The 414,538-nt window shown below is 57.7% G+C and carries 348 protein-coding genes, 11 tRNA genes and 2 other RNA genes (1 of these 361 running past the window's edge); 147 read left to right on the top strand and 214 right to left on the bottom strand.

Annotation, left to right across the window (positions count from 1 at the left end; translation table 11 throughout):
* The first annotated feature begins 637 nt into the window (after positions 1-637).
* Positions 638-2,101 (top strand): ribonuclease G, encoded by a 1,464-nt coding sequence (gene rng / locus VF694_RS07765; protein WP_003802398.1) that lies wholly within the window; start codon positions 638-640, stop codon positions 2,099-2,101.
* A 268-nt stretch (positions 2,102-2,369) separates the two neighbouring features.
* Here the strand turns inward: rng and VF694_RS07760 are convergent, their stop codons facing one another.
* Both VF694_RS07760 and msbA read right to left on the bottom strand, forming a co-directional pair.
* Positions 2,370-2,828, bottom strand: coding sequence for a hypothetical protein (locus tag VF694_RS07760; RefSeq protein ID WP_003802399.1), 459 nt, complete (start codon positions 2,826-2,828; stop codon positions 2,370-2,372).
* A gap of 30 nt (positions 2,829-2,858) precedes the next feature.
* A complete protein-coding gene (msbA, locus tag VF694_RS07755; protein ID WP_440164033.1) occupies positions 2,859-4,658 on the bottom strand; it encodes a lipid A export permease/ATP-binding protein MsbA in 1,800 nt (599 codons plus the stop codon).
* Positions 4,659-4,805: 147 nt separating this feature from the next.
* Here msbA and VF694_RS07750 point away from each other — a divergent pair, with 147 nt between their 5' ends.
* Genes VF694_RS07750 through VF694_RS07740 form a run of 3 tightly spaced genes read left to right on the top strand, consistent with a single transcriptional unit; the run spans position 4,806 to position 6,738 of the window.
* A complete protein-coding gene (locus VF694_RS07750; protein WP_003802401.1) occupies positions 4,806-5,711 on the top strand; it encodes a glycosyltransferase family 9 protein in 906 nt (301 codons plus the stop codon).
* Positions 5,708-6,475 (top strand): YdcF family protein, encoded by a 768-nt coding sequence (locus VF694_RS07745; RefSeq protein ID WP_003802402.1) that lies wholly within the window; start codon positions 5,708-5,710, stop codon positions 6,473-6,475. The genes VF694_RS07750 and VF694_RS07745 overlap by 4 nt, the downstream gene beginning before the upstream one ends.
* Positions 6,472-6,738 carry a YkgJ family cysteine cluster protein gene (locus VF694_RS07740; RefSeq protein WP_003802403.1) on the top strand — a complete coding sequence of 89 codons (267 nt, stop codon included), beginning with the start codon at positions 6,472-6,474 and terminating at the stop codon, positions 6,736-6,738. Before VF694_RS07745 ends, VF694_RS07740 begins: the two co-directional genes overlap by 4 nt.
* 54 nt (positions 6,739-6,792) lie before the next feature.
* Here VF694_RS07740 and VF694_RS07735 read toward each other — a convergent pair whose 3' ends face one another.
* From VF694_RS07735 to hrpA, 8 genes are all read right to left on the bottom strand, one after another.
* Complete coding sequence (locus VF694_RS07735; protein WP_003802404.1) at positions 6,793-7,911, bottom strand: glycosyltransferase; 1,119 nt, start codon at positions 7,909-7,911, stop codon at positions 6,793-6,795.
* Between the two features lie 158 nt (positions 7,912-8,069).
* Positions 8,070-9,254 (bottom strand): glycosyltransferase family 4 protein, encoded by a 1,185-nt coding sequence (locus tag VF694_RS07730; RefSeq protein ID WP_003802405.1) that lies wholly within the window; start codon positions 9,252-9,254, stop codon positions 8,070-8,072.
* Entirely contained in the window at positions 9,251-9,967 is a 717-nt protein-coding gene (locus VF694_RS07725; protein WP_003802406.1) for a polysaccharide deacetylase family protein, read from the bottom strand. The genes VF694_RS07730 and VF694_RS07725 overlap by 4 nt, the downstream gene beginning before the upstream one ends.
* A 33-nt stretch (positions 9,968-10,000) precedes the next feature.
* Positions 10,001-10,807 carry a glycosyltransferase family 2 protein gene (locus VF694_RS07720; protein WP_051010442.1) on the bottom strand — a complete coding sequence of 269 codons (807 nt, stop codon included), beginning with the start codon at positions 10,805-10,807 and terminating at the stop codon, positions 10,001-10,003.
* Entirely contained in the window at positions 10,780-11,622 is an 843-nt protein-coding gene (locus tag VF694_RS07715) for a polysaccharide deacetylase family protein (protein WP_003802408.1), read from the bottom strand. The genes VF694_RS07720 and VF694_RS07715 overlap by 28 nt, the downstream gene beginning before the upstream one ends.
* Entirely contained in the window at positions 11,619-12,725 is a 1,107-nt protein-coding gene (locus tag VF694_RS07710) for a glycosyltransferase family 4 protein (RefSeq protein ID WP_440164029.1), read from the bottom strand. The genes VF694_RS07715 and VF694_RS07710 overlap by 4 nt, the downstream gene beginning before the upstream one ends.
* Positions 12,722-16,198, bottom strand: coding sequence for a DNA polymerase III subunit alpha (gene dnaE / locus VF694_RS07705; protein WP_003802410.1), 3,477 nt, complete (start codon positions 16,196-16,198; stop codon positions 12,722-12,724). The genes VF694_RS07710 and dnaE overlap by 4 nt, the downstream gene beginning before the upstream one ends.
* Positions 16,199-16,361: 163 nt before the next feature.
* Positions 16,362-20,153 (bottom strand): ATP-dependent RNA helicase HrpA, encoded by a 3,792-nt coding sequence (gene hrpA, locus VF694_RS07700; protein ID WP_059318566.1) that lies wholly within the window; start codon positions 20,151-20,153, stop codon positions 16,362-16,364.
* Between the two features lie 72 nt (positions 20,154-20,225).
* On the opposite strand from hrpA, the gene argA reads away from it, so the two are divergent.
* The 3 genes from argA to VF694_RS07685 all read left to right on the top strand — a co-directional run bounded on the left by argA (position 20,226) and on the right by VF694_RS07685 (position 23,729).
* Positions 20,226-21,581 carry an amino-acid N-acetyltransferase gene (argA, locus tag VF694_RS07695; protein ID WP_003802412.1) on the top strand — a complete coding sequence of 452 codons (1,356 nt, stop codon included), beginning with the start codon at positions 20,226-20,228 and terminating at the stop codon, positions 21,579-21,581.
* Positions 21,582-21,674: 93 nt separating this feature from the next.
* Complete coding sequence (locus tag VF694_RS07690; RefSeq protein WP_003802413.1) at positions 21,675-21,947, top strand: oxidative damage protection protein; 273 nt, start codon at positions 21,675-21,677, stop codon at positions 21,945-21,947.
* Positions 21,948-22,442: 495 nt separating this feature from the next.
* Positions 22,443-23,729 (top strand): EAL domain-containing protein, encoded by a 1,287-nt coding sequence (locus tag VF694_RS07685; RefSeq protein ID WP_440164027.1) that lies wholly within the window; start codon positions 22,443-22,445, stop codon positions 23,727-23,729.
* Positions 23,730-23,836: 107 nt separating this feature from the next.
* On the opposite strand, the gene phoU is transcribed toward VF694_RS07685, so the two are convergent.
* The 12 genes from phoU to alr all read right to left on the bottom strand — a co-directional run bounded on the left by phoU (position 23,837) and on the right by alr (position 34,567).
* Positions 23,837-24,571, bottom strand: a complete 735-nt coding sequence (gene phoU, locus VF694_RS07680; protein ID WP_003802415.1) for a phosphate signaling complex protein PhoU — start codon at positions 24,569-24,571, stop codon at positions 23,837-23,839.
* A gap of 87 nt (positions 24,572-24,658) precedes the next feature.
* On the bottom strand, positions 24,659-25,342 hold the full coding sequence (gene rpiA, locus VF694_RS07675) for a ribose-5-phosphate isomerase RpiA (protein ID WP_003802416.1): 684 nt from the start codon (positions 25,340-25,342) through the stop codon (positions 24,659-24,661).
* A gap of 38 nt (positions 25,343-25,380) precedes the next feature.
* Entirely contained in the window at positions 25,381-25,734 is a 354-nt protein-coding gene (locus VF694_RS07670) for a Spx/MgsR family RNA polymerase-binding regulatory protein (RefSeq protein WP_003802417.1), read from the bottom strand.
* Between the two features lie 18 nt (positions 25,735-25,752).
* The gene (locus VF694_RS07665; protein WP_003802418.1) at positions 25,753-26,559 is read right to left on the bottom strand and encodes an ABC transporter permease subunit; all 807 of its coding nucleotides are present in this window, start codon (positions 26,557-26,559) and stop codon (positions 25,753-25,755) included.
* Positions 26,556-27,476 carry an ABC transporter permease subunit gene (locus tag VF694_RS07660; protein WP_003802419.1) on the bottom strand — a complete coding sequence of 307 codons (921 nt, stop codon included), beginning with the start codon at positions 27,474-27,476 and terminating at the stop codon, positions 26,556-26,558. Before VF694_RS07660 ends, VF694_RS07665 begins: the two co-directional genes overlap by 4 nt.
* On the bottom strand, positions 27,473-28,603 hold the full coding sequence (locus tag VF694_RS07655) for an ABC transporter ATP-binding protein (RefSeq protein ID WP_059318559.1): 1,131 nt from the start codon (positions 28,601-28,603) through the stop codon (positions 27,473-27,475). Before VF694_RS07655 ends, VF694_RS07660 begins: the two co-directional genes overlap by 4 nt.
* A 5-nt stretch (positions 28,604-28,608) precedes the next feature.
* Entirely contained in the window at positions 28,609-29,703 is a 1,095-nt protein-coding gene (locus VF694_RS07650) for a polyamine ABC transporter substrate-binding protein (protein ID WP_407927738.1), read from the bottom strand.
* A gap of 89 nt (positions 29,704-29,792) precedes the next feature.
* Complete coding sequence (locus VF694_RS07645; RefSeq protein ID WP_003802422.1) at positions 29,793-30,512, bottom strand: 3-deoxy-D-manno-octulosonic acid kinase; 720 nt, start codon at positions 30,510-30,512, stop codon at positions 29,793-29,795.
* Between the two features lie 9 nt (positions 30,513-30,521).
* The gene (locus tag VF694_RS07640) at positions 30,522-31,301 is read right to left on the bottom strand and encodes a sulfite exporter TauE/SafE family protein (RefSeq protein WP_440164025.1); all 780 of its coding nucleotides are present in this window, start codon (positions 31,299-31,301) and stop codon (positions 30,522-30,524) included.
* A 5-nt stretch (positions 31,302-31,306) separates the two neighbouring features.
* Entirely contained in the window at positions 31,307-32,692 is a 1,386-nt protein-coding gene (gene radA / locus VF694_RS07635) for a DNA repair protein RadA (protein ID WP_440164023.1), read from the bottom strand.
* A gap of 9 nt (positions 32,693-32,701) precedes the next feature.
* Complete coding sequence (locus tag VF694_RS07630; protein ID WP_003802425.1) at positions 32,702-33,418, bottom strand: SDR family oxidoreductase; 717 nt, start codon at positions 33,416-33,418, stop codon at positions 32,702-32,704.
* 18 nt (positions 33,419-33,436) lie between these two features.
* The gene (alr, locus tag VF694_RS07625; protein ID WP_003802426.1) at positions 33,437-34,567 is read right to left on the bottom strand and encodes an alanine racemase; all 1,131 of its coding nucleotides are present in this window, start codon (positions 34,565-34,567) and stop codon (positions 33,437-33,439) included.
* Positions 34,568-34,637: 70 nt separating this feature from the next.
* On the opposite strand from alr, the gene hpnC reads away from it, so the two are divergent.
* From hpnC to hpnE, 3 genes are read left to right on the top strand one after another with little or no spacing between them, the layout of a single operon-like run.
* Positions 34,638-35,498 (top strand): squalene synthase HpnC, encoded by an 861-nt coding sequence (hpnC, locus tag VF694_RS07620; protein WP_003802428.1) that lies wholly within the window; start codon positions 34,638-34,640, stop codon positions 35,496-35,498.
* 6 nt (positions 35,499-35,504) lie between these two features.
* Positions 35,505-36,368 carry a presqualene diphosphate synthase HpnD gene (gene hpnD, locus VF694_RS07615; RefSeq protein WP_003802429.1) on the top strand — a complete coding sequence of 288 codons (864 nt, stop codon included), beginning with the start codon at positions 35,505-35,507 and terminating at the stop codon, positions 36,366-36,368.
* Positions 36,365-37,651, top strand: a complete 1,287-nt coding sequence (gene hpnE / locus VF694_RS07610; RefSeq protein ID WP_059318556.1) for a hydroxysqualene dehydroxylase HpnE — start codon at positions 36,365-36,367, stop codon at positions 37,649-37,651. Before hpnD ends, hpnE begins: the two co-directional genes overlap by 4 nt.
* A 223-nt stretch (positions 37,652-37,874) precedes the next feature.
* Here the strand turns inward: hpnE and speG are convergent, their stop codons facing one another.
* The 4 genes from speG to alaC all read right to left on the bottom strand — a co-directional run bounded on the left by speG (position 37,875) and on the right by alaC (position 42,628).
* Positions 37,875-38,432, bottom strand: coding sequence for a spermidine N1-acetyltransferase (gene speG, locus VF694_RS07605; protein WP_003802432.1), 558 nt, complete (start codon positions 38,430-38,432; stop codon positions 37,875-37,877).
* 304 nt (positions 38,433-38,736) lie between these two features.
* Positions 38,737-40,146, bottom strand: a complete 1,410-nt coding sequence (thrC, locus tag VF694_RS07600; protein ID WP_003802433.1) for a threonine synthase — start codon at positions 40,144-40,146, stop codon at positions 38,737-38,739.
* Positions 40,146-41,444 carry a homoserine dehydrogenase gene (locus VF694_RS07595; protein WP_003802434.1) on the bottom strand — a complete coding sequence of 433 codons (1,299 nt, stop codon included), beginning with the start codon at positions 41,442-41,444 and terminating at the stop codon, positions 40,146-40,148. Before VF694_RS07595 ends, thrC begins: the two co-directional genes overlap by 1 nt.
* Positions 41,441-42,628, bottom strand: coding sequence for an alanine transaminase (alaC, locus tag VF694_RS07590; RefSeq protein ID WP_003802435.1), 1,188 nt, complete (start codon positions 42,626-42,628; stop codon positions 41,441-41,443). The genes VF694_RS07595 and alaC overlap by 4 nt, the downstream gene beginning before the upstream one ends.
* Positions 42,629-42,797: 169 nt before the next feature.
* On the opposite strand from alaC, the gene VF694_RS07585 reads away from it, so the two are divergent.
* From VF694_RS07585 to VF694_RS07565, 5 genes are all read left to right on the top strand, one after another.
* Positions 42,798-43,241 carry an Mth938-like domain-containing protein gene (locus VF694_RS07585; protein ID WP_059318555.1) on the top strand — a complete coding sequence of 148 codons (444 nt, stop codon included), beginning with the start codon at positions 42,798-42,800 and terminating at the stop codon, positions 43,239-43,241.
* On the top strand, positions 43,238-43,705 hold the full coding sequence (locus VF694_RS07580; RefSeq protein WP_003802437.1) for a peroxiredoxin: 468 nt from the start codon (positions 43,238-43,240) through the stop codon (positions 43,703-43,705). The genes VF694_RS07585 and VF694_RS07580 overlap by 4 nt, the downstream gene beginning before the upstream one ends.
* 52 nt (positions 43,706-43,757) lie before the next feature.
* Positions 43,758-45,482 (top strand): PhoH family protein, encoded by a 1,725-nt coding sequence (locus tag VF694_RS07575; protein ID WP_003802438.1) that lies wholly within the window; start codon positions 43,758-43,760, stop codon positions 45,480-45,482.
* Between the two features lie 201 nt (positions 45,483-45,683).
* Complete coding sequence (gene pdxA / locus VF694_RS07570; protein WP_003802439.1) at positions 45,684-46,676, top strand: 4-hydroxythreonine-4-phosphate dehydrogenase PdxA; 993 nt, start codon at positions 45,684-45,686, stop codon at positions 46,674-46,676.
* Positions 46,673-47,644 (top strand): bile acid:sodium symporter family protein, encoded by a 972-nt coding sequence (locus VF694_RS07565; protein WP_153008923.1) that lies wholly within the window; start codon positions 46,673-46,675, stop codon positions 47,642-47,644. The genes pdxA and VF694_RS07565 overlap by 4 nt, the downstream gene beginning before the upstream one ends.
* 166 nt (positions 47,645-47,810) lie before the next feature.
* Here VF694_RS07565 and VF694_RS07560 read toward each other — a convergent pair whose 3' ends face one another.
* The 11 genes from VF694_RS07560 to VF694_RS07510 form a co-directional block, all read right to left on the bottom strand.
* Positions 47,811-49,181, bottom strand: a complete 1,371-nt coding sequence (locus tag VF694_RS07560) for a replicative DNA helicase (RefSeq protein WP_003802442.1) — start codon at positions 49,179-49,181, stop codon at positions 47,811-47,813.
* A gap of 273 nt (positions 49,182-49,454) precedes the next feature.
* Positions 49,455-49,910: a 50S ribosomal protein L9 gene (gene rplI / locus VF694_RS07555; RefSeq protein ID WP_003802443.1), complete on the bottom strand. Its 456-nt coding sequence runs from the start codon at positions 49,908-49,910 to the stop codon at positions 49,455-49,457.
* 18 nt (positions 49,911-49,928) lie between these two features.
* Entirely contained in the window at positions 49,929-50,201 is a 273-nt protein-coding gene (gene rpsR, locus VF694_RS07550; protein ID WP_003802444.1) for a 30S ribosomal protein S18, read from the bottom strand.
* An 89-nt stretch (positions 50,202-50,290) separates the two neighbouring features.
* A complete protein-coding gene (gene priB, locus VF694_RS07545) occupies positions 50,291-50,608 on the bottom strand; it encodes a primosomal replication protein N (protein WP_003802445.1) in 318 nt (105 codons plus the stop codon).
* Positions 50,609-50,621: 13 nt separating this feature from the next.
* On the bottom strand, positions 50,622-51,020 hold the full coding sequence (rpsF, locus tag VF694_RS07540; protein WP_003802446.1) for a 30S ribosomal protein S6: 399 nt from the start codon (positions 51,018-51,020) through the stop codon (positions 50,622-50,624).
* A 143-nt stretch (positions 51,021-51,163) separates the two neighbouring features.
* Positions 51,164-51,967: a GTP cyclohydrolase FolE2 gene (folE2, locus tag VF694_RS07535; protein WP_003802447.1), complete on the bottom strand. Its 804-nt coding sequence runs from the start codon at positions 51,965-51,967 to the stop codon at positions 51,164-51,166.
* Between the two features lie 149 nt (positions 51,968-52,116).
* Complete coding sequence (dxs, locus tag VF694_RS07530; protein ID WP_003802449.1) at positions 52,117-53,982, bottom strand: 1-deoxy-D-xylulose-5-phosphate synthase; 1,866 nt, start codon at positions 53,980-53,982, stop codon at positions 52,117-52,119.
* A 115-nt stretch (positions 53,983-54,097) separates the two neighbouring features.
* Positions 54,098-55,006 (bottom strand): polyprenyl synthetase family protein, encoded by a 909-nt coding sequence (locus VF694_RS07525; protein ID WP_003802450.1) that lies wholly within the window; start codon positions 55,004-55,006, stop codon positions 54,098-54,100.
* Between the two features lies 1 nt (position 55,007).
* On the bottom strand, positions 55,008-55,274 hold the full coding sequence (locus tag VF694_RS07520; protein WP_003802451.1) for an exodeoxyribonuclease VII small subunit: 267 nt from the start codon (positions 55,272-55,274) through the stop codon (positions 55,008-55,010).
* A gap of 250 nt (positions 55,275-55,524) precedes the next feature.
* Positions 55,525-56,376, bottom strand: coding sequence for a sulfurtransferase (locus VF694_RS07515; protein ID WP_003802452.1), 852 nt, complete (start codon positions 56,374-56,376; stop codon positions 55,525-55,527).
* A 1-nt stretch (position 56,377) separates the two neighbouring features.
* On the bottom strand, positions 56,378-57,277 hold the full coding sequence (locus tag VF694_RS07510; RefSeq protein WP_051010444.1) for a DMT family transporter: 900 nt from the start codon (positions 57,275-57,277) through the stop codon (positions 56,378-56,380).
* 246 nt (positions 57,278-57,523) lie between these two features.
* Between VF694_RS07510 and htpX the strand changes: the two genes are divergently transcribed.
* Both htpX and VF694_RS07500 read left to right on the top strand, forming a co-directional pair.
* Complete coding sequence (gene htpX / locus VF694_RS07505; protein ID WP_131071405.1) at positions 57,524-58,405, top strand: protease HtpX; 882 nt, start codon at positions 57,524-57,526, stop codon at positions 58,403-58,405.
* Between the two features lie 184 nt (positions 58,406-58,589).
* Positions 58,590-60,254 (top strand): Na/Pi cotransporter family protein, encoded by a 1,665-nt coding sequence (locus VF694_RS07500; protein WP_059318791.1) that lies wholly within the window; start codon positions 58,590-58,592, stop codon positions 60,252-60,254.
* Between the two features lie 165 nt (positions 60,255-60,419).
* Here VF694_RS07500 and polA read toward each other — a convergent pair whose 3' ends face one another.
* The gene (gene polA / locus VF694_RS07495; protein ID WP_440164018.1) at positions 60,420-63,137 is read right to left on the bottom strand and encodes a DNA polymerase I; all 2,718 of its coding nucleotides are present in this window, start codon (positions 63,135-63,137) and stop codon (positions 60,420-60,422) included.
* Here polA and VF694_RS07490 point away from each other — a divergent pair.
* The 4 genes from VF694_RS07490 (at position 63,136) to hisM (ending at position 66,105) form a co-directional block, all read left to right on the top strand.
* Entirely contained in the window at positions 63,136-63,804 is a 669-nt protein-coding gene (locus VF694_RS07490; RefSeq protein WP_003802458.1) for a TIGR00730 family Rossman fold protein, read from the top strand. The two genes, polA and VF694_RS07490, sit on opposite strands and share 2 nt — an antisense overlap.
* Positions 63,805-63,906: 102 nt before the next feature.
* Positions 63,907-64,698: an ABC transporter substrate-binding protein gene (locus tag VF694_RS07485; RefSeq protein ID WP_240209067.1), complete on the top strand. Its 792-nt coding sequence runs from the start codon at positions 63,907-63,909 to the stop codon at positions 64,696-64,698.
* A gap of 16 nt (positions 64,699-64,714) precedes the next feature.
* A complete protein-coding gene (locus tag VF694_RS07480; RefSeq protein ID WP_003802460.1) occupies positions 64,715-65,404 on the top strand; it encodes an ABC transporter permease in 690 nt (229 codons plus the stop codon).
* Entirely contained in the window at positions 65,404-66,105 is a 702-nt protein-coding gene (hisM, locus tag VF694_RS07475; protein ID WP_003802461.1) for a histidine ABC transporter permease HisM, read from the top strand. The genes VF694_RS07480 and hisM overlap by 1 nt, the downstream gene beginning before the upstream one ends.
* Before the next feature lie 77 nt (positions 66,106-66,182).
* Here the strand turns inward: hisM and VF694_RS07470 are convergent, their stop codons facing one another.
* From VF694_RS07470 to scpB, 10 genes are all read right to left on the bottom strand, one after another.
* Positions 66,183-66,641, bottom strand: coding sequence for a DUF1641 domain-containing protein (locus VF694_RS07470; RefSeq protein ID WP_440164016.1), 459 nt, complete (start codon positions 66,639-66,641; stop codon positions 66,183-66,185).
* A 14-nt stretch (positions 66,642-66,655) separates the two neighbouring features.
* Positions 66,656-67,846: an NAD(P)/FAD-dependent oxidoreductase gene (locus VF694_RS07465; protein ID WP_440164015.1), complete on the bottom strand. Its 1,191-nt coding sequence runs from the start codon at positions 67,844-67,846 to the stop codon at positions 66,656-66,658.
* Positions 67,847-68,210: 364 nt separating this feature from the next.
* Positions 68,211-70,028, bottom strand: a complete 1,818-nt coding sequence (gene typA, locus VF694_RS07460; RefSeq protein ID WP_003802464.1) for a translational GTPase TypA — start codon at positions 70,026-70,028, stop codon at positions 68,211-68,213.
* Between the two features lie 3 nt (positions 70,029-70,031).
* Positions 70,032-70,784, bottom strand: a complete 753-nt coding sequence (truB, locus tag VF694_RS07455) for a tRNA pseudouridine(55) synthase TruB (protein ID WP_003802465.1) — start codon at positions 70,782-70,784, stop codon at positions 70,032-70,034.
* Positions 70,785-70,817: 33 nt separating this feature from the next.
* On the bottom strand, positions 70,818-71,231 hold the full coding sequence (rbfA, locus tag VF694_RS07450) for a 30S ribosome-binding factor RbfA (protein ID WP_003802466.1): 414 nt from the start codon (positions 71,229-71,231) through the stop codon (positions 70,818-70,820).
* A gap of 3 nt (positions 71,232-71,234) precedes the next feature.
* Positions 71,235-74,288, bottom strand: a complete 3,054-nt coding sequence (infB, locus tag VF694_RS07445) for a translation initiation factor IF-2 (protein WP_003802467.1) — start codon at positions 74,286-74,288, stop codon at positions 71,235-71,237.
* A gap of 67 nt (positions 74,289-74,355) precedes the next feature.
* Entirely contained in the window at positions 74,356-75,840 is a 1,485-nt protein-coding gene (gene nusA, locus VF694_RS07440; RefSeq protein ID WP_003802468.1) for a transcription termination factor NusA, read from the bottom strand.
* Positions 75,837-76,328, bottom strand: coding sequence for a ribosome maturation factor RimP (rimP, locus tag VF694_RS07435; protein ID WP_003802469.1), 492 nt, complete (start codon positions 76,326-76,328; stop codon positions 75,837-75,839). Before rimP ends, nusA begins: the two co-directional genes overlap by 4 nt.
* A 324-nt stretch (positions 76,329-76,652) precedes the next feature.
* A complete protein-coding gene (gene rluB / locus VF694_RS07430) occupies positions 76,653-78,485 on the bottom strand; it encodes a 23S rRNA pseudouridine(2605) synthase RluB (RefSeq protein ID WP_003802470.1) in 1,833 nt (610 codons plus the stop codon).
* Positions 78,486-78,487: 2 nt separating this feature from the next.
* Positions 78,488-79,423: an SMC-Scp complex subunit ScpB gene (gene scpB / locus VF694_RS07425; protein ID WP_440164012.1), complete on the bottom strand. Its 936-nt coding sequence runs from the start codon at positions 79,421-79,423 to the stop codon at positions 78,488-78,490.
* 132 nt (positions 79,424-79,555) lie between these two features.
* Here scpB and VF694_RS07420 point away from each other — a divergent pair.
* Both VF694_RS07420 and VF694_RS07415 read left to right on the top strand, forming a co-directional pair.
* Positions 79,556-79,632: transfer RNA gene (locus tag VF694_RS07420), tRNA-Met, on the top strand.
* 815 nt (positions 79,633-80,447) lie between these two features.
* Positions 80,448-80,524, top strand: a tRNA-Met gene (locus tag VF694_RS07415).
* A 153-nt stretch (positions 80,525-80,677) separates the two neighbouring features.
* Here VF694_RS07415 and VF694_RS07410 read toward each other — a convergent pair.
* Entirely contained in the window at positions 80,678-81,640 is a 963-nt protein-coding gene (locus VF694_RS07410; protein ID WP_440164011.1) for a hypothetical protein, read from the bottom strand.
* Between the two features lie 175 nt (positions 81,641-81,815).
* Here VF694_RS07410 and VF694_RS07405 point away from each other — a divergent pair, with 175 nt between their 5' ends.
* Positions 81,816-82,922, top strand: coding sequence for a GNAT family N-acetyltransferase (locus VF694_RS07405; RefSeq protein WP_440164010.1), 1,107 nt, complete (start codon positions 81,816-81,818; stop codon positions 82,920-82,922).
* Positions 82,923-82,926: 4 nt separating this feature from the next.
* Here VF694_RS07405 and phaR read toward each other — a convergent pair whose 3' ends face one another.
* From phaR to VF694_RS07380, 5 genes are all read right to left on the bottom strand, one after another.
* Positions 82,927-83,469, bottom strand: a complete 543-nt coding sequence (phaR, locus tag VF694_RS07400; RefSeq protein ID WP_003802475.1) for a polyhydroxyalkanoate synthesis repressor PhaR — start codon at positions 83,467-83,469, stop codon at positions 82,927-82,929.
* 58 nt (positions 83,470-83,527) lie between these two features.
* A complete protein-coding gene (gene phbB / locus VF694_RS07395; protein ID WP_003802477.1) occupies positions 83,528-84,265 on the bottom strand; it encodes an acetoacetyl-CoA reductase in 738 nt (245 codons plus the stop codon).
* Between the two features lie 126 nt (positions 84,266-84,391).
* On the bottom strand, positions 84,392-86,023 hold the full coding sequence (locus tag VF694_RS07390; protein ID WP_059318787.1) for a PHA/PHB synthase family protein: 1,632 nt from the start codon (positions 86,021-86,023) through the stop codon (positions 84,392-84,394).
* Positions 86,024-86,165: 142 nt separating this feature from the next.
* A complete protein-coding gene (gene pgeF, locus VF694_RS07385) occupies positions 86,166-86,933 on the bottom strand; it encodes a peptidoglycan editing factor PgeF (RefSeq protein WP_059318786.1) in 768 nt (255 codons plus the stop codon).
* Positions 86,915-87,880 carry an RluA family pseudouridine synthase gene (locus VF694_RS07380; RefSeq protein ID WP_003802484.1) on the bottom strand — a complete coding sequence of 322 codons (966 nt, stop codon included), beginning with the start codon at positions 87,878-87,880 and terminating at the stop codon, positions 86,915-86,917. The genes pgeF and VF694_RS07380 overlap by 19 nt, the downstream gene beginning before the upstream one ends.
* Before the next feature lie 59 nt (positions 87,881-87,939).
* Between VF694_RS07380 and VF694_RS07375 the strand changes: the two genes are divergently transcribed.
* Entirely contained in the window at positions 87,940-88,773 is an 834-nt protein-coding gene (locus tag VF694_RS07375; RefSeq protein WP_080584985.1) for an outer membrane protein assembly factor BamD, read from the top strand.
* A 271-nt stretch (positions 88,774-89,044) separates the two neighbouring features.
* On the opposite strand, the gene VF694_RS07370 is transcribed toward VF694_RS07375, so the two are convergent.
* The 8 genes from VF694_RS07370 to VF694_RS07335 all read right to left on the bottom strand — a co-directional run bounded on the left by VF694_RS07370 (position 89,045) and on the right by VF694_RS07335 (position 98,537).
* On the bottom strand, positions 89,045-89,725 hold the full coding sequence (locus VF694_RS07370; protein WP_003802488.1) for a TetR/AcrR family transcriptional regulator: 681 nt from the start codon (positions 89,723-89,725) through the stop codon (positions 89,045-89,047).
* 51 nt (positions 89,726-89,776) lie between these two features.
* Entirely contained in the window at positions 89,777-91,072 is a 1,296-nt protein-coding gene (locus tag VF694_RS07365) for a TRAP transporter large permease (protein WP_440164008.1), read from the bottom strand.
* A 2-nt stretch (positions 91,073-91,074) separates the two neighbouring features.
* Complete coding sequence (locus VF694_RS07360) at positions 91,075-91,581, bottom strand: TRAP transporter small permease (RefSeq protein WP_003802492.1); 507 nt, start codon at positions 91,579-91,581, stop codon at positions 91,075-91,077.
* Between the two features lie 20 nt (positions 91,582-91,601).
* Positions 91,602-92,594 carry a TRAP transporter substrate-binding protein DctP gene (gene dctP / locus VF694_RS07355; RefSeq protein ID WP_059318784.1) on the bottom strand — a complete coding sequence of 331 codons (993 nt, stop codon included), beginning with the start codon at positions 92,592-92,594 and terminating at the stop codon, positions 91,602-91,604.
* A gap of 48 nt (positions 92,595-92,642) precedes the next feature.
* Positions 92,643-93,968: an NAD(P)/FAD-dependent oxidoreductase gene (locus VF694_RS07350; protein ID WP_059318783.1), complete on the bottom strand. Its 1,326-nt coding sequence runs from the start codon at positions 93,966-93,968 to the stop codon at positions 92,643-92,645.
* On the bottom strand, positions 93,965-94,300 hold the full coding sequence (locus VF694_RS07345) for an ethanolamine utilization protein EutQ (protein WP_003802498.1): 336 nt from the start codon (positions 94,298-94,300) through the stop codon (positions 93,965-93,967). Before VF694_RS07345 ends, VF694_RS07350 begins: the two co-directional genes overlap by 4 nt.
* A 293-nt stretch (positions 94,301-94,593) precedes the next feature.
* Positions 94,594-96,075 carry a SulP family inorganic anion transporter gene (locus VF694_RS07340; protein WP_003802500.1) on the bottom strand — a complete coding sequence of 494 codons (1,482 nt, stop codon included), beginning with the start codon at positions 96,073-96,075 and terminating at the stop codon, positions 94,594-94,596.
* A gap of 407 nt (positions 96,076-96,482) precedes the next feature.
* Positions 96,483-98,537: an ATP-dependent DNA helicase gene (locus VF694_RS07335; protein WP_003802502.1), complete on the bottom strand. Its 2,055-nt coding sequence runs from the start codon at positions 98,535-98,537 to the stop codon at positions 96,483-96,485.
* Positions 98,538-98,697: 160 nt separating this feature from the next.
* On the opposite strand from VF694_RS07335, the gene VF694_RS07330 reads away from it, so the two are divergent.
* Entirely contained in the window at positions 98,698-101,046 is a 2,349-nt protein-coding gene (locus VF694_RS07330; RefSeq protein ID WP_440164007.1) for a Tex family protein, read from the top strand.
* Between the two features lie 3 nt (positions 101,047-101,049).
* Positions 101,050-101,562 carry a hypothetical protein gene (locus tag VF694_RS07325; RefSeq protein ID WP_003802506.1) on the top strand — a complete coding sequence of 171 codons (513 nt, stop codon included), beginning with the start codon at positions 101,050-101,052 and terminating at the stop codon, positions 101,560-101,562.
* Between the two features lie 246 nt (positions 101,563-101,808).
* Here the strand turns inward: VF694_RS07325 and VF694_RS07320 are convergent, their stop codons facing one another.
* From VF694_RS07320 to VF694_RS07300, 5 genes are all read right to left on the bottom strand, one after another.
* Positions 101,809-103,131, bottom strand: coding sequence for a tryptophan--tRNA ligase (locus VF694_RS07320; protein ID WP_003802508.1), 1,323 nt, complete (start codon positions 103,129-103,131; stop codon positions 101,809-101,811).
* Positions 103,132-103,205: 74 nt separating this feature from the next.
* Complete coding sequence (gene zapE, locus VF694_RS07315; protein ID WP_003802510.1) at positions 103,206-104,297, bottom strand: cell division protein ZapE; 1,092 nt, start codon at positions 104,295-104,297, stop codon at positions 103,206-103,208.
* Between the two features lie 217 nt (positions 104,298-104,514).
* The gene (gene lpdA, locus VF694_RS07310) at positions 104,515-105,942 is read right to left on the bottom strand and encodes a dihydrolipoyl dehydrogenase (protein WP_003802513.1); all 1,428 of its coding nucleotides are present in this window, start codon (positions 105,940-105,942) and stop codon (positions 104,515-104,517) included.
* Positions 105,943-106,105: 163 nt separating this feature from the next.
* A complete protein-coding gene (gene odhB / locus VF694_RS07305; RefSeq protein WP_003802515.1) occupies positions 106,106-107,320 on the bottom strand; it encodes a 2-oxoglutarate dehydrogenase complex dihydrolipoyllysine-residue succinyltransferase in 1,215 nt (404 codons plus the stop codon).
* A 34-nt stretch (positions 107,321-107,354) separates the two neighbouring features.
* A complete protein-coding gene (locus tag VF694_RS07300) occupies positions 107,355-110,222 on the bottom strand; it encodes a 2-oxoglutarate dehydrogenase E1 component (RefSeq protein WP_003802517.1) in 2,868 nt (955 codons plus the stop codon).
* Between the two features lie 520 nt (positions 110,223-110,742).
* Here VF694_RS07300 and VF694_RS07295 point away from each other — a divergent pair.
* The gene (locus VF694_RS07295) at positions 110,743-113,037 is read left to right on the top strand and encodes an NADP-dependent malic enzyme (RefSeq protein ID WP_003802519.1); all 2,295 of its coding nucleotides are present in this window, start codon (positions 110,743-110,745) and stop codon (positions 113,035-113,037) included.
* A 258-nt stretch (positions 113,038-113,295) separates the two neighbouring features.
* Here the strand turns inward: VF694_RS07295 and VF694_RS07290 are convergent, their stop codons facing one another.
* Positions 113,296-115,059 carry an L-lactate permease gene (locus VF694_RS07290; RefSeq protein WP_440164005.1) on the bottom strand — a complete coding sequence of 588 codons (1,764 nt, stop codon included), beginning with the start codon at positions 115,057-115,059 and terminating at the stop codon, positions 113,296-113,298.
* Positions 115,060-115,302: 243 nt separating this feature from the next.
* On the opposite strand from VF694_RS07290, the gene lldR reads away from it, so the two are divergent.
* On the top strand, positions 115,303-116,082 hold the full coding sequence (gene lldR, locus VF694_RS07285) for a transcriptional regulator LldR (protein WP_059318777.1): 780 nt from the start codon (positions 115,303-115,305) through the stop codon (positions 116,080-116,082).
* 184 nt (positions 116,083-116,266) lie between these two features.
* Here lldR and gltA read toward each other — a convergent pair whose 3' ends face one another.
* The 7 genes from gltA to VF694_RS07250 form a co-directional block, all read right to left on the bottom strand.
* Positions 116,267-117,571 carry a citrate synthase gene (gene gltA / locus VF694_RS07280; RefSeq protein ID WP_039943520.1) on the bottom strand — a complete coding sequence of 435 codons (1,305 nt, stop codon included), beginning with the start codon at positions 117,569-117,571 and terminating at the stop codon, positions 116,267-116,269.
* Between the two features lie 18 nt (positions 117,572-117,589).
* Entirely contained in the window at positions 117,590-117,850 is a 261-nt protein-coding gene (locus VF694_RS07275) for an FAD assembly factor SdhE (protein WP_003802528.1), read from the bottom strand.
* 18 nt (positions 117,851-117,868) lie between these two features.
* Positions 117,869-118,585 (bottom strand): succinate dehydrogenase iron-sulfur subunit, encoded by a 717-nt coding sequence (locus tag VF694_RS07270; protein ID WP_003802530.1) that lies wholly within the window; start codon positions 118,583-118,585, stop codon positions 117,869-117,871.
* A 13-nt stretch (positions 118,586-118,598) separates the two neighbouring features.
* Entirely contained in the window at positions 118,599-120,377 is a 1,779-nt protein-coding gene (gene sdhA / locus VF694_RS07265) for a succinate dehydrogenase flavoprotein subunit (RefSeq protein WP_003802531.1), read from the bottom strand.
* Positions 120,378-120,380: 3 nt separating this feature from the next.
* Positions 120,381-120,764 (bottom strand): succinate dehydrogenase, hydrophobic membrane anchor protein, encoded by a 384-nt coding sequence (sdhD, locus tag VF694_RS07260; protein WP_003802535.1) that lies wholly within the window; start codon positions 120,762-120,764, stop codon positions 120,381-120,383.
* Positions 120,764-121,177 (bottom strand): succinate dehydrogenase, cytochrome b556 subunit, encoded by a 414-nt coding sequence (gene sdhC, locus VF694_RS07255; protein WP_003802537.1) that lies wholly within the window; start codon positions 121,175-121,177, stop codon positions 120,764-120,766. The genes sdhD and sdhC overlap by 1 nt, the downstream gene beginning before the upstream one ends.
* Before the next feature lie 102 nt (positions 121,178-121,279).
* Positions 121,280-122,059, bottom strand: a complete 780-nt coding sequence (locus tag VF694_RS07250; RefSeq protein WP_003802538.1) for a GntR family transcriptional regulator — start codon at positions 122,057-122,059, stop codon at positions 121,280-121,282.
* A gap of 279 nt (positions 122,060-122,338) precedes the next feature.
* Between VF694_RS07250 and VF694_RS07245 the strand changes: the two genes are divergently transcribed.
* Positions 122,339-123,328: a malate dehydrogenase gene (locus VF694_RS07245; RefSeq protein WP_003802540.1), complete on the top strand. Its 990-nt coding sequence runs from the start codon at positions 122,339-122,341 to the stop codon at positions 123,326-123,328.
* Between the two features lie 127 nt (positions 123,329-123,455).
* On the opposite strand, the gene VF694_RS07240 is transcribed toward VF694_RS07245, so the two are convergent.
* Positions 123,456-124,280, bottom strand: a complete 825-nt coding sequence (locus tag VF694_RS07240) for a helix-turn-helix transcriptional regulator (RefSeq protein ID WP_440164040.1) — start codon at positions 124,278-124,280, stop codon at positions 123,456-123,458.
* A gap of 101 nt (positions 124,281-124,381) precedes the next feature.
* Between VF694_RS07240 and VF694_RS07235 the strand changes: the two genes are divergently transcribed.
* Positions 124,382-125,842 carry an MFS transporter gene (locus tag VF694_RS07235; RefSeq protein ID WP_440164004.1) on the top strand — a complete coding sequence of 487 codons (1,461 nt, stop codon included), beginning with the start codon at positions 124,382-124,384 and terminating at the stop codon, positions 125,840-125,842.
* A gap of 55 nt (positions 125,843-125,897) precedes the next feature.
* Here VF694_RS07235 and prpR read toward each other — a convergent pair whose 3' ends face one another.
* Positions 125,898-127,811 (bottom strand): propionate catabolism operon regulatory protein PrpR, encoded by a 1,914-nt coding sequence (prpR, locus tag VF694_RS07230; RefSeq protein ID WP_003802545.1) that lies wholly within the window; start codon positions 127,809-127,811, stop codon positions 125,898-125,900.
* A gap of 254 nt (positions 127,812-128,065) precedes the next feature.
* Between prpR and prpB the strand changes: the two genes are divergently transcribed.
* From prpB to efp, 8 genes are all read left to right on the top strand, one after another.
* The gene (prpB, locus tag VF694_RS07225) at positions 128,066-128,965 is read left to right on the top strand and encodes a methylisocitrate lyase (protein ID WP_003802547.1); all 900 of its coding nucleotides are present in this window, start codon (positions 128,066-128,068) and stop codon (positions 128,963-128,965) included.
* Positions 128,966-129,070: 105 nt separating this feature from the next.
* Complete coding sequence (gene prpC / locus VF694_RS07220; protein ID WP_003802550.1) at positions 129,071-130,234, top strand: bifunctional 2-methylcitrate synthase/citrate synthase; 1,164 nt, start codon at positions 129,071-129,073, stop codon at positions 130,232-130,234.
* Between the two features lie 212 nt (positions 130,235-130,446).
* Positions 130,447-130,848: a hypothetical protein gene (locus VF694_RS07215; RefSeq protein ID WP_003802551.1), complete on the top strand. Its 402-nt coding sequence runs from the start codon at positions 130,447-130,449 to the stop codon at positions 130,846-130,848.
* Between the two features lie 11 nt (positions 130,849-130,859).
* Positions 130,860-131,135 (top strand): GNAT family N-acetyltransferase, encoded by a 276-nt coding sequence (locus VF694_RS07210; RefSeq protein ID WP_059318773.1) that lies wholly within the window; start codon positions 130,860-130,862, stop codon positions 131,133-131,135.
* A gap of 139 nt (positions 131,136-131,274) precedes the next feature.
* On the top strand, positions 131,275-133,860 hold the full coding sequence (gene acnB / locus VF694_RS07205) for a bifunctional aconitate hydratase 2/2-methylisocitrate dehydratase (RefSeq protein ID WP_003802555.1): 2,586 nt from the start codon (positions 131,275-131,277) through the stop codon (positions 133,858-133,860).
* Positions 133,861-134,016: 156 nt separating this feature from the next.
* The gene (locus tag VF694_RS07200) at positions 134,017-135,228 is read left to right on the top strand and encodes a DUF2863 family protein (protein WP_230406266.1); all 1,212 of its coding nucleotides are present in this window, start codon (positions 134,017-134,019) and stop codon (positions 135,226-135,228) included.
* 1 nt (position 135,229) lies between these two features.
* Positions 135,230-136,369, top strand: coding sequence for an elongation factor P maturation arginine rhamnosyltransferase EarP (earP, locus tag VF694_RS07195; RefSeq protein ID WP_440164003.1), 1,140 nt, complete (start codon positions 135,230-135,232; stop codon positions 136,367-136,369).
* A gap of 72 nt (positions 136,370-136,441) precedes the next feature.
* Positions 136,442-136,999, top strand: a complete 558-nt coding sequence (efp, locus tag VF694_RS07190; RefSeq protein ID WP_003802564.1) for an elongation factor P — start codon at positions 136,442-136,444, stop codon at positions 136,997-136,999.
* A 152-nt stretch (positions 137,000-137,151) separates the two neighbouring features.
* Here efp and VF694_RS07185 read toward each other — a convergent pair whose 3' ends face one another.
* Together VF694_RS07185 and exaC are read right to left on the bottom strand one after the other, a co-directional pair.
* Positions 137,152-138,300: an iron-containing alcohol dehydrogenase gene (locus VF694_RS07185; protein ID WP_003802565.1), complete on the bottom strand. Its 1,149-nt coding sequence runs from the start codon at positions 138,298-138,300 to the stop codon at positions 137,152-137,154.
* Positions 138,301-138,434: 134 nt separating this feature from the next.
* Positions 138,435-139,961, bottom strand: a complete 1,527-nt coding sequence (gene exaC, locus VF694_RS07180; RefSeq protein ID WP_003802567.1) for an acetaldehyde dehydrogenase ExaC — start codon at positions 139,959-139,961, stop codon at positions 138,435-138,437.
* 243 nt (positions 139,962-140,204) lie between these two features.
* Here exaC and VF694_RS07175 point away from each other — a divergent pair, with 243 nt between their 5' ends.
* Positions 140,205-142,088, top strand: coding sequence for a sigma-54-dependent Fis family transcriptional regulator (locus tag VF694_RS07175; RefSeq protein WP_440164000.1), 1,884 nt, complete (start codon positions 140,205-140,207; stop codon positions 142,086-142,088).
* On the opposite strand, the gene VF694_RS07170 is transcribed toward VF694_RS07175, so the two are convergent.
* From VF694_RS07170 to VF694_RS07135, 8 genes are all read right to left on the bottom strand, one after another.
* Positions 142,039-142,503 carry a DUF1178 family protein gene (locus tag VF694_RS07170; protein WP_039943557.1) on the bottom strand — a complete coding sequence of 155 codons (465 nt, stop codon included), beginning with the start codon at positions 142,501-142,503 and terminating at the stop codon, positions 142,039-142,041. The genes VF694_RS07175 and VF694_RS07170 overlap by 50 nt on opposite strands.
* Before the next feature lie 86 nt (positions 142,504-142,589).
* Complete coding sequence (locus tag VF694_RS07165; RefSeq protein WP_440163999.1) at positions 142,590-144,275, bottom strand: ABC transporter ATP-binding protein; 1,686 nt, start codon at positions 144,273-144,275, stop codon at positions 142,590-142,592.
* Complete coding sequence (locus VF694_RS07160) at positions 144,272-145,726, bottom strand: ABC transporter permease (protein WP_003802579.1); 1,455 nt, start codon at positions 145,724-145,726, stop codon at positions 144,272-144,274. The genes VF694_RS07165 and VF694_RS07160 overlap by 4 nt, the downstream gene beginning before the upstream one ends.
* A 7-nt stretch (positions 145,727-145,733) precedes the next feature.
* On the bottom strand, positions 145,734-146,711 hold the full coding sequence (locus VF694_RS07155; RefSeq protein WP_003802581.1) for an ABC transporter permease: 978 nt from the start codon (positions 146,709-146,711) through the stop codon (positions 145,734-145,736).
* Positions 146,711-148,897 (bottom strand): ABC transporter substrate-binding protein, encoded by a 2,187-nt coding sequence (locus VF694_RS07150; RefSeq protein WP_440163996.1) that lies wholly within the window; start codon positions 148,895-148,897, stop codon positions 146,711-146,713. Before VF694_RS07150 ends, VF694_RS07155 begins: the two co-directional genes overlap by 1 nt.
* The gene (locus VF694_RS07145; RefSeq protein WP_003802584.1) at positions 148,891-149,526 is read right to left on the bottom strand and encodes a thermonuclease family protein; all 636 of its coding nucleotides are present in this window, start codon (positions 149,524-149,526) and stop codon (positions 148,891-148,893) included. The genes VF694_RS07150 and VF694_RS07145 overlap by 7 nt, the downstream gene beginning before the upstream one ends.
* Positions 149,527-149,574: 48 nt before the next feature.
* Positions 149,575-151,167 (bottom strand): acyl-CoA dehydrogenase family protein, encoded by a 1,593-nt coding sequence (locus tag VF694_RS07140; RefSeq protein ID WP_003802586.1) that lies wholly within the window; start codon positions 151,165-151,167, stop codon positions 149,575-149,577.
* 41 nt (positions 151,168-151,208) lie between these two features.
* The gene (locus tag VF694_RS07135; protein ID WP_440163995.1) at positions 151,209-152,213 is read right to left on the bottom strand and encodes a magnesium and cobalt transport protein CorA; all 1,005 of its coding nucleotides are present in this window, start codon (positions 152,211-152,213) and stop codon (positions 151,209-151,211) included.
* A gap of 92 nt (positions 152,214-152,305) precedes the next feature.
* On the opposite strand from VF694_RS07135, the gene VF694_RS07130 reads away from it, so the two are divergent.
* From VF694_RS07130 to VF694_RS07100, 7 genes are all read left to right on the top strand, one after another.
* The gene (locus VF694_RS07130; protein WP_039943524.1) at positions 152,306-152,686 is read left to right on the top strand and encodes a DUF423 domain-containing protein; all 381 of its coding nucleotides are present in this window, start codon (positions 152,306-152,308) and stop codon (positions 152,684-152,686) included.
* Positions 152,687-152,743: 57 nt separating this feature from the next.
* Entirely contained in the window at positions 152,744-153,781 is a 1,038-nt protein-coding gene (locus VF694_RS07125; RefSeq protein WP_440163994.1) for an adenosine deaminase, read from the top strand.
* On the top strand, positions 153,774-154,391 hold the full coding sequence (locus tag VF694_RS07120) for a DNA-3-methyladenine glycosylase (protein WP_003802594.1): 618 nt from the start codon (positions 153,774-153,776) through the stop codon (positions 154,389-154,391). Before VF694_RS07125 ends, VF694_RS07120 begins: the two co-directional genes overlap by 8 nt.
* 60 nt (positions 154,392-154,451) lie before the next feature.
* Positions 154,452-154,766 carry an I78 family peptidase inhibitor gene (locus VF694_RS07115; protein WP_336579733.1) on the top strand — a complete coding sequence of 105 codons (315 nt, stop codon included), beginning with the start codon at positions 154,452-154,454 and terminating at the stop codon, positions 154,764-154,766.
* A gap of 5 nt (positions 154,767-154,771) precedes the next feature.
* Positions 154,772-155,179 carry a PaaI family thioesterase gene (locus tag VF694_RS07110; RefSeq protein WP_003802598.1) on the top strand — a complete coding sequence of 136 codons (408 nt, stop codon included), beginning with the start codon at positions 154,772-154,774 and terminating at the stop codon, positions 155,177-155,179.
* Positions 155,180-155,350: 171 nt separating this feature from the next.
* Positions 155,351-155,950, top strand: coding sequence for an NAD(P)H:quinone oxidoreductase (wrbA, locus tag VF694_RS07105; RefSeq protein WP_440163993.1), 600 nt, complete (start codon positions 155,351-155,353; stop codon positions 155,948-155,950).
* Positions 155,951-155,964: 14 nt separating this feature from the next.
* The gene (locus VF694_RS07100; RefSeq protein ID WP_240209047.1) at positions 155,965-156,978 is read left to right on the top strand and encodes a glutathione S-transferase family protein; all 1,014 of its coding nucleotides are present in this window, start codon (positions 155,965-155,967) and stop codon (positions 156,976-156,978) included.
* Here VF694_RS07100 and VF694_RS07095 read toward each other — a convergent pair.
* Positions 156,972-158,141: an alpha-hydroxy acid oxidase gene (locus VF694_RS07095; RefSeq protein WP_003802604.1), complete on the bottom strand. Its 1,170-nt coding sequence runs from the start codon at positions 158,139-158,141 to the stop codon at positions 156,972-156,974. The two genes, VF694_RS07100 and VF694_RS07095, sit on opposite strands and share 7 nt — an antisense overlap.
* A gap of 484 nt (positions 158,142-158,625) precedes the next feature.
* Between VF694_RS07095 and VF694_RS07090 the strand changes: the two genes are divergently transcribed.
* From VF694_RS07090 to VF694_RS07075, 4 genes are all read left to right on the top strand, one after another.
* A tRNA-Arg gene (locus VF694_RS07090) sits at positions 158,626-158,702 on the top strand.
* A 459-nt stretch (positions 158,703-159,161) separates the two neighbouring features.
* A tRNA-Arg gene (locus tag VF694_RS07085) sits at positions 159,162-159,238 on the top strand.
* A 516-nt stretch (positions 159,239-159,754) separates the two neighbouring features.
* A complete protein-coding gene (locus tag VF694_RS07080) occupies positions 159,755-160,138 on the top strand; it encodes a hypothetical protein (protein WP_003802606.1) in 384 nt (127 codons plus the stop codon).
* Positions 160,139-160,223: 85 nt separating this feature from the next.
* On the top strand, positions 160,224-160,556 hold the full coding sequence (locus tag VF694_RS07075) for a hypothetical protein (protein WP_301606931.1): 333 nt from the start codon (positions 160,224-160,226) through the stop codon (positions 160,554-160,556).
* An 86-nt stretch (positions 160,557-160,642) separates the two neighbouring features.
* Here the strand turns inward: VF694_RS07075 and VF694_RS07070 are convergent, their stop codons facing one another.
* Genes VF694_RS07070 through VF694_RS07060 form a run of 3 tightly spaced genes read right to left on the bottom strand, consistent with a single transcriptional unit; the run spans position 160,643 to position 163,519 of the window.
* On the bottom strand, positions 160,643-162,079 hold the full coding sequence (locus VF694_RS07070) for an NAD(P)(+) transhydrogenase (Re/Si-specific) subunit beta (RefSeq protein ID WP_003802611.1): 1,437 nt from the start codon (positions 162,077-162,079) through the stop codon (positions 160,643-160,645).
* Positions 162,076-162,396: an NAD(P) transhydrogenase subunit alpha gene (locus tag VF694_RS07065; protein WP_003802613.1), complete on the bottom strand. Its 321-nt coding sequence runs from the start codon at positions 162,394-162,396 to the stop codon at positions 162,076-162,078. The genes VF694_RS07070 and VF694_RS07065 overlap by 4 nt, the downstream gene beginning before the upstream one ends.
* A gap of 4 nt (positions 162,397-162,400) precedes the next feature.
* Positions 162,401-163,519, bottom strand: a complete 1,119-nt coding sequence (locus tag VF694_RS07060; RefSeq protein WP_003802615.1) for an NAD(P) transhydrogenase subunit alpha — start codon at positions 163,517-163,519, stop codon at positions 162,401-162,403.
* Positions 163,520-164,174: 655 nt separating this feature from the next.
* Here VF694_RS07060 and VF694_RS07055 point away from each other — a divergent pair.
* The 3 genes from VF694_RS07055 to VF694_RS07045 are packed head-to-tail and all read left to right on the top strand — an operon-like array spanning position 164,175 to position 167,918.
* Positions 164,175-165,224: an ABC transporter ATP-binding protein gene (locus VF694_RS07055; RefSeq protein WP_003802617.1), complete on the top strand. Its 1,050-nt coding sequence runs from the start codon at positions 164,175-164,177 to the stop codon at positions 165,222-165,224.
* A 5-nt stretch (positions 165,225-165,229) separates the two neighbouring features.
* A complete protein-coding gene (locus VF694_RS07050) occupies positions 165,230-166,897 on the top strand; it encodes an ABC transporter permease (protein WP_003802619.1) in 1,668 nt (555 codons plus the stop codon).
* A gap of 16 nt (positions 166,898-166,913) precedes the next feature.
* Positions 166,914-167,918 carry an extracellular solute-binding protein gene (locus VF694_RS07045; protein ID WP_003802621.1) on the top strand — a complete coding sequence of 335 codons (1,005 nt, stop codon included), beginning with the start codon at positions 166,914-166,916 and terminating at the stop codon, positions 167,916-167,918.
* Between the two features lie 249 nt (positions 167,919-168,167).
* On the opposite strand, the gene VF694_RS07040 is transcribed toward VF694_RS07045, so the two are convergent.
* A complete protein-coding gene (locus tag VF694_RS07040) occupies positions 168,168-168,767 on the bottom strand; it encodes a phenylacetic acid degradation protein PaaY (RefSeq protein ID WP_131071385.1) in 600 nt (199 codons plus the stop codon).
* A 109-nt stretch (positions 168,768-168,876) separates the two neighbouring features.
* Here VF694_RS07040 and VF694_RS07035 point away from each other — a divergent pair, with 109 nt between their 5' ends.
* The 3 genes from VF694_RS07035 to VF694_RS07025 all read left to right on the top strand — a co-directional run bounded on the left by VF694_RS07035 (position 168,877) and on the right by VF694_RS07025 (position 171,637).
* Positions 168,877-169,134, top strand: coding sequence for a hypothetical protein (locus VF694_RS07035; RefSeq protein ID WP_003802624.1), 258 nt, complete (start codon positions 168,877-168,879; stop codon positions 169,132-169,134).
* 221 nt (positions 169,135-169,355) lie between these two features.
* Entirely contained in the window at positions 169,356-170,426 is a 1,071-nt protein-coding gene (locus VF694_RS07030; RefSeq protein ID WP_003802627.1) for a nitrilase, read from the top strand.
* Between the two features lie 227 nt (positions 170,427-170,653).
* A complete protein-coding gene (locus VF694_RS07025) occupies positions 170,654-171,637 on the top strand; it encodes a helix-turn-helix domain-containing protein (RefSeq protein ID WP_039943525.1) in 984 nt (327 codons plus the stop codon).
* Here VF694_RS07025 and VF694_RS07020 read toward each other — a convergent pair whose 3' ends face one another.
* The 10 genes from VF694_RS07020 to cysS all read right to left on the bottom strand — a co-directional run bounded on the left by VF694_RS07020 (position 171,638) and on the right by cysS (position 180,023).
* Positions 171,638-171,997 carry a DUF4870 family protein gene (locus VF694_RS07020; RefSeq protein ID WP_003802631.1) on the bottom strand — a complete coding sequence of 120 codons (360 nt, stop codon included), beginning with the start codon at positions 171,995-171,997 and terminating at the stop codon, positions 171,638-171,640. It abuts the gene before it with no gap.
* Between the two features lie 83 nt (positions 171,998-172,080).
* A complete protein-coding gene (locus VF694_RS07015; protein ID WP_003802633.1) occupies positions 172,081-173,001 on the bottom strand; it encodes a prohibitin family protein in 921 nt (306 codons plus the stop codon).
* A complete protein-coding gene (locus VF694_RS07010; protein WP_162829359.1) occupies positions 172,991-173,131 on the bottom strand; it encodes a hypothetical protein in 141 nt (46 codons plus the stop codon). The genes VF694_RS07015 and VF694_RS07010 overlap by 11 nt, the downstream gene beginning before the upstream one ends.
* Positions 173,132-173,300: 169 nt before the next feature.
* A complete protein-coding gene (locus VF694_RS07005; RefSeq protein ID WP_237714438.1) occupies positions 173,301-173,861 on the bottom strand; it encodes a hypothetical protein in 561 nt (186 codons plus the stop codon).
* Between the two features lie 409 nt (positions 173,862-174,270).
* Positions 174,271-174,363: transfer RNA gene (locus VF694_RS07000), tRNA-Ser, on the bottom strand.
* Positions 174,364-174,423: 60 nt separating this feature from the next.
* Complete coding sequence (locus tag VF694_RS06995) at positions 174,424-175,677, bottom strand: aspartate kinase (protein ID WP_003802636.1); 1,254 nt, start codon at positions 175,675-175,677, stop codon at positions 174,424-174,426.
* Positions 175,678-175,845: 168 nt separating this feature from the next.
* Positions 175,846-176,952 (bottom strand): tRNA lysidine(34) synthetase TilS, encoded by a 1,107-nt coding sequence (gene tilS / locus VF694_RS06990; protein ID WP_440163989.1) that lies wholly within the window; start codon positions 176,950-176,952, stop codon positions 175,846-175,848.
* Positions 176,924-177,889 carry an acetyl-CoA carboxylase carboxyltransferase subunit alpha gene (locus tag VF694_RS06985; RefSeq protein ID WP_003802638.1) on the bottom strand — a complete coding sequence of 322 codons (966 nt, stop codon included), beginning with the start codon at positions 177,887-177,889 and terminating at the stop codon, positions 176,924-176,926. The genes tilS and VF694_RS06985 overlap by 29 nt, the downstream gene beginning before the upstream one ends.
* A 26-nt stretch (positions 177,890-177,915) precedes the next feature.
* Complete coding sequence (locus VF694_RS06980) at positions 177,916-178,587, bottom strand: DNA-3-methyladenine glycosylase family protein (protein WP_003802640.1); 672 nt, start codon at positions 178,585-178,587, stop codon at positions 177,916-177,918.
* On the bottom strand, positions 178,572-180,023 hold the full coding sequence (gene cysS, locus VF694_RS06975) for a cysteine--tRNA ligase (RefSeq protein WP_059318754.1): 1,452 nt from the start codon (positions 180,021-180,023) through the stop codon (positions 178,572-178,574). The genes VF694_RS06980 and cysS overlap by 16 nt, the downstream gene beginning before the upstream one ends.
* Positions 180,024-180,287: 264 nt before the next feature.
* Here cysS and VF694_RS06970 point away from each other — a divergent pair, with 264 nt between their 5' ends.
* The 3 genes from VF694_RS06970 (at position 180,288) to VF694_RS06960 (ending at position 182,365) form a co-directional block, all read left to right on the top strand.
* Positions 180,288-180,899: a tetratricopeptide repeat protein gene (locus tag VF694_RS06970; protein ID WP_230406263.1), complete on the top strand. Its 612-nt coding sequence runs from the start codon at positions 180,288-180,290 to the stop codon at positions 180,897-180,899.
* A 169-nt stretch (positions 180,900-181,068) separates the two neighbouring features.
* Positions 181,069-181,578: a peptidylprolyl isomerase gene (locus VF694_RS06965; protein WP_039943527.1), complete on the top strand. Its 510-nt coding sequence runs from the start codon at positions 181,069-181,071 to the stop codon at positions 181,576-181,578.
* Positions 181,568-182,365 (top strand): UDP-2,3-diacylglucosamine diphosphatase, encoded by a 798-nt coding sequence (locus VF694_RS06960; RefSeq protein WP_003802647.1) that lies wholly within the window; start codon positions 181,568-181,570, stop codon positions 182,363-182,365. The genes VF694_RS06965 and VF694_RS06960 overlap by 11 nt, the downstream gene beginning before the upstream one ends.
* Positions 182,366-183,450: 1,085 nt before the next feature.
* Here the strand turns inward: VF694_RS06960 and VF694_RS06955 are convergent.
* From VF694_RS06955 to VF694_RS06945, 3 genes are read right to left on the bottom strand one after another with little or no spacing between them, the layout of a single operon-like run.
* Entirely contained in the window at positions 183,451-184,311 is an 861-nt protein-coding gene (locus VF694_RS06955; RefSeq protein ID WP_003802649.1) for an undecaprenyl-diphosphate phosphatase, read from the bottom strand.
* Between the two features lie 26 nt (positions 184,312-184,337).
* Positions 184,338-185,921: a TerC family protein gene (locus VF694_RS06950; RefSeq protein WP_003802650.1), complete on the bottom strand. Its 1,584-nt coding sequence runs from the start codon at positions 185,919-185,921 to the stop codon at positions 184,338-184,340.
* 58 nt (positions 185,922-185,979) lie between these two features.
* Positions 185,980-186,771, bottom strand: coding sequence for an inositol monophosphatase family protein (locus VF694_RS06945; protein ID WP_003802652.1), 792 nt, complete (start codon positions 186,769-186,771; stop codon positions 185,980-185,982).
* Positions 186,772-186,879: 108 nt separating this feature from the next.
* Here VF694_RS06945 and VF694_RS06940 point away from each other — a divergent pair, with 108 nt between their 5' ends.
* The 11 genes from VF694_RS06940 (at position 186,880) to VF694_RS06890 (ending at position 198,173) form a co-directional block, all read left to right on the top strand.
* Positions 186,880-187,728, top strand: a complete 849-nt coding sequence (locus VF694_RS06940) for an RNA methyltransferase (RefSeq protein ID WP_003802655.1) — start codon at positions 186,880-186,882, stop codon at positions 187,726-187,728.
* A 144-nt stretch (positions 187,729-187,872) separates the two neighbouring features.
* A complete protein-coding gene (locus VF694_RS06935; RefSeq protein WP_003802658.1) occupies positions 187,873-188,643 on the top strand; it encodes an IclR family transcriptional regulator in 771 nt (256 codons plus the stop codon).
* 510 nt (positions 188,644-189,153) lie between these two features.
* Positions 189,154-190,563, top strand: a complete 1,410-nt coding sequence (locus tag VF694_RS06930; protein WP_003802659.1) for a short-chain fatty acid transporter — start codon at positions 189,154-189,156, stop codon at positions 190,561-190,563.
* A 9-nt stretch (positions 190,564-190,572) separates the two neighbouring features.
* On the top strand, positions 190,573-191,853 hold the full coding sequence (locus VF694_RS06925; protein ID WP_131071378.1) for an amidase: 1,281 nt from the start codon (positions 190,573-190,575) through the stop codon (positions 191,851-191,853).
* A 58-nt stretch (positions 191,854-191,911) separates the two neighbouring features.
* Positions 191,912-193,594: a malonate decarboxylase subunit alpha gene (gene mdcA, locus VF694_RS06920; protein WP_131071377.1), complete on the top strand. Its 1,683-nt coding sequence runs from the start codon at positions 191,912-191,914 to the stop codon at positions 193,592-193,594.
* Between the two features lie 34 nt (positions 193,595-193,628).
* Entirely contained in the window at positions 193,629-193,979 is a 351-nt protein-coding gene (gene mdcC, locus VF694_RS06915) for a malonate decarboxylase acyl carrier protein (protein WP_003802665.1), read from the top strand.
* Entirely contained in the window at positions 193,976-194,878 is a 903-nt protein-coding gene (locus VF694_RS06910; RefSeq protein WP_003802667.1) for a biotin-independent malonate decarboxylase subunit beta, read from the top strand. The genes mdcC and VF694_RS06910 overlap by 4 nt, the downstream gene beginning before the upstream one ends.
* The gene (mdcE, locus tag VF694_RS06905) at positions 194,875-195,588 is read left to right on the top strand and encodes a biotin-independent malonate decarboxylase subunit gamma (protein WP_059318748.1); all 714 of its coding nucleotides are present in this window, start codon (positions 194,875-194,877) and stop codon (positions 195,586-195,588) included. Before VF694_RS06910 ends, mdcE begins: the two co-directional genes overlap by 4 nt.
* The gene (gene mdcG / locus VF694_RS06900) at positions 195,588-196,292 is read left to right on the top strand and encodes a malonate decarboxylase holo-[acyl-carrier-protein] synthase (protein ID WP_003802671.1); all 705 of its coding nucleotides are present in this window, start codon (positions 195,588-195,590) and stop codon (positions 196,290-196,292) included. The genes mdcE and mdcG overlap by 1 nt, the downstream gene beginning before the upstream one ends.
* A complete protein-coding gene (locus tag VF694_RS06895) occupies positions 196,282-197,244 on the top strand; it encodes a triphosphoribosyl-dephospho-CoA synthase (protein ID WP_440163986.1) in 963 nt (320 codons plus the stop codon). Before mdcG ends, VF694_RS06895 begins: the two co-directional genes overlap by 11 nt.
* A gap of 2 nt (positions 197,245-197,246) precedes the next feature.
* Entirely contained in the window at positions 197,247-198,173 is a 927-nt protein-coding gene (locus VF694_RS06890; RefSeq protein ID WP_003802674.1) for an acyltransferase domain-containing protein, read from the top strand.
* Positions 198,174-198,295: 122 nt separating this feature from the next.
* On the opposite strand, the gene VF694_RS06885 is transcribed toward VF694_RS06890, so the two are convergent.
* From VF694_RS06885 to VF694_RS06875, 3 genes are all read right to left on the bottom strand, one after another.
* Entirely contained in the window at positions 198,296-199,228 is a 933-nt protein-coding gene (locus tag VF694_RS06885; RefSeq protein ID WP_003802676.1) for a LysR substrate-binding domain-containing protein, read from the bottom strand.
* 206 nt (positions 199,229-199,434) lie between these two features.
* On the bottom strand, positions 199,435-200,247 hold the full coding sequence (locus VF694_RS06880; protein WP_039943581.1) for a mechanosensitive ion channel family protein: 813 nt from the start codon (positions 200,245-200,247) through the stop codon (positions 199,435-199,437).
* 526 nt (positions 200,248-200,773) lie between these two features.
* Positions 200,774-201,385, bottom strand: coding sequence for a class I SAM-dependent methyltransferase (locus tag VF694_RS06875; RefSeq protein WP_440163985.1), 612 nt, complete (start codon positions 201,383-201,385; stop codon positions 200,774-200,776).
* 88 nt (positions 201,386-201,473) lie between these two features.
* Here VF694_RS06875 and VF694_RS06870 point away from each other — a divergent pair, with 88 nt between their 5' ends.
* The 6 genes from VF694_RS06870 to VF694_RS06845 all read left to right on the top strand — a co-directional run bounded on the left by VF694_RS06870 (position 201,474) and on the right by VF694_RS06845 (position 209,243).
* Positions 201,474-202,472: an LLM class flavin-dependent oxidoreductase gene (locus VF694_RS06870; RefSeq protein ID WP_003802682.1), complete on the top strand. Its 999-nt coding sequence runs from the start codon at positions 201,474-201,476 to the stop codon at positions 202,470-202,472.
* Positions 202,469-203,380, top strand: a complete 912-nt coding sequence (locus VF694_RS06865) for a LysR substrate-binding domain-containing protein (protein WP_301606898.1) — start codon at positions 202,469-202,471, stop codon at positions 203,378-203,380. The genes VF694_RS06870 and VF694_RS06865 overlap by 4 nt, the downstream gene beginning before the upstream one ends.
* Before the next feature lie 90 nt (positions 203,381-203,470).
* Positions 203,471-204,487 carry a Bug family tripartite tricarboxylate transporter substrate binding protein gene (locus VF694_RS06860; protein WP_059318742.1) on the top strand — a complete coding sequence of 339 codons (1,017 nt, stop codon included), beginning with the start codon at positions 203,471-203,473 and terminating at the stop codon, positions 204,485-204,487.
* Positions 204,484-206,091 carry a gamma-glutamyltransferase family protein gene (locus tag VF694_RS06855; protein ID WP_003802688.1) on the top strand — a complete coding sequence of 536 codons (1,608 nt, stop codon included), beginning with the start codon at positions 204,484-204,486 and terminating at the stop codon, positions 206,089-206,091. Before VF694_RS06860 ends, VF694_RS06855 begins: the two co-directional genes overlap by 4 nt.
* A gap of 410 nt (positions 206,092-206,501) precedes the next feature.
* Entirely contained in the window at positions 206,502-208,346 is a 1,845-nt protein-coding gene (locus tag VF694_RS06850) for an ABC transporter ATP-binding protein (protein WP_440163982.1), read from the top strand.
* A 132-nt stretch (positions 208,347-208,478) separates the two neighbouring features.
* Entirely contained in the window at positions 208,479-209,243 is a 765-nt protein-coding gene (locus VF694_RS06845; protein WP_003802691.1) for a glucosamine-6-phosphate deaminase, read from the top strand.
* Here VF694_RS06845 and VF694_RS06840 read toward each other — a convergent pair.
* The 6 genes from VF694_RS06840 to VF694_RS06815 form a co-directional block, all read right to left on the bottom strand.
* Positions 209,196-210,596 carry an efflux transporter outer membrane subunit gene (locus VF694_RS06840; RefSeq protein ID WP_440163979.1) on the bottom strand — a complete coding sequence of 467 codons (1,401 nt, stop codon included), beginning with the start codon at positions 210,594-210,596 and terminating at the stop codon, positions 209,196-209,198. The two genes, VF694_RS06845 and VF694_RS06840, sit on opposite strands and share 48 nt — an antisense overlap.
* A gap of 32 nt (positions 210,597-210,628) precedes the next feature.
* Positions 210,629-212,587 (bottom strand): ABC transporter permease, encoded by a 1,959-nt coding sequence (locus VF694_RS06835; RefSeq protein WP_440163978.1) that lies wholly within the window; start codon positions 212,585-212,587, stop codon positions 210,629-210,631.
* Positions 212,581-213,759 carry an efflux RND transporter periplasmic adaptor subunit gene (locus VF694_RS06830; protein ID WP_440163977.1) on the bottom strand — a complete coding sequence of 393 codons (1,179 nt, stop codon included), beginning with the start codon at positions 213,757-213,759 and terminating at the stop codon, positions 212,581-212,583. Before VF694_RS06830 ends, VF694_RS06835 begins: the two co-directional genes overlap by 7 nt.
* 11 nt (positions 213,760-213,770) lie before the next feature.
* A complete protein-coding gene (locus tag VF694_RS06825) occupies positions 213,771-216,254 on the bottom strand; it encodes a TonB-dependent siderophore receptor (protein WP_440163975.1) in 2,484 nt (827 codons plus the stop codon).
* Between the two features lie 62 nt (positions 216,255-216,316).
* Positions 216,317-217,294 carry a FecR family protein gene (locus tag VF694_RS06820; protein WP_003802700.1) on the bottom strand — a complete coding sequence of 326 codons (978 nt, stop codon included), beginning with the start codon at positions 217,292-217,294 and terminating at the stop codon, positions 216,317-216,319.
* Between the two features lie 12 nt (positions 217,295-217,306).
* Positions 217,307-217,777, bottom strand: coding sequence for an RNA polymerase sigma factor (locus VF694_RS06815; protein ID WP_003802702.1), 471 nt, complete (start codon positions 217,775-217,777; stop codon positions 217,307-217,309).
* 252 nt (positions 217,778-218,029) lie between these two features.
* Here VF694_RS06815 and mutS point away from each other — a divergent pair, with 252 nt between their 5' ends.
* From mutS to bioD, 7 genes are all read left to right on the top strand, one after another.
* Positions 218,030-220,666, top strand: coding sequence for a DNA mismatch repair protein MutS (mutS, locus tag VF694_RS06810; protein ID WP_440163974.1), 2,637 nt, complete (start codon positions 218,030-218,032; stop codon positions 220,664-220,666).
* 237 nt (positions 220,667-220,903) lie between these two features.
* Positions 220,904-222,094, top strand: coding sequence for a JmjC domain-containing protein (locus tag VF694_RS06805; protein WP_440163973.1), 1,191 nt, complete (start codon positions 220,904-220,906; stop codon positions 222,092-222,094).
* 433 nt (positions 222,095-222,527) lie between these two features.
* Complete coding sequence (locus VF694_RS06800) at positions 222,528-223,772, top strand: benzoate/H(+) symporter BenE family transporter (protein WP_003802709.1); 1,245 nt, start codon at positions 222,528-222,530, stop codon at positions 223,770-223,772.
* Positions 223,773-224,350: 578 nt separating this feature from the next.
* Positions 224,351-225,589 carry a cytochrome P450 gene (locus tag VF694_RS06795; protein WP_426345577.1) on the top strand — a complete coding sequence of 413 codons (1,239 nt, stop codon included), beginning with the start codon at positions 224,351-224,353 and terminating at the stop codon, positions 225,587-225,589.
* Positions 225,586-226,752 (top strand): aminotransferase class I/II-fold pyridoxal phosphate-dependent enzyme, encoded by a 1,167-nt coding sequence (locus VF694_RS06790; protein WP_440163971.1) that lies wholly within the window; start codon positions 225,586-225,588, stop codon positions 226,750-226,752. Before VF694_RS06795 ends, VF694_RS06790 begins: the two co-directional genes overlap by 4 nt.
* Positions 226,753-226,758: 6 nt before the next feature.
* Positions 226,759-228,099, top strand: a complete 1,341-nt coding sequence (gene bioA / locus VF694_RS06785; RefSeq protein ID WP_440163970.1) for an adenosylmethionine--8-amino-7-oxononanoate transaminase — start codon at positions 226,759-226,761, stop codon at positions 228,097-228,099.
* Positions 228,096-228,896 carry a dethiobiotin synthase gene (gene bioD, locus VF694_RS06780; protein WP_059318731.1) on the top strand — a complete coding sequence of 267 codons (801 nt, stop codon included), beginning with the start codon at positions 228,096-228,098 and terminating at the stop codon, positions 228,894-228,896. Before bioA ends, bioD begins: the two co-directional genes overlap by 4 nt.
* Here the strand turns inward: bioD and VF694_RS06775 are convergent.
* The 6 genes from VF694_RS06775 to VF694_RS06750 all read right to left on the bottom strand — a co-directional run bounded on the left by VF694_RS06775 (position 228,805) and on the right by VF694_RS06750 (position 233,426).
* The gene (locus VF694_RS06775) at positions 228,805-229,197 is read right to left on the bottom strand and encodes a FecR/PupR family sigma factor regulator (RefSeq protein WP_059318730.1); all 393 of its coding nucleotides are present in this window, start codon (positions 229,195-229,197) and stop codon (positions 228,805-228,807) included. The genes bioD and VF694_RS06775 overlap by 92 nt on opposite strands.
* The gene (locus VF694_RS06770; protein WP_059318729.1) at positions 229,190-229,510 is read right to left on the bottom strand and encodes a sigma factor-like helix-turn-helix DNA-binding protein; all 321 of its coding nucleotides are present in this window, start codon (positions 229,508-229,510) and stop codon (positions 229,190-229,192) included. The genes VF694_RS06775 and VF694_RS06770 overlap by 8 nt, the downstream gene beginning before the upstream one ends.
* A gap of 363 nt (positions 229,511-229,873) precedes the next feature.
* A complete protein-coding gene (bamC, locus tag VF694_RS06765; RefSeq protein ID WP_003802720.1) occupies positions 229,874-231,007 on the bottom strand; it encodes an outer membrane protein assembly factor BamC in 1,134 nt (377 codons plus the stop codon).
* Complete coding sequence (gene dapA / locus VF694_RS06760) at positions 231,004-231,909, bottom strand: 4-hydroxy-tetrahydrodipicolinate synthase (RefSeq protein ID WP_003802721.1); 906 nt, start codon at positions 231,907-231,909, stop codon at positions 231,004-231,006. Before dapA ends, bamC begins: the two co-directional genes overlap by 4 nt.
* A gap of 79 nt (positions 231,910-231,988) precedes the next feature.
* On the bottom strand, positions 231,989-232,639 hold the full coding sequence (locus tag VF694_RS06755) for a site-2 protease family protein (RefSeq protein ID WP_003802722.1): 651 nt from the start codon (positions 232,637-232,639) through the stop codon (positions 231,989-231,991).
* A gap of 160 nt (positions 232,640-232,799) precedes the next feature.
* Entirely contained in the window at positions 232,800-233,426 is a 627-nt protein-coding gene (locus VF694_RS06750; protein WP_003802723.1) for an L-threonylcarbamoyladenylate synthase, read from the bottom strand.
* A gap of 239 nt (positions 233,427-233,665) precedes the next feature.
* Here VF694_RS06750 and VF694_RS06745 point away from each other — a divergent pair.
* The 4 genes from VF694_RS06745 (at position 233,666) to paaX (ending at position 236,927) form a co-directional block, all read left to right on the top strand.
* A tRNA-His gene (locus VF694_RS06745) sits at positions 233,666-233,741 on the top strand.
* A gap of 356 nt (positions 233,742-234,097) precedes the next feature.
* Positions 234,098-234,334, top strand: coding sequence for a hypothetical protein (locus VF694_RS06740; RefSeq protein ID WP_039943531.1), 237 nt, complete (start codon positions 234,098-234,100; stop codon positions 234,332-234,334).
* Positions 234,335-234,338: 4 nt separating this feature from the next.
* Positions 234,339-235,808, top strand: a complete 1,470-nt coding sequence (locus tag VF694_RS06735) for a phospholipase D-like domain-containing protein (protein WP_440163966.1) — start codon at positions 234,339-234,341, stop codon at positions 235,806-235,808.
* A 159-nt stretch (positions 235,809-235,967) separates the two neighbouring features.
* Entirely contained in the window at positions 235,968-236,927 is a 960-nt protein-coding gene (gene paaX, locus VF694_RS06730) for a phenylacetic acid degradation operon negative regulatory protein PaaX (RefSeq protein ID WP_003802725.1), read from the top strand.
* Between the two features lie 457 nt (positions 236,928-237,384).
* Here paaX and VF694_RS06725 read toward each other — a convergent pair whose 3' ends face one another.
* The 3 genes from VF694_RS06725 to VF694_RS06715 form a co-directional block, all read right to left on the bottom strand.
* Entirely contained in the window at positions 237,385-239,103 is a 1,719-nt protein-coding gene (locus VF694_RS06725; RefSeq protein WP_003802726.1) for a cation acetate symporter, read from the bottom strand.
* Entirely contained in the window at positions 239,100-239,408 is a 309-nt protein-coding gene (locus VF694_RS06720; RefSeq protein WP_003802727.1) for a DUF485 domain-containing protein, read from the bottom strand. The genes VF694_RS06725 and VF694_RS06720 overlap by 4 nt, the downstream gene beginning before the upstream one ends.
* 336 nt (positions 239,409-239,744) lie before the next feature.
* Positions 239,745-239,821: transfer RNA gene (locus tag VF694_RS06715), tRNA-Arg, on the bottom strand.
* 327 nt (positions 239,822-240,148) lie between these two features.
* Between VF694_RS06715 and VF694_RS06710 the strand changes: the two genes are divergently transcribed.
* On the top strand, positions 240,149-241,390 hold the full coding sequence (locus tag VF694_RS06710) for a phospholipase A (RefSeq protein ID WP_230406261.1): 1,242 nt from the start codon (positions 240,149-240,151) through the stop codon (positions 241,388-241,390).
* Positions 241,391-241,396: 6 nt separating this feature from the next.
* On the opposite strand, the gene VF694_RS06705 is transcribed toward VF694_RS06710, so the two are convergent.
* Positions 241,397-242,350: a LysR family transcriptional regulator gene (locus tag VF694_RS06705; RefSeq protein ID WP_202801533.1), complete on the bottom strand. Its 954-nt coding sequence runs from the start codon at positions 242,348-242,350 to the stop codon at positions 241,397-241,399.
* A gap of 127 nt (positions 242,351-242,477) precedes the next feature.
* On the opposite strand from VF694_RS06705, the gene VF694_RS06700 reads away from it, so the two are divergent.
* From VF694_RS06700 to VF694_RS06690, 3 genes are all read left to right on the top strand, one after another.
* Positions 242,478-246,035, top strand: a complete 3,558-nt coding sequence (locus VF694_RS06700) for an indolepyruvate ferredoxin oxidoreductase family protein (RefSeq protein WP_301606888.1) — start codon at positions 242,478-242,480, stop codon at positions 246,033-246,035.
* A 243-nt stretch (positions 246,036-246,278) separates the two neighbouring features.
* Positions 246,279-248,168 carry an LTA synthase family protein gene (locus tag VF694_RS06695; RefSeq protein WP_440163963.1) on the top strand — a complete coding sequence of 630 codons (1,890 nt, stop codon included), beginning with the start codon at positions 246,279-246,281 and terminating at the stop codon, positions 248,166-248,168.
* Between the two features lie 59 nt (positions 248,169-248,227).
* Positions 248,228-248,304, top strand: a tRNA-Pro gene (locus tag VF694_RS06690).
* Between the two features lie 57 nt (positions 248,305-248,361).
* Here VF694_RS06690 and VF694_RS06685 read toward each other — a convergent pair.
* From VF694_RS06685 to VF694_RS06675, 3 genes are read right to left on the bottom strand one after another with little or no spacing between them, the layout of a single operon-like run.
* Positions 248,362-248,883 carry a DUF421 domain-containing protein gene (locus VF694_RS06685; protein ID WP_230406260.1) on the bottom strand — a complete coding sequence of 174 codons (522 nt, stop codon included), beginning with the start codon at positions 248,881-248,883 and terminating at the stop codon, positions 248,362-248,364.
* 6 nt (positions 248,884-248,889) lie between these two features.
* A complete protein-coding gene (locus VF694_RS06680) occupies positions 248,890-249,306 on the bottom strand; it encodes a c-type cytochrome (RefSeq protein ID WP_081050103.1) in 417 nt (138 codons plus the stop codon).
* Positions 249,303-250,931: a flavin monoamine oxidase family protein gene (locus tag VF694_RS06675; RefSeq protein WP_440163961.1), complete on the bottom strand. Its 1,629-nt coding sequence runs from the start codon at positions 250,929-250,931 to the stop codon at positions 249,303-249,305. Before VF694_RS06675 ends, VF694_RS06680 begins: the two co-directional genes overlap by 4 nt.
* Before the next feature lie 284 nt (positions 250,932-251,215).
* On the opposite strand from VF694_RS06675, the gene VF694_RS06670 reads away from it, so the two are divergent.
* A tRNA-Pro gene (locus VF694_RS06670) sits at positions 251,216-251,292 on the top strand.
* Positions 251,293-251,392: 100 nt separating this feature from the next.
* On the opposite strand, the gene VF694_RS06665 is transcribed toward VF694_RS06670, so the two are convergent.
* The gene (locus tag VF694_RS06665; RefSeq protein ID WP_039943594.1) at positions 251,393-251,833 is read right to left on the bottom strand and encodes a PACE efflux transporter; all 441 of its coding nucleotides are present in this window, start codon (positions 251,831-251,833) and stop codon (positions 251,393-251,395) included.
* Positions 251,834-251,930: 97 nt separating this feature from the next.
* Between VF694_RS06665 and VF694_RS06660 the strand changes: the two genes are divergently transcribed.
* Positions 251,931-252,836, top strand: a complete 906-nt coding sequence (locus VF694_RS06660; protein ID WP_219235745.1) for a LysR family transcriptional regulator — start codon at positions 251,931-251,933, stop codon at positions 252,834-252,836.
* Here the strand turns inward: VF694_RS06660 and VF694_RS06655 are convergent.
* Positions 252,820-253,545, bottom strand: coding sequence for a transporter substrate-binding domain-containing protein (locus tag VF694_RS06655; protein WP_003802752.1), 726 nt, complete (start codon positions 253,543-253,545; stop codon positions 252,820-252,822). The genes VF694_RS06660 and VF694_RS06655 overlap by 17 nt on opposite strands.
* A gap of 83 nt (positions 253,546-253,628) precedes the next feature.
* On the opposite strand from VF694_RS06655, the gene VF694_RS06650 reads away from it, so the two are divergent.
* The gene (locus tag VF694_RS06650; RefSeq protein WP_003802754.1) at positions 253,629-254,030 is read left to right on the top strand and encodes a DoxX family protein; all 402 of its coding nucleotides are present in this window, start codon (positions 253,629-253,631) and stop codon (positions 254,028-254,030) included.
* Positions 254,031-254,157: 127 nt separating this feature from the next.
* Here VF694_RS06650 and VF694_RS06645 read toward each other — a convergent pair whose 3' ends face one another.
* The 3 genes from VF694_RS06645 to VF694_RS06635 are packed head-to-tail and all read right to left on the bottom strand — an operon-like array spanning position 254,158 to position 256,733.
* A complete protein-coding gene (locus VF694_RS06645) occupies positions 254,158-255,519 on the bottom strand; it encodes a sensor histidine kinase (RefSeq protein WP_003802757.1) in 1,362 nt (453 codons plus the stop codon).
* Positions 255,516-256,181: a response regulator transcription factor gene (locus VF694_RS06640; RefSeq protein WP_426345570.1), complete on the bottom strand. Its 666-nt coding sequence runs from the start codon at positions 256,179-256,181 to the stop codon at positions 255,516-255,518. Before VF694_RS06640 ends, VF694_RS06645 begins: the two co-directional genes overlap by 4 nt.
* A gap of 3 nt (positions 256,182-256,184) precedes the next feature.
* Positions 256,185-256,733: a PepSY domain-containing protein gene (locus VF694_RS06635; protein WP_003802760.1), complete on the bottom strand. Its 549-nt coding sequence runs from the start codon at positions 256,731-256,733 to the stop codon at positions 256,185-256,187.
* Positions 256,734-256,959: 226 nt separating this feature from the next.
* Here VF694_RS06635 and VF694_RS06630 point away from each other — a divergent pair, with 226 nt between their 5' ends.
* Positions 256,960-257,376, top strand: a complete 417-nt coding sequence (locus tag VF694_RS06630) for a hypothetical protein (protein ID WP_440163959.1) — start codon at positions 256,960-256,962, stop codon at positions 257,374-257,376.
* 241 nt (positions 257,377-257,617) lie between these two features.
* Positions 257,618-259,243, top strand: a complete 1,626-nt coding sequence (locus VF694_RS06625) for an acyl-CoA synthetase (protein WP_131071353.1) — start codon at positions 257,618-257,620, stop codon at positions 259,241-259,243.
* 396 nt (positions 259,244-259,639) lie between these two features.
* Here VF694_RS06625 and pstB read toward each other — a convergent pair whose 3' ends face one another.
* The 5 genes from pstB to ppk1 all read right to left on the bottom strand — a co-directional run bounded on the left by pstB (position 259,640) and on the right by ppk1 (position 265,699).
* Positions 259,640-260,419, bottom strand: coding sequence for a phosphate ABC transporter ATP-binding protein PstB (gene pstB, locus VF694_RS06620; protein ID WP_003802766.1), 780 nt, complete (start codon positions 260,417-260,419; stop codon positions 259,640-259,642).
* Positions 260,420-260,452: 33 nt separating this feature from the next.
* Positions 260,453-261,316: a phosphate ABC transporter permease PstA gene (gene pstA, locus VF694_RS06615; protein ID WP_003802768.1), complete on the bottom strand. Its 864-nt coding sequence runs from the start codon at positions 261,314-261,316 to the stop codon at positions 260,453-260,455.
* 12 nt (positions 261,317-261,328) lie between these two features.
* A complete protein-coding gene (pstC, locus tag VF694_RS06610) occupies positions 261,329-262,267 on the bottom strand; it encodes a phosphate ABC transporter permease subunit PstC (RefSeq protein WP_003802770.1) in 939 nt (312 codons plus the stop codon).
* Positions 262,268-262,486: 219 nt separating this feature from the next.
* The gene (pstS, locus tag VF694_RS06605; RefSeq protein ID WP_003803350.1) at positions 262,487-263,530 is read right to left on the bottom strand and encodes a phosphate ABC transporter substrate-binding protein PstS; all 1,044 of its coding nucleotides are present in this window, start codon (positions 263,528-263,530) and stop codon (positions 262,487-262,489) included.
* A gap of 96 nt (positions 263,531-263,626) precedes the next feature.
* Positions 263,627-265,699, bottom strand: coding sequence for a polyphosphate kinase 1 (ppk1, locus tag VF694_RS06600; RefSeq protein ID WP_003803351.1), 2,073 nt, complete (start codon positions 265,697-265,699; stop codon positions 263,627-263,629).
* Between the two features lie 238 nt (positions 265,700-265,937).
* On the opposite strand from ppk1, the gene VF694_RS06595 reads away from it, so the two are divergent.
* Positions 265,938-267,428, top strand: a complete 1,491-nt coding sequence (locus tag VF694_RS06595) for a Ppx/GppA phosphatase family protein (RefSeq protein ID WP_059318721.1) — start codon at positions 265,938-265,940, stop codon at positions 267,426-267,428.
* A gap of 217 nt (positions 267,429-267,645) precedes the next feature.
* Here VF694_RS06595 and VF694_RS06590 read toward each other — a convergent pair whose 3' ends face one another.
* The 5 genes from VF694_RS06590 to VF694_RS06570 form a co-directional block, all read right to left on the bottom strand.
* Positions 267,646-268,428, bottom strand: coding sequence for a GNAT family N-acetyltransferase (locus VF694_RS06590; protein WP_003803355.1), 783 nt, complete (start codon positions 268,426-268,428; stop codon positions 267,646-267,648).
* A gap of 68 nt (positions 268,429-268,496) precedes the next feature.
* A complete protein-coding gene (gene glmM / locus VF694_RS06585) occupies positions 268,497-269,840 on the bottom strand; it encodes a phosphoglucosamine mutase (protein WP_003803357.1) in 1,344 nt (447 codons plus the stop codon).
* On the bottom strand, positions 269,837-270,679 hold the full coding sequence (gene folP / locus VF694_RS06580) for a dihydropteroate synthase (protein WP_039943726.1): 843 nt from the start codon (positions 270,677-270,679) through the stop codon (positions 269,837-269,839). Before folP ends, glmM begins: the two co-directional genes overlap by 4 nt.
* A gap of 27 nt (positions 270,680-270,706) precedes the next feature.
* On the bottom strand, positions 270,707-272,620 hold the full coding sequence (gene ftsH / locus VF694_RS06575; RefSeq protein ID WP_003803362.1) for an ATP-dependent zinc metalloprotease FtsH: 1,914 nt from the start codon (positions 272,618-272,620) through the stop codon (positions 270,707-270,709).
* A 107-nt stretch (positions 272,621-272,727) separates the two neighbouring features.
* Positions 272,728-273,366 (bottom strand): RlmE family RNA methyltransferase, encoded by a 639-nt coding sequence (locus tag VF694_RS06570; protein WP_003803365.1) that lies wholly within the window; start codon positions 273,364-273,366, stop codon positions 272,728-272,730.
* Positions 273,367-273,383: 17 nt separating this feature from the next.
* On the opposite strand from VF694_RS06570, the gene VF694_RS06565 reads away from it, so the two are divergent.
* Complete coding sequence (locus VF694_RS06565) at positions 273,384-273,980, top strand: YhbY family RNA-binding protein (RefSeq protein WP_003803369.1); 597 nt, start codon at positions 273,384-273,386, stop codon at positions 273,978-273,980.
* A gap of 96 nt (positions 273,981-274,076) precedes the next feature.
* Here the strand turns inward: VF694_RS06565 and greA are convergent, their stop codons facing one another.
* Both greA and VF694_RS06555 read right to left on the bottom strand, forming a co-directional pair.
* A complete protein-coding gene (gene greA, locus VF694_RS06560) occupies positions 274,077-274,553 on the bottom strand; it encodes a transcription elongation factor GreA (RefSeq protein WP_003803370.1) in 477 nt (158 codons plus the stop codon).
* 398 nt (positions 274,554-274,951) lie between these two features.
* Complete coding sequence (locus VF694_RS06555) at positions 274,952-276,277, bottom strand: solute carrier family 23 protein (protein WP_003803372.1); 1,326 nt, start codon at positions 276,275-276,277, stop codon at positions 274,952-274,954.
* 320 nt (positions 276,278-276,597) lie between these two features.
* Between VF694_RS06555 and VF694_RS06550 the strand changes: the two genes are divergently transcribed.
* Entirely contained in the window at positions 276,598-277,236 is a 639-nt protein-coding gene (locus VF694_RS06550; protein WP_440163955.1) for a histidine phosphatase family protein, read from the top strand.
* Between the two features lie 48 nt (positions 277,237-277,284).
* On the opposite strand, the gene VF694_RS06545 is transcribed toward VF694_RS06550, so the two are convergent.
* The 4 genes from VF694_RS06545 to carA all read right to left on the bottom strand — a co-directional run bounded on the left by VF694_RS06545 (position 277,285) and on the right by carA (position 283,524).
* Entirely contained in the window at positions 277,285-278,055 is a 771-nt protein-coding gene (locus VF694_RS06545) for an SDR family oxidoreductase (RefSeq protein WP_059318719.1), read from the bottom strand.
* A 17-nt stretch (positions 278,056-278,072) separates the two neighbouring features.
* Positions 278,073-278,969, bottom strand: coding sequence for a lipid A hydroxylase LpxO (gene lpxO, locus VF694_RS06540; RefSeq protein WP_059318718.1), 897 nt, complete (start codon positions 278,967-278,969; stop codon positions 278,073-278,075).
* A gap of 140 nt (positions 278,970-279,109) precedes the next feature.
* Complete coding sequence (gene carB, locus VF694_RS06535; RefSeq protein WP_003803383.1) at positions 279,110-282,352, bottom strand: carbamoyl-phosphate synthase large subunit; 3,243 nt, start codon at positions 282,350-282,352, stop codon at positions 279,110-279,112.
* Positions 282,353-282,360: 8 nt separating this feature from the next.
* On the bottom strand, positions 282,361-283,524 hold the full coding sequence (carA, locus tag VF694_RS06530) for a glutamine-hydrolyzing carbamoyl-phosphate synthase small subunit (protein WP_039943727.1): 1,164 nt from the start codon (positions 283,522-283,524) through the stop codon (positions 282,361-282,363).
* Between the two features lie 169 nt (positions 283,525-283,693).
* On the opposite strand from carA, the gene tal reads away from it, so the two are divergent.
* Positions 283,694-284,656, top strand: a complete 963-nt coding sequence (tal, locus tag VF694_RS06525; RefSeq protein WP_039943728.1) for a transaldolase — start codon at positions 283,694-283,696, stop codon at positions 284,654-284,656.
* A 144-nt stretch (positions 284,657-284,800) separates the two neighbouring features.
* On the opposite strand, the gene VF694_RS06520 is transcribed toward tal, so the two are convergent.
* The 9 genes from VF694_RS06520 to VF694_RS06480 all read right to left on the bottom strand — a co-directional run bounded on the left by VF694_RS06520 (position 284,801) and on the right by VF694_RS06480 (position 297,191).
* The gene (locus tag VF694_RS06520) at positions 284,801-285,595 is read right to left on the bottom strand and encodes an ABC transporter permease (protein WP_003803390.1); all 795 of its coding nucleotides are present in this window, start codon (positions 285,593-285,595) and stop codon (positions 284,801-284,803) included.
* Between the two features lies 1 nt (position 285,596).
* Positions 285,597-286,403 (bottom strand): ABC transporter ATP-binding protein, encoded by an 807-nt coding sequence (locus tag VF694_RS06515; protein WP_059318716.1) that lies wholly within the window; start codon positions 286,401-286,403, stop codon positions 285,597-285,599.
* Complete coding sequence (locus VF694_RS06510; protein ID WP_003803393.1) at positions 286,396-287,436, bottom strand: ABC transporter substrate-binding protein; 1,041 nt, start codon at positions 287,434-287,436, stop codon at positions 286,396-286,398. Before VF694_RS06510 ends, VF694_RS06515 begins: the two co-directional genes overlap by 8 nt.
* Before the next feature lie 103 nt (positions 287,437-287,539).
* On the bottom strand, positions 287,540-288,151 hold the full coding sequence (recR, locus tag VF694_RS06505) for a recombination mediator RecR (RefSeq protein WP_003803396.1): 612 nt from the start codon (positions 288,149-288,151) through the stop codon (positions 287,540-287,542).
* Positions 288,151-288,477 (bottom strand): YbaB/EbfC family nucleoid-associated protein, encoded by a 327-nt coding sequence (locus tag VF694_RS06500; RefSeq protein ID WP_003803398.1) that lies wholly within the window; start codon positions 288,475-288,477, stop codon positions 288,151-288,153. Before VF694_RS06500 ends, recR begins: the two co-directional genes overlap by 1 nt.
* A gap of 41 nt (positions 288,478-288,518) precedes the next feature.
* Positions 288,519-290,888, bottom strand: a complete 2,370-nt coding sequence (gene dnaX, locus VF694_RS06495) for a DNA polymerase III subunit gamma/tau (RefSeq protein ID WP_440163953.1) — start codon at positions 290,886-290,888, stop codon at positions 288,519-288,521.
* Positions 290,889-291,003: 115 nt separating this feature from the next.
* Positions 291,004-291,101: signal recognition particle sRNA small type (ffs, locus tag VF694_RS06490), an RNA gene on the bottom strand.
* Positions 291,102-291,117: 16 nt separating this feature from the next.
* On the bottom strand, positions 291,118-294,543 hold the full coding sequence (locus VF694_RS06485) for a UvrD-helicase domain-containing protein (protein WP_003803402.1): 3,426 nt from the start codon (positions 294,541-294,543) through the stop codon (positions 291,118-291,120).
* A complete protein-coding gene (locus VF694_RS06480; RefSeq protein WP_440163952.1) occupies positions 294,543-297,191 on the bottom strand; it encodes a PD-(D/E)XK nuclease family protein in 2,649 nt (882 codons plus the stop codon). The genes VF694_RS06485 and VF694_RS06480 overlap by 1 nt, the downstream gene beginning before the upstream one ends.
* Before the next feature lie 108 nt (positions 297,192-297,299).
* Between VF694_RS06480 and VF694_RS06475 the strand changes: the two genes are divergently transcribed.
* Positions 297,300-298,112: a TOBE domain-containing protein gene (locus tag VF694_RS06475; protein WP_440163951.1), complete on the top strand. Its 813-nt coding sequence runs from the start codon at positions 297,300-297,302 to the stop codon at positions 298,110-298,112.
* Here VF694_RS06475 and VF694_RS06470 read toward each other — a convergent pair.
* From VF694_RS06470 to modA, 3 genes are read right to left on the bottom strand one after another with little or no spacing between them, the layout of a single operon-like run.
* Complete coding sequence (locus VF694_RS06470) at positions 298,102-298,803, bottom strand: ATP-binding cassette domain-containing protein (protein ID WP_003803409.1); 702 nt, start codon at positions 298,801-298,803, stop codon at positions 298,102-298,104. The genes VF694_RS06475 and VF694_RS06470 overlap by 11 nt on opposite strands.
* Complete coding sequence (gene modB / locus VF694_RS06465) at positions 298,800-299,480, bottom strand: molybdate ABC transporter permease subunit (protein ID WP_003803411.1); 681 nt, start codon at positions 299,478-299,480, stop codon at positions 298,800-298,802. Before modB ends, VF694_RS06470 begins: the two co-directional genes overlap by 4 nt.
* Before the next feature lie 18 nt (positions 299,481-299,498).
* Positions 299,499-300,248 carry a molybdate ABC transporter substrate-binding protein gene (gene modA, locus VF694_RS06460; protein ID WP_003803413.1) on the bottom strand — a complete coding sequence of 250 codons (750 nt, stop codon included), beginning with the start codon at positions 300,246-300,248 and terminating at the stop codon, positions 299,499-299,501.
* A 185-nt stretch (positions 300,249-300,433) separates the two neighbouring features.
* Between modA and xerD the strand changes: the two genes are divergently transcribed.
* The 3 genes from xerD to VF694_RS06445 all read left to right on the top strand — a co-directional run bounded on the left by xerD (position 300,434) and on the right by VF694_RS06445 (position 303,188).
* Positions 300,434-301,330 carry a site-specific tyrosine recombinase XerD gene (xerD, locus tag VF694_RS06455; RefSeq protein ID WP_039943829.1) on the top strand — a complete coding sequence of 299 codons (897 nt, stop codon included), beginning with the start codon at positions 300,434-300,436 and terminating at the stop codon, positions 301,328-301,330.
* Positions 301,331-301,345: 15 nt separating this feature from the next.
* Positions 301,346-301,840: a Cys-tRNA(Pro) deacylase gene (ybaK, locus tag VF694_RS06450; protein WP_003803417.1), complete on the top strand. Its 495-nt coding sequence runs from the start codon at positions 301,346-301,348 to the stop codon at positions 301,838-301,840.
* A gap of 121 nt (positions 301,841-301,961) precedes the next feature.
* The gene (locus VF694_RS06445) at positions 301,962-303,188 is read left to right on the top strand and encodes an MFS transporter (RefSeq protein WP_003803419.1); all 1,227 of its coding nucleotides are present in this window, start codon (positions 301,962-301,964) and stop codon (positions 303,186-303,188) included.
* 496 nt (positions 303,189-303,684) lie between these two features.
* Here VF694_RS06445 and VF694_RS06440 read toward each other — a convergent pair whose 3' ends face one another.
* Positions 303,685-304,296: an NAD(P)-dependent oxidoreductase gene (locus tag VF694_RS06440; protein WP_003803421.1), complete on the bottom strand. Its 612-nt coding sequence runs from the start codon at positions 304,294-304,296 to the stop codon at positions 303,685-303,687.
* A gap of 151 nt (positions 304,297-304,447) precedes the next feature.
* On the opposite strand from VF694_RS06440, the gene VF694_RS06435 reads away from it, so the two are divergent.
* Positions 304,448-304,837 carry a winged helix-turn-helix transcriptional regulator gene (locus VF694_RS06435; protein WP_003803422.1) on the top strand — a complete coding sequence of 130 codons (390 nt, stop codon included), beginning with the start codon at positions 304,448-304,450 and terminating at the stop codon, positions 304,835-304,837.
* Between the two features lie 74 nt (positions 304,838-304,911).
* Here VF694_RS06435 and VF694_RS06430 read toward each other — a convergent pair whose 3' ends face one another.
* Positions 304,912-305,337, bottom strand: a complete 426-nt coding sequence (locus VF694_RS06430; protein ID WP_440163949.1) for a PACE efflux transporter — start codon at positions 305,335-305,337, stop codon at positions 304,912-304,914.
* Between the two features lie 325 nt (positions 305,338-305,662).
* Here VF694_RS06430 and VF694_RS06425 point away from each other — a divergent pair, with 325 nt between their 5' ends.
* Positions 305,663-306,274 (top strand): ferritin-like domain-containing protein, encoded by a 612-nt coding sequence (locus tag VF694_RS06425; RefSeq protein WP_003803424.1) that lies wholly within the window; start codon positions 305,663-305,665, stop codon positions 306,272-306,274.
* Positions 306,275-306,301: 27 nt separating this feature from the next.
* Here the strand turns inward: VF694_RS06425 and VF694_RS06420 are convergent, their stop codons facing one another.
* Both VF694_RS06420 and VF694_RS06415 read right to left on the bottom strand, forming a co-directional pair.
* Positions 306,302-306,781, bottom strand: a complete 480-nt coding sequence (locus VF694_RS06420) for a low affinity iron permease family protein (protein ID WP_003803425.1) — start codon at positions 306,779-306,781, stop codon at positions 306,302-306,304.
* 1,052 nt (positions 306,782-307,833) lie between these two features.
* A tRNA-Arg gene (locus tag VF694_RS06415) sits at positions 307,834-307,908 on the bottom strand.
* Positions 307,909-308,458: 550 nt separating this feature from the next.
* Here VF694_RS06415 and dctP (VF694_RS06410) point away from each other — a divergent pair.
* Genes dctP (VF694_RS06410) through VF694_RS06385 form a run of 6 tightly spaced genes read left to right on the top strand, consistent with a single transcriptional unit; the run spans position 308,459 to position 314,465 of the window.
* A complete protein-coding gene (gene dctP, locus VF694_RS06410; protein ID WP_003803428.1) occupies positions 308,459-309,517 on the top strand; it encodes a TRAP transporter substrate-binding protein DctP in 1,059 nt (352 codons plus the stop codon).
* A gap of 26 nt (positions 309,518-309,543) precedes the next feature.
* Positions 309,544-310,065, top strand: a complete 522-nt coding sequence (locus VF694_RS06405) for a TRAP transporter small permease subunit (RefSeq protein WP_440163948.1) — start codon at positions 309,544-309,546, stop codon at positions 310,063-310,065.
* The gene (locus tag VF694_RS06400; protein ID WP_003803433.1) at positions 310,062-311,381 is read left to right on the top strand and encodes a TRAP transporter large permease; all 1,320 of its coding nucleotides are present in this window, start codon (positions 310,062-310,064) and stop codon (positions 311,379-311,381) included. Before VF694_RS06405 ends, VF694_RS06400 begins: the two co-directional genes overlap by 4 nt.
* Before the next feature lie 25 nt (positions 311,382-311,406).
* Positions 311,407-312,057, top strand: coding sequence for a GntR family transcriptional regulator (locus tag VF694_RS06395; RefSeq protein ID WP_003803434.1), 651 nt, complete (start codon positions 311,407-311,409; stop codon positions 312,055-312,057).
* Between the two features lie 35 nt (positions 312,058-312,092).
* Positions 312,093-312,980 carry a dihydrodipicolinate synthase family protein gene (locus VF694_RS06390; RefSeq protein WP_003803436.1) on the top strand — a complete coding sequence of 296 codons (888 nt, stop codon included), beginning with the start codon at positions 312,093-312,095 and terminating at the stop codon, positions 312,978-312,980.
* A complete protein-coding gene (locus VF694_RS06385) occupies positions 312,981-314,465 on the top strand; it encodes an aldehyde dehydrogenase (protein ID WP_003803438.1) in 1,485 nt (494 codons plus the stop codon).
* A 137-nt stretch (positions 314,466-314,602) separates the two neighbouring features.
* Here VF694_RS06385 and VF694_RS06380 read toward each other — a convergent pair whose 3' ends face one another.
* Positions 314,603-315,580 carry a LysR substrate-binding domain-containing protein gene (locus VF694_RS06380; RefSeq protein WP_230406259.1) on the bottom strand — a complete coding sequence of 326 codons (978 nt, stop codon included), beginning with the start codon at positions 315,578-315,580 and terminating at the stop codon, positions 314,603-314,605.
* 167 nt (positions 315,581-315,747) lie between these two features.
* Here VF694_RS06380 and VF694_RS06375 point away from each other — a divergent pair, with 167 nt between their 5' ends.
* A complete protein-coding gene (locus tag VF694_RS06375) occupies positions 315,748-318,036 on the top strand; it encodes an NADP-dependent malic enzyme (protein WP_003803441.1) in 2,289 nt (762 codons plus the stop codon).
* A gap of 72 nt (positions 318,037-318,108) precedes the next feature.
* Here the strand turns inward: VF694_RS06375 and VF694_RS06370 are convergent, their stop codons facing one another.
* On the bottom strand, positions 318,109-319,047 hold the full coding sequence (locus tag VF694_RS06370; protein ID WP_230406312.1) for a tripartite tricarboxylate transporter substrate binding protein BugE: 939 nt from the start codon (positions 319,045-319,047) through the stop codon (positions 318,109-318,111).
* Between the two features lie 208 nt (positions 319,048-319,255).
* Here VF694_RS06370 and VF694_RS06365 point away from each other — a divergent pair, with 208 nt between their 5' ends.
* The 7 genes from VF694_RS06365 to VF694_RS06335 all read left to right on the top strand — a co-directional run bounded on the left by VF694_RS06365 (position 319,256) and on the right by VF694_RS06335 (position 326,480).
* On the top strand, positions 319,256-320,152 hold the full coding sequence (locus VF694_RS06365) for an AEC family transporter (protein WP_003803443.1): 897 nt from the start codon (positions 319,256-319,258) through the stop codon (positions 320,150-320,152).
* A gap of 9 nt (positions 320,153-320,161) precedes the next feature.
* Positions 320,162-320,662, top strand: a complete 501-nt coding sequence (locus VF694_RS06360) for a bifunctional alanine racemase/tRNA (adenosine(37)-N6)-threonylcarbamoyltransferase complex ATPase subunit type 1 TsaE (protein WP_003803444.1) — start codon at positions 320,162-320,164, stop codon at positions 320,660-320,662.
* Positions 320,626-321,996, top strand: a complete 1,371-nt coding sequence (locus VF694_RS06355) for an N-acetylmuramoyl-L-alanine amidase (protein ID WP_003803445.1) — start codon at positions 320,626-320,628, stop codon at positions 321,994-321,996. The genes VF694_RS06360 and VF694_RS06355 overlap by 37 nt, the downstream gene beginning before the upstream one ends.
* Before the next feature lie 458 nt (positions 321,997-322,454).
* On the top strand, positions 322,455-322,775 hold the full coding sequence (locus VF694_RS06350) for a PepSY domain-containing protein (protein WP_440163946.1): 321 nt from the start codon (positions 322,455-322,457) through the stop codon (positions 322,773-322,775).
* Positions 322,776-322,849: 74 nt separating this feature from the next.
* Positions 322,850-323,329, top strand: a complete 480-nt coding sequence (locus tag VF694_RS06345) for a DUF2271 domain-containing protein (protein ID WP_003803447.1) — start codon at positions 322,850-322,852, stop codon at positions 323,327-323,329.
* Between the two features lie 9 nt (positions 323,330-323,338).
* Positions 323,339-325,522: a PepSY domain-containing protein gene (locus VF694_RS06340; RefSeq protein ID WP_440163944.1), complete on the top strand. Its 2,184-nt coding sequence runs from the start codon at positions 323,339-323,341 to the stop codon at positions 325,520-325,522.
* The gene (locus tag VF694_RS06335; protein ID WP_219235731.1) at positions 325,503-326,480 is read left to right on the top strand and encodes an FAD:protein FMN transferase; all 978 of its coding nucleotides are present in this window, start codon (positions 325,503-325,505) and stop codon (positions 326,478-326,480) included. The genes VF694_RS06340 and VF694_RS06335 overlap by 20 nt, the downstream gene beginning before the upstream one ends.
* Positions 326,481-326,531: 51 nt before the next feature.
* Here VF694_RS06335 and VF694_RS06330 read toward each other — a convergent pair whose 3' ends face one another.
* Positions 326,532-327,182, bottom strand: a complete 651-nt coding sequence (locus VF694_RS06330; RefSeq protein WP_219235729.1) for a VTT domain-containing protein — start codon at positions 327,180-327,182, stop codon at positions 326,532-326,534.
* 145 nt (positions 327,183-327,327) lie between these two features.
* Here VF694_RS06330 and mutL point away from each other — a divergent pair, with 145 nt between their 5' ends.
* A complete protein-coding gene (gene mutL / locus VF694_RS06325; RefSeq protein ID WP_003803451.1) occupies positions 327,328-329,202 on the top strand; it encodes a DNA mismatch repair endonuclease MutL in 1,875 nt (624 codons plus the stop codon).
* Positions 329,199-330,137, top strand: a complete 939-nt coding sequence (miaA, locus tag VF694_RS06320; RefSeq protein ID WP_059318702.1) for a tRNA (adenosine(37)-N6)-dimethylallyltransferase MiaA — start codon at positions 329,199-329,201, stop codon at positions 330,135-330,137. Before mutL ends, miaA begins: the two co-directional genes overlap by 4 nt.
* Positions 330,138-330,501: 364 nt before the next feature.
* On the opposite strand, the gene purM is transcribed toward miaA, so the two are convergent.
* The gene (gene purM / locus VF694_RS06315; RefSeq protein WP_059318701.1) at positions 330,502-331,551 is read right to left on the bottom strand and encodes a phosphoribosylformylglycinamidine cyclo-ligase; all 1,050 of its coding nucleotides are present in this window, start codon (positions 331,549-331,551) and stop codon (positions 330,502-330,504) included.
* Positions 331,552-331,605: 54 nt separating this feature from the next.
* Between purM and hda the strand changes: the two genes are divergently transcribed.
* From hda to folK, 4 genes are read left to right on the top strand one after another with little or no spacing between them, the layout of a single operon-like run.
* Positions 331,606-332,304, top strand: coding sequence for a DnaA regulatory inactivator Hda (gene hda / locus VF694_RS06310; RefSeq protein WP_003803457.1), 699 nt, complete (start codon positions 331,606-331,608; stop codon positions 332,302-332,304).
* 3 nt (positions 332,305-332,307) lie between these two features.
* Entirely contained in the window at positions 332,308-333,009 is a 702-nt protein-coding gene (locus tag VF694_RS06305) for an HAD family hydrolase (RefSeq protein WP_003803460.1), read from the top strand.
* Between the two features lie 10 nt (positions 333,010-333,019).
* Positions 333,020-334,399 (top strand): polynucleotide adenylyltransferase PcnB, encoded by a 1,380-nt coding sequence (gene pcnB, locus VF694_RS06300; RefSeq protein WP_003803462.1) that lies wholly within the window; start codon positions 333,020-333,022, stop codon positions 334,397-334,399.
* A complete protein-coding gene (folK, locus tag VF694_RS06295; protein WP_440163942.1) occupies positions 334,396-334,881 on the top strand; it encodes a 2-amino-4-hydroxy-6-hydroxymethyldihydropteridine diphosphokinase in 486 nt (161 codons plus the stop codon). Before pcnB ends, folK begins: the two co-directional genes overlap by 4 nt.
* On the opposite strand, the gene VF694_RS06290 is transcribed toward folK, so the two are convergent.
* The 3 genes from VF694_RS06290 to VF694_RS06280 form a co-directional block, all read right to left on the bottom strand.
* Entirely contained in the window at positions 334,865-336,382 is a 1,518-nt protein-coding gene (locus VF694_RS06290) for a UdgX family uracil-DNA binding protein (RefSeq protein WP_440164038.1), read from the bottom strand. The genes folK and VF694_RS06290 overlap by 17 nt on opposite strands.
* A gap of 52 nt (positions 336,383-336,434) precedes the next feature.
* Positions 336,435-337,640 carry a putative DNA modification/repair radical SAM protein gene (locus tag VF694_RS06285; RefSeq protein ID WP_003803469.1) on the bottom strand — a complete coding sequence of 402 codons (1,206 nt, stop codon included), beginning with the start codon at positions 337,638-337,640 and terminating at the stop codon, positions 336,435-336,437.
* A 139-nt stretch (positions 337,641-337,779) separates the two neighbouring features.
* On the bottom strand, positions 337,780-338,058 hold the full coding sequence (locus tag VF694_RS06280) for a hypothetical protein (RefSeq protein ID WP_003803472.1): 279 nt from the start codon (positions 338,056-338,058) through the stop codon (positions 337,780-337,782).
* 353 nt (positions 338,059-338,411) lie between these two features.
* On the opposite strand from VF694_RS06280, the gene VF694_RS06275 reads away from it, so the two are divergent.
* The gene (locus VF694_RS06275) at positions 338,412-338,594 is read left to right on the top strand and encodes a hypothetical protein (RefSeq protein WP_440163941.1); all 183 of its coding nucleotides are present in this window, start codon (positions 338,412-338,414) and stop codon (positions 338,592-338,594) included.
* A 140-nt stretch (positions 338,595-338,734) separates the two neighbouring features.
* Here VF694_RS06275 and VF694_RS06270 read toward each other — a convergent pair whose 3' ends face one another.
* Complete coding sequence (locus VF694_RS06270) at positions 338,735-340,255, bottom strand: fumarate hydratase (RefSeq protein ID WP_003803474.1); 1,521 nt, start codon at positions 340,253-340,255, stop codon at positions 338,735-338,737.
* 39 nt (positions 340,256-340,294) lie between these two features.
* The gene (locus tag VF694_RS06265) at positions 340,295-341,062 is read right to left on the bottom strand and encodes a crotonase/enoyl-CoA hydratase family protein (protein ID WP_003803475.1); all 768 of its coding nucleotides are present in this window, start codon (positions 341,060-341,062) and stop codon (positions 340,295-340,297) included.
* A 242-nt stretch (positions 341,063-341,304) separates the two neighbouring features.
* On the opposite strand from VF694_RS06265, the gene glyQ reads away from it, so the two are divergent.
* The 7 genes from glyQ (at position 341,305) to VF694_RS06230 (ending at position 348,616) form a co-directional block, all read left to right on the top strand.
* Positions 341,305-342,210, top strand: a complete 906-nt coding sequence (glyQ, locus tag VF694_RS06260) for a glycine--tRNA ligase subunit alpha (protein WP_003803477.1) — start codon at positions 341,305-341,307, stop codon at positions 342,208-342,210.
* Positions 342,210-344,342, top strand: coding sequence for a glycine--tRNA ligase subunit beta (gene glyS, locus VF694_RS06255; protein ID WP_440163938.1), 2,133 nt, complete (start codon positions 342,210-342,212; stop codon positions 344,340-344,342). The genes glyQ and glyS overlap by 1 nt, the downstream gene beginning before the upstream one ends.
* The gene (gene gmhB / locus VF694_RS06250; protein ID WP_003803481.1) at positions 344,342-344,881 is read left to right on the top strand and encodes a D-glycero-beta-D-manno-heptose 1,7-bisphosphate 7-phosphatase; all 540 of its coding nucleotides are present in this window, start codon (positions 344,342-344,344) and stop codon (positions 344,879-344,881) included. Before glyS ends, gmhB begins: the two co-directional genes overlap by 1 nt.
* A gap of 1 nt (position 344,882) precedes the next feature.
* Positions 344,883-345,632, top strand: a complete 750-nt coding sequence (locus tag VF694_RS06245; RefSeq protein WP_003803484.1) for a lysophospholipid acyltransferase family protein — start codon at positions 344,883-344,885, stop codon at positions 345,630-345,632.
* On the top strand, positions 345,598-346,479 hold the full coding sequence (locus VF694_RS06240) for a M48 family metallopeptidase (protein ID WP_440163935.1): 882 nt from the start codon (positions 345,598-345,600) through the stop codon (positions 346,477-346,479). Before VF694_RS06245 ends, VF694_RS06240 begins: the two co-directional genes overlap by 35 nt.
* A gap of 29 nt (positions 346,480-346,508) precedes the next feature.
* Positions 346,509-346,904, top strand: coding sequence for a lactoylglutathione lyase (gene gloA, locus VF694_RS06235; protein ID WP_003803488.1), 396 nt, complete (start codon positions 346,509-346,511; stop codon positions 346,902-346,904).
* 482 nt (positions 346,905-347,386) lie between these two features.
* Complete coding sequence (locus tag VF694_RS06230) at positions 347,387-348,616, top strand: nucleoside recognition domain-containing protein (protein ID WP_003803489.1); 1,230 nt, start codon at positions 347,387-347,389, stop codon at positions 348,614-348,616.
* Positions 348,617-348,675: 59 nt separating this feature from the next.
* On the opposite strand, the gene VF694_RS06225 is transcribed toward VF694_RS06230, so the two are convergent.
* The 4 genes from VF694_RS06225 to VF694_RS06210 form a co-directional block, all read right to left on the bottom strand.
* Positions 348,676-350,036, bottom strand: a protein-coding gene (locus tag VF694_RS06225; protein ID WP_440163932.1) for an IS3 family transposase whose coding sequence is annotated in 2 segments (ribosomal slippage) — positions 348,676-349,535 and positions 349,535-350,036 — 1,362 coding nt in all. Because the reading frame shifts where the segments join, the coding sequence is not laid out codon by codon here.
* A gap of 70 nt (positions 350,037-350,106) precedes the next feature.
* Positions 350,107-350,898: a 16S rRNA (adenine(1518)-N(6)/adenine(1519)-N(6))-dimethyltransferase RsmA gene (rsmA, locus tag VF694_RS06220; protein ID WP_131071331.1), complete on the bottom strand. Its 792-nt coding sequence runs from the start codon at positions 350,896-350,898 to the stop codon at positions 350,107-350,109.
* A gap of 8 nt (positions 350,899-350,906) precedes the next feature.
* Complete coding sequence (locus VF694_RS06215) at positions 350,907-352,358, bottom strand: peptidylprolyl isomerase (RefSeq protein ID WP_440164036.1); 1,452 nt, start codon at positions 352,356-352,358, stop codon at positions 350,907-350,909.
* A complete protein-coding gene (locus tag VF694_RS06210; protein WP_301606835.1) occupies positions 352,351-354,714 on the bottom strand; it encodes an LPS-assembly protein LptD in 2,364 nt (787 codons plus the stop codon). The genes VF694_RS06215 and VF694_RS06210 overlap by 8 nt, the downstream gene beginning before the upstream one ends.
* Before the next feature lie 139 nt (positions 354,715-354,853).
* Between VF694_RS06210 and VF694_RS06205 the strand changes: the two genes are divergently transcribed.
* The 3 genes from VF694_RS06205 to VF694_RS06195 all read left to right on the top strand — a co-directional run bounded on the left by VF694_RS06205 (position 354,854) and on the right by VF694_RS06195 (position 357,481).
* Complete coding sequence (locus tag VF694_RS06205; protein WP_440163930.1) at positions 354,854-355,900, top strand: aminoglycoside phosphotransferase family protein; 1,047 nt, start codon at positions 354,854-354,856, stop codon at positions 355,898-355,900.
* Positions 355,900-356,610, top strand: a complete 711-nt coding sequence (gene murU, locus VF694_RS06200; protein ID WP_003803503.1) for an N-acetylmuramate alpha-1-phosphate uridylyltransferase MurU — start codon at positions 355,900-355,902, stop codon at positions 356,608-356,610. Before VF694_RS06205 ends, murU begins: the two co-directional genes overlap by 1 nt.
* 163 nt (positions 356,611-356,773) lie before the next feature.
* Entirely contained in the window at positions 356,774-357,481 is a 708-nt protein-coding gene (locus tag VF694_RS06195) for a DUF6776 family protein (protein ID WP_003803505.1), read from the top strand.
* Positions 357,482-357,595: 114 nt separating this feature from the next.
* Here the strand turns inward: VF694_RS06195 and glnQ are convergent, their stop codons facing one another.
* The 9 genes from glnQ to mnmD all read right to left on the bottom strand — a co-directional run bounded on the left by glnQ (position 357,596) and on the right by mnmD (position 367,506).
* Positions 357,596-358,324 carry a glutamine ABC transporter ATP-binding protein GlnQ gene (gene glnQ / locus VF694_RS06190; protein ID WP_003803507.1) on the bottom strand — a complete coding sequence of 243 codons (729 nt, stop codon included), beginning with the start codon at positions 358,322-358,324 and terminating at the stop codon, positions 357,596-357,598.
* Positions 358,321-359,100 (bottom strand): ABC transporter permease subunit, encoded by a 780-nt coding sequence (locus VF694_RS06185; protein WP_003803509.1) that lies wholly within the window; start codon positions 359,098-359,100, stop codon positions 358,321-358,323. Before VF694_RS06185 ends, glnQ begins: the two co-directional genes overlap by 4 nt.
* A 172-nt stretch (positions 359,101-359,272) precedes the next feature.
* On the bottom strand, positions 359,273-360,004 hold the full coding sequence (glnH, locus tag VF694_RS06180) for a glutamine ABC transporter substrate-binding protein GlnH (RefSeq protein WP_407927744.1): 732 nt from the start codon (positions 360,002-360,004) through the stop codon (positions 359,273-359,275).
* Between the two features lie 226 nt (positions 360,005-360,230).
* On the bottom strand, positions 360,231-361,022 hold the full coding sequence (locus VF694_RS06175; protein WP_131071330.1) for a MetQ/NlpA family ABC transporter substrate-binding protein: 792 nt from the start codon (positions 361,020-361,022) through the stop codon (positions 360,231-360,233).
* 50 nt (positions 361,023-361,072) lie between these two features.
* A complete protein-coding gene (locus tag VF694_RS06170; RefSeq protein ID WP_003803514.1) occupies positions 361,073-361,732 on the bottom strand; it encodes a methionine ABC transporter permease in 660 nt (219 codons plus the stop codon).
* Positions 361,729-362,739 carry a methionine ABC transporter ATP-binding protein gene (locus VF694_RS06165; protein ID WP_003803516.1) on the bottom strand — a complete coding sequence of 337 codons (1,011 nt, stop codon included), beginning with the start codon at positions 362,737-362,739 and terminating at the stop codon, positions 361,729-361,731. Before VF694_RS06165 ends, VF694_RS06170 begins: the two co-directional genes overlap by 4 nt.
* A gap of 248 nt (positions 362,740-362,987) precedes the next feature.
* Positions 362,988-363,063: transfer RNA gene (locus VF694_RS06160), tRNA-Lys, on the bottom strand.
* Positions 363,064-363,320: 257 nt separating this feature from the next.
* The gene (locus VF694_RS06155) at positions 363,321-365,489 is read right to left on the bottom strand and encodes a glycoside hydrolase family 31 protein (protein ID WP_003803517.1); all 2,169 of its coding nucleotides are present in this window, start codon (positions 365,487-365,489) and stop codon (positions 363,321-363,323) included.
* 151 nt (positions 365,490-365,640) lie between these two features.
* Positions 365,641-367,506: a tRNA (5-methylaminomethyl-2-thiouridine)(34)-methyltransferase MnmD gene (gene mnmD, locus VF694_RS06150; RefSeq protein ID WP_003803520.1), complete on the bottom strand. Its 1,866-nt coding sequence runs from the start codon at positions 367,504-367,506 to the stop codon at positions 365,641-365,643.
* Between the two features lie 132 nt (positions 367,507-367,638).
* Between mnmD and VF694_RS06145 the strand changes: the two genes are divergently transcribed.
* Positions 367,639-368,502 (top strand): inositol monophosphatase family protein, encoded by an 864-nt coding sequence (locus VF694_RS06145; protein ID WP_003803521.1) that lies wholly within the window; start codon positions 367,639-367,641, stop codon positions 368,500-368,502.
* A 143-nt stretch (positions 368,503-368,645) separates the two neighbouring features.
* On the opposite strand, the gene VF694_RS06140 is transcribed toward VF694_RS06145, so the two are convergent.
* Positions 368,646-370,343: an AMP-binding protein gene (locus VF694_RS06140; RefSeq protein WP_131071326.1), complete on the bottom strand. Its 1,698-nt coding sequence runs from the start codon at positions 370,341-370,343 to the stop codon at positions 368,646-368,648.
* 80 nt (positions 370,344-370,423) lie between these two features.
* Between VF694_RS06140 and VF694_RS06135 the strand changes: the two genes are divergently transcribed.
* The 3 genes from VF694_RS06135 (at position 370,424) to mgtE (ending at position 373,655) form a co-directional block, all read left to right on the top strand.
* Positions 370,424-371,623: a M20 aminoacylase family protein gene (locus VF694_RS06135; protein ID WP_440163928.1), complete on the top strand. Its 1,200-nt coding sequence runs from the start codon at positions 370,424-370,426 to the stop codon at positions 371,621-371,623.
* A gap of 184 nt (positions 371,624-371,807) precedes the next feature.
* Positions 371,808-372,152: an acyl-CoA thioesterase gene (locus tag VF694_RS06130; RefSeq protein WP_003803527.1), complete on the top strand. Its 345-nt coding sequence runs from the start codon at positions 371,808-371,810 to the stop codon at positions 372,150-372,152.
* A gap of 21 nt (positions 372,153-372,173) precedes the next feature.
* Complete coding sequence (gene mgtE, locus VF694_RS06125; RefSeq protein ID WP_003803528.1) at positions 372,174-373,655, top strand: magnesium transporter; 1,482 nt, start codon at positions 372,174-372,176, stop codon at positions 373,653-373,655.
* Between the two features lie 272 nt (positions 373,656-373,927).
* On the opposite strand, the gene VF694_RS06120 is transcribed toward mgtE, so the two are convergent.
* The 3 genes from VF694_RS06120 to VF694_RS06110 all read right to left on the bottom strand — a co-directional run bounded on the left by VF694_RS06120 (position 373,928) and on the right by VF694_RS06110 (position 378,824).
* Positions 373,928-374,842 (bottom strand): DUF1932 domain-containing protein, encoded by a 915-nt coding sequence (locus tag VF694_RS06120; protein ID WP_440163926.1) that lies wholly within the window; start codon positions 374,840-374,842, stop codon positions 373,928-373,930.
* 203 nt (positions 374,843-375,045) lie between these two features.
* Positions 375,046-377,772: a preprotein translocase subunit SecA gene (gene secA / locus VF694_RS06115; RefSeq protein ID WP_003803532.1), complete on the bottom strand. Its 2,727-nt coding sequence runs from the start codon at positions 377,770-377,772 to the stop codon at positions 375,046-375,048.
* A 119-nt stretch (positions 377,773-377,891) separates the two neighbouring features.
* Positions 377,892-378,824 (bottom strand): M23 family metallopeptidase, encoded by a 933-nt coding sequence (locus tag VF694_RS06110; RefSeq protein WP_003803534.1) that lies wholly within the window; start codon positions 378,822-378,824, stop codon positions 377,892-377,894.
* An 18-nt stretch (positions 378,825-378,842) separates the two neighbouring features.
* On the opposite strand from VF694_RS06110, the gene VF694_RS06105 reads away from it, so the two are divergent.
* Positions 378,843-379,325 (top strand): DciA family protein, encoded by a 483-nt coding sequence (locus VF694_RS06105; RefSeq protein ID WP_003803536.1) that lies wholly within the window; start codon positions 378,843-378,845, stop codon positions 379,323-379,325.
* Between the two features lie 33 nt (positions 379,326-379,358).
* On the opposite strand, the gene lpxC is transcribed toward VF694_RS06105, so the two are convergent.
* The 16 genes from lpxC to rnpB form a co-directional block, all read right to left on the bottom strand.
* Positions 379,359-380,282: a UDP-3-O-acyl-N-acetylglucosamine deacetylase gene (gene lpxC / locus VF694_RS06100; RefSeq protein WP_003803538.1), complete on the bottom strand. Its 924-nt coding sequence runs from the start codon at positions 380,280-380,282 to the stop codon at positions 379,359-379,361.
* Positions 380,283-380,492: 210 nt separating this feature from the next.
* A complete protein-coding gene (ftsZ, locus tag VF694_RS06095; protein ID WP_039943740.1) occupies positions 380,493-381,659 on the bottom strand; it encodes a cell division protein FtsZ in 1,167 nt (388 codons plus the stop codon).
* Positions 381,660-381,829: 170 nt separating this feature from the next.
* A complete protein-coding gene (gene ftsA, locus VF694_RS06090) occupies positions 381,830-383,056 on the bottom strand; it encodes a cell division protein FtsA (RefSeq protein ID WP_003803541.1) in 1,227 nt (408 codons plus the stop codon).
* Positions 383,057-383,063: 7 nt separating this feature from the next.
* Positions 383,064-383,855, bottom strand: a complete 792-nt coding sequence (locus VF694_RS06085) for a cell division protein FtsQ/DivIB (RefSeq protein ID WP_440163923.1) — start codon at positions 383,853-383,855, stop codon at positions 383,064-383,066.
* Positions 383,856-383,872: 17 nt separating this feature from the next.
* Entirely contained in the window at positions 383,873-384,823 is a 951-nt protein-coding gene (locus VF694_RS06080; protein ID WP_003803545.1) for a D-alanine--D-alanine ligase, read from the bottom strand.
* Complete coding sequence (gene murC / locus VF694_RS06075; protein ID WP_003803547.1) at positions 384,820-386,226, bottom strand: UDP-N-acetylmuramate--L-alanine ligase; 1,407 nt, start codon at positions 386,224-386,226, stop codon at positions 384,820-384,822. Before murC ends, VF694_RS06080 begins: the two co-directional genes overlap by 4 nt.
* Entirely contained in the window at positions 386,223-387,296 is a 1,074-nt protein-coding gene (gene murG / locus VF694_RS06070) for an undecaprenyldiphospho-muramoylpentapeptide beta-N-acetylglucosaminyltransferase (RefSeq protein WP_003803549.1), read from the bottom strand. Before murG ends, murC begins: the two co-directional genes overlap by 4 nt.
* A complete protein-coding gene (gene ftsW / locus VF694_RS06065; protein WP_003803551.1) occupies positions 387,293-388,486 on the bottom strand; it encodes a putative lipid II flippase FtsW in 1,194 nt (397 codons plus the stop codon). The genes murG and ftsW overlap by 4 nt, the downstream gene beginning before the upstream one ends.
* Complete coding sequence (murD, locus tag VF694_RS06060; protein ID WP_003803553.1) at positions 388,483-390,012, bottom strand: UDP-N-acetylmuramoyl-L-alanine--D-glutamate ligase; 1,530 nt, start codon at positions 390,010-390,012, stop codon at positions 388,483-388,485. The genes ftsW and murD overlap by 4 nt, the downstream gene beginning before the upstream one ends.
* Complete coding sequence (gene mraY, locus VF694_RS06055; RefSeq protein ID WP_003803555.1) at positions 390,009-391,181, bottom strand: phospho-N-acetylmuramoyl-pentapeptide-transferase; 1,173 nt, start codon at positions 391,179-391,181, stop codon at positions 390,009-390,011. Before mraY ends, murD begins: the two co-directional genes overlap by 4 nt.
* Positions 391,171-393,948 carry a bifunctional UDP-N-acetylmuramoyl-L-alanyl-D-glutamate--2,6-diaminopimelate ligase MurE/UDP-N-acetylmuramoyl-tripeptide--D-alanyl-D-alanine ligase MurF gene (gene murF, locus VF694_RS06050; RefSeq protein WP_003803557.1) on the bottom strand — a complete coding sequence of 926 codons (2,778 nt, stop codon included), beginning with the start codon at positions 393,946-393,948 and terminating at the stop codon, positions 391,171-391,173. The genes mraY and murF overlap by 11 nt, the downstream gene beginning before the upstream one ends.
* The gene (locus VF694_RS06045) at positions 393,945-395,684 is read right to left on the bottom strand and encodes a peptidoglycan D,D-transpeptidase FtsI family protein (RefSeq protein ID WP_003803558.1); all 1,740 of its coding nucleotides are present in this window, start codon (positions 395,682-395,684) and stop codon (positions 393,945-393,947) included. Before VF694_RS06045 ends, murF begins: the two co-directional genes overlap by 4 nt.
* Positions 395,681-395,983, bottom strand: a complete 303-nt coding sequence (gene ftsL / locus VF694_RS06040; protein WP_003803561.1) for a cell division protein FtsL — start codon at positions 395,981-395,983, stop codon at positions 395,681-395,683. Before ftsL ends, VF694_RS06045 begins: the two co-directional genes overlap by 4 nt.
* On the bottom strand, positions 395,980-397,050 hold the full coding sequence (gene rsmH, locus VF694_RS06035; RefSeq protein WP_003803562.1) for a 16S rRNA (cytosine(1402)-N(4))-methyltransferase RsmH: 1,071 nt from the start codon (positions 397,048-397,050) through the stop codon (positions 395,980-395,982). Before rsmH ends, ftsL begins: the two co-directional genes overlap by 4 nt.
* Positions 397,051-397,057: 7 nt before the next feature.
* Positions 397,058-397,486: a division/cell wall cluster transcriptional repressor MraZ gene (gene mraZ, locus VF694_RS06030; protein WP_440163919.1), complete on the bottom strand. Its 429-nt coding sequence runs from the start codon at positions 397,484-397,486 to the stop codon at positions 397,058-397,060.
* 289 nt (positions 397,487-397,775) lie between these two features.
* Positions 397,776-398,182, bottom strand: an RNA gene (gene rnpB, locus VF694_RS06025) — RNase P RNA component class A.
* A 65-nt stretch (positions 398,183-398,247) separates the two neighbouring features.
* On the opposite strand from rnpB, the gene VF694_RS06020 reads away from it, so the two are divergent.
* On the top strand, positions 398,248-400,062 hold the full coding sequence (locus VF694_RS06020) for an ATP-binding cassette domain-containing protein (RefSeq protein ID WP_440163918.1): 1,815 nt from the start codon (positions 398,248-398,250) through the stop codon (positions 400,060-400,062).
* 15 nt (positions 400,063-400,077) lie between these two features.
* Here the strand turns inward: VF694_RS06020 and yfaE are convergent, their stop codons facing one another.
* The 8 genes from yfaE to VF694_RS05980 all read right to left on the bottom strand — a co-directional run bounded on the left by yfaE (position 400,078) and on the right by VF694_RS05980 (position 411,177).
* Positions 400,078-400,386, bottom strand: coding sequence for a class I ribonucleotide reductase maintenance protein YfaE (yfaE, locus tag VF694_RS06015; protein WP_003803568.1), 309 nt, complete (start codon positions 400,384-400,386; stop codon positions 400,078-400,080).
* The gene (gene nrdB / locus VF694_RS06010; protein WP_003803570.1) at positions 400,383-401,519 is read right to left on the bottom strand and encodes a class Ia ribonucleoside-diphosphate reductase subunit beta; all 1,137 of its coding nucleotides are present in this window, start codon (positions 401,517-401,519) and stop codon (positions 400,383-400,385) included. Before nrdB ends, yfaE begins: the two co-directional genes overlap by 4 nt.
* Before the next feature lie 18 nt (positions 401,520-401,537).
* Positions 401,538-403,817 (bottom strand): class 1a ribonucleoside-diphosphate reductase subunit alpha, encoded by a 2,280-nt coding sequence (gene nrdA / locus VF694_RS06005; RefSeq protein WP_003803571.1) that lies wholly within the window; start codon positions 403,815-403,817, stop codon positions 401,538-401,540.
* Positions 403,818-404,015: 198 nt separating this feature from the next.
* Entirely contained in the window at positions 404,016-405,842 is a 1,827-nt protein-coding gene (recQ, locus tag VF694_RS06000) for a DNA helicase RecQ (RefSeq protein ID WP_440163916.1), read from the bottom strand.
* A 9-nt stretch (positions 405,843-405,851) separates the two neighbouring features.
* Entirely contained in the window at positions 405,852-406,988 is a 1,137-nt protein-coding gene (locus tag VF694_RS05995) for a hypothetical protein (protein ID WP_440163914.1), read from the bottom strand.
* Between the two features lie 21 nt (positions 406,989-407,009).
* Entirely contained in the window at positions 407,010-408,782 is a 1,773-nt protein-coding gene (locus VF694_RS05990) for a ClcB-like voltage-gated chloride channel protein (protein WP_003803577.1), read from the bottom strand.
* Between the two features lie 8 nt (positions 408,783-408,790).
* Complete coding sequence (locus VF694_RS05985) at positions 408,791-409,840, bottom strand: cytochrome d ubiquinol oxidase subunit II (protein ID WP_003803579.1); 1,050 nt, start codon at positions 409,838-409,840, stop codon at positions 408,791-408,793.
* On the bottom strand, positions 409,837-411,177 hold the full coding sequence (locus tag VF694_RS05980) for a cytochrome ubiquinol oxidase subunit I (RefSeq protein WP_039943741.1): 1,341 nt from the start codon (positions 411,175-411,177) through the stop codon (positions 409,837-409,839). The genes VF694_RS05985 and VF694_RS05980 overlap by 4 nt, the downstream gene beginning before the upstream one ends.
* A gap of 148 nt (positions 411,178-411,325) precedes the next feature.
* Here VF694_RS05980 and VF694_RS05975 point away from each other — a divergent pair, with 148 nt between their 5' ends.
* The 3 genes from VF694_RS05975 to minD all read left to right on the top strand — a co-directional run.
* On the top strand, positions 411,326-413,083 hold the full coding sequence (locus VF694_RS05975; RefSeq protein ID WP_219235698.1) for a glutamine--tRNA ligase/YqeY domain fusion protein: 1,758 nt from the start codon (positions 411,326-411,328) through the stop codon (positions 413,081-413,083).
* A 10-nt stretch (positions 413,084-413,093) separates the two neighbouring features.
* A complete protein-coding gene (minC, locus tag VF694_RS05970) occupies positions 413,094-413,864 on the top strand; it encodes a septum site-determining protein MinC (RefSeq protein WP_003803584.1) in 771 nt (256 codons plus the stop codon).
* Between the two features lie 326 nt (positions 413,865-414,190).
* On the top strand, positions 414,191-414,538 hold the beginning of the coding sequence (gene minD, locus VF694_RS05965; protein WP_003803585.1) for a septum site-determining protein MinD. The gene runs 468 nt beyond the window's last position; the window shows 348 of its 816 coding nt (coding positions 1-348); its start codon is at positions 414,191-414,193; its stop codon lies beyond the right edge, outside the window.

Genomic DNA, 414,538 nt, shown 5'->3' with positions numbered 1-414,538 from the left:
CCTACCTACCTACCTACCTACCTACCTACCTACCTACCTACCTACCTACCTACCTACCTAACTACCTAACTACCTAACTAACTAGCTAACTAACTGACCGTCCTGTGGGTTGGTTGGCAAACCAGATGGCGACGGAGAACACACATCATCAGATCCTCGCCCCAAATCAAGAGTGTCTCTATATAGATAGGGGGTGGTTGAGTAGCCACCCTGATCAAGCATTATGCAGTGCTGTCAGCCACTCGGGGCCCCGGGACAGGGGTTGGGGCGAGTCAGACGACTTACCGCAGGTGTAGCCACCATCGGGGATGCAAGCAGTCTGCTGTTTGAGCCCAAGGTTTGTGCTTGGTCCGGGGGACCAATCACTAGGCGAGTTCAGACTGCGCCCCGATGGTGGCTCGGACAAGGGGACAGGCGCGGGGCACCGGCAAGTAGTCCGCCCCCCCTGTCCCGGGCCCCCGAGCGGCGTCCTATATAGAGCGGCTTGAACCACAAGCGCCCACAAGCAGTCCCCAGAACAAAGGCAAGCGAGGCATTCATCCTCCCTAAACACTCTATATAGTCATAAAGGCATAGCAGCCTCACTGACTTGGCCCTACACTAGCCCGGAACAGATATTCCTTTAGCGAAACTAACCATGCATGAAGACATCCTGATTAACGTAACTCCTTTCGAAACCCGTGTTGCCCTGGTCGAGCAAGGTGCTGTCCAGGAAATTCATATCGAGCGCAGCATCCAACGCGGCTATGTAGGGAACGTCTATCTAGGAAAGGTGGCGCGGGTTCTGCCCGGCATGCAAAGTGCCTTTATTGATATTGGCCTGGAGCGCGCGGCATTTATCCATGTTGCGGACTTGCGCCAGAACCGTACCGAACGCAATCAAGGTAGTGCGACTACACCCATTGAAAAGCTCCTGTTCGAAGGCCAGTCACTCTTAGTACAGGTCATCAAAGACCCCTTGGGCACCAAAGGTGCCCGTGTTTCCACGCAAATCAGCATCGCAGGTCGCATGTTGGTGTATCTCCCTTTTGACCCTCATATCGGGGTATCACAACGCATTGGCTCGGATGCGGACCGAATCGAGCTGCGAGAACGTGTCAGCCGTCTGATGCCCAAGGATGAAAAGGGGGGGTTTATCGTCCGCACTCAGGCTGAATGTGCCACAGACGAAGAAATCAGCGCCGACCAACAGTATCTGCGTACACTCTGGACGCGCATTCAGCAACGCATCCGCGAACAAGGCGCCCCCTCGGTGTTATATACAGACCTGAGCCTGGCGCAACGTGTGTTGCGCGATATGGTCACCCCCAACACTCAATCCATCATCGTGGATTCGCGTACGGTTGTACAAGAAATGAAGGAATGGGCCCAGATTTACACGCCGTCCGTACTGGAGCGCATCAGCCATCACAAAGGCAGCCGCGCCTTGTTTGACACGGCCCACGTCGATGAGGAAATCAACCGCGCCTTGTCGCGCCGGGTGGATTTGAAATCTGGCGGTTATTTGATTATCGATCAGACCGAAGCCCTGACAACCGTAGATGTGAATACCGGCGGCTTTGTGGGCGGACGCAACTTTGACGACACCATTTTCAAGACCAATCTGGAAGCGGCCATTGCCCTGGCTCGCCAGCTGCGCTTGCGCAATCTTGGCGGCATCATTATTTTGGACTTCATTGACATGGACGACCCCGCTCACCGGGAGTCGGTATTGCAGGAGCTGCAAAAAGCACTGGCCAAAGACCGCACGCGTGTGACGATTAACGGTTTTAGTCAGTTAGGCTTAGTGGAAATGACGCGCAAACGCACGCGCGACTCTCTGGCACATCAACTTTGCGAGCCCTGCCCAACCTGCCAGTCGCGCGGCTCAGTACGGACGGCTCGCACCGTCTGCTATGAAATTTTGCGTGAGGTGCTGCGCGAGGCCAAGCAGTTCAATCCCAAAGAGTTCCGCATCCTGGCATCGCAGGAAGTGGTGGATCTGTTTCTGGAAGAAGAAAGCCAGCATCTGGCGGTGGCGGGAGACTTTATTGGCAAGCCTATTTCTTTGGAGGTAGACCCCCATTACTCCCAGGAACAGTACGACATTATTTTGCTGTAAATCCACGGTGCCCGGGACGAGCAGCGCGGACACTGTGGGCAACGCTCTGGCTCGCCCTGCCCCACACGCCAGAACTTGAGCAGGCGGGGACTCGGTCTTGGGCTCCGGGACAAAACACGGGTTCACCCTTGTCAAGAAAAGCCCTTGCAGAAACGATCAACCCGCCAAAAAGGCGGGTCAAGTGTGACTCAGGGGGGTTACCTGTCATCTGCGTGGCGTCTGAGCAGAGCCGGACGCGGTGCTCTTCACGCCCAGAAAACCGTGATGCTTAAAGCGGCGTAACAGGCACAAAGTCATCCTCGGGCACCACCTCTTTAGGCGCATCCTCGGGGTTACATACGCCGGGAGCACGCAAAGAGGTAAATATTTCATTGATTTCCTTTTTGACGTTGCCCGAGTAGCTATAAACCTTGGCATCTACCCAGCCTTTTTGCATCAGGGTCAGGTCCACCAGAATACTTTTTTCCCAACCCGCCCCCGGCTCCAGTTCGTAACGCAAGGTCCCATAGCTGGCTTGACGCTCGTCCATCTTGAATACGGCCGCTTTACCGCACTCTGCCTGATGTTTGAACAAGGCGCGCTGAATGGCTACAAAATCCATATTGATGCGCCGCTCGGTCTTGAAATAGCTGGAGCGACGCAAATCCTGCTCCCGCAATTCTGCATTCTGCTTGGCGCACCCTGCCAACACAGCCAAACCAGCCAGCGCAAGAATGATTTTCTTCATGATGTTCCTTATGGTGCAGCCCCCGGCTGCTTACTCGTTGAACTGAAATTGCATTTGGTAAAAACCGGCGTATACACCGTTGCGGGCCAACAGTTCATCGTGACGACCCTGCTCAATAATCCGCCCCTCATCCAGCACCAGAATTTGATCGGCATTTTGAACCGTGGACAAGCGATGCGCGATCACCAAGGTGCTGCGCCCCTTCATCAGGGTCTCAAGAGACATCTGAACCTGGCGTTCGGACTCATTATCCAGCGCCGAGGTGGCCTCATCCAGAATCAGGATCGGCGCATTTTTGATCAGGGCACGAGCAATAGCCAGACGCTGGCGCTGACCGCCAGACAAGGAGTTGGCATTTTCGCCCACCATCGTATCGAGCCCCTGCGGCAGACTTTCCACGAACTCACGCAGATTGGCCGCTTCCAGCGCTTCCCAGATACGCTGTACAGAAACATCGGCATCGATGCCGGCTCCGTACGCCACGTTCTGGCCAATCGTCGCCTCAAACAGCACGACATCCTGGCTGACCAGAGAAATGTGGCTACGCAAGCTGCGCAAGGTCAGCTCTTCCGACGCAATACCATCGATTCGAACTTGTCCGCTAGTCGGAAGCAGAAAGCGTGGGACCATATTGGCCAGTGTCGTCTTGCCACTGCCCGAGCGCCCCACCAGCGCAATGGTCTGTCCCGGCTGGACGGCAAAGCTGACCTCTGACAAGGTGTTGCGATGGGCATTGGGGAAACGATGCGACACGGCATCGAATTCAATATGGCCGTACACAGGCTGCTTGAGTTCGCGGGTGCCCGTGTCCGGCTCTGGCTCCTGATCGACCAGCTTGAACACGCTTTCTGCGGCCACCAACATGCGTTGCATGGTGCCCGTGATATTGGTCAAGCGCTTGATCGGGTCAAAGATCTGCCCCAGAGCAGCCATGAATGCCGCAAAGCTGCCTATGGTCAATGTGCCGGTATTGGCCTGATACAGGGCTACAAAAATGACCCCGGCCACTGCAATGGACACAAACAACTGAGTAATGGGCGACAAGGCGGCATCAGCCGAGGCTGCACGCATGGCAAAACGACGCAAGCGGGCGTTCACATAACTGAAACGGGTGTTTTCACGCTCATAACCATCAAACAGCTTGATAACGCGCTGGGCATCAATGGCTTCGCTGACGACCCGGGTCAATTCGGCATTCATGTTGACGGTATCGCGATTGATGCGTCGCAGCCGGCGTGACACCATTTTGGCCACGAAGACCGAGGCAGGCATGACCAGAAACACGATGACGGTCAGTTGCCACGACATGTAAAGCAGCACACCCAGCAAGGCGATGACCGTCAGGGTTTCACGCACCACAACCGTGACCACCTCTGTGGCCACCCCTGTCATGGTGCCCGCATCAATCGTGAAACGGTTCAGCAAGCGACCCGTGTCGCCTTGTTTGAACTCCGAATCGGACAATCCCAGCAGGCGCGAGAACATGTCTGCCCGTAACGTCAGCAACATTTTGTTGGCGATCCAGGCAAACAAATAAGAGCTGCCGTAGGTGGTGATCCCCCGTACAAACATCAACCCGATCACCGACAAGGGGATGGTCCACATATAGTCGGGATTGGCGCCGGTAAAGCCCCCGTCCAGCAAGGGCTTCATAATGACTGCCAGGACCGGCTGGGTGGCCGAGGAAATGCTGACCAGGATCAGCGCGACCACGACAACCTTCCAATACGGGAGCAAACGGCTGTAAATGCGCTTCCAGAGATCGGATTTGACGGGATCGTGCCCAGCAGGCTTGATTTTGGATTGTATGGCGTTGGACAACGAGGACACCCTATATACTATCTAATTGTGTTTATTCTAACGCTCATTGCCTGAATCGAGCGTCCTGGCTCTTGTACGCTCTGTCTCGTTGTCCTGTTCATGTCTGATCCCTCTGCCCTTTACCTGCGATTGCCTAATTGGCTAGGCGATGTATGCATGAGCCTGCCGTGTCTACAGGCTCTGCTGGATACCGGTTTGCCGGTTGTCGTGTGCGCCCGTCCCTGGGCCCGCGAACTGCTTTCGGCTTACCCCTTGCACGGTTTCATTCCCATGACCAGCCACTGGCATCAGGACGCCAAAGCCATACGTCGCTATCGCCGCCAGCATGGCCATCACAATGCGTACGGCCTGCTGCTGCCAGACTCGCTAAGCAGCGCTCTCAGTTTCAAACTGGCCGGCCTGCCAGCCTGCGGCTACCGGGACGATGGTCGTAGCCTTTTATTACGTTGGCCGATCAATAAACCGCAAAAGCAGTTGCATGCAGTGCAATCCTGGTTCTATATTGTTCAGCAGGCTTTGGCACTGTGGCATCTAGGCCCGGTTCCTGAACAAGCCCCAGCCACCCTGGACTTGACGCTCAGCCCCCTGCAACGGCAAGAAGGCGACAACAGTCTGCGCCAAGCCGCCCTGCGCCCCGGTGACTATATTCTGATCGCCCCGACGGCAACGGGACTGCATAAAGGCCGTGTCAAAGTCTGGCCTTATTTCGACCAACTGACCCGCCATCTGCAAGCCCAAGGCAAAACCGTCATTATGTGCCCCCCGCCCAACGAGTATGAGGCCGCCCTGCAAAATGCGCCTAGCGCACGCTGTTTGCCGCCTTTGCCCCTGGGCGCGTTTGCACGACTTTGCCAGCAGGCGCAGTGGGTTATTTGCAATGACTCCGGCGTGTCTCATGTCGCCGCCGCCATCAAGGCCCAGCAACTGACCCTCTGTGGCGTCACCAACCCCGAGGATACCGGTCCCTGGTCTCCACGGGCGATCTGCCTGGGTAGGGATGGTCAATGGCCGACGTTGGACGAGGTGGCACATGTCCTGGAGTCCAAGCGGGAACATCCATGAGCCTATCGAGCATTCTGACCAGCCTGGTCATTCCACTGAATTTGTTTGCCGCTCTGCTGCTAGTGGCGGTCCTGCTGTTTATCGTGCGTCTGCGAAAAACTGCCGCTGCGCTGGCCTTGGCCGGCTTACTCTGGACAGGCGCCTGGTCCTTGCCCGCCACCAGCCTGTATGCCGGTGGCTATCTGGAGAAGATGTATCCTTACCAGCCTGCCGCCCAGGTGGAACAAGCCGATGCCATCGTGGTGTTGGGAGGGCATACCGCCCAAAACCGCAGCAACTGGTTTTTGCCACAGACGGCGCAAAGAACCTCGGCACGGGTAGAGCGGGCTGCAGAACTCTATAAGGCGGGCCGGGCCCCCTATATCGTCCTGTCCGGCGCGGCCCTGGACGGCGGGGTGAGTGAAGCCCAGGTCATGGCTAACACCCTGATCAATCTGGATGTTCCCGCTTCCGCCACACTGATGGAAAACAATAGTCTGACCACCCAGCAAAACGGCGAGTACACGGCCCAGTTGCTGCAGGAAAAGCAAGCCAGACGGGTTCTGCTGGTCACCTCTGCCCTGCACATGCCTCGAGCCATGGCCATTTTTCGCAAGCAAGGGGTCAATGTGATTGCGGCAGGCGCCGCTCCACAGTTGACGGTACCGAACAGTCCCGGCTTTTCCCTGTGGAAGCCCAGTCTGATGGCCTTGCAATCGAGCCGTTCCATCATCAAGGAATACGTTGGAATTCTGGTGTACTGGTCCCGAGGATGGGCCGCATGATCTGTCGTTCCGACTGCGGGGCCTGCTGTATCGCCCCCTCGATCTCCAGCCCCATCCCCGGTATGCCCGACGGCAAACCCGCTGGTGTGCCCTGTATCCAGCTTGATGAACAACAGCGATGCCGAATTTTTGGTCAGCCAGAGCGGCCGGCCTGTTGCTCTGGCTTGCAAGCTAGTCGGGAAATGTGCGGGGAAAAGCGGCAGGATGCGTTGATCTGGTTAAGCACCTTGGAAACGCTGACCGCTCCTGGCTTGAAGTCTTAAACAAAGAGACATTCAGGCTCAAGTCCAGAATGTCTCTTTTTTTACCAGGGACGCTTAGCTGCCGGTTTTCGCTTTCAGATAGGCCTGATAGGTATCTAATGAAAAACGCTGTGCATCAAACCGTTTTTCTGCTCTGACTCTGGCCCGTTTACCCACCGTATGCAGACAGTATTTCTGACACAACATGTCCCGTACGTGAGTTTCAATGGCCGCCACGTCACCACATGGCACCACCCAGCCCTCATGCTGATGCTCTATGCTCTCTGGCAAACCGCCCGCGTTGGAGATCAGCACCGGCAGCCCCAATGCCAACGACTCGTAGCACGCATAAGATGCCGACTCTTTATACGACAAGACAAAACCGACATCACACGCTGCCAATACCGAACGAACGTCTTTGACCAATCCGGGAAACACCACTTGTTGCGCACACCCCAAGGCCTGTACCTGTTCGCAGACCGCAGGGGCAGGCGGATCGCCAGCCACCAGAATCCGCACGCGCTGTTTCAGCGCGGGCTCCAGACGGGCCACGGCCTGCACCAGTAGCAGCCAGCCCTTTTCCAGATCCGTTCCCCCTACCGAGCCCAGAACCAGACAGTCCTCTGTCACGCCCGGACCAAACAGCGCCAAACGGGCCGCCTGTTTTTCCTGCCGACTGACCGGACGATAATGTTCCAGGTCCAGACCATGGTAAATCCGCTCAACCGTGCAACGTCGATAATCCGAATGGGCCAGTTGTTGTGCCACATAATCGCTAACAGCAATACACAGATCGGTTCCAAAGCGTGCTCGCAAGCGATTGCCAAGACTGTGAACGCGATTGGTATTGTGTTTGGTCCAGATAATGACGGGCGGCTTGGGCAGCATCTTGCTGGCGATCATGACATGACGATGATCGGTACTGCCGTTGCAATGCACGATATCAAAGCTCTCGCGCCGCAAAAAATGGCGCAGACGCCACATTTCAGACAAAGCGGCCCCTACTCGGGCTGTGTAAAAGCCCGGCAGCACCCTGACCCCCGGGATCTGGGAGGCTTCGCGATATAAACGACCCGTTGTCGGCGCCGCCAGCGTAAAGTCACACCGATGCGACAGTCCGCGCAACAACCCCAAAATATAGGTGACATGGCCGCCGCCATTACCGTGGTGTATATCCGTGATCAGGACCTTCAAAACTCGCTCCATCAGCGGCTGTGGATGACAAGTAAATGCTCAGGTCAAGCATCTACCGGCCACAAAGTGTATCCGCTATTTCACAAGCTGAACAATGACTGAACGCCAGCTCGGGCGTTTTTATATCAGTAAAAGAGAAAAACGGGTCTTGGGCAGCCTTATGCTTGGCGGCGACGCAACACTTTTTGATACAGGTCTTGATACCGCGCTGCCACGGCCGGCCAACTGAACTGGACAAGCAGTTCACGAGAATTTTCGACCAGATTGCGTGCCATCACCGGATTTTTACTGATTGCCTCGATACCTTGGGCCAGTTCCCGGGCATCTTCGGGATGGCTGAGCAACAGCGCATGATAGTCACCCTGCACATACTGGGCAAAGCCACACCAGGGGGCCGGACTCAAGACCACGGGCAAGCCATAAGACATAGCCTCTAAAGGCGCCATGCCAAAGCTGTCATTCAGGGTGGGGTGTACGTAAATATCAGCAGCACGATAAAACGGTTCGACGTTGGACGTTTCCCCCTGCAAGATCACGCGATCCTGCATGTTCAAGGCCTGCAATTGCTGTCGAATTTGATCCCGCAGCCCTGGTTTACCTCCTACAACCAGCAGGCGGTAATGATCGGGTAGTGTCGCCAGGGCGTGCAAGACGGTATTTAAGCCCTTGCGCAGCGGATTGCGCGCCACCAGCAGGCACACCACCTGTTCCTTGCCAAAACCCAGGGACTCGCGAACACGGGCACGCTCGACTCCCTGAGGGTCCGCTTTGGGCATAAGCACACCGGGAGCAATCACCGGATAATCATGCACATTGCCATACGATTGCTGCAATTGCTCGGCAATCAATCCCGATACCGCAACAACAGCATGCGGCCCAGGACGCAAACGACGCTTTTCCAAACCCAGATACCCCCAGACCCGAGGGCTGAAATACGAGCCCAGCTTTTTCAGCCAGGGCAAAGGCCGCACCCGCCAGTTAAAACGAACGGGGGTCACATGAACGACCTCCACATCACCACACCAACCATTCATATGCGAATGAACAATATCAAAGCCCTGGGCAGTGGCCTTGGCCGCCTGGCGCGCAAAGAGAATACCGCGTATCCAGCCCGGCCAGCGTGACCAATGACGGATAGGGACATAGGCCAGCTTCAGGTCGCAGCGGCTGTCATATTCACGTGCAAAGACAGTGATTTCATGGTGCTGCGCCAACTCGCGCATCAGTTCAACGCCATAGGCCTCGGCGCCCCCGAAGCGGTTGCCAAAGCGGTCGACCACAAACGCAATGCGCAGGCGCTCGGGAATCGCCACGTCAGTATCCTGGGCTTGCCCTGAGCTCATGAGCGGGATACCGTCCGGCGCTTGTCTTCCAGCCGCGTCACGCATTTTTGGAGGAAACGCAAAATATTCGTGGAACGCGAGACAGTGACACGTGGCAGGTCAAACAGATCATCATCGAGACGGGCCAGCCCCCGGTTGGTGGTGGTGGCATTCAGGTAGCCCGCTTGACGCACCTGCTCGCGAATCCCCTGATTCTGATCCCCATAGGGATAACAAAAGGCGCTGACCTCTACTTGCAACGCCTCTTGCAGCTCTGCCTTGGATTGCGCAATCTGGTAATGCGCAATTTCCGAAGAGACATCAGTCAAATGTACATGATCGAGCGTATGCGAACCCGCTTCGTGCCCAGCATTCACCCAGGCCCGCAATTCGGGCAAGGACATCAGACCGGAATGCGGTACGCCTTTGGGCTGATCCCAGAAATTGGAGCCATCCAGATGACGGGCAACAATGTAATTGGTCGCGGTAAAACCCAACTCGTCCAGCACCGGCATGGCGTTCTGAAAGACGTTTCGATAGCCATCATCAAAGCTGATCCCCACCACCTTGCCCTGCTTTTCACCGCGCAGGTACGGCATCAACTGGGCCATGGAAAGGCCCCGGTAACCCAAGCGCTTGAGCCAGGTCATCTGGCGCCGGAAGTCGGTGGGATGCACGGTCAAACCACGATACGGCGAGCCTTTGGGCGCGGGCACGCCGACCTGATGGTACATAAGTATCGGAATCATAGGCGGCATTATAAGGGGCTAATCAGACTTCTGGCGGGTGTAATACCAGAGCTTACTATATCGAAACAAACTGCCCGAAGCGGCCATGCAGGCCAGGATAAAGCCCTGCGGTCCATCCAGAAAACCCCGCCGAACGACATAGTGACGCACAAACGTCCAACTGGCGTGGCCTGCAATAGCGGGCAGGCTGGTCGTCTTGCCCTTGGCCTGCATCTGGCGCGCCGCATCCGAGGAATAGCGGTTGATCTTGTCAATAAACACTTCCAGACTGGCGTAGGGGTAATGCAGAAAATGGCCTTCCAAAGTGAGCACGGGCGCGGTAGTCTGTACGCTTTCATGGACTTTGGCCTCATTAAAACGAGCCGTACCGCGCTTGAATAAGCGCAAGACCCGATCCGGCCACCAACCACTATGACGCATCCAGCGCCCGGCAAACTCGGACAGGCGCGCGATCCGGTACGCCGTGCCTTGAGGCTGGGCGATTTCCTGCTGAATCAACTGCGCCAGCTCAGGGGTGACGCGCTCATCCGCATCAATGGACAACACCCAGTCGCCCGTAGCCTGATCCAATGCCCGGTTTTTCTGCGGTCCAAACCCAGGCCAGTCTGAAGTGACCGTAACCTTCGCCCCCATGGCGCGAGCAATCTCCACCGTCTCATCCGTGCTGCCGGAGTCCACCACGATGATCTCGTGCGCAAACGCGACCGACTCCAGACAGGCACGAATGTGTGTCTGTTCATTTTTGGTGATCACGATAACGGACAGGCGCGCCCCGCTGCCCAAGGGGGCGACTGCTGTTACTTCTGTCGTTGACGACGGCGCCATGCTTTCCACCTGTTGAAAATCGGCCCGATCACGGGATGGACCGCCACGTTCAGCCTGCGCCCAACGGACACGCCCGTGGTATCGCGCACGGCAAAACGATAAATATGCAAAGGATCACTGCCGGGCTGGTTGGAGCCAAAGGCTCGCGTTGTGTACAAATAGCGAAAGCCCGCCTGCTGGGCGAGCTGCACATAGTCCGGATCAAAATAACCTTGAGGCCAGCACAACTGGTCTGAGACCATTCCCATGTTGGCGATCAGAGTTTTGCGGGACTGCTCCAGCTCCCAGCGCATCTTGTCATTCTTTTGATCGCGCTGCTCACTCAGATCCCAGCGAGTATGGGTATGGGTATGGCTATGGAACTCAAACACCCCATCGGCCTGCATAGCGTGAATTTCACTCCAGCGCAAAATCACTTCATCGCTCCGGCCTTGGGCAATCCGTGCTTCGCATTCCCGATGGTCCGGGCATACAGGCAACTCCTGGCCCTGGCCCAGACAAGGACGCACAGGCCCCTCGTTGATCCAGCTTGTCACCAGGAAGATCACGGCATTAAAGCCATACTTTTTCAGCAAGGGATAGGCGTAGACCCAGTTATCCAGGTAACCATCATCAAAGGTAATCAACACCGATTTGGGTGGTACGCCCTGACCTTGCAAATGGCCAGCAAACTGCGCGCTTGTCAGGCTGGTCCAGCCGTTTTTCTTCAACCATTGCAAATGCTGCTCGAAATGCTCGGGACTGGCATTGATCATGCCCCCTTGCGGGGTGACATGGTGATACATCATCACGGGCACAGTATGGGCCACTTTCATCCCTGAAGCTCCTTTAGCCAGCGGTAATAAGCGCCCTCCAGCCGATCGCCCATGGCTACTGGCGTAAAACGCTCGTCACTACGACAGAACAGGCGGCCAGCGGCGCCCATCTCCTGTCGCAATCCGGGGTTCTGAATCAATTGCTCCAACGCCTCCCCCCACGCCTGCTGATCGTGCAGGTCCACCAGAAAACCGCTACGGCCCTCCTGCATCATTTCCGGCACACCGCCCACGCGGCTTCCCACAACAGGAATGCCTGTACACCCTGCCTCCGCAAAGACCGTCCCCGAGGCTTCCATGTGGGTAGCCAGGGCGAACACATCAAGATTGGGAAGAATCGACGGCACGTCGGTACGGGCTCCCAACAAATGCACACGGCTCTGCAAGCCCAGACTGGCAATCAGGGCTTGCAATTGCTCATAGCCCGGCGCCCCCCCTCCCACCAGCACCAAATGCAGTTTGGGATAACGGGCAAACAAGGTCTGCATGGCAACAATCAACTCATGATGCCCTTTATCGCGCCGCAACACGGCAACACAGCCCACCAGCAAGGTATCGGAGGCCAGCCCCAATTGCGCACGCAAATCGAGCACAGGTGCACGGTCTATGCGCGCCGGGTCGACACTGGGGTAGACCACTTGCACCTGCCCGGGTTTCACCCCCCGCTCGATCAGGTGATCTCGCACGTAGGCGCTGGGTGCAATCACTCGCTTGGGCACGATGGTGTAAGACATCAAAGAGCCCACCTTCTTGGCCAGATGGCGCGTGCGCACGATCAAGGGAGTGCCCGCAAGACGAGCTGCCACGCCGGCCAACATGGTGTCGCGACGGCTGTGACTGTTCAAGACATCAAACCGCCCCTGGCGCAACACGCGGCGCAAGTGGCGTACGCCACGCAGATAATTGGCCGTACCATCCATCAGCAAGGTATGAACAACAAAGCCCTCATCACGCAACCGTTCGGTCAATTGTGCATGCGGCTGACACGCCGCCTCTACCTGATGCCCGCGTTCTCGCAGAATGCGCATGGCATGCAGGATGTAGTTTTCCTGACCGCCAAAGCTGGTGGCGGCTTCCGAATGCAGAATGCGCAACGGGTTCATCGGTAGCTGATCTCCACATCCGTGGTCGCGTCCCATGCTTCCAGTTGCTCCAGCAGGGAGTCGGCCAGACGTACGCGCCATTGGGCTCCCAACTGAACCACACACTCATAATCGGGGCGCTGTAACTGCACTTCAACCGGCACGCCGCCCTGCTCCTGAGCACGGTGCGGGGCCAGAAGACTGTGCAGACGCTGCGCGTCAGCATGATGATTCAACCCGATGCTCAAACAACTGGCGCGCGCTTCGCGAGCCAGTTGCAAATCAAAAATGGCATCCGCATTGATACGCAGGCCGCCGGTATAATCGTCATTGCTGACCTTGCCTTGAATGATGACCAACTGATCCTCTTTCAAACGCTGACGATGCTCTTCAAACAGCTCATTGAAAATGGCGACTTCCAACTGGGCCGAGCCATCATCGAGCATGGCATACAGCATCTTGCCACGACGGGTCATGCGCACACGCACGGCCGAGAGCACTCCTGCAAACCACTGCGCACTGCGTGATGCCTCCAGACGGGCCAGTGGTGTGGGCGCAAAACGGCGCACTTCATCGCGCCAGGCATCAAACAAGTGACCGCTGAAGTAAAAGCCCAGTGCCGTCTTTTCCTGGCGCAAGCGATCCTGCAGACTCCACGGGGCCACTTTGGCCACTTCGCCTTCCACAATATCGTTGGAATCGTCGTCAAACAAAGAGGACTGATTGGCACTGCGTTCAGCCTGCTCCGCGGCCTCGGTGGCGGCACCAATACTGGCCAGCAAGGCGGCCCGATTGTCGTCGATCGAGTCAAAGGCGCCTGCCCGCACCAGCGCCTCAATCGTGCGCTTGTTGACCTGATGACGATCCACCCGACGACAGAAATCAAACAGGCTGGTAAAAGGACCGCCTTGTTTGCGAGCCTCCACAATGGCCTCAACTGCCGCCTGGCCGGTTCCTTTAACCGCCCCCAGACCATAGCGCATGGTGCGGGGCGGCAGGCCTTTTTCGGTATAACTATCCTTGACCGGCTCAAACCGGTAATTGGAGGCATTGATATCGGGTGGCAGCACTTCCACGCCATTGGCCAGGGCGTCTTTCCAGAAAATCTGTACCTTGTCCGTATCGTCCATATCGGACAACAAGGTGGCGGCCAGAAACTCGGCGGGATGGTGGGCCTTGAGCCACGCCGTCTGATAGGCGATCAGCGCATAGGCGGCAGAGTGACTCTTGTTAAAGCCGTAGCCTGCAAACTTTTCCATCAGGTCAAACAGCTTGACCGCCAGTTCCGGGTCGTGTCCTTTTTTGACGGCCCCTTCCTGGAACAACACACGATGCTTGGCCATCTCCTCGGGCTTTTTCTTGCCCATGGCACGGCGCAGCAAGTCGGCGCCCCCCAATGAGTAGCCACCGATGATCTGCGAGATCAGCATCACCTGTTCCTGGTAAACAATGACCCCGTAAGTGCTGCTCAGGGTGCTTTCCAGATCAGGGTGGAAATAATCGACCTCGGCGCGACCGTGTTTACGGTTCACGAAATCCACCACCATGCCCGACTCCAGTGGACCCGGGCGATACAAAGCCAGCATGGCGATGATGTCTTCAAAGGTTGAGGGCCGCAAACTGCGCAGCAGCTCTTTCATGCCCCGCGATTCCAGCTGGAACACCGCCGTGGTATTTCCTTCGCACAAGAGCTTGTAGGAAGCCTCGTCATCCAATGGCAGCGCCATGATGTCAAAGTCGCGCTTGTCTGCGTTGAACTGGCGCACATAGCGCACCGCCCAATCCAGAATGGTCAGGTTGCGCAAGCCCAAAAAGTCGAACTTGACCAGACCGGCAGCCTCCACATCGTCCTTGTCATATTGCGATACGGCGTTGGCGTCCGGGCCTGGCTGCGCGTACAGGGGGCAAAAGTCGATCAACTTGCCCGGCGCAATCAAAACGCCCCCGGCGTGCATCCCCACACTGCGCGTCAGCCCCTCCAGCGGACGGGCCAGATCGATCAGCGCTTTGACTTCCTCGTCATTTTCGTAACGCTCGCGAAAGGCGGGCTCGTCGGCCAGCGCCCGCTCCAGCGTCCACGGATCGGCAGGGTTGAACGGGATCAGCTTGGACAAGCCATCACACAGGCTGTAGGGCAGCTCCAGCACCCGGCCCACGTCACGCACCACCGCTTTCGCACCCAAGGTGCCAAAAGTCGCGATCTGGCTGACGGCCTGCCGACCGTATTTTTGTTTGACGTAATCAATGACGCGCTCGCGATTGTCCTGACAAAAGTCCACGTCAAAGTCAGGCATGGAGACCCGTTCAGGGTTCAGGAAACGTTCGAACAGCAAGTCATAGCGCAAGGGGTCCAGATCGGTAATCCCCATGCTGTACGCTACCAGGGAGCCCGCCCCCGATCCCCGACCCGGCCCCACGGGCACGCCATTGTGCTTGCCCCAGTTGATAAAGTCCGCCACGATCAGGAAGTAGCCCGGAAAACCCATGGAAATGATGGTGTTGCATTCCCAAGAGAGGCGCTCCTCGTAAGTGGGACGCTGTTTTTCGCGTTCGGCCGGATCGGGATAGAGCTGCAGCAAACGCTTTTCCAGCCCTTGCTGGGCCTGTTGAATCAGAAAGTCGCCCAGCGACATACCCTCAGGCGTTGGGAAATCGGGCAGATAAGGCTTGCCCAATTCCAGTTCCAGATTGCAACGCTTGGCAATCTCCAGCGTGTTCTCCAGTGCAGCGGGAACATCGGCAAAACGCTGCTGCATTTCATCCGTACTCAGAAAGTACTGCTCCGGCGTAAAACGCTTGACCCGCTTGGGATTGGCCAACTGCTCGCCTTCGGCGATACACACCCGCACTTCGTGAGCCCGAAAGTCCTCTGGCGCAATGAACTGAATCGGGTGCGTGGCCACGACCGGCAAGTCCAGCTCCGCAGCCAGACGCATGGCGGCCTGCACGTATAGCTCATCACCGTCCGCGCCACTGCGCTGCAATTCGATATAAAAAGCGCCGGGGAACAAGGACTCCCAGTGATGGGCACACTCACGAGCCAACTCCAGATTGCCATCAGCCAGGGCCTGGCCGACATCCCCCATGCGGCCACCGGACAGCGCAATCAAACCGCTGCACTCCTTAAGCCAGGCACGCTGCACTTCGGCGCGCCCCTTGTACTGGTTGCCCAGCCAGGCTCGAGTCAAAATATCACACAGACTTAAATAACCCGCCTCGTTTTGCACCAGCAGCAGCAAGCGCGCCGGTTTTTCACGGTCTTCCTCGTTCTGCAGCCAGATATCACATCCCATGATGGCTTTCAGCCCGGCTTTGCGTGCCGAGGTATAGAACTTGATCTGCCCGAACAAATTGGACAGGTCCGTCAAGGCCAGCGCGGGCTGACCATAGGCCTGCGCTTTTTTAATCATTTCGGGGATACGGGCGATGCCGTCCACCACGGAAAATTCCGAGTGGGATCGCAAATGGACAAAGGAAGGGGTGATTTCGCTCATGATGGAATTGTACTTAAGCCGATCGACATTGGTGGCTCTGAAATAAGACTGCAGCCGATGAGCCTGCCTTAAAAAGCAGGCTCATCGACGCAGAGAGGGGCTAGCGGCCCGGGCGTCGCCAGCCCGAAGGCGGGCCTGGTGGGAACACCGAAGCGCCAAGGGCCTAACGCTGCAGCGCAGCCCAGGCTTTCTCCAGACGCTTGACCGACACCGGCATGGGCGTGCGCAGCTCCTGGGCAAACAACGATACGCGCAGCTCCTCCAGCATCCAGCGAAAATCGCGCAGTCCGCGGTCAGAGGCCCCTTTGAGAGCGGCAACAGCACGTTGATACTTCATCAGCAAGGGCGCCATGTCCTGCATCAGACGCTGATCGCGGGCCGGGTCGGCGCGCAACTTGTCCACCCGCGTCTGGATGGCTTTCAAATAACGCGGCATATGTGCCAACTGGGCATACTCATTACTTTCCAGAAACAAGGTGGGCATCAGGACATTCAATTGCTGTTGAATGTCTTTCAATGCCTCGGGGTGTGCTTTAATCTGCGCCAGTTTTTTTTGCGCCGCACTCCACTCATTCAGGATCTGGCCCGCCAGACGCGCCACTTCCTGGGCTACCAGCCCCAGACGGCTGCGCCCCTCTTGCACACGCGCTTCAAACTCGGCCTGATTCTTGGGCCAGGGCTCCATCATGCAGGACTGTTCCAGGGCAACATCAATAATCTGATCACGTAACTGCTCCTGCGTACCCAGATTGATATAGAGCATGCTGATCCGCGTCAGGTCTGTTATGTTCTTCTCCAGAAAGCGCACCTGCTCACGCAAGGCCAAGCGGAACAAGCGTCGCAATCCCTGGCGATGATGACGCTGGGCCTGGGCCGGATCGTCAAATACGTCCAAATCGCAATGGGTCTTTTTGTCGATCAAGGCCGGGTACCCGATGAAGCTGCGTCCCTTGCGCTTGATTTCCATGAGCTCGGGTAGTTCACCAAAACTCCAGCTGTTCAGTTGCTCATGCTCCAACACCTGCGCCACCTGCTCATCACTGGCCGCCAGTTGCTGGAACGAGGCCTGGGCCTGACGTCCGTGCTCAGCTTTGAGCTGATCCAGATTCCGACCGCCCGACAACATGCGCCCATGCTCGTCGATCACCCGAAAGTTCATGAACAGGTGGGTGGCCAGCGTCTCGGGCTTGAAGTCACTGCGTTGTGGCCGCTGCTTGACCTGCTCCCACATATCCTGGGATATCGCATCCAGCAAACTCATGCCCGGATCGGATGCCTTGTCGAACCAGCGTTGGTGAAAAGCAGCCGCATATTCGGGCAGTGGCACGCAGTGACGACGGATACGTTGTGGCAAGGACTTCAACAAGGCCAACACCTTCTCTTTGAGCATGCCCGGCACCAGCCACTCGCAGCGGGCCGCATCGATCTGGTTCAAGGCGAACAAAGGCACACTGAGCGTTACTCCATCGCGCACTGAACCGGGCTCGAAGTGGTAGTCGAGCGCCATTTTCACGCCCTGCCACTGGACCGAACGCGGAAACACTTCCGTCGTAATACCGGCAGCGTCATGCTGCATCAGCTCGTCGCGGTTTAGCTCCAGGCCCTTGGCCTGTTCTTTGGTCAGGCCCTTGAACCACTTTTCCAGCGTGGCTGTCTGATACACGTCCTTGGGAATACGCTGGTCGTAAAAAGCGTAGATCAGTTCCTCGTCCACCAAAATATCAGGACGACGCGATTGATGCTCCAGGCGTTCCACTGCTTGAATCTGCTGACGGTTATGGCGCAGGAAAGGCAGGTTGGAATCTATTTCGCCCGGTACCAGGGCCTGGCGCAAAAACAGTTCGCGGGCCTGCACCGGATCAATCCGGCCAAAGTGAATGCGACGGCCACTGTAAATCAATAAGCCATATAAGGTCGCCCGCTCGTTCGCAACCACCTGGCCGGCTTTCTTCTCCCAGCGCGGATCACTCCAAGTTTTGCGCAGCAAATGGGCACCGACTTTTTCAATCCATTGCGGCTCGATCCGGGCCACACAGCGAGCAAACAGCCGTGTGGTCTCCATCAGCTCGCCCGCCAGAATCCAGCGGCCCGCTTTTTTGACCAGCTTGGAACCGGGGTGAATCACAAAGCGCAATTCACGCGTGCCTTGATAGACGCCGGTTTCTTCGCTCTTGTAGCCAATATTGCCGATCAAGCCGGTCAACAAGGCCAGATGCACCTGCTCATAGGTCGCCGGCGAGGGATTGGCGACCCAGCGCTGTTCCTGCACCAGACTGCGCAATTGGGTGTGGACATCCCGCCACTCTCGAATGCGCAGCGGCGACAGCAAGGCCTGTTTGACGCTATTGGCAAACTTGCGCTGCGAGCTTTGTTCCTGCGACAGTTCTTCCAGCCAGTTCCACAGCTTCACATAGGACAGAAACTCGGACTTGTCGTCATTGAAACGGGCGTGAGCCTGGTTGGCTGCTTCACGCTCATGAACAGGACGATCACGCGGATCTTGAACGGACATGGCCGAAGCCACAATCAGCATTTCCGTCAAACAATGATGCTCGTGTCCGGCCAGAATCATGCGGGCCACACGCGGATCCACGGGCAGTTTGGCCAGCGACCGGCCTACCTTGGTCAGGCGCTGTTGCTCGTCCAGTGCGCCCAGCTCTTGCAAAATTTGATACCCATCGGCAATCGCGCGGCCAGTGGGCGGCTCTACAAAGGGGAAGGTTTCCACATCGTCCAGATGCAGGGCCTTCATGCGCAAAATTACCGACGCCAGCGAGGAACGCAAAATCTCGGGATCGGTAAAAGGAGGACGACTGTTGAAATCCTGCTCGTCGTAGAGGCGAATACAGATACCGGGGCCAATACGGCCGCAACGCCCCGCCCGCTGACTGGCCGAGGCCTGACTGATCGCCTCGATACGCAATTGCTCGACCTTGTTGCGCCAGGAGTAGCGCTTGATGCGAGCCAGACCACTATCGACCACAAAGCGAATGCCGGGCACAGTCAGCGAGGTTTCTGCCACGTTGGTCGCCAGCACCACCCGGCGGGCATTGCCTTTGGGGCGGAAAATACGCTCCTGATCGGCCTGAGACAGACGCGCAAACAGGGGCAGGATCACGGTGTTGCTGGGTTTGTCTTTTTCCAGCGCCTCGGTGGCTTCACGGATTTCGCGCTCGCCGGGCAGGAACACCAGAATATCGCCAGTACCGTGTCGGGCGCATTCCTGCACCGCATCCACGATGCCTTGCATCAGATCCCGTTCTTCCTCGGAGGCAGAACGACGTTCCTCGGCATCGACTAAAGACGGGTCCAGAATCGGGCGATACACAATATCGACGGGATACAGGCGGCCTGATACTTCGATCACAGGCGCATTCTTGCCCTTGTGACCAAAATGCTGTGCAAAGCGCTCGGCATCAATCGTGGCCGAGGTAATGATCAGTTTCAGATCCGGACGCCGTGGCAGCAACTGCTTTAAAAAACCCAGCAGAAAGTCGATGTTCAGACTGCGTTCATGGGCCTCGTCAATAATGATGGTGTCGTAACGACTTAACAAGGGATCGCGCTGGGACTCAGCCAGCAAGATCCCATCTGTCATCAATTTGATGGCAGAACGCGGTCCAGTCTTGTCGTTAAAGCGGATCTGATACCCTACCCAGTCACCAATCTCGGATTGCAGCTCCTGGGCAATACGCTTGGCCACCGAGGTGGCGGCCAGACGACGCGGCTGGGTGTGGCCAATCATCTTGCCTTGCAGGCCGCGGCCCAGCTCCAGGCAGATTTTGGGTAACTGGGTGGTTTTACCCGAGCCGGTTTCACCACACACAATGACCACCTGATGGTCTTTGATTGCCTGGGCAATTTCGGCCCGACGGGCGCTGACGGGCAGGTCATCAGGATAAGAAATTGTTGGTAAAGAGTGTGGGTTTTCAGTCAATTCGTCGGACTCGTGCATGAAAGGTAGTTTCTGGTACAGACATCATTATAATTTTGGCTTGAAACCATTTGGACGCAAAGATCCCCCGCAATGAACACAGACATCCCCGACTCGTACAACGCCATCGACACACCTGATGAATCCCAAGCACAATTTGTGCGCTGGTTCAGAGAGGTGGCGCCTTATGTGCACGACTTTCGTGGCAAGACGTTCGTGGTGGCCTTTGGGGGCGAGCTCATCAATGATGGACTGCTCTACACCCTGATTCCGGACTTGTCGCTGCTGTCGGCCCTGGGCATCAAGCTGGTACTGGTGCACGGCTCACGCCCCCAGGTCAATGAACAGCTACGCCTGAAAGGCGAGACCACCCAGTTTGGACGAGGAACGGAACCGACCAGCGCCGTCGCTCTGGAGTGTGCCAAAGAAGCTGCGGGTGAAATTCGCCTGGATATTGAAGCTGCTTTCAGCCAGGGTTTGCCCAACACCCCCATGTCCCATGCCCAGATCCGCATTATTTCGGGCAACTTTGTAACCGCACGTCCTGTCGGTGTGATTGACGGCCTGGATTTCAAGCATTCGGGTGCGGTGCGCAAACTTGATGTGGACGCCATGCGCGTCATCCTGAATCAAGGAGCGCTTATTCTACTCTCCCCACTGGGTTTTTCCCCAACCGGCGAGGCCTTCACCCTGGACATGGAAGATCTGGCTACCAGCACAGCTATTGCGCTGCGTGCGGAAAAACTGATTTTCCTGACACCCGAGCATATTGGTCATTCCAACAATCTGGATATTGATTCGGAACTGGCCCGCGCCGATGCCGATGCCCTGCTGGCGTCAGGCAAACTTGACCAGGACTGCTCCACGTTCCTGCGTTATGCCTCCCAGGCCGTCAAACGCGGCATTGCCCGTGCGCATCTGGTGCCCTACAAGCAAGACGGCAGCATCTTGCTGGAGATCTTCACCCACGACGGGGTGGGAACCATGGTGGTGGAAGACACGCTGGACGATTTGCGCCCGGCCAATCTGGACGATGTGGGCGCGATTGTGCAGTTGATCGAACCCCTGGAAATTGACGGCACCCTGGTGCCTCGGGGCCGTTCGGTCATTGAGCGTGAAGTGGAACGCTTCACCGTTCTGGAGCATGACGGCATTATCTATGGCTGTGTCGCCCTGATTCCCTACGAAGAAGAACGCATGGCCGAGATGGCCTGCCTGATCGTCCACCCGGAATGGCAGGGCTCGGGCGAAGGCGAAATCCTCTTGCGTCACACCGAGGCCAAGGCTCGTGCAGCGGGCTTCAAGCGCCTGTTTGTGCTCACTACCCGCACCTCTCACTGGTTTATCAAACGGGGGTTTGTCCAAGGCGGTGTGTCGGATCTGCCCAAAGGCAAGCAATCGCATTACAACCGTTCGCGCAACAGCATGGTTTTCATCAAGAAGCTATAAGCTGGCGTGCTGAGCGACTCCAGGCCGGTTTGACGGCCTCCATGCCCTCAGTACAATACGCGCATTCAAGCATTTGATTAAAAAGGAATACGTATGGCACGCATGATTCACTGTGTGAAGCTCAAGCAGGAAGCCGAGGGCCTGGAGTTCCCCCCTTATCCGGGCGAGTTGGGCACCAAAATCTGGCGCTCGATCTCCAAACAGGCCTGGGCCAACTGGATGGAAGTGCAAACCCGGCTGGTCAATGAAAACCGCCTGAATCTGGCTGACGCCCGTGCCCGCAGCTACCTGAAAGAGCAGATGGAACAATATCTGTTTGAAGACAAGGACGTGGAAGCCGACGGCTTTACCGCCCCCCAGGCCTAAACGTACCAGCAGGCCACACACCCGCCCCCGGAGCATGTTCATCGTGCTCCGGGGGTTATTTATTGCTCTCCACTCACCGCCCTCCCTCTTTGCGCACGCCTCCGCCCAGCACTTCCCCCCCGAGAGGAACGTAAATAAATGAAACCCTCCGCCACAATTACGTTTCAGACTGGTCAAAAATCAAAATAAAAAAGCATTTTTAAAAGCTACTCAGAGCCCCAAGGCACAAAATCACGGCTGGCCTTGATACACGCTCAGGGAGTCCAAGCCAGGTAGCGGACGCAGTACAAACACAGGAATAACGGGCTAAGGAACACCCTGTCCAGAGCCGCCCCCTACCTTGGTCCACTTCTACGCCAAGCCATAACCGGTTTGCCGACCCTCAAGCCAAACAGGCCCCTCACGTGTTCATGTCTGCGCAGTCAAGCACGCGCCAAACGCCGAGCCACTGAACCGCACAGCCGCTTACTGCTTTACCCACAGGAAAAGAAGTTCATGTGCCGCCTAGACTTACCCGAGATTGCCCCCTACTCCACCCACTTGCGTTTATGGCTGGTCAATCTCAGTTATCTGCAGGCCTTGTATGGTTCTGAGTTTCATCGCTTTGTGCTGGATACGGTGCAGCAGCGACTACTGGACTGCGGTCTGAACGCTGGAGAGGTGCTTATCCAGGGAGACTATGTTCTGATCACCTTGCACCGCCTGAGCAGTCAGGCGCGCTTTCAACGTGCCCACCCCAATGCCCTGGCCCAGTTGCTGGGCGCTGCTCTGGAATGCGACCCCATCAGCCAGGGCGACAAGCGCATTTATCTGCATACTCAAGTGGCCTATCACTACGACAGTCGCCAGTACGATACGGACCTGCTCCATCCACCGGTTCCTAACCCCAGCTCTCACCATCACCCCGCCACACTGGCTGTCTGGCACAAGGTCTGGGCCAGAACCTATCGGGACGATATGAACCTGGCGGTCCGGATGCTGGACGACCTGCAAGACGGCTTGTTAGCGTTGGCCTTTCAACCCATTTATCACCTGGACGCAAAACATCAGGGTGCCGCCTTCTATGAGGAAGCCCTGATTCGTCACTCGCGCGGCGCGGACTATTCCTTACCCGACGCAATAGCTGCCATGGAGCGGCTGGGGCTGATTTCACGCCTGGATCGCAGCGTGCTCGGAAGTGTGGTGGGGCTGCTCAATGCCGACCGTGCCCTGTGCCTGGGGGCCAACCTGTCTGCCGGCTCTTTGCAGGATGATTTATGGTGGCAGGATTTCTTCAGCTACCTGGACAGCCGGCCGGATGTCGCTCAACGCCTTATTCTGGAGATAACAGAGACAGGCTCCATTGCCCACAAACCCACAGCCTTGCGTCTTATCGCCCAACTGCAAAACCTGGGGGCGCGCATTGCTCTGGACGATACCGGCTCAGGCAACAGCACCCTGGCCTTTCTGGTACAGACCCACGCGGATATTGTGAAAATTGATCGCTCGATTTTGCTTCGAGCACGACGCCCCGGCCAACCCACGCACTTGCTGCGCAATTTGGTCAATGTCTGCGCCGACTACAGCGCCTATGTCATCATTGAGGGCGTGGAGAATGAGGCGGATCTGGACCTTGTGCGCCATTCCGGTGCACAGGGGGCACAAGGCTACCTGCTGGCACGTCCTACCCTGACCCCTACCTGGTGGGAGCACCCCTCATTCATTACCGTGCAAGACGCGGTACTCGTTCGAACCCGGTTCTACCCAGGCTGCGCACCATTGGGCCATCGCCTGGGCTTTTAACCTACCGTCCTGGCACGGCAGTCAGATGCCGCCCTACGTGCTGAAAGCAATCAAGCCTTGCATGGATGCATGCAAGGCTTGAAACACACAGGCCCACCAAATCAGAATCAGACTTTGTCTTCAGATTCCGGCTCTGGCAACGGCTCACCACGCGCTGTTCGTTCGGTGTTTTTCACACCCGTGTGACGCACATCATCGCCGCGAACCATGTAGATCACCCGTTCCGCCATGTTCTTGGCGTGATCGCCAATGCGCTCCAGCGCACGGGCAATAAAGATCAGGTCGATGGAGTGCGAGATCGTGCGCGGGTCCTCGATCATGTAGGTAATGATGTGGCGCAACGAACCTTTCCACTCACGATCCACTTCCTTGTCACTGCGCACAATCTGTGCCGCATGCACCGCATCCTGACGCGCAAAGGCATCGAGGACATCGTTGATCATGCCAGCGACCGAGGCGCTCATGTGGCGCAGCTCCACAACGGGCTCGTAGCCTGCCGTGCCTTCGTGCAGACGGCGCGCCATCTTGGCGATGCGCTCGGCTTCGTCCCCGCAGCGTTCCATATCGGTCAGCATCTTGGAGATGGACAGCAACATGCGCAGGTCAATGGCAGTTGGCTGATTGCGGGCAATCAGGTTGGTGATGCGCTCGTCAATCTCCACCTCGAGGCGATTGATTTCTTTCTCACGCTCGCGAACCTGATCGACCAGCGACATATCCCCTGTCTGCAAGGCTTCGGTCGCACTCCGGACCATCGATTCAACGATGCCGCCCATCTGCAAAAACAGTGAACGGGTAGCCTCCAGATCGGAGTGAAACTGCTTATTGGTATGTTCGTTCATAGTGGCCTTCTGTAACAGCAAAATGGCTCGCGCCAGCGCTTAATCCATTCATAGATTAAGCACCGATTATGACAGAGACATTAAAATTCAGAAACCGTCAGCCAAGAGCGTACGCACCCCTTGCTGACCGGCAATCAAGGCCACGCTGGCAGGCGCAATCGCGAACAGGCCGCAACACACCACCCCAGGCATATTATTGATGCGTGCCTCCAAGGCTGCCGGGTCCTCAATGGACAGACCGGACACGTCCAGAATCAGGCCACCGTTATCGGTGACAAAGCCCGCACGCTCGACAGGAGTGCCACCCAGGGCACGCAGCTGACGGGCAACAGCGTTTTTAGCCATGGGGATGACTTCCACCGGCAAGGGAAACGCGCCCAGGCGCTCCACCAGCTTGCTCTCGTCCACGATGCACAGGAACTTGTCCGACACCGAAGCCACGATTTTTTCGCGGGTCAAGGCGCCGCCGCCTCCCTTGGTCATGTTCAGCGCCGCATCGATTTCGTCTGCACCATCCACATACCAGTCCATGCGTTCGATGGTGTTGAGGTCTTGCACCGCAATACCCAGGCTTTGCAGACGAGCCGTCGAGCGCTCCGAGCTGGACGCTGCGGCTTTGAAGGCATGCTTGTGGATCGCCAACGCATCAATAAACAAATCGACCGTGGAACCGGTACCCACACCCAAGATGGAATCAGGCGTCAGGAAAGGAAGGACGTATTCAACTGCGGCCTGCGCCACCTGTTGTTTGAGTTCGGACTGTGTGTACATGGCAGATATAAAAATCGGGGGGCTGGGCCCCCCATGGTTTATTTAAGAAAACGAGCGGCAAACTTGCCTTCATTGAAACCCACGCTGACCTCACCGTCAGGTGTAATCAGCAAGGGGCGGCGTACCAAGGCGGGAAACTCGGCAATCAAAGCCAGCCATTGGGCATCGTCCTGCGGCTCTTTGCGTTGCGCAGGCAGATTGCGCCAGGTCATGGAAGCCCGGTTGACCAGCTTGGGCCAGCCACCCAGCTCGTGCGCCCATTGCTGCAAACGAGCCGCTTCCAAAGGATGCTCGCGGTAATCCACAAAACTGAGCGACAGGCCGTTTTGCTCAAACCAGGCGATGGCCTTTTGGCAGGTACTGCAATTTTTCAAACCGTACATGGTGAACATGGCAGAACTCCTTATCAATCAAGCGCGGCGCTCGCGGCGTGCCTGCAGGCGATTGGCGAACACGACAAAAATACCAATGACCAAAATCAGCAACGTTGCCAGGGCGTTAATCTCGGGCTTGAGGCCCAGACGTACGCGCGAAAACACCTCCACAGGCAAGGTAGTAAAGCCCGGGCCAGACAGGAAAGAGGCAATCACCACATCGTCGAGCGACAGGGTAAAGGCCAGCAACCAGGCGGCCATCAAGGCCGGCACAATCGAGGGCAGAACAACCTGGAAAAATGCTTTCAAGGGCGTGGCGCCCAAGTCCAGCGCCGCCTCTTCCTGCGAGCGATCCAGCTCACGCATACGCGACTGCAAAATCACCGTGGCATACGCGGTACACAGCACCACGTGCCCGATCCAGATGGTGAAGATACCGTTTTGCTCCGGCCAGCCAAACAAAGCGTTCAGCTCCACAAACATCAGCAGCAGGGATATGCCCAGCACCACCTCCGGAATGACCAGCGGAGCACTGACAAGGCCAATGTACAGGGCAAAGCCCTTAAAACGCCCCATGCGCGCGAGCACATAGGCAGCCCAGGTACCCAGAATCGTGGCCATGCTCGCTGTCAGTACCGCAATCAGAAAAGACAGCTTGGCAGCACTGAGCAAAGCCCTGTCCTGAAACAGGGACTCGTACCAGCGAAAAGAAAAACCCGACCAGGAGGTCATGATGGCCGAATCATTAAATGAAAAGACGATCAGGAACAGAATCGGAATGTAGAGAAAGCCAAAGCCCAATGTCAGGACCAGGGCACGCAACCAGGGATTGGGTTTGGTCATCGACGGCCTCCCCGCTGTGCTTCCATTTGTCGCATCTGGCTGTACTGGAACAGGATCAAGGGAATGATGAGCAGCAAGACCATCACGCAGGTTACCGCCGCAGCCATCGGCCAATCGGCATTATTGAAAAACTCCGTCCACATGACCCGGCCCATCATCAAGGTATCGGCACCCCCCAGCATTTCCGGAATCACGTATTCGCCAACCGCCGGGATAAACACCAGCATGGCACCGGCCACCACACCCGACATGGACATGGGCAAGGTGACGTTCCAGAAAGCCGACCAGGGTCGGGCACCCAAGTCGTAGGCCGCCTCAAGCAGGCGCATATCCAGTTTGACCAGATTGGCATACAAGGGCAGGATAAAAAACGGCAGATACGCGTAGATCAGACCGATATACACCGCCAGATCGGTACGGTAGATTTCCAAGGGAGCATCAATCAGCCCCAGTCCCATCAATGCCTGATTAAGCAAACCATCACCACGCAAAATGCCCACCCAGGCATACACGCGCAAGAGCATGGATGTCCAGAAGGGCAAAATCACAGCCAGCAACAGCAGGCTGCGAACGGCCGGCGACGAGCGGGCGATATAGTAGGCCACCGGATAGCCGATCAGCACACAGAAGATCGTGGTAACCGCAGCCATCTTCAGGGAGCTGAAATAGGTAGCCAGATACAGATTGTCGCTGAACAGCAAAATATACCCGCGCAGGTTCAGCACGAAGGAAATGCTTTCATCGGCAATCTGGGCCAACGGTGTGTAAGGCGGCACCCCAAAATCAAGATCGGCAAAGCTGATCTTGAGCACGAGTAAAAAGGGCACCAGCAGAAACAGGATCATCCACAAAAACGTGGGCGCCACCACCAGCGTACGACTGGTGGGCAGCAGTTTGCGCCAGGACAGATTTTTCATGTGCTCAGCACCGCTACGCTGTCATCAGACCAAGACACGTAGACCTCTTCGTCCACGCCAGGTGCGTCGGGTTGAGCCAAAGTGCCACTGGGCATTTGCGCTTCGATCAGCATGCCGGCATCCAGACGGATCTGGTAGCGGGTGTAGCTGCCCATCCAGGACACGTGGGTCACGATGCCGTGGCCCCAGTTGGTATCTTCGGAGGGCAGCTCGCGGCTGACCTTGATCTGCTCAGGGCGGATGGACACGTACACGTCCATGCCCAGCGGCTCGCTGATCCCGTGGCTAACGTACAGCGGACGGCTTAACTCCTCGCACTCGATATGCACATGATCGGGCTCGTCCACCGTCACCACACCGGTAAACAGATTGGTGGAACCGATAAAGCCCGCCACAAAGCGCGAGTTCGGAAAGGAATACACATCGTACGGCGTACCCGACTGGATGATCTGGCCATCCGACATGACTGCCAGACGACTGGCCATGGTCATGGCCTCTTCCTGATCGTGGGTCACCATAATGCAGGTCACGCCCACGCGTTCCAGGATTTTGACCAGTTCAATCTGCGTCTTCTGACGAATCTGCTTGTCCAGGGCGGACATGGGTTCGTCCAGCAAAAGCAGCTTGGGACGCTTGACCAGGCTACGCGCCAGAGCGACACGCTGTTGCTGCCCGCCTGACAACTGGTTGGGTTTGCGGCGTGAAAAGCCAGCCATCTGCACCAGATCCAGCGCCTCAAAGACACGCTCATGGATTTCGTTGCGGGGCACGCCTTCCTGCTTCAGGCCAAAGGCCACATTGGCCTCGACCGACATATGCGGGAACAGCGCATAGGACTGGAACATCATATTGACCGGCCGCCGGTAGGGCGGCAGGTCGGTAATGTCCTCATTATCCAGATAAATCCGACCGGAAGTCGGCTCCTCGAATCCAGCCAGCATACGCAACAAGGTCGACTTGCCACTGCCCGAACTGCCCAGCAGGGCAAAAATCTCGTGACGGGCCACGTCCAGACTCACGGACTGGACAGCCACGGTGTCGCCAAAAATCTTGACGACTTCGTCCACACGCACGAAAGCGTCCTCGCCATCCATCCAGGGCGAGGTTCCGGTACGGATATCTTGCATGATGCCTAACGTCCAGACTTGAGTTCAGCCCACAGGCGCGTTTGCAAACGCTGCACCTTCAATGGCTGCGGTTTGATTACGAACAAAGTCTTGGAGACTTCGGGCGATGGGTAAATCATGGGGTTGTCGGCCACTTCCTTGACCACGAACTCGCGCGCATCTTTATTGGCGTTCGGGTAGAACATGGTGTTGGTAATGGCGGCGTGTACTTCCGGCGTTTCAATGTAGTTGATAAAGGCATGCGCCTCTTTCACATTGGTCGCGCTCTTGGGAATGGCCATGGTGTCAAACCAGACCGGCGCCCCGCCTTTGGGTATGTAGTAGTCAATGGCGTAGGGTTTGTTGGCCTGACGCGCACGGTCGGCAGAGATCATGACATCGCCGGAAAAACCGTAGACCATGCACAAATCGCCCGCGGCCAGCTCATCGATATAACCCGAAGAGCTGAACTGACGCACGTATGGACGAATCTGTTTGAGCAGATCCAGAGCCTCACGATAATCGGCCTCGTTGCTGCTGTTGGGGTCTTTGCCGATGTAGTGCAGGACGGCCGGAAAAACCTGCGCGGCTTCATCCAGAATGGAAATGCCACAGCCTTTCAGTTTTTCGGCATTTTCAGGCTTGAACAGCATGTCCCAGTTCCCCAGGTCGACTTGCTCGCCCATGATTTCCTTGACCTTGGTAACGTTGTAGCCCAGGCCATTGGTGCCGTAACCCCAGGGAATCAGATACTCATTTCCCGGGTCCACATCCGAGAGCAGGGCCATGATGTCCGGGTCCAGGTGAGACCAGTTGGGGATCTGACTTTTATCCAGCTTCTGGAACAAACCACCTTCGATCTGACGGGCTGCGTAATGGGTGGACGGGACCACGACGTCATAGCCCGACTTACCCGTCAACAGCTTGGCCTGCAAGGTGTCGTTATTGTCATAAACGTCATACCGCACGGTAATCCCAGTGGCTTTCTGAAAGCCGGACAAGGTGTCGGGAGCTGTATATTCAGCCCAGTTATAAACGTTAACAACCTGATTCTGCGCCTGTGCAACAGGCATGATGGCGGCAGCGGCCAGCAGGCCAGCGAGCACCTGTGGTGTGTTCATCCCAAAAGACATCGCGAGTCCCCTTCCTATCGAAAGCGAAAAACCCAAAAGGCGAGATGATAAAGCTTTTTTAAAGCCCGTAGTCGTAATTAACGCTGCGTTTCGTGACGGTAAGCTGAAAACATCTGCTGCCACCACCTGTCGCCCTGCGACCCACACACTTTGAGCAAGGATCGCCTGAGACGTTGCACATTGCCCAGCGCCTGGGCGGGGCTGACAGGCCCCTGTCGTGCTCGGTCAAAATCGATCAGCCAGACTTTGTCATTCGCATCCAGCAAAATATTGTAGGCGTTAAGGTCAGCGTGCCAAACCTCGAATTGATGCATGCGGACAATCTCGTGCGCCACCGCTTCGGGGCGGGCTCGGTCCAGGCACATACTCAAAGGCTGCACATCGGGCACCCGCTGGCTTATCAAGGCCGCACGGTAGCAAAAACCGTGTTGCCACCATGCCCCGGCCAGCACTTTGGGAACGGCCAAACCCTTGTTGTGCAAATAAGACATCACCTGAAATTCTCGCCAACTGCGAGTGCGCGAGGCCCCTTGCCACAGGTAGGCCGATTCATTGAAGCGGGCCACCAGACCACCACGGCGATAGTGACGCAGCACAGCCTGGCCAAAGGGCCCGTTCACAAACCAGGCGGCCTGTCGGCCACCCTGGCCCACTTTGCTGGCCTGATCACCGTAGGAGGCGGCCTCGAACCAGCGCTGTAAGGCCTGGGGTTCCAGATCCAGCTGCTTGGCCAGCTCCGGTGCCAGCAGGGCACCGCCCCCCGGCAAAGAATAGACAATTTCGGATTGGGCGCTCACAACGGCTCCTCAGGCTCGGACCAGCAACAAGGCCATGATCAGTACCAACATGCAGGCAAAAATAAACTTCAGGCGGTTCTCGGGCAGCCGGTGGGCCAGCCGTACACCGAAAGGTACCAGCATCAAACTGCCCACCGCCAGGGGAATACCGACCTGCCAGGCGGCCTGACCATGAAATGCGTAGGTTGCCAATGCAACCAGGGTGCCCGGAATAATCATGGACAGCGCCAACCCTTGTGCGCCGGTCTGGCTGTAGCCCATGCGGCTGGTCAGAAACGGCACCACCAGGACTGCGCCCCCCACCCCGAATACCCCCCCCGCCAAACCGGCCATCATGCCAACGGCGACATACCAGGCTTGACCAAAAGATTGCGGGTCTGGCAGCGGTGTCCCAGTGCGACGGCGCCGCCGCGAAAAGCCCAAACTCTGATCAAAATAATACAAGGCGATCGCCATCACAAATAACGAGTAGATACGGCGCAGCAAGATGGCATCCATGCCCAGCGCCAGACGTGCGCCCAGCCAGGTAAAGAGCATGGAAGACATGGCCCCCAAGGCGGCCCGGCGAAAATCGATATGATTGTGACGATGGTACTGACGCACGGTCATGAGCACGGCGGGCACCACCATAATCAGCGCCGTACCTTGAGCTGTTTGCTGGTCCATGCCCAACACCAGGCCAAGCAAGGGGATAGCCAGCAAACCGCCTCCAATGCCCAGGACACCACCGGTGTAGCCAATAAGCGCGCCTCCCAGCAAGCAGGCCAGGATCAATTCAAGGCTTATCATGGCTATTACAGGTTGCGCAGTCGATCGACAGCGTCCTCGACCCGATCTACCGCCCAGATTTCCAGGCCTTCAACCGGCTGACGCGGCGCATTGCTCTTGGGAATCAGGGCAATGCTGAACCCGAGCTTGGCCGCTTCACGCAAACGCTCCTGGCCGCGAGGAGCAGGACGGATTTCGCCGGCCAGGCCGATTTCCCCGAACACCACCAGGCCACGCGGCAAGGGACGATTATTCAGCGAGGACAATATGGCCAGAAGTACGGCCAGATCAGCCGCCGGCTCGGTAATCTTGACACCCCCTACGGCATTGACGAACACGTCCTGATCGTAAGTAACCACGCCTGCATGGCGATGCATCACCGCCAGCAACATGGCCAGACGCGAGCTTTCCAGCCCCACCGACAGGCGACGCGGGTTTGGCACATGCGCCGAATCCACCAAGGCCTGAATCTCGACCAGCAAGGGCCGTGTGCCTTCCTGGGTGGCCATGACGCAGGAACCGGCCACGGTTTGGGAATGCTGCGACAAAAACAGGGCCGAGGGATTACTGACTCCCTTCAGGCCTTTTTCCGTCATGGCAAACACGCCTAATTCATTGACCGCCCCAAAGCGGTTCTTGAACGCGCGCACCATGCGGAAAGACGAATGGGTATCGCCTTCGAAATACAGTACCGTGTCCACAATGTGCTCCAGCACACGGGGACCGGCCAAGGTCCCGTCCTTGGTGACGTGACCGATGAAAATCATGGAGGTGCCCCTTTGCTTGGCCAGACGCGTCAGTTGAGCCGCACATTCTCGCACCTGCGAGACTGAGCCGGGAGCGGCGCTAAGCTGATCCGAATACAGGGTCTGGATCGAATCGATCACCACCACGCTGGGTTGATGAGACTGCAAGGCCTGACTGATGGATTCCAAGCGAATTTCGGCCAGCAGGTCGACCCCTTCCGTTGGCACGCCCAAACGACGGGCACGCAAGGCAACTTGCTCGGCAGACTCCTCACCAGTGACGTACAGAACCTTGGTTTGCTGGGCCAAAGCGGCCATGGCCTGCAACAATAGCGTGGACTTGCCCACACCGGGATCACCCCCGATCAGAATCACGCCCCCTTCCACCAGCCCGCCGCCCAGAACGCGATCAAACTCGCCAATGCCGGTTGGCACCCGCGGGAGCTCTCGCGCCTGCACATCGGAAAGACTTTGAACCGGACTGGAGCCTGCCAAAGAGGCAAAACGGTGGGCGCTGGCGGCGGCCGGACTCTCCACGGTTTCCTGCAGACTGTTCCAGGCTCCACAGGCAGGGCATTTTCCCGCCCACTTGGGTGTATCTGCCCCGCACTCTGTGCAAACAAATACCACTTTGGCCTTGCGGGCCGCACGAGTACTGGTGGCCATAATAATTCCTTAACGTCCGGCCAGGCTGCCGCCGCCATCCACGCCCAGATTCTGGCCGGTGATATAGGCCGCTTCATCGCTGAGCAGGAAGGTGACAGCCGCGGCCACTTCCGCGGCCTGTCCAAAACGCCCTAAAGGAATGGAGGACAGACTGCGTTGCTCGGCTTCACTGCCGACAGGATGGTTGGCACGGAACAATTCGGTTTCGATCGGACCAGGAGACACCGCGTTGACGGTAATGCCATAAGGAGCCAGTTCCAGCGCCCAGGTGCGGGTACATCCCAGCAAGGCACTTTTGGCGGCGGCATAGCTGGTACGGTCGAAACCGCCGTGCACGACACGACTGCAGATATTGACGATACGGCCTTCCTTGCGCGCCTTCATCGACGGGATGAAAGCCTGGGCCACCTGCACCGCCACGCGCACATTCAGGTCAAACACCTGATAGAGATTGCCCAGATCCACCTGACCAATAGGCTCAGGCGCGACCATTCCTACATTGTTCACTACCGCATCCACCGGGTATTTTTCGCGGATGACGCGCAGCATTTCCTCGGTTTCTCCTGCATTGCTCAAATCGCAGGAATACAAATAGCCGGGGAAATCAATATTTTCCGTGTGGCGGGCCAGTCCCACCACATGAGCGCCGGCATCAGCCAGTCTTTGGCTGATGGCCCAACCGATTCCTTTGGTAGCGCCGGTAACGAGTACGCATTTATTTTTCATGGCTATGCCTTGTTGGTGTTAATTCTGGACGACGCGCGGCACGCGGGGCGCCACCGCACAAATCAATTCGTAGCCCAGGGTTCCGGCAGCCGCTGCAACCTCGTCCACACTGGGCCCGCCTTGACCGAACAACACCGCCTGACTGCCTACACCGGCGGCGGGCACCGGGGTGAGGTCTACGGCCAGCATATCCATGGAGACACGACCGAGCAAACGGGTACGGACACCGTTGACGGTGACCGGAGTACCGGTTCCTGCATGACGCGGATAACCATCGGCGTAACCACAGGCCACCACGCCAATTCGCATCGCCTGCTCTGCCACATAGGTATGGCCGTAGCCGATACCCTCTCCTTGCTTGACGCCGCGCACGCTGATGATTTCAGCAGCCAAGGTCATGCCCGGCTGCAAACCGAAATCTTCAGCGCTGATTGATGCAAACGGCGAGCTGCCATACAGACAGATTCCGGGGCGCACCCAATGATCCGGGCCAGAGGGCATGTAAACCCCCAGATCGGGGCTGAGGGTAGCGGCCGAATTGCAAACACTGACCGGGCCTGGCAAACCATCGGTAATCCGGTTAAAGCAGCGAATCTGCTCCAACGTGGCATCAATATTGTCGTCCGCGCGCGCAAAGTGCGTCATGCGCCCCACCGAACCCAACTTGCCCGCTTTTTGCAGCCGTTGGGCGCGCTCAAAGGCAGCAGGGTAATCATCCACACTGAAACCCAGGCGGTTCATGCCACTGTTGAGCTTGACCATGGCGTTCAGGGCCGCTCCGCCTTTCCACTGCTCCAGCATCTTGAGCTGCTCGTGGCAATGAATCACGGTGGTCAGGCCAAACTCAGCCAGCACATCCAGATCTTCAGGCTGGAAAAAACCTTCCAGCAACATGATGGGACCGGTCCAGCCGGCAGCCCGGCAGCGTATGGCTTCTTTCAGGTCCAGCATCGCCATACCTTCGGCGGCACTGAATGCCCGCACGGCATTTTCGATGTCATGGCCGTAAGCATTGGCCTTCATGACGGCCCAGATATGGGGCCGTTTTACACCAGATGGAGCCGTGGCATTATTCAGGCTCTGAATAACCATATCGAGATTGTGACGCAGTGACGCAATATGAATGGTGGCCGAGATTGGACGTGGCATGGTTCTCCCCGAAGCAATACGAAAGTCTAAACCAGCCCTAGTGGAAACGAAAGCCGTATACTGGCGGACTATGTCTATCGAGCACTATGAAAACTTCCCTGTCGCCTCTGTGCTGCTGCCGCGTCGCCTGCGCCGACCCGTCACCGATATTTATCGTTTTGCCCGCAGCGCCGACGACATTGCCGATGAAGGCGACTTAAGCGCTGCCCAACGTCTGGAGCTGCTTGCGCAGTTTGAAGCCAGTATCGAGCAACTGCAGTACCATCAGCCCGTTCTGCCCGATTCGCCCCACAGCGAGATTTTTGTCCCATTGGCGGCCAGCATCCGCAATTTTCAATTGCCGCTCAAGCCCTTTCTGGATCTGTTGTCCGCCTTCCGCCAGGACGTCACCACGCATCGCTACAGCGATATGGCGCAGGTACTGGATTACTGTACGCGCTCGGCCAACCCGGTCGGTCGGCTGATGCTGCATTTGTATCAGGCCCACCAGCCAGAATGGGTCGAGATGGCCGACTCCACCTGTACAGGCTTGCAACTGGTCAACTTCTGGCAGGACGTGGCGGTGGACTGGCACAAAAACCGTGTCTATATTCCGCAGGATCTACTGGCGCAGCATGATCTGGATGACGACTACATCCAGGCTCGCACTCAACTGCTGCGGCAACCCCCGGCCGATGCACGCTGGCAGGACATGATGCAGTTGCTGGTCACCGATGCCCGTCAGCGTCTGCAAGCGGGCCTGATCTTGTCCGCACATCTGTCCGGACGAATCAGCCTGGAATTGAAAATGATGGTCTTGGGCGGACTGCGCATTCTGGAACGACTGGAAGCGGTAGAGTTTGATGTCTTCAGTCACCGCCCCACCCTGTCCCGCCTGGACTGGCTGCGCCTGATCACCCGCGGCTTGAGCCGTACCTCTTACCGACCCTGAACGTCCATGAGCCCAGACGAGTATTGTCAAAACAAGGCGGCCCAAAGCGGCTCCAGTTTTTACTACGCCTTTTTGTTTCTGCCGCCCGAACGTCGACGCGCCATCACGGCCCTGTATGCCTTTTGTCGCGAAGTCGACGATGTAGTGGACGAGGTTCACGAGGAGTCGGTTGCCCGCATGAAGCTGGTATGGTGGCGCACACAGGTCGCCGACCTGTATGAAGGCCGCACCCAGCATCCGGTCATGCAGGCTCTGGCTCCGCATATCCACGCCTTTGAGCTGCCACAGGACGAGTTGCTGGCCGTGATCGACGGAATGGAAATGGACCTGGATCAGGTACGCTACCAAAGCTGGAACGAGCTGGAGCGCTACTGCTGGCACGCGGCCGGTGTGGTCGGCCTGCTGTCGGCACGTATTTTCGGTCAGACCCAGGAACAGACCAGCGATTACGCACAAAAACTGGGACTGGCTTTTCAACTGACCAACATCATCCGTGACGTGGGCGATGATGCTCGACGTGGTCGTATCTACCTGCCTCAGGACGATCTGGATAGGTTTGGCGTAGCCCCCCATGAAATTCTGGATCAGCAGCACTCGGAACGCTTCGAGGCCTTGATGGCCTTTCAAACTGAACGCGCCCAGGACTTGTACCGCCAGGCCATGCGCGCCCTGCCCGATGCAGATCGCCGGGCACAACGCCCAGGCCTGTTGATGGCCGCCATCTACCATGCCTTGCTGCTCGAAATTGTTGACGAACGCTGGCATGTACTGGAACAACGCATCTCCCTGACCCCCATCCGCAAGTTCTGGCTGGCCTGGAAAACCTGGGTGTCGGGCGGGCGTAGCCTGCAACGCAAACTGGGCCGATGAAAGTCGCGGTGATCGGGGCGGGCTGGGCAGGCTGTGCCGCTGCCTGGCGCTTAAAGACGCAGGGCCATCAGGTCAGTGTCTTTGAGGCCTCACGTCACATAGGCGGACGCGCACGCCGCATCCACAGCCCCAATCTGGGGCGCGACACCGACAATGGCCAGCACATCCTGCTGGGGGCCTACTCCGTCACACTGGGCTTGATGAGGGAAGTGGGCCTGGATGAATCTGCCCGTTTGCAACGCCGGGATCTGGATGTCCTTGCTGCTGACGGCCACTTTCGTCTGCGCAACCGTCCCCTGCCCGCCCCCTTGCATCTATTGACGGGCCTGCTGGGTGCTCAAGGCTTGAGCTGGTCACAAAAAATCAAGCTGGCCCGTTTTTGCCGTTGGCTGATGAAACAGCACTGGCGCACTCCTGAAGGCCTGACGGTATTGCAGTTGCTGGAGCAACACCAGCAAGACAGCCATGTCATCCGTCTATTCTGGCAACCGCTGTGTGTGGCCGCCATGAATACGCCCATTGAGCAGGCCTGCGCCCAACTCTTTGCCCATGTCCTGCGCGACAGCCTGGGCGGTCCCCGTCAAGCCAGCCAAACCCTGATCCCGCTAACCGACTTAAGCCAGCTTTGGTGTGAGCCAGCGCTGCGCGACATTCAGCTTCAATTGGGACACCGGGTGCAGCGACTAGAACTGAACGCAGCCGGAGTTCAGATTGATGGGCTGCACTTTGATGCCGCCATTGTGGCTTGCCCGCCGGTTCAGGCAGCACGTTTACTCCACAACCTACCTAGCAGCCCGGCCAGCGAACAATTGCTGGCAGATCTGGAGGCGTTCAGCTATATCCCTATCGCCACCCTCTATCTGGAACTGGAACAGCCCTGGAATCTGCCCCACTCCATGTTGATGCTGGACGATAGCAGTGGCAGCGGCGGGCAATGGCTGTTTGATCACAGCGCCTTGAAACCGGGTAGCGGCGAAACGCTGGTGGGGATTGTCATCAGCGATGCGGTACGCCTGCAGGCGCTAGACCGGGAGCAAGCCATTGCCACGATTATCGCCCAGGTACGCAGCCAAACCCGGCACCTGAAAACCATGCCTGCGGTGCGGGCCAGCGAGCTGATTATCGAAAAACGGGCCACTTTTGCGGCCGTGCCCGGCTTGCGTCGACCTTCCGTGACGACACCTTGGACTGCCATTCGTTTGGCAGGCGACTGGACTGATACCGGCTATCCCGGTGTGCTGGAAGGCGCGGTACGCAGCGGTCTGACAGCGGCACATCTGTAAGTCCTGGATTCAAGCAGAGCACAGCCGAAACGAGGGTGCCGAACCCCTGTCTTTCCTGCTGCTCTGAGCATGACGGCATCCGCTCTTTGAAAACGACCCTGCATAAACTGGCACATGCACCCTACGCATCCAGGTAGTCACACGAAGTCATGCCAAGAAACCCAGCCATCAACCAAGGCCCCGCGTAAGACGCTCTTCAAACAGGGGCTATTGGGGCAAGACACTATTGCGCCGACGGTGTCAGCAAAGTCTGCGCCGGTTTGTGAGCGGCCAGAAAATCAGCCTGGAACAAACGCATACGCACCACATCCCGATATTGGCCATTGATGAAAAACTCGTGTTTGAGTTCGCCTTCCACCTGAAAGCCAAACTTCTGATAGATGTGAATCGCTTTGTGGTTTTCCTTATCCACAATCAGCACGATCTTGTACAGATTCAACACCCCAAATCCGTACTCGATAGCCAGTTTGGTCGCCCGTGAGGCAATGCCCATGCCCTGAAACTCGGGCGCAATAATGATCTGAAACTCTGCCCGGCGGTGCACATAATCAATTTCCACCAGTTCCACCACACCCGAGGGCTGCCCTTCCCACTCCACCACAAAACGACGTTCACGCTGATCATGAATGTGCTCATCGTACAGCGCTGCCAGCTCCCCGTAGGTTTCGTAAGGCTCTTCAAACCAGTAACGCATCACGCTGGCGTTATTGTCCAGCAGGTGCACAAAGCGCAAGTCCTCGCGCTCGAGGGGACGTAATTTCACGTGAGTCGTTTTACTCATGATTTTTCTATCCTTTCTTCTATGTTCAATAGACGAACCGCCTATCTGCCGATATCACAGGCCATCGTCATCATGCCTGCATATCGTGTTCTTTTGATGAAGAGAAGATAGCAAAGGTTCAGCGCGCCTCGCAAAGCTCGCCTTGTCTGTCTGAGCGCCAGGCACAGACAAGAGGCAAAAAACCCCGATTGATGCTTTCCTGATTCGCCGACTGAACAAGGATCAGAGCCGCGGGAACAGCAAAATCGGGGTTTTAAACCAGTCTTAGACCGGCGCCTGCTCATCACAAGCGCAGTGACGAGTATCAGCGCGGGGCATGTGCCTCGATATAGCGACGCACTTGGGCCACGTCCGCATCCATCACCACCACTTTCTGTGGCAAATCAGCCAGACCGGCCAGGTGCGCTGGCACGGGAGCGGGCTGACCAATGGCCTCTTCAATGGTCTCGGAGAACTTAGCGGGCAAGGCGGTTTCCAATACCAGCATGGGAATGCCATCTTCACGGTAGGCCTGGGCCACTTTGACGCCATCGGCCGTGTGCGGATCGATCAGCGTCTGATACTGCTCGTTCACCTGGGCGATCGTGTTCAACCGGTCCTGGTGCGAGCTGGCACCAGCCACAAAGCCGAACTCTTCCTGGAAGCGTGGCAGATGCTCGCTCAGATCGAACTGGCCTTCTTTGGCCAATTGTTCCCACAATGCCTTGACCTTGCTGCCATCGCGGCCCAGCAGATCAAACACAAAGCGTTCGAAGTTGGAAGCGCGGGAGATGTCCATGGACGGGCTGGACGTGGCGTATGTCTGCTCGGAACCACGGGGACGATAAATACCGGTGCGGAAGAACTCTTCCAGCACATTGTTTTCGTTGGTGGCCAGAACCAGCTTGGCGATCGGCAGACCCATCTGGCGGGCAATGTGACCCGACAGAATATTGCCAAAGTTGCCCGAAGGAACAGCAAAAGAAACTTTCTGACCGGCCGCTGTGGTGCTGCGCAGCCAGCCCCAGAAGTAGTACACCACCTGAGCAGAAATACGCGCCCAGTTAATGGAGTTCACGGCACCCAAATGCCATTGGGACTTGAACTCCAGGTCGCCTGCCAGGGCCTTGACGATGTCCTGGCAATCATCGAACACCCCCTTCACCGACAGGTTGTGGATGTTTTCATCCTGCAGGGAGTACATCTGGGCGCGCTGGAACGCACTCATGCGACCGTAAGGCGAGAGCATGAACACGCTGACGCCACGCTTGCCGCGCAAGGCATATTCAGCCGCCGAACCCGTATCACCGGATGTGGCGCCCAGAATGTTCAACGTGCTGCTGCGCTTTGTGAGTACGTATTCAAAAACCTGGCCCAGGAACTGCATGGCCATGTCTTTAAAAGCCAGGGTCGGACCTTGGGACAAACCCAGCAAAGCAAAACCGGGCTCCAGCTCCTTGACAGGCACCACCTGCTCGCTGTCGAACACACCGGGTGCGTAAGCGCGGGCAGTCAAGGTAGCCAGTTCGTCAGCGGGAATGTCCGTGACAAACAGCCCCAACACCTTGGCGGCCAGTTCGGGATAACTCAGCGCGCGCCAGGATTCCAGCATCTGGGCGCTGACCTGAGGGTAGCTTTCCGGCATGGCCAGACCACCATCGGGAGCCAGACCTTCCAGCAAGATGTCCGAAAATGGTTGGGCCTTCATGCCGCCACGCGTGGATATGTAATTCATTACAGGTTCTCCACGCGCAAACGGGTCACGGCAGACTGTACAAAGGGCAGATTCTGAATCTGGCTGATTGCGCCATTGATGGCACCTTCACGCGCTTCGTGCGTCAGGAAAATGATGTCGGCCTGCTCGCCGGCCGGTTCCTGGAACATGGAACCAATCGAGATCGAGGCTTGAGCCAGAATACGGGCCACATCCGCCAGCACACCTGGACGGTCGTCCACACGCAAACGCAGGTAGTACGAGGACACCACTTCATCCATAGGCAGGATGGGCGTATCGGACATGGCGTTATGCTGGAAAGCCAGATAAGGGACACGGTGCTCGGGTTCTGCCGTTTGCAGACGGGTGACGTCCACCAGGTCGGCCACCACGGCCGAGGCCGTGGGCAAGGCGCCGGCACCGGCGCCGTAGTACACGGTCTGGCCCACGGCGTCGCCGTGCACCAGCACCGCATTCATGGCACCTTGCACATTGGCCAGCATGCTTTGCAGCGGAACCAGTGTGGGGTGGACGCGCAGCTCAATGCCTTCTTCACGAGCGCGGGTAATACCCAGCAGCTTGATGTTGTAGCCCAGGCGTTGTGCGTGTTGCAGGTCTTCCAGTGCCAGGCTGGTAATACCTTCCACGTGGGCCTTGCTGAACTGCACCGGAATACCGAAGGCCAGAGAGGCCAGCAGGCTCAGCTTGTGCGCCGCGTCCACACCTTCAATATCGAAAGTAGGATCCGCTTCGGCGTAACCCAAACGCTGGGCATCGGCCAGGGCTTCAGCAAAGCTGACGCCACGATTGCGCATTTCGGACAGGATGTAGTTAGTGGTGCCGTTGATAATGCCGGCCAGCCACTGAATACGGTTGGCCGTCAGGCCTTCGCGAATCGCCTTGATGATCGGAATACCACCGGCCACAGCGGCTTCAAACGCCACCATGACACTGCGCTCGTGAGCAGCAGCAAAAATCTTGTTGCCATGCTTGGCCAGCAGCGCCTTGTTGGCGGTAACCACGTGCTTGCCCTGGGCAATCGCTTCCATCACCCATTCGCGTGCCACGGTGTCGCCCCCCACCAGCTCGACCACAATGTCGATCTCGGGGTTGCGCACCACGTCCATGCCGTCCGTGGTCAGGGTGACTTCGTCCCCCACCAGCGCGCGTGCCTTTTCCAGGTCCCGCACAGCAATGGCGACCACCTCGATACGGCGACCGGCGCGGCGAGCGATTTCATCTGCGTTGCGTTTCAATACGTTCCAGGTGCCGCTGCCAACCACACCCAAACCCAGCAAACCTACTTTGATAGGACTCATTGAACAAATCCGTCCTTACGGAACATTTCTTTGATGCCGCGTACCGCCTGACGGGTACGTTGCTCGTTTTCGATCAGCGCAAAGCGCACATAGTTGTCGCCATACTCACCAAAGCCGATGCCGGGGGATACGGCTACTTTGGCATCGCTCAGTAAGCGCTTGGCAAACTCCAGCGAACCGATGTCCTTGTAGAACTCGGGAATCTTGGCCCAGATATACATTGATGCCTTGGGAACATCGACCATCCAGCCTGCCTCATGCAGGCCCTTGGCCAGTACGTCGCGACGGCGGCGGTATTGCTCCACCACCTCCTTGACACAATCTTGTGGCCCTTCCAGCGCCGCAATGGCAGCCACCTGAATCGGTGTGAAGGTGCCGTAGTCGTGATAGCTCTTGATCCGTGCCAGCGCATTGACCAGGGACTCGTTACCCACCATGAAACCAATACGCCAACCGGCCATATTGTAGCTTTTGCTCATGGTAAAAAACTCGACGGCTACATCACGCGCGCCTTCCACCTGCATGATGGAGGGGGCCACGTAGCCGTCAAAGGTAATGTCAGCATAGGCCAGATCGTGTACCACCAAAATACCGTGCTCACGAGCCAGCGCCACAATACGCTCAAAAAAGGACAGGTCCACACACTGGGCCGTCGGATTGCTGGGGAAACCCAGAATCATCATTTTGGGTTTGGGAATGGACTCGCGAACGGCTTTTTCGATCTCATCAAAAAAGTCCACTCCGGGAACCATCGGTACCGAACGGATATTGGCACCGGCAATGACGGCACCATAAATATGAATGGGGTAGCTGGGGTTGGGCACCAGTACGGTGTCGCCTTTATCCAGGGTCGCCAGCATCAAATGGGCCAGACCTTCCTTGGAGCCGATGGTAACAATCGCCTCGCGATCCGGGTCCAGATGCACATTGTAGCGGCGCTCGTACCAATTGGTCACGGCTCGACGCAAACGCGGGATGCCTTTTGAGACAGAATAGCCATGTGTGTCCGGACGGGTAGCGGCCTCGACCAGCTTTTCCACAATATGCGCTGGTGTCGCACCGTCCGGGTTTCCCATAGACATATCAATGATGTCCTCGCCACGACGGCGGGCAGCCATTTTCAGCTCGCCTGTAATGTTAAACACGTAAGGCGGCAAACGCTCGATGCGCGGAAAGCGAATCATGACATTCCTTGATGAGAGAAAAGCGAAGACCCCAACCAGAAGGCGCGAAGTAAATCAAAGAGTTTAATCCATGATTGACTGACTGAGAATCACTGCAAACAGATCAGCTGCCGCATCGTCGCTGACGCTTTGCGCTATCATCGATAGCTGAAAACCGGAGAGACTCATCGTGCAACTGCAACGCGAACATAACCCCGCCCTAAATGCCATCACCGCCTACGGTGAGGACTACGTGGCGATCAACTTTCAAAACCACGATCATTCCATCTTCTTTAGCCCTGAAGGACCGGTGCAGACCCTGGCTATTCAAAGCGCTTCCGAGCTGACCGCTGCCTTGCTGCGACAAATTGCGGGACTGGAATCGCTCAAGCAAGACCCCATGGCCTTTCTGGATGACGCCCCGCCCGCACGCCCGGACAATGCGCCGGAACTGATTTTGATTGGGACCGGACAGCGTCAGCATTTTTTGCACCCTGCCGTCACCCAGGAAATGCTGCAGTGGGGCATAGGGGTGGAAATCATGGATACCCAGGCCGCTGCCAGAACCTACAATATCCTCATGTCCGAAGGCCGCAAAGTCGTTGCCGCCTTACTCATACAGGAAAAAGCATGACAGCCGTAAAAATAGGTGCCCCCATTCCCGACTTTTCCGTGCCCTCCACGCAGGGCGAGTTCAGCGCGGCTGATCTTAAAGGAAAAATGACAGTGTTGTACTTTTACCCTAAAGACAACACCCCGGGCTGCACCACCGAATCCCAGAATTTCCGTGATGCCCAGGCCGAATTTGAGGCCGCAGGCGCGCAGATCATTGGTGTTTCGCGCGACTCGCTAGGTTCACATGAGCGCTTTATCGACAAGCAAGGTCTGACCTTCCCCTTGCTGGCCGACACCGAGGAGCGCTTGTGCGAACTGTTTGGGGTCATGAAAATGAAAAACATGTACGGTAAACAGGTACGTGGCATTGAGCGCAGCACCTTCTTGATCGACGCCCACGGGGTCTTGATTCAGGAATGGCGTGGCATCAAAGTGCCAGGCCACGTCCAGGCTGTATTACAGGCTGTCCAGCAAACCGCCTGAAACCTTACCGTGTCGGCCCGCGGGCCGACACACAACCAGGAGTACGTGTTATATGCCGCTACCAACGTTGCCCACCAAGCTGGGAACCCTGCTTAGCGAAAAAGATGACAGTGTCATCCTTGCCGATCCACCCGTACAACCAGACGAACCCGACACGCCCCCTGCCCGCCCTGCCGCTGCCAGCAACAAGGCAGCTGCCACGCCCCGCGCCAAAAAACCAGCGCCCGTAAAAACAGCGCCCGCGGCCCCGACAGCAGTGCCCGCGCCTGCCACCGCCGCCAAGACCGCTCCCGCCAAAAGTACGGCAGCCAATCCGGCTCAGGCCCCCAGGCCTGCAGCCGGGACGGCCAGCAAGCGCACCCGTCTGGCTCCCACTCAGCGCAAACTGTTTGTGCTCGATACCAACGTCTTGCTACACGACTCCAATTCGCTGTTCAAGTTTGAGGAACACGACATCTTCCTGCCCATGATGGTGCTCGAAGAGCTGGATCACCAGAAAAAAGGCCTGTCCGAAGTGGCTCGCAATGCGCGTCAGGTCAGCCGTTCCTTGGAAGGCTTGGTAGGCGATCATGGCCTAGACAAGCCCATCAATCTGGATGGCATCGGCAATACCGAAGCGCGTGGCGCCGTCACCTTCCAGACCAGCGCGCTCGATACCAGCCTGCCCATCCAGCTACCGCTGGGCAAGGCGGACAACGCCATTTTGGCCGTGGTCAACGCCCTGACCAAAAGCATGCCCAAGCGCGAAGTGGTTCTGGTGTCCAAAGACATCAATATGCGCCTGAAGGCCAAGGCCCTGGGCCTGCTGGCCGAGGACTACCGCCATGACCACGTGCTGGATGACTCCGACCTGCTCTATGACGGTGTCATGCCCTTGCCGGACAATTTCTGGACCAAGCACGGCAAGAACATGGAATCCTGGCAACAAGGTGGCACCACCTTCTACCGCATCAGCGGGCCGCTGTGCAGCCAGTTCATGGTCAACCAGTTCGTGTTTACCGAAGGCGACGATCCCCTGTACGCCCAGGTACGCGAGACCGCCGGCAACACCGCGGTGCTGGCCACCTTGCGCGACTACAGCCATGGCAAGAACAATGTCTGGGGCATTACGGCTCGCAACCGCGAGCAGAATTTTGCCCTGAACCTGTTGATGAACCCCGATTTTGATTTCGTCTCGCTGCTGGGCCATGCCGGTACGGGTAAAACGCTGCTGGCACTGGCCAGCGCGCTCACCCAAACGCTGGAGACCAAGCGCTACAACGAGATCATCATCACCCGTGCCACCGTGCCGGTGGGAGACGACATCGGCTTTCTGCCCGGCACTGAAGAAGAGAAAATGCAGCCCTGGATGGGCGCTCTGGAAGACAACCTGGAGGTACTGCATCTGGGTACCGGCAAATCGTCCAGTAACCTGAGCAACCCACAAGGCTCGGAGGCGCCGCGCAACTCCACCATGGAGCTGGTACGTTCCAAGATCAAGGTCAAATCCCTGAGCTTTATGCGCGGCCGCACGTTCATGAACAAGTTTCTGATCATCGACGAGGCACAGAACCTCACGCCCAAACAGATGAAAACACTGGTGACGCGCGCTGGCCCAGGCACTAAAATCGTCTGTCTGGGCAATATTGCCCAGATCGACACACCCTATCTGACCGAGGGCAGTTCAGGGCTGACCTATGTGGTAGACCGATTTAAAGGCTGGCCACATGCCGGTCACATCACCCTGCAGCGTGGGGAACGCTCCCGCTTGGCCGATTACGCCAGCGACGCGCTCTAAACGGCATCCCTGCTCACTCAAACCGGGTCATGAACCCGGTTTTTTTTAGCCAGGCTGCCCTAAGGTAAACAGCTCCCTCGGGGCAGCAAGCCATAGGCGCGGCGTGAAGTGTTTGTACCGTCAGGCCAGCCCCCGGCAAAATGCTCCCCGCAGGGGAACCAGCCAAAGGCGTAGCGCAGAAGTTTTTTTATAGCCATTATCATGAACCGAACCGAACAACCCATTGGGATCACCATGGGCGATGCTGCCGGCATAGGCCCGGAAATCATCGCCCGTCTGATTGTTGAGGGTCTGCCCCACCCGGCAGTCGTCTATGGCGATGCTGGTGCCCTGCGCCGCGCCTTGTCCGTGATCGGCGCTGACCCGCACTGGCGTGTCCAGGAAATGACGCAAGCGATTTGCCCTCCTGCGGGCGTCATTGCCGTTCTCAACCGTTGGCAGGCTCTGCCCGCTGATCTCCCTTATGGGCAGGTCAGCGCCCAAGCCGGACGCGGCGCGTATGAGTATTTGTGTCACGCTATTGATGATGCCCAGGCCGGACTGATACGCGCTATTGTCACCGCACCACTCAACAAGCTGGCCATGCAAAAAGGCGGTATTGATGCCCCTGGGCATACTGAAATTCTGGCCGAGCGCAGTCACACAGAGCACTACGCCATGATGCTGGCCAACGAGCACTTGCGCTCCATTCTGGTCACCATTCACGAACCGCTGGCACGCGTCCCTTCCCTGATTACGAAAGAGCGCGTGCTGCAAACCATACGATTGGCACAACTGGCCTGCACCCAAGCGGGGATCGCCAAGCCACGCGTGGCGGTGGCCGGTTTGAACCCCCACGCCGGTGAAGGCGGAAAGTTCGGCCTGGAAGACATAGAACAGATCACCCCGGCTATTGAACAAGCCTGCGCCGAAGGCATACAAGCCAGCGGCCCCTGGCCCGGTGACACGATTTTCATGCGTGCCCGTCAGGGGGAGTTCGATATTGTGGTGGCCCAATATCATGACCAGGGACTGATTCCCATCAAGCTGCTGGGCCTGGACGAAGGGGTGAACGTGACGGTGGGCCTGCCCTTTATCCGCACCAGCGTGGACCATGGAACCGCGTACGACATCGCCGGACAAGGCAAGGCCGATGCCTCATCACTGCGCTATGCCTACCGTATGGCCCTTTCCATGAGCGCTTACCAGGCATGATCAAGCGTTTACCGATTGACCCGTTCTTGCTGAAACTGTTTGCTACCGTTGCACTGGCCAGTCTGCTGCCCGCCCAAGGCTGGGGCGTGCCACTGTTTCAACACATCACGCAGATTGCGATTGCGCTGTTGTTCTTTCTGCATGGCGCCCGCCTGTCACGTGAGGCTATCTGGGGCGGCCTGTCCCACTGGCGTTTGCACCTGCTGATTCTGTCCGTTACCTTTTTGCTCTTCCCGGTTCTGGGCAGTGGCGTGGCAGCCGTGCTGCGCCCCTGGCTAACCGAAAATCTGTACTTGGGGATTCTGTTTCTGGCTTGCCTGCCCAGCACCGTGCAATCTGCAGTGGCTCTGACCGCCATGGCTAGGGGGAATGTGCCGGTGTCGATTTGCAGCGCCTCTGCCTCTACGCTGCTTGGCGTATTCATCACTCCTCTGCTGGTCGGCATCATGTTGGCCGGAGCGACCAGTGCCCAGGCAACGGTATCCCTGGAGGCGGTGGGGAAAATCATGCTGCAACTGTTTTTCCCCTTTGTCTTCGGACATCTGCTGCGCCCCTTGATCGGAGCCTGGGTCATGAAACGCCAGCAACTGCTCAAAGTCGTGGATCAGGGCTCAATTCTGCTGGTGGTGTATACGGCTTTTTCAGGCGCTGTAGTAGGCGGACTCTGGACCTCTACGCCGCTCAGTGCCTTGGGACTGATTGTGCTGTCCAACGCCATTCTGTTGACCTTGGCGCAGGTGCTGGCCTGGAATCTGGGACGCTGGCTGGGTTTTTCCTTTGAAGACCGAGTCAGCTTGCTGATGTGCGGTTCCAATAAAAGCCTGAGCAGCGGCATCCCGATTGCCAACGTGATTTTCCCCAGCGCCATGGTGGGGCCTGTCATCTTGCCCATCATGCTGTTTCACCAGTGGCAGCTTCTGGTCTGTGCGTGGTTGGCCAAGCGACTGGCGGCCGGCCGCGGAGACTAAAAAGACGAGGGCCCTTGGGAACGATTGACTGAGCCGGGAATCAGGCGGGCAAGACGATAAAAAAAGAGGGGCCCGGCAATGTGCACAGGCCCCTCCTATTGTTTTCCTTCCGTATCCGCTACAAAGCGCTACCTGGGCAGCCCATTGCACACTGCGGCACCCGTCGTCATGTAGGCATGTAATCCAGAAAGCGCGTACTGGCTCCCGCAAAGGTCAGGCGCACCGAACCAATCGGGCCATTACGCTGCTTACCGATAATGATTTCAGCTGTGCCTTTATCGGGCGAGTCTGGGTTGTAGACCTCGTCACGGTAAATAAACAAGATCAAGTCAGCATCCTGCTCAATAGCGCCTGATTCTCGCAAGTCACTCATCACCGGACGTTTGTTAGGACGTTGCTCCAAACTGCGGTTCAGCTGCGACAAAGCAATCAAGGGACAGTTAAGCTCTTTAGCCAGACCCTTCAAGGAACGACTGATCTCGGAAATTTCCGTCGCCCGGTTCTCACCACCACTAGAGGACATCAGTTGCAGGTAGTCGATAATAATCAGGCCGAGCTGCCCACACTGACGAGCCAGCCGCCGTGCGCGTGCCCGCACCTCCATGGACGACAAGCCGGGGGTTTCATCAATATAGATCTGGGCTTCCTGCACTTGCTGAACAGCATGCGTCAGGCGCGGCCAGTCATCTGCCGTCAACTTGCCGGTACGCATGCGGTGCTGGTCCAGCAACCCTACCGAACCCACCATACGCATGGCCAACTGCACCGCGCCCATTTCCATGGAGAACACGGCGACGGGCAGGCCCTGAGCAATCGCCACATGCTCGCCAATGTTCATGGAAAAGGAGGTTTTACCCATGGACGGACGTCCGGCCACAATCACCAGGTCCCCTGGCTGCAAACCGGAGGTCATCTTGTCCAGGTCGACAAAACCCGTCGGCACGCCCGTCACTTCCGAGTCGCCCTCACGGTGGTACAGCTCGTCAATGCGCTCCACCACCTGACTGAGCAAGGGCTGAATTTCCAGAAAACCCTGCGAACCACGCGCTCCTTCCTGGGCGATCTGAAACACCCGCGTTTCGGCCTCATCCAAAATCTGACGGGCTTCTTTACCTTGTGGATTGAAGGCAGCAGAGGATATCTCGTCGGCCACGGTCACCAGCTTGCGCAGCGTGGAGCGTTCACGCACGATCTCGGCATACCGACGAATGTTGGCCGCCGAAGGCGTGTTATGCGCCAGGGCATTCAAATAGGCCAGCCCCCCCACCTCCTCCTGCTTGCCCGCCACGGACAGAGACTCAAATACGGTGACGACGTCGGCAGGCCGGGCCAGTCCGATCAAACGGGTAATGTGTTGCCAGATCAGCTTATGATCAAAACGATAAAAATCCTCGTCGGTGACAATGTCGGCCACCCGGTCAAACGCGGCATTATCGAGCAACAAGCCACCGAGCACCGACTGCTCCGCCTCGATTGAATGAGGCGGGACCCGAAGGTAATCCAGCGTTGAATCGGATTTGGCTGACTTGCTTTCCATGCATATACCTTCAAATCAAGGAAAAAAATCGACGCCGCAGCCCGCAAAATGCGTTGCGCGGTCTTAAGCAGGAGATGTATCTGGGGTCAGAACAGTCAGACTCAATAAGACATTGAGCCAACAGGACCGGATGCGGCAGTATAAACAGGCTCGGGCGCGATCGCATTGCCCGGGCAGGCTGGAGAGAAAACAAAAAAGCCGGCTTGCACCGGCTTTTTCTAGCTTGGCAGATACACTCCAAAGAAGAATGTACCATGCGTCAACGCACTAGTCTTAGGCGACGTCGCCTTGAACCACAACGTTGATTTCAGCGATCACGTCAGGGTGCAGAGCAACCTGGACAGGGTACTCGCCCACAGCTTTCAGGTGACCGTCGATCAAACGAACCTGGGTCTTGACCAGATCTTCAAAGCCTGCTGCTTTCAGTGCATTGGCGATGTCCATGGTGGTCACGGAACCAAACAGACGACCATCCACACCGGCTTTCTGAACCAGCGTGAACGTCTGACCGTTCAGCTTTTCGTTCTGAGCCTGAGCAGCGGCCAGCTTTTCAGCCTGCAGCTTTTCCAGTTCGGCACGACGTGCTTCGAACTCTTGCAAAGCAGCAGCCGTTGCACGGCGAGCAACTTTACGTGGCAGCAGGAAGTTACGGGCGTAACCATCACGTACGCGCACGACATCACCCAGATTACCCAGGTTGGCGACTTTTTCGAGCAAAATAACTTGCATGACTAAGGTTCCTCTGGATTATTTGTGGTTGTCGGTGTACGGCAACAGAGCCAGGAAACGAGCGCGCTTGACGGCGGTGTCCAGCTGACGCTGGTAGTGAGCTTTGGTGCCCGTCAAACGTGCAGGGATGATCTTGCCATTTTCCTGGATGAAATCACGCAGGGTGTCCAGATCTTTGTAATCAATTTCTTCAACGCCAGCGACGGTGAAGCGGCAGAATTTGCGGCGCTTGAACAGTGGGTTCTGTTGTGCAAATTTGCGTTTTTTGTCTTTGCCTCTACGGAAAGCCATTTTGTGCCTCGTTAGTAACCGGGCTATACCCGGGAGAATTCAGTGTGAAGCGAGGTGTTGAACACTTCGCGACGATCGAGCCAGACCAGTCAGACCGTAACAGAGCCTTGTCCCGGAAAGTGACGCTGATACTGCTGTACATGCAGCACCAGACGTGTCGAACCTTTACGGGCCGGGGCTATAAAACCTTGTAGCTGCAAATGGGCTCCCAAAGGAGTGTCTGCCAGACCCAAGGCGTTATTGCCTAATGCCACTACCTGCATCGTCAATGCGATTTGCCGGGAGTGACCGGCTTCCATTACGGAAGATTCGTGTTCCAGGACCAATTCCAGAGCAGGGACACCAGCCGGCGTATAACGCAAAGGCTTGATGTCGATAAGCTGGCCGGCAAGAGAGAACTGGTTCACGCAGTCGGAGCTATTACTCTTCAGCTTGAGCTTCAGCGTCAGCCGCTGCAGGAGCGCTGGCTTCGGTGCTTGCTTTACGTGCTTCTTCGCGTTCGACGGACTTCATCATGACCGAAGCGCCTTCAGGGGCTTTCTTCGTGCCAGCGACGAGGTAACGCAAGATGGCGTCGTTGTAGCGGAAGGAATGCTCCAGCTCGTCCAAGGTGGACTGACCGCATTCGATGTTCAGGCACACGTAGTGAGCCTTGACCAGTTTCTGGATGGGGTAAGCCAGTTGACGGCGGCCCCAGTCTTCCAGACGATGAATAGCACCGCCTTCGGAAGTAACAATCGCCGAATAGCGCTCGATCATGGCGGGCACTTGCTCGCTTTGATCGGGATGCACAATGAACACTACTTCGTAGTGACGCATGGAACAACTCCTTGTGGATATCGCCTACTACCCGCTGCTAAAACAGTCAGGCACCAAGCGCGACAGCCCGCCCATTCAATCCGGGTCGAGCAAGAAACCATAGATACTAGCACCAAAAAAGCCTGGCTGACAAGCCAAAAGCCTTAGCCCTGCACGCTTGCGTAGGCAGAGTGATTATGAATCGACTCGAAATTCTCGGCTTCGATGCTATAACGCAACACTCCGGGCAGACTGCGCACGCTGACAGCCACATCCCGAACCAGATCTTCGACAAATTTGGGATTGTCGTAGGCGTACTCGGTCACGTATTTTTCATCAGTGCGCTTTAACAGGCCCCAAAGCTGACACGAAGCCTGCTCCTCCACCGACCGGATCAAGGCGGGCAGATCCAGAGCGTCCGGATGGGAAAAAACGGCTTGCACGGTCACATGCGAGCGCTGATTATGCGCACCGTATTCGGAAATTGCTTTCGAGCAGGGGCACAGACTGGTCACGGGAACCAGCACGGACAGCTCGAACTCGGGCTGGTCATCCACGCCAACACGTGCCGTCCAGCTGACGGTGTAATCCATCAGGCTGGCCACTCCCGAGACAGGCGCGACTTTTTCAAGAAATACGGGAAAAGTCGCTGTCATATCGCCACGACCGGCGTTCAGCAAAGGCAGCATGGCCTGGGCCATCTGTACAAAACCGGCTGGGGTCAGGGCTTGACGGCGATACTCTTCCAGCAAGGCCACAAAGCGCGACATATGGGTGCCTTTTTCTTCCGGCGGCAAAGCCACCGTCAACTCCCATTGCGCCACGGTGGGCACAGCCTGCCCCTGCAGATCCAGCATCATCGGATGCCGCACCCCGCGCACACCCACGCGCTGAATTGCAACACGGCGTGTATCCATGCTGCTTTGCACATCTGGCATGGCCAAGGGCGATTCCGACACTGTATTCATATCCATCAGCTTCAGCGACGGCAGAGCCGCCACTGTAAATAAAAAGAATAATTGATGATTATCTTACGCTTATCGCAAGCGAGCTTCGATAACCTTAACAAGAACGCGCATATTGGGGTATTTAAACCCTAAACTGTGCAGAAATTGCCTCATTCCTCGAACAGACTTGAGAAACGCGCACGAATGGAGCGTTCAATGCCAACCGCATCCAGACCCAAATCCTGAGCAATTTTCTTTTGGTCGCCGTGATCGATGAACTCGTCGGGGTAAGCCAGCTGCAAAACGGGCATGACCAGCGCTTCACGGCTGATAAATTCCAGCACGGCACTGCCTGCGCCACCCATCAGACAACCCTCTTCCACTGTGACAAAAGCCTGATGGCTTTGCGCCAGCTCTTGCAGCAGGGCCTCGTCCATGGGTTTGACAAAACGCATATCCACCACGGTGGCATCCAGTGCCTCGGCCGCTTTCAGGGCTTCGTGCAACACTGGGCCAAAAGCCAGAATCGCCAGATTTTTGCCCTGACGACGCAAATTCGCCTTGCCCAGCGGCACGGTGTTGAGTTCCTGACTCACCGGCGCCCCAATGCCGGCACCCCGCGGATAACGCACCGAGCTGGGCCCGGGATGCTGGTAGCAACAGGTCAACAGCAAGCGAGTTTCATTTTCATCCGACGGCGTGGCAACGACCATGTTCGGAATGCAACGCAAAAAAGCGATGTCGTAATTGCCCGCGTGGGTCGCCCCGTCGGCCCCCACGATTCCGGCACGATCCAACGCAAAGGTCACGTCTAGATTCTGCAAGGCCACATCGTGAATCAACTGATCGTAGCCACGCTGCAGAAAGGTCGAATAAATAGCCACAACGGGTTTTTGCCCCTCACAGGCCAACCCGGCCGCAAAGGTGACAGCGTGCTGCTCGGCAATGCCCACATCGAAATACCGGCGTGGAAACTGCTGCTCGAACTCCACCATCCCACTGCCCTCACGCATGGCGGGGGTGATACCGTACAAGCGTTGGTCGTGTCTGGCCATGTCACACAGCCACTGACCAAAAATCTGGGTAAAGGTCGGACGCGGCTTGGTGGCAGGTTTGACCAAACCCACGGAGGGATCAAATTTGCCAGGGCCGTGATAGAGCACAGGGTCAGCCTCTGCCAGCTTGTAGCCCTGCCCTTTGCGGGTGACGACGTGCAAAAACTGCAAGCCGCCCAGATCGCGCAGATTGCTCAGGGTAGAGACCAAGGCATCCAGATCATGGCCGTCGATCGGACCGACATAATTGAAACCCAGCTCTTCAAATAAGGTAGCGGGCGTCAGAATCCCCTTGGCATGGCCTTCAAACTTGCGCGCCAGATCCAGTACGGGCGGTACATGCTGCAAAACAGCACGACCTACATTCTTGGCAGCGGCATAGAAACGGCCCGACATCAGGCGCGCCAAATAGTGATTCAGGGCACCCACGGGTGGCGAGATCGACATGTCGTTGTCGTTCAGGATCACCAGCACATTCACATCGGGAGTCACGCCTGCATTGTTCAGGGCCTCGAAGGCCATACCGGCCGTCATGGCTCCATCGCCGATCACGGCGATATGCTGACGTTCGATACCGGCATTGCGCGAGGCCACGGCCATACCCAGCACCGCCGAGATGGAGGTGGAGGAATGCGCGGTGCCAAAATCGTCGTATTCGGACTCGGAGCGCTTGGGAAAGCCCGAAATACCATCTTGCTGACGCAAGCCGGCCATTTGTTCGCGCCGGCCAGTCAGAATCTTGTGCGGATAGGACTGATGACCCACATCCCACACGATACGGTCGTGCGGCGTCTCAAACACATAGTGCAAGGCCGTGGTCAATTCAACCGTGCCCAGATTGGACGACAAGTGCCCACCGGTTTTGGATACAGACTGCAGAACAAACTCGCGCAACTGACGGGCCAGCTCGGGAAGATCGCGTTGATCAAGCTGGCGCAAGTCGGCGGGAGAGTGGATCTGCTCTAGGGAAACGGTTGTCATACTAAAAGACGTCTATCCGGGCAAATAAGTGAAACGACTGTCCAAGAACAATCGCCAATCGGCTATTGTAAAACGCTTCGCGGCCTGTGCCAAAGTCACACAGACCGGCAACGGTCTAATGATCGCGGCCCACGATGTAATCGGCCAGTTGCGTCAGGCGTGTCGCGGCAGGCCCCAAAGGTCGCAACGCCAGTTGGGCCTGCTCATTGAGCGCCCCCAGCAACTCTCGCGATCCTTCCATACCCAGAATGGACACATAGGTGGGCTTGTTATCAGCGGCATCCTTGCCCGCCGTCTTGCCCAAGGTCTCCGTATCCGCGGTGACATCCAAAATGTCGTCCACAACCTGAAAAGCCAGACCCACAGCCTGGGCATATTCCTCCAGGCCATTGCGCACGGTAGACGAGGCGCCTGCCACAATACCGCCCAGCAATACACTGGCCTGCAGCATGGCACCGGTCTTCATGCTGTGCATTTCCTGCAGTTGATCGCGATCCAGGGCAATACCCACACTATCGCAGTCAATGGCCTGACCGCCCGCCATACCGGCACTGCCCGCAGCCTGAGCCAACTGGGTAATCGCCTGCACGATGAGAGCGGGCGCAATTGGCATTTGCGCCAACAGCTCGAAGGCCAAGGGCTGCAAAGCATCGCCAGCCAGCATGGCGCAGGCTTCGTCAAACTGCACATGCGTGGTCGGACGGCCGCGACGCAGCTTGTCATCGTCCATGCAAGGCAAATCATCGTGTACCAAAGAGTAGGCGTGAATCAGCTCCACGGCTGCAGCCGCCAACTCCAGAGCTTTTTGTTGCGCAGCGGCCATCGGCTTGCCTTGCAAGGCAGCCTCACCGGCAGCATACACCAGGGCGGCACGCACACGCTTGCCCCCCCCGAGCACGGAATAACGCATGGCCTCGTGCAAACGAGCAGGCTCCTGACTGACTGGGGGCAAGGACTGATCCAGTACATGTTCAGTTTGCTCAACCCGAGCCTGAAGCCAATCAGAAAAACTGGTAGAACTCATCTTAACTATCTCCAACGGCCTCATCCCCGGACAGGGGACGCAACAGATTGCCTTGCAATACGCTGACCTGTTCTTGGGCAAGGTCCAGCTTGCGTTGACACAATTGGGCTAACTCCACGCCCTGCTCGTACGCCTGCAAGGCTTGCTCCAGTGGCAACGCCCCACTTTCCATACGAGCGACCAGCGCCTCCAGTTGCGCCAGAGCGGACTCGAAATCCTGCTGGGCTGGCGCCTGGGCGCTTTGATTATCATCGCGAGATTTAACCATAATTATTCCTGATCAATGAGGGCGGTCCGGACAAGCCGACACCCAATTGGAAGTGGCATTGTACGGGAGCTGGCGCGGGAGGGAAGTCTACAATCCGGATAGAGAGCCGGTACAAAAAAGAAAAATGCCCCCCACGCCGCGCCTGCGGCTTGCAGCTCCCCACGGGGACTCTTTTACCTTGAGGAGGCCCGGCGGTAAAAAGGCCGCCCGTGGGCGGCCTTTTCAATTCTGCCAGGGTGGCAGGGCAAGCCTAACTGCGCGCTACGGGGCGGCTCGCATCACTCACCCATTCACTCCAGGAGCCCGGATAAAGACCGGAACCCGTCAGGCCTGCCAACTCCATCGCAAAAAGATTGTGACAAGCGGTAATACCTGAACCACACTGATGTACGACCTGATGGGCAGGAGTGGCACCCAGCAAATCCTGAAACTCCTGACGTAACTGCGCTGCCGGCTTGAAACGCCCCTGTTCATCCAGATTATTCAGATGGGAACGATTCAAGGCGTCGGGGATATGGCCGGCCACGGGGTCCATCGGCTCCACATCTCCCCGATAACGCTCCGCAGCGCGCGCATCCAGTACCGTGAAAACAGGCGTCGTCAGGTTTTTGAGCACTTCCTGAGTGCTGACCGTAGGCATGGCAGCGTGCTCAGGCAGGCTTACCGTGCCAGTGGACTGAACCGGCGTGGCGGCCCCTTGCTGCTCGGCTCCCCCCACCTGTTGCCAGGCTTGCCAGCCGCCGTTCAAAATAGCGACCCGGGAGTGCCCCAACCAGCGCAGCATCCACCACATATGGCTGGCAAACAGCGCCCCCTGGGCGTCATACACCACCACCTGCGTGTCATCGCTCAACCCTTTTCCCTGCAAAAGCTGGACCAGCTCCTGACGGCTGGGCAAAGGATGGCGGCCATTGAAACCCGTCTTGGGCGCGGCCAGATCCAATTCATGATCCAGAAAAACTGCCCCGGGAATATGTCCTTGCTCATAAGCGCGCCGCCCGGCCTGATGATCGGCCAGATCATGGCGTACGTCCAGAATCAACCACTGCGGATTGTTCAGCTCGGCCTGGACCTGCTCGGCGCTAACCAGAAATTCAAACACCTCATGCCTCCTTGACAGAAGCCTGCTCCTGCGCCGCGGCCTGACCTCGCAAGATACGATCCTCGCTGTAGGTACGCCAGGCCGACAACAGGCCAGACCCAATAATCAATCCCATGCCCGCCCATGCCAGCCAGTCGGGCACATCGCCCCAGAACGCTATGCCAATCAGGGCAGCAAAAATAATGGTGGTGTATTGCAGGGCCGCGGTCAACAAGGCCGAGCCCAGCCCGAATGCCCGTGTCATGGTCAACTGCCCGAACAAGCCCGACAGGCCCACGCCCAGCAAAGCCAGCCAGGCGCGCCAGCTCAGCTCCCGCCAACCTTCCCACAGCAGGCCAAGCAGGCTGGAACAGACGACAAAACAGGAAAACAGAAGCACCGTGCGCCATTCGGGTTCGCCAGAACGCCCCAAAGCCCGCACCTGCATCATGGCGACGGCGCTTAGCGCGCCGGCACACAGGCCCAGCATGGCCGCCCACCACTGGTCGGGAGTAATACTGGGGCGCAGTACGCCGATCACCCCCATGAAACCCAGCAGCACCGCGATCAGACGCACAGGATCGCGCTGGGTACCGCCCCAGGCGAGCATCCAGCAGGCAATAAACAGGGGAGCAGTGTAGTTAAGGCTAACCGCCGTGGATAAAGGCAGATTGGCCAGGGCCAGAAAGCCCAGCCACATGGAGCTGACCCCCGACACATTACGTCGGATATGCAGCTTCCAGCTTTGCGGGGCCAGCCTCAAACCGCGACTCTTGGCCCAGAACACCAATAGCAGAACCGACGGTACACCCCGGAACAAAACGATTTGTGCCATCGAGGCCCCCGCATCGGCGGACACTTTGACGCAGGCCCCCATAATGGCAAACATGGCGCAGGCTACCAGCATCCACAATGACTGCATGTGATCAGACCAGATTCAGTGATAAGGGAAAGCCATTACTATACTCCCCACCTTGTAAAAGTGGTCCGCCAACCCCATATCCAGACCACTTACACAACAGCAGGCAAGACAGCCCACGAAACTATCTTGTCCAAAAGCTGACTAAAAGCTGACTATTTTATTTTCACGCCTGGAATCAAGGCTAAAATTCGCGCAGATCGTGTACTCACGGTCACGCTTTTTTCTGTCACACCGGAATCCGCATTCATGAAACGAATTGTCCTTTTCTTAATAACCAACTTGGCCGTCATGCTGGTGCTCAGCGCCTCCATGAATATTTTGGGTGTGGGACGTTACCTGAACGCGCAGGGTCTGGACCTGACGCAACTGTTGATCTTCTCGGCCCTGGTCGGTTTTACCGGCGCCATCATTTCCCTGCTGATGAGCAAGTGGATGGCCAAGCAAAGCGTGAACGCCCGCGTCATCGACCCGAACGCCCCTGCCAACGCCGAAGAGGCCTGGCTGGTCGACACCGTGCATCAGTTGGCTGACCGTGCCGGTATTGGCCGCCCGGAAGTAGCCATTTACGAAGGCGAACCCAATGCCTTTGCCACCGGTGCGTTCAAGAATGATGCGCTGGTCGCCGTGTCCACCGGTTTGCTGCGCGGCATGACCGAAGAAGAAGTCATGGCCGTGCTGGGCCACGAGGTCGCTCACATCGCCAATGGCGATATGGTGACCCTGACCTTGATCCAGGGTGTGGTGAACACCTTCGTGATCTTCCTGGCCCGTCTGGCCGGCTACTTTGTGGACCGCGTACTGCTGCGTAATGATCGTGATGTGGGCATGGGTTACTACGCCTCGGTTTTTGTGTTTGAGCTGATTTTTGGCGTACTGGCCTCCATCATCGTGGCCTGGTTCTCACGTCAACGGGAATACCGCGCCGATGCCGGCTCTGCCCAACTGCTCGGTTCGCGCCAGCCCATGATTCACGCCCTGGCCCGTCTGGGTGGCATGGCGCCGGGCGAGCTGCCCAAGAACTTTGAAGCTGCAGGCATTTCGGGCGGTCGCTCCATCAGCGCCATCTTCGCCTCGCACCCGCCGATTGCCGCACGCATCCAGGCACTGCAAAGCGCCCAGTCCGTGTAAGCACCCCGGCACTCAAGCCAGACAAAACGCTCCGCAAGCCTAGGTGCTTTCGGAGCGTTTTTTGCAGGCTTTCTGCCTGCCTGCCCGTCGTCATCCGCCTGCGCGTCAGCCCTCTACCAAGCGAATCGGTGTGTCCGTAATCTGGGACTCACGCTTGTAAGAGGCGCTGGGCTATTATTTAGCCATGAAAGAAATCTTCGCACTTCTCGATTTCGGGGGTTATATCGCTTTGCTCCTGTGGGGTATCCACATGGTGCAAAGCGGGGTTCAGCGCGCATTCGGTGCCGAGCTGGGCATCTGGATGGGCCACGCACTGGGACGGCCACGACGCGCGTTCTTTGCCGGCGCCGCGATTACCGCAGCCATTCAGAGCAGTACCGCCACTGGCTTGATGATTACCAGCTTTGCCGCTACCGGGATGGTCGCCCTGGTGCCAGCCCTGGCCGCCATGCTGGGCGCCAATGTGGGCACGACGCTGATCGTGCAATTGCTGTCCTTCAAGATGACCGCGCTGGCCCCTGCCCTGATTCTTCTGGGTGTTTGGCTGTTCCGCTCGCAAGAGCCGGGACGACGCCGTGATCTGGGACGGGTCTTTATCGGCCTGGGCCTGCTGCTGCTGTCTTTGCATGAACTGGTGGGACTTTTCTCGCCCATTCAGGATGCTCCCTTGCTGCAGACCATCCTGGAAGCCCTGGCCGGCAGCCCCATGACCGGCATGTTGCTGGCCGCCCTGCTGACCTGGGCCGCTCACTCCAGCGTTGCCATCGTGGTGTTGATCATTTCCCTGGCCAGCCACCAGCATATGGACCCGCAACTGACCTACGCCCTGGTCCTGGGTGCCAATGTGGGCACTGCCATCAACCCGATTCTGGAAGGCGCCGGCAGCACCAAAGACCCCGCCAACAAACGTCTGCCGATTGGCAACCTGGGCACCCGGCTGTTCGGCTGTCTGATAGGCATGATTCTGCTGCCCTGGATTCCCGATCTGATGAGCTGGTTCACCCATGACCCGGCCCGCGCCGTTGCCAACTTCCATACCTTCTTCAATCTGGCAGTGGCCGCCTTGTTCCTGCCTTTGCTCAAACCCTATTCGCGCTTGCTGAGTCGCTATCTGCCCCGTCGCACAGACCCGGACGATCCCGGCCTGCCCTTATACCTCGATCAGTCGGCTCTGGAAGTCCCTGCCGTGGCCCTGGGCAATGCAGCTAGGGAAGCCCTGCGCCTGTCCGACATGCTGCAGGAAATCCTGGATACGGCACGCCAGAACATGCTTAACAACAGCACCCACAGCATTAACCACGCACGCTATATCAGCAATGCCGTCAATCGCCTGGAGCCTTTGATTACCACGTATCTGGCCCGCCTGGACCAGGAGAATCTGAACAAGAAAGATACCCGCCGCCTTAACGATATTCTGACTTTCTCGACCAATATCTCGCATGCCGCCACCATCAGCGTGAACGGCTTGCTCAGCCATACCGCCAAGTTGCGCAAACAGGGCTGGATATTGCAAGCGGAAGAACAGACGGAAATTGGCAAGGTCATGGACAGGCTGATTCGCAATCAGCGTCAGGCAGCCGCGCTGTTTGTGGCCGAAGACGTCAAAACCGCCCGCTTCCTGGCTTTTGAGAAAGATTTTTTCCGCGAACTGGAAGTGGCCGCCGCCGACCGCCATATTCGCAAGATCAAAGCCGGCCAACTGGATTCGGCCGAGCAAGGCTCCCTGTATCTGGAAATCTTGCGCGACGTGCGCACAATCAACTCGTATCTGGTCAGTGCCGCCGCCTATCCCATTTTGGCCAAGCACGATGAGTTGCTTCCCAATCGGGTACGCTCCAACGACGACTGAACGCTCCAGTCCTTAGGTGACCAGGAACACAGCGCCAGACAAGCGCAAAATAGCCTCGTGAGCACACAAAAGGGCGACCTGTTTCCAGGTCGCCCTTTTTACTGACCTCAAGCTTGCACAGGCAGACGCGCCAACCCGCCTGCCCTGGCCTTAAGGCGTGCGCGTTTAGTGGGCCTGCTCCCAGTTGTCGCCCACCCCTACCTCCGCCACCAGTGGAATATCCAGCTTGGCCACATTGCACATCAGCCCCGGCAGATGCTCACGCAAGGTGTCCAACTCGTCTTCGGGCACATCAAACACCAGTTCGTCGTGCACCTGCATCACCATTTGTGTACGCAGCTTATTGTCTTCCAGCCAGCGTTGCACCGCGACCATCGCCATCTTGATCAGATCAGCCGAGGTGCCTTGCATGGGCGCGTTAATGGCAGCACGCTCTGCGCCCGCCATGCGAGGCCCTTTTGCTCCCTTTAACTCTGGCAGCCACAAGCGTCGGCCAAACACAGTTTCCACATAACCCTGCTCGTGAGCCTGGGCCTTGATACGAGTCATGTAGCTGGCCACACCCGGATAACGCGCAAAGTAGCGGTCGATGTAAGCGCGAGCGGCATCACGGGTGATGCCCAGATTGCTGGCCAGACCAAATTCCCCCATGCCGTAAATCAAGCCAAAATTGATGGCCTTGGCGGCACGACGCTGATCGGAACTGACGTCCTGGGTCTGAATACCGAAAATCTCGGCGGCCGTGGCAGTGTGTACATCACCGCCCTGCTCGAACACCTGCTGCAAATTGGCGTCCCCTGAAACATGAGCCATCACGCGCAATTCAATCTGGGAATAGTCAGCAGACACCACCTTGCCCAACTCGGAGACAAACGCAGCCCGGACACGACGACCCTCTGCCGTACGTACAGGAATATTTTGCAGATTCGGATCCGAGGAGGCCAGACGCCCTGTAATAACGGCGGCCTGTGAATAACGCGTATGCACCCGCCCGCTGTCCGGATTCACCATTTTGGGCAATTTGTCGGTATACGTGGACTTGAGTTTGGCCAAGCCCCGGTACTCCAGCAACACCTGGGGCAAGGGGTAGTCCTGGGCCAGACGGGTCAATACATCCTCATCGGTGGACGGCGCGCCGCTGGCCGTTTTACGCACGACGGGAATACCCAGCTTGCCAAACAGGATCTCACCGACTTGCTTGGGTGAATTCATATTAAAGGGCTGATCAGCCAGCTCGTAGGCCTTGTTCTCCAGCTCCAGCATTTTCTGCCCCAGCTCGTGACTTTGACGCGCCAGGGTGGACACATCGATTTTGACGCCGTTGCGCTCCACAATGGTCAGCACTTCCGAGGCCTGCACCTCCAGCCGATAAATGCGCTCCAGCCCTGTCTCCTGGGCGAGCTGAGGACGCAGACACTGATGCAGTCGCAAGGTGTAATCTGCATCTTCGCAGGCATAGTGGGAAGCCACTGAGATCTCGACTTCGTCAAAGCCAATCTGCTTGGCGCCCTTGCCGCAAATGTCCTCATACGAGGTGCCTTTCAGCCCCAACCATTGCAGGGCCAGCTCGTCCATGCTGACGCGCTTGTGCGACTGCAGGACATAGGCTTGCAACATGGTGTCGTCCTGAATACCGCGCAAATGGACCTTCTCATTGAGCAGGACGTGAGTATCGTATTTGGCGTTGTGCAAGACCTTGGCCGCCTGCGCATTCTCCAGCCAGGGCCGCAAGGTCTGCAATACATAGTCTTTGTCCAGTTGCTCCAGGTCCAGCGAACCCCGGTGTGCGACGGGAACATAGAAAGCCTGGCCTGCCTTGACTGAGACCGACAGACCCACCAGTCGCGCCATCAAGGGGTCCAGGGAAGTAGTTTCGGTATCCAGTGCCACCAGTTGCGCCTTTTCAAGCAGGCTTAACAAGGAACTCAATTGCTCCTTGGTGGTGACGGTATGGTAATCCAGCTCCGTCGGCGCCTGCGGCGTTTGCGCTTCGACGCGGCTGTCCTGTGCAGGCACACGATCCGGGTCCTGCGTCAACTCGCGCAGCCAGGTCCGAAAACCATAAGTCTCGTAAATGTCCTGCAAAGTGGCCTTGTCACGCGGTTCCGGTTCCAGAGCTTCGAAATCCCCCGTAAAACCAGGTACCTCGCAATCGAGCTTGACGGTCACCAGCTTGCGCGTCATTTCAAAGTTGGCACTGAAGTCGCGCAGGTTCTGCCCCGCCACACCTTTGATTTTGTCGGCGTGACGCAACAGTTCGTCCAGACTGCCGTACTCCCCCAGCCATTTGGCGGCGGTCTTGGGGCCTACTTTGGGAACACCGGGGACATTATCCGAGGTGTCGCCAATCAACATCAAATAGTCGACGATCTGATCGGGACGCACCCCATACTTGCTGATCACCCCGTCAACATCCAGCTTCTCGTTACTCATGGTGTTGACCAGCCGGACATGCTCATTGACCAACTGGGCCAGGTCCTTGTCCCCGGTCGAGACCACCGTCTCAATGCCGTTTTCAGCGGCCAGGCGAGACAGCGTGCCGATGATGTCGTCAGCCTCTACGCCGGACTGGCAAATCAGATGCCAGCCCATGGCCCGCACGGCTCTGTGAAGCGGTTCTATTTGCACCGCCATGTCATCGGGCATGGAAGGCCGGTTTGCCTTGTATTGATCGTACAGATCGTCCCGGAAGGTGCGGCCCTTGGCATCAAACACGCATACCATATAGTCCGCCTGATAATCCTGCAGCAGGCGACGAAGCATATTGATGACCCCGTACAAAGCGCCTGTAGGCTGGCCTTGCGCGTTTCGCAGATCGGGCATCGCATGGTACGCTCGATACAGATAGCTGGAACCATCAACGAGCAACAAGGTTTTTTTCATGTCTAACAATAAAATCGTCCGTTTACCGGCCTCTGAGCAGATTCCTACCATCATGAAGGAACTGCAAACTGCGGTCGATACATTAAAAGAAATGGGTGCTGGCGTCAGTGTTTTTGGCAGCGCACGCATCAAACCCGGTCATCCTTACTACGAACTGGCCCAGGAGCTGGGCCGTCGTCTGGCCGAAGCGGGCGTCACCCTGATTGCAGGCGGCGGCCCCGGGCTGATGGAAGCCGCCAACAAAGGCGCGTACGAAGCAGGCGGGCAAAGTGTTGGCCTGAATATACGCTTGCCTCACGAAACGACCAACAATCCCTACCAGACGCACAGTTTGCAATTCGAGTATTTCTACTCGCGCAAAGCCACCTTTTTCATGCATAGCTGGGCCTACATTGCCCTGCCCGGCGGTTTCGGCACACTGGATGAGCTGTTTGAAGTCATGACGCTGGTCCAAACCGGCAAAGTCCCACCTGCACCCATTGTACTGATCGGCACTTCCTTTTGGTCCGGCCTGATCGAATGGATTGGTGACCAATTGATGGAGTTGGGCCTGATTGGCCCCAAAGACCTGAATTTGCTGGTCCTGACCGATGATCTGGACGAGGTTATGGGCTACATCAACCAGTGCTGCGTGCTGCCTAGGGCGGAACCCGCATTGCCCCAGTAAGGCGTCCGGGTTAAATTTGCGGTCTTTCTTCGGCCCTCCATCAGCAGGGCCGAATTTGTATTGAATGCCACAAGCTAGTCGATATTTGCCGGAGTCCTTCACATGAACAAAATCCTTGCCCGCCTTTTGATGGTGGCTTTTTGCACCGCCTTGGCGCCCGTTGCCCATGCTGACGGGCCATCCGAAATCCGTTTTGCCACTGAAGCAGGCTACCCCCCCTTCGAATACCTGGACCCCAGCGGCCAATTGCAGGGGTTTGACATCGATATCGGCAACGAGATCTGTAAACGCTTGCAAGCCAAGTGCGTGTGGATCGATCAGTCCTTTGACAGCCTGATCCCCGGCCTGCAGGCCCGCAAATTCGATCTGGCCAACTCCACCATGACGGCCACCGAAGCGCGGGCCAAGGTCATCGACTTTAGCGAACCCATGTACATCGTGCCGGTTCGCCTGGCCGCCCGCAAGGGCAGCGGCCTGGAGCCCACCGCCGAATCACTGAAAGGTAAACGTGTGGGCGTGCAGCAAGGCACCACCATGGAAACGTATGCGCGCCAGAACTGGGCCAATAACGGCGTCACCATTGTGGCCTACCCCAGCTACACCGACGCCTTCAATGACCTGGCCGGTGGCCGCGTTGACGCCACCTTCCAGGAAGCCCAGAACGCCATCGAAGGCTTTTTGAGCAAACCGGCCGGCGCCGACTTTGAACTGACGGGCAGTACCGTCGATGACAGCCCGATTTTGAACGAACCGATTGCCATGGGCATTCGCAAAGGCAACAAAAAACTCAAGAAAACCGTTGATGAAGTTCTGCGCGAAATGAAAGCCGATGGCACCATGCAGGCCTTTGCAGACAAATACTTCCAAAAAGACAACATTCGCATTGCGCCCTGACCTGGATATCTGAACCATGCTGCTTTACGGTTATGGGCCGCAGTTGCTGGCGGGCACCTGGGAAACCATCAAGCTGGCGGTACTCTCGCTGCTGGTTTCCCTGCTGCTTGGCCTGGTGGCTGCCCTGATGAAACTGTCCCGCACCTCGCTGCTAAGAGGGCTGGGCGGTTTGTACACCACCCTGATCCGGGGTGTCCCGGATCTGGTGCTTTTGATGTTGTTCTTTTTCAGCCTGCAAATCTGGCTGAACGAGCTGACCGACTGGCTGGAATGGGACATGATCGAGATCGATCCCTTCGGCGCCGGAGTGGTCACTCTGGGCTTTATTTATGGCGCCTATTTTGCCGAGACCTTCCGGGGCGCCCTGATGGCCATCCCCAAAGGCCAGATGGAAGCTGGCAAAGCCTGTGGCTGGAGCGCCTGGCAAATATTGCACCGCATACAGATCCCTCAAATGATGCGCTACGCTCTGCCCGGACTGGGCAACAACTGGCAGATTCTGCTTAAATCCACTGCCCTGGTATCGCTGATCGGCCTGAGCGACGTGGTCAAGATTGCCCAGAATGCCGGCAACGCCACCTTCAACTCTTTCTTGTTTGTGGGCCTGACCGCCCTGATCTATCTGGGCCTGACCGCAGTCAGCAACATCGGGCTGAGCTACCTGGAGCGACGCTATAACATCGGCGTAAAAGGAGCGCAGTTCTAATGGATGTCCTGAACGAATTCTGGCGCGCCTACCTTTATCAAAGCAACGGGCAGCTCTCGGGCCTGGCCATGACGCTGTGGCTGTTGGTAATCTCGGTCACCATCGGTTTTTTCCTGTCGATCTTCATGGCCATTGGCCGGGTGTCGGGCAAAGCCTGGCTGTCGCGTCCCATCGGCGCCTTCACCTACTTTTTCCGGGGTACGCCGCTGTACGTACAGATCCTGCTGATCTATACCGCCATGTACAAGCTGGCCATCGTCAAATCCGTGCCGGCACTGGAAGCTTTTTTCATGAGCGGCTTCAATTGCATGATTTTGGCCCTGACCCTCAATACTGTCGGCTACACCACCGAGATTTTTGCGGGGGCCATCCGCTCCATGCCTCCGGGTGAAATCGAATCGGCCCGGGCTTATGGCATGTCTGGCTGGACCTTGTACCGCCGCGTGATTCTGCCGCAAGCCCTGCGTCGTGTGCTGCCTGCTTACAGCAATGAAGTGGTGCTGATGCTGCATGCCACCTCGCTGGCTTTTACCGCTACCGTTCCTGACCTGCTCAAGATCGCGCGCGACGCCAATGCCGCCACGTACCAGACTTTTACCTCCTACGGGATTGCTGCACTGATTTACCTGTGCGTGTCCTTCATTCTGGTGGGCATTTTCCGTATCGTGGAAAAGCGCCAAATGGCATTTTTGAATCACTGAACGCTGAGGTGCCGAACAAGAAAAAAGGGCCGCTTTCACAAGCCGCCCTTTTTTTCTTTAGCGATACAGCGGCCGTGTCAGTCCCCCGTGTGATCCAGGTCCTGATAACGCATCTGGCGCCCCATCACACCGGCCATCATCAAAAAGAAAGTCAGGCCGCGACGCACTTCCGGCTCCTTGGCCAGTCGTATCAGGCCCATCAGGGTCGGTGTGGTCTCCGTGGCCCGCACCTGATCCGAAGCCATACGTGCCGCATTTCCAACCGACCAGGCGGCCCCTATGCCCTCCTCAAAGCCCTTCATAAGCTTTTCGAGCATATAGTCGTCCGTCATATCCACCAGATCGGCCAGCAGGGACACCGCATCCACCACCCGATTAAGGCGACCACCGGCCAGCAAAGGTTCGATCTTGCCGATCAGTTCATCCAGGCCCTTGATGCCCGGATCCTCTCCAAGCAGGCTTTCCAGAGCGGAAGGGGACTTCTGAGCAGCGCCCGCATCATCGGGATTCAAGGATTTATCCGATACCGAATTCATCTGTCTCTCCTGACTTAGACCAAGCCACGGGCCACGGCCCAGTAAATACCCCGGTTAAAACCCTTGCGCAGCAGTCCACCCAGTTTGGTGGGCGGCGTGGGATGCACATCCTCCTTGTAGTCGTACCAGAGCGGCATACCGCCCTCCAGACCCATTTGGGCTACCGCCACCACCCGGCCATCGTATTCGTCGCTGGTGCGCCCAAATCGCAACTCTGAGGCCAGGTTATTGACCACTACGGGCGATTGGTTATGGCAGGAGCCGCCCGCTTTGCTGATAGGCAGGTCCACCGTGTCACCCAGCACGTATACATTGTCCAGCCCCAGCACCTTCATGGTTTGTTGATCGGTGGGGACCCAGCCTTCGTTGTCGGCGGCTTGAGAAATCCCCGAGTCACGTACAGCAGGCACCGCCGTAATGGGAGGAGTCGCCATCAGGAGGTCGAACGGCTCTTCTGCGCCTTCTTCGGAATAGGCAATCTTGCGTTCAGGGTCCACACGGCTCAGGGTGAAACCGCGTTGATGCTTGATGTCCCGATCCTCAAAAATGGGCGGCAAGACCTGACAAACCTCGTTCTGCATGAACAGACAATTACGCAAAAGCTGGGAGGTCGTGGGATAGGTATAAGCAATCTCCACCTTGTCGCGTACACCACGACGACGCAGGTACTCGTCCAGCATCAAGGTTGTTTCTACCGGTGCAATACCGCACTGGTGAGGGACGTTATGAGTTTTGGGGAAGGTGACCGTTACCAGCACACGGCCCTTTTCCAGCTTGCTCAGGCGGTCCGCCAATTGGCGCGCGGGCGCATGCTGATAGAAATGATCACCGCCCTCTTTCAGGCCTTCGATTTTTTCCGGTGAGGGGACGCAGCCGGTAGACAGAACCAGGTAGTCATAGTCGATCTTCTTACCACTGGCGCAGTGCAGACGGCTGGCCTTGAAGTCAAAACCACTGACTTCCTCTAGCTGAAAATCAATTTCGGGGCGCAAAAGTGAAATTTGCGGACGTCGCAACTCGTCCCTGAAAAAAGCATCAAAAGCCACGTACATAAAAGCGGGCTTGTAATAATGCCAGGGAGAGTTGGACAGCATGGTAATGCGGACTTTACCAGAACGAATTTCCGGGTATAGCTTGGTCACTAAATGATTGGCGGTCATCGTACCGCCAATACCACCACCTACAATCACAATATGCTGCACCATCAGTATTCTCCTTAATGGGGGAAACTGCGCACCGGCTCTTGCAATGAAAAAATCTTTTCAAAAACAAGAAGATGCCCAGCTACAACTGAGACTTTGCAAAGCGAGCTTGGTAATGTGTCCAGCCAGTTTGTATCAAGCAGGTATTAAGCAGAAATTAAAGCAACCCATCAGACTCAATAAGCCACTTAATCAATTTTATTTATCCCACACCCTTTCTTGAATTTAAAAATCAAGCTGGGGTGCTTATGCATACACCCCAGCTTTTTAATACCGCGTTCTAAATCCGGCTGACGCCAACCATAGTAAGAGAAAAAAAAACGCCTGCATCAAGCAGGCGTTTTCTCGTATCGCTAAACCCGAAAAATTAACTTTCGCGTTGGCTGCGACGGCGCTCGTGTTCTTTCAGGTAACGCTTGCGCAGGCGAATGGACTTGGGAGTCACTTCAACCAGCTCGTCGTCATCCAGGAAGTCCACGGCGTATTCAAGAGTCAGACGAATAGGTGGAACCAGATCAATATGCTCGTCCTTGCCGGAAGCTCGCACGTTGGTCAGCTTCTTTTCCTTGATGGGGTTGACCACCAAATCGTTGTCACGGCTGTGAATACCGATGATCATGCCCTCGTAGAGCGCATCACCCGGCGACACAAACATGCGACCACGATCTTGCAGCTTCCACAAAGCGTAGGCTACGGCGTCCCCATCATCCTGGCTGATGAGCACACCATTACGACGCTCGCCAACCGTACCTTCACGCATCGGACGGAACTCATCAAAGGTATGGCTCATCAAACCGGTACCGCGTGTCAGCGTCATGAACTCGCCCTGAAAGCCAATCAGGCCACGAGCGGGAATCCGGTATTCCAGACGGGTACGGCCACGGCCATCGGCAACCATATCCTGCAAGTCACCACGACGTCGACCCAGCTCTTCCATCACGCCGCCTTGGTGGCCGTCTTCGACGTCCACCGTCAGTTGCTCGTAGGGCTCCATCTTGACACCGTTCTCTTCACGGATCAGCACGCGAGGACGTGACACGGCCATTTCATAGCCTTCACGACGCATGTTCTCGATCAGAATGGTCAGGTGCAACTCGCCACGACCGCATACCTCAAACACGGTATCGTCGTCGGTTTCATTCACGCGCAGAGCCACGTTGGACTTCAGCTCTCGGTCCAGACGATCACGCAATTGACGGCTGGTCACAAACTTGCCTTCACGACCGGCCAAGGGCGAGGTATTCACCATGAAGTTCATGGTCAGTGTAGGCTCGTCAATGCGCAGCAAGGGCAAGGCTTCCGGATGGGCGGGGTCCGTGACGGTGCAACCAATGCCCAGCTCTTCAATACCGTTGATCAGAACGATGTCGCCTGCTTCAGCCTCGTCCACCGAGACACGCTCCAGACCCTTGAACTTCAGAACCTGGTTGATACGGCCCTTGATGACTTCGCCATCAGGACCAAATTTCACAACGACATCCTGAGCAGCGCGGACACGACCCCGGTTTACACGGCCGACACCAATCTTGCCCACGTAGGAGCTGTAGTCCAGGGAACAGATTTGCAACTGCAAAGGAGCATTGACATCATCTTCACGCTGAGGAACGTGCTGCAAGATTGCGTCGAACAAAGGACGCATATCGCCTTCGCGCACATCTTCGGTCAAACCGGCGTAGCCCGACAGGCCCGATGCGTAAATGATGGGAAAGTCCAGTTGTTCGTCAGTCGCGCCCAGTTTGTCGAACAAATCAAAAGTCGCGTTGATCGCGTAGTCTGGACGAGCGCCAGGACGATCCACCTTGTTGACCACCACAATTGGACGCAAACCCAATTCCAGCGCCTTGCGGGTCACAAAACGGGTTTGGGGCATCGGGCCCTCGACCGCGTCCACCAACAGCAACACGCCATCGACCATGGACAACACACGCTCGACCTCGCCGCCAAAGTCAGCGTGACCGGGGGTGTCAATAATGTTGATGTGAGTGCCTTCGTACTCAACGGCACAGTTCTTGGCCAGAATCGTAATGCCGCGTTCTTTCTCGATATCGCCCGAGTCCATGACACGTTCGGAGATATGTTCGTTGTCACGGAACGTACCTGCCTGTCTCAACAATTGATCGACCAAGGTGGTCTTACCATGGTCAACGTGGGCAATAATGGCCACATTGCGCAATGCGCGTCTCATAACTCATCCTTCTGATTGAAGTTTTTTGGGCAAAATCTCGGTAGGCAAGCTCTCGATGGCCAGCAAGGCCGACATCGGGTCTTCCATCGCCTGCAACCCGTCCAGGGTGTAGGCATCGTCGATATGAAAAGGTCCTAATTCTGTCCGGCGCAAGGCCGTCAGATGGGCAAAACACCCCAGAGCACGTCCGATATCTTGCGCCAGGGTCCGGATATAGGTTCCCTTGCTGCAACGTACAAACAAACGTGCCGACAGCGGCGTAAAGTCTTGCACCTGCAAATCGTGAATCACGAGATGTCGTGCCTCACGTTCCAGCTCTATACCCTGACGGGCATATTCATACAGGGGCTTGCCATCGCGCTTGAGCGCGGAATACATGGGTGGCACCTGCGTAATGGGTCCTCGAAAGGCAGGCAATACTGCCTCCAGCGCCTCGAGGGTGACGCCGGCAAACTCTGCCGGAGCCTGGGACACCACATTGCCGGTCAAGTCACCTGAATCGGTTTCTTGTCCAAACTGCAAGGTAGCTTCATAGGCTTTGTCTGCTTCCAGCATCGTGGCGGAAATTTTGGTAGCCCGGCCAAAACAGCAAACCAGCAGGCCCGTTGCAAACGGGTCCAGGGTTCCAGTATGGCCAGCTTTGCGGGCATCCAGAGTGCGGCGGGCACGCTGCAAAGCGTGGTTGCTGGACATCCCGTCGGACTTGTCCAGCAGCAGCACACCATCAATCAACTGCCCGCGTTTTCGCGTAGCCATTGTGTGTCAATCCGTGAAGAAACAACAGCCGCGTCAGGGCTGCTCGTCCGGCTCGTCCGATTTGGACGCAGAGCCAGTCAATTCGCTATCGGCCTGGTTGGCGCTGTCGATAAGCTTGGAGAGCTCCATGCCCCGCTCCAACTGCCGGTCGTGATGAAAATGCAGAGTAGGAACGGTATGGATATGCAGCAGCTTGAACAGCAGGGAATGCAACCAACCGGCTTTCTCGGTCAGGGCCGCCTGGGCGACCTCAGGCTCGGCGCCCAGCACCGAGTAAAACACTTTGGCGTGCGCGTAGTCCGGAGACAGCTCCACGCCGGTCAGAGTAATCAGACCAGCGCGGCTCATGTCGATCTCGCGCTGGATCAAGACCGCCAGATCCTTCTGGATCTGGTCGGCCAGGCGCAGATTGCGCCCTGGGTTTGGTTTGGACTTGTGTCGTGCCATAAATTACAGTGTCCGGGCGATCTCTTTGATCTCGAAGATCTCAAGCTGGTCGCCCACTTGGATGTCGTTGTTGCCGCGCAGCGTAATACCGCAATCGAAGCCGGAACGCACTTCCTTGGCATCGTCCTTGAAGCGGCGCAGGGAGTCCAGGTAGCCGGTCCAATGCACAACGTTGTTGCGCAGCAGGCGAACCTGCGAATCACGACGTACCACGCCTTCGGTAACCATACACCCGGCGATGTTACCAATACGTGACACGTTGTAGACTTCGCGGATTTCAACCATGCCGATGATTTCTTCACGCTGCTCAGGAGCCAGCATGCCAGACAGGGCTGCTTTGACCTCGTCGACCGCATCGTAAATGATGTTGTAGTAACGCAGATCAATGCCGTTGGCTTCGGCCAGCTTCTTGGCGCTTTGCTCGGCACGGACGTTAAAGCCGATCACCACCGCGTTGGAGGCAATCGCCAGGTTGACGTCGCTCTCGGAGATGCCACCCACGGCAGCGTGTACTACCACCACACGCACTTCGTCGGTAGAGAGCTTGACCAGCGACTGCACCAGCGCCTCTTGCGAGCCCTGTACGTCGGTCTTGATGATCAGCGACAGTGTCTGCATGCCCTCGCCCAGGTTGTCGAACATGGACTCCAGCTTGGCGGCCTGTTGACGCGACAGTTTCACATCACGGAACTTGCCTTGGCGGAACAGAGCGATCTCACGGGCTTTGCGCTCGTCAGCCATCACCACCAGTTCATCACCAGCGGCAGGCACTTCGGTCAAACCTTGAATTTCCACCGGAATCGAAGGACCAGCCGACGTCAGCGATTTGCCCGTTTCATTCAACATGGCACGTACGCGACCGAAAGACGCGCCAACCAGCACGCTGTCGCCACGGTTCAGGGTGCCGCTTTGCACCAGAATGGTGGCGACAGGACCGCGACCCTTGTCCAGGCGCGCTTCAATAACCGTTCCCTTGGCAGGAGCGTCAACGGGTGCCTTGAGCTCCAGCATTTCAGCTTGCAGCAGCACGTTTTCCAGCAATTCGTCGATACCCTGGCCGGTTTTGGCCGACACAGGAATAAAGGGCACATCGCCACCGTATTCTTCGGGCACCACTTCCTCGGCCACCAGCTCTTGCTTGACGCGCTCTGGGTTGGCTTCAGGCTTGTCGATCTTGTTGATCGCCACCACCAGCGGCACGCCGGCGGCGCGAGCATGGTGAATCGCTTCACGCGTCTGAGGCATCACGCCGTCATCGGCGGCCACCACCAGAATCACCACGTCAGTGGCTTTGGTACCGCGGGCACGCATGGCTGTAAAGGCCTCGTGACCGGGAGTATCCAGGAATGTGGCTGTACCACGTGCTGTCTTGACGTTGTAGGCACCAATGTGCTGCGTAATACCACCGGCTTCGCCCGAGGCAATCTTGGCGCGACGGATGTAGTCCAGCAACGATGTCTTACCGTGGTCAACGTGACCCATCACCGTTACGACAGGCGCACGGGGCTTGAGTTCAGCATCGTTTTGCGCGTCCGTATCAACCAGGAAGGCTTCTGGATCGTCCAGCTTGGCAGCAATGGCCTTGTGACCCAGCTCTTCGACCAGAATCATGGCCGTTTCCTGATCCAGCACCTGGTTGATGGTGACCATCTGACCGAGCTTCATCAGGTGTTTGATCACCTCGGCAGCTTTCACCGCCATACGGTGGGCCAGATCGCTGACCGAAATGGTTTCAGGCACGTGCACTTCACGGGCAATGAATTCTGCCACTTGTGGTTCGCGACGCTCGGCCTGAGCGTTGCGGCCACCACGGCCACCTTTGCCTCGACCGGCCTTGGCATTGGCTTTCCAGCCTTCGCGACCACCACCGGCACCGGCCGACGCCACATCCGCCTTGGAAGGCTGCTTCTTGCGGCTGGCATCGCTGGTCCAGCCTGGCGTGCTGTCCGTCTTGACAGGTTTACCCGGGACTTTTTCGACCTTGGAACCTTTAACGTCTTTCTTTTGAGCGCCCTTGGCCGCTGTCTTGGTGTCAGCTTCCGGCTCGGGTGCGCGCAAGACTTTACGAGGACGATTCAACATATCGCGCAAGGCAGCGGCTTCTGCCTCTGCGGCCTTACGGGCGCGATCACGATCCTGGTCTTGCTCCACATCGGCGGCAACAGGAGGAATCACCGGGCCACGCGCGGCACGGCGCGGGCTGGTGGCAGCCACATCCCGTGGTTTTGCAGTCGATGTGGGCGTTTTAGTCCCTTGAGGGTGCTGAGTTTTATTCACAGAGTTAGCTTGACGGGCGTCGTTTACAGATTTAGTAGGTTCCACCGGCTTTTCTTGTGCCGTAGGAGAGGGAGCCGATTCAGTCTTTTGCTGAACAGGGGTGGCCGCCGCCGGGGCGGTTGCCTTGGCGGCAGGCGCGGGTTCCTGAGGCTTGGGCTCGGGTTGGGTTGGACTTTCCGGGGCAGCCGCAACGGGCTCCACAGGAGCAGCCGGTTCAGGCGCGGGCTCAGCAACAGGAGTCGGTTCAGGCGCGGTGCGCACTTCGGGTTCAGGCTCAGGCTTGGGCTCTGGCTTGGACTCGACAGGCGCGGCGGGCTCCTTCACAGGCGCTTCGGGGGCCGCAGCGACAGGCGCAGCAGGCTGACTGGCAGGAGCGGCAGGCGCCGCTTGAACAGCCGGTTTTTCCTGGCTGGCCACCTGGGCGGCCTGCTCTTTCGCATTTTCCTGCGCCAATGCCGCATTGGCCTCTGCCACCAGCTCGGACGGATCACGCTTTACAAACACACGTTTTTTGCGTGTTTCCACTTGAATGGTGCGGGAGCGACCCGACCCGTCATCCTGACGGATCTCCGATGTTTGACGGCGAGTCAGGGTGATCTTGTTGCCTTCCTGACTGCCGTGCGAGCGGCGCAACGATTCAAGCAGCTTCGCCTTATCCGAATCAGTGATGGCATCATCCACTGATTTGAGCTCAATACCTGCGCTACGCAACTGCTCCAGCAGAACATTCGCAGGCATTTTCAGTTCTTGAGCGAACTGGGCGACAGTGTTACTCGACATTCGACTCTCTCTTGCTTTACTACAACTATTCTTAATGAATACAACGCGCGGGACCTAGCTAGACATATCAGGCCTCGTCGTCAAACCAGTGGGCACGGGCACGCATGATCAGCTCGCTGGCCGCATCTTGCGCCAGGCCGGTCATCTCGGACAATTCGTCCGTTGCCAGTTCCGCCAGTTCATCCAGCGTTGTAATCTCGTTTTCGGCCAGGACAGCGATCAGCTCGGGCGTCATGCCCTCGACTCCTGCCAGCTCCTTGACCGCGGTCTGTACCAGCTCTTCCTTGGCAATGGCCTCGCTCAGCAGTGCATTACGGGCGCGGGCACGCAGCTCGTTGACGGTTTCCTCGTCAAAGGCTTCGATTTCCTGCAACTCCTGCAACGGCACATAAGCGATTTCTTCCAGACCAGTAAATCCTTCGTCGATCAGAATATCGGCCACAGCTTCGTCCACATCCAGACGGGACATGAAGGTGGCACGCAGTTCCTCGCGCTCTTCGTCCTGACGGTTGCGACTTTCTTCCGGTGTCATGATGTTGATCTGCCAGCCGGTCAGCTCCGATGCCAGACGCACGTTCTGACCTCGCGAACCAATGGCCTTGGGCAGGTTTTCCTCATCGACCACCACGTCCATGGCGTGCTTGTCTTCGTCAACCAGAATGGACTCGACGTGTGCCGGAGCCAGAGCGCCGATCACAAACTCGGCCGGATCATCCGCCCACAACACGATATCGACCTGCTCGCCGCCCAGCTCATTGCGCACGGCGGTCACCCGCGAACCACGCATCCCCACACACGTACCGATAGGATCGATACGCTTGTCGTAAGCAATCACGGCAATCTTGGCGCGCACACCCGCATCACGGGCAGCTGCTTTGATCTCCAGCAGACCCTGTTCGATCTCGGGAACCTCGTTCTCGAACAGTTCCTTGATAAATTCAGGAGCGGTACGCGACAAGATGACCTGTTGGCCACGCGCGGCGTAATCCACTTTCTGCACCCAGGCTCGAACTCGATCGCCCACACGGATATTTTCCTTGGGGATCATTTCCGAGCGAGGCAAACGCGCCTCGATCTTGCCCATTTCAATAATGGCGTCGCCCTTGTCCATACGTTTGACCGTGCCAGAGACAATGGTTTCACCACGCTCCAGAAAGTCGTTCAGGACCTGTTCGCGCTCGGCGTCACGGATTTTTTGCAAGATGGCCTGTTTGGCCGCCTGGGCACCGATACGACCAAACTCGATAGGCTCGAGCGGCTCTTCGATGTAATCGTCCACTTGCAGATCGGGGTCGATTTCCTGGGCATCCGACAGCATTTCCTGCTTGTCGGGCTCTTGCAGGCCAGCCTCGTCGGGCACGACCAGCCAGCGCCGGAACCCTTCATGGGCGCCGGTTTCCCTGTCGATTTCCACTCGGATATCAACATCTTCTTTGAAGCGCTTTTTCATGGCCGAGGCCAAAGCGCTTTCAAGCGCGGTGAACACGACTTCACGCGCTACAGATTTTTCACGCGCCAGCGCATCGACCAGCAATAGAATTTCGCGACTCATCGCTTCTTACCCTTGAAATCAAGAACGGGATCCAATTTGGCACGATCCACCTGGTCATAGGTGAATTCGACCTGCGTCAGCTTGCCCGATGCTTCGTCCAGTTCCAGCCTAAAAACGGTATCCAGCGGAACACTAGCCGGTAGCGCCCCTTCGGGAGCGTGGAGCGTACCCACAAACACTTTCCGATTGTCGATAGCCTCGTGCAGGCGCACCTGCACCCGACTGCCGGCAAAACGCACGTAATCGCCAATCCGCAACAGGGGACGATCCACCCCCGGAGAGGTCACTTCCATGCGTTTGTAGTCCACGTTTTCCACTTCGAAAACGCGCGATAATTGTTTAGACACCCATTCACAGTGCTCGATACGTACCCCTTCAGGGTGATCGATGACGATGCGTAACAAGCCAAGCGGCGCACGCTCAACGTCCACCAGTTCGTACTCAGTACCCGCTAGGGTCTCTTGTGCCAAAGCTAGAATGTCTGCCATAAAATCCAAAAAAAATGGGCTGTACGCCAGCCCATGGTAACCATGCTCACTTGAGGGTCAAGCGGGCCCTGGTCTTGCGCATTGCCAACGTCAAACTCGGAATGGTTGCAGGCGCAACCGAACCGGATGATTTATGCGGCCTTTGCCTTGAAAGGCCGCCCTATTCGCTGGCGCGCAGCATCAAAAAAGACCCAGCCGACACAAATGTCTCTGAGCCAAGTTCCATATTCTACCAGAAAACCGGAAAATACGTGCATTCACACGGCCTTACAGGCCCAAACCGCAGGGTTCGGGCCACAAACTCAAGGACCGCGAGATCCGGCTTTACCGGCGCCCGCGCCCCAGATGGGACTCGTGAGCAGCCGAGCCGGCCGGTTGCCAGTCATCATCACGACGGCTGACACGGCGCACGACTGTTGTTTTCTTCACATGAACCTTGGCTGTTTGCCCGGCAGCAGCACGTTCCGAAGTGCCGCGACGAGCCGAAGGCGCCCGCCCCTCCTGTGCGCCGCGGGCATGACCGCCACGAGCCTGATCACCACGAGCAGATTCACCGCGAGGCAGCTCGCCACGCGCCGGACGGCGGCCAGCATGAGCGCGCGCCCCCTCTTGTGAACGATTGTCCGGGGCACGACCTTCCAGGGAACGTCCTTCTGTCGTACGACCACGCTGCGGACCGCGACCACCTTGGGTGGCGCGGGGCGCGCCCCGTCCGTTTCCGGTACGCTCACGGCCGCCTTGCTCACGACGCCCACCATCAGGATGGCCGTTAGCCAGACCACCACTGATAAACAGCGCACCGCTGACGGACTCGTTAACGCGCACATTGTTGGAAGAACGACCACGCCCGCTGGCCAGTCGACCGCCACGCCCAATCCGCGCACCGCTCAGCCCATTGTGTTCCAGCGTACCGAAACCAGGGGGCAAAGCGCTGTCATGCGACAGCGGCTGACGCTCACGACGCTGATGCGAGCCATCTTCATCCAACTCTTTCATCAGACCCAGGCGCAACATGAATGCCATCACAACGTCCGCATCCAGCTCTTCCCAGCGACCGCGACGCAGGCTCTTGGGCAGACTCACGTCACCGAAACGGGTCCGAATCAAACGACTCACCGTCACGCCCATGGCTTCAAACATGCGACGCACCTCGCGGTTGCGCCCTTCGTGAATGGTGACGCGATACCAGCGATTGCTGCCCTCGCCACCCAGAAACTCGATCATGCCAAACTTGGCCAGACCATCCTCAAGCTGAACACCATCACGCATGGACTGCATCTGCTCTTCGCTCAGCTCACCCAAGACCCGGACAGCATACTCACGCTCGGCGCCGTAGCGAGGATGCATCATGCGGTTGGCAATATCACCGGACGTGGTGAAGATCAGCAAACCTTCCGTGTTCAAGTCCAGACGACCGACCGACAGCCACTTACCCACTTTCAGCGAAGGCAGGCGACCGAACACCGTGGCACGGCCTTCGGGGTCATCATGCGTCACAATTTCACCCGCTGGCTTGTGATAGAGAATCACACGCGGAGGGCGCTTGGTATTGGCACGATTGATCAACTGACCGTTGATACGCACTTTGTCATCTGCACTCACGCGCTGCCCGATATGAGCGGGCTCGCCGTTTACCGAAACCCGTCCCGCAACGATCAACTCCTCCATGTCGCGGCGTGAGCCAATACCGGCTTCAGCCAGCACTTTGTGCAATTTTGGTTGCACCAGCTCGCTGCCCATGTACTTGCCCAGACGCTGCGAGAGGCGATTTTGCTTGTCCAGATGACTGAATGCGATGTCATCATCACCGTCCAGAATCACGACTGGCGCATCATCAGCCGGGTTCGAGTAACGGGCCGGCTGGGCAGTGCCAGAACGCTTGCCGGGGCCGCCGCGCGCGTCCTGACGACGGCCAGCAGGCGCAGGTTTGCGGCGATTGTTTTGTGGGCGGGCCGGACGCGCCTTGACCTCACCGGCAGCGCTCGTCTGAGCCTCGTCATTCTGGCGTGGAGCAGACTCTTGGGTCGCGTCACCACGACGGCGACGAAACGGAGTACGCAATTTGCGCCCCTGGCCTTTCGCGCGGGGATTCTTGGGGTCGGCCGCGCCAGCGGTATCCGACGTGGAGGCTGTGTTCGTCTCGTGCGAATCAGTCATTTTTAATCATTTACTCCAGAGTTTTTTATTTCGTCCGGTACCTGTGTATCCGATAGGCCAGCCGCAGCCTGGGCCTCATCCAAGGAGTCCGGTGTCATATTCACTTCAGCTTGTTCCGTTTGTGGCGACCCCGCTTCTGAGGCCCCCCCAAGCCAATTGTCCTGATTGCCTGACTCGGAACCCGGTTCGGATTCCAGCTCAAGCTGAGCAGCACAGACCTGTAGCGGCTCCGTACCCTCTTCCAAAGCAGCGCTCTGCTCTGCTTCTTGTTCTATGCCCTGCTCTGCCTGGGAGCCAGCCGGCTGCACCCCAGCGGGTGCGGGCGCCTGCCCTGCCACTTGTTCCTGACTTTGGTCCCGAAGATCCGCCTCTTGCTGAGGACCCAGGGGCTGGCTCTGCTCTTGATCCGCCCCCTGCTCCTGTGGCGGGTCAGCCGACACCAACGGCTGACCATTGGGCAAGGAGGCCAATGCATCCAGAGAATCCAAGGTCTCAACCGAGGGCAACTCATCCAAAGAGCGCAAACCCAAATCATTCAGAAACTGACGGGTCGTGCCCAGCAATGCAGGGCGACCGGGCGCATCACGATAGCCCAGCACTTCAATCCAACCCCGATCTTCCAGCGTCCGCACAATCTGAGTCGATACGCTAACGCCACGTATATCCTCGATATCGCCGCGGGTAACGGGTTGCCGCCAAGCAATGATCGCCAAGGTTTCCAGCACGGCCCGCGAATACTTGGGCGCGCGCTCCAGACTCAGGCGGGACAAAAACACTTGCATGGCCGGGCGACTTTGAAAGCGCCAACCCGAGGCAACCTGAACCAGTTCCAGGCCACGCTCCTTCCAATCCAATTGCAAGATGGCCAGATAACGACGCAGATCATCTGCGCTCAGCGGCGGGGAGACGAACATCTTGCGCAACTCGGCGCTGTTCATGGGCTGCTGCGCACACAGCAAAGCCGTCTCCAGGACTCGGATTATTTCACTTTCGGTCACTGCTGGGAAGCCTCACTTTCTGGCGATACTTGCATAAAGCAAAAATTCCATGTTAATATCTATTTTTTCCGGCGCGGGGTGGAGCAGCATGGTAGCTCGTCGGGCTCATAACCCGAAGGTCGTAGGTTCAAATCCTGCCCCCGCAACCATCACCCGGAACTGCTTAGCAGAATCAATCAAGCCAGCCAATTTGTGCTGGCTTTTTTGTTGCCCGCCGTTTGGGTCCGCCTTGTGATGCACCGCAGCCTGCGCGCGCTGGCACAAAGCAGCAGGCGCGATCCCTGTTGCAACACGCAGGCGAACTGTCATGCTTGCCAGCCGTGTCCCACCAACCGCCATCGCTGCCAAACAGGCGGATACCGCTAAAGACGCGCGCGCCCATACACGCCCCCGGTTCAAACCCGACACGGCCGCATTACAAGCGATAAACAATTTTGTGTAAGCACACATGCTGATGATGAGTACGTCCGCAAGCCCTATCGGACTGGATTTGAATTGGCGATCCACATTCAGGACCGCGAAAACAGCACAACAACGTTTGGGGCAATAACTGATCGGGGCACAATTCAGGTCGGCACAATCAAACACCTGCAGCGCTACACCTAGCAAGCACCACAAGGCTTATCGATTGCCTACACCTGAAACAAAGCCAGAAACAGAGAAATTCGTTTTGCCGGTACATCCCGCCTAGTAGGGGAGCCGACTGCTATCACAGCCAGATGCCAGCTATCAAGAGCTGGTCGCTATACAGGAAGCCGCTTGCGCGTTTGAGCTTTTAGAAATGCCAGACCGACTGAACCTGTAAGCACACTATGTATTACACCATTGCGACCGGCAAGACGCAAGAAAATTGAAAGACCCTTTTATCCACACCTCCCCGTGCAGGGCGCCTCAGGCATAAAAATGAAATAAACACGCCATGCTATGTACATAATCAAAAACTATGTTATAGTTACTTCTCTGACGCGGGGTGGAGCAGCATGGTAGCTCGTCGGGCTCATAACCCGAAGGTCGTAGGTTCAAATCCTGCCCCCGCAACCAAATTTAAAAAACCGTCGCTTATGCGGCGGTTTTTTTTGTCCTTATTTTCCGGCAATCATCTGCTGCCTATCACCTGACAAGCGTATGGCTTGTCGTATGGCCTGCCCCCTGGCCGTCCCCAAAGCCTTGACGAACCAGCACGTTCAGCGACCACTACGGCGCTACCGCCGTCTTGCGCTGCGCAAACCACTGCAAACCGGACCGCACATGATCGCGCAGCCAGGCATACACAGCCGGGGTCTGCCCCGTCTCGAACTTCGCGTGCAGTCTCAGACCAGAAAGCATTTGCCGCACCCCGTCAACAGACACTCCTGGCTCCAGATGCACCATGGACCACGGCGGGTCCATCTTGACATCCAAGGACAATCGCCCTTGCGGAGCGGGCAACTGCCCAATAAATGCCAGCAAGGCATGGCGGCTGTCCCGATCAGCCACTGAGTCAGGCATAAGTCGCACGGCGGTGCGCGCCGCCAGCAAAGCCTTATCAATAGAGGGGCGCGGGTCCTCATCCATGCTCATGCTCATCACCACAACTGGCATGACCATGGATTGAATCAGATTCTGATTGTCCAGATACAGCCTCAGGCTTTTCAGTTGCGCCTGCTCAAGCTCGCTCTGGCTCAAGGCGCGTCCCGCTGCGGACTCAATGCCAAACTGCGCCTGAACCCGAAATTCTCGCAGGGACTGGCTGCGCAACCGAAGCTGCTCCAGATACAGATGGGCCGAGGCTGGGTCCCATTGGTATTTAAGCGAAAAATCCATCGGCTTGGCTTGCAGGCGCATAATGTAGTCCTGCCCCGGCAGCCGCCCCGTCAAAACATAAATACCGCTGATCGCCATTTCTATGGCTTGAGGCATATCTTGCTGCCCCGAAAAATCGGCCAATCCCTTATCTTGCAAAACCAGCTCATCAAAGGCCAGCAGCATCGACGAATACCCTGTTGACCATTGGGCATTGTGAACACGACAAGCTCCCTGCTCATTTTGCATCTGCAGCTCGGCACCCGACTGCGGCTCCAAAGCCACGTAATGACGCAGATACTCACAGGCCGGGCCTGCTTGAGCTGAGGTCGCCAGCATGATCGCAAGGCCCAACGCACCGGCAATTTTCTTCATGAATGTCTCTAATTGAACCCGTTTGGGCACCGATGCCAAACAAGCCTTCCCTTTGCATAAAACGCTGGCTAGTATACAAAGCCCTCAGGACGTATGCCCTGCTCTGTTTCACAATAGGCTCACCACCGCCCCGATTGCCATGGACAGCACAGAATCACTCCAATTTTCCCTTTGCATGCAACTGAACCAGCTCGATGCGGCAGGCTGGGACACCTTGTCGGGCCATCATCTGCTGGTCAGCCATGCTTTTTTAACGAGTTTGCATGAAAGCGGTTGCGTCACCCCTCAGACAGGCTGGTCGCCGCATTACCTCTTGATGCATCGTGGTGCGACTCTGTGCGGCGCCGTGCCGCTGTATCTGAAGCATCACTCCCGGGGGGAATACGTGTTTGATCAGGGCTGGGCTCAGGCCTATCAACGTCATGGTCTGGACTACTACCCCAAGCTCTTGTGTTCGGTTCCGTTTACGCCTGTCAGCGGCCCACGTCTGCTGGCCGGTACACCAGAAGATCGCGTCTTGCTGGCACGGAAGCTCATTGAACTGACGCGCAGCAATCAACTGTCCTCTGTCCATGTGCTGTTCCCTCACGCAGACGACCGGTGGGCTCTGGAACAAGCGGGCTTCATGATGCGCCAGGATGTGCAGTTTCACTGGCAGAACCGCGATTACGCCAGCTACGAGGACTTTCTGGCCTCGCTAACCCAACAGAAACGCAAGAAAATGCGGCAGGACAGCCGCAAGGTTTACGAGCAAGGTCTATCGTTTGAGCACAAACAGGGCCTGGAAATCAGCGAGCGGGATCTGGATTTTTTTTACCGCTGCTACGCCAATACCTACCAGGAGCGTGGCCAGCATCCCTATCTGAACCGAGACTTCTTTGCCCGCCTGCGCGACCAGATCCCCGAGTCCCTGGTACTGATTCTGGCACGCCAACAGGGAGCATATATTGCCTGCGCCCTGTCGCTACGCGACAAGGACACCCTGTACGGACGTTATTGGGGCTGTACTGCCTACGTACCCGGCCTGCATTTTGAGACCTGCTATACCCAGGCGATTCAGTTTTGCATTGCGCAGCAACTGCGCTTTTTTGAAGGCGGCGCACAAGGGGAACACAAACTCTCGCGCGGCCTGTTGCCCACACCGACCTGCTCCGCTCACTGGATCGCAGACCCTCGCTTTGCTCAAGCAATTGATGCGTTTTTGCACGAAGAAGCGGGCCATGTGGCCCGCTATGAGGAAGTGCTCAGCCAACACACCCCGTTTAAAACACGGGTGGACTGAACAATCAGTCTTTCTTGTCTTTGCCCGGTGGCGCAAAAGGAAAGACCGAAAACATTTGCCGGGTCTGATCTTGCATCTGGTCCTGCATTTGAACAAACAGATTCTTGCTTTGATCAATATAGCTGTTCATGACAGTTTGCATGATCGGGGCCTGCACACTCATGAACTGCGCCCAAGCCTCGGGGCCAAACTGGCCACCATACATCCCCTTGGACTGCTCGGTCATGCGTTCCTGAATCTCCATGAATGCCTGAATATTCTTTTCCAGATACGAGCCCATCACCCCTTGCATGGCATTGCCATAAAAGCGGATGATCTGCATCAGCACTGGAGTGGAGAACATGGGGATACCCCCGCTTTCCTCCTCAAGAATGATCTGCAGCAAAATGCTGCGCGTCAGGTCCTCGCCGCTTTTGGCATCGACGACCGCGAACTCCTCCCCGGACAGCACCAGCTGCTTGACATCAACCATGGTGATGTAAGCGCTGGCCTGTGTGTCGTACAAGCGACGATTGGGGTATTTCTTGATGAGTCGAGGAGATCCCATGCTGGTGCTTACTTCCTAATCAATAAAACAAAACATGCACTGTGTACGTCTGCAAGCCTTAGCTCATGTGCAGACCGCCATTCAGGGAGAAATCCGCGCCAGTGGCAAAACCCGAATCACCCGACGCCAGCCAGGCAACCATGGACCCGATTTCATCGGGGGTGCCCAAGCGGCCCACCGGAATGGTAGCGACGATTTTCTCCAGAACGTCAGGACGAATCGCCCGGACCATGTCGGTGCCAATATATCCGGGGGAAATAGTATTGACTGTCACCCCTTTATTGGCAACTTCTTGAGCCAAGGCCATCGTAAAGCCATGAATACCGGCTTTGGCTGTCGAGTAGTTGGTCTGGCCAAACTGACCTTTTTGCCCATTGACCGAACTGATATTGATGATACGCCCCCATTGACGCTCCACCATGCCATCGATCACTTGCTTGGTCACGTTGAACAGGCTGTTCAAATTGGTGTCGATCACGGCACGCCAGTCTTCCTGACTCATTTTACGAAAGGTGCCATCGCGCGTGATCCCTGCATTGTTGACCAGCACATCCACACGGCCAAACTCGGCAAACACTTTCTTGAACGTCTCGACAGTGGAGTCCCAGTCTGCCACGTTGCCCACCGACGCATGAAAGGCGTAACCCAATTCGGCCTGTTCGCCCAACCATTTCTGAAAATCACGATTGGGGCCGCAGCCTGCAATCACGGTGAAACCGTCCTTGGCCAGGCGCTGACAAATGACTGTCCCTATCCCTCCCATACCACCAGTTACGTACGCTACTTTGCTGCTCATAGACATCTCCAGAAAGGGGTGACAAAGCTCATATCCCTGCGCCAGTCCGGGCAATGAGAAAGCCTGACATCGGGATGAAGGAAGCAGGCCAGCGGCCCTGCTCCCAAAATCTGAAAAACGGAAAAATTAACTGGCACGCACTTTTACATAACTGCCAGGCGCCTCTTCCAGAACGGGATAGCGCGCATTGCCCAAGCGCCGTTTGGCGCGACGCCGCGATCCCGACAAGGGCGCAAGCCAGGCAATCCAATCCGTCCACCAACTGCCGGGAACAGACTGGGCCCGCTCCAGGTACTGCTGAGCCTGCAGGCTGGCAAGGGGCTCATCTTCCTGCAGCACCCAGTAGTTACGGCGCTGCTTGGCAGGGGGATTAATGACGCCAGCGATGTGGCCCGATGCTCCCAGCACAAAACGAGCTTGGGCAGCAGGCAACGCCCGCAAAGAAGCATAGGCCGATTGCCACGGCACAATATGGTCTTCTTTGGAACCGTACACATAAACCGGCAAAGCCAGGCTGCTCAGGTCAGCACGATACTGACCGACCGGCACTCCCCCATCCTGAATCAGACGGTTTTCCAAGTAGGTGTTACGCAGATACCAGGTAAAAAAAGGACCGGGCAGATGCGTGCCATCAGAGTTCCAATACAGCAAATCAAACGCAGGCGGCTTCTTGCCCTGCAAATAATTACTACTCACATAATTCCAAACCAGTTCGGCGGGACGCAAAAACGAAAAGGTACTGGCCAGTTCACGGGCATTGAGCAGTCCCCCCTGCCCCAACTGCCACTCCCGAAAGGCAACCTGCGCCTCGTCGATAAAGACGTTGAGCATGCCGACATCGCTAAAGTCCAGCATGGTGGTCAGCAGGGTCATGGACGCGGCTGGCTCCTGCCCTTTGGCACGCGCCAGCGCCAACGCGCTGGCCAGCAAGGTGCCTCCGATGCAAAAACCCAGTGTATTGATCTTGTCCTGCCCCGATAGCTCCTGACTGACACGAACCGCCTCGAGCACGCCTTGCTCCAGATAATCCTGCCAGCTCAGGGCATGAATATGGGGCTCATCGGTAGGCTGAGGATTTCGCCAGGACATCAGATATACGGTCAAGCCCTGATCCAGGGCGTGACGCACAAAGGAATTCTCAGGCTGCAAATCCAGAATATAGAATTTGTTGATGCACGGTGGCACGATCAGCAACGGCACGGCATGCACCATCGCGGTGGTGGGCGCGTACTGGATCAACTGAAAGATATCGTTCTGAAACACCACAGCACCAGGCGTGGTGCCCACGTTAACCCCAAGCTGAAACTGGCTTTCATCCGTTTGCGTCAAACGTCCTTTTTGCCAGTCCTCCATAAAATTGGACATGCCCTCCAGGACCGACTGGCCGCCAGTATCCATCATGGTCTGCAGGGCCTGGGGATTGAGCATCAGGTAGTTGCTGGGCGACATGGCCTCGGCCCACTGCATGGTGGAAAAGCTCAGACGCTCGTGCTGGGCCTCATCCAGCTCCATCAGACCGAGCATATCGTTCATGGCCTGAACACTCAGTTGCCAGACATGGGCATTGAACAGGGCGGTAGGATTGTTCTGCCAAGCGGCATCGGCAAACCGTCTGTCTTTCGCCGGGGGCAAGTCGCCACGCTGGGCCTGTTCCCACAAATTCTGCCACTGCTGCAGGTAATGGGCTTGCAATTCAGCACAGCGGGCGGCATCGATCGGTTTGCCAAAACCTTGAAAAGCACGGTTGTTACTCGACATCTGCCACCTGTAAACGAATTGCAAATACGCTTAGAGCATGACGTTCGTCGCAAACCCAGTCAATTGGGGTAATTAATTAGGCTGACACACCATCAACTGAAACCAAAGCCTGCTTTTCATAGTGCGTAGGAACAAAAAACGGCTAGCGATGGGCCAGACGCGCAATGGTGACTTGTCGGCCCGTTTGCGGCGAACGGCGATAGGAGTAAAACCGCGCATCATCCTCGAACGTGCACAAGCCACTTAGATGCACCTTCATGGCGCCCGGACTCAATTGTTCCAAGCGATGGCGCGCAATGGCGGGCAAATCTGCCTGCCATTTGCCGGGATGCTTTCCCGCATTAAAAAAAGTAGCCAATTCAGGTTCTGCCCGGACATAGGCATCAAACACCTCCTGCCCCACCTCAAAGTGCTTCTGGCTGATGGCCGGCCCAATCCAGGCCTGCCAGGAACCCGCTTGCGGGCAGCGCCTTACCATCGCCTGCCAGGTTCGCTCCAGTACCCCGGCCTGCAAGCCACGCCAACCGGCATGAGCAACCCCCACGACCCGGGCTTGCTCGTCCCAGATCACGACGGGCAGGCAGTCGGCCGTCAAGATAGCCAGCGTGCGGTCGCTACGGGTAGTGACGGCGGCGTCAAACTGCCGAGGCTCGGCGGGTAAAAGATCCTGATCGGCATCCAGCACATCCGTGCCATGAACTTGCGCCAGCCAGATCGGCTCTACGCCCAAAAAGTCCACCATACGCTGACGATTGGCCTGCACCCGCTGCGGATCATCACCCGTATTCAGCCCCAGGTTCAGGCTTTCCCGCTCGCCCTGGCTGACACCACCGGCACGAGTCGTACAGAAATAAAGCAGTCCCGCTTGTTCGGGGCCGCCAACCGTAGGAATCAGCTGTGCGTGTGCCATTCAATCGTCTCTGCAACAGATTGATAATCAGCCGGTGGCTCGGCCGAAAAGCGACGACGCTCGCCGGTATCGGGGTCCTCAAACTCCAGCACATGAGCGTGCAACATTTGACGCTGCGCGCCCGCCACGGCCCGACCGCCATAAAGCGTATCGGCCAGCAAGGGGTGCTTGATCGAACTCAGGTGGACCCGGATCTGATGGGTACGCCCTGTCTCCAAGCGACACGCCACCTCGGTCACCGCCTCGTCACCGGCATAGCCCTGACGCAGCATCTGATAATGCGTTACTGCCGGCTTGGGAGCGACAGAGGGCCCGGTACTCATGCGTACGGGAACGCGCAAGTCACGCCCGATGGGCTCCTCAACCGAACCTTGACCCGGCAATACGCCATGAACCAGGGCCAGATACTGGCGTCCCATGCTACGCTCTTGCAATTGTCGGACAAAGTGGGTTTGAGCAACTTCCGTGCGAGCGACAACCAGCAAGCCGGACGTATCTTTGTCCAGCCGGTGTACGACACCGGCACGGGGCACCTGACGCAAAGCGGGAAAGCGAAACAGCAGACCATTGAGCAAGGTGCCGCGCCAGTTACCCGCGCCCGGGTGCGTGACCAGACCTACCGGCTTGTTAACCACCAGCCAGGAATCGCTTTGAGCCACAATTTCAAAGTCCACGTCATCGGGCTCGAACGCCATGTCTTCGGGTGCCTGTTGCTCCCAGACCTGAACAATGTCACCGGGATAAACCGTATGCTTGACCTTGACCACCTGGCCGTTGACAAGCACATGCCCGCTCTCGACCCAGGACTGCAGACGGCTGCGCGAATGCTGCGGCAGCAAACGCGCTAAAGTCTTGTCCAGACGATCGGGAGACGCGGAGATGGGAAGGATAAAACGCAGTGCGTCGGAAGAAACAACACTATCTTTTTCAGTATCTGTGTCAGGCATGGCGACAAATCATATAATTGAGCAGCAATGCTAACACCAAGGACGCTTTTGTGACTCGCATGAACCTGAACTTGCCACGTATTCGTGGTACCAAGCTGGCCCACGTAGCCGCATTAATGCTGGCTGCCACATTGCTTGCTGGCTGCGGCACTACCAAAAAAGAAGTTGACCCTACCTCGGGCTGGACCGCCGAGCGCTTGTATAAAGACGCCCGTGAAGAGATGGCGGCCGGCAACTGGAAAGACGCGCGTACCCGCCTGGAAGCCGTCGAGTCCCGCTATCCCTTTGGCACCTATGCACAGCAATCGCTGATCGACCAAGCCTACATCAACTGGAAGGACGACGAGCCTGCCAAGGCCCTGGCGGCAATTGACCGCTTTCAGAAGCAATACCCCAGCCACCCTGGCACCGATTACATGTTGTACCTGAAAGGGCTGATTTCTTTTACGCCTCCCAGTGCGGCCCTGTCCAATATCACCCAGCAGGACCCCAGCGAGCGTGACCCCAAAGGTCTGCGTGAGTCCTACGAAGCCTTTAACGATCTGCTGCAACGCTACCCTAACAGCCGTTACGCGCCCGATGCAGCCAAGCGGCTGACCTGGCTGGTCAGCACCATCGCACAGAACGAAGTACACGTGGCTGAGTACTACTACAAGCGTGGTGCGTACGTGGCGGCCGTAAACCGTGCGCAGACCGTCATTACCGACTTCAAAGGCGTGCCCATTGCTGAACGTGCGCTGTACTTGATGTACCTGTCCTACGACAAGTTGGGTCAGACCGAACTGCGCGACACCACCAAGCGGGTGATGGACGAAAACTTCCCTGACTCGAAGTACTTCAAAGAAGGGCTGGATTCCAAGGTGAATTACTGGAACCCGATCAACTGGTTCTAAGCCTTGAAGCAAAGCAGCGCACAATACGCGCTGCCTTTGTGAGGCGACAATAAAACGTCTCGCAGAACGCAACCCAAAAAAGGGCCAAATCCCATCCAGGATTCGGCCCTTTTAGTTTTTTTCTACCTTCAAACTGATGTTCCCTGCCAGCTTGTGTTGTCCTAATCATCCGAGCAAGGACTATCAATAAGACTATCCATCAGATAGCTCCGTGCCCTGGCGGCCATCCGAGTCCGCCCATCCCCCCACTGGCTCCAGAGCATCCTAAGTATCACCGCTCTTTCCTGGCATTGTCCTTTTGCACGCTATACATGCGCTCGGCAAAAGCCTCGGCCTTGGCCGGGTCTAAGGCTTGGCCTCCGAGGATTTTCATGGTGTCGTTCAAATACACCATCCGGTCCTCCAGATCCTCCTGCAGACCAATCAGGTAATAGCCTATCTGGCAAAAATACGTGGTCCGGGCTCGGGTCTGGGCTTCGATCTCTTCCACACCCATGCGCTGGAAGAAATTGGCCAAGGCGTTCATGCAGGCCTTGTCCGCCCGCGCGACGGCTTGCCGCACCCGCTCGGAGCGCCTTGCCCAATCCCGCATGGCCATATCCAGACCCGGCTCAAAACGGGACACGTCGAGCCAGGTGGAGAACAGGGACAACATGCCATCTTGCAAATTGTCCACGTTCTCCAGCGCCAGCATGGTGGAACGCATGTTCTTTTGCTCCCAAAAACCAACCAGCCCGTCCAGCAGGTCGTCCCTGTCCTTGAAATGCCAGTAAAAACTGCCTCGCGTGACGGCCATAAGCTGCGCCAGCCGGGTGATACGCACGGCCTCCACCCCTTCCTGCATGAACAGGCGGATAGCGGCTTCCAGCCAGTCCGCCCGTGTCAGATGCACGTTGGGCTCGGTCAGGGCCCCGGCCTGGGCCACCCGTTCAATCAGTTCCTTATCACTCATATCGCCTGCTTGTAGAGTCGCTTTAGTCGCCAAAGTATACCGGCGCTCCTCTTATAACAGACCCAGCATTCGTGGAAACGCCAAGGAAACAGCGGGCACGAAGGTAGTGATCAATTGAACCGGAATGGCGACGAATACGATCATGGCGATGGCCGGGCCAAAAGAGCGATGGACTGTCACCTTACTGATGCGACAGGACATGTACAGCACCGGCGCCATGGGCGGGCTGTTGGAACCCACAATCACAGCACACGCCACGATGGCGGCAAACTGAATCGGATTGACGTCCGCCACGCCTACCAAAGGCAGAAGCAAGGGAGCGACGACAACGGTCAGCGACACGTCGTCGATAATCATCCCCACCAGAATCAAAAACACATTGACCATCAACAAAATGCCGATGGGACTATCGACCAGTCCTGTCACAAAAGTAGTCAGGTCCTGTGGCACGCCCTGCGCCACCAGGATACGACCGATCAGGAAAGAGAACAGCAAGATCAGAATAACTGTGCCAGTGGTCTCGGCCGTGCGTACAAAGCTGTCGCATAACTTGCGCAAAGTCAGCTCACGATACACAAAGCAGCCAATCCCAATCACGAGCACAACCGCCACCGCCGCTGCCTCGGTTGGCGTGAATACGCCCCCGTAAATCCCCCCCAGAATCAGCACGGGGATGCATAAGGCGGGAATCGCCAAAAGCAGGCTTCCCAATGCAGAACGACGGTCTGTATCGGAGGCTGGTGGCGTGGGCTGCTCTTTGAACCAACGTCCTGCGACCACGTAATTAAACAGGATCAAACCCACCATCAGGAGCAGCCCGGGACCAATTGTTGCCGCAAAACAGGCCACCACGGACTGCTGGGTGACAACCGCAAACAAGATCATGGTGATCGATGGTGGGATCAGAATCCCCAGCAAAGAAGAAATTCCCAGCAAGGCCGCTGAATAGGGGCGCGGATAACCACGCTGCTCCATGGGGTCGACCAGAATCGTTCCGATCGAGGCAACCGCTGCAGAAGCTGTACCCGAAATGGCTCCGAACACCCCGGAAGCCAGGACCATGCTGGCCCCCATCCCCCCGCGGCGGTTCTTGACCAGCATTTCGGCAAAGCCAACCAGCCGGTGGGCGATCCCGCCGGCCTGCATCAAATACCCCGCCATGATAAATAAAGGCAAAGCCAGAAGAACCAAGGAGTTCAAAGAGCGAAAACCCTGCAGCATCAACGTATTCAGATTGACGTCATACACCCAGGTCAGCAGCAAAAGCGTACCGGCAAAAGACCAGGCCACCGGCACTCCCACGCCCAGCAGGAACAAAAGCAGGAGAACAGAAAAACCAGCATGCATGATTAATATTCTCCCCGTTGCAAGGCCATCCAGGACTCATAGACATCACGCAAGCCATAGGCCAGACTGCCGAGGGCATTGAGACCGATAGCTGACTGAGGAACCCAGACAGGGATAGACAGCTCGGCCATCGTGGTGGAAAAACGCGATCCCCACATGAACATGCGCAAGGTCCAATAGGCAAAGGCCACCACAATTAGCAGCACCAGCACTGCCACACAGAATCGGTGAATCGCTCGCGCACGCGGCGTTTTCAAACGATGGGACAGGTAATCCACCACCAGATGCTGACGGGACTGGCTGGCGATCAGCGCCCCTGTCATGTACAGCCAAATCGCCGCCACCATCACAATGGTATGGACACCGGTTGCTGGCCAGTGGAGGTAATAACGCGCAGCCACCACGTAGGCCAAACCTGCCGCCACTACAATGCTGGACACAATGGCCAGCCATTGAAGGGCGATCAGGGCCGGGCCTTGCTTGATCGGAAGGTCCTCACTCACAGTCATACTCCCTTGTACGCCGCTGCTTACTTCAGCGCCGAGGCATTTTTCTCGATATGCGCCATGATGCTATCGCCTACCTGCGACTTCATGGACGGCCAGACCTGCGCGCGGACATGCTCTCCCAGCGCGGCCAGTTGATCCTTGTCAAGTTCGATATAGTGTTTGCCCAAGGCTTTCCATTTCTCGACCACTGCCGCGTCGGTCTCTTGAGCCTTGGCGAACTGATCCTTCATGATGGCGATGGCCGAAGCCTGAACGACTTGCTGCTGCTCGGGCTTCAAGGCCTCCCAGGCCTGCAGGTTCATGGACAGCACACCGGTAATAAACTGCTGCTTGCTGCGCACGTAGTAATCCAGCGTGTCCCGGAAGTACTCGTAGTCGTAATAAATGACGTTGGCTGCATCGCCATCGACCACGCCGGTCTGAATCGAGGTAAACACTTCACCCCAATCAATGGCGGCCGTCTGGTAACCCATGGCCTGCACGGACTGCTGCATCAGGGCGATAGGAGGCACGCGCACCTTGATATTTTTGGCGTCCTGCACGGTCAGCGCATGTTTGCCTTTGGTGGCCACTCCATTGAACCCTTCAGGCCAGGCGCCAAAAAACTTCAAGCCATTTTCCTTATACACACCATCCAGGGTTTGATTCAGCCAGCCACCCGGTTGATAAGCGGCCAGCGCCTCCTCCCAGGTGGTGAACATATAGGGCGTATAGATCACCGCGATGCGCTTGTCGTAAGAGGTCATGGGCCAGTTCAGCATCAACTGCACGTCACCAGCCACATGCTGGTCGAACACCTCCTCCTGACCACCCAACTGGTTTTGATAAAACACGCGCGGCGACAAAGCGCCTTGCGTGCCTTCTTTAATCAGAGCCGCCCATTTCTCGATGGCATCACCACTGGGTGAACCTTGCGCGCCCGAGTCCGTCGCAATGCGCATGGTTTGCGCGGACGCGGTGGCCGCGCTCAGGCTGAACATCACAGTCAGCAAAGTCTTGCTCAACAGCTTCATAACTCCTCCTGGGTATCTCTTTTAAATTTGTTGTTCACACTTTGAGTATCAGGCTTCCGCCCGGTTTCGCCACAGCTCCCAGCCCAAACGGGCCCGGACGCCGATATCCAGAAACGGGCGTGGCGGCAAGGCATCGGGTTGCCCCAAAGCCTGCATATCGGCAATCAAGGGATTGTCCAGACCGCAAGCCAGATCCGCGACCAACATGCCCGAGATCGTGCCCTTGGTCAGCCCCACCCCGTTCTGGCACACTGCGGAATACACATGCGGGGCCACCTGACCAAAGCCGGGCGAGCCGTTACGGGACAGACAGATGAAGCCCGTCCAGGTGTGCTCCATTTCCACGTTCTTCAGATTCGGGAAACGCTCGTCAAACAGGGTTTTGTGCTCAATGCGCACGCGGCGACGGCTCTCGTCATCGCTACGCAAACTGGGAGCGTATGTCATGTGCTGACGAATCAGAATGCGCTGGTCATTGGTGCGACGCATGGTAATGCCCACAAAGGCGTTGGCGGGCGTCAAACCCCAGCTGGGCAAACCACCCAGTTCGCGCTGTTCGCTTTCCGTCAGGCAACGGGTCAAGCTGGCATGAGCCGCCATCGGCATCAGCTTGCCGCTATAAAAACCGAACTGCTCCGCAAAGACGTTCACGGCCAGAATCATCTTGCCTGCACGAACCTTGCCACCGGGTGTTTCCAGCGTGACGCCATCGCCTTGCTGCAAGGACAGCACAGGTGTTTTTTCGTAGACGGTGACGTTGGGAGGCATATTGTCGGCCAGACCACGCGACAGACCGGCCGGGTTCAACAACACGGTGCCGGGGGTATAAATGCCTGTGCGGAAATGCTTGAATCCCAGCTTGTCGTGCAGCGCCTTGCCGTCCAGCCACTCATGCGGTTCCTTCAAGGACTCCAGCACTTGCAGCGTAGGCTTCAAGGTTGTGCGTACGCCTTCCTCGGAAACCGCGGCGTGGAACTTCCCGATGGGACTCCAGTCGCACTCGATGCCGTAACGCTCGACCTGGGTTTTCAAGTAAGCAATCGCGGTACGCGCCAGGCGTACATGCGAGCGGGCGGCATCCAGCTCGCCCATGGAACTGCCGACGTTATGAGGGCTATCAATTGCAAAGCCGGAGTTTCGGCCTTGCGCGCCCTCGCCCACCTGATCCGCTTCCAGCACAACGATGCGATCGCCGGGGCGATTCTCTGCCAGGCGACGGGCTGCGGCCAAGCCGGCCAGGCCACCACCGACGACCACCCAGTCAGCGTGCACGTCGTTAGCCAAGGCGGGCTTGGGTGTGCGGGGAGCCAGCAAGCGACTCCAGCCATTGGTCTTGTCGTTCTCGGGCAGACACGTAATGTTCTGGATGCTCATGTCGCCGCCCGTGCGCTGGCCCAGTTGCTGGGGTGCAGACAGTAATGAATCAGCGCGGAGTCTGCTTCATAGATCAAGGGGGTGCCAGCAGGCAGCCAGATGCAATCGCGCGGCCCCGCCTCCAGAATGCCCTCAGGGGTGTGAATGCGCATGCTGCCCTCAATCACCGTCACGACCTCGTCATACAGCACGGTCCATTCAATACGGGCCTGATTCAAACGTGCATACCCCGCCCCCAGAGGCGTACCGTCATCCTCGCCCACAATCTCCGCCAACTGCGCCATCTCTGGCTTTTCCTGCCGAGGCTGAAAGACCAAATCGTCAAAACGCATTACTCTCGGCAACGCTTTTTCTCTTGTCATGCGGATCACCAAACACAAGTGGTTTTAGAACATACATAGTTGTATGTTGAGATGGTAATGAGTCAGATTTGGTGAGTCAATGACATGGAGTATGGGGATTACCCTGCGATCAGTTACGTTTTTTGTTTAAACCTGAATGATTATTTTCAGTAGATGAAGCGCCGTAAAAGACTGAAAGCCGGGGCCTAACTACTTTCAATCAGGAGCAACAATGGCCAATCCATAAAACTTAAAGCCGGAGCATCCAGCTCCGGCCGTTTCAATTAATGAACGCTTACGGAATCCATATCCTTATTTCTGGGATAACTGGCAAATTGCGCCACCATCGCCGTGCTGCTGGCATCCAAACCGTGTACCTCGACATAGGTTCCACCACGGCGCAATTTCAGCACAACCCGATCCAGCGCTGCGACCGAGCTTAAGTCCCAGAATCGTGTCTGGCTTACATCGATGCAAATGCGCGCCACTTTCTCCTGGTAGTCGAACTTCTCAACAAAGCTCTCTGCAGAAGCAAAAAACACCTGCCCAAACACGACATACGTACGGGTCTGGGCATCCTGGCTAAGGCTGGAGCTAACTTGCAAAACACGGCGAACTTTATGTGCAAAGAACACGCCAGAAAACAAAACGCCTGTCAGTACTCCCTTGGCCAAATCATGCGTGGCCACCGTTACCACCACCGTGGCCAACATGACGACACTGGATGTTTTGGGGTGAACCACCAGATCCTTGATCGAGCGCCAATTAAAGGTGCTGATAGAAACCATCACCATCACAGCGACCAGGGCCGCCATAGGTATCTGCTTCACCCACTCCCCCAGGAACACAACCAGTATCAAGAGCACCACACCCGCCGTTAAGGTGGACAGGCGACCGCGGCCACCGGATTTCACGTTGATCACTGACTGACCAATCATGGCGCAACCAGCCATGCCTCCCACAAAACCCGTAGCGATATTGGCAATACCTTGACCGACACACTCTCTATCCTTGTTACTCGTGGTGTCGGTCATATCGTCCACAATGGTGGCCGTCATCAATGATTCGAGCAGGCCCACGACACATAGGGTGGCAGAATAAGGAAAGACAATTTGCACGGTCTCCCACGTCCAGGGAACCTGTGGGATCAAAAAACTGGGCAAACTGTCCGGCAAGGCTCCCATATCGCCGACGGTACGGATATCCAGTTCCAAAACCATGTACACAATACTTAGAACAACAATGGCCACCAAGGGCGAAGGCACCGCCTTGGTGAAATAAGGCAATCCATAAATGATAAGCAGACCTGCCGCAGTCATCGCATAAACGGGCCAGGCGACATTGCTTAACTCTGGCAATTGGGCCATAAAAATCAAGATAGCCAACGCGTTGACGAAGCCCGTGATAACCGACCGAGAGACAAACTGCATAAGCTGGCCGAGGCGTAAAAACCCAGCCAACATTTGCAGTACTCCTGCCAGAATGGTTGCAGCCAACAGATAGTCGAGCCCGTGCTCTTTCACCAAGGTCACCATCACTAAGGCCATCGCCCCGGTCGCTGCCGAAATCATCCCGGGTCGCCCGCCAACAAAAGCAATAAGCGTCGCGATAGAGAAAGAGGCATACAGACCGACTTTAGGATCGACTCCGGCAATAATGGAAAATGCGATCGCTTCAGGAATAAGGGCCAAGGCCACCACCAGGCCAGCCAGCAAATCACCCCGAACGTTGGAGAACCACTCTGTTCTCATTTTTTCAATAAACATGAACACTGCCCTTAGCAAACAAGGGATAGACGCGCTCACAACGCCCTACTCCACAAACAAGGGCAGAACGTGCAAGGCAAACAAGAGCAAGCCCGTAGCGATGGAGAGCTACAGACCAGTCAAACAGGTAGGGGGCAAGAAGAGAGCGCTCTTGCAGCGCTAGTGCCACTTAGGGCGGTGTAACGGAGTGGAAGTGTCCGCGAGGCATGGCTGCGCCCCGGTAATCCAGCGGTTCCAATGTGAAGTAAGCAAGGGCAGCCATAGCCGTCATTGTACTCAGAAAACAAAAGCGTTTCTTGCCTCTGGAAACAAGCACCCGACTAAACTGGAAATCGGCCAAACAACCGACCTCCAGCATTATCTTGATCTATGAACGGGTGTACGGAAGCAGCTCCTTAATGGCGCCGTCAGCGCTGCGCCGGGCCATCTTGCATCGAGACATCCGTCACTTCCTCGCTTTGCCGCCGGGCTTTCTGCTCCCGCAGAAACGCCAGAGCACGGGCAGGATCACGAGTACGGGCAAAGGGTGGCAAACCCCGCCACAGCAATTTGCCGTAGGGTTTCTCGACAATACGGGTGTCACCCACCATCAACACGCCCCAGTCGCGCTCGGTACGGATCAGGCGCCCTGCTCCTTGTTTCAAGGCAATCGCGGCTTCTGGCAGTTGGTATTCCATAAAGGGATTACCACCTCGATCCTTGCACTCCTTGATACGCGCTTCCAGCACGGGATCATCAGGTGGCGCAAAGGGCAGTTTGTCGATTGCCACCAGAGTCAGTGCATCACCGGGCAGGTCAATCCCTTCCCAGAAACTGGCGCTGCCCACCAGCACCGCATTGCCACGCGCCCGGAACTCATCCAGCAGCACTTGCCGCGATCGCTCTCCCTGGCGCAGCACGTTACGCTCAATGTCTTCCCGATCGAATCGATCCCGCAACATCTCAGCGATTCGCTCCACCGAACGCAAGGTGGTGCACAGCACCAGCACCCCGCCCTGCCCGGCCTTGATCAGGGGGATGAGCGCATCCACGAAAGCCTGATTGAAATTCGGATGACTGGGAAGCGGCAAGGTGCTGGGCACATAAAACAGTGCCTGATTCGGATAGTCGAACGGTGAAGCCCAGGCTTCGGTGCGAGCATCAAACAAACCGAGCTGTCGCTTGAAGTGGTTGAAATCGCCATGCACCGACAAGGTGGCCGAGGTCAGCACCCAGGACTGCTCCTTGCCTCTGTAGCGCGAAAAAATCTTGGCCACCGATAAAGGAGCACTGTGCAAACGCAAATAGTGCTGGCCACTTTCGACCCAACGGACAAACTCATCGGGCTGGTCCTGCTCTTTTTCACTTTCAGGCAGGTAGGCATGGCGCCCCTGACGATCCGGCTGGCTCCACTGAAACAAACGCGCCCGCAAGTCCAAGGCGCTTTTATGAGCCGCGGCCAGATCAGGATGCCGCTCCGCCACCATGGCCAGCATCTTGATGACCTTGTCGAAGGTTTCCAGCAAATGCTCCAGCGCTTCATCAAACAGCTCCGGCTCGGGCAAGGCCTGGAACGTTGCACGGCCACCTTGAGCCGCCAGCGACGCGGTTCGCAAATGCAAATCCCGAGCGGCTTGCTCCAACTTGCGGGCGACCTGACTCCAGTCCACGGTCTCGCGCGCCTGGGCCAGACCTGCCGCTTCAATCTGCCGACACAAATCGGTCAATTGGTACAAGGACACGCTACTACCCAGAAAACGGGTGGCCACGTCGGGCAATTGGTGGGCTTCGTCAAACACCACCAGATCCACGCTGGGCAGCAAATCCGTCACACCCTCTTCGCGCAGGGCCAAGTCGGCCATGAACAAGGCATGATTCACCACCACCACATCGGCATCCTGAGCATGGCGGCGCGCTTTCATCACGAAACAGTCACGTACAAAGGGGCAATCCTGCCCCAGGCAATTATCTCGTGTGGACGTGACCCGATGCCAGATGTCCGCATCCTCAGGGACTTCGGCCAGTTCGCCTTTGTCGCCACTACGACTGCGCTCGGTAAAAAGCTGGATGGCTCGCAGATACGCGATCTCCGCACGGGACTTCAGGGCTCGGTCGTCCTGTCCCAAGCGCTCCAGATGGTAATGGCAAACATAGTTGCTGCGCCCCTTGAGCAAGGCCACATCCACCGGCAGGGCCAGCGCCTTGCGCAAGTGGGGAATGTCGCGCCGGAACAATTGATCCTGCAAGGTGCGCGTGCCGGTCGAGACCAGCGCTTTGCCCCCTTGCATGAACACAGGCACCAGATAGGCCCAGGTCTTGCCCGTTCCTGTACCGGCCTCGGCGATCAGCACGCCGGAGTCGGCGACCGTTTCGCTGATGGCTTGGGCCAGCTCCAGCTGAGCCTGCCGCGGACGATAGTGCGAGACAGACCCTGCCAGGGGGCCCTGAGGGGAAAATATATCGGAATAATCCTGCAACAACATGGGGCAAAACCGCTAAGGGTGAGGTGATGAAAGACAGAACTGTCTACAATCACAGTGGAATACATACAAGATGATACCTGCCAATTCTGGGTCGCTGCCGGTCTTTATGGCAAAATGCGGCGCTTGCAGACCCTTTTACAACGATGGACCCATAACTGAAATGACTGTGGAAACCCTCGCCCAGCAACAGGATCACCAACAGATTCTGGCGCTACTGGCCTCTGAACTGAACATCCGCATCCAACAAGCCGCCGCCACGGTCGAGCTCTTGGACAACGGGGCCACGGTCCCTTTTATTGCCCGTTACCGCAAGGAAGCCACCGGTGGCCTGGACGATAATGTCCTGCGCGATCTGGAAGTGCGCCTGATCTATTTGCGCGATATGCAATCGCGTCGTCATGCCATTCTGGAATCGATCCGCCAGCAAGAAAAACTGACGCCCGAGCTGGAACAGGCCATTTTGGCAGCGGACACTAAGCAGCGTCTGGAAGACTTGTACGCCCCTTACAAGCCCAAGCGTCGCACCCGTGCCCAAATTGCCCGCGAAGCGGGTCTGGAGCCGCTGGCAGACGCCATTCTGGCCCAAAAAGAGGCCGATCCACTGGCCCTGGCCGAAGGCTACCTGAATGCCGAGGCCAAAATCGACACAGCCAAGGCCGCTTTGGACGGCGCCCGCGACATTTTGGCCGAGCGCTTTGCTGAACAGGCCGATCTGCTGGAAGCCATGCGCGACTATCTGTGGAAGTCCGCCCACCTGTACTCCAAGGTTGCCGAAGGCAAGGAACAGGAAGGTGACAAATTCCGCGACTGGTTCGACTTTAACGAAGCGCTGCGCCAACTACCTTCTCACCGCGTACTGGCTTTGTTGCGCGGTCGTCAGCAAGGTGCGCTGGACCTGCGCCTGGGCCTGAACCCCGAACAGGATCAGCTTTTGCCGCACCCTTGTGTGCTGAAAGTGGCGGAACTGACCGATATTGGCGCTGACTTTTCCGCCGACGCCAGCCCACGGGATCACTGGTTGGCCGAGGTCTGCCGCTGGACCTGGCGCGTCAAGTTGCTGACGGCGTTTGAATCCGAGCTGATTGGTCGTCTGCGCGAACAAGCCGAGCAGGAATCCACCCGCGTGTTTGCCGCCAACCTGCGCGATTTACTCTTGGCCGCCCCCGCGGGCAATAAAGCCGTTCTGGGCCTGGACCCTGGCATTCGTACCGGCGTCAAAGCCGCTGTGATCGATGCCACCGGCAAGGTACTGGATACCGCCACCGTCTACCCCTTTGAGCCTCGTCGCGACCGCGAAGGGGCAATTCGCACCCTGGCCGGTCTGGCTACCCGTCACCAAGTTGAACTGGTAGCCATTGGCAACGGCACAGCGTCGCGTGAAACAGAAAAACTGGTGGCCGACCTTCAGTCGGCCTTCCCGCAACTGCCACTGACCCGCGTCGTCGTGTCCGAGGCAGGGGCATCGGTGTACTCTGCTTCGGAAATGGCTGCCCAGGAATTTCCTGATATGGACGTCAGCCTGCGTGGTGCCGTCTCCATCGCCCGCCGCCTGCAAGACCCCCTGGCCGAGCTGGTCAAGATCGACCCCAAATCCATTGGTGTCGGGCAGTACCAGCACGATGTCAACCAACGCGAGCTGGCCCGCAGTCTGGATGCGGTAGTCGAGGATTGTGTGAACGCAGTCGGGGTGGACGTGAACACTGCTTCTGCTCCCCTGCTCGCTCGGGTTTCGGGGCTGAACAACACTCTGGCCAAAAACATCGTGTCCTGGCGTGACGAGAACGGGGCTTTCCAGAGCCGCAAACAATTGCGCGAAGTACCCCGATTCGGCGAGAAAGCGTTTGAGCAGGCAGCGGGCTTCTTGCGTATTCCCGGCGCAGCCAACCCCCTGGACGCGTCTGCCGTTCACCCCGAAGCCTACCCGGTTGCCGCTCGTATTCTGGAGCGCTTACAGGCCCAGGCCAGCGATGTCATGGGTAAATCAGGCGCCCTCAAAGGCCTGTCTCCCTCGGACTTTACGGATGAGCGCTTTGGTTTACCCACCGTGCGTGATATTTTTAACGAAATTGAAAAGCCCGGTCGTGACCCACGCCCTGAATTTACAACCGCCAAGTTCCAGGAAGGCATCAACTCCCTGAATGACCTGACGCCCGGTCTGATTCTGGAAGGCGTGGTCACCAATGTGGCCAACTTTGGTGCCTTTGTGGATGTGGGTGTCCATCAGGATGGCCTGGTGCATATCTCCGCCCTGTCGGACACCTTTGTGAAAGATCCACGTGATGTGGTTCGCGTAGGTCAGACGGTTAAGGTTAAAGTCCAGGAAGTGGATGTAGCCCGCAAGCGTATTGGTTTGACCATGCGCCTGAACGACGACAGCGCCCCGGTGCGTGGTTCCAGCAGCACAAGCAACGCTCCCCAGCGCCGTTCCGGAAACAACCGCCCCAACCGGCAAGCTGAACCGGCACCAACAGGTGCCATGGCAGCGGCCTTTAGCAAACTTCGGAGATAAGCCATGACTGAGACCGAGCGCCTTTCCCAACTGACGCGTCTGCTCAATCTGCTGACCGGATTTGATCAGGAGGAGCAGGAGATTGCAGCCATCAGCCAGACCGTTCTGGCTGCCAGCGCCAGTACAGCGGCGATGGGTGAGGCCTATGGCAAGCATGCCCAGAACCTGATGGAACATGATCCGGATGGCGCTCTGGTCCTGGCCATCAGCTACGAGCTGGATGACTATCTGGCACTAGCCGATACCGTCGATGAGCTGTGGGAAGAGATTCTGGCCGCTTTTGAAAGCCGGGACCTGCCCGCTTTTCCTTACGACGACATGCCTTTCCAGGATGTGGACGGCTTTTTTCAGTGGGCGAATGAACAGTTGCAGGAGTTTCACCCCTCCTACTGTCTGCTGGAGTTTGCCCAGAGCTATGACGAGGAGTTCCAGCTGATCGTCGTCAAACGTGAGCACCTGGACGAAATTCTGACGCTCTGCGAGCAGTTGGACATACCAGCCCAGGCGGCAGAATAAAGACTAGCTGCACAATCTGAACAAAAGTAGCGAGCCCTGCGTGAGCATTCATGCAGGGCTCGATGTTTTGTGTCAGGCGCACATCACTCCCAGCCCTGGCTGAACCTCACCCTCGTCAAGCGCTTTTATGCCCATGCACCAGTGGCTTGAGGCGTTGGCTCGTCAGGACGGGACGTAAAACCCAACATCAGGGCAGCTGCAGACTCCATCCCAAGGAGGGATCAACCCTGCAGCGCATCATCCCTGCTAGTCCCGCATCGAGTCCAAAGCGGCGTGGACGGCGTCACGCTGATCGACCGATACCCGCGCGACTTCTTCCCCTGCGCAATGAATCTGCAGTTCCGAGCCCTCTTGCCTGACCACCTCATCAAATGCCGCCGTCTGCAAGGCCTTGATCGCTACACCGGCCTGCTTGGGGTCCGCATAGGAGCGGGACAGAAACAAGGCTTGACCCGCAGCGTCTTGCAGGCGGAAACGGAAAGTACCATCCTCATCGCGGAAGTTCACGAAGCGAGCTTTGCGAGCCTTGGATTCCGTTTTGACGGCCGTCACGCTCAATGGGTCACGCAAGCCAACCGCGGCTTTCAATTCATGGATGAAAGGCGTTGCATAGGCACGGGCCTTACGGGCGCCAACTTGCAACAGGTCTTCAATGTCTTGAGGACGAGCCATCAGGGCTTCGTAACGATCCCTCATGGGAGCAATCATGGCTTCCAGCAACTGGTGCAAGGCATCCTTGGCCTCGCCCCAGGCCATGCCCTCGATCAACTGCTGCCGGAAGGCTTGAGTCTGCTCGGGTGTCGCAAATGCCTTGTACAAGGCTGTCAGGTGCGAATCATCCGGATCTTTTGGCTCGCCCGGGCCTTTGGAGTCCGTCACAATGCGGGCAATGGCTGCCTTCAATGCCTTGGCGCCACCCTCGAACAACGGGATCGTGTTGTCGTAGCTCTTGGACATCTTGCGCCCGTCCAGACCGGGCAAGAGTGCCACGTCTTCTTCGACCTGCACTTCGGGCAACACAAACAGCTCTTGGCCACGACCATACAGATGGTTGAAGCTCTTGGCGATATCACGGGCCATTTCCAAATGCTGGACCTGATCGCGGCCCACTGGCACTTTGTGTGCATTGAACATCAAAATATCGGCCGCCATCAGCACGGGGTAGCTGAACAACCCCATGGTCACGCCATCATCAGGCTCGGCCCCCGCCAGCTCATTCTTGTCCACGGCGGCTTTATAGGCATGGGCACGGTTCATCAGGCCTTTGCCGGTCACACACCCCAGCATCCAGGCCAGCTCTGGAATCTCCGGAATATCAGATTGACGGTAGAACGTTACTTTTTCCACATCCAGGCCGCAGGCCAGCCACGTCGCGGCAATCGCACGGCGCGAGATGGCCACGCGCTCTGGATCGTCGCATTTGATCAGGGCATGGTAATCGGCCATGAAGAAAAAGGCGTCGACATCGGCTTGTTGGCTAGCACGGATGGCGGGACGAATCGCGCCAGCATAATTACCCAGATGTGGAATACCGGTTGTGGTAACACCGGTCAGTACTCGTGTCGTCATGATAAAAAATACGCTTATAAAACTACGTGTCAGGGTCAGGAATCAGGTGCCCGGGCCAGGGCCGCACCCCATTCCTACAAAATAACTGCCTGGCGCCGTTCTGACTCCAGGTACTCGCGCGATTGCATTTCCATCAACCGCGAGACAGTACGGTGGAATTCATTAGCCATGGGGCCATCCACATACAACTGTTCCTCGGGCACCGCCGCGGACATAATAAACTTGACCTTGTGGTCGTAAAAAACATCGACCAGCCAGGTGAAACGCCGTGCGGCAGAAGCATCACGGGCCGTCATACGGGGAACATCGGACAGGATCACAGTCTGGAAACGATTGGCCAGTTCCAGATAGTCGTTCTGTGAGCGTGGGCTCACGCACAGGGTTTCGAAATCGAACCACACGGCCGAGCCGGACAAGGCCACCGCTTTCACATCCCGATTTTCGATACTGAGCACAGGCTCTTGAGGAGCCGTGTCAGACAGGGCGGTGAACATGGATTGCAGCTCTGCGGTGGTCTCCGGCCCCAAGGGCGTCAGATAGGTTTTCACCTGTTCCAGCGCACGACGACGGTAATCCACGCCGGTATCCACGTTCATGATATCCATGTTCTTCTGGATCAGCGCAATGGCGGGCAGAATGCGGTCGCGGTGCAGACCTTCCGGATACAGCGTGGAGGGCTCGTAGTTGGACGTCATCACAAAGGATGTGCCGCGCTCGAACAAGCCCAGCAGCAGCTTGTACAGAATCATGGCGTCAGCCACGTCCGAAACATGGAACTCGTCAAAACAGATCAGGCGATAACGCTTGGCGATACGTTTGGCGACCTCGTCCAGCGGGTCGCTCATGCCCTTGACCTGATTGAGCTCTTTGTGCACGCCGCGCATGAATTCATGAAAGTGAATCCGGGTTTTACGCTTGAGCGGCACTGTCAGGTAGAAAGCGTCCATCAGGAAGCTCTTGCCACGTCCTACGCCTCCCCATAAGTACACCCCACGCGGCACCTCCGGGCGGGAGAACATACGGCGCAAGGCGCTGGATCGCATCTTGCGATAGGCCACCCACTCGTCGTAATAGCGTTGCAGCCGCTCAATAGCCTGCTCTTGCGCCTGGTCGGCACGGTAGCCTTTTTCTGCTAGGGCCTGATGGTAATACTCGCGAACATTCATAGCACTGAAAATAAAAGAACCTGTCCAGGACAGGTAGTGATCTGCCAGCCTGCGCTGCGGCCCGCCGCAGCACGGCTATTAAGGCAGGCTCTGAGCCTTGCAGCGCGGTCACTATCACACACATGCCAGCCCTGCCAGACTGACGTGAACAGCCTTTGGTGGCGAAAAAAAGGGCGAGACTGTGCCCGCCCTTTTCCCACAACACCCTGAAAGTCTATCAGAAGTTCAGAGCGCGCTTATCCACTGCGAGAGCCGCTTCTTTCAGGGCTTCGGACAGGGTTGGGTGTGCATGGCAAATACGGGCGATATCTTCGGATGCGCCACGGAATTCCATGATAGCAACCGCTTCAGCCACCAGTTCGGAAGCCACAGGACCCACAAAGTGGACACCCAAGACCTCATCGGTCTTGGCATCCGCCAGAACCTTCACAAAGCCGGTTGTATCACCCAGTGCGCGGGCACGGCCGTTAGCCAGGAAGGGGAAGCTGCCAGCGCGGTAAGCACGGCCGTCCGTCTTCAGTTGCTGTTCGGTCTTGCCAACCCAGGCGATCTCGGGCGAGGTGTAGATAACCCAAGGCACGGTGTCGAAGTTGACATGCGGCTGCTGACCAGCCAGACGCTCGGCCACGGCCACCCCTTCTTCTTCCGCCTTGTGCGCCAGCATAGGACCACGAACCACGTCACCCACTGCCCAGATACCGGGCAGGCTGGTCGCGCAATCCTCGTCCACAATCACAAAGCCACGCTCGTCCAGCTTCAGACCGATGGTTTCCGCGCCCAGGCCGGCGGTGTTAGGAACACGGCCAATGGAGACGATCAGCTTGTCGGCTTCCAGTTTTTGCTCGGCGCCAGCTGCATCCACGTAGTTGATGGTGACCTGTTTGGCGGACTTTTTGATTTCGCCCACTTTCACGCCCACGTTAATCTTCAGACCTTGTTTGGTGAAAGCCTTCAATGCTTCCTTGGCAACGTCGCGATCCACAGCGGACAAGAACTCGGGAGCCCCTTCCAGAATGGTCACTTCAGCACCCAGGCGACGCCACACGCTGCCCAGCTCCAGACCAATCACGCCGGCGCCAATCACGGCCAGCTTCTTGGGTACCTTGGGCAGACGCAATGCGCCATCGTTGGACAGAATTTGTTCTTCGTCGAACTCGGCACCGGGCAAGGCACGGGCCGAGCTACCGGTCGCAATGATGACGTTTTTGGCAACCAGCTCTTCAGCATTGGCACCGGCTACGTTCACGGACCAGCCGCCATCCACTTTGGCGCCAAAGGAGGCGGTGCCGTGAAAAAAAGTCACCTTGTTCTTTTTGAACAGGTACAAAATGCCATCGTTGTTTTGCTTGACGACCACATCTTTGCGACCGATCAGCTTGTCCAGGTTCAGCGATACGCCCTTGACGTCCACACCGTGCTCGGCCAGGTGCAGATTGGCGTGCTCGAAATGCTCAGACGATTGCAGCAAGGCCTTGGAAGGAATGCAACCCACGTTCGTGCAGGTGCCGCCAGGAGCGGGCTTGCCTTCAGCGGTCGACCAGGCGTCCACACAAGCAACGCTCATACCCAGTTGAGCCGCACGGATGGCGGCGATGTAGCCACCAGGGCCCGCACCAATCACGACAACATCAAATTGCTTAGCCATAAAAAAAATCCCATAAATGTGAAAAGGCACACTGGACCGTCTGCGAGTCAGACGGGAAGCAGTCAAGCCGGAAAAACCAGCCCCCAGGGCCTTAAACAAAGCCGGCCAAGGCTTAGAAGCAAGCACTTGGCCGTAAACATACTAGACCGGAACTACCACGTGCTTAGACGTTCAACAGCAAACGCTGTGGATCTTCCAGGGCTTCCTTCATGGCCACCAGACCCAGAACGGCTTCGCGGCCGTCGATGATGCGGTGGTCGTAGGACATGGCCAGGTAGTTCATGGGGCGAACCACGATCTGACCATTTTCCACAACGGCGCGATCCTTGGTGGCGTGAATGCCCAGAATGGCGGACTGTGGTGGGTTGATGATGGGAGTGGACAGCATGGAGCCGAACACGCCACCGTTGGAGATCGAGAAAGTGCCGCCTGTCATCTCTTCCAGAGTCAGCTTGCCGTCACGAGCACGGGCGCCGAAATCAGCAATCTGCTGTTCGATTTCAGCAATGCTCAACTGGTCGGCGTTGCGCAGGATAGGCACCACCAGACCGCGTGGGCTACCAACCGCTACACCAATGTCAAAGTAGCCGTGATAGATGATGTCTTTGCCATCTACCGAGGCGTTCAACACGGGGTACTTCTTCAAAGCAGCCACTGCGGCTTTCACGAAGAAGGACATGAAACCCAGCTTGACGCCGTGCTCTTTCTCGAACTGGTCTTTGTACTTTTTACGCAGATCCATCACCGCCTGCATGTTGACTTCGTTAAACGTAGTCAACATGGCGTTTTCGGACTGCGACTGCAACAGACGCTCGGCGATACGGGCACGCAGGCGGCTCATCGGTACGCGCTGTTCTGGACGACCATCCAGGGACAGGGTAGGAGGAGCCACGGGAGCGGCGGCAGGCTTGCTGGCGGACGCGGTGTTAGCTTGCAGTGCGTCACCCTTGGTGATGCGACCGCCACGGCCGGAGCCTTCCACGGAGCTGGCTTCCACGCCTTTTTCAGCCAGGATCTTGGCGGCCGCAGGCGATGCTACGGACGATACCGATGCAGCAGGAGCGGCGGGAGCGGCTGCAGGTGCAGCCGCAGGAGCGGCTTCAGCGGCAGCGGCTGGAGCGGCAGCGCTGGCCTTGCCTTCGGTGTCGATACGAGCCAATACATCACCGGAGGTCACGGTGCTGCCATTGGCTTTGACGATCTCGCTCAGCACGCCCGAGGCAGGGGCGGGAACTTCCAGCACGACTTTGTCGGTTTCGACTTCGATCAGGATTTCGTCAGCCTGGACCATTTCACCAGGTTGTTTTTTCCACTCCAGCAAAGTGGCTTCGGAGATGGATTCAGAGAGTTGGGGAACCAGAACGTCGGTAAGTGCCATGATTATATTTTCCGTATTTAAAATTTTGGGTGCGTTATTTGGTCAGCATGAAGCCTTTGCGAGCGCCGAAAGCCTGCTCCAGCAGCGCCTTGTGCTGTTCCTGGTGCTTGGCCAGGTAGCCTACGGCGGGCGAAGCGGACGCGGCGCGGCCGGCGTAACCCAATTTCTGACCTTCGCTCATGTTCTCGTAGATGTGATGCTGAACGTAGAACCAGGCACCCTGGTTTTGAGGCTCGTCCTGAACCCAGATCACTTCCTTGGCGTTGCTGTACTTGGACAGCTCTGCCTGGAAGGCCTTGTGAGCAAAGGGGTACAACTGCTCCACACGGATAATGGCAATGTCGCTGCGCTCTTGTTCCTTACGGGTGTTGACCAGGTCATAGTAGATCTTGCCCGAACACACCAGAACGCGCTTGACAGCGGCTGCATCAATGGCCTGATCCGTTTCACCGATCACAGGCATGAAGTGGCCTTCAGCCAGATCGCTCAGTGGCGACGTGGCGTCTTTGTTACGCAGCAAGGACTTGGGCGTCATGATGACCAAGGGCTTGCGGAAAGGACGAATCATCTGACGACGCAGAACGTGGAAGATCTGGGCGCCATTGGTAGGCTGGACAACCTGAATATTGTTGTCTGCACACAGTTGCAGGAAGCGCTCGATACGAGCCGAAGAGTGCTCCGGACCCTGACCTTCATAACCGTGTGGCAACATCAAGGTCAGACCGCAATGACGGCCCCACTTGGCTTCACCCGAGGTAATGAACTGGTCGATCACTACCTGAGCGCCGTTGGCGAAGTCACCGAACTGGGCTTCCCAGATGGTCAGGATATTGGGTTCTGCCGAAGCATAGCCATACTCAAACGCCAACACGGCTTCTTCGGACAGAACCGAGTCGATCACCGTAAAGGACGCCTGGCCCTCGGAGACATTCTGCAAAGGAATATAGGTGCCGTCGTTCCAGCGCTCACGTTTTTGATCGTGCAGCACGGCGTGACGGTGCGTGAACGTGCCACGACCCGAGTCCTGACCGGTGATACGGATGGCATAGCCATTGTTGACCAGGGTGGCAAAGGCCAAGTGTTCGCCCATGCCCCAGTCAACCTGTGCCTCGCCCCGTGCCATGGCACGACGGTCGTTCAGCATGCGGTTGACCAGCGGGTGAACGGTAAAGCCCTCGGGCACGGTGGTCAGTTTTTCGCCGATGCGGGTCAGCTCGGACATGGGCAGTGCGGTATCCGCATGGTCTGTCCATTTTGCGCCCAAGAATGCAGACCAGTCCGTAGCGTACTTGTTCTTGTAATCGGTCAGAACCGGTTCCACCGTCCGTTTGCCGTCTTCCATCAATTGACGGTAGGCTTTAACCAGATCTTCGGGCTCGTTCTCGGACAACACACCCTGCGCAACCAGCTTGTCAGCGTACAGCTTGCGCGTGCCATTGTGCTGACCAATTTTCTTGTACATCAGCGGCTGGGTCATCGAGGGCGTATCTTGCTCGTTGTGACCCAGTTTGCGGAAGCAAACGATGTCAATCACCACGTCGTGCTTGAACTCGCGACGGAAATCCAGTGCCAGCTGAGTGACGAACACCACGGCTTCGGGGTCATCACCGTTAACGTGGAAAACAGGGGCCTCAATCATCTTGACCACGTCGGTGCAATACAGTGTGGAGCGTGTATCGCGTGGGTCAGACGTTGTGAAACCAATCTGGTTGTTAATAACGATGTGCAGGGTGCCACCGGTACCGTAGCCACGGGTCTGGGCAAGGTTCAGTGTTTCCATGACCACGCCCTGACCGGCAAACGCCGCATCACCGTGAACCAGTACGGGCAGAACCTGGCTGCCGTCCTCATCGCTGCGACGATCCTGACGTGCGCGCACCGAGCCCTCGACCACGGGATTAACAATTTCCAGGTGAGAGGGGTTAAAAGCCAGAGACAGGTGTACTGGACCGCCGCGGGTGGACAGGTCGCTGGAGAAACCGTTGTGGTATTTCACGTCGCCGTCGGTCAGACCTTCGGCGTGACGACCTTCAAATTCGGCAAACAGGTCGCCGGGCATCTTGCCCATGATATTGACCAGCATATTCAGACGACCACGGTGGGCCATGCCCACGATGATTTCCTGAACGCCGTTCTCGCCTGCGTGATTGATGACTTCATCCATACATGCGATGAAGCTCTCGCCACCTTCCAGGGAGAAGCGTTTCTGGCCGACGTATTTGGTGTGCAGGAAACGCTCCAGGCCTTCGGCTTCGGTCAACTGCTGCAAGATGTTGCGTTTTTGCTCAACGCTGAAAGAACCTGTGCCGTGCACCGACTCCAGACGCTGCTGAATCCAGCGCTTGACGACCGGGTCGGAGATATACATGAATTCTGCGCCCACCGAACGGGAATACGTATCACGCAAGGCCTTGAGCATGTCGCGCAGCGTCATGGTGTCGGCTTTGGTGAAGTAGGTGTTGGTGGCGGAGTAGACCTGATCCAGATCCGCTTCGGTCAAGCCGTAAAAAGCGGGGTCCAGCTCGGGAATGTTGGGACGTTCCGAACGCTTCAGGGGGTCCAGATCAGCAATGCGTGCGCCCAGGGAGCGATAAGCCGCGATCATGGACTGGATGGACACTTGCTTCATGGCAACGGTCAGATCCGGTGCCTGCGCGCTGGTCAGGAAGGCATTGGCTTTGGCACGTTGCGCGAAGGACTCGACGATAGGCGCGTGCGCTTGATCGCGGGTGCTGTCGCGGCCGTCAGTAGCTGGCTGATGCTGCAGTTGATCGAAGTACTCGCGCCATTGGTCGGCGACGGAGCCCGGATTGTCGAGGTAGGACTCGTAGAGTTCTTCGACGTAAGGAGCATTGCTCCCGAACAGATAAGAGTTACTGAGCAGTTCTTTTTGCGATGACATTATTACGCTTCACCTATCCGAGTGTTTCACTCGTGTTGAGATGCAGGAAAACCTTCCGCGACACGGACCTCGCCGGTTAGCGGATAGCAGGAGCAGAAGGCAACGTGGGACGCCTTATACAAGCCGTATTGATCTAGTATAACGCCGCACACAAAAGGCGCAATTAATGACATCTAAAATGCTTGGGGACTGCACCAGACCGTTGGCATTAACAAACACATCGATCTATCACGCGGACGGATTCTTACAAAAGAAGCGCGCCAAATCATGATTGACGCCCCTTGCCTGCCCCACATGATGGAAAAATTCCGATATGCTAAACGGGTGCAGCAAGTACGCGCGTCGCCGGCCTCTTTTCCACCAAACCGAGCCCAGCCTGCCCTTGGTCACCTTGAGGCAGGCAACAAGCGTTGCCATGACATATGCTGCCTATAACAAATCAGCACCTACCTGGTGTCTGTATTTCTTATAAATTAGATTCACTTTTACACTAGAAAATCCTATCAGGAGCTTTACCAAAATGGATGCCAACGCCGATCTGGCCAAACTTGCGCTGGACTATCACGCGTATCCCACTCCCGGGAAAATCTCGGTGGTCCCTACCAAGACCCTAGCCAATCAAGATGACCTCTCGCTAGCCTACTCCCCCGGCGTCGCATCTGCTTGCATGGCCATCCACGCCGAAGGCGAAGAAGCCGCCGCCAAGTACACCTCGCGCGCCAACCTGGTCGCCGTGGTCACCAATGGGACAGCGGTACTGGGCCTGGGCAATATCGGCCCTCTGGCCGCCAAGCCCGTCATGGAAGGCAAAGGCTGCCTGTTCAAGAAATTCGCTGGCATCGATGTATTCGATATCGAATTGAACGAAACTGATCCCGACAAGCTGGTCGACATCATTGCTGCGCTGGAACCCACTTTGGGTGGGGTGAACCTGGAAGACATCAAGGCCCCCGAGTGCTTCTATATTGAAAAGAAGCTGCGCGAGCGCATGAGCATCCCCGTGTTCCATGATGACCAGCACGGCACTGCCATCATTTCGTCCTCCGCTGTTCTGAACGGCCTGAAAGTCGTCAACAAGAACATCGCCGACATCAAGCTGGTTTGTTCGGGCGCGGGCGCTGCCGCCATTGCCTGCCTGGACTTGCTGGTTGCCCTGGGCGTGAAGCTGAGCAACATCTTCGTAGCTGACTCGCGCGGCATCATCTGGAAAGGTCGTGACGAGAACATGGAGCCCAACAAGGCTCGCTACGCTCAGGAAACCGACGCCCGCACACTGGCTGACGCCATGGTGGGCGCTGACGTGTTCCTGGGTTGCTCGGCCCCTGGCGTACTGTCTGCCGACATGGTCAAGACCATGGCCGACAAGCCCCTGATTCTGGCGCTGGCCAACCCCGAGCCCGAGATCCGCCCTGAAGTGGCCAAGGCTGCCCGCCCTGACTGCATCATCGCCACCGGCCGCTCGGACTACCCGAACCAGGTCAACAACGTATTGTGCTTCCCCTTCATCTTCCGTGGCGCCCTGGACGTTGGTGCCAGCGTGATCAACGAAGAGATGAAGCTGGCTTGCGTGAAAGCCATTGCCGAACTGGCCCAGGTCGAGCAAAGCGACGACATGGCCACCGCGTATGGCGGCGAAGATCTGCGCTTCGGGCCTGAGTACATCATTCCCAAGCCGTTTGACTCCCGCCTGATTGTTCAAATCGCTCCGGCCGTGGCCCAGGCTGCGATGGATTCTGGCGTTGCCGCCCGCCCCATCGAAGACATGGACGCCTACCGTCAGAAGCTGATCGCCATGACCTACCACACCGGCCCGCTGATGCGTCCGTTGTACATGCAGGCCAAGGCTGCACCCAAGCGCATCATTTACGCTGACGGTGAAGACGAGCGCGTCCTGCGTGCTGTCCAAACCGTGGTGGACGAAAAGCTGGCTCAGCCTATTCTGGTTGGCCGCCCCAGCGTGATCGACATGCGCGTCAAGAAAGCGGGTCTGCGTCTGGAAGCCGGCAAGAACGTGCAAATCGTTGATCCTGAAGACGACGATCGCTTCACCGAAACCTGGACCGCCTACTACAAGCTCAAGGCACGTGAAGGCGTCACGCCGGACATCGCCAAAGCCATGATCCGCAAGCACAACTCGCTGATCGGCGTGATGCTGCTGCAACGGGGCGACGCGGACGGCATGATCTGCGGTGTGGCCAGCAACTACGACAGCCAGCTCAATTATGTCGAGCAAGTCATTGGCCTGAAGAAAGAAGCCCAGACTTTTGCCGCCATGAATGTGCTGATGCTGCCGACACAGACTCTGTTTGTGTGCGACACCCACGTCAACGAGAACCCCACCGCCGAACAGGTCGCCGACATGACGATCCAGGCCGCCGAGGAAGTTCGTCGTTTTGGCGTAGTGCCTCGCGTTGCCCTCTTGTCGCACTCGAACTTTGGCAGCCGCCAGACCGAGTCCTCGCGCAAGATGGCCAAGGCTCGTCAGATCCTGGCTGAGCGCGCTCCTGACCTGGAAGTGGACGGCGAAATGCACGCTGACTCCGCCCTGTCCGAGAAGATCCGCCTGAAAGCCTTCCCCGACAGCACGCTGCGCGGTTCGGCCAACTTGCTGATCACTCCTAACCTGGACGCCGGCAACATCACGTACAACATGCTGAAGATGACAGGCAGCAACGGTGTGGCCATGGGCCCCATCCTGCTGGGTGCGGCTCGCCCCATCCACATCCTGACCACCAGCGCCACGGTGCGTCGCATCATCAACATGACCGCCCTGGCTGTTGTAGATGCTCAGCAAGAAGCTCAGCAAAACAGCTAAACCTGTTTAGCTAACTGAAAACCGGATGCCGCTTTAAGCCGCATCCGGTTTTTTTTGGAGTGTCGCTGGACTGAAAACGATCAAAACAGACGTTGTCCTCAACAAGGCCTACAGGCTAGGCCAGAAACCCGTGTCTGCAGGCAATTCATCCACTGCTTCAAAAGACACGGCACGCAACAAAAAATGCCGCTCCCCACTCAAAGGGACTTACCGTGCTGCTGCCCTGCCCCCCCCCCAGAAGGGGGGAGGACAGAGCTCTCAAGCCATAGCAGGTGTCATCTGCCGTCCACGAGACAAACTCAAGCCACCAATGGTCAGTGCCAGGAAAATGGCAGCGGCAATCCACCAACCCATCGCCCCGGTAATCAAGGCCTGGCCAATCAGCCCTGCCTGAATGACGTAATACACCATGGGGATCAGGGTCTTGCGGACAATTTCCCCCTCACGGCCCAGCATGCCGACTACCGCCCCGGCGGCGACCACGTTATGAACACAAATCATGTTCCCGGCGGCCCCACCGACTGCCTGCAATGCAACCACAACAGCGGACTGGTCGATATTCAAACCAATCTGCTGTGCCGTAGAGAACTGGAAGTAGGAGAACATCATGTTGCTCACGGTATTGGAGCCTGCAATAAATGCGCCCAAGCTGCCCACCCAGGGCGAAACACTGGGCCATGCATGCCCTACCGCGGTGGCCGCTCCTTGCGCCAGCACCAGAGGCATGCTGGCGATAGAACCATCTGCCGCAGCCGAGTTGATGAACACCTGAACCATAGGCACGGCCAGCAACAAGGCAGGCGCTGCACTACCCATGGTGCGCAGCGAGTCTTTGACCCCCACCACGTACTGCTGGCCACTCATGCGGAAGATGGCGATACATGCCAAGGACACCACAATCAGGATTGTCCCCGGTGAGAACAACAATTGCGCCGATGTGGAAATACCCGTGCCGAAAATGCCTTCAATTCTGATGGTCGCGGACGGACCGGTAAGCCAGGCCTTAACGGCAGGAAAAGTGCGGGTAACGATCAGCAGCAAGACCACCAGCACATAGGGCGAGAACGCCCTCAAAACGGAAAATCGTTGCGGCGCCTCCGTATTGTCCATGGCAACCGTGCCCAGCCAATGAGAAGGCCATTGACTGCGATCGGGAAAATCAAATGTCTTACGTGGCGCAAACCATCCTTTCCGCGCCGCTGTCACGCTCAGCACCAGTCCCACCATCGCGCCCAACATCGACGGAAACTCGGGCCCCAGAATGACGGCGATCAAATAATAAGGAACCGTGAAGGCCAGACCCGCAAACAGAGCAAACTTCCATGCACCCAGCCCTTCGGCAAAGGAGCGGCGCTCACCAAAGAAACGGGTCAGCAGACCGCAGAGCAACAAGGGAATCACAAAACCGGTCAGAGCATGGATCAGAGCCACATTCTCGACAATCTGCTGCAAATACTCCATCGGCTGCATGGGCGCAATGGCAGCGGCCACGTCAGCTTTGTTATCAATGCCCGAACGCACACCGACCAGCATAGGCGTGCCGACTGCGCCAAAGGACACCGGCGTGGACTGAATGATGAGTACGGACATGACGGCAGCCATGGCCGGAAAGCCCAGCGCCAGCAGTAAGGGCGCCCCTACCGCGGATGGCGTGCCAAACCCAGAGGAGCCTTCGATCAGGGAGCCAAACAGCCAGGCCACAATAATGACCTGAATGCGACGGTCGGGCGACACATCCATAAAGCCCTGCCGAATCGCTTTCAAGGCACCGCCCACCTTGAGCGTATTCAAAAGCAGAACAGCTCCAAATACAATGAACAGCAAGGTCAAGGCGGTCACAATCCCGTTGACGGTAGCGGCTGCAATCACCGCGGTCTGGCTACCCCAGACAAACAAGGCAAGTAGAACCGTCACCAGATAAGCGGCCCCCATCGACAACTTGGCTGATCGTCCCATCACCACCATCAATAGAAAGACGACCAGCAATGGCGTCAGGGCCAACAAGGTGTATAAAAGACTCATCCCGGATTCTCCTTTGTGTGACTACATGTACGCAGGAAGCACTTCTGTTAAAGGACAAAAGACCAGCATGAAACAGATCTTCGGGCAGAAAGGCCGCTTCCCGTTTTGTATTTTTGAGCATCATAGCGGTATTACCACCTTTGTATTACCAGCACAAACCCTGACTAGTTTGGCCCCTACCCTCACCAAAATCCTGTGAAATCAAATAAAGTGGTAATACCAATATCCGAGAAAGCCTCTCCCATGACCAAGCAATCCCGCTCTCGCCTGTCAGACCAGGTTGCAGAGAAAATTCGTCAGCTGATTCAGGAGAAACATTTGCAGCCGGGGGACCGCATCCCCTCCGAGCGTCAATTGGCCGAGCAACTGGAGGTCTCGCGCGTGCCCATACGGGAAGCCTTGCGCTCCCTGTGCTCTGAAGGCCTGCTGGTGACCCGCCGCGGCGGCGGTACCTACGTTCAGGATAGCGATCTGATGAACTGGCCGGCCCAAAGCATTGCGCCCCTGGAAGAGTTGATCCATGAAGACCCGCTGTACCGCTACGATGTCCTGGAGGCGCGCCGCGCCCTGGAGGCCAGCACGGCCTGGCATGCAGCGCACCGGGCGACAGAGGCGGACAAAAAGCGCATTGAGCACTGTTTTCAGGTCATGGTCCGTCACCAGCAGAATCAGGATGCAGATCTCTCGGCGCGCGCCGACGCGCAATTTCATCTGGCCATTGCCATGGCCTCGCATAATGTCGTACTGCTGCAACTGATGAACGGTTTATTCCAGCTGGTGTTCTCGACAGTGAAAGAGAACCGACGGGCCATGTTCGAGTTCGACAATGCCCGCGAAGTCGAGATTCTGACTGAACAGCATGAGGGAGTGATGAAGGCGATTCTGAACGGGGACGCAGACCGGGCACGCGAGCTGATTGGCCATCACCTTGATCACGTCCAGGCAAAAGTCCGGCTGTCAGAAGAAAACAAAGCACGTGAGCAACGCATCTTTCGCTTTAGTAACCCTCTCTCTCCACCGTGAGTGCAGCTGACTCACGCACCCGTATCCACTCGCGCGTCTGAAATCGGACTGTTTACAAAGGAAAAAAGCAAAAAAAAAGTGCACCATGTGGTGCACTTAGCGTTCTCGCTATGGTTACTGCCCAATAGCGCTGCGGGCCAGATCTACACCCGGGGCAAGCCCCAGGTACCCGGTCCCGCAAGAATTAACGCTGAGCAGGTACATCGCGCTGGGTTGGGCCCACATACAACTGACGTGGACGGCCGATCTTGTAATCAGGATCGGACAGCATTTCGTTCCACTGCGCAATCCAGCCTACGGTACGAGCCAGGGCGAAGATAGCGGTAAACAGGGAGGTTGGAATGCCAATAGCACGCTGAACGATACCCGAGTAGAAGTCCACGTTGGGGTACAGTTTGCGCTCGACAAAGTAAGGATCTTCCAGAGCGATGCGCTCCAGTTCCATGGCCAGTTTGAACAGAGGATCGTTCTCCAGGCCCAGGGCTTCCAGAACTTCCTTGCAGGTTTCCTGCATCAGCTTGGCGCGTGGATCGTAGTTCTTGTAGACACGGTGACCAAAACCCATCAGGCGCACGCCCGAGTTCTTGTCCTTGACCTTCTCCATGAACTCGCCAACCTTGTCGATGCCGCCGTTGGCTTGCAACTCTTCCAGCATATTCAGGCACGCTTCGTTTGCACCACCGTGAGCAGGACCCCACAAGCAGGCAACGCCCGCAGCGATCGCAGCGAAAGGATTGGTACCCGACGAGCCGCACAGACGAACGGTGGAAGTCGAGGCGTTCTGCTCGTGATCTGCATGCAGGATGAAGATACGATCCAAAGCGCGCTCAACCACTTCGTTGACCTTGTAGTCTTCGCAAGGGGTGGCGAACATCATGCGCAAGAAGTTGCCGGTGTAGGACAAATCATTCTTGGGATAGATGAATGGCTGTCCCAAAGAATACTTGTACGCCATCGCAACCAGCGTTGGCAGCTTGGCGATCAAGCGAATAGCCGACACATGGCGGTGATGAGGATTCGTGATGTCCGTGGAATCATGGTAGAACGCCGACAAGGCACCGACCAGGCCAGTCAGTATTGCCATGGGGTGAGCGTCCGGACGGAAGCCGCGCAGGAAGTGCTGCATCTGTTCCTGAACCATGGTGTGGTTCGTCACCAGGGAGTCGAACTCCTGTTTCTGCTCGGCGTTAGGCAGCTCGCCGTTCAGGATCAGGTAGCACACATCCATGAAATCGCACTTTTGTGCCAACTGGTCGATAGGGTAACCACGGTACATCAACTGGCCCTTGTCGCCGTCGATGTAGGTGATGCCCGATTCGCACGCCGCCGTCGCCATAAAGCCGGGGTCATAGGTAAACATACCTGTCTGACCGTAGAGCTTACGGATATCGATCACGTCCGGACCTACGGTGCCCTTGTGTACAGGGAACTCAACCGAAGGGCTACCGTCGGAGAAGGATAGCGTGGCTTTTTTTTCTGACAATTCCATCACTTTTTTCCTCAATGGTTATAGCTTTCGCATAATGTCTACTAGTCGCTGGATGTCCGGGGTGGCGTATTGCCCTTCCGGCTCGGAGCGAGCCAGAAGGACATCCAGCAAAACTGTATCGTCCATTTCGAACAAACGGGTCAGGGCCGAGACGTCCTGATCAGTCAGCTCGTTTTCGTATTGATCCAGAAAACGGGTGATCATCAAGTCGTTTTCAAGCAAGCCCCGGCGCGCACGCCAACGCAGACGCGCACGCTCCAATTCCGTCAATGTTCTCATCGGTACATACCCACCTTTTTAGATACTGCGACGCACCAGCATTTCTTTGATCTTGCCGATGGCATGCGAGGGATTCAGCCCTTTTGGACAGACATCCGTACAGTTCATGATCGTGTGGCAACGGAACAAGCGGTAAGGATCTTCCAGATTATCCAGACGCTCGCCAGTAGCCTCGTCACGCGAGTCGGCAATGAAACGATAGGCTTGCAACAAACCGGCAGGACCGACGAACTTGTCAGGGTTCCACCAGAACGAGGGGCAAGAGGTCGAGCAGCAGGCACACAGAATGCACTCGTACAGACCATCGAGTTCCTCACGAGCTTCAGGCGTTTGCAGACGCTCTTTCTCGGGAGGAGGCGCATCGTTGATCAGGAAGGGCTTGACCGAATGGTACTGATCGAAGAAGTGGGTCATGTCCACGATCAGGTCACGGATAACCGGCAGACCTGGCAATGGGCGCAGGACCACAGGTTCTTTCAGGTCGCGCATATTGGTCGTGCAGGCCAGACCGTTCTTGCCATTGATGTTCATGGCATCGGAACCGCACACACCTTCGCGGCAGGAACGACGCAACGCCAGGCTGTCGTCCATGTCGTTCTTAATGCGCAAGATCGCATCGAGCAGCATCTTGTCGGTAGGTTCCAACTCGACTTCGATCTTTTGCATGTAGGGACGCTCGTCCTTATCAGGATCGTAGCGGTAGATTTCAAATTTGACCTTACGTTTTTGGCTCATGTCAGTATCCTGCTTAGAAAGTCCGGGCCTTGGGCGGAATCGTTTCGGCTGTCAGCGGTTTCATCTGGACAGGCTTGTACTCCAGACGGCTGCCTTCCGAGAACCACAAGGTGTGACGCAGCCAGTTCTCGTCGTCACGCTCCGGGTGGTCGTTCAGGGCATGAGCGCCGCGACTTTCCGTACGATTGGCGGCCGACTTGGTCGTGGCACGAGCCACTTCGATCATGTTGGCCACTTCCAGCGCCTCAATACGGGCGGTATTGAAGACTTTGGACTTGTCTTTGAAGTAAATATCCTTGACTTCGGGAACCAGGGATTCGATCTGGTCGACGCCCTTGTGCAGCAGATCCAGGGTACGGAACACGCCACAGTGAGCCTGCATGGCCACGCGAATCTTGTTGCCCACATCCTGAGCCTTTTCGCCCGAGGTACGGGACTCCAGACGATTGACGCGGTCCAGCGAGAACTCGATGGAGGACTCGTTGATTTCCTGGTGAGCGTGATCTTTCTCGGGGTGCGAGTCCACAATGTGGTTGCCGGCAGCGCGACCGAACACGATCAGGTCCAGCAGCGAGTTTGTACCCAGACGGTTGGCACCGTGTACGGACGTGGCCGCACACTCACCGATCGCGTACAGACCGTTGACGATCTTGCTCTCGCCGGTCGGGGTTTGCGTCACCACCTGACCGTAGTAGTTCGTGGGGATACCGCCCATCTGGTAGTGGATGGTGGGAACCACGGGGATCGGGTCCTTGATCGGGTCGACGTTACCGAACTTGATGGCGATCTCGCGAATCGAGGGCAGACGTTTCTTGATGACGTCGGCACCCAGGTGATCCAACTTCAGCACCACGTAGCTGCCGTCGCCACAACCGCGACCTTCCTTGATTTCCTGGTCCATGGAACGGGACACGAAGTCACGAGGGGCCAGATCTTTCAGGGTAGGAGCGTAACGCTCCATGAAGCGCTCGCCGTCCTTGTTCAACAGGATTCCGCCTTCACCGCGCACGCCCTCGGTAATCAGCACGCCGGCACCGGCCACGCCGGTGGGGTGGAATTGCCAGAACTCCATGTCCTGCAAAGGCAGACCTGCACGAGCGGCCATACCCAGACCGTCACCCGTGTTGATGAAGGCGTTGGTGGACGCAGCCCAGATACGGCCTGCACCACCGGTAGCCAGCACCACGCGCTTGCCTTCCAAAACGTAGATTTCGCCGGTTTCCATTTCCAGGGCAGTCACGCCCAGGACGTCGCCAGCTTCGTTACGCAGCAGATCCAGTGCCATCCACTCCACGAAGAACTGGGTGCGGGCAGCAACGTTACGCTGGTACAGCGTGTGCAACATGGCGTGACCGGTACGGTCAGCTGCCGCACAGGCGCGCTGGACAGGTTTTTCACCAAAGTTGGCGGTGTGACCACCAAATGGACGCTGGTAAATCGTACCGTCCTGGTTGCGGTCAAAAGGCATGCCAAAGTGCTCGAGCTCGTACACTGCGTGCGGCGCTTCACGGCACATGAATTCGATGGCGTCCTGGTCACCCAGCCAGTCCGAACCCTTGACGGTGTCGTACATGTGCCAGTACCAATGGTCCTCGCTCATGTTACCCAGGGAGGCACTGACGCCACCTTGGGCGGCCACCGTGTGGGAGCGGGTTGGGAACACCTTGCTGAGCACAGCCACGGACAAGCCGGCCTGAGCCAATTGCAGGGAACAACGCATACCGGCGCCACCGGCACCGACCACCACTACGTCAAACTGACGGCGGGGCAAAGATTTTGTGATGGAAGCCACGGTTTAGAGACTCCAGATAATTTTTGCAAAAAAGACGACACTGGCCACCAGCCACAGCAAGGTCAACACTTGCAGGAACAAGCGCAGGCCAGCGGGCTTGACGTAGTCCATCCAGATGTCACGCACACCGATCCAGGCGTGCCAGGACAACGACAGGAAAAACAGGGTTGCCAGCAACTGACCCAGAGGCAGGGAGCCGACCGTGAACGAGAACAGGCCGCGCCAGGTCTCGAAATTCAGTTCACTGCTAAACAGGATGCCGCCAATGATGACCAAGGTGTAGATGGCCATGATGACTGCAGTCACCCGCTGTGCCAGAAAGTCCAAGGTACCGTAGTGGGCACCCACTACCAGGCGGTTTGCGCCAATGCGCTCACGATTAGCCATTACCACACCCCAAACAGTTTCAAACCAAACACAACAGTCAGCGCCAGGCTGACCCCAAACACCATGCCGGCCGATTTCTTGGCGGACTCTTTGTCATTACCCAGGTGCAGGTCCAGTGCCAGATAGCGGATGCCGGCACAGAAGTGGTGCAGATAGCCCCAGATCAGCACCAGAAGAATCAGCTTACAGACAGGGTTGTCGACATAGCTGCGCATGGTCTCGAAGGACTCTGGAGAGCTCACGCTCAAAGAGAACAGTGGCAATAGAACGAGCGGCAGGCAAAGAAACAGCAATGCGCCGCTGACACGATGCAAAATCGACGATTTTGCGGCCAGGGGCAAGCGGTAGCTCAATATCTGCGGCACGCTGATATTGCGATACTGCGGACGCTGCTTGGGTGCGGTATCAGACATGATGGCCTCGAAGTAGATAAAAAAAAGTCATAAAATTTTTAACCTTGGTATTTTCACCTATTTGACACGACGATGCAGTATCAAATACCGTATGCCGCCGTACTAGCTGAGTGTGTTTCGGTAATGGAAGCGCTCAGTCAGGTATAAACCCCGGCGCAACTCCATCGGTCGGTCACCATAGGTGTAGGACACACGCTCTACATACAAAAGCGGGGAGCCGGCGGCCACCTGCAGAACCGAGGCAGCCTCTTCGGTGGCGCTGACCGCGCCAATCTTTTCATCGGCACGCACCATGCTCACGCCAAACTTGCTCTCGAACCAGGCATACATCGGGCCCTTGTTCTGCTCAACGGCGTCCAGGGTCAGGCCCTTGAATACCGAGCCGGGCAACCAGATATCGTCATAAATGGTGGGAACCTGATCAAAGGAGAGGACCCGGCGCAAGTTCACCACCATGTCGGACGTGCGCAAATCGAGCAGCACCGCGACATCCGTGGGAGCCTTCATGCGACGAACATCGATGATTCGACTTTGTGAGGCGACCGGCTTGCCGTCATCGGGGGCCAGACGCAAAAACCGAAAACGCACCCGCGCCTCGTGGTGGGTGGCTACAAACGTGCCTTTTCCTTGACGGCGGATCAGAAGATTGTCGGCGGCCAGCTCATCGATAGCCTTGCGCACCGTCCCCTGGCTGACCTGAAAACGTGCGGCCAGTTCCAGCTCACTGGGAATGGCCTCGCCAGGCTTCCACTCGCCACGATCCAGCCCCTGCAGCAGCAAAGCCTTGATCTGTTGATACAGAGGGCTATAGGCCGCGCTAGGAGCGGATTTTTCGATTTCCTGGGTGCGTAGCGGCGGCACGTTCTCAGACATGGGGCTCATAAAAAATGCGCGATAAATACAGCGGGGAACACGCATTTGTTCATAAAATAGACAGTGCGCTAATTTTCGCATGACCGGCCTCGAATGTCTAACGCTCTTATGTCTTATATAAGATATAAGACGTTTGACGTCCTTATCGTTTTGGTCTAGTCTGCGCAGTGAAAAAAGAGACTATTCCTCTTGCGAAAAACCGTTTCCCAAGCCGGCCGCCGGCTCGCAAAAGATTTAAACTGTGTTTTTCGTCACCGTCTTCAAACCCAAAAACGGAGTCATACTCTCATGTCCAAACCCGCAATGCGCGTCGCCGTTACCGGCGCTGCTGGCCAGATTGGCTACGCCCTGCTGTTTCGCATCGCTTCTGGCGAAATGCTGGGCAAAGACCAGCCTGTGATCCTGCAGTTGCTGGAGCTACCCGACGAGAAAGCCCAAAAGGCCCTGAAGGGCGTCATGATGGAACTGGACGACTGCGCGTTCCCCCTGCTGCAAGGCATGTCCGCCCACAGCGACCCTGAAAGCGCATTCAAAGATGTTGATATCGCCCTGCTGGTCGGCGCCCGTCCACGTGGCCCCGGCATGGAGCGTAAAGACCTGCTGGCCTTCAATGCCCAGATCTTCACCGCACAAGGTCGCGCCCTGAACAAAGTTGCCAGCCGCGACGTCAAGGTTCTGGTGGTGGGCAACCCTGCCAACACCAACGCCTACATCGCCATGAAATCGGCTCCTGATCTGCCAGCCAAGAACTTCACCGCCATGCTGCGCCTGGACCACAACCGCGCCCTGTCGCAACTGGCCGCCAAGTCCGGCAAGCCCGTTGCTGACATCGAGAACCTGATCGTCTGGGGCAACCACTCGCCCACGATGTACCCTGACACCCGTTTCGCGACGGTGAACGGTGAGAAGATCGACGCCATCATCAACGATCAGGCCTGGAACCGCGACACCTTCATCCCCACCGTGGGCAAACGTGGCGCCGCCATCATCGAAGCCCGTGGTCTGTCCTCGGCGGCTTCGGCTGCCAATGCCGCCATCGACCACGTGCGTGACTGGGTATTGGGCTCGAACGGCAAATGGGTCACCATGGGCGTTCCTTCGGACGGCTCCTACGGCATTCCTGAAGGCATCGTTTACGGCGTGCCCGTCACCACCGAAAACGGCGAGTACAAACGTGTGGAAGGCCTGGAAATTGACGCCTTCTCGCGTGAGCGCATGGACCACACCTTGAACGAACTGCTGGAAGAACGTGACGGTGTGAAAGACCTGCTGGGTTAATTAAACCGCCAGTGTCTGCAATCCCCGCCCGTATCGGCGGGGATTTTTTTTGCCTGTCGCCTTATCACTGATGCCTGCTGCTCGATACTTCGCGCCTGGAACCAGTGCGCTGGAACACGGCACAAGCCTATCCAACCCTAGGCTGGCCGCTCCCGTCGTCTGAATCTTCCTGCACAGACGGCACATACACCACCATACGCAAATGACGACTCTCATCAATGATGAGCGAGGTCTGCTCAAACTCGCGCAACTCCCCATCTACAAGCACGGTGCGTAACGCGCCGCAAGGTGAATGCACATCATGTTGCTCCCACCACTGCTTGAACTCCGGTGATACGCGTTTGAGCTCATTGGCCAGTTCATGAATATCCGTTCCGTCTGTGGCCCGAGCAAAGTCGCGACGAAAACTGGTCAACATCTCCAGCGCCTGCGATTCCCAAGGGACAAAGCGGGTGTACAAAGCGGGATTCGTAAACATCTGCCACAGAAGATTGCGCTGCCCATCTGGATACGCCCCCAAGCCCAGCAGATCATCCGCCAAGGCATTAAAGCCCAGAACATCCCAGCGTAAATTCAAGACAAAAGCCGGATGCGGCAAGTCGTGCATCAAGCGTCGCACCAAGGGCGGCAAGACACACCAGGTAATTCCTGGCTCGGCAGGCAGGCGCTCATGCGCCAGCAAGAACAAGTGTCTGCGTTCGGCCGCATCCAGTTTCAGAACACGGGCCAAATTGTCCAGAAAGCTGGCCGATACGCCAATATCACGCCCTTGCTCCAACCAGGTGTACCAGGTCAGCCCCACTCCCGCCAAAGCCGCCACCTCCTCGCGCCGCAAGCCCGGAGTGCGGCGCCGTCCGCCACTGGGCAAGCCCACCTCCTCCGGCAAAAGACGTTCACGGCATGCGCGCAAAAAGGCAGACAGCTCCGGGCGTGTTCGCTCCAGCGTCCTCATCAATCAGCACCCCATTGCTTTAAGTAATAGCATAAACAGTTAAATTGTAATTGTTTAAAAAGAGTTCAAGAATACACGGGTTTTCCATTCAGACAAGCATCATGAACTCGAACTCTTATTGCCAAACCCCACCCCCGCCGACGCCCGACACACCGCCCTGGCTAGGCTTGTCCGTTTTACTTCTAGCTGGTTTTGTGACCATTTTTGATCTGTTCGTGGTCAATGTGGCTATCCCGGACATGCAAAGCAGGCTGGGAGCAAGCTTTAGTCAGATCGGTTTTATTGTGGCGGGCTATGAACTGGCCTTTGGGGTGCTGCTGATCACTGGCGGGCGGCTGGGCGATTTATGGGGTCGGCGCAGGCTCTTTCAGATTGGCATGGCCGGTTTCACATTAGCCTCGGCACTATGCGGGCTGGCACCCAGCGCTTTCTTGCTGATCCTGGCCAGGGTGCTGCAGGGTCTGGCCGCTGCTCTACTTTTTCCCCAGGTCTACGCGTCCATCCGGGTCAACTTTGACGGTGATAACAGCCGTCGCGCCTTTGGTCTGTTGGGAATGACATTGGGTCTGGCCGCGATTGCGGGACAGGTGCTGGGAGGATGGCTGGTTCATTTCAACCTGTTTGGTCTGGGCTGGCGCAGCATCTTTCTGATCAACCTGCCTGTGGGTCTGCTGGCGATTGGGGCGGCTCGCTACATTCCCGAAACCCGTGCGCCCCAGGGCCAGGGGCTGGACAGCACGGGCGTGGTTCTCATCAGTCTTGCCCTGAGCCTGCTGCTGATCCCCCTTATCCAAAGCTCAGAGCACGGCTGGCCCCCATCCAGCCTGGCCGCCCTGGCGGCCTCCGGACTTTTGCTTCTGGCTTTCTACAAACAGCAGGAAAAACGCCGACAGGCGGGGCAGTCGCCCCTGGTGGATATGCAACTGCTGGCCCAGCCACGCTTTGCCTTAGGCGCTTTACTGGTCCTGCTGGTGTATTCCACGGCCAGCTCGTTCTTTCTCTGCTTTGCCCTTTTGTTGCAAAGCGGCCTGGGTCTGAGTCCGTTTCAGGCGGGCAGTATTTTCGCGCCCGCCAGCGCAGGCTTTGTGGCTGCGTCTCTGGGTGCACCACGCCTGGTCGCCCGTTATGGCACCCGTGCGATTACAGCCGGCGCCCTTGGCTATACGCTGTCCTTTGCCTGGCTGATCGCTCAGGTCGCCTGGACAGGAGCCCGGATGGAACCCGCTCACCTGATTCCCGTCCTGATTTTTCTGGGCGCCAGCCAAGGCCTGATCATGACTCCTTTGCTGAATCTGGTTCTGGGTTTTGTCAAAGCGGCTCAGGCAGGCATGGCATCCGGGGTGATTTCCAGCATCCAGCAAGTTGGGGCAGCGCTAGGGGTGGCCGTGGTTGGCCTGCTCTTTACTGCGGGCCGAAACGCAGGTGGTCTTGCCTCCTCCCAGACCGAACAATATGTGGCGGCCTTTGTAGCAGGCATGAGCTATAACCTGCTGGCCTGCATCCTGGTCTGCCTATTACTGATGGCGTTGAGCAAACTCGCTCAATATCAGGAGCAGCCCTGACCACCAACAGCCCCTTCCCCCACGGGCTGGCTTGAGCAGGCGGGCAGCCACTGCCTCACTTCTTGCGCAATTTACGCCACAAGGTGCTGCGACTGATCCCCAGTTGCTGGGCAGCCAGAGCACGATTACCGCCGCATGCTTGCAGCACCTGGGCCACATGCTCCTGTTCATTGCGCTCTTGCCGCTCACGCAGCGCGGGCACCGCCTTCTCTGTGGCGGTCGCCTGCAATTCCGGAGCGATTTCCTCCAGCTGTACCGCCTGCTCCCCCTGGACAGAGCCAAGCACCATCAGCCGCTCAATCAAGTTTTCCAGCTCACGGATATTACCGGGCCAGGCGTAATCAGGGCCCCGCTTCAACAATTGCGTCAGCCACGTTGGCTGCAACGTAAGCGCGCCGCCTAAACGCTGGGCTACTTTCCCCAAAAGATGCTCCACCAGCTCCGGCAGATCGTCGGTGCGCAGCCGCAAAGGCGGCAAGCGCAGCACCAGAATATTCAGGCGATAAAACAAATCCTGGCGGAACACTCCTTCTTTCACCTGTGCCGCCAAATCGCGATGCGTCGCGGCAATCACACGCACATCGACCGGCGTGGGCTCAATCGCCCCGATACGCAAGACTTCCTTCTCCTGCAACACACGCAACAAGCGAGTTTGCAAAGGCAAAGGCATTTCCCCGATCTCATCCAGAAACAAGGTACCGGTATGAGCCGCTTCCACCAGGCCCACTTTGCCGCCCCGGCTCGAGCCCGTAAATGCCCCTTCCACATAACCGAACAGCTCGCTCTCCAGCAGGCTGTCGGGAAAAGCGGCACAGTTGACTGCCACAAACGGTTGACCACGCCGGGCGCTGGCGCTGTGTATGCCCTGAGCCAGCAGCTCCTTGCCCGTCCCGCTTTCGCCAATGATCAAGGTCGTGGCCGTGCTTTGTGCACAAGCCTGGGCCTGAGCACGTAATGTGCGCATGGCCGAACTCTGCCCTATCAAGTCGGCCAGTTGATAACGGGCATGCCGCGACGCGGTCTGCTGGCTACGTGAGCGCAAACTGCGATCCAGCCGCTGAATGGCTGCCGGGTCCTGACAAATCAACACAGCCCCACTCAGGCGCCCCTGCTCGAGAATCGGCATACGGGTCACAATCGCCGTGCGCCCTCCCACCTGCTGCACCGTATCAAGCTCTACTTCCACACTGCGCAGTGTGCCGGCCAGATCCAGCTCGGGATACAAGGCCCCCAGGCGGCGCCCGATCATGGCCTGAGCAGGCTGACCCAACCAGGCTTCCATGGCCGGGTTCACGGTTTCAATACGCTCATCCCTATCGACTGACACCACACCGTCACGCAACTGCGCCAAAATCGTATTCAAGCGATCCCGACGAGCCGCTTCAGCGCGAGCAACACGGGCTAGTTCGATAGCGGACTCCAAAGCCTGTCGCACTGCTCCTTGTGAATACAGGAGCACGCCTTCCATCTGGTTCTCACGCGCCAGATCCACGACCAGCCCGGGTGCCAGCACCCACTCCACACCCAGCTCTTTCAAATCCTGAACACAGCTACGTGCATCGGCCTCGCTGCGATAGCTGCGTAGCTCCACGGGCAGATCAAAACGCTGCACAAACTCCATCAACTCAAGCGGTATTTCGCCATAGGTCACCACGGCTTTGCGCTCGGCCTGTGCCGAGGCCAGACTGCCCATAATGTCGAAACCACCGGGATGTACCAGCACCACGGGCAGGTCCAGATGCTCACGCAAATAACTGCCGTTGGAACCGGCGGACACCAGAACGTCGATTTCACCTGTTTGTCGCAAAACCTGCACGGTTTCCACGGCCTCGCCATAAGCCTTGTCCACGATCAGAATTTCAGCCTGGGCGCGGAACTGCGGCACCAGCTCCTCCAAGAGAGACCGCAGTCCGTGCAAACCGAACGCCACCAGACGCAGACGAGCAGGAAGGGAAGACGGATAAGGCATGTGGTTTCATCCAAGCATCAACAATGCGACATTGTTTCAAATTACGTTTCAACATTGAAACACAAAACAGTGAAAGGCAGTATTCACGAAAAGAACTGACGCGTGCAAACCATGGCAGAAATCCCCGCCTAGTCTGGCTTCAGGCGTTTCCTCGCCCCCATACCTGAACTTGGCACAGCATTTGCTTTATTGAAATCAACCCATCGCAGCATCACGCTGACGACATTTTTTTATCTTGTGATCTGGAGCCCCAAATGAGCCAAAACCCACTGACATCGGCAGGCGCCCGTTTCCGCCAGGCCCTGCGCGACGAGCAGCCTTTGCAAATCATTGGCGCCATCAACGCCAATCACGCCTTGTTGGCACAACGAGCCAATTACCGTGCCATTTATCTGTCGGGCGGCGGTGTGGCTGCCGGGTCCCTGGGTCTGCCTGACCTGGGTATCAATACCCTGGACGATGTCCTGACCGACATTCGTCGTATTACCGATGTGTGCGATCTGCCCCTGATGGTGGACATTGACACCGGCTTTGGCGCCTCGGCCTTCAACATCGCTCGCACCATCAAAAGCCTGATCAAGTTTGGCGCGGCTGCCTGCCACATTGAGGATCAGGTAGGTGCCAAGCGTTGCGGTCACCGCCCCGGCAAGGAAATTGTCAGCACGGAGGAAATGGCTGACCGCGTGAAAGCCGCTGTGGATGCTCGCACCGACCCGGATTTTTTCATCATGGCCCGCACGGACGCGATTGCGGTGGAGGGCGTGGATGCCGCCCTGGAGCGCGCCCAGGCCTGCGTGGAGGCTGGTGCTGACGGCATTTTTGCCGAGGCCTGCTACGATCTGGACACCTATCGGCGTTTTACCGACACCCTGAATGTGCCCGTGTTGGCCAATATCACAGAATTTGGACAAACCCCACTGTTTACCGTGCAGGAACTGGCCTCGGTCAATGTCGCCATGGTTCTCTATCCACTGTCCGCATTCCGCGCCATGAACAAAGCAGCCGAAACCGTCTATCAGGCGATCCGCCGTGACGGGCATCAAAAAAATGTCATCGATTTGATGCAGACTCGCGAGGAACTGTACGATCGTATCGGCTACCATGCTTACGAGCAAAGCCTCGACAAGCTGTTCCAGAAAAACAAGAAGTCCTGAGCCATCACAGGCTCCCGCCAGCCCCGCCAAACCGGGCCTCGCGCGGGTCAAAACCCCATTTGGCAGCCAGCCTCGCGCGGGCTGCCCAGCAACCAGGAGACCTTTATGAGCAGTACCGAGAACACCCCTAGCACTGGCTTCAAGCCCAAGAAATCTGTTGCCTTGTCTGGCGTTGTCGCAGGTAATACCGCCTTGTGCACGGTCGGTCGCAGCGGCAATGACCTGCACTACCGCGGCTACGACATCCTGGACCTGGCCCAGGCTTGCGAATTTGAGGAAGTGGCTTACTTGCTGATTCACGGCAAGCTGCCTAACCGCAATGAATTGCGCGCCTACAAGCAAAAACTCAAGCGTCTGCGCGGCCTGCCCCTGGCCCTGCAAAGCGCACTGGAAACCCTGCCCGCCCACAGCCACCCCATGGACGTGATGCGCACGGCCGTATCGGTGCTGGGTTGTGTGCTGCCTGAAAAGGACGACCACAACCTGCCCGACGCCCGCGACATTGCGGACCGCCTGCTGGCCTGCCTGGGCTCTGCCCTGCTGTACTGGTATCACTACAGCCACAATGGCGAGATGATCGACGTGCAGACCGACGATGACAGCATCGGCGCGCACTTCCTGCACCTGCTGCATGGCGAAAAGCCTTCGGCCGAGTGGGAAAAAGCCATGCACGTGTCGCTGAACCTGTACGCCGAACACGAATTCAACGCCTCCACCTTCACCAGCCGCGTCATTGCCGGTACAGGCTCGGACTTTTATTCCGCGATCTCCGGCGCCATTGGCGCCCTGCGCGGCCCCAAGCACGGCGGTGCCAACGAAGTGGCTTTTGAAATCCAGAAGCGCTACGAGACGGCCGACCAGGCCGAAGAAGACATCCGCAAGCGCGTGGAGAACAAGGAAGTCATTATTGGCTTTGGCCACCCCGTCTACACCATTTCTGACCCCCGCAATGAAGTTATCAAATCGGTGGCCAAGGAGCTGGCCCAGGCCGATGGCAACACTCGCATGTATGAAATTGCCGAGCGTCTGGAAAGCGTGATGTGGGAAGTGAAAAAAATGTTCCCCAACCTGGACTGGTTCTCGGCCGTGTCTTACCACACCATGGGCGTGCCCACCGCCATGTTCACGCCCTTGTTTGTGATTGCGCGTACCGCAGGCTGGGCCGCTCACATCATCGAGCAGCGCGTGGACAACAAAATCATCCGTCCTACCGCCAACTACATTGGCCCTGAGAATCAGCGCTTCGTACCCCTGGATGAGCGCCCATAAGTCATAGATCCTGGGCTATTATTCGCCTGTGATCTTGACCACAAGCCAACGCGCAAGCCTCACCGTTTCCGGTGAGCCCGAGCGAGGCAAGGTGGAAATGGCGCCAGGGGCGCCTCCATATAGTGACGGAGATGCTCCGGTCCTCTGGCCGGGGTTCTTCACTCTCGGCCCCGCTGCATCACGCAGGCGGGGCCGTCTTGCTGGTAACTTCAATGCTCTCTGATTTTGTACGCTATGCCTTGCCACTGGCCGGCACCCTGATGATTGCCTGTGCCCTGACCAGCCTGGTTTCCGGCGCTTATTTGCTTCTTTTCAATCTGCGTCGCAGCCATCAGGTGTTGCGTCACCCTTATCTGGATCAGTACCCCTGGGAAAAGCTGACGCTGTCCCTCAAAGCCGGTGTGCTGCTGGATTATTTTTTGCGCCTGAATTTCCCCAAACGCCAGGGCTCGCTGTTTGGCAATGCCAATCGCCTGCTCCAGCACGTACAACCCGACGATGTTCCCATGGGCATCAAATGGCCCCTGATGGGACTGTGGGGCGGCTGCTTTCTGGGCATGATCTGCATGCTGGCCGTTTGGGTTCTGATCGCCCTGCACTCCAACCCTACCTGAGGGAGCCTGCCATGACGGCCACCATCCATCACGACCCACAAGCACGTCTGTTTTACTGCGACATTGAAAACCGCCGCAGCGTCATCGAATACGAACTGGCCGATGCAGTCATGAGCATCACCCACACGCGTGTGCCACCCGAGCTGGAAGGCCGTGGCATTGCCGGGCAACTGACTCGCTTTGCACTGGAAACGGCAAAAAACCAACAGTGGAAAGTGCGGCCCGTATGCAGTTACGCGGTAGTCTATATGCGCCGTCACCCCGAATACGCCGATCTGCTGGCCTGAACCCCAGAACGTTCAGCTTTCAGTAAGTCTTATATAAGATATAAGACCATTGCTTCACTGCGCGCTTCAAATTACAATTGAGGCGAGACGCGATTTATTGCATTTTCATATCAACCATTTACCGATAGGCACCCGCACTATGCTGGACTCTTACCGCGAACATGTTGCCGAGCGCGCTGCTCTGGGCATTCCCCCGCTGCCTTTGTCGGCTCAGCAGACCGCCGAGCTGATCGAGCTCATCAAGAACCCACCTGCCGGTGAGGAAGCATTTCTGGTCGACCTGCTGACGCACCGCGTCCCCGCCGGTGTGGACGATGCGGCCAAAGTGAAGGCCTCCTACCTGGCCGCCATCGCGCTGGGCACAGAAACCTGTGCTTTGATCAGCCGCGAGCGCGCTACAGAGCTGCTGGGAACCATGCTGGGTGGCTACAACATCAGCCCGCTGATCGAATTGCTGGACAGCCCCGAGCTGGGCCAGATTGCCGCCAACGGCCTGAAAAACACCCTGTTGATGTTCGACTCGTTCCATGACGTCCAGGAAAAAGCCGAGAAAGGCAATGTATTTGCCAAGGAAGTCCTGCAAAGCTGGGCTGACGGCGAATGGTTCACCAGCCGCCCTGAAGTTCCCGAAAGCCTGACCGTTACCGTTTTCAAGGTCACTGGCGAGACCAACACGGACGATCTGTCGCCCGCCCCCGACGCCTGGAGCCGCCCGGACATTCCGCTGCACGCGCTGGCCATGCTGAAAAATCCGCGCCCCGGTATCGAACCCGAAGAGCCCGGCAAGAAAGGTCCTGTCAGCTTCATCGAATCCCTGAAAGAAAAAGGCCATCTGGTTGCCTACGTGGGTGACGTGGTGGGTACCGGTTCTTCGCGCAAGTCGGCCACCAACTCCGTGCTGTGGTTCACCGGCCAAGACATCCCCTTCGTTCCCAACAAGCGTTTCGGTGGCGTGTGCCTGGGCAGCAAAATTGCCCCCATCTTCTACAACACCATGGAAGATGCCGGCGCGTTGCCAATCGAACTGGACGTGTCCAAAATGGAAATGGGCGACGTTATCGAACTGCGCCCCTACGAAGGCAAGGCCTTCAAGAACGGCGAGCTGATCGCTGAGTTCCAGGTCAAGTCCGACGTGCTGTTTGACGAAGTGCGCGCCGGCGGCCGTATACCACTGATTATCGGCCGTGGCCTGACCACCCGTGCTCGCGAAGCACTGGGCCTGCCTCCGACCACCCTGTTCCGCCTGCCACAAAGCCCTGCCGATTCCGGCAAAGGCTTCTCCCTGGCCCAGAAGATGGTTGGCCGTGCTTGCGGTCTGCCCGAAGGCCAAGGCGTGCGTCCCGGTACGTACTGCGAACCACGCATGACCACCGTTGGTAGCCAGGACACCACTGGCCCAATGACGCGCGACGAACTCAAAGACCTGGCTTGCCTGGGCTTCTCGTCCGATCTGGTGATGCAGTCCTTCTGCCACACCGCCGCTTACCCCAAACCTGTTGACGTCAAGACTCACCACGAGCTGCCTGCTTTCATCAGCACACGCGGCGGTGTTTCCCTGCGCCCAGGCGACGGTATCATCCACTCCTGGCTGAACCGCATGTTGTTGCCCGATACCGTCGGTACCGGTGGCGACTCGCACACCCGTTTCCCGATTGGCATCAGCTTCCCGGCCGGTTCCGGTTTGGTGGCCTTTGCTGCTGCTACCGGTGTGATGCCTCTGGACATGCCAGAATCCGTTCTGGTGCGCTTCAAGGGCGAAATGCAGCCCGGCGTCACGCTGCGTGACCTGGTTAACGCCATTCCTCTGTACGCCATCAAGCAAGGTTTGCTGACCGTGGAAAAAGCCGGCAAGAAGAACATCTTCTCCGGCCGCATCCTGGAAATCGAAGGCCTGCCCAACCTGAAGATCGAACAGGCTTTCGAGCTGTCCGACGCTTCGGCTGAGCGTTCTGCCGCCGCATGTACCGTGCGTCTGAACAAGGAACCCATCATCGAATACCTGAACAGCAACATCACGCTGCTCAAGTGGATGATTGCCAATGGCTACGAAGACGAGCGCACCATCTCGCGTCGCATCAAGGCCATGGAAGCCTGGTTGGCCAATCCAGAACTGCTCGAACCCGATGCAGACGCAGAATACGCCGCCGTCATCGATATCGACCTGGCTGAAATCCACGAGCCTATCGTGGCCTGCCCGAACGACCCTGACGATGTAAAAACCCTGTCCGACGTGTCCGGCACCGTGATCGACGAAGTGTTTATCGGTAGCTGCATGACCAACATCGGCCACTTCCGTGCCGCCTCCAAGCTGCTGGAAGGCAAGCGCGACATTCCAACCCGTCTGTGGGTCGCTCCTCCGACCAAGATGGACCAGCAACAGCTGACCGAAGAAGGCCACTACGGCGTTCTGGGTGTAGCCGGTGCGCGTATGGAAATGCCAGGCTGCTCGCTGTGCATGGGTAACCAGGCTCAGGTTCGTGAGGGCGCCACCGTCATGTCCACCAGCACCCGTAACTTCCCCAACCGTCTGGGCAAGAACACCAACGTGTTCCTGGGTTCGGCTGAGTTGGCGGCGATCTGCTCGCGTCTGGGTCGCATCCCCACCCGCGAAGAGTATCTGGCCGATATGGGTGTGCTGCAAGCCAATAGCAAGGACATCTATCGCTACATGAACTTCGACCAGATCGAAGAGTTCAAGGAAATTGCCGACTCCGTAGGTCTGTAAGTCCTAGCTTTTGCCTGAAAACGCCCTCGCCGCCCATGCGGTGAGGGCGTTTTTGTTTGTCCTTTTGATCCGGCCCCCTAGGGGCTTCCCTCATTCGCACACCCCAGTCGTGGCAAAGGGTAAACTAGCCTGTCCCTCTATCGGCTTTGTATGTCCATGTCGCAACTCAACTCCAAACTGCTCGCCCAACAACCCAAAGAAATCCAGCGTCTGCTCACTTACACGGACGCGCTGGTCCGTTCCGGCTCGCAGATCGAAGACCGCTACTGGCAAGGGCTGACCGCTCAATTGCTGGACAAGCTCTATAGCGGACGACGCAATACGGCCGTGGAACAAACGCTGGAACTGCTGGGCAGCCAGCAGCAACACCAGCATTACGAAATTCTGATGGAACTGGCCGAATCCCACGCGGAATGCCAGCAAATCGAACATGAGGGCGTGCGCTACGATGCGCTGCTGTTCTCGGCCCCCCTCACTGCCTGGACGCGTTATCAGTTGCCCCAGGGCGTGCTCAAGCCCCAGCAGCACAAGGAGCTGGAAGATGCCCTGCGCGCAACCGTTCTGGCTGAAGGCACGCTGTGTGCACTGCTGCCCAATCTGGTCAACTACGACGAGATGCCCCAGACGTACCAGCAGGCTTACACCTGGACTCGCAGCCTGACCGCGCAAGCCTTGGGTCGCAGTCAGGAACTGCCGCCGCTGAACAAGCCCGAAGAAGCCAGCAGCCTGCTCGCAGATGCCCGCTTTCTGATTGGCGTTGTCATGGCCCCGGTCGGCCAGCCCCTGTTTCGTTGGCAACAAGCCAGCGACAATCTGCACGCGGACCATCTGCGTTATGTCGAGCAATGGGTGGAGCGTTACTCGGCTATCGTCACTCCTTTGTTTACAGGCTGCCAGCTGCAGTTTCTGGCCCCTAATGCCTACTACGTCAATAATCGCGAATCCGATCGGGAAATTCGCCCCTTGGCGCTCAAAGCGGGGGTGACCTGGCTGCAAACCGCAGTCAAGCTCTCGCCCGATCATTTACGCGCGGTGATCGTGGCCTGCGGGGATGAACAGGTCGAAGAATACCGGGTAGGCTTTAGCACCCTTTCCTCGCCCACCGTCATTTATGGCTGTATCTGGCCTGTTCTAAGCCAGGAAGAGGCGGATTCCTCGTTCCACAACGAGGACCACATCGATATTCCGGATGTGATTGCAGCGCTGCTGAGCACCTTGGGCCTGGTCCAGATCCAGCGTTTGCCCGGCCTGCACTCCACCGAGACCTGCGACGATTGCAACGCCCCCTTCTTCCCGGATATCAATGGCGAGATGCAACACCCGGAACTGCCGGACGAAATCGACCTGGACCCCGTACAGCTGCACTAAATTGAACACTGCTCCTGTTTCTCAGCCTGTATCCATAGACCTGTTTTGCCGTGTTATCGACAATCTGGGGGATATAGGCGTGTGCTGGCGGCTGGCCCGTCAGCTGGCTGCCAGCCCCGATGTCGCTCAGCTGCGCCTGTGGGTGGATGATCTGCACAGCTTCAGCCGCATTCAGTCCGAAATCCAAAGCGGTCTGCAAAGCCAGCAGCTGCAAGGTGTAGATATAGAACACTGGCACGATGCGCGCCAGGACTACCCTGCGCCACATCCCTTTGTGATCGAAGCCTTTGCCTGCGAGCCGCCCGACGCCATGACAAGGCAACTGACGGCAGACAGCCATCTATGGATCAATCTGGATTACCTGAGCGCAGAACCCTGGGTGCAAGGCTGTCACGGTCTGCCCTCCCCGCAAGCAAACGGGGCCAACAAGTATTTCTTTTTCCCCGGATTTGTCCCGCAAACAGGGGGCCTGCTGCGTGAAAGCGATCTTCTGGCCCGCCGCGATGCCTTTCAACAAGACGATGCCGCCTACCAGGCCATGCTGAACCGTCTGGGCGTGGCGCAGGAACACATTCAAGCCTTGCTCCAGGGCGAGATGCAGCAAATGTTCCTGTTCTGCTATCCCGATGCACCCGTGCTGGCCCTGCCCGAGGTGCTATCCACGCGACAGCAGAAAACCTTGCTGCTGGTGCCCGAGTCGGTTGCCCAACGCATCCCGGATCTGGAGCAAGGCCACTTGCTGGTACAGCGTATCCCTGCTGTGAACCAGGCCGACTTTGATGCCTTGCTCTGGCGCAGCGCACTGAATATCGTACGCGGCGAGGACTCGCTGGTGCGCGCCATCTGGGCCGGTCAGCCCATGCTGTGGCAGCCCTACGTGCAGGAAGAACAGGCCCATCTGGACAAGCTTCAAGCCTGGCTGGATACCGGCACTCTACCCGAACCGGTTCAAGCCCTGCATCTGGCCTGGAGCAGCGCAGATCAGTCCGGTGCTGCCGCTGCCTTGAGCCGCTGTCTGGAACCTGAGGTGTTGCGTCTATGGCACCAAGAAGCCCGCGCATATAGTGCAAAACTGGCTGAACAAGCCGATTTGGCCAGCAGTTTGCTGAGTTTTTACACCCAAGTCGCCCGAAAACGCTAAAATAACCGATTACCTCTTAAAAGCTCCCTGACACTGCGTTTGGCGGAGCCTGTCCCATTCGGAGTTTTTTTAATGAAAACCGCACAAGAACTGCGCGTTGGTAACGTCGCTATGGTCAATGGCGACCCTCTGGTCGTTCAGAAAACGGAATACAACAAATCCGGTCGCAACTCCGCCGTTGTCAAACTGAAGTTCAAGAACTTGCTGACCGGCTCGAACAGCGAAGCCGTGCACAAAGCCGACGAAAAATTTGAAGTTGTTCAGCTGGAAAAGCGCGAATGCACGTACTCCTACTTCGCTGACCCCATGTACGTCTTCATGGACGAAGAGTACAACCAGTACGAAATCGAAGCCGAAAGCATGGGCGACGCCCTGGACTACCTGGAAGAAAACATGTCCGTTGAGGCCGTTTTCTACGAAGGCCGTGCCATCTCGGTTGAGCTGCCCACCATCATCGTGCGCGAAATCACCTACACCGAACCTGCCGTGAAAGGCGATACCTCCGGTAAAGTGCTGAAACCCGCCAAGATCAACACAGGCACCGAAATCAGCGTGCCTTTGTTCTGCAACATCGGTGACAAGATCGAAATCGACACCCGCACTGGCGAGTACCGCAGCCGCGTGATGTAAGAAAGACGTCGTGCCGCCCAGTGCGGTACGCGCAAAAAAAGGGGCTGTTTTTACAGCCCCTTTTTCCTGTCTGTCACCATGGGTGCTCGAGACGATTTGGCGTCCGATCCATAGCAGAAGCAGCGCTCTGGCCACCCCTGCACGACCCGCTCTTATCGCTTCCCAAACGCCTCCTCAAAAATTCCCATAATGGTCTTCTTGTCCGTCTGAATCGGGTTAGTCGCACCACACACATCCTTGAGCGCGTTATCTGCCAGAACCGGGAAATCTTCCCGCTTCACACCCAGCTCTTCCAACGACTTCGGAATCCCCACCATATCCGCCAGCTTTTTAATCGCGGCGATGACATCCAGCCCTTTCAGATCTGCATTGTTATCCGACAGCAGCTTGCCGATTTCATTGAGGCGCTCTCCGGCCACCTGCATATTGAAAGCCTGCACATGCGGCAACAACAGGGCATTACAGACACCATGCGGCAGGTCGTAGAAACCGCCTAGCTGGTGCGCCATGGCATGCACATAGCCCAGTGAGGCGTTATTGAATGCCATCCCTGCCAGGAACTGCGCGTACGCCATTTGTTCGCGGGCTTTCTTGTTATGGGGTTCACGCACGGCAACAGGTAGATACTTGGCAACCAGCTCGACCACCTTCACCGCGCAGGCGTCCGTAATCGGGGTGGCGATGGTGGAGACATAGGCTTCGACGGCGTGGGTCAAGGCATCCATGCCGGTGGCAGCGGTCAGCGATGCCGGCATGCCCTCCATCAGGTCTGAGTCGTTCACTGACAGGAAGGGAGTGATGTGGCGGTCGATGATCGCCATTTTTACGTGACGGGTTTCGTCGGTGATGATGGTAAAGCGTGTCATTTCCGACGCCGTGCCGGCGGTCGTATTGATAGCCAGCAGTGGTAGTTGCGGCTTGGCAGATTTATCGACGCCTTCGTAGTCGGCAATCTTGCCGCCATTGCTGGCGACCAGCGCCACACCTTTAGCACAGTCGTGCGAAGAACCGCCCCCCAGGGAGACGATCAGGTCAGCGCCCTGCACCTTCAAGGCCTCCAGGCCCGCATTGACATTAGCGACCGTAGGATTGGGCTGTACCTGATCAAAGATCGCAGTATGGATACCTTGTGCAATCAGCTTGTCCGCCACCATCTTGGCCATGCCTAGCTTGGCCAGATCGGCGTCAGTGATAATCAGCGCCTTTTTAAAGCCCATCTTCCCGACAATCGGCATGGCTTGATCCAGGGCACCAGGACCCAGAATATTGTGCGAGGGGATAAAGAATTCCGAAACGGTCATTGTGCGTATTCCTTATGGATGAACGAAGAAATCCCTTGCCGCTTTCAGTGCAGACACATCAAAAGCGCGCAAGAAGGGCATCCCCCCATATTGCATGGGGGGAGGTTTGGACACACTACGAATAGATCAATAAATCAGAAGAAACCCAGGGCGTTCGGGCTGTAGCTGACCAGCAGGCACTTGGTTTGCTGGTAGTTGTTGAGGGCCATCTTGTGCGTTTCTCGACCAATGCCGGATTGTTTGTAGCCACCAAAAGCCGCATGGGCCGGATACAGGTGATAGCAGTTGGTCCACACGCGACCCGCCTCAATGCCACGGCCTACACGATAGGCACGTGAGCCGTCGCGGCTCCAGACGCCCGCTCCCAGACCAAACTCGGTGTCATTGGCAATGGCGATGGCTTCTTCCTCGTCCTTGAAGGTGGTCACAGCGGCCACCGGTCCGAAGATTTCTTCCTGGAAGGTACGCATGTTGTTTTTGCCCAGCAGCATGGTGGGGCTGATATAAAAACCGTCGTCCAGGCCCTGACCCAAACGATTGCGTTCCCCGCCGATCAGGCGTTGCGCGCCCTCTTCGCGGCCCAGATCAATGTAACCGAGGATGCGCTCCATTTGCTTCTCCGACACCTGGGCGCCGACCATCGTTCCAGCATGCAACGGATTGCCTGCCTGAATGCGTTTGACGCGTTCTACAGCGCGCTCAATGAATCGCTCATAAATGGATTCCTGAATCAGAATACGCGATGGGCAGGTGCAAATCTCGCCCTGGTTCAAGGCAAACATGCTCAGGCCTTCCAGAGCCTTATCCAGGAAAGCATCATCGCTTTGCATCACATCTTCAAAGAAGATGTTGGGGCTCTTGCCGCCCAGCTCGACCGTAGCGGGAATCAGGCGATCGGCAGCAGCGTGCAGGATTTCTCGGCCAACGGGTGTGGAGCCGGTGAAGGCGATTTTGGCGATGCGCTTGGAGTTGGCCAAGGCATGGCCTGCTTCTTTACCGTAGCCGGTGACCACGTTGAGCACGCCGGCAGGCAGAAGGTCACCGATGATTTCCATCAGCAACAAGATGGAAGCAGGTGTTTGCTCGGCAGGCTTGAGCACGATGGGACAACCAGCCGCCAAGGCGGGCGCCAACTTCCAGGCCGCCATCAGCAAGGGGAAGTTCCAGGGGATGATCTGCCCGACCACACCGATTGGCTCGTGGAAGTGATAGGCGACCGTGGTGCTGTCCACGTCCGAGATGCTGCCTTCCTGGGCACGCAGGCAACCGGCAAAGTAACGGAAGTGATCGACGGCCAGGGGCAAGTCAGCAGCGCGGGTTTCACGAATGGGTTTGCCATTGTCGATGGTTTCTGCCACCGCCAGACGCTCCAGATTTTGCTCGATACGGTCGGCAATGCGCAGCAAAACGGCAGAGCGCTCGGCAGGCGCCGTGTTCGCCCACTGATGGCGCACCTTGTGAGCGGCATCCAGCGCCAGTTCGATGTCCGCCGCACCGGAACGGGCCACCTGGCAAAAGACCTGCCCGGTCACGGGCGAGACATTATCGAAATATTCGCCCTCGACAGGCGGTACCCAACGGCCACCGATGTAGTTGTCATAGCGGGATTTGAACGGGAATTCCAGATCCAGGCCCATGGATTTGAGATCGGACAGATTCATGATGTCTCCTTTATTAGTTAGTGTGGTGTCACCGAAGGCGCACCGTAGAAAAAGGCAAGGTTCTCCTTTGTCTTGTTTTTACTAAAGCAAATAGCGTGCCAAGCTAATTAGCGATTGTCCCGACTCGCTCCTGGGCCTGCCCCCCTCCATAATGGAACGACCTCCAGTCGCAGGCTGCGACACCGACTGTCGCAAAACGCGAACACTGTCGCAGACTGCAACACCCCCCCTCGGAGCACCTTCATGACTTTTCGACACACGTTTTGCCCGCAGACCAACGAAACCATGTGGCGACAGTCCTGGGAGCGCTGTCAGACCATGCAGTCCGAGTTAAGCGCAGAACCGCGGGACATGAGCCAAGGCGCACTGCGACAGTTGCTGGAACAGCAGCATCACCTGTTGCATCACTCTGCCGCCGCCGTACAGGATCTGGCCGCACTGGTACGCCCACATCGCAGTCTGGTCTTGCTGTGTGATGCGCAAGGCACCGTGCTGCAGCAAGCCGGTGACCCGAACTTCCTGCGACGGGCCGAACAGGTTGCCTTGCGGGCTGGAGTCAGCTGGGCAGAAAATCATCGGGGCACCAATGCCATTGGCACCGCTTTGTTTTGCGCACAACCCATCAAGATTCACGGCAGCCAGCACTATCTGCCTGACAACCGGATTTTGAGTTGCCATGCTGCGCCGATCTACGATCCTTACGGGCAGATTATCGGCGTGCTCGATATTTCCGGGCCGGCGGAGCTGGAGCATCACTATGCGCTGGATCTGGCCCAGCTCTACGCCCGCCAGATCAACCGGCAGATGCTGGAGTCACTTTGCTCACCTGCCCGTCGTCTGCTACATCTGCATACCGACCCCGGACTGCTCAATAGCGCGTTTAGCGGACGGCTGGTTCTGGAGGACGACATTATTGTGGCCGCTGATGAGCTTGCCGCCCGTATGTTGCGTCAGCACTGGCAGGAACTGCCGGGGCAGGATCTGCAGTCCGTGCTGGAACGAGCGAAAAACACCAGCGAGGCGCTCACCCTGCATCTGAGCTCTACCACCAAACCCGCTCCGCCAGCCCGCCCCGTCCCCACTCAGGCTGAAACAGCGGAAACCCAGCCCCTGTCCCCGCAACAGGAGCAGGCGTTGGCGCCTGCCTTGCGAGCCATGCAAATGGGTTTGTCCATCCTGCTGAGCGGCCCCAGCGGTTCCGGTAAAGAGCGGATGGCTCGTGAGCTGCACCGTCGCCATCCCTCACGCGGCGGCCCTTTTGTGGCGATCAACTGTGCTGCCCTGCCCGAAACCCTGATTGAGGCCGAACTATTTGGCTATGAGGCCGGGGCGTTTACCGGCGCCCGCCGTCAGGGCTACGCCGGTAAACTGCGTCAGGCGCATGGCGGGGTGCTGTTTCTGGATGAAATTGGCGATATGCCTGTGGGTTTGCAAAGTCGTTTGCTACGTGTGTTGCAAGAACGTGAAGTGCAAGCCTTGGGATCGGAGCGTACTCACCGTTTGGACTTCCAGTTGATCAGTGCCAGTCACCAGCCCCTGGAAAAACTGGTGCGCGAGGGGCGTTTTCGCGCGGACCTGTATTTCCGGCTGCAGGATTACATTTGCACCGTCCCCAGCCTGAAAGAGCGTCCCGACCTGGGCGACTATATTTCCAGGGAGCTGGTCGCCCTGTCACACGGTCAAGTGGCACCGCAACTGCACCCCGATGCCTTGAAAAAGCTGCAGGACTACGATTGGCCGGGCAATTATCGCCAGTTGCGATCGGTGCTGCTGCAAATCATGGTGCAAGACTATCCGGGGCGTGTCTGGCGGATACAAGACCTGCCTGCTTTGCCGTGCCTGAATGCGGAATCGCCCGCCCCCCAGGAACCGGCATTTGCCGCAACAGCAGACCGCAGCAGAAGCAGAGCCACTGCCCAGTCTGCGGCTCCCACACCAAAAACACTACGAGAGCAGGAGTACGCCGCCGTTCAGCAGGCCTTAAAACAGCATCAGGGAAATATATCGAAGGCGGCACGCGCCTTGGGTCTGCATCGCAGCACCCTGCACCGCCGTTTGAAAATGATGTCATCCTTCTTTACTGCAGACGATCATCGTCCAGAAAGTCCGGAATCGGCATGGCAATAATGCCATCGTCAGCCAAGTCCTGGTATTCCTGCACCGTGGCCTGACCGCGTATGGCACGCGGTTCGATATCGCCCTCATGCATGCGGCGCGCCTCCCGCGCAAACTGGGTGCCCACATTGTCCGACTTGCGGATTACCGAGCGCAATTCCTGCAAGATCTGGCCCTGAATCGCCCGCATTTGTTCTTCAGTGGGCATGGCCGACGGCAAGGGTGCGGGAACCGGCGCACTGGCGCTTTCCTGGGCCCCGACATTGATACGAGGAGCCGACAGCTTACGTTTGACCTCGTGGCTATCACAGACGGGACAGCACAGCAGGCCACGACCGAGCTGCTCATCGTAACTTTCGCGTGAGCTAAACCAACCCTCGAACACATGGCCGTGTTCGCACTCAAGATCAAAAACCTTCAAACTCATGATGTGTGTATCAATGGGCGGACAGACCGCCATATTGTGACATAGAAGTGCAGACTGATTGATACCGATCCCGCACAGAATAGCGCTTAACGGGGAACGGCGGCCAATAAGCGCTGAGTCAACGCTTGCTGGGGATGGAACAACACCTGCTGCGCGCTGCCCTGTTCCACAATATGTCCTTTGGCCATGATAGCAATGCGGTCGGCCAAATACTCCACGACCCCGAAATTATGGGTGATGAACAAGTACGCCAGGCCCAGCTCCAGCTGCAACTCTCGCATCAAGTCCAGAATCTGCGCCTGCACAGACACATCCAGGGCCGAGGTCGGTTCATCGCAAATCAGAACTGCGGGCTCCACCGCCAAGGCCCGCGCAATCGCGATGCGCTGGCGTTGGCCGCCGGAAAACTCATGCGCGTAACGCTCCAGGGCATTCTTGGGCAGACCTACCTGATCCACTAACGTTTCAATGCGTTGACGACGCGCCTTGGCGTCCAGGTCGGGACGCAAAGCAGTCAGGCCCTCCAAAAGAATATCGCCCACCATCATGCGTGGGTCCAGAGAGCCATAGGGGTCCTGAAAGATAATCTGCAAGCGCGAGCGCAACTGTCGCAACGCCTTGCCTTTCACTCGCAGTACGTCTTGCTCCTGCAGATAGACTTGACCACTGATCTGGGCCTGCCGATCCAGCAAACGCATCAAGGTACGCGCCACAGTGCTCTTGCCGCAGCCCGATTCGCCCACCAGAGCCAGCGTCTCACCCTTGTGCAGTTGCAGGCTCAGGCCCTTGACCACAGGAATGGAAGGCGAGCGTCGCCACCAGGAACCGGCTTGTTTGTACGACACAGACAGGTCCTGAATGTCCAGGACCCGCTCTTTGTCACCTTTATGGGTAGCGACGGCTTCAATCGGCGCCGCCGCACGAGACAAGGGCCGACCACGCTTTTCAAATGTGGGGATGGCGCCCAGCAACTCTCGGGCGTAAGGGTGAGTCGGGCGCAGAAAGAACTGGCTGGCCAGGCCTGACTCCACAATTTGCCCATGCCGCATCAAGGCCACATAATCGGCATACTGTTTCACCAGCAGCAAGTCGTGGGTGATCAGCAAGATGGCCAGTCCCATCTCTTTCTGTATATCCGCCAGCAGCTGCAAAATCTGCGCCTGAACCGTCACATCCAATGCAGTGGTCGGCTCATCGGCCACCAGCAAATCGGGTTCTGCCGCCAGGGCAATCGCAATCATGATGCGCTGTTTTTGCCCGCCGGAGAACTGGAACGGAAAGTCGTCGTAACGCTGGGCTGCAGCGGGGATGCCGACGCGCTCCAGCCACTTGATGGCACTTGCCCGCTCCTGCCCGGCGGGCACCACTGCATGACGTCGGATGACTTCGCTGATCTGACGGCCAATGGACATGACCGGATTCAAACTGGTGGATGGCTCTTGAAAGATCACGCTGACGCGCTTGCCACGTACATCCTGCATGCGTTGCTCGGGCAAAAGCGGCAGCTCCAGTCCGTCCAGCGCAATTTGCCCGGACTGCATCCAGGCCGCTTCTGGCAAAAGACGCAGAATCGCCATGGCAGTCATGCTCTTGCCGCAGCCCGACTCGCCCACCAAGGCAAAGGTTTCGCCCCGCTGAACGGCCAACGACAAATTGCGCACCACACTTTGCACACCGGCATCGGACTGCACGCGCAGCTCCAGATCTTCAATCCTGAGTACGGCAGGAGCGTCAGAAGACTTCCCGGTCGCGAGGTTTTCAGTCTGACTCATGCCTTGGCTCCCCCTGCTGGGCGCACCCGCAACGTCTTGAAACGACGGGTCCGAGGGTCAAAAGCCGTTTGCACCGCATCGGCAAAAATATTCGCGGACAGAACCAGCCCCAGCATCATCACAAAGGCCCCAGCCAGACCCCACCAGATAATCGGATCGCGGGACAACTCGCTACGGGCAGCATCAATCATGCGGCCAAAGGACGGCATGCTGGGGTCCACGCCAATACCCAGATAGGACAGCACGGCCTCATACAGCACCAGACCGGAGAACTCCAGAATCAAGGTAATGAGCACAATATGCATGACGTTGGGCAAGAGGTGGCGGAACATGATGCGAAAGTGACCGACACCGAACGCCTGGGCCGCCTGAACATAATCCAGCTCACGCAGTTTCAACACCTCGGCACGCAGCAAGCGGCAAAGACCGGCCCAGCCTGTCAGCCCCAGAATCAGACAGAGCATGAACAAACGCAAATCCGCGCGGGCCGCCACGGTGTCAAAGCTCTCGGGATGGGTGTCGATATAGACCTGCATCATCAGCACGCAGGCGGCAATCAACAGCACCCCCGGTATGGACGTCAAGGTGGTGTAAATATATTGAATGACATCGTCCACCCAGCCCCGGAAGTAACCGGCCGCCAAGCCCAGAATAATGGCCGGCGGCAACATGGCAAAGGTGGTCAGGGTACCAATCACCAATGCAGTGCGCACACTTTTCAGGGCTTGCCAGATAATGTCATTGCCCGTGCGGTCCGTGCCCAGCACATAATAGTTTGTGCTCAGACTCCAGACCAGACAAAGCACGATGACCAGCAGACAGGCACTGAACCAGATCAACCGCCAGTTAACCAGACCCTGACCCTGCCACCAGTAACGCCAGGCAGCGCCCCAACCCGTCGCCATGGACTGCCTGCGCCCCCATACGGTCAACAAAACGGCCAGCAGCACACAGCCCAGCGCCCCCCACGCCAAACCTGTTGCCCCCAGCTGGAGCATATCGCGCCGGTGCTCGGCGGGCGTGTCCACCCCCACTCCAGCATTGACCAGCCGCGGAAAATCCCGCACGGGTTTGCCGTCAATCAGCATGCTCTCCTTGGTCAGCTGGAAGCGAGCCAAAGGAGCGGAATAGGTTTTCTCCACCTTTGCCAAACCGGCTTTGTTAAGGATATCGTCCAGCGCCGAGCGCGCGACAGGCGCGTAGCTAGGTGCACTGACTTCCTGTCCGGGGGCGGCAGGCAACAGTGGCCGATAGTGAATCGAGTCCAGCAAACCCACCAGCAGGAAAAAAACGAGGAAAACCGCGGCACACATGGCCGAGGGCGTACGGGCCACACTGGCCCAGGCCGACCGCAAAGCCGGGCGTTTGAACACTCGCCAGGTATAGACTGCCATCGCCAGGAACAGCGCCAGCACAAAGGTATCGGTCCAGAGAAAGACGAACTGTGGCATGGCGGGCTCAACTGAAACGAATGCGGGGGTCAACCAGGGTGTAGGAGATATCAGCCAGAATCAAACCGGCGATATACAGCATCGATCCTAAAAACACCATGGCACGCACAATGGAGAAGTCCTGGGCATTGATGGCATCAATGGTGAAGCTGCCCAGACCCGGAATACCAAAAAAAGACTCGGAAATCAGACTGCCCATGAACAGCAAGGGCAAGGCAGAGACCGTGCCCGTCAGGATAGGCAACAGTGCGTTGGGCAAAACGTGACGAAACAGAACCGTCGAGTCAGTCAAACCCTTGGAACGTGCCGTACGCACATAATCGCGGCTGGCCTCTTCCAAAAACAGACTGCGGTAAAAGCGCGACTCCGCCCCGACGCGCGACAAAATGCCCACCAGCACCGGCAAGACCAGAAAGCGCCAGTTATCCAATCCATCCACCCAGCCGGAAAATGGCACCCAGCGCAATACGCGTGCAAACAACCACTGCCCGGCAATAATGTAGAACAGGCCCGAAATGGACATCAACACCACGCATAGCACGACGGCAGAAAAGTCCAGCCGGGACCCACGAAAAAACACCATCAGCAAGGCGATGCTGATGCACACCCACAAACCCAGAAAGAAGGTGGGTAGGGCCAGCGCCAGACTGGGCCCCATGCGCTGCTTGATCTGATAGGCAATATCCTGCCCCTGATCGGACAGACCAAAATCCAGACGCAGCAAGGGAACAGATCGCTCATAAAAGATGGTGTCGGTAAAAGCCTGGGCCCCCTGGGCCTGCGCGTTATAGAACAGGGGCTTGTCATAGCCGCGCTCAGCTTTCCAGTTATCAATGGCCGTCTGGCTGACACGCTGCCCGCCGATGGATAAACGCGCCATGTCGTCGGGCGTGTTGACGGCAAAAAACAGCACAAAGGTCAGCAGGTTGACCCCGATCAGAATCAGTACGCCATACAGAATGCGCCGCACGATGTAGGAAAACATCAATCTTTCTCCTGACGCAAAGCCACATGGCGGCGTCGCGCCCGCGCCTGCGAACGCACCGCCCATACGAGCACCACCAGCAGCACACCCAGCGGGATGGCGGGCCACCATACAGGCGGATTCCACCAATCGATACGCTCAACACGCTGTTGTGGGTCGATACGGTAATACTGCAGACTGTCGCGCACCATCAAGGACGGCTTGGCATTGCGCACCCAGCTTTGATAGGCGCCACCCGCATTGGGGACGTAGCCAAACATCCAGGGGGCGTCGTGCTGCACCAGACGAATCATCTCCTGCACCACGGCGTCCTTTTCCGGGCCATCATTCAAAAAACGCATCTGTTCATACAGGCGGTCGAACTCGGCACTTTGATAATTGGCGGCATTCTCGCCCCCAAAATCCTTCTTGGCCTGAGGTCCGTACAGCAAGGTAAAGAAATTCTCCGCATCCGGGTAATCTGCAACCCAGCCCCAGAGGAACATCTGGGCGGCGCCGCGCTTCATCTTGTCCTGAAAGCGGTTGTAATCCGTGGCGCGTACCTCCAGCTGCAAGCCCACCTGAGCCAGCTGGCGGCGCATCCAATCCACCGTGGCGTCCGAGCCCATGCCCGCCATGGAGTCGTAATACAGAATCAAGGGCTTGCCCGTGCGGCTGTCGCGTCCGTCAGGATAACCGGCCTGCCGCAACAGCTCGCGCGCCTCATCCAGACTGCGTCGCTTCACCACGCCGTCATCCTTGGTGTAGACATAGGGGTTGGCGCCTTGCGGCAAAGGCTGATAGCCCGGAACCCCAGGCGGCAAGGGGCCATGTCCAGCCTGCCCTTGGTCATTCATGAAGATCGATACGTACTGCTCCCAGTCGAACACCATGCTGATGGCCAGACGCAGCTTGCGGTTTCTCTCGAACTGCTCCGGCGTATCGCCCTGCCCGACCACCGGGTCGTGCCAGTTAAAACCCATGTAAAACAATTGTGCTTCGGGGGCCGTTCGCAGTTGCAGGCCGCGCTCCTGATACAAATTGGCTTTCTCGACCGAGTCCTGAGCGGCAACCGTCATGGCTACCCCGTACTCACCCCGCTCCACTTGCGGAATGTCGTAATAGCCCTGCAGAAACTTGCCCATCAGGGGCACACCCTCTTTCTCCAGAGAAAACACCACCTTGTCCAGAAAAGGCATGGACTTGCCGCAATCGTCCAGCAGCCCGGCCGCCTGATCGCCCGGCTCACCGACACAAGGGTAGGGTTCGCCCCGGTAATTCGGGTTGCGGCTCAGAACATGACGACGATTGGTCAAGGACTCGGTCAACATGAAGGGCCCCGTACCCACGGGCCAACTGTCCAGCGTCAGATTGTGCTGCGCCATGCCTGGCTGGCTATAAAAACGCTCGGCCTCCCAGGCCATCGGGGCCGTAAATGTCATGGCCAACCAGTATTTGAACTGCGGATACTTGCCATTGACCTCGATGCGCAACGTGTGTTTGTCCAGCGCCCGTACTCCTGACAGCGTATAAGGTCGCAAATCCAGCCATTGCGGGCGCGGCTCCTGTTTGTCGACACGGGCCAGCTCCTGGCTAAACTCCTTAAAGCCCCGGATATGCTCGGCCATCACGCCCAAAACGGGCGAGGCCAGCCGCGGGCTGGCCAAACGCTTGAAGGCATAGACGTAATCGTGAGCAGTCAGCTCGCGCGAACCCGTATGGTCAAAGTCAGCAATACTGTACGCCCCGCTCAGGTCCGGAGCCCGCATGGGGTAGTAGCGATAGTCACCCTGCTCATCCAGCGCAAACGCCGGATGAGGCTGGAAAGCAATGCCTTTCTTAATGGGAATGTCGTAACGGCTGATAGCCACCTGCTCCCCCGGCGCATCTGCAGGCAGTTGATTACCCTGTGCGTCCAGGTAGACCGGTTCTACCAACGCTTGCGCCACTTTAGGTATCAGGCGGTAGGGACGGTCCAGATAGTGATAGCCGTACAGGGGCTCGTAAATGGAATAGGTAAACGGCGTCTCGTCCCCGGAATAGGACAAAGCAGGGTCCAGATGATTAGGCGAGCGGGTCGTAAACGCACTGTACAGCGTGTTCTGGGCTGCACTGCCTTCGTGATAAGGACTATTGACCGGCTTGGAGCAGGCCGCCAAGGCGACGCATATCACGGCCAGCCCAATCTGACGCAGAGAACTTAGCATTGCCCTTGCTGCCAACAGTCATAGCGCCATTTCCATGGCGGAACAGGATTGGGTTCAGACCAGATGCCGACACGGGCCTGCTGGGCTTCACGCTCCAACTCTGCGATACGTGGATCACGCAAAAAACGGCCGCCTTTTTCACGATTGGCCATGGCCATTCCCGCCCGTACCAGTTTCTGGTTAGCCGTTTCCCCCCCTGCCAGCGGTACATCACAAACGGCACGACCGTGACGGTCCCGTTCATGGCATGACAAGGTCAGATGTTGACCGGAGACCAGATCCGACAGAAAACGCCGCGAGGCCTCGGCAAAAGGCTGGCCAGGACGACGGCTGTCCTTGGTCGTCTCGGGCGCATCAATACTGGCCAGACGCACTCGCTCCTGCTTTCTGTTGCCAGACAGAATCGTCAGTGTATCTCCATCGGCCACGCGCACCACTCGTCCAGTCAGCTCAAACCCTTGCGCCTGAACCGGCCCGGTCCATGCCGTCATCAAGGCGGTCAGGCCTGCGCAAACAGCGGCTCGCCGCGTCAAAGAAGAAAAGCCGGACAGCGGAAACACGATCATGATACGGACAACACTCCAGGCGGATTGCAGAAACCAAGCCAACAAATTATAGATACTGCGCACCGCCTGTCCAGAGCATTGTCCCTAGGCGGCCCGCCTGCATCGGGCTCCCTACCGACGAGGCCAGGCACGCTGCAAATACCAGGAGGCCTGCTCGACGCCCTCCAGGCCGAACACGGTTGCAGGGTCCTGTTGTACTCGATGAGCCACAAACAGATCCGCCACAGCATCGGGGGCCACCTGCCGCATCAGGCAGGCCTGATACAAAACAGCCAACTTCTGCACCCAGACACGGCCCCCAGCCTGAGAAACCGTATTCAATAAATCCTGGGCCGCCTGCCTCAGTTCCGCGTCATCCCCCGTACGGACATGCAAATCGGCCTGCAAGGCCTCCCCTACGCCCTCCTGACTCAAGGCGCGCTGCACATCCAGGCACATCACATTACCAGAGCCTTCCCAAATCGAATTGACAGGGGCTTCCCGTAGCAGGCGCGGCATCGGTCCTTCCTCGATATAGCCGTTGCCCCCCCAGGTTTCCATGGCTTCGGCACACAGAGCGATAGCCCGACGGCACACCCAGAACTTGGCCGCTGGAGCCAGGACACGCAGTACCGCCTGCGACACTGGGTCATCGATCCGCTCCTGCAAGTCCACCAGAAACAAGGCCAGATGAGTGGCAGCTTCGCTTTCCAGACTCATATCCAGCAAAACGGCCTGCATCAGGGGCTGATCGATTAATGCTTTGCCAAAAGAGCGTCGATGCTGACAATAATGCAAAGACTGCACCAAGGCCTGCCGCATCAGGGCGGCGCTGCCCAACACGCAATCAATACGGGTACGGGCCGCCATTGCCGCCAGCAAGGCAATGCCTCGACCTGCCTGACCCACCCGCCAGGCCAGCGCGCCGTCAAGATCAATCTCCGCACTGGCGTTGGAACGATTGCCCAGCTTGTCCTTGAGCCGGCGTATATAGCGCCGGTTCAGCCCATATTCGGTATAGCGCGGCATCAGGAAGCAGGAAAACTGCTCGTGCTCACGAGCCAGCACCAGATGTCCGTCCGCCTGTGGCACGGAAAAAAACCATTTGTGCCCGTACAGACGAAATGCCTGGGAGTCGGGGTGCGCCTCGGTGATGCAGGTGCGCAGATCAGAGCCGCCCTGCATTTCCGTCATCCCCATGCCCACAAGCACACTGCTTTTTTGCATGAACCATTGCGCCGAGGGATCATAATGATTAAGGCGCAACCTGGCGGCCCAGTCCTGAAACGGTTCAGTCTGCAACAAAGGGGCGGCCGCCCGCGTCATGGTCAAAGGACACAAGGTACCCGCCTCGATCTGACCCTGCATGTAAAAACCCATCGCACGCTGCAGATGGTGTCCGGCCCGAGCCTCAGACGGCCAGATGTGCAGTCCCTGCTCCATACCCAGTTGCATCAGATGATGCCAGGCAGGATGAAAGTCCACCTGGTCCACGCGCTGGCCCTGGGCGGACCAGCCACGCCATTGCGGTGGCTGACGGTTGGCCAGGGCACCCTGCTCGCGCCAATGGGCGCAACCGAGCGTGCGCCCATATTCCGCCAGCGCCTGCCGGGCGTCCTCAGACGCCAGCATCGCTTGCCAATACTGTAGGGCCGGATCTTCGCCAAACAGATCATCATCCATCAAATCCGGCACTTGATTCTGTAACTGCTGCTCCAGACCCATCACGCCTCCTTGATACCGGCCCTCTCGCTCCCTGATTCAGACTAGAGCCATTTGGCCTTCTTGAATTTCCAGTACAAGAATCCGCAGACACTGCCCATCAAACCCAAGGCATAGGGATAACCCAGTGTCCACTCCAGTTCCGGCATGAGCTTGAAGTTCATGCCGTAAATCCCCGCAACTGCAGTCGGTACAGCCAGAATGGCCGCCCAGGCCGCCAGCTTTCGGGTGGTGTCGGTTTGCTGCATCTGTCCGATCATCAAACTGCCTTCAAAGGCAAAAGCCAGCGCTTGTCGCTGGCTATTGATGAACTCGGCCGTACGGGCAATACGGTCCGACACCTCGCCAAAATAAGCCCGGCTTTCCGCATCGACATACTCAAGTTCAATGCGTGACAAGCGGCGCGTCAGTTCGGCCAGGGGCGACACCGCCGTATGGACTCGCAGCAGATCACGCCGCAAACGATAAATCCGCCGCACATCATTTTCCTTGAAGCCGCGAATCAGAAATTGCTGCTCGATCGCCTCGACCGCCTTCTCAGTCTGCTCCAGGGAAGTCTGGTACTGATCCACAATCAGATCCAGCAGTTCTGAGGCGACAAAATCACTGCCCCGTGCCAGCAAGGCAGGGGTACTTTCCAGGCGGGCACGCAACTGCAGATAACTGCTGTTGGAACCTCGCCGCACCGTCAGCAACAGGCCGTGGGCGATCAGAATCTGCGTCGTGCCCAGCAAGGGACGCAAATCTTTCAGACCCAAGGTGACCGCCACCACAATCAGACAATTGCTAAACTCCAGCAGCTTGGGACGGCGATGGGGAGCGATCAGTTCCTCGACCGCATTGTCCGGCAGGCCCAGTTGAACCCCCAGTTCGCGCAAAATCGCCTCGCTGGGATCTTTCAAGCCAATCCAGATAAAGCCATCCTTCAGGGGATCGTGGGCAGGCAAATGATGAATATCCAAAGCCAGGGCAGGCTGGCCAGACTGATAGCGATACGCGGCCACCACCATATCCTGCACATCAGGCGTGACCGGAGCTATTTCTTGCATGCTGCCTCCTTGCAGACAAAGCCAATTTTTTTGTTCGATAATAGCACTGGCCTGCCTACGCGCCGCGACGGTGGCCACTAGCAAGGATCAATATGAAATCACGAACCATTCTATGCCTGGGGGCCTTGATAATGGCGGTAGGCGTCGGTCTGGGCGCCTTTGGCGCCCACGCCCTGCGCGCCATGGTGGACGCCTCCGCCCTGGCGACCTGGCAAACGGCTGTCCTGTATCAATTGCTGCATGGACTGGGCCTGTTGCTGATCGCCGCCTTGGGTAACCGGCTTCATCCCGCCTGGCAATCTCGCAGCGCCGTCCTGATGCTGGTCGGCGTCCTGATCTTCAGTGGAAGCCTGTACATTCTGGTGCTGAGCGGTGTGAAGTGGCTGGGGGCCATTACCCCGATAGGCGGGGTTGCGATGATTCTGGCCTGGCTTTGTCTGGCTTTTGCCGCCGTGCGCGGCCAGGATGCCTGACCCGGGACACTGGCCTTCGTATAATGGGGCGCATAGTCTGCCTAACAGGAGCGCCCCGTGTCCGATCCCGCTTTGTCCTTACGCGAGTTTACCCGCCAACTTCCCAAGGCCGAACTGCACCTTCATATTGAAGGCACCCTGGAACCAGACTTGATCTTCAAGCTGGCCCAGCGCAACCAGATCACCTTGCCCTACCCCGACCAGGCCAGCCTGCAGGCTGCCTATCAGTTCACTGATCTGCAGTCCTTTCTGGATCTGTACTATGCCGGGGCCGGTGTCCTGATTCACGAACAGGACTTCTTTGACATGAGCTGGGCCTACTTTTTACGCGCCCAGGCCGATGGCATTGTCCACACCGAAATCATGTTTGACCCGCAGACACATACGGCCCGCGGCGTTGCCATGGAAACCGTATTCGCAGGCATTGCGCGGGCGGCACGCCAAGCCAGATCCGAACTGGGTATCAGCAGCTATCTGATCCTGAGCTTTCTGCGTCACCTCAGCGAGGCGGACGCCTTTGAGACCTTGAAAGCGGCCCTGCCCTTGCGCGAACAGTATGCAGATCTGTGGGTCGCCATTGGTCTGGACTCCTCAGAGAAAGGCAACCCACCCGCCAAATTCGAGAAAGCCTATGCTCATTGCCGTGAACTGGGCTTTCGCCTAGTTGCTCATGCCGGCGAGGAAGGCCCGGCCAGCTATGTGCGCGATGCGCTGCAGCTTCTGAACGTGGAACGCATCGACCATGGTGTGCGCAGCCAGGATGATCCGGCCTTGATGCAGTACCTGATCGATCACGCCATTCCCTTGACGGTCTGCCCTCTGTCCAACATCAAGCTCAAGGTGTTTGATAGTCTTGACCAACACAACCTGAAGCATTTGCTTGATCGCGGCTTGAATGTATGCGTGAACTCGGACGACCCGGCCTATTTCGGGGGCTACCTGCTGGATAACTATATGCAGACCGCCCAAGCCCTGGGCTTACAGGAAGCGGACTTGCGCACGCTGGCGGCCAATAGTCTGCGCGCCTCCTTTTTGCCCAAGGAAAAGCAGCAGTTCTGGTTGAACAAGCTGGAGTCTATTCCCGGCCATGGCTAAGCCTTCCCTGTATCTGCCGCGGGCGTTTTTTGCCCGCGACCCACGTTACGTCGCCCTGGAGTTGTTAGGCAAAACACTAGTGCTGAATGACGAACGCGGCCAACGCTGCGCCACCATTGTGGAAACCGAGGCCTATCTCGGCCCCCAGGACCAGGCCGCCCACAGCCGGCGAGGTATCACCGATCGCACCCGACTGATGTTTGGCCCGGCCGGCTATGCCTACATTTATCTGATCTACGGCCTGCATCACTGCATGAATATCGTCAGTGGCGTGGAAGGAGACGGCACGGCGGTGCTGCTGCGAGCCGCCCAATGGGCCTCTCCCCTGGAAGGGCCTTCCCTGTCCGGGCCGGGACGGCTGTGCAAAGGGCTGGATATCGACAAGGCCTATAACGGTGCCGATGCCTGCTCCCCCACCTTGCATCTGCTGGACGCTCCCGCTCTGGCGCCCGAGCAGATCCACATCGGCCCGCGCATCGGCGTGGACTATGCAGGCGACTGGGCCACGGCCCCGCTGCGCTACGCCATCGCACAGCACCCGCAGGTCTCGGTCAAACCGGGTAAAACCGCTGCAAAACGCAGCACAAAGGGCCTTAAACGCCCCGTCTAGAACAGGTATTATTAGTCCTTCAAGCTCTGAATGCTTCCCAGCTGCTTTAAAGGATTTCTCATGCGACTCTCCGTACTCCTTAGCGTCCTTCCCGCCGTTTTTCTGGTCGCCTGCACGGCCACGGGCAATAGCGCCCAAAGCGGTTCAAGTTCGTCGTTGCGCAACACCTCGGGGGGGCTGTGCGATGCCGACTCCCTGAGCCCGGCCGGACAAACAGCCAGCCAAAGCCAGATTGAACGTCTTGTCAAACAGGCCGGTGCCTCGCAAGCCCGCATTCTGGCTCCGGATCGTATGTACACCACCGACTACGACCCTACTCGCCTGAACATCCGGGTCGATGAGCAAAACCACATTTTGTCGGTCTACTGCGGCTAAGCCCCATGACTCACGAGCAAAGCCAACACCTGCTGAACACGCTGTTCGCGCCCTGGGTGCAAGCCTTGAAGCTGCGCGTGGAAAAGGTGCAGGAGGACGGCGTAGTGCTGCGCCTGCCCTTTTCAGAACAATTGACCCATGTCGCGGGGGTGGTGTGCGGTCAGGTTTATATGGCGGCAGCCGATACCGCGATGGTGCTGGCCATCAGCCAAAGCCTGGGCGAATTCCGTCCCATGACCACCGTTTCACTGAACACCAGTTTTGTGCGCCCGGTTGCCCAAGGCGATGTCCTGGTCCATGCCCAGGTTCTGAAACGAGGCAAGAGCATGGTCTTTGGCGACATCAAGCTGTTTGATGAACAGGACCGCCTGGCCGCCCACGCCACCACCACCTACGCCCTGTTGCCAGGTTGAGCGCGGCCGAGCAGACAACAAGACAGACTCTGACACAAAACAAATAGCCTGGCGGTTTGTCATAGCAGGGCAGGCCCGACTATCATCGTCATAGCATGCTCGCCCCCGGCCTTGTCCAGGGGCCGCTGCCCCGTCCGATTCCTTGTTGATCGCTTTTCTGGAGACATTCAAATGGCAAAAGTCCTGGTTCTCTATTACTCCGCCTACGGCCACATTGAGAAAATGGCCCAAGCGGTGGCTGAAGGTGCGCAAAGCGCTGGTGCGACGGTGGATATCAAACGTGTCCCCGAACTGGTCCCGGAAGCGGTGGCCCAGAAAGCGAATTTCAAGCTGGATCAGGCCGCTCCGGTTGCCTCGATTGCCGACCTGGAAAACTATGACGCCATTATTGTGGGCACCGGCACCCGATTTGGGCGTATCAGTTCACAAATGGCCAGTTTTCTGGACCAGGCCGGTGGCCTGTGGGCACGCGGCGCCCTCAATGGCAAGGTAGGTGGCGCCTTTACGTCCACTGCTACCCAGCACGGCGGGCAGGAGCTCACGCTGCTGTCCATTATTCACAACCTGATGCACTTTGGGATGATTGTGGTGGGCCTGCCCTATAGCTTTGCGGGTCAGACCCTGCTCGATGAGGTAACCGGCGGCAGCCCCTACGGAGCCTCTACCATTGCCGGTGGCGACGGATCGCGCCAACCAAGCCAGAACGAGCTGGACGGTGCCCGCTTCCAGGGCCGTCATATCGCTGAAATTGCCATCAAGCTGAAAGGCTAAAACGGAGGACAAGAATGGGCATGATGATTGAAGGGCAATGGCACAGCAAAGAGCCAGTCAGCCGTACTGAGTCCGATACATTTCAGCGTGCCCAGTCCACCTTCCGGGACTGGATTACGGCCGATGGCGGCCCCGGTCCCCAGGGACAGGCGGCACAGCCCGCTCAGGCCAACCGCTATCACCTGTATGTGTCGCTGGCCTGCCCTTGGGCGCATCGCACCTTGATCATGCGCGAACTGAAAGGACTGCACAAACTGATTTCCGTCTCAGTTGTGAATCCTGTCATGGACGATCAAGGCTGGACGTTTGAGCCGGCTGAAGGTGTGATCGCCGATCCAGTCATGGATGCCCAGTTCCTGCACCAGCTCTACGCCAAGGCTGATCCGAACTTTACCGGCCGCATTACGGTTCCCGTGCTGTGGGACAAGCATCGGGCCACGATCATCAACAATGAGTCCTCCGATATCATGCGTATTTTCAATAACGCATTCGATACCTTGGGGGCACGCAGTCTGGATATGGCTCCGCTCGACTTGCGTACCCAAATCGAGCAGATCAATGGCCATGTCTACGACGCGGTAAACAACGGCGTGTACAAAGCCGGCTTTGCCCGCTCACAGTCTGCCTACAACACTGCCGTGCATGCGCTGTTCCAGAGTCTGGACGGCTTGGAAACCCGACTGGCCCAACAGCGCTATCTGACTGGTACACGGCTCACTGAGGCCGACTGGCGTCTGTTCACTACCTTGATCCGCTTCGATCCGGTCTATGTCGGCCACTTCAAATGTAATCTGCGCCGTTTGATCGACTATCCGAATCTGTGGAACTACATGCTGGAGCTGTACCAGATGCCCGGCATCGCCGATACCGTCAATCTGGATCACATCAAAACCCATTACTACAGCAGTCACCGCCATTTGAACCCGACAGGCATTGTGCCCGCTGGCCCACTCATGGATCTGAACGGGCCCCACGGACGCGGCCATTTACCTGCCCAGCCAGGCCCCTTGCATATTGGTCTTCAGTAACCGGGGCGATCAAAAATATCAGGATTGAGCAAAATAGATCGGTCAACCTGATTAATGTCGGTGCGCCCGCAAAAAGCCATGGACACATCCAGTTCATTGGCCATCAATTTGAGCAAGCGAGCCACGCCGGGCTGACCGGCCGCTCCCAAAGCGTAGAGAAAAGCACGGCCAATCATCGCTCCCTGGGCGCCCAGGGCCCGTGCCCGCAACACATCCTGACCACTGCGAACTCCTCCGTCGACCAGCACCTCGATCTTGTCACCCACCGCCTTGCTGATAGCCGGCAGGCAGGAAATGGAAGAAGGCGCACCATCGAGCTGACGACCGCCGTGATTGGACACGATCAGCGCATCGGCGCCGCTGTCGACTGCATGGCGAGCATCGTCCGCATCCATAATGCCTTTGACAATCAGTTTGCCGCCCCAGGCATTTTTGATCCACTCGATATCTTTCCAGCTCAAGCTCGGGTCAAACTGCTCGGCGGTCCAGGTCGCCAAAGAACGCAAATCCGAAACGCCCTTGGCATGGCCGACAATATTGCCAAAACTGCGGCGATGGGTGCGCAACATGTTGCGACACCAATATGGTTTGGTCGCCAGATTGAGCAGATTGGGCACCGTCAGGCGCGGAGGCGTCGTCAAACCGTTTTTGATGTCTTTGTGACGCTGCCCCAGCACCTGCAAGTCCAGAGTCAGAACCAGCGCCGAGCAATGAGCTGCTTTGGCACGCGCAATCAGGTTTTCAATAAAACTGCGATCACGCATGACGTAGAGCTGAAACCAGAACGGACTACGGGTCGCCTGAGCCACATCCTCGAGCGAGCACACACTCATGGTGGACAGTGTGAAAGGAATACCAAAGTCCCGAGCAGCCAAAGCGGCCAGCATTTCGCCGTCGGCATGCTGCATACCCGTCAGGCCTGTGGGGGCAATAGCCACTGGCATGGCCACGTCCTGCCCCAACAGCGTCGTCCTTATACTGCGATGACCAATATCCACTGCCACACGCTGTCTGAATTTCAGCTTGTGAAAATCCTGCTCATTAGCCTGATACGTCCCTTGCGTCCAAGAGCCAGAGTCGGCGTAGTCATAAAACATCTTGGGCACGCGGCGTTTAGCCACCAGGCGGAAATCTTCAGTGCAGGTAATTTTCGACAGATCCATGACATTCAGCTCCAAAACAATGGCGTAATAATGCGACTTTGTTTCCCTGGGGGCAAGTCATCCCCGACTGGCTGGCTCTTGTTCCGCGTAGACGGGGTCACCCCCCAGAGATGGCTTAGGGCCCTCAGTCGAGCACACCAGTCCTGATAGACGGCTCACTGTTCCTGCTAAAGCACACTCCCCCAAGAGGCTGCTCAATGCCCCCTGACGCGCGAACTACTCGCGATACACGAACAAAACCTTTCTTAACGCAGCTCCCCCAGGGCTGACTGGCTCTTTGTTGAGCTGCGTTGCCTCTCCAGGCCGATCCGACGAGAAGCCACTGCGAGCCGTTTGGCCTCTCCAGCCATCTCATCGCCTTGAAACCAGCCCTTGCCAAGCACGTGCCCAACCGAAAAACGACTATTCATCGAAACTTTATCGAAAAAAAATTCGATATTGTGGTGACAAGTAAAAATAGCCGTGCTATAGTTCTACTTCTTTAGCGGCTGTAGCTCAGTTGGATAGAGTACTTGGCTACGAACCAAGGGGTCGTGGGTTCGAATCCTGCCAGCCGCGCCATATTCAAGAGTGTTCTATATAGAACAGTCTTCAAGACTTCAGTCTTGGCAAGTAAAGCCACAATGAATTTTCATTGTGGCTTTTTTGTTTCTGTCATCAATGACACACTGCGCACGCCCCTTACTCTCAGGTCCTGGCGCTTGCCTCGTATGCATTCTGCCGCTGCGAGCTGCTCGACTGAAAAGCGGACTCACGCCCTGCCTGCCATTCTTCACACTCCAATGCACTTTTCTGCCTGTCCGAAGCAAGTTCCCTTCATGACATCGGGACGTTTTGGACTCATCCGACTCCAGGAAAACTAGTACAAGCGGCCAACTCAGGCACCAATCGTAATGGACTCCCCCTCTTCCTCTGGCCCGCTGCTCAGTCAAGCCGAACCATTTTCGTATTTATTTTAAAAAAAAGAGTATTACAGGCTTGCCAAGCTCGCAAATAGTCTGCTATAGTTTCATTTCTTTGGCGGCTGTAGCTCAGTTGGATAGAGTACTTGGCTACGAACCAAGGGGTCGTGAGTTCGAATCTTGCCAGCCGCGCCATATAAAGAAAAAAGCCACTTCTTCGGAAGTGGCTTTTTTCGTTTGTCTTTCCGCTTTTTTACCCAACCTGACTCTCCCGGTTTCTCTGCTTTTTTCCTGTGATTTGCATGCAGCGGGCAAAGTTAATTGTTTCCACCCATCAGCCTTGTCAGGCAGAAAAGCACAACACTCATCCTCAAGTCCCTGCCCAGGCGTTTATAAACTGAACTTCACAAATGCCACGAACCAGATGTAACAATTGAAACATTCTTTTAATTTCAAAAAATTAGGGTAAAACCTCTCTATTATTGCCAACACGAATTAAAAGAGGGGACATACCATTCCAAGAGCTTATGCCACGGGCTGCGTACAACACGCAGTCACATACGACAGAGAAAATTGAGCCGTCCGGCTTGTACCTGCTGAAACCGATATCCCGGTGCAGCCTGTCGTTGGCACATCTTGGGCTATTCCCATCTTTGAATAGACCCGAAAACAAACAAAGCAGATCTGTTCATTAATCTAAAGAGGAAACCCATGACTCGTCGCATGCTCGCTGCGCTTTTACTGTCCATTCCACTTGCTGCCTGCCAGACCCTACAGGGTGGTGGAACGGGAGGCGAAGACAAGTTCACTGCCGCCTACCTAAAAACACACCTGAAACCAGGCGTCACCACCTCTGAGCAAGTGCGCCAGCTCTACGGCAAACCCGATACCACTCAAGAAGGCCCAAACGGACCATCGATGTGGACCTACTCTCCCCGTAACACCGCAAACGCTGACTTGCTGTCCTCTGCCATGGGTGCCTTCGGACTGGGGGCCGCCAGCAGCCTTACGGGTGCAGCACCGGCGGATTCCTACACGCTGTTCATTCATTTTCAAAACAATAAGGTTTCCGACTACAGCTTATCGCAGATCTAAAAACCGCTTGGTTTAAGACTGGCTATACTCAAAAGCCTGGGCGGGTCAGCCCAGGCTTTTTTACAGCAAGGCAACGAGACTCATCATGACTTCACGCATTTTCCGTTTACTGCCCGCCGGCCTGCTTCTGGCCTGCGGCCTGGCCTTCGCGCAAAACACGCCTCCCTCGACCCAGCTTGCCCAAATGGGTGGTGCCATGCACGCCGCCGCAAAAGTCTGCGGCGACTACTCCGAGGCGCAATTGAAAGAAATGAAGGAAAAGCAACAGCAGTCCATGAAAGAGATGGGCCTGAACGAAGCCGACTTTGAAGCAGCGTTCAATGCAGGTCTGGAACGCGGCAGCAAGGACATGGCCACGATCAGCGAAGCGCAGCGCCAACAAATGTGCGAGCAATTGCGCTCCGGCCCCAAGTTTTAAATTCGCTCTTCCCAACAAGAAAGCGCTCTGGCCCCCCCAAGGAACCAGAGCGCTTTTTTACTGCCAGCGCCAAAACCCCAAAAGGTTTACAACGCTTTGACCATATCTTCGATGGTCTTTTTGGCATCGCCAAACACCATCATGGTCTTGTCCATATAGAACAGCTCGTTATCCAGACCGGCATAACCGGCGGCCATGGACCGCTTGTTCACGATCACGGTTCGGGCCTTGTACGCTTCCAGAATCGGCATGCCCGCAATTGGCGAAGCCGGATCGTTCTTGGCGGCCGGGTTAACCACGTCATTGGCCCCCAGCACCAGCACCACATCGGTCTGCGCAAACTCGCTATTGATGTCGTCCATTTCAAAGACTTGCTCATAAGGCATTTCGGCCTCAGCCAGCAAGACGTTCATATGGCCAGGCATACGACCGGCCACCGGATGAATCGCGTAGCGCACATTCACGCCCTGGCTGGTCAGCTTGTCCGACAACTCTTTCAAGGCGTGTTGAGCACGGGCCACGGCCAAACCGTAACCGGGCACAATCACCACGGACTCGGCATTGCTCATCATGAAAGCGGCATCTTCTGCACTGCCGGATTTCACCGAACGATTGCCCTGATCCGCGCCACCGGCAGCCGCTTCCGGATTGGCACCAAAACCGCCCAGTATCACGTTGAAGAAGGCACGGTTCATGGCCTTGCACATGATGTAGGACAGAATTGCACCGGAAGAACCCACCAGCGAACCGGCAATGATCAGCATGGAGTTGTTCAGGGAGAAACCAATCCCTGCTGCGGCCCAGCCCGAATAGCTGTTCAGCATGGAGACCACCACCGGCATGTCCGCCCCGCCAATCGGGATGATCAACATCACGCCCAGCAGGAAGGACAAGGCCAGCAGCACGCCAAAGGCCCACCAAGCCTGGGTCATCACAAAGATCGCACCGCAGAGCAGGGCCAAGAGCCCGAGCAGCAGGTTCAGCATGTGCTGACCTTTAAAAGTGACGGGCGCCCCTTGGAACAGTCGGAATTTGTATTTGCCCGACAGCTTGCCAAATGCAATCACCGAACCGGAGAAGGTAATGGCACCGACCAGCGCGCCCAAGGCCAGCTCCACACGGTTACCCATGGGCAGCGCCACCTCGGCCGAACCAATCCCGAATGCCACCGGCTCCAGCACCACGGCAATCGCAATGGCGACCGCAGCCAGACCAATCATGCTGTGCATGAAGGCCACCAGCTCCGGCATTTTGGTCATCTCGACACGGCGTGCCATGATGGTGCCGAGCACGCCGCCAATGACCAGACCGATCAGAACCCGCAGCAGGCCAGAAAGCTCTTTGCCTTCAGGAGCCAGGCTGTAAATCAGCACGGCGGTGGTGGCAATGGCCAAGGCCATCCCCACCATGCCGAACAGATTGCCACGACGCGAACTGGCTGGATGCGACAAGCCTTTCAGGGCCTGAATGAAACACACTGAAGCCAGTAAATAGCACAAGGTAACGGTATTCATGGAAATCATGATTGCCCTTCCTTGGGCGTATTTTTAGCGCCCTTCTTTTTAAACATTTCCAACATGCGGCGGGTTACCAGAAAACCACCGAACACGTTAACCGAGGCCAGCGCGGTGGCGATGATGCCCATCACCTGTGCCCAGGTGCTTTCGGTTAGGGCTGCCGCCAGCATACCGCCCACAATGATGATGGCCGAGATGGCGTTGGTCACCGCCATCAAGGGGGTGTGCAAAGCGGGCGTCACTGTCCAGACCACGTGGTAACCCACGTAAATGGCCAGTACAAAGATGATCAGATTAATGACCAGGGGAGAAATAATATCCATGATCTCAGGCTCCCTGCTGTGGAAAGAGTCGTTTACCACCCTGAACCACCCGGCTGGCATTCACAATGTCGTCGTCCGCAGGGATATGCAGCTCGTCAGACTGATCCTTGAGCATCAAGCCCAGAAACTGTTGAATATTGCGGGCATACAAGGCAGACGCATCCGCGGCAACGCGAGCCGGAAAGTTGGTCTCGCCCACCAGGGTCACGCCATGCTTTTCCACAATCCGATCGGCTTCGGTCAAGGCGCAGTTGCCACCGCGTGCCGCAGCCAGGTCAACAATGACCGAACCCGCCCGCATGGACTGCACCACTTCCTCGGCAATCAGGCGCGGGGCGGGACGCCCCGGAATCAAGGCCGTGGTGATGATGACGTCGGCCTGGGCGCAACGTGCCGCCACCACCGCCGCCTGTCGTTGCAACCAGGAAGCAGGCATGGGACGCGCATAGCCGCCTACGCCTTGCGCCGCTTCCCGCTCTTCGTCAGTCTCGTAAGGTACGTCAATGAACTTGCCACCTAGCGACTCAATCTGCTCACGGGCAGCCGGACGCACGTCAGAGGCCTCGACCACCGCCCCCAGACGACGGGCCGTCGCAATCGCCTGCAAACCGGCCACCCCCGCGCCCAGCACCACGACACGGGCTGCTTTGACGGTACCCGCCGCGGTCATCATCATGGGAAAGAATCGGGGATACAAAGTGGCCGCTTTAAGCACTGCGGCATACCCTGCGATATTGGCCTGCGAGGACAGAACGTCCATGCTTTGCGCCCGCGTCGTACGCGGGATCAGCTCCAGGGCAAATGCCTGGCAACCAGAAGCAGCCAGTCCATCCAGACCCTGGCTCTCATAGGGGTCCAGCATACCGACGAGCACATGTTCGGCACGTAGACGGGCCAGATCCACATCGGCTGGCCCTACAAGCAGCAGTACGGTGGCCTGATAGGGATCGCCTATCGTAGCCCCTGCCGCCTCGTAGTCTGCATCCGAGCTGGCAATACCCTGTCCAGCACCCGCCTCGACAATCACATCATGGCCCGCCTTGCGGTAGGCCCTGACGGTATCGGGCGTGGCCGCTACCCTCTTTTCCCCGGTCCCCCGGGGGCTTAGTACACCCAGTCGCATCTTCAATCTCCAGTTAATTAACTAACTTCTACGATCTCTGACGACGTGCAGTACCCGGCTGGGTGAGTCTGCCTCTTTTCAGACGCGACTCAGCAACCACACCGGCCCGATGTGTGCTTCCACACCACACCGGAACACTCTCTATAAATTCGGATGCGCAAGTACAGGCGTCTGACACGCCTGCTTAAACAGGATAGAACGCTATCCTTTTGTTTCCCTCTCCCTCTCCTGCGCGCTGTCAAAAACAGTCATTCTTTTTGGAACTCACTATAAGGGCCTTTATTTGACACAAGAAATCTGCACCCGCACTAGACCGCTTTAGACAAAAACGCAAGACACATTACTACCACCTGATTATCGCAACAGAGGGCGTGAGCGGCAGATTTTTTTTCTCTGCGCATCGCGCACATCCTGCCAGGCCAGCCATTTCCAAAGACTTAGTTGCCTGATAATTAAAACTACAAGCATTGACCTGCTGCTAAGATAGCAACTTCGTATAAAACATGTCATCAACTTGTAATTATTGTTTGTGCCAAGGCCCCAGGGCGGTTTATATCGCCGGCGGCGCCTGAGCCACTTCCTTTAAAAGCCTAGGCAACCGCCTTCTTGCAGCGCGGCTTACCTGCATTATTCAGTCCCAGGCTGATCTATCCCCATGGCAGACATCCACATCGATCGCGTCGTTAAACGCTACGGCAGCAACACCATCATCAATGAACTGAGCCTGGAAATCCGGCACGGTGAATTCTTCACATTATTAGGCCCGAGCGGCTGTGGCAAAACCACCTTGCTACGCATGATTGCCGGTTTCATCATCCCCGATGAAGGCCGTCTGTATCTGGACAAAGAAGATATTACCTACCTGCCCGCCCACAAGCGCGAGACCGGCATGGTATTTCAGGACTACGCCCTGTTTCCGGACAAGAGCGTCTTTGACAACGTGGCCTACGGCTTGCGGGTACGTAAAGTCAGCAGCAGCGACATAAAGAAAAAAGTCGGCTACATTCTGGACCGCGTCGAGCTGGGCGGCATGGCCCAGCGTTACCCTGCTGAACTGTCAGGCGGTCAACGTCAGCGGGTGGCCCTGGCCCGTGCCCTGGTGATCGAACCCCGGGTGTTGCTGATGGACGAGCCCCTGTCCAACCTGGATGCCAAGCTGCGCATTCAGATGCGTCAGGTCATTCGTGAACTGCAACAGGAATCGAACATCACGGCTATTTTCGTGACACATGACCAGGAAGAAGCCCTGTCCATGTCGGACCGCATCGCTTTGTTGCGCCAAGGTCGCATCGACCAGCTCGATACACCTGAACTGATGTACTCCAGCCCACGTACAGCGTATGCTGCCGACTTTATTGGGGCGGCCAACCTGATCGACACCCTGGGCGTTCATCAGGAGCCCGACCACACCACCGTCAGCATCGCAGGCGGCCATATCATGGTGAACAATCCGCCCCCAGCAGGCCAGGTCTTGCTGGCGGTACGTCCCGAACACATCACGCTGCATACGCAAGCGCTGGCTGGCAGCATCCCCGCCCAAGTGGTGGCTCGCCAGTATCTGGGGACCAAAACGGCCTACAGCCTGAAGCTCAATGACGGCAAACAGATCATTGCTGACGTTGCGGCCGCCCTGGACCCCCATCTTTTGGCAGGCCGCTCGGTGAACCTGAGCTTTAGCCCTGAATGTCGTCTGGTCGAGGCGTAATACTCATGGCTATTGCTGCAAGACCCCTGGCCCTTCGTTCTCCCTGGTTCCTGCCTGCCCTGGTTTGTCTGGTGGTACTGGTTTTCTGGGTCGTCTGGCCACTGGCTTCCTTGTTCTATCAAAGTGTCGTTGATCCGGCAACGGGCCTGCCCAGCCTGCACGGCTTTGAAACCTTTTTCAGTGACCCCCGCTACGTCGAGGCCTTTTTCAACACCATCAAGCTGGGGCTGATTTCCACCATCGGCACCTTGCTGCTGGGCGCTCCACTGGCCTATGTGGTGGCGCGCTACGACTTTCCCGGCAAAGCCATTGTCGCCATTTTGCCGCTGACCACCATTGTGCTGCCGGACATCATTGTCTCGCAGGCCTGGCTGATGCTGCTGGGCAATAACGGCGTGGTGCGTCTGGCGCTGGAGAACATCGGCATCGACCTGCCCAGCTTCTACGGCTGGTTTGGCATGTCTTACGTGCTGATCCTGAACGATTACACCTATGTGTATATCGGCATGCTGGCGGCGCTCAAGGCTATTGACGGTACGCTGGAAGAAGCGGCTGTGAACCTGGGGGCCAGCAACTTCAAGCGCGCGCTTAGCGTCACCTTTCCGGTGCTGATGCCTGCCTTGCTGGTCAATGCCATGATTGTGTTCACACTGGCCGTGGACAACTTCTCCATCCCCATGATTCTGGGCGGTCAGGTCGATGTACTGTCCTCGCTGACCTACACTACCTTTCTGTCCGAAATGAGTGGCAACCCCACCATGCAAGGCGTGCTGGCCGTCGTCTCGGTAATTCTGGTCGGTGCCGTGCTGTTCATCCAGAAACGGGTTCTGGAGCGCAAGACCTTCCAGATGCAGCAAGGCCGTGCGCCGCGTCCTGTACGCGCCCAAGGCCTGGCCGGCATCTTGCTGACCATCGGCGCCGTGCTCTTTGTGACCTTCTCGCTGATTCCGGCCTTTATCGTGCTGATTGGCGCGTTCACCAAAGCCAGCGGCCCGGTCATGCAATACGGGACCTTCACCCTGGACAATATGGAGCGCGCCCTGCGTTACGCACCGGAGCCCATCCTGAACTCGCTGATGCTGGCCAGTGTCGCCACCGTTGCAGGCACCTGCTTTGCCACGATCTGCAGTTACTTGATCGTGAAAAAGCGACTGTTCGTGGTGACGGCGCTGGACTATATGGTGATGCTGCCCCTGGCCATTTCAGGCACTGTGCTCGGTATCGCCCTGATCCAGACCTACAACAGCGGCATGCTGGTGCTCACCGGCACCTGGGTCATCATGGCCGGCGCCTACTTTGTGCGCAAGGTGCCCTTTTCCATTCGCTCCGCGTCGGCCTCGCTCTACAACATTCCCGACTCGATCGAAGAAGCCTCCATCAACCTGGGTGTCAGTCCTTTTCAGAGTTTCTTCAAGGTGGTGTTGCCCTTGATGAAGCCAGCCATTTTGGGGGCGGCCATCCTGATGTGGGTGACTTCCCTGGCCGAAATTTCCGCCACGATCGTGCTGTATTACGGTGGGATGGAAACCATGCCCATCCAGATGTTCCGCCAGATTGACGCCGGTTTTCTGGCCCGCGCCTCGGCCTATGGCGTGATCTTGATGGTCGTGATTCTGGTGCCTATTTATCTGGCTATCCGTTTCCTCAAGCTGGATCTGTTTTCCAGCCGCTAATCTAAAAAGGCTCATTATGCTGACTACACGTTTCCTGAAAACAGGTCTGGCACTCTCGCTCAGTGTCGGCGCCCTGTCCCTGTCCAGTACCGCTCTGGCCGCCAATGCCGTGATGTATACGCCCAACAATGTGCAAACCATTGATACGGCCCTGGAAATCGCCCGCAAAACCGCGCCGGACCTGTCCATTCAACAAGTAACCTCAGGCGCGGGCGCCTTGATGAAGCGTATCGAAGCCGAAGCACAAAACCCGTTGGGCGATGTGGTCTGGGGTGCTGGTTACGGCACCATGGCTGCTTTCCAGCAAAACTTTGAGCCCTACGAATCACCCGAGAACAAGGCTATTGCGCAGGCCTTCCACGGCAAGGACAGCCTGTGGACCAGCTCCAATGCCCACGTCATGGTCATCATGGCCAACGAGCGCCAGCTGAAAGGCCTGGCCGCTCCCAAGACCTGGTCTGATTTGTTCGACCCTCAGTGGAAAGGCAAGATCATCATCGGTGATCCCGCCTCCTCGGGTAGTGCCTACGATCAGGTTTACGGTATTTACCAACTGTACGGCGCGGAAGGCCTGAACAAACTGGCTGCCAACGTCATCGTGTCCAAGAGTTCTGGCCAGGTCTACAAAAGTGTGGCTAACGGTGAATACCCACTGGGCGTGACCATGGAATACGCCGCTTACGCCTACGTCGCCGGTGGCCAGAAAGGGATTGAGCTGATCTACCCCGAAGACGGCACCTTTGTTGCCCCGGAAGGCGTGGCCGTGATCAAGAATCCTAAGAACGGTCAGGAGGCAGCTCGCAAACTGGTAGACGTTTTGCTGTCCAAGGAAGTACAGGAAGCCGAACTGGTAGAAAACTTCCGTCGCCCCACCCGTAGCGACATCAATGTGGCCGAACTGACCCAGTTGCCAAACCTGGATCAGATCAAAGTGGCCACTATCGATCCCTTGAAAGCGGCGGCTGAGTACAACACCGTGCTCGACGCCTGGAAACAGGCTTTGGCGGCGGCAGGCAAATAAGTCCGGCAAGCACGGGGCTGCCTCGTCCTGCTTGGCAGCTCAGACCTTGCAGCCTGAAGACTGAACGCACAAAAAACCCTTGGCCTCTGGATATCACTCCATGCCAAGGGTTTTTTCATTATTACTGCCGACACACGGCGGCAAGCAAGACTCGCAGGATGCCAATACACAGCCCTATGCGTATTCAAACCCGCGTATAAATCGGCAATACCGTCTGGGGCTGAGAGAAGCAAAGTGCCACTCAAGCTTCTACTTGGAGCAATCCACCGGGTAAATCTGGTCTTCACGCAGGCGTGGGCGATCGGCCTCTACTTCGGTCAAAGGTTCAACACGCTGCATGGTCGCCAGCGAGCGCTGAGCCAGACGCTGGTACATGCGTGTTCCGAAAAATTTCCCATCAATGGCCTTCTGATCCAGCTCTTTGACGATTACTGCGGGAGAGCCGGCCACCAGACTGCGCGGCGGCACCTGCATGCCTTTTTTAACAAAGGCCATGGCGCCAATAATACTGTCCGCGCCAATATCTGCCGCGTCCATGACCACCGCATTCATGCCCACCAGTACGTTGCGTCCAATCACGCATCCGTGCAGCACCGCACCATGTCCGACGTGACCGTCCTCATGCACGATGGTGTCCTGGTAGGGCGTGCCGTGGATCACACAGGTATCCTGAATGTTGGACCCCGCCTTCATGATGATGCGCCCGAAGTCGCCACGCAAACTCGCCAGGGGGCCGATATAAACCCCTTCGCCGATAATCACGTCCCCAATCAACACGGCGGTAGGATGAACAAAGGCCGTAGGATGAACGACGGGCACCAGACCATCAATAGAATAAATATTTTGCATACCTGCCTCGTACAAAGCCTGCACCTGGCCAGCACGGGGTCCGGCCAAAAAGAAGATCATAGCCTCTACAGCTCGATATAATGCGCCGTCCTCTTTCTTTTTGCATCCTATGAGCATGTTGTATTACTGGCTGGCCTTTTGCTTGGGCATGGTGTTTTACGCCGCCTACCTGTCGCAGTCCTTTTTGCTGGCGCAAGGCATGATTTATATGAAAGAAACAGATAGATCGCCTTCCCTGCTCTGGCTGTTTACCCGTCTGCTCGGCTTTATCCTGCGCACCATTCCCAGCCTGCTGATGCATCCAATCCCCTTGATCCTCTGGGTCCTGGGTCTGGGCTTGACGGTGCAATACAGCTTCGCACCATAAGTAACAGAAACGCGGCGACCGCCTCCTTGCGCCCGTCGCTATCCGGCTCAAACGCTCATCCGAACTTCCCTGAGCCTGCGCCTACCAGTCAAGTCTGCTGCGTCGGTCAGTCAATTCCTCACCCGCTCCCGGCCCTACACTGAGTCAAATCATAACGGCCGGGTGCGGTATTGTGCACGGCATGGGGATCAAGATCGCGAATACCGCGACATGGAGGATGTATGCAGACAAGGAAAATCGTTCGGGCCGCCGCCGTACAGGCCGCCTCTCCCAATTACGATCTGGCAGCCGGCGTGGACAAGACCATTGAACTTGCCCGTCAGGCGCGCGATGAGGGATGCGACCTGATCGTGTTTGGCGAGACCTGGCTACCGGGCTACCCTTTTCATGTCTGGCTGGGCGCACCGGCCTGGTCACTCAAATACAGTGCCCGTTATCAGGCCAACTCGCTCTGTCTGGACAGTGCAGAATTTCATCGCATTGCCCAGGCCGCGCGTACCTTGGGTATTTTTATTGCCCTGGGCTACAGCGAGCGTAGTGGCGGCAGCCTGTATCTGGGGCAGTGCCTGATTGATGACAAGGGCGAGATGTTGTGGTCGCGCCGCAAACTCAAACCCACGCATGTAGAGCGCACGGTCTTTGGTGAAGGGTATGCCCGCGACCTGATCGTCTCCGATACCGAGCTGGGGCGGGTCGGAGCCTTGTGCTGCTGGGAGCACCTCTCCCCCTTGAGCAAATACGCACTTTACTCCCAGCATGAGGCAATCCACATTGCTGCCTGGCCCTCTTTTTCACTGTACAGCGAACAGGCACATGCGTTGAGCGCCAAGGTGAATATGGCCGCTTCACAGATTTACTCGGTGGAGGGTCAGTGCTTTACGATTGCTGCCAGCAGTGTCGTCACCCAAGAGACGCTGGACATGCTGGAAGTCGGTGAGCACAACGCCCATCTACTGACCGTAGGCGGAGGCAGCTCCATGATCTTTGCCCCTGATGGCCGTACCTTGGCACCTTACCTGCCCCATGATGCCGAAGGCCTGATCATCGCTGATCTGGACATGGAAGAAATTGCCTACGCCAAGGCCATCAATGACCCTGTGGGGCACTATTCCAAACCCGAAGCCACCCGCCTGGTGCTGGACTTGGGGCATCGTGAGCCTATGACCCGCCTACACCCCAAAAGCGTCGTTAAAGAGAGCACGGCTAGCCCATCGCCACTGAGCAGCGCTCCGGCCGAGCCTACTCAGCCAAACTACAGCACTGACACGGTACTGCTGCACGAGCCATCCTGACGGGTCCAGGTCGATCAACCTTTACGCCCCACAGAAAGGGCCCGGTGCGCTTGCTGCTCGCTCATTGAGGGGTAAGCCAGGCGCCGGGCTCCAGCTGGTCTGAAATTATCGCCTCCTGGGACGCTTTCTGGTCTGGTCCAAACCCTGGAACATACCGGATACTTAGCCAGTTCGGCTGATGGCAGCGCTTGCTATCTGCCTCTGGTTCTAAGACGACGAGGTCTTCCATGGAGCAATGGTCTACGACGACAATTCCCCCCGCACGGCGCGCCCCTTACTGGATGGAAGCCGTCAACAAAGCCTATGTGCAACTGGAATGTGCCGTTCCCTCCCGCTCCACGGCTCCCTTCTTTGGCGCCATTACTCGTCGCGAACTGGCCGCCGTTAATCTGTCCCGAATCACCTCGACCACGCAAACCGTATTGCGCACGCCATTGCAAATCTCCCGCGCCTCTGAAGATATTTTTCTGCTCAGCATTCAGGTCGCGGGCACCGGGCAGCTGATTCAGGACCAAAAAACGGCCCATCTCAAGCCTGGAGATCTGGCCCTGTACGACTCCACCCGCCCTTACCAGCTTTTGTTTGACCAGGATTTTGAGCAATATGTGCTCTCCTTGCCCGGTTCCATCTTGCGCAAACGCTTGCACCATGCCGAAGACATGACCGCCTGCACGATGAGCAGCGCCCAATCCGGTACGGCACGCCTGCTCTCGCATATGGTGTCCGAGCTGATGAACAGCCCGCCGTCCCGCGGGGATCTGGTAGACCGCTCGCTGGCGGACAGTCTGGTGGGTATTTTGGTGGCGGCACTGGCTGACAATCTGAGCACACTGCCCTTGAAAGACCACACGGCCTCGCAGCGACGCGAGCGAATCAAAGCCTATGTGCTGGAAAACCTGCGCGATCCTGAACTGTGCGTTGGCAAGATCGCCCAGCGTCTGGGGCTGGCCGCCAGCACGATTCACCGCGCCTGGGACGGCGAGGCGACTTCACTGACAAACTGGATCTGGTCCATGCGCCTGCAAGGGGCTGAGCAAGACTTGCGCCGCCTGGCTCATCACAAGCGAACCATTACCGAGATTGCCTACCACTGGGGATTTAGCAGCTCCGCGCATTTCAGCCGTGCCTTTCGACAGCATTTTGGGGTACCGCCCAAAGAGGCCCGCGAAGCGATGCGAGCCCTTTCTCAACCACGCTTGATGACTGGCTGATCAGGCAATCGCCTTGCCGTCATTCAGGGCCAGCAGGCCTTTGATCAGACGGTACAAGATCCAGACGCTCACGATGACGATCGTCACAAAACCGATCAGAATCGCCATCAGCAAGAAAGACAGGGCCACACCAGCCAAGCCCCACCAAAAGGTGCGGATTTGCCAGTCAAAGTGCGACTCCAGATACGTGCCGCGCACTTCATCGCGTTTGATGTAATTGATGATGATGGCAACCAGGGCGGTAATGCCGCCAAACATGGACAAGATATACAGCGCGTAATTGATGAGTGTCAGATTACGCAGACTGACCAGTTGATTGCTACCCCCACCTTGTGGGACAGGGTTCATTTCTTCATTCATCCATCACTCCTTGGAAACACAATCGGTAGCGTCATGCTTGTCCTAACGCTACCGAAGAAAGTCTATTCAGGCCAGCCCCTGCCTTAGCGCAACCCGATAAAAGGCATGGCCGAACCAGGCACCAGACTCTCTGGCAATTTGCCGTCCCACTTCTCCACGGCATTCAAATTGACCAGATTCGTATTTTGCGCCAGTGCCTGTGCCTTGGCCGAAATAGCCTTGGCTTCCGCTTCCCCGCGCAAACGAATGCCGTCGGCTTCGGCCATATACCGTTCACGCTGAGCACGAGCTTGAGCCTCAGCCTGAACCACCTCGATTTCCGCCTGGATGGAGGCGGTTTCTTTCTGTTGGCGAGTGGTTTCGATCTGAACCTGAGCCAGCATACGGTTTTCGATCGACTGCTCGTAAGCCTTGGAGAAGGACACTTCCTCAACCTGCACGCCCATCATCTGCAAAGGCGCAGACTCCAGCGTCACCCGCATGGCTTCGTTGATATCGGCCCCGAGCTTTTCACGATTCTGAATCGACTGGGCGGCCGTGTATTTACCAAACACGTTCTTGATCACGTCCAGCGCCTTGCGTTCGAGCAAGCGCGTTTCCAACGCCTCCAGCGAACCATATTCGGAATACAGCTGGGCCACATCGGTTTCTGGCACGCGATACGTGACCGATGCGACCATCGAGGCAGACTGCTGATCATAACTATAGGCTTCCAGCTGCATGCGAACCGTGTGGTCACGCACCGAAATTTTGCGCACCGTATCAAAGAACGGTACCTTGAAGTCCAGGCCCGGTTCGGCCACGCGCACCAGCTTGCCGTTGCGCAGCACCACACCCCGCTCCCCCTGGTCAACCTGCAGAAATGAGCCCATGGAGGCCACAATCAGGATCAGGAAAATAAGCAGCGCAGCCCCCAGGAAACCGAGTCCCCTGGAATAATTGGCGCCACCTTCAGACTTTGTTTTCGCAGCCAGTTTAGTAAATGGATTTTTATCAGTGCTCATCACGGTTTCCTGGGCGTGGCTGTCGCGTCTGGTCTTTTAATTGACGCCGTTCCACCATCAGTTGCCGTATGCCTTTGGCAATCAGGTAGGCCAATACCGCAGCCCCCAACAAAATCAAGATGATACGCATGACGCTTCAGTCTTCCCACTAGTTTTCAACAAGACGGCAATTATCCCCGATTCCTTCTGTCATGCTCAGAAAAGAAGCGTCAAAATATGACAACTAGCCCGAATTGCGGGGAATCCATTCCCAACGAGCACCATTGCATCGTGCTGCCCCGTACCTGACAGCCGCCTCGTTACTCCAGCGAAGCCAGTGCCGCATCCAGATCAGCCATATGTGCCTGTACGGGAGGGACATCACTGCGCGTTGCGATCAAACGCAGAATATGATTTTTGCTGTCCTGGAACGTGCGCATTAACTGCTCGAGCTCGGCCGTGGAATACTGGCGGGCGTTATCACGCAAAGCGGCTTCCAGTACATCCAGCTGCTCATAGACCGAATCCAGATCTTCACGCTCCTGGATATAGAGACGGGTCAGCCAGATCTGCTGGCCCACGGTGTCCCATTGCTCCAGTCCGGAGAAGCCATGTTTTTGCGTCAGACTATTTAACTGGCGGTACAAGTCCGAGCCGCGCTCCACCTGCTCAAGTTCCAGTACAGGCGGCAAGCCATCCGGCTGTCCCCCGTCCCACACGGGCTCGCTGCGCTCCACCGTTTGGAGCACGGGCAAAATATCGCGCAGGCTTTGCACGTAACGAGTCACCACCTGCTCATCTAATGCCAGCTCAGTTGAAGACGCCAAAAACGGCAAGCCCATCAAGGCTATGCCACAGATACAGAGGACTCGTTTAATCATCGCTCGCCCTAAAAAACAAGACTGCCGTCTTGAACGACGCAAAACACTTTGTTTGATTGTAAGCACGAGACCCGCTGCTTTACTTGGCCTGTGCCAAAAACGACACAGCCTTTTCATTCTTCAAGTGTCTTTGTTTGAAAAGTCTTGCACTCTTTGCAATCCGTGTTGTTTGAAACATCCCTCCTTCCCAGATCCGCAACTGATTCGGATGAAGCAAGGGAAAGGTAACAATTATTGTTTTTTACGTATCACGGGAACGGAGTGAACACAGCGCAATCCGCGTGGCGGATGCAAAAAAAAGTGGTGCAAGTATCTGGTGACTGCCGGCCATTAAGGGGCCGACATATCGTCAGAAAACAGCAGGCAATAAAAAAAGCCCTTGAAAACAAGGGCTTAATTTAATTCCAGCTGGCGGAGACGGAGGGATTCGAACCCTCGATACGGGTATAAGCCGTATGCTCCCTTAGCAGGGGAGTACCTTCAACCTCTCGGCCACGTCTCCAGCTCTAGGAAAGAAGCTACTATAGCATTTATAAAAAACCAATGCAAATAGCAAAAGAGATTATTTTTCCTGATCCAGCTCGAAAGTCTTGTGCAAGGCACGCACAGCCAATTCCATGTACTTGTCGGCAATAATCACAGAGGTCTTGATCTCGCTGGTGCTGATCATCTGGATATTGATGCCCTCTTCGGACAAGGCACGGAACATCGAGCTGGCAATACCGGCGTGGTTACGCATGCCGATGCCCACGATGGAGACTTTGCAAACGGCTTCGTCAAACACGATTTCACCAGCGCCCACGGCAGGGCCAACCTGATTGGTCAGCAATTCCTTGGTGCGCAGTGCATCATTGCGGCTGACCGTAAAGGAGAAGTCGGTCGTGCCTTGAACCGACAGGTTCTGCAAAATCATGTCGACTTCAATATTGGCGGCGGCAATGGGGCCCAGAATGGAATAGGCCACGCCAGGGGTGTCGGGCACGGCACGCAGGGTGAACTTGGCTTCATCACGGCTGAAGGCGATGCCAGAGACAACGGCAGCTTCCATTTTTTGGTCTTCCTCGAAAGTAATCAGCGTGCCCGAAGACATTTCTTCTTCGAGCGGAATCATGGGGTCGGTCAGGGACGACAAGACGCGTACGGGCACCTTGTACTTGCCGGCAAATTCCACGGACCGGATTTGAAGAACCTTGGAGCCCAGAGAGGCCATTTCCAACATTTCTTCAAAAGACAGCACTTTCATGCGACGGGCTTCCGGCACGACGCGCGGGTCGGTCGTGTAGACACCGTCCACATCGGTGTAGATCAGGCACTCGCTGGCCTTCATGGCCGCTGCCACCGCCACCGCCGAGGTGTCCGAGCCACCACGACCCAGGGTCGTGATATTGCCTTCATCATCCACACCCTGGAAACCGGTCACCACGACCACACGGCCTGCGTCCAGATCCTGGCGGATGCGGGTGTCGTCGATAGAACGAATGCGAGCACGGGTGTAGGCGTTGTCAGTTTTTACGGGAACCTGCCAGCCGGTATAGCTGCGGGCAGGTACGCCTTGGGCCGCCAGGGCCATGGCCAACAGGGCGCTACTGGCCTGTTCGCCCGTGGCTGCCAGCATATCCAGCTCACGCGGATCAGGCTGAACGCTCAGTTCTTTGGCCAGGCCTAGCAGGCGGTTAGTTTCGCCGGACATGGCCGAAGGAACCACCACCACCTGGTGCCCGGCGGCATGCCATTTGGCAACCCGACGCGCCACATTCTGGATGCGCTCGATCGAGCCCATCGACGTGCCGCCATATTTATGTACGATCAGGGACATCTTTTACTCTGCATCAAAGGGCTAAGGTCTGGGATAGACACAAAACCCAACTATTCTAACGACTTTCTGTGCCCCAAGCGCAGGCTCTACCACATGCGCACGCAAAAAAACACATACTTTGTCGACTCAACACCATAGCCCACGCTCCTGCCACAGGCCACCCCAAAACTACTTACTTGCTTGATCGGCCTTCAGGCCGGCTTGCTGCCCGCCTGAACCGGCAGATTCGATCAGCACCCGACCACGAACACAGCGGATCAGGTTTGGTCCATGCTTCCACATCAAATTTCTGTCGTGACCCTGGGCATGCACGCCACGCAGCTGGCGCAGCAGCTCTGCCAGACGGGCATGCGTGGGCAAACCGGCGCCCTGTTCCTGCAACCAATAACGGATCACCATGCTTTGCCGGGCCGGTTCCAGACCGCGCCAGGCGCTCAAACTGAAGCTGCGGCCGGTTTCATCCGGCTCCAGACCCAGCCAATCCTGACGCGCCACACTGTCCAGGACCTCCTGCGTTTCACGGCTCAGGTGGGCCTGTCTTTGCAAACGGCTTTGCCAACCGGGCCAGCGTGCATCCAGCACAGGCGTGAGCAAGTCACGCACCGCGCCACGGGTGTAATCAGGATTGGTATTGGTGGGGTCTTGTACTGCGTGCCAGCCTGTGGCCGCCGTAAAATGTTCACTGGCTTGAAGAATGAGTGCCCTGGGCTGCTCCAGCCAGGGTCGCCAGTAACTCAGATCATCACGCTGCATATGGGGTGCCATCGCACCCAAGCCGGTTGTGCCCGTGCCTCGCAGCAAACGCATCAAAACGGTTTCAGCCTGATCGTCCTGATGATGGGCCAGCAGCACATGCTGCAAGCCAACAAAATGCGCCAGTTCAGCCAGACCTTGATAGCGGGCATCACGTGCGGCGGATTCCATGCCATCCGCGCTGAGACGGCGGGACTGCACCTGGACCCGCAAGCTGTGACAGGGTCGCTGCAAACGCGCCGCCAAGTCATGCACATGCGCTTGCCACTGATCGGCAAAGGCTTGCAGGCCGTGATGAATATGGAAAAAATGAAGTGTGACTTTGCGGCGGCTGGCCCAAAAATGGGCATGTACCGCCAGCATAGCCGAGTCCGCGCCACCACTCAGGGCGATAGCGATGCTATCGCTGCTTGTAAAACTCAGGTGGTGGTCAAGCGCCTTTAGCAGCGCAGGCGAGGGGCTAAAGCCCCCCAGCGGACTGCAAGGCAATGGATCAGGCACGTACTTCCTGATAGCGGCCATAGGCCAGGAGACGTTCCATGCGTTGCGCCAGCAATTGCTCGGTAGTCAGACCCGACACCTGACGCAAGGCGTCGGCCAGGGCACGGCCCAACTGACGAGCCATCATCGTGGGGTCGCGATGCGCGCCGCCGATCGGTTCATTGATCACGCGATCGACCAGACCCAGCTCTTTCAGACGGGGCGCCGTAATGGCCAGAGCCTCGGCAGCGACGGGAGCCTTGTCGGCGCTACGCCAGAGAATCGAGGCACAGCCTTCCGGCGAGATCACGGCATACGTGGAGTACTGCAGCATGGAGACCACATCCCCCACGGCGATGGCCAGGGCACCGCCCGAGCCGCCCTCACCAATAATGGTGGAGATGATAGGCACACGCAGCTTGGCCATGGCAAACAGGTTGTGACCGATTGCCTCGGACTGACCCCGCTCTTCAGCGCCAATGCCAGGATACGCGCCAGGAGTATCCACGAAGGTGAACACGGGAATACCAAATTTCTCGGCAAGGCGCATCAGTCGCAAGGCCTTGCGATACCCTTCCGGGCGAGGCATGCCAAAGTTGCGACGGGCACGCTCTTTGGTGTCGCGCCCCTTCTGGTGACCAATGACCATGCAGGGGGTGCCATTGAATCGTGCCAGCCCCCCCACGATCGCCAGGTCGTCCGCATACATGCGGTCGCCGTGCAGCTCGTGAAAGTCCGAAAAAATCTGGTTTACATAGTCCAGGGTATATGGACGTTGTGGATGGCGAGCAACCAGGGCCGTTTGCCAAGGCGTGAGCTTGGCGTAAATATTTTTGGCCAGCGTCTGGCTTTTTTGCTGCAGACGGCTGAGTTCCTCTGAAATATCCACAGCGGAATCAGATTGCACATAGCGGAGCTCTTCGATTTTGCCTTCGAGCTCGGCCAAAGGCTGCTCAAATTCCAGGAATGTATTTCGCATGTCGGTTCTTAAGGTTTAGGCCTAATTTAATATCGTACCGCAACTGTGTTCAGACTGCGCCACAGATGCCAGGTAGCCACCGTACACCACGGCGCCCACGCTTGGGCAACTTCACGCGCCTCGAACCGGGACACCGGTTCGCCGCTGAAATAGTGCTGAGAGATTGCCTTGAGCAGACCCGCATCGTCCAAAGGGAGAACATCGGGTCTGTGCAAGTTGAAAATCAGAAACATATCCGCCGTCCAGCGACCGACGCCACGAATGGCACACAGGTCAGCAATAACGGCTTCGTCAGACAGGGACTGCCATGCCTGGGGGTCGATTTTACGGGCATCGAAGTGCGTCGCCAAATCAACGATATATTCGGCCTTGCGTTTGGGTAAACCCAATCCATGCAAGGTCTCGTAGCCCAGCTCCAAAATCAGTTGGGGCGACAGCGCCTGACCGCAGCCCTCCAGCAACTTCGCCCACAACTGGTCTGCTGTACGCGAGGCCAGTTGCTGGCCCACGATGGAGCGCACCAATGTGGTAAAAGCCGGCGCCTGATGTTGCAACCAGTAATCGCCATGCTGGGGGATGAGCTTGCGCAAGATACGATCGCGCTTCATCAACTGGGCGCACGCGTCGTCCCAGTAGTCAGGTTTGCCCACCAAGCGCACTTGAGGGCCGGATTGAACGCCGCTTAGGCCCTGCGCCATTGTGTTGCTCCACCTGGCCGGTCCTCAAGCTCTACGCCCTGCTCTTTGAGCTGCTCACGAATAGCATCGGCACGCGCAAAATCACGGTTCTGCTTGGCCTGGCTGCGCTCAGCCAGAAGCTCGTCAATCTGGGTGTCGCTCAAGGAATCGGCACCGGCCACGCTGGCTGCCTGACCAAAACGTGTGCTGGCGCGCCAGTAGACGGCCGGGTCCACTTGCAACAGGCCGATCACGCCCCCCAGGGCGCGCATCAGACCAGCGGCCTGCGCATCCTTGTCGCGGTTGGCCTGGCCAGCCAGTTCAAACAGAACGGCAATAGCGCCAGCCGTATTGAAATCGTCGTTCATGGCTTCGGCAAACGCCAAGGCGGGGCCTTGCGTCCAGTCGATCTGAACGTCGGCAGCAGGAACGTGTTGCAGGGTCTGGTACAGACGATCCAGAGCCTGCTGGGCATCGCGCAGATTGTCCGGCGCGTAATTTTGCAGGCTGCGGTAATGATTGCGCACAATAAAGAAGCGCAGCATTTCCGCTTCACGCGGATTGGCGATATAGCTGCTTTGGTCGTCGGCCAGGCCCTCGGGAGCCACGGTATCGCGAATGCGACGGAAGTTGCCCAGAGACTTGGACATTTTTTCCGAGTCCACCATCAGGGGACCGCAGTGCATCCAGACATTGGCCAACTGGCCGCCAAAGGCCCCTTCCGTTTGAGCGATTTCGTTCTCGTGGTGCGGAAATTTCAGGTCCGGGCCACCGCCGTGAATATCCAGGGGCAGACCCAGCAGCGCCTTGCTCATGGCCGAACACTCGATGTGCCAGCCTGGTCGACCCAGACCGTACGAGGACTCCCATTTGGACTCGGCCGGCTCATCGTCTTTGGCCGATTTCCAGAGTACGAAATCCAGAGGATCACGCTTGGCAGAATTCAGGGCAACGCGCTCGCCCGCCCGCAAATCATCCAAAGAGCGGCCTGACAATTTGCCATAACCGGGAAACTGACGCACCGCGTAGTTCACGTCCCCATCTTCAGACTGATAGGCCAGGCCGTTTTCTTCCAGCTTGGCGATAATGCCCAGCATGTCAGGCACGTGCTGGGTCGCACGGGGCTCCGAATCCGGACTTTGCACACCCAGGGCCTTTTCGTCAGCGTGCATGGCGTCAATATAGAAGTCCGTGACTTCAGACATGAGCTGCTTGCGCTCGACGGCGCGACGGATGATCTTGTCGTCGATATCAGTAATGTTGCGCACATAGGTGACGCGATAACCACTTGCTCGCAACCAGCGCTGCACGATGTCAAAACTGACCAGCATTCGCGCGTGCCCCAGGTGACAGAAGTCGTAGACCGTCATGCCACAGACGTACATACGTACGTGGCCCGGTTCAACCGGAGAAAACACCTCTTTAGAGCGTGACAACGAGTTATAAATGCGCAACATGGCCTGTAATCGTCATAAAATCGGAACCTTGTGCCAGAACAATTGCCCTTGGATGAGGTTCCGTATTTCCCGCCCGGCAAGAGGCAAGGTTAGAATGATGGTCAATAAGTATAGCAAGCAGACCTCGTTAAAGGCAGCAATCTACCAACCTTCCTGGTCTTCAAGCCAGATTTTATAGGCGCCCCCTCTGTGTTCAGTACATCTAGACGGACTCGGTTTCTCGCTCCTTGCTCCCTGGCCCTTTTGCTGGCCCTGGGCCACACCGTGAGCGCCCAATCCCTGCCCGATTTGCCCCCGCCCAGTGCGCGGGTAAACGATCCCTTGCTGGATATCGCTCCCGAACCTGAACGTGGCTGGAAGGGTCTGGCTCGCGCGCTGGACGTACTGGCTCCCAGCGTCGATACCGCTTTGCCTCTGAGTGGCGCACAAATCAGCCAGCGCATCAGCACCCTGATTGCTCAAGGCCGTCATGCCGATGCCCTTCAGGCCATCGAGAAACAGCTGGAGCAACGCAAGGACCGGGGTGAACCGGGTGCCAATGTGCAGTTGCTGTTTTTGAAGGCGCGTGCCCTGTCGGCCAGCGGCGATCACAATGGCGCCATCCGCATTTATCAGGACATGACCACCTACTATCCAGAGCTTCCCGAGCCCTGGAATAATCTGGCGGCTGAGTACATTGCGCAAGACAAGCTGGAGCTGGCTCTGGAGGCCCTGAAGATGGCTCTGACCGCTGATCCGTCTTATGCGCTGGCACGCGCCAATATGGGTGAAGTCCAGCTCATGCTGGCCAATGACACCTACCGGCAGGCGGCCGCCAGCGGTGTGCCCAAAGCAGCCCAACGCGCACAACAAACTGGCCAAATTCTGCAACAATAAGATTTTTATTTGACGGGATTGCCCCTATCTTATGTTTGCAAGCACATTTCAATGGTGTGATCAGGCTCGCGGCTTGCGCACCCTGCTTATTGCTGCCTGTATGGCTATGCCTATGATGAGCAGTCCGGCTATGGCAGCAGATTCTTCCACTTCTTCTGAAGGCACTTCTATGAGCACCTCTCCCCGCGTCCAACTGCAGACGAATTACGGCACCATCCTGGTCGAGCTGAACGCAGAAAAAGCCCCCAATACCGTGGCCAACTTTGTGGACTACGTTACCAGCGGTTTTTACGATGGCACCGTGTTTCACCGTGTGATCAACAACTTCATGATCCAAGGCGGCGGCTTTGAGGCCGACATGAAGCAAAAAGCGACCAATGCGCCCGTCAAGAACGAAGCCGACAACGGTTTGAAGAACGACAAATACACCCTGGCCATGGCTCGCACTTCCGATCCACACTCGGCGACCGCTCAGTTCTTCATCAACGTGGCCGACAACGATTTCCTGAACTTCACCGCGCCCACCGCCAACGGCTGGGGCTACGCCGTGTTTGGCCGTGTGATTGAAGGCACAGAGGTGGTCGATCAGATCAAGGGCGTGCGCACCGGCAACAAAGGCTTTCACCAAGACGTGCCTGTTGATGACGTCATTCTGGAAAAAGCCACGATTGTCGAATAAGCTCACGCTGACCGGCAAGATCTGGATTGCCGCGGACCTGCATCTGGGTCCGGACAATCCAGACACCCTCCGGGATTTTCTGCAGTTTCTGCACTCCGCCCAGCATCAGGCACAGGTCTTGATTCTGGGCGGTGATATTTTCAATGCCTGGATTGGTGACGATCAAATTTCCCGCCCTGCCCCCTGGCTTGCTCAAGTCAGTGAGGCGCTGCGCACGTTTGCGCAGCAGCATCCGCTTTATCTAATGCGCGGCAATCGCGACTTTCTGCTGGGTGACACCTACGCCCGCCATGTCCACGCCACGCTATTGCCGGATCAAGTCATCCTGGACACCTCGGCCGGTTTGATTCTGATGTCACACGGCGATGAGTATTGTCTGGATGATTTAGACTACCAACGCTTTCGCTACTGGGTACGCAAACCCTGGCTGCAAAAGCTCTATCTGGCCTGCCCTTTAAGCCTGCGCCAACGTATTGCCGACTCGGCCCGCGCCGGTAGCCAGCGCGGCAAGCAATACAAGTCCAAAGAGATTATGGATGTGCAGCCTGCGGCGATTATTGCTGCCTGCCAGGCCCATCCTGTGCAGGCCCTGATTCATGGTCATACACATCGCCCTGCAGTGCATGACATTCCCGGCTTTGAGCCGGTACGCCGATGGGTACTACCGGATTGGGAGGCGGACTCCTCGCAAGGAGAACGCCGTGGCGGCTATATCAGTATTGAAGGCACACAGCTTTGCTTGCACCAATGGGGTAAAGAGGATCAGTGCCAGACACTGAGACCTTAGTAAGAGTGACTTCACCTACAGCCAGCCAGGTTTAAGCTCCCCGTCTTTTTATACCTTCTTACGATAAAACCTGTTTTTCTTCACACGGTGCTGGTGGCAGGAATCAAGGTGGCTGCATGAGCATTTTTGAGCGGGCAGTTGGGCTCGACTTGGCGGGTGTCCGGCCCGCGCTGCGCACGAGCTCCCTGGTCTCTTGCAGTATCCAGGCGCCCTGTGAACTCGCGGGGTCGTTCGTCCCCCGGACGAACCACAAGCACCCCGCTCAAACAGCAAAGGGCTTGCATCCTGGATACTGCAAGAGCCTGCGGCCAGAGCCCTGACTCGCCCGTCGAGTCCAACTACCCCCTCAAAAACGCAAAAGAGACCGTGATTTTTGCCAGCAAGATACTTTCACTCGCGGCTACTGAAGAGAACCATCGAAAGCAGGTCTCGTGTCCGAACATCGACTCTTAGCACCATGAGCAGCAAGGCTGCTTGTCCCCTCCTCACTGTGAGCCTCTCGGTTCGTCTGCCCCGGTATCCGGGGCGGTTCAGACTGCTTGCCGCAGGCGGTGTTCGGATACGGGGTGCAATCGCCCTTCTGTTTGAGCGGGACGCTTGTGTCTTGTCCGGTGGACAAGACACCCCGCGAGTTAAGGGCGCGCCTGTATCCGAACACCGACAAGGGTACCGGTGCACAGCACCGGCAAGTAGTCAGCCCGGATACCGGGGCAGACGAACCGAGAGGCGCCTTGCTGAGACCAAGCTCCCTTCAATAAGCAGCAGCGTATCGAAGCCAAGACAAGCCATGCCAGACCAAACAACGGGCGACAAACCCGCTATTTGCCAACAAACCCTTGAACACAATAGTCACTAAAAACGTGCCTATCAAGTTGGTACATCGCTAGATAAGCGGACAGACAGACAGACAGACAGACAGACAGACAGACAGACAGACAGACAGACAGACCGATAAATAGATAGATAAGTAGGTAGGTAAAGTAGGTGTGTGCAAAGACGACATTGACCGAGCCTCCCTGAAAAGAAAAATCCCCGCTGGCCAACAAGCCAAACGGGGATTTCAAAACATCTTAGGCGGCAAAGGTCTACGTCATCAGCCACACAAACAATACCCCGCCCAACGCAATCCGATACCAGGCAAAAGGACGATAAGTACGGCTGGACACAAAACGCAGCACGGCTTTCACTAGAAACAGTGCGCTAAAGAAGGCAGCCACAAAGCCCACGATAATTGCGGTGCTCTGGTCCGAACTTAAAGACGCGCCGTTGCGGTACAAGTCATAAACCGTGGCAGCCAACATGGTTGGCATCGCCAGGAAAAAAGAAAACTCCGTGGCCGTCTTGCGCTGAATACCGGCCAGCATGCCACCAATAATCGTCGCCCCCGAACGCGAAGTACCGGGCACCATGGCAATACACTGAGCGAAACCCACCACCAAAGCCTGCTTCCAGGTGATCTCCTCCAGGGCAAAGGCCGTGGCCTTTTGCGAGGTGGCGGTTTCACCCTGATCCAGCTCAGAGGTATTTTTTGCGTACTGCGGCTTGCGCTCGACCCACAGCATCAATAACCCCCCCAATACCAGCGTGAACACAAACACAATCTGGTGATGGAACAAGGCTTTCACGTACTGAATCGTCAAGGCACCAATAACAGCGGCAGGTAAAAAGGCGATCAGCAGATTGCGCGTGAACATCAGCTCCGTGCGATCACCGCGCAAGGTCCCCATAATCAGCTGAATCAGGCGGGCGCGAAAAATCCAGATAACCGCCAGGATCGAACCGAACTGAATCACGACCTCGAACACCTTGGCATCGCCCGAGGAAAAATCAATCCAGGACCCCAGAATCAACAAATGCGCGGTACTGGAGACAGGAATGAATTCCGTTATGCCTTCAACAATCCCCAGAAACAGGGCTTTCAACAAATAGAGAGTTTGCTCGGTCATGTTGTGTCAATCAACGCCAATAAAAATTAAGTGTTCAAGAACGGATCAATTTGTTCTTCATCGTAGGGCAGACGCTCCAGGCTGACTTGGGAAATGCGACGCCCTTCCAGCTCTTGAACCTTGAAGCGATACACGGCATCGCGTTGCTCAAGCTCACAGACATCACCCACCTTGGGCAATTGTCCGAAACGTGTCAGAAGGTAGCCCGCCAGGGTCGCATACTCTTCCTGCTCATCGACCAGGCCGTCTACACCCAGCATCTGCTCCAGATGATGCAAGTCCGTCGAGCCATCCAGCAACCAATGATCCTGGGACTCCTGAACAATATCGGGACTTTCATCTTCGCTGGGAAAGTCGCCCGCAATCGCCTCGAAAATATCCAGCGGCGTCACCAGCCCTTCAATCGTCCCAAACTCGTCGGTCACCATAACCAGTTGGCCACGGCTTTGCTTGATGGTTTCCATCAGATCCAAAATTCCGATGGATTCATACACAAACACCGGCTGACGCAACTGGTCCAGACGGATATGACCATGAATCAGCAAATCTGCCAGTAACTCTTTGCTTCGACCGATACCAATCACCTCATCGAGCGAACCACGGCACACAGGCACCATGCTGTGAGGCTCCTGTGTCATTTTCTCGCGAAGGACCTGGACATCGTCCTGAATGTTGACCCAGGTAATGGCATTGCGTGGCGTCATGACCGAATGGACGGTTCGCTCGGACAAGGTGAGCACGCCACTGACCATATTGCGCTCTTCCTGACCGAACACGGTCTGCGCTGCCACACCCGGCAGATCGGGACCGATCGCCGCATCGCCCGAGTCCGGACGCTTACCCAGCATGCGCAGCACCGCCTCAGCCGTACGCTCGCGCATCGGACGCCCCGCTTGCAACAGACGCAGCTTGCGACGCGCCAACTGGTTGAACATTTCGATCAGGATGGAAAAGGAAATGGCTGCATACAGGTAACCCTTGGGTACATGTACGCCAAAACCTTCGACCAGCAGCGAAAAACCAATCATGAGCAAAAAGCCCAGGCACAGGATCACCACCGTCGGACGGCTATTGATATAGGCGGTCAGCGGCTTGGAGGCCACCAGCATGATGCCAATGGCGATGACCACAGCAGCCATCATGATGGGCAAATGCTCGACCATGCCCACCGCGGTAATGACCGCATCCAGGGAGAACACGGCATCGAGCACCACGATCTGCGCCACAATGACCCAGAAACTGGCATACATGCGCGAGCCGGAGGCATGCGCGCTGCGGTTTTCGATACGCTCGTGCAGTTCCAGCGTACCTTTGAGCAAGAGAAAGAATCCGCCCACGATCATGATCAGGTCTCGACCTGAAAAAGCCAGACCCATGACAGAGACCAGAGGGTCTGTCAGTTGCACCAGGTGAGACATCACGGTCAGCAGGCCAAGACGCATCAGCAAGGCCAATGACAGACCCAGCACACGCGCCCGGTCACGCTGTGCCGGCGGCAGCTTGTCCACCAGAATTGCAATGAACACCAGATTATCGATGCCCAGAACAATTTCCAGAATTACCAGTGTGAGCAACCCAACCCAGACGGTCGGGTCCATCAACCACTCCATCTCAGCTCCTTGGCGCTGTGATTAAAAGAACACCCCGGCGATGCCGGGGTCTAGGTTCTTAATCTTGCAGGTGCGACAGCATCTGAATAAAGATCTTCGGACTGGCGGCAATCACATTTCCTGTTTCTTTCCAGGTTTGTTCGCCCTCAAAGTCGCCCACCAGGCCCCCGGCTTCGGTAACCAGCAAGGTGCCCGCAGCCAGGTCCCAGGATTTGAGGTTGACGGCACAAAAACCATCCAGACGACCAGCCGCCACATAGGCCAGATCCAGAACCGTTGCCCCCATGCGACGCACGGCGGCGCAATCGGCCAGCATGTCGGCGAACGGAGACGTGGGTTTTACACCCGCGCCCGAATCGGGAACGTGCGCACCGATCAGGGCATCGTGATAACGGGTCTGGCCCGAGACACGGATACGACGATCATTCAGGAAGGCACCGCCCCCCCGGCTGGCTGTAAACAATTCGTTGCGGTTGGTATCGTAAATAACGGCGTGGGCAGCCTGGCCACGGTGCATCAGCGCAATCGATATCGCGTAGCACGGAAAACCGTGGATAAAGTTGGTGGTGCCATCGAGCGGATCAATAATCCACTGGTACTCGGGAGTGCCTTCACCTGCAGGCTCCAGCGGTGGGCGCTCGCCCGTTTCCTCACCGATAAAACCATGATCGGGATAGGCTTCGCTCAACACTTCAATGATGGCTTCCTCTGCTGCGCGATCCACTTCCGTGACATAATCTTTAGGGCCTTTACGCGCAACCGACAGGTGCTGGAGGTCCAGACTGGCGCGAGAGATAATGGTGCCGGCACGGCGAGCCGCCTTGATGGCGGTATTGAGCATCGGGTGCATGGAAATTCCGTTTTTTTAACAATAATTGAGCCTGCCTGGCGTGCCCTGTCGCAGGGCAAAATCGCATGGGCAGACACAGGAAGCGTAGCTTCAAAGTAGCTATTTTAAATGACTCAGACGCAAGCATCGGCATTTGATGATAATTTTCACCGGGTTCGCTTCATTATGGTGCAACCCAGCCACCCTGGAAACGTGGGCGCAGCGGCCCGTGCGATCAAAACCATGGGCTTTGGCGACTTATGTCTGGTCGACCCGCTGGACCCGGACGTTGTACAAAACCCTCAGGCCATCTCGCTGGCCAGCGGCGCCCTGGACGTTTTGGAACAAGCAAGTATCGTTCCCACCCTGGCTCATGCGCTGGAACCGGTCACCCTGGCGTTTGCCCTGACCGCCCGCCCCCGCTATCTGGGCCCCCCGGCTGCCGATATTCGCCAGACCGCCGAACTGAGCCGCGAACACCTGCGTCAACACGCCGGTACGGTGGCCATCGTGCTGGGCACTGAGCGTGTCGGACTGACCAACGATCATATCAGCCAGTGCCAGTACGTCTGCCACATTCCGGCCAACCCCCAGTACAGCTCACTGAATGTTGCCCAGGCACTGCAACTGGCTGCCTGGGAGTTGCGTTACGCCTTGCTGGCCGAAAGCGGCGCCCCCCTCTTGCCCCACACCGAGGGCAAGGTGGACCCTGGCAAAGCGCTGGCTACCCAGGCCAAAGTGCAAGCCCTGATGCAGCATTGGGAACAGGCCATTGAAAGCGTCAAATTCCTGGACCCCAAGCATCCCAAAAAACTGGTCCCCCGCATGCAGCATTTGTTTGGACGCGCGCAACTGAGCCTGGACGAGGTGGATATGTTGCGGGGCCTGTGTACCGCCATGATCAAGACCGCCAGAGCAGCGGGGCACCCCATCCCGGAGCAACGCAAAGAGGAATCCGCCGGTCCCGAGCAGCGCTGATTGCGCCACGGCTGCCGTCGCTCCCGCCTGCCCGCTGCACGCAGCGGGCATTTGCTTTATTGAACGATCACACAGTGGACACTTTCCGAGCTGGCGTATATTCTTAGCAGGTTACGTTTTGGTAAACATCGGCCGTTTTCAAGCATGAATACTCCAGAGACCGTAGAACCGCAGGATCAGGCCGGGCCGCGCACCTTGCAACGCGGCCTGCTGGTGCTCAAGACTTTGCAGAACCATCAAGGCAAAGGACTGAGCGTCACCGATCTATCGCGTGCCACCCAATTGCAGCGTCCCACGATCTACCGCCTATTGGCCGCCCTGATCGACCACGGGCTGGTGCAAAACAGCAGTCACAGCCGCCGCTACAGCGCCACACGTCAGGACCAGGGCTTGTTTGGCATGGACCCCAGGGTCACCATCATGCAACCCATCATGCAGGAGCTGGCGCAGCTGACGGGGGATGCTGTTTTTCTGGTGGGACGCGATGGCGACGATTCGGTCAGCTTGTGGCGTGAAATCGGCCCCTATCCGGTGCAGATACTGGCGACTTATGTGGGCAAACGTCAGCCTCTGGGAGTGGGCTCGGGCGGCATGGCCTATCTGGCCACACTGGGAGACGAGGCAATCGAGCAGATCATCGAACGCAACGCCAATCAACTGGATCAGTATGGGGGCATGACCCAACGGGAGATGCGCCAACTGGTCACCAACACCCGGATTCGCGGCTACTCGGTGGTCGGCAATTACGCCGTGCGCGGCGCTCTGGGAGTAGGTTGCGCGCTCTGCGATCACAAAGGCCGCCCCATTTTGGCCATGAGCGTGACCGCCATTACCGAACGCATGCCCGCACCGCGTCAGAAAGAGATCGCCGGTCTGTTGCGCGATGCACTGGATTCAGTCGCTGACAAATTTTAAGGAAAGAAGCGGGTACCGCTTTCTTTCCTTCGCGCCGGGCTTTCCCGCCTAACCGCCCCTTTTCGCCACCCGCTGACTCCGACCCTTTAAAGCTCTGAGCCCCTGAGCTCCCTGGTCATCCACTCATCCAGCCCCTTGCGGGCCTGGACATCTGATCGTCTGATCCGTTCGTTTTCGCTAAATATCCTCTCTGCACAAATCCGAGCCGCTTTATATCTAAAGCAACTGCTTGGCTCTGCGCCAACCCTGTTTTCCCCTAGGGTTAACGCGGCATCGTTTCACCCTGCGTAAATAAAGCGACATTTGCTTTATTGATCCACGCCCAAGCCTGTCGCTATCTTGTCAGCACAACGATAAGCCCACCAAGGGCACACCCAAAAGAGGAAAGCGAGATGCAGGCAACCGTCCCGACCCAGCTGCACGTGCTGGCGAAACGGTGCATCACGCAACCCTACCCCTTAGCCGACCCACTAGCCAGGTCGGGGAGACAAAAACAAGGATAAGTTCATCATGAACACCACTGCTACCCTCACGGCCAAGCCCAGGCCGAACTTGCTGACACGCTTTACCAACATCTGCGTGCGTTACGTAGAAAAATGGATGCCTGACCCGTATCTGTTCGCCGTCATTCTGAGTTTGCTGGTTGTCGGTTTAATCGCCCTGTTTGTAGACGGCGCCACCCCTGGAGGAATGGTGGATGCCTGGTACCGTGGAGTATGGGGGCCGAAAAGCATTTTCACCTTTGCCCTGCAAATGGTGTTGATTTTGGTGACCGGCTATACGCTTGCCGAAGCGCCGCCCTTAAAACGCGCCATTATCTGGCTGGCCTCTCGTGCCCGCAATCAGGTTGAAGGTGCGCTGCTGTGCTTTGCCGTAGGTTCCCTCTTTTGCCTGCTGAACTGGGGCCTGGGCCTGGTTGCCGGCGCTCTAGTCGCGCGTCAGGTCGCCCGCCGTCTGCCTCACGTGCACTTTGGCTATCTGATTGCCTCGGGCTATATGGGCTATTTACTCTGGACTCAAGGGCTCTCCAGCTCGATTGCGCTGGCCAATACCGACCCCAACAGCCCGATCAATGTTATCCACCAGTTGACCAACATGACGGTGCCTTTCAGCCTGACCATCTTTCAGCCCTACAGCTGGATTCCGGTGCTGGCCCTGATCATCCTGCTATTTCTGACGATCTGGCGCATGGAACCCGACCATGCCTTGCCGCCCGACCCGGCCGTCTTTGCCGATATTGAGAAAGACCTGCCCAAAACCAAGGCTAGCACTCCGGCTGAAAAGCTGGAAAACCTGTGGATTCTGAATGTGCTGTTCTTTGCCGCGGGTATGTACTACTTCGTGCGCAGCGGTTTTGCGTTGAACATCTCCTCCATGATCATGCTGTTTACCGTTACGGGTGCCCTGCTGCACTGGACGCCTATCCGCTTTATCAAGTCCTTTGTCGAGTCCGCCAAAACGGCTGGCCCGCTGATTCTGCAATACCCGCTGTATGGCGGCATTATGGGCTTGCTGGCCTATATCCCCATGGAAGGCGGCCGCGCCCTGGAAGAAATCCTGTCCTCCGCGCTGGTCACCGGGGCCAATGAATACACCCTGCCCTTCCTGACCTTTATCGCCTCCATCATCATCTCGCTGTTTGTCCCTTCCGGTGGCGGACACTGGGGGGTGCAAGGCCCCATCGCCGTGCAGTCAGCTCTGGCCATCGGTCAGGACAGCCCTGCCTATCTGGGCCTGATGTCCATGGCCGTGGCGTTTGGCGAAGCCGTTGCCAATATGATCCAACCCTTCTGGCTCTTGCCCGTGCTGGCCATCGCACGCTTGAATGTGCGGCAGGTCATGGGCTTTACCGTCGTGGCTTTTCTGATTGGCACCGTCGTGTTGACGATTGCTATTCTTATTGCTCCTTTCACGATCTGAGGTCATGCCATGTCTGTGAATGAGTTCGCCACCCGAAACACGACATCCAGCCAGCAGGCGGCGGAAGCGGCTCTTGCCCGCTACGAACAAACCGAGGATCTGATCCAGGCTTTTGCCCATCTGGACAAGGAGCAGGTACGGCGCCTGGCCCGGGAGCAGGAAAACCGTAGCGGCCCTTTGAAGGGGCTGCTCATCGGCATCAAGGACCTGATCAATACGGCCGATGCGCCGGCCACTTACGGGTCACCCATTTACCGGGACAACCGGCCCAGTGAGGACGCGCCCATCGTGCAAGCTCTTCGCGCGGCCGCTGCGGTGCCTTTTGGGAAAACCGTGACCACGGAATTCGCCCTGTTCCATCCCCCCAAGACCCGCAACCCCTGGAATCCGGATCACACGCCCGGCGGCTCATCATCAGGCTCGGCCGCCGCCGTAGCGGCCAATGTGGTGCCTGTGGCCTTGGGTACCCAAACCGCCGGCTCTGTCGTGCGCCCTGCCGCCTTTTGCGGTATCTACGGCTTCAAGCCCAGCTTTGGGGTCCTGCCCAGCAACGGCCTGAAAACGATCAGTCCCTCGTTGGACACCGTGGGAATCCTGGGCCAGCGCCTGGAAGATATACAGCGCGTGTTCAATGTGCTGCGCACCAGCCCGGAAATCACATCCAGCCTGTTGCAAGCCCCCTTGCGTCTGAGTTTTTTACAGACCCCGTGGTGGGAGGAACTATCAGACGATCTGCGGGACCGACTCAAGGCGGTGATAGCCCATCTGAGCGCCAACGACGGCCAGTTTGAGATCCAACGTAACGGTAAGGACAGCCTGTTTGGTGAGCTGACTCATGCACAACAGGCCATCATGGGCGCTGAAGTGCTGATTCATTTAGGCCATGAGCGCCAGCACCATCTTGAGCTGCTGTCACCGGCTTTGCAGGCCTATCTGGACCGGTGTGCGCAGACTCGGCCGGCTGAACTGATTCAGGCCCAAGGCCTGGTCAATCAGCTCAAACGCCAGCCCGAGCTGATCTTCGGCGATGCAGACTTGATCCTGAGCGCCTCGGCCTTGGGCGAAGCCCCTACACGTGAGACGACGGGCGATCCGGTGCTGTGTCGGGCCTGGACAGCGTTGGGCATTCCATGTCTGAACATGCCCATTGGCTTTGGCCGCCAGGGGCTTCCCTTGGGCCTGCAACTGGCCGCCCGGCCCGGGCAGGATGACCTGCTGCTGGAAGCAGCCACTCGCATCGCCCATCACCTGGGCACCCGCTCCATCGCGCTGCCTGAGCTGCGTTCGTGACACTTCAGGCAACAGGCTTTAAAGAAACACATCGACAGAGGTATGACAGGGAAACCTAATGACGGACAGCAACTGGAATCTTAAGAATCAAGCGCGCCAGCAAAGACTGCAACGCGCCAGCCGAGCACTGGGAGACTCGCTGCAAGGCAAACTGTGCAGCACGGATAAAGCCAGCTTATTGCTGGAAGCCGTCTTGCAGGCAGGCGATCGTGTATGTCTGGAAGGCAACAACCAGAAACAAGCCGATTTTCTGGCTGACGCGTTGGTGGGGGTCGATCCCACACAGATTCATGACCTGCACATGGTGCAATCCGTGCTGGCCTTGCCCCAGCATCTGGATGTGTTTGAAAAAGGCATCGCCAGCCGCCTGGACTTCAGCTTTTCGGGTCCGCAAGGTGCGCGCCTGGCCCGGCTGGCATCGGCAGGGCGACTGAACATCGGTGCTATTCATACTTATCTGGAGTTGTTTGCGCGTTACTTTGTCGATTTGACTCCGAATGTGGCGCTCATCGCCGCTCAGGCCGCCGATGAGCACGGCAATCTATACACCGGTCCCAATACCGAGGACACCCCCGCCATTGTGGAAGCCACCGCTTTTTCGGGCGGCATTGTGATTGCTCAGGTCAATGAGCTGGTCAATAGCAAGACCACGCGCCTGCCTCGCGTGGACATCCCCGCAGATTGGGTGAACTTCGTCATCCCGGCCCCGCGCCCCCACTTTATCGAACCGCTGTTTACCCGCGACCCGGCGCAGATCAGCGAAATACAGGTCTTGATGGCCATGATGGCGATCAAGGGCATCTACGCGGAATACGGCGTGCAGCGCCTGAACCACGGCATCGGTTTTGATACCGCCGCCATCGAGTTGCTCTTGCCCACCTACGGTCAATCGCTGGGCCTGAAAGGCAAGATTTGTCAGCACTGGGCCTTGAATCCGCATCCTGCCTTGATCCCCGCGATTGAGGCTGGCTGGGTGCAATCCGTGCACTCCTTTGGTTCCGAGCTTGGCATGGAAAATTACTTGCGCGCCCGCTCCGATGTGTTCTTCACTGGTCCCGATGGCAGCATGCGCAGCAATCGTGCTTTTTGTCAGGCAGCGGGTCACTATGCCTGCGATCTGTTCATCGGCTCCACCTTGCAGATCGATCTGCAGGGCAATAGCTCCACCGCCACGCTGGGCCGCATTGCCGGCTTTGGTGGCGCACCGAATATGGGGGCCGATGCCCGTGGCCGGCGCCACGCCAGCCCCGCCTGGCTCAAAGCAGGTCAACAGGCCCGCGCAGGACGCCAGGGGGCGGCCGGTACGCCGCGAGGCCAAAAGCTGGTGGTGCAGATTGTGGAAACGTTCCGCGAACACATGACGCCGGCCTTTGTGGACACCCTGGATGCCTGGACCCTGCAGGAGCAGACCGGCATGGATCTGCCCCCCATCATGGTGTATGGCGAGGATGTCACCCACATCCTGACCGAAGAAGGCATTGCCAACCTGTTGCTGTGCCGGAGCGACGAAGAACGCGAGCAGGCCATACGCGGCGTAGCCGGGTATACGCCCGTAGGCCTGGGCCGCGATGTGCGCATGGTGGAAAACCTGCGCGACCGCGGCATCATCCGGCGACCGCAGGATTTAGGCATAGACCCACGTCAGGCCACTCGCAATCTATTGGCCGCACGCAGCATGCGGGATCTGGTTGACGCCTCGGGCGGCCTGTATCAGCCCCCGGCGCGCTTTCGTAATTGGTAAGGGCCCGCACCGCTATTTGCATTAGGAGATCACGATGACTCAGCATCCTCACGGCCTGGAGACCCTGGCCTACCGTTTTCAGGGGCAAGAGCCCATTGGCCCCTTCCAGCCCGTGCTGATTGGCGTCGTGGGTTCGGGCAATCTGGAAGTACTGGCCGAACCCAAGGACAGCCCCGACTGCACTATTCACATTCATACCTCAGCACGAGGGTTTTCCGCCATCTGGGATGCCGTGGTACGGGACTTTCACCAGCGTCATCCGCTGGCCGGCATTCACTTTGACATCAACGATATGGGAGCCACCCCGGCCGTGGTCAGCCTGCGTCTGGACCAGGCCGCCAGCGAAGCGCTGGCACGTAGCCAAGCACAAGGAACACAGTCATGAGCAGTTATCTGGAATGTTCTGCCCGCCAGCGCGTCCAGACTCTGTTTGACGCGAACAGCTTTCATGAGTGGTTGCCCCCGGCGCAACGCATCAGCAGCCCGCACCTGGCTCAGTTGGGCGTCCCCTCCTCTTTTGATGATGGTGTGGCCATCGGCCATGCCTTGCTGGAAGGGCAGACCGTTTATGTGGCAGCGCAAGAAGGCGAGTTCATGGGCGGTGGTGTGGGCGAAGTCCACGGCGCCAAGCTGGTGGGCCTGCTGCGTCGTGCCATGATCGACCGCCCTGCTGGCGTGGTGCTGCTACTGGAGTCCGGCGGTGTACGCTTGCACGAAGCCAATGCGGGTTTGATCGCCGTGTCGGAAGTGATGCGCGCCCTGCTGGATACCCGCAATGCCGGGGTGCCGGTGATTGCCCTGGTAGGCGGGCAAAACGGTTGTTTTGGCGGCATGGGCATAGTGGCTCGCTGCACCAATCACCTCATCATGAGTGATGTAGGCCGTCTGGCCATGTCCGGTCCCGAAGTCATTGAAGCTTCACACGGTGTGGAGGAATACGACTCCAAAGACCGTGCGCTGGTCTGGCAGACCAGTGGCGGGAAACATCGCTGGCTGACCGCCGATTGCGACGACCTTGTGCCTGACACTGTGACAGCTTTCCGTGCTGCCGCCGTGCAAGGATTGAAAAAACCAGCCCGTGGCCCCGTCACCGTGGAAGAACTGGAACAGGAACACCAGATGCTGGCCCATCGCACCGCCTTGCTGCCTGTCGAACAATGGGAGCACACGGAGAACCAGGCTCGCCACTTATGGCAGGCGCTGGGTTTGAAGCACAGCGATCAAGTCGGGCAGATGGATGCCGCGGCCGTCAAAGCATTACGCAGCCAGGAGGCGCTGTCATGAAATGGGAAGCACTGGTGAAATCGCTGTTCGATACGCAGCACACCATCACCGAACAGGATTTATTTTTACAGGGGACAGCCGAATTTGAGGGTCAAACACTGAACGTTATTGGAACCACCGAACACGCGCCTATTGGCGTATCCCTGGCTTTGACCCAGGCTCAGGCGGTGCTGGACACCATCAGGCACCATCCTGGCCGCAGTCTGCTGCTCTTGGTCGATACCCAAGGCCAGCAACTGCGCCGCCGCGATGAGCTGCTGGGTATCAACCGCGCCATGGCCCATTTGGGCATGTGTCTGGATCTGGCCCGACGCAAAGGTCACAAAGTCATTGGACTGGTCTATGACCAGGCACTTTCGGGCGGATTCATCACCTCCGGGCTGATTGCCGACGCCTGCTATGCCGTACCCGAGGCCGAGATTCGCGTCATGCGCATTCCCGCCATGGCCCGCGTCACCAAGCTGCCCGAAGCCCTGCTGGAAGAACTGGCACAGTCCAATCCGGTTTTTGCGCCCGGCGTAGACAACTATGTGGCCATGGGGGGTATTCAGGCTGTCTGGGACAACCGTTCGCCTGAGCATCTGCGTGCGTCATTGCGTGCGGCACTGGCCCAGTCCGATCACCAGGATCGCCGTGCCAGTGATGGCGCCCAACGCGGTGGTCGCCGTCTGGCGGCCCAGATCATTGACCAAGTCTTGCAGGCATCCTGATGACCGCACCACTGCCCGCTCGCCGTCACCATCTGATTACGCTGGACAGCCCAGCCTGGGATCAGGTGCTGGCGGATCTGGAGCCAAGCAGCCACGCCAGTCTGAGCCTGCAGCAATGGCAGGCCCGAGGCTGGCCGCTGGTAGTCAGCCGTCAGCCAGGTGAACTGCGTCACGGGCAGCTGCAAGTGGGCATTCCGTTACCGACCGATTGGGGACGGCAACGTCTGTCCCTGATTGTTCCCCAGGCGCGGAGCCTGGCCTGGGGCAGTTTCCCCCCCGCCCATGAAGCCCAAACCTTGCTGCTGGTTTCCTTGGCGCAAGACTGGCTGAGCTTATGCCAGCAGATGCAGGCACACGGCTGCACAGCTCAGGTCTATGGCAGCTATGGCTGGGAGCTGATCACGGGTCAAGGCTATGTGCGTGCAAGCTCGGACCTGGACCTGCTGCTGCCCGTACAGTGTGCCACGCAGGCCGATCGTCTGGTGCAGCTCTTACATGCGGCCAGCGAATGGCCGGGCTTGCCCCGTCTGGATGGCGAGCTGCTGTTTCCGGATGACGCCGCCATCGCCTGGCGTGAATGGCAGCAATGGCGCAGTGGTGCCAGCAGCAAAGTCATGATCAAACACACGCATGGTTTACGTATTCAGGCGCACTCGGACTGGCCTGAGCACGCCCCTGCCCTGGAGTCTTCTCATGCTGCTTGATGCCATTGAAACAAGGGCATGGGCGTCCCCACCCAGGCCCCCTGAGCTCATGGACCCATCCCCTTCCTGGCGTTGCGCGGACATAGGCCGGGCGGCTGTTCTGGCGCTCTATGATGAGCTGATTCTGGCTCCCAAGCCGGGACTGGTTTCCTTGCTCGACAGCGGCAGCCATGACGATATGGACGCCAGTACCTTCTACCGCAGTCTGTTCGCTCTGCGCCACTATTTTTCTGACATGGCAGCCCTGGGCCAACAGCGTGCTCCCTTTTGCCAACTGCAAACTTGCGGGATGGCAGCGGAGGCTCGCATGCAGGCGGCAACCGCCGGCATCAATACGCACCGTGGAGCCATCTTCATGCTCGGCCTGCTGTGTGCAGCCGCAGGCGCCTGCCTTCCTTTTCGCACCCTGACTCCCGCCACGATTCGGGACCAACTTCAAACATTATGGGGGGCAGCTTTACAGGCCCGCAGCCAGCAAACCTCGTCCGCACTGCCGGGTGGACAAGCGGTACGCCGCTATGGTTTACAGGGCGCGAACCAGGAAGCCGCCCAAGGATTTCCCACCTTGTTTGAAACGGCCTGGCCCGCCTGGCAAGCCGCTGTCAACCTCTTGTCTCCGCACAGCGCGCCTATTACCGATCAGCAATTGCAGACCGTGGGTTTGCATACTTTCTTTTCGGTGATGGCGGTCCTTGACGATAGCAATCTGGCCCATCGTGGCGGACTGGAGGGGCTGCACTACGCGCGCCGCTGCGCCGCACAGTATTTGCACGCAGGCAGCGCATTTACCCCGGATGCGGTGCAACGCGCCCAAACCTTGCATCACGCCTTTATGCAGCGCCGTCTGTCCCCTGGAGGTGCTGCCGATACCTTGTCTGCCTGCTATTGGCTGGACCGCCTGCAAGCCACGGCTCCCGGCCGTGCACGCCAACGTCGCCCTATTGGAGTCTGACCATGAAAATCGCCCTGCTGTTTTCCGGGCAAGGCATGCAATACGCGGACATGCTGCCCTGGCTCAAGCCAACCCATCCCTTGCTGCTGCAGATGCAGGATCAGTTACACGTTGCCGATTGGCGCAGCGCCATGCGCGATGCCAATTGGGCGAGCACCAACGCCCATGCCCAGGTCGTCCTGACAGCCTGCGCCTTGGCCGCCTGGCAGCAATTGCAGGAACGCGTCCCTGCCCTGCAGGCGCCCAGCCCTTGTCTGGCTGCCGTGGCTGGCTACAGCATTGGCGAACTGGCAGCTGCATGCGTCGCGGGAGTGCTCTCCAGCAGCGACACAGTCACACTGGCCGGACAACGAGCCGCCCTCATGGATCAGGCCGGGGCCGGACAAGACAGCAGCATGCTGGCGATCAGTGGGGTTTCCATTCGGTCAATTGAACAATGGTGCCAGGCACAAGGCGCTGCCCTGGCCATACGCAATGGTCCCGAGAGCGCCGTCTGTGCGGGGCCACGCGACAAACTTTCGGCCCTGGAAACATTCGCTCAAGAACAGGGGGCGCGTTGCACGCCCTTGGCCGTGACTATTGCATCCCATACCCATTGGATGAGCAGCGCCGCTCACGCCTTTCACGAGCAGCTAAACCAAAGTGGGCTGGCGGCCCCCAATGTGCCTTGGCCAAGCAATGCCGGTGTGTGGGTACACAGCGCGGCAAGTGCGGCCCACGCCTTGGCAGCGCAACTGATGCAGACCGTGCAATGGGATGCCTGCATGGAACAGATTGAAGAACGTCAGCCCGATGTGGTGTTGGAAATCGGCCCAGGGCGCAGCCTGGCGACCCTGTGGAACCAACGCTATCCCGATATCCCTGCACGCTGCGTGGATGAATTCCAAACCCTGGATGGCGTGCAACGCTGGCTGTCCAGATGGGCCTGACTGTCAGTTGCAGCACCAGGTGCACTCCTGCCCTGGCAGACTCGCTGGGGGCTTGAGCTGAGCATCTGGAAGCGGCAGCCCCTCCCTCCTGACCGAGCTCCAGCAAGGCCATCGCGTTCCTATCAAACCGGCTTGTGCCCTTCTTTCTCCAGTTGATTGCGCACAATACGGCACGCCCGCAGCACGCTCAACACATTGGGGCTGCGTTCGCGCGACTTCATGCAAACCAGACCAATCCGCTGCGAATGCCGATACGGCGACTCCAGGCTTAACCACTGGATCTTGTCAGAAAACACCTCTTTGGCACGGGCAGGCAATAGAGAGCATCCCACCCCGCCGCTGATAAGACTCATCAACGAAAAGATGTCACCGGTACGCATCACAATCTCGGGCTCGAACCCGGCCTTGGCCATCATGCGCTGCATATCACGCCCAGTGGCAAAATCATCGCTCAACGATACAAAACGCTCTTTGGAACACCGCGCCAAATCCACGACCGACCCTTGCGCACCGTGCCAGCCCAGCGGCGCGGCAAACATCAGCTCGTCATCAAAGATTGGCAGCAACTCCAGATCAGGCTGGGCCTGCGGAAGTTCGATCAGGGCGGCATCAATATGACCACTGCGCAACTTTTGCAGCAGCTTTTCATTGGAATCCAGCACCAGATCGATCTGCAACAACGGCTTGTGTATCTTCAGCTCCACCAACAGGCGGGGAACGAGCCGGATTGTCAGTGAATACATGGAGCCAATGCGCAGTTGATCCGAGGAGTAGCCCCCGGCCTCACGCGCGGCATCAATACCCTGCTGCAAGGTGCGTATGGTTTCTTTGGCTGCCTCGGCCAGCTCACGGGCGGAGTCCTGAGGTACCAGATTACGCCCCTCCTGCAAGAACAAGGGGCACCGCAAGCCTTCTTCCAAGCTTTTCAATGCCCGATGAACACTGACCGCACTGGTACCCAACTGGTCCGCCGCACGGGAAATCGTGCCAGCCTCCAAAAAGGCCAACAAAACTTCCAAACGTCGTACCGTAATTTTTTCGTCGATCAGAAACATCGTGGGGAGCGATAGGGGTGGCGTTCATGCAAAGCGTACAGTATGGAGGAAGCGCTCTCTGCCTCCAATGCAGGCTAACCCGAAAAAAACCCCCAAGCTGCTGATCGCAAGGCTTGGGGCATTTTTGCTGCTATTTGCAACCACACTAGACGTGGCTGTCCTGACCACTGAAACGGCTCGATATCCGGCCTCGGCGGCCATCCGGCTCAGGCCGCTTTTTTATCGCCGCCCGATTGCACGATTTCCCGTACGGGAACCGGGGTTTGCAAACCAGCTTCATTCAGCACTTGAATCGCGCGACGGAACAAGTGAAAGCGGGTATCCCAGAAGTCAGCGGCACTGATCCAAGCACGCAGATTGACCGTAATGACGCTATCCTTGTACTCCATAACCATCACTTGAGGGGCCGGGTCCTTCAAAACCTTGTCGTTTTCGTCCAGCAGGTTTTGCAGCAACTTCAAGGCCAGATCCAGGTCGTCACCGTACCGGACACCCACACCAAAATCCAGACGACGAGTCGTATTGCGGCTGTAATTGATGATGGGATTGCCCCAGATCAGACTGTTGGGCAACGTAAACTGAATGCCATCGACCTGCTCGAAGCGGGTCAAGAACAAGCCCACTTCCTGTACCGTACCATCCCCTTTGCCCACAACCGACACGAACTCACCCGCACGCAAAGGGCGCAGCATCAACAACATGATGCCAGCGGCAATGTTTTGCAGGGTGTTCTGCAGGGCCAAACCCACTGCCAGGCCAGCCGCACCCAGCACCGCAATAATGCTGGCTGTCTGGACGCCAAAGCGTGCCAGCACCGCAATCAGTACAAAAATACGGATCGTCCAGACCGTGACCGACTGGGCCATAGGCACGATGGTGGGGTCCACACGGGGGGAGCTGGCTGCCATTCGCTTGATGGCCCGGCCGGCAACGGCTGACAGCCACCAGCCAATAATCAGAATCAACAACGCGATCACGACGTTAAGCCCAATCGCGACCACAGCGGGAAATTCTGTCATCCAGACTTGCAATTTTTCCACGTTTCACTCTCCTGAAGAAAATGGCAAAGAACCGAAGGGACTGGCCGCTAAAGGTCAACATTGCTCGTGTGCATCATAGCCTTGAGACTGAGGGGAACCCAAGCTGCTCAAACGCGTGATCTTATCCACGAAAACTGTGGATAGCTCATAGGAAAAACTGGGCAAATCAGAAAAACCGTTCGTAGTATCAGCCACTTAAAACGGGCGGGCAGAAAACGGCCAAATGCCTCAACACCCGCAATCTTATCCCCATAAAATGTGGACAAGTCACAGGATAAACCGTGAATCAGTGCATTTATTTCAATAATTTCAACAACTTAACAAACCCGATCAGAGAATCGACAATTCTTTACCATTTTTTTCCCCGGACCTGGTCCTTCATGCTATCGATCGGCTTATCCACAAAAGATGTGCATAAAAATAGGGAAAACCCCTGTATTAGCCAAAAAACCCATTACAAAACAAAAAGATAGGTAGCCAGGTCAGGGATTCACCATTTGGCTGCTTAGGAGACCGGCACGCGCCACAAAGACGCCAGCCAATGTTGCTCCTGAGGCGGCTTGTCCGTGGGGCGGTAAAAGTGATGGATATACTCAAAACCTGCTTGCTCCAGGCGCTGCGCCCACTGCTCCCAACTGTAGTAACACCCATAGCGCTGTCCATTCCAGCCTTCTTGCCCCTGACCGCGCGGATTGGAAGAAAACAGCACGCCACCGGGTCGCAGACTGTGCCGCAAGCTTATCAGCACAGCCGGTAGCTGCGCACTGGGTATGTGAAATAACACGGCATTGGCAAACACGCCGTCAAACGCGGCGGCAGGCAATTTCAAATCCAGGATATCCTGATGCAGTACCGTCAGACCGGTTTGCTGGCGCGCCATCTCGACAAAGGCCGCGCACCCATCCAGTCCCACAGGTCGGTGACCCATGGCCTGAAATGCCACCAGATCACGGCCGGGTCCACAACCCAGATCCAGAATATCCACCGGCCCGGCTGCGCCGATGGCGGCCAGCAAAGCGTCCCGGTTCTGGCTGACATCATGGTCCCAGGTGCCATCACGGTACGCCTGCGCATGGTCCTGATAATGATTGACGGTGCGACGACTGGTCTCTTTCATCTGAACATCCTTGCCTGTGTTATGGGTTTACTTGACGCTACCTAACGATGGATCGACTATATCCTGAGTCCAATTTGAATCTGATGCCATGAAGCCAAGCTATCCGCTCTCCGTCCTAGACCTGTCCCCTATTGTGCAGGGCTCCACTGCAGCGCTGTCTTTCCGCAGTTCTGCCGATCTTGCCCGCCATGCCGAGCAGTGGGGCTATCACCGTTACTGGCTGGCTGAACACCACGGCATGCCCGGTATCGCCAGCGCCGCTACGGCGGTACTGATCGGCCATATTGCCGGCCAGACCAGCCGCATTCGGGTCGGGGCTGGCGGCATCATGTTGCCCAATCACTCTCCGCTGGTGATCGCCGAACAGTTTGGGACCTTGGCCAGCCTGTACCCGGGCCGGATTGATCTGGGCCTGGGCCGCGCGCCCGGCTCAGACCCCGAAACCGCTCGCGCCTTGCGCCGCAATCTGAGCAGCGACCCGGACCAGTTCCCTCGCGATGTGCTCGAGCTGATGGACTATATGTCTGACGAGCCCCGCAACCGCATCATGGCCGTGCCCGGTCGTGGCCTGAACGTGCCGGTCTGGATTCTGGGCTCCAGCCTGTTTGGTGCTCAGTTGGCGGCCGCGCTGGGTTTGCCCTATGCCTTTGCGTCGCATTTTGCGCCTGCCCAGTTGATGGATGCTATTGAGGTTTACCGCCGTCAGTTCCAGCCGTCGATCCATCTGGAGAAACCGTACATCATGCTGGGCTACAACGTCTTTGCCGCCGACACCGAAGACGAAGCCAAGTTGCTGGCCTCCTCCTGGCAGCAGTCTTTTGTGAACCTGCGCAGCGGTCGTCCGGGCCAGTTGCCGCCGCCCGTGCGTGACTACTACGAGCAATGCAGCCCACCCGCACAGCATCTTCTGGACTCCCTACTCAGCTGTACGGCCATTGGCAATCCGGCGCAAGTGCTTGAACAGATGAAAGGTTTCATCGAACTGACGGGCGCCAACGAGCTGATGATCAACGCCAATATCTTTGACCACAACAAGCGCTTGCGCTCCTACGAGATTGCCGCCCAGTTGCGCGGCAGTCTGGTATGAACCCACGTCATCTCCAAGAGACCGCACTGCGCTACTTTCAGGAAGTGGCGCGCTGTGGCTCTATCTCGCAGGCGGCCAGCAATCTGTATGTCGCCACCTCGGCCATCAGCCGGCAGATCAGCGGGCTGGAAACAAACCTGGGCATGGCCCTGTTCGAACGCCATGCCCGTGGCATGAGCCTGACAGCGGCGGGCGAGCTTTTGCTGGCTCATGCCCGCCGCAGTGCTCTGGACGCCGAGCGCACCCTGCACGATATTGCCGCCCTGCAAGGCCTGCAAACCGGCCTGATACGGATTGCGTCCTCTGAAGGACTGGCCGCTCAGCTCCTGCCTCAATGCATCGCGCAATTCCGTGAAAATCATCAAGGCATACGTTTTCAGCTGGACGTGTTGCCCCCACAACGTATCACCATGCTGCTCCTGAGCGGGCAAATTGATATCGGCATCAAATTTACGCAGACGGCCGAGAAAGATATTAAAACGCTGTTTCGACGCGATGCCCCTGTCATGGCCCTGGCCGTTCCCGGGCACCCGGTCACCCGGACAGAACGCATCAGTCTGAAAAGCCTTCTGGCCCACCCTTTGGCCTTGCCCGGGCCCGACACCACAGTGCGGCAAATGATGGACGTGGCATGCAGCGCGCAAAACCTCAGCCTGGACCCCGTATTCAGCAGCAACCACATGCAGTCTCTGCATCAATTTGCCTTGTCCGGCGCAGGCGTGACCGTGTCGGCTTTGCTCTCGGCGCGTCACCTGATTGAGCAAGGTTTGCTGCAAGCCAGTTTCATCCATGAACGCGGCTTGCTGAACCGTCAAATTGAAGTGCAGGCCCTGGCTGGCCGCCGCTTGCCCTCTATTGTTCGCCGCTTTCTGGATGAGTTGCTGCCACAGCTTGAAATCGCGCCTTAAGGCTTGCCGAAATAGCAACGCTGGCCTGCTTATTTGTTGCTGGTTCGGCATCATCGCCTTTCCTATCATCTCTTGATTGAGGAGATAGCCATGACCCGACCCAGCACCGAACCCTTACCCGCGCCGCGCCGTTCCTGGCGGCGGCTTGTCCAGTCTTTTGCAGGCGCCCTGTTGGCGAGCAGCGCCCTGGTCGCGCACGCCAGTGATTGGCCCGAGCGCCCCATTCGCCTGATTGTGCCTTTCCCCACGGGGGGCGCCACCGATGTCATCAGCCGCCTGATTGCCGAGAGCGCCGCCAAAGAGCTGAACACCAACATTGTGGTGGACAATCGAACGGGCGCAGGCGGGACCATTGGCTCTGGCGAGGTAGCCCGCAGCAAGCCCGATGGCTACACCCTCTTGTTCACCACCAGCAGCACCCACGCGATTGCTCCGCACCTGTACAAGTCCCTGCCCTACGATGCAGAGAAAGACTTCACGCCCATCGCCCACTTGGGCGATGCCGCCAGCGTCTTATTGGTGAACCCGTCCGTACCCGCACAAACGCTGCCAGAGCTGATTGATTACGCCCGCGCCCATCCTGATGAGTTGAACTACGCCAGCAGCGGCAACGGCACGATTGTGCATCTGGGCACCGAAGCCTTCTTGAATCAGGCCAATATCGTCATGTCCCACGTTCCTTACCGTGGCACCGGTCAGGGCATTAACGATATGCTGGGTGGCTCCATCCATGTTTTACTGGATGCGATCCCCACGGGGATGCCCTATGTGAAAAGTGGTCAGTTGCGCGCTCTGGCCGTCACCGGTCCACAGCGCTCGCCGCTGGCTCCCGATTTACCCACCTTTCAGGAGTCGGGGCTGCCGGGCTACGAGTCGGTAACCTGGTTCGGGCTGTATGCACCGGCAGGCCTGCCCGACGACATCCGTGATAAAGCCTATCAAGCTTTTGCACATGCCATTCAGGACCCCAACGTGCGCTCGCGCCTGCAAACCCTAGGCGTGGACCAACCTCGCAGCACCAGCCGGGAAGATTTTATTGCCCTGGTTCGCGAAGACAGCGCACGCTGGCAAAGCCTGATTAAATTGACTGGAATACAGATTCAATGAATACCACTGACAAAGGCATGGACTGGCACAACCCTTACCCGTCCGCCCGCTCTGCCGTACTTGGCCAGAACATGGTCAGCACCTCCCATCCCCTGGCTGCGCAAGCAGGACTGCGCATGTTGCAAGCCGGGGGCAACGCGGTCGATGCGGCTCTGGCTGCCGCCATTACCCTGACCGTGGTGGAACCCACTGGTTGTGGCATAGGCAGTGACGCCTTTGCCATCGTCTGGGACGGCAAAGAACTGCATGGCCTGAACGCTTCCGGACGTTCGCCCCGAGGCTGGTCGCCGGATCGATTCAAAGACCACACGGCCATGCCCGACAAAGGCTGGGAAAGCGTCTCCGTGCCCGGTGCCGTCTCTGCCTGGGCCGAGCTGTCCAGCAAGCTGGGGCGCCTGAGCCTGGAGCAGGTTGCCGCCCCGGCGATTCATTATGCCCGTGACGGCTTTCCTGTCTCACCCGTGATTGCCCGCTTGTGGGAACTGGGCCGTCAACGCCTGGGCGATCAGCCCGGTTTTGCCGAGGCTTTTTTACGCGATGGCAAAGCCCCCGTTGCCGGACAGTGGTACCAGAATCCGGACCAGGCCAACACGCTGGAGCGTATTGCCGCCACCCAGGGTCGGGACTTCTATACCGGCGAGCTGGCCAAACGCATTGCCGACTTTTCCCGCCAGCATGGCGGCGCCATGGACGAACAGGATCTGGCCGAGCACTGTGCCCACTGGTGCGGCACCATCAGCCATCCGTTTGCGCAATCCGTCATTCATGAAATCCCACCGAACGGCCAAGGCCTTGCCGCGCTGATGGCGCTGGGCATCATGGAGCAGGCAGGCATCGGTCAGCAGCCACTGGATCACATTGATACGGTGCATTTGAGCATTGAGGCCATGAAACTGGCCTTTGCCGATCTATACGAACACCACGCAGATCTGGAGCACATGATTCATCATCCAGAGCATTTGCTGGACCCAGCCTATCTGCGCGAGCGTGCTGCCCTGATTCAAATGGACCGGGCAGGGGACCCCAAGCATGGCCTGCCCGGGCCCTCTGGCACAGTCTATGTCACCGCCGCGGACTCCAGCGGCATGATGGTCTCCCTGATCCAGTCCAACTACATGGGTTTTGGGTCCGGCGTAGTCGTGCCAGGTACCGGTATCAGCCTGCAGAACCGAGGCCATGGGTTTAGCCTGCGCCCTGGACACGTGAATCAGGTTGCCGGTGGCAAGCGCCCCTCGCACACCATCATTCCAGCCTTTGCCATGAATGCCGACGGCACGCCACAAATGTCCTTTGGCGTGATGGGCGGCCCCTTCCAGTCCCAAGGCCACATGCAAATGGCCTTACGGGTCTTGCTGTACCGCCAGAATCCGCAAGCCGCAGCCGATGCGCCTCGCTGGCGCGTCACCGGTGGGCGTGGCGTGGCGGTGGAACCCACATTCGATCCCGCTTTGGTTCAGGCTCTGCGTGAACGTGGTCATGAGGTGCTGGTCGAACCAGGCAGTGGTGTCTTTGCCTTTGGCGGTGCGCAGTTGATTCTGCGTCAGGGCAATCACTACGTGGGCGGCTCCGACCCGCGTAAAGACGGCCAAGTGGTGGCCTACTAAGTCCACCTCCCTGCCAGAGCGCGCAACCGCTCTCTGATTGGGGTCTGGATGATCTTATTCAGACCCCAAACCCCGCTTGGTCTTCGTCTCTCATTCGTCAAACCGCAGACCGGAGCAGGGCTACCTGCGTCAAGACCCTATCCCTTCGGCCTCCCACAACACCCCGCAAGGCTCGGCAAGCAGCCACTCACTACCCAAGCGGGCTCACGCACCACCCATCAGAAAAACGTACACCGTGGTCAAGATCTGACACCCCCCGGACACAAAAACTGTGTTTTTATCAGGTTTTCATCCGTGACACAGAATGACTGCTGTACCATCAAAAAATCGCCGCCCTCTTACCCAAAGGGCGGCTTTTCATCTGTCCAAACGGCTCGTCATCCCTGAAGCCGTCCGCTGGAGCCCCTTCGGTGCTGTCATTTTTTGAACGTCGATTAAATCCCTATCCCGAACAGCAGGTCGCCCCGCCCCCAAAAGGATTTTTCCCCTTCATCTGGGCCTGCACGAAACATTCCCGCGCCTGGATTGGCTTGATGACGCTGACCTCGATCGGCTTATCGGCCTACGAGGCCATGCTGTTTGCCCTGCTCAGCTATATCGTGGACTGGCTGCCCTCCATCGAACCGGCCCAGTTCTGGAGCCAGCACGGCAGCACGCTTCTGGGCATTGCCGCCATCCTGCTGAGCAGCGTGGTCCTGATCAGTCTGCATACCGTAGTCATGCATCAGGTGCTGGCCATCAACTTTCCCATGCGCCTGCGCTGGCTGTTTCATAAGCTGATGCTTAACCAGAGCATGTCCTTTTACGCGGACGAATTTGCAGGTCGCATCACGACCAAAATCATGCAAACCGCTCTGGCAGTGCGTGAGACCCTGTTCATGGCTGTGGAAGTGGTCGTGGGCATGAGCGCCTACCTGATCGGCATTTTGATTCTGGCCGGCAGTTTTGACCGTCTGCTGATTCTGCCCTTCCTGTTCTGGCTGGTGGGCTATGCACTGGCCTGTGTGTTTTTTGTACCCCGCCTGGGTAAAGTGGGCGCCGAGCAGGCTGATGCCCGAGCGCTGATGACAGGACGCATCACCGACGCCTACACCAACATCAACACCGTCAAGCTGTTTGCCCATACGCGCCGCGAAGCGGACCATGCCAAAAACGCGATGCGTCGTTTCCAGGAAACCGGCCACGCCCAGATGCGCCTGATCAGCCTGTTTGAGGTGAGCAACCATGTGCTGGCCACCCTCTTGCTGATCAGCTCGGCGGGCCTGGCCCTTTACCTGTGGTCGATAGACCAGTCCAGCGCGGGTGTGGTGGCGGCTGTCATCGCCATGGCTTTGCGCCTTTCGGGGCATTCACACTGGCTCATGTGGGAGCTGACCAACCTGTTCGAGAACGTGGGCACGATTCAGGACGGCATCAATACCTTGACGCAAAAGCCCACGGTGGTAGATGCGCCCGATGCCAAGCCCTTGCGGATCGGGCAAGGCCGAATCGAGTTTCAGGATGTCAGCTTTGCCTACCGCGATAAAAGCCGCCAGGTGATTGACAAGCTCAATCTGGTGATCCAGCCAGGCGAACGGGTAGGCCTGATCGGGCGTTCTGGCGCAGGCAAATCCACCCTGGTCAATCTGCTATTACGGTTTCATGATGTGGACAGCGGCACCATCCGCATTGACGGCCAGGACATCGCCCACGTCACGCAAGACAGCCTGCGGGCCGCCATTGGCATGGTGACGCAGGACACTTCCCTGCTGCACCGTTCCATGCGCGACAACATTTTGTATGGCCGCCCTGAGGCCAGCGACGAGCTCCTGCACAAGGCGGTAGAACGTGCAGCCGCGGCCGACTTCATCTCGCTGCTGCATGACCGTGAAGGTCGTCAGGGTCTGGACGCCCATGTAGGCGAACGCGGTGTGAAACTGTCCGGTGGCCAGCGGCAGCGCGTCGCCATTGCCCGGGTCATGCTCAAAGACGCACCCATCCTGTTACTGGATGAAGCCACCAGCGCCCTGGATTCCGAGGTAGAAGCGGCGATTCAGGAAAGCCTCAATACCCTGATGCACGGCAAGACGGTGATCGCCATTGCCCACCGCCTGTCTACCATTGCGGCGCTGGACCGACTGATCGTGCTGGATCAGGGTCGCATCATCGAACAGGGCAGCCACCAGGAGCTGCTGCAAAAGGGAGGCCTGTACGCTCGTTTGTGGACACATCAAAGCGGAGGGTTTCTGGGGGAGAGTCGCCAGCAGGATGATTAAAAGGTGTCACTTGCTTGCAAAAAAAAACTGACGTTACATCGTTGTCCCATTAGAATTTCGAAATATCAAACTTCGCCGTACTTGCGGCGAAGTTTTTTTTCAACTTAATCCGCCCCTACGAAGAACAAGATTATGTTTTTAGTCTTCCCCGATTCGGCAGCAATTGCAGCACACCTGAGCACCCGCCTTCAGGACATTATCCGTCAGGACCCGCAAGCGACGCTGGGTCTGGCCACCGGGGGAACGATGGAGCCCATTTATGCACGTTTCGTACAGGATGTACGCACCAACGGGCTGGATGTGTCGGGTATCAGCAGCTTCAATCTGGATGAATATGTAGGCCTGTCTGCGACGCACGAGCAAAGCTACGCTTACTACATGCGCCAGCACCTGTTTGACCAACTGCCTTTTGATGCGACACGTCTGCATCTGCCCAATGGCCTGGCCACCGAACTGGAACAGCACTGCCAGCAATACTCCGCAGCGATTGCTGCCAGCGGCGGCGTTGCCTTGCAACTGCTGGGCGTAGGCACCAACGGTCATATCGGTTTTAACGAGCCGGGCACGCCGTTTGACAGCCACACCCATGTGGTGGCCCTGTCCGAGCGGACCCGTATCGACAACAGCCGTTTTTTTGACTCCATGGACGAAGTGCCGGCCTCGGCCATCACCATGGGGATTGCCGATATTCTGAGCGCCCGTGAAATTGCCCTGGTAGTGACGGGCGAGCACAAGGCGCGCACCATGCTCAATTACCAGCAAGGCGGCATCACACCCGAACTGCCTTTCACCGCCTTGAAGCAACACGCCAACACCCATATCCTGCTCGACGAGGCGGCAGCCAGCCTGTTAGACCCCAGCCTGTGCCACCGTCCCCTGATCAGCCAGGCCGCCTGAGCCAGCTTGCCACCCCCCGCCCAGCGCTCGAAAGAGCGCGGCGCGGGACTGCAACCGCGATTGCAGCAAGCTGACGCGCACATCCTGAGCGGCGTACAAGGTACGCTGCGCATCCAGTAAAGACAGCAAGGTTTCCGAGCCGGAGCGATAACGTGCTTCGGCCAGTTGAAACGCCAGCTTGGCTTGCTCCCACTCCCGTTCCATGGTCTGTGCCTGGGCATCCAGGCTCTGCAGCTGTGCCAGCACACCCTCGACCTCCATATAGGCCTGCACAATGGTCTGGCGATACTGTGCCAGCCATTCCTGTAAACGGGCCTCGTTCAAATCCTTGTCTGCCTGCAGTCGACCAGCATTGAAGATGGGAGCCACCAGCCCGCTGATCAGACTGTAGACCGGATGGCGCACGCTTTCTTCCCAATGATTAGCCGATGCTCCTGCCCGGGCCCCCAAGGTCAGGCTGGGGAACATGGCAGCGCGAGCCACCTGCACATCGGCATGAGCCGCCGACAACTGGGCCTCCATACGCGCAATATCTGGGCGTTGCGATAGCAACTGTGAAGGCAAACCCGCCTCCAGCTCTGGCACCTGCAAATTGGCAATGTCTTCCTGCGGCTCGGGCAGGATTTCAGTACGACCCAACAAAGTCGCCAACTCCACCCGCGTGCGAATCGCCTGTTCTTCAATCACCAACCATTTGCGCTGTTGCACAGCCAGCAACTGACGCTGCTGTGCCAGCTCCAAAGGAGATGCCGCCCCTGCCTGCAAGCGGGCTTCCAGCAAACGTAACAAGCGTTGTGCAACAGCCAGGTTTTGTCGCGCAATTGCCGCCCGCTGTTTATCGCCCAAGGCTTGCAGGCTTAAATGCACCACCTGCGCCTGCACGCTGACACGCAGCACATCCAGCTCGTAGTTCGCCGCCTGAGCCAGGAATACAGCGCTGTCGGCCTGGGCCCGATGGCGCCCCCACACATCGAGTTCATAACTCATGAATACACCAGTCACATAGTGCGAGCGGGACTCACCATGAGACGAAGAAACCGGCGCCTCTCGTTGCGCAGACAGATTGCCCTGCAATTCCGGCAGCAAACTGGCTCCAGTAATGCGTGCCTGGGCTTGCGCCTGCAAGATCCGGGCCTGGGCCCGACGCAGCAGCGCCACATCCTTCAAGGCTTCCTGCATCAGGCTGTTCAAGGCGGGGCTGTTATAGGCGCGCCACCACTGCAGCTCTACCTGAGCCGGTACAGGGCTGGGTGTCGCCTTGGCCTGCTGTTGATACGCCTGGGGCAGCGTCGGTGGGGTTTTGTCCAGGTCGGAGGACAAGGAGCTGCAAGCCTGCAGTACAAGCGTGCTCATGACCCCTGCTATCCATCGGTAATGAGCCATGTCTACTCTCCAGCCAAAGCCTGCACGGGGTCCAGCGCTGCCGCCGTGCGTGCTGGCATATAACCAAACACCATGCCCGTCACCACGGCGCAGCCAAAGGCGCCCAAGGCCGCCCGCAAGGAAAACACCACATCCACCCCTCCAACGATCAAGCCAATGCCCACAACTGCACCTGCCAGCACGCCCAGGCAACCGCCTGTAATCGTCAACAGAACCGCCTCGGTCAAGAACTGGCGCAGGATGTCGCTTTGTCGCGCACCCGTTGCCATACGTATACCAATTTCCCGCGTACGCTCACGCACCGTCATCAACATCACATTCATGACACCAATGCCGCCCACCAACAAAGACACCGCGGCAATCAAACCCAGCATCATGCTCATGGCCTGCCGCGTGGAAGCCTCGGCCTGCAACCGCGCAGCTGCATTGCCAATCGAAAAGTCTTCTCGCCCGCCATGACGTTGGATCAGCAGTTGACGCATGCACTGTTCCGCTTCCAGAACAGTGGAACTGTCCTGCGCATCAATCACCACATAATCAGGCTGCGTCTGGGCCTGATACACCCGTGCCCGGGCCGCCTGATAAGGTACAAAAACCATATCGTCATAGTCCTGCGCCCCCGAATCCGCCCCGCGCTCCTGCATCACACCGATCACCTCAAAAGGCGAATTGCCGATCAGCAACTGCTGACCTAAAGGGTGTTTGACATGGGGAAAAAATTGCTGGGCCGCGCGATGCCCCAACACCACCAGAGGCGCCAGATCACGGTCCTCGGCATCGGTGTAGTAACGGCCCTGGGCCAGTTCCCAACGGTGAATGGCCGGCATGGTTTCATTGGCGGCAAACACATACACTTGCCGGTCCACACTGCCACGCCGCACGGTAATCGGGTCCCCGATCACCGGCATCACGCGTCGTATCAGAGGCAGCTCTCCAATCGCTTCCAGATCCTCCTGCGTCAGTTGCCCTTTGGGCAGCCCATGGGGTGGAGAGGAACTGCTCAGGTACATGATGGTGGTGCCCATCGTCCCCATCTGATCCATCACCCTTTGACGTGCACCCTCGCCCACCGCCAGCATGACAATGACCGAGGCCACCCCAATAATCACACCCAGTAAAGTCAGAGCAGTGCGATGCCGGTTAAGGAACATGCTACGCAAGGCACTGCGTGCAGCGTCCTTGATTTCCGAGAGCCAGGGTGAGCGGCGATGTTGCGGCTCCCTTAAAGACTGCCTGGCCTTCGAGGGGGCCGCTGCATCGGGGCGACTATCAGACAGGATACGACCATCACGGATCTCGATGACCCGGTCCGCCATCGCGGCCACTTTCTGGTCGTGCGTAATCAGAATGATGGTATGCCCGGAATCGGACAGCTCACGCAACAGTGCCATTACCTCCGCACCGCTAGCCGAGTCCAGCGCACCCGTAGGCTCGTCAGCCAGAATGACCCGGCCGCCATTCATCAGGGCACGAGCGATGGAGACGCGCTGCTGCTGACCGCCGGACAACTGGTTAGGCCGGTTATCCAGCTTGTCCACCAAGCCCAGACTGCTCAACAAACGCGCGGCACGTTCAGCGCGGCTGGCCTCGTCCATACCCGCATAAATTGCGGGCATCTGCACATTTTCACAGGCCGTTTCGGTCGGGATCAGGTGATAGCCCTGAAACACAAATCCAAAGGTTTCCCGTCGCAAGGCGGCCAGTTCGTCCGGGCCTAGCTGCGCCACATTCCGGCCCTCAAACAGATACGTGCCGCTGCTGGGTTTGTCCAGGCAACCAAGCAGATTCATCAGGGTCGACTTGCCCGAGCCCGAAGCACCGACAATCGCCACAAAGTCGCCTGGTTCAATGCGAAAGCTGACATCGAACAGAACCTGCACAGCCGGTTTGGTGCTGGGAGAGCCACCGTAAATACGGCAGATATCGCGCAACTCAATCAAGGCAGGTGCGGCCTCTACCATTGCAACCACCGCCAGCCACGCTCGGCCGCGACCACGGCCAACACAATCTGCTCACCTTGGGCCAGCCCCTCCAGAACCTGCACCTGATGTCGATTGCGCACCCCCAGGCTGACCGGCTTTTCCTGCAGCTTGCCCTGCTCCAGCACAGGCACTGTAAAGGCGTCTGGACCACGCTGCAGGTCAGGCCGCAAGGCCGCCGCGGGCACCAGCAAAGCCTGGTCGGCACGAGCAATTTCAAACAGCACCTGCGCCGTCATCTGTGGCATCAATTCGCCGTCCGCATTGTCCACATCAAACACCACTGTATACATGATGGCCTGCGTCGCGGCAGGCGTGGCCGCCGTCGTTTCTTCCTGGGTGCTGCCTTCAGGCGCTGGCATGATCTGGCGCACAGTGGCCTGCCAATGGCGCACCTGGGGCTCACTCTGTTCGCCCAAGGTGGTGAACGTAACCGCCATACCAGGTTTGATACGGCGTATATCCGCCTCGGACACGCTGGTCCAGACTGTCATCGTGCTCAAATCAGCGATGCGTAGGATGGTGGGAGTCTGATACGTGGCGTTCAAGGTCTGGCCTTCACGGGCCTGCACACCAATCACGGTGCCACTCATGGGCGCGTAAATGCGCGTGTAGCCCAATCGCGCCTCGTCGGCTTTCAGCGTGGCCTGGGTCTGCTCCATCTGCGCCCGCACATGAGCCACACGGGCCTGCGCGCTTGCCAGGTTCGCCTGAGCAATCTGTATATCTTCCTGACGGCTGGCCTGCTGACGCTCCAGCTGACGCTGACGTGTCAACTGCTGGCGTGCCAACAAAAGCTGGGCCTGTTGCTCAGCCAACTGGGCGCGAAATGCCGCCAACGAAGCGCGGCCTGCATCGACTGTGGCCTGCTGTACGCTGGGGTCAATTTCCACCAGCAACTGGCCCTGCTCAACCTGATCGCCCGGAGCCACCGGCAATACGGTAATCTGACCCGAGACCTGCGCACCGACATCCACATAGCGACGGGGCTTTAAGGTGCCCACCGCCGCGACGGTGGCACGAATATCACCTTGTTTCACAGACACCGTTTCAAACCGCGCTGACGAACGCCCCGCCTGCGCTGCCAGCGCACCGAGCGCCAGCAGCGCCACCAGGGCGAACGCCCAGCGGCGCCTCACTGCTTTGGACTTCATCACCGTCCCCTTTAAAACCGGAGATCCAGACCGGCCCGGATCGCGCGTGGCGAACCGTAAACAGCGGTATTGACGGTCGTCAGATAATGCTTGTCAAAGACATTGTTCACATTCAGATAGGCGCTGACCTGCTTGTTCACCGTGTAGCGGGCCATCAAGTCAAAAACCGCCACACTGGGAAGGTCCAGACGTTGCTTCAAGGGACCTGCCTGTTCCTCATACACACCACTTTGCCAACGCAGTCCGCCCCCTACCGTCAGGCCCTGTCCCACCGAGGGCAGGTGATACGTGGTGTACAACTTGAAGGTGTTTTGCGGCACACCGGTTAGCAATGCCTTGCCATCGCGGTCCTGAGCAAGAACACGGGTAAAACTGGCCGATGCTTGCCATTGCGGGCTGAGCTGCCCGGTGGCCTCCAACTCCACCCCCCGGGTCAAAGCGCCCGATACCGCTTCATAGGCGGCATCTCCACTGGGCCCATATACGCCGGGAATCACCACGGCAAAGTTTTCCTGACGAGTACGGAACAAGGCCAGGCCCAGACTCAGTTGTTCATCCAGATAACTTCCCTTAAGCCCTACTTCCATGCTGTTGCCAGTGCGCGGGTCCAGATAATTGCCATCCGCGTCGCGATACTCCTGGGGCTTGAAAATATTGGTGTAGCTGCCATACACCGACCAGTGATCGGACAAGTCATAGACCAGCCCAAGGTAGGGGGTGAACTGGTCGTTGGCGGTACGCACTGTCTCGGTGCGTTTGCCACTGGCGTAAGACAAGGAGTTCTTGTAGAGCGACCAACTGGTCATGCGGCCACCGAGCAAGACGGCCAGATTGTCGCTGGGCTTGAGACGGACGGTGGCATAAGCGCTGTTGATCTTTTCCACCGAACGCGTCTGGCCGGTGGCGGGATTGGCGGGTTCCGAGGGGAAGCGACCGTCCCAGTTAAAAATATCCTGAACGCTGGCATTCCAGTCCCTGTGCCACCACAGGGTATAGCTTGGCGCCAGATCCCGGGTACGTGAGCTGGTCAGCCCGACCACGGCCTCATGCTCGCGCCCGAGCAATTGGAACGGCCCGCTGGCACTGATATCCAGACTGGTCTGCACGGGTTCACCCGACCAGCGCCCCGCCCACAAGCCAACACCCGCTCCCGTATAACGATCTGGAAAGCCCTGCGAGGCATAGCCCAGTACCTCGTCGTAGCGCGTCTCGGAGCGATCCAGGACGCCTTTTAAGGTCCAGTCATTATCAAAACGATGCTCCAAGGAAGCAAACAAGCGTTGATTGCGACGCGACGAATAGGCCCATCTGGCTGCGCCGGATGTAGAACGGTCCCAGTCGATCAGACCTCCATCAGAATAGAAAAGAGGCAGGCCTCGTCCGGCATGATTCGTACTCTTGTGCTTCTGAAAGGTGTATCCCAGACTGAACAAGGTCGATGGCGTCAGATCCGCCTCAAAAATACCGTAAAAGATCTGCTTTTTTTCGTGCAGACGATCAATAAAGGAATGGTTATCCTGCCAGGCAGCCACGGTACGCAAACGCATGCTGCCGGACTCATTTAAGGGAGTGGACAGATCCGCTTCGCCCCGGTAGTAATCCCAGGCCCCCCCTTCCAGTTTGGCCCTGAACTGAAAATCCTGCGTCGGACGCTTGCGCATCATGTTCAGGGTAGCGCCCGGCTCACCCACACCATTCATCAAGCCACTGGCCCCGCGCAGAACTTCGACCCGGTCATAGAGCACCATGTCATTGCTTTGAAACAGCGAACGATAGCCACTGTAGGTCTGGCTCATGCCATCGACCATGTAGTTCTCAACCACAAAGCCACGCGCGTAAATCATGCTGCTGTCCGAGCCAGAGTTACCGCCTGCGACATAAACCAGCCCCGGGGTCTGGGCGGCCACATCAGCCAACTGGGTAAGCCCTTGATCATCCATGCGCTGTCGAGTCATCACACTGACGGACTGTGGAGTTTCGCGCAAAGACAGGTTCAGGCGGGTAGACGTGCTATTGGAATCGGCCAGGTAAGATTCAGAACCTTCAGTGACCCCGGGCGCCAATCGTTTGCCCTGTACCCGAATAGCGGCCAGCTCCTGGGCCTGTTCGCTGTTGCTGGTGGTCGGTGGCAAAGGCGTGACACTGATAATTACAGCCGAGCCACTGGGCGATGCCAGCAGGCCAGTGCCTGCCAGCGCTTGCTCCAGTGCTTCATTCAAGGAGACCCTGCCTTGCAAGGCAGGCGCCGCCCGCCCGGCAGCCAACGTGGCATCCAATAAAATCGCCACGTCCCACTGATGCGCCAGGGTATTGATGGTGGCGCTCAAGGGCTGGGCAGGCACGGCTAGTGTACGACTGTCCAGCATGATGGCCGCCGCCCCGCGAGCCTGCGCCCACACGGGGGTCCCCGGAGCACTTAAGGCCATCCCGGCCAGGCCAGCGGCCACATAAACAGAACGAACACAGTCGCCGCAACGGCGTAAAAGGGATTTCATGGCAAGAGGTCCTTGTAGAGGCTTTGCATGTGTAGACGAGCGAGAGCCTCTTTACCGGACAATTATTTTTTCAGGGACACCTGCCAAGCCCCTTTTGCATCACGCTGGACCTGCACCGGCAATATTCCCGGCAAACTATCCAGAAAAGCCCGCGGATCGCGCAAACGGAAACTGCCAGTCACCCGCAGCTCATGCAGGCGCGGATCATCAGCCAGATTGAGCGCCGGGGACAAATAGTCGTTCCACTGGGCAGCCACCTTGTCCAGTGGGGTCTGATCAAAAACCAGCCAGCCCAGACGCCAGGCGCCGACCTGCTCCGGATTGACTGCCACTCTTGTCGCGGGTGTATCAGCATCCAGACGCAAGGCCTGGCCAGCCTGCAGATCGATTCGTTGGTCACGCTCACGATGGGGGAAAAACGTCACCTGCCCGCGTGCCACGGCCACCTGCAACGCATGAGGACTGACCCGGACAGAAAACGCCGTGCCCACGACGCGTACCCGCCCTTGAGGGGTCTCTACCCAAAAGGGGCGTGTGGGGTCTTTACTCACCGACACATACATCATCCCTTCCATTAACTGCACTTGGCGTACTGTACGCATCATGCGCACTTCCAGTCGGGTGTGGGGAGCCAGAGACAGGCGGGAGCCATCATGCAGATCGTATTCACGCTGCTCGCCATGGCCGGTCTGCAACGCCAATACTTGCAACGCCTGCTGCCAATACCACTGGGCTCCTGTACCTGCCGCCAGGCCAATGCCGAGCACGCCTAGCATGGCCAATACCCGCCGCCGTGCAGGCTTGCTCTCCCGGTATGGGCCGGGCAGGGCCACGCGGTCTTGCAGGCCCTGGCCCTGCGTGCTCTCCCACGCTCGCAGCGCCAGATCTGCAGCGGCTGCATGATCGGCACTGAGCGTACGCCACCGCTCAAACTGCGTCTTGGCCGCGTGCGCCGTGGCCTCATCACCCCCGTGCTGGCGAGCCAGCAATAGCAGGGCTTGCTCCAGGCGCGCTCGCGCAATTCGATCCGGTGCCGCCATGAAAAAATCTCACTACGCGTTGGCCAGGTCCAGACAGTCCATCACCGCCCGTACCACATGTTTTTCAATTGACGCCAAAGACAGGCCCAAATGGCTGGCCGCCTCCTGATGGCTAAAACCATAAATGCGCACCAGAACGAATACCTCGCGCCGTTTGCGGGGCATGACCCCCAATCGAGACAATAGGGCCTGAAGCTGCTGGCGCACCTGCACCAGATACTCCGTGCTGGGAGCCTCCCTGGCCGTCATCATGGTCAAGGTATCGAGCATGACCTGTTCCGCCTGCCGACGCCTGGCGCCATCAATCACAATATTCTTGCCAGCACGAAACAGCAAAGCACGCAAATTGCGGGCTGGGCGCGCTGGCGACACCCCGGCAAACACACGGGCATAGCTTTCCTGCACCACCTCTCGTGCCGCCTCCCGGTCATTGAGAAAGCGGGCAAAGAAATTGACCAACTCGGAATAGTGCCGTGCGTCCATCGAACGTTGAAAACCACCCCCCAGCGCGCAACGAACACAAACAGACCGGTCACTGACTGCAGAAATGGAGACTATTATTTTGAATGAGAATGAATTCTATTACCGTTTTCGAGCCATTGGCAAGCGTAGATGTCAGTACGCGGGACTAATTCAGCACGCTCCCTCCCCCCCTCTTGACCGCCCTCGCTACAATATCCACTCAGCCGCCTTCTGGGCGGCCTTGTTGTTGAATTCCCTGACCTGTACTGCGCTATGACTTCTGCTGCCGATCTGTCCGCCCACACGCCCATGATGCGCCAATACCTTCAGCTCAAAGCGGAGGCTGGTTCACATCTGTTGTTCTACCGGATGGGAGACTTCTATGAGATGTTCTACGCCGATGCCGAGCGCGGCGCGCGTTTGCTGAATCTGACGCTGACCAAGCGGGGTTCCTCCAACGGCGAACCGATTCCCATGGCTGGCGTGCCTTTTCACGCCATGGAAGGTTATCTGGCGCGTTTGGTGGCATTGGGTGAGTCGGTCGCGATTTGTGAGCAAGTAGGCGATCCGGCCACCAGCAAAGGCCCCGTCGAGCGCAAGATCATGCGTGTTGTCACGCCCGGAACACTGACGGACGATGCCTTGCTGCCCCCCAAGGCAGACCGCCTGATCGCCGCTTGCACTCGCATGAAGGTGCAACGTCAGGAAATGGTCGGGCTGGCCTGGATGAATCTGGCCAGCGGCGAATTTCTGGTCAGCCAGTGTGAGCCCGATATGCTGGACACCGAGCTCAACCGTATCGGCCCCGTTGAGCTGGTCTATCCCGAATCCCAGCGTCCTGCTCCCGAACTTCCCCAGGCCAGTTGCCATAGTTTGCCCGACTGGCATTTTGCCGCCGACGGCTCGCGCGAGACCTTGCTCGATCATTTTGATCTGGACTCTCTGGCCAGTTTTGGCCTGGACGATCTGCCTGCGGCGACAGCTGCCGCCGGTGCATTGCTACGCTATGTCGGCAGCACACAATCCCAGTCCCTGGTGCATATCACGGCTATCCGCGTGCAGCACAGCTCGGACTTTCTGGTACTGGACGCGGTCACCCGCAAAAATCTGGAAATCACCGAAACCATCAGCGGCGAAACCAGCCCCACTCTCTTCTCGACGCTGGATCATTGTCAGACTCCTATGGGCAGTCGCTTGCTGCGCCGTTGGCTGCATCACCCCTTGCGTTTGAACCAGACGGTTCAACAACGCCAGGACGTGGTGTCCCTATTTTTCCAGACCCAGCAAAGCGCCAGTCTGAATGCGGGCGACCCCTTGGGCGCCTTGCGCCAGGCACTGCGTCGCTTCCCTGACCTTGAGCGGATTGCGACCCGTATATCGCTACGTAGCGTACGTCCCCGAGAACTGGCCAGCCTGCGGGATGCACTGGCCACGCTGCCCGAGCTGCGTCAGGAGCTGGAACATAATTTTGCCCAGTCCGAGCACTTGCATCGACATTTGCTCAGCCTGGCCCTGGACCCGGAACTGGCCCGTCTGCTGCAGGCCGCTATCGCCGCCGAGCCCGCTTTGCTGATACGCGATGGTGGGGTCATTGCGGATGGCTATGATCCTGACCTGGACGAACTGCGCAGCCTGGCCAGCGACAGCGGTGATGTCCTCTTGAAAATCGAGGCCCGCGAACGCGAGCGTACCGGGATTGCCACGCTGCGTGTTGAGTACAACCGCGTACATGGCTTCTTTATCGAGGTCAGCCGCGGTCAGGCCGATAAGGTTCCCGATGATTACCGGCGCCGCCAGACTCTGAAAAATGCCGAGCGTTTCATCACGCCCGAGCTGAAAGAATGGGAAGACAAGGTCCTGTCGGCCAAGGACCGCAGCCTGAGCCGCGAAAAACTCCTTTTCGATGAACTGCTGGACAAGCTGCAAAGCTATGCCGGCCCGCTGGCCCTATGCTCGAGCGCGCTGGCCGAGCTGGACACCCTGTCCTCTCTGGCGCTTCATGCCCTGGACCATAACTGGGTCGCCCCGGAGCTAAGCGAACAAGCGGGTATCTGGATTGAGGCAGGCCGCCATCCGGTGGTGGAACACACTATTGAGCGCTTCACGCCCAATCATTGCGAAATGCATGCGCAACGCCGCATGCTTTTGATTACCGGCCCGAACATGGGGGGCAAGTCCACCTATATGCGTCAGGTTGCCCTGATTGCCCTGCTGGCCCGCATCGGCAGCTTTGTCCCGGCAAGCCGGGCCCGTATCGGCCAGATAGACCGCATCTTCACCCGTATCGGTGCCGCCGACGATCTGGCCGGCGGCCGTTCCACCTTCATGATGGAGATGACGGAAGCGGCCGCGATTCTGGCTGGCGCCACCCCCCACAGCCTGGTGCTGATGGATGAAATTGGTCGAGGCACTTCCACCTATGACGGACTAGCCCTGGCTTGGTCCATCGCGCATCGCCTGCTCAGCCACAACCAGGCGCTGACCCTGTTTGCCACGCACTATTTCGAGATTACCCGCCTGCCCAACGAGCTGCCTGCCGCTGCCAACGTGCACTTGGCCGCCGCGGAATCCGCTTCCGGCATCGTGTTCTTGCATGAGGTCCAGGAAGGACCGGCCAGCCGCAGCTACGGGATTCAGGTTGCACAGCGTGCTGGCATTCCCTCTGCAGTTATACGCCAGGCCAGCCGCGAGCTAAGCCGCCTGGAAGCGCAAAACGATCCTAGTGCACAACTGGATTTGTTCAATGCGGGCAGCGCTCCGGAAGCCACGGTCGCCGAGCCTGACCCGACTACAGAAAAAGCACTGGACTTGCTCGATCAGTTCAAGCAACTGGATGTCGATGACCTGAGCGCACGCGATGCCCTGGATCTGCTGTATCGCTGGAAAAAAGAGATGAAGGCGGCTGGTTAAACAGTCCAGAAGGGAGCCCAAGAAGCTCCCTTTTTTATGCAGTTTTCCGAGGGCCGTTGGCGAGCAGATCGACAATCAATCATTCTTAGCCTCCCCACCGTGAATCAATCATTCTATTTCGTGAGTATTTCTCTGGATTCTTTGCGCTGGATACGCCTGATACGCAGGCTAGCCATACACCGGGACAGACCGGATCAGTTAAGCTACGGACTTACTTAATTCTTGTTCGGGCAGTCCATGAATATCGACCAGCCATTGACCCTTTTGGGCGGCATCAGCGCGCATGAGTTCATGCAAACCTACTGGCAACGTAAACCCTTATTGATACGCGGCGCCATCCCTAATTTCAAGCACTCGCTGAGCATCGACAATATCCGTGAACTGGTGACACGCGAAGAAGTCGAGTCCCGTCTGATTATCCATGACGGTGAGGACTGGGAAATGGAAACCGGACCATTTGACGAGCTGCCGCCTGCCTCCCAACCCAACTGGACTGCGCTGGCCCAAAGCGTGGATTTGCACGATGACAATACTGCCGCGCTGATGCGACAGTTCCGCTTCATCGGTGATGCTCGTCTGGACGATGCCATGATCAGCATCGCCTCTGATGGCGGTGGCGTAGGCCCGCATTTCGACAGCTACGACGTGTTCCTGCTGCAAGCCCACGGCAAGCGTCACTGGCGCATCAGCCAGCAAAAAGACCTAAGCCTGGTGCCTGACCTGCCCTTGAAGATTTTGCGCAATTTCCAGGTAGAAGAAGAGTTCACCCTGGAACCCGGCGATATGCTGTATCTGCCCCCGCACGTAGCACATGACGGGATTGCGATTGGCGACTGCATGACGATTTCCATCGGCTTTCGCTCGCCTACTCAGGCAACGCTGGCCCGTGGCTTGATGGATGCCGCATCGGATCAACTGGCCGCTGCCAGCGGCGAAGGCTTTGGCCTGTACGCCGACCCACCGATGCCCATGCCCGAGGCCATGCAGCAGCGCTACACCGACCCGGATGCACAGGCCAGCACCACCCCTGCCGCCTTGCCGGAAAACCTGATTCAAAAGTCGCTGGATGCATTGAACGCCATTCGTTTTGATGAAGCGCTGGCCTCACGGTTCCTGGGCGTCTGGCTGACCGAATTGCCCAGTAATAGCTGGTTTGACATTGCCGAAGACCCGGTGGATCTGCACGATCCCACGCTGCCTGAAGGCCGCTTGGCTTTGGACCGCTGCTCGCGCATGATGTACCGCGGCGATGAGCTGTATATCAACGGTGAAGTCGCCCCCTGTCCTGCCAGCCCGGCGCTGAAATTGTTGGCTGATCAGCGTGAGCTCCCCACTTCTGGCGATGCTTTTGCAGAGCTGGATGAGGACGAACTGGAAATGCTGAATGCCTGGCTGGACGACGGCTGGCTGCAGTTCAAGGAAAACTGAGCACCGAGCCACTAGCTCTGGCGAACTCAGCAAAAAAGCGGGGCAGCTTGCAGGCTGCCTCGCTTTTTTATTTCTAGCTACCAAAGAATCGAAAGCCCACTATTTGCGGTTGCGGTTGCGGTTGCGGTTGCGGTTGCGGTTGCGGCAACATTATTCACGCCGTACAACAAGAAAAAGTACTATTATGAAAAACGCGATTCACAAGACGAGCAACTCGTCATAAAGCCACCATTAGTGGCTTTGCAGCCCAGCTTCAATCCAGCTCGGGCCACACCCAAAAATCACGTAGCCACTCCAGTCCGTATAGTCAGGCACCTACCTAATTCAAAAGTGGTCTGTCATACAACCAAAAAGCGTCCTATCTGAACAGTCCATTTAATCGCTATAAATAGTGCTCGTTTGTCATCTCTCCTTTTGGAAAGCGCAGAGCACTATGTCTACCTCACGATCATCCTCATCCTATTTAGTCAGCGATTTGATCCCGCCCATTGTAGCCGGTCTGATCTCGGTCATCGTCAACTACGGCGGCACTTTTATTCTGGTTTTCCAGGCCGCCAAAGTCGCCGGCCTCAGCCCCGAGCTGACTGCCTCCTGGGTCTGGTCAATTTCTATTGGTGTGGGCGTGACAGGTCTGCTCCTGAGTTGGGTCTCGCGCGAGCCCATCATCACCGCCTGGTCCACTCCGGCCGCCGCCTTTCTGGTCACGGCGCTGGCCAGCACGCCGTATCAGGAAGCAATCGGCGCCTACCTGATCTCGGCAGCGGCGTTTGTCGTCCTGGGCCTGTCATCCTACTTCGAGCGCCTGATCCGCCTGATTCCCAACGGTATTGCCGCCGGTCTGCTGGCGGGGATTCTGTTGCAATTTGGCATAGGAGCATTTGGCAGCATGACGCTAGACCCGACACTGGCAGGCCTGCTGATTCTGGCCTATCTGGTCATCAAGCGATTCTCGGCCCGCTATGCCGTGGTCGGCATTCTGATTCTGGGCCTGACATTTCTACTCCTGGAGCAGCGCGTCGACCTGAGCGGCCTGAAACTGGAGCTGGCCGCGCCCGTGTTCACCATGCCGGTGTTCACGCTCAATGCCTTGCTGAGCGTAGCCTTACCCTTGTTTCTGATCACGCTGACCGGTCAATACATGCCCGGGATGCTGGTCTTGCGCAACGATGGCTTTCGTACCAGCGCCAACCCAATTGTGTGGGTCACCGGCCTAGGCTCGCTCATCATGGCCCCCTTCGGCTCCCACGCCATGAACGTAGCCGCTATTACCGCGGCCATCTGCACGGGCCCGGAAGCACACCAGGACCCATCCAAACGCTGGGTAGCCGGCATGGCAGCCGGAGTGTTCTACATTCTGGTAGGTGTGTTTGGGCTAACGCTGGCCGCTGTATTCATGACCTTCCCCGCGACCTTTATCACCACGCTGGCGGGATTAGCGCTGTTGGGCACCATAGGTGGCAGCCTGGCGGGGGCCATGGCCGATATCAAATCACGTGAAGCAGCCTTGATCACCTTTTTAGCTTCAGCGGCCAATATCACCCTGTTCGGGATTGGCGGAGCATTCTGGGGACTGGTGATTGGCCTGCTGGCGTACTTCATTTTGAATGGGACGTTGCCGCAGCGTAAAACGGAAAAGCTGGCTACTGAAGGAGTCCCCGCGGCTTCTGATGCTCGGTGACTAATTGGAATGAATGCAGGCTAGGGCTGTGGTCTTAACCTGCATTTGCGACAGGGCCGCCGCCAGCAACGGCTTAGCAATTGGACATTTGATAGCCAATTATTCAAAGCCAGCTAAGCTGCTGAAATTAAAAAACTTTTCAGCGACTTATATAGCAGAAAACCTTGCATGTGCATGATAGTGACCCACAAGCTTTTCAAAGCTGCTTAGGCAGCAAACATTGCAAGTGCCGTGCGGGCCCTGTACCTGATTTTCTAAGCTGCCTACACGGCAGCAAACTAGAGCGTTTATCCCTCAACGCCAAACAGGTTCTACCTTATGACTTTTTCTGCCACCGAAACCCTTTTCCCAGCCCAGTTCATAAGCATCTGATTTTAAATAAAATCTCAAAATCAATAAAAAAGGTTTCTGCAAGCAGAGGATAATCATCCCGAACTCACCGACCAAGTTTATTGTAAAAAATAGTCACACAAGCTAAAGCAATTCCACCCATCAACAGCAAACAGACTTCTAATTCACCCAAAACACCCTGAAAGAATTAATAGACACAATCTCCTGACTGCCTCTTTTCCGCTCAAATGCTAGCCTGCGTTGGCTTTGGTATTCAGGAATACGGTGTCATGTTTGGCGATTTCAATCTTGCGTCTCCCTATGCGGCTTATGCCCGCCTTCGCCAGGGTCCGCCCTTGGTGTGGGATGCGAATTTCTGTGGCGGAGCCTGGCTGGTTCACAGACATCAGGATGTGCAGGCCGCTCTGCGCCATCCCGATCTCAGTGTGCGCCGTGTTGGCGGGTGGGTATCTCAGGCAGGAGCCCCTCCCTCCCCTCGTCTACAGGCTTTCAAGGGTTTGATGGCCAGGACGCTGGTTTTCCTGGATCGCCCCCGTCATACCCGCGTCAGGCGGGTTGTAAATGCTGCCTTCAGCCCGCAGGCGTTGCGGGACATAGACCGCAGCATTGAAAATCGCGTGACGCACCTTCATAGCGCTTTTACAAACCAGCTGCGCCACGGCCCAGCAGATCTGGTTGAGCAGGTCTGCCGACCGCTTCCGGCCTTGGTCATGATGGATCTGCTCGGTTTGCAGCAACTGCCTTTAGCTGTTTTTCAATCCTGGTCAGAGCAACTGGCACGTTTCATTGGGCAAGCCACGCCGGACCTACCTTTGTTAATGGATACGCAGGACGCCTTGCTGGATATGGCTGACTTTCTGGGGAACAGCGCCAAGCTGCAAGAAGGTGGGCTGGCCTGGCGACTTTTGCATGACGAGCAGCTCTCCCTTCAAGGCAGGCGCGAGCGTTTGGCGCAGTCCTGTATGTTGCTCTTTGCAGGCTATGAAACCTCCCGGCATCTGCTGAGCTCCCTGTTTCAAACGCTGCTTGACGACGCCAGCAAGCTGCAGGACCTGCTGTTGAATCCGCAGAAAATTCCCGCAGCGATCAAAGAGCTGCTGCGTTACGACAGCCCGATTCAATACACGGCAAGACGCTTGATGCAGGACCAACACTGGCACGGTCAGCATTTGCGCAAAGGTCAACTACTGCTGTTGCTCTTGGGTGCTGCCAACCGGGACCCGGAAGTTTTTTCCCATCCCGACGACCTGGACTTCAGCCGCAACAATCAGGCCGAATTGTCCATGGGTTACGGGATTCATCATTGCCTGGGTGCGGGTTTGGTGCAGTTGGAGGCCAAATTGGTACTTGAGCAGTTCCTGCCTTTGCTGCCTCGCCTGCAATTGGCTCAAAGAGAGCGTATTCAGCTTCCCGCCTACAGGGGCTGGAACCGCCTGCTGGTTCACTACCGGGCCATGCCGTCATGAGTGCTTTTATCGCTCACCTGGATCAGCAACTAGAGGCCTTGAAGGCCCGGAAGCTGTGGCGACAAAGAGCAATCTGCCACCCCTTGCCGGACGCGCATATCGAGCGCAATGGTCAGGTCTTGCTGAGTTTCGCAGGCAATGACTATCTGGGCCTTAGCCAGCACCCGCAACTCAAACTGCTGGCAGCACAAGATGTAGCCGGAGCCACGGCCTCCCCACTGATTTGTGGGCATCATGCGCTGGCTCAGCGACTGGAGCAAGAGCTGGCAGACTGGAGCGGCTTTGAGGCCAGCCGTCTTTTTGTCAGTGGTTATCAAGCCAGCCTGGGCGTGATTCCCGCGCTGGTCGGCACGGGCGACACCATCTTCTGTGACAGGCTGAACCACGCCAGCCTGATTGATGCCAGCCGTCTGTCCGGCGCCCGTTTACGCGTGTATCCCCATAGAGACATGGCACGTCTGGATGATTTGCTCAGTCGTCCAAGGACAGGGTTCAAGCTGGTGATCTCGGACAGCCTGTTCAGTATGGACGGGACTGTTGCCCCGGTCGATGAGCTGATCACCTTATGCGAACGCCACGATGCCCTGTTGTATCTGGACGATGCACATGGTCTGGGGATATTGGGCGAAACCGGACGCGGCGCGCCTGAGCATTTCCTGCTCAATAGCACGCAACGTCAGCGCCTGATTTATCTGGGGACTTTTGGCAAGGCAGCCGGGCAAGGCGGCGCTTTTATTGCCTGCTCCCACAACGTGGCTGACTGGCTCACTCAATCTGCCCGCAGCTATGTGTACAGCACCGGGCTGGCTCCGGCACATTGCGCATCCTTGCTGGCTTGCCTGCAACTGATCAAACAAGCCCAGCCCCAGAGAGCCTTGCTGAAAGAACACATTCAAACGCTGCAAAGCTTGAGCCAGGATCTGCCCTGGCGTTTGACGCCGTCCGACACGCCCGTGCAAAGCCTGCTGATGGGCGAGGTGGAACCTGCTTTACAGCTGTCCGACGGCCTCCTGCAAAAAGGGATTTGGGCACCGGCCATACGGCCACCCACCGTCCCCCGTCATCAAGCCCGCTTACGTGTTTCCCTGTCTGCTTCCCACCGGCATCAGGATATTGAAAAACTGGTTCAGGCATTACATGAAGCCGCCCACTCTTTACGGTGATTTGTCATGAATTCAAACTCTTTTCCCCCTTTGGCTCAACGCAGTTTGCAGACTGTCTGGCATCCTTGCACGCAAATGCAGCATCACGATCACGGTGTGCCGCTGCTGGCAATCAACCGCGCCTCGGGTGCATGGCTATATGATGTCGACGGCAATGCCTATCTGGACGCCATCAGTTCCTGGTGGGTGAATCTGTTTGGACATAGCCACCCGCATCTGGTGCAGGCAATTAGCGATCAGGCTCAGCAACTGGATCACATCATGCTCTGTGGCCTGACTCATGAGCCGGTTGTGCAGCTTTCCGAACGATTGGCCGCCTTGAGCAGCCATCGTCTGGGGCATGCTTTTTATGCCAGCGACGGCGCTTCTGCCGTGGAAATTGCTCTGAAACTGAGCGTGCATTACTGGCGTAACCAGGGGCAGGAACACAAGCACCGTTTTGTCGGCATCGCGCAGGGATACCACGGCGAAACGCTGGGCGCGCTGGCCGTCACCGATGTGCCTTTGTTCCGGGAAAATTACGGTGCGCAACTGGGCCAGCACTACACGGCAGCCAGTCCCGATCTGCGCCAGGCCCATAGCCCGGACGAACACCACCCGGTCACCGCAAAGGCACTGCAATCGTTGGAACAGATTCTGGAGAGTCATCACGACATTGCCGCCGTGATTCTGGAGCCGCTGGTGCAATGCGCGGCTGGCATGCAGATGCACTCCCCCGACTATCTGCGCGGGGTGCGCGAGCTGTGCGACCGCTATCAGGTGCATTTGATTCTGGACGAGATTGCCGTGGGTTGCGGGCGTACCGGCACCTTCTTTGCCTGCGAGCAGGCTGGCATCTGGCCTGATTTGCTGTGCTTGTCCAAGGGAATTACCGGCGGCACGCTGCCCTTGTCCGTGGTGCTCTCCAGCCCCACGATTTATCAAGGGTTTTATGACTCGGATTTGCGCCGCGGGTTTTTACACTCCCATTCCTACACCGGCAATCCCTTGGCCTGCCGCGCTGCGTTGGCAACCCTGGATCTGTTCCAGCAATACCCCGTTTACGAACTGCAAAAAACACTGGCTCAAGCACTTGATGAAGGCTTGCACACGCTGAAACTGCACTCTCCCAAGATGCAGCATCTGCGCCGCTGCGGGGTGATCTGGGCCTTTGACCTGAACACAGGCCCGGCTCGTTACGATCACCAGGGCTTTGCCCGACGCTTTTACCGCTCTGCCCTGCAGCAAGGACTCATGCTTCGCCCTATCGGCAACACGGTATACCTGATGCCCGGCTATTTATGGGGCACGCAAGAGGTGGAGCATTGCCTAAATGGCTTGGGTCAGTTGTTGAGGGAATACGCATGAAAGCCTGCTTTGTGACTGGCACGGACACAGAGATTGGCAAAACACTGGTCAGTTCCGCCTTGCTTCATTTGCTAAGCCAAAGCGGCGCACGCACGCTGGGCATCAAGCCTATTGCGTCGGGAGCCGAGGAAATAGAAGGCCGTCTGCATAACGAAGATGTGGACGCGCTGGCCCGGCACTCCAGCCTGAAGCTGACACCGGCAACCTTGACACCGTACCTGTTTGAGCCCGCTGCGGCTCCCCACATCCTGGCCGATCAAGCGGGAATCGAACTAGACCCAGCGTTGATCAAAAACATGGTTCAAGCGGCGACAGAACATGCCGACTATGCCATCGTGGAAGGAGTGGGCGGTTTCATGCTGCCCCTGGGGCAGGGGCGAACAGGTATCGATTTAGCACAGGCTTTGCAGCTCCCTGTCGTTCTGGTGGTGGGTCTGCGTTTGGGCGCTTTGAATCACGCGCTACTGACGGCTCAGGCCATACGCACCAGCGGTTTGAGCGTGCTGGGCTGGGTGGCCAACCTCATCGACCCGGAGATCCCTTATGCCAAGGAAAACCTGCAGACGCTGCATGACTATCTACCCGGCCCTTGCCTGGGCGTCATTCCCAGACTGAGCGCTGCAAGGCTGGATGACCGTATTCAGCAAGCGGCACAGCATCTTCAGTCACCTTGGCACAATGAAGACCAGGCAGATTCAAAAAGGCCTAAACAAAGTAGCTGCCCACGGTTCCCAGCAACGCCACGCCCAGCAGCAAGCACAGCGCTCCCCCCAGCGCAAAGCGCCAGGCAGGATTGATGAACCAGGCGTCCACACCGCGATTTAACAAACGCAGAGGCCACGGTCTCTGCACGCGGCTCATTGCCTCTTGTTGCAAACGGGTACGCAGGCGACTCACCTGTTCCTCACTGATTGCATCCATGGCTTCCCACTCCAACTTCCAGCGCAGAAAAGCAGCCTGATGCTCGGGATCAATCGTCAACCAGGCGCGAAAGGCAGACTGGCTGCGGGCATCGTTCTGATACTGGGGCTCGTGCTGTTTGAGCAGCCAATTCAAGGCCTGCTCATCAATGTGCTGCAGGTGCCCCTCCTTACACATACGAGCCCGCCGAACGCGGCATCGCCCCATCTACCCGATGGAACCGCGCCGGATCATGACGACACGCCCGCATGGTCATGCGTATATAGTGCTCCACCACTCGTGAACTTGTGCCCATTCGAGTGGCGATCTCTTTATAGCTCAGGCCCTCGAAACGATGCAGCACAAAAGCTTCGAGGTGACGACGAGGCAACGCCTCAATCAGCGCCAGCAGTCGAGCCTGCGGCTCTGAAGAAGCGGAATCATCAGCTTGTTGGCCCCGCCGCGTAGGCCAACACAAGCGTAAACCATGACGGAAAAACAATTTCAGCATGGGTGACTCCTCAATGCACTAAACGATAATAGTTCCTATTATCTTTACTGTTTTATGGAAAGTCTAGCCCTCCTCGATAAAGCTCCACCCCGCTCATCCACCCAAACGGATGAGGGCAAGGCTTCTTACGAGCAATCATAGACTTCACCGGAAACGCACCGGCACTCCCAACTAACGCAACGGCATTCCGTGCAGCCATTGAGCGGTCTTTACCTGAGCGGCAGCAGACTCATGAGGTGAACAGCCTGGCTGTGGACTCAATGACTTAGCATCAAGCCCGGTCAGGACGAATGGCGGACATAAAAAAAGCCCTGGCAATAACCAGGGCTTTTTCCAGACGGCTCGCAGGCCGACTCAAGACAATCAACTACCAGGACGCAGATTGGTGGACAGCACATTGATAATGCGCTTGGCCGTCGCTGTCGTCTGCTCCTGACCTTGCTGATCCAGCACGGTCACGCGGGTACCGGCTCCTTGGGCACGCAGCTTGATGCGGAACGGCGTGGCTTCGGCCGTATTGCGACTGCCAAAGATGCGGCCAAAAATGTTTTGCTGTTCAATCTTCTCGCCCGTATCCGAATCCAGATAGCGAATAAAGAACTCACCCGCAGAGCGGTCACGATCCTCAACCGAGAAACCGGCCGAATCGATAGCCACGCCGACACGACGCCAGGCTCGATCAAAGGACTCGTTCAGCAGCAGCTCTGCCTGATCGCCCTTGTCCGAAGCCTGAACCTGAACGCTGGACGGGTCCTTGGCGGCGTTGGCCACCTGCTCACGAGCGGTTTCAATATCCGATCCCAGGAAGACCATCATGCGAGCCAGCATGGCCGCGTTCAGACCCGGATCCTCTTTGGCGAACACCCATTTAAAGGCGGTGCCATCCGCGGTGGGCGTCTCTTCCATGTGTTGATGGGAGACGTAGATTTCGGTCTTGTCGCCAACACGCTCAAAGCGGGTACGGAAGCGGTCACGTTCACCGCTGTCAAAGACCTGATCGATAATGGAACCCAAGGCGCTGCGAATCCAGCTTTCAGGAATCTTGGCCCGGTTCTCTGCCCAGTCGGTCTGGATCAGGCCGGCACGGGGGTCCTGCGACTGAATGGTGAAACCGTTATCACCCCAGAAATCAATAATACGGGGAAACAGATCCTCCACGGGGCGGTCGACAACCAGCCAGCGCAGATCACCGTCACGCATCACCTTGATAGCGTCGGATTGCGGCAAAATCTGATCGGCTCCGCCTTTGGCCTGCTGCGCATTTTGACCTTGCGAGTAAACCGAATAGGAGGTCACCCCTTCTGGGGCACGATAGTGGGCATCGCGGTTGGCCTGGGTCAGATCCGGCGGAATGCTCAAGGGATCGCCCGCAACCGTACTCTTGTAATTCACCGACTCGCCCCGGCCCATTATCTGGTCCACCGTGGAGCAGCCCGACAGCACCAACAGGCTCAGAGACAGCCCGATCAGGCTTTTATTAACTGGCTTAGCAATCATGGAAGAAGATCCGCAAGTTTCAAGGATTGACGCAGCAATTCGTGATGCTGTGCATTTAACGGCGTCAATGGTAAACGATATCCCAGCTGAGTAAGGCCCATTTCTGCAACGGCCCATTTCACGGGAATGGGGTTGGCCTCGACAAACAGGTTCTTGTTCAAACCTGCCAAAAAGGCATTCAAACGGCGTACCGTGGGTACATCCATATCCAGAGCGGCCTGACACAACTGGCTCATCAGGCGTGGCGCCACGTTGGCCGTCACGGAAATATTGCCCTTGGCGCCCAGCAGGATATACGAAGCAGCCGTAGGATCATCGCCGCTGACCACAATAAAATCTTCCGGCGCATCACGCAGCAGCAGTCCACCGCGCGCCAGATCGCCGGTTGCATCCTTGATGCCAATGATGTTGGGAATCTGCGCAAGACGCAGCACGGTGTCATTTTGCAGGTCTGCGACCGTGCGGCCTGGCACGTTATACAGGAATTGGGGCAATTCCACCGCTTCTGCAATAGCGCGGAAATGCTGGTACATCCCTTCCTGGGTAGGGCGATTGTAATAAGGCACCACCGACAAACCGGCGTCTGCACCCACTTCCTGCGCATGACGCGACAGCTCGATGGCTTCACGGGTGGAGTTGCCACCGACTCCGGCAATCACGGGAACACGACCGGCGGCGTGCTCTACAGCCACCTTGATCAGTTCGGCATGCTCATCGACCGACACCGTAGGCGACTCGCCCGAGGTTCCAACGACCACCAGCACACGTGTTCCTTCCTGTATGTGCCAGTCGATCAGCTTTCGGTAAGCGGCAAAATCCAGACCCCCATTGGGATCCATGGGTGTAACAAGGGCAACCATGCTGCCCTGAAAATTGGAAATAGCAGAGTCCGAACTTGCCATGATGAGATGAATCTCCGGGTTTAAGGCCCAACAGCCCAAAAAAATATTGACTCACAAGTTTAACGGATAAGCCGTTAAATCATAAGAACCATTTCAATACGCCTTCGCCCAGGGCAATCAAAGGACGCATCAGGGTCCAAAGCACGCCAGTGAACATCAGCAAGATCAGAATAACCATGCCGTAAGGCTCAATACGGGAGTAATGATAGGCCAAACGATCCGGCAAGAGACTAAATACGATACGGCCGCCATCCAAGGGAGGCAGGGGCAGCAGATTCAAGGCCATCAAGACCAGATTGACCTGTACGCCTGCAATGGCCATACCCATCCAGAAGCGGCTGTCGCCCTGCCCCAGCTTGACCATCAAGTGTGCGTACAAGACCCACAGAATCGCCATCAGCATATTGGAAGCCGGTCCGGCAAGAGCCACCCAGAGCATGTCACGTTTGGGGTTGCGCAAGCGCCCCCAATCGACCGGTACCGGCTTGGCCCAGCCGAACAAAATGCCGCCCATTCCCATGAGTGCGCTGGACAGCAAGAGCACGGCAGGCACCACAATCGTGCCGATAGGGTCGATGTGGCGCAAGGGGTTCAAACTGATGCGTCCGGCCAGCATGGCGGTCGGGTCGCCAAACATGCGGGCGACATAACCGTGAGCCGCTTCATGCAAGGTGATGCCGAAAATGACTGGCAGAGCATAGACCGTCAAGGTCTGTATAAAAGAGTCCATGGTGATCCTTGGTCCAGGCCGGCAACTGATCCGATTGTGCATGCACACGGATCAGTCGCCTGCAAACAGCCCGTCTGATTGAGACAGCGAGTGCTGCCTCAAGGTTCAGAATTGAAACACGGATAGGCACCTGGACGCGAGTTTTGTGCAAACCCGGAGTTCAGGACAAGCCCAAGGTAGCAGGATCACCCGAACCACGACGCTGCACTTGCGGCGTAGGGCCGGTCAGATCAATCACAGTGGTTGCCTGCAAGGGGCACGGTCCGCCATCCACAACCGCGGCCAACTGATGCGCATAACGGTCCAGAATTTCCTGGGCATCATTTAAGGGCTCGTCCTCGCCCTCGGGAATCAGGGTGGTGGAAATCAAGGGGCTGCCCACCTGTTCCATCAGAGCCAGAGCCACTTTCTGATTGGGAACCCGAATACCGATCGTCTTGCGAGAGGGGTGGGACACGCGACGGGGCACCTCCTTGGTCGCTTCCAGAATAAATGTCCACGGACCGGGGGTAGCCATTTTCAGCAGGCGGTACTGCGGGTTGTCCACTTTGGCAAAGTGGCTGATCTCGGCCAGATCACGGCACAGCAAGGTCAGATGGTGGCGATCGTCCAAGCCACGCAGGCGCCGCAGGTTATCAGCGGCGGACTTGTCGTCCAGACGGGCGACTACGGCATAGCTGGAGTCAGTAGGAATGGCCAGCAGCCCTCCCTTAGCCAGTAGTTCGGCGGCCTGGGCCAATGCGCGGGGTTGAGGATTTTCGGGATGAACGACGAATAATTGAGACATATCGCGCTTCCTTGCTATTACGAGGGAAAAACATTAAACCTGAGTCACACACTGCCCGGCAAGACCGGGGCAGGGTTCAGGGTCGAGGTATTCTTGCACAGGTGTTGCACTATTTAAAAAAAGCGTGCTAGAATACATTTTTTACTTCACAGCAAGCCTTAAACGGCAAGCAACAAGTAAAAGCAGTAAATTAGTAAGTACTTAATATGTACTGTTAATACGTACTGCACCAAACAGTGGTGACCGTAGCTCAGTTGGTAGAGTCCCGGATTGTGATTCCGGTTGTCGTGGGTTCGAGCCCCATCGGTCACCCCAAAATTTACCGCTTCCCAGGTTTTGCGTATCTCCTTAAAAGGTGACAAAATCAGGAACTGGAAAAATACTTGAAAGCCCGCCTCGTAGCGGGCTTTTTTGCGTTGGTTCATCGTAGCAAGTTTGGCACCTTCGCACACTCCCGACAAGTTCGGGCTGGACAATAAACTGTGTTCGATTGTGAACCTCGGACACGCCCTACCCAAGGCTCACTCCGCCTCTATCAGAAGGGACAGTACGACATATCAAGGCGCCCGGACCTCTTCATTTTTTTTCTGCACTCGCCCTTTGTAATAGAAACTGGCACAAAACCACGCTTTCTTATACTCTAATCTGTCCCATTTTCTGGAAATTTGCTGATGACATTCGGTTTCCCCTGCTGGGATCAGGCACCCGCTAACTGGGACTGGCTTGCACAAGATGAAGACGGCCAATGGTTTTGGTATGGCGTCCAGCCCAGTCCTGGAATAGGCGGAGGCGTCTGGCGCTCCCCTTCCCGTCTGCAACAGTTTGCCGCTCGCGGCAAACCAAACCCATCCTGGATGCACAGCCTTTACCAACGCCCGGACCTGCCCGACCAGAAGCGGAACAGCTAACACCATGCAAGAGCACTTGATCCATCTGCGCGCCCTGCTGCACGACTACTGGCCGCACCTGGCGCTGGCACTCAGCGTGATCCTGGGCGCATCTGCAGCCATTCATGCCGCCATGACCAAAAACGATGTCCGCGCGGCCATCAGTTGGGTGGGCGTCATCATCATGTCGCCCTTGTTGGGGCCATTTCTGTACCTGATCGCCGGCATCAACCGGGTACGTAGACAAAGCCGCCTCGAACACAGCGCGGACGTGTTTTATGAACAGGTTACCTATTTACACCCCCCAGTCTCTGACATTGGCGCACTGGTGGGCGCCCCGTTTCGGTCCCTGCAGATCCTGGGAGACCGTGTCAGCCGCAGTCAACTACGCAACGGCAATAATGTGCGGGTTTTGCTGGGCGGCGATCAGGCCTACCCCGCCATGCTGGAAGCCATCGAACAGGCTCGCAACACGATTGCCTTGCAAAGCTATATTTTTGATAGCGATCGCCTGGGCCAGGAATTTGTCAGCGCGCTGTCACGCGCGCACCAGCGAGGCGTGCAGATTCGGGTGCTGGTCGATGCCATTGGCGCTAAATACTCACGCCCTCCCATTGTGCGACTATTGCGCCGTGAGGGCATACGCTGCGCTCTCTTCATGACCAACCCCCTGGGCTTTTTGCGCATGCCCTACGCCAATCTGCGCAGTCACCGCAAACTCCTGATTGTGGATGGCACCGTGGGCTTTACCGGGGGCATGAACCTGCGCGAGTCCTTTATGGCGCAATATAGCGACGGCAAACCGTCCCAGGACACGCACTTTCGCCTGGAAGGCCCGGCTGTCATGCAATTGCTGGCGTCATTTCGACACGACTGGCAATTTACCACTCGCGAGGATCTGTCGCCGGACTACTGGCATGCCAGCGCCACGCCCGCCCCCCGGCCTCATGTGCCAGCCCGATGCATTGCTTCCGGCCCTGACCGCTTCATGGCCAGCACCCACCACATGCTGCAAGGTGCGTTTGCCATCGCACAACGCCATATCCGTATCCAGTCCCCCTATTTCCTGCCCGACCAGATTCTATTGGGAGCCCTGAACACGGCGGCGCGGCGTGGCATACAGGTAGACATCGTGATTCCAGGGCAGAACAACCTGCGTCTGGTCAATTACGCCATGACGGCCCAGCTCGATCAGGTGCTACGCGCGGGCTGTCGGGTCTGGCGCGCCCGGGGGCCATTCAATCATTCCAAACTCATGACCATTGATGGCGTCTGGTCCTATATCGGCTCATCCAATCTGGACCCCCGTAGCCTGCGCTTGAACTTTGAGCTGGACGTGGAAATCTACAGCCGAGACACCGCACGCCAGATCCAGAACCTGATTGACCTGGAAATTGAAGACGCCGAAGCCGTCAGTCTGGAATCCCTGAATGCCATTGGCTTTGGCAAGCGCTTGCGCAATCGGCTGATCTGGTTAGCCAGTCCCTATTTGTAGGGTACGCGCATGCAAAACTGCTGCAAAGATCAAGAAAGCCCCTGGCTGGCATAATCTTTCAGTGCGCTTGTACACCCACCCTTTATAATCAAGCGCTTAACCGGTCAACACAGACAGGCGTGCCGCTCTCACACAGCCTTGAGCGCCTTTAAAAAAACAATGTCCGAGCTTTCTTATTCTGACCTGGCCCACTGGGCCGCCCACCATCTGGAAAACCGCCCTCCGCGTGCCAAGTCCCTGGTCATGACCCTGTTTGGCGATGTGATTCGCCCGCATGGCGGCAAACTCTGGCTGGGCAGCCTGATCCAGTTGCTGGCGCCCTTTGGGATCAGCGACCGGCTGGTACGCACCAGCGTGTACAGACTGGCCGAGGAGGGCTGGCTGAGCGCGCAACGTGAAGGGCGGCGCAGCCAGTACACCTTGCGGCCCGAAGCCAGCCAGCGCTTTGAGCATGCGTATCAACGCATTTACACCCCAACCTATCTGGCGTGGGATGGCCAATGGACACTGGTCTTTAGCATGCCCAGCCTGATGATGAACTCCAAGCAGCGGGCGGACCTGCGCAAGGAGCTGCTGTGGGAAGGTTTTTGCGCCTTATCACCCACCGCTTTCCTGCACCCCAACCCCGATCACACGATTCTGGATTACATCCTGCAGGCCACCCAGGCCCAGTCGCAAGTCTATGTGGCCAAGTTGGAGCCCTCGCAACTGCCTCAGACGCGCCCTCTGTCGCAACTTATTCAAGACAGCTGGGATCTGGCTCAGGTTGCCAGCGGCTATGGGCAGTTCATACAACGTTTCGCGCCTGCCCTGAACATGCTGGACGCCGGCCACCCCTACGATGACCAGTTGGCATTTGTCATTCGCACGCTCTTGATTCACGAGTTCCGTCGCATCCAACTGCACGACCCCCAGTTGCCCATCGAACTGTTGCCGACAGGCTGGGCAGGAAAACAGGCTTACGAGCTGTGCCGGGATGTATATCGTCAGGTCTGCGGCAAGGCAGAACGCTATATCCTGTCTACCTTGCGTGCCGAGGATGAGCAGGCGCCCGAGGCCGCCGCCTACTTCTACGAACGCTTTGACGGCCTGCCTGTCCCCTGCGAAACCCAGAGCTGAACTCAAGACTTGGTCCGGCGCACGGCCCAGGCATTGAGGCGGAAAAAAACGGACGGCTGTGATTGCCATCACGGAGCAGCCCGCATCAGGTTGTGCGGCTCAAATCAAACTCAGCGTCAAGGGCCTTGCCGTGACATGACGCACAGCCCAGGTCTTTGCGTCGGGTTCTGGGTTTGGGTGTCGTCGGTTGGGCTTGGGATCGAGGCTTGAGCTTGGGACCCGCATGGTTGCAATCGTATCGCCAGGGCCGCATTGCGTTCAGTCATCGCCCAGTCGCTTCAATAGCGCTTTACCGCGCCCGACTTGACGCGTGCATCGCACATCGAACAAAAAACACCCCAAAAGTTGGACAGGTCGCCAACCTTTGAGGTGTCGTTCACCTACCGGTTTTTCTTACACCCACAAAACCAGCTAAGGCCGCCAGACACAGGCATTCAGCCCGGTCTGGCAGGAAGGTTTAATGCGCAGAAGCCGCTTCTGCTCCCACACCCGTTTCGGAACGCACGGACTGCCCCTCGAAACCAGCACGGTCAATCTCGGCACGCGGACTACGATCAGTGATCGAGAAGAACCAGATTGCCAGGAAGGCCAATGGCATGGAGAACAACGCTGCCGACGCGTATGGGAAGGGCGCGGAGCCGGCAGGATTGCCCAAAGTGGCTTCCCATACCGAGGGGGAGAGCAACGTCAGCACCAAGGCAACGACCAGACCCAGGAACCCACCTATCGTGGCGCCACGTGTCGTACATCCTTTCCACAAAATGGACAGGAACAAGACCGGGAAGTTGGCCGAGGCGGCAATCGCAAAGGCCAGTGACACCATGAAAGCAATGTTCTGTTTCTCGAAAATAATGCCCAACAACACCGCAATCACCCCCAGTGCCAGGGTGGTTGCACGAGACACGCGCATGACTTCCTCATTGCTGGCTTCGCCTTTCTTGATCAGCGTGGAATACAGATCATGCGACACAGCCGACGTACCCGACAGGGTCAAGCCCGCCACTACGGCCAGAATCGTGGCAAAGGCGACGGCAGACATAAAGCCCAGGAATACATCGCCACCGACCGCATCTGCCAGGTGCACAGCAGCCATATTGGAGCCACCAATCAGGTCGCCGCCCACTTCCAGGAAACGGGGGTTGGTCGACACCAGCACGATTGCGCCAAAGCCAATGATGAAGGTCAGGATGTAAAAGTAGCCGATCCAGGTGGTTGCCCAGAACACGGATTTACGTGCTTCCTTAGCATCAGGCACCGTAAAAAAGCGCATCAGAATGTGCGGCAGGCCTGCCGTACCGAACATCAGGGCCATACCAAAGGAAATCGCGCTGATCGGGTCCTTGATGAAATTGCCCGGGCCCATGATGGCCTGGCCGATGGTCGCCGCCTGAGCAGCATCCTTGCCGGCAGCAAGCGCGGCCTCGGTCTTGACCTGAACCGCCGCGGCAAACAGCTTTTCTGGCGAGAAACCATATTGCGCCAGCACCATGATGGCCATAAAAGAGGCGCCAAACAGCAGCAGGCCCGCCTTGATGATCTGTACCCAGGTGGTGGCCGTCATGCCGCCAAACAGCACGTAAACCATCATCAGCACACCCACCAGCACCACGGCAACCCAATATTCCAGACCAAACAGCAGTTTGATCAACTGGCCTGCACCCACCATCTGGGCAATCAGGTAAAAGAGCACCACCACCAGCGTGCCGGACGCCGCAAAGGCACGAATGGGGCCTTGGCGGAAACGATAGGCTGCCACGTCTGCAAAGGTGAATTTACCCAGATTACGCAGCTTTTCTGCCAGCAGGAACGTGATGATGGGCCAGCCCACCAGAAAACCGATGGAATAGATCAGGCCATCATAGCCATTGATCATCACCGCAGCGGAAATACCCAGAAAGGACGCCGCGGACATATAGTCACCGGCAATGGCCAGTCCGTTTTGAAAGCCGGTGATGCCGCCGCCCGCCGTATAAAAGTCCGAGACCGACTTGGTGCGCGCTGCCGCCCATTTGGTAATCCACAGCGTCGCCAGCACAAAGACGGCGAACATACCGATGGCCGTCCAGTTGGTCGCCTGCTTTTGCAGCTCGCCCAGATCGCCACCCGCTGCCCACAAGGCAGGACTGGCCAGCAACAGCCCCAGAGCCAGGCCGGAACGAAGATAGGAACGCTTCATTTACGCACCTCCTCAAGCACTTCCTTGGCCATCTGGTCGAATTTGGTATTGGCGCGCCAGACATAAATGCCCGTAATCACAATTGCCAACACAATCACGCCAAAACCGATAGGAATGCCCAGGGTCATGACGCCCTCACCCAAGCGTGTGGCAAACAGCTCCTTGTCGAACGCAATAATGCCGATATAGCTGTAGTAAGCCACCAGCATGACGATGGTGAGTATCCAGCCCAGCCGCAGCCGGGTCTTGACCAGTTTTTGATAGCGAGGATTGGCCGTAATCCGACCTACAAGGGGGTCTTGCATAGTTTGTCTCCGCATTGTTCTGAACGCCTTGTTCGCTGGCGTATCTTATTGAACCGGCCCAGCCCTCACAGGCTGAAAACGGCGTTATGAAGACGCCTGCCGACGTCTATGCGGTGGACATTAGAGCTCGACACTTACACCATACTTACTAACTGCGTCTCCTCAGGGTTATGCCTAGGACAGACTAAATGCCCTCCAGAAAAAACCGCCATAAAGTCGGTCATATTCCTTATGCAACATGGGGTTGGAGAAAATAACGACCCCGTTGACACGAGCAGCCACAAGCCCCCGATCCAGACCGGAAAGGGACAAAGTGTGCACGGAAAAGGGTAAGGTTGGCGCGGGTGGAGGGGTTCGAACCCCCGGCCCCAGGCTTAGAAGGCCTGTGCTCTATCCAACTGAGCTACACCCGCCAGGTGATGGCAGCATCACCCACACGATCAGGCGATGCACTGTCTCGAAATAAAAGTCCTGTATGAACAAGAATTTATTTCAGCCCTATTGTTGAGAAAATAGCGGCTACAAAAGACAATCGAGTATTTTAGCCTGAAAAGCGGTTTTAGATAAGCCGCAAGCTCATCAGAGTGTCAATACTGTAAGAAAAACAATTATAAGTAGTATTTTTAATCCTAAATGGTACAGTCGTGTACGGATTAACCCGTTTTCCTGGACTCTTTTTCATGCCGACCACAAAGAAACTAAGCAAGCACTCTTTAATACTATCGGCCCCTCTTTTTATCTTGAGCGCAATTCTGAATACCGCACAGGCAGGTATTACCTACCAGTTGCGCCAAGTGCAGGCCAGTTCGGGCGAAAGCGTCAATATTGACGCCATCGTCTACAACGACACAGGCAGTCTGATGACCTGGACCGCCCCACGCAACCTGGTTTTGCAGTGGCGCGACGGTAAGGGTAACGTGATCCGCAGTCTGGCTGAACTGGTCAATGCCCGCCCCCGAGCCTCCATCCCCACCAACAACTTCACCGCTTACAGTTGGCGCGCCGTGGTCCCCAATGGGCTGACGGGCCTGCAAGCAGTGAATATTGAAGGTGAGCGCGTGATGCTGGCTCTGGACACCAATCCGCAGGCCCGCAGCCCGATTACCTCGCAGCCAGCCAATGGCGCGGTCGTGAATGCAGGCGCCGGAAACGACCCACGAGTCGTCGATCCTGCCCTGCCCTACGCTCAGGCCGTCGCTGCGGGCGCTCAGCCCGAAGGGCCCGCCATCATCAGCGGACAAGGGCTCAAACCTGCCAACTCCAGCTTTGAAAACTTCAGCAATGCCATCTCGGCCCATGACCCGACCTATTTTATTGTCGGCAACAAAGGCGGCAACAATGCCCGCTTCCAGCTAAGCTTCAAATACCGCCTGCACTCGCCCCAAGACCCGAGCAACCCCAAATTCTACGACCACTTCTATATTGGTTATACCCAAACCGCGTTGTGGGATTTGCATGCTGACTCCAAGCCCTTTGTCGACACCACCTACCGCCCCAGCCTGTTCTGGCGTAAAGACTCCATCTGGGAGTCCGAGCAAAAACGCCTGTTCATGGGCCTGGCAAGCGGGTATGAGCACTCCTCCAACGGCAAGTCAGGCGACGATTCCCGCTCCATGAACGAGGTCTTTATCCAGCCTGAGTTCAATTACCGCTTTGACCACGGTGCCACCCTGACGTTTGCCCCCCGTATCAAACACTATGTGTTCATGGGCGAGAACGCCGACTGGGCGCACTATCGGGGTCGCTATGACTGGAAGCTGCGCTACGCTCAGGACAACGGGCTGGTTTTGTCGGGCATGTACAACAAAGGGGCTGGCAGCCGCAATACACATGAGTTCTCGATCGCCTGGCCACTGAACCGTACCCCCTTGAACATGAACGGTTATATCTACGGCCAATACTTCTCTGGCTATGCAGAAACCATGCTGGGCTACCGTGACCGCTCTTCACAATTTCGCATCGGTCTGGCTCTGGTACCCTAAGATCCCTTACAGCAGTCCCCCACCGCGTCGGCTCCCCATGCCGGCGCGGGCCATATCGTGGTCACAGGCCTGAATCAGAAAGCGCTGAAACAAGGCGACCAGTCCTTCGGGCTCCCGCTCTTTCGGCCACAACAAGCCTACCTCCACAGACTCCACCGGATCGTGAATGCCGATGGCCTGGATGCGCTTGCCCTCCAGTGACCAGGGACGATAGACCATATCCGACAAAATCGTCACCCCGAAACCATAAGCCACCAGCCCCCGCACGGCTTCCAAAGAGCGCGTGCGCATGGCGACACGCTCCGGAAAGCCTGGGCTGCCCCAATGACGCCTGGCGGCCGCATCCGCATCGTCCACAGTCAGAAAAATATAAGGGTAGTGGTTGATTTGCGCCAAGGACACACTGGACTCATTGGCCAGGGCATGCTGGTCCGACACCCATAAACGACGACGGGAGCTGCTCAGTCGATGATGCCCGTACATGGCCAGATCACTGATATTGGACAAGATCGCTACCCCCAGATCGATGCGCTCGCTTTGCAAGGCCGCTTCCATTTCGGGACGCTCCATGTCCACCAGCTCGATATCGATATTGGGGTAGCTATGTTTGAAGCGACTGATAAGGTCAGGCAGAAAATAGCCCAGAACCGTGTAGCCAGCCGCCACCCGAATCTGTCCTTCAATATTTTGACGCCGCAAATCGGCGTGATTCAGCGCATCACTGACGGCATCAATCACATGATGGGCATGATGAAAAAACGCCTGCCCTTGCGGAGTCAGCTCCACACCGTGCGGCAAACGCTCAAAGAGCGCCACATTCAACTGCCGCTCCAGGCTCTGGACTGCATTGCTGATCGCCGACTGCGAGACATTCTCGGCCTGAGCGGCCGCGGAGAACTGTCCGCTGACAGCGGCCGCAATGAAATAACGAAACTGCCGCAAGGTCACTTCGTGTTTCATAGCCATCCGTTTTTCAGATATCAGGTACTCGTAAATTTGATTTTACGATAACAAAAAGCTGCCCTAGACTAAAGCACAAACTAAAACAACTTGCACGAAAACCTTTCTTCCTGCAGGAGACAAACTCATGAATGCCCCTCTCAACAAACCTTACAAGGCCATGTTGGAATCCGTGTCCCTGGATGACAAATACACCGTCACCAAGGGGCGCGCCTATATGAGCGGAACCCAAGCTCTGGTGCGCCTGCCCATGCTGCAAAAAGAGCGTGACCGGCGCGCAGGCCTGAACACGGCCGGCTTTATCTCTGGTTACCGGGGCTCCCCATTAGGGAGCGTAGACCAAGCTTTATGGCAGGCCAGCAAACATCTCAAGGAACACGACATCGTGTTCAAGCCCGGTCTGAACGAAGATCTGGCCGCTACCGCTGTCTGGGGTAGCCAGCAGACCAATCTGTATCCCAGCGCCCGCTTCGATGGCACCTTTGCCATGTGGTATGGCAAGGGCCCAGGCGTGGACCGCTCCATGGATGTCTTCAAACACGCCAATTCGGCAGGCAGCTCACGCTACGGCGGAGTACTGGTACTGGCCGGCGATGACCACGGCGCCAAATCCTCCACGGTGGCCCACCAGTCCGATCACGTTTTCGCCGCGGCAGGCATCCCGGTGCTATACCCGGCCAACGTGCAGGAATATCTGGATTTTGGCCAGCACGGCTGGGCCATGAGCCGCTTCTCGGGCCTGTGGGTTGCCTTGAAGTGTGTCACCGAAGTAGTGGAATCCAATGCCTCGGTGGATCTGGACCCGGACAGCCTGAACATTATCCTGCCCGAAATCGAGGACATGCCCGCCGACGGCCTGAATATCCGCTGGCCAGACCCACCGCTGGCACAAGAAGCCCGCATGATGAATCACAAGTGGTACGCCGCGTTGGCGTATGTGCGCGCCAACAAGCTGAACCGCGTCGAGATTGATTCGCCCGACGCCCGTTTTGGCATCATGACTGCCGGCAAGGCTTACCTGGATACGCGGCAGGCCCTGGCCGATCTGGGCCTGTCTGACGAGCTGTGTGCCGAGCTGGGTATCCGGCTGTTCAAAGTAGGCTGTATCTGGCCTCTGGACGGCCAGGATGCTCGCCAGTTCGCAACAGGTCTGACCGAAATTCTGGTGGTAGAAGAAAAACGCCAGATCCTGGAATACGCCCTGAAAGAAGAACTGTACAACTGGCGCGATGATGTACGCCCCAAGGTCTACGGCAAGTTTGACGAGACCGAACACGGCGGCGGCGAGTGGTCGCTATCGCGCTCCCCCTGGCTGCTGCCCCCGCAAGGCGAACTGTCTCCGGCGATTATTGCGCGCGCTATTGCCCGTCGGCTCTGCACCATGGATATTTCCGAGGAATTGCGTGCCCGCATTCAGGCCCGCCTGGCGATTCTGGATGCCAAGGACCGCGAGGCCCGCATGCCCCGCGTCAGTGTCGAGCGCAAACCCTGGTTCTGTTCGGGTTGTCCGCACAACACCTCCACGCGCGTGCCCGAAGGCTCCCGCGCCATGGCCGGTATTGGCTGCCACTACATGACCGTCTGGATGGATCGCAGCACGTCCACTTTCAGTCATATGGGAGGTGAAGGGGTCGCGTGGATTGGCCAGCAACCCTTTACAGACGAAAAGCACGTTTTCGCCAATCTGGGCGACGGCACCTATTTTCATTCCGGCATCCTGGCTATTCGCGCCTCCATCGCCGCCAACTCCAATATCACTTACAAGATTCTGTACAACGACGCAGTGGCCATGACGGGCGGTCAACCTGTCGATGGCATTTTGAAGGTCACAGACGTCATCGCCCAGGTACATGCCGAGGGCGCGCGCAAAATTGTCGTGGTGACCGATGAGCCCGAAAAATTCAAGGGCGTCACTCTGGCGGGCAATCCGCCGGTTTATCACCGCGATGAACTGGACCGCGTCCAACGCGAACTGCGCGAAATACCGGGTACCACTATTTTGGTCTATGACCAGACCTGCGCGACCGAAAAGCGCCGTCGCCGCAAAAAGGGAACGTACCCGGACCCGGCCTTGCGGGCCTTTATCAATGACACGGTCTGTGAGGGCTGCGGTGACTGCTCGGTCAAATCCAACTGCCTGTCTGTCGAACCTCTGGACACCCCTCTGGGTTCCAAGCGTCGTATCAACCAGTCTTCCTGCAACAAGGACTTTTCGTGCGTCAACGGTTTTTGCCCCAGCTTTGTCACGCTGAAAGGGGCGCAAGTGCGCAAACCCGAGGCCCAGGGTCGTTCCCTGGAGTCCTTCAATCTGGCGGACCTGCCCCTACCCAAACTGCCTGACCTGGACAGAACCTACGGCATCTTGATCGCTGGCATTGGCGGCACCGGGGTGGTGACTGTCGGTGGCTTGCTGGGCATGGCTGCACATATCGAACAAAAAGGGGTCAGCGTTCTGGATATGGCAGGTCTGGCGCAAAAAGGCGGTGCCGTCCTGAGCCATGTGCAAATTGCGCGCCGCCCCGATCAACTGCATGCCACCCGTGTTCCAACCGGCGAGGCGTCCTTGCTGATTGGCAGTGATGCTCTGGTCAGCGCCTCTACCGACGTCCTGAGTCGGGTCAGCCGCGACCGCACGCACACCATTATCAATACGGCGGCCAGCCCGACCTCGGATCTGATCGGCAATGCACACTGGAAGTTTCCATTGCAAACCGCCTGCACGGACATTGAGAACGCCGTAGGCAAAGACATCCGCTATCTGGACGCCAACGCCCTGGCGGTACATGTCATGGGAGACGCCCTGTATGCCAACCCGATCTTGCTGGGTTATGCCTTTCAGCGCGGGTGGATTCCACTACACATGGACAGTCTGCTACGCGCGATCGAACTGAACGGAGTGGCCGTCAAAGCCAACCGCGAAGCATTCCAATGGGGTCGTCTTGCTGCAGAAAAAGGCATAGAAACCTTGATGGAAGGGGCCACGCCCAAAGCCCGCGCGGTCACCTTTCCCGAGAGCGTGCAGGCATTGATCAAGCGTATGGAAGCGCATCTGAGCGCCTACCAGAACCCGGCCTGGGCCCAACGTTATCGCGACGCCATCAAGCCGATCATGGAACGCGAGTCGCGTCTGGACCAGGACAAGACACTGCCGCTGACGCGTATCGCGGCCACGCAACTGGCCAAGCTGATGAGCTACAAGGACGAGTACGAAGTGGCCCGTCTCTACACCGACCCGGCCTTTCTGGACAAGCTGCGAGCGCAATTTGCAGGTGAACCCGGCAAGGACTACCAGATTCAGTACCATCTGGCCCCTCCGCTGCTGGGGCGCAAAAACAGTCAGGGCCAGCCCGTCAAAAGCAAGTTTGGCCCGTCAACCCGCCACTTGTTCAAGATTCTGGCCAGTTTGCGAGGTTTACGGGGAACCGCGCTGGATGTATTTGGCTATACCCAGGAGCGTCGTCAGGAGCGCCAAAACATTCAGGACTATCTGGCCGACCTGAACGAGGTCAGTGCGCACCTGGATGCAGACAATCTGGAAGTGGCTCTGCGCTGGCTCAACTATCCCGACCTGATCCGAGGCTATGGTCATGTCAAGGATGCGGGCCAGGTGAAAGCCTACGCCTTGCGCGAACAACAGCGCAGCCAGTTCCGTGCGCGTACGGAACCTAGCCAGCGCGTCGCCTGAACCCGCAGCCGGCCCTGAGCGCGGGGCCGGCTCTCTTGTCTCCTCCTTGACAGCAGCTTGTCCGTTCCGGCGAGCTGCTTTTTTTTGTCTGGCACGCCCCAGTCACACAGGCACCGTCCCCTGCCGTTAAGGGTATGAAGCCCCGCCACCCCATGGCTTGCCTGGCAAACTGACATACAATCGTGCAATTCGATGCCCGTGCCGCCACCTGTGGCTCTCAGGTCGATTCAGGACCCCACTCTTATGCGCCATCTAGTTTATGTATTTGTTCCCTCAGCCCTGATCTTGCTGACCGCCTTTCGGCTGGCCTTCGCATTGTGGCAATGGCCACGTGTACGCCAAGCCGGTGGCCTGCTGCCTATCCTGATTGGCGGCCTGCGCATTGATGCCCTGATGATTGCCGCCCTGAGCGCCCCCGTGGTCTTGCTGGCCCCCTGGGTGGGACACTATCCGCTCATGACGACGGTCGCCGCCGTCTGGTTTACCTTCGCCTGGTTCCTGTTGACCTTGCTGGAAGTGTCCACGCCCCAGTTCATCATTGAGTACGACACACGCCCCAACCGGCTGTATGTGGACTATCTGAAGCACCCGCAGGAAGTGGTGGGCATGCTGTGGAAAGGCTACCGACTGATGATCGGCATCGCCCTGATCGGACTGGGCCTGATTGTGTATTCAGGCTGGGCCATCTTCGGGCAGGTATCCCCCGATCCGGTAATGAGCTGGTGGCTGCGCCCCATCTGGATGCTGGTGGGAGCCGCCCTGTGCGCGCTGGCCATACGCGGTACCTTGGCGCACCGCCCCATCAACCCTTCCTCGGTAGCCTGGAGCAGCGACAGCATGCTCAACACGCTGCCACTCAATTCACTGTACAACGTGGCCTACGCTATCTACAGCATGAAAAACGAGCGTTCTGCCGAGGATATTTACGGCGGCATGGACCCAGCAGAAATCAACCAGATCGTGTGTGATGCGGCTGCCTTGCCGGTCGGCCCCGAGAGCCTGCCCACGCTGCATCGTCAAACGCCCAGCCAAACCCGCTCACGCAAACCTAATCTGGTCCTGATTGTGGAGGAAAGCCTTGGAGCCCAGTATGTCGGCAATCTGGGCGGGGCCAATCTGACGCCCGAACTGGACAAGCTGGCACAAACGGGCTGGAACTTTCGACGTGCCTATGCCACCGGGACTCGCTCAGTACGCGGCCTGGAAGCCGTGTCAGCCGGTTTCCCCCCTACGGTGGCCGATGCGGTCTTACGCCTGCCCGGCTCGCAAACCCGCTTTTTTACCTTGGCCCAATTGCTCAAGGAACACAACTACCGCTCGCGCTTCATCTATGGTGGCGAAGCTCACTTCGACAATATGAAGAGCTTTTTTCTGGGTAACGGCTTTGATGAGCTGTATGAGCAATCCAGCTTCGAGTCTCCTGAGTTTGTAGGCACCTGGGGCGCCAGCGACGAGGACATGTTCAACAAGCTGCACGAGCTGCTCAGTCAGGACAAGGAGCAGCCTACCTTGACACTGGCCTTTTCCGTCAGCAACCACTCACCTTGGGAATACCCCGCGGGGCGCTTTCCGGTAGAGGGAGATCCCGCGACCGTCGAAAATACCGTAAGGTACGCCGACTGGGCCATTGGCGACTTCTTTAACAAGGCGCGCGAATCAGACTATTGGGACAATACGGTATTTCTCATTGTTGCCGATCATGACTCTCGCGTAGGCGGCGCCAACCTGGTGCCTTTGCGTCATTTTCATATTCCTGCCCTGATTCTGGGTGGCGGCGTTCCCCAGCGCCAGGACGAACGCATTATCAGCCAGATCGATCTGGCTCCCACCCTGCTGTCTTTAATGGGCATTGACAGTGAGCACCCCATGATCGGACGCGACCTGACCCGTCAAGAGTGCGACCGGGCCATGATGCAGTACTTCGAGAACTACGGCTATCTGAAAGGCGACATTCTGACCGTGCTGATGCCCCATCTGCCTCCTTGCCAGTATCGCTATACCGCACCCGACAAGTACGAAGCGCTGGACCAGATTGATGAGACATTGGCCCGAGAAGCCCTGGCCCATGTGCTGTGGCCCAGTTGGGCGTATCACGCCCAGGCCTACACCTTGCCCCATCTGCAAAAACGCTGAAAATTGCCAGCAGGGGCTTGACCGTCTCCGCTATTCGTTCTATCATGCTTGTCTTTAGTCGGGGCGTAGCGCAGCCTGGTAGCGCATCTGGTTTGGGACCAGAGGGTCGCGAGTTCGAATCCCGCCGCCCCGACCACTATTTTAAAAAAGCACCGTTTAACGGTGCTTTTTTATTGCCTGCGGCCCTTGGCTTTTACCCTGGACCCGTCTCAGTTGGCTCCGCCTTCAAGAAACTGAGTTTGCCATTGGGCTCAATGTACGCGGCGCAGACCTCATCGAGCGATTTGATGCCAGCCAGCCGCATTTCACTGAGAATCTCGTCGCGGGTCACAAACTCCCGACGCATATTCCGCCACTGGTACTGCCCATCCCTGACCACACACACTTTGCGGGGTGTAACCAGCTTGTTGAGCGCGGGAAACTGATACATCAGCCAATCGACCACAAATCCCCACCCTACAATCGTCGCCGCCACCAGCAAGCCGTCAGTCAAGGAGTTGCTGCCTCCCGTCATGGCATTGCCGCTGGCATCGGCAATCAACAAAAGTATGAGCAGATCGGCAACGCCTAACGACCCCAGCTCACGCCGCCCCGCCAGGCGCAGCAGAATAAACAGAACGAAATAAACCACGGTACCCCGCAACACCGACTCCATCACGGGGATTTCCACAGCAAAGACCGTGCTCCAACCCATCGCCTGCATAGCGTCAACCATCCATATTTAGTTCAGGTCGAAATACTGATGCTCCTTGGGGCGCTGCGCGGCCACCTCCTTGGCCGTGACCGTGTCATTGAACTCGTTACCCAAATGGGAGCGCACGTAATTGACGACCTGGGCTATCTGCTCGTCATTGAGCACACCACCAAAACCAGGCATACCCTTGTTACCCTGGTTCACCATAAACACCACATAGGCAGGTGCGCCCAGTTTCGGGTTCTGGGACAAAGACGGATAAATTCCGGCCCCCTGAGCGCCCTTGCCATCGATCATATGGCAGGAAGCACACACTTGCTCATAAATTTCCTGACCGCTAGTCTGGGTAAATACCACTTTATCGCCCCCCACTACTGCCGTATCAGCATGACTGGCGCTCATCAGACCCCAAGCCAGAAAAACCGTGAGTGCTCGTATCATCATGACTGCCCTCCTTGGGAATTAGCGTGTTGCTCGCCCACAATCCGACTGTGCAGGCGGGTAATGGCATTGAGGGCCGACAGCACAGCCCCTTCCTGCCAGGCGTTGACATAAGAGGCGTGCTCACCGGCCAGGACCAGGCGACCATCAATCTGGCACAGGTTCTCGTAATGAGCAGCCCGTGTCTGATCCGTCCACATGCCGTAGCAACCCAGTGTCCAGGGTACGCGGTGCCAGGCTACGGCCACCCCGCTCTCGAACTCGTCCTTGTACTGAGGATGAATCTGCGCGCCATACTCCACGGCTTTCCTGATCCGATCCTCCGGACTGAGCGACGTCCACTCCACCGCGCTGGGCCCGAACATGTAACCGCCCAGCAAAACACCTTTTCCGCCCGCCATCATGCCCGCGCTCGGGTAGGAAATCTGTGTAATCGGCAAATCGGTGTAGCTGATACCTCCATAAATCGCTTCGTCATCCTCCCAGAAACGGCGTTTGAACTGCAGTCCGACCTTGACTGAAGGGGCATAAGGGACAGCATCGATGGCAGCATGCAGTGCCTTGCTGGCATCCAGATCAATCTGGCTGAGGATGGATAAGGGAATCGTGCAGACACACCAGTCGGCCATTTCGGTGTGCTCACGGCCCGTGATTTGATCCTTGTAGCCGACCGTCACCTTGCCATCGTTCTGTTTGATGGCCGTGACCTTGGCATTAAACGTAAATAGCCCCTCCAGCTCGTTACCAAACGCAGCGCCAATCTGATCCATGCCGCCGACCGGCTGAAACATGGTCTGCTGGAACTCGTACAAATCATGAATACCCATATTGTGCCAAACGCTGGAGCGCACAATATCAGCCAGCTTCAACGGTTCGGAAAACTCGGGTTGAGCATGCAGGCCACCTCCCGGATCACGCTCGAAACCACGTACCTCGGAACTGGTATGGCCTTTCACATACGCCATGTTCTTGTCCAACGCGCCCCAGCTCCGCAAGGCTTCCAGCAATTTCTCCTGATCCTCTGTGGACAAGGGGGCATCCAGCAAGTGGGTATGGATGGCTTTGGACAAAAGCTCGGAGACCTGCCCCTGAAAATCTGCATGAATGTGGCGAAAGCGCTGGGGCTTGCCATTGAAGTGGTCTTTGCTATGCAGATAAGCGTTGTAGTTGTACTGGATAAACGGCTCCAGCTTGACCTTGAGCCGCTTGCAGTAGTCCAGCAAGGCCCGGTGATGGAAGGGTATGCGCCACGGACCAGGGTTGATGTACTGATCCTTGTCGAACTTGACATCCTGCCTGGCGCCCCCCAACTCGGTATAGCTGTCCCCACCGTGCAAGGTCCAGTTGCGTCCCCCGACCTTGTGGCGATATTCCAGAATCTTGACCTGATAGCCGGCATTGCGCAGCTCTAACGCGGCCACCATACCGGCCAGACCCGCTCCCAGAATGACGACAGAGGTCCCGGGCCTGGGTTTACCCTCCAGGCGAATCGGCCCGTCATAACTACCCTCTGCGGCATGCCCCAGGCGCATCATGGCTTGATACATCGCTGCGCCACCCGCAGCGTACCCAACCATGGTCAGAAAGTGTCGTCGTGTCAGTCTCCCACCCTGTGAAACTTGGCTCATCGTGCGTTCTCCTCTTGGAAAAATGATGAGCAGCATTCACCCCCAACTTTTTTATCTACCCCCGGTGCATGAATGCTGCCCCTATGGAAAACAACAAAGAACACCTTGCTTTGTTATCAAATTGCCACTTAACTATAAGCACCTAAAATAGTTAATCCCTCAATAGAAACATACGTTTACCGCACTCAAGGTTCACTGACCCCCTGTCACCCTTGGTTTCTTACGTACTCAGAACTCATTTGCTTGCCAAGTTCACTCTCACACGCTATAATTTTTTTCTTAGTCGGGGCGTAGCGCAGCCTGGTAGCGCATCTGGTTTGGGACCAGAGGGTCGCGAGTTCGAATCCCGCCGCCCCGACCAAAAAATTCAAAGGCCTTGCAGAGCAATCTGCAAGGCCTTTTTGTTTTGGTTCTCTTAAGCCTTGTCCCACCTTAACCACGGGGATAGGAGCTTTTTGTCCTTAGCGGGTCTGGCTGGGGCTCAGGCCGACCGAATCGGGCAGACCAAAAATACAATCAAATGCCCAGTTATAGAAAAAGGCAAACAGCGGAAAGAACGCCAGCAATACCGCCTCCATTAAAAACGCCTTCCACAAGCTGATATCCAGCCACCAGGCGATTAAGGGGATCAGCAAGGACACCAGCACAAGCTGGAAACCGGCCACATGCACTACCCGGTGCCAGAACGTACGAGCCTGTATATGACGACGACGCTCCCAGGCCTCAAACATCATGTTGTAGAACAGGTTTACCGTTACCGCGCAAGTGCTGATCATGAACGAAAGCACACCGCTTTGCATGGGCCCCGCGCCACTTAACTGAGCCAGGACCGTCGCCGCTACCATCATGCCCAGCAATTCAAACAGGCCGATATACACCACTCTTCTTTTCCATCCCTGCACGATACACATCCTTGCTTAAAACCGTAGAAAGCATGATTATCCGCAGTACAGCTTTTAGAAAAAGTCAGATTCCATCAATTTTTCTGATGATTTAGCCATGCTTACCAGTGACCATCTTGAACTGTTGTTAGCCGTGGTGGAGCACGGTTCTTTCTCCGCAGCAGCACGGACGTTGCGGCGCACCCAGTCCGCCGTCAGTATGGCCATCGCCAATCTGGAGGCAGAGCTGGACCTGACCCTGTTTGATCGCAGCCGTCGAGAACCCGTCCCCACCGCCGAGCTGCTGGCCATGCTGCCCGATGCCAGACTGATCGCCAGCCGCCTTCAGGCCTTACGCCTTCACCTGCAGGAACTGTCGGGAGGTCTGGAAAGCTATTTGCGCCTGGGCCTGGTCTGTGATGTCGACCCCAAGCCCGCGTTGACCGCCCTGCAAGCTCTGGAGCAACACTATCCCGGCCTGGACATCGAACTGCGAACGGCAGCGCAAGACACCTTGATCGAGGCCTTGAAAAAACGCGAGCTGGACTTGTGCATTGCCTATGGCGGACTGGAGCTGGAAAGTGTGGGAATTGTTCAGTCCCTGTGGACCGAAACGATCAGCGCAGTGGCTGCGCCCGGCCATCCCCTGCTGCAAAATGGCCCCCGCCCGCTGGAAGAGTTGAAAGCCCACAGACAAATCGTGATCAGCAGCCCGCAGAACGACACCGGCAAAGACCGATCCATGCTCAGCCTTCGTCAATGGAAAACGGATAGTCTGGCCATGACACTGGAACTGGTGGAACGGGGGCTGGGATGGGCTAATCTTCCCTTGTCGTGCCTGGGTCCCTCATTGAAGTCTGGGCGTTTGGCACGAATCCAGTTTTCAACGGGCAGCAATGGCCTGGACTTGCCCATTTATCTGCTGCAAGCCAAGGGTCAGGAAGCCGGCAAGGCTCAAGCCCTGTTCAGGCAGGCGCTGCAAAACGCGCTCCACACCCGCCTTCACCCTACTCCGGCACGGTGACGTTGGCCTGACCACTGTCCGCCAGAAACTGCGCCACCATCCCTTCTTTTTTCTGCCGGGCAATAAAAGCCTCGATCCAGGCATGGGCCAGCGTACGTTCCGATGGCACCGCCATGGCCTGACGAATGACGGTGAAACTATCGGGCAATACACGCAAACCGCTGCGGGAACGCGCATAGCGCTCCAGAGGCTGACGCACACCGGCAGCGGCATCCAGTTCCTGCTCTACAAACAGATCAATCGCATCGGCAGAGGTTGTCGCCCGCACCAGATCTGCGTGGTTCAAATGTCGGCTCAGAAACAGGTCGTAGGCTGCGCCTTTGCCCACCGCAATGCACACGCCCTGCCGATCCAGCTGGTCCACGGTCTGAAAGGCAGACTCCTCGCGTACCAGATACGTGCCTTCAATATGCACATAAGCCTCGCTAAAGCGGATCTTCTCCGCACGCTTGGGATCAATCGCCAGAAAGGCCAGATCCCACTCGTCACGGTACACCGCCTCAACCACGGCCTGGGCTGCATCATAGCCATGGAACTGCACCGGCAGGCCCAACTCCTGAGCCACACTGCGAGCCAGATCCGCTGAAACACCTTTAGGGGACTGCTCATGGGCACCGCGCTGGGCCAGGACGGGATTGCCGTAATTCATGGCAACACGCAAAACCCCGCTGGGGGCCAGTTCTGCTGCGACAGCCTGCTTTTGTGTCATGTAAATGCTCCGTCATACTTTTAAGAACCCGGTCTTCTACAATAACGCACCTTGCTGTCCCACAACATGAATGGAGCGTCTCTATGTCTCGCGATGACCTTGGAAAACTCTTGCTGCGTGTCACGGTCGGTGTACTGATCCTGCTGCACGGCGTTGCCAAGATACGTTATGGCATTGGAGGCATCGAAAAAATGCTGATCGCCAATAATATGCCCGGCTTTCTGGCCTGGGGCGTGTACATAGGCGAAGTGATTGCTCCTGTCCTGATGATCCTGGGCTTTTATGCTCGTGCAGGCGGTTTGATTGTAGCCATGAACATGCTTATTGCCTTGCTGCTGGCCCACAGCAACCAGATCGGCAGCTTTAACGCCCAAGGCATCTGGGTTCTGGAGCTACAAGGCATGTTCTTGATCGGCGCATTGACCGTAGGCTTGATTGGTGCCGGACGCTACAGCCTGGGCGGCGATGCTGGCCCGTGGAACTAATGCTGGCCTGAGGTCAGATCTTTAAAAAACGCCCGCTTCGCCGGGCGTTTTTCATGGGTGATTAGTACCGCCCCCTAGCCCTGACCGCACCCGCCACTCCATCCGCGAACCACCTCCACTTCCTGCCCTAACTCGCCAAGGTCAAATCCAGCCGCAACCCCCCCTTCTCCGATGCGCTGGCTTGCACCTTGCCCTGATAGCTGCGCGCCAGCTCACGGACAATATCCAGTCCCAAACCGAAACCGGGGTGTCGTTCATCTGCGCGCTGACCACGGCCAAACACACGCTCCAGTTGCTCCGGGTCCAGGCCGGGGCCATCATCTTCCACCACCAGATGCAGCACATTGTCCTGCTGCCACACCTGGCACCACACATTCTGCGTCGCCCACTTGCAGGCGTTATCCAGCAAATTCCCGGCCATCTCCTGCAGGTCCTGCTCCTCGCCTTTAAAAAGCAGTTCCTGATCAGGCAGATTCAGATGGATCTGCTTGTCGCTATGCAAACGCCCCATCACCCGACACAGGGACTGCAGGCAGGCCGACACATCCGTACGCACACCAATGGCGCGTACCGCCATGGCCCTTGCCCGCGACAAGTGGTGGTCCACCTGTCGCTGGGCCAAGGCCACCTGCTCGCTGACCAATGCTGCCAGATGCGGATCGTGCGCCTGAGCAGCGTTGCCCATAATCGTCAACGGGGTTTTGACGGCATGGGCCAGGTTGCCAGCCTGAGCCCGTGCGCGGTCCACCATGCCTGCATTCGCACTGAGCACTGCATTGAAATCGTCCACCAAGGGCTGAATTTCGCTAGGAAAATTGCCGCTGACTTGCGGTTCGCGCCCTTCCTGCACATCCAGCAAACGGCGTCGCAACAGATGCAAGGGATACAAGGCCAGCACCACCTGCAAGATGGCCGCCAAAATCAGGCCCACGGCCAAACCGCCCAGAGACAGGAACAGAATCCGCTCAAAACGGGCCAAGGGCTCGGCCAGCAGCTCCCGGTTGCCTGCCACCATGATCTGCAGGCTTTGGCCCTTGTCGTTAACCTCGTCCAGCTCCTGGCGCAACACCACCAAGCGCTGCTTTTCCGGGCCGGGCAAAGACAACACGCCCCCGGGCGCATCGGGCGCGTTCACATCCAGGGCCTCATCCCATAAGGAGGTCGAGCGCAAAGCCACCGTCCATTGCGGGCTGCCGGCCTCGCGCCGGGCAATTTGCCAGTACATGCCCGAATAAGGTTGCTCAAACAAGGGATCGCTCAGGCGCGACTGCAAAGTGACACCATCGGCCGCGTCCAGATTGACGTCTGCCATGATCTGGTCCAGATGAGTCTGCAAACGCTGCTCGAACTGGCGATACACATGGTCCTGAAACAAACGGTTCAGCCCCAGCCCGGCCAGAATGATACTGAGCAAGATCCAGGCCAGGGTTCCCAGCAAAAGCCGGCTGCGCAAGGAGCCCAGGGTGGCCCGACCACGCCCGGCAATCATGCTTGCGGGTCTACCAAACGGTAGCCCATGCCGCGCACGGTTTCGATATAGCCGGGCGGCAGCTTTTTGCGTAGACGGCCAATGAACACCTCGATGGTGTTGGAGTCGCGCTCAAAGTCCTGCGAATAAATATGCTCGGTCAGTTGGGTACGCGACAGGACTTGGGCAGGATGGTGCATCATGAAAGCCAGCAAGCGATATTCATGGCTGGTCAGCGACAGCACCATGCCTGCACAGGTAATTGAAGACGAACGCGCATCCAGCTCCAGTTGGCCCAGTTGCAAGCGCGGATTCACCTGTCCCGCGGCACGGCGCAGCAAGGCACGAATGCGGGCTAACAGCTCTTCCATGTGAAACGGCTTGGCAACATAGTCGTCTGCGCCCGCGTCCATTCCCTCGACTTTGTCATGCCAGTCATTACGGGCGGTCAAAATAAGCACGGGCATGGTCAGGCCCGAGGCGCGCCAACGCCGCAGCATCGACACGCCATCCATGCCGGGCAGACCCAGGTCCAGCACCACCGCATCAAAAGCTTCCACCTCACCCTGATAATGCCCCTGCTCGCCATCATGAGCGACCTGAACGGCATAGCCCGCCCGCTCCAGAGCCTGTTGCAACTGCCCCGCCAGGGTCGGTTCATCTTCGACAACCAGTATCCGCATTATTCAATGTCCTTTCGAATGAGAACGCTTGACCCCACGCACCAGCAGCACTTCGGCACTCAAGGCATCCACTTTCAGGCGCAACAGGCGGTTGTCATCGACCAGCATGCGCAAGTCATACACCCATAGTTCAAGACGCTCGTCATATTCAAACTGCACGCGCAGCACCCGCCCCGGATAATCTTCCCGAACCCGGCGCAAGACCTCCCGCAGTGGCAAAGCCTCGCCCCGACGCACCGCTTCACGCGCCTGGTCATGCCCCCGATAGGCCGGGCCCGGTGGCCAGTAGGGACTGGGACCAAAACGCTCATTGGGAGGCGGTGCTGCGGGTGCGGGGGGAGCGGCCGGCAAACGGCGCAGGCAATCGTCATCGCCCAGATAATCATGCCCTGACCAATCCGAATGCTCCGTCCTGTCCCACGCGGGCACGCCTTGCCGTTTCTGACGGTCGCAGGCGGAAGAGTCGTGAGCGTGAGCCGCCGCCCCAGGCGCCACAGCCGCCCAAACGGCGGCCAGACACATCAGCAGTGCGGACTGTTTAATGGAGGTCATACGAACCGGTACGTGCAGAACAAAAAAAGAGGGATCAACAAAGTCACTCTCCCCTTATATAGCAAGCTGCGGATGAACATAACATGAACAGCAACTTCAGTTTAGATTCAGAGCCCCTTGTCCATAATGGGCACCAAGCTGACAGGACACACACATCTTCCCTCTTAAAAGGAAGCTACCCAGGAATCTGACAGCACTACTTGTTGATTACATGAAGGAGCTTTATATGAAACGTATGTCCCTTTTTTCTGCCCTGGTAGTGAGCGCAAGTCTGTTGGGCGGCACCGCTGCCATCGCTCAAGAAACCACGGGCACGGCCCCAACGCAAAGCACCCAGAAACAAACTCGCCAGGCCCGCGACCACAAGCCGCTGACGGCCGACGAAGTCACCGATATCGGTCCGGCCTACCAGCGTCTGAAAGAGGCCGGCTATACCAAGGTGGGCAGCCTGCATCAGCGGGGCGATCGCATTATGGCCATGGTCGTGGATAAAGACGGCAAAGTGGTCCGGGTTCGCTCTGAAGGTGAAAACGGTGCTTTCACCGTGGTCGAGCGCAAGGCTGATGGCCAGCACCGCCGCGGCCATCGCGATGGCAAGGGTCAACAAACTCAAACCCCTGCCAGCGAGCAGCAAAAGAGCTAAAACCACCCGCAAATCGCATGATTCCCCTGACGTCCCCCTCCGCGCGGGCGACTCGCGACACAGGGCTAACCTCAACCATCGGTGCTTGTCCCTTGTCATTGCTGTAATCGCAAAAAAAGCGGAACGAGAAACGGCGCCTGCCCAGCGCCGTTTCTCGTGTCTACTGGCTAGTACCGATAGGGTCATCCCGCACAAGACGTTAGGATGAAGGTCTGTCTTACCTACGGGAAAAGTGCCTCTCATGCTGTCTGCTGATTCTGCCTATTCACAAAGCTACTCGGAATTTCACTGGTCCATTCCTGAACACTACAATATTGCCCATGATGCCTGCGACAAGTGGGCCGATGGCTCCGGGCGCCTGGCGCTGATCCAGCAACTGTCCGATGGGCAGGTCAAACGCTACACATTCGATCAGCTCAAGGCCTGGTCCGACTCCCTGGCGGCCGCCTGGCAGGCACAAGGCATTCAGCCCGGCGATAGAATCGCCATTTTCCTGGCTCAAGGTCTGGAAACTGCCCTGGCTCACTTGGCGACTTACAAGATTGGCGCCATCGCCATGCCTTTATTTACCCTGTTCGGCACCGAGGCCCTGCGTTATCGCTTGAATGACTCGGGCGCCAGCACGTTGATTACCGATCAACAGGGCCTGGAGACGGTACTGCCTTTGCGCGAACATCTGCCGCAGCTCAAGCATCTTTATCAGACTGACAGCCAGCAAGATCAGGAGCAGGCTCTGTCCTTGTGGCACGCCATTCACACCCATCCTGAGCCAGCACCGCGCACACTGACTACTCGCGCCGACGACCCGGCGCTGCTGATCTACACCTCCGGCACCACGGGGTCGGCCAAAGGAGCCTTGCATGCCCACCGGGTCCTGCTGGGGCATTTGCCTGGCGTGGAAATGTCCCACAACTTCCTGCCCACAGGCGAGGGGCTGATGTGGACACCCGCTGACTGGGCCTGGATTGGCGGCCTGCTCGATGTCCTGCTGCCCGCCTGGCATCACGGTATCCCTGTGCTGGCATACCGTTTTCCCAAGTTCGATGCCGAGGCGACCTGGAGGTTGATGTCCGAACAGGGTGTAACGCATACCTTCCTGCCGCCTACTGCCCTAAAAATGCTGCGCCGCAGCCAGTGGTCGCGCGAACAATGGCCTTTGAAGCTGCGGTCCATTGCCAGCGGCGGAGAGTCACTGGGCGCACAACTGCTGGATTGGGCCAAACAGGAACTGGGTATCACCATCAACGAGTTCTACGGGCAGACCGAGTGCAATATGATCGTGTCCTCCTGCTCGGCCTGGTTTCCCGGTCAGGCAGGTAAAATCGGCAAGCCCGTGCCCGGCCACAGGGTGGCGATTGTGGATGACCAGGGGCAAATTCAAAAAGCCGGTGTCGAAGGCCATATTGCTGTCCAGGCTCCTGACCCAGTCATGTTTCTGGGTTACTGGCAGCGACCTGAAGCCACTAAAGAAAAATTTGTAGGGAACTGGCTACTGACCGGCGATAAAGGCACGCAGGATGAGCACGGCTATATCCAGTTCGTGGGCCGGGACGACGATGTCATTACCAGCTCCGGCTACCGAATCGGCCCTGGCCCGATTGAGGATGGTCTGATGGGCCACCCGGCAGTGGCGATGGCGGCCGTGATCGGAGTACCCGACCCGGAACGCACCGAAGTCGTAAAGGCCTTTATTGTCCTCAAAGAGGACGTCGAGCCATCACAGAATCTGATCAAGGAAATTCAGGAGCACATCAAGCGACGGGTCGCAGCGCATGAGTATCCCCGCTTGATTGAGTTTGTGGATGCCCTGCCCATGACGACCACCGGCAAGGTCATTCGCCACGCATTACGCAAATTAAGCCAATAGCCGCACGGGTGCCGGGCGATCGCCAATCCTCGATGAGCGCTCGCCTGAGCCCGACGCTGCTTACCTACCGTGTCAGCACGGAACAGGTCACTGAGCAGTGAGCTTCCTGACGCAAGCCCAGCCCACTCATGAGGCCGACTCTCTCTGCGCACGTCAGGGCTCCCGTTTAAGCGCGAAGCGAGCATGACTGAACGCCCCTGTTGAGACCTTGCTTTAGGCTGTTGCCGGGGTCTGCCCCCTCTCCTTCCCCCATAAAGAAACACCCCAATAACTGGATGCGTATCCAATGCATGGGGTGTTGCTCAGACGGAAAGCCCTTGTGCAATCTACAGGCAGGGGGCGGTGGCACAGACGCTCGTCCATGCCACCAAGGCAAGGGGATCTGCCCGTGTCTGATTAACCGAAACGACCCGTGATGTAGTCTTCGGTTTCCTTGCGGGCTGGTTTGACGAAAATCTGGTCGGTTTCACCAAATTCCATCAGCTCGCCCAGGTACATGTAGGCGGTGTAATCCGAGCAACGTGCGGCCTGCTGCATATTGTGGGTCACGATGACCACGGTGTAATCGGTTTTCAGCTCGGCAATCAGCTCTTCAATCTTGGCCGTGGAAATAGGGTCCAGCGCCGAGCAGGGCTCGTCCAGCAACAGAACCTCGGGCTTGATCGCCACACCGCGAGCGATACACAGACGCTGCTGCTGACCACCGGACAAACCGTTACCGCTTTGATGCAGCTTGTCTTTCACCTCATTCCACAATGCGGCTTTGGACAGGGCCCATTCCACACGCTCATCCATTTCACCTTTGCTCAGGCGCTCGAACAAACGCACGCCAAAGGCCACGTTGTCATAAATGCTCATGGGAAACGGCGTCGGCTTCTGAAACACCATGCCCACCTTGGCACGGATCAGGGAAATGTCCTGTTTGGAGGTCAGAAGGTTTTCATTGTCCAGCAGGATTTCGCCTTCAGCACGTTGGCCGGGATACAGCTCGTACATGCGGTTCAGCGTGCGCAGCAAGGTGGATTTACCGCAACCGGATGGTCCGATAAAGGCCGTAACCTTCTTTTCCTTGATAGACATGTTCACATTGCGCAGGGCATGGAATTTGCCATAGAAGAAATTCAGATTACGGATTTCAATCTTGGTCGATTCGTCGGAGGTAATAATTTGACTCATAGCGTTGGCCGACTAGGGCGCTCCGTGAAAACGTTATTTTTGGCGGAAAAGGCTTCGAGCCAGGATATTGATACCCAACACCAGCAAGGTAATCAACACCGCACCTGCCCAGGCCAGACGGTTCCAGTCCTCAAAGGGGCTGGCAGCATATTGGAAAATGACCACTGGCAGGTTGGCCAGCGGCGCGTTCATATTCATGGACATGAACTGGTTGTTCAAGGCAGTGAACAACAAGGGAGCCGTTTCACCCGCAATCCGGGCGACGGCCAGAAGAACCCCCGTCACGATACCGGGCAAAGCGGCTCGGTAGGAAATGGACATCACGATCTTCCACTTGGGGCAGCCCAGTGCCGCGGCCGCTTCACGCAGGCCATTGGGGACCAGCATCAGCATATTGTCGGTAGAGCGCACCACTACGGGGATCACCAGAATGGCCAGAGCCAAAGAACCGGCCCAACCCGAATAGTGTCCTACCTGAGCCACGTACACGGCGTAGATGAACAAACCAATAATGATGGACGGTGCCGATAACAACACGTCGTTCAGAAAGCGGGTCGCCGGGGCCAGCCAGCCGCGCTGACCGTACTCGGCCAGATAGGTCCCGGCCAGAATGCCAATCGGCGTGCCGATCAGGGTACCGACGCCAGCCATCATGACACTGCCGACGATGGCGTTGAGCAGCCCCCCCTCGCCACCCGGAGGCGGTGTGCTTTCAAACAAGAGGGACCAGGCCATGGCACTGCTGCCCTTCTCGATCAGGGTCCAGATAATCCAGAACAACCAGAACAGGCCAAAGATCAAGGCAGCAAAAGACACACCCAGCATCAGACGGTTAAATACCTGCCTGCGTTTGTAGATCGGGTTGCTCAGACTAATTGCAGATTTTTTATCAAACATGGTAGGTGATCCTTAGCGCGAGGTGCCTTCGTTCTTGGCCAGACGCAACAAGAGCAGCTTGGAGATCGCCAACACAACCGTGGTGATCAGGAACAGGATCAGACCCAGCTCCAGCAAGGCGGATTTCTGCATGCCACCGGCTTCGTTAAACTCGTTGGCCAGTGCCGATGCAATCGAGTTCGAGGGCGAAAACAGCGAGCTGGGCAAGTTAAAGGAGTTCCCAATCACAAAGGTGACGGCCATGGTTTCACCCAGTGCGCGCCCCAGACCCAACATGATCCCGCCAATCACCCCGTTCTTGGTGAATGGCAGAACCACCCGCCACATCACTTCCCAGGTAGTGCTGCCCAAACCATAGGCGGACTCTTTGAGCATGGGAGGAACCAGCTCGAACACGTCACGCATCACCGCGGTAATGAAGGGGATCACCATGATGGACAGAATCAGCCCCGCGGTGAACACACCGATGCCGAAGGGAGGACCCGCAAAGATCTGGCCCAGCACGGGCACCCCCTCAAAAAAGGAGATCAGGCCAGGCTGAACATAGCGCTGAAACAGGGGCACAAAGACAAACAGGCCCCACATGCCATAAATAATGGACGGGATGGCAGCCAGCATTTCAATGGCCGTCCCCAAGGGACGACGCAACCACGCCGGCGACAGTTCCGTCAGGAACATGGCAATCCCGAACGAGACTGGCACGGCAATACACAGGGCGATAAAAGAGGTCAGCAAGGTACCGGCAATAGGTACCAATGCGCCATATTCGTTATTGACCGGATCCCAATTATTCGTCCAGAGAAAAGAGAAACCGTATTCGGCAATGGATTCCCGGCTTCCATAGATCAGGGAAATAGAGATGGCAGCCAGCAAAATGAACACGAGAAACGCAAACGAGCGCGTCATGTTCTTGAAAATGCCGTCCATAAAGGCGTTCTGATTTGATTTCATGTAGACAGATGAAGGGTCAGGCCGGAATGGGACAAACGCACTGCAACCGATTTATGGATTCTGTAACAGCCAGGGCTGGACAGGTCCGGCAAACCGATAAGGTCACGCGCTGTGCGTTCAAGACAAAACCGTAATTTTTACATAATAAAGACGGCGCCACCTAGAGGTGGGCCGTCTCGCAAGATCAATTTACAACTGACCTATATTTGAACACGAATCTTACTTCCAGACCGCAGCGCCGTCTTTGGTCTTGATTTCAGCAGCCCAAGCCGCCTTGATCTTGTCGGTGACGTCTTTGGGCAGAGCCACGTAATCCAGTTCTTCAGCAGACTTGGCGCCGTTCTCGAAGGCCCAGTTAAAGAAGTTCAACACTTCTTTACCATTTTCAGGCTTGTCCTGCACCTTGTGCATCAGGATGAAGGTCGCCGACGTGATGGGCCAGGACTTGGCGCCAGGCTCTTCAGTCAGGATAACACCCATGCCAGGCGTACCGGCCCAGTCTGCATTGGCAGCGGCGGCCGCAAAGCTTTCCTGACCAGGCTGGACGAACTGGCCGTCCTTGTTCTGCAACTGGGTCCAGGACAGTTTGTTCTGCTTGGCGTAGGCGTATTCCACGTAGCCGATCGAGTTCTGCAGCTGACGCACGTAAGCGGCCACGCCTTCGTTACCCTTGCCACCTTGACCGGTAGGCCACTTCACAGCCTTGCCTTCACCAACCTGGGATTTCCAGTCGGGGGACACTTTGGACAGGTAGTTGGTCCAGCCAAAGGTGGTGCCCGAACCGTCGGAGCGGTGAACCACCACGATGTCTTTGTTAGGCAGAGTCAGATCAGGATTCAGCTCTTTGATGGCTGCATCGTCCCACTTGGTGATCTTGGCCAGATAGATGTCAGCCAGCACTTTGCCCGACAGTTTCAGCTTGCCAGGCTCGATGCCTTCCACGTTGATCACAGGCACCACACCACCGATGACGGCGGGGAACTGCAACAGGTTTTCTTTTTCCAGCGTCTCGACCTTCATCGGGTCATCCGAAGCACCGAAATCCACCGTCTTGGCAATAATCTGCTGCTGACCACCACCCGAACCAATCGACTGGTAGTTGACGCGGTTATTGGTTTGCTTGGCGTATTCAGCCGCCCATTTGGCATAGATTGGGTAAGGGAACGACGCACCCGCACCGGTGACGTCTGCAGCTGTGGCAGTGGCCGCAAAAGCGCTGAACGCCAGAGCAATACTTACCTTGTTGAATACACGTTTTAACATCGAGAAATCCTCTTGATGATAGTCAGAAGACAGGCCCACCCTGTATGTAACGTCATCATAAACAGGCTATATGACATGTTCATGACAGTCTGTATTTCATCCAGCACCCAGTCGTTGCATCAGGTTCTGGTGCAGGTTAAATGGCGCCCCACGGCTGCGAATACGGTTATACGTCCCGTCCGGGCTGGCCTTCCAGGACAATTGATTGTCGCGCAAGGCGTAGGTAAAGGCTTCGGCAATCACCCGCTTTTTCAGGCTGCGATCCAGTACGGGCACACCCAGTTCGACCCGGCGAAAGAAGTTGCGGTCCATCCAGTCGGCCGAAGAAATAAAGACTTCTTCCTGCCCACCATTGTAGAAATAGAAAACCCGTGAGTGCTCCAAAAAGCGTCCGATAATCGAACGCACCTGGATGTTCTCCGACAAGCCCTTTACGCCGGCACGCAGCGCGCAAGCGCCACGCACAATCAGATCCACCTTGACCCCTGCCTGGCTGGCGTCATAGAGCGCCTGAATGATCTTGGGCTCCAGCAAGGAATTCATCTTGGCCATGATACGGGCTTTCTTGCCTGCCAACGCGCGCTCGGTTTCGGCCTGAATCCGGTCCATCATGCTGTCGTGCAGGGTAAAGGGCGACTGCAGCAAGCGCTTTAAGGGACGCCAGGCGCCCAGACCGGTCAGCATGGAAAACACCTTGTCCATGTCCTCGCAAACTTCCTGATTGGCGGTCAGCAAACCGAAGTCCGTATACAGGCGAGCGGTACGTGGATGATAGTTTCCCGTCCCCAAATGGCCATAGCGACGGATGGCTCCTGCTTCACGACGCAGGACCAGCGCCATTTTGGCATGGGTTTTGTGCCCCACCACCCCGTAACTGACATGCGCGCCCACCTCTTCCAGCTTGGCCGCCCAATTGATATTGGTCTGCTCATCAAAGCGGGCCATGAGCTCGACCACCACCGTCACCTCCTTGCCTGCACGCGCAGCCGACAGGAGAATGTTCATCAGTTCCGAGTCTTCACCGGTACGATAAATGGTCTGCTTGATACCCACCACAGCCGGGTCCGCTGCGGCAGCCCGCAAAAAGCTCAAGACAGGCTGAAATGACTGGTAGGGATGGTGCAGCAACTGATCCTTGCGGGAAATCGCCTCGAAAAACTGGGCCGGAGACTCAAACGTTGAATCAAAAGGCGCAGGAATCGGAGCGCGGTAATCCGGAAACAGAAGATCAGGGCGATCCGGCACATTGCACAGCTGCATCAAACGGGTCAGGTTGACCGGGCCGCTGACTCGGTAGGTATCAGGGACATCCAGCGAAAACTCGCTTTGCAAAAAGCGCTCCAGGCGCTCGGGCATGGAGCGGTCAATTTCCAGGCGTACCGCTGCACCAAAGTTGCGTTGCGACAGCTCGCCTTGCAGGGCGGCGCGCAAATTGGTGACCTCTTCTTCGTCCACAAACAGATCACTGTTGCGCGTAACCCGCCACTGATAACAGCCCTTTACATCCATACCGGGAAACAGCTCCCCCACAAATACACTGATCAGGGAGGTCAAGAGCATATAGCCCTGAGGAATCCCCGCTATATCGTCGGGGACCCGGATTACCCGCGGCAGGGCACGGGGGGCCTGCACAATGGCAATGGTGCCGCTGCGGGCAAAAGCATCCTCGCCACTGAGCTCCACAATGTAGTTCAGGCTTTTGTTATAGACACGGGGAAAGGGATGGGCCGGGTCCAGGCCAATCGGCGTGAGCAAAGGCATGACATCACGCAAAAAAGTCTGATAAGCCCACTCGCGCTGGGCCGGTGTCCATAGCGCGGTCAGTAGTAAGCCAATGCCCTCCTCCATAAGTGCTGGCAATACATCGTCCATCAACAAATCGTTTTGCTTCTCAACCAGTTGATGGGCGGCCGCCTGCACCTTGTCAAACGCCTGTTGAGGCAAAAACCCGTCATCCCCCACTTGATGAGGATTCTGCAAAATCTGCTCTTTCAGGCTGGAGATGCGAATTTCGAAAAACTCGTCAAGGTTCGAACTGACAATACAGATATAGCGCAAGCGCTCCAGCAAAGGCGTAGTTGGGTTTTCGGCCATGGCCAGCACTCGCTCATTGAACTTGAGCAAGGACAACTCACGGTTTAGCAAGGTTGAATCTGGGGAAGGCAGCATGGTGAGGTCGTTAAAAAGCCAAAAAAGAGGGGAGTGTCAGACTTTTACTACATGAATGTTACAGCTCTATGACCCAGATGCCATCCGGGTGCCACTCACGCCTGCCTAGCAAAAGAGACGACCGGCTATCGCCTTCCCCACAGGTTTAAGCTAACTTTTCTTAATTTTCCTGTTTATGTAACAAAAGCCATGATTAATGTCCTTATAATCGCACAGTAATCATCCCGAGCGATGCCTCATGGAACAACTTCTTGCCGCTGTGGACCTGGGCTCCAACAGCTTTCGTTTATCCATTGGACGTGTGGTTCAGCACAACGGTCATGCCCAGATCTACACCATTGACCGCCTTAACGAATCTGTCCGACTCGCCGCCGGCATGGGCCCCGACAAGTACATCAGCCCCGATGCCATTGAACGTGCGGTAGTCATCCTGAAACGCTTTAACGAACGCCTGGCCGGCTTTCACCCCAATCGTGTTCGTGCCGTTGCCACCAACACCTTTCGGGTTGCACGCAATTTGAGCGAAGTACTGCCCGCTGCCGAAGCAGCCTTTGGCTTTCCCATCGAGGTCATCTCCGGCCACGAAGAGGCCCGACTGATTTTCTCGGGGATCAGCAACGAGCTGCCCCCTTCCCCCAATCGCCGCCTGATGATTGATATTGGTGGCGGTTCGACAGAAGTCATTATTGGCAAAGGTCTCAAGCCCTTGCTGCTGTCGTCGCTTTATATGGGCTGTGTCAGCTACACCGACAAATTCTTTGCGGACGGCCTCATTACCGAAGAACGCATGAACCATGCCATTCTGGCGGCACGCCGGGAACTGGAAGGGATCACGCGTCAGTACCGCAAAACTGGCTGGCAGGAAGCTTACGGCTCCTCGGGCACCGCCAAGGGACTGATCGCCATCCTGCAGGAAAATGGCATGTCCAAAAAGGGCATCACCCTGGAAGGCATGGAATTGCTGCGCAAACGCCTGATCCAGGATGGCAAGGTGGACATGCGCAACCTGAGCGGCATCAAGCCGCACCGCGCGCCGGTACTGGCAGCAGGTCTGGCCATCATGATGGCCGCCTTTCAGGAGCTTAAGATCCGCCAGATGCTGCCCGGCGAAGGAGCCTTGCGAGTAGGGGTTCTCTACGACATGCTCGGGCGCGAATCAGAGCACGATCAACGCGACCAGACTGTTCAGCAGATGATGAAGCGTTATCAGGTAGATACGCGCCAGTCTCACCGGGTTCACGATGCCGCCCTGCAGTTTTTCGACCAGTTGAAACTGCCCGATACGCCCGAAGTTCAGGAGCTGCAACGCCAGTTGGGCTGGGCCGCCGATCTGCATGAAGTGGGTCTGAGCATCGCGCATGCCGATTATCACAAGCACACCGCTTACGTACTGGAACATGCCGATATGCCCGGCTTTTCCAACGATGACCAGGCCTTGCTCAGTTTCCTGAGCTTGGGTCACCAAGGCAAGCTGGGCAAGCTGAAGCGTTTTGAAAGCACCAATGCCTGGTGGCTGACTTTACTGAGCCTGCGCCTGGCGGTCATGCTCATGCGTCGCCGGGAGGACAGAGAGACGTTGCCGCTCAGACTGGAAGCCCGTGGCAAAACTGTCCTGATTCATGTCGATCACGACTGGATGGCCAATCACCCTTTGACGCAGGCCTCCTTGCAGGCTGAAGTCCAAGCCTGGCAAAGTGACATCAATGACCTGAGCCTGGAGTTAGTCTAAGCACCTTGCCGCCCGGCCCCTGCCCAGACACGGCCAGACAGTCGCCACGGTGGATCGGGATTGCTGCCCGGAACAAAGTCAAAAGTCTGTGGGCTCCCGTCGGCCCGCCCACTCAAAAAAACCCCCGAAAGTCGGATCGTCATCCAACTTTCGGGGGTTTTTTCAAATCCAGGCAAGCAACCCCGGCCCGGCTCAAACAGCTTGGAGCCGACCCGGCCTAGACCAGACCAAAATGACGTTTGTAGCGCTCGTCCATGGCCTCCAGATCCAGCAGGACGGGAAAGTCCGCCGTATTGAAATCGGGGTCCCAGGCCGGTTCACCACAAATGGTGGCACCCAGCTTCAAATATCCTTTGATCAGCGGGGGGATGCGCGCCGGCAAATCGCTGTTCAAACGCTCGACCGGGTAGCGGTTCAAGGGTTGCACACGAGGGAGCTGCGGATTGTCCTGCATGGACTTTTGGGCCACACGCCAGACTTCGGCTGCCGTAACACCATCATCGCGCAGGCTGACGCTGGCGCAGCCCAGCAAATAGCGATAGCCCCCCACCCGTGTCAATGCCGCAATACCACCCCACAACATCATGATGGCCGACCCGTTGCGATAGTCGGGGTGGATGCAGGAGCGCCCCACCTCAACCAGGCTGGGACGCAGCCCATCCAGGGCACTGATATCAAATTCGGACTCTGAGTAATAGCCGCCCGCTTTATAGGCATTTTCAGGGGTGAGCAAGCGATAAGTACCGACAACCCGATTTTCTTCGGGCTCGGTAACCATGAAATGCTCGCACCAGGGATCAAAGCGATCTATATCCAGACCATTGTGCTGGTCTGGAAAGACTGCGTTCATTTCCTGAGTGAAAACCTGAAAACGCAAGCGCTGAAGGCATTCGAGCTCGGCCTGGGTGCGCGCCAGACGCAAGGCCAAGCCTCCTACAGTATGACCCGCCCAAGTATTTCCCCAATCCACTTCAGTACGTTCGCGCTCAAGATTTAGCATCGTGATGACTCCAAACACTTTCGTGCATCATGCACAAACAATGTTTCAGGTATTTGATAGCCACATTACTATTTCATTAAATCTACTGCAAGCAAGGTATCAATGCCTGCTTGAGCCAGCTCGGTTTGTTCTGCTTCCACCATCAGACGCAGCTTGGGTTCGGTGCCCGAGGCGCGTATCAGCACACGACCGCGATCGCCCAGCATTTCTTCGACTTCTCGGGTAGCTTGTTGCAAACCAGCATGGTTCTTCCAGTCCTGACCGGGCTGTAAAGGAACGTTAACCATGATCTGCGGATACATCTTCAGGCCTTGGGTCAATTCAGGCAGGCTCTTGCCGCTGTGACACAGAGCGGTCAGGACCTGCAGGGCGGCAATGATGCCATCGCCCGTTGTGTGCCATTCCAGACACAACAAATGACCCGAGCTTTCGCCACCGAAAACCCACCCTTTCTGCTGCATCAGTTCCAGCACATAGCGGTCGCCCACTTTGGCACGGGCAAATTCCACGCCCAGTTCCTGCATCTTCTTCTCGAAACCCAGGTTGGTCATCAGCGTACCCACGACCCCTTTAACGGGCTGAGTCTGCAGATGATCCGCAACAATTAGATACAACAGTTCGTCACCATTGTAGATGCGCCCTTGCGAGTCGACCATCTGCAGACGGTCGGCATCGCCATCCAGTGCGATACCCAGATCAGCGCCATGCTTGCGCACCTCTTCGGCCAGCTTCTCGGGATAGGTAGCGCCCACTTCCTGGTTGATGTTAAAGCCATCGGGCTGCACGCCCACGGCAATTACCTCTGCACCCAGCTCGCGAAACACATGCGGAGCAATGTTGTAAGCCGCACCGTGCGCCGCATCCACCACAATCCGCAGCCCATCCAGGTTCAGGTCATTGGGAAAAGCGCTCTTGCAAAATTCGATATAGCGGCCGGCCGAGTCGGCCAGACGGCGGGCACGCCCCAAGGACTCGGACTTGACCCAATGCATGGGCTGGTCAATGGCCTGCTCAATCTTCAACTCGACCTCGTCCGGCAACTTGGTGCCTTGAGCGGAGAAAAATTTGATGCCATTGTCGTAGTACGGATTGTGCGAGGCGGAGATTACGATACCGGCTGCCAGACGCAGCGTACGTGTCAGATACGCCACCGCAGGCGTAGGCACAGGCCCTGCCAGCAAGACGTCGATACCAGCAGCCGACAAGCCCGCTTCCAGCGCCGATTCCAGCATATAGCCGGAAATCCGCGTGTCCTTGCCAATTACAACAGTGGGGCGACCGCTACCCTCGTACTGGGCGGCCAGCACCTGTCCAGCTGCGTAACCCAAACGCAAGGCGAACTCCGGGTTAATGGTTGGACCACCTACTTCACCGCGGACACCATCGGTGCCGAAATATTTACGATCGCTCATTCAGAGACTCCACATTCAACCGCATTCCACACATCCAACGCTTCGCGCGTGGCGGCTACATCATGGACACGGACAATTTTTGCGCCCCGCGCCACGCAGGCAAGGGCTGCCGATAGACTGCCAATCAAACGCTCACTGGCGGGTTTTCCCGTGACATGGCCAATCATGGATTTACGCGACAAACCGATCAACCAGGGGTAACCAGGTACTGCCGCCTGCTGCAAACCACGTAACAACTGATAGTTGTGGGCTGCTGTTTTACCAAAGCCGAAGCCGGGATCCAGCATGATACGCTTGGATTCAATGCCTGCGCTTACTAAGGCGTCGCATCGTTGTTGCAAAAAATGACGTACATCAACGACAACATCATCATAGTGAATCTGCTCTTGCATGGTTCTCGGTTCACCCTGCATATGCATGACGCATAAGCCGCAACCCGAGTCCCGGACAGCCTCGATGGCGCCGGGCATGCGCAAGGCGTAGATGTCATTGATCATATCGGCACCGGCAGCCAGGCTGGCACGCATGACCTCTGGCTTGAAGGTGTCCACCGACAAAGCCACACCACTCTCGCGCAGGCCCTCGATCAGAGGAATCACACGTTCAAGTTCTTGTTCCAGGGAAACGGGCTCGGCACCAGGGCGAGTGGACTCGCCACCGATATCCAGAATGTCTGCGCCTTCGGCGATTAATTGACGGGCGTGGTCCAGCGCCCGAGGCAAGTCATTGTGAGTATTGCCATCATAAAAGGAGTCTGGGGTGACATTCACAATCCCCATAACCAAAGGGCGCTCCAGCCCAAACTGGAAGCGCCCACAAGACCACTCAGGGTAATTCATGAAATAGGCGTGGCCTAGGTAAGTAAGTTAAGCAACGGGCGTTGACGCCGCGGCACCTTTGTCATCCGCTGGGCTGGGACCCGCTGCGGGAGGCGTGGCGCCATCGGAAGGCGTGTTGTCATTGCTGTTGGGCACGTGTGGCGCCCGTGGCGGCAAACCTTTCATGATGTCGTCGATCTGATCGGCATCAATGGTTTCCCATTCCAGCAAAGCCTTGGCCATGGCATGCATCTTGTCGCTATTGTCCTCGATCAGCTTGCGCGCAACAGCGTACTGCTCATCGATGATCTTGCGGATTTCGGAATCCACTTTCTGCATGGTGGCTTCGGATACGTGCGTGGTCTTGGTCACGCTACGACCCAGAAACACTTCACCTTCGTTTTCGGCGTAGACAACCGGGCCCAGGGAGTCGGTCATCCCGTAGCGCGTCACAATGTCGCGAGCAATCTGCGTAGCCCGCTCAAAGTCGTTCGACGCGCCAGTGGTCATTTGATTCATGAACACTTCTTCAGCAATACGTCCCCCAAACAGCACGGCAATCATGTTCAACAGGCGCTCTTTGTCCATGCTGTAACGATCACCTTCCGGCAATTGCATGGTGACGCCCAGGGCACGACCACGAGGGATGATCGTGACCTTGTGAACCGGATCTGTCTTGGGCAGCATGCAAGCCACCAGCGCGTGACCCGCTTCGTGGTAGGCCGTATTGCGACGCTCTTCCTCGGGCATGATCATGGTGCGACGTTCTGCACCCATGATGATCTTGTCCTTGGCGCGCTCGAAGTCCTGCATATCCACGGTGCGACCGTTACGGCGCGCTGCAAACAGGGCGGCTTCGTTGACCAGGTTGGCCAGATCGGCGCCGGAGAAACCGGGCGTACCGCGAGCCAGCACCACAGCGTCCACGTTGGGTGCCAAAGGCACTTTACGCATGTGAACTTTCAGAATCTGCTCGCGACCACGGATGTCAGGCAGACCGACAACGACCTGGCGGTCGAAACGGCCTGGACGCAGCAAAGCGGGGTCCAGCACGTCAGGACGGTTGGTAGCGGCAATCACCAGCACACCCTGGCCCGTTTCAAAACCGTCCATCTCAACCAGCAACTGGTTCAGTGTCTGTTCGCGTTCGTCGTTGCCACCGCCTAGGCCAGCACCACGCTGACGGCCGACAGCATCAATTTCGTCGATAAAGATAATGCAAGGCGATTGCTTCTTGGCGGTTTCGAACATGTCGCGAACGCGAGAAGCACCCACACCGACAAACATTTCCACGAAGTCCGAACCGGAAATGCTGAAAAACGGCACTTTGGCCTCACCCGCAATGGCACGGGCCAACAGGGTTTTACCGGTACCGGGCGAGCCGACCATCAGGATGCCGCGAGGAATGCGACCACCCAGACGCTGAAAGCGGCTTGGATCGCGCAGAAAGTCCACCAGCTCCTGTACGTCTTCCTTGGCTTCGTCGCAACCGGCTACGTCAGCAAAGGTCACGGGGTTGGAATTCTCGTCCAGCAAACGGGCACGCGATTTACCAAAGCTAAACGCCCCGCCCTTGCCACCACCTTGCATCTGGCGCATGAAGAACACCCATACACCAATCAACAGGAGCATGGGGAACCAGGAGATGAACAGGCTGGTCAGGAAGGAAGGCTCTTCGCGGGCCTTGCCCGATACCTGCACACCGGATTTCACCAGTTCAGGGACCATCCACAGGTCACCGGGGGACGTCAGCGTGTAGCTGCGACCGGAATCCGGCGTGACATGCAGGGTATCACCCTGAATATCCACCTTGCTGATGCGGCCGGAACGGGCATCATTCATGAATTGCGTGTAAGTGACGCCATCAGTGGCTGGCGGCCGGCCGTCAAACTGCTTGAAAACAGTAAACAGCACCAGCGCAATAACCATCCAGATCGCGACTTTGGAAAACGAATTGTTCAAAGCCAATCTCCTGCGATTGCGATAACTTGTCCGATATGCTTACACATAGCTGAACAAGCGCCATACATAGTTCATTCTACCCGATTCAAGGACCGGCAAGTCATAAATTACCTGCGCTTTACACCACGGGCAACGAGAAAGGTTTCGGCGGATTTATCGCGCGAAGCCTTGGGTTTACGCTCGACGACTCTGACAAAATTCTGTTTGAAAGATTCCACGATCTGGGAAAACCCGCTGCCATGGAAGGCTTTGACAATCAAGACACCCTCATCGGTCAGATGCTGCAAGGCAAATTCCTGCGCCAGCTCGCATAAATGCTGGATGCGGGCGGAATCGGCCGATGCCACACCAGACAAGTTGGGGGCCATATCCGAAATCACAAGATCTACTGCAGCGCCTTTTAAAGAATCCTGCAACTGCGCCAGCACCGAGTCCTCGCGAAAATCGCCTTGCATGAATTCCACCCCGGCAATGGGTTCCATTTCCAATATATCCAGTGCGATAATGCGACCATTGAGCACACCGCCGGGGCCGACCATGCGTTCACGTATCAGTTGCGACCAACTGCCCGGCGTCGACCCCAGGTCCACCACGACCTTGCCCTGAACCTGAATCTTCTCCAGATCCAATATTTCACTGAGCTTGAAGGCCGCACGCGCACGATACCCCTTTTGTTGCGCCAATTTGACGTAGGGGTCATTTATATGCTGCTGAACCCACTCTTTAGAGAATTTTTTCTTGGCCATTCCCGTACAATCTCTTTATGCCAAAACTCAACCTTACACCTCATGAGCGCAGCGACCTTCGTGCTGCTGCTCACGCTTTGCGCCCAGTTGTCCTGATTGGAGACAATGGCCTGACTGACGCTGTGCTCAAAGAAATCACCGTCCACCTGCAAGCCCACCAACTCATCAAGATTCGCGTGGCCGGTGATGACCGTCAGGCTCGTCTGACCATGTTAGAACAAATCTGCGATGCGCTCGATGCTGCCCCTATTCACCATCTGGGCAAAATCCTGACGATCTACAGACCCAATATTGAACGCCCCCCTGTTTTGGGAGCGCCCATCGAAAAACCTACTCGCGCGGTGCGTAAGCCCTCGGAGCCTTACACGCCCAAGAAACTGGCCGCATCCGGCGTCCAACGCACACGCAGCACCGAACGGGCTCGCCGTGCGGAAATGAAGGCTGAACGCAGCAGCACCCAGGAGAAAAAAGCCTCGGCCGCCCCGCGCAGCGTTCAAAAGTTCACCGCAGTCAAACCGGCTGCTGCGCCACGTCGTAGCACCAGTCGTCCGGGCAGTGCCATGTCCTTGCGAGCTGGCGCCCGTCGTGGACTGGGCGGTTCGGGCAAACGCTAAGCGCCCGTAAATTATAAGGCCCCGGCACAATGTACAGGGGCCTTTCTTTTGCGTGCAGTCAGCAGCAGCGGGATAAACCCGCCGCTCAACGCCCGATCAAATGTATTTGATCGACAGGATTTCGTACTCACGAATGCCGGCTGGCGCCTTGACCTCAACCACATCGCCCTCGCTCTTGCCGATCAGGGCGCGCGCGACAGGGCTGGAGATGGAGATTTTGTTGGCGCGGATATCCGCTTCAACATCACCCACAATCTGGTAAGTCACTGTATTGCCTGACTCCAGGTCCTCGATTTCAACCGTGGCGCCAAACACGATGCGACCATCGGCTTCCAGGGCGGCAGGCTCGATAATCTGGGCGTTGGACAAGGTGCCTTCCAGTTCGGCGATCCGCCCCTCGATAAAGCCCTGGCGCTCACGCGCGGCATCATACTCGGCGTTCTCGGACAAATCGCCTTGTGCTCGCGCCTCAGCGATGGCGTTAATCACATCCGGACGTTCCACCGTCTTGAGGCGGTGTAATTCGACTTGCAAACGTTGTGCGCCCTGCGCAGTCAATGGGATCGCAGACATAGTATTCCTGCTCAACAAGTAAAAGACGCTCCGTAGCAGGAGCGCCTGGAAGATAGGGGGATAACGATGATGGGGCAAACAATCAAACAGGCCGGATCGGCTGACCTGAAAGCCCTGCCGACCGTGCAGCGTACATCAAACACACTGCCCAGGCCTTAAGCTGCCGACTGCCCCAATAAGGCTTTTCCACCACGGAGAACTTCCGCGGCAGAAAAAAACCCCGCGAAGAACCGGGGTGTGAGATCTATTGTCGGCAAACTGCCTGAAAATAGCAAGCCCCTCTAACCCCTGTGTAAAAAAACAGAGGTCTGAGAAGCGGGAAGGCTGACCATTTCTCCGGCCAGGGGGTTTGCCGGGCCGCTGAGGGCCACAGCAAAAGGGATTGGCTCTACGGGCGACTAGCCCTTGTTTCGGCCAGAACCTCGCAACAAGGCGTGGAGCAAAATGGCGCCAAAGGTGGCACAGCCGATCCCATCGAGTCGAATCACACCAAACTGCAAGGAGAAGTTACCGGCCCCCAGGATGAGCGTGACCGCGGCGACCAGCAGGTTGCGGTTATCGCTGAAGTCCACCTGGTTCACCACCCAGATACGGGCACCGGCAATCGCAATCAGACCAAACACGACGATGGACATGCCCCCCAGCACCGGACCGGGAATGGATTGAATGACAGCACCGAATTTGGGCGAGAAGCCCAGAAAAATCGCAATCACCGCGGCAAAGGCAAATACCAGCGTCGAGTAAATGCGCGTGGCCGCCATGACACCAATATTTTCAGCGTACGTGGTGACTCCGGTTCCCCCTACCGAGCCGGACAGCATAGTGGCCACCCCATCTCCCACAAAAGCTCGCCCCAGATAACCGTCCAGATCCTGGCCCGTCATGGCACTCACGGCTTTGATGTGACCCAGGTTCTCGGCCACCAGAATAATGGCCACCGGCACAATCACGGTCATGGCGTGCGCCTGAAATACGGGCGTGGAGAAGGTGGGCAGGCCCAACCAGGCCGCCTGGGCAACCGGCGCGAAATTGATCGGGGTGCCGTAGCCCATCACGTTGGTAAACAGCCAATACAGCACGCAGGCCAGAAGCAGACCCACCAGAATCAACAGGCGCTGAGCCACACCCCGCGTATAGACGGCAATCCCGCCCACACACAGCACCGTCATCAAAGCCATCAGGGAATCAAAAGTACCGGCACCCATGGCGCCCTTGGCAGCAATGGGTGCGAGATTCAGGCCAATCACGGCCACAATGGAGCCGGTAACCACTGGCGGCATCCACTGGTTGATCAGACGTGCCGCGCCACCGTGAGTGCGCGCATTAAATACCCAGACCAGCGCACCGATCAGCGTATAGACCAGACCGCAGATGATAATGGCCCCGAGAGCCACACCAATATTGGGATTGGGACCGCTACCGGCATAACCGGTCACCGCAATCACCCCACCAATAAACGCAAAACTGGACCCAAGGTAACTGGGGACGCGGCCACCTACAAACACGAAAAAGATCAGGGTGCCAATACCCGACATCAAAATAGCCAAGTTGGGGTCAAAGCCCATCAACAAGGGGGCCAGAATGGTGGAACCGAACATGGCCACCACGTGCTGGGCGCCCATCGCAATGTTTTGCGGCGTTGCCAGACACTCGTCAGGTTGCACAACCGCACCCGGTTCGCTGCCGGACACACGGCGCCAACGCGGAAAGTAAGACTGAGACATAGAGGGTTCCAGAAAAGGAATAAAGAAATACCGCTGAATTCGGCCTATGCTCGCACCAGCGCTTCCAGAAGCACCGGTGGATTCATTGAGGCATGATTTTAAACGTGAAAGACCCAACAAGGCACCTGAAAATAAGGCTGCACGCGATAAACACCACGTTGGACCAAGCAGAAACAGGTTTCACCACGGTTTCTGCCTCCATCCTCAGGCTATATGCGGTATATACCCTCTCTATCTGCTTGTGCTTGACCGGCCCGTTACAATAGCGAATCAGCCTGCCTTTGGCAGTCAGATTCCCTACCTGAATAATGGCCGCAAGCATGAGTACGTCTATTTGTCTGATCCGCCACGGTGAAACCGCCTGGAACGCTGTACGTCGCTTACAGGGCTGGCAGGATATCGCCCTGAACGAGACCGGGCGGGAGCAGGCCCGGGCCCTGCACAGTTACCTGAGCTCTCCGGCATTTCAACAGTCCGTGGACGCCGTCATCAGCAGTGATCTGCAACGCGCCTGGGAAACCGCCGAGATAGCCTGTCAGCACTGGGACATCGCCATTGAGCGGCTGCCCGGATTGCGCGAGCGTGGCTTTGGCAAACTGGAAGGTCAGGCCTGGGATGCGGCAGGCCGACATGGTCCCGACCAGCCCGACGACACGGTTGATATTGATTATGCGGTAGAAGGCGGCGAATCACTGCGCCAGTTTCAAACCCGGGTTTTGGACTGCTTTGAGACGCTGTCCCAGACACATGCCGGCAAGAACCTGCTGGTCTTCGCCCATGGTGGCGTCATTGATATGGTCTGGCGAAAACTGAACCAACAGGCACTCAATGCCAAACGCACTCATGCCATTCTGAATACCAGTTTGAACTTCTTCAAGATTGATGAGGACCTGAACTGGACCTGCACGCAATGGGGGCAACTGCCTCATCTGAATACGGCGCTGGACGAGCAAGCCTGAGCCCCCACCAGGCCTCGGTAGCGCCAGGCAGCAGCCAGAGGAAGGTGATCAGGCCTTGTTGTTCAGCCGTGGCTTGCGAGGAGCCCCGCGCGCAAGACGATCGTAGAGCCAGTCAGGCAAAAGACGCATCAGCCGCGACACAATCCCCATTTGCCAAGGAATAACCCGGTAGGAAACACCCTGCTCAATGGTCCTGCGGGCTTTGCGGGCAAAGTCTTGGGCCGGCATCAAGAAAGGCATGGCGTAAGGATTATGGGCCGTCATGGCCGTGCGGATATAACCAGGCGTAATTGTCACGACGGACACGCCGTAAGGCGACAACTCCAAACGCAAGCTTTCGCAATAAGCGATAACCGCAGCCTTGGAGCTGCTGTACGCGCCCGCACCGGGCAACCCACGAATACCTGCCACGCTGGCAATACCGACCAATGAGCCCTTGCCTGCCGTTTTCATGGTGCTGATAAACGGTTCAAAGGTTGCCACCATCGCCAGCAGATTTGTCTCCACAATGGCCTTGAATACGGCAAAGTCTTCCGTTTCTTCCGTCAAAGTCCCCGCACTGATCCCCGCACTGGCAATAACCACGTCAATTCTCTGGCCCGTGAACTGCAAAAAGTCCTGGGCAGCCTGATGCAAAGCCTCCCTGTCGCGGACATCGGCAACATAAATACGATGTTCGCCCGGCAGGCTGTCAGCCAGCGCCTGGAGTGCTTCCTGCCGCCGTCCGAGCAAACCCAGGCAAGCGCCTTGAGCCGCGTACTCCTGCGCCAGCGCTTTACCCAAACCGCTGCTGGCACCCGTGATAAAGACCGTCTGCATAAGGCTGTACCCGCGCTTTACAGGAAGATCAAGGCAGCAATGCCCAGTACCAGCAACCATTTGAGCACGTAGTACAGGGTTTCGTTTTTCTTCTTGATGGCCTTGCCAAAGCGACGAACCGCATAGACCGTGCCAAAGATGCGGTTGATCCCGCCGGTGCGGTCGCCTTCCTGATTCGGGGCAGCCGCCGCACGCAGCAAAAACCCGCCTACCGCGTGATTGACCGCCTGTGCCCAGCGATAACGCATGGGGCGTTCAATATCGGCAAACAGGATAATGCGGTTCTGATCCGTCTTGTTCTCTGCGTAATGAATAAAGGTTTCATCAAAAACGACGGCTTCACCATCACGCCAATAATAGGTCTGGCCATCCACATCGATGTAGCAGTCAGGACTATTGGGTGTCATCAAGCCCATGTGAAAACGCAAGGAACCGGCGTAGGGGTCCCGGTGTCGCGGCAAGCGCGCGCCCGGCGGCAAAGAAGTAAACATGGCCGCCTTGATCGAGGGAATATCCTTGAGCAAGCTGGTGGTTACCGGGCACAGCTCGCGCGCCGAGGGATGATCGGCGTCATACCACTTCAGGTAAAAGCGCGTCCAGCCGGTTTTGAAAAAAGAGTTAAAGCCTGCATCGTTGTACTTGTCCGAAGCCTTGATGTGGCCTTCGCCAAACAAGTGCTGGGCCTCGGCGCGAATCTCATCGCAGTGTTCCAGCAGTTTGTTAAGTTCCGGGAAATGTTTCAGGTCCAGATAGGGCTGATTCGGTACCGCCGAAAAGCCATACATAAACACATTCAACGGCGCCGTGAAAGTGGAATGGTCCAGCAACTGCCGGGAAAAGCGGTGCCTGACTCGACCCCTGAAGTGCACGACAATCGTACACACAATGAATAAGGCAAGAATGAACCATTTCACGACACGATCTCCAAAGAAGAAAACTTCCACGCCCGGCTTAAAGCAGTCTGCGTGCAGTCACACGACGACGGTCGGGTCTTGTCTGAGGCAAGAACAAAAAAGGCGCACCGCCAGGGTGCGCCTTTCCAGCATGGAGCGACTTAGTGCTTCGCGAGCAGAGCGTGCAGCTCTTGAACCGCGTAAACCTTCAAGCCATCGCCATGACGCAGATACTGCAGGCCTTGCACAGCCGCTACAGCCCCCGCGATGGTGGTGTAGTAAGCCAGGTTGGCAGCCAAGGCATGTGTACGGATTGTACGCGAATCAACAATGGCGTTGCGTCGCTCTTCAACCGTATTGATAACCAGGGAAACTTCCCCGTTCTTGATCATATCCACAATGTGCGGACGACCCTCGGTGACCTTGTTCACCACCTGAACCGCCAGACCAGCCTGTTCGATGGCGCTGGCCGTACCACGGGTCGCCACCACCTTGAAGCCCAGTGAGATCAAGCCGCGAGCCACTTCAACCGCTTGCGGTTTGTCCTGAGCGCGCACACTGATGAACGCCAGACCGCCGTCAGGCAGATTCACGCTGGCTGCCATCTGCGACTTCACAAAGGCCTCGGCAAAGGAGGTACCAACCCCCATGACTTCGCCGGTGGACTTCATTTCAGGTCCCAGAATAGTGTCCACGCCAGGGAACTTCACGAAGGGGAATACCGCTTCTTTCACACTGTAGTAAGGAGGCGTGATTTCTTCGGTAATACCCTGCTCGGCCAGCGTCTGACCGGCCATGGCACGAGCTGCGATCTTGGCCAGTTGCAAGCCGGTAGCCTTGGACACGAACGGCACGGTACGCGAGGCACGCGGGTTCACTTCCAGCACGTAGACGTCGCCGTCCTGAATGGCGAACTGCACGTTCATCAAGCCCTTCACATTCAGGGCCTTGGCCATCAAGGCAGTCTGGCGCTTGATTTCTGCAACGGTTTCATCGCTGAGCGAATATGGGGGCAAGCTGCAAGCAGAGTCGCCGGAGTGGACACCTGCCTGCTCAATGTGTTGCATCACCCCGCCCACAAAGACGCGCTCGCCGTCAGCCAGACAGTCCACGTCCACTTCAGTGGCATTGTTCAGGAAGTGATCCAGCAGCACGGGCGAGTCATTGCTGACCTTGACCGCTTCGCGCATGTAGCGCTCCAGGTCTTGCTGCTCGTGCACGATTTCCATGGCACGGCCACCCAGAACGTAGCTTGGGCGCACCACCAACGGATAACCGATCTCGGCCGCCAGAGCGATCGCTTCGCCTTCAGTGCGGGCGGTACGGTTTGGCGGTTGACGCAGGCCCAGCTTGTTCAAGAGCTTTTGGAAGCGCTCACGGTCTTCGGCCACGTCAATGGATTCAGGGCTGGTGCCGATAATGGGCACGCCGTTGGCCTCCAGCGCACGCGCCAGCTTCAGGGGAGTCTGACCACCGTACTGAACAATGGTGCCGACCGGTTTTTCGATGTGAACGATTTCCAGCACGTCCTCCAGCGTCAGAGGCTCGAAGTACAGACGGTCGGACGTGTCGTAGTCGGTGGAAACGGTTTCGGGGTTGCAGTTGACCATGATGGTTTCGTAACCATCTTCGCGCAAGGCCAGGGCGGCATGCACGCAGCAGTAGTCAAACTCAATACCCTGACCAATACGGTTGGGTCCACCACCCAGAACAATGATCTTCTTCTTGTCCGACGGATTGGACTCGCACTCTTCCTCGTAGGTCGAGTACATATAGGCCGTGTCGGTGGCAAATTCAGCCGCGCAGGTGTCCACACGCTTGTAGACAGGACGCACATTCAACTGGTGACGCAACTTGCGCACTTCCGATTCCACCGTATCGAGCAGGAAGGCCAGACGACGGTCGGAGAAACCACGGCGCTTCAGACCGAACAGCGTCTCGCGGTCCAGATCGGCCAGCGTCTTTTGTTCCAGCGCCAGTTCGATGTCCACGATCTCTTTGATCTGGGCCAGGAACCAGGGGTCGATCTTGGTGAGGTTGTGAACCTCGTCCAGGCTCAGACCTTGAGCGAAAGCATCGCCCACATACCAGATACGCTCTGGACCAGGCTCGCCCAATTCGACCTGCAGTTTTTCGCGGTCGGTGGTTTTCTGGTTCAGGCCATCCACACCCACTTCCAGGCCACGCAGAGCTTTCTGGAAGGATTCCTGGAACGTGCGGCCAATGGCCATCACTTCACCCACGGACTTCATCTGAGTGGTCAGACGCGAGTCGGCCTGAGGGAATTTCTCGAAGGCGAAACGTGGCACTTTTGTAACCACGTAGTCGATGGTTGGCTCGAACGACGCAGGGGTAGCACCGCCGGTGATTTCGTTCAGCAACTCGTCCAGGGTGTAACCCACCGCCAGACGCGCAGCGATCTTGGCAATCGGGAAACCGGTTGCCTTGGAAGCCAGCGCCGAAGAGCGGGACACGCGCGGATTCATCTCGATCACGATCATGCGGCCGTTATCGGGGTTCACGGCAAACTGCACGTTCGAGCCACCGGTATCCACACCGATTTCACGCAACACAGCGATCGATGCATTCCGCATGATCTGGTATTCGCGGTCGGTCAGGGTTTGGGCAGGCGCCACCGTGATGGAGTCGCCGGTGTGAACACCCATGGGGTCCAGGTTTTCAATGGAGCACACAATGATGCAGTTGTCGGCGCGGTCACGCACCACTTCCATTTCAAACTCTTTCCAGCCCAGCAGGGATTCTTCAATCAGCAGTTCCTTGGTAGGCGATGCTTCCAGACCACGACGGCAGATCGTTTCAAATTCTTCAGGGTTATAGGCAATGCCCCCGCCGGTGCCGCCCAGCGTGAAGCTGGGGCGAATGACCACGGGGAAGCCGGCGGTACCGATTTCCTCGGCAATGCGCTTTTGCACCGCCCAGGCCTCGTCCATGCTGTGAGCCACACCGGACTTGGCGGACTCCAGACCGATGGAGGTCATGGCGTCCTTGAATTTCAGGCGGTCTTCGGCTTTTTCGATTGCAGCGGCATTGGCGCCGATCAGCTCGACACCGAATTTTTCCAACACACCATGTTTGGCCAGGTCCAGGGCGCAGTTCAGCGCAGTCTGACCGCCCATGGTGGGCAAGAGCGCATCGGGACGCTCTTTTTCAATGATCTTCTCTACCGCTTGCCAGGTGATGGGCTCGATGTAGGTGACGTCGGCCGTATCCGGGTCCGTCATGATGGTGGCCGGGTTGCTGTTGACCAGCACGGTCCGGTAACCCTCGGCCTTCAGGGCCTTACACGCCTGGGCGCCCGAGTAGTCGAATTCGCAGGCCTGACCAATGATGATCGGGCCGGCGCCAATGATAAGAATGCTTTTTAAGTCTGAACGCTTTGGCATAGTGCGATTTATTTATTGGCCTGGTGAGCAGCCATCAGGCTGATGAATTTGTCGAACAGCGAGGCAATATCGCGCGGGCCGGGAGTGGCTTCAGGGTGACCCTGGAAGCAAAACGCGGGGCGATCCGTCAACTCGAAACCTTGCAGGCTCTGGTCGAACAAAGAGATGTGTGTGACCTTGGCATTGGCAGGCAGCGTAGTGGCATCCACCGCAAAACCGTGGTTCTGGCTGGTGATGAACACGCGGCCGCTGGCCAGCTCCTGCACAGGATGGTTGGCACCGTGGTGGCCGTTTTTCATCTTCAAGGTCTGGGCACCGACGGCCAGACCCAGGATCTGATGACCCAGGCAAATACCAAACACAGGCAACTTGCGCTCCAGCAGGCCCTTGCACGCTTCGATTGCGTAATCACAAGGCTCTGGGTCGCCCGGGCCGTTGGACAGGAACACGCCATCGGGTTCGTACGCCAATACGTCGGCCAGGGGAGTCTGGGCAGGCACTACCGTCACTTTGCAGCCACGGTCGGCCATCAGGCGCAGGATGTTGGCCTTGACGCCGAAGTCGTACGCCACGACGTGAAAGCGGCTGCCTTCAGGCTTGGAGAAACCCTGGCCCAGTTCCCAGGAACCTTCAGTCCAGTTGTAGGGCTTGTCCGTGGACACAACCTTGGCCAGATCCTGACCTTTCAGGCCAGGGAAAGAACGAGCCAGTTCCAAAGCGCGCTCGGTATCGTCACCGACCAGGATGCAGGCACCCATGGAGCCTTTCTCGCGCAGGATGCGGGTCAGCTTGCGGGTATCGATACCGGAGATGGCCACAACGCCCTGAGCTTTCAGGTAGTCGGGCAAGGACTGGGTGGAGCGGAAGTTGGACAGGCGGGCGGGACAATCGCGAATAACAAGCCCAGCAGCATGGGCTTTGGTGGATTCGGAGTCCTCGGGATTGACACCGGTATTACCGATGTGCGGATAGGTAAGCGTAACAATTTGACCGCTGTAGCTTGGGTCTGTCAGGATTTCCTGATAGCCCGTCATGGCTGTATTGAAAACGATCTCAGCAACACAGTGCCCCTCGGCACCGATTGACACCCCTTTGAATAGGGTTCCATCCGCCAGGGCTAGGACGGCACTAGTGATAGTGCGGGACTCCTCAGGAAATAAAGACGGCAGCACGTTAAAAACCCCGGATTCTGAAATTAATATTAAACCTTCTAATTATATGCTCAAACCAAGTTTTTCCGGTAGTTTATCGGTAATAACGCTGAAACCAGGCACGAAAACATGGAAAATCGACTACAGTAGTTGATTGGTTTGATGGCTTTGCGATGGACTAGTAACAGACATGACTACTCAGCTTGACTCTCTGCGCCAGTGCACAACCGTAGTGGCCGATACCGGCGATTTTGAGGCGATGCGTGCCTATCGCCCCACCGATGCGACCACCAACCCTTCCCTGATTCTGAAGGCGGTCCAGCAGGCGACCTACCGCCCTTTGCTCGAGCGCGTCATCGCCGACCACCCCCACGCCAGTCTGGCTGAAACCAGCGATCTGCTGCTGGTTGCCTTTGGCCGTCAGATTCTGGACATTGTGCCCGGTCGTGTTTCCACCGAAGTCGATGCCCGTCTGTCTTTCGATGCCCTGGCCAGTGTCGAGCGCGCCCGTCACATCATTCAGCTGTACGAAAAAGCCGGTGTGCCGCGCGAACGGGTGCTGATCAAGCTGGCCAGTACCTGGGAAGGCATTCAGGCCGCCCGCGCGCTTCAGGCCGAAGGCATCCACTGCAACCTGACTCTTTTGTTCTGCCTGCCGCAAGCCATTGCCTGCGCCCAGGCCAAAGTCACCCTGATCTCGCCTTTTGTGGGCCGTATCTACGACTGGTTCAAGAAAGCCGCCGGCCCGGACTGGGACGAAAGCGCCAACCAAGGCGAAAACGACCCTGGCGTACGCTCAGTGCGCGGCATCTACGAATACTATAAAACCTACGATATCCCCACGGAAATCATGGGAGCCAGCTTTCGCAACGTCGGCCAGATCAAGGCATTGGCCGGCTGCGACCTGCTGACCATCAGCCCCGAGCTGCTGGGTCAGCTCGATGCGGCTCAAGGCGAGGTTCCTGCCGTACTGGATGTGGCACGTGCCAAGGCGGTGGCCCCCGAATGGCGTGCCAGCAACGAAATTGCCTTCCGCACGGAATTGAACCAGGATGCCATGGCCACTGAAAAGCTGGCGGAAGGGATCCGCCAGTTCACTGCCGATGGCATCAAACTCGACAGCCTGATTCAGCAGGCGCGCCAGCGGACCTGACTGCTCAGTCTGACATCCGGACACAGGCGGTCTGATCGACCTGGCCAACTTGCCGGCCTGACTCCTTGATAAAAAAACGGCTCCTGATTCAGGAGCCGTTTTTTGCGGAGCGCCACATCCATCAAGGGACTGGCAACATAACGCTCAGAGCTTTTCTGTGCCACCACCCTGAGGCCGCCAGGCCAGCAGGCGATCCTCAAACACGCTGACCAGCCCATCCAGAATCAGCGCGAAAACGGTCAGCACCACAATACCGGCAAACACCGTATTCACATCCAGTGTGCCCTCTGCCTGCAGGATCAGATAGCCGACCCCACTGGCTGAACCCAGGTACTCACCCACCACAGCCCCCACAAAAGCCAGACCGACCGAGGTGTGCAAGCTGGAAAACACCCAGCTGGTAGCCGAAGGAATATAGACGTGGCGCAGCAACTGACGACGGCTGGCACCCAGCATGCGGGCATTGTCCAGCAGCGTGGAGCTGACTTCACGCACACCCTGGTACACGTTGAAGAACACGATGAAGAACACCAGCGTCACCGCCAGAGCCACTTTGGACCAGATCCCCAGACCGAACCACATGCCGAAAATCGGCGCCAGAATGACGCGCGGCATGGAGTTGGCAGCCGTCAGGTAGGGGTCCAGCAAGGCTGCTGCACGGGGTGACAGACCCAGCCACAAGCCACATGCCAGGCCGGCAATCGTGCCAATGGCAAAAGCCAGCAGGGTTTCGCTCAAGGTCACGCCCAGGTGCAGGTAAATATCACCGTTGGTGACAAACCAGGCCCAGATCACCTTGACCACTTCCAGTGGCTGACCAAAGAAAAACGCAACTTTGGGGTCCAGCGTCAGAAAATGCCAGGCCAACAAAATAACGATGAGCAGTGAGATTTGCCAAGCGCGCAGGGCCAGCTTGGATCGAGTAAAGGATTTAGACATATCAGGCACGCTTTTGCTGGGCATAACCCTTGAGAACCTCATCGCGCAAGACGGCCCAGATCGCCGCATGCAATTCGACAAAGCGGGGGTCATTGCGCACTTCGGCCACGTCACGCGGACGTGGGAGATCGACATGGAATTCGCCAATGGGATGCGTGCCCGGCCCGGCCGACAACACCACCACACGATCACTCATGGCAATGGCTTCGTCCAGATCGTGAGTGATGAACAGCACCGCTTTACGCTGCGCCATCCAGATCTCCAGCACTTCGTTTTCCATCAGTTGGCGGGTTTGGATGTCGAGCGCCGAAAACGGCTCGTCCATCAAAATGATATCGGGGTCCCGAATCAGGGTCTGGGCCAGCATGACGCGTTTGCGCATACCACCGGACATCTGATGCGGGTAGCGATCACCAAAGCCACCCAGCCCCACTCGCTTGAGCCAGACCTGAGCACGGTCGCGGGCCTCATCTTGCGGAACACCGGCAAATTCCAGTCCGGCCATTACGTTGGACTCGGCACTGCGCCAGGGCATCAGCGCTTCGCCCTGAAACATATAGCCCGCACGCTCATTCACCCCTTGCAAAGGTTTACCGAACACGCGCACTTCGCCCGACGAAGGGCTCAGCAAGCCCGCCCCTACGTTCAGGAGCGTGGACTTGCCGCAGCCCGTTGGGCCTACCACCGAGACAAACTCGCCTGGAGCAATGCTCAGGCTGGCGTCACGAACAGCCGTGTATGTACCTTTGCCATCACGGGATGCAAACACACAGCTGATGTTCTCTAAAGAAAGTGCTGCTTCAGACATTGGGGTACTTCTTGTTGGCATTGTCAGCAAATTCGTTGGTGTAGATCTTGCTGATATCGATCTTGGCGGGGTCCAGATTCGGCACGAACGCAGCCAGGGCCTTCAAGGCGGTGGAAGGACCGTCTTCATCGACCAGGCCATCGGGCGAGAGGGATTCCTTATTGGCATCCAGACACTGCTTGTACAGCTCCACATCACCCAACAGATAGGAGGCGGGCACCGTCTTGGCAATGGTTTCGGCATCATTGGCCTGGATCCACTTGTCGGCGCGCACGATGGCATTGGCCAGAGCCTGGGCCGTTTTCGGGTTCTGAGTGATGAAGTCCTCCGACGCGTACAAGCAGGCCGAGGGCATATTGCCGCCAAAAATGGCCTTGGTATCGGCAAGGGTACGGGTGTCAGCGATGACACGCACTTCGTTTTCCTTGAGCAAGGTGCCGATGACGGGGTCCAGATTGGCCATGGCATCGATCTGACCCGTACGCATGGCGGTAACGGCACCGGCGCCAGCGCCCACACCGATAAAGGACACATCCGAGGGCTTGAGTCCGTTTTGCTCCAGATAAAAATTGACCATCATATTGGTCGAGGAGCCTGGCGCGGTGACACCGATTTTCTTGCCCTTCAAATCAGCCGGCGACTTATAGTCTGGCATCGTTTTGTTGGATACAGCCAGAACAATGGCGGGAGCGCGCCCCTGCTGCACAAAGGCACGGTAGAACTGGCCTTTGGACTGCAGATTGATGGTGTGTTCAAACGCACCGGACACCACATCTGCACTGCCGCCCACTACGGCCTGCAGAGCCTTGGAGCCACCCGCAAAGTCTGCCACTTTGACTTTAAGGCCTTCGTCCTCGAAGTAGCCATTGATCTCGGCAATGGACAAAGGCAGGTAATAAATCAGCGCCTTGCCACCGACGGCAATCGTGATGTTCTTTTTTTCCACTTCCTGTGCACGGGCCAGCGTCGGCAACGACAGGGCCAGCCCCGATGCTCCAACCAGTTTGAGTGCATGACGACGTGTCAGTTTCATGGCAATCCCCTTCTTGTTGTTGGTCATTAACTATTTAGGCTTGATACTTATACTAAAAACAAAAGGGGGATACCCCCCTTGTCCGCTACGCGGTCAAACCTGTTCAAGTGGCGCGACGCTCCATCAAGGCCCAGGCAATGGTGCTGGGGTCCACATATTCCAGCTCGCTTCCGGCTGGCACACCGCGGGCCAGACGAGTCACTTTCAAACCTTGGCTGGTCAGCATCTCCGCCAGATGGTGGGCAGTGGTTTCGCCCTCTGCGGTGAAATTGGTCGCTAGTATCACTTCCTGCACCTGGCCATCACCGGCTCGCTCTAGCAAGCGGTCAAATTGCAAGGCGTCCGGGCCTATGCCTTCCAGCGGCGTCAAGCGCCCCATCAGGACATAGTAAAGGCCTCGATAGCCATGCGTAGCCTCGATCATGTTTTGATCGGCAGGGGTCTCCACCACACACAACAACGCCGGATCACGGCGGGGATTGGCACAGGTCTCACAAATGGGCTGGACGGTGAAACCATTGCAGCGCTGGCAGTGCTGCAGTGCTGTCGTGGCATGTTCAAGCGCACGGCTCAATTGGTCGGCACCTACCAGATCGTGTTGCAACAAATGGTAGGCCATGCGGCGAGCGCTACGCTCGCCCACACCGGGTAGCCGACGCAGAGCCTGGATCAGAGCCCGAAGAGGTTCGGGCTCTGCGATCTGCGGTTCGTTCATCAGAACGGAAACTTCATACCGGGAGGCAGTGGCAGGCCAGCGGTCACGCCCGCCATTTTTTCCTGCGAGGTGGCCTCGGCTTTGCGCTGTGCATCGTTAAAGGCAGCAGCAATCAAATCCTCCAGCATCTCTTTATCGTCTTCCAGCAGGCTGGGATCAATGGAGACACGGCGCACATCATGGCGGCAGTTCATGGTGACCTTGACCAGACCACCCCCGGAAACGCCCTCGACCTCGATATCGGCCAAGGCTTCCTGGGCCTTTTTCATGTTTTCCTGCATTTGCTGCGCCTGGCGCATCAAGCCGGCAATCTGACCTTTCATCATGGTTTGGTTTTCCTGATTGATAGAAATTGACAAGGGGCCTTTCAGGCGGCCCGAACCAAAGGAGTGGCCTTGATCGATCCGGCTTTGACACTGGCATCAAAGTCCTGGATCAGGCTCAAGACAAAGGGGTCCCGGGCAACCTGCTCTTCGGCCTGTCGCTGGCGCTCGGCCAGCTTGGCCTGCTCAACGGCATGCGCGGTCGCATCGCCCGTATCCCCGTATTCGATCACCAACTGAATGGACTGGGAAAAGTATTCCGACAATACTGTGCGCAAACGCGCCTTGCCCTGGCTGCCTTCAGTGGCCTTGATTTTGGCACGCAAGTGGATTTCCTGCCCTTTCACCCCCAGCCATTCGCTTTGACGGGCAAGCTCGGCAGCCCAGCCACTCAAGGGCAAGCTGGTTGCCACGTCGGGCCAGGTTTCCGGTTTCATGCCGCCCAAACGGACCGCGCGCGGGCTGTCCGAGCCACTGTGCGGCACCGGCAGGCCCAGCTCGGTATCCGGCATGAAGCGATCAGACATGGACACCGAAGGCACATCGCCCTCTTCTTCGGCAAGAGCCGCGTCCATATCCAACGGCTGATAATTCTCGAATTCTTCGTCCATGCCCTCGGACAACCAGGCGGGCTCTTGCAGACCGTCCTGCAGGGAGGACGCCGGCGCGGGGGGCTGTGCCACAGCTTGCACACGGGCGGCCGCCTGCGATGACATCAAAGCTTGAGCGCCGCTCTTGCCGGGGACCTTGGAGGGCACGGCGTCGGACTCTGTTTGAACTGCGACACCCGGTTCAGGGGCGGTGGAAGCTGACACGGCGGAGGCGGACTCCTCTGCACTACCACCTACCGCGACGCTCGCAACGGATGACGGCTGATTGGTCACCCCTTGTTCGTCAGCACCAGCATCCTGCGCGGCGGACAGTCCCGAATCCTGAGAGGCCATTGCTGCTGCAGACTCGGGCATCTCCTCCCAAGCCGGTACGAAATCGTCGTCTGCAGAAACCGATTCTGCGACGGGAGCAGACTGAGCCGCGTGAGCACTGGCGGGATCAGCAGCAGGAGTCCCGGCAGAAGCCCACACCTGTGGTTGATGAGACTGCGCCTGGGAATCGGCGGACGTATGGGTCGTTCGTGCCGTTTGCGTTTCTGTCTGAAGGCCTTGCGTGGCTTGCTGTATCGACGCAGCAGAAACGGCCACCGCGCCAGAGACAGCCGAAGCTGTCTCCATCCCTGAAGCGGACGGCCCCGCTTCAGAAACAGAAGCAGCCTGGCTCGCAACAGCCCCCTCACCGGACGGCCCTGCCGGGGGAGGCACATGCGCCGACACAGGCTCGGGCAACAGGGCCAGCATGCGCAGACACGCCATCACAAAACCGGCGTACTCATCCGGAGCGAGGGACAATTCCTGACGGCTGTGCACGGCGACCGAATAAAACAGCTGCACATGATCGGGCGAGAGCATGGGCGCCAATTGCCGCACGGCTTCTGCCAAGGGGTCATCATCAGAAATGGTACCGGGGATGCGCTGCTCGATGGCGAGACGGGACAACAAGGTAGCCAGATCAGCCAGAGCCCCGGCATACGACAAACCACGCAATGCCAGATCATCGGCCACAGCCAGGATGGCCTGCGCATCGTAAGCAATCAGCGCTTGCAACAATTGCGCCAGATGGCGTTGATCAATCGTGCCCAACATGGCTTGTACAGCCTGAGCGCTAAGGTCGCCTGCACTGTAGGCAATGGCCTGATCACTGAGCGACAAGGCATCGCGCATGGACCCATCGGCAGCCTGAGCCAGCAAACGCAAGGCAGGCAGCTCGAACTGCATGCCCTCTTGAGTCAGAATGTCCTGCAAATGCCCCACAATCGCAGGCACGGTCATCTGCTTCAGATTAAATTGCAAACAGCGCGACAAGACCGTGACCGGAATTTTTTGTGGGTCCGTCGTGGCCAGAATGAACTTGACGTGCGCAGGTGGTTCTTCCAGCTTCTTGAGCATGGCGTTAAAGGCGTGCCCGGTCAGCATGTGAACTTCGTCAATCATGTAGACCTTGTAACGACCCGAGCTGGGGGCGTAGACCGCCTGCTCCAGCAACTGGGTCATCTCTTCCACGCCCCGGTTGGACGCCGCATCCAGCTCCACGTAATCAATAAAGCGGCCAGCATCAATCTCGGTACAAGCGCGGCACACGCCGCAAGGCTTGGAGGTAATGCCGGTTTCGCAATTGAGCGACTTGGCCAGAATGCGCGACAAGGTGGTCTTGCCCACACCGCGTGTGCCCGTAAACAGCCAGGCGTGGTGCAGGCGCTGGGTATCCAGGGCATGGGTCAAGGCGCGCACCACGTGGTCCTGACCCACCAGGGTGTCAAAGGAACGAGGGCGCCACTTGCGGGCCAGAACGAGATAGGTCATGCGAATTCCGGACGGCGTGAACCATCAATACAAATAAGCGAAAGGAAAAGTGTACCGGATTCGGTGCTGAAGGGAAGCAGATAGACCGGGCGCGTGTAACCCGACAAGCAAATGAAGTGGCGAGCCTGACTCCGGCACTGATTCTGCACGGCTGTGGCTGCTTCGTTCCCGACCTGACCAGATTCACCGCCGAACCATGCGGAGGGGCCCGCCGACAAGTAGTGTAGCATTAATATGGCAGCCACAGATCAGCCCGCGGGAAATAAAGCGCAGCCTGCGCGGGACGCCCGTCCAGGGCCTGCACCTGTTCGCAATAACGCTGCAATTGTGGTGCATAGCGATCCAGCATCCGGGCCTTGAAATCGTCCAGGCTTTCATGCTCGGCAGGTCGCCCGGTCTTGTAATCCACCACCAGCCAGTGATCCTCCTGCGAGATGGCCAAGTCGATAATCGACACCCGGCCACTGACGTCCAGCAAGGACCATTCCCGGTAAGCCCGGCTGACACCCAGCAACCAGCGGCCACGCTCGGTTTGTACCGTTGCGATAATCGCTTCAAACAGAGATTGGGCAGCGTCATCCAGATAGGTCGAAGGCACCCCGGCCCGCAACAACTGCCGACGCATCACTGTGCGGCTTTGCTGCAAACGTTCTACCGGCCACGGGTCCAGACCTTCACGGCCCAGCTTTTCCAGCCAGTCGTGGGCAACCGTACCAATGGCTTTTTCATGAGTCGTATCCAGAGACCACTGCCAGCTTTGATATGACGAACTGGCAGTCTGCAACTGCTCGGGCGGCGCGGCGGGCAGGCTCACCACACGCTGCAAGAGTGCAGCAGGGCCTTGCCCGGGCTCCTCGTGCTGGCTGCCCTGCTCGGCTTGCCACACAGGAGCCTGCGGCTGCTGCAGCACAGGCCAGAGGCGACTGAGCAAAGAGCGGCCATCCGGTTCACGCAGCCCCTTGTCCTGGGTAATGCTCAGCTCACCAAATAAATGCAGCTCTTGACGGGCGCGTGTCAGCGCCACATACAGAAGGCGATGACTTTCCTGCTCGGCCCGTATACGCTCTCGCGCGGCCAAAAATTGAGACACGGGATCGCGCTGCTCGCTGCCCTTGTGGCTGATAGGCCCCAAGATCAGACGGTCGGCACTGTGTTCGAGGCGAATCAAGGGTTCGGAATCGTTGGCCGACTGCTTGTGCAGCCCAAACAAGATCACCGTTTCAAACTCCAGACCCTTGGATTTGTGAATCGTCATCACCTCCACTGCCTTACCCGTGCCTTGTGGGGTGGCGTACAACGACTCGACACGGGCCTGAAATTGCTGCTGATCGGGCGGGCCATAAGGGCACAGCTCTTCCAGCAAACGCAACACTTGCTCAGCGTCGGCCTGATCGGCCAGACTTGGATAGACTTGCGGCCCGCCCAGACGCGTCCAGCATTCCTGCACCCAAGCCGCAAAGGGCATCAAGCCACTGCGATTGCCCCTGTCCAGCAAGATCTGGCAGGCAAATAAAAGACGCGCACGCTCATCCGCGTCCCAGTCCTGAAAACGTGAAGGATGAGAAAAACGCTCCGGGCGGGCAGTAACAGCGTTACCGCCGTCAGATGAGAGCTCCTGTCGACCCGTTTGCGCCTGGGCCTGCTGGAGCTCACCGTGCATGACGGGGCTGGCACTGAGGCCAGAACTCAGCTCTGCCAAGGTCTGCGTGGGATACAGCGCACATAGGCGATGCAAACTCTCCAGACGCAAGCCGATCAGCGGCGAGCGCAAGACGGATAGCCAGGCCAGGCGATCGGCCGGATGTGCCAAGGCACGCACCAATTGCACCAGGTCCGCCACCACGGGGCGCTGTTGCAAAGGCTCCAGCTCCACGGCACGACAGGGAATGCCCTGCTCCCCCAGCTTGCGCACCAGGCCGTGCAAATGTGAGCGTGCCCGCACCAAAATGGCCACCGGATGCTCGCTATCCTGGTAGCGTTCCAGGGCCTGCGCGGCACACTGAACGGCCTCTTGTACTGCACGCTCTTGAGCCGCCTGCTGAGACGGCATGGCATCCTCACCCCGCGCAACGCGAAAGTGCCAGCAGGGGTGAAAATGCACAGCCCACTCGGGTATATCAGGTTTGAAAGCCGTCGAGTGTTCGTAAGTGACCATCCCCAAATCCGGGTCGGGGCGAGCCGGAAACAGTTGCGCCCCCACCTGGTTCACCCATTCCACCAAGCGCGGATGCGAACGGAAGTTGTTGCTCAGATTCAGTGGTTCCAGCTCAACCTCGCCCAGTCGTCGAGCTTGCCAGACTTGCAGGAACAAACCGACTTCCGCTTTGCGGAAACGGTAAATGGACTGCATGGGATCGCCCACCAGAAACAGGCTGCGTCCGTCGCCCGGCTCCCAGCCACTGGTCAGACGCTCCAGCAACTGTACCTGGGACTGGCTGGTGTCCTGAAACTCGTCCACCAGCAAATGACGTATGGATCGGTCCATCCGCAACAGCAGCTCGCCCGGCTCGTCGGCGTCGCCCAAGGCTTGCAAGGCACGTTGCGCAATTTCGGTGAAATCGACCTCAGCTTTTTCCGCAAAACGCAGTTTCAACTGCGCCGCAGCCAACCACAGGACCTGTATCAGATTGGCAAGAACCTCTTGCTGTTGAGCAGAATACTGTTCGGGCAAAAGCCGCGCACTGGCCAAACGGGCTATCCAGGGTTCGGTGCCCAGACAATTGCCCAACCATTCCGTCAGGATTTCTTTTTGTGCGGTTTTGGGTGGGAAGCCGTTGCGCACTGTCAGGCTTTTGCGCAAGCTCCCCGTCTCGGTCAGCAACAGGGCAGCCAATCCCCGCCAGCGCGGCACGTCCTCCATGACCGGGGCCAGCGGATCGCCTTGCCAATCGGCCAGGGCCAACACATCGCCCGCCTCCAGATTCGAGGCTGCAAAGCAGGCCACAGGTGCCAGTGTCTGCGCCCAGCCCGGCGGCAAAGCGTCGCTTAACTGCTGCAACTGCTGCTCCACCACTTCGCGCAAGCTGTCCTGCAAAAAGGCCACATCGCCACCCTGCCCTACGGCCGGCAGCCACTGATCCCGGCTGGCCAACATGCTCGCCAACAAGGCTTGCGCCTGCAGCAGATTCACATCCATATGTTCCAGGAAACGGGCCACGCTGGGCACGCTCTCAGCCATTTCAAGCGTGGCCCAGGCGGCTGCTTCGTAATGCTCTTGGGCCTTGTCCGTGATGGCCGGCACGCCGCCCAGCCCCGTAATCCAGGGCATGGCGCGCACCAGATGAGCACACAGTGAGTCGATGGTGCGAATGCTTAAACGCGCCGGATACGCGAGCAAATCCCATTGCTGCTCCTGATTGCGCTGCATGGCGGCACGCGCCAGTTCCCAACTGCGTACCCGGTAGGGCTCGGACGGTCGTTCCTGATGGGCTGCGGCCAGCTTCTCCAGCACGCGCGCATGCATTTCAGCAGCGGCTTTGCGGGTAAAGGTAATCGCCACGATTTCTTCTGGCCGCTGCACACGCGCCAGCAAAGCCAGAATCCGGTCGGTCAGCAACTCCGTCTTGCCCGAACCGGCCGGGGCCTGCACCAGAAAAGAGGAGTCGGGGTCCAGGGCCCGGGCTCGGGCGGCACTATCGCTAGGGACTGTCAGCATCACACCTCGCCTCCATTATCCTGGAGGTCTTCCTGAAACAAGCGTAAAAAAGGCAGAACATCGCAATACAGCAAATCGTTGCGGTTCCAGATTCGATTGGCAGCCTGCCCTTGCAGGAACTCATCAGCCAGTCCTTCGACCGCCTGCTTCCACTGTGCAATCTGCGCCGTCCATTGCTGCGCGCTTTCCAGTTCGGTCAGGCCGTCAATATCCATGCCGGGCGCAGCCAAGCCGCTCAAGCCTACCTGACGAGCGTGCAGACGCACAAAAGCCAGCCCACTGACCGTGCGCCCCTCGTCTTGCAGAGCCGCGGCATAAAACGGCAATTGCAGATTCACTGGTCTGGGCCGCAGCCAGTCCTTGTCCGGCCTCAGCTCGCCTATGCCGGTTTTGTAATCCAGCAGCAACTGCTCACCCCCGACCAGATCATCCAGACGGTCCAGACGCAGGTTCAGGCTCAGCAGACCCCGACTCCACCGCAACTCGTGCTCCGTCGCGCCCAACGCAAATGGGGGGCGCTGAGCTTCCTGATGCGCGTACTCGCACAAGATTGCACGGCCGCGCTCCATCTCCAGACTGCGCAGTACCGGACCGTAATCTGCCAGTTCTTCCTGGGCGGCCTGATCGATGCACGATTGCACCACGTCCTGCAGTGAACCCCCACCCATCAGTTCATGCAAACAGTCCTGATCTTTCACGCGCAGCCAAAACAATTCAACGGCACGGTGCAGAAACATGCCGCGTGTATTCATATCGCCCACACGGGCGTAATCCGGCAGTGCCTGTCCATGCAGACGGAACTTCACAAACGCCCATAAGGGATTGCGGGCCTGCGTATCCAACACACTGATCCCGCCCCGTATGCGTTCTTCCTGTTGCAGGCCTGGCCCCTGTTCGTCGAGCAGCGCTTCTTGAGCGGCTGCGGACCCTGCCTGCACCGCCCAGGGCATGTCCAGCACGGGCCACTGCATAATCAAGGGGCTGGGCCGCAGCGCCTGCTCACCTTGATGCAAAGGGGCACTTAACAACACCTGTTTTCCGCAGCGCAGCAATGCACTCAATATCCAGCGAGCCCACTCCAGCTCACGCTCGGGCGTACTGCGGGGGGCTTGTACACGACGCAGAACCTGAGCCGGAATCAAGGGATTCGGTTTGACGGCGGCAGGCAAAATATCGTCGGTCAGGCCCAGCACCCACACAGCGTCCCAACGCCCACCCTCTGCTTCCAGAAAACCCAGTACGTCCAGTCGGGAGCGCGGGTCGCGCTGCGGCTGAAACAAATTTTCCCGGGCCATACGGGCCAGCGTGCTTTGCGCCTTCAGAGGACTGACACGCCCCAGGACAGGTGCCTGTTGCGCCAGTTGCAGCAGCAAGGCCTCCAGAGCCTCCAAGGTCTGGAACTGAGCACTATCCAGCATCGAGGTTCCTGGAAAGCCCAGGGCTTCCAAACACTGACGCATGATTGAGGCCCAGGTATCCACTCCTTGAGCGCCGCTGGACACCGCTGCAAAGCGATCCATGGCCCGGTTCCAGGCCAGGGCCAGCTCGGGCGTATGAAAGCTGAGCATGTCAGCGAACTCTGTGCGACTGACCTGGGTGACGCGATTGTCACGCCACGCCTTGTCAATACGGGCGCGGCCACCCGCTTCGGACTGTTCCGCCTGACAGGCGCCCAGACGCAACGCCTGTCCGAGCAGCGCCGGTTCCGCCTGTCCCCGGGTCGCCAGGGTAAACAAGGCTTGCAGCCAGGCCAGGGCCGCGGCCACCACCGGCCAATCGGCCAGGGAGCGGGCCGCGGCCACGTTATAGGGCAAGGCCCCCTGATCCGTGTGCATGGCCTGCCGCAAGAGCCTGTGCACCAGTGGCAATTGTGTTTCCAGCTGCGCTGCCACAATCGCCACGGTGCGACTGGGGTCCTCGTCCAATTGGCTCCGCGCCCACTGGACCGCCAGACGCCATTCGGTATCCGCATCCTGCGCCTGCACCCGATGGACCTCCGTGGCCACAGGCTCTTCATGCTCCAGGCGCAAAATCTCGACCCCCAACTGCTGCAAACCGCTCAACAGACTTTGCAGACGCGGCGAGTACTCGTGAAAACCGTGCAGCACCATATGGCGATGACGAATATGCAAGGCGCCGGCCTGCACGGCGGCCAAGACGCGTTGCGCAGCCAGATTGGCGTCATCCAGATCCGCCTGCGCCAGGCTTTGCCGATAGTGAGCGCGCCACTGCATGAAGCGTTCGAAGTCCACACTGGCTTCGCCGGGCTTGAGCTCGATATTCCATTCATCCAGCAAGGTGTCGGCCTCGCACGCCAGCCGCGCTGCCTGGCCCACATCCAGAAAATAGCCCTCTTCCTCGCACTGCTCGATGCTGTGCTCCCATCGCTGCAAGGCAGCGAAGCGATCCATCTGGTGCGCCGCAGGCTGCCATTGTTCGGAAAAACACAGCTGATCGCTGGCCTGTGCCAGCCAGGCGCCCAGGGGCACAATTTCCGGTACCGCCACTGTTCCCCCGGCACCGGCCAGACAAGCCGACAGGTGCCCGAGCAGGCGACGCGCATAACGCTTGTTCACCGTCAAAACAATCGTCTGCGCACTGTTAAGCGTCTGCAAATGAGCCAGGGAAACAGCAGGGGTGTCGTACATAGAAAAAACCAGTTAAGGTTGCAAGAAAACAGAACAGCAAGCAGCGCTGACCGGGCCATTGTACCGACGCTCTATCACTTGTTTGTTCCCGCACTTACACTTAGCACCATGTCTAGCTCAAACACCCCCAACACTGAATTAACCGGCAGCTTGTCGCTGCGTACTGGCGACCATACCTGGGGCAGCGCACGCCGCATGGCTTTGCTGGCTGCCATTGCCGAGCAAGGCTCGATCTCTGCCGCGGCTCGCCATATTGGCATCAGCTACAAGGCGGCCTGGGACGCCATCGACATCATGAACAATATGGCGGGCGAACCCCTGGTGCTGCGCAGCACCGGAGGCCATCGCGGCGGCGGTGCCACCCTGACCCCAAAAGCCGAAGAACTGCTGGAGCTCTATCAGACCTATGACCGGCTGCACCAGCGTTTCATGAACCGTATTGGCCGTTTGATGCCTACCGTAGCCACTCAGATGGAGTTACTCCAAACCATGATTATGCAAACCTCGGCTCGCAACCAGCTTCCCGGCATCGTCACCTCGATCAAGGCCGGTGCCGTCAACGATGAAATTCATGTGGACATTGGCCAGGGCCAAACGGTTGTGGCCTCCATCACCCATGAAAGCACTGAGAACCTGGGCTTGCGCGAAGGACAGAAAGTGCTGGCCTTTCTGAAATCGTCTTCGATCATGATTGGGACCAGTGACACACGCAGCACGCTCTCCGCACGCAATCAGTTGCCTGGCACGATTACGGATGTCATTAACGGTGCGGTCAATGCCGAAGTCCGCCTGGAGCTGCCACAGGGCCTGACAGTCACTGCCAGCATCACGCTGGACAGCACCGAGCATCTACAACTGAAAGCAGGCCAGGCAGCCTATGCCCTGTTCAAAGCGTCCAGTGTGATGATTGCTACGCTGTAAGCGCGCTCAAGTCCGCGCTGGCACAGCACTCCAGGACGCGCCCATCCCGAATGCGATAGACCTCCTCGACCAGCACTCGGGCATCCTCGGGGTCATGGGTAATCAGGATGGTAGGAATATCAATCTGCTTTTGCAACTGGGCCAGCTCGGCGCGCAAACGGCTGCGCAAGTCCTGATCCAGCGCAGCCAAAGGCTCATCCAGCAACAGTAACCGCGGTTCAAGCGCCAGGGCCCGTGCCAAGGCACAGCGTTGCTTTTGCCCGCCTGATAACTGGGCCGGGTAGCTGCCAAGCACCGACTCCAGCTCAAACGCTTCGACCCATCGCTGGGCGGCGGCGGGCAGGGTCCGTACAGAGCGATTGAACAAACCCTTGTTCAGGCCAAAGCAGATATTTTGTGCAGCAGTCAGGTGCGGAAACAGACCATAATCCTGAAACAGATAAGCGACCCGGCGCTCGCGCGGCTTCAGATTGATGCCTGCCTCGGAATCGAAATAAAGCTGCCCGTCAATCTGGATGCGGCCACGCTCAGGGCGCAACAAACCGGCCACACTTTGCACCGTCAAAGACTTGCCCGAACCCGAAGGCCCATAAAGGGCGATATGACGGGCTTCGGTCTGAATCTGTATATTCAGCTCGAAGCGGCGCGCCTCGCTGAACACGCTGCGTTGAATCTGTACCGTCAGGCTCATTGCATCCCTCTTTTACGACGCACATGACGTGGTGACAGCGCACTGGTACTCCACAAGACCAGTACGCACGTCACTGAAATAATCGCCACCAGCACCAGGGCCTGCTGATCCTCGCCCGCCTGGACGGCCTCGTAAATGGCAATCGACATGGTCTGGGTACGACCCGGTATGCTGCCGGCAATCATCAAGGTCGCCCCAAACTCGCCCAGGGCACGGGCAAAGGCCAGCAAGACGCCGGCCATAATGCCACGCGCCGCCAGAGGCAGGCTGACACGAAAGAAGATCGCCAAGGGTTTGAGGCCCAGCACACTGGCAGCATTTTCCAAACGCGGGTCCACATCCTCAAACGCGGCGCGGGCCGCTTTCAGTATCATCGGGAAAGCGACCACCGTCGCAGCTATTACCGCCCCCTGCCAGGTAAAAACCAGTTCAATCCCCATGCTGGAGAGCCACTGACCCACACTGCTGCGCCGGCCCAGCAGAACCAGCAAGTAATAGCCGATCACCGTAGGGGGTAAAACCATGGGCAAGGTCAGGACGGAGTCGAGCAGATCGCACCAGCGCGACTGCCAGCGCGACAGGGCATAGGCCAGCCCTATACCCAGCACACAGGCCAGCAGGGTCGCCCAACCGGCGACCTTGAGCGATAGGCTCAGGGGAATCCAAAGTGAAGTCATCCTGCAATCAATATCCTGTCAAGGTTGGGCAAAACCGTATTTTGCCAGCACTGCCTGGCCAGACTCGGACATGACGAAATCCTGGAAGGCCTGCGCCTTGTCGTGACGACCATCACGCTGGACCAGCGCGATGGGGTAAGTGACCGGCTCGGTCGTCTTGAGTACTTCCAGCACCTGAACCTTGTCGCTCATGATGGCAGCATCCGTTGCGAAAACAAACCCGGCTTCCACCTCCCCCCGAGCCACATAATCGAGCACCTGGCGCACATTCTGCCCCAGAATCTCGCGTTGCTTCACGGCTTCCCACTGCCCGGCTTTTTCCAAAGCCGCCTGGGTGTAGCGGCCAACGGGGACGACAGCAGGGTTGCCCAAAGCCACGCGCTTGACTTCGGGCTTGCCCAGATCGCCGGCATTGGTCACTTTGGCAGGATTGTCAGCAGGCACAATCAGCACAACCTGATTTTGTACAAAATTCTTGCGTGTAGCAGGGTCAAGCACCTTGGCCTGCTCGGCCTTGTTCATGGCCTTCTGATCTGCCGAGGCGAACACATCCACGGGGGCACCGTTGATGATCTGCTGCAGCAACACGTCCGAGGCGGCAAAGCTGGTCAGCACTTTGGTGCCCGGGTTTTCAGCCTCAAACTGGCCTGCCAGTTCCTTGAAGGCATTGGTCAGGCTGGCAGCAGCGGCCACCACCAACTCATCGGCTTGGGCTGTGCCTTGCAGAAACAGGGATAAGGCGGCTACCGATACGACACGTTTGAACATGATTTTCTCCTCCGGAACGGGTGTAGGGCATGAGTATAATCAGGAAATATATATAGGTATATAGCGCAAGTCAGCGCCCCTTGCCGAATGAAGTTCATCATCCGAGAGTGATAGCATGGCGGCTTTCCCCTGTGATCCGCGTTGCCCACGGCACGCTGACAGCCACGCTTGAGCACTTTTCTTTCATGACGCCAGCCAGTCTGATATCCGATTTCATCACCATGCTCTGGTTGCAAGACGGCCTAGCCGCCAACACGCAGCAGGCGTATCGGCAGGATCTGGAACGCCTGCAGGAATGGGCGCAGCGCGAACGCGACGGCAAAGCCCTGGAACAGCTGCAAGCCAGCGATTTGCGCGAATGGATGGCCAGTCAAGCCGATCAGAGCAAGGCCAGCACCGCCAACCGGCGGCTGGCCACCTTGCGTCGCTTTTACAACTGGACGGTACAGGAAGGCATGCGCCAGGACGACCCCTGCCTGGAACTGAGCAGTGCCCGTCAGGCGCCGCGTGTCCCGCATACCTTGTCTGAAGAACAGGTCGAGCGTCTGCTCGCCGCACCAGATATCCACCATCCCCTGGGCTTGCGCGACCGCTGCATGCTGGAGACCTTGTATGCCTGCGGTTTGCGTGTCACCGAACTGACTGAATTACCCTTGCAGAACCTGAGCCTGAGTGATGGCGTACTGCGTATTGACCAAGGCAAGGGAGGCAAAGACAGGCTGGTTCCCCTGGGGCAGGAAGCCATGCACTGGGTCGACCGGTATCTACGCGAAGCCCGACCCGCTTTACTGGGACAGCGGCGCAGCGACTTTGTGTTTATTACCGGTCGCGGCACCTGCATGAGCCGACAGTCTTTTTGGCTGATCGTCAAAAAATATGCACTCCAGGCCGGTATCCTGGCCCCCTTGTCCCCGCATGTTCTTCGCCATGCCTTTGCCACTCATCTGCTCAATCATGGGGCGGACTTGCGCGTGGTGCAGATGCTTCTGGGACATGCCGACATTTCCACCACCCAGATTTATACTCATGTGGCGCGTGAACGCTTGAAAGCACTGCACGCGGCCCATCACCCACGCGCCTGAGCGCCCAAGCACGATATGGCAAAAGAAAAACACGTCAGCGAAACACCGGCCACACAGTGGCTGCGTAAAAAAGGCATTTCCTTTAGCGAGCACAGCTACAACTATGTCGACCACGGCGGAGCCATGGAAGCGGCAGCCCAGTTGGGCCTGGACCTGCACCGGGTCGCCAAGACCCTGATCATGGAAGATGAAAACGCCAAACCCTTGATTATCGTCATGCACGGCGACCGCGAAGTCTCCACCAAAAACCTGGCTCGGCAAACCGGGGCAAAAAAAATCGCCCCCTGCAAACCCGAAGTCGCCCAGCGGCATTCCGGCTATCTGGTCGGCGGCACCTCACCCTTTGCTACCCGTAAAGCCATGCCCGTTTGGTTAGAAGAAGAATTGCTGGCGTTCGAGACCATTTACATTAATGGCGGACGACGCGGTTATTTGCTGGGTATTCATCCCCAGGTACTGATCGACGTGCTGGGAGCGCGCCCGGTACAGGCCGGTCTGGAAAAAGGCTGAGCGCATCGGGCGGCAAGATGTAGCCACACTGTCCGCCCAGTCGCGTCACATCCGGCCAGGTGATTGCACCGGCCTGGCTTTTCGCCAGATAATTCAGGCCTGCATAATCAGAGGGGACCCCATGTTTCAATCTTTGCGCCAGCCTGCCGTCATGACGGTGACCCTGGCTGCTGCTGGCATCCTGATGGTCACCATGGGGATCCGTCAATCCTTTGGCCTGTTCGTTGGCCCCATCGATAAAGCAACCGGCATGGGCATCCTGTCCATCAGCTTTGCCATGGCCGTGGGGCAACTGGCCTGGGGCGCAATCCAGCCGATTGCCGGTGCGTGCTCTGACCGTTGGGGCCCCGATCGGGTACTGATCGCGGGCCTGCTGATTCTGGCTCTGGGTTGCGCGGTAAGCCCTTTTATTGGCACCGGCCTGGGCCTGACACTGACGCTGGGGCTGCTGGCCAATATCGGCTCGGGCGCCGCCAGCTTCTCGACGCTGATTGGTGCCGCCGCCCAGCGCATTCCCGATCATGCGCGTGGACAGGCGTCGGGTCTGATCAATGCAGGCGGCTCTTTCGGCCAGTTTGTCTTTGCACCTGTGGTTCAAAAACTGATCGGCTGGGTCGGCTGGATGTCCACGTTTTGGGTCCTGGCGCTAACGGCATTGCTGACCTTGCCACTGATTCGCAAACTCAGCGTGGGCAACAAGGCCCAGAAAGCAGTGGCCTTCACGCCGGCACCGCCTGCCAGCGGGCCAGGCCTGGCCCAGACCCTCAAAAATGCTATGAAAGACCGCAGCTACCTGCTGCTGAGCCTGGGGTTTTTCACCTGTGGCTTTCATATTGCCTTTCTGGTCACGCATCTGCCGGGCGAAATTGATCTGTGCGGCCTGCCCCCTTCGGTAGCCAGCTGGTCGCTGGCACTGATTGGTCTGGCAAACATTTTTGGCAGCATTGCCGCCGGTTCCTGCATTGCCCGCTGGCGCAGCAAATACGTATTGGCATTGATGTATGCGTCGCGGGCCGTACTGATTCTGTGGTACTTGATGATGCCCAAAACCGATCTGGTGTTCTATATTTTTGCGGTGGGCCTGGGCTTGACCTGGCTGGCTACCGTGCCGCCGACGGCCAATATTGTCGCCAAGCTATTTGGCACACGCTATCTGGCTACCTTGTTTGGTCTGGCCTTGTTCTCACACCAGATTGGCGGTTTTCTAGGGGCCTGGCTAGGCGGTATTGCCTTAACCCGATTCGGGGACTATAGCTGGATGTGGTGGGCCGATATTGCGTTGGCCACCTTGGCCGCCATCGTCAATCTGCCGATCCGCGAAGCCAAGATCAGGATGCAGACGGCTTAGGCGGCCGGACGTGAAACCCTGCCAAACAACAGCAAAAACGCTGGTCCGTAAAACAGTCCTTTTAACTGCCCCTACAACAAAAAGACCCGTCAGTGATGGCGGGTCTTTTATTTCTGGTACCCATACGCCCTCTTTACACCGGCGCAGAGCATCAAGCCCACGCAACTGGGCTTGAAACAGGGTGTTGATAGTAATGGTGGCCTGCGGCACAGCCTGAATCACCACCCAATGCTCCATGATCTTGCCGTCTGGCGCTTGCGGATGGGGCTGGATATAGTCCTCGGCGCGACAAACACGGCTTCCTGAACCCGATACGGTACGGTTTAAAGACGCTATCGTAAAAATCGATCACTCACTTACGATGGCGTTCTTCCTGCCCCCATCACGAGTTTGCGAATTGACAGCCAACGCTGCATTTGTGCCCAACCAGAAAAAGCCCGCCCACAAAATTGGAGATACCCATCAGATCACATCCTCCCACTATCCCGCTCCTGGCTCAATAACCGACGGTAAAGCGCTGTCGCGAATGAGCCGGTCGCTCAATTTCGTCGACCAACGCGACGGCGTAATCCTCGTAAGAAATCCTGCTGCCTTGGTCGGACACCAAAAGACTGTCTGTACCAATACGGAACGTGCCCGTGCGCTGGCCGGGGCCAAACTCGGCGGAGGGCGACAAGAACGTCCAGTCCAGCTCTTTTTCTTGACGCAGTTGATCCAGAAAGGCGATGCCACCCAGCGCCTCGGCTCGATAAGCATCCGGGAAGGCAGGTTGATCAATCAATCGCTGACCGGGGGCCACGTCCAGACTGGCTGCGCCACCCACCACCAGATAACGCGGCACACCGGCCGCCCGAACCGCCGTAATCAGCTTGGAAGGATCTGAGGACACAAAACGAACTGCGCTGACCGCAATATCGTGTCCTTTCAACAGTGCGATCAATCCATCCAGATCATTCACATCACCCTGAACAGCCCTGACATTGGGCAGGCTGACTATTTTTTCGGGATGGCGGGCAATCGCTGTCACCGTATGACCACGATCCGACAGCTCTTTTAACAGGCGTGAGCCGACTTCGCCAGAAGCCCCCATCAATGCAATACGAGACATAAACGCTCCTTGTGTGCTCAAATAAAGACCTGGTCTATAAAATAGACCATTAAGTGTGATGCTAGACAGTTTTTTGAGCGACCACAAGAAGTCACATCGGCCAGACCAGGTCACACGAAGGTGACTATTGAACCCAGGAAGATCCTCAGCCATGCCCTCATCGAGCACTGCTCCACCCGCTCCCCGTCCTTTGCAAGAAGAATTTGCGCAGCCCTGCCCCATTCGAGATGTGCTGGATCGCATTGGCGACCAGTGGAGCCTGCTGATTCTGGAAGCCCTGGCGCCAGGCACCCTGCGCTTTAATGAGCTAGGCCGGGAAATTGGTGATATATCGCGCCAAATGCTCTCACGGACTCTCAAACGCCTGGAAACAGACGGGTTTGTTCAGCGAACGCTCTATGCGGAAGTCCCGCCGCGCGTGGAGTACACACTCACTGACCTGGGGCAGTCCTTTCTGACGCCCATGAGAGAACTGGTGAAATGGGCCGATATCCATCACGCCCGCATCTGCCAGGCACGCCGGCAAGCTGAACTGGGCTGAACAGACCGGGAAGCCCAGCCCTGGCCGGATAAGAAAAAAGCCGCTTTACGCGGCTTTTTCATCGACCCCCAGGCTCAGGCGGCGCTGGCCGGCAAGCCAAACACACGGTCAAACGTCCAACTGAAGATGAAGGAGTAAATCAGGAAGAACACTAGAATGGCCACTTCCATACGCAGAGCCTCCAACAGGCCAACCTGATACCACCACATGTACAAAGGCACGATAAACACCACCAGGCCGGCCTCGAAACTAATGGCATGCAAACTGCGGCGTAACAGGCTGCGGCCCTTGACGGTTTGTCGGGCCTCCCAGTGTTCAAACGCCGTGTTGAACACATAATTCCAGACTATCGCAATGACTGAGATCGCCACAGCGATAGGGGCGGACTCGGATGCCTTGCCCCCGGCAAAATACGCCAGCAAGAAGGATGAAAAAACAATAGCAAAAAACTCAAACAAACCCACGTAAAAAACGCGGCGTTTCCAACCTTGGAGTGTCATGACTACCCTGCTGCAGTGCATCAGCCTGGCACTGGAGAACACCCAGCCGGACGAGACGATGCGTTCAACAATGAGTCGCAGCCCGCTGCGGCAGCCCTTTGAGCCGGCACCGTCACTGCGATAAAGCGCACAATCCTACCACAAGCCGGCAAGGGCTTTAGCCAGTCATCGGCAATAAGCCTTTTCAACCTGAACACACGCCGTTTGTTACCTGGGGCTTACGTCATTCACAGCCCGTATCACTCCCCATCAAATCGCATAATCTGTTAGCGCCAGAGCCTTTAAGGTGAAGCTTCCTACCTTAACTTTTGGACTGGAGCGAACGATGACAAGCCATAAAGCCAACACCGAACAGCTGCATGAACTTCTGTATCAAGCCCTGGAAACCGAATTAGGCGGGGAACTAGTCTATAAGTCGGCCATCTCCTGCGCACAGAACCCGGACCTGAAAAAAGAATGGGAAGGCTATCTGGACGAAACCATGACACATCAACAAGTGTTAATGCGTATTTTCGAGCAGCTGAACCTGGACCCTGCTAAGCAAACTCCTGGTCGACAAGTCTTAAAGCATATCGCCACGGCGCTGGTCAAGGCCATGGAACTGGCCAAGCAAGCGGGCGACCCCAACGCTGCTGAGCTGGTGGCCTCTGAATGTGTCATTCTGGCCGAAACCAAAGATCACCTGAACTGGCAGTTGATTGGACTGGTTGGCGAACAAAGCAAGGACAAGACACTGGCCTCCTTGCTTAAACAGGCCCATGATGCAGTCGCGCCCGATGAAGGTCACCACCTCTACCATACGCAAGGCTGGTCACGCGAACTTTGGATTCAGTCCTTGGGCTTTCCCGCCGTGCTGCCCCCACCGGAAGAGCAAAAACAGGTCGAAACACCAATCGGAGCCTCACGGGCCGAGCAGCAACGCAGCAAAATGCTTTAATAAAAAGGGCCTTACGGCCCTTTTTCTTTATGCGTCCCCATCCAGACGGCGGCGTGCCTTCAAGGCAATCGCAGAATAGTAGGCCTCCAGCTTCTTGAGCTGTTTCTCATCCAGCTCTTCCACATCAATCAGACGCTCATTGGCATCCGTCAAGGAAATAATAAGTTCATCGAGCTTGATGTGTATGGCCTTGCTGTCCTTGTTTTGATTTTGCTGAATCAAGAACACCATTAAAAACGTAATAATGGTGGTGCCGGTATTGATAATTAGCTGCCAGGTTTCCGAATAATTAAAATAAGGGCCGGACAAGGCCCATACCAGCACAGCCAGCACCGCAACGGAAAACATGATAGGAGAGCCGGCAAAGCGTGTCACTGCCTTGGCGAAACGGTCGAAAAAACCGTCTATGGAATCAGGTTTGCAAGGTTTCACAAACGGTGGCGACTGATCCCGACAATCCGAGGAAAACATCTCGTCCTTGCCCAGAAAATCCTTGTCGTTTTTCATGGCTAATCCCTCCTAAATAAAGGCAGTGTAGTCCGGGCTTAGCCGCATATATTTCAAATAAAAACGAAACTGGGCAAAATTAAAACAGGTTTCAAACCATGACACGTTTTCCGCCCGATGGCTCGGTAAACCACACGTACGCTGCCCCTTTCGCCCTGACGGCCCCCAAAGCCAGCAACTGAGCACAAGGCGCGAAAGCTCACATGCCTTGCGGCTGCGCAGACTTGTTGCAGCGCGGCTCAGGCCTGCGGCAAGCGGGCAATGTCTGAGCATAAGCAAACGTTTCCAAGGCTTGCTGGCCCCCTCGATTTACGGCTGTTTGCGAACGAAATATTTTTTTACAGGTGACACTACCCAAGACACATCAAGATTTGTAAGATGCGGTCTGACTAGCTTGCTTTCAGTTTGATAGTTTTTGTAGAAAGTAGCTTGCAGCCTTTTTTCAAACACCCTATTCATCGCCTTTATTTAAAAAGGAGCAAGAAGTGGGCAAAATCGACCATAAAGGCATGTGCATTTTGTGCCAAAACCTGCCTCTTTCCAAGGCGCACACCCCAAAACATACCTATATGAAACGCGTCACCCAGGCAGAAAACTGCGGGGCTCAAGGAATACAAAGTCTGTTTTGCTGCACCGTCTGCCAAACTTACTGGCTTTATCAGCAAGACAAATGGGAAAGTTGCCTGGGATTCAAACTTTGGAGCGGGGATTTAAATGACTACCTGTCTTCCACACGAAACTCGGTCAGCACATGGAGTGCAGCCAACGCGCACCGTCACTCGCTCAAGGAACTAGGCAAGCGACCTCTCCATTAGCGCGATGCGCTTTCGCCACCACTGCGATCTTCCGCCTTGTTGGCCGGACCCGCCGGGCGCGGGTCTGCCGCCAGCCTTGTTTTTCACGTGACAAGGCTGGCTCCCTGAAAAGAGGTGGACACACGCCAAGCCCTCGATTCTGCGCAGAATGTCAGGGATCACATCAGGAGGGAACGTCTGGGGTGTCAAAAAGAAGCGTGGCGGACGATACAGCCAGATCGGCTTCCTACCCAGCAATGGCGGGCCCAGCAGGAATCGAACCTGCAATCTTCCCTTAGGAGGGGAAAGTTATATCCATTTAACTATGGGCCCGGCGGGCGTTTCTGCCAGCCAGCAATGCAGAGTCGACACGTACACATAAGCACAAACGAGAGGGGAGGGTTAAGCCCCCGTTCTGCCCCATCGACTGCAAAATGACCGCAAACACACTTTCTGGTTAGGCCTTACCGCGTCTGACGGATTATCAACCACCCACGGCGCTTCATGCAGAAAAGCAGCCGCAAAGTGTATCAGCTAGACCGCAGCGACGAAAGACCCGAAACACGCAAACCCACGATCCAGTCCGTTCGCGGGCCATCGAAAAGCCCCCTCATCCGTATCCCTCCCCCGGCGCACCGCGTGCGTCGCGCCCTAGGCTCCTCGGTACACATCGACCTGCTATTTAACAAGTGGCGCAGGTCTCCCTCTCCAAGCCTCTCCGTCTGCCTGAGCCACCGGCTAGCCCTGCACAACGGTTTAGGACAAACCCCAATCTAAATATGTTGTTAATATATTTATAAAATATTAAGATGCTTTCCATGCTCTCGCCATGGCCTCAGGCCCCTGACAGAGCGGGACGATAAAAAAACCACTGGAGACAAACATGAAAACCAAACTTGGTGCATCCACGCTTGCCGGCTTGTTTTTACTGGGCGGCATGAGCCTGGCACAGGCGGCCGAAATCAGCTGGCGCGTGCCCACTTCCGTACCTGAGGGTTCTCCGTTCTACCAGAACTTTCTGGAGCGCTTTGCAAAGAATGTGAAGTTGATGACGGGTGACCGCGTTGAGATCCAACCCTTTGGGGCCGGAGTCATCGTGCCCGCCCTCAAGGTATTTGAAGCGGTAGAGACGGGTGTGGTGGAAGCGGGTCACTCCACCTCCAGCTACCTGGTCAATCAGGACCCGGCCAATGCCATTTTTGCGGGCTATCCCGGTGGTATGGGGCCCGATGCGTACCGCGTCTGGCTGTATGAAGGCGGCGGCAAGGAAAAGTTGCAGGAGCTGCGCGCCAAAAGTGGGCTGAAAACCATGATTGTGGGTTTGGGGTCCACGGAAGTCATGGCCCACTCCAACACCCCCATCCGTACCGCAGAGGACCTGAAGGGTCTGAAGTACCGCACGTCTGGCGCCTGGGCGGATGTGATGAAAGACTATTTCGGCGCCGTTCCCACGGTTGTGCCCCCTGGCGACACCTACACGCTGTTGCAGCGCAAAGGGGTAGACGCGGTGGAATGGGCCACCCCCTCCTCGAACACGCCCGAAGGTTTTCATCAGGCGGCCAAGTATATCGTCGTGCCCGGTGTACACCAGCCCACCTTCATGTGGGAAGTCGTGCTCAAGCAAGACACCTGGGACAAAGTTCCCGCCGATCTGCAACAGCTTATCGAGGCTGCCGCAGAGCTGACCACCCACCAATCGCTGGACTACTTCTATAACGCCGACATCAAGGCCATGGAAAAGTATCGTCAGGGGCGCAACGAGGTCATTACGCTGGACCCTGCCTTCATCAAACAGTTGGCCGATGCCGGTAATGACTGGGTTCACAAGAAAGCCGACGCCCAGGCACAGTCGGGCAACGACTACATGAAAAACCTGCTCGCCGACTACGATGGGTTTCTGAACCGCTGGCGCAGCGAAAGCAACTACCTGATCCGCGACTAAGTCCTACTTTCTGAAGGAGAGCTGCCATGCTGCAGCCTATTTCAAAACTGATCGACTTGATCGCCCTTGCCAGCGCCAGGCTGGCAGAACTGGCCTCAGCCATTCTGGTTACGGCCATGGTGTGGGAAGTCTTTGCACGCTACGTTCTGCATGCCCCCACGGTCTGGGCGTTCGATGTGGCCTACATGATGAACGGTGCCATTTTCCTGTTGGGCACGGCCTGGGTCATGCGCCAGAACGAACACATCAGCATTGATGTGGTTCGCAAGCACTTGCCCAAGTCCTTTGCTCGCATTTCAGACCTGGTCCTGTATCTGCTGGTGCTGTTTCCTTTGTTTGCCGTGTTGAGCAAAGTCAGCATTCACAAAGCCTGGATGGCCTGGAAGCTGAATGAGGTCGAGATGGTCAGCCCCTGGGCTCCGCTCATGTGGCCGTTTTACGCCTGCATCGCCCTGGGCCTGATCGCCTTTACCCTGCAACTGCTGGCGCATGGCGTGCGCTGTGCCGCCAAGCAAGCGGGCCCTGAGCACACGGAGGTGACGCCATGAATTTATGGGTCGCCGCACTGATGTTCCCAGCCTTGTTTCTGCTGATTTTTCAGGGCATGCCGGTAGCATTTGCCTTGATTCTGCCCGCCTTTCTGGCAGGGTGGTACGCCTTTGGCCCCATGATTTTTGACCAGATGTATGGCGCCTTGTACGGAGCGGCCACCAACCATATCCTGTCGGCCATTCCCATGTTTGTGCTGATGGGCGCCTTGCTGGAGCGTTCAGGCATTGCTGCACGCCTGTTTCGCACCATGCAGCTTTGGCTGGGCGGACTGCCTGGCGGGCTGGCCATTGCCACCATCGCCATGGCGGCTACCTTTGCCGCTGCCGCAGGCGTGGTCGGGGCGGTGGAAATCATGGTCGGGCTGATGGCCATTCCAGCCATGAAACGCTTTCGCTACAACAACTCCCTGATTGCAGGCACGATCTGCGCTGGCGGATCGTTAGGCACCATGATTCCACCCTCGGTGGTGGCGGTGGTCTATGCCTCCCTGGCCCAGGTACCGGTAGGGGAATTGTTTGCGGCCATGCTTTTTCCCGGTCTGCTGATGACTGGCATGTTTGTGGCCTATATCCTCATTGCCACCACGCTCAAGCCGGAGCTGGGCCCACGAGCCGATGACGAGGACATGCGCCGGCCTATCGGAGAAAAAATCAGTATCACCATGCGTGGTCTGGTTCCCATGATGCTGCTGATCATCGCTGTATTGGGCTCCTTGATGAAAGGCATCGCCTCCCCCACCGAGGCAGCCGCCCTGGGCGCTGCGGCTGCGGCTGTTCTGTGCATGTTCTATCGTCAGTTCAACTGGACGGTCTTTAGCGGCGCCTTGCGCATTACCGTGCGCATTACCGCCATGATCATGTTGATTGTGGCCGGGGGCACCATGTTTACCGGGGCGTTTGCTGCCAATGGCGGCGCCAGACTGGTGCAAATGCTGACCAGCGATCTGGGACTGGGCAGTACCGGTACGATCATCCTGTTTCTGGCTATTGTGTTCCTGCTGGGTTTTGTGCTGGACTGGACCGCCAACGTGCTCATTTGCGTGCCCTTGTTCCTGCCCTTTATTGTGGCAAGTGGCCTGGACCCCTTATGGTTTGGCGTGATGGTCATCGTTGTGATTCAGACCAGTTACCTGACGCCTCCCTTGGCCTCGTCGATCTTCTATCTCTTGTCGATTGCCCCGAAAGACATGAGCTACGGGCAGGTTTGCCGGGGTGTTCTGCCCTTCATTCTTGCCCAACTGCTGACCCTGCTGATAGTCGCCCTGTTCCCGGCAATTGCCACTTGGCTGCCCCAGCAAGTATCCGGCTTCTAATGCCATTTTTTATATTGGAGTCCCTGTGAGTAGCGCCCCCGCCCCCTCTTCTCGTGCCGCTGAAGTCGCCTACCAAGCGATTGAGCAGTTAATTGCCACACTCAAACTGGAGCCTGGCCAGGCCATTGTGGAAAGTGATCTGGTGGAAATGACGGGCCTGGGGCGCACCCCCTTGCGCGAAGCCCTGATGCGCATGGTGGCCTTGGGGCTGATCGAGCAGCAACCCCGCCGCGGGCTGCGCGTCAGCGAAATCCGCGTAGCAGAGCATTTAACCCTGATCGAAACGCGTCGGGTCCTGGAACGTCTGATTGTGCAAGGCGCAGCCCGCTGGGCCACCCCGGCCCAGCGCAGCACCTTGCTGGCTCACGCACAGGCTATGGTAGACGCCGCCGACGCCAAAGACATCGACGCCTACATGCTGGCAGACCAGCATCTGGATGAGGTGATCCATCAGGCTTGCCGCAACACCTTCGCTGTACAAGCCGTCACCCCCATGATCGTTCAATGCCGACGATTCTGGTATGCCTACCAATATGAAGGCGATCTGGAAGCCGGAGCGCAGGCCCATCTGACCCTGGCTCAAGGCATTCAGGACGGCGATCCCGACAAGGCCTTGCAGGGCTCGGAGACACTGATGGCCTACCTCAGTGCCTTCACCCGCAAAGTCATTGAATAACGCTATAGACCAACACCTAATAATCTGGAGACATCATGAAGCTGAACGGAATTCTCGTTCCTATCGTTACCCCCTTTGACGCCAACAACCAGTTAAATGAAGACGCGCTGGTACGTCTGGTGAACTGTTTCATTGAAGCAGGCGTGGGAGGCATCGTGGCCTGCGGAACGACGGGAGAATACTACGCCTTGAGCGCACAAGAGCGCCGCCGCGTGCTGGAAATCGTGGCGCAGACCGGCCGGGGCCGCACCACCCTGATTGCCGGCGTGAACTCCCTGTCACCGGCCGAAGCCATCAGCCGCATCCGCGAGGCAGAAGAGCTGGGCTACGAGGCGCTGATGCTCTCACCCACGCCCTACAGCCTGCCCGGACAAAATGAGGTCATCGCCTACTTCAAGGAAGTGGCCGCTGCAACCGACCTGCCGATCGTGATGTACAACTTTCCAGCCCGCATTGGCATCCAGATTGAGCTGGAGTCCGTCTACGAGCTGGCCCAGGTCAAGAACATTGTGGGTATCAAAGAGAGCAGCGGCAACTTCAGCCGGGTCGTGGCCATGGTGAACGCCAATCTTCCTGACTTTCAGGTGGTGTGCGGCTGCGACGATCAGGCAGCCGACTTCTTGTTCTGGGGCGTTCGCAGCTGGATCAGCGGCGGAGCCAACGTCTTTCCTGCGGAACAGGTACAAATGTTGAAAGCGGCCGAACGTGAAGACTGGGCCAGCGTGCGCCAGATGATGAGCGCCATGCTGCCCGCGATCGCGGCCATGGAATCCGGTAACTACAACCAGAAAGCCAAGCTGGGCTGCATCCGCCATGGCATTGATGTGGGCCAGGTTCGCTTGCCGCTGCTGCCCGTCGAGGCCGAGGAGCGCGATCAGTTTCTGGCACAACTCAACACCTTCCAACTGGCACAGGAGGCCTGAATGTCCACGCAGATAGAATCCGTCTTTGCACTGGCCCGCGCCGGCAAGCTGCATGCCTCGCACCTGATCCCCGCCCATCAGGCGGCCGGCCAGGCCCAGCTCGATAACATCAGCCCCATTGATCTAGCGGTCATTGGCAAAATCGCCTCGGGAGAGGCGGCTGACGTGCAGGCGGCGGTCAACGCGGCCCGGGCCAGCTTCGAGTCTGGCGAGTGGTCGGCACAATCTCCGGCTGAGCGCAAAAGAATCATGCTCAAGTGGGTTGCCTTGCTGGAGCAACATGCCCAGGAGCTGGCAGCGCTCGACTGTGTGGACGCCGGCAAACCCATCACAGAATGCCTGAATACCGATATGCCAGCCACCATCGACACCTTCCGCTGGTATGCAGAAACCGCCGACAAATGCTTTGGTCGCATTTCTCCAACCGGCTCCGAGGCACTGGGCCTGATTACCAAAGAGCCGATTGGTGTCGTGGCAGCCGTGCTGCCCTGGAACTTTCCCGCCCAGATGTACGCCTGGAAAGTGGCACCTGCCCTGATATGCGGTAACTCTGTAATTGTGAAGCCCTCCGAGCTGACCAGCCTGAGTGCCTATCGGATGACGCAACTGGCGCACCAGGCTGGCATTCCTGAAGGGGCGCTGATTCTGGTCACGGGCACGGGCGAACAGGTCGGTGAACCGCTCGGCCGCCACGAAGACGTGGACATCGTCTCTTTTACGGGCTCGACCGACGTGGGCCGACTGTTCCTGAAGTACTCGGCGGAAAGCAATCTGAAAGAAGTCGTGCTCGAGTGCGGCGGCAAAAGCCCGCAAGTCGTTTTTGACGATGCTGTGCTGGACGAGGCCGTGCCTTCCATTTTGGCGGCAGCCTTCTGGAACATGAGCGAGAACTGCAGCTGCGGCTCACGCTTGATTGTTCACAGCAGCCTGAAAGACGCGCTGCTGCAAAAACTCAAGCAGGGCCTGGAATCCTGGAAAGTGGGTCTGCCTACAGACCCAGAGGTCGCGATTGGTCCGATGGTCGAGCAGGCACACTTTGAAAAAGTCGCCAGCTTTCTGAAGAACCCGGGCAAAAATGCCAAATTGGTTCATGGTGGGCGGATTCACAGCGAACTGGGCAGCGGTTGGTACATCGAACCCACTATTTTCGACGGAATCACGCCGCAAGACCGCTTGTTTCAGGAAGAAGTGTTCGGCCCGGTCCTTGCCGTGAGCACTTTTGACACAGAGGAAGAAGCCATTGCACTGGCCAATGACACCCAATATGGCCTGGCCGCCTCCATCTATACCCATGACGTACGTCGAGCCCAGCGCGTCTCTCGCAAGATCAAGGCTGGAACGGTCTCCATTAATGGGTTTTCCGAAGGCGATATCACGGCGCCCTTTGGAGGCTTCAAACAGTCTGGCTTTGGCGGCAAGGACAAGGGGATCGAAGCCTTGGACCAGTACCAGCAAACCAAGGTGATCTGGTACGTCAACCAATAAGTGGGTTGGAGCCGGCAAGCGGCGCCACAGCTGACCGGCCTTTCAACGCCCCCGCCCCTTGGTACGCCAGTTTGACCAGGGGCTGCGGGGGCGGCGTCCTTTCCAGGGCCGCCCTCCGCTCCCCAACATCCACGGCTTCAGTAAAAGAAGGCCCCTCGCTCCAGCGGTACCGTCTTGTCGGTACACACACGCTTGAGTTCCTGAGCAAACAGCTTGTCCACCGCACGCTGGGGCCCCGCCATCCGTGTGAACAGGGCAATGGGTGCCAAGCCCCACTCGAAGGAATAGGGCACAATCGCCACCCCCGACACCCGCACCAGTTCCTCGGCAATTTCAGTAGGCACCACCGACACGGCACGCGCATGGTTTACGATCAGCTCACCGATCAACTTGGGCGAGGATGTTTCTACGCTGGGCACCGGCTCGGGCAGGCCAGCCCGCAAAAACAGGTTCGCTACCTGCTGTCGCATCGGGGTATGACGTGGTCCCAGAATCCAGTCCAGGTCCTGCAGTTGCGCCCAGTCCAGTTTGCGGCGACCCAGACGTCCCGCCAGCTCCCGGCTGGCAATCAGCCGCGGCTGCTGACTATATAGGGCCTCATGGCGCAGCCCTTTCATATTCAGATCGGGGGAACTGCGTGCAACCACCGCATCCAAGGCATGATCGCGCAGTTGCTCCAGCAAAGTTTCTGTCAGCCCCTCAGTAATGCTGACCGACACCACCTGCCCCTGCGGACGCGTCGCCCGCAAAGCAGTGGACACCAGCTTGCCGGACACCAGTGGAATCACGCCCAAACGCAAATGAGCCTGACGCCCCCGGCTGTGGGCCTGCAAATCCAGGCTCAACAATTCCATGTCCTGGACCAGCGCCCGGGCGCGTGAAATCACAATCTGCCCCTGTGCAGTGGCCTCCATACCCCGGGAGGAACGCAGAAACAGCGACGTACCAAACACCTGCTCGACCTCGGCCAGTGCCTGGGTCACTGCAGGCTGACTCATGGCCATCAAATCCGCCACTTTGGTCAGTGAACCCAGACGTTCAATCTCGATCAGCAAGGCCAGATGGCGCAACTTGAGCCGTTGCACCAAGCGATGCGCGATATCGTTTGTTTCCAAGCCTTTACCTTCCACTATAAGCGTTTACTAATAGGGTAATAATAAGCCCTAATAGCCGCGCCAGATTAATTATCTACACTTGTTGAAAACCGGTACTGGCGTACGAGTGGCCAGACCTTCCCTGGATTTCACCAAACATCTGTTTGGCGCCTGAGCAAGAGGACACGATGAGTTCACCTGTAGATCGACAAGCCGCCCTGGACTACCACGAGTTTCCCATTCCCGGCAAAGTGACCATTGCCGCGACCAAACCCCTGGTCAGCCAACGTGATCTGGGCCTGGCCTATTCCCCTGGTGTGGCTGCCGCCTGCGAAGAAATTGTGGCCGACCCGCAAAATGCCTTCCGTTATACCGGCCGTGGCAATCTGGTCGGCGTCATCTCCAACGGTACCGCCGTGCTGGGTCTGGGAAATATTGGCGCCCTGGCCTCCAAGCCCGTGATGGAAGGCAAGGCCGTGCTGTTCAAGAAGTTTGCGGGCCTGGACGTGTTTGATATTGAGATCAATGAAACCGATCCGGACAAACTGGTTGACATCATCGCGGGTCTGGAGCCGACCTTTGGCGGCATCAACCTGGAAGACATCAAGGCACCCGAATGCTTTGAGGTCGAGCGCAAACTGCGCGAGCGCATGAACATCCCCGTCTTTCACGACGATCAGCACGGCACCGCCATTTGTGTGACAGCCGCCTTTCTGAATGGCCTGAAAGTCGTCGGCAAAGACATCAAGAAGATCAAAGTCGTCACATCGGGTGCCGGTGCGGCCGCGCTGGCCTGCCTGGATCTGATGGTGGATATGGGGCTGCCGGAAGAGAACGTCTGGGTGACTGACATTGATGGCGTGGTCTACAAAGGCCGCCCCGGTCATCAAGTGCCCGAACTGGCCCGTTTTGCCAAGGAAACCGAAGCCCGCAAGCTGGCTGATGTGATTGTAGATGCCGATGTGTTCCTGGGCCTGTCCGCCGGCGGCGTACTCAAAGCCGAAATGGTGCAGAAAATGGCAGACCGTCCTTTTGTGATGGCGCTGGCCAATCCCACACCTGAAATCCTGCCGGAGGTGGCCAAGGCCGCTCGTGACGACATTATCATGGCAACGGGTCGCTCCGACTTCCCCAACCAGGTCAATAACGTACTGTGCTTTCCTTACATCTTCCGCGGTGCGCTGGATGTGGGGGCCACCACCATTACCCGCGGCATGGAAAAAGCTGCAGCGCGTGCTATTGCCGCGCTGGCGGAAGAAGAGCAGGACGAAGCCGTGGCGGCCGCCTATGGCGGTTATGGCCTGAGCTTTGGCCCCGACTACCTGATTCCCAAGCCCTTTGACCCCCGTCTGATCGTGCGTATCGCCCCTGCCGTGGCCCAGGCTGCCATGGAAGAAGGGGTTGCGACACGCCCCATCGCAGACCTGGAAGGCTACATTGCCAAGCTGCAGCAATTTGTCTATCACTCGGGCGCCTTCATGAAGCCCGTGTTCGCCATTGCCAAGCAGTTGGTACGTGAAGGCGGCAAAGCCCGCATCGTCTTTACCGAGGGCGAGGAAGAGCGTGTGCTGCGTGCGGTGCAGGTGATCGTGGACGAAAAACTGGCTCATCCGATTCTGGTGGGCCGCCCCGCTGTCCTGCTGTCCCGCATCAAAAAATTCGGCCTGCGCCTGCGCCTGGGTGTGGACGTTGAAGTGACCAATCCAGAGTCTGACGACCGTTTCCACCAGTACTGGACGACCTACTGGGAAAAAATGTGCCGTCGCGGCATCAGCAAAGAGATGGCACGGGTGGAAATGCGCCGCCGCCTGACGCTGATCGGCGCCACCATGGTGCACCTGGGTGATGCCGATGGCATGATCTGCGGCACGATCGGCTCTTATCACAACCACTTGCGCTACATCGACGAGATGATCGGACGCAAGCCCGGTTCCAGCGTTTATGCCGCGATGAACATCCTGTTGCTGGGCGAGCGCACGGTGGCCTTGACCGACACCCATGTCAATGACGACCCCAATGCGCAGGAAATAGCGGAATACACAATTGAAGCAGCCCGCATGCTCAGCACCTTGAGCCTGGAGCCCAAAGTGGCCCTGCTGTCGCGCTCGAACTTCGGTTCGGACTCGGCCGCGTCGGGCCCCAAAATGCGCGAAGCCCTGAAGTTGATTCAGGAACAGGCCCCTGACCTGCAGGTTGATGGCGAGATGCATGCCGACTGCGCGCTGGACGAGGCCCTGCGTAGCCGCACCCTGCCCAACTCCCCACTGAAAGGCTCGGCCAACTTGCTGGTCTGCCCGAACGTGGACGCCGGCAATATCAGCTACAACCTGCTCAAAACGGCTGCCGGCAGCAACGTGGCCATCGGGCCCTTCCTGATGGGCGCCAATGCCCCAGTGCATATCCTGACTTACAGCTCAACGGTACGTCGCATCATCAATATGACCGCACTGACTGTGCTGCAGGCCAATCGCGGCTAAAGCCTCTAGGCAGAAACAAAAAACCGGCCTTTTCAGGCCGGTTTTTTGTATTGATGGAACGACAAAAAGCGCTTATTCCAGCTTGATATTGCCTTTCTTGACAACATCGTGTGCCCAGTCGTATTGCTCCTGAATTTCCTTGGCGAACTCTTCAGGCGAATTACCCGATGGCGTTGCACCCTGCTTTTCCAAGGCCGCAATGATTTCAGGCTTCTTCAACGCCTCAACAGCCGCTTGATGCAGCTTGGCGACGATCTCCGGCGGGGTGCCCTTGGGGGCCAGCAGACCATACCAGGCAGGGCTGTTCAGCTGCGGATAGCCTTCTTCGGCCAGGGTTGGCACATCTTTCAAGGCGGGCAGACGCTCGGGCCAGGCAATGGCCAAAGCACGCAGATTGCCTGCCTGAATCTGGGCCATGGACGAGGGCAGATTATCGAACATCGCATTGATCTGGCCACCCACCGCATCGGTTACCGCCGGACCTGCGCCACGATAGGGGACGTGCACAATATCGGTGCCGGTTGCCAGCTTGAAGGCCTCACCAAACAAATGCAGTACCGAGCAGGTGCCCGAGCTGCCGTAGGAGTACTTGCCAGGATTGTCTTTCAACTGCTGCACGAACTCTTTGAAGTTCTGTGCCGGAAACTTGGGATTGACTTCGATCACGTTGGGCAGGTTTGCAAAATTGCTGACCGGCACAAAATCTTTCAAGGGATCGTAGGGCAAATCATTGGGGCGGCAGGCAGGGTTCACCGCCAGGGTCGAGATAGTGGCAATGGACAAGGTATAGCCGTCCGGTTTGGCACGCGCTGCCTCGGCCGCACCGATAGCACCACCGGCGCCGCCCTTGTTTTCAACCACCATGGACTGGCCCAATACTTCGCTCATGCCTTTGGTCACAATGCGCGTCACAATGTCAGTGGAACCGCCGGGAGCAAACGGCACAATGACGCGAATCGGCTGACTGGGGTAATCGGCCTGAGCGTGCGCCACTGTTGCCGTGCCGATCATGGACAAACTTGCACAAAGGGATAGCAGCGCAAATTTCTTGGGAAACTTCTCTATCATGGGAACATCTCCTCTTTCATCTTTTTGTCGATCCTTCCCCTGGGTAAGGGGACCTAACTAATCATAGCGCAGCTCGGTCCCCTCAATACTTAATTATCGTTGCAGATACCCACCGGGGATATACCTATATCTGCTGGCATTTACCGTCATCATGGTCACAATATTCCCGCTGATCCTGCCCGACTTTTTATTGATCGCCTTGGGGGCGCTGCTGCTGCATCGCTTTCATTTCAGTCGGGAATTCTTTCTCGGTGCGGAAAAACTGGTCTATTACGTCCTGTTTCCTGCCTTGCTGTTTGATTCCATTACCCGCATCCCCCTGAACCTGAGCGATACCTGGCCCCTGTTGCTGGCAGCCGCGACCCTGATTGCCGTAGGCACGGCACTGGCCTGGCTGGCACTGCCGGTTCTCAAACCGGATCCCCTGCAACACGCCGCGCTGACCCAGTGCGCTTTTCGTTTTAATACCTATTTGGGCATGTCCCTGGCCAGCGCAATTGCCGGCCCGCCAGGGGTGGCTGTCATGGCCTTGCTGGTCGGTTTTTCTGTTCCGATGGCCAATATGGTGGCAGTCACGGTGCTGGCTCGCGGTCAACAAGGACGCATCGCCATTGAGCTGCTTAAAAACCCGCTTATTTTGTCCACCCTGGCAGCCCTGGCCTGGAACCTGGCCGGCCTGTCCGTGCCCGCGCCTGTGCAGCTCGCATTGGGCCGGCTGGGAGCGTGCGCCCTGGGTATCGGTTTGCTGTGCGTGGGTGCGACCTTGTCGCTGCAGGGTTCACGTCAGGCCAGTGCCCTGATCGGCTGGATCAGCACCGTCAAACTGCTTGCCTTGCCGGCCGCCGCACTGCTGATTGCCTGGGCCCTGGACATGAGCGCCCTGGAGCGTCAAATGCTACTGGTGTTTGCCGCCCTGCCCACCGCTTCCTCGGCTCATGTGCTGGCTGCCCGCATGGGCGCCGACAGCCGCCTGGTCGCGCTGAGCATGTCGATCGGCACTATACTAGCGGGCTTGACCATTCCACTGTGGTTATCCCTTGCTCCCTGATCTGTGCCTATGAATCCGCACTCCTTGACTGTATCCCTGCCTGACGAGGACGCCACGACCGCCCTGGCCCAGGGCCTTGCGCCGCTGCTCAGCGGTCAGGTAGCCGGTGTGCCGCCAGGCGGCCGAATCCATCTACATGGCGACCTGGGCGCCGGTAAAACCCACTTTGTGCGCGCCTTGTTGCGTGCCTGCGGCGTTACCGGCCGTATCAAAAGTCCCAGCTATGCTTTGCTTGAAAGTTATAAAGTTTCTAGCTTATACTTCTATCATCTTGATTTTTATAGATTTAGCGATCCACGAGAATGGGTCGATGCAGGTTTTCGCGATATTTTGCAAGACAATGCTGTTGTGCTGATCGAATGGCCCGAAAAAGCAGGGGATTTATTGCCCGAGCCCGATCTGGATTTACACCTGGATTATTGTGGTGACGGTCGTTTGGCCACCCTGGATGCACACAGCGCCAAAGGAACGCTATGGATTACGACACTCGCCCCCAGCCTGCAGAAGTAGCCCCAGCCGGCAAGGCCCGTCGCCGATTCGTCGCCACGGCCACGACCCTGTTCCTGCTTCCTGTCATCCCGCGACTGGCCAATGCCAGCACCATTGTGGCGGTCCGCACCTGGCCGGCCGACGAGTACACTCGCGTTACCCTGGAAATGGATAGCGAGCTCAAGGCCGAGCACTTCACACTGGAAAATCCCCACCGCATGGTGGTCGATATCCAGGGCTTGACCATGAACCGCACCATTGAAGAGCTGGTATCCAAGGTCCGCCCCAATGATCCCTACATCCGCTCCGTACGCGTGGGCCAGAACCGCCCCGACGTGGTGCGTCTGGTGCTGGATCTGAAACAAGCCGTCGCTCCGCAGATTTTCACGCTCAAGCCCGTTGGCGAATACAAGTACCGTCTGGTTCTGGACTTATATCCGCGCGTCGCGCAAGACCCTCTGCTGGCCCTGCAAATCCAGGATGACAACGATCCGCTGGCCTCCGTCCTGGAAAGCCTGGCACAAAACTCGCCCGACGCACCCGTGCCAACGGTACAGGGGCAAACACTGCCTCCGGTGGCCCGCCCGACGCCGCCACCGGTCAGCACGCCTCCCCGCTCCCCCGCTCCCGCGGCCACGCCCGGCACCCCCAATCGCCCCTTGCTGATTGCGCTGGACCCTGGCCATGGCGGCGAGGACCCAGGCGCGATCGGCCCCGGTGGAACACGGGAAAAAGATGTCGTGCTGAACATCGCTCGACGGCTGAAACGCTTGATCGATGCCCAGCCAAATATGCGCACGTACCTGACCCGCGACTCGGATTTCTTCGTGCCGCTGCAGGTGCGAGTACAGAAAGCGCGGCGGGTCAAGGCAGACCTGTTCATCAGTATTCATGCTGACGCCTGGATCAAACCCAGTGCCCGTGGCTCGTCCATTTACGCCCTGTCCCAGAACGGCGCGACCAGTTCGGCCGCCCGCTGGCTGGCCAAGAAAGAAAACGATGCCGACTTGATCGGTGGACTGAATCTGGGCTCCCACAACCGTCAGGTCGCCCAGATTCTGCTGGACTTGTCCACGGCAGCCCAGATTAACGACTCCGTCAAAGTGGGTTCACGATTGCTAAGTGAGATCGGCAAGATCAATCGTCTGCATAAACGCAATGTTGAGCGGGCGGGTTTTGCGGTGCTCAAGGCACCGGACATCCCATCCATCCTGATCGAGACTGCGTTTATCAGTAATCCTGAAGAAGAACGCCTGTTACGAAGCGCTTCCCATCAGGACAAAATTGCCCAGGCCATTCTGACCGGTATCCGGGGGTATTTTGCCGAATTCCCCGCACTGGCCAGCCGGAGCTAAACCCGACAGCCCCTGCCCAAAAAAGCGCACCAGTTTTCTGCTGCGCTTTTTTTTGATCTTTGGCAATGGCTGCCGGCTTAACGCCGTTTCACCGCCCTCCTTACCCGCTACACTATCCTTATTCCTGTTTACGGCGCTTTTGCGTGAGCACACCTTAAGCGACACACCTCTCCAAGAGATAGTCGATGAGGCAAATCCAGTCTCCTTCTACTTTTTTGCGCCGTCCCAACCAGGCTATGTTCAGCCTGCCCGGTCTGGCGCTTTATCGCCTTCCCTGCCCGTGCGCCTCATCTCAGACCGGAGCCACAAATCCAGCGGCGGGGCCCGCCCCGTCCGAGCCGCCTGCCTGAACGGCCGCCTCTGCCACAAGTGGCAGCCTGGCTCAGCACGCTGACCCGCCTACCCTGCCCCGTCCGCCAAGCGTTCCTGCCTTTGCTCCAAACGACAAGGAAAAGATCATGAAACACCGCCCCTGCCTGCTTATTGTGTACCTCTGTCTGTCCCTGGTGGCCGCGCCAGCCCATGCTGACGACGACTGTGATGTCCCCGTACAGCAATGGCAGAGCCGGGATGCTGCGCTGGAACATGCCGCCAGTCTGGGCTGGGAGGTGCAACGCCTGAAAATAGACGACGGCTGCTATGAAATCCGCGGGCGGGATGCCCAGGGTCGCTCATTTAAAGCCAAGCTTGATCCGCAAACGCTGCGCGTCGTGAAAATGAAAGTGCGCGATGGCCATGACAAACCGGAGCGCGAACGTGACCGCGAAAGAAGCCACTAACGCGTGTGCCTGAGTGCCGCCGCTCTTACCCCCATCCTGAAGTCGTTTCCCTTTGCTCACCCTGGAGGACCAATATGTCCAAACGCTTTCTTCTCACCACCCTGGCCGCAGCCTGTAGCGTGGCCCTGCCCACTTTAGCGCAGGGCCGTACTGTGGCACTTTCCACCACTCTGAAAAACTATGGCGGTGACGGGGCCTACCTGGCGGTCTACCTGACCGATGCCCAAGGCGCCTACGTGCGCACGCTGTGGGTCGCCGGCGGCAAAGCCAAATACTACAAACATCTGTCGGACTGGAATCGCCTGTCAGCCGGCGATGGGCAACGTCTGCAAGGCGTAACAGGCGCCAGCGTCGGTGCCGGGCGCACGCTGGAGGTGACAGCAGAACTGGAGGATGCCCTGATTGATGCCGGGTACGAGCTGCGTGTCGATGCTGCCGCCGAAGACATGCGGGACAGCCCTTCGGAAATCCGTGTTCCCCTGACTGCCGCCAATGCCGGTTCGCCCCAGGCAGGTAAACAATATATTCAATCCCTGACCTATCAGTTGCAGTAAGGAATCCACATGATCTGGCGATTCGTCCATCGATGGCTGGGGCTGGTAGCGGGCACCCTCGCGCTGGTTCTGGGTATCACGGGCACGATGTTGGCACTTGACCCCTTGCGTAACGCCGTACAGGCGGCTCCAACCGAGTCCGACCTGCCGCTTGCCACACTGGTTGAGCGCATCAAGGGCACCGTCCCTGGCGCAGAAGAAATCCGTCATCTGCCCTCGGGGATCTTCGTTGTCTATGCGTTTGAGGACGGACAAGCCCAGGCCGTACGTGTGGACCCGGCAGATGGCAAGATTCTGGGGGACTACCAGGCTTCCCTGCTGCCACGCTGGGTCAAGAACCTGCATCGTACTTTCTTGATGGACGATCCGGGGCGCATTACCGCCGCCATGGTGGCGCTGGCCATGTTGGTCTTGTCCGTGTCCGGACTCCTACTGCTGCTGCGTCGCATGGGAGGATGGCGGGGTCTTGCCGGCCCCGTTCGCGGAACCCTGCCCCAACGCCTGCATGTCCTGAGCGGCAGGGTCATTGTGCTGATCCTGGCCCTGTCCTCAGCCACCGCTCTTTACATGAGCGCCAGCACGTTCGAACTCATTACCCTGAGTCCGGACACGGAGCCCGAGGTGAGCTCACAAGCCACCGGACAGCCACCCCTTCCCCCGGACCAGATCGAACTGCTTCGGAGCTTGCGCGCGCAGGATCTGGAACGGCTCAATCTGCCCACGCCCGATGATCCACAGGACACCTGGCGTGTGGTCACCGCTCAAGGCCAGGGCTGGGCGGACCAGTACAGGGGCCAGACCTTGGCGTGGGAAGCATCCACCCAGGCACAGCGCCTCTACGACTGGGTCCTGCTTTTACATACCGGAGAGGGAGCCTGGCTGTGGGCTGTTTTTCTGTGCCTGTCGGCAGCGAGCATCCCCCTGTTCTGGTACACAGGCCTTCTGATGTGGTGGCAAGCGCGCCGCAGCCGCCCCAGACTTAAAGGCAATAGCCCTCTGACCCAGGCCGACAGCCTAATTTTTGTCGCGAGTGAAGGCGGCAGTACCTGGGGCTTTGCGCAAGCGTTGCACGATGCCCTCAAAGCCATGGGCCGTCAGGTTCATACCACATCGCTGGAGAACTGGCGGGTGCCGCCCGCGGCACGCCATGTGTATATCCTCGCCGCCACGTACGGTGAAGGCCAGCCTCCTGCCCACGCACAAAAAGCACTCAAGCGGATCGCCAGCCAGCCACCCACCGACGCTCAAGTCGCCGTTCTAGGGTTTGGGGATCGCCAGTTTCCTGATTTCTGCGGATTTGCCAACGCGCTCGAACACAGCTTACGGGAACGGGGGTGGCAACCCTTGATGGCGCTGGAGCGTATCCATCAGCAGTCCCCCCAGGAATTTGCCCGCTGGGGGCGCGCACTGTCCGACGTACTGGGTCAACCTGTGCCGCTGGCCTATCAACCCCGACTGCCGCGCATGGCAAGCCTGACCCTGCTGTCACGCCAGGACTTTCCCGGTGCAGCGGGCCAGCCTGCCGTCATCCTGCGCTTTGCGCTGCCCGACCAGCCCTTGGCACGCTTCGCGGCCGGAGACCTGCTGGGCATTCTTCCTCCCGGTGAGCAGTCAGTCCCACGCTACTACTCTCTGGCCTCAGGCAAACAGGATGGATTCGTGGAAATCTGTGTGCGACACACCAGCGGCGGAGTCTGCTCTCCCTATTTGCATAGCCTGCACATCGGGGACACGATTCAAGCCTTCATCCGACCCAACCCCGGCTTCACGCTTACCGGCTCCCGACGCCCGGTGGTGCTGATCGGCGCAGGGACCGGCGTCGCCCCACTGGCTGGCTTTATTCGAGACAACACACGCCATCGTCCCATGTACCTGTATTACGGTACCCGGGACTGCAAGCGGGATTTCTATTTTGGCAAGGAGCTCAAGGACTGGCAGACCCAGGGCCATCTGCGCGAACTACACACCACTTTTTCCCGAATGCCCGATGGGGGCGGTTATGTCCAGAACGCCGTGCAGCGTGACGCTCAACAGATCCGTACCCTTCTGGAAAAAGGCGCGCTTGTGCGTGTTTGTGGCAGCCGCCCCATGGCTCAGGCCGTCAAACAGGAGCTGGACACGATTCTGATGGACATGGGCAAAAGCCTGGCCTGGCTCAAGGAGAACGGGCGCTATGCCGAAGACCTCTTCTGACGTTCAACGTCTGACGCTGAACGGCCCCACCATGGGCACGCGATGGTCTGCCTTGGTGGATACAGACGATGCGGCACAGGCTGCAGGCCTGCAGAAGGCGTTGGCAGACGCTGTCCAGCAGGTGGACCGGCAGATGTCCCCGTGGCTACCCGACAGCGCGCTGAACCGGCTCAATCGCACTCCTGCTGGCACCTGGCTGGATTTACCGCCAGAAATTCTTGAGGTTTTGGCCTGCGCCCTGGAGGTCAATCGTCGCAGCCAGGGTGCTTTTGACCCTGGAGTCGGGGATCTGGTGCAGGCCTGGGGCTTTGGCCCGGCCCGACAGAGCCCCGATGCTGCTGCCATCCGTCGTGCTGCCCAAGCTGCTTCTGCCCCGGCTCATGAGACACTGGAGCTGGATGTGGCCGCCGGCCGCGCCATCAAGCACGCGCCGATACAGCTGGATCTTTGCGGGATCGCCAAAGGCTATGCCGTAGACCGTATGGCCCTGGTGCTGCGTCAATATGGACTTGATCACGCCTTGCTGGCCCTGGACGGCGAACTTCGCGCTCTGAACAGCCAGGCTCAAGGCCAACCTTGGGCGGTAGCGGTCGAGTACCCCCAGGACGGACGACGCGCCACGCACAGCGTGGTTGAATTGGATAATCTGTCCATCGCCACCTCGGGCGATTACCGGCACTTTCTACAACTCGGTGAAGTTCGAGTCGCACACACCATGGATGGTCGGCGGCGCGCACCCGTTCGCAACGATATCGCTTCTGTCACCGTTCTGGCGCCAGACTGTATGCGGGCTGACGCCTGGGCCACTGCCTTGCTGGTCAGCGGCAACGATGGCATGGCACTGGCACAAAGCCTGGGTATCGAGGCGCTGTGGCTGCTGCGACGCGACAATCGCTTGACCACCGTCGGGCTGGGACGGTTCAGCGAAGCGGTGACAGACCCCAAGCAGGCAAAATAAAAAAGGACGCCTTAGCGTCCTTTTTGTACACTCGCCCGATGGCCGGCCAGCCTAGAGCGCGGCGTCCCCCTTGCTCTTGCGTTTGAACAGTTTCCATACGGCACCGAGCACAACCGGCACGGCCGCAGCCGCAATGCCGATCAACACAATAGTGTTCAAGTGCGCCTTGATGAAGGGCACATTTCCAAAAAAATAGCCCAGGGTGATCAAGCTGCAAATCCACAGCACCGCCCCGGTCACGTTGTACGCCTGAAAACGCAAGGCGTTCATATGGCCCACCCCCGCCACAAAGGGGGCAAAGGTGCGAAACAGGGGCAGGAAGCGAGAAATGACAATGGTCTTGCCCCCGTGCTTTTCATAGAAAGCATGGGTCTTGACCAGCGCGCGGCGATCCAGAAAGCGCGATTCCTGGGTAAAGACTTTCGGACCTATATAACGTCCCACATGGTAATTGACGGTATTGCCCAGCACTGCCGCCACAATCAGTAGCCCACCGAGCAACACCGGGTCCAGCATGCCCGAGGCCCCGAAGGCCCCCGCAATAAACAGCAGGGAGTCGCCTGGCAAAAAGGGCAAAACCACAAGCCCGGTTTCGCCAAATATAATCAAGAACAGAACAAGATAAATCCATGCTCCATACTGCTCGACCCACACACCCAGGTACTGGTCAATATGAAGGATCATGCTGAGTAAATCGGGCATAGTTCCACACCAAAATAATAATTTAGCCGGTCCGATACGGCTCAGACCGGCCCGCTAGAGCAAGCGGGTAAAATAAGCCGCTACCTGTTGAAACCCGTTGAACCTGTACCGTTCAACCCTGAATACACACAAGGCCAGCCGCCCTATGTCATCACGACGCCGTATTATCCCACTCCCGGACCTGCTTGTAAGCCAAATTGCAGCCGGTGAGGTTATTGAGCGCCCGGCATCGGTCCTGAAAGAACTACTGGAAAACGCCATTGACGCCGGAGCCAGTGCCATCGAGATTCGCCTGGACGGCGGAGGCATACGCCGCATCTGTGTCAGCGACGACGGCCACGGCATTCCCCAGGACGAACTGCCCCTGGCGCTGCTGCAGCACGCCACCAGCAAAATCCGCTCGCTGGACGAGCTGGAATCCGTTGCCTCGATGGGCTTTCGGGGCGAGGCCCTGCCATCCATTGCCTCGGTGGCCCGCCTGACCATCAATTCGCGCACCCAGGAAGATCCGCACGCCTGGGAATATTCGCTGGGCCTGAGTGAACCGCAACCAGCCTCGGGGCAGATTGGCACGCATGTGGATGTACGCCAGCTTTTTGACGATATTCCCGCACGCCGCAAATTTCTGCGCACCGAAGGAACCGAATACGGTCACTGTGTGACCGCCTTGGAGCGCATCGCTCTGGCTCAACCACAGATCGCTTTTCGATTGTTCCACAATGACAAGCCGCAGCGTCACTGGCGCAGTGGCACCCTGGAACAGCGTCTGCTGGATATTCTGGGCAAGGAGTTCATCGAACAAAGCCTGCCCGTGGCTCAAGAACAAGGTTTGATTGGCTTGCGCGGGCTGGTGATCCACCCGGCCCATGCTCGCCCCAACGCAGACAAGCAGTTCCTGTTCGTCAATGGCCGCTTTGTACGCGATCGCACGGTATCGCACGCCATACGCAGCGCGTATGCCGATGTGCTGCACGGGGATCGCCAACCTGCCTATGCGCTCTTTCTGGACATTGCCCCCTCTACGCTGGATGTGAACGTGCACCCGGCCAAGCACGAGGTTCGCTTTCGCGACAGTGGCGCCGTGTACCGCTTTGTCTTGCAGGCGGTCGGACAAGCTCTGGCTCAGGGCAGCATGGCCGGCGATACACCGGTGGCCGCCATGCCCCTGCCACAAAGCGCAACCTCCTTGCCCGACATGGCTTCTGCCCCACCGGCGGGCGCTGCGGGCCTGGGCTCATCAGGCGAGTACAGTAGCCACGAACCGTCCATGCCTTACAGCCATCCGGCCCGTCAAGGCTGGCAATCCAGTTTTAGTCTGCGCGAACCCGCGGGGGGCGGCAATGCGGACTGGAAATCCCTGTACCGCCCCATTGAGCCAACGCACGACAACCCTCCCGCCACCCACTATCAAAGCGATACCGACACGGCTATCGACGAGTTCCCCCTGGGCATGGCACTAGGCCAGTTGCACGGTGTCTACATTCTGTCCGAAACCCGTCAGGGCATGATTCTGGTGGATATGCATGCCGCCCATGAGCGGGTGGTGTATGAACAGTTGAAGCAGGCGCTCGATGGCCGCGATCTGCCCCGCCAGGATTTGCTGGTACCGGTGGTGTTCAGTTGTTCGGAAACGGACCTTGCTTTGCTGGACGAGCATCACGACACCCTGAGCGAGCTGGGCTTGAGCATGAATCCGGCTGGCCCTGCCACAATCGCTGTGCGCGCCGTTCCTGCACTGCTGGCACAAGGCGATATTGAATCCCTGGCCCGGGCTGTTCTGCGCGACCTGGCTCAGGTGGGCTCCTCACGCCACCTGGACGAACAACGTAACGAGCTGCTCTCCACCATGGCCTGCCACGGTGCCGTGCGCGCCAACCGCCGCCTGAGCATCCCGGAGATGAACGCCCTGCTGCGCAAAATGGAGCAAACCGACCGGGCCGACCTGTGCAATCATGGCCGCCCCACCTGGTTCCAATGGACGCTGAGTGAGCTGGACAAACTTTTTATGCGTGGACAATGAACGATTTACCCATTCTTTGCCTGGCAGGGCCCACCGCCAGCGGCAAAAGCGCCACCACGCACACCTTGGCCCAATACTGGCCGATTGAAGTGATCGTGATGGATTCAGCGACGATTTATCGTGGCATGGACATTGGCACGGCCAAGCCCAGTGCTCAGGAACAAGCCGCTATCCCCCACCACCTGCTGGATATTCGCGATCCGGCAGAGAGCTACTCGGCTGCCGAGTTTGCCAGCGACGCAAGCCGCCTGATTCAAGGCATCCAGGCGCGCGGACGTTACCCCGTGCTGTGCGGCGGCACCATGCTGTATTACAAAGCCCTGCGTGAAGGGCTGAATGACCTGCCGCAGGCAGATCCTGTCATCCGGCGACAACTGGATGAGCGAGCCCAGGAAATCGGCTGGCCCGCGATGCATGAAGAACTGCGCCGTATCGACCCGGACACCGCCGCCCGGCTGGCCCCACGCGACAGCCAGCGCATTCAGCGTGCTCTGGAAATTTTTCATATCAGCGGCAAAACCATGAGCGACTGGTTACAAGAGAAAGCCCAGCCGCAAGAAAAGAGCCACCACTACATCACCCTGAGTCTGGAGCCCCAAGACCGGGCCTGGCTGCACCGTCGCATCGCCACCCGTTACCGGGACATGATCGAGCAGGGTCTGCTGCAGGAGGTCGAAAAATTGCATCAGCGCTCTGATCTGCACCCGGGTCTGCCCTCCATCCGGTGTGTAGGTTATAGGCAACTCTGGGCTTATCTGGACGGTGAGGTGAGCCTGGAACAGGCTGTTGAGCAGGCCATTGCCGCTACCCGACAACTGGCAAAACGCCAATTAACCTGGCTGCGCTCCGAGCCTGGCCGTTTGCAATTCAACTGCCAGGACCCGCAGGCAGCCGAACACGTCGTAGCGGCAGCGCGCCACTACTGGCCTGCATGAGGATCTGGCAGGCCAGCGCTGTGCGCACAAGCCATAAGTCCGGCACACAAGAGCAAGCGACAAGATAGAGATGAAGCCCCGGCGATTCGCGTAAGACGTCGGTTCCAGGCCTTGAGGCAAGACGATGGGCCAAGATTGCAGACCCAAAGCTCTACCTCAACGCGAGGGGGCAGCATGGCGATGTTGGCTTGGCACCTGAGCTTGGATCAAGGGAGAGCGTCGAGGCTGGGAAGCAAGGTCGAAAAATCCGAGCCTGGGGACTGCAAACTGAATCAGGGGCAGCGTCAGGGACGGGAACAGGGCAAAAAAAAGGCAGCCTGTCGCTGCCTTTTTCCGCTTCATGGGTTAACGCGATCTCCGTGGTTTACACCACTTCAGTCTGCGCCTGCCCTTCCTGACGTTCCAGGATCTCGCCCAGCGTGTAAACGGTTTCCCCATGCTCGGACAGGGTTGCACTGATGGCCTCAGCCTTGTCGGCAGGAACAATCATGATCATGCCAATACCGCAGTTGAACACGCGGTACATTTCTTCGTCCGCTACGTTGCCATTGGCTTGCAGCCACTGGAACAAGGCAGGCATGGTCCAGGAATCACGATTCAGACGGGCGGTGAGGTTCTTTTGCAGGATACGGGGTACGTTCTCCAGCAATCCGCCACCCGTGATATGGGCCAGACCCTTGATGTCCGCACCGTGGGCAGCCAGGGCAGCCAGGACGGATTTCACATAGATGCGGGTGGGCTCCATGACCACATCCGCCAACGGACGGCCATCAAGCTCGTCAGTCGGCTTGGCATTGGCATGCTTGAGAATCTTGCGGATCAGCGAGTAGCCGTTGGAGTGGGCGCCGCTGGAGGCCAGACCCAGGACCACATCCCCTGGCACAATGGACTTGCCATCAATAATGCGGGATTTTTCCACCGCACCCACTGCAAAACCAGCCAGGTCATACTCACCTTCGGGGTACATGCCGGGCATCTCGGCTGTTTCGCCACCGATCAGGGCGCAAGCGGACAGTTCACACCCCTTGGCAATACCACCGACCACCTGGGCTGCCGTATCCACCGACAACTTGCCGCAGGCAAAATAATCCAGAAAGTACAAGGGTTCTGCGCCCTGGACTAGAATGTCGTTGACACTCATGGCCACCAGGTCTATACCCACAGTGTCGTGGCGCTGCCAGTCAAATGCCAGGCGTAGTTTGGTACCAACACCGTCGGTGCCGGACACCAGAACGGGCTCTTTAAGGTGGGTAGGCACTTCAAACAAAGCGCCAAAGCCTCCGATTCCAGCCATGACGCCTGCACGCATGGTTTTGGCAGCCAGTGGTTTAATACGGTCGACCAGGGCATCGCCCGCGTCGATATCCACGCCTGCATCGCGGTAGGTCAAGGAAACAGAAGTAGTGTTTTTCATGGGAAAAGCCGTGGGATATGTGAAAATTGCGAGTTGGACGAAATTGTACGACACATGACCGAGCAACTGATTCTGGATATATCTCCAGCACCGCCTGCCTCTTTGGACAACTTTGTTGCCGGAGCGAATCAGGCTGCGTTGCAGGCTCTGCGTCAGTGTAGTCCAGGACGCGCGGTTTACCTGTGGGGACCGCCCGGTGCAGGTCGAACACATCTGCTGCGGGCGATGGCCAGTCGAGACGACAGCCGCTATTTTAGTGCAGATACTCCTTTCCAGCCCATCTTTGACATCGCTACCGATGACAAAGCCCCTCCCAGCCTTTTAGCCATCGACGATATCGAACGTTTTGACGAGCACGGACAGGCTGCCGTATTTGCACTGTACAATCGCTGGCGCGAGTCGGCCACCCGGCCAGACGCCTTCACACTGCTGGTCTCCGGCGACCGGGCTCCCAAAACCATGTCCGTGCGCGAGGACTTGCGCACACGCTTGGGGTGGGACCTGGTGTTCAGGCTGGAATACCTGTCGGACGCCCACCGGGCCGAAGCCATGCAACAGCGGGCTGCGGCCCGCGGGCTGCAACTGCAAGCAGAAGTGCTCAGCTGGATACTGACTCACTACGATCGCGATATGAACCGCCTGAGCGCATTGATTGATGCGCTGGACAACTATTCACTGGTAAAGAAACGCCCCATCACTTTACCCCTGCTCAAAGAACTTCTGGCCAACAGCCAGACCCAATCTTCTAGTTGAGTCATGACTGCTTCTTCTTTTATTGCCCTGTTTGATCTGGACCACACCCTGCTTCCTTTAGATAGCGATTACCAGTGGGCAGACTTTCTGGCCCGTACCGGCCGTGTCGGCGATCCTGTCCAAGCCATCCGTCTGAATGAAGAACTGATGGAACGCTATAACCAGGGGTTGTTGACGGCCGAAGAATCGGCCGAATTCATGTTGGGCCTGCTCACCAACGCCAGCCAGGAAGAACTGCTGACCTGGCAGGACGAGTTCATGCAAGCCGTAATCCTGCCCTCGATCAGCCCGGCTGCCCGCGAGTTGCTGGCCAAACACCAGGATCAGGGCCATCTGGTGGCGATTGTGACTGCCACCAACGAATTTGTGACCCGCCCCATTGCCGCCGCGCTGGGCGTGGACCACCTGATAGCCACCACCCCCGAAATGAAGGAAGGTCGCTACACGGGCAAGATCAGTGGTGTGCCCAGCTTTCAGGCTGGCAAGATTACCCGCGTGCAACAATGGTTGCAGACCATGGACAAATCCCTGTCCGACTTCGAGCGCAGCTGGTTCTACAGCGACTCGCCCAACGATCTGCCCCTGATGGAAGTGGTGACGGACCCCGTTGCCACCAACCCCAGCGACAAACTGCGCGCCGTAGCGACCGAACGTAATTGGGAAGTCATCGATTTGTTCGCTGACATGATGGACAGCAAATCGTAAAATCAGACGCATGCTAAAGCGAACAATAAAAACATTTGTCGATCGGCTGCTCAAACCAGCCAAAAGCGCGCGTCCCAAAGGGCCGCGCCGCTACACACGTGAAGAACATGGCATAGACCGGCGTCTGGTCTCGCGTCATGCCATCAAAGTGTGCGAGGTCCTGAACCACGAAGGCTATCAAGCCTATGTCGTGGGTGGCGCCGTGCGCGATCTGCTGGTGGGCCTGGAGCCCAAGGACTTTGATGTGGCCACCAATGCCACGCCCGAACAGATCCGTCCTCTGTTTCGTCGCGCACGCATTATTGGGCGCCGCTTCCGTCTGGTCCACGTGGTCTTTGGTCAGGAAGTCATCGAGACCTCTACATTCCGGGCCGATGACAGCGGCAAACAAACGGACGAGCATGGCCGTATCCTGCGCGACAATGAATACGGCACCATCGAGGACGATGCCGCACGCCGTGACTTTACGCTGAACGCGCTCTATTACGACCCGCTGACCGAGACCGTCATCGACTACCACAACGGGGTAGCCGATCTGAAAAACCGTCAGGTGCGCATTATTGGTGATGCGCAAACCCGCTATCGCGAAGATCCGGTGCGCATGTTGCGCGCCGTGCGCTTTGCCTCCAAGCTCGATGCCACCATCGAACCAGCCACCGACGCGCCGATCCGTTCCTTGTCACGTCTGATCGAGAACGTGCCCGAGTCCCGTCTGGCCGACGAGACGCTGAAACTGCTGAACTGCGGTCACGCCATGGACTGCATACAGCGCCTGCAAGCGCTGGGCCTGCACAGCAAACTATTGCCTATGGTGGAGCCGGTTCAGCGCCTGCCCGGCGGCGCGGAATTTCTGGATATGGCCCTGGCCCGTACCGACACCCGTGTGCGCGCCGGCAAATCCGTCAGCCCCAGCTTTATTTATGCCTGCCTGCTCTGGAAACTGGTCAAGCAGGAGTGGGACCGACGCAGCAGCCAGGACATGCATCCTCAACAAGCCCTGCTGGAGGCCGCCGACCTGGTTCTGGAAAAGCAAAGCCGCATCATGCCGATCCAAAAGCGCTTCCAATCGGATATGCGGGAAATCTGGTTCATGCAGCCGCGTTTTGAACGCATCGCCAACCGTGCAATCTGGCGCATGACCGAACAGCCCCGTTTCCGCGCCGCTGTGGACTTTTTACAACTTCGTGCTGAAGCCAAAGAAGTCGATAGCGTGCAGGCACAGTGGTGGATGGATCTGGCCGATGCAGGCGAGGAGGAGCGCAGCACCATGATTGCCGTGCGCAAACCCGCTACAGCGACCGCCACGGGCTCTCGCAGCGGACAACGTCGCACGCGCCGCCGCCGCTCCAATGCCAAGCGCAGCAGTACCAGCAGCGGAAATGCAGCATGAGCACAGCCGGAACAACGGTTTATGTGGCCTTGGGTGCGAACCTGGGTCAGGCACGTCAGACACTGGAAACCGCGGCGGCAGAGCTGGCCGCTACTCCCGGCATCCAGGATCTGACACTGGCGCACTTCTACGGCACCGCACCGGTGGATTCCAGTGGCCCGGACTACGTCAACACCGTCACCCGATTCACCTGTACGCTGGCTCCCGAGGATTTGCTGGACAGACTGCAAGCCATCGAGCAAGAGCACGGTCGCACTCGCCTGTACCGCAACGCACCCCGTACATTGGATCTGGACTTGTTGCTTTACGGGCAAGAGCAGATCAATACGGAGCGGCTGATCGTACCCCACCCCCGCATGCACGAACGTGCTTTTGTACTGGTACCGCTGGCTGATCTGGCTCCTGAACTTGAACTGGCGCAAGGCAGCGTGAAGGACTTGCTTGCCCAGGTGCGCGACCAGGCCATCACACGGCTGGGCTAAGGCTGCTTTCAGCCCTGTCCGCAGCCGGCTCTGCAGCCCGCTGCCACCCCATTTGCAGCACCTGGGCAATGCTGCTGACAATCTCTTCACGACGGGCCGCATTGCCCACACGCAGCGCATAGGAGGGGTGCCAGGTCGCAATGACCCAAGTCTGCCCCCAGAGAAAAGGTTTGGCCAGATATTCGGCAAGCCGTCGCTCAGGCCCCAGCAAAGCAGACAAGGCGGTGGCTCCCAGCGTAACAATGACAGCCGGTTCAAGACGCGCCAGTTCCTCTTGCAGCCAATACCCGCATGCCTGCACTTCGGCCTGGGAGGGGCTGACATGTAAACGCTGCTTACCCCTCGCTTTCCACTTGAAATGCTTGACGGCATTGCTCAGATACAGCGCGTTGCGCTCAATACTGGCACGCTGCAATGCCTGATCCAGAATCTGCCCGGCAGGCCCTACAAAAACGCGCCCCGCCAAATCCTCGTAGTCGCCAGGCTGCTCCCCCAGCAGCATCATGCGGGCCCTTGCCGGGCCCTCCCCCGGCACCCCGTGTGTCGCGTGCTCCCAAAGGCCGCAGCGACGACAGGCCTCCAGGACCGACGGCGCACTGCGTTCGGGCTGTGCATGGTCGGCCTGGACCGCAATCACCTTGCCTGGCATCTGACTTACCGCACTGAACTGGCCGACTCGTCGGGCTCCACGACGGGCCTCACTGACCATGGCCGGAATCAGGCTCGCTTCAGGCAAGCCCTTCCAGAATCGAACCGGCATGCTCTGCTGCAAAGCCGTTTCATTCAAGCGCGCGGGATTAAAAATGCTTTGGTAATAACGAAGCCACAAGGCTTCTACCTGGTCCTGCCCCGGACCAGCCTGTCGGGCTTTCAGATCGTCCGGCGCATCCCGTAGCTGCAGCGTATGACCATCCCACAGCGCCACACGCCGAGGCGTCGCAATACACCAAGAGGTTCCCCCCATCCGTCTGGAAAAATAATCAGCGATCCACTCCAGAACATCGTGCTCGGGCTCAAACCAAGCCCAGTACTCAGGCAACTGGCCCGTTCCACAATGGCGAAACCGCACATACGCCATCATGTCGTGCTTTTCCTTGCGAACGGCCTTGGCCATCTCATACAAACGCGCCCCATCCTCGTCGGCCACGGACTCCACACTGCGATCACCGTGGTGCCAGCGCCACAAGACACGATAGAGCAAGGCCCATCGCTGTGCAGTACGGCACAACGCCGCATCTTGCAGCAAAGCAGCCAGTCCTTTTGAAATACGGACCGACGGCCGGTTGGCGGGTTCATGCCCCTGGGGCTCTTGCAACACCTCAGTTGCGGGGGGCAGCGACTGGGAGAGCTCATATTCCAGCCCGATTTGCCCCGCCCTGGGCTCCGATTCCGCGAAGGAGTCTGCCCAGCAAAGTTGTTCCGGTGCCCAGCCGGCGGCCAGAGCACGTAAAGCCTGTTCCCGCCAGCCAGCGTACCCCCCGTCTACCTGCAGGGTTACCATCCGGGCCTGCCCTTGCCGGGTGTAGGCCATACGGAGAGCTGGCAAGCGGGCCTCATAGCAGGCTCAGTTGCTGCGGATTGCTCGACAGCATGCGACGTAAGGTGTCGGAGGCTGCCTCGGCTAGCCCGGGACGATAATCCTGCACCACAACAAAAGGCTGCAATGTACGGATAGAGCAACGCAAACGGATCAGGTCCTGGTATCGAATAGCCCGCATCTGACGCAGTTCCACCAGACGCTTGGCATTGCGAATACCAATGCCCGGCACACGGGCAATCAGTCGTTCAGGGGCCCGGTTCAGATCCACCGGAAAAATATCCCGGTTCGACAAGGCCCAAGACAGCTTGGGATCAATATCCAAAGGCAGGTCGCCTGTATTCTGAAACAGTTCCTCGGCCCGAAACCCGTAGCTGCGCAACAAAAAATCGGCTTGATACAGACGGTGCTCGCGCAAGAGCGGGGGCGGCTGCGCCGGCAGCGCCGAGGAACTATCCGGAATAGGACTAAAAGCGGAGTAATACACCCGTTTGAGCTTGTAAGCCCCGTACAGCGTCTGGGCGGTTTGCAAAATATTGCGGTCATCGGCCGCATCGGCCCCCACGATCATCTGCGTACTTTGCCCCGCCGGCACCTTGGGCCGTTTCTCTTGCTGGGCCTGCTCCTGGGCCAGACGAATCACCCCCATGGCCCGCTTGATCGTGTGGCCGCTTTTTTCCGGAGCCAGGCGATTCAGGCCGGCATCCGTGGGAAGCTCAATATTGACGCTGAGCCGGTCCGCGTACTGGCCTGCCAGCGTGATCAACTGCGGGTCGGCATCCGGAATGGTTTTAAGGTGGATATAGCCACGAAAATGATGATCCTCGCGCAAGGAACGCGCCACTTCGACCAGACTCTCCATGGTGTAGTCCGAGCTGCGGATGATGCCCGAGCTCAGGAAAAGCCCATCTATATAGTTGCGCCGATAAAAATCCAGCGTCAGATCCACCACTTCTGCAGGCCGAAAACGCGCGCGTGGCACGTTGCTGGAGCGCCGGTTCACACAATACAGGCAGTCATACTGGCAAAAATTGGTCAGCAGTATCTTGAGCAGCGAAACGCAGCGTCCGTCCGGCGTAAAGCTGTGGCAGATGCCGGCACCGGTACTGGCGCCCAGACCCGTGCGCCCACGGGAATCCCGTTTGGGGGCCGCACTGCTGGCGCACGAGGCATCATACTTGGCCGCGTCAGCCAGAATCTCAAGTTTGCGCGCAAGCTCCATGGCACCATTGCTGTATATAAAAACAGTATTATACCGTTTTCAGCGACGGCGTCACCAAGCCTGCGACTCGGCAAAAAAAGAAAACCTTGCACCGGTCAGGCTGCCAGGCAGCTGACCGTCAGGCCCGTTATAGCGACGGTCAAGCGTCCAGCAGCTTGATCAATGCCTCTTGATGATGAGAGCGAGCCTCCAGCAATTGCCGTCCTTCTTCGGTCAACATGGCAATCAAAGGCGCGGGAAAAGGAGAAGGAGTCTGCGTCGTTTGTGGGATGGCCTGAACTAATCCCAGCGACTGTAATTGTTCAAACACGGCTTGTTTCTTGTGCCAGGGAGTCTGGCGTAAACGCACAAGCTCAAGCGTGTTCCAAATCATGGGGTTGAGCTGCGGAATAGTGGTGGAGCGCTGAAGTTGCGTCATACAAGGCCCTTGATTAAGACCACCTCTATGGGCCGCTTGTGTGGGCCCCCTCGGTGGTCAGCCAGAAAGCATCCCTATACCGTACACCATAACGATGTACAGAATATTTCAATGAGTTCTGACAATCATCGTCGCAGTACGCATGCCAGATACCAATCCGCAATAACCCGCGCTTGCGCTTGGTGAAACCCAAAGAAACAGCCTGCCACCTTCCCGAATCCAGTTTTGGCGACGCAATACCTGTGCCCAGAGCAGCAGAAACACAACACCCGATCCCACACTGCTCAGCCCCGGATTGGCCTGCACACAATACGCATGCACCAGTTGCCCGCCGAGCCAGGAACCAGGCGCTGATGGATCAAGGCCGAATTGAACGGGCAGACCCCCATGCCCTGGCTTGCCTGATTTACGGCAGTCTGGCCGAAACCGCATTCTGGGTAGCCCAGAAAGAGGATGGCGATGCCCGCTTGGCACAAGCGGCTGGCAGCCTTGGATTTGCGGCTGCGAGGCTTGTTGCTCAGGTCCTGAACGGGTGATGCTAAAAGGAGCCAGTGTCCAGGCCAAAGAAAACCCGCATTGAATGCTGTACTGACGCTGCTTTTACAAGCAGGCCAGAAACACTCATGCGGGTTTTTTATCAACAACGCCGGGAAGCCCAAGCTTCCCGCTTTACGTCTTACACAGCGACCAAAGAGATCTCTGCAATACGTTTGCGCCATTCGGCGGGGCCGGTGTTGTGCACGGACACACCTTGCGAATCCACCGCGACGGTCACGGGCATATCCTGAACCTCGAACTCGTAAATGGCTTCCATGCCCAGGTCTTCAAAAGCCACCACTTTCGCATTGCGAATGGCCTTGGAAACCAGGTACGCGGAACCACCCACGGCCATCAGGTAGGCCGATTTGTGAGCACGGATGGCCTCAATGGCGGCCGGGCCGCGTTCGGCCTTGCCGATCATGGAGATCAGGCCAGTTTTAGACAGCATCATCTCGGTGAACTTGTCCATGCGAGTAGCGGTGGTTGGACCTGCCGGGCCAACGGCTTCGTCACGCACGGGGTCAACCGGGCCCACGTAGTAAATCACGCGGTTGGTGAAGTCCACAGGCAGGGACTCACCCTTTTCCAGCATGTCCTGGATGCGTTTGTGAGCCGCATCACGGCCCGTCAACATCTTGCCCGACAGCAGCAGGGTCTGACCAGGTTTCCAGGAAGCCACCTCTTCTGGCGTCAGTTCGTCCAGGTTCACCTGGCGGGACTTGTTGTAATCCGGTGCCCAGTGAATGTCAGGCCAGGCTGACAAAGGAGGAGGAACCAACTCGGCGGGGCCGTTACCGTCCAGCGAAAAATGGACGTGGCGCGTCGCGGCACAGTTGGGGATCATGGCTACAGGCTTGGAAGCGGCATGGGTCGGGAAGGTGTTGATCTTCACATCCAGCACAGTAGTCAAACCACCCAGACCCTGAGCGCCGATGCCCAGGGCATTGACCTTCTCGTAGAGCTCGATACGCAGCTCTTCCAGCTTGCTTTGCGGGCCGCGTTGCAGCAGCTCGTACATATCGATGTCTTCCATCAGGGCCTCTTTGGCCATCAGCATGGCTTTTTCGGCCGTGCCGCCCACACCAATACCCAGCATGCCGGGAGGACACCAGCCCGCACCCATCGTAGGAACGGTCTTGAGAACCCAATCCACCAGGGAGTCGCTGGGGTTGAGCATCACAAACTTGCTCTTGTTCTCCGAGCCACCGCCCTTGGCTGCAACCTGAATATGAACCTGATCGCCGGCGACCAGCTCGACATTCACGATACAGGGGGTGTTGTCGCGCGTGTTCTTGCGCGTGAAAAGAGGGTCGTTCAGGATGGAGGCCCGCAGCGGGTTATCCGGATTCAGATAACCGCGACGCACCCCCTCGTCACAGAGCTCCTGCAAGGAGCGCTGGGTATCGAAACGCACACCCATCCCCACTTTCAGGAATACGTTCACCACCCCGGTGTCCTGACAGATGGGGCGGTGGCCCTCGGCGCACATGCGCGAGTTGGTCAGGATCTGGGCGATGGCATCTTTGGCCGCCGGGTTCTGCTCACGCTCGTAGGCGCGGGCCAGATGCTCCAGATAATCAGTGGGATGGTAGTAACTGATGAACTGCACCGCATCGGCGATGGACTGAATCAGATCGTCTTCTTTAATGGTGGTCATGGTGGCGTCAATATCAAAAACGGGATGAACAAGGGGAAACTACTTGCCCTGCCAGACAGGCTCGCGCTTCTCGGCAAAAGCCGTCGCGCCTTCTTTGGCGTCTGCAGAGGTGAAGATGCCGGCGATGCGAGGGCGCTGCAGATCAAACAGATCCGCCTGACGCCAGTCGCGCGACTGGGAAATAATGCTTTTGGCGGTTTGCACGGCCAACGGACCATTGGCAGCAATCTGGGCGGCCAGCTCCAACGCCTGCTCAGTGGCTTGGGTGGGCTCGGCCAGACGGCTGACCAGGCCCAGTTCGGCCATACGGGCAGCCGGGTACATGCCGCCAGTCAGCACCATCTCCATGGCCATGTGGTACGGAATGCGACTGGGCAAACGCACCATGCCGCCGGAACCGGGCACAATGCCGCGCTTGACTTCAGGCAGACCAAAGTTGGCATTGTTGGCAGCCACAATCAGGTCACAGGACAGGGCAATCTCAAAGCCGCCCGCCAGACAGTAGCCTTCCACCGCGGCAATCAGGGGCTTGGCGGGTGGACGTTCGCAAATACCCGCAAAGCCACGGTCACCCACATAGGGACGCTGACCCGTTTTGGCAAAGGCCTTCAGATCCATACCAGCACAAAATGTGTTGTTTGCGCCCGTCAGCACGCCCACGGCAATAGTGGAGTCGGCGTCGAACGCGTCAAGCGCCTGGGCTAGCGCCTGGGCCGTTTCCAGGTTAATGGCATTACGTGCCTCGGGACGGTTCAAGGTAATCAACAATACCTTGCCTTTACGCTCTAGCGTGACAAGCTCACTCATGGACCTAGCCTCCTGTAAATTGCGGCCCGGGCTCCCGCTCGGGAATCAGGCCAGCAAATAAGCAGTATTTGGACAAACGCATATGATACGTCCAAATGCCAGCTGACCGCCCGGTACAAACAGCGCTTGCCCGTAGTCCGGACGGCCAAAACCAGGCATTGCAGGCGCTTTTCTGCTGTAAGGGCGCAGTTCACGCTAAAATAGAAAAATTTTGCAGATTCTCGCTTTACTGGCCATTGCTCATGCTCACCTTTCAGCAAATCATACTTACGCTCCAGCAATACTGGGACAAGCACGGATGCGCTCTGCTTCAGCCCTACGACATGGAAGTCGGTGCAGGAACCTCCCATACGGCAACCTTTTTGCGGGCTATTGGCCCCGAGCCCTGGCGCGCGGCCTATGTGCAGCCTTCACGCCGTCCCAAGGACGGGCGCTACGGCGACAACCCCAACCGCCTGCAACACTATTACCAGTTTCAGGTCGTGCTCAAGCCTGCGCCTGAAAACATTCTGGACTTGTACATCGGCTCGCTGGAGGCCCTGGGCATCAACCCCAAGGCGCACGACATCCGCTTTGTGGAAGATGACTGGGAGAACCCCACGCTGGGCGCCTGGGGTCTGGGCTGGGAGGTCTGGCTCAACGGCATGGAAGTCACCCAGTTCACCTACTTCCAGCAAGTAGGCGGCCTGGATTGCACGCCAACCACGGGCGAAATCACCTACGGTCTGGAACGTCTGGCCATGTACTTGCAAGGCGTGGAAAGCGTCTACGATCTGGTCTGGACCGAAGGTCACAACGGCCAGCGTATTTACTACCGCGACGTGTTCCACCAGAACGAAGTGGAGCAGTCCACCTACAACTTCGAGCACGCCAGCACCGACGTTCTGTTTGCGCACTTTAACGACTACGAAGCCGAAGCCAAGCGCATCATCGATGTGCCGCTGGCCCTGCCTGCCTACGAACAAACGCTGAAAGCTGCCCACACCTTCAATATGCTGGATGCCCGCGGCGCCATCAGTGTGACTGAGCGCGCTGCCTATATTGGCCGTATCCGCAATCTGTCCCGCGCTGTCGCACAGGCTTACTATGACTCCCGCGAACGCCTAGGTTTCCCCATGCTGAGCAACACATCCCCGGAGGCCAAGTAATGAACGCCTCCACGACACAGCCTTTGCTGATTGAACTCTTTACTGAAGAACTGCCCCCCAAGGCGCTGCAACAGCTGGGACAGGCCTTTAGTGACGGTCTGCAAAAAGTATTGAGCGAACAGGCCCTGCTGGCCCCAAACTGCGAAGTGCGTGCTTACGCTACGCCACGCCGTCTGGCTGCCTGGTTCAGCGCCGCCTACCAGCAGGCTGAAGACCAGCCTTATACCGAAAAACTGATGCCCGCCCATATCGGCCTGGATGCCAATGGGGAAATCGCCCCGGCCCTGGCCAAGCGTCTGGCCGCCAAAGGTCTGGAACATCTGAAGGCCAGCGATCTGCTGCGCGAGTCCGATGGCAAGCAGGACTACCTGTACGCCAGCGGCATTGCCACCGGCGCCGTTCTGAAGGATGGCCTGCAGGAAGCCCTGGAATGGTCCATCACCCACCTGCCCATCCCTAAAGTGATGCGTTACCAGTTGGCCGATGGTGTCAGCAGCGTCCGCTTTGTGCGCCCTGCCCACGGTCTGGTCGCCCTGTGGGGTTCAGAGATTGTTCCCGTCAGCGCGCTGGGCCTGCAAGCCGGTCGCCAGACACACGGCCACCGCTTCCTGTGTGACGCCCCCTTCGACATCCGTGATGCCGATAGCTGGGTCGCCCAAGTTCAGGAGCAAGGCTGGGTGGTTCCTTCCTTCGAAACGCGTCGCGAGCAAATTCGCACAGAACTGGAAGCCGAAGCCAAGCGCCTGAACGCCACACTGGGCAATGACCCCGAGGTGGAAGCCCTGTTGAACGAAGTGACGGCTCTGGTCGAATACCCTACGGTGTACGTGGGTCAGTTTGACGAGCAGTTCCTGCAAGTGCCGTCCGAATGTCTGATTCTGACCATGCGTCTGAATCAAAAGTATTTCCCGCTGTTTGACCCTGCCACACAAAAACTGACCAATCGCTTTCTGATCGTCAGCAATATGAAGGTGGACGATCCCAGCAACATCATCGAAGGTAACGAGCGCGTGGTTCGCCCCCGTCTGGCGGACGCCCAGTTCTTCTTTGAAACCGATCGCAAACAGACGCTGGCCGAACGTGTTCCTACACTGGCTGGCAGCGTGTACCACAACAAACTGGGTTCGCAGCTGGACCGTATCGAGCGTCTGCAATCCGTGGCTGGCTACATCGCCAAGCAACTGGGTGCCAATGAAGAGCACGCCCGTCGTGCCGCCCTTCTGGCCAAGGCAGACCTGAACTCCAATATGGTGGGCGAATTCCCCGAGCTGCAAGGCGTGATGGGGGCTTACTACGCCCAAGGCGATGGCGAGCCCGAGGACATCGTGCTGGCGATTCGCGAGCAATACCGTCACCGTCTGGACCAGCCCGTCACAGAAGCCAGCCTGACTCAAGCCATTCTGTTCCTGGCTGAGCGTGCCGAAGTTCTGGTCGGTATCTGGGGCATTGGTCTGGCTCCAACCGGCGAGCGCGATCCTTACGCCCTGCGCCGTGCGGCCCTGGGCCTGATCAGCGCCTACGAGCAATTGCAGGCCGGTGCCCAATTGAAGGCCAACCGCCTGAATCTGGATACCCTGCTGAACACCACTGCCTCCTTCTTCAAGGATGGCGTGCTGGCTGCTGACACGGTCGATGCGGTCCAAGCCTTCATTTATGAACGCTACCGTAACCAGCTCAGCAACGATTACGAGCGCAGCGTGGTGGATGCCGTGCTGGCGCTGCGTCCACCGCTGGAGCAGGTGCACGCCCGTATACAGGCTTGCGCCTCCTTTGCCCAGCGCCCTGAAGCCGAGAGCCTGGCAGCTGCCAACAAGCGCGTCAGCAATCTGCTCAAGAAAGCCGAAGGCGAACTGGCAACGCTGGACGACAAGCTGCTGGTCGAACCAGCCGAGCGCGAGCTGGCTGCCAAGATTCAGGAATTGCAGCCTGTGGCCCAGGCCCAGTTTGAAGCGGGTGAATTTGACGCCTCCCTGGCCACCCTGGCCCAGGCTCGTGGTGCCGTGGACAACTTCTTCCAGGACGTCATGGTCATGGCCGGAGACCCAGCCATCCGCGCCAACCGTCTGGCCCTGCTTGCCAAGCTACATGCACTGATGAACCAGGTTGCGGATCTTTCCAGGCTGGCCAACTAGTGAAACTTGCCATCATTGATCGGGACGGTGTCATCAACCATGACAGCGATGCCTTTATCAAAAGCCCGCAAGAGTGGGAGGCCATTCCAGGCAGTCTGGAGGCCTTGGCCCGCCTGACCGAAAACGGCTGGAAGGTGGTGATTGCCACCAACCAGTCCGGTCTGGCGCGTGGTCTGTTTTCCATGACCACGCTAAACGCCATCCACGCCAAGATGCGTCGGGAGCTGGCCTTGCTGGGCGGTTTGATCGACGCCATCTTTATTTGTCCGCACGGTCCCGATGATGGCTGCGCCTGCCGCAAGCCTGCCCCCGGCATGTTTCGCGACATTGCACAGCGCTATGAAGTAAACCTGCAAACCGTACCCTCGGTAGGCGATTCCTTGCGCGATCTGCAAGCGGCCAGCCAGGCCGGTTGTGCACCCTGGCTGGTCCAGACTGGCAAAGGCATGCGTACTTTAGAGAAAGGCGGCTTGCCCGAAGGCACGCGCGTCGAGGCCGACCTGGCCGCTGTTGTCGACAAATGGCTCCACGGAAACTGATATGGGCATTATCCGCGCTTCACTTTATCAACTGTTCTTGTTGATCACCGTCATTCCCTACGCATTTGCCTGCCTACTCATCGCCCCTTTGCCGCTAGATATACGCTATCGCTTTACGACCGGCTGGCCACGCCTGGCTATCTGGGGTGCGCGCACGATCCTGGGGATACGCTGGCAGACCAAAGGCTGGGAAAACCTGCCTGATGGCAAGGCCATCATCCTGTCCAAGCACCAGTCGGCCTGGGAAACACTGTTCTTTCCCTCGTACATGCCGCGCCAGGTGTGCTTTGTCTACAAGCGCGAGCTGCACAAAGTGCCCTTCTTTGGCTGGGGGCTGGCTTTGCTGCGCATGATCCCGATTGACCGTGCCAAAGGCCGCGATGCCTTTGAACAAGTCATCAAGATTGGCCAACAACGCATTGACGAAGGCCGCTGGCCCTTGCTGTTTCCCGAAGGCACCCGCACCGCACCAGGCACGACAGGCCGCTACAAAATGGGCGGCGCCTTGCTGGCCAGCCGTACGGGCACACCGGTCATCCCTGTGGCGCACAACGCGGGCGAATGCTGGCGTCGCAATGCCTTTATCAAGACGCCGGGCTTGGTTACTATCTCCTTTGGGCCGCCCATTGATCCCACGGGCTTGACCCCTGAAGAAGTCAACCAACGCGTACAAACTTGGATTGAAACCGAAATGCGCGTCTTGAATCCGGAACGCTATGACGGTCCCCCCACAACTGGCCCTGTTTCCTGACACGGCCTTCCCCCACCCGGCGCAGCGGCCCGCCCGGCCGCCTGCCGGTTCTGCTGTGTCACCCCAAGCTGATTTAACGGTTCGGCCCGAGACCCTGCCCGAAGGCGTACAGTGGCAGCAGGTGCAGCTTGAGGGTCAACTTATCGGTTATCAGCTCAAGCGCTCGCGTCGCCGCACTTTAGGCCTGACTATCAATGACAGTGGCTTGACCGTCGCTCTGCCCTCCTGGGTCAAGCTCAGCCAGGCCGAACAAATTCTGCATAGCAAAAGCGCCTGGATACTGCGCAAGCTGCGCGAGTACCAACAGCGTCGCGAACAATTGGCGTTGCAAAGCCTGCAGTGGGTCGATGGCGATACCCTGCCTTTTATGGGAACACCGATCCGTCTTGACCTGGACCCGCAGGTTCAACAGATTCATTTCGAGGGCATACTGGGCCAGATCCGGCAGGGCCAGCGCCTATTGCTTCCCTTGCCAGTCGATGCGGAGCCGTTGCGCGTTCAAGAGCTGACTCAGGCCTGGCTGCAGAAACAGGCCAAACAGTGGTTTGAGCAGCGGCTGCAACACTACCTGGACCTGTCAGGCCTGCGCGCCAGCAAATTACGTCTGGCCGCCCCCGCCAAACGCTGGGGGTCCTGCAATAGCGACGGAACGATTATGCTGAACTGGCGCCTGATACACTTTCACCCATCCATCATTGATTACGTCGTCGCTCACGAGGTCGCGCATCTGCAAGAGATGAATCACGGTCCGCGTTTCTGGGCTTTAGTCGAAACGCTCTATCCTGATTTTGTCCATGCGCGCAATCAGCTACGACAGTATGATCCAGGCACCCTGCCCCTGCTTTAAGGCAGGTTGAACTCTAGGAGCTCTACCTTATGCGTATCCTGCACACCATGCTGCGTGTCGGCAATCTGGACCGTTCTCTGGCCTTTTACACCGAGGTCTTGGGCATGAAGCTGCTGCGCCAGTCCGACTACCCGGACGGCCGCTTTACACTGGCTTTTGTGGGCTATCAGGACGAATCCGAAGCCGCTGTGCTGGAACTGACCCACAACTGGGACACCCCTTCTTATGATCTGGGCAATGGCTACGGCCACATTGCACTGGAAGTGCCCGATGCCTACAAAGCCTGTGAGGACATCAAGGCCCGTGGTGGCAAGGTGGTACGCGAAGCCGGCCCCATGAAGCACGGCACGACCGTGATTGCTTTTGTGGAAGATCCGGACGGCTATAAAATTGAACTGATCCAGGCCAAAGGGCGCGTGGATTAAAGCCAACGGAACCGGCCTTGAGAGGCCGGTTTTTGATTGTCTGGCCGTCAAAACGTCTCAGTGATGACACGCCTTGCCCGCGGGCTGCTGCACCCCTTCCTTTCCTCCCGATCCTTTGTACCTCCTCTCTCTTTCTGACGCATTGTCTTTCCACGTCTCTTTCACACCGCCCCTTGCCGGTCCCGCCTTCCACGCCACGTTCCCGCCCCCCTGCTGCTTGCCACTCTTTCCGAGCCGTCTTGCTGTCGTCCACTCTCCGTTTTACCAATAAGCCGTTACCTACCGCTTCTTTCCCTGTGAATCAAGAGCGCCCTTGGGCTGTGTGCCTTAGGCAAACGTCATCCAACAGGCAGCGCTCTGACTCCCATGCGTGTTTTGCGACTGCTTGTGCCAATACCCTTACATACCGTAGCCGATAAAACCGGGCTGGATTCTGCGACAATCTAGTCTGGCTTTTCCCTGCCCTGCTTACTGCCAACACTATGCTCAATACTCTTTGGCTGTTTTTCTTCCTGATTGCCGCTGTCAGCGGTTTTTACCAATGGCTGGTAGGGGGAAATAGCGAAATTTTTGCGCAGATGGTGCGTAGCCTGTTCGATATGGCTGCCCTGTCCGTCCAACTCATGCTGCTGCTTTTTGGCACGCTGACCCTGTGGCTGGGGTTTTTGAAGATCGCCGAGAAAGCCGGGCTGATCGATACGCTGGCACGCTGGCTGGGCCCGCTGTTTAGCCGCCTCATGCCTGGCGTGCCCGCCGGTCACCCGGCCCTGGGTCTGATCACCCTGAACTTCGCCGCCAACGGTCTGGGTCTGGACAATGCGGCGACTCCCATCGGTCTGCGTGCCATGAAGTCGCTGCAAACACTGAACCCGCATCCTGACACGGCCACCAATGCCCAGATCCTTTTTCTGGTGCTCAATGCCTCGTCGCTGACACTGATCCCCATCAGCATCTTCATGTATCGGGCTCAACAGGGCGCGCCTGACCCGACCATGGTGTTTCTGCCCATTCTGTTGGCCACCACCGCCTCCTCGCTGGCAGGACTGCTCAGCGTCGCGTTGGTACAGCGCCTGCGTCTGTTTGATCCGGTGCTGATGCTGTGGTTCGGGGTGTTTGCGCTTATTCTGGGTTCGTTCATGGCCTTGCTGGCCACCCTGAGCGCGGCCGCCATTCAGTCGCTGTCTTCCCTGCTGGGCAACCTGACCTTGCTGTCCATTATCTGGCTGTTCCTGCTGATAGGGTGGCGTCGCAACATCCCCTTGTATGAAACCTTCGTGGAGGGCGCCAAAGAAGGCTTTGCCGTTGCCAGGGACTTGCTGCCCTATCTGGTTGCGATGCTGTGTGCCGTCGGCGTGCTCAGAAGCTCAGGCGCGCTGGATATCGTCCTGGACATGATCCGCTGGCTGGTCAACCTGACCGGTCTGGACACTCGTTTCATCGATGCCTTGCCGACGGCTCTGGTCAAACCTTTCTCGGCTGGGGCAGCCCGCGCCCTGCTGATCGAAACCATGCAGCATCATGGGGTAGACAGCTTCCCCGCACTCCTGGGGGCTACGGTACAAGGCAGCACGGAAACAACCTTTTATGTATTGGCCGTGTATTTTGGAGCGGTGGGCATCCAACGCGCTCGCCATGCGGTCTCCTGCGCCTTGCTGGCTGATCTGGCTGGCGTGCTGGCCGCCATCGCCGTTTGTTATTGGTTCTTCGGCTAGGCGGGGACAAATAAAAAAGCCCCTCGTGAACTGCCCCCTATAAGTTGGACGGTCAGAAGTTAGAGCTCGAAGGCCTGAGTTCGGTATTGCACCGGGCTCAGGCCTTTTAGTTTGAGCTTGATGCGGTCGTGGTTGTAGTAATGAATGTATTGCTCGAGATCCGCCTGTAACTGCTCAATGCTCTCGAAGCGGTTCAGGTGGAAGAGTTCAGCTTTGAGGGTGCCAAAGAAGCTCTCCATGGCGGCATTGTCCAGGCAGTTGCCTTTGCGTGACATGCTTTGGGTCAGGCCATGTTCAGCAAGTTGACGCCGATAAGCAGGCATCTGATACTGCCAGCCCTGATCGGAGTGCAGCAGTGGAGTCTGTTCGTCGCTCAGCTTGCTCCATGCTTTTTTGAGCATGTTTCCCACCAGAGAGAAGTGAGGTCGTCGCTGCATTGCGTAGGTTACGATTTCCCCGTTGTACAGGTCCATCACAGGTGAGAGATAGAGCTTCTCTCCCCGAACGTTGAACTCGGTGATATCGGTTACCCACTTCTGGTTCGGCCGCTCGGCCTGGAATGCACGGGCCAGGAGATTAGGCACACTGGCCTGCTGCCCTCGGTAGGAGCGGTATTTCTTGGGGCGCACCAGCGACTTCAGCCCCAACACTCTCATCAAACGCTGCACCGCTTTGTGATTCACCGTCTCGCCCATTTGGCGAAGCGCCGCCGTGATGCGCCGGTAGCCATAGCGCCCCTTATGGCACTCATAGAGGGCGCGAATCCGCGACTTCAGATCGGCTTGCCGATCGCCAGCCTGCTGCGCCTTTACCTGATAATAAAACGTGCTACGCGCCAGCCCTGCTGTCTTGAGCAGCACCGCCAGATCGTGGCCTTGCCTCAGCTCAAGCACTACCCGCGCTTTTTCTGCGCGGCTCGCGCCTTGGCCTGACGCAAGGCCCTCAATTTTTTTAGGTAGGCTACCTCTGCGCGTAGATACTCGTTCTCCTTGCGCAACTGCTCGAGCGTGCGCGCATCGTCAGGCAGCGGCGGCAATGGGGTGGGTAAGTCAGACGTTGGCATCTTCTTGCGGCCTCCTCGTGGCTTGGGCTCTAGCGCCGATATTCCACCTTCGTCATACTGGCGCATCCACTGAGCAACCTGGGCGGAACAACGAATATCATACAACTGCGCCACTTGCTGGCACGACAGATCATCGCGCCACAGATGCTTGAGCACCTTTATCTTGAAGGCCGCGTCGTAAACGCTGTGCTTTTTGTCCAGGCCCGTTACACCATGCTGTCGGTATCGCTGCACCCACCCTCTAACTTGGCTATGGGACAGCCCATAAAACGCAGCAACTGCCTTCAGGCCCCCATGCTGTTCTGATAGATAACGATGAACAACGGACAGCTTGAACTGACTATCGTATTTCGTCATGAAAAACACCCCAAAGGTCGGATTAATGTCCAACTTTTGGGGTGCAGTTCATCGCGGGGCTTTTTTATTATCAGGCAACTTGCACGACGCCTTTATCCATCAGATGATCTGCCAAGGCTATATAGTCCGCCAAAGACAAATCAGCAGGGCGGCTGGTGGGTGCGATACCCAGGCCATCCCAATCGATATGCGGCGTCCAGTCTCCCAGGCCACCCCGCAACATCTTGCGCTTTTGCGCAAAGGCCCTAGCCACAACCCGACTGAATACACCCGCATCGCGCGCCTGAAGCCGATCCGCAGGCAACGGCACCATCCGCACCACGGCAGATACCACGCGTGGCGGTGGATTGAAGGCCTCGGGGGGCACTTCAAACAGTTTGACCATGCGGTAGCGCGACTGCAGCATTACCGACAGACGGCTGTAATCCGACGAGCCGGGCTGGGCAACCATGCGGTCGATCACTTCGCGTTGCAGCATGAAATGCTGATCCACCACTGCATCCGCGTATTCCAGCAAATGAAACAGCAATGGGCTGGAAATGTTATAGGGCAAATTGCCGACAATGCGCAGATTTGGCCCTAATGCACCAAAATCCACACTGAGCGCGTCGGCCTCGATGATCTCCAGCTTGCTGGGCGAGTAGTGATTGCGCAGCCGCGCGGCCAGATCCCGGTCAATCTCGACCACCCGCAGGCGCTCCAGCGCTTGCGTCAGCGGCCGGGTCAGGGCGGAGAGGCCCGGACCGATTTCCACCATATTATCGACGGGCCGAGGGCCAATCGCACGGATGATCTGGTCGATGACGGCCTCATCTTCCAGAAAATTCTGTCCAAAGCGCTTGCGCGCCTGATGCTGGGCCATACTTGTCCTTAGCGACGGCGGGTGCTGGACTCGGGGTCCAGTCGGTTATCAATATAGGCACGGCCGCGCAGGCTGTTCAGCCAATCCTCAAACGCAGGCTCGGCACGCTGCTGGAACAGTGCCTGACGGGCTTGCATGCGTTTGTACTCATCTTCCATATTGCGCGTGCGACGCTCAATCACCTGGATCAGGTGCCAGCCAAACTGGGATTCCACGACTGCCGTATCATTGCCGGGCTGCAGCTTGTTCATGGCCTGCTCAAACGGAGGCACGGTTTCCCCTGGCGAGAGCCAGCCCAGATCGCCACCTTGTGGTGCGCTGCTGTCTTCCGAGTAGCGCTTGGCCAGATCCTGGAAAGATTCGCCATTACGCAGTCGTTCTTGCAGTTGCTCAATACGCTGACGAGCCTGCTCCGAGGTCATGACCTTGGAGAGTTTGACCAGAATATGGCGAGCATGAGTCTGAGTCACCATCATGGGGCCAGATTGAACCGCCGCCGCACCCGGTACGGGTGAGGTATTGGCGGGAGCACTGCCGCCACGTTCAAGCACCTTCAGAATATGAAAGCCTTGTCCACTGCGAATCAGATTGGACACCTGCCCAGGGGCCAGATCCTGCACCGCCTGCGCGAACAGGTCCGGCCAGTCCGACAAGGGACGGGTGCCCATGACGCCGCCACTCAGCGCCTCCTGCCCATCCGAACTGGAAGCAGCCAGACCGGCAAAATCCGCCCCTGAACGGGCCTGAGCCAACAAGCCCTCGGCCTTGGTACGCAAACGGGCTTCTTCGCTGGAATTGGCACTTTCAGGCACCCGCACCAGAATTTGTGCCAGGCTCACCGGCGCATCCTGACTTTGTGCCGCAGACTGCCCCAGATTGCCTAAACCGGCGCCGCCTTGAGAGCGCAGATAAATGTCAATATCGGCATCCGTAATATTGATGCTGCTGTCCACAGCGCGCATGCGCAATTGATCCAGCAAAATTTCCTGTTTCAGATTGGCGCGGTACTGCTCCCAGCTAATACCATTTTTTTCGATTTCGGCACGCAACTGGGCTTCCGTCATATTGTTGCGCGAGGCAATCATGCGCACGCCCTCTTCCACCTGCTGGGGGCCGACAGAAATCCCCATGGCACGCGCTTCCTGCTGCTCCAGGCGTTCATTGATAAGACGCTGGAGAACCTGTTTGCGCAATATCTCCTGATCCGGGGCAGGAATTTTCTGCTGTTTTAACTGCGCCAGCACCTGCGCTGCCTCCTGGTCCACTTGACGCAGGGTAATCACCTCGTCATTGACGACGGCAGCGATGCCATCCACAAACTGGGGCGCGGCCGTGGACGTCTTGTTGGATGCGGCGGGCTTGGACTGCGCCAGTGCCATTTGGGTCGTACCCAGACCCATGACGGCCATCAGGGCCAATGACAGGGTGCGGTTTTTCAAGCTGAAACGCATATTATTCATACCTCTCATGAATCATTTTTTCCTGTACGGGGTCCGAGATGGGTTCATAGCCGATCACGCGATCACGCAGCAATTTGATGGGGTCGTTGCCAATGCCACCCAGACCGGACAACTCCAGCTGGAAGAACATGGCTTTATTGGTTTCCCTGGCCGAAACCGCATAGCGTTGCAGAACCACGCGCGCCGCCCAGCAGCAGTCGCCTTTGTACTCCAGGCCCAACACAGTTTGTGTACCACGACTTTCCTGAATGGAATAGTCGTAACGTCCTACTGCATACAGTCTGTTGCTCAGGGGCCATTGGCCTGTCATGGAAACATATTCCTTGCCACGCTGATCTTCTTCAAGCGGCGTAAAGGTCGGATCGACAACCTGACGCGGATCACGTTCGTAGCGGTAGTTCACCCCCAGCGTGGCAAGACGCTTGGGCCGCCAGCGAATGCCGGACGTCAGGCGGTTGCGACGACTCTCATCCGGATTGAACTGGGCATCAAAGTTGACCGAAAACGTGTTGGTCAAGGCCGCGCTGGCCCCCACCAGATAGTCCGAACGCGTACTGGTACGCGCCTTTTCGTCACTCAGGGTGACCGTTTGCTTGTCAAAATACAGGCGCTGTGCCGCTTGCAAGACCAGACGCTCATATCCGGTATCGGCATCCAGCCAGCGGGAGGTCAAACCGACCGTCACCTGATTGGCATTGGAAATCCGGTCCCAGCCACCCGAGAAGATATTTTCGCTAAATGCCTGGGCAAAGTTGAAGCTGGCCAGACTGGTGTCGTACACGGGCAGCGTGGACTGATCGCGATAGGGCACGTACAGGTAGTACACACGCGGCTCCAGGGTCTGAATGGAGTCGTTGCCAAACAAGGTGGTATTGCGCTCGAAGGTCATGCCCGAGTCCAGGGACAGGATGGGCAGCACACGGCTCTGCGTGCGGGAACGCCCAGCGTACTTGGCCATGTAAGGGCTAGGATCACCCACATACCAGTCGGTCTGGTATTGGCTCATGTGCAAGCCAGCTTTGGGCGTGATGTACCAACCCGGGCGGATGATAGGGTAAGCGACCGTCGTATAGGACGATAAACGCGTACCATCTGGCGCCAGACGGGTACTGCGCATATCGTCAAATTCACTCAGATTGCCACTGTAGAACGGCAAGCGGAAACGGGTCGCGTAGTTATCGCTGACCACATCAAATCCGCCCCAGTTATAGCGAGAGGCGCCCAGATACCATTCCGGCAACTTGTCGTATTGCGGCTGACGGTAGTTGCTGGTGGCGTCCTGCAGGGTTTGATAGCGGGTCCCACTAACGTGAGCGCGAAAATATTTGGAACCTGCCCAACCCAGGGTGACCGTGCTGGCCAGATCCTGGATCGTGGAGTCGTTCAGGCCAAAGCTGCTGAAGTCGCGGAAATAATCATCATCCGAGACGCGGCGGATGTCGGCATTCAGGTAGAAACTGGCAGGCAGACTCTGGCGATACTGTCCCATGAACAGCCAGCGCTTGTAGCCCAGCTCCTTGTCATCAGGCAAATAATTGCCGGTCAGCTCCCCCGAGAAACTGTCACCCAGATACCGGAACTCGCTGCCCAACATGGCGCCACGCTTGCTCATCAAACGAGGGGCCAGGGTGGCATCGTAATTGGGGGCCAGATTCAGGTAATACGGTACCGTCAGGTCCAGACCGCCCCGCGTCGTCATGCCATAAGTGGGCAGCAGAAAACCCGATTTACGCTCCTTGCGCAGCGGAAAGGTCAGGTAGGGCGAATACAGGAGCGGCACGCCTTTAAAGTAGAGCACACCATTGCGCGCCACCCCTTCGTTTTCTTTGGAATACAGATCCACCTTGGGGGAGCGGATGTACCAAGCAGGGTCGGGACACGGGCAGCCGGAGTAATTCACATCGGCCAGACGCATATGGTTGGAGTTGAGAATGTCCGCCTGGGTCGCCGTTCCACTGCCGCCGCTTGCCCCCAGCCAGAACTCCGGAGAGGACATGCGCCCGGTGTCTGCATCCAGGTTGTAATCAAACTCAGGACTGCGCACCAGGGCACCGTCACGCATGATCAGGCCATTGCCACGCACCTGCACCTGGCCGGTTTTTTCCTGGTAGTCGATGCGGTCGCCTTTGACGACAGAATCAATACGACGCACCTGCGCGCCGCCTTCCAGACGCAAGGTGCCGTCCTCCAGGGTTTTCATCTGGTCGCCTATCAGATAGACGGCCATGTCTTCTTCCTGAAGATTGCGCACCTGCAAACTGGGGGACGTCTTTAAAGACGGACGCACGGATGACTCGGCCTGGGCAAGCCCCATGCCTGTCATCATCAAGACGGTATACAACGTCGCAACTCGCACTAAGACCGCGCCTCCAGTTGTGTCCTGCATTTGCTCGTACCAGGTGAAAAACCCTGGCGACCCGGTATTATAGTTAAGCCTGCCGTTTAGCGGCACTGCTAAACACTAATCCGTTACGTTCTTCTGCTTCCTTTTATTTATGTCTGCTTCTATTTCTGCCGCTGCCGATCCTCGTTTGCAGCAAGCGATCACCTGGCTCAACACCCTGAAAACCCAATTCGGGCTGAATCTGGACAGCCTGCAAGCGGCCTCCAGCGACGCCAGCTTTCGCCGCTACTTTCGTTTGCAAGCCCAGAACCGCAGCCTGATTCTGATGGACGCGCCCCCTGCAACCGAAGACTGCAAGCCCTTTGTACAGGTCACCCAATTGCTGGCCCCGACGGGCATCCATGTCCCTGACATCCTGGCCGCCGATACCGAACAAGGCTTTTTGTTGCTCAGTGATCTGGGCCAGGACAACTTCCAGACCGCGCTGAAAACCCCCATGCCCCAAAGCGAGCTGGACAAACTGTACCGCAGTACGCTGTTGACCCTGGTGAAACTGCAACAAGCCGACACCACCGGCCTGCCGCCCTACAACGAACAGCGCCTGCTCGAGGAGCTGCAAGTCTTTCCCGAATGGTACGTACAAAAGCATCGCCAGTTCGAACTGAGCGAAAAAGACCATAACATGCTGCGCAAAACCTTTGCAGAGCTGGTTCAGGCCAATGTACAAAGCGCTACTGTACTCGTACACCGGGATTTTCACAGCCCTAATCTGATGATGCCCCTACCCGGCCAGACTGAGCCGGGCGTCATCGATTACCAGGATGCGCTGGCTGGCCCCATCACCTATGACATTGCTTCGTTGGTCATGGACGCACGCGTCACCTGGACCGAGGAACAGCAGTTGGACTGGGCAATTCGCTACTGGCAGGCGGCCATGGAAGCGGGCCTGGACGTCCCTGCTGACTTTGCCGTGTTCCACCAGCAATACGAGTGGATGAGCCTGCAACGCAATCTACGTATTTTGGGCGTATTCGCCCGCCTGTCCCTGCGTGACGGGAAGCATCACTATCTGGACCACATGCCACGCCTGCTGGGCTACGTTCATCAGGTTGCCAGCCGCTACGAAAGCTTCAACGGCCTGCTGCGCCTGCTCAACCGTCTGGAAGGACGCCAGACTGTTTTGGGCATGACCGTCTAATGCGTGCCATGATTCTGGCAGCCGGTCGCGGTGAGCGCATGCGGCCCTTGACCGATACCTGCCCCAAACCCCTGATTCCGGCAGGTGGCCAGCCCTTGATCGTCTGGCATTTGCGGGCTCTGGCCAAAGCCGGTTTTCGTGAGGTCATCATCAACCACGCCTGGCTGGGTGAGCAGATTGAATCCACCCTGGGCGATGGCAGCCAATGGGGACTGCACCTGAGCTACTCCCCGGAGCCATCGGCTCTGGAGACAGCCGGCGGTATTGCCAAGGCGCTGGATTTTTTCCAGGGTCAGCCTTTCTTGCTGATGAATGGGGATATCTGGTCAGACTGGAGCCCGGCGCAGGCTTTTGCCATGGCCGAGCGCCTGCACACAGGCCCGGAACTGGCCTGGCTGGTTCTGGCCCCGAACCCGCCCCACCATCCCGATGGGGACTTTGGCATGCTGGATGGTCAAGCGCACCTATGCGCCAAAACCTGCGCAAACGCCCAGAGTGCCACACTCAGCGGCATCGGGGTCTACAAGCCCGAGCTCTTTGCGCAGTTGCCCAAAGGCCAGCCAGCCAAAGCAGCTCCGCTGTTGCATGCGGCCATCGCACGAAAACAGGTATTGGGTACTCTGCATGCAGGCTTCTGGATGGATATTGGCACCCCCGAGCGCCTTGCACAGTTAAACCAATACTTGGAATCGCGGGCACCCTCACAGTAAACTGAGATTTCCCGGCTAGCTGGCAGACGTTTCCAAGCACAACAAAGGGCAACAAAGCCAGCTATCCGCGCCTTCCTCGCCCCAATGACGTCTATGCTAATGGGTTTTGTAATCAGGACTTGAGCTGTCTTGAGTCCCTTGTCTGACAGGAACGTCTGTTCTCATGCTTGGTTCCTCCAAACGCACCGTATTCAAGCCCACCGCCTACGGCTCCAGCCGTCGAAAACGCCGCATCCCACGCTGGTTTGTCCTGCTGCTGACCGGTATCGCCCTGGGCGCCGGCGGCCTGCTGTTCTTGCAACAAAGTTATGGCCCCACACGTCTGACCGTGGAGCAGTCGGAACAGCTGCACTATGATCTGAACAGCGCCAATGCTGAAAAGCAGCGTCTGCAAGCTCAGTTGAACCAGACCAGTCGTGAACTGGAGGACGTCAGCCAGAAAGAGGACAGGCTGGATAAACAGACCAGCGAGCTGCAGGCTATGGTCGCCAAGCTGGAAAAAGACATTGCCTTGTTTGCCGATGCCATGCCGCCCGACCCACGGGGCACCTCACCCGGCATTCGCGCTGCCGAGTTCACCGTCCAGGACGGCCAGTTGAATCATTTTGTACTGCTGATGCAGGACAAGGGCAAAGAGACCGAATTCAAGGGCACCATGGAGTTTGTCGCCGCCGGCCGGTACAGCAATGGCCGCTCCGGCAATGTGGACCTGCCCAGCCAGACGGTCAGCGTGGGCCGCTATGCCTACATCAACGGTACTGCAGAGCTGCCCGCGGGCTTTACGCCCCGCCAGGTCACCATCCGCATCAAACCCGACGGTGCGAACCGCGTGGTTGCCACGCGCACGATCTACGTGACGCCTTCTCGCTGAGCATAGGCTCAGCTTGACGCGTGCAGGCTGCACCGTCACCAAAAAGCCCTTCGGGCATCTGGCTCAACTGCCAATATGCCGAAGGGCTTTTTTGCGGCCATCCTGCGCGGGGCTTTAGGCCACGTGTTGCAGGAAGTCCTTCAAACGCTGGCTGGGAGGATGGCTGAGCAGCTCGGCCGGGGGGCCGTCATGGGCCACCCGTCCCTGATCAATAAAGATCAGGCGGCTGCCAACACGACGTGCAAAATCCATCTCATGAGTCACCACCACCATGGTCATGCCTTCCTCAGCCAGCAATTGCATGACTTTGAGCACTTCCTGGCGCAACTCCGGGTCCAGCGCGGACGTCGGCTCATCAAACAGCATGAGTTTGGGCTTGATGGCCAGGGCGCGGGCGATGGCCACCCGCTGCTGCTGGCCACCGGACAACTCGTTGGGATAATGATTGACCCGCTCAGCCAGCCCCACTTTGGCCAACAGATCCAGGGCTTCCTGACGTGCCTGGGCTCGACTCGTTCCCCGCGTATGAACCGGGCCGAACATGACGTTCTCCAGAGCGCTCATCTGCGGGAACAGATTGAACTGCTGAAACACCATGCCCGCTTCCCGGCGCAGTTCGCGCACCTGGGCCGCCGTCCCGTTGACACTCAAACCATTGACGACAATATCACCGGCCTGGATATCTTCCAGCTTGTTGATGCAGCGTAAAAAAGTCGACTTCCCCGACCCGGAGGGGCCGACCACGACAACCACCTCGCCTTTATCAATCTGCAGACTGATATTGTCGAGCACGATATTGTCTCCAAAGCGCTTGGTTACTTCCTTGAACTCGACAATACTCATACGATCCTCATGCGGTGTTCAATCAACTTCAAGGTCAGGGCAATCAAGCCAGTCAGGATCAGATAGATCACGGCAACCGCTCCCCAAATCTCCACCGAACGAAAGTTGTTGGCAATAATCTCCTGGCCTTGACGGGTCAGCTCGGCCACCCCAATCACAATAAACAGCGAGGAGTCCTTCAAGCTGATAATGCATTGGTTGCCCATGGCCGGAATCATGCGGCGAAATGCCACCGGCCCGATGATATGGCGCAAAATTTTGTGAAACGGCAACCCCATTGCCTCACCGGCCTCTTTCAGCCCCTTGGGCACGGACTGCAAGGCCCCACGCACAATCTCGGCAATATAAGCTCCCGAATTGATCATCAGGGTAAAGATCGCTGCCGTCAGGCCATCAATACGAATATTGGCCAGCATGGGCAGGGCAAAATAGATGAACATCACCTGTACGACAATCGGGGTGCCTCGAATAATCAGCACATACAGCTGACACAGGATAGAGAGCGTCAACAGCAGATAACGCCTGAAAAAGCCCAATAGCGACACGGCAAGTACCACTTGCAGCGAGGTCCAGACCCAGGCGGGCACAAAACTCAACCCGTTATCCATCAGCCAGGACAGGCCCTTGAGCAAAAAGCCGAGCACAAGCAGCCCCAGCACAAACCAGGCGGCCCGGCGCCAGGTGACCGGCACCCGCACATAGGTGGTAATCACGCCGGTCAAAAAACCCAATATGGCGCCGCCCACCAAACCCGACAGGGTGATGAGCAGCGTCATCTTTGTTCCTTCCAGAAGGCTGGGTAAGGCCCCCCAGATAGCGTCCCATTCAAAAGTCACCGTGCTACCTTTGTCTTTGAATAAACGCCCACAACAGAGCGTCAAAAAATAAAGCGGTGATCCCGTTACGACACGCGATCACCGCCTGGCATGCGTTTGGCTCTAGGCCTGTTTAATCAGGCTGCTTGCCAAACCATTTCTGGTAGATTTTGTCGTAAGTGCCGTCGGCCCGAATATCTTTCAATGCCTGGTTTACAACAGGAACCAGTTCGCTGTCTTTGGGAAACGCAATACCGTAGAAGTCGCCACTTTTCACCGCGCCGGTAACTTTCACACGATCCTTGCCGCCGGTCTGAGCGTAATACTGCACGTTTGGTGTGTCATGCACCACGGCATCCACCCGACCTGTGGCCAGTTCCAGGAAGGCATTATCGATATTGGGGAACAGCTTGAGCTTGGCAGTTGGCACCGAACGCTGCATGAAGTCTACGGTGGCAGTCCCAATCTTCACCGCAACCGTCTTGCCTTCCAGATCGGAGGCGGACTTGATGGCGGAGTTATCCGTGTTCACCAAAATGGCCAGACCGCTCTCGTAGTAAGGATCGGAGAAATCAATGACTTGCTTGCGATCGTCCCGGATGGTTATCCCTGCCAGCGCCGCATCCAGATTACGGGTTTGCAAACCTGGGATAATGCCGTTGAAGTCCATGGGCTGAAACCGGTAATTCAGATTGGCTTTTTTCGCGATGGCATCCCACAAGTCGATGTCAAAGCCGGTGTACTTACCGTTTTGCTTGAACTCAAAAGGCACAAACGCCGTATCGGTTGCGACCACCAGCTCTTTGCCTTGTTGCGCCAGGGCCTGCCCCGCGGGCAAAGCCAACGCCAAGGCCAAGCCGGCCATCAGGGTTTTCATTTTTTTATTGAACATCCGTTACTCCTCTGTAGGGACTGACCCACAATCAGCCAGTTCGATGTTTACCCAAGTCTGGCACAGGCTCATGACCTGCCCCAGCGTTGATCTATGCTACCCGAAGCGGACTGCTTCTTTGGCTTTATGTGTTTTAAAAAAAGAAAAACCTCGGGAAATCCCGAGGTTTTTTGTCCAGACAGTCCTGCCAAAACCCGGCTTAGAACGCAGGAACAATCGAACCTTTATATTTGTCGGCGATGAACTTTTTCACGTCCTCGCTGTGCAATGCCTGGATCAGCTTGGCCACCCGTGGATCGTCCTTGGACTTGGCAGCCACGGCGATCAGGTTGGCGTACGGCGAATCAGCGCCTTCAATCACCAGTGCATCCTTGGTGGGATTGAGGCCGGCTTCCAGGGCGTAATTGGTATTGATCAGGGCAATATCCACGTCAGCCAGCACGCGAGGCAGCGTCGCGGCTTCCAGCTCCTTGAACTTCAGTTTTTTAGGGTTCTGATCCACATCACGCGAGGTCGCCAAGATATTGCTAGGATCTTTCAGCGTCAGCACACCCGCCTTTTGCAAGAGCAGCAAGGCACGCGCACCATTGGAAGGATCATTGGGGATCGCCACCAGCGCGCCTTCTTTCAACTCGTCCAGACTCTTGATCTTGGAGGAATAAGCACCAAAGGGTTCAACGTGAACAAGGGCCACCGACACCAGATCGGTTTTGTGCTCTTTATTGAAGGTATCCAGGTAAGGTTTGTGCTGGAAGAAGTTGGCATCGATATGACCGTCAGCCACTTGCTGGTTGGGCTGCACATAATCGGTGAACACCTTGATATCCAGGTTCACGCCTTCTTTGGCCAAAGCAGGCTTTACAAACTCCAGCAGTTCGGCGTGCGGTACAGGGGTAGCAGCGACCGACAGGGTCTCGGCAGCTTGGGCCACGCTGGCCAGCAGAGCCGACACGGACAAGGCCAGAACGGGAACAAATTTCTTCAAAGACATGAGCGACTCCAGTTTCAGAAAGGCAGGACGATAACCACCACTGCCGGGACTTATTTTCGGCTCAAACGAGCCACCATGGCGTCTCCAAACACTTGCAGGAGTTGCACCAGCACCACCAGGATAGCCACGGTAACCACCATGACATCCGTTTGATAACGTTGATAACCAAAGCGCAGCGCCAGGTCACCCAGACCGCCGCCCCCAATCACACCAGACATGGCTGAATAGCCCACCAGGGCAATGGCAGTCACGATCAAGGCCGCCACAATCCCCGTGGTCGCCTCCGGCAGCAAGGCCAGCAAAACCGTCTGACGGGAGTTGGCTCCCATGGCGCGACAGGCTTCATTGACGCCGGGGTCCAGCTCACGCAGGACGTTTTCCACCAGACGGGCAAAAAACGGCGCTGCACTTAAGACCAGCGGCGGGATCGCCCCCTGCACCCCTAAAGACGTACCGGCCAGAATGCGGGTCAAAGGGATAATGACGATCAAGAGAATCAGAAACGGCACCGACCGCAAAATGTTCACAATCAACGACAAAGTCTGGTACACCCAGGCGTTGTCCAGCATCTGCTTGCGACTGGTCAGAAACAACAGCACGCCAAGGGGCAAACCAATAATGGCGGTAAAGCCCAGCGAGATACCCGTCATCAACAAGGTATCGATGGTGGCTTCACCAATCAGCGCCCAATCCAAATTGCTAAAGTTCATGGTCGCAATACCTCAAACTGCACATTCAATTCATCCAGCAAGGCATCCAGCCCTGCTTTGGCCTGAGCATCCCCTTGCACCGCCACGACCAACTGCCCATAAGGCTCGGTTTTGATACGGCCAATGGCGCCTTGCAAGATACTGACATTCAGGCCCAACTGGCTGGTAATACGGCTGATTAATGGCTCGGTAGTGGCCACCCCACGCACACTCAGGCGCATGACACTGCCAGGTACACCTTCTGCCAAGGCAAGCCAGTCGTCGATATTCACTCCACTTTCACTGAGCAAGGACTGGGTGGTGGGATGATGCGGGTGCAGGAACACATCCAGCACTTCGCCACATTCCACAATCTTGCCAGCATCAATCACGGCCACCCGGTCGCAAACCGAACGAATCACATCCATGCCATGAGTAATAAGGACGATCGTCAGTCCCAGCTCTTGGTTGATCTGGCGCAGCAGACGCAGGATGGACTGGGTGGTTTCCGGGTCCAGTGCCGAGGTGGCCTCGTCACACAACAAAAGCTGTGGACGATTGGCCAGGGCACGCGCAATACCGACACGTTGCTGCTGCCCGCCCGATAACTGACGCGGGTATTTGTTGGCGTGGTCCTTCAAGCCCACCAGCTCCAGGACTTCCAGAGCGCGCTGTTGGCGTTGGGCACGCCCCACCCCGGCCAAACGCAAGGGAAAACAAACATTATCGAGAACGGTACGGGAATGAAGCAGATTGAAATGCTGGAATACCATCCCCACGCCTTGCCGGAAGGCGCGCAACTGTGCGCCCGAAAAACGCGTGATGTCCTGGTCCTGCACCCAGACCTGGCCCGAGCTGGGTTGCTCAAGCAGATTCAACATGCGGATCAGCGTACTTTTCCCGGCACCCGAGCGACCAATAATACCGAAGACCTCTCCTTGGTGAATCTGCAAGGAAACGTCGTTCAAGGCGTGAACGGTCTTGCCTGCCAGGGAATAGGTTTTTGAGATGTGTTCAAGACGAATCAAGATGAACTCAGCCTAGTTAGTCAGTCGAGTTATAAAAGCCTGAGCTGTAAGCGAAATTTACCATAAAGCAAATTTGGCGATGACCAGATAGATATAACCCATGGAAATATTGAAACCATACTGAGGGCTGCACTGTATAGCAAGATTTCCGACCGGCCAATGCGCGCGGATGTGACCTTGGCTGTGCAAGGCAAGCGCCCAAAGAAAAAGGCCGCTAAGCGCGGCCTTGTTTCTACGTTTCAGTGTAGTGGTGGGTCGTGCGCGACTCGAACGCGCGACCAACGGATTAAAAGTCCGCTGCTCTACCGACTGAGCTAACGACCCCCTACTGAAAGATGAAATTATGGCCTGATTCCGAACCCTCGTCAAGCACTAAATGCAAAATAATGCGCAAAAAGGTGATTTTTTTTAAAAAGACCTGAAAATGAAGGCCGCGAGGCCCTTTCCCACCCCACTTTTGCCTGCCGCAGAAACAAAATCTGAACATGAGCTACCACTCAGCCATAAAAAATGCCTCCCGATACTGAGGTCAGACCTCAATGCCGGGAGGCATTCCAAGACGATTCAGATTCGTCTAGCGCTTAACGGGCGCGAGAAATACGAACCTCGGCGCCACGGCGTTTGACTTCCAAGCCCTCAGACGGCAGGATCTTCAACCCTTCCAGCCCCTTGATATAGCTGGACCCCTGCATCTGCATGACGCGAATCTTGTTGCGCATCACAACCGGGCTGTGCTCGGGCATGCCAAACATCCAGACCTCGTCGAGCAAACGCGCCGAGTTGAACTCGGAGGTGTGCTTGACCACCGGCCCCAGACACAACATATGGCCTTCGCGGCCAAAGACCGGCAAGCGATCCAGACCCACCGTCATTTTCAGGGTCGTGCCACCTTCGTAACGCCAACCCGTGCTCAGATCCCACCAGGCATCGCCTGCAGGCAAATAGACCTCAATATCCTGACCAGGCTGCAAAACAGGTGCCACCAGCAAGGCCGGCCCCAACAAATACTGGGTATCCCACAAGCGGGCCTGAGCATCGGCGGGGAAACTTTGAGCCATGGAACGTTGCACCGGCAGACCGGTACGCACGGCGTCCTCAATAATGCCCAGCACATAAGGCACCAGACGGAAACGCCACTCCAGCCAATGCGCAACCAGCGCCTGCGTTTCCTGGCCAAATGCATCTGGACGCAGCGCAGGGACCCCTTGCAGGCTGAAATTGGCTGAAAAGACCGACATCGCCAACCACCGCAGGTACAGCTCAGGCGTCATGGCATCGGTGGGCGCTGCCGCATTGCCCCAGCCATGAATCTGGATGGGCACGCCACTATTACCGGTGGCCAGAGCCGACTTCAACGACTGGGTCAACCCGGCCCAGGTGTTATCGACCTGAGGCCCCAACTGCCAGGCAAAGCGTTGGGAGGACGGACTCAGGTCGCGGCTGGCTACGACTCCTTCTTGCGGCGTCTTGTGACCGGCAACCGCGTCAAACAAAGCCTGACGGGCCAGCACAGGGTAAATCGCACGCAACAAAGCGCCGGACTCGCCACCACGGCTGGTGATGGCATCAGGAATCTCAAAGCGGGCATTGCACAACACCGCCCCCAGGCCATCATCGACCATCTGACGCTGACGCTCGGCCCACATGCGGAACACGTCCTTGTGAGTCAGGTCCAGCAAGCCGTAGTCTCGGCCACCGCTCAGCTCGTCACCGGGGAACACATGGGCGCAACCGTCATCATCATTGATGAGCAACCAGCCGCGGTCTTCCCACTCTTCAAACAAGCTGGTGCCGGCCAGCACACAAGGGCGCGTCCAGGCAGCCAGTTGCAACTGGTCGTTTTGCAAGGCCGAGAAGGACTCACGGGGATCGGCCATGCGTGCCGCGTCCCATTCCAATGTGGGCTTGTCCTGTTGAAAATCGTAGGGCTCCGGTGGCGGCAGGACAGCCACATCCAGGGCAATGCCCTGTTCGCGACACTGACTGGCCAGCTCACGCAAGGAGGTCACGTCCCGAGCCTGGGCGCCATCCAGCCACAACCCCATCGGCGTGACACCCGGCTGGCCGGCTCGTCCCGTCAGGGCCGAATACTGATTGATGATTTCGCTGGGATCGCCCAAAAACAGGAAAAAATCCAGGTCGGCGGCATGGACACGAGCACGATACGCATCCAAATCGTGCTGCCCCAGATCGTGTTCAACCCGCTCGAACGTATTGATGTACAGCCCCCAGCCCTGAGTGCTCCAGAGCAAAGGCAGGCTGCGATCTTCCGGACGATCGGAGTCAACCGTTTCCTCGCGCCGGTCCAGCTCACCGAGGGTTTCGCCCAGACCATACAGGGCGTCTTCCTCGGCCAGGGCCAGATCCAGTTGCCAGCATGGGCTGGGCTCTTGGACAAAGGTCAGCGGTTGCGCCGCACTGCTCAACAGCAGTTGCTCGCCCCGCCGGACCTCAAAGCGCCAGGGGTTGGACTGAATATGCAAGGCCACTTCGCCTTGCTCAATCCGCCACCCCGAATCGGCAGCTTCCAGTTGAAACTCGCTGACCGCCTCGTGGCGGGCCAGCAGCATGTCGCCCAAAGCTTTGGCACGAGCACTGAGCTTTTCGTTATCCAGCCGGGCCAGTGGCATACAGCGGAAACGAAAAACACCCGGCGCATGAGCTTCGATACGCAGCGCAAAATCGGTTTCGACAAAAGCGAAATCGGCCAGGGCCGGTTTCGTCGTCAACAAACTCAGATGATTAAACAATTGTGTCACGTCGTCAGAGTGGAGCGAACGGCACGATGCTGATCGCAGGGTCACGCTCAAGATTACTTAACAAGGTCACTATTTTGACGTATTTGCGCTACAAAGGAAAATGTTGCTTCAAAATTCGTCGAAATAAATCGAAAGACTGACCTTAGCGAGGTAGGAGGGCTTGCTCCAAACGCCGCTCCAAAGGAACGGGTTCCTCCAGACAATAGGCGGCAAACAAACTGGCTGCCAGCAGGCTCCAGCTCAAACCACGCGAGCCGTAAGCCGCAGCCATAAACAAACCGGGCTGCCCCGGCACAAAACCCATCACAGGCAAATGATCACTTAATGCACAGCGCCAGCCAGCCCAACCCTGCTCGGGCAAATCCCCCCCAACCGCGGGATTGGCCAACATGGCAGACACTTTTTCTATATTTTGCGCATGCCCCAGGCGACTGATCTGAGCAGCGTCACCAGAACGCTCGTACGTGCTGCCGATAACCTGGCCGTAGGAATCAACCGGCAGGATATAGCCCTGGCCGCTTAAAGTCACCTCCCCACGGGTCAAGGACTGCCCAGGAGGCAGATAGCTGACCTGTCCGGCCAGACGCTGCATGGCCATGAGCCTGGGCATGAGGCACTCGGTCAACAGTTCGGCTGGCAACACGCTCAGGCTTTGCGCCGCTGCCGCCACCACCACCCGATTGCTGCTTTCCAGGCAGTCCCCGTGCTGATTGCATACTTGCCAGACACCGGGTTCGTGTCCGGCACGCAAAAAGACCCGCTCTGGCAAGCACTCAATCAAGGGGTGATCGAGCAAATGAGCGACCAGTGCCCCGGGGTCAAGCACCATACCCTGCGGAAAATACAGGCCGCCACGCTGCAAGGGCACGCCAGCCAGTGCGGAAGCCTGCTCACGATCCTGCCAATGCACCCAGTCCGGGTCCAAAGCCAAACGGGCCAAGGCTTGCTGAATCTCGGCATCGCCGTTGCCCGCCTGCCCAAATACCAGCGTGCCGACCCGACGGGGCCGGGCAGCCTGCGGCAGTGTTTTCCAGCCCTGCCAGACACGCAGCACGGCATTGCGGCTCAACCGGGCCAACGGCGCGTCATCCAGCGCAAAGACCGGCGAGATCGCGGCCAGACGGTGGCCATGGTGACTGGCATCCAGCCCCTTGCTCAACACGGGGTCACACACCAGAACGGGCACCCCTTTGCGGGCCATTTCCCAGGCGCAGGCGGCCCCCGCCAAACCGGCCCCCACCACAAGCACTCGCCCCTGCGCACTTGGCACGGGACGGCGGCGCCCCAGATGTGAACGCAGACGGGCGCGTATCGTGCACCATTTCCCACCCGCTCCCGGCACCTTCTCCACCTCGAAACCAACTGAGGCCAAGTCCCGGCGTACCTGCCCGGCACAGCACCAGGAGGCCGCCGTGGCTCCCGGCGCCGCCAGACGGACCAGTTGTCCGAGAACCGCACGTGACCACATGGACGGATTGCCGCGAGGCGCGAAGCCATCCAGATAAAACGCATCCGCATGGCACTGCAGCTCACGCATCATGGTGTGCGCCTGCCCGAACGCCAAGGTCAGGGTGACTTGTCCCTGATCCAGCTCCAGACGGTGTATCCCCGGCACCAAAATGGGCCAGGCAGCCAAGAGCTCCTGAGCCAGCGCCTGCAGCTCCTGGGGCAAGCGCTCGTATAAAAGAGCCAAATCAGAGCGGTGAAAAGGATGCGCCTCTACCGATACAAAGTGCAGTCTGTGGCTTCGCTGCGGGTCCTGCCGCCACGCCTGCCAGGTGGCCAGAAAGCTGGCCCCCAGTCCAAAGCCGGTTTCACAAATCGTAAACTGGGCTCGCCCCCGCCACCGTTCAGGCAGGCCATTACCTTGCAGAAACACCCGCCGCGCCTGCCCCAGCGGGCCATCGGCCGGATGATACGTGTCCTGATAGACCGCGCTGACGGGTACGCCCTGCTCGTTGAACGCAAGGACGGCGGGCACCAAGGGCTCAAACGCAGAGGCCGCCATTAAATTCCCCGCCCTTCACAACACTCATACACGCTCGAACCCCTTAAACTGGCCTTAATCAAACTGACACCAACAAACACGTACAATAAAAAGTCTTTGCTTCTGACTTTTCTTTTTTAGAACCGGATTGCCATGCCATTGTCACGTTTACCGCTCAGCGCCTGCCTGGACGCTGCCGTTACCGCAGCCCATGCCGCCGCCGCCATTTTACAAGCCTATGCGTCGGACCGTAGCGCTTTGGTGATCAGCAGCAAAATGCACAACGACCTGGTGTCGCAAGCGGATCACGAAGCGGAACAGGCCTGCATCAGTGTACTGATGGAGCGCACCCCGGACATTGATATCGTGGCCGAGGAAAGCGGCGGGGTGAATACGGGACGCCCCACCTGGTATATCGACCCGCTCGACGGCACGACCAACTTTCTGCATGGTATTCCCCACTATGCCGTATCGGTCGCCCTGATTGCACCTGCCGGCACGCCCATGGATAACGGCATTCTGGCGCAGGACACTCCGGTCATTGCCGTGGTCTACGACCCCAACCGCGAAGAACTGTTTACTGCCATGTACGGGGTGGGTGCCTGGCTGAACGGCAGCCGCATTCAGACGTCATCCTCGCAAAAGCTGGCCGACTCGGTCCTGGCCACCGGCTTCCCCTTTCGCGACTTCTCTTTTTCCGACCAATACATGCCCGGCCTGAACGCCGCCATCACGGGCAGCCGTGGGGTACGCCGCATGGGGGCAGCCGCCCTGGATCTAGCCTGGGTTGCCTGCGGCCGGTACGACGGCTACTGGGAGATGGGCCTGGCGCCCTGGGATGTTGCCGCTGGCACACTGCTGGTACGCGAAGCCAAGGGCGTATGCCAGGATTTGTATCAGGAAGAGCCCTGGCCCGTCAGTGGTCATGTCTACGCGGGTAACGCCCATATAGCCGATGAGTTGCTGGCCGTGGTGAGCCCTTCGCTGACGCAGCGTCCCGTCAAACCTGCCCCTTAAGCTGCGCAGGCACCGTGCCCCCTCGTGAGCGGGACGGATCACATTAAAAAACAGCGGCCCCATTTGAAATGGACCGCTGTTTTTCCTCTAGGGGTAGGCTGTCCCCACGCTGCACGGCGGACACCCATCACGAACCTGCCCTGTCAGGCTTGCGTGTTGGGCTTGATCTCTTCATCTCTCAGAACCCGTCGCAAGATCTTGCCCACATTGCTCTTGGGCAATTCGTTCCGGAACTCGATAATCCGGGGACGCTTGTAGGCCGTCAGCCGTTCTTTGCACCACTGTTTGATATCCGCTTCTGTCAGGGACGGATTGCGCTTTACCACGAAAAGCTTGATGCTCTCGCCACTGTGCTCACTGGGCACCCCCACAGCGGCCACTTCCAGCACATCCGGATGAGCGGCGACCACTTCCTCAATCTCATTGGGGTAGACATTGAAACCTGACACCAGAATCATGTCTTTCTTGCGGTCCACCAGGCGAATGCGCCCTTGCTGGTCCATCACGCCAATATCTCCGGTTTTCAGAAATCCATTGGGCGTAAAGACATTCGCTGTTTCTTCGGGCTGATTCCAGTAGGCGGACATCACTTGCGGCCCTTTGACGGCCACCTCCCCCTGCTCGCCCATCGCCACAGGCTGGCCCTGTTCATCGAGCAGCAATACATCGGTAGAAGGCACCGGGAAACCGATGGTTCCGCTGAAGTCACGCGAATCCGTGGAGTTCACCGCCACCACCGGCGAGGTTTCCGACAAACCATAACCTTCGATCAAAGGGCAGCCTGTCACCGCCAGCCAGCGCTCGGCCACCGTCTTTTGCAGCGCAGCCCCTCCGGCCAGGCACAGCTTGAGCTGATCAAAAGGAAGGCTGCGAAACTTCTCATGATTGGCCAGGGCGTTAAACAGGGTGTTCACTGCGGGAACAACTTCAGGTGGATTGCGCTTCCAGGCTTTGAACACGGAATTGAGATCACGCGGATTCATCACCAGCACCATGTGCATACCCGCATACACGGCAAACAGCCCGCATACCGTCAGCGCAAAAATATGATAGAGCGGCAGGGCCACCATCATGGTGTAAGCAGGACCTTTAAAATCGCCCAACGCGGGAAAGCCGACCGCCTCGACCTGTAAAACGTTAGCCATCAGATTGCGTTGACTGAGCATGGCGCCTTTGGGGCGCCCGGTGGTGCCCCCCGTGTATTGCAACAGCGCCAGATCGTCAGGCTTGGCTGCTTGCCGGTACAGGCTCGCTTGCCCGCCCTGCTCAAGCACGGCCTGCAGGCGCTGCGCCCCCGGCAAGGAATAAGGGGGTACCATGCGTTTCAGATAGCGCACGGCAAAATTCACCACACTACCTTTGAACCCCATCAGATCGCCCACGGTACTGAGCACAACATGGGCCGGTCTGAGTTTGGCCGGAACCTGTTCGAGCACATGCGCAAAGGTTTCCAGGATCACGATGACCTGAGCCTGACTGTCGGCCAGTTGGAACTCCAGCTCGCGTTCGGTGTATTGGGGGTTGGTGTTCACGCCCACCATGCCTGCCCGCAGGGTTCCCAGCAAACAAATCAGAAAAGGCAAACCATTGGGCAGCATCAACATGATGCGGCTGCCGCGCTCCAGACCTTGTGCCTGCAACCAGGCGGCAAAGGCATCGGCCCGGCGGTCCAGTTCGTCGTAGGAAATATCGTGCCCCATAAAGGTCAGCGCCGTCCTGTCCTTATGCTTTTTAATCGCAGCATCCAGACAATCGATCAGGGTCTGCCCGGCCCCCAGCTGAATGTCGTGGGGCACGGAGGCCGGATAATGCTCGAGCCAAGGTTTTTGCTGAGTATCCAAGGGCTTGTCACCTAATACGTGTTTATTTATGGTTAACTCTACTCTACTTTATTGTTCAAGCCCAAGGACAAGCCCGCATCATGAAGCTGTTTGAACCCATTTCCACCTGGTCCCATGAAATTGCAGCCATACGGCGTGATCTGCACGCCCATCCCGAGCTGGCTTTCGAGGAAACCCGGACGGCCGATCAGGTCGCATCCTGGCTGGAGAAATGGGGCATTCCGGTGCATCGGGGCCTGGGCGTCACAGGCGTAGTGGGAATTCTGGAAGGCACAGGCGGCCAGGGCCCGTCCGTGGGACTGCGTGCCGATATGGACGCCTTGCCCATGCAGGAACTGAACGAGTTTGAACACAAAAGCCGCCACGATGGCAAGATGCACGCCTGTGGGCACGATGGGCATACCGCCATGCTGCTGGGCGCAGCTCGTTATCTGGCTGAGCACCGCGATTTCGCGGGCACCATCTACCTTATTTTCCAGCCGGCAGAGGAAGGCTTTGGCGGCGCACGGGAAATGATCAAGGACGGCTTGTTCAAGCTGTTCCCCATGCAGGCCGTCTTTGGCCTGCATAACTGGCCCGGCATGCCAGCAGGCAGCTTCGGGGTTTTGCCAGGCGGCATGATGGCCTCGAGCAATACCTTTGAAATTCGTATTGAAGGCAAAGGGGCCCACGGTGGGATGCCCCACCTGGGCGTGGACCCCATCATGGCGGCCGTGCAACTGGCGCAAAGCCTGCAAACCATCGTCAGCCGCAATGTGGACCCACTCGAGCCCGTGGTGCTGAGCATTACCCAGATTCATGCTGGCTCTGCCGACAACGTCATCCCCAACGACGCTGTCATGCGCGGCACCGTACGCACCTTTTCCAACGAAGCGCTGGATCTGGTCGAGACCCGCATGCGCGAACTGTGTGAACAACTCTGCGCCGCTCAGGGTTGCAAGGCCGAGTTTGACTTTGACCGCCGCTACCCACCCACCATCAATGATCCCGAACAAGCGGCCTTTTGCGCGCAAGTCATCCGGGAACTGGTCGGCCCCGACAAGCTGCGCCAGGACATTCGTCCCTCCATGGGGGCCGAAGACTTCTCCTTCATGCTGCAGGAAGTCCCAGGCTGCTATGTCTGGCTGGGCAATGGCGAGGGCGAACACCGCAGCCCGGGTCACGGCATCGGCCCGTGCATGCTGCACAACGGCAGCTACGACTTTAACGATGCCCTGATTCCGGTCGGCGCCAGTTACTGGGTCAAACTGGCTCTGGACTGGCTGGCCCAACACCGTTGACGCTTTAACAAATGTTTCATAGCGGGCCTAAAGCTTGCCGTTACAATGGCAGGCTCTATTGCTGAGGGCAGCCACCCCGCGCGACGGGCATCAGTGCCCCACCCTTTCTTCCACTACGGGAGTCTTTGTGACTACATCAAGCAACCTTTCTTCGCTTCCGGACGGAGCCCCCACCTTGCGCGTCATGCCCATGCCTACGGACGCCAATATTCACGGTGACGTATTCGGTGGCTGGATCATGTCCCAAGTGGACATTGCCGGCGCGATTCCTGCAACACGACGCGCTCAAGGCCGGGTTGCCACCATCTCGGTGAATGCGTTTACCTTCAAGCAACCCGTGTTTGTGGGTGATTTGCTCAGCTTTTACACGGAAATCATCAAAACCGGCCGCACTTCCATTACGGTTTCGGTGGAAGTGTACGCGGAGCGCAAACGCCTGCAACTGGAAACGGTCAAAGTAACGGAAGCCACACTGACCTACGTGGCCACCGATGACGAGCGCCGCAGCCGTCCGCTGCCCCCTCTCTAAGTATTCGTGACAGGCAGGCCTATGCAGGAAAACCTGGTACCCCCCACTTCGCCCAGCGACACCCCCAAACCGCGCCGCCTGGAGCCCGAGGATGCGCAACAGGCGCTGTATCGCCTAAAGAACATCCTGAAGCGCCAGGAGGTCGTCGAATCACTGGCCCAGCGTCAGTTCGAGGACGACGACCGCTCCAACCTGCTTGAGGGTCTGATCCATCGCCAGCATGAAAGCGAGATCAAGGCCATCCTCAATGATCTGCACCCGGCCGACATCGCCTTTATCCTGGAGTCCTTGCCCGAGCTGGAACGACAGGCCATCTGGCAGTTGGTGGACGCCGAACACGATGCGGACGTGCTGCTGGAAGTGGCGGATTGGGCACGCGAATCGCTGATTCGCTCCATGGATACCGCAGACCTGATCGCTGCCGCCGGCAATATGGATGCCGACGAGATTGCTGATCTGGTGCCCGACCTGCCGCCCGATGTGGTGGCTGCCGTGCAACGCGGCCTGACGGATGAAGAGCGTGCGCAACTGATTGAAGCCATGGGCTACCCCGAGGACACGGTGGGCGCCATCATGGACTTTGACATGGTGCGTGTGCGTGAGGATGTCACCCTGGAGGTGGTCCTGCGCTACCTGCGCCGTCTACAGGAACTGCCAGACCACACTGACCAGATTTTTGTGGTGGACCGTGCCGATAAATTGCAGGGCACCCTGTCCCTGACCCGCATGCTGGTCAGTGAACCCGAAACGCTGGTGTCCTCGGTCATGTCCACCGATTATCTGACTCTCAATCCCCTGGACTCGGACTCGGATGCGGCCGGGGCTTTCGAGCGCTATGACCTGGTCTCGGCCCCGGTCGTCGACGATATGGGCCGACTGATAGGCCGAGTCACCATTGACGAAGTGGTGGACGTGCTGCAAGAAGACTCCGAAGAGCAAGCCTTGTCGCGTGCAGGTCTGCAAGAGGATGACATCTTCTCGCCCATCCGTACCGCCATCCGCAACCGGGCCCCCTGGCTGCTGATCAATCTCTGTACGGCGGCCACTGCCTCTTTCATTGCGTCGCGCTTTGAGGACACCGTCAGCCACATCGTGATCCTGGCTTTCCTGATGTCGATTGTGGCCGGGATTGGCGGCAACTCCGGCAACCAGACCATGACGATGATTATTCGTGCCATTGCGACGGGCCGTGTCACCGGTTCCAACGTCCTGCCGCTGATCAAGCGTGAGTTGCTGGTGACCTTTCTGGTCGGCGTCTGTGGCAGTGCGGTAACGGCCTTTTTTGCCTGGTTTATCTCCGGCTCGATTGCGATTGCCGCGGTGATGATGGCCGCCATGATCGGCAATATGCTGATCGGCGCAGCACTGGGCGTGATGATCCCGATTCTGCGTGATCGCTTCGGCAATGATCCCGCCGTGGGTTCCTCGGTACTGCTAACCTTCGCAACGGACTCGCTGGGTTTCCTGCTGTTCCTGGGATTGGCAACGGTATTCTTGCTATAAATCGCCAGCAGGCACGATTAAAGAAACCGGCTTCTGGCCGGTTTCTTTATATCGGCATCAAAGGAAATCAATCACGTCTTTTAATCGTTTGGTCCAGGGAAATCTGAACATCCAAACACTGGTATGCCCGATTATCGGGGCGTCGGCGTGTCAGCTTCCAGTATGTTTACTTCATTTCCTTAGATACAAGCTCTCTACCCTTCCGGTGCAAGCCTTGATGACCAATCCCACAAAGTGTCTCAAACCCAGAGACGACACATCCGACAGGAGCGCTAAACAGGTTTTCCAAGCAACGACGACCGGGGAGACGAGCAACGAGCCTCTTCCAGAAACGCCTCCAGACTCTCCTCCGTCCCTACGACCTGATCTCTTTGCAAAGACGCTGTCTGCGCTGTGTGCTCAAAGAAATCCAATACGCCATTGGTCACCCGTGGCGCAATGCCAGCCAGTTCCAATTGACGACGTACTTGCAGAACCTCATCACGACGGCGCACACCATGCACCAGGTGGCTGCGCAAGCAAGACTCCATAAAGTCCTGCAAGCCACGCTGGTTCAAATCCTCCAGCACTTCGTACAGCTCGGCTCGCAAACCCATGCGTTCGGCCAGCATCAGATTTTCAATCCCCAAAGCTTCCAAGCCCTTGGTCATGAGACTACGCAGTAACTTAAGGCGCATCGCATCTCCGGCCTGTCCTGGCAAAACACGCACAGGAGCGCCCTGAGCCCGCCAGAAAGCCGCAGCCCTGCCAGCCCCCTGCCCGGCGGCCAGCAACGCCGTCTGAGCGCCTGTAGCGGGCACTGAGCCCATAATCGCCAGATCAGCCAACTCAACACCGTACTGCTGCGCCAGGACAGCCATGCCTTCCATGTCCTGAGGTTCAGCAGTACACAAATCCATATACAAGGCACCGGTCGTCAAGCAGGGCATGACCGCGCGGGCAACGGCGCCAGCCTGCGTCCCTGTAACGGCTGACAACACCCCGTCCAAATCCCGCCAGCGCGCATCTGCCTGCCGGCACAGCTGCGCACCCAATTGCTCGGCCAGCTCACGGGCAACTGCACTTTCGCGGCGCACCAAGATAAACGGAACCTGTACGCCAGCCGACGTCAGGGCTGCGCCATAAAAATGCGCCACCTCACCCGCCCCGACCAGGGCGACACGATGCAATAAGGGAGTTGTTGTCATAGAAAACACACGGAGAAAACGAGAAGTGACAGCCGTCTTTAGTCGGCTGCAGGCTGTAGCTTAACGGTAAAACTTCCCTGAGGGCCAAGAGACATTCAAACGCAACGTCGCCGCCCGGATCGCTGCCTTTACCCGAAAAAAAAACCCCATGAACCGAAGATTCATGGGGTTGCTGCCAGCGTGCAGGACGATCTGAACCGGGATCAGTTCAATCGGCCATGACACTGCTTGTATTTCTTGCCACTGCCGCATGGGCAAGGATCGTTACGGCCCACACGTGGCACTTCGCCTTTGGCCACTTCATCCAGACCGGGATCTTCACCGCTCAGGGCAGCATCGTAGTCAGAATGATGGAAACGGACATTGGAGTTGGCGGGAACTTCAGCAGCGGCTTCCTCAACCTGCTCCGGCGTCTGGATACGTACCGTCATCAGCACCTTGACCACTTCGTCACGCACCCGGTCCAACATATCGGAAAACAGCTCGAAGGCTTCGCGCTTGTATTCCTGTTTAGGATCTTTTTGGGCATAGCCACGCAGATGAATGCCCTGACGCAGATGATCCAGTGCCTGCAGGTGCCCGCGCCACTGTGTATCGATCGATTGCAACAGTACTGCACGCTCGAAATTACCCCAGTTGGGCTGACCGACCTGATCGATCTTGGCCTGCAACAGACGTTGGGATTCCTCGATAACACGATCGTGCAAATCGTCGTCTGTCAGGTTGGATTCTTTCTCCAGCATTTCGGCCAGAGGCAGATCAATCTGGAAAGTGCTTTGCAAGGCGGTGGTCAGGCCCGGAATATCCCATTGCTCTTCCATCGTGTCTTGCGGCACGTACTCACGGAACAGGCGGCTGACGGCCGCTTCACGCAAACTGCTGATCGTTTCCGTAATATCGCCCGACTCCAGCACCTCATTACGCTGGGCGTAGATCACCTTGCGCTGATCGTTGGCCACGTCATCGTACTGCAGCAGCTGTTTACGAATATCGAAGTTACGCGCCTCGACCTTGCGCTGGGCCGACTCGATGGAGCGCGTCACCATGCGGGCTTCGATAGGCTCGCCTTCTGGCAGACGCAGGCGCTCCATGATGGCGCGGACGCGATCGCCAGCGAAGATACGCATCAAGGAATCTTCCAGCGACAGGTAAAAACGCGACGAACCTGGGTCGCCCTGACGACCGGCACGACCACGCAACTGATTGTCGATACGTCGGGACTCGTGGCGCTCGGTGCCAATAATGCGCAAACCGCCAGCCTGTTTAACCTGCTGGTTCAGCGGCTCCCATTCGGCACGGATAGCCTGAATGCGAGCCTCTTTCTGCTCGGCACTCAGCGACTGATCTTCACGCACGGCGGAAATGGCACGCTCGATGCTGCCACCCAGCACAATGTCGGTACCACGACCGGCCATATTGGTGGCGATCGTGACGTGACCCGGCTTGCCAGCCTCAGCCACGATATCGGCCTCGCGAGCATGTTGCTTGGCGTTCAGAACCTCGTGCTTGACGCCGGCAGCGTTCAGGCGCGTGGAAATCAGCTCGGAGTTCTCGATGCTGGTGGTTCCCACCAGTACAGGCTGACCGCGTTCGTGACAGTCCTGAATATCTTTCAGAATGGCATTGAACTTCTCGTCATCGGTTTTGAAAACCTGATCGTTCTGATCTTTACGCGCCAAAGGACGGTTAGGCGGGATGATGACGGTTTCAAGGCTGTAGATTTCCTGGAACTCGTAGGCTTCCGTATCGGCCGTACCGGTCATGCCGGCCAGCTTGTCGTACATGCGGAAGTAGTTCTGGAAAGTAATCGAGGCCAGCGTCTGATTCTCGTTCTGAATGCGTACGCCTTCTTTTGCTTCCACCGCCTGATGCAAGCCATCGGACCAGCGGCGACCCGCCATCAAACGACCGGTAAATTCATCCACAATCACCACTTCACCATCCTGAACCACGTATTGCTGATCGCGGAAGAACAGGTTGTGGGCGCGCAAGGCGACCATCAGGTGGTGCATCAGGGAAATATGGCGTGGCTCGTACAACGACTCGCCTTCGGGCAACAGACCGATTTCCGTCAGAATCTGCTCGGCACGTTCGTGACCGGCTTCGGAAATATGAACCTGCTGACCTTTCTCGTCGACCCAGAAGTCGCCTTCAGGCTCGGGCTCGTGTGGACGAGGCTCTTGCGTCATGCGGGTCAGCATGGGCGGAACCACGTTCATGCGCACGTACAGCTCGGTATTGTCTTCGGCCTGGCCGGAGATGATCAGCGGTGTACGGGCTTCATCGATCAGGATGGAGTCAACTTCGTCGACAATCGCGTAGGACAGGCCGCGCTGGCGGCGATCCTCGGCGCGGTATTCCATATTGTCGCGCAGGTAGTCAAAACCGAATTCGTTATTGGTACCGTAGGTGATGTCAGCCTGATAGGCGGCAATCTTCTCAGCGTTGTCTTGCTGAGGAACCACCACACCCACGCTCATACCCAGGAAGTTGTACAGACGGCCCATCCAGGCGGCATCCCGTCGAGCCAGGTAATCGTTCACCGTCACCACATGCACGCCCTTACCCGAGAGCGCATTCAAATACACGGCCAAGGTAGCGGTCAGCGTCTTGCCTTCGCCCGTACGCATTTCTGCAATCTTGCCATTGTGCAAGGCAATGGCGCCGAGCATCTGCACGTCAAAGTGACGCATGCCAAACACACGGACACCCGCTTCGCGCACCACGGCAAAGGCCTCGGGCAGGAGCGAGTTAAGCGAGGCGCCATCCTGAACACGCTGGCGCAGCTCCTGCGTCTTGGCTGCCAAGGCCTCGTCACTGAGTCCCTGCATGGCAGGCTCAAGAGCATTAATCTGGGCGACCTGCTTACGGTACTGTTTGAGCAGTCGGTCGTTACGACTGCCAATAAGCTTTTTCAGCAATGAAACCATTCTTGTGTCGTCAATGTAGGCGAGGCCGCAAGGGCTTGAATCTGTGCCTCGAGCCTATCTCTGGTTAAAAGGGATGCGCAAGCAAACGATCAGTTTAACGCACATGCTGCAAGACGGAACTACTTGTCCGAATCCAATTGCGCGATCTGCTGCTCTACGTACTCACGCGCCGGCAGAAAAAGCTTGGGGTCCAGGGCGTGTCCGGCCATGCGCACTTCAAAATGCAGGTGCGAACCTGTGGACTGCCCGGTGGAGCCGACTCGGGCAATCAACTGCCCTTTTTCCACTACGTCGCCTAATTTAACAACGATCGAGGAAGCATGGGCATATCGCGTGCTCATCCCATTGCCATGGTTGATTTCCACCAGCTTGCCATACCCTGTCATGTAACGCGCCTCGGACACCACGCCGCCGGAGGCGGCATAGATGGGCGTACCCTTGGGAGCAGGAAAATCCAGGCCTTCGTGCAAAGCATGGCGACCCGAAATCGGGTGACGCCGCCAGCCAAAGGAAGACGCGACCTCATCGTAATCCACCGGGCGATAATTGGGCAGGCGGGCCTCGTTGCCGGTGCGCTCGGTCAGCACGCTGTCTAGCATCTGAAACCAGTCTTGCTGCTCGGACATCTGTTTGGCCAGATTGTCCAGTTGCTCGCCCAGACGATCGGCGTTCCACACCAGGTCGGCGCCATCCATGCTGTCCATCACGGCCAGATCCTGAACCGGCATGGAACCGGCCAGCTCCGGATCGGTGTACTCGATGCCCGCCGCCTTGGCAACGCGCTTGCTGACACCGTCCATTTCGATCAGCTTGGCCTGCAAACCGCCCACTTTTTCAGCCAGGCGGGTGACGTTGTCCTGCATCGCGGCGGCCTGGCTCTGGGCCATCTCCGTATCCAGCGAAACGCCGTTGCGCTCACTCCAGTGCGACTGCACCAGAGCGCCCGCCGCAGCAGAAACGCCCAGCGATACCAAGGCCACCACGGCGATCACCGTGCGGCGCACCCCTTTGGCTTTAACATCTAAGGACGTATAGTCTTTATGTTGATCCACTCTTGTATAACCTCGAACATGACCTGGAAGCCCCCTTTTTCCTCATCCGCGCCAAAACGCAGTAGCGGGCAAAGCCACGCTTTGGGTTGGCTGGCCAAGGACCAGCAAGGTTCCCAGGTACTGGAAATGGCCCGGCAGCTGATGGCAGCCCAGACCCATGTAAGCAAAGCCCTGCCCCCTGCTTTGGGCAAGGCCTGTAAAGTTGCACGTATAGACAGACAGCAATTGACGCTGGCAGTTCCCAGCGCAGCGCATGCGGCCAAGCTGCGTCAGCTTTTGCCCACCGTCACCCGACAGATGAATGCCGCTGGCTGGAACATTAGCGAGACGCTGGTTCACGTGCAAGCCCATTTGTTTGCAGCTGTGACAGAAAAGCCCGCACGCCAGGTACAAGTCCTGGACGAGCGGGCCCTGGAATCATTTGAAAAGCTGCATGACTCATTACCGCAAGGTCCTCTGGCCCAAGCCATCGAACGCCTGTTGCGTCATCATCGCAGTTAAACCGGGCGCGCAGATAGCGCCCTTACACCCGTATCAAGCGAATTTCCACTCGCTGGAAAACGCATGAGGCGCGCTAGCCGCAGACTCGAACGTGACCAATTCCCAACTGTCCTGGGCGGCGAGCAGGGCACGCGCCAACTGGTTGTTCAGGCCGTGGCCGGATTTGCACGCTACATAACGGGCAATCAAGGGGTGGCCAATCAGGTACAAGTCGCCAATCGCATCCAGAATCTTGTGCTTGACGAACTCATCCTCGTAACGCAGCCCGTCGCTGTTCAGGACGCGGTATTCGTCCATGACGATGGCATTGTCCAGACTGCCACCACGGGCCAGACCGGCCGCACGCAACGCCTCGACCTCGCTGGCAAAGCCAAAGGTGCGCGCACGTGAGATCGTCTTCACATACGAGTCATGCGCAAAATCCACCTCGGCAAAATTGGCCGTTGCATCAATTGCCGGGTGATGAAAATCAATCGAAAACTGAAGGGCAAAGCCTTCATAGGGCTCCAGACGGGCCCATTTAATGTCCTTTCCCTCGCCTTCAGAGACTTCAACGGGCTTGAGGACACGCAAAAATTTCTTGGGCGCTTCCTGCTCTTGCAAGCCGGCCGAGCGCAACAAATACACGAACGTGCCTGCGCTGCCATCCATGATGGGCACTTCTTCAGCAGTCAGGTCCACATGCAGATTATCAATCCCCAAACCCGCAATGGCAGACATCAGGTGCTCAACCGTTGAGACACGAACATTGTCCTTGATGAGCACCGAGGCCATGCGCGTGCCACCGACCTTGTCGGCCTGTGCAGGCAGATCCACAATCTCCGGCAGATCAATACGGTGAAACACAATACCGGTGTCAGGCGCGGCGGGGCGTAATGTCAGCTCGACACGACGACCGGAGTGCAGGCCGACCCCTTTGGTACTGATGACATTTTTGATGGTGCGCTGACGGAGCATGGCTATTCTTGTATTTGTAAAGTGTTGTTCGCAAAGACTATTGTAACCGTAATACGGGTTATCCACTATACGCTTTCTAAAAACATACGCAATTGTCAAGCGTCAAACATAGCGACACTACGAAACACTTACGCCCCCTGAACGCGAACGCTCAGGGGGAGTCGTGGGAGAAATCAAATTGACGACTCGGGTAATCGCCGAACTTGATTTTTAATCAGCCTGCTTGCGCAAGAACGCCGGAATATCGAAATGATCCATACCGGCCGTCTCCAGAGCACGCACCTGAGCCGAGGCCTGGCTGCGTGGATTGCGGATAACCGCAGGCACATCCGCATTGGCGTAATCAGCACCAATCACGGGCATATTGTCCGTACCAGTACGTAACACTTCCTCGTTGTTTTGTACCAACTGTGGACGTGCTTGCTTGCGACCCAGACCCGTAGCCACGACCGTCACGCGCAGGCTGTCACCCATGGACTCATCGTAAGCCGTACCGAAGATGACGGTTGCATCTTCTGCGGCGTAACCACGGATGGTGTCCATGATTTCGCGGGTTTCGCGCATCTTCAGCGAGGACGAGGAAGTGATGTTCACCAGCATGCCGCGAGCACCGTGCAGGTCCACCCCTTCCAGCAATGGGCAGGCAATTGCACGTTCAGCCGCTTCGCGGGCACGGTTCGAGCCGGAGGCCACCGCCGTACCCATCATGGCTTGACCTTGCTCACCCATGATGGTTTTCACGTCTTCAAAGTCAACGTTCACATTCCCTTCAACATTGATGATCTCGGCAATACCGGCGCAGGCATTGTGCAGCACGTCGTCCGCCGCCTTGAAGCAATCGGCCTGAGTCGCATCCTCGTCCATCAAGTCGTACAGGTTTTCATTCAGTACCACGATCAGGGAATGAACGTGCTTGCTCAGCTCCTCGATTCCTTCTTCGGCCATGCGCAGACGGCGGTTGCCTTCAAAAGAGAAAGGCTTGGTGACCACGCCCACGGTCAAAATGCCCAGCTCCTTGGCCACTTCAGCCACAACGGGGCTGGCACCGGTACCGGTACCACCACCCATACCGGCCGTAATAAACACCATGTTGGCACCGTTCAGGGCGGCACGGATTTCTTCACGAGCGGTTTCAGCAGCCGCACGGCCCTGATCGGGCTTGGCGCCAGCACCCAGGCCACTGCGTCCCAGACGGATCTGGATAGGAGCATCGCTGCTGGCCAGCGCTTGCGAGTCGGTATTGGCGCAAATGAAATCCACGCCCTGCACGCCCGACTTGATCATATGCGTCACTGCGTTGCCGCCTGCGCCGCCCACGCCCACGACCTTGATGACCGTGCCGCTGCTGCTGGTATCTAACATTTCAAAGTTCATCATGATTGACTCCCACTCAAACACTAATTAGTCAAGTTTCTACGTACTTCCCCGATACAACCAAAATTTGGAATCAGCTCAAAACATCTGCCAACCAGGGGGTTCGCACCCGGTTTGAACTGCCTCCCGGACCGCCCTTTCAGGCGGCCCGACCTGAGCGTCTTGCAACGCCCTTAATTCATAAACCATTCTTTCATGCGGGCCACCAGACCTTTGACACTGCCTTTTTGCTGTGCCACCTTGCGACCACGCGCACTTTGCAGGCGGGCTTCCGTCAACAGGCCCATCACCGTCGAAAAGCGCGGGTTGCGCATCACATCCGCCAGGCTGCCTTCGTAGCTGGGCACCGCAATACGCACCGGTTTCAGGAATACGTCCTCGGCCAGTTCCACAATGCCCGGCAACATGGCCGTGCCACCAGTCAGCACCACGCCCGACGACAGCAGATCTTCGTAGCCCGACTCGCGCAGGCTTTGTTGCACAAACGTGAACAACTCCTCGACGCGTGGCTCAATCACGGCACCTAAAGCCTGGCGCTTGACCTGACGGTTGGGACGATCGCCCAAACCGGGCACTTCGATCATTTCCTCGGGATGAGCCAGCGATTGCTTGGCAACCCCAAAGCGCAACTTGATTTCTTCCGCATCTGGCGTCGGCGTGCGCAGCATGGCAGCGATATCGCTGGTGATCTGGTCGCCGGCAATCGGGATCACATCGGTGTGACGGATGGCACCGCCGGTGTAAATGGCAATATCGGTCGTACCGCCGCCAATATCCACCAGCACTACGCCCAGCTCTTTCTCATCGGCCGTCAGGCAGGACAGGCTGGAGGCCAAAGGCTGCAAGATCAGATCCTGCACTTCCAGGCCGCAACGGCGCACGCACTTGACAATGTTCTGGGCGGCACTGACGGCACCAGTCACAATGTGTACCCGCACTTCCAGACGCAGCCCGCTCATGCCGATAGGCTCGCGGATGTCCTCTTGCGAGTCCACGATGAATTCCTGCGTCAGCACATGCAGCACCTGCTGATCGGTAGGGATATTTACGGCCTTGGCCGTTTCGATCACACGCGCCACATCCGTGGCGGTCACTTCCTTATCCTTTACCGCCACCATGCCACTGGAGTTGAAGCTGGTGATGTGGCTGCCCGCAATTCCGGTATAGACTTCGCGGATCTTGCAGTCAGCCATCAGCTCGGCCTCTTCCAGCGCACGCTGAATGGAATTGACCGTCGTCTCGATATTGACGACTACCCCTTTGCGCATGCCCTGGGATTCATGCTGGCCCAGACCAAGCACTTCAAACCGGCCTTCCGGCAGCACTTCGGCTACCACCGCAACCACTTTGCTGGTGCCGATATCCAATGCAACGATCAGGTCTTTGATGTCACGAGTCATATGTTCTTTACTTCACAGGGGTAGATGAAACCGGAGCCAGCGTTATCGCAAAGCCATTCGGGTAACGTAAGTCGGCACTTTGCAAAGCACGGTCGCCAAGCCGCTGCATCAAGGCAGGCCATGCCTGCACAAATCGTTCAACACGAACCGCAAAGGGCAAAGCCCCTTTACGACCGTGGGGGTCTGCAATATCCGCTGCCGGGTCGCGGCCCAGGCTCAGCTGCATTCCGTTGGACAACACCACATCCCAGGCATAGCGCGGGCTCAGGGTCACTTCACTGACCTGCACGTCCAGAGGTCCGAACCAGCGAGCCAGCTCGGCATACCGTTGCACCACCAGACGCTCCGAGTTCGGAGGGCCGCTTAACTGGGGCAAATCCATTTCATCGGGCACCACCGCCTTGTTGGCAGAAAACGATTCACCCCAGGTGTTGATCATTTCGTCTTCGTTCCAATAGGCCAGCGGCTGCTGCTCTTCAATCCGTACTGATAGGCTGTTGGGCCAGACGCGCCGGATCTGCGCGCGTCGTACCCAGGGGGCCGTTTCAATCAAGGCGCGGGATTGGTCCAGATCGACGGTGAAGAAGTTGCCTTGCAGGCGACCGGCGATAGTGGCTTTCACCCCTTCTGCCGTGACGTAGGCCAGCGGCTCGCCTTGCGCGGACTCGATCTGAATGCGCTCGATATTGAAGTACGGACGACGCACAGCCCAAATCACAACACCGATCACCAATGCCGATACTGCTAGCAGAGCCAGCGTATTGGCGATCAGGTTGGTCAGACGTGCATCGGAAAACATGAATCAGGCTCCCCGTTCTATAGGCTGCGGGCAATAGCCTGCACTTTGCAGCGGGCTGTTGCCAAAATGTTCACGCACAACTGGGCATAGCTGATGCCCTCCGCTTTGGCTGCCATCGGCACCAGCGAGTGGCTGGTCATGCCAGGAGAGGTGTTCATCTCCAGCAACCAGGGACGATTTTGCTCGTCCAGCATAAAATCGGCACGGCCCCAGCCTTCACAGCCCAGCGCATTAAAGGCGCGGACCGACAAATCCTGGATGTGGGCCGTCAATTCAGGCGACAAATCCGCCGGGCAGAAGTATTGGGTTTCGTCCGAGTAGTACTTGTGCTCGAAGTCGTAGTTACCCTGGGGCGCCACAATATCGATGACGGGCAAGGCGCGTGCCTGCTCACCCTGGCCGATAATGGGCACCGTCAGCTCGCGACCACGAATGAATTGCTCAGCCAGCACAACCGTGTCGTAATGCATGGCGGTTTCAAAGGCGGCGACCGCCTGATCGGCACGGTCCACACGCACGACACCGACCGTAGAACCTTCGTGGGGCGGCTTCATGATCAGCGGTACGCCCAGACGCTCCACTGCCCCAGCAACCTGGCTGACATGATCCAGCTGCGCAAAGCCGGGGGTTGGCAGACCCAGGTGCTGCCACACATGCTTGGTCATGATCTTGTCCATGGCCAGGCTGGAGGCCATCACACCGCTGCCGGTGTAAGGGATGCCCAACCATTCCAAGGCTCCCTGCAACGTGCCATCTTCGCCGTAACGACCATGCAAAGCGATAAACACACGATCAAAGCCAGCCTGCGCCAGTTCGGTCAATCCTTTCTCGCCCATATCGAACAAATGCGCGTCCACACCCATGCTACGCAGGGCTTCATGCACACCTTGACCGGACATCAAGGACACTTCCCGTTCGGCGGACTTGCCGCCGTACAACACGCCGACCCGACCAAAATCCGCAGTCATGCCATTTCTCCCAGTTGAGCAGGAATCCGGCTGATGGACCCTGCACCCATTACCAACACCACATCGCCGTCACGGACAAAGTCCAGTACGGCTTGTGCCATATCGCTGATTTCGGCCACGAAAATGGGTTCGACCTTGCCGAGCACACGCACTGCGCGACTCAAGGCTCGGCCATCGGCGGCCACAAGGGGGGCCTCGCCAGCGGGATACACTTCTCCGAGAAGAACCGCATCGGCCTGGCTGAGCACCTGCACGAAATCTTCAAAGCAATCACGGGTACGCGTATAGCGGTGCGGCTGGAACGCCAACACGATCCGGCGATCTGGCCAAGCACCCCGTGCGGCCGCCAAGGTAGCAGCCATTTCGACAGGATGGTGACCATAATCGTCAACAACGGTAAACGTGCCGCCGCCTTGCGACTGGGGAACCGGGAAGTCGCCCACCAGGGAGAAACGACGGCCCACACCGGTAAACTCTTTCAGACCGCGGGCAATGACCTCGTCGCTCACGCCCAGTTCCGTGGCCACGGCGATAGCCGCCAAGGCATTGAGTACATTGTGTTTTCCGGGCAGGTTCAGGCACACGGACAACAAGGGAAGGTCGCCGCTCGCCCCCTTGCGCTGCACATCAAAACACATGGTGGTACCACGGCTTTCAATGTTGACTGCACGTACCTGAGCCTCCGTATCAATGCCATACGTGGTGACAGGGCGCGATACAAAAGGAATGATTTCGCGTACATTGGCATCGTCGTTACAGACGATGGCACTACCGTAGAACGGCAGACGGTGTGTGAAATCGATAAAGGCGCTTTTCAGTCGGGCCACATCATGACCATAGGTATCCATATGGTCCACGTCGATATTGGTGATGATGGCCATCACCGGCAACAGGTTCAGGAACGAAGCGTCGGATTCGTCGGCTTCCACCACGATGTAATCGCCCTGCCCGAGTCGGGCGTTGGCACCGGCTGAATTCAGGCGTCCGCCAATCACAAAAGTCGGGTCCAGATCGGCGGCCCCCAGCAAACTGGCCACCAGACTGGTGGTGGTGGTCTTGCCGTGAGTACCGGCCACCGCAATGCCGCGCTTCAGGCGCATCAGTTCAGCCAGCATCAGGGCGCGAGGCACGACAGGAATGCGCGCAGCACGAGCAGCCAGCACTTCGGGGTTATCGCCGGCAATCGCGGTCGATGTGACGATCGCGCCCATGCCGGCGACGTTTTCCGCCTTGTGGCCGATAACAATACGGGCGCCAAGCTGCTCCAGGCGACGAGTGACCGCCGTTTCCTGAATATCGGACCCACTGATGGCAAAGCCCAGGTTCAGCATGACCTCGGCAATGCCGCTCATGCCCGAACCGCCAATCCCTACAAAATGAATACGTTGAATGCGGTGTTTCATCTCACCCTCCTTGCCGCCTGCTGACATGCTTCGGCAATTTGCTGCGTGGCATTCAACTGTGCATGTTCTTGCGCGTGGCTGGCCACACGACTTAACTCTTCACGATCCAGCCCTTGCAACCACTGTGCAAGCCACTGGGCCGTCAACTCCGATTGTTTCTTGAGCCACGCGCCCGAACAGTCGCTCAGATAACGGGCGTTGGCTGTCTGGTGGTCGTCAATGGCATGAGGTAGCGGCACAAACAGGGCGGCCACCCCGATGGCGGCAACTTCGGCCACCGTCATGGCGCCAGCTCGGCAAATCAGCACATCAGCCTCTTTCATGGCCTGCGCCATGTCACCAATAAAGGCAGTGCACTCGGCCTGCACCTGATGCTGTGCATAGCGTTGTTGCAAGCTGTCCAGATGCTGCTGGCCGGACTGATGCGTGATCTGCGGACGCTGCTCGGGCGGGATCAAGGCCAAGGCCTCGGGTACCACCTGGTTCAGCGCGGCGGCCCCCAGGCTGCCACCCACCACCAACAGGCGCAAGGGACCGCTACGTTTGGCATAGCGTTCAGCGGCAGGGCCTTGACCCACGAAGGCGTCCCGCACCGGGTTGCCGACTGTCACCGCACCGGGCAAGGCGCCGGGAAAACCGGTCAGCACGCGGGTCGCCATTTTGGCCAGATAGCGGTTGGCCGTTCCCGCCACCGCATTTTGCTCATGCACCACCAGCGGGCGACGCGACACAAAGGACATCAGCCCCCCCGGAAAGGCGACATAGCCGCCCATGCCCAGCACGACATCCGGTTTGGCTTGCTGCAGACAGCGATGCGCCTGCCAGCAGGCACTGAGCAAGGTAAAGGGTAAGGAGAGCAACGCTTTCACGCCTTTGCCTCGTAATCCGGAAAATCGCAGAGGCAGCATTTTAATCCCATGCTGAGGAACCAGGCTACCTTCCATACGCTCTGGATGCCCCAGCCACAGCACGTTCCAGCCGCGCTGCTGCATGGCCTGTGCCACGGCCAGACCAGGCATGATATGCCCGCCCGTGCCGCCTGCCATGATCAGAATGGTTGGCGTGCTCATGTGCGCTTACCTCGCATCATTTGCCGGTTCTCAAAATCCACCCGCAGCAACAAGGCAAAGGCCATCAGATTCATCACAATCCCCGAGCCGCCATAACTGACCAAAGGCAAGGTCAGCCCTTTGGTCGGCAACAGACCCAGCACCACGCCAATGTTGATGAAAGCCTGCACGCCAAACCACAAAGCCACGCCTTGGGCAACGATGCCGCTAAAAAGACGATCCATTGCACTGGCCTGGCGGCCGATATTGAAGCTGCGCCAGACCAGAAAGCCAAAGGTCAGGATCAGGGCGGAAACACCCACAAAACCCAGTTCCTCGCCTATCACGGCAACGATAAAGTCGGTATGCGCTTCAGGCAGGTAATGCAGCTTTTCCACGCTGGAACCCAGGCCCACCCCAAACCATTCGCCACGACCCAGCGCAATGAGCGAATGCGACAGCTGATAAGCACTGCCATAGGCGTTATCAGGATTCCAGGGGTCCAGATAAACGAAAAGCCGCTCCCGACGCCAGGGAGAGAGCCAGATCAGCAAAAGAAAACTGCTGACCAGTATGCCCAGCAACGCCGAGAACAACTTGCCATTGATTCCGCCGATAAACAAAATGCCCACGGCAATGGCCACAATCACCATGAAGGCGCCCAGATCGGGCTCCATCAGCAACAGAACCCCCACCAGGCCCAAGGCCACAGCCATAGGCAAAAAGCCCCGCACAAAGGTTTGCAAATGCTGCTGCTTGCGCACCGTGTAATCGGCGGCGTACAGCACCATGGCTACCTTCATCAGTTCCGAGGGCTGGAAGTTGATGATGCCCAGGGGCAACCAACGGCGCGCCCCGTTCACCTCACGACCAATGCCGGGAATCAGAACCACCAGCAAAAGAAAAATGGAAAATGCAAACAGGGGGACGGCCAGCTTCTGCCAGACCCGCATGGGTACGGTGGCCGTGAACATGGCCAGCACCACCCCAACCACAATGAACAGAGCGTGGCGAATGACAAAATAGTAGCGGCCGTAGCTTTCATAGCGTGGTCCGTCTGCCAGAGCGATCGAGGCCGAGTACACCATCAGCAGCCCGAACAGGGTCAGCATCAGCGTGGCCGCCAACAAGGGGCGATCAAACACGGGTAATGCCGTACGTCCAGGGCGAACGGCATTGACACCCGAGGTCAGCTCAGCAAACAGACTCATGCCAGCTCTCCTCTATCCAGAGCCATTTCAGTGACTGCCGCCACAAAGCACAGACCACGATGGTGATAGCTCTTGAACATATCCATGCTGGCGCAGGCAGGCGACAGCAACACCACATCACCCGAACGCGCTTGCCCGGCGGCAGCCTGCACGGCCGCTTCCAAGCCCTCGCAAAAACGATGAGGAATATCGTGGGCCTGCAAAACAGCAGCGATCAATCTGGCATCCTGGCCGATCAAGAACACCTCTGCCACGCTATGCTTGGCGGCCATCGCCAAAGGTTCAAAGTCCTGCCCCTTGCCCAAACCTCCCGCAATCAGCCAGACACGCTGATCAAAGCCACGCAGGGCAGCAACAGTAGCGCCCACATTCGTGCCTTTGCTGTCGTCCAGATACTGAACGCCATCGAGCACACGTACCAGCTCCACGCGATGAGGTTCGCCTTGATAGGTGCGCAGGCCATTGAGCAGCTCGGCCCAACCCAGCCCCAGGCAGCGGGCCAGCAAAAGGGCGGCTTGTGCATTCAAGGCGTTATGACGACCCTTGATCTGCAAGGCCTCAACCGGCATCAGCCGCTTCAGGCCCCCTTTGCCACGAACAGTTCCTGCCGCGGCTGCGTGACGTTTTTTCAGGCCGGTGGCGGGCAGCTCAAAATCGGTAGGCTCGTTGGCCACCAGCCATTGCATGCCACCATCGGTCTGCAAGCCCAGATCACCCAGCAACACGGGCTTGTCCAGCCCAAAGCTGCGCACGGATTCTTGACTGGCATCGGAAATCATCGCCATGACGACAGGATCGTCACGGTTGACCAGAGCCACATCGCACATGCCATACAAACGCTGTTTGGACTGAACGTAGGCGTCCATGCCGCCATGCCAATCCAGGTGATCCTGGGAAATATTCAACACGACCGCCGCATCGGCCCGCAGACTGAACGTGCTATCGAGCTGGAAGCTGGACAACTCAAGCACCCACACTTGGGGCAAAGCCTGACTTTCCAGAGCATCGCACAAGGCAGTCAAGGCAGCAGGGCTGATATTGCCCACGGCCCGCGCAGAGATACCGGCTTGCTCCAGCAAGTGGCGTGTCATGGCTGTAACGGTGGTTTTACCGTTGGTGCCGGTCACGGCGAGCACGCGGCTTTCCTGCCCTTGATCGGCCAGGTCCTTCAAGGCCCGAGCAAACAGCTCGATCTCGCCGATGATCTCGATGCCACGCTCCCGAGCCTGAGCCAAAAAGGCGGCCAGGGTGGGCTCCAGCGGCGACAGACCGGGACTGAGCACCAGCGTGTGTACATCCTTCAGGCTTTCGGTTTGCAAGGCCTGCGTGCCCAGACGCACATCCAGCGGTTCGCGGCTCAGCGCCTGGAGCGTGTCCAGACCCTGCACCGTTTCACGCGTATCCGCCAAACGGATACCGGCTCCCTGGGCCAAGCACCAGCGAGCCGCAGCAAAGCCGGTCTCGCCTAACCCGAGGATAAGCATGAGACCGTCTTTGCGGATCGAAGGAAAACTCAGGGCATTCATCGCAATTTCAATGTAGACAGACCAATCATGACCAGCATCATGGTGATGATCCAGAAGCGGACCACCACCTGGGTTTCTTTCCAACCGCTGACTTCAAAGTGATGATGCAGCGGTGCCATCCGGAATATTCGCCTTCCCTGCCCGTAGCGCTTCTTGGTGTATTTGAACCAGGTCACCTGCAGCATGACCGACAAGGTTTCGACCACAAACACGCCACCCATAATGAACAGCACAATTTCCTGGCGTACGATCACGGCAATCGTGCCCAGCGCTCCGCCCAGGGCCAGTGCCCCTACGTCACCCATGAACACTTGCGCGGGATAGGCGTTGAACCACAGAAAAGCCAGACCTGCACCAGCGATGGCCGCGCAGATCACCAGCAGTTCGCCCGCGCCGGGTATATAGGGAAACAACAGATATTTGGAGTAGTCCACCCGACCGACAACGTAGGCAAAAATACCCAGGGCGGAACCCACCAGCACGGTGGGCATGATGGCCAGCCCATCCAGACCATCGGTCAGATTGACAGCGTTGCTCGAGCCCACAATCACCGCCCAGGTCAAGACCACAAAACCGAGCACACCCAGCGGGTAACTCACAGACTTGAAAAAGGGCACGATCAGGTCAGCCTGAGCTGGCAGGGACATGGTGAAACCGCTCAAGACCCATTCTTTGAACAAAGGCCACAATTCGGTATTGGCGGGCACGGACACGGCAAAGCTCAGGTACACAGCCGCGATCATGCCGATCAAGGCTTGCCAGAAAAACTTTTGCCGAGAGGACATGCCCTCGGGGTCACGGTTCACCACTTTCTTGTAGTCGTCTGCCCAGCCAATCCAGCCAAAACCAAAGGTCACCAGCAAAACGACCCATACAAAACGATTGGTCCAGTCTGCCCACAACAGGGTACTGATACCGATGGAAATGAGAATGAGCACACCGCCCATGGTGGGGGTGCCGTTCTTTTGCAAATGCGACTCGGGGCCATAGGCACGCACAGCCTGACCAATTTTCAGCTCAGTCAGCTTGCGAATAACCCAGGGACCCGCCAACAAGCCAATGGCCAGGGCGGTTGCGCTGGCCAAAATAGCACGCAGGGTGATGTACTCAAACACCGCGAAGGCGCGAATATGATCGTCCGAGAGCCAGCGTGCCAGTTCAAGAAGCATGGGTAGCCCCCTCGTTACGGGAGAAGTGGCTCTCCAGCGCAGCCACCACGCGCTCCATACGGGCGCTGCGCGACCCCTTGATCAGCACATGGGACGGCTCCAGGGCCAGCAGGTAAGACACCATGTCTTCCAGAGTTTCGAACTGATGCGCACGCGCGCCAAAGGCTTGGGCGGCATGACTCGCATCGCCTCCCAGGGTCAGCAACTCATCCATGCCCCGCTCTTTGGCATAGGCACCCACTTCGGCATGCAGTTCGGAGCTGTTGTCACCGATCTCGGCCATATTGCCCAGCACCAGCACCTTGCGTCCTTTCAGTTGGGCCAGCACATCAATCGCGGCACGTACCGAATCCGGGTTGGCGTTGTAGGTATCGTCAATCAGTTGATAACCGGAGGACAGTTGCTTGGGCTGCATGCGGCCCGTTACAGGACGGAAGCTCTCCAAGCCTTGCACAATCGCAGTCAAGGGAGCACCGGCGGCATGTGCACATGCCGCTGCGGCCAAGGCATTACGCAGATTATGAATACCAGGGCTGTGCAGGGTCAGGGCCGTAGACTGGCCGGCCACGTGCAGCACAAAGCGGGTTTGAGCAGGTTCGACGAACATGTCCGCCGCAAAAACGGTTTCCTGGCCGCTGAGACCAAAACGCAATACAGCGCGCGCCCCTGCCCGTTCAGCCCACATGGCGCTAAACGCATCGTCATCCGGAATGACCAAGGCACCATCCTGAGGCAGCGCATCAATGACAGCGCCATTTTCACGCGCCACCGCTTCCACGCTGTGCATGAACTCCTGGTGTTCGCGCTGGGCATTATTAATCAGAGCGATCGTGGGCCGTACCATCGCGGCCAGCACGGCGATCTCACCGGGGTGGTTCATGCCCATTTCAAGCACCGCGGCTTTATGCTCGGCACTCAGGCGCAGGATGGACAGGGGAACGCCCAGATCATTATTCAGGTTGCCGCGGGTGGCCAGGCTTTCCGACTCGCCCAGCCAGGCACGCAAAATCGCAGCAATCATTTCCTTGGTCGTTGTCTTGCCATTGCTGCCGGTCACGCCGATCATGGGAATGTCAAAACGCGAACGCCACTCGGTGGCCAGACTCATCAAGGCACGACGGGTATCGCCCAGCACAATTTGCGGCAGGTCCACACCAGGATCACGCTGCGCCACAATCGCCGCAACGGCACCCTGCTCCTTGGCTTTTTCCAGATAGCGGTGACCATCAAACTGCTCACCACTCAGGGCCAGAAACACCTCGCCTTTGCTCAGGCTGCGCGAATCCGTGCTCAAGCGTACGCCACGCAACCACAGCAAGGCGGCTTTCGCCCAGTCAGTGTCATCAAACACCGAGCGCTCGCCTTGTACTTCCTGATAGGTTTCATGGCCTTTGCCGGCCAGCAATACGATATCTTCCGGGCTGGCCGCCCAGATGGAGGACAGAATGGCACGGGCGCGATCCATTTGTACCGCTGGCGCCTCTGGCATGCCGGCCACAATCTGGCGAATGATCTCGGCGGGGTCTTCAAAACGGGGGTTGTCTGTGGTCACCAGCACGCTGTCGGCCAGACGGGCCGCCACCTCGCCCATGATGGGACGCTTAGTGGTGTCGCGATTACCGCCACAACCAAAGACACAAATCAGCTTGCCGCCGCGCACACGGGCGACGTCGCGCAGGGCTTGCAGGGCGCGCTCCAAGGCATCGGCCGTGTGGGCATAGTCCACCACAACCAGCGGCAAGGGCGAACGACCCGCCGTGCTCTTGGGTGTCACGATCTGCAAGCGGCCGGGAACCGACTCCAGCTTGTCCATGATGCGAGCGATCTTGGACACAGGCCAACCCACTTCCTGCAGCACACCGGCCACCAGCAAGAGGTTGGCCACGTTATGCTCACCGAGCAGATGGGTGAGAATCTGGGCGGTGCCATGAGCAGTGACCAGATTGAATACCTGGCCATCAGCACCGGTATGCACGTCCTGTGCCAGCAAATCCACATCGGGCTGGCTCATGGAGTAAGAAATCACACGCGCAGCCAGACCGGCCTGCATCAACTCACGGCCCATTGCATCATCAGCATTTACCACAGCGCTGCGCAAACCGGGCCAGCTGAACAGACGCAATTTGGCCTGCTTGTAGGCTTCCATGCTGTGGTGATAGTCCAGATGATCGTGGGTCAGGTTGGTAAACCCGGCAATATCAATACGGACACCATCCAGACGACCCTGCTCCAGACCGATGGACGAAGCTTCCAGCGCAACGGCATTGCCGCCTTGGGCACGAATAGCGGCCAGGCTACGGTGCACGGTCAATACATCCGGAGTAGTCAGGACACCCCCCAGATTGGAGCCATCGGGCAAGGTCACGCCCAACGTACCAATGGTGCCGCAAGGCACTTGAGAGTGATTCAGGGCGGAAGCCACCCACTGCACGGTCGATGTTTTGCCATTGGTGCCGGTCACAGCCACCACAGTCATGGCCTCGGAAGGACGTCCCCACCATTGGTGGGCCACTTCACCGAGCAAGGCGCTCAGGTTGGGGACCTGCAACACAGGCACGCCAGGATCGACAGTCTGATCGCCCTGCTCGCGCACAATGGCGACGGCCCCCTGCTGCACAGCCTGAACTTCATATTCACGACCATCCCCATGGTAGCCACGGCAGGCAAAAAACGCGTCACCCGCCTTGATCTGGCGGGAATCCAAACACAGATTGGCCGTGGGCGCGACATGCTGCGCCAGCCACTCCAATATTGCTGCGGCGTTCATCGTACATTCTCCGTACCGGGGCCAACAGCCACCAGCGAATCTATGGGCGCATCAGGCTGGACACCTAGGCGTCGCAAGCTCCGGGCCACAATTTCTGAAAAAACAGGCGCGGCAATACGCCCGCCGTAGTAGTTGGAACTATGGGGCTCGTCAATGGTGACGGCCACGACAATACGAGGATCGGAGACAGGCGCAAAACCGACAAAAGAGCCGCGATACAAGGACTTGCTGTAGCGTCCGTCCACAATCTTGCGCGCTGTACCGCTCTTGCCGGCTACGCGATACCCCTGAACCTGAGCCAGACGGGCGCCTGCCGGGCCGGCCGCGGCCTCCAGCATGGCACGCACTTCCGCAGCGACTTTGGGGGTGTAGACCTGAACACTGGCCGGTTTGCCTTCACGCTTGAGCAAAGTCATGGAGACCATGTCGCCATTACGCGCAAACGCCGTGTAGGCGTGGGCAATCTGCAGCAGGGAAACAGACAGGCCATAGCCATACGACATGGTGGCGCGTTCAATCGGACGCCAGCGCTCCCAGGGACGCAGCCGCCCACTGGCAATGCCCGGAAAATCGGCCTGAGGAGAACGGCCAAAGCCCAGCTCGGTAAACTTGTTCCACATTTCCTGCGAGGTAAGCCGCTCGGAAATCATGGTCATGCCAATATTGCTGGAACGACGCAAAATGCCGGCCGCATCCAGCATGCCGTTATTGCGGCTGACGTCGCTGATCACGCTGCCCTGATACCGATACTGGCCATTGCCTGTATTGAACTGGGTGGAGGTCGTGATGCGGTTGATGTCCAGCGCCAAGGCGACGGTGAACGGCTTCATGATCGAGCCGGGCTCAAAGGTGTCAGTCAGGGCACGGTTACGCAGGGCCGGACCCTTGCGGTCATCCCTGTCGTTGGGGTTGTAGGTAGGCAGATTCACCAGGGCCAGAATTTCCCCGGTTTTGACGTCCATGACCACGGCAGCCGCGGCATTGGCCTTGACGTCCTCCATCCCTTTTTTCAGTGCGGTGTAGGCATCAAACTGCAGGCCGGCATCAATCGACAAATGCAGGTCCTGGCCGTGAGTAGGCGGAATGATGGCGCGAACGTCTTCGACGACACGACCCAGACGATCCCGAATCACACGGCGCGAACCCGGTGTGCCCGACAAGGCGGAGTTGAAGGCCAGCTCAATACCTTCAATGCCTTGGTCCTCAATATTGGTAAAGCCCACAATGTGCGCCATCACATCCCCTTCGGGATAGAAGCGCCGCATTTCTTCCTGCTGGTGGATGCCCGGTATTTTCAGTTCCGCAATCTGGGCGGCAACGTCCACGTCCACTTGCCGCTTGATATAGACGAAATTGCGGTCCTCAACAGACAAACGGCGCTCGATATCGGACTGGCCCATACCCAACAGCTTGGCCAGTTGACCGATCTGCTCGGGCTTGGCATTGCGGGCATCATCGGGAATGGCCCAAATAGCCTTGACCGGCACACTGGAGGCCAGCACAACAGACCCGCTACGATCAAAAACCTTGCCACGCATGGGCGGCAGCACCTGGGTGCGCTCATAACGGCGCTCACCCTGCTGCTGCAAAAATTCGGTGGACAGGCCCTGTAAGTACAGGGCTTTGACGATCAATGCCCCAAAGCCCAGAAATAAAAGAACCAGCACCAAACGTGAGCGCCAGAACGGAATCTGCACGCTCAGGACGGGATTGTCGTGATAGCCGAATCGTCTCATGGGCGCCCCCCGGGCTGCGCCTGATTCGAACTCAACTCACCGCCTTGCAAGTAAAGCGTACGCTCCGGGGAGCTAAGCACCAGACCCAGCTCGTTGCGGCCGATGTCATCCACCCTGGCGTTACGCGCCAGTTCGGCACGCTCCAGTTGCAAGCGACGCCAATCCGTATCGAGCTCACGGGCCTTGGTGACCAAACGATCGGTTTGCACGAACAGCTCGCGCGCCTGATAGCGCGCCGTCACCAGGGAGATGGCCGACAGCATCAACACCAAAGAAAGGGTGATGACCAGGCGCATCATCGGCGGCCTCGCTTGCCAGCAGGCTGACGGCGGTAGGCGGCCTGTTGCAGCAGACGATCACTGGCGCTGCGCATCCAGTCCTGGGGAATGGGGGTAGCGGTGCGTTGCACCACGCGTAGTACCGCCGAGCGGGCTCGGGGATTGTCGCTGGACTCCTCATCCGTGGGCAGGATTCTGCCCAGCGACTGCACCAACGGTTGGGGCAAGTCTTTTTCAAGAATGGGTAGACGTGACTGTTCCTGCGCAGGGCGCGCAGCCGCGTTCATGAACTGTTTGACCATACGGTCCTCCAGCGAATGAAATGCAATCACCGCAAGCCTGCCACCCGTCGCCAATCGACTCAGAATTGACGGAAGCGCGTGCGCGAGCTCTTCGAGCTCACGATTGAGGTAAATCCGTATAGCCTGGAAGGTCCTGGTTGCCGGATGTTGACCCTTTTCGCGCGTGCGGACGACACCGGCGACGAGCTCGGCGAGATCACGCGTTGTATGTAGCGGGCGGGATTGGCGGCGATCAACAATCGCCTTTGCAATCTGGAAAGCAAACCGTTCTTCGCCATATTCTGCAATGACCTCCTTTAAATCTTCCACGCTGACGTCGGCCAGCCACTGTTCAGCGGTCAAACCGCCGCTGGTATCCATGCGCATGTCCAAAGGACCTTCACGCATGAAAGAAAAACCTCGTTGCGCGTCATCGATCTGAGGCGATGAAATGCCCAGATCCATCATGACGCCCTGCAATGGACCTGCATCCAGTTCATCCAGCGCTTGGGCCAGATCACCAAAACCACTATGCACCACCGTCACGCGGCTATCTTGTGCGGCCAGCTCCTGGGCCACGGCAATGGCCTGCGGGTCCTTGTCGATCACAATCAGGCGCCCCTGAGGACTTAGGTGCGACAGCAACAAGCGGCTGTGCCCACCCCGACCAAACGTGCAATCTACGTACACACCATCGACCTGCCCGTGCAGTGTGGGGTTCTGCGCCCAGCGCCGAGCCTCAAAGGACGGATCCACGAGGGCCGCCACCGTAGGCTCCAGCAGCACGGATCGATGTACCAGCGTCATGACTTACTCAGAAAGAAAAAGTGTCGAATACGTCTGTGGAGTTCTCTGCCAGATCCTGGGCCTGTCGGCGTTCCAGTTCCTGCGCATTCCACAACTCAAAATGGGTGGCCATACCCAGCAACATGGCGTCGCGCTCCAGACCAACTGCCGCGCGCAGTTCGGAAGCGATCAATATCCGACCAGCGGAGTCCAGATCAACGTCCTGAGCACTGCCCAGCAGCAGGCGTTGCAAGAAACGGGCACTCATGGGAAAGCGGGCAATCTGTTCGCGCTTTTCTTCCCACACACTGCGCGGATACACCAGCAAACAGCCGTCGGGATGGCGAGTGAGGGTCAAGCGGCCTTGTTCCTGCTGCAAAAGCGCGTCACGGTGCCGGGTCGGAATAGACATCCGCCCCTTTGCATCCAGTGTGAGTGCGCTGCTGCCTTGGAACACTTTTTCCCCCCACTTTTTTACACTATTTCCTACTTTTCCCCACTCTACGGGGGAAAGCCTTTGCGGTCAAGGCAGTGGTTGCAATTTTTTCAATCACAACAAGCACTTAGCGCACTATCCAAGAAGTGGCTAAAAAAAAATACTGAGTGAAATCAAGAAATTGCAGGGCGCATTAAAAGTGAATTGTTATAAAAACGCGCACGAGCGACTCTTGCCAAGGATTCATCGTCCTTAACAATTGCTTTCAAATGTGCGAAATCGGAGCAATTGGCAGCGCAGGCCGTAAGAAGTGTGAGACAGGCCTATAGGCCGGATTCTGTATGCCAGCGGGATTCCACTGGCCGGCAATCATTCCTCTGGACCGACCATTGCTGGCCGGTTCTAGCTACCTACCCGCATACTGAGACGAGCCGCCTCTCGGGCTAAAAGCCTGCGTATGCCTATTTGGTATTGCTCCGGGTAGAGGTTACCGCGTTTCACCCCACAGCACTTTGCACCGGAGTGCAAGAAAACACGGAAGTCGCCGTATCTGTGCCTGCTTGCGCAAGCCCTTGCTGTGGTCTCGTCTCTGTGGCCCTGTTCCTCGGCTCATCTGGCGTGGCGCCACACTTGCCGGACGGCTGTTAGCCGCTACCCTGCTCTATGGAGTCCGGACCTTCCTCGATGCTTGCGCACCGCGACTGCCCAGCCTGCCTCACAGATGCATTGTAACCTGCGACAATAGAGAAATTCGCAGGACGCGCTGTTTTATCTGGAGTCTTATGTCCACCAATCTGATTTCCCTGACCGATGCCCAGCTGGCATTCGGCCACCATGCTTTGCTGGACCACGCCGATCTGGTCATTCAAAGCAACGAACGTATCGGCCTGATCGGACGCAATGGTGCTGGCAAATCATCGCTGTTGAAAATTCTGGACCAACGTCAGGCTCCCGATGATGGGCAAGTCAAACGCCTGGGCGGTTTGATAGTGGCAACAGTCGAGCAAGAGCCCGAGCTGGACCCCACTCTCAGCATTTACGATTTACTGTGCGGCGATTTCACCGAAACCGAGGACTGGCAACGCCCGGCGCGTGTCAACGCCCTGATCGACAAGCTGGGCTTGAACCCGGATGCGCTCGCCGGCAGCCTGTCGGGCGGGCAGCGCAAACGCGTGGCCCTGGCCAATGCTTTGGTCAATGAACCCGATCTGCTCTTGCTGGACGAACCCACCAACCATCTGGACTTTGACGGCATTCTTTGGCTGGAACAACTGCTGCTGGACTTTCGCGGCAGCGCCGTCATCATTACCCACGATCGTCGTTTTCTGGACGTGGTGGCGACACGTATTGTCGAACTGGATCGTGGCAAGCTGTTTAGCTTTCCCGGTAACTTCAGCCAATGGCAGGAACGCAAGGGCGAGTACCTGGAAGCAGAAAAGCAACAAAATGCCAAGTTCGACAAATTTCTGGCTCAGGAAGAAGTCTGGATACGCAAAGGTGTGCAAGCACGCCGCACCCGCGACGAAGGCCGGGTACGACGCCTGGAACAACTGCGTCGCGACCGGGCCGAGCGACGTGAGCGCTCGGGAGACGTCAAGTTCGCCATATCTGAAGGCCAGCGCTCGGGCAAGCTGGTTGCCGAGTTGCAGGACGTCACACACGGCTACGATGACCGCATCCTGATCAAGAACTTCTCGACCGTACTGATGCGCGGTGACCGCATAGGCCTGATCGGCCACAATGGCGCGGGAAAAACCACCTTGCTACGCATCATGCTGGGGCTGCAAGAGCCCAATTCGGGCACCGTGCGCCACGGCACCAAGCTCAATATCGGCTATTTCGATCAGATGCGCAGCAACCTGGACGAAAATGCCACGCTGGCCGATACCATCAGCCCAGGCAGTGAATGGGTGGAAATCGGCAATCAGCGCAAGCACATCATGAGCTATCTGGAAGATTTCCTGTTCCCGGCTGCCCGCGCGCACTCCCCCGTGCGCAGCCTGTCCGGTGGCGAGCGCGCCCGCCTGGCTTTGGCCCGCATGTTTGCCCAGCCTACTAATGTATTAGTACTGGACGAACCGACCAACGATCTGGATATCGAAACCCTGGAGCTGCTGGAAGACCTGATTCAGGATTACACGGGCACCGTGCTGCTGGTCAGCCACGACCGTACCTTTCTGGACAACGTGGTCACCCAGGTGATTGCGGCCGAAGGCGACGGCCATTGGGGCGAGTATGTGGGTGGTTACGATGAGTGGCTGGCACAACGTCCGCAAGCCAAAGCCGAAACACCGGCAGCCAGCACGTCAACTCCCGTCGCTGCAGAAAAGCCTGCTGCTGAGCGCAACAACAAGGCTAACAAGCCTGGCCGTCTGGCTCCATGGGAAGAAAAGGAACTGGAAGCTTTGCCCGAGAAGATTGCGGCTATAGAAAGCCAGCAAGCCGAACTAGCGGAGCAACTGAGCGCACCGGATCTGTATAAAGATGGCTCTGCCCGAGCCGACGAGATCAACCAGCAACTGGATCAGCTCAACACTGACCTGGAGCAGTTATTTGAGCGTTGGGAAAAGCTGGAAGAAAAGCGCTTGGCCAGCTAAAGGGAGACAGTGGAATCAGGGATTCAGCCCGGTAAAACCGAACTGATCTTCTGGTTCCTCCTCAACCCGGGCAATGCGCTGACAGTCGACCATGATCGGTTCAAGTACCGTGCAACAACACGGCAGAACCTCGCCTGGGCCGACATACGCCAAGGGCTGCTCTTTATAAGCAACCTTTCCATACACAAGAGGAATACGGCAGGAGCCGCAATAGCCGCTCCTGCATTGGTACTCAACCTGATGGCCGGTTCGTTCCAAACCTTCCAACAAAGTTTCGCCGTCCCGCAACTGAAAGTCATGATCAGTTGTCCGGACTTGACTCATAACTCGATACCGTCGAAATCGCCAGCCGACACGGCCGAATCGATCTGGCCGACCAGGTACGAGCTCAATTCCACCTCTTGAGGTGCCACCTGCACGGTGTCCGAGGACAGCCAGGTGTTGATCCATGGAATGGGGTTGTGCTTGACGGACTCAAACGCAGGCTTCAGGCCCACTGCACCCATGCGGATATTGGTGATGTACTCCACGTACTGCCCCAAAATATCCTTGTTCAGGCCAATCATGGAGCCGTCGCGAAACAGATAGTCCGCCCACTGCTTCTCTTGCTCGGCCGCATCCTTGAACATGGCAAAGCAAACTGGCTCCAGCTCACGGGCGATCTGCGCAAACTCAGGATCATCACTGCCCGAACGCATGATATTGATGATGTGCTGTGTACCTGTCAGGTGCAGCGCTTCATCACGCGCAATCAGACGAATGATCTTGGCATTGCCTTCCATCAGCTTGCGCTCGGCAAAAGCAAATGAGCAGGCAAAGCTGACGTAAAAACGGATGGCCTCAAGAATATTGACGCTCATCATGCACAGATACAGCTTCTTCTTCAGCTCGTAAACGCTCAGCTTGCGGGTTTGACCGTTGATCTGGTGTTCACCCTCACCCAACTGGGCATACAGCATGGTGTCGCTGATCAAATCGTCGTAATACGAGGAAATATCGGCGGCACGCAGCTGAATGTTCTCGTTGCGCACGATGTCATCAAAAATAACAGACGGGTCATTGGCAATATTGCGAATGATGTGCGTGTACGAGCGCGAGTGGATGGTCTCGGAAAAAGCCCAGGTTTCAATCCAGGTTTCCAGTTCAGGAATCGAGACCAGCGGCAGAAACGCCACGTTGGGGCTGCGGCCCTGGATGGAGTCCAGCAAGGTCTGGTACTTCAGATTGCTGATGAAAATGTGCTTTTCGTGGTCGGGCAGGTTCTGGTAGTCGATCCGGTCCTGAGTGATGTCCACTTCCTCTGGACGCCAGAAGAAGGACAGCTGTTTCTCAATCAGCTTTTCAAAAATCGGATACTTTTGCTGGTCGTAGCGAGCCACGTTCACCGGCTGCCCAAAGAACATGGGTTCCTTGAGCTGATCGTTATCCGTTTTAGAAAAAGTACTATAGGTAGTCATGATGCTCTTTACCCTTGCTTAGATCTTGCACGCACCACCTGCGCAACCGTCGTCCTCGACTTCGCCATGCGAATCATCGGCACCGTCGCGCGTGTTGTGGTAGTACAAGGTCTTCACACCATATTTGTAGGCCAGCAGCAAGTCCTTGAGCAGTTGCTTCATCGGCACACGGCCACCCTCGAACCGCTGTGGGTCATAGTTGGTGTTCGCAGAGATCGACTGGTCGACAAACTTCTGCATCACGCCAACCAACTTCAGATAGTCCTCGTTACCGGGCATTTGCCACAGCAACTCATACTGATCCTTATATTTTTCAAACTCGGGCACGACCTGGCGCAAGATCCCGTCCTTGGACTGCTTGACCGAGACCAGACCACGTGGAGGCTCAATACCGTTGGTGGCATTGGCAATCTGGCTGGAAGTTTCCGACGGCATCAAGGCGGTCAGGGTCGAGTTGCGCAGGCCATGCTTGACGATGTCCGCACGCAAGGCTTCCCAATCCAAGTGCAGCGGCTCGTTGCAGATACCATCCACATCTTTCTTGTAGGTATCGGTTGGCAGCAAACCGGCGGCGTACGTCGTTTCATCAAAGGCCGCGCAAGGACCATACTCACGCGACAACTGTACCGAAGCCTTCAACAGGTAGTACTGGATGGCTTCGAAAGTGCGATGGGTCAGACCCAGCGCGGCGGGATCAGAATAGCGGGTCCCGTTCTTGGCCAGGTAGTAAGCGTAGTTGATCACGCCAACTCCCAGGGAGCGGCGCTTGTTGGTCGCATTGAGGGCTGCCTTGACCGGGTAATCCTGGTAGTCCAGCAGCGCATCGAGCGCGCGCACGATCAGCTCGGACAGACCATCGAGCTCGTCCAGCGACTCCAGGGCGCCCAGGTTAAACGCAGACAGGGTACACAGCGCGATCTCACCCTCGGGATCGTTCAGATCGTTCAAGGGCTTGGTCGGCAGCGCGATTTCCATGCACAGGTTGGACTGGCGCACCGGTGCGCGATCTGCCTGGAACGGGCTGTGGGTATTGCAGTGGTCTACGTTCTGAATGTAGATGCGGCCGGTGCTGGCCCGCTCTTGCATCAGCAGGGAGAACAACTCGATGGCCGGTAAACTGCGCTTACGGATGGCGGGGTCCTGCTCGTACTTTTCGTACAGACGCTCGAACTCGTCCTGATCGGCAAAAAAGGCGTCATACAGCCCGGGAACATCATGAGGCGAGAACAGCGTAATGTGGCTGCCCTTGATCAGGCGCTGATACAGCAGACGGTTGATCTGCACGCCGTAATCCAGATGGCGGATGCGATTTTCTTCCACACCCCGGTTGTTCTTCAGGACCAGCAGGGTTTCCACTTCCAGGTGCCACATGGGGTAGAACAAGGTTGCCGCGCCACCACGCACGCCGCCCTGCGAGCAGGACTTCACGGCAGCCTGGAACATTTTGAAGAAAGGCAGGCAGCCCGTGTGCTGGGCTTCGCCCCCCCGAATCTCACTGCCTACGGCACGAATGCGGCCGCCGTTGATACCAATGCCGGCACGCTGGGAAACGTAGCGCACAATGGCGCTGGTCGTGGCATTGATGCTGTCCAGACTGTCATCACACTCGATCAGCACGCAGGAGCTGAACTGACGGGTGGGGGTGCGCACCCCCGCCATAATGGGCGTGGGCAGGGAAATTTTGAACTGCGATACCGCATCGTAAAAACGCTTGATATAGCTCAGGCGGGTTTCAGCGGGATAGCGGGCAAACAGGCACATGGCCACCAGCATGTAAAGAAACTGGGGGCTTTCGTAGATGCGCTTGGTCACGCGGTTCTGGATCAGGTACTTGCCTTCCAGTTGCTTGACGGCACCGTACGAGAAATTCATGTCACGCCAGTGATCCAGATGAGCGTCCAGCTCGTCGAATTCGGCACGCGTGTAATCTTGCAGCAGATGCGGATCGTAGCGACCTTCCTTGGTTTGAAGGGTGACGTGATCAAACAGGCTTGGTGGCTCGAACTGGCCAAAAGCGATCTTGCGCAGGTGAAAGATCGCCAGGCGCGCAGCCAGGTACTGATAGTCGGGCGTTTCTTCAGAAATCAGATCCGCAGCCGACTTGATGATGGTTTCGTGGATATCGCTGGTGCGAATACCATTGTAGAACTGGATATGGGAACGTAGTTCCACTTGAGAGACTGACACATTGTTCAAACCTTCAGCGGCCCAATCAACCACCCGGTGAATCTTGTCGAGGTTAATAGGTTCGGTACGGCCATCTCGCTTGGTGACCATTAACTGTTCGGTTGATTGCATTTCAGTCTCGGAAATCGATGGTGAGTGACGCAAGACGCGGCTTTTGCAGCCGCCAGCGTCATGTGATGCACACCATATATAGTGTGATATTGCCGCCATTCTACTACATATAGCGGATTGAGCGAATAGTGGTTTTATCATCGCACGGCAGATTTTGGGGCAGGAACATGCAACCAAACTTTGCGCGATTAACAAATTTTACTGCGTTTGGAACTCTTGGACGCAGCGCAGCAAGGCCTCGCCATAGGCCTCTCTTTTGCGCACCCCGATGCCTGTAATCGGCTCCAGATCAGCTTCTGAGCCTGGGCAGCGGATCGCCACCTCTCGCAAGGTCGCATCGTGGAAAATAACGTAAGCCGGCACCCCATGCTCGCGCGCGATGGCAGCCCGCCAGGTACGCAAAGCCTCGAAACGCCTTTGTTGATCCGGGTCCAGCGCCGGACCGGCAGGTGCCTGGCCCTTGACTCGATGCGCCGCCGGTCCCCGTGTTACGGTTTCGCGCCGCAGCATCAGGGTGCGTTCCCCCTTGAGCACCTCGCGGCTGGCTTCGGTCAGCAGCAAAGTGCCATAACCTTCCGGATCAACCGTGACCAGACTGTGGGCCAGCAGCTGACGCAACACGCCTCGCCAGGCCTGATCGGTCAGGTCTTTGCCCACCCCGAAGACCGTCAGCTTGTCATGCTCGTGCTCCTTGACCCGATCGGTCAGCTTGCCCAGCAAAATATCGATCAAATGCCCTGCGCCGAAACGCTGACCTCGCTCGCGCCACAGCCTGTAGATCGTGGACAACATTTTCTGAGCCGCCACGGTGCCGTCCCAGGCCTGCGGCGCTTCCAGGCATGTGTCGCAATTGCCGCAAGGCTCGATGTGCTGATCAAAATAAGCCAGTAAGCGCTGGCGGCGGCAGGAAATGGTTTCGCACAGACCGAGCATGGCATCGAGCGCCTGCCCTTGCTGGCGGCGGTGGGCTGCATCGCCCTGTGACTGGTTGATCATGCGATGCAGTTGCACCACGTCTTGCAGGCCATACGCCAGCCAGGCGGTTGCCGCTTCCCCATCGCGCCCTGCCCGCCCGGTTTCCTGGTAATACCCTTCCACCGATTTGGGCAGATCAATATGGGCCACGAAGCGCACATCGGGTTTATTGACACCCATCCCGAATGCAATGGTCGCCACCATGACGACCCCTTCCTCACGCAGAAAGCGAGCCTGGTTGATAGCCCGTTGCTGCGCATCCAGCCCGGCATGATAGGGCAAGGCATGGATACCGTTTTTACACAGAAATTCCGCCGTATCTTCCACCCGTGAGCGCGACAGACAGTACACAATGCCTGCGTCTCCTGCGTGCTCTTCCTGGATAAAGCTTAAAAGCTGTTTGCGCACCTCGTTTTTTTCAATGATGCGATAACAGATATTGGGGCGATCAAAACTGGCGACAAAATGCCGTGCCTGTTCCAGCTTCAGGCGCTGGGCAATCTCCACCCGTGTCAACTGGGTAGCCGTCGCGGTCAAGGCAACGCGCGGCACGCCAGGCCAACGCTGGGCCAGCAAATCCAGTCCCAGGTACTCGGGGCGAAAGTCGTGCCCCCACTGGGACACGCAGTGGGCCTCATCAATGGCAAACAGGGAAACCTGGCCCCGAGCCAGCAAGTCCAAACAACGATCGGTGAGCAGGCGCTCTGGCGCCACATACAATAGATCCAGCTGCCCGGTCAGGAACTCGCGCTCGACCTCACGGGCAGTCTGCCAATCCTGGGTGGAATTCAGATAGGCGGCATTCACACCGAGTTCAGTGAGCGCATCCACCTGATCCTGCATCAGCGCAATCAGTGGAGAGACAACCACGCCAGTGCCGGGGCGCACCAAGGCGGGGATCTGATAGCACAAGGACTTGCCGCCACCGGTAGGCATCAGGACCAGGGCATCACCGCCCTGGATCAGGGTCTCGATAATCTCGTGCTGAGAACCACGAAAACTGTCATAACCAAAAACTTCCTGAAGAACCTCAAGTGCTGACTGGGCCATGCCGCCTGCTTAAAAAATCGGAATAGAAAAACGCAGCGCGATGTTCGACTGACGACTTTCCAGATGACGGCGGGCCTGCAAACCCACCCTAAGGTGGGGACTGTACCAGAACTGCTGCGTGACCCCAAGGTAGCGATTCTCCCCACCGGCTACGACCTGCTGTACCTCGTACTGGGTCTTGACCTCGCCCCAGCCGCGCAAGGGCACGGACAGGCCCAGCATTTGCCGACTACTGGCCGCCGCCACCTTCATGCCTTGATAACGACTCAAATCCAGAAAGTTATCCTGGTAGCGCTCACCCTGCCATTGCAGGTGCAAATCGCCCAGCACGTCCAAACCATAGGCCGCTTGATAGCGCCAGCCCTGCCCTACCGAATGGAAGGCCTTGGCGACACTGGCCTGCCACACCCCAAAATCCGGCGAGCGATAGGTCGCCCCCAAACCTGTCAGGCCGAAATCTCGCGCGCTTTCCATTTGGGTGTCAAGACTGGTTCGGCTGGTCAGATCAGTACTGACCATGAGACTGCTGGCCGAAGACCCATACACAAGATCGCCATTATCCTGCTTGCCGCTCATATCCAGCGCACCGATCGCCAGCGCGTAGCGCCAGGGCCCCGCGGGGCCCTGCTCGAACTGCTGGCTGATATTGACACCACCCAGCTCCACGGGTCGCGCCCAGTCCGGAGCCGTCACCGTATCATTGCCCAGCGTCAGCTGCAGGCCCTCTCCATTCACATAACGCCAATTGCGCTCGCCAAACTGCCAGACCTGATCCGGCGCACTGCTTAGCCAGCGTGCGCTCCAGATGGGCGAGGACTGCTGGCTATATTGAATGGACCGGGCCAGACTGGCGGTCTGGGAGCCGCTCAGGCTGAAGTCGGCAAAAGAAAAATCCATGGACGAGGCAGGACTGAGCAGATCCTGGTCGCCCTGACGATGCCATAGGGAGGCATCAAAAAACGGCTCCACGGGCGGAAGCTCCTGAGCCTGAATCGCCGGCGCATCGTCCACCCCGTACACACGGGTTGCGGACAGATTTTCCAGCCCGACACGAGCTTGCGCCGTGGCCAATGGAACAGCGAACAGCATGGCAAGACCAACAACCAGCCCGCCTGCCAAACCTCGCTGGCAAGCTTTTATACGCATGATGAATGTCACAAAAAGAGTTTAGCGCCGGGCATCCAACATCACTTCGCCGCTCGCATCCAGCGAGCGTTTGATGGCAGAGTACTTTTCCAGCACAGCAGATTTATAGACTACACCAATCAGCCGTCCCGAGCCGTCACCATTCAATACAGGCAAGCGCTCTCCGGCAAAGTTCACAAAGTGCTCCTGAGCCTCGTCCAGACTCATATTCGGGTACAGCGTCTTGACGAAATCCATACGCAAAATATCACCGACCACGCGATCCTGCGCAGCGTTGTCGTCCAGCAACATCCGGGTCAGGTCAGGCTGTGCAATCACCCCTTGATAAACCTGCTCCTCGTTGACCACGTACAAATAACGCACCGGGTAATCGAGAAACATCTGCAAGGCATCACGCATCTGGGTCGTGGTGCTGACCACGGTATCGGCCGGACGCACCAGCTCAGCCAGGGTCGTATGACGCAGTTTGTGCCGCAGCAGGGCATCTCGTTCGCGCACCAGCGTCACTTCATACATGGCCACCTCAGCCACGCCGCGCGACACAAAATAGGCCATGACACAAGCCACAATCAAGGGCAGCACCAACTGATAGCTCAGCGTCATTTCAAACAGCATCAGAATGGCCATGAACGGGGCACTGGTTGCTGCGCCCAGAAATGCACCCATTCCCACCAGGGTGAAGAGGTACAAAGGCAAGTCCAGACCGGGCAATACCAGCAAGATCACCTGCCCGAACAAAGTGCCAAAGGCGGCCCCTACAAAGATGGCGGGTGTAAAGACCCCGCCCACCGCCCCCGAGCCGACGGTCAGCCCCGTCGCCAGCACCTTGAACACCAGGATAAGCAAAACGCTATACCAGGCCCAGTCGGTGTGCAGCATGGAGGACACGACGCTGAAACCGTTGCCAGCCACGCGCGGTATGGCTATTAGCAAGAACCCCAGCAACAGACCGCCCAGGGCCAGGCGTAGCGGCAAGCCCAGCCCAGTACGTTTGAAGAGCGTGCGAAACAGATTCAGCAGCTTCAGGAAGGCCGGGGCTGCCAGACCGATCAATACGCCCAGCAGCAGAAACGGCAGGATGTCCCAGCCTGCCACTGCCTGCACATTCACCATTTCATACGGAGCATGGTAACCACCGAGCATGCGCATGGTCAGGTGGGCACTGACGGCTGCCATCAGCAACGGACCAAAACTGCTCATGGTCATGGTACCCAGCACAATCTCGGCCACAAATACCGCCCCGGCAATCGGCGCACCATACGCAGCGGCCACACCGGCCGCCGCGCCACAGGCCACCAGCAAGCGCAGGCGAGCCTCGCTGAACAGGGTGAAACGACCAATGGCTGACGCGGACAAGGACGCCAAATGCACCATGGCCCCTTCCCGACCAATCGAGCCGCCCGACGCGACCGTCATCAGGGAGGACAGGGAGCGCAGCAAACCCTGCCGGATCGACAAGCGACCATCGCCAATGGCTACCGCTTCCATATAGTCCGAATTACTGCCCGAGGGCAGCCGTCCGGCCAGCCACAGCAACACGCCTGCACAAAGGCCACCCACCGTGGGAAAGAGCAGGCGCATGTACCAGCTCAAACTTTCGGTCACGGCCACGATGCCGCCATGCTGTCCGGCAACCACTTGCTGAACGAAGCGCATACCCTGATGGAAGGCCAAAGTGGCCAAGGCTCCCAGAATACCGGCCAGAACCGCCCAGGCCAGCATGGCAGGCATGTCGGACAACCACTTGAATCCCTGCAAACGCTTGCGCATCGACAGTACAGAATGGGCAATCATAAAAAAGATCAGCCTTTAAAGCTGGGCGGCAAAGGCGGGCGGGACAAACCAAACATGCGCCAGTACACCCACACGTTGAATATCAACACAATGGGCAGGGCAATCACAATGGCCGACAGGATCAGACCCAGTGCCGGAACTCCAGCAGCAGCATCCCAAATGGTCATCTCGTCCAGGATCAGATAAGGAAAAAAGCTGAACGCCAGGCCCGCCATGACGCAGACCATCACGAACAAGGTCAGCAAGAAAGGCAAGGCGGTGGTGCGATAGCTGCTGTTAATCATGCGCTGCAAGCTCATTTCAATCGACACAAAGCAGCTCAGAATCAGCGCCCACAAGAACAGCACCAGGCCCCAGTATGGGCCATCGCTCCATTTGAGCAGCACGCCGGCATTCACAAAGGCCAGCACCACGGACACTCCGACGGCGCCCGCGGCGAACCAGCGCACGGAACGGCGCCCCCAGTTCACGGCACGCGCGCGTAGCTCACCGGCCTCGCGCATGATCAGCCAGCTCGCCCCCAACAGGCAGTAGGCGGCAATGGCGCAAAACCCCATAAAGACGGAGAACCAGATGTAGCCCGCATCGCTTTGAAAGCCCACTACAACCTGGGCCAGCAGGACGCCATGGGAAAAAGCTGTCAGCCAAGAGCCCAGCGCAAACCCCATTTGCCAACGAGACTGGCGCTCTACCGGGGCGCGCAGCCGGAACTCGAAAGACACGGAGCGGGCAAATACGCCCACGCCCAGAGCACACAGCGGTCCATACAATCCACCCATTACCGCTCCCCAGGCTTTGGGGAAGGCACAGACAAACAGGCCCAGACCCAGAAACAACCAAAACTCGTTCGCATCGCGCCAAGGGCTGAGCAAAGACAGCATGCGGGGACGCAAGGAGTCCGGTGCCAGCAAGGACAGGCACCCCACCCCGATATCGAACCCATCCAGAACCGTACCGGCTACGATGATCAAAAAGAACAGGGCTAAAAACGCCAGCGGCATCCAGAACGCAGGGTCATGCGCCCCTAGCCCCAGCGCATTTGCAAAGGAATCAATCATGCCCGCCCCCGATGACGTGCAATCGGCACCACGCCAAACCGAACGGCATGTCGCAACTTCTGGAAAAATCCAATCATGCACAGGATGTAGACCGCGCCATACGCCAGTAAGCCCAGGGCTACCGTCAGAACATTTTCACTGCTCTGCACCTGCACCGCCTGAATATCCGTGCCCACCAGATAGGGAAGGAAACCGAGCAAAAGGTAAGCAGCGCCGGCGAGCAACATGACCCAGCCCAGTACCGACGAGACCACCATCACCTGACGCTCTCGATAAGACAGCGAGTGCGGGTCCAGCCCATAGCGCCGAGTACGCAGCAAGACCCACAGCAATACCCCCAGCATCAGGGCTCCTGCCAGCACAGCCAAACGAAAGGACCAGAATGTCAAGGTGACCGGCGGCATGGCCTCGGAAAACTGATCCAGCCCCATCAAAATACCGCTGTCATTGCGTCCCAGCCAGCGCCCGCCGGCATGAGTCCAGCGCAGTACGCCCAGTACGCTGTCCTGCATGGCTGAAGGCGCCGCGATCAAAATCAGGTCCGGCTGCGAACCACTTTCCCAATATGCGGCCGCCGCCGCCGCTTTGGCAGGCTGATACTGAGCCGTCATGAATCCATTGCCCACCACAGAACACAACAGCCCAAGCCAGGCCGCCACGCCTAAAAACAGGGCGCTGCGAAATGCCAGACGTTCCTGGTCAGTGACCGGCTTTTGCATGGTCTGGGCACAAGTCACACCCAGCATGAAAAAGGCAACCGTCAGCAAGCTGCCTGCCAGCAAGAGACCGGCGTACCAGGGCAAGGCAGGCGTGCTGAGCACATCAAGCCAATCCATCACCACGTAATGACCGTCGATCACGTCCACCCCCGTGGGCACCTGCATCCACGCCACGATCGCCAGCAGCCAGAACGCCGTCACCGTGACGCCCAACGCCACCATCAGCACAACCAGCGTGTGAACCAGATTGGAGAGCATGCGCTGCGCAAACAGCATCACGCCCAGAAAGCAGGATTTGAAGATAAACAGGGACAGCATGGAAGCGGCCAGCATCGGGCCAATCACATCGCCTACCTGTTCCATCAGCCCCGGCCAGACACTGCCGAACTGAATCAGCACGGGCATGGAGGCGGCAAAGCTTAAAATAAACGCCAGTGCAAACAGACGCACCCAGAACCGGTAGGCTCCCATCCAGGCGCTTGCCTTACTGCCAAAGGTTCTAAGCTTGAAATACAGCAGCACCCAGGCCAATCCCAGCTCCAGGGCCAGAAACAGCAGCATGAATCCCAGGCTGAGGAAGAACTGGGCGTGGGACAAGGAAAGGGCGGAGTGCGTCATAATGAGCGCTAGTGTAGGGTGAATTGGCCTGCAAACGCCACCATACTACCCTAAGTTATTGCCGCAATTCTCAGGGCAAATACCCCTCTAAAACAAGAACGTGGCAAAATGGCCGATTAGTCCGTCGGCTTCTTTATTTCAAACGTGTATGACCTCTGACACCACTCCCGCTCCCGTCTCCAATTTTCTGCGCACGATCATCGACCAGGATCTGAGCGCTGGCCGTTACGCACAAAAATCCTGGGCCGGCCAGCCGGGCCCGGCCAGCACCCAGGAAGGGGCCGCTGTCGATGCCGCGCGCATTCGTACGCGCTTCCCCCCCGAGCCCAACGGCTATTTGCACATTGGGCATGCCAAAAGCATCTGTTTGAACTTCGGACTGGCCAGCGACTACCAGGGGGCCTGCCACCTGCGTTTTGACGACACCAACCCCGAAAAAGAAGAACAGGAGTACGTGGACGCCATTATCGACATGGTCAAATGGCTGGGCTTTGACTGGACCTTCAAAAACGAAGAGAACCTGTACTTTGCCAGCGACTACTTTGATTACATGTACCAATTCGCCGAGGCACTGGTCAACGCCGGCTATGCCTACGTGGACGAGCAAAGCGCCGAGGAAATGCGTGCCAACCGGGGCACCTTGACCGAAAAGGGAGTGAACTCGCGCTGGCGCGACCGCCCCGCCGAGGAATCCATCCGGCTCTTGCGCGAGATGCGCGAGGGCAAGCATCCCGATGGCAGCATGGCCTTGCGTGCCAAGATTGACATGGGCTCGCCCAATATCAATATGCGTGACCCGGTCATGTACCGCATCCGCCACGCCGAACACCATCGCACGGGCAACAAGTGGTGCATTTACCCGATGTACAGCTGGGCTCACCCCGTGGAAGATGCGCTCGAGCGAATCACGCACAGTTTGTGCACTCTGGAATTTGAAGACCAGCGTCCGTTCTACAACTGGATTCTGGAGCGGCTGGTCGAGCTGGGCCAGTTGTCCGAACCCCTGCCCAAGCAGTACGAGTTCTCGCGGCTGAACCTGTCCTATGTGGTCACCAGCAAGCGCAAACTGCGTCAGTTGGTTCAGGAAAACCATGTTTCAGGCTGGGACGACCCCCGCATGCCTACCTTGGCCGGCTTGCGTCGCCGCGGCTACAGTCCCGGAGCCATCCGTCTGTTTACGGACCGCCTGGGCGTATCCAAAGCCGCCCAGCATGTGGATTACAGTCTGCTCGAGCAAGCACTGCGCGATGATCTGGACCCGGTGGCCGATCGCAGCGTGGCGATCCTGGACCCGATCGAACTGATCATTACGAACTACCCGGAAGGGCAAACCGAGCTGTGCCATGCACCGCGCAATCCGCACAATCCGCAAGCCGGACAGCGCGAGTTCCCCTTTTCGGGTCGCCTGTACATCGAGCGCGAGGACTTCAAGGAAGAGCCGCCCAAAAAGTACTTCCGCCTGTTCCCCGGCAATACCGTGCGTCTGAAATACGGCTACGTCGTGCGCTGTACCGGCTGCGTCAAGGACGAGCAAGGCAATGTCACCCAGGTGCTGGCGGAATACCTGCCTGACACCAAAAGTGGCACCCCTGGCGCAGACTCGGTCAAGGTCAAGGGCAATATCACCTGGATCAGTGCCGAACATGCGGTGGCCGCCGAGATTCGTCTCTATGACCGCCTCTTTGCCCATCCTCAGCCCGATGCGGCCGACCAGGACTTTCTGGAGCACATCAACCCCAACTCGCTGCGCGTGATTCAGGGCTGGCTGGAGCCAGGTACCCGGGCAACGCCCGACGCCCGCTGGCAGTTTGAACGCCTGGGCTATTTTGTGGCGGATCGTGTCGACTCCACGGCCGAAAAACCCGTTCTTAACCGCACCACGACTCTGAAAGACACCTGGGTCTAAGGCTATTGACGTGAACGATCAGACGTATGCCAAAGGGCCTCAGGCCCTGGATTTCAAAAGTGCCACCTTGTATGCCGTACGGGTGGTGTTGCGTTCGGCCGACACGGCCGAGCAGCTAGCCGCCTTGGCGCAACGCATGAAAGATGCCGGCTCCTTTTTCGAGGACGAACCGGTGGTGATTGATGCCAGCGGCATCGATGCGCCTGTGGACTGGTCAGCCCTGATCGAGGCGCTGCGCCAGCACAAGCTGCACCCGGTAGGCGTCATTGCGCATGCCGATCACGCAGACAACGCCATCGACAGCGGTCTGCCCCAGGTGGAACTGTCCAATCCTCCGGCGCGCCCACAAACACAGGCGGCCCCGGACAAGGAAGTTCCGGTGCTCTCGCAAACAACGACGCAGGAAGCTCCTGCAGCGGCCGCCCCGCCACCGCCGGCTATTGCCCCGGCAGCCCTGACCATCCACCGCCAGTTACGTTCCGGTCAACGGATTTACGCCCGTCACACAGACCTGATCGTCATTGGTGCGGTTAGCCAGGGGGCCGAAGTCGTGGCCGATGGCAATATTCATGTGTATGGTCCACTGCGTGGTAAAGCCATGGCAGGCGCCCGGGGTGACAGCAAGGCCCGCATCTTCACGACCGAACTGGACCCGGAGCTGATTGCGATTGCCGGTGTGTACCGCATCATCGAGACCCGGCTGGACGCGCAACTGCGCAACAAGCCGGTCATGGTGACACTGGAAGAAGACACGCTCAGGTTTGATCCCCTGAGCTCCTAGCAGTAACAGGCGCCGGCTTTTGCCGGCGCTTTTTATAAAGAGCAATACACACGCAGCGCTGCCTGGTGGAATCGTTCCCACCCGCCCCTACCCGGTCAGGTTGTGACCGTACCGGGCAAGCTGCTTTTTGCCTGGCTGAGCTGAACCCCGACAAATAGATACGGGCAGGCAAGCAAGCGTGAAAACAAACGTGTAAGCTGACACCGAACAAAGCAATTGATATGTTTTGTTTCTAAGCAGTAGGCTAAGCGGCACAACGGATGTCAACATCAGGCCCGTTATGCTTTACGATTATGTGACTTGAAAAACAAAGGAATCCGATTGTCATGGCGCGTATAGTTGTAGTGACCTCCGGCAAGGGCGGCGTGGGTAAAACCACCACCAGTGCCAGTTTTGCATCTGGTCTTGCGATGCGCGGTCACAAGACCGTGGTCATCGACTTTGACGTCGGCTTGCGCAACCTGGATCTGATCATGGGTTGCGAACGACGCGTGGTGTACGACTTCGTCAATGTGATCCAGGGCGAAGCCACATTGAACCAGGCCTTGATCCGTGACAAGCAGCTGGAAAATCTGTTCATCCTACCCGCTTCCCAGACACGCGACAAAGATGCACTGACCCGCGAAGGCGTGGAAAAGGTGCTCGAAGAGCTCAAGGGCATGGGTTTTGAATAC

It is taken from the genome of Alcaligenes sp. Lyrl_28, assembly GCF_051948705.1.
Lineage (GTDB): Bacteria > Pseudomonadota > Gammaproteobacteria > Burkholderiales > Burkholderiaceae_B > Alcaligenes > Alcaligenes ammonioxydans.
The sequence above is the reverse complement of the archived record's forward strand: the minus strand, read 5'-3'. Positions and strand labels throughout refer to the sequence as shown.

Bases quoted from the DNA above. Each gene is read 5' to 3' on its own strand.
- rng (WP_003802398.1), top strand. From the start codon at position 638: ATGCATGAAGACATCCTGATTAACGTAACTCCTTTCGAAACCCGTGTT.
- VF694_RS07760 (WP_003802399.1), bottom strand. From the start codon at position 2,828: ATGAAGAAAATCATTCTTGCGCTGGCTGGTTTGGCTGTGTTGGCAGGG.
- VF694_RS07750 (WP_003802401.1), top strand. From the start codon at position 4,806: ATGAGCCTGCCGTGTCTACAGGCTCTGCTGGATACCGGTTTGCCGGTT.
- VF694_RS07745 (WP_003802402.1), top strand. From the start codon at position 5,708: ATGAGCCTATCGAGCATTCTGACCAGCCTGGTCATTCCACTGAATTTG.
- VF694_RS07740 (WP_003802403.1), top strand. From the start codon at position 6,472: ATGATCTGTCGTTCCGACTGCGGGGCCTGCTGTATCGCCCCCTCGATC.
- VF694_RS07730 (WP_003802405.1), bottom strand. From the start codon at position 9,254: ATGAGCTCAGGGCAAGCCCAGGATACTGACGTGGCGATTCCCGAGCGC.
- VF694_RS07725 (WP_003802406.1), bottom strand. From the start codon at position 9,967: ATGTACCATCAGGTCGGCGTGCCCGCGCCCAAAGGCTCGCCGTATCGT.
- VF694_RS07720 (WP_051010442.1), bottom strand. From the start codon at position 10,807: ATGGCGCCGTCGTCAACGACAGAAGTAACAGCAGTCGCCCCCTTGGGC.
- VF694_RS07715 (WP_003802408.1), bottom strand. From the start codon at position 11,622: ATGAAAGTGGCCCATACTGTGCCCGTGATGATGTATCACCATGTCACC.
- VF694_RS07710 (WP_440164029.1), bottom strand. From the start codon at position 12,725: ATGAACCCGTTGCGCATTCTGCATTCGGAAGCCGCCACCAGCTTTGGC.
- dnaE (WP_003802410.1), bottom strand. From the start codon at position 16,198: ATGAGCGAAATCACCCCTTCCTTTGTCCATTTGCGATCCCACTCGGAA.
- hrpA (WP_059318566.1), bottom strand. From the start codon at position 20,153: ATGCACGAGTCCGACGAATTGACTGAAAACCCACACTCTTTACCAACA.
- argA (WP_003802412.1), top strand. From the start codon at position 20,226: ATGAACACAGACATCCCCGACTCGTACAACGCCATCGACACACCTGAT.
- VF694_RS07690 (WP_003802413.1), top strand. From the start codon at position 21,675: ATGGCACGCATGATTCACTGTGTGAAGCTCAAGCAGGAAGCCGAGGGC.
- VF694_RS07685 (WP_440164027.1), top strand. From the start codon at position 22,443: ATGTGCCGCCTAGACTTACCCGAGATTGCCCCCTACTCCACCCACTTG.
- phoU (WP_003802415.1), bottom strand. From the start codon at position 24,571: ATGAACGAACATACCAATAAGCAGTTTCACTCCGATCTGGAGGCTACC.
- rpiA (WP_003802416.1), bottom strand. From the start codon at position 25,342: ATGTACACACAGTCCGAACTCAAACAACAGGTGGCGCAGGCCGCAGTT.
- VF694_RS07670 (WP_003802417.1), bottom strand. From the start codon at position 25,734: ATGTTCACCATGTACGGTTTGAAAAATTGCAGTACCTGCCAAAAGGCC.
- VF694_RS07665 (WP_003802418.1), bottom strand. From the start codon at position 26,559: ATGACCAAACCCAATCCCTGGTTGCGTGCCCTGGTCCTGACATTGGGC.
- VF694_RS07660 (WP_003802419.1), bottom strand. From the start codon at position 27,476: ATGAAAAATCTGTCCTGGCGCAAACTGCTGCCCACCAGTCGTACGCTG.
- VF694_RS07655 (WP_059318559.1), bottom strand. From the start codon at position 28,603: ATGCAAGATATCCGTACCGGAACCTCGCCCTGGATGGATGGCGAGGAC.
- VF694_RS07650 (WP_407927738.1), bottom strand. From the start codon at position 29,703: ATGAACACACCACAGGTGCTCGCTGGCCTGCTGGCCGCTGCCGCCATC.
- VF694_RS07640 (WP_440164025.1), bottom strand. From the start codon at position 31,301: ATGATAAGCCTTGAATTGATCCTGGCCTGCTTGCTGGGAGGCGCGCTT.
- radA (WP_440164023.1), bottom strand. From the start codon at position 32,692: ATGGCCACCAGTACTCGTGCGGCCCGCAAGGCCAAAGTGGTATTTGTT.
- VF694_RS07630 (WP_003802425.1), bottom strand. From the start codon at position 33,418: ATGAAAAATAAATGCGTACTCGTTACCGGCGCTACCAAAGGAATCGGT.
- alr (WP_003802426.1), bottom strand. From the start codon at position 34,567: ATGCCACGTCCAATCTCGGCCACCATTCATATTGCGTCACTGCGTCAC.
- hpnC (WP_003802428.1), top strand. From the start codon at position 34,638: ATGTCTATCGAGCACTATGAAAACTTCCCTGTCGCCTCTGTGCTGCTG.
- hpnD (WP_003802429.1), top strand. From the start codon at position 35,505: ATGAGCCCAGACGAGTATTGTCAAAACAAGGCGGCCCAAAGCGGCTCC.
- hpnE (WP_059318556.1), top strand. From the start codon at position 36,365: ATGAAAGTCGCGGTGATCGGGGCGGGCTGGGCAGGCTGTGCCGCTGCC.
- speG (WP_003802432.1), bottom strand. From the start codon at position 38,432: ATGAGTAAAACGACTCACGTGAAATTACGTCCCCTCGAGCGCGAGGAC.
- thrC (WP_003802433.1), bottom strand. From the start codon at position 40,146: ATGAATTACATATCCACGCGTGGCGGCATGAAGGCCCAACCATTTTCG.
- VF694_RS07595 (WP_003802434.1), bottom strand. From the start codon at position 41,444: ATGAGTCCTATCAAAGTAGGTTTGCTGGGTTTGGGTGTGGTTGGCAGC.
- alaC (WP_003802435.1), bottom strand. From the start codon at position 42,628: ATGATTCGCTTTCCGCGCATCGAGCGTTTGCCGCCTTACGTGTTTAAC.
- VF694_RS07580 (WP_003802437.1), top strand. From the start codon at position 43,238: ATGACAGCCGTAAAAATAGGTGCCCCCATTCCCGACTTTTCCGTGCCC.
- VF694_RS07575 (WP_003802438.1), top strand. From the start codon at position 43,758: ATGCCGCTACCAACGTTGCCCACCAAGCTGGGAACCCTGCTTAGCGAA.
- pdxA (WP_003802439.1), top strand. From the start codon at position 45,684: ATGAACCGAACCGAACAACCCATTGGGATCACCATGGGCGATGCTGCC.
- VF694_RS07565 (WP_153008923.1), top strand. From the start codon at position 46,673: ATGATCAAGCGTTTACCGATTGACCCGTTCTTGCTGAAACTGTTTGCT.
- VF694_RS07560 (WP_003802442.1), bottom strand. From the start codon at position 49,181: ATGGAAAGCAAGTCAGCCAAATCCGATTCAACGCTGGATTACCTTCGG.
- rplI (WP_003802443.1), bottom strand. From the start codon at position 49,910: ATGCAAGTTATTTTGCTCGAAAAAGTCGCCAACCTGGGTAATCTGGGT.
- rpsR (WP_003802444.1), bottom strand. From the start codon at position 50,201: ATGGCTTTCCGTAGAGGCAAAGACAAAAAACGCAAATTTGCACAACAG.
- rpsF (WP_003802446.1), bottom strand. From the start codon at position 51,020: ATGCGTCACTACGAAGTAGTGTTCATTGTGCATCCCGATCAAAGCGAG.
- folE2 (WP_003802447.1), bottom strand. From the start codon at position 51,967: ATGAATACAGTGTCGGAATCGCCCTTGGCCATGCCAGATGTGCAAAGC.
- dxs (WP_003802449.1), bottom strand. From the start codon at position 53,982: ATGACAACCGTTTCCCTAGAGCAGATCCACTCTCCCGCCGACTTGCGC.
- VF694_RS07525 (WP_003802450.1), bottom strand. From the start codon at position 55,006: ATGAGTTCTACCAGTTTTTCTGATTGGCTTCAGGCTCGGGTTGAGCAA.
- VF694_RS07520 (WP_003802451.1), bottom strand. From the start codon at position 55,274: ATGGTTAAATCTCGCGATGATAATCAAAGCGCCCAGGCGCCAGCCCAG.
- VF694_RS07510 (WP_051010444.1), bottom strand. From the start codon at position 57,277: ATGCAGTCATTGTGGATGCTGGTAGCCTGCGCCATGTTTGCCATTATG.
- htpX (WP_131071405.1), top strand. From the start codon at position 57,524: ATGAAACGAATTGTCCTTTTCTTAATAACCAACTTGGCCGTCATGCTG.
- VF694_RS07500 (WP_059318791.1), top strand. From the start codon at position 58,590: ATGAAAGAAATCTTCGCACTTCTCGATTTCGGGGGTTATATCGCTTTG.
- VF694_RS07490 (WP_003802458.1), top strand. From the start codon at position 63,136: ATGTCTAACAATAAAATCGTCCGTTTACCGGCCTCTGAGCAGATTCCT.
- polA (WP_440164018.1), bottom strand. From the start codon at position 63,137: ATGAAAAAAACCTTGTTGCTCGTTGATGGTTCCAGCTATCTGTATCGA.
- VF694_RS07485 (WP_240209067.1), top strand. From the start codon at position 63,907: ATGAACAAAATCCTTGCCCGCCTTTTGATGGTGGCTTTTTGCACCGCC.
- VF694_RS07480 (WP_003802460.1), top strand. From the start codon at position 64,715: ATGCTGCTTTACGGTTATGGGCCGCAGTTGCTGGCGGGCACCTGGGAA.
- hisM (WP_003802461.1), top strand. From the start codon at position 65,404: ATGGATGTCCTGAACGAATTCTGGCGCGCCTACCTTTATCAAAGCAAC.
- VF694_RS07470 (WP_440164016.1), bottom strand. From the start codon at position 66,641: ATGAATTCGGTATCGGATAAATCCTTGAATCCCGATGATGCGGGCGCT.
- VF694_RS07465 (WP_440164015.1), bottom strand. From the start codon at position 67,846: ATGGTGCAGCATATTGTGATTGTAGGTGGTGGTATTGGCGGTACGATG.
- typA (WP_003802464.1), bottom strand. From the start codon at position 70,028: ATGAGACGCGCATTGCGCAATGTGGCCATTATTGCCCACGTTGACCAT.
- truB (WP_003802465.1), bottom strand. From the start codon at position 70,784: ATGGCTACGCGAAAACGCGGGCAGTTGATTGATGGTGTGCTGCTGCTG.
- rbfA (WP_003802466.1), bottom strand. From the start codon at position 71,231: ATGGCACGACACAAGTCCAAACCAAACCCAGGGCGCAATCTGCGCCTG.
- infB (WP_003802467.1), bottom strand. From the start codon at position 74,288: ATGTCGAGTAACACTGTCGCCCAGTTCGCTCAAGAACTGAAAATGCCT.
- nusA (WP_003802468.1), bottom strand. From the start codon at position 75,840: ATGAGTCGCGAAATTCTATTGCTGGTCGATGCGCTGGCGCGTGAAAAA.
- rimP (WP_003802469.1), bottom strand. From the start codon at position 76,328: ATGGCAGACATTCTAGCTTTGGCACAAGAGACCCTAGCGGGTACTGAG.
- rluB (WP_003802470.1), bottom strand. From the start codon at position 78,485: ATGACTGATTCGCACGAGACGAACACAGCCTCCACGTCGGATACCGCT.
- scpB (WP_440164012.1), bottom strand. From the start codon at position 79,423: ATGAACAGCGCCGAGTTGCGCAAGATGTTCGTCTCCCCGCCGCTGAGC.
- VF694_RS07410 (WP_440164011.1), bottom strand. From the start codon at position 81,640: ATGAAGAAAATTGCCGGTGCGTTGGGCCTTGCGATCATGCTGGCGACC.
- VF694_RS07405 (WP_440164010.1), top strand. From the start codon at position 81,816: ATGCAACTGAACCAGCTCGATGCGGCAGGCTGGGACACCTTGTCGGGC.
- phaR (WP_003802475.1), bottom strand. From the start codon at position 83,469: ATGGGATCTCCTCGACTCATCAAGAAATACCCCAATCGTCGCTTGTAC.
- phbB (WP_003802477.1), bottom strand. From the start codon at position 84,265: ATGAGCAGCAAAGTAGCGTACGTAACTGGTGGTATGGGAGGGATAGGG.
- VF694_RS07390 (WP_059318787.1), bottom strand. From the start codon at position 86,023: ATGTCGAGTAACAACCGTGCTTTTCAAGGTTTTGGCAAACCGATCGAT.
- pgeF (WP_059318786.1), bottom strand. From the start codon at position 86,933: ATGGCACACGCACAGCTGATTCCTACGGTTGGCGGCCCCGAACAAGCG.
- VF694_RS07380 (WP_003802484.1), bottom strand. From the start codon at position 87,880: ATGCCTGACACAGATACTGAAAAAGATAGTGTTGTTTCTTCCGACGCA.
- VF694_RS07375 (WP_080584985.1), top strand. From the start codon at position 87,940: ATGAACCTGAACTTGCCACGTATTCGTGGTACCAAGCTGGCCCACGTA.
- VF694_RS07370 (WP_003802488.1), bottom strand. From the start codon at position 89,725: ATGAGTGATAAGGAACTGATTGAACGGGTGGCCCAGGCCGGGGCCCTG.
- VF694_RS07365 (WP_440164008.1), bottom strand. From the start codon at position 91,072: ATGCATGCTGGTTTTTCTGTTCTCCTGCTTTTGTTCCTGCTGGGCGTG.
- VF694_RS07360 (WP_003802492.1), bottom strand. From the start codon at position 91,581: ATGACTGTGAGTGAGGACCTTCCGATCAAGCAAGGCCCGGCCCTGATC.
- dctP (WP_059318784.1), bottom strand. From the start codon at position 92,594: ATGAAGCTGTTGAGCAAGACTTTGCTGACTGTGATGTTCAGCCTGAGC.
- VF694_RS07350 (WP_059318783.1), bottom strand. From the start codon at position 93,968: ATGAGCATCCAGAACATTACGTGTCTGCCCGAGAACGACAAGACCAAT.
- VF694_RS07345 (WP_003802498.1), bottom strand. From the start codon at position 94,300: ATGCGTTTTGACGATTTGGTCTTTCAGCCTCGGCAGGAAAAGCCAGAG.
- VF694_RS07340 (WP_003802500.1), bottom strand. From the start codon at position 96,075: ATGTTTATTGAAAAAATGAGAACAGAGTGGTTCTCCAACGTTCGGGGT.
- VF694_RS07335 (WP_003802502.1), bottom strand. From the start codon at position 98,537: ATGTTGTTGCAGGATTATTCCGATATATTTTCCCCTCAGGGCCCCCTG.
- VF694_RS07330 (WP_440164007.1), top strand. From the start codon at position 98,698: ATGACTGTGGAAACCCTCGCCCAGCAACAGGATCACCAACAGATTCTG.
- VF694_RS07325 (WP_003802506.1), top strand. From the start codon at position 101,050: ATGACTGAGACCGAGCGCCTTTCCCAACTGACGCGTCTGCTCAATCTG.
- VF694_RS07320 (WP_003802508.1), bottom strand. From the start codon at position 103,131: ATGACGACACGAGTACTGACCGGTGTTACCACAACCGGTATTCCACAT.
- zapE (WP_003802510.1), bottom strand. From the start codon at position 104,297: ATGAATGTTCGCGAGTATTACCATCAGGCCCTAGCAGAAAAAGGCTAC.
- lpdA (WP_003802513.1), bottom strand. From the start codon at position 105,942: ATGGCTAAGCAATTTGATGTTGTCGTGATTGGTGCGGGCCCTGGTGGC.
- odhB (WP_003802515.1), bottom strand. From the start codon at position 107,320: ATGGCACTTACCGACGTTCTGGTTCCCCAACTCTCTGAATCCATCTCC.
- VF694_RS07300 (WP_003802517.1), bottom strand. From the start codon at position 110,222: ATGTCATCGCAAAAAGAACTGCTCAGTAACTCTTATCTGTTCGGGAGC.
- VF694_RS07295 (WP_003802519.1), top strand. From the start codon at position 110,743: ATGGATGCCAACGCCGATCTGGCCAAACTTGCGCTGGACTATCACGCG.
- VF694_RS07290 (WP_440164005.1), bottom strand. From the start codon at position 115,059: ATGAGTCTTTTATACACCTTGTTGGCCCTGACGCCATTGCTGGTCGTC.
- lldR (WP_059318777.1), top strand. From the start codon at position 115,303: ATGACCAAGCAATCCCGCTCTCGCCTGTCAGACCAGGTTGCAGAGAAA.
- gltA (WP_039943520.1), bottom strand. From the start codon at position 117,571: ATGGAATTGTCAGAAAAAAAAGCCACGCTATCCTTCTCCGACGGTAGC.
- VF694_RS07275 (WP_003802528.1), bottom strand. From the start codon at position 117,850: ATGAGAACATTGACGGAATTGGAGCGTGCGCGTCTGCGTTGGCGTGCG.
- VF694_RS07270 (WP_003802530.1), bottom strand. From the start codon at position 118,585: ATGAGCCAAAAACGTAAGGTCAAATTTGAAATCTACCGCTACGATCCT.
- sdhD (WP_003802535.1), bottom strand. From the start codon at position 120,764: ATGGCTAATCGTGAGCGCATTGGCGCAAACCGCCTGGTAGTGGGTGCC.
- sdhC (WP_003802537.1), bottom strand. From the start codon at position 121,177: ATGTCTGATACCGCACCCAAGCAGCGTCCGCAGTATCGCAATATCAGC.
- VF694_RS07250 (WP_003802538.1), bottom strand. From the start codon at position 122,059: ATGAGCCCCATGTCTGAGAACGTGCCGCCGCTACGCACCCAGGAAATC.
- VF694_RS07245 (WP_003802540.1), top strand. From the start codon at position 122,339: ATGTCCAAACCCGCAATGCGCGTCGCCGTTACCGGCGCTGCTGGCCAG.
- VF694_RS07240 (WP_440164040.1), bottom strand. From the start codon at position 124,280: ATGAGGACGCTGGAGCGAACACGCCCGGAGCTGTCTGCCTTTTTGCGC.
- VF694_RS07235 (WP_440164004.1), top strand. From the start codon at position 124,382: ATGAACTCGAACTCTTATTGCCAAACCCCACCCCCGCCGACGCCCGAC.
- prpR (WP_003802545.1), bottom strand. From the start codon at position 127,811: ATGCCTTATCCGTCTTCCCTTCCTGCTCGTCTGCGTCTGGTGGCGTTC.
- prpB (WP_003802547.1), top strand. From the start codon at position 128,066: ATGAGCCAAAACCCACTGACATCGGCAGGCGCCCGTTTCCGCCAGGCC.
- prpC (WP_003802550.1), top strand. From the start codon at position 129,071: ATGAGCAGTACCGAGAACACCCCTAGCACTGGCTTCAAGCCCAAGAAA.
- VF694_RS07215 (WP_003802551.1), top strand. From the start codon at position 130,447: ATGCTCTCTGATTTTGTACGCTATGCCTTGCCACTGGCCGGCACCCTG.
- VF694_RS07210 (WP_059318773.1), top strand. From the start codon at position 130,860: ATGACGGCCACCATCCATCACGACCCACAAGCACGTCTGTTTTACTGC.
- acnB (WP_003802555.1), top strand. From the start codon at position 131,275: ATGCTGGACTCTTACCGCGAACATGTTGCCGAGCGCGCTGCTCTGGGC.
- VF694_RS07200 (WP_230406266.1), top strand. From the start codon at position 134,017: ATGTCGCAACTCAACTCCAAACTGCTCGCCCAACAACCCAAAGAAATC.
- efp (WP_003802564.1), top strand. From the start codon at position 136,442: ATGAAAACCGCACAAGAACTGCGCGTTGGTAACGTCGCTATGGTCAAT.
- VF694_RS07185 (WP_003802565.1), bottom strand. From the start codon at position 138,300: ATGACCGTTTCGGAATTCTTTATCCCCTCGCACAATATTCTGGGTCCT.
- exaC (WP_003802567.1), bottom strand. From the start codon at position 139,961: ATGAATCTGTCCGATCTCAAATCCATGGGCCTGGATCTGGAATTCCCG.
- VF694_RS07175 (WP_440164000.1), top strand. From the start codon at position 140,205: ATGACTTTTCGACACACGTTTTGCCCGCAGACCAACGAAACCATGTGG.
- VF694_RS07170 (WP_039943557.1), bottom strand. From the start codon at position 142,503: ATGAGTTTGAAGGTTTTTGATCTTGAGTGCGAACACGGCCATGTGTTC.
- VF694_RS07165 (WP_440163999.1), bottom strand. From the start codon at position 144,275: ATGAGTCAGACTGAAAACCTCGCGACCGGGAAGTCTTCTGACGCTCCT.
- VF694_RS07160 (WP_003802579.1), bottom strand. From the start codon at position 145,726: ATGCCACAGTTCGTCTTTCTCTGGACCGATACCTTTGTGCTGGCGCTG.
- VF694_RS07155 (WP_003802581.1), bottom strand. From the start codon at position 146,711: ATGTTTTCCTACATCGTGCGGCGCATTCTGTATGGCGTACTGATTCTG.
- VF694_RS07150 (WP_440163996.1), bottom strand. From the start codon at position 148,897: ATGCTAAGTTCTCTGCGTCAGATTGGGCTGGCCGTGATATGCGTCGCC.
- VF694_RS07140 (WP_003802586.1), bottom strand. From the start codon at position 151,167: ATGGGTCTGGAGCAGCAGTTACAGAATCAAGTGCCGGATTTGATGGAT.
- VF694_RS07135 (WP_440163995.1), bottom strand. From the start codon at position 152,213: ATGCAAGAAATAGCTCCGGTCACGCCTGATGTGCAGGATATGGTGGTG.
- VF694_RS07130 (WP_039943524.1), top strand. From the start codon at position 152,306: ATGAAATCACGAACCATTCTATGCCTGGGGGCCTTGATAATGGCGGTA.
- VF694_RS07120 (WP_003802594.1), top strand. From the start codon at position 153,774: ATGGCTAAGCCTTCCCTGTATCTGCCGCGGGCGTTTTTTGCCCGCGAC.
- VF694_RS07115 (WP_336579733.1), top strand. From the start codon at position 154,452: ATGCGACTCTCCGTACTCCTTAGCGTCCTTCCCGCCGTTTTTCTGGTC.
- VF694_RS07110 (WP_003802598.1), top strand. From the start codon at position 154,772: ATGACTCACGAGCAAAGCCAACACCTGCTGAACACGCTGTTCGCGCCC.
- wrbA (WP_440163993.1), top strand. From the start codon at position 155,351: ATGGCAAAAGTCCTGGTTCTCTATTACTCCGCCTACGGCCACATTGAG.
- VF694_RS07100 (WP_240209047.1), top strand. From the start codon at position 155,965: ATGGGCATGATGATTGAAGGGCAATGGCACAGCAAAGAGCCAGTCAGC.
- VF694_RS07095 (WP_003802604.1), bottom strand. From the start codon at position 158,141: ATGGATCTGTCGAAAATTACCTGCACTGAAGATTTCCGCCTGGTGGCT.
- VF694_RS07080 (WP_003802606.1), top strand. From the start codon at position 159,755: ATGACTCGTCGCATGCTCGCTGCGCTTTTACTGTCCATTCCACTTGCT.
- VF694_RS07075 (WP_301606931.1), top strand. From the start codon at position 160,224: ATGACTTCACGCATTTTCCGTTTACTGCCCGCCGGCCTGCTTCTGGCC.
- VF694_RS07070 (WP_003802611.1), bottom strand. From the start codon at position 162,079: ATGATTTCCATGAATACCGTTACCTTGTGCTATTTACTGGCTTCAGTG.
- VF694_RS07065 (WP_003802613.1), bottom strand. From the start codon at position 162,396: ATGGATATTATTTCTCCCCTGGTCATTAATCTGATCATCTTTGTACTG.
- VF694_RS07060 (WP_003802615.1), bottom strand. From the start codon at position 163,519: ATGCGACTGGGTGTACTAAGCCCCCGGGGGACCGGGGAAAAGAGGGTA.
- VF694_RS07055 (WP_003802617.1), top strand. From the start codon at position 164,175: ATGGCAGACATCCACATCGATCGCGTCGTTAAACGCTACGGCAGCAAC.
- VF694_RS07050 (WP_003802619.1), top strand. From the start codon at position 165,230: ATGGCTATTGCTGCAAGACCCCTGGCCCTTCGTTCTCCCTGGTTCCTG.
- VF694_RS07045 (WP_003802621.1), top strand. From the start codon at position 166,914: ATGCTGACTACACGTTTCCTGAAAACAGGTCTGGCACTCTCGCTCAGT.
- VF694_RS07040 (WP_131071385.1), bottom strand. From the start codon at position 168,767: ATGCAAAATATTTATTCTATTGATGGTCTGGTGCCCGTCGTTCATCCT.
- VF694_RS07035 (WP_003802624.1), top strand. From the start codon at position 168,877: ATGAGCATGTTGTATTACTGGCTGGCCTTTTGCTTGGGCATGGTGTTT.
- VF694_RS07030 (WP_003802627.1), top strand. From the start codon at position 169,356: ATGCAGACAAGGAAAATCGTTCGGGCCGCCGCCGTACAGGCCGCCTCT.
- VF694_RS07025 (WP_039943525.1), top strand. From the start codon at position 170,654: ATGGAGCAATGGTCTACGACGACAATTCCCCCCGCACGGCGCGCCCCT.
- VF694_RS07020 (WP_003802631.1), bottom strand. From the start codon at position 171,997: ATGAATGAAGAAATGAACCCTGTCCCACAAGGTGGGGGTAGCAATCAA.
- VF694_RS07015 (WP_003802633.1), bottom strand. From the start codon at position 173,001: ATGAGCACTGATAAAAATCCATTTACTAAACTGGCTGCGAAAACAAAG.
- VF694_RS07010 (WP_162829359.1), bottom strand. From the start codon at position 173,131: ATGCGTATCATCTTGATTTTGTTGGGGGCTGCGGTATTGGCCTACCTG.
- VF694_RS07005 (WP_237714438.1), bottom strand. From the start codon at position 173,861: ATGATTAAACGAGTCCTCTGTATCTGTGGCATAGCCTTGATGGGCTTG.
- VF694_RS06995 (WP_003802636.1), bottom strand. From the start codon at position 175,677: ATGTCCCTGATCGTACATAAATATGGCGGCACGTCGATGGGCTCGATC.
- tilS (WP_440163989.1), bottom strand. From the start codon at position 176,952: ATGGCCGCTATCAGGAAGTACGTGCCTGATCCATTGCCTTGCAGTCCG.
- VF694_RS06985 (WP_003802638.1), bottom strand. From the start codon at position 177,889: ATGCGAAATACATTCCTGGAATTTGAGCAGCCTTTGGCCGAGCTCGAA.
- VF694_RS06980 (WP_003802640.1), bottom strand. From the start codon at position 178,587: ATGGCGCAGGGCCTAAGCGGCGTTCAATCCGGCCCTCAAGTGCGCTTG.
- cysS (WP_059318754.1), bottom strand. From the start codon at position 180,023: ATGTTGCGCATTTATAACTCGTTGTCACGCTCTAAAGAGGTGTTTTCT.
- VF694_RS06965 (WP_039943527.1), top strand. From the start codon at position 181,069: ATGAGCACCTCTCCCCGCGTCCAACTGCAGACGAATTACGGCACCATC.
- VF694_RS06955 (WP_003802649.1), bottom strand. From the start codon at position 184,311: ATGACCGAGCAAACTCTCTATTTGTTGAAAGCCCTGTTTCTGGGGATT.
- VF694_RS06950 (WP_003802650.1), bottom strand. From the start codon at position 185,921: ATGGAGTGGTTGATGGACCCGACCGTCTGGGTTGGGTTGCTCACACTG.
- VF694_RS06945 (WP_003802652.1), bottom strand. From the start codon at position 186,771: ATGCACCCGATGCTCAATACCGCCATCAAGGCGGCTCGCCGTGCCGGC.
- VF694_RS06940 (WP_003802655.1), top strand. From the start codon at position 186,880: ATGACTCAGACGCAAGCATCGGCATTTGATGATAATTTTCACCGGGTT.
- VF694_RS06935 (WP_003802658.1), top strand. From the start codon at position 187,873: ATGAATACTCCAGAGACCGTAGAACCGCAGGATCAGGCCGGGCCGCGC.
- VF694_RS06930 (WP_003802659.1), top strand. From the start codon at position 189,154: ATGAACACCACTGCTACCCTCACGGCCAAGCCCAGGCCGAACTTGCTG.
- VF694_RS06925 (WP_131071378.1), top strand. From the start codon at position 190,573: ATGTCTGTGAATGAGTTCGCCACCCGAAACACGACATCCAGCCAGCAG.
- mdcA (WP_131071377.1), top strand. From the start codon at position 191,912: ATGACGGACAGCAACTGGAATCTTAAGAATCAAGCGCGCCAGCAAAGA.
- mdcC (WP_003802665.1), top strand. From the start codon at position 193,629: ATGACTCAGCATCCTCACGGCCTGGAGACCCTGGCCTACCGTTTTCAG.
- VF694_RS06910 (WP_003802667.1), top strand. From the start codon at position 193,976: ATGAGCAGTTATCTGGAATGTTCTGCCCGCCAGCGCGTCCAGACTCTG.
- mdcE (WP_059318748.1), top strand. From the start codon at position 194,875: ATGAAATGGGAAGCACTGGTGAAATCGCTGTTCGATACGCAGCACACC.
- mdcG (WP_003802671.1), top strand. From the start codon at position 195,588: ATGACCGCACCACTGCCCGCTCGCCGTCACCATCTGATTACGCTGGAC.
- VF694_RS06895 (WP_440163986.1), top strand. From the start codon at position 196,282: ATGCTGCTTGATGCCATTGAAACAAGGGCATGGGCGTCCCCACCCAGG.
- VF694_RS06890 (WP_003802674.1), top strand. From the start codon at position 197,247: ATGAAAATCGCCCTGCTGTTTTCCGGGCAAGGCATGCAATACGCGGAC.
- VF694_RS06885 (WP_003802676.1), bottom strand. From the start codon at position 199,228: ATGTTTCTGATCGACGAAAAAATTACGGTACGACGTTTGGAAGTTTTG.
- VF694_RS06880 (WP_039943581.1), bottom strand. From the start codon at position 200,247: ATGACAGAATTTCCCGCTGTGGTCGCGATTGGGCTTAACGTCGTGATC.
- VF694_RS06875 (WP_440163985.1), bottom strand. From the start codon at position 201,385: ATGAAAGAGACCAGTCGTCGCACCGTCAATCATTATCAGGACCATGCG.
- VF694_RS06870 (WP_003802682.1), top strand. From the start codon at position 201,474: ATGAAGCCAAGCTATCCGCTCTCCGTCCTAGACCTGTCCCCTATTGTG.
- VF694_RS06865 (WP_301606898.1), top strand. From the start codon at position 202,469: ATGAACCCACGTCATCTCCAAGAGACCGCACTGCGCTACTTTCAGGAA.
- VF694_RS06860 (WP_059318742.1), top strand. From the start codon at position 203,471: ATGACCCGACCCAGCACCGAACCCTTACCCGCGCCGCGCCGTTCCTGG.
- VF694_RS06855 (WP_003802688.1), top strand. From the start codon at position 204,484: ATGAATACCACTGACAAAGGCATGGACTGGCACAACCCTTACCCGTCC.
- VF694_RS06845 (WP_003802691.1), top strand. From the start codon at position 208,479: ATGTTTTTAGTCTTCCCCGATTCGGCAGCAATTGCAGCACACCTGAGC.
- VF694_RS06840 (WP_440163979.1), bottom strand. From the start codon at position 210,596: ATGAGCACGCTTGTACTGCAGGCTTGCAGCTCCTTGTCCTCCGACCTG.
- VF694_RS06835 (WP_440163978.1), bottom strand. From the start codon at position 212,587: ATGGTAGAGGCCGCACCTGCCTTGATTGAGTTGCGCGATATCTGCCGT.
- VF694_RS06830 (WP_440163977.1), bottom strand. From the start codon at position 213,759: ATGAAGTCCAAAGCAGTGAGGCGCCGCTGGGCGTTCGCCCTGGTGGCG.
- VF694_RS06825 (WP_440163975.1), bottom strand. From the start codon at position 216,254: ATGAAATCCCTTTTACGCCGTTGCGGCGACTGTGTTCGTTCTGTTTAT.
- VF694_RS06820 (WP_003802700.1), bottom strand. From the start codon at position 217,294: ATGGCGGCACCGGATCGAATTGCGCGAGCGCGCCTGGAGCAAGCCCTG.
- VF694_RS06815 (WP_003802702.1), bottom strand. From the start codon at position 217,777: ATGGACGCACGGCACTATTCCGAGTTGGTCAATTTCTTTGCCCGCTTT.
- mutS (WP_440163974.1), top strand. From the start codon at position 218,030: ATGACTTCTGCTGCCGATCTGTCCGCCCACACGCCCATGATGCGCCAA.
- VF694_RS06805 (WP_440163973.1), top strand. From the start codon at position 220,904: ATGAATATCGACCAGCCATTGACCCTTTTGGGCGGCATCAGCGCGCAT.
- VF694_RS06800 (WP_003802709.1), top strand. From the start codon at position 222,528: ATGTCTACCTCACGATCATCCTCATCCTATTTAGTCAGCGATTTGATC.
- VF694_RS06795 (WP_426345577.1), top strand. From the start codon at position 224,351: ATGCTAGCCTGCGTTGGCTTTGGTATTCAGGAATACGGTGTCATGTTT.
- VF694_RS06790 (WP_440163971.1), top strand. From the start codon at position 225,586: ATGAGTGCTTTTATCGCTCACCTGGATCAGCAACTAGAGGCCTTGAAG.
- bioA (WP_440163970.1), top strand. From the start codon at position 226,759: ATGAATTCAAACTCTTTTCCCCCTTTGGCTCAACGCAGTTTGCAGACT.
- bioD (WP_059318731.1), top strand. From the start codon at position 228,096: ATGAAAGCCTGCTTTGTGACTGGCACGGACACAGAGATTGGCAAAACA.
- VF694_RS06775 (WP_059318730.1), bottom strand. From the start codon at position 229,197: ATGTGTAAGGAGGGGCACCTGCAGCACATTGATGAGCAGGCCTTGAAT.
- VF694_RS06770 (WP_059318729.1), bottom strand. From the start codon at position 229,510: ATGCTGAAATTGTTTTTCCGTCATGGTTTACGCTTGTGTTGGCCTACG.
- bamC (WP_003802720.1), bottom strand. From the start codon at position 231,007: ATGATTGCTAAGCCAGTTAATAAAAGCCTGATCGGGCTGTCTCTGAGC.
- dapA (WP_003802721.1), bottom strand. From the start codon at position 231,909: ATGGCAAGTTCGGACTCTGCTATTTCCAATTTTCAGGGCAGCATGGTT.
- VF694_RS06755 (WP_003802722.1), bottom strand. From the start codon at position 232,639: ATGGACTCTTTTATACAGACCTTGACGGTCTATGCTCTGCCAGTCATT.
- VF694_RS06750 (WP_003802723.1), bottom strand. From the start codon at position 233,426: ATGTCTCAATTATTCGTCGTTCATCCCGAAAATCCTCAACCCCGCGCA.
- VF694_RS06740 (WP_039943531.1), top strand. From the start codon at position 234,098: ATGACATTCGGTTTCCCCTGCTGGGATCAGGCACCCGCTAACTGGGAC.
- VF694_RS06735 (WP_440163966.1), top strand. From the start codon at position 234,339: ATGCAAGAGCACTTGATCCATCTGCGCGCCCTGCTGCACGACTACTGG.
- paaX (WP_003802725.1), top strand. From the start codon at position 235,968: ATGTCCGAGCTTTCTTATTCTGACCTGGCCCACTGGGCCGCCCACCAT.
- VF694_RS06725 (WP_003802726.1), bottom strand. From the start codon at position 239,103: ATGAAGCGTTCCTATCTTCGTTCCGGCCTGGCTCTGGGGCTGTTGCTG.
- VF694_RS06720 (WP_003802727.1), bottom strand. From the start codon at position 239,408: ATGCAAGACCCCCTTGTAGGTCGGATTACGGCCAATCCTCGCTATCAA.
- VF694_RS06705 (WP_202801533.1), bottom strand. From the start codon at position 242,350: ATGAAACACGAAGTGACCTTGCGGCAGTTTCGTTATTTCATTGCGGCC.
- VF694_RS06700 (WP_301606888.1), top strand. From the start codon at position 242,478: ATGAATGCCCCTCTCAACAAACCTTACAAGGCCATGTTGGAATCCGTG.
- VF694_RS06695 (WP_440163963.1), top strand. From the start codon at position 246,279: ATGCGCCATCTAGTTTATGTATTTGTTCCCTCAGCCCTGATCTTGCTG.
- VF694_RS06685 (WP_230406260.1), bottom strand. From the start codon at position 248,883: ATGGTTGACGCTATGCAGGCGATGGGTTGGAGCACGGTCTTTGCTGTG.
- VF694_RS06680 (WP_081050103.1), bottom strand. From the start codon at position 249,306: ATGATGATACGAGCACTCACGGTTTTTCTGGCTTGGGGTCTGATGAGC.
- VF694_RS06675 (WP_440163961.1), bottom strand. From the start codon at position 250,931: ATGAGCCAAGTTTCACAGGGTGGGAGACTGACACGACGACACTTTCTG.
- VF694_RS06660 (WP_219235745.1), top strand. From the start codon at position 251,931: ATGCTTACCAGTGACCATCTTGAACTGTTGTTAGCCGTGGTGGAGCAC.
- VF694_RS06655 (WP_003802752.1), bottom strand. From the start codon at position 253,545: ATGACACAAAAGCAGGCTGTCGCAGCAGAACTGGCCCCCAGCGGGGTT.
- VF694_RS06650 (WP_003802754.1), top strand. From the start codon at position 253,629: ATGTCTCGCGATGACCTTGGAAAACTCTTGCTGCGTGTCACGGTCGGT.
- VF694_RS06645 (WP_003802757.1), bottom strand. From the start codon at position 255,519: ATGATTGCCGGGCGTGGTCGGGCCACCCTGGGCTCCTTGCGCAGCCGG.
- VF694_RS06640 (WP_426345570.1), bottom strand. From the start codon at position 256,181: ATGCGGATACTGGTTGTCGAAGATGAACCGACCCTGGCGGGGCAGTTG.
- VF694_RS06635 (WP_003802760.1), bottom strand. From the start codon at position 256,733: ATGACCTCCATTAAACAGTCCGCACTGCTGATGTGTCTGGCCGCCGTT.
- VF694_RS06630 (WP_440163959.1), top strand. From the start codon at position 256,960: ATGAAACGTATGTCCCTTTTTTCTGCCCTGGTAGTGAGCGCAAGTCTG.
- VF694_RS06625 (WP_131071353.1), top strand. From the start codon at position 257,618: ATGCTGTCTGCTGATTCTGCCTATTCACAAAGCTACTCGGAATTTCAC.
- pstB (WP_003802766.1), bottom strand. From the start codon at position 260,419: ATGAGTCAAATTATTACCTCCGACGAATCGACCAAGATTGAAATCCGT.
- pstA (WP_003802768.1), bottom strand. From the start codon at position 261,316: ATGTTTGATAAAAAATCTGCAATTAGTCTGAGCAACCCGATCTACAAA.
- pstC (WP_003802770.1), bottom strand. From the start codon at position 262,267: ATGAAATCAAATCAGAACGCCTTTATGGACGGCATTTTCAAGAACATG.
- pstS (WP_003803350.1), bottom strand. From the start codon at position 263,530: ATGTTAAAACGTGTATTCAACAAGGTAAGTATTGCTCTGGCGTTCAGC.
- ppk1 (WP_003803351.1), bottom strand. From the start codon at position 265,699: ATGCTGCCTTCCCCAGATTCAACCTTGCTAAACCGTGAGTTGTCCTTG.
- VF694_RS06595 (WP_059318721.1), top strand. From the start codon at position 265,938: ATGGAACAACTTCTTGCCGCTGTGGACCTGGGCTCCAACAGCTTTCGT.
- VF694_RS06590 (WP_003803355.1), bottom strand. From the start codon at position 268,428: ATGCTAAATCTTGAGCGCGAACGTACTGAAGTGGATTGGGGAAATACT.
- glmM (WP_003803357.1), bottom strand. From the start codon at position 269,840: ATGAGCGATCGTAAATATTTCGGCACCGATGGTGTCCGCGGTGAAGTA.
- folP (WP_039943726.1), bottom strand. From the start codon at position 270,679: ATGAATTACCCTGAGTGGTCTTGTGGGCGCTTCCAGTTTGGGCTGGAG.
- VF694_RS06570 (WP_003803365.1), bottom strand. From the start codon at position 273,366: ATGGCCAAGAAAAAATTCTCTAAAGAGTGGGTTCAGCAGCATATAAAT.
- VF694_RS06565 (WP_003803369.1), top strand. From the start codon at position 273,384: ATGCCAAAACTCAACCTTACACCTCATGAGCGCAGCGACCTTCGTGCT.
- greA (WP_003803370.1), bottom strand. From the start codon at position 274,553: ATGTCTGCGATCCCATTGACTGCGCAGGGCGCACAACGTTTGCAAGTC.
- VF694_RS06555 (WP_003803372.1), bottom strand. From the start codon at position 276,277: ATGTCTCAGTCTTACTTTCCGCGTTGGCGCCGTGTGTCCGGCAGCGAA.
- VF694_RS06550 (WP_440163955.1), top strand. From the start codon at position 276,598: ATGAGTACGTCTATTTGTCTGATCCGCCACGGTGAAACCGCCTGGAAC.
- VF694_RS06545 (WP_059318719.1), bottom strand. From the start codon at position 278,055: ATGCAGACGGTCTTTATCACGGGTGCCAGCAGCGGTTTGGGTAAAGCG.
- carB (WP_003803383.1), bottom strand. From the start codon at position 282,352: ATGCCAAAGCGTTCAGACTTAAAAAGCATTCTTATCATTGGCGCCGGC.
- tal (WP_039943728.1), top strand. From the start codon at position 283,694: ATGACTACTCAGCTTGACTCTCTGCGCCAGTGCACAACCGTAGTGGCC.
- VF694_RS06520 (WP_003803390.1), bottom strand. From the start codon at position 285,595: ATGTCTAAATCCTTTACTCGATCCAAGCTGGCCCTGCGCGCTTGGCAA.
- VF694_RS06515 (WP_059318716.1), bottom strand. From the start codon at position 286,403: ATGTCTGAAGCAGCACTTTCTTTAGAGAACATCAGCTGTGTGTTTGCA.
- VF694_RS06510 (WP_003803393.1), bottom strand. From the start codon at position 287,436: ATGAAACTGACACGTCGTCATGCACTCAAACTGGTTGGAGCATCGGGG.
- recR (WP_003803396.1), bottom strand. From the start codon at position 288,151: ATGAACGAACCGCAGATCGCAGAGCCCGAACCTCTTCGGGCTCTGATC.
- VF694_RS06500 (WP_003803398.1), bottom strand. From the start codon at position 288,477: ATGATGAAAGGTCAGATTGCCGGCTTGATGCGCCAGGCGCAGCAAATG.
- dnaX (WP_440163953.1), bottom strand. From the start codon at position 290,888: ATGACCTATCTCGTTCTGGCCCGCAAGTGGCGCCCTCGTTCCTTTGAC.
- VF694_RS06485 (WP_003803402.1), bottom strand. From the start codon at position 294,543: ATGCTGACAGTCCCTAGCGATAGTGCCGCCCGAGCCCGGGCCCTGGAC.
- VF694_RS06480 (WP_440163952.1), bottom strand. From the start codon at position 297,191: ATGTACGACACCCCTGCTGTTTCCCTGGCTCATTTGCAGACGCTTAAC.
- VF694_RS06475 (WP_440163951.1), top strand. From the start codon at position 297,300: ATGTCTAGCTCAAACACCCCCAACACTGAATTAACCGGCAGCTTGTCG.
- VF694_RS06470 (WP_003803409.1), bottom strand. From the start codon at position 298,803: ATGAGCCTGACGGTACAGATTCAACGCAGCGTGTTCAGCGAGGCGCGC.
- modB (WP_003803411.1), bottom strand. From the start codon at position 299,480: ATGACTTCACTTTGGATTCCCCTGAGCCTATCGCTCAAGGTCGCCGGT.
- modA (WP_003803413.1), bottom strand. From the start codon at position 300,248: ATGTTCAAACGTGTCGTATCGGTAGCCGCCTTATCCCTGTTTCTGCAA.
- xerD (WP_039943829.1), top strand. From the start codon at position 300,434: ATGACGCCAGCCAGTCTGATATCCGATTTCATCACCATGCTCTGGTTG.
- ybaK (WP_003803417.1), top strand. From the start codon at position 301,346: ATGGCAAAAGAAAAACACGTCAGCGAAACACCGGCCACACAGTGGCTG.
- VF694_RS06445 (WP_003803419.1), top strand. From the start codon at position 301,962: ATGTTTCAATCTTTGCGCCAGCCTGCCGTCATGACGGTGACCCTGGCT.
- VF694_RS06440 (WP_003803421.1), bottom strand. From the start codon at position 304,296: ATGTCTCGTATTGCATTGATGGGGGCTTCTGGCGAAGTCGGCTCACGC.
- VF694_RS06435 (WP_003803422.1), top strand. From the start codon at position 304,448: ATGCCCTCATCGAGCACTGCTCCACCCGCTCCCCGTCCTTTGCAAGAA.
- VF694_RS06430 (WP_440163949.1), bottom strand. From the start codon at position 305,337: ATGACACTCCAAGGTTGGAAACGCCGCGTTTTTTACGTGGGTTTGTTT.
- VF694_RS06425 (WP_003803424.1), top strand. From the start codon at position 305,663: ATGACAAGCCATAAAGCCAACACCGAACAGCTGCATGAACTTCTGTAT.
- VF694_RS06420 (WP_003803425.1), bottom strand. From the start codon at position 306,781: ATGAAAAACGACAAGGATTTTCTGGGCAAGGACGAGATGTTTTCCTCG.
- dctP (WP_003803428.1), top strand. From the start codon at position 308,459: ATGAAAACCAAACTTGGTGCATCCACGCTTGCCGGCTTGTTTTTACTG.
- VF694_RS06405 (WP_440163948.1), top strand. From the start codon at position 309,544: ATGCTGCAGCCTATTTCAAAACTGATCGACTTGATCGCCCTTGCCAGC.
- VF694_RS06400 (WP_003803433.1), top strand. From the start codon at position 310,062: ATGAATTTATGGGTCGCCGCACTGATGTTCCCAGCCTTGTTTCTGCTG.
- VF694_RS06390 (WP_003803436.1), top strand. From the start codon at position 312,093: ATGAAGCTGAACGGAATTCTCGTTCCTATCGTTACCCCCTTTGACGCC.
- VF694_RS06385 (WP_003803438.1), top strand. From the start codon at position 312,981: ATGTCCACGCAGATAGAATCCGTCTTTGCACTGGCCCGCGCCGGCAAG.
- VF694_RS06375 (WP_003803441.1), top strand. From the start codon at position 315,748: ATGAGTTCACCTGTAGATCGACAAGCCGCCCTGGACTACCACGAGTTT.
- VF694_RS06370 (WP_230406312.1), bottom strand. From the start codon at position 319,047: ATGATCGGCACGGCAACAGTGGCGCACGCTCAGGCCGATTACCCCAGT.
- VF694_RS06365 (WP_003803443.1), top strand. From the start codon at position 319,256: ATGGTCACAATATTCCCGCTGATCCTGCCCGACTTTTTATTGATCGCC.
- VF694_RS06360 (WP_003803444.1), top strand. From the start codon at position 320,162: ATGAATCCGCACTCCTTGACTGTATCCCTGCCTGACGAGGACGCCACG.
- VF694_RS06355 (WP_003803445.1), top strand. From the start codon at position 320,626: ATGGATTACGACACTCGCCCCCAGCCTGCAGAAGTAGCCCCAGCCGGC.
- VF694_RS06350 (WP_440163946.1), top strand. From the start codon at position 322,455: ATGAAACACCGCCCCTGCCTGCTTATTGTGTACCTCTGTCTGTCCCTG.
- VF694_RS06345 (WP_003803447.1), top strand. From the start codon at position 322,850: ATGTCCAAACGCTTTCTTCTCACCACCCTGGCCGCAGCCTGTAGCGTG.
- VF694_RS06340 (WP_440163944.1), top strand. From the start codon at position 323,339: ATGATCTGGCGATTCGTCCATCGATGGCTGGGGCTGGTAGCGGGCACC.
- VF694_RS06335 (WP_219235731.1), top strand. From the start codon at position 325,503: ATGCCGAAGACCTCTTCTGACGTTCAACGTCTGACGCTGAACGGCCCC.
- VF694_RS06330 (WP_219235729.1), bottom strand. From the start codon at position 327,182: ATGCCCGATTTACTCAGCATGATCCTTCATATTGACCAGTACCTGGGT.
- mutL (WP_003803451.1), top strand. From the start codon at position 327,328: ATGTCATCACGACGCCGTATTATCCCACTCCCGGACCTGCTTGTAAGC.
- miaA (WP_059318702.1), top strand. From the start codon at position 329,199: ATGAACGATTTACCCATTCTTTGCCTGGCAGGGCCCACCGCCAGCGGC.
- purM (WP_059318701.1), bottom strand. From the start codon at position 331,551: ATGAAAAACACTACTTCTGTTTCCTTGACCTACCGCGATGCAGGCGTG.
- hda (WP_003803457.1), top strand. From the start codon at position 331,606: ATGACCGAGCAACTGATTCTGGATATATCTCCAGCACCGCCTGCCTCT.
- VF694_RS06305 (WP_003803460.1), top strand. From the start codon at position 332,308: ATGACTGCTTCTTCTTTTATTGCCCTGTTTGATCTGGACCACACCCTG.
- pcnB (WP_003803462.1), top strand. From the start codon at position 333,020: ATGCTAAAGCGAACAATAAAAACATTTGTCGATCGGCTGCTCAAACCA.
- folK (WP_440163942.1), top strand. From the start codon at position 334,396: ATGAGCACAGCCGGAACAACGGTTTATGTGGCCTTGGGTGCGAACCTG.
- VF694_RS06290 (WP_440164038.1), bottom strand. From the start codon at position 336,382: ATGGTAACCCTGCAGGTAGACGGGGGGTACGCTGGCTGGCGGGAACAG.
- VF694_RS06285 (WP_003803469.1), bottom strand. From the start codon at position 337,640: ATGGAGCTTGCGCGCAAACTTGAGATTCTGGCTGACGCGGCCAAGTAT.
- VF694_RS06280 (WP_003803472.1), bottom strand. From the start codon at position 338,058: ATGACGCAACTTCAGCGCTCCACCACTATTCCGCAGCTCAACCCCATG.
- VF694_RS06275 (WP_440163941.1), top strand. From the start codon at position 338,412: ATGGATCAAGGCCGAATTGAACGGGCAGACCCCCATGCCCTGGCTTGC.
- VF694_RS06270 (WP_003803474.1), bottom strand. From the start codon at position 340,255: ATGACCACCATTAAAGAAGACGATCTGATTCAGTCCATCGCCGATGCG.
- VF694_RS06265 (WP_003803475.1), bottom strand. From the start codon at position 341,062: ATGAGTGAGCTTGTCACGCTAGAGCGTAAAGGCAAGGTATTGTTGATT.
- glyQ (WP_003803477.1), top strand. From the start codon at position 341,305: ATGCTCACCTTTCAGCAAATCATACTTACGCTCCAGCAATACTGGGAC.
- glyS (WP_440163938.1), top strand. From the start codon at position 342,210: ATGAACGCCTCCACGACACAGCCTTTGCTGATTGAACTCTTTACTGAA.
- VF694_RS06245 (WP_003803484.1), top strand. From the start codon at position 344,883: ATGGGCATTATCCGCGCTTCACTTTATCAACTGTTCTTGTTGATCACC.
- VF694_RS06240 (WP_440163935.1), top strand. From the start codon at position 345,598: ATGACGGTCCCCCCACAACTGGCCCTGTTTCCTGACACGGCCTTCCCC.
- gloA (WP_003803488.1), top strand. From the start codon at position 346,509: ATGCGTATCCTGCACACCATGCTGCGTGTCGGCAATCTGGACCGTTCT.
- VF694_RS06230 (WP_003803489.1), top strand. From the start codon at position 347,387: ATGCTCAATACTCTTTGGCTGTTTTTCTTCCTGATTGCCGCTGTCAGC.
- rsmA (WP_131071331.1), bottom strand. From the start codon at position 350,898: ATGGCCCAGCATCAGGCGCGCAAGCGCTTTGGACAGAATTTTCTGGAA.
- VF694_RS06215 (WP_440164036.1), bottom strand. From the start codon at position 352,358: ATGAATAATATGCGTTTCAGCTTGAAAAACCGCACCCTGTCATTGGCC.
- VF694_RS06205 (WP_440163930.1), top strand. From the start codon at position 354,854: ATGTCTGCTTCTATTTCTGCCGCTGCCGATCCTCGTTTGCAGCAAGCG.
- murU (WP_003803503.1), top strand. From the start codon at position 355,900: ATGCGTGCCATGATTCTGGCAGCCGGTCGCGGTGAGCGCATGCGGCCC.
- VF694_RS06195 (WP_003803505.1), top strand. From the start codon at position 356,774: ATGCTTGGTTCCTCCAAACGCACCGTATTCAAGCCCACCGCCTACGGC.
- glnQ (WP_003803507.1), bottom strand. From the start codon at position 358,324: ATGAGTATTGTCGAGTTCAAGGAAGTAACCAAGCGCTTTGGAGACAAT.
- VF694_RS06185 (WP_003803509.1), bottom strand. From the start codon at position 359,100: ATGACGCTGCTCATCACCCTGTCGGGTTTGGTGGGCGGCGCCATATTG.
- glnH (WP_407927744.1), bottom strand. From the start codon at position 360,004: ATGGCCGGCTTGGCCTTGGCGTTGGCTTTGCCCGCGGGGCAGGCCCTG.
- VF694_RS06175 (WP_131071330.1), bottom strand. From the start codon at position 361,022: ATGTCTTTGAAGAAATTTGTTCCCGTTCTGGCCTTGTCCGTGTCGGCT.
- VF694_RS06170 (WP_003803514.1), bottom strand. From the start codon at position 361,732: ATGAACTTTAGCAATTTGGATTGGGCGCTGATTGGTGAAGCCACCATC.
- mnmD (WP_003803520.1), bottom strand. From the start codon at position 367,506: ATGGCGGCCTCTGCGTTTGAGCCCTTGGTGCCCGCCGTCCTTGCGTTC.
- VF694_RS06145 (WP_003803521.1), top strand. From the start codon at position 367,639: ATGCCATTGTCACGTTTACCGCTCAGCGCCTGCCTGGACGCTGCCGTT.
- VF694_RS06135 (WP_440163928.1), top strand. From the start codon at position 370,424: ATGAAGCTGTTTGAACCCATTTCCACCTGGTCCCATGAAATTGCAGCC.
- VF694_RS06130 (WP_003803527.1), top strand. From the start codon at position 371,808: ATGCCCATGCCTACGGACGCCAATATTCACGGTGACGTATTCGGTGGC.
- mgtE (WP_003803528.1), top strand. From the start codon at position 372,174: ATGCAGGAAAACCTGGTACCCCCCACTTCGCCCAGCGACACCCCCAAA.
- VF694_RS06120 (WP_440163926.1), bottom strand. From the start codon at position 374,842: ATGACAACAACTCCCTTATTGCATCGTGTCGCCCTGGTCGGGGCGGGT.
- secA (WP_003803532.1), bottom strand. From the start codon at position 377,772: ATGGTTTCATTGCTGAAAAAGCTTATTGGCAGTCGTAACGACCGACTG.
- VF694_RS06105 (WP_003803536.1), top strand. From the start codon at position 378,843: ATGACCTGGAAGCCCCCTTTTTCCTCATCCGCGCCAAAACGCAGTAGC.
- lpxC (WP_003803538.1), bottom strand. From the start codon at position 380,282: ATGCTCCGTCAGCGCACCATCAAAAATGTCATCAGTACCAAAGGGGTC.
- ftsZ (WP_039943740.1), bottom strand. From the start codon at position 381,659: ATGATGAACTTTGAAATGTTAGATACCAGCAGCAGCGGCACGGTCATC.
- ftsA (WP_003803541.1), bottom strand. From the start codon at position 383,056: ATGACTCGTGACATCAAAGACCTGATCGTTGCATTGGATATCGGCACC.
- VF694_RS06085 (WP_440163923.1), bottom strand. From the start codon at position 383,855: ATGTTTTCCGATGCACGTCTGACCAACCTGATCGCCAATACGCTGGCT.
- VF694_RS06080 (WP_003803545.1), bottom strand. From the start codon at position 384,823: ATGACTGCGGATTTTGGTCGGGTCGGCGTGTTGTACGGCGGCAAGTCC.
- murC (WP_003803547.1), bottom strand. From the start codon at position 386,226: ATGAAACACCGCATTCAACGTATTCATTTTGTAGGGATTGGCGGTTCG.
- murG (WP_003803549.1), bottom strand. From the start codon at position 387,296: ATGAGCACGCCAACCATTCTGATCATGGCAGGCGGCACGGGCGGGCAT.
- ftsW (WP_003803551.1), bottom strand. From the start codon at position 388,486: ATGAGTCTGTTTGCTGAGCTGACCTCGGGTGTCAATGCCGTTCGCCCT.
- murD (WP_003803553.1), bottom strand. From the start codon at position 390,012: ATGAATGCCCTGAGTTTTCCTTCGATCCGCAAAGACGGTCTCATGCTT.
- mraY (WP_003803555.1), bottom strand. From the start codon at position 391,181: ATGCTTCTTGAACTGGCACGCTGGCTCTCGGACGATCATATTCGCGCC.
- murF (WP_003803557.1), bottom strand. From the start codon at position 393,948: ATGAACGCCGCAGCAATATTGGAGTGGCTGGCGCAGCATGTCGCGCCC.
- VF694_RS06045 (WP_003803558.1), bottom strand. From the start codon at position 395,684: ATGAGACGATTCGGCTATCACGACAATCCCGTCCTGAGCGTGCAGATT.
- ftsL (WP_003803561.1), bottom strand. From the start codon at position 395,983: ATGATGCGCCTGGTCATCACCCTTTCTTTGGTGTTGATGCTGTCGGCC.
- rsmH (WP_003803562.1), bottom strand. From the start codon at position 397,050: ATGACGCTGGTACATCGATCCGTGCTGCTGGAGCCTACGGTGGCGGCC.
- VF694_RS06020 (WP_440163918.1), top strand. From the start codon at position 398,248: ATGTCCACCAATCTGATTTCCCTGACCGATGCCCAGCTGGCATTCGGC.
- yfaE (WP_003803568.1), bottom strand. From the start codon at position 400,386: ATGAGTCAAGTCCGGACAACTGATCATGACTTTCAGTTGCGGGACGGC.
- nrdB (WP_003803570.1), bottom strand. From the start codon at position 401,519: ATGACTACCTATAGTACTTTTTCTAAAACGGATAACGATCAGCTCAAG.
- nrdA (WP_003803571.1), bottom strand. From the start codon at position 403,817: ATGCAATCAACCGAACAGTTAATGGTCACCAAGCGAGATGGCCGTACC.
- recQ (WP_440163916.1), bottom strand. From the start codon at position 405,842: ATGGCCCAGTCAGCACTTGAGGTTCTTCAGGAAGTTTTTGGTTATGAC.
- VF694_RS05995 (WP_440163914.1), bottom strand. From the start codon at position 406,988: ATGCGTATAAAAGCTTGCCAGCGAGGTTTGGCAGGCGGGCTGGTTGTT.
- VF694_RS05990 (WP_003803577.1), bottom strand. From the start codon at position 408,782: ATGATTGCCCATTCTGTACTGTCGATGCGCAAGCGTTTGCAGGGATTC.
- VF694_RS05985 (WP_003803579.1), bottom strand. From the start codon at position 409,840: ATGATTGATTCCTTTGCAAATGCGCTGGGGCTAGGGGCGCATGACCCT.
- VF694_RS05980 (WP_039943741.1), bottom strand. From the start codon at position 411,177: ATGACGCACTCCGCCCTTTCCTTGTCCCACGCCCAGTTCTTCCTCAGC.
- VF694_RS05975 (WP_219235698.1), top strand. From the start codon at position 411,326: ATGACCTCTGACACCACTCCCGCTCCCGTCTCCAATTTTCTGCGCACG.